General features: G+C 69.9%; 369 protein-coding genes, 3 tRNA genes and 14 pseudogenes (1 of these 386 running past the window's edge). 233 read left to right on the top strand and 153 right to left on the bottom strand.

Annotation, left to right across the window (positions count from 1 at the left end):
• The first annotated feature begins 23 nt into the window (after positions 1-23).
• From OG897_RS17560 to OG897_RS17395, 34 genes are all read left to right on the top strand, one after another.
• On the top strand, positions 24-353 hold the full coding sequence (locus tag OG897_RS17560; protein ID WP_266657881.1) for a TcmI family type II polyketide cyclase: 330 nt from the start codon (positions 24-26) through the stop codon (positions 351-353).
• Between the two features lie 37 nt (positions 354-390).
• On the top strand, positions 391-1659 hold the full coding sequence (locus tag OG897_RS17555) for a beta-ketoacyl synthase (protein WP_266657879.1): 1269 nt from the start codon (positions 391-393) through the stop codon (positions 1657-1659).
• A complete protein-coding gene (locus OG897_RS17550; RefSeq protein ID WP_266657877.1) occupies positions 1656-2873 on the top strand; it encodes a ketosynthase chain-length factor in 1218 nt (405 codons plus the stop codon). The genes OG897_RS17555 and OG897_RS17550 overlap by 4 nt, the downstream gene beginning before the upstream one ends.
• A 228-nt stretch (positions 2874-3101) precedes the next feature.
• Positions 3102-3374 carry an acyl carrier protein gene (locus tag OG897_RS17545; RefSeq protein ID WP_266657875.1) on the top strand — a complete coding sequence of 91 codons (273 nt, stop codon included), beginning with the start codon at positions 3102-3104 and terminating at the stop codon, positions 3372-3374.
• 106 nt (positions 3375-3480) lie between these two features.
• On the top strand, positions 3481-4266 hold the full coding sequence (fabG, locus tag OG897_RS17540) for a 3-oxoacyl-ACP reductase FabG (RefSeq protein ID WP_266657873.1): 786 nt from the start codon (positions 3481-3483) through the stop codon (positions 4264-4266).
• 43 nt (positions 4267-4309) lie between these two features.
• Positions 4310-5257 carry an aromatase/cyclase gene (locus OG897_RS17535; RefSeq protein ID WP_266657871.1) on the top strand — a complete coding sequence of 316 codons (948 nt, stop codon included), beginning with the start codon at positions 4310-4312 and terminating at the stop codon, positions 5255-5257.
• A complete protein-coding gene (locus OG897_RS17530; protein ID WP_266657869.1) occupies positions 5254-7587 on the top strand; it encodes an SDR family oxidoreductase in 2334 nt (777 codons plus the stop codon). The genes OG897_RS17535 and OG897_RS17530 overlap by 4 nt, the downstream gene beginning before the upstream one ends.
• A gap of 186 nt (positions 7588-7773) precedes the next feature.
• Complete coding sequence (locus OG897_RS17525) at positions 7774-9240, top strand: MFS transporter (protein ID WP_266657867.1); 1467 nt, start codon at positions 7774-7776, stop codon at positions 9238-9240.
• Positions 9237-9614, top strand: a complete 378-nt coding sequence (locus OG897_RS17520) for an acyl carrier protein (protein WP_266657865.1) — start codon at positions 9237-9239, stop codon at positions 9612-9614. Before OG897_RS17525 ends, OG897_RS17520 begins: the two co-directional genes overlap by 4 nt.
• On the top strand, positions 9611-10438 hold the full coding sequence (locus OG897_RS17515; RefSeq protein WP_266657863.1) for a 4'-phosphopantetheinyl transferase superfamily protein: 828 nt from the start codon (positions 9611-9613) through the stop codon (positions 10436-10438). The genes OG897_RS17520 and OG897_RS17515 overlap by 4 nt, the downstream gene beginning before the upstream one ends.
• A gap of 53 nt (positions 10439-10491) precedes the next feature.
• Complete coding sequence (locus OG897_RS17510; RefSeq protein WP_266657861.1) at positions 10492-11451, top strand: ACP S-malonyltransferase; 960 nt, start codon at positions 10492-10494, stop codon at positions 11449-11451.
• A gap of 31 nt (positions 11452-11482) precedes the next feature.
• Positions 11483-13048, top strand: a complete 1566-nt coding sequence (locus tag OG897_RS17505; protein ID WP_266657859.1) for an acyl-CoA carboxylase subunit beta — start codon at positions 11483-11485, stop codon at positions 13046-13048.
• A gap of 124 nt (positions 13049-13172) precedes the next feature.
• The gene (locus tag OG897_RS17500; RefSeq protein WP_266657857.1) at positions 13173-14075 is read left to right on the top strand and encodes a hypothetical protein; all 903 of its coding nucleotides are present in this window, start codon (positions 13173-13175) and stop codon (positions 14073-14075) included.
• A 93-nt stretch (positions 14076-14168) separates the two neighbouring features.
• A complete protein-coding gene (locus OG897_RS17495) occupies positions 14169-14843 on the top strand; it encodes an antibiotic biosynthesis monooxygenase (RefSeq protein WP_266657855.1) in 675 nt (224 codons plus the stop codon).
• Between the two features lie 501 nt (positions 14844-15344).
• Positions 15345-15839 carry a nuclear transport factor 2 family protein gene (locus tag OG897_RS17490; RefSeq protein ID WP_266657853.1) on the top strand — a complete coding sequence of 165 codons (495 nt, stop codon included), beginning with the start codon at positions 15345-15347 and terminating at the stop codon, positions 15837-15839.
• A 105-nt stretch (positions 15840-15944) separates the two neighbouring features.
• Positions 15945-17012 (top strand): glucose-1-phosphate thymidylyltransferase, encoded by a 1068-nt coding sequence (locus tag OG897_RS17485; protein WP_266657851.1) that lies wholly within the window; start codon positions 15945-15947, stop codon positions 17010-17012.
• Positions 17009-18013 carry a dTDP-glucose 4,6-dehydratase gene (gene rfbB, locus OG897_RS17480; protein ID WP_266657849.1) on the top strand — a complete coding sequence of 335 codons (1005 nt, stop codon included), beginning with the start codon at positions 17009-17011 and terminating at the stop codon, positions 18011-18013. The genes OG897_RS17485 and rfbB overlap by 4 nt, the downstream gene beginning before the upstream one ends.
• Positions 18010-19059 carry an NAD(P)-dependent oxidoreductase gene (locus OG897_RS17475; RefSeq protein ID WP_266657847.1) on the top strand — a complete coding sequence of 350 codons (1050 nt, stop codon included), beginning with the start codon at positions 18010-18012 and terminating at the stop codon, positions 19057-19059. Before rfbB ends, OG897_RS17475 begins: the two co-directional genes overlap by 4 nt.
• Complete coding sequence (gene rfbH, locus OG897_RS17470) at positions 19056-20360, top strand: lipopolysaccharide biosynthesis protein RfbH (protein WP_266657845.1); 1305 nt, start codon at positions 19056-19058, stop codon at positions 20358-20360. The genes OG897_RS17475 and rfbH overlap by 4 nt, the downstream gene beginning before the upstream one ends.
• A gap of 58 nt (positions 20361-20418) precedes the next feature.
• Positions 20419-21699, top strand: a complete 1281-nt coding sequence (locus OG897_RS17465; protein ID WP_266657843.1) for a nucleotide disphospho-sugar-binding domain-containing protein — start codon at positions 20419-20421, stop codon at positions 21697-21699.
• 80 nt (positions 21700-21779) lie between these two features.
• Positions 21780-22409 carry a DsbA family protein gene (locus tag OG897_RS17460; protein WP_266657841.1) on the top strand — a complete coding sequence of 210 codons (630 nt, stop codon included), beginning with the start codon at positions 21780-21782 and terminating at the stop codon, positions 22407-22409.
• 135 nt (positions 22410-22544) lie between these two features.
• Positions 22545-23135 carry a dTDP-4-dehydrorhamnose 3,5-epimerase family protein gene (locus OG897_RS17455; RefSeq protein WP_266657839.1) on the top strand — a complete coding sequence of 197 codons (591 nt, stop codon included), beginning with the start codon at positions 22545-22547 and terminating at the stop codon, positions 23133-23135.
• 114 nt (positions 23136-23249) lie between these two features.
• On the top strand, positions 23250-24656 hold the full coding sequence (locus tag OG897_RS17450) for an NDP-hexose 2,3-dehydratase family protein (RefSeq protein ID WP_266657837.1): 1407 nt from the start codon (positions 23250-23252) through the stop codon (positions 24654-24656).
• Positions 24656-25618: a Gfo/Idh/MocA family protein gene (locus tag OG897_RS17445; RefSeq protein WP_266657835.1), complete on the top strand. Its 963-nt coding sequence runs from the start codon at positions 24656-24658 to the stop codon at positions 25616-25618. Before OG897_RS17450 ends, OG897_RS17445 begins: the two co-directional genes overlap by 1 nt.
• Before the next feature lie 161 nt (positions 25619-25779).
• A complete protein-coding gene (locus OG897_RS17440) occupies positions 25780-26043 on the top strand; it encodes an acyl-CoA carboxylase subunit epsilon (RefSeq protein ID WP_266657833.1) in 264 nt (87 codons plus the stop codon).
• Positions 26044-26337: 294 nt separating this feature from the next.
• Positions 26338-27309: an alpha/beta hydrolase gene (locus OG897_RS17435; RefSeq protein ID WP_266657831.1), complete on the top strand. Its 972-nt coding sequence runs from the start codon at positions 26338-26340 to the stop codon at positions 27307-27309.
• Positions 27275-27448: a hypothetical protein gene (locus tag OG897_RS17430; RefSeq protein ID WP_266657829.1), complete on the top strand. Its 174-nt coding sequence runs from the start codon at positions 27275-27277 to the stop codon at positions 27446-27448. The genes OG897_RS17435 and OG897_RS17430 overlap by 35 nt, the downstream gene beginning before the upstream one ends.
• 80 nt (positions 27449-27528) lie before the next feature.
• Complete coding sequence (locus OG897_RS17425) at positions 27529-28638, top strand: questin oxidase family protein (protein ID WP_266657827.1); 1110 nt, start codon at positions 27529-27531, stop codon at positions 28636-28638.
• A 360-nt stretch (positions 28639-28998) separates the two neighbouring features.
• Entirely contained in the window at positions 28999-29595 is a 597-nt protein-coding gene (locus OG897_RS17420) for an NADPH-dependent FMN reductase (RefSeq protein WP_266657825.1), read from the top strand.
• A 104-nt stretch (positions 29596-29699) separates the two neighbouring features.
• Entirely contained in the window at positions 29700-30947 is a 1248-nt protein-coding gene (locus OG897_RS17415) for an MFS transporter (RefSeq protein WP_266657823.1), read from the top strand.
• Positions 30944-32095, top strand: coding sequence for a glycosyltransferase (locus tag OG897_RS17410; RefSeq protein WP_266657821.1), 1152 nt, complete (start codon positions 30944-30946; stop codon positions 32093-32095). Before OG897_RS17415 ends, OG897_RS17410 begins: the two co-directional genes overlap by 4 nt.
• A gap of 49 nt (positions 32096-32144) precedes the next feature.
• The gene (locus OG897_RS17405; protein WP_266657819.1) at positions 32145-33308 is read left to right on the top strand and encodes a DegT/DnrJ/EryC1/StrS aminotransferase family protein; all 1164 of its coding nucleotides are present in this window, start codon (positions 32145-32147) and stop codon (positions 33306-33308) included.
• A gap of 295 nt (positions 33309-33603) precedes the next feature.
• On the top strand, positions 33604-35457 hold the full coding sequence (locus OG897_RS17400) for a 2-oxoacid:acceptor oxidoreductase subunit alpha (RefSeq protein WP_266657817.1): 1854 nt from the start codon (positions 33604-33606) through the stop codon (positions 35455-35457).
• Positions 35450-36529 (top strand): 2-oxoacid:ferredoxin oxidoreductase subunit beta, encoded by a 1080-nt coding sequence (locus OG897_RS17395; protein ID WP_266657815.1) that lies wholly within the window; start codon positions 35450-35452, stop codon positions 36527-36529. The genes OG897_RS17400 and OG897_RS17395 overlap by 8 nt, the downstream gene beginning before the upstream one ends.
• A gap of 68 nt (positions 36530-36597) precedes the next feature.
• Here OG897_RS17395 and OG897_RS17390 read toward each other — a convergent pair.
• A pseudogene (locus OG897_RS17390) lies at positions 36598-36750 on the bottom strand (IS5/IS1182 family transposase); the annotation flags it as partial.
• A gap of 102 nt (positions 36751-36852) precedes the next feature.
• Positions 36853-38127, bottom strand: a complete 1275-nt coding sequence (locus OG897_RS17385) for an MFS transporter (RefSeq protein WP_266657813.1) — start codon at positions 38125-38127, stop codon at positions 36853-36855.
• A gap of 298 nt (positions 38128-38425) precedes the next feature.
• On the opposite strand from OG897_RS17385, the gene OG897_RS17380 reads away from it, so the two are divergent.
• Complete coding sequence (locus OG897_RS17380; protein ID WP_266657811.1) at positions 38426-39088, top strand: deoxynucleoside kinase; 663 nt, start codon at positions 38426-38428, stop codon at positions 39086-39088.
• 510 nt (positions 39089-39598) lie between these two features.
• Here the strand turns inward: OG897_RS17380 and OG897_RS17375 are convergent.
• Positions 39599-39829 carry a DUF5988 family protein gene (locus OG897_RS17375; RefSeq protein WP_266657809.1) on the bottom strand — a complete coding sequence of 77 codons (231 nt, stop codon included), beginning with the start codon at positions 39827-39829 and terminating at the stop codon, positions 39599-39601.
• Positions 39830-40700: 871 nt separating this feature from the next.
• On the opposite strand from OG897_RS17375, the gene OG897_RS17370 reads away from it, so the two are divergent.
• Positions 40701-42038, top strand: a complete 1338-nt coding sequence (locus tag OG897_RS17370; protein ID WP_266657807.1) for a hypothetical protein — start codon at positions 40701-40703, stop codon at positions 42036-42038.
• A gap of 213 nt (positions 42039-42251) precedes the next feature.
• Here the strand turns inward: OG897_RS17370 and OG897_RS17365 are convergent, their stop codons facing one another.
• The 5 genes and pseudogenes from OG897_RS17365 to OG897_RS17345 form a co-directional block, all read right to left on the bottom strand.
• Positions 42252-43736, bottom strand: coding sequence for a HEPN domain-containing protein (locus OG897_RS17365; RefSeq protein WP_266660251.1), 1485 nt, complete (start codon positions 43734-43736; stop codon positions 42252-42254).
• 879 nt (positions 43737-44615) lie between these two features.
• A complete protein-coding gene (locus tag OG897_RS17360) occupies positions 44616-46070 on the bottom strand; it encodes a hypothetical protein (protein ID WP_266657805.1) in 1455 nt (484 codons plus the stop codon).
• A 56-nt stretch (positions 46071-46126) separates the two neighbouring features.
• The gene (locus OG897_RS17355; RefSeq protein ID WP_266657803.1) at positions 46127-49978 is read right to left on the bottom strand and encodes an AAA domain-containing protein; all 3852 of its coding nucleotides are present in this window, start codon (positions 49976-49978) and stop codon (positions 46127-46129) included.
• 30 nt (positions 49979-50008) lie between these two features.
• Positions 50009-50446, bottom strand: a complete 438-nt coding sequence (locus tag OG897_RS17350; RefSeq protein ID WP_266657801.1) for a hypothetical protein — start codon at positions 50444-50446, stop codon at positions 50009-50011.
• 205 nt (positions 50447-50651) lie between these two features.
• Positions 50652-50936, bottom strand: a pseudogene (locus OG897_RS17345) (IS3 family transposase); the annotation flags it as partial.
• Positions 50937-51398: 462 nt separating this feature from the next.
• Between OG897_RS17345 and OG897_RS17340 the strand changes: the two are divergent.
• Positions 51399-54746, top strand: coding sequence for a hypothetical protein (locus OG897_RS17340; RefSeq protein ID WP_266657799.1), 3348 nt, complete (start codon positions 51399-51401; stop codon positions 54744-54746).
• Between the two features lie 164 nt (positions 54747-54910).
• Here OG897_RS17340 and OG897_RS17335 read toward each other — a convergent pair whose 3' ends face one another.
• From OG897_RS17335 to OG897_RS17320, 3 genes are all read right to left on the bottom strand, one after another.
• Entirely contained in the window at positions 54911-56836 is a 1926-nt protein-coding gene (locus tag OG897_RS17335; protein WP_266657797.1) for a tetratricopeptide repeat protein, read from the bottom strand.
• 879 nt (positions 56837-57715) lie between these two features.
• Entirely contained in the window at positions 57716-59194 is a 1479-nt protein-coding gene (locus OG897_RS17325; RefSeq protein ID WP_266657795.1) for a UvrD-helicase domain-containing protein, read from the bottom strand.
• Positions 59187-61346 (bottom strand): ATP-dependent endonuclease, encoded by a 2160-nt coding sequence (locus tag OG897_RS17320; RefSeq protein WP_266657794.1) that lies wholly within the window; start codon positions 61344-61346, stop codon positions 59187-59189. The genes OG897_RS17325 and OG897_RS17320 overlap by 8 nt, the downstream gene beginning before the upstream one ends.
• 1035 nt (positions 61347-62381) lie before the next feature.
• Between OG897_RS17320 and OG897_RS17315 the strand changes: the two genes are divergently transcribed.
• Entirely contained in the window at positions 62382-63593 is a 1212-nt protein-coding gene (locus OG897_RS17315) for a tyrosine-type recombinase/integrase (RefSeq protein WP_266657793.1), read from the top strand.
• Positions 63594-64065: 472 nt separating this feature from the next.
• Here OG897_RS17315 and OG897_RS17310 read toward each other — a convergent pair whose 3' ends face one another.
• On the bottom strand, positions 64066-65031 hold the full coding sequence (locus OG897_RS17310) for a restriction endonuclease (RefSeq protein WP_266657792.1): 966 nt from the start codon (positions 65029-65031) through the stop codon (positions 64066-64068).
• A 440-nt stretch (positions 65032-65471) separates the two neighbouring features.
• On the opposite strand from OG897_RS17310, the gene OG897_RS17305 reads away from it, so the two are divergent.
• A protein-coding gene (locus OG897_RS17305) for an IS3 family transposase (RefSeq protein ID WP_266657791.1) occupies positions 65472-66724 on the top strand; the annotation gives its coding sequence in 2 pieces (ribosomal slippage) (positions 65472-65754 and positions 65754-66724; 1254 coding nt in all).
• 52 nt (positions 66725-66776) lie between these two features.
• Positions 66777-67708 (top strand): annotated as a pseudogene (locus OG897_RS17300) (IS5 family transposase).
• A 131-nt stretch (positions 67709-67839) separates the two neighbouring features.
• Here OG897_RS17300 and OG897_RS17295 read toward each other — a convergent pair.
• Entirely contained in the window at positions 67840-68202 is a 363-nt protein-coding gene (locus OG897_RS17295; protein WP_266657790.1) for a hypothetical protein, read from the bottom strand.
• Positions 68203-68494: 292 nt separating this feature from the next.
• Positions 68495-69763: a hypothetical protein gene (locus OG897_RS17290; protein ID WP_266657789.1), complete on the bottom strand. Its 1269-nt coding sequence runs from the start codon at positions 69761-69763 to the stop codon at positions 68495-68497.
• A gap of 548 nt (positions 69764-70311) precedes the next feature.
• Between OG897_RS17290 and OG897_RS17285 the strand changes: the two genes are divergently transcribed.
• Positions 70312-71418: an IS110 family transposase gene (locus OG897_RS17285; protein WP_266657787.1), complete on the top strand. Its 1107-nt coding sequence runs from the start codon at positions 70312-70314 to the stop codon at positions 71416-71418.
• 814 nt (positions 71419-72232) lie between these two features.
• Here OG897_RS17285 and OG897_RS17280 read toward each other — a convergent pair.
• Positions 72233-73042, bottom strand: a complete 810-nt coding sequence (locus tag OG897_RS17280) for a trans-aconitate 2-methyltransferase (RefSeq protein WP_266657785.1) — start codon at positions 73040-73042, stop codon at positions 72233-72235.
• A gap of 57 nt (positions 73043-73099) precedes the next feature.
• On the opposite strand from OG897_RS17280, the gene OG897_RS17275 reads away from it, so the two are divergent.
• Positions 73100-74071, top strand: a complete 972-nt coding sequence (locus OG897_RS17275; protein ID WP_266657783.1) for an L-histidine N(alpha)-methyltransferase — start codon at positions 73100-73102, stop codon at positions 74069-74071.
• Between the two features lie 170 nt (positions 74072-74241).
• Positions 74242-74787 carry an EF-hand domain-containing protein gene (locus OG897_RS17270; RefSeq protein ID WP_266657781.1) on the top strand — a complete coding sequence of 182 codons (546 nt, stop codon included), beginning with the start codon at positions 74242-74244 and terminating at the stop codon, positions 74785-74787.
• On the opposite strand, the gene OG897_RS41035 is transcribed toward OG897_RS17270, so the two are convergent.
• Positions 74712-75017 (bottom strand): transposase, encoded by a 306-nt coding sequence (locus OG897_RS41035; RefSeq protein ID WP_353963757.1) that lies wholly within the window; start codon positions 75015-75017, stop codon positions 74712-74714. The genes OG897_RS17270 and OG897_RS41035 overlap by 76 nt on opposite strands.
• Before the next feature lie 164 nt (positions 75018-75181).
• Between OG897_RS41035 and OG897_RS17265 the strand changes: the two genes are divergently transcribed.
• Entirely contained in the window at positions 75182-75586 is a 405-nt protein-coding gene (locus OG897_RS17265; protein ID WP_266657779.1) for a hypothetical protein, read from the top strand.
• 329 nt (positions 75587-75915) lie between these two features.
• Positions 75916-76053, top strand: a pseudogene (locus tag OG897_RS17260) (IS5/IS1182 family transposase); the annotation flags it as partial.
• A gap of 130 nt (positions 76054-76183) precedes the next feature.
• Here the strand turns inward: OG897_RS17260 and ltrA are convergent.
• Together ltrA and OG897_RS17250 are read right to left on the bottom strand one after the other, a co-directional pair.
• On the bottom strand, positions 76184-77614 hold the full coding sequence (ltrA, locus tag OG897_RS17255; RefSeq protein WP_266657777.1) for a group II intron reverse transcriptase/maturase: 1431 nt from the start codon (positions 77612-77614) through the stop codon (positions 76184-76186).
• 834 nt (positions 77615-78448) lie between these two features.
• Positions 78449-79636 carry a hypothetical protein gene (locus tag OG897_RS17250; RefSeq protein WP_266657771.1) on the bottom strand — a complete coding sequence of 396 codons (1188 nt, stop codon included), beginning with the start codon at positions 79634-79636 and terminating at the stop codon, positions 78449-78451.
• An 869-nt stretch (positions 79637-80505) separates the two neighbouring features.
• On the opposite strand from OG897_RS17250, the gene OG897_RS17245 reads away from it, so the two are divergent.
• A complete protein-coding gene (locus tag OG897_RS17245; protein ID WP_266657768.1) occupies positions 80506-81396 on the top strand; it encodes a DUF5655 domain-containing protein in 891 nt (296 codons plus the stop codon).
• A gap of 29 nt (positions 81397-81425) precedes the next feature.
• Here the strand turns inward: OG897_RS17245 and OG897_RS17240 are convergent, their stop codons facing one another.
• Complete coding sequence (locus OG897_RS17240) at positions 81426-81791, bottom strand: hypothetical protein (RefSeq protein WP_266657766.1); 366 nt, start codon at positions 81789-81791, stop codon at positions 81426-81428.
• A 1221-nt stretch (positions 81792-83012) separates the two neighbouring features.
• Between OG897_RS17240 and OG897_RS17235 the strand changes: the two genes are divergently transcribed.
• Positions 83013-84125 (top strand): calcium-binding protein, encoded by a 1113-nt coding sequence (locus tag OG897_RS17235; protein WP_266657764.1) that lies wholly within the window; start codon positions 83013-83015, stop codon positions 84123-84125.
• A gap of 124 nt (positions 84126-84249) precedes the next feature.
• Here the strand turns inward: OG897_RS17235 and OG897_RS17230 are convergent.
• Positions 84250-84692 (bottom strand): annotated as a pseudogene (locus OG897_RS17230) (transposase); the annotation flags it as partial.
• 366 nt (positions 84693-85058) lie between these two features.
• On the opposite strand from OG897_RS17230, the gene OG897_RS17225 reads away from it, so the two are divergent.
• Both OG897_RS17225 and OG897_RS17220 read left to right on the top strand, forming a co-directional pair.
• Entirely contained in the window at positions 85059-85943 is an 885-nt protein-coding gene (locus OG897_RS17225) for a hypothetical protein (RefSeq protein ID WP_266657762.1), read from the top strand.
• A 769-nt stretch (positions 85944-86712) separates the two neighbouring features.
• Entirely contained in the window at positions 86713-87192 is a 480-nt protein-coding gene (locus OG897_RS17220) for a ricin-type beta-trefoil lectin domain protein (protein ID WP_266657760.1), read from the top strand.
• Positions 87193-87289: 97 nt separating this feature from the next.
• On the opposite strand, the pseudogene OG897_RS17215 reads toward OG897_RS17220, so the two are convergent.
• From OG897_RS17215 to OG897_RS17205, 3 genes and pseudogenes are all read right to left on the bottom strand, one after another.
• Positions 87290-88729 (bottom strand): annotated as a pseudogene (locus OG897_RS17215) (NF041680 family putative transposase).
• Positions 88730-88857: 128 nt separating this feature from the next.
• A complete protein-coding gene (locus OG897_RS17210; protein WP_266657758.1) occupies positions 88858-89499 on the bottom strand; it encodes a hypothetical protein in 642 nt (213 codons plus the stop codon).
• The gene (locus OG897_RS17205) at positions 89496-90077 is read right to left on the bottom strand and encodes an RNA polymerase sigma factor (RefSeq protein ID WP_266657756.1); all 582 of its coding nucleotides are present in this window, start codon (positions 90075-90077) and stop codon (positions 89496-89498) included. Before OG897_RS17205 ends, OG897_RS17210 begins: the two co-directional genes overlap by 4 nt.
• A 325-nt stretch (positions 90078-90402) precedes the next feature.
• Between OG897_RS17205 and OG897_RS17200 the strand changes: the two genes are divergently transcribed.
• A complete protein-coding gene (locus OG897_RS17200) occupies positions 90403-90762 on the top strand; it encodes a PadR family transcriptional regulator (RefSeq protein WP_266657754.1) in 360 nt (119 codons plus the stop codon).
• Entirely contained in the window at positions 90759-91631 is an 873-nt protein-coding gene (locus tag OG897_RS17195) for a hypothetical protein (RefSeq protein ID WP_266657751.1), read from the top strand. The genes OG897_RS17200 and OG897_RS17195 overlap by 4 nt, the downstream gene beginning before the upstream one ends.
• A gap of 529 nt (positions 91632-92160) precedes the next feature.
• Here the strand turns inward: OG897_RS17195 and OG897_RS41030 are convergent.
• Entirely contained in the window at positions 92161-92868 is a 708-nt protein-coding gene (locus tag OG897_RS41030) for a DUF317 domain-containing protein (protein WP_353963759.1), read from the bottom strand.
• Positions 92869-93359: 491 nt separating this feature from the next.
• Here OG897_RS41030 and OG897_RS17190 point away from each other — a divergent pair, with 491 nt between their 5' ends.
• A complete protein-coding gene (locus OG897_RS17190) occupies positions 93360-94223 on the top strand; it encodes a nitrilase-related carbon-nitrogen hydrolase (protein WP_266657749.1) in 864 nt (287 codons plus the stop codon).
• 363 nt (positions 94224-94586) lie between these two features.
• On the opposite strand, the gene OG897_RS17185 is transcribed toward OG897_RS17190, so the two are convergent.
• The 13 genes and pseudogenes from OG897_RS17185 to OG897_RS17125 form a co-directional block, all read right to left on the bottom strand.
• On the bottom strand, positions 94587-96686 hold the full coding sequence (locus tag OG897_RS17185; protein WP_266657747.1) for an NB-ARC domain-containing protein: 2100 nt from the start codon (positions 96684-96686) through the stop codon (positions 94587-94589).
• 55 nt (positions 96687-96741) lie between these two features.
• Positions 96742-97830 carry a PP2C family protein-serine/threonine phosphatase gene (locus tag OG897_RS17180; protein ID WP_266657744.1) on the bottom strand — a complete coding sequence of 363 codons (1089 nt, stop codon included), beginning with the start codon at positions 97828-97830 and terminating at the stop codon, positions 96742-96744.
• Positions 97831-98436: 606 nt separating this feature from the next.
• The gene (locus OG897_RS17175) at positions 98437-99240 is read right to left on the bottom strand and encodes a hypothetical protein (protein ID WP_266657742.1); all 804 of its coding nucleotides are present in this window, start codon (positions 99238-99240) and stop codon (positions 98437-98439) included.
• Positions 99241-99266: 26 nt separating this feature from the next.
• On the bottom strand, positions 99267-99821 hold the full coding sequence (locus OG897_RS17170; protein WP_266660249.1) for a transposase: 555 nt from the start codon (positions 99819-99821) through the stop codon (positions 99267-99269).
• Positions 99821-100357, bottom strand: a complete 537-nt coding sequence (locus OG897_RS17165) for a winged helix-turn-helix domain-containing protein (protein WP_266657740.1) — start codon at positions 100355-100357, stop codon at positions 99821-99823. The genes OG897_RS17170 and OG897_RS17165 overlap by 1 nt, the downstream gene beginning before the upstream one ends.
• 58 nt (positions 100358-100415) lie before the next feature.
• Positions 100416-100676 (bottom strand): hypothetical protein, encoded by a 261-nt coding sequence (locus tag OG897_RS17160; RefSeq protein WP_266657738.1) that lies wholly within the window; start codon positions 100674-100676, stop codon positions 100416-100418.
• Positions 100677-100700: 24 nt separating this feature from the next.
• Positions 100701-101831, bottom strand: coding sequence for a DnaB-like helicase N-terminal domain-containing protein (locus tag OG897_RS17155; protein WP_266657736.1), 1131 nt, complete (start codon positions 101829-101831; stop codon positions 100701-100703).
• Positions 101831-103099 carry a DNA cytosine methyltransferase gene (locus OG897_RS17150; RefSeq protein ID WP_266657734.1) on the bottom strand — a complete coding sequence of 423 codons (1269 nt, stop codon included), beginning with the start codon at positions 103097-103099 and terminating at the stop codon, positions 101831-101833. Before OG897_RS17150 ends, OG897_RS17155 begins: the two co-directional genes overlap by 1 nt.
• Complete coding sequence (locus tag OG897_RS17145; protein ID WP_266657732.1) at positions 103096-103971, bottom strand: hypothetical protein; 876 nt, start codon at positions 103969-103971, stop codon at positions 103096-103098. The genes OG897_RS17150 and OG897_RS17145 overlap by 4 nt, the downstream gene beginning before the upstream one ends.
• Positions 103972-104330: 359 nt before the next feature.
• Positions 104331-105158: a hypothetical protein gene (locus OG897_RS17140; RefSeq protein WP_266657730.1), complete on the bottom strand. Its 828-nt coding sequence runs from the start codon at positions 105156-105158 to the stop codon at positions 104331-104333.
• A gap of 23 nt (positions 105159-105181) precedes the next feature.
• A complete protein-coding gene (locus OG897_RS17135; protein ID WP_266657728.1) occupies positions 105182-106234 on the bottom strand; it encodes a hypothetical protein in 1053 nt (350 codons plus the stop codon).
• A 43-nt stretch (positions 106235-106277) separates the two neighbouring features.
• Entirely contained in the window at positions 106278-107339 is a 1062-nt protein-coding gene (locus tag OG897_RS17130; protein ID WP_266657726.1) for a hypothetical protein, read from the bottom strand.
• 91 nt (positions 107340-107430) lie between these two features.
• Positions 107431-107862: pseudogene (locus OG897_RS17125) on the bottom strand (TraM recognition domain-containing protein); the annotation flags it as partial.
• A gap of 24 nt (positions 107863-107886) precedes the next feature.
• Between OG897_RS17125 and OG897_RS17120 the strand changes: the two are divergent.
• The 8 genes from OG897_RS17120 (at position 107887) to OG897_RS17085 (ending at position 114644) form a co-directional block, all read left to right on the top strand.
• Complete coding sequence (locus OG897_RS17120; RefSeq protein WP_266657724.1) at positions 107887-109176, top strand: alpha/beta fold hydrolase; 1290 nt, start codon at positions 107887-107889, stop codon at positions 109174-109176.
• A 34-nt stretch (positions 109177-109210) separates the two neighbouring features.
• Positions 109211-109843, top strand: a complete 633-nt coding sequence (locus OG897_RS17115; RefSeq protein WP_266660247.1) for an MBL fold metallo-hydrolase — start codon at positions 109211-109213, stop codon at positions 109841-109843.
• Between the two features lie 58 nt (positions 109844-109901).
• Positions 109902-110681: an exodeoxyribonuclease III gene (locus tag OG897_RS17110; protein ID WP_266657722.1), complete on the top strand. Its 780-nt coding sequence runs from the start codon at positions 109902-109904 to the stop codon at positions 110679-110681.
• Positions 110682-110806: 125 nt separating this feature from the next.
• Complete coding sequence (locus OG897_RS17105; RefSeq protein ID WP_266657720.1) at positions 110807-111259, top strand: DUF6278 family protein; 453 nt, start codon at positions 110807-110809, stop codon at positions 111257-111259.
• 193 nt (positions 111260-111452) lie between these two features.
• The gene (locus OG897_RS17100) at positions 111453-112196 is read left to right on the top strand and encodes an amino acid ABC transporter ATP-binding protein (RefSeq protein ID WP_266657718.1); all 744 of its coding nucleotides are present in this window, start codon (positions 111453-111455) and stop codon (positions 112194-112196) included.
• 12 nt (positions 112197-112208) lie between these two features.
• Positions 112209-113114, top strand: coding sequence for a glutamate ABC transporter substrate-binding protein (locus tag OG897_RS17095; protein ID WP_266657716.1), 906 nt, complete (start codon positions 112209-112211; stop codon positions 113112-113114).
• Positions 113115-113130: 16 nt separating this feature from the next.
• On the top strand, positions 113131-113775 hold the full coding sequence (locus tag OG897_RS17090) for an amino acid ABC transporter permease (RefSeq protein WP_266657714.1): 645 nt from the start codon (positions 113131-113133) through the stop codon (positions 113773-113775).
• Positions 113772-114644 carry an amino acid ABC transporter permease gene (locus OG897_RS17085; protein ID WP_266657712.1) on the top strand — a complete coding sequence of 291 codons (873 nt, stop codon included), beginning with the start codon at positions 113772-113774 and terminating at the stop codon, positions 114642-114644. Before OG897_RS17090 ends, OG897_RS17085 begins: the two co-directional genes overlap by 4 nt.
• 41 nt (positions 114645-114685) lie before the next feature.
• Here the strand turns inward: OG897_RS17085 and OG897_RS17080 are convergent.
• Both OG897_RS17080 and OG897_RS17075 read right to left on the bottom strand, forming a co-directional pair.
• Positions 114686-114861, bottom strand: a pseudogene (locus OG897_RS17080) (acyl esterase); the annotation flags it as partial.
• 53 nt (positions 114862-114914) lie between these two features.
• The gene (locus OG897_RS17075; RefSeq protein WP_266657710.1) at positions 114915-116114 is read right to left on the bottom strand and encodes an Ig-like domain-containing protein; all 1200 of its coding nucleotides are present in this window, start codon (positions 116112-116114) and stop codon (positions 114915-114917) included.
• 256 nt (positions 116115-116370) lie between these two features.
• Between OG897_RS17075 and OG897_RS17070 the strand changes: the two genes are divergently transcribed.
• The 11 genes from OG897_RS17070 to OG897_RS17020 all read left to right on the top strand — a co-directional run bounded on the left by OG897_RS17070 (position 116371) and on the right by OG897_RS17020 (position 127030).
• Positions 116371-117531: a nucleoside hydrolase gene (locus OG897_RS17070; RefSeq protein ID WP_266657708.1), complete on the top strand. Its 1161-nt coding sequence runs from the start codon at positions 116371-116373 to the stop codon at positions 117529-117531.
• A 135-nt stretch (positions 117532-117666) separates the two neighbouring features.
• Complete coding sequence (locus OG897_RS17065; RefSeq protein WP_266657706.1) at positions 117667-118794, top strand: LacI family DNA-binding transcriptional regulator; 1128 nt, start codon at positions 117667-117669, stop codon at positions 118792-118794.
• Positions 118791-119765: a ribokinase gene (locus tag OG897_RS17060; RefSeq protein WP_266657704.1), complete on the top strand. Its 975-nt coding sequence runs from the start codon at positions 118791-118793 to the stop codon at positions 119763-119765. Before OG897_RS17065 ends, OG897_RS17060 begins: the two co-directional genes overlap by 4 nt.
• On the top strand, positions 119755-120144 hold the full coding sequence (rbsD, locus tag OG897_RS17055; protein WP_266657702.1) for a D-ribose pyranase: 390 nt from the start codon (positions 119755-119757) through the stop codon (positions 120142-120144). The genes OG897_RS17060 and rbsD overlap by 11 nt, the downstream gene beginning before the upstream one ends.
• A gap of 89 nt (positions 120145-120233) precedes the next feature.
• Positions 120234-121220 (top strand): sugar ABC transporter substrate-binding protein, encoded by a 987-nt coding sequence (locus tag OG897_RS17050; protein WP_266657700.1) that lies wholly within the window; start codon positions 120234-120236, stop codon positions 121218-121220.
• Positions 121221-121228: 8 nt separating this feature from the next.
• On the top strand, positions 121229-122836 hold the full coding sequence (locus OG897_RS17045) for a sugar ABC transporter ATP-binding protein (RefSeq protein ID WP_266657698.1): 1608 nt from the start codon (positions 121229-121231) through the stop codon (positions 122834-122836).
• Positions 122833-123885: an ABC transporter permease gene (locus tag OG897_RS17040; protein ID WP_266657696.1), complete on the top strand. Its 1053-nt coding sequence runs from the start codon at positions 122833-122835 to the stop codon at positions 123883-123885. The genes OG897_RS17045 and OG897_RS17040 overlap by 4 nt, the downstream gene beginning before the upstream one ends.
• A gap of 83 nt (positions 123886-123968) precedes the next feature.
• A complete protein-coding gene (locus tag OG897_RS17035) occupies positions 123969-124565 on the top strand; it encodes a hypothetical protein (protein ID WP_266657694.1) in 597 nt (198 codons plus the stop codon).
• Positions 124566-124643: 78 nt separating this feature from the next.
• The gene (locus tag OG897_RS17030; RefSeq protein WP_266660245.1) at positions 124644-124823 is read left to right on the top strand and encodes a DUF397 domain-containing protein; all 180 of its coding nucleotides are present in this window, start codon (positions 124644-124646) and stop codon (positions 124821-124823) included.
• Positions 124824-124988: 165 nt separating this feature from the next.
• Positions 124989-125774 carry an alpha/beta fold hydrolase gene (locus tag OG897_RS17025; RefSeq protein WP_266657692.1) on the top strand — a complete coding sequence of 262 codons (786 nt, stop codon included), beginning with the start codon at positions 124989-124991 and terminating at the stop codon, positions 125772-125774.
• A complete protein-coding gene (locus OG897_RS17020) occupies positions 125771-127030 on the top strand; it encodes a cytochrome P450 (protein ID WP_266657690.1) in 1260 nt (419 codons plus the stop codon). Before OG897_RS17025 ends, OG897_RS17020 begins: the two co-directional genes overlap by 4 nt.
• Positions 127031-127044: 14 nt before the next feature.
• Here OG897_RS17020 and OG897_RS17015 read toward each other — a convergent pair whose 3' ends face one another.
• Positions 127045-127797, bottom strand: a complete 753-nt coding sequence (locus tag OG897_RS17015) for a hypothetical protein (RefSeq protein ID WP_266657688.1) — start codon at positions 127795-127797, stop codon at positions 127045-127047.
• Between the two features lie 206 nt (positions 127798-128003).
• Between OG897_RS17015 and ggt the strand changes: the two genes are divergently transcribed.
• Entirely contained in the window at positions 128004-129836 is a 1833-nt protein-coding gene (gene ggt, locus OG897_RS17010) for a gamma-glutamyltransferase (RefSeq protein ID WP_266657686.1), read from the top strand.
• A gap of 125 nt (positions 129837-129961) precedes the next feature.
• Here the strand turns inward: ggt and map are convergent, their stop codons facing one another.
• Positions 129962-130732, bottom strand: coding sequence for a type I methionyl aminopeptidase (gene map / locus OG897_RS17005; RefSeq protein WP_266657684.1), 771 nt, complete (start codon positions 130730-130732; stop codon positions 129962-129964).
• A gap of 41 nt (positions 130733-130773) precedes the next feature.
• Between map and OG897_RS17000 the strand changes: the two genes are divergently transcribed.
• The 6 genes from OG897_RS17000 to OG897_RS16975 all read left to right on the top strand — a co-directional run bounded on the left by OG897_RS17000 (position 130774) and on the right by OG897_RS16975 (position 135976).
• The gene (locus OG897_RS17000; protein WP_266657682.1) at positions 130774-131043 is read left to right on the top strand and encodes a helix-turn-helix domain-containing protein; all 270 of its coding nucleotides are present in this window, start codon (positions 130774-130776) and stop codon (positions 131041-131043) included.
• A gap of 47 nt (positions 131044-131090) precedes the next feature.
• On the top strand, positions 131091-131480 hold the full coding sequence (locus OG897_RS16995) for a PPOX class F420-dependent oxidoreductase (RefSeq protein ID WP_266657680.1): 390 nt from the start codon (positions 131091-131093) through the stop codon (positions 131478-131480).
• A 238-nt stretch (positions 131481-131718) separates the two neighbouring features.
• Positions 131719-132561 carry a nitrilase-related carbon-nitrogen hydrolase gene (locus OG897_RS16990; RefSeq protein WP_266657678.1) on the top strand — a complete coding sequence of 281 codons (843 nt, stop codon included), beginning with the start codon at positions 131719-131721 and terminating at the stop codon, positions 132559-132561.
• Positions 132558-133841 carry an aspartate aminotransferase family protein gene (locus tag OG897_RS16985; RefSeq protein WP_266657676.1) on the top strand — a complete coding sequence of 428 codons (1284 nt, stop codon included), beginning with the start codon at positions 132558-132560 and terminating at the stop codon, positions 133839-133841. The genes OG897_RS16990 and OG897_RS16985 overlap by 4 nt, the downstream gene beginning before the upstream one ends.
• Before the next feature lie 98 nt (positions 133842-133939).
• On the top strand, positions 133940-135331 hold the full coding sequence (hydA, locus tag OG897_RS16980; RefSeq protein WP_266657674.1) for a dihydropyrimidinase: 1392 nt from the start codon (positions 133940-133942) through the stop codon (positions 135329-135331).
• A gap of 264 nt (positions 135332-135595) precedes the next feature.
• A complete protein-coding gene (locus OG897_RS16975) occupies positions 135596-135976 on the top strand; it encodes a hypothetical protein (protein ID WP_266657672.1) in 381 nt (126 codons plus the stop codon).
• Positions 135977-136113: 137 nt separating this feature from the next.
• Here OG897_RS16975 and OG897_RS16970 read toward each other — a convergent pair whose 3' ends face one another.
• The gene (locus tag OG897_RS16970; RefSeq protein WP_266657670.1) at positions 136114-139206 is read right to left on the bottom strand and encodes a VCBS repeat-containing protein; all 3093 of its coding nucleotides are present in this window, start codon (positions 139204-139206) and stop codon (positions 136114-136116) included.
• A 230-nt stretch (positions 139207-139436) separates the two neighbouring features.
• On the opposite strand from OG897_RS16970, the gene OG897_RS16965 reads away from it, so the two are divergent.
• Together OG897_RS16965 and OG897_RS16960 are read left to right on the top strand one after the other, a co-directional pair.
• The gene (locus OG897_RS16965) at positions 139437-146300 is read left to right on the top strand and encodes a polymorphic toxin-type HINT domain-containing protein (protein WP_266657668.1); all 6864 of its coding nucleotides are present in this window, start codon (positions 139437-139439) and stop codon (positions 146298-146300) included.
• 110 nt (positions 146301-146410) lie between these two features.
• Positions 146411-146908 (top strand): hypothetical protein, encoded by a 498-nt coding sequence (locus OG897_RS16960; RefSeq protein WP_266657666.1) that lies wholly within the window; start codon positions 146411-146413, stop codon positions 146906-146908.
• A gap of 54 nt (positions 146909-146962) precedes the next feature.
• Here OG897_RS16960 and OG897_RS16955 read toward each other — a convergent pair.
• Positions 146963-147160 (bottom strand): annotated as a pseudogene (locus OG897_RS16955) (IS5/IS1182 family transposase); the annotation flags it as partial.
• A 188-nt stretch (positions 147161-147348) separates the two neighbouring features.
• On the opposite strand from OG897_RS16955, the pseudogene OG897_RS16950 reads away from it, so the two are divergent.
• From OG897_RS16950 to OG897_RS16915, 8 genes and pseudogenes are all read left to right on the top strand, one after another.
• A pseudogene (locus OG897_RS16950) lies at positions 147349-148224 on the top strand (amidohydrolase family protein); the annotation flags it as partial.
• A 54-nt stretch (positions 148225-148278) separates the two neighbouring features.
• A protein-coding gene (locus OG897_RS16945) for an IS5 family transposase (RefSeq protein ID WP_266660243.1) occupies positions 148279-149075 on the top strand; the annotation gives its coding sequence in 2 pieces (ribosomal slippage) (positions 148279-148611 and positions 148614-149075; 795 coding nt in all).
• Between the two features lie 557 nt (positions 149076-149632).
• The gene (locus OG897_RS16940; RefSeq protein WP_323188081.1) at positions 149633-151315 is read left to right on the top strand and encodes a DUF6880 family protein; all 1683 of its coding nucleotides are present in this window, start codon (positions 149633-149635) and stop codon (positions 151313-151315) included.
• 81 nt (positions 151316-151396) lie between these two features.
• Positions 151397-153076 carry a TIGR02677 family protein gene (locus tag OG897_RS16935; protein WP_266657664.1) on the top strand — a complete coding sequence of 560 codons (1680 nt, stop codon included), beginning with the start codon at positions 151397-151399 and terminating at the stop codon, positions 153074-153076.
• A complete protein-coding gene (locus OG897_RS16930; protein ID WP_266657662.1) occupies positions 153076-154494 on the top strand; it encodes a TIGR02678 family protein in 1419 nt (472 codons plus the stop codon). Before OG897_RS16935 ends, OG897_RS16930 begins: the two co-directional genes overlap by 1 nt.
• Positions 154491-158702, top strand: a complete 4212-nt coding sequence (locus OG897_RS16925; RefSeq protein WP_266657660.1) for a TIGR02680 family protein — start codon at positions 154491-154493, stop codon at positions 158700-158702. The genes OG897_RS16930 and OG897_RS16925 overlap by 4 nt, the downstream gene beginning before the upstream one ends.
• Complete coding sequence (locus tag OG897_RS16920; protein ID WP_266657658.1) at positions 158699-160081, top strand: TIGR02679 family protein; 1383 nt, start codon at positions 158699-158701, stop codon at positions 160079-160081. The genes OG897_RS16925 and OG897_RS16920 overlap by 4 nt, the downstream gene beginning before the upstream one ends.
• A gap of 246 nt (positions 160082-160327) precedes the next feature.
• Positions 160328-162907: a DUF262 domain-containing protein gene (locus OG897_RS16915; protein WP_266657656.1), complete on the top strand. Its 2580-nt coding sequence runs from the start codon at positions 160328-160330 to the stop codon at positions 162905-162907.
• Positions 162908-163312: 405 nt separating this feature from the next.
• On the opposite strand, the gene OG897_RS16910 is transcribed toward OG897_RS16915, so the two are convergent.
• Both OG897_RS16910 and OG897_RS16905 read right to left on the bottom strand, forming a co-directional pair.
• Positions 163313-164335, bottom strand: coding sequence for a 2-phosphosulfolactate phosphatase (locus OG897_RS16910; RefSeq protein ID WP_266657654.1), 1023 nt, complete (start codon positions 164333-164335; stop codon positions 163313-163315).
• 62 nt (positions 164336-164397) lie between these two features.
• Positions 164398-164634, bottom strand: a pseudogene (locus OG897_RS16905) (VOC family protein); the annotation flags it as partial.
• Between the two features lie 383 nt (positions 164635-165017).
• Between OG897_RS16905 and OG897_RS16900 the strand changes: the two are divergent.
• From OG897_RS16900 to OG897_RS16885, 4 genes are all read left to right on the top strand, one after another.
• Entirely contained in the window at positions 165018-167339 is a 2322-nt protein-coding gene (locus OG897_RS16900; protein ID WP_266657652.1) for a choice-of-anchor A family protein, read from the top strand.
• A 151-nt stretch (positions 167340-167490) separates the two neighbouring features.
• Positions 167491-169476, top strand: coding sequence for a bifunctional UDP-sugar hydrolase/5'-nucleotidase (locus OG897_RS16895; RefSeq protein WP_266660239.1), 1986 nt, complete (start codon positions 167491-167493; stop codon positions 169474-169476).
• A 244-nt stretch (positions 169477-169720) separates the two neighbouring features.
• Positions 169721-170725 carry a TIGR03842 family LLM class F420-dependent oxidoreductase gene (locus OG897_RS16890; RefSeq protein ID WP_266660237.1) on the top strand — a complete coding sequence of 335 codons (1005 nt, stop codon included), beginning with the start codon at positions 169721-169723 and terminating at the stop codon, positions 170723-170725.
• 77 nt (positions 170726-170802) lie between these two features.
• Positions 170803-172326 carry an NCS1 family nucleobase:cation symporter-1 gene (locus tag OG897_RS16885; protein WP_266657650.1) on the top strand — a complete coding sequence of 508 codons (1524 nt, stop codon included), beginning with the start codon at positions 170803-170805 and terminating at the stop codon, positions 172324-172326.
• 29 nt (positions 172327-172355) lie between these two features.
• Here OG897_RS16885 and OG897_RS16880 read toward each other — a convergent pair whose 3' ends face one another.
• From OG897_RS16880 to OG897_RS16870, 3 genes are all read right to left on the bottom strand, one after another.
• Complete coding sequence (locus OG897_RS16880) at positions 172356-172859, bottom strand: SRPBCC domain-containing protein (RefSeq protein WP_266657648.1); 504 nt, start codon at positions 172857-172859, stop codon at positions 172356-172358.
• A gap of 62 nt (positions 172860-172921) precedes the next feature.
• Positions 172922-174346 (bottom strand): NAD(P)/FAD-dependent oxidoreductase, encoded by a 1425-nt coding sequence (locus OG897_RS16875; RefSeq protein WP_266657646.1) that lies wholly within the window; start codon positions 174344-174346, stop codon positions 172922-172924.
• A gap of 144 nt (positions 174347-174490) precedes the next feature.
• Positions 174491-175561, bottom strand: a complete 1071-nt coding sequence (locus tag OG897_RS16870; RefSeq protein WP_266657644.1) for a biotin/lipoate A/B protein ligase family protein — start codon at positions 175559-175561, stop codon at positions 174491-174493.
• Positions 175562-175762: 201 nt separating this feature from the next.
• On the opposite strand from OG897_RS16870, the gene OG897_RS16865 reads away from it, so the two are divergent.
• The 4 genes from OG897_RS16865 to OG897_RS16850 all read left to right on the top strand — a co-directional run bounded on the left by OG897_RS16865 (position 175763) and on the right by OG897_RS16850 (position 179457).
• Positions 175763-176236, top strand: a complete 474-nt coding sequence (locus OG897_RS16865; RefSeq protein WP_266657642.1) for an N-acetyltransferase — start codon at positions 175763-175765, stop codon at positions 176234-176236.
• A 48-nt stretch (positions 176237-176284) separates the two neighbouring features.
• The gene (locus OG897_RS16860) at positions 176285-177100 is read left to right on the top strand and encodes an inositol monophosphatase family protein (protein ID WP_266657640.1); all 816 of its coding nucleotides are present in this window, start codon (positions 176285-176287) and stop codon (positions 177098-177100) included.
• Between the two features lie 366 nt (positions 177101-177466).
• On the top strand, positions 177467-178942 hold the full coding sequence (locus OG897_RS16855) for a DNA-3-methyladenine glycosylase 2 family protein (RefSeq protein WP_266660236.1): 1476 nt from the start codon (positions 177467-177469) through the stop codon (positions 178940-178942).
• A 14-nt stretch (positions 178943-178956) separates the two neighbouring features.
• Positions 178957-179457, top strand: a complete 501-nt coding sequence (locus OG897_RS16850; RefSeq protein WP_266657638.1) for a methylated-DNA--[protein]-cysteine S-methyltransferase — start codon at positions 178957-178959, stop codon at positions 179455-179457.
• Positions 179458-179487: 30 nt separating this feature from the next.
• On the opposite strand, the gene OG897_RS16845 is transcribed toward OG897_RS16850, so the two are convergent.
• Together OG897_RS16845 and OG897_RS16840 are read right to left on the bottom strand one after the other, a co-directional pair.
• Positions 179488-180207, bottom strand: coding sequence for a Sir2 family NAD-dependent protein deacetylase (locus tag OG897_RS16845; RefSeq protein WP_266657636.1), 720 nt, complete (start codon positions 180205-180207; stop codon positions 179488-179490).
• A gap of 99 nt (positions 180208-180306) precedes the next feature.
• Complete coding sequence (locus tag OG897_RS16840; RefSeq protein ID WP_266657634.1) at positions 180307-181287, bottom strand: ArsR family transcriptional regulator; 981 nt, start codon at positions 181285-181287, stop codon at positions 180307-180309.
• Between the two features lie 96 nt (positions 181288-181383).
• Here OG897_RS16840 and OG897_RS16835 point away from each other — a divergent pair, with 96 nt between their 5' ends.
• Positions 181384-182604, top strand: coding sequence for an MFS transporter (locus OG897_RS16835; protein WP_266657632.1), 1221 nt, complete (start codon positions 181384-181386; stop codon positions 182602-182604).
• Here the strand turns inward: OG897_RS16835 and OG897_RS16830 are convergent.
• On the bottom strand, positions 182601-183092 hold the full coding sequence (locus tag OG897_RS16830; protein WP_266660235.1) for an NUDIX hydrolase: 492 nt from the start codon (positions 183090-183092) through the stop codon (positions 182601-182603). The two genes, OG897_RS16835 and OG897_RS16830, sit on opposite strands and share 4 nt — an antisense overlap.
• Before the next feature lie 124 nt (positions 183093-183216).
• On the opposite strand from OG897_RS16830, the gene OG897_RS16825 reads away from it, so the two are divergent.
• On the top strand, positions 183217-185568 hold the full coding sequence (locus OG897_RS16825) for an SUKH-4 family immunity protein (protein WP_266657630.1): 2352 nt from the start codon (positions 183217-183219) through the stop codon (positions 185566-185568).
• Between the two features lie 65 nt (positions 185569-185633).
• Here the strand turns inward: OG897_RS16825 and OG897_RS16820 are convergent, their stop codons facing one another.
• The gene (locus OG897_RS16820; protein WP_266657628.1) at positions 185634-187343 is read right to left on the bottom strand and encodes a BCCT family transporter; all 1710 of its coding nucleotides are present in this window, start codon (positions 187341-187343) and stop codon (positions 185634-185636) included.
• 102 nt (positions 187344-187445) lie between these two features.
• Between OG897_RS16820 and OG897_RS16815 the strand changes: the two genes are divergently transcribed.
• Entirely contained in the window at positions 187446-188705 is a 1260-nt protein-coding gene (locus OG897_RS16815; RefSeq protein WP_266657626.1) for a glycerate kinase, read from the top strand.
• 231 nt (positions 188706-188936) lie between these two features.
• Here OG897_RS16815 and OG897_RS16810 read toward each other — a convergent pair whose 3' ends face one another.
• A complete protein-coding gene (locus tag OG897_RS16810) occupies positions 188937-191264 on the bottom strand; it encodes an excinuclease ABC subunit UvrA (RefSeq protein ID WP_266657625.1) in 2328 nt (775 codons plus the stop codon).
• A 102-nt stretch (positions 191265-191366) separates the two neighbouring features.
• Between OG897_RS16810 and OG897_RS16805 the strand changes: the two genes are divergently transcribed.
• Positions 191367-192005, top strand: coding sequence for a cysteine hydrolase family protein (locus tag OG897_RS16805; RefSeq protein WP_266657623.1), 639 nt, complete (start codon positions 191367-191369; stop codon positions 192003-192005).
• A gap of 105 nt (positions 192006-192110) precedes the next feature.
• On the opposite strand, the gene OG897_RS16800 is transcribed toward OG897_RS16805, so the two are convergent.
• The 5 genes from OG897_RS16800 to OG897_RS16780 all read right to left on the bottom strand — a co-directional run bounded on the left by OG897_RS16800 (position 192111) and on the right by OG897_RS16780 (position 197184).
• Positions 192111-193376 (bottom strand): ABC transporter substrate-binding protein, encoded by a 1266-nt coding sequence (locus tag OG897_RS16800; RefSeq protein ID WP_266657622.1) that lies wholly within the window; start codon positions 193374-193376, stop codon positions 192111-192113.
• Positions 193373-194431 (bottom strand): branched-chain amino acid ABC transporter permease, encoded by a 1059-nt coding sequence (locus OG897_RS16795; protein ID WP_266660234.1) that lies wholly within the window; start codon positions 194429-194431, stop codon positions 193373-193375. The genes OG897_RS16800 and OG897_RS16795 overlap by 4 nt, the downstream gene beginning before the upstream one ends.
• Before the next feature lie 241 nt (positions 194432-194672).
• Positions 194673-195563, bottom strand: a complete 891-nt coding sequence (locus tag OG897_RS16790; RefSeq protein ID WP_266657621.1) for a branched-chain amino acid ABC transporter permease — start codon at positions 195561-195563, stop codon at positions 194673-194675.
• On the bottom strand, positions 195560-196357 hold the full coding sequence (locus OG897_RS16785) for an ABC transporter ATP-binding protein (RefSeq protein WP_266657619.1): 798 nt from the start codon (positions 196355-196357) through the stop codon (positions 195560-195562). Before OG897_RS16785 ends, OG897_RS16790 begins: the two co-directional genes overlap by 4 nt.
• Positions 196354-197184, bottom strand: a complete 831-nt coding sequence (locus tag OG897_RS16780) for an ABC transporter ATP-binding protein (RefSeq protein WP_266657617.1) — start codon at positions 197182-197184, stop codon at positions 196354-196356. Before OG897_RS16780 ends, OG897_RS16785 begins: the two co-directional genes overlap by 4 nt.
• 205 nt (positions 197185-197389) lie before the next feature.
• On the opposite strand from OG897_RS16780, the gene OG897_RS16775 reads away from it, so the two are divergent.
• The 4 genes from OG897_RS16775 to OG897_RS16760 all read left to right on the top strand — a co-directional run bounded on the left by OG897_RS16775 (position 197390) and on the right by OG897_RS16760 (position 202351).
• Positions 197390-198628: a CdaR family transcriptional regulator gene (locus tag OG897_RS16775; protein ID WP_266657615.1), complete on the top strand. Its 1239-nt coding sequence runs from the start codon at positions 197390-197392 to the stop codon at positions 198626-198628.
• A 60-nt stretch (positions 198629-198688) separates the two neighbouring features.
• The gene (locus tag OG897_RS16770) at positions 198689-199396 is read left to right on the top strand and encodes a nitroreductase family protein (RefSeq protein ID WP_266657613.1); all 708 of its coding nucleotides are present in this window, start codon (positions 198689-198691) and stop codon (positions 199394-199396) included.
• A 500-nt stretch (positions 199397-199896) separates the two neighbouring features.
• Positions 199897-200889 carry a GlxA family transcriptional regulator gene (locus OG897_RS16765; protein WP_266657611.1) on the top strand — a complete coding sequence of 331 codons (993 nt, stop codon included), beginning with the start codon at positions 199897-199899 and terminating at the stop codon, positions 200887-200889.
• Between the two features lie 22 nt (positions 200890-200911).
• Positions 200912-202351 carry a PLP-dependent aminotransferase family protein gene (locus OG897_RS16760; RefSeq protein WP_266657609.1) on the top strand — a complete coding sequence of 480 codons (1440 nt, stop codon included), beginning with the start codon at positions 200912-200914 and terminating at the stop codon, positions 202349-202351.
• Positions 202352-202527: 176 nt separating this feature from the next.
• Here the strand turns inward: OG897_RS16760 and pssA are convergent, their stop codons facing one another.
• The 9 genes from pssA to OG897_RS16715 form a co-directional block, all read right to left on the bottom strand.
• Complete coding sequence (gene pssA, locus OG897_RS16755; RefSeq protein WP_266657607.1) at positions 202528-203391, bottom strand: CDP-diacylglycerol--serine O-phosphatidyltransferase; 864 nt, start codon at positions 203389-203391, stop codon at positions 202528-202530.
• Positions 203378-204049: a phosphatidylserine decarboxylase gene (locus OG897_RS16750; RefSeq protein WP_266657605.1), complete on the bottom strand. Its 672-nt coding sequence runs from the start codon at positions 204047-204049 to the stop codon at positions 203378-203380. Before OG897_RS16750 ends, pssA begins: the two co-directional genes overlap by 14 nt.
• 179 nt (positions 204050-204228) lie before the next feature.
• A complete protein-coding gene (locus OG897_RS16745) occupies positions 204229-205434 on the bottom strand; it encodes an acyl-CoA dehydrogenase family protein (RefSeq protein WP_266657603.1) in 1206 nt (401 codons plus the stop codon).
• Between the two features lie 2 nt (positions 205435-205436).
• Positions 205437-205949 (bottom strand): MaoC family dehydratase, encoded by a 513-nt coding sequence (locus tag OG897_RS16740; protein ID WP_266657601.1) that lies wholly within the window; start codon positions 205947-205949, stop codon positions 205437-205439.
• Between the two features lie 5 nt (positions 205950-205954).
• The gene (locus OG897_RS16735; protein WP_266657600.1) at positions 205955-206920 is read right to left on the bottom strand and encodes a CoA ester lyase; all 966 of its coding nucleotides are present in this window, start codon (positions 206918-206920) and stop codon (positions 205955-205957) included.
• Positions 206917-208995, bottom strand: coding sequence for a protein meaA (locus tag OG897_RS16730; protein ID WP_266657598.1), 2079 nt, complete (start codon positions 208993-208995; stop codon positions 206917-206919). Before OG897_RS16730 ends, OG897_RS16735 begins: the two co-directional genes overlap by 4 nt.
• Positions 208995-210332 (bottom strand): crotonyl-CoA carboxylase/reductase, encoded by a 1338-nt coding sequence (gene ccrA / locus OG897_RS16725; protein WP_266657596.1) that lies wholly within the window; start codon positions 210330-210332, stop codon positions 208995-208997. Before ccrA ends, OG897_RS16730 begins: the two co-directional genes overlap by 1 nt.
• Before the next feature lie 479 nt (positions 210333-210811).
• Positions 210812-211654: a TetR family transcriptional regulator gene (locus OG897_RS16720; RefSeq protein WP_266657594.1), complete on the bottom strand. Its 843-nt coding sequence runs from the start codon at positions 211652-211654 to the stop codon at positions 210812-210814.
• Between the two features lie 79 nt (positions 211655-211733).
• Positions 211734-213539 (bottom strand): 3-hydroxyacyl-CoA dehydrogenase family protein, encoded by a 1806-nt coding sequence (locus OG897_RS16715; RefSeq protein ID WP_266657592.1) that lies wholly within the window; start codon positions 213537-213539, stop codon positions 211734-211736.
• Positions 213540-213940: 401 nt separating this feature from the next.
• Between OG897_RS16715 and OG897_RS16710 the strand changes: the two genes are divergently transcribed.
• On the top strand, positions 213941-214507 hold the full coding sequence (locus tag OG897_RS16710; protein ID WP_266657590.1) for an adenylosuccinate lyase: 567 nt from the start codon (positions 213941-213943) through the stop codon (positions 214505-214507).
• 15 nt (positions 214508-214522) lie between these two features.
• On the opposite strand, the gene OG897_RS16705 is transcribed toward OG897_RS16710, so the two are convergent.
• Complete coding sequence (locus OG897_RS16705) at positions 214523-215086, bottom strand: GNAT family N-acetyltransferase (protein ID WP_266657588.1); 564 nt, start codon at positions 215084-215086, stop codon at positions 214523-214525.
• 143 nt (positions 215087-215229) lie between these two features.
• On the opposite strand from OG897_RS16705, the gene OG897_RS16700 reads away from it, so the two are divergent.
• The 11 genes from OG897_RS16700 to OG897_RS16650 all read left to right on the top strand — a co-directional run bounded on the left by OG897_RS16700 (position 215230) and on the right by OG897_RS16650 (position 227073).
• Entirely contained in the window at positions 215230-215676 is a 447-nt protein-coding gene (locus OG897_RS16700) for an SRPBCC family protein (protein WP_266657586.1), read from the top strand.
• A gap of 229 nt (positions 215677-215905) precedes the next feature.
• Complete coding sequence (locus tag OG897_RS16695; RefSeq protein WP_266657584.1) at positions 215906-218386, top strand: MFS transporter; 2481 nt, start codon at positions 215906-215908, stop codon at positions 218384-218386.
• A 226-nt stretch (positions 218387-218612) separates the two neighbouring features.
• On the top strand, positions 218613-219341 hold the full coding sequence (locus OG897_RS16690; RefSeq protein WP_266657582.1) for a methyltransferase domain-containing protein: 729 nt from the start codon (positions 218613-218615) through the stop codon (positions 219339-219341).
• 52 nt (positions 219342-219393) lie between these two features.
• Positions 219394-220314: a DUF1963 domain-containing protein gene (locus OG897_RS16685; RefSeq protein ID WP_266657580.1), complete on the top strand. Its 921-nt coding sequence runs from the start codon at positions 219394-219396 to the stop codon at positions 220312-220314.
• 32 nt (positions 220315-220346) lie between these two features.
• Positions 220347-221180, top strand: coding sequence for a M55 family metallopeptidase (locus OG897_RS16680; protein ID WP_266657578.1), 834 nt, complete (start codon positions 220347-220349; stop codon positions 221178-221180).
• The gene (locus OG897_RS16675; RefSeq protein WP_266657576.1) at positions 221173-222522 is read left to right on the top strand and encodes a M20/M25/M40 family metallo-hydrolase; all 1350 of its coding nucleotides are present in this window, start codon (positions 221173-221175) and stop codon (positions 222520-222522) included. Before OG897_RS16680 ends, OG897_RS16675 begins: the two co-directional genes overlap by 8 nt.
• A gap of 77 nt (positions 222523-222599) precedes the next feature.
• The gene (locus tag OG897_RS16670; protein WP_266657574.1) at positions 222600-224594 is read left to right on the top strand and encodes a prolyl oligopeptidase family serine peptidase; all 1995 of its coding nucleotides are present in this window, start codon (positions 222600-222602) and stop codon (positions 224592-224594) included.
• On the top strand, positions 224591-225541 hold the full coding sequence (locus tag OG897_RS16665; protein ID WP_266657572.1) for an LD-carboxypeptidase: 951 nt from the start codon (positions 224591-224593) through the stop codon (positions 225539-225541). The genes OG897_RS16670 and OG897_RS16665 overlap by 4 nt, the downstream gene beginning before the upstream one ends.
• 123 nt (positions 225542-225664) lie before the next feature.
• Positions 225665-226015 (top strand): hypothetical protein, encoded by a 351-nt coding sequence (locus OG897_RS16660; RefSeq protein ID WP_266657570.1) that lies wholly within the window; start codon positions 225665-225667, stop codon positions 226013-226015.
• Positions 226016-226040: 25 nt separating this feature from the next.
• Positions 226041-226658, top strand: a complete 618-nt coding sequence (locus OG897_RS16655) for a GNAT family N-acetyltransferase (protein WP_266657568.1) — start codon at positions 226041-226043, stop codon at positions 226656-226658.
• Positions 226651-227073 (top strand): RidA family protein, encoded by a 423-nt coding sequence (locus tag OG897_RS16650; RefSeq protein WP_266657566.1) that lies wholly within the window; start codon positions 226651-226653, stop codon positions 227071-227073. Before OG897_RS16655 ends, OG897_RS16650 begins: the two co-directional genes overlap by 8 nt.
• On the opposite strand, the gene OG897_RS16645 is transcribed toward OG897_RS16650, so the two are convergent.
• On the bottom strand, positions 227039-227389 hold the full coding sequence (locus OG897_RS16645) for a DUF6204 family protein (protein ID WP_266657564.1): 351 nt from the start codon (positions 227387-227389) through the stop codon (positions 227039-227041). The genes OG897_RS16650 and OG897_RS16645 overlap by 35 nt on opposite strands.
• 211 nt (positions 227390-227600) lie before the next feature.
• On the opposite strand from OG897_RS16645, the gene OG897_RS16640 reads away from it, so the two are divergent.
• Complete coding sequence (locus OG897_RS16640) at positions 227601-229571, top strand: DUF5107 domain-containing protein (RefSeq protein WP_266657562.1); 1971 nt, start codon at positions 227601-227603, stop codon at positions 229569-229571.
• A 79-nt stretch (positions 229572-229650) separates the two neighbouring features.
• Positions 229651-230946 carry a M48 family metallopeptidase gene (locus OG897_RS16635; protein WP_266657560.1) on the top strand — a complete coding sequence of 432 codons (1296 nt, stop codon included), beginning with the start codon at positions 229651-229653 and terminating at the stop codon, positions 230944-230946.
• Positions 230947-230965: 19 nt separating this feature from the next.
• Here the strand turns inward: OG897_RS16635 and OG897_RS16630 are convergent, their stop codons facing one another.
• Together OG897_RS16630 and OG897_RS16625 are read right to left on the bottom strand one after the other, a co-directional pair.
• Positions 230966-231328, bottom strand: a complete 363-nt coding sequence (locus OG897_RS16630; RefSeq protein WP_266657558.1) for a VOC family protein — start codon at positions 231326-231328, stop codon at positions 230966-230968.
• 119 nt (positions 231329-231447) lie between these two features.
• Positions 231448-232263, bottom strand: coding sequence for a methyltransferase domain-containing protein (locus OG897_RS16625; protein WP_266657556.1), 816 nt, complete (start codon positions 232261-232263; stop codon positions 231448-231450).
• A 152-nt stretch (positions 232264-232415) separates the two neighbouring features.
• Here OG897_RS16625 and OG897_RS16620 point away from each other — a divergent pair, with 152 nt between their 5' ends.
• Entirely contained in the window at positions 232416-232832 is a 417-nt protein-coding gene (locus OG897_RS16620; RefSeq protein ID WP_266657554.1) for a phage holin family protein, read from the top strand.
• Positions 232833-232877: 45 nt separating this feature from the next.
• Here OG897_RS16620 and OG897_RS16615 read toward each other — a convergent pair whose 3' ends face one another.
• Both OG897_RS16615 and OG897_RS16610 read right to left on the bottom strand, forming a co-directional pair.
• Positions 232878-234002 carry an enolase C-terminal domain-like protein gene (locus OG897_RS16615; protein WP_266657552.1) on the bottom strand — a complete coding sequence of 375 codons (1125 nt, stop codon included), beginning with the start codon at positions 234000-234002 and terminating at the stop codon, positions 232878-232880.
• 137 nt (positions 234003-234139) lie between these two features.
• Complete coding sequence (locus OG897_RS16610; protein WP_266657550.1) at positions 234140-235099, bottom strand: TIGR03557 family F420-dependent LLM class oxidoreductase; 960 nt, start codon at positions 235097-235099, stop codon at positions 234140-234142.
• 311 nt (positions 235100-235410) lie between these two features.
• Here OG897_RS16610 and OG897_RS16605 point away from each other — a divergent pair, with 311 nt between their 5' ends.
• Positions 235411-237273, top strand: coding sequence for a transketolase (locus tag OG897_RS16605; protein WP_266657548.1), 1863 nt, complete (start codon positions 235411-235413; stop codon positions 237271-237273).
• The gene (ligD, locus tag OG897_RS16600) at positions 237270-238226 is read left to right on the top strand and encodes a non-homologous end-joining DNA ligase (protein WP_266657546.1); all 957 of its coding nucleotides are present in this window, start codon (positions 237270-237272) and stop codon (positions 238224-238226) included. Before OG897_RS16605 ends, ligD (OG897_RS16600) begins: the two co-directional genes overlap by 4 nt.
• Positions 238227-238415: 189 nt before the next feature.
• Here ligD (OG897_RS16600) and OG897_RS16595 read toward each other — a convergent pair whose 3' ends face one another.
• The gene (locus OG897_RS16595) at positions 238416-239870 is read right to left on the bottom strand and encodes an MFS transporter (protein WP_266657544.1); all 1455 of its coding nucleotides are present in this window, start codon (positions 239868-239870) and stop codon (positions 238416-238418) included.
• A gap of 93 nt (positions 239871-239963) precedes the next feature.
• On the opposite strand from OG897_RS16595, the gene OG897_RS16590 reads away from it, so the two are divergent.
• From OG897_RS16590 to OG897_RS16540, 11 genes are all read left to right on the top strand, one after another.
• Positions 239964-240359 carry a gas vesicle protein gene (locus OG897_RS16590; RefSeq protein ID WP_266660233.1) on the top strand — a complete coding sequence of 132 codons (396 nt, stop codon included), beginning with the start codon at positions 239964-239966 and terminating at the stop codon, positions 240357-240359.
• A 57-nt stretch (positions 240360-240416) separates the two neighbouring features.
• On the top strand, positions 240417-240833 hold the full coding sequence (locus OG897_RS16585) for a gas vesicle structural protein GvpA (protein WP_266657542.1): 417 nt from the start codon (positions 240417-240419) through the stop codon (positions 240831-240833).
• Complete coding sequence (locus OG897_RS16580; protein ID WP_266657540.1) at positions 240830-241546, top strand: GvpL/GvpF family gas vesicle protein; 717 nt, start codon at positions 240830-240832, stop codon at positions 241544-241546. The genes OG897_RS16585 and OG897_RS16580 overlap by 4 nt, the downstream gene beginning before the upstream one ends.
• A 3-nt stretch (positions 241547-241549) precedes the next feature.
• On the top strand, positions 241550-241795 hold the full coding sequence (locus OG897_RS16575; protein WP_266657538.1) for a gas vesicle protein GvpG: 246 nt from the start codon (positions 241550-241552) through the stop codon (positions 241793-241795).
• Positions 241792-242523: a DNA primase gene (locus OG897_RS16570; RefSeq protein WP_266657536.1), complete on the top strand. Its 732-nt coding sequence runs from the start codon at positions 241792-241794 to the stop codon at positions 242521-242523. Before OG897_RS16575 ends, OG897_RS16570 begins: the two co-directional genes overlap by 4 nt.
• Positions 242516-243778 carry an SRPBCC family protein gene (locus OG897_RS16565; protein WP_266657534.1) on the top strand — a complete coding sequence of 421 codons (1263 nt, stop codon included), beginning with the start codon at positions 242516-242518 and terminating at the stop codon, positions 243776-243778. The genes OG897_RS16570 and OG897_RS16565 overlap by 8 nt, the downstream gene beginning before the upstream one ends.
• Entirely contained in the window at positions 243775-244125 is a 351-nt protein-coding gene (locus tag OG897_RS16560) for a gas vesicle protein (protein WP_266657532.1), read from the top strand. Before OG897_RS16565 ends, OG897_RS16560 begins: the two co-directional genes overlap by 4 nt.
• Complete coding sequence (locus tag OG897_RS16555) at positions 244122-245168, top strand: GvpL/GvpF family gas vesicle protein (protein ID WP_323188080.1); 1047 nt, start codon at positions 244122-244124, stop codon at positions 245166-245168. Before OG897_RS16560 ends, OG897_RS16555 begins: the two co-directional genes overlap by 4 nt.
• Before the next feature lie 23 nt (positions 245169-245191).
• Complete coding sequence (locus tag OG897_RS16550; RefSeq protein ID WP_266660230.1) at positions 245192-245380, top strand: gas vesicle protein; 189 nt, start codon at positions 245192-245194, stop codon at positions 245378-245380.
• A gap of 259 nt (positions 245381-245639) precedes the next feature.
• A complete protein-coding gene (locus tag OG897_RS16545; protein ID WP_266660228.1) occupies positions 245640-245903 on the top strand; it encodes a gas vesicle protein K in 264 nt (87 codons plus the stop codon).
• Positions 245904-245999: 96 nt separating this feature from the next.
• On the top strand, positions 246000-246944 hold the full coding sequence (locus OG897_RS16540) for a cation diffusion facilitator family transporter (protein ID WP_266660226.1): 945 nt from the start codon (positions 246000-246002) through the stop codon (positions 246942-246944).
• A 6-nt stretch (positions 246945-246950) separates the two neighbouring features.
• Here OG897_RS16540 and OG897_RS16535 read toward each other — a convergent pair whose 3' ends face one another.
• Positions 246951-248474: a bifunctional phosphatase PAP2/diacylglycerol kinase family protein gene (locus OG897_RS16535; protein WP_266657530.1), complete on the bottom strand. Its 1524-nt coding sequence runs from the start codon at positions 248472-248474 to the stop codon at positions 246951-246953.
• 306 nt (positions 248475-248780) lie between these two features.
• Between OG897_RS16535 and OG897_RS16530 the strand changes: the two genes are divergently transcribed.
• The 3 genes from OG897_RS16530 (at position 248781) to OG897_RS16520 (ending at position 250286) form a co-directional block, all read left to right on the top strand.
• Entirely contained in the window at positions 248781-248963 is a 183-nt protein-coding gene (locus OG897_RS16530; protein ID WP_266657528.1) for a hypothetical protein, read from the top strand.
• A 1-nt stretch (position 248964) separates the two neighbouring features.
• Positions 248965-249225, top strand: coding sequence for a DUF4235 domain-containing protein (locus OG897_RS16525; RefSeq protein ID WP_266657526.1), 261 nt, complete (start codon positions 248965-248967; stop codon positions 249223-249225).
• A 221-nt stretch (positions 249226-249446) separates the two neighbouring features.
• Positions 249447-250286: a SigB/SigF/SigG family RNA polymerase sigma factor gene (locus tag OG897_RS16520; RefSeq protein ID WP_266657524.1), complete on the top strand. Its 840-nt coding sequence runs from the start codon at positions 249447-249449 to the stop codon at positions 250284-250286.
• Positions 250287-250400: 114 nt separating this feature from the next.
• Here OG897_RS16520 and OG897_RS16515 read toward each other — a convergent pair whose 3' ends face one another.
• The 6 genes from OG897_RS16515 to OG897_RS16490 form a co-directional block, all read right to left on the bottom strand.
• Positions 250401-250964: a hypothetical protein gene (locus OG897_RS16515; protein WP_266657522.1), complete on the bottom strand. Its 564-nt coding sequence runs from the start codon at positions 250962-250964 to the stop codon at positions 250401-250403.
• 10 nt (positions 250965-250974) lie between these two features.
• Complete coding sequence (locus tag OG897_RS16510) at positions 250975-251415, bottom strand: hypothetical protein (protein ID WP_266657520.1); 441 nt, start codon at positions 251413-251415, stop codon at positions 250975-250977.
• 47 nt (positions 251416-251462) lie between these two features.
• A complete protein-coding gene (locus OG897_RS16505) occupies positions 251463-252242 on the bottom strand; it encodes a hypothetical protein (protein WP_266657518.1) in 780 nt (259 codons plus the stop codon).
• Positions 252243-252315: 73 nt separating this feature from the next.
• The gene (locus OG897_RS16500; protein ID WP_266657516.1) at positions 252316-252942 is read right to left on the bottom strand and encodes a hypothetical protein; all 627 of its coding nucleotides are present in this window, start codon (positions 252940-252942) and stop codon (positions 252316-252318) included.
• Between the two features lie 54 nt (positions 252943-252996).
• Positions 252997-254550: a hypothetical protein gene (locus OG897_RS16495; RefSeq protein WP_266657514.1), complete on the bottom strand. Its 1554-nt coding sequence runs from the start codon at positions 254548-254550 to the stop codon at positions 252997-252999.
• Between the two features lie 128 nt (positions 254551-254678).
• Positions 254679-256178 (bottom strand): aminotransferase class V-fold PLP-dependent enzyme, encoded by a 1500-nt coding sequence (locus OG897_RS16490; RefSeq protein ID WP_266657512.1) that lies wholly within the window; start codon positions 256176-256178, stop codon positions 254679-254681.
• Positions 256179-257156: 978 nt separating this feature from the next.
• On the opposite strand from OG897_RS16490, the gene OG897_RS16485 reads away from it, so the two are divergent.
• Positions 257157-258413, top strand: a complete 1257-nt coding sequence (locus tag OG897_RS16485) for an aminotransferase class I/II-fold pyridoxal phosphate-dependent enzyme (RefSeq protein WP_266657511.1) — start codon at positions 257157-257159, stop codon at positions 258411-258413.
• Between the two features lie 67 nt (positions 258414-258480).
• Entirely contained in the window at positions 258481-259542 is a 1062-nt protein-coding gene (locus OG897_RS16480) for an MBL fold metallo-hydrolase (RefSeq protein WP_266657510.1), read from the top strand.
• A gap of 47 nt (positions 259543-259589) precedes the next feature.
• On the opposite strand, the gene OG897_RS16475 is transcribed toward OG897_RS16480, so the two are convergent.
• Together OG897_RS16475 and OG897_RS16470 are read right to left on the bottom strand one after the other, a co-directional pair.
• Positions 259590-260144, bottom strand: a complete 555-nt coding sequence (locus tag OG897_RS16475) for a DedA family protein (RefSeq protein WP_266660224.1) — start codon at positions 260142-260144, stop codon at positions 259590-259592.
• Positions 260145-260257: 113 nt separating this feature from the next.
• The gene (locus OG897_RS16470) at positions 260258-261031 is read right to left on the bottom strand and encodes an MBL fold metallo-hydrolase (protein WP_266657509.1); all 774 of its coding nucleotides are present in this window, start codon (positions 261029-261031) and stop codon (positions 260258-260260) included.
• A gap of 296 nt (positions 261032-261327) precedes the next feature.
• Here OG897_RS16470 and OG897_RS16465 point away from each other — a divergent pair, with 296 nt between their 5' ends.
• From OG897_RS16465 to OG897_RS16455, 3 genes are all read left to right on the top strand, one after another.
• Entirely contained in the window at positions 261328-261756 is a 429-nt protein-coding gene (locus OG897_RS16465; RefSeq protein WP_266660222.1) for a hypothetical protein, read from the top strand.
• Positions 261757-261881: 125 nt separating this feature from the next.
• Positions 261882-264032 carry an alkaline phosphatase family protein gene (locus OG897_RS16460; protein WP_266660220.1) on the top strand — a complete coding sequence of 717 codons (2151 nt, stop codon included), beginning with the start codon at positions 261882-261884 and terminating at the stop codon, positions 264030-264032.
• Positions 264033-264113: 81 nt separating this feature from the next.
• Positions 264114-265496, top strand: coding sequence for an amino acid permease (locus OG897_RS16455; protein ID WP_266657508.1), 1383 nt, complete (start codon positions 264114-264116; stop codon positions 265494-265496).
• 96 nt (positions 265497-265592) lie between these two features.
• Here the strand turns inward: OG897_RS16455 and OG897_RS16450 are convergent, their stop codons facing one another.
• The 3 genes from OG897_RS16450 to OG897_RS16440 form a co-directional block, all read right to left on the bottom strand.
• Complete coding sequence (locus tag OG897_RS16450) at positions 265593-266246, bottom strand: hypothetical protein (RefSeq protein ID WP_266657507.1); 654 nt, start codon at positions 266244-266246, stop codon at positions 265593-265595.
• Between the two features lie 165 nt (positions 266247-266411).
• The gene (locus tag OG897_RS16445) at positions 266412-267302 is read right to left on the bottom strand and encodes an LLM class flavin-dependent oxidoreductase (RefSeq protein ID WP_266657506.1); all 891 of its coding nucleotides are present in this window, start codon (positions 267300-267302) and stop codon (positions 266412-266414) included.
• A 114-nt stretch (positions 267303-267416) separates the two neighbouring features.
• Positions 267417-268361 (bottom strand): NADP-dependent oxidoreductase, encoded by a 945-nt coding sequence (locus OG897_RS16440; RefSeq protein WP_266657504.1) that lies wholly within the window; start codon positions 268359-268361, stop codon positions 267417-267419.
• A 256-nt stretch (positions 268362-268617) separates the two neighbouring features.
• Between OG897_RS16440 and OG897_RS16435 the strand changes: the two genes are divergently transcribed.
• Positions 268618-269211, top strand: coding sequence for a hypothetical protein (locus OG897_RS16435; RefSeq protein WP_266657503.1), 594 nt, complete (start codon positions 268618-268620; stop codon positions 269209-269211).
• On the opposite strand, the gene OG897_RS16430 is transcribed toward OG897_RS16435, so the two are convergent.
• Positions 269183-269989, bottom strand: a complete 807-nt coding sequence (locus OG897_RS16430; protein WP_266657501.1) for a helix-turn-helix domain-containing protein — start codon at positions 269987-269989, stop codon at positions 269183-269185. The two genes, OG897_RS16435 and OG897_RS16430, sit on opposite strands and share 29 nt — an antisense overlap.
• A gap of 170 nt (positions 269990-270159) precedes the next feature.
• Between OG897_RS16430 and OG897_RS16425 the strand changes: the two genes are divergently transcribed.
• Positions 270160-270465, top strand: coding sequence for a 4a-hydroxytetrahydrobiopterin dehydratase (locus OG897_RS16425; RefSeq protein ID WP_266657499.1), 306 nt, complete (start codon positions 270160-270162; stop codon positions 270463-270465).
• A gap of 10 nt (positions 270466-270475) precedes the next feature.
• On the opposite strand, the gene OG897_RS16420 is transcribed toward OG897_RS16425, so the two are convergent.
• Positions 270476-271456 carry a LysR family transcriptional regulator gene (locus tag OG897_RS16420; protein ID WP_266657498.1) on the bottom strand — a complete coding sequence of 327 codons (981 nt, stop codon included), beginning with the start codon at positions 271454-271456 and terminating at the stop codon, positions 270476-270478.
• Between the two features lie 129 nt (positions 271457-271585).
• On the opposite strand from OG897_RS16420, the gene OG897_RS16415 reads away from it, so the two are divergent.
• Positions 271586-272335 carry a class I SAM-dependent methyltransferase gene (locus tag OG897_RS16415; RefSeq protein ID WP_266660218.1) on the top strand — a complete coding sequence of 250 codons (750 nt, stop codon included), beginning with the start codon at positions 271586-271588 and terminating at the stop codon, positions 272333-272335.
• 633 nt (positions 272336-272968) lie between these two features.
• Here OG897_RS16415 and OG897_RS16410 read toward each other — a convergent pair.
• Positions 272969-273814 (bottom strand): NmrA family transcriptional regulator, encoded by an 846-nt coding sequence (locus OG897_RS16410; RefSeq protein ID WP_266657497.1) that lies wholly within the window; start codon positions 273812-273814, stop codon positions 272969-272971.
• A 100-nt stretch (positions 273815-273914) separates the two neighbouring features.
• Between OG897_RS16410 and OG897_RS16405 the strand changes: the two genes are divergently transcribed.
• Complete coding sequence (locus tag OG897_RS16405; RefSeq protein ID WP_266657496.1) at positions 273915-274853, top strand: AraC family transcriptional regulator; 939 nt, start codon at positions 273915-273917, stop codon at positions 274851-274853.
• 25 nt (positions 274854-274878) lie between these two features.
• Here OG897_RS16405 and OG897_RS16400 read toward each other — a convergent pair whose 3' ends face one another.
• From OG897_RS16400 to OG897_RS16385, 4 genes are all read right to left on the bottom strand, one after another.
• Entirely contained in the window at positions 274879-275766 is an 888-nt protein-coding gene (locus tag OG897_RS16400) for a serine protease (RefSeq protein ID WP_266657495.1), read from the bottom strand.
• Positions 275767-276028: 262 nt separating this feature from the next.
• Positions 276029-276955: a serine protease gene (locus tag OG897_RS16395; RefSeq protein ID WP_266657494.1), complete on the bottom strand. Its 927-nt coding sequence runs from the start codon at positions 276953-276955 to the stop codon at positions 276029-276031.
• A gap of 118 nt (positions 276956-277073) precedes the next feature.
• Positions 277074-277535, bottom strand: a complete 462-nt coding sequence (locus tag OG897_RS16390) for an RICIN domain-containing protein (RefSeq protein ID WP_266657493.1) — start codon at positions 277533-277535, stop codon at positions 277074-277076.
• On the bottom strand, positions 277532-277849 hold the full coding sequence (locus OG897_RS16385) for a helix-turn-helix transcriptional regulator (RefSeq protein ID WP_266657492.1): 318 nt from the start codon (positions 277847-277849) through the stop codon (positions 277532-277534). Before OG897_RS16385 ends, OG897_RS16390 begins: the two co-directional genes overlap by 4 nt.
• 116 nt (positions 277850-277965) lie before the next feature.
• Between OG897_RS16385 and OG897_RS16380 the strand changes: the two genes are divergently transcribed.
• Positions 277966-278661, top strand: coding sequence for an SDR family oxidoreductase (locus OG897_RS16380; protein ID WP_266657491.1), 696 nt, complete (start codon positions 277966-277968; stop codon positions 278659-278661).
• 150 nt (positions 278662-278811) lie between these two features.
• On the opposite strand, the gene OG897_RS16375 is transcribed toward OG897_RS16380, so the two are convergent.
• Positions 278812-279642 (bottom strand): aldo/keto reductase, encoded by an 831-nt coding sequence (locus OG897_RS16375; protein ID WP_266657490.1) that lies wholly within the window; start codon positions 279640-279642, stop codon positions 278812-278814.
• Positions 279643-279769: 127 nt separating this feature from the next.
• Here OG897_RS16375 and OG897_RS16370 point away from each other — a divergent pair, with 127 nt between their 5' ends.
• Complete coding sequence (locus tag OG897_RS16370; protein ID WP_266657489.1) at positions 279770-280552, top strand: class I SAM-dependent methyltransferase; 783 nt, start codon at positions 279770-279772, stop codon at positions 280550-280552.
• A gap of 88 nt (positions 280553-280640) precedes the next feature.
• Here OG897_RS16370 and OG897_RS16365 read toward each other — a convergent pair whose 3' ends face one another.
• From OG897_RS16365 to OG897_RS16355, 3 genes are all read right to left on the bottom strand, one after another.
• Positions 280641-282242, bottom strand: a complete 1602-nt coding sequence (locus OG897_RS16365) for an ABC-F family ATP-binding cassette domain-containing protein (protein WP_266657487.1) — start codon at positions 282240-282242, stop codon at positions 280641-280643.
• A 216-nt stretch (positions 282243-282458) separates the two neighbouring features.
• Positions 282459-284282 (bottom strand): long-chain fatty acid--CoA ligase, encoded by a 1824-nt coding sequence (locus OG897_RS16360; RefSeq protein WP_266657485.1) that lies wholly within the window; start codon positions 284280-284282, stop codon positions 282459-282461.
• Between the two features lie 477 nt (positions 284283-284759).
• Positions 284760-285593: a LysR substrate-binding domain-containing protein gene (locus OG897_RS16355; protein ID WP_266657483.1), complete on the bottom strand. Its 834-nt coding sequence runs from the start codon at positions 285591-285593 to the stop codon at positions 284760-284762.
• A 70-nt stretch (positions 285594-285663) separates the two neighbouring features.
• Here OG897_RS16355 and OG897_RS16350 point away from each other — a divergent pair, with 70 nt between their 5' ends.
• From OG897_RS16350 to OG897_RS16305, 12 genes are all read left to right on the top strand, one after another.
• A complete protein-coding gene (locus OG897_RS16350) occupies positions 285664-287274 on the top strand; it encodes a recombinase family protein (protein ID WP_266657481.1) in 1611 nt (536 codons plus the stop codon).
• A gap of 141 nt (positions 287275-287415) precedes the next feature.
• Entirely contained in the window at positions 287416-287799 is a 384-nt protein-coding gene (locus tag OG897_RS16345; RefSeq protein ID WP_266657479.1) for a hypothetical protein, read from the top strand.
• Between the two features lie 280 nt (positions 287800-288079).
• A complete protein-coding gene (locus OG897_RS16340) occupies positions 288080-288700 on the top strand; it encodes a hypothetical protein (protein ID WP_266657477.1) in 621 nt (206 codons plus the stop codon).
• A gap of 697 nt (positions 288701-289397) precedes the next feature.
• Positions 289398-289679: a helix-turn-helix transcriptional regulator gene (locus OG897_RS41025; RefSeq protein WP_353963756.1), complete on the top strand. Its 282-nt coding sequence runs from the start codon at positions 289398-289400 to the stop codon at positions 289677-289679.
• Complete coding sequence (locus tag OG897_RS16335) at positions 289660-289947, top strand: hypothetical protein (RefSeq protein ID WP_266657475.1); 288 nt, start codon at positions 289660-289662, stop codon at positions 289945-289947. Before OG897_RS41025 ends, OG897_RS16335 begins: the two co-directional genes overlap by 20 nt.
• 3 nt (positions 289948-289950) lie before the next feature.
• Entirely contained in the window at positions 289951-290328 is a 378-nt protein-coding gene (locus tag OG897_RS16330; protein ID WP_266657473.1) for a hypothetical protein, read from the top strand.
• 87 nt (positions 290329-290415) lie between these two features.
• Positions 290416-291291 carry a phage major capsid protein gene (locus OG897_RS16325; RefSeq protein WP_266657471.1) on the top strand — a complete coding sequence of 292 codons (876 nt, stop codon included), beginning with the start codon at positions 290416-290418 and terminating at the stop codon, positions 291289-291291.
• A gap of 60 nt (positions 291292-291351) precedes the next feature.
• Entirely contained in the window at positions 291352-291831 is a 480-nt protein-coding gene (locus OG897_RS16320; protein ID WP_266657469.1) for a hypothetical protein, read from the top strand.
• Positions 291831-292151 carry an HNH endonuclease gene (locus OG897_RS41020; RefSeq protein ID WP_353963755.1) on the top strand — a complete coding sequence of 107 codons (321 nt, stop codon included), beginning with the start codon at positions 291831-291833 and terminating at the stop codon, positions 292149-292151. The genes OG897_RS16320 and OG897_RS41020 overlap by 1 nt, the downstream gene beginning before the upstream one ends.
• A gap of 1354 nt (positions 292152-293505) precedes the next feature.
• Positions 293506-294690 (top strand): hypothetical protein, encoded by a 1185-nt coding sequence (locus OG897_RS16315; protein WP_323188079.1) that lies wholly within the window; start codon positions 293506-293508, stop codon positions 294688-294690.
• On the top strand, positions 294690-296054 hold the full coding sequence (locus OG897_RS16310; protein ID WP_266657465.1) for a phage portal protein: 1365 nt from the start codon (positions 294690-294692) through the stop codon (positions 296052-296054). Before OG897_RS16315 ends, OG897_RS16310 begins: the two co-directional genes overlap by 1 nt.
• Positions 296054-296722: a hypothetical protein gene (locus OG897_RS16305; protein WP_266657463.1), complete on the top strand. Its 669-nt coding sequence runs from the start codon at positions 296054-296056 to the stop codon at positions 296720-296722. The genes OG897_RS16310 and OG897_RS16305 overlap by 1 nt, the downstream gene beginning before the upstream one ends.
• 209 nt (positions 296723-296931) lie before the next feature.
• Here OG897_RS16305 and OG897_RS16300 read toward each other — a convergent pair whose 3' ends face one another.
• Positions 296932-297132, bottom strand: a complete 201-nt coding sequence (locus tag OG897_RS16300; RefSeq protein WP_266657462.1) for a hypothetical protein — start codon at positions 297130-297132, stop codon at positions 296932-296934.
• A gap of 125 nt (positions 297133-297257) precedes the next feature.
• On the opposite strand from OG897_RS16300, the gene OG897_RS16295 reads away from it, so the two are divergent.
• The 3 genes from OG897_RS16295 to OG897_RS16285 all read left to right on the top strand — a co-directional run bounded on the left by OG897_RS16295 (position 297258) and on the right by OG897_RS16285 (position 299689).
• Entirely contained in the window at positions 297258-297980 is a 723-nt protein-coding gene (locus OG897_RS16295) for a GntR family transcriptional regulator (protein WP_266657460.1), read from the top strand.
• 195 nt (positions 297981-298175) lie between these two features.
• Positions 298176-299288: a bile acid:sodium symporter family protein gene (locus OG897_RS16290; protein WP_266657458.1), complete on the top strand. Its 1113-nt coding sequence runs from the start codon at positions 298176-298178 to the stop codon at positions 299286-299288.
• On the top strand, positions 299285-299689 hold the full coding sequence (locus OG897_RS16285; protein ID WP_266657456.1) for a (2Fe-2S) ferredoxin domain-containing protein: 405 nt from the start codon (positions 299285-299287) through the stop codon (positions 299687-299689). The genes OG897_RS16290 and OG897_RS16285 overlap by 4 nt, the downstream gene beginning before the upstream one ends.
• Positions 299690-299758: 69 nt before the next feature.
• Here the strand turns inward: OG897_RS16285 and fdhD are convergent, their stop codons facing one another.
• Entirely contained in the window at positions 299759-300589 is an 831-nt protein-coding gene (gene fdhD / locus OG897_RS16280) for a formate dehydrogenase accessory sulfurtransferase FdhD (RefSeq protein ID WP_266657454.1), read from the bottom strand.
• A 215-nt stretch (positions 300590-300804) separates the two neighbouring features.
• Here fdhD and OG897_RS16275 point away from each other — a divergent pair, with 215 nt between their 5' ends.
• Both OG897_RS16275 and OG897_RS16270 read left to right on the top strand, forming a co-directional pair.
• On the top strand, positions 300805-301773 hold the full coding sequence (locus OG897_RS16275; RefSeq protein ID WP_266657452.1) for a beta-ketoacyl-ACP synthase III: 969 nt from the start codon (positions 300805-300807) through the stop codon (positions 301771-301773).
• A 236-nt stretch (positions 301774-302009) separates the two neighbouring features.
• Positions 302010-302490 (top strand): annotated as a pseudogene (locus tag OG897_RS16270) (sugar kinase); the annotation flags it as partial.
• 172 nt (positions 302491-302662) lie between these two features.
• Here the strand turns inward: OG897_RS16270 and OG897_RS16265 are convergent.
• A complete protein-coding gene (locus OG897_RS16265) occupies positions 302663-303997 on the bottom strand; it encodes a DUF2254 domain-containing protein (protein ID WP_266657450.1) in 1335 nt (444 codons plus the stop codon).
• Positions 303998-304156: 159 nt separating this feature from the next.
• On the opposite strand from OG897_RS16265, the gene OG897_RS16260 reads away from it, so the two are divergent.
• Positions 304157-304636, top strand: a complete 480-nt coding sequence (locus OG897_RS16260; RefSeq protein WP_266657448.1) for a hypothetical protein — start codon at positions 304157-304159, stop codon at positions 304634-304636.
• A gap of 97 nt (positions 304637-304733) precedes the next feature.
• Positions 304734-304818, top strand: a tRNA-Leu gene (locus tag OG897_RS16255).
• Positions 304819-305025: 207 nt separating this feature from the next.
• Here OG897_RS16255 and OG897_RS16250 read toward each other — a convergent pair.
• Together OG897_RS16250 and OG897_RS16245 are read right to left on the bottom strand one after the other, a co-directional pair.
• On the bottom strand, positions 305026-305385 hold the full coding sequence (locus OG897_RS16250) for a helix-turn-helix transcriptional regulator (protein ID WP_266660216.1): 360 nt from the start codon (positions 305383-305385) through the stop codon (positions 305026-305028).
• A gap of 192 nt (positions 305386-305577) precedes the next feature.
• Complete coding sequence (locus OG897_RS16245) at positions 305578-305952, bottom strand: hypothetical protein (protein WP_266657446.1); 375 nt, start codon at positions 305950-305952, stop codon at positions 305578-305580.
• Positions 305953-306472: 520 nt separating this feature from the next.
• Between OG897_RS16245 and OG897_RS16240 the strand changes: the two genes are divergently transcribed.
• The 4 genes from OG897_RS16240 (at position 306473) to fes (ending at position 310077) form a co-directional block, all read left to right on the top strand.
• Positions 306473-306682, top strand: a complete 210-nt coding sequence (locus OG897_RS16240) for a hypothetical protein (RefSeq protein WP_266657444.1) — start codon at positions 306473-306475, stop codon at positions 306680-306682.
• 158 nt (positions 306683-306840) lie between these two features.
• The gene (locus OG897_RS16235; protein WP_266657442.1) at positions 306841-307710 is read left to right on the top strand and encodes a cupin domain-containing protein; all 870 of its coding nucleotides are present in this window, start codon (positions 306841-306843) and stop codon (positions 307708-307710) included.
• Positions 307711-307734: 24 nt separating this feature from the next.
• A complete protein-coding gene (locus OG897_RS16230; protein WP_266657440.1) occupies positions 307735-308736 on the top strand; it encodes a cupin domain-containing protein in 1002 nt (333 codons plus the stop codon).
• Between the two features lie 84 nt (positions 308737-308820).
• Positions 308821-310077 (top strand): enterochelin esterase, encoded by a 1257-nt coding sequence (gene fes, locus OG897_RS16225; protein ID WP_266657438.1) that lies wholly within the window; start codon positions 308821-308823, stop codon positions 310075-310077.
• Between the two features lie 53 nt (positions 310078-310130).
• Here the strand turns inward: fes and OG897_RS16220 are convergent, their stop codons facing one another.
• The 6 genes from OG897_RS16220 to OG897_RS16195 form a co-directional block, all read right to left on the bottom strand.
• Positions 310131-310322, bottom strand: a complete 192-nt coding sequence (locus tag OG897_RS16220; RefSeq protein ID WP_266657436.1) for an MbtH family NRPS accessory protein — start codon at positions 310320-310322, stop codon at positions 310131-310133.
• Positions 310319-314275 carry an amino acid adenylation domain-containing protein gene (locus OG897_RS16215; protein ID WP_266657434.1) on the bottom strand — a complete coding sequence of 1319 codons (3957 nt, stop codon included), beginning with the start codon at positions 314273-314275 and terminating at the stop codon, positions 310319-310321. The genes OG897_RS16220 and OG897_RS16215 overlap by 4 nt, the downstream gene beginning before the upstream one ends.
• The gene (locus tag OG897_RS16210; RefSeq protein ID WP_266657432.1) at positions 314272-314523 is read right to left on the bottom strand and encodes a phosphopantetheine-binding protein; all 252 of its coding nucleotides are present in this window, start codon (positions 314521-314523) and stop codon (positions 314272-314274) included. Before OG897_RS16210 ends, OG897_RS16215 begins: the two co-directional genes overlap by 4 nt.
• Positions 314524-314527: 4 nt before the next feature.
• Entirely contained in the window at positions 314528-315160 is a 633-nt protein-coding gene (locus tag OG897_RS16205; protein WP_266657430.1) for an isochorismatase family protein, read from the bottom strand.
• 100 nt (positions 315161-315260) lie between these two features.
• A complete protein-coding gene (locus tag OG897_RS16200) occupies positions 315261-316904 on the bottom strand; it encodes a (2,3-dihydroxybenzoyl)adenylate synthase (RefSeq protein WP_266657428.1) in 1644 nt (547 codons plus the stop codon).
• A gap of 98 nt (positions 316905-317002) precedes the next feature.
• Complete coding sequence (locus OG897_RS16195) at positions 317003-318007, bottom strand: iron-siderophore ABC transporter substrate-binding protein (RefSeq protein WP_266657426.1); 1005 nt, start codon at positions 318005-318007, stop codon at positions 317003-317005.
• Between the two features lie 154 nt (positions 318008-318161).
• Here OG897_RS16195 and OG897_RS16190 point away from each other — a divergent pair, with 154 nt between their 5' ends.
• From OG897_RS16190 to OG897_RS16180, 3 genes are read left to right on the top strand one after another with little or no spacing between them, the layout of a single operon-like run.
• Positions 318162-319250, top strand: a complete 1089-nt coding sequence (locus tag OG897_RS16190) for an iron ABC transporter permease (RefSeq protein WP_266657424.1) — start codon at positions 318162-318164, stop codon at positions 319248-319250.
• A complete protein-coding gene (locus OG897_RS16185) occupies positions 319247-320350 on the top strand; it encodes an iron chelate uptake ABC transporter family permease subunit (protein WP_266657423.1) in 1104 nt (367 codons plus the stop codon). The genes OG897_RS16190 and OG897_RS16185 overlap by 4 nt, the downstream gene beginning before the upstream one ends.
• Before the next feature lie 6 nt (positions 320351-320356).
• Entirely contained in the window at positions 320357-321184 is an 828-nt protein-coding gene (locus tag OG897_RS16180) for an ABC transporter ATP-binding protein (protein WP_266657422.1), read from the top strand.
• Positions 321185-321244: 60 nt separating this feature from the next.
• Here OG897_RS16180 and OG897_RS16175 read toward each other — a convergent pair whose 3' ends face one another.
• Positions 321245-322411 (bottom strand): M20 family metallopeptidase, encoded by a 1167-nt coding sequence (locus tag OG897_RS16175; RefSeq protein WP_266657421.1) that lies wholly within the window; start codon positions 322409-322411, stop codon positions 321245-321247.
• 159 nt (positions 322412-322570) lie between these two features.
• Between OG897_RS16175 and OG897_RS16170 the strand changes: the two genes are divergently transcribed.
• The gene (locus OG897_RS16170; protein WP_266657419.1) at positions 322571-324808 is read left to right on the top strand and encodes a tetratricopeptide repeat protein; all 2238 of its coding nucleotides are present in this window, start codon (positions 322571-322573) and stop codon (positions 324806-324808) included.
• Here OG897_RS16170 and OG897_RS16165 read toward each other — a convergent pair.
• The gene (locus OG897_RS16165) at positions 324726-326579 is read right to left on the bottom strand and encodes a hypothetical protein (RefSeq protein WP_266657417.1); all 1854 of its coding nucleotides are present in this window, start codon (positions 326577-326579) and stop codon (positions 324726-324728) included. The two genes, OG897_RS16170 and OG897_RS16165, sit on opposite strands and share 83 nt — an antisense overlap.
• 220 nt (positions 326580-326799) lie before the next feature.
• Between OG897_RS16165 and OG897_RS16160 the strand changes: the two genes are divergently transcribed.
• The 5 genes from OG897_RS16160 to OG897_RS16140 all read left to right on the top strand — a co-directional run bounded on the left by OG897_RS16160 (position 326800) and on the right by OG897_RS16140 (position 334187).
• A complete protein-coding gene (locus OG897_RS16160) occupies positions 326800-328521 on the top strand; it encodes a cytochrome bc complex cytochrome b subunit (RefSeq protein WP_266657415.1) in 1722 nt (573 codons plus the stop codon).
• A 247-nt stretch (positions 328522-328768) separates the two neighbouring features.
• The gene (locus tag OG897_RS16155; RefSeq protein WP_266657413.1) at positions 328769-329674 is read left to right on the top strand and encodes a LysR family transcriptional regulator; all 906 of its coding nucleotides are present in this window, start codon (positions 328769-328771) and stop codon (positions 329672-329674) included.
• A gap of 92 nt (positions 329675-329766) precedes the next feature.
• Complete coding sequence (locus OG897_RS16150; RefSeq protein WP_266657411.1) at positions 329767-330336, top strand: cysteine dioxygenase family protein; 570 nt, start codon at positions 329767-329769, stop codon at positions 330334-330336.
• Positions 330336-331388, top strand: a complete 1053-nt coding sequence (locus tag OG897_RS16145; protein WP_266657409.1) for a YeiH family protein — start codon at positions 330336-330338, stop codon at positions 331386-331388. The genes OG897_RS16150 and OG897_RS16145 overlap by 1 nt, the downstream gene beginning before the upstream one ends.
• Positions 331389-331505: 117 nt before the next feature.
• Positions 331506-334187, top strand: coding sequence for an AAA family ATPase (locus tag OG897_RS16140; RefSeq protein WP_266657407.1), 2682 nt, complete (start codon positions 331506-331508; stop codon positions 334185-334187).
• A gap of 43 nt (positions 334188-334230) precedes the next feature.
• Here OG897_RS16140 and OG897_RS16135 read toward each other — a convergent pair whose 3' ends face one another.
• On the bottom strand, positions 334231-335520 hold the full coding sequence (locus OG897_RS16135) for an MFS transporter (RefSeq protein WP_266657405.1): 1290 nt from the start codon (positions 335518-335520) through the stop codon (positions 334231-334233).
• A gap of 91 nt (positions 335521-335611) precedes the next feature.
• On the bottom strand, positions 335612-336799 hold the full coding sequence (locus OG897_RS16130; protein ID WP_266657403.1) for a GDSL-type esterase/lipase family protein: 1188 nt from the start codon (positions 336797-336799) through the stop codon (positions 335612-335614).
• A 132-nt stretch (positions 336800-336931) separates the two neighbouring features.
• Between OG897_RS16130 and OG897_RS16125 the strand changes: the two genes are divergently transcribed.
• From OG897_RS16125 to OG897_RS16110, 4 genes and pseudogenes are all read left to right on the top strand, one after another.
• A complete protein-coding gene (locus OG897_RS16125; protein ID WP_266657401.1) occupies positions 336932-337834 on the top strand; it encodes a TetR/AcrR family transcriptional regulator in 903 nt (300 codons plus the stop codon).
• A 126-nt stretch (positions 337835-337960) separates the two neighbouring features.
• Positions 337961-338854: a 3-keto-5-aminohexanoate cleavage protein gene (locus OG897_RS16120; RefSeq protein WP_266657399.1), complete on the top strand. Its 894-nt coding sequence runs from the start codon at positions 337961-337963 to the stop codon at positions 338852-338854.
• Positions 338855-338927: 73 nt separating this feature from the next.
• On the top strand, positions 338928-339917 hold the full coding sequence (locus OG897_RS16115) for a 3-hydroxyacyl-CoA dehydrogenase NAD-binding domain-containing protein (protein ID WP_266657397.1): 990 nt from the start codon (positions 338928-338930) through the stop codon (positions 339915-339917).
• Positions 339918-339976: 59 nt separating this feature from the next.
• Positions 339977-340474: pseudogene (locus OG897_RS16110) on the top strand (thioesterase family protein); the annotation flags it as partial.
• 217 nt (positions 340475-340691) lie between these two features.
• Here OG897_RS16110 and OG897_RS16105 read toward each other — a convergent pair.
• Positions 340692-341117, bottom strand: a complete 426-nt coding sequence (locus tag OG897_RS16105) for a hypothetical protein (RefSeq protein ID WP_266657395.1) — start codon at positions 341115-341117, stop codon at positions 340692-340694.
• A gap of 167 nt (positions 341118-341284) precedes the next feature.
• Positions 341285-341668 (bottom strand): annotated as a pseudogene (locus OG897_RS16100) (ATP-binding protein); the annotation flags it as partial.
• A gap of 304 nt (positions 341669-341972) precedes the next feature.
• On the opposite strand from OG897_RS16100, the gene OG897_RS16095 reads away from it, so the two are divergent.
• The 4 genes from OG897_RS16095 (at position 341973) to OG897_RS16080 (ending at position 346870) form a co-directional block, all read left to right on the top strand.
• Positions 341973-342833: a helix-turn-helix transcriptional regulator gene (locus OG897_RS16095; protein WP_266657393.1), complete on the top strand. Its 861-nt coding sequence runs from the start codon at positions 341973-341975 to the stop codon at positions 342831-342833.
• Positions 342834-342926: 93 nt separating this feature from the next.
• Positions 342927-343142: a DUF397 domain-containing protein gene (locus OG897_RS16090; RefSeq protein WP_266660214.1), complete on the top strand. Its 216-nt coding sequence runs from the start codon at positions 342927-342929 to the stop codon at positions 343140-343142.
• A gap of 80 nt (positions 343143-343222) precedes the next feature.
• The gene (locus OG897_RS16085) at positions 343223-344047 is read left to right on the top strand and encodes an SAM-dependent methyltransferase (protein WP_266657391.1); all 825 of its coding nucleotides are present in this window, start codon (positions 343223-343225) and stop codon (positions 344045-344047) included.
• A gap of 465 nt (positions 344048-344512) precedes the next feature.
• On the top strand, positions 344513-346870 hold the full coding sequence (locus OG897_RS16080; protein WP_266657389.1) for a glycoside hydrolase family 3 N-terminal domain-containing protein: 2358 nt from the start codon (positions 344513-344515) through the stop codon (positions 346868-346870).
• A 67-nt stretch (positions 346871-346937) separates the two neighbouring features.
• Here OG897_RS16080 and OG897_RS16075 read toward each other — a convergent pair whose 3' ends face one another.
• From OG897_RS16075 to OG897_RS16055, 5 genes are all read right to left on the bottom strand, one after another.
• Positions 346938-347753, bottom strand: a complete 816-nt coding sequence (locus OG897_RS16075; protein WP_266657387.1) for a hypothetical protein — start codon at positions 347751-347753, stop codon at positions 346938-346940.
• A complete protein-coding gene (locus tag OG897_RS16070) occupies positions 347753-349042 on the bottom strand; it encodes a VWA domain-containing protein (RefSeq protein WP_266657385.1) in 1290 nt (429 codons plus the stop codon). Before OG897_RS16070 ends, OG897_RS16075 begins: the two co-directional genes overlap by 1 nt.
• A gap of 74 nt (positions 349043-349116) precedes the next feature.
• The gene (locus OG897_RS16065) at positions 349117-351042 is read right to left on the bottom strand and encodes a M64 family metallopeptidase (protein WP_266657383.1); all 1926 of its coding nucleotides are present in this window, start codon (positions 351040-351042) and stop codon (positions 349117-349119) included.
• A 72-nt stretch (positions 351043-351114) separates the two neighbouring features.
• Positions 351115-352089, bottom strand: coding sequence for a hypothetical protein (locus OG897_RS16060; RefSeq protein ID WP_266657380.1), 975 nt, complete (start codon positions 352087-352089; stop codon positions 351115-351117).
• Positions 352090-352095: 6 nt separating this feature from the next.
• A complete protein-coding gene (locus OG897_RS16055) occupies positions 352096-356340 on the bottom strand; it encodes a CHAT domain-containing protein (RefSeq protein ID WP_266657378.1) in 4245 nt (1414 codons plus the stop codon).
• A gap of 191 nt (positions 356341-356531) precedes the next feature.
• Here OG897_RS16055 and OG897_RS16050 point away from each other — a divergent pair, with 191 nt between their 5' ends.
• Genes OG897_RS16050 through OG897_RS16035 form a run of 4 tightly spaced genes read left to right on the top strand, consistent with a single transcriptional unit; the run spans position 356532 to position 362409 of the window.
• Positions 356532-357419, top strand: coding sequence for a transporter substrate-binding domain-containing protein (locus tag OG897_RS16050; RefSeq protein ID WP_266657376.1), 888 nt, complete (start codon positions 356532-356534; stop codon positions 357417-357419).
• A gap of 11 nt (positions 357420-357430) precedes the next feature.
• On the top strand, positions 357431-358303 hold the full coding sequence (locus OG897_RS16045) for an amino acid ABC transporter permease (RefSeq protein WP_266660212.1): 873 nt from the start codon (positions 357431-357433) through the stop codon (positions 358301-358303).
• Positions 358300-359067: an amino acid ABC transporter ATP-binding protein gene (locus tag OG897_RS16040; protein ID WP_266657374.1), complete on the top strand. Its 768-nt coding sequence runs from the start codon at positions 358300-358302 to the stop codon at positions 359065-359067. Before OG897_RS16045 ends, OG897_RS16040 begins: the two co-directional genes overlap by 4 nt.
• Positions 359068-359109: 42 nt before the next feature.
• A complete protein-coding gene (locus OG897_RS16035) occupies positions 359110-362409 on the top strand; it encodes an NACHT domain-containing NTPase (protein WP_266657372.1) in 3300 nt (1099 codons plus the stop codon).
• Between the two features lie 28 nt (positions 362410-362437).
• On the opposite strand, the gene OG897_RS16030 is transcribed toward OG897_RS16035, so the two are convergent.
• A complete protein-coding gene (locus OG897_RS16030; protein WP_266657370.1) occupies positions 362438-364264 on the bottom strand; it encodes an FAD-dependent oxidoreductase in 1827 nt (608 codons plus the stop codon).
• A gap of 130 nt (positions 364265-364394) precedes the next feature.
• A complete protein-coding gene (locus OG897_RS16025; RefSeq protein WP_266657368.1) occupies positions 364395-364889 on the bottom strand; it encodes an NUDIX hydrolase in 495 nt (164 codons plus the stop codon).
• Positions 364890-365110: 221 nt separating this feature from the next.
• Here OG897_RS16025 and OG897_RS16020 point away from each other — a divergent pair, with 221 nt between their 5' ends.
• The 5 genes from OG897_RS16020 to OG897_RS16000 all read left to right on the top strand — a co-directional run bounded on the left by OG897_RS16020 (position 365111) and on the right by OG897_RS16000 (position 373593).
• Entirely contained in the window at positions 365111-367609 is a 2499-nt protein-coding gene (locus OG897_RS16020) for a glycoside hydrolase family 95 protein (protein ID WP_266657366.1), read from the top strand.
• A gap of 109 nt (positions 367610-367718) precedes the next feature.
• Complete coding sequence (locus tag OG897_RS16015) at positions 367719-368780, top strand: CdaR family transcriptional regulator (protein WP_266657364.1); 1062 nt, start codon at positions 367719-367721, stop codon at positions 368778-368780.
• A 326-nt stretch (positions 368781-369106) separates the two neighbouring features.
• Positions 369107-371671 (top strand): M12 family metallo-peptidase, encoded by a 2565-nt coding sequence (locus OG897_RS16010; RefSeq protein WP_266657362.1) that lies wholly within the window; start codon positions 369107-369109, stop codon positions 371669-371671.
• Between the two features lie 171 nt (positions 371672-371842).
• Positions 371843-372400: a DUF5819 family protein gene (locus OG897_RS16005; RefSeq protein ID WP_266657357.1), complete on the top strand. Its 558-nt coding sequence runs from the start codon at positions 371843-371845 to the stop codon at positions 372398-372400.
• Complete coding sequence (locus tag OG897_RS16000) at positions 372397-373593, top strand: HTTM domain-containing protein (RefSeq protein WP_266657355.1); 1197 nt, start codon at positions 372397-372399, stop codon at positions 373591-373593. The genes OG897_RS16005 and OG897_RS16000 overlap by 4 nt, the downstream gene beginning before the upstream one ends.
• Positions 373594-373927: 334 nt before the next feature.
• Here OG897_RS16000 and OG897_RS15995 read toward each other — a convergent pair whose 3' ends face one another.
• Positions 373928-375013: a TetR/AcrR family transcriptional regulator gene (locus OG897_RS15995; protein WP_266657353.1), complete on the bottom strand. Its 1086-nt coding sequence runs from the start codon at positions 375011-375013 to the stop codon at positions 373928-373930.
• Positions 375014-375191: 178 nt separating this feature from the next.
• On the opposite strand from OG897_RS15995, the gene OG897_RS15990 reads away from it, so the two are divergent.
• Positions 375192-376427, top strand: coding sequence for a cytochrome P450 (locus OG897_RS15990; protein WP_266657351.1), 1236 nt, complete (start codon positions 375192-375194; stop codon positions 376425-376427).
• An 82-nt stretch (positions 376428-376509) separates the two neighbouring features.
• The gene (locus tag OG897_RS15985; protein WP_266657349.1) at positions 376510-377079 is read left to right on the top strand and encodes a hypothetical protein; all 570 of its coding nucleotides are present in this window, start codon (positions 376510-376512) and stop codon (positions 377077-377079) included.
• On the opposite strand, the gene OG897_RS15980 is transcribed toward OG897_RS15985, so the two are convergent.
• Positions 377076-377561, bottom strand: coding sequence for a hypothetical protein (locus OG897_RS15980; RefSeq protein WP_266657347.1), 486 nt, complete (start codon positions 377559-377561; stop codon positions 377076-377078). The genes OG897_RS15985 and OG897_RS15980 overlap by 4 nt on opposite strands.
• A 242-nt stretch (positions 377562-377803) precedes the next feature.
• On the opposite strand from OG897_RS15980, the gene OG897_RS15975 reads away from it, so the two are divergent.
• Together OG897_RS15975 and OG897_RS15970 are read left to right on the top strand one after the other, a co-directional pair.
• Complete coding sequence (locus tag OG897_RS15975; RefSeq protein ID WP_266657345.1) at positions 377804-386425, top strand: DNRLRE domain-containing protein; 8622 nt, start codon at positions 377804-377806, stop codon at positions 386423-386425.
• 73 nt (positions 386426-386498) lie between these two features.
• Positions 386499-387212 carry a DUF6193 family natural product biosynthesis protein gene (locus OG897_RS15970; RefSeq protein ID WP_266657342.1) on the top strand — a complete coding sequence of 238 codons (714 nt, stop codon included), beginning with the start codon at positions 386499-386501 and terminating at the stop codon, positions 387210-387212.
• 136 nt (positions 387213-387348) lie between these two features.
• Here the strand turns inward: OG897_RS15970 and OG897_RS15965 are convergent, their stop codons facing one another.
• Together OG897_RS15965 and OG897_RS15960 are read right to left on the bottom strand one after the other, a co-directional pair.
• Positions 387349-387906 carry a hypothetical protein gene (locus tag OG897_RS15965; RefSeq protein WP_266657339.1) on the bottom strand — a complete coding sequence of 186 codons (558 nt, stop codon included), beginning with the start codon at positions 387904-387906 and terminating at the stop codon, positions 387349-387351.
• A gap of 496 nt (positions 387907-388402) precedes the next feature.
• Complete coding sequence (locus OG897_RS15960) at positions 388403-388861, bottom strand: ATP-binding protein (protein WP_266657336.1); 459 nt, start codon at positions 388859-388861, stop codon at positions 388403-388405.
• Positions 388862-389041: 180 nt separating this feature from the next.
• Between OG897_RS15960 and OG897_RS15955 the strand changes: the two genes are divergently transcribed.
• The 4 genes from OG897_RS15955 (at position 389042) to OG897_RS15940 (ending at position 391751) form a co-directional block, all read left to right on the top strand.
• Positions 389042-389884, top strand: coding sequence for a helix-turn-helix transcriptional regulator (locus tag OG897_RS15955; protein WP_266657334.1), 843 nt, complete (start codon positions 389042-389044; stop codon positions 389882-389884).
• The gene (locus OG897_RS15950; RefSeq protein WP_323188078.1) at positions 389881-390084 is read left to right on the top strand and encodes a DUF397 domain-containing protein; all 204 of its coding nucleotides are present in this window, start codon (positions 389881-389883) and stop codon (positions 390082-390084) included. The genes OG897_RS15955 and OG897_RS15950 overlap by 4 nt, the downstream gene beginning before the upstream one ends.
• Before the next feature lie 250 nt (positions 390085-390334).
• Complete coding sequence (locus tag OG897_RS15945) at positions 390335-390982, top strand: RNA polymerase sigma factor (RefSeq protein ID WP_266657330.1); 648 nt, start codon at positions 390335-390337, stop codon at positions 390980-390982.
• Between the two features lie 331 nt (positions 390983-391313).
• A complete protein-coding gene (locus OG897_RS15940) occupies positions 391314-391751 on the top strand; it encodes a hypothetical protein (protein ID WP_323188077.1) in 438 nt (145 codons plus the stop codon).
• Positions 391752-392063: 312 nt separating this feature from the next.
• On the opposite strand, the gene OG897_RS15935 is transcribed toward OG897_RS15940, so the two are convergent.
• Entirely contained in the window at positions 392064-394142 is a 2079-nt protein-coding gene (locus tag OG897_RS15935; RefSeq protein WP_266660208.1) for an MDR family MFS transporter, read from the bottom strand.
• 473 nt (positions 394143-394615) lie between these two features.
• Here OG897_RS15935 and OG897_RS15930 point away from each other — a divergent pair, with 473 nt between their 5' ends.
• Together OG897_RS15930 and OG897_RS15925 are read left to right on the top strand one after the other, a co-directional pair.
• Positions 394616-395308, top strand: a complete 693-nt coding sequence (locus OG897_RS15930) for an ATP-dependent endonuclease (RefSeq protein ID WP_266657328.1) — start codon at positions 394616-394618, stop codon at positions 395306-395308.
• A gap of 88 nt (positions 395309-395396) precedes the next feature.
• Positions 395397-397640, top strand: coding sequence for a glycoside hydrolase family 3 N-terminal domain-containing protein (locus tag OG897_RS15925; protein WP_266657326.1), 2244 nt, complete (start codon positions 395397-395399; stop codon positions 397638-397640).
• A 606-nt stretch (positions 397641-398246) separates the two neighbouring features.
• Here the strand turns inward: OG897_RS15925 and OG897_RS15920 are convergent.
• Both OG897_RS15920 and ligD (OG897_RS15915) read right to left on the bottom strand, forming a co-directional pair.
• The gene (locus OG897_RS15920) at positions 398247-399383 is read right to left on the bottom strand and encodes an ABC transporter permease (protein ID WP_266657325.1); all 1137 of its coding nucleotides are present in this window, start codon (positions 399381-399383) and stop codon (positions 398247-398249) included.
• Positions 399380-400411 carry a non-homologous end-joining DNA ligase gene (gene ligD / locus OG897_RS15915; protein WP_266657324.1) on the bottom strand — a complete coding sequence of 344 codons (1032 nt, stop codon included), beginning with the start codon at positions 400409-400411 and terminating at the stop codon, positions 399380-399382. Before ligD (OG897_RS15915) ends, OG897_RS15920 begins: the two co-directional genes overlap by 4 nt.
• A gap of 87 nt (positions 400412-400498) precedes the next feature.
• Here ligD (OG897_RS15915) and OG897_RS15910 point away from each other — a divergent pair, with 87 nt between their 5' ends.
• A complete protein-coding gene (locus OG897_RS15910; RefSeq protein ID WP_266660206.1) occupies positions 400499-401587 on the top strand; it encodes an ATP-dependent DNA ligase in 1089 nt (362 codons plus the stop codon).
• A gap of 55 nt (positions 401588-401642) precedes the next feature.
• Here the strand turns inward: OG897_RS15910 and OG897_RS15905 are convergent, their stop codons facing one another.
• A complete protein-coding gene (locus OG897_RS15905) occupies positions 401643-403061 on the bottom strand; it encodes an NAD(P)/FAD-dependent oxidoreductase (protein WP_266657323.1) in 1419 nt (472 codons plus the stop codon).
• A 257-nt stretch (positions 403062-403318) separates the two neighbouring features.
• Here OG897_RS15905 and OG897_RS15900 point away from each other — a divergent pair, with 257 nt between their 5' ends.
• From OG897_RS15900 to OG897_RS15880, 5 genes are all read left to right on the top strand, one after another.
• Entirely contained in the window at positions 403319-403570 is a 252-nt protein-coding gene (locus OG897_RS15900) for a WhiB family transcriptional regulator (protein ID WP_266657322.1), read from the top strand.
• 146 nt (positions 403571-403716) lie between these two features.
• Positions 403717-405369, top strand: a complete 1653-nt coding sequence (locus tag OG897_RS15895; protein WP_266657321.1) for a GMC family oxidoreductase — start codon at positions 403717-403719, stop codon at positions 405367-405369.
• Between the two features lie 17 nt (positions 405370-405386).
• Positions 405387-405459: transfer RNA gene (locus tag OG897_RS15890), tRNA-Val, on the top strand.
• A 10-nt stretch (positions 405460-405469) separates the two neighbouring features.
• Positions 405470-405541, top strand: a tRNA-Glu gene (locus OG897_RS15885).
• Positions 405542-405679: 138 nt separating this feature from the next.
• Positions 405680-407134 carry an SDR family NAD(P)-dependent oxidoreductase gene (locus tag OG897_RS15880; RefSeq protein ID WP_266657319.1) on the top strand — a complete coding sequence of 485 codons (1455 nt, stop codon included), beginning with the start codon at positions 405680-405682 and terminating at the stop codon, positions 407132-407134.
• 24 nt (positions 407135-407158) lie between these two features.
• Here OG897_RS15880 and OG897_RS15875 read toward each other — a convergent pair whose 3' ends face one another.
• The 9 genes from OG897_RS15875 to OG897_RS15835 all read right to left on the bottom strand — a co-directional run bounded on the left by OG897_RS15875 (position 407159) and on the right by OG897_RS15835 (position 417297).
• Positions 407159-407992, bottom strand: coding sequence for a hypothetical protein (locus OG897_RS15875; protein ID WP_266657317.1), 834 nt, complete (start codon positions 407990-407992; stop codon positions 407159-407161).
• A 15-nt stretch (positions 407993-408007) separates the two neighbouring features.
• Positions 408008-408952, bottom strand: a complete 945-nt coding sequence (locus OG897_RS15870; RefSeq protein WP_266657315.1) for a chitosanase — start codon at positions 408950-408952, stop codon at positions 408008-408010.
• 513 nt (positions 408953-409465) lie between these two features.
• Positions 409466-410437 carry an acyl-ACP desaturase gene (locus OG897_RS15865; protein WP_266657313.1) on the bottom strand — a complete coding sequence of 324 codons (972 nt, stop codon included), beginning with the start codon at positions 410435-410437 and terminating at the stop codon, positions 409466-409468.
• Between the two features lie 123 nt (positions 410438-410560).
• Complete coding sequence (ddaH, locus tag OG897_RS15860; RefSeq protein ID WP_266657311.1) at positions 410561-411340, bottom strand: dimethylargininase; 780 nt, start codon at positions 411338-411340, stop codon at positions 410561-410563.
• 124 nt (positions 411341-411464) lie between these two features.
• Positions 411465-413744 carry an excinuclease ABC subunit UvrA gene (locus OG897_RS15855; RefSeq protein ID WP_266657309.1) on the bottom strand — a complete coding sequence of 760 codons (2280 nt, stop codon included), beginning with the start codon at positions 413742-413744 and terminating at the stop codon, positions 411465-411467.
• 227 nt (positions 413745-413971) lie between these two features.
• Positions 413972-415594, bottom strand: a complete 1623-nt coding sequence (locus OG897_RS15850; protein ID WP_266660204.1) for an ABC-F family ATP-binding cassette domain-containing protein — start codon at positions 415592-415594, stop codon at positions 413972-413974.
• A 415-nt stretch (positions 415595-416009) separates the two neighbouring features.
• Entirely contained in the window at positions 416010-416420 is a 411-nt protein-coding gene (locus tag OG897_RS15845; protein ID WP_266657307.1) for an SsgA family sporulation/cell division regulator, read from the bottom strand.
• A 118-nt stretch (positions 416421-416538) separates the two neighbouring features.
• Positions 416539-416961, bottom strand: coding sequence for a (4Fe-4S)-binding protein (locus OG897_RS15840; RefSeq protein ID WP_266657305.1), 423 nt, complete (start codon positions 416959-416961; stop codon positions 416539-416541).
• 27 nt (positions 416962-416988) lie between these two features.
• Positions 416989-417297: a GNAT family N-acetyltransferase gene (locus tag OG897_RS15835; protein WP_266657303.1), complete on the bottom strand. Its 309-nt coding sequence runs from the start codon at positions 417295-417297 to the stop codon at positions 416989-416991.
• Positions 417298-417391: 94 nt separating this feature from the next.
• Here OG897_RS15835 and OG897_RS15830 point away from each other — a divergent pair, with 94 nt between their 5' ends.
• Entirely contained in the window at positions 417392-418504 is a 1113-nt protein-coding gene (locus OG897_RS15830) for an oxidoreductase (RefSeq protein WP_266657301.1), read from the top strand.
• A gap of 63 nt (positions 418505-418567) precedes the next feature.
• On the opposite strand, the gene OG897_RS15825 is transcribed toward OG897_RS15830, so the two are convergent.
• Entirely contained in the window at positions 418568-418867 is a 300-nt protein-coding gene (locus tag OG897_RS15825; RefSeq protein ID WP_266657299.1) for a YciI family protein, read from the bottom strand.
• Positions 418868-418941: 74 nt separating this feature from the next.
• Between OG897_RS15825 and OG897_RS15820 the strand changes: the two genes are divergently transcribed.
• The gene (locus OG897_RS15820; protein WP_266657297.1) at positions 418942-419691 is read left to right on the top strand and encodes an endonuclease V; all 750 of its coding nucleotides are present in this window, start codon (positions 418942-418944) and stop codon (positions 419689-419691) included.
• A gap of 48 nt (positions 419692-419739) precedes the next feature.
• A complete protein-coding gene (gene mmpA / locus OG897_RS15815) occupies positions 419740-419937 on the top strand; it encodes a morphogenic membrane protein MmpA (protein WP_266657295.1) in 198 nt (65 codons plus the stop codon).
• A 45-nt stretch (positions 419938-419982) separates the two neighbouring features.
• Here mmpA and OG897_RS15810 read toward each other — a convergent pair whose 3' ends face one another.
• Positions 419983-421158, bottom strand: a complete 1176-nt coding sequence (locus OG897_RS15810; protein ID WP_266657293.1) for a trans-acting enoyl reductase family protein — start codon at positions 421156-421158, stop codon at positions 419983-419985.
• 169 nt (positions 421159-421327) lie between these two features.
• On the opposite strand from OG897_RS15810, the gene OG897_RS15805 reads away from it, so the two are divergent.
• Genes OG897_RS15805 through OG897_RS15785 form a run of 5 tightly spaced genes read left to right on the top strand, consistent with a single transcriptional unit; the run spans position 421328 to position 428156 of the window.
• The gene (locus tag OG897_RS15805) at positions 421328-422497 is read left to right on the top strand and encodes a CaiB/BaiF CoA-transferase family protein (protein WP_266657291.1); all 1170 of its coding nucleotides are present in this window, start codon (positions 421328-421330) and stop codon (positions 422495-422497) included.
• Positions 422497-423522: an LLM class F420-dependent oxidoreductase gene (locus tag OG897_RS15800; RefSeq protein ID WP_266657289.1), complete on the top strand. Its 1026-nt coding sequence runs from the start codon at positions 422497-422499 to the stop codon at positions 423520-423522. The genes OG897_RS15805 and OG897_RS15800 overlap by 1 nt, the downstream gene beginning before the upstream one ends.
• Positions 423523-423536: 14 nt before the next feature.
• The gene (locus OG897_RS15795; protein ID WP_266657287.1) at positions 423537-424679 is read left to right on the top strand and encodes an acyl-CoA dehydrogenase family protein; all 1143 of its coding nucleotides are present in this window, start codon (positions 423537-423539) and stop codon (positions 424677-424679) included.
• Between the two features lie 49 nt (positions 424680-424728).
• Entirely contained in the window at positions 424729-425943 is a 1215-nt protein-coding gene (locus tag OG897_RS15790) for an acetyl-CoA C-acetyltransferase (protein WP_266657285.1), read from the top strand.
• 38 nt (positions 425944-425981) lie between these two features.
• Positions 425982-428156: a 3-hydroxyacyl-CoA dehydrogenase NAD-binding domain-containing protein gene (locus tag OG897_RS15785; RefSeq protein ID WP_266657283.1), complete on the top strand. Its 2175-nt coding sequence runs from the start codon at positions 425982-425984 to the stop codon at positions 428154-428156.
• Positions 428157-428252: 96 nt separating this feature from the next.
• Here OG897_RS15785 and OG897_RS15780 read toward each other — a convergent pair whose 3' ends face one another.
• The gene (locus tag OG897_RS15780) at positions 428253-428984 is read right to left on the bottom strand and encodes a MerR family transcriptional regulator (RefSeq protein WP_266657281.1); all 732 of its coding nucleotides are present in this window, start codon (positions 428982-428984) and stop codon (positions 428253-428255) included.
• Positions 428985-429167: 183 nt separating this feature from the next.
• On the opposite strand from OG897_RS15780, the gene OG897_RS15775 reads away from it, so the two are divergent.
• The gene (locus OG897_RS15775) at positions 429168-430973 is read left to right on the top strand and encodes a long-chain fatty acid--CoA ligase (protein WP_266657279.1); all 1806 of its coding nucleotides are present in this window, start codon (positions 429168-429170) and stop codon (positions 430971-430973) included.
• A gap of 82 nt (positions 430974-431055) precedes the next feature.
• On the opposite strand, the gene OG897_RS15770 is transcribed toward OG897_RS15775, so the two are convergent.
• Positions 431056-431658 carry an MBL fold metallo-hydrolase gene (locus OG897_RS15770; protein WP_266657277.1) on the bottom strand — a complete coding sequence of 201 codons (603 nt, stop codon included), beginning with the start codon at positions 431656-431658 and terminating at the stop codon, positions 431056-431058.
• An 82-nt stretch (positions 431659-431740) separates the two neighbouring features.
• Between OG897_RS15770 and OG897_RS15765 the strand changes: the two genes are divergently transcribed.
• Positions 431741-432703 carry a GlxA family transcriptional regulator gene (locus OG897_RS15765; RefSeq protein WP_266657275.1) on the top strand — a complete coding sequence of 321 codons (963 nt, stop codon included), beginning with the start codon at positions 431741-431743 and terminating at the stop codon, positions 432701-432703.
• 97 nt (positions 432704-432800) lie between these two features.
• On the opposite strand, the gene OG897_RS15760 is transcribed toward OG897_RS15765, so the two are convergent.
• Positions 432801-433616 carry an AraC family transcriptional regulator gene (locus tag OG897_RS15760; protein WP_266657273.1) on the bottom strand — a complete coding sequence of 272 codons (816 nt, stop codon included), beginning with the start codon at positions 433614-433616 and terminating at the stop codon, positions 432801-432803.
• 84 nt (positions 433617-433700) lie between these two features.
• Here OG897_RS15760 and OG897_RS15755 point away from each other — a divergent pair, with 84 nt between their 5' ends.
• On the top strand, positions 433701-434732 hold the full coding sequence (locus OG897_RS15755) for an MBL fold metallo-hydrolase (protein WP_266657271.1): 1032 nt from the start codon (positions 433701-433703) through the stop codon (positions 434730-434732).
• Positions 434733-434757: 25 nt separating this feature from the next.
• Here the strand turns inward: OG897_RS15755 and sph are convergent, their stop codons facing one another.
• Both sph and OG897_RS15745 read right to left on the bottom strand, forming a co-directional pair.
• On the bottom strand, positions 434758-435696 hold the full coding sequence (gene sph, locus OG897_RS15750) for a sphingomyelin phosphodiesterase (protein WP_266660202.1): 939 nt from the start codon (positions 435694-435696) through the stop codon (positions 434758-434760).
• Positions 435697-435930: 234 nt separating this feature from the next.
• On the bottom strand, positions 435931-437427 hold the full coding sequence (locus OG897_RS15745; protein ID WP_266657269.1) for an aldehyde dehydrogenase family protein: 1497 nt from the start codon (positions 437425-437427) through the stop codon (positions 435931-435933).
• A 225-nt stretch (positions 437428-437652) separates the two neighbouring features.
• Between OG897_RS15745 and OG897_RS15740 the strand changes: the two genes are divergently transcribed.
• Complete coding sequence (locus OG897_RS15740) at positions 437653-438549, top strand: oxygenase MpaB family protein (RefSeq protein ID WP_266657267.1); 897 nt, start codon at positions 437653-437655, stop codon at positions 438547-438549.
• Positions 438550-438630: 81 nt separating this feature from the next.
• On the opposite strand, the gene OG897_RS15735 is transcribed toward OG897_RS15740, so the two are convergent.
• Entirely contained in the window at positions 438631-440139 is a 1509-nt protein-coding gene (locus OG897_RS15735) for a M1 family metallopeptidase (protein WP_266657265.1), read from the bottom strand.
• A 200-nt stretch (positions 440140-440339) separates the two neighbouring features.
• Here OG897_RS15735 and OG897_RS15730 point away from each other — a divergent pair, with 200 nt between their 5' ends.
• The 5 genes from OG897_RS15730 to OG897_RS15710 all read left to right on the top strand — a co-directional run bounded on the left by OG897_RS15730 (position 440340) and on the right by OG897_RS15710 (position 448693).
• Positions 440340-442349: a Xaa-Pro dipeptidyl-peptidase gene (locus OG897_RS15730; protein WP_266657263.1), complete on the top strand. Its 2010-nt coding sequence runs from the start codon at positions 440340-440342 to the stop codon at positions 442347-442349.
• Entirely contained in the window at positions 442346-443635 is a 1290-nt protein-coding gene (locus OG897_RS15725) for a M14 family metallocarboxypeptidase (protein WP_266657261.1), read from the top strand. Before OG897_RS15730 ends, OG897_RS15725 begins: the two co-directional genes overlap by 4 nt.
• Before the next feature lie 69 nt (positions 443636-443704).
• Complete coding sequence (locus OG897_RS15720) at positions 443705-445474, top strand: BCCT family transporter (RefSeq protein WP_266657259.1); 1770 nt, start codon at positions 443705-443707, stop codon at positions 445472-445474.
• Between the two features lie 229 nt (positions 445475-445703).
• Positions 445704-446759 (top strand): oxidoreductase, encoded by a 1056-nt coding sequence (locus OG897_RS15715; protein ID WP_266657257.1) that lies wholly within the window; start codon positions 445704-445706, stop codon positions 446757-446759.
• Between the two features lie 296 nt (positions 446760-447055).
• Positions 447056-448693, top strand: a complete 1638-nt coding sequence (locus OG897_RS15710; RefSeq protein WP_266657255.1) for an ABC-F family ATP-binding cassette domain-containing protein — start codon at positions 447056-447058, stop codon at positions 448691-448693.
• Positions 448694-448826: 133 nt separating this feature from the next.
• Here OG897_RS15710 and OG897_RS15705 read toward each other — a convergent pair whose 3' ends face one another.
• The 3 genes from OG897_RS15705 to OG897_RS15695 form a co-directional block, all read right to left on the bottom strand.
• Positions 448827-451259 (bottom strand): Tex family protein, encoded by a 2433-nt coding sequence (locus tag OG897_RS15705; RefSeq protein ID WP_266657253.1) that lies wholly within the window; start codon positions 451257-451259, stop codon positions 448827-448829.
• Positions 451260-451370: 111 nt separating this feature from the next.
• Positions 451371-451505 (bottom strand): LPFR motif small protein, encoded by a 135-nt coding sequence (locus OG897_RS15700; RefSeq protein ID WP_266657251.1) that lies wholly within the window; start codon positions 451503-451505, stop codon positions 451371-451373.
• Positions 451506-451610: 105 nt separating this feature from the next.
• On the bottom strand, positions 451611-452480 hold the full coding sequence (locus tag OG897_RS15695; RefSeq protein WP_266657249.1) for a hypothetical protein: 870 nt from the start codon (positions 452478-452480) through the stop codon (positions 451611-451613).
• Between the two features lie 160 nt (positions 452481-452640).
• On the opposite strand from OG897_RS15695, the gene OG897_RS15690 reads away from it, so the two are divergent.
• Together OG897_RS15690 and OG897_RS15685 are read left to right on the top strand one after the other, a co-directional pair.
• Positions 452641-453660: a GlxA family transcriptional regulator gene (locus tag OG897_RS15690; RefSeq protein ID WP_266657247.1), complete on the top strand. Its 1020-nt coding sequence runs from the start codon at positions 452641-452643 to the stop codon at positions 453658-453660.
• Positions 453661-453701: 41 nt separating this feature from the next.
• Positions 453702-454328 carry a DJ-1/PfpI family protein gene (locus tag OG897_RS15685; protein WP_266657245.1) on the top strand — a complete coding sequence of 209 codons (627 nt, stop codon included), beginning with the start codon at positions 453702-453704 and terminating at the stop codon, positions 454326-454328.
• Positions 454329-454346: 18 nt separating this feature from the next.
• Here the strand turns inward: OG897_RS15685 and OG897_RS15680 are convergent, their stop codons facing one another.
• A complete protein-coding gene (locus OG897_RS15680; protein WP_266657243.1) occupies positions 454347-455105 on the bottom strand; it encodes an enoyl-CoA hydratase/isomerase family protein in 759 nt (252 codons plus the stop codon).
• Between the two features lie 89 nt (positions 455106-455194).
• Here OG897_RS15680 and OG897_RS15675 point away from each other — a divergent pair, with 89 nt between their 5' ends.
• Together OG897_RS15675 and OG897_RS15670 are read left to right on the top strand one after the other, a co-directional pair.
• Entirely contained in the window at positions 455195-455908 is a 714-nt protein-coding gene (locus OG897_RS15675) for an HdeD family acid-resistance protein (RefSeq protein ID WP_266657241.1), read from the top strand.
• Positions 455909-456025: 117 nt separating this feature from the next.
• Positions 456026-456568 carry an ATP-binding protein gene (locus OG897_RS15670; protein WP_266657240.1) on the top strand — a complete coding sequence of 181 codons (543 nt, stop codon included), beginning with the start codon at positions 456026-456028 and terminating at the stop codon, positions 456566-456568.
• 17 nt (positions 456569-456585) lie between these two features.
• Here OG897_RS15670 and idi read toward each other — a convergent pair whose 3' ends face one another.
• The 3 genes from idi to OG897_RS15655 form a co-directional block, all read right to left on the bottom strand.
• Positions 456586-457191: an isopentenyl-diphosphate Delta-isomerase gene (idi, locus tag OG897_RS15665; protein ID WP_266657239.1), complete on the bottom strand. Its 606-nt coding sequence runs from the start codon at positions 457189-457191 to the stop codon at positions 456586-456588.
• A 190-nt stretch (positions 457192-457381) separates the two neighbouring features.
• Entirely contained in the window at positions 457382-458617 is a 1236-nt protein-coding gene (locus OG897_RS15660) for a bifunctional class I SAM-dependent methyltransferase/N-acetyltransferase (protein WP_266660200.1), read from the bottom strand.
• 245 nt (positions 458618-458862) lie between these two features.
• On the bottom strand, positions 458863-459804 hold the full coding sequence (locus tag OG897_RS15655) for a cation diffusion facilitator family transporter (RefSeq protein ID WP_266657238.1): 942 nt from the start codon (positions 459802-459804) through the stop codon (positions 458863-458865).
• A 623-nt stretch (positions 459805-460427) separates the two neighbouring features.
• On the opposite strand from OG897_RS15655, the gene OG897_RS15650 reads away from it, so the two are divergent.
• A protein-coding gene (locus OG897_RS15650; RefSeq protein WP_266657237.1) for a DUF5941 domain-containing protein crosses the window boundary here: on the top strand, positions 460428-461373 show its 5' portion. It continues 647 nt past the right edge of the window; the window shows 946 of its 1593 coding nt (coding positions 1-946); the start codon lies at positions 460428-460430; its stop codon lies off the right edge, out of view.

The raw sequence follows: 461373 nt of genomic DNA, 5'->3' as shown, positions 1-461373 counted from the left end.
CCCACCCACGGAAGAGAGAAGACATGCACAGCACCCTGATCGTGGCCCGGATGGACGTCCAGTCCGCCGCCGAGGTCGCAGGTCTCTTCGGCGAGTTCGACCGCAGCGAGATGCCGCACCGCATGGGCACCCGGCGCCGCCAGCTGTTCTCGTACCAGGGCCTGTACTTCCACCTGCAGGACTTCGACGGCGAGAACGGCGGAGAGCTGATCGAGGCGGCCAAGACCGACCCTCGGTTCGTCGGGATCAGTCAGGACCTCAAGCCGTTCATCGAGGCGTACGACCCGGCGACCTGGCGGTCGCCGGCCGATGCCATGGCCAACCGTTTCTACCACTGGACGGCTGCTCAGTGATGCCGTTCCACACCAACACGAAGGGAGGCCACCGCTAGTGGGCCGCCGGGTAGTCATCACAGGGCTGGGAGTGCTCGCGCCGGGCGGTATCGGCGCCAAGAGTTTCTGGAGTCTGCTGAGCGAAGGACGCACAGCGACTCGGGGAATCACCTTCTTCGACCCCTCCTCCTTCCGTTCCAGAATCGCCGCCGAAGCCGACTTCGACCCCGCGTCGCACGGGCTGACCCCGCAGGACATCCGCCGCATGGACCGCGCCGCCCAGTTCGGCGTGGTCACCGCACGCGAGGCGGTCGCCGACTCCGGGCTCGACCTCGCCGGGTTCGACCCGCACCGCACCGGTGTCACCATCGGCAGCGCGGTCGGCGCGACCACCGGTCTCGACGACGAGTACCGCGTGGTCAGCAATGACGGCCGGCTCGACCTGGTCGACCACACCTACGCGCCGCAGCACCTCTACAACCACTTCGTGCCGAGCTCGTTCGCCGCGGAAGTGGCCTGGGCCGTGGGCGCCGAGGGGCCGGCCACCGTCGTCTCCACAGGTTGCACCTCCGGCCTCGACTCGGTCGGCCACGCCGTCGAACTGATCCGTGAGGGCACCGCTGACGTCATGATCACCGGCGCGACGGACGCCCCGATCTCGCCGATCACGATGGCGTGCTTCGACGCGATCAAGGCCACCACGCCGCGCAACGACGACCCCGAGCACGCCTCGCGGCCCTTCGACAGCACCCGCAACGGCTTCGTCCTCGGAGAGGGCAGCGCCGTCTTCGTCCTCGAAGAACTGGAGAGCGCGAAGAAGCGCGGGGCACACATCTACGCCGAGATCGCCGGTTACGCCTCGCGCTGCAACGCCTTCCACATGACGGGTCTTCGCCCCGACGGCCGCGAGATGTCGGAGGCCATCGACGTGGCCCTCGCCGAGGCACGGATGAACCCCGACCAGATCGACTACATCAACGCCCACGGTTCCGGCACCAAGCAGAACGACCGGCACGAGACCGCCGCCTTCAAGCTGAGCCTCGGCGAGCACGCGTACCGCACGCCGGTGAGCTCCATCAAGTCGATGGTGGGTCACTCGCTCGGCGCGATCGGCTCGATCGAGATCGCCGCGTCCGTACTGGCGATGGAGAACCACGTGGTGCCGCCCACCGCGAACCTGCACAACCCCGACCCGGAGTGCGACCTCGACTACGTCCCGCTCATCGCACGCGACCACCGCACCGACGCGGTCCTCACGGTCGGCAGCGGTTTCGGCGGCTTCCAGAGCGCGATGGTGCTGGCCCGTCCCGACAGGAGCCAGGCGTGAACACCAAGACGATCATCACCGGAATCGGTGTCGCCACCCCCAACGGGCTCGGCGTGGACGACTTCTGGGCCGCGACCCGGGTCGGCAAGAACGCCATCGACCGCATCACCCGCTTCGACCCCTCCTCCTACCCGTCCCAACTGGCAGGAGAGATAAGGGGGTTCGAGGCGTCGGACCACCTGCCCAGCAGGCTGATCCCGCAGACCGACCGGATGACCCGGCTCGCCCTCGTCGCCGCCGACTGCGCCTTCGACGACGCAGGGGTCAAGCCCGGCGACATTCCCGAGTTCGACATGGGAGTCGTCACCGCATCGACATCGGGCGGCTTCGAGTTCGGCCAGAACGAGCTGCGCAAGCTGTGGAGCCAGGGCAGCCAGTACGTCAGCGCGTACCAGTCCTTCGCCTGGTTCTACGCCGTCAACAGCGGCCAGATCTCCATCCGCAACGGCATGCGCGGTCCCAGCGGAGTCGTCGTCAGCGACCACGCGGGCGGTCTCGACGCGATCGCCCAGGCACGCCGGCAGATCCGCAAGGGCAGCAAGCTGATCTTCTCCGGTGGCTTCGACGCGTCGATCTGCCCCTGGGGCTGGGTCGCCCAGATCGCCGGTGGCCGACTGTCCACCAGCGACCACCCGGAGCGCGCCTACCTGCCCTTCGACACGGCGGCCGACGGCTACGTGCCGGGCGAGGGCGGCGCGTTGCTCATCCTGGAGGACCGGCAGTCGGCCCTCGAACGCGACGCCGAGAACGTCTACGGCGAGGTCGCGGGGTACGGGGCGACCTTCGACCCGAAGCCCGGCAGCGGACGTCCGCCGGGGCTGCGCCGCGCCATCGAGGTGGCTCTCGCCGACGCCGGTGTCGAGGCGGGCCAGGTCGACGTGGTCTTCGCCGACGCGGCCGGGACCCCGCGGCTCGACCGCGAGGAGGCCGACGCCATCACCGAGGTGTTCGGCCCCGCCGGGGTCCCCGTCACCGCGCCCAAGACGATGATCGGCCGTCTCTACTCCGGCGCGGCTCCGGTCGACGTGGTCTCCGCGGTCCTGGCGATCCGCGAGGGGCTGATCCCGCCGACCACCAACGTGGTGCTGTCGCCCGAGTACGACATCGACCTGGTGACCGGCCAGCCGCGCACCGCCTCGGTGCGCACCGCGCTGGTGCTCGCCCGGGGTTACGGCGGCTTCAACTCCGCCATGGTCGTCCGCGCGGTCGACTAGCCCTCCCCAGCCGGCACCCGCCACCGCCCTCTCTCCCCCGGAGAGCGGCGGCGGGTGCTTCCCCTCCCCGTCCCTCTCCCCACGAGGGGCGGTTGCTTCACCTCCCCGTCCCTCTCCCCACGGAGGCGGCGGCTGCTTCACCTCCCCGCCCCTCTCCCCACGGAGGCGGCGGGTGTTCCGTCCGACCCCGACCCGTGCACCAGGTGCGCGACGTATGAAGGGAACCCCATGTCGAAGCAGGAATTCACCCTCGAGGACCTCAAGCGCATTCTGCTGGAGGGCGCAGGCGCGGAAGAGGGCGTCGACCTCGACGGCGACATCCTCGACACCGACTTCGAGGAGCTGGGCTACGAGTCCCTCGCGCTCCTGGAGACCGGTGGCCTCATCGAGCGGGAGTACGGCATCTCCCTCGACGACGAGATATTCGCCGACAACCGCACCCCGCGCACCCTCGTGGCCGCGATCAACGTGCACCTGCGGGAGCTCACGCCCGCCGCGTAACGCACCACCGGGCCCGTGTGCCCCGCCCTTGTATCCCCGTGCCACCCCCGCCGCGGCGCAGCCCGCCGCGGCGGGGTCCACACCACCTTCCTTGGAGAAGACAGCTATGTCGCAGCAGGACAAGCGGGTCGCCCTCGTCACCGGCGCCACCAGTGGAATCGGGCTCGCCGTCGCCCGCCTCCTGGCCACCCAGAACCACCGCGTGTTCATCGGCGCGCGCAACGCCGAGAACGTCGCCGAGACCGTCAAGCAGCTGCAGAGCGAGGGCCTCGACGTCGACGGCACCACACTGGACGTCCGCTCCAGCACCGATGCCCGTCTCTTCGTGCAGGCCGCCGTCGACCGCTTCGGGACCGTGGACGTACTGGTCAACAACGCCGGTCGCAGCGGTGGCGGCGTCACCGCGGACATCGACGACGACCTGTGGAACGACGTCATCGACACCAACCTCAACAGCGTCTTCCGGCTGACGCGGGAGGTGCTCACCACCGGTGGGCTGCGCGACAAGGACCGAGGCCGCATCATCAACATCGCTTCCACCGCCGGCAAGCAGGGCGTCGTGCTCGGCGCCCCCTACTCGGCCTCCAAGCACGGCGTCGTCGGCTTCACCAAGGCGCTCGGCAACGAGCTGGCCCCGACCGGCATCACCGTGAACGCGGTCTGCCCCGGTTACGTCGAGACCCCCATGGCGCAGCGCGTGCGTCAGGGCTACGCGGCCGCGTACGACGCCACCGAGGAGGCCATCCTGGCGAAGTTCCAGTCGAAGATCCCGCTGGGCCGCTACTCGACGCCCGAGGAAGTCGCGGGCCTGGTCGGCTACTTGGCGTCCGACACCGCCGCCTCCATCACCTCGCAGGCGCTCAACGTCTGCGGCGGCCTCGGCAACTTCTGAGCCGCCCGACCCACGTCCCCAACCCGACCAGAGGAGCATGAGTATGTCCCAGCCCGGCCTGCGCGAGGTGGAGCACGACATCACGGTCTCGGCCCCGGCCGCCGCCGTCTACCGGTTGATAGCCGAGGTGCAGAACTGGCCCCGGATCTTCCCGCCGACCATCTACGTCGACCATGTGGAACAGGGCGAGAGCGAGGAGCGCATCCGCATCTGGGCCACCGCCAACGGCGAGGCCAAGAACTGGACTTCGCGCCGGACCCTGGACCCGGAGCAGCTGCGGATCACCTTCCGCCAGGAGGTCTCCGCGGCTCCGATCGCCTCGATGGGCGGCACCTGGATCATCGAGGCACTCTCCGGCAGCGAGTCCCGCGTCCGGCTCCTGCACGACTACCGGGCCGTCGACGACGACGCCGACAGCCTGGCCTGGATCGACGAGGCCGTCGACCGCAACTCGCGCTCGGAGCTCGCCGCGCTGAAGACGAACGTCGAGGCGGCGCACGCGGCCGAGGACCTGACGTTCTCCTTCGAGGACACCGTCCAGATCAACGGCTCGGCCAAGGACGTCTTCGACTTCGTCAACGAGGCCGACCAGTGGCCCGAGCGGCTGCCGCACGTCGCCACCGTCCGCTTCGCGGAGCCCTCCCCGGGCCTGCAGGAGCTGGAGATGGACACCCGGGCCAAGGACGGTTCGGTGCACACCACCAAGTCGTACCGGGTGGCCTTCCCGCACGAGAAGATCGCCTACAAGCAGGTGACGCTCCCGGCGCTGATGACGCTGCACACCGGCTACTGGACGTTCGCCCCCAACGACGCGGGCGTGGCCGCCTCGTCCCAGCACACCGTCACCATCAACACCGAGAACATCACCCGCATCCTCGGCGCGGAAGCCACCGTCGCCGACGCCAAGACGTACGTCCACAGCGCACTGAGCACCAACAGCCGCGCCACCCTGGGCCACGCCAAGGACTACGCCGAGCGCAAAGCGGCATGACCAGGGCAGGGGACTGCACCGAAACCCAGGTGATCGTGGTCGGGGCGGGCCCGGTCGGGCTCTTCCTCGCGGGCGAGCTGCGGCTGGCCGGCGCGGACGTGGTGGTCCTCGAACAGCTCACCGCGCCGACCACCGAGTCGCGCGCCTCCACCCTGCACGCCCGCACCATGGAACTCCTCGACAGCCGGGGCCTGCTCGCACCGCTCGGTGAGGTGCCGAACGAACCGAAGGGCCACTTCGGGGGTATTCCGCTCGACCTCACCCTTCCCAGCCCCTACCCGGGCCAGTGGAAGGTCCCGCAGACCCGCATCGAGGAACTGCTGGGACAGTGGGCCGAGGACCTCGGCGCGGACATCCGGCGCGGTCACACCGTGACGGGACTGACCGTGACCGAGGACCACGCGGAAGCCGAAGTGCGTACCGACGGGGGAACAACGGCGTTCTTCCGGGCCCGGTACGTCGTCGGCTGCGACGGCGAGAACAGCGCCGTACGCGGGCTGGGAGGCTTCGGTCTCTCCGGCACCGGCGCACAACGCGAACTGCTGCGCGCCGACGTGGCGGGCATCGACATCCGCAACCGCCGCTTCGAGCGGCTCGACGCGGGACTCGCCATCGCCGCCCGGCGCCCCGACGGAGTGACCCGGGTGATGGTGCACGAGTTCGGTGCCGGTCCACGCGGCACGCAGCCCCGCTTCGAGGACGTCGCCGACACCTGGAAGCGCGTCACCGGGGAGGACATCAGCGGCGGCACACCGCTGTGGGTGAACTCCTTCGGTGACGCCTCCCGGCAGGCGACCGCCTACCAGAACGACCGGCTCCTCCTGGCGGGCGACGCGGCGCACCAGCAGATGCCGATCGGCGGCCAGGCCCTCAACCTCGGGCTGCAGGACGCCGCCAACCTCGGCTGGAAGCTCGCCGCGCAGGTCGCCGGGCGGGCCCCGGAAGGGCTGCTCACCAGCTATCACGGCGAACGGCACGTCGTCGGCCAGAGGGTCCTGAGCAACATCAGGGCACAGGCACTGCTGCTGCTCGGGTCGCAGGAGGTCGACGCGGCCCGCCAGGTCGTCGCCGAGCTGACCGAACAGAGCGACAACGTACGGGCCCACCTCGCCGGAACGATCTCCGGCCTGGACATCCGTTACGACGTGGGGGCGGGCGACCACCCCCTGCTCGGTGCACGCCTGCCGCACTGGCGGCTCACCACCGAGGAAGGCCCGCTCACCAGCGCCGAGATCCTGCGCTCCGGGCGCGGCGTCCTGCTCCTGCTGTCCGGCGACCCCACCGGGCAGCAGGAGGTGCGCACCGTCGCCGACCGCTGGGCCGGCCCGGTGCGCACGGTGGCCGCCACCGCGCCCCCCGGCGCCTCGGCGGACGCCGACGCCCTCCTGGTGCGCCCCGACGGCTACGTCGCCTGGGCCGGCACCGGGGGAGCGGACCTGGAGCAGGCGCTGCACCGCTGGTTCGGCGCACCGGGTTGCGAGCCGTCGGCCGCGTCCCGCAAGACACCGGTGGCTTCGGTACCGACGAAGTCGCCGGACACGGCAACAGCGAAGAAGAGGAGAACAGACATGGGCAGGCTCACGGGCAAGACCGCGCTCGTCACAGGTTCGAGCCGGGGCATGGGCCGCGCGGCCGCCATACGTCTCGCGGCGGACGGTGCGCTGGTCGCCGTCCACTACACCTCGCGCGAGGACGCCGCCGACGAGGTCGTCACGTCGATCGAGAAGGACGGCGGCCGGGCCTTCACCGTCCGCGCCGAACTGGGCGTCCCCGGTGACGTGCACGAACTGTTCCTCGGGCTGGAGAGCGGCCTGCGGGAGCGCACCGGCGGCACCGACCTGGACATCCTGGTCAACAACGCCGGTGTGATGGGCGGGGTCAAGCCCGAGGACACCACGCCGGAGAAGTTCGACGAGTTGTTCGCGGTCAACGCCAAGGCGCCGTTCTTCCTCATCCAGCGGGCCCTGAAGAACATGCCCGACGGCGGCCGCATCATCAACATCACCTCGGGTCTGACCCGCTTCGCCAACCCCGACGAGATCGCGTACGCGATGACCAAGGGCGCCGTCGACCAGCTCGCCCTGCACTTCGCGAAGTACCTCGGCCCGCGCTCGATCACCATCAACTCCGTGGCGCCGGGCATCACCCGCAACGACAACCCGGTCTTCGACATGCCCGAAGTGGTGGCGCAGATGGCGCAGATGTCGACCTTCAACCGGGTCGGCGAACCGGAGGACGTCGCCGACGTGGTGGCCTTCCTCGCCAGTGACGAGGCCCGCTGGATCACCGGCTCCTTCGTCGACGCCACGGGCGGCACCCTGCTCGGCTGAACCACCGACCGGCGGACCACCGGCGCGCACATCCCCCCGCCGCGCCGGCCGGGCCGGCCACGGACACCGTCCGAGGCCGGCCCGCCCCCCGCCCCGGGCCGGTCACCCGGCCCACCGCACCTGCGGACCGACCCACCCCACCCACCTGCGGACCCACCCACCCCACCACACCTGCGGAACGGGACCATGACACGTGCGAGGACACCCCGGGCCACCGCGCCGGCCGACATCCACGGGCGGTGGAGCCCCGCCCTGTGGGGCCTGCTGTTCGTGCTCGCCGGGAACATGCTCATCGACGCCCTTGAGGTGTCGGTGGCCCTGGTGGCACTGCCCGCCATCGGCGACGACCTGGGCCTGACCACGGCCCAAGCGCAGTGGGTCGTCTCCGGATTCGCCGTCGGCTTCGGCGCCCTGCTGCTCTTCGGCGGCCGGGTCGTGGCACTGCTCGGCCGCCGCCCGGTCTATCTGACCGCGCTGCTCGTGTTCGCCGCCGCTTCCCTGGTGAGCGCACTGGCGGACGGCGCGACACTGCTCGTGGCCACCCGCTTCGTCAAGGGGTTCTGCGCCGCGCTGACCGCGCCCACCGGGCTCGCCATCATCGCTTCCACCTTCCCCGAAGGCCCGGCACGCAGCCGGGCGCTGTCGGTCTACACGCTCTTCGGCGCCAGCGGCTTCTCGATGGGACTGCTCCTCTCCGGAGTGCTCACCGAGGTGAGCTGGCGCTGGACCTTCGCCTTCCCGGCACCGGTCGCACTGATCCTCTTCGTCGTCGGGCTGCGGCTGATTCCCCGGGACCGGCCCGACCCCAGGACGCCTCGGCGGTACGACGCCTCGGGCGCCCTCAGCCTCACCGGGGCGATGCTGCTCCTGGTGTACGCGATCGCCTCCGGGCCCGACGCCGGCTGGGGCCATCCGGTCACCGTCGGCTCCTTCACCCTCGCGGCGCTGCTGGCAGCGGTCTTCGTACGCGTGGAACGCACCGGGAAGCACTCCCTGCTGAACCTGTCCCTGCTCGCCCACGCGCCGCTGGTGCGCTCCGCCGTCGGTGCGGGCTGCCTCAACGGCTCGTACCTGGGACTGCTTCTGGTGAGCACCCTGGACCTGCAACGGCAGGCGGGGTTCGACCCTCTGCGGACCGGCCTCGCCTTCCTGCCTGCCGCCGTGCCGCTGGCGCTCACCGCGCTGCACTCCGGACGGATCGTCGCCCGGTTCGGGCCGGCCCGGCTGATCGCGGCGGGAGCCGGGGCCGCGGCCCTCGGCTACGTACTGCTGCCGCGCGACGGCGGCGCCGTCCACTACGCCACGGACGTGCTCCCCACCCTGCTGCTCGTCGGGGCCGCGTTCGTGCTCGCCTTCACCGCTTTCCACGTGCAGGCCACCGGATCGGTCCCGGCCGCGCAGCAGGCGATGGCAGGCGGCATCTACCAGACCGCCGTCCAACTGGCCGCGGCCCTCATGACCGTGCTGTGCGCCGCGCTGTACCCGGTGGGCCGGGGGCCGGTGCTCGGGCTGATCACAGCCGTCGGAATCGCCGGTCTGGCCGTGGCCCTCCTCGGCCTCCTGCCACGTCGTCCGGCGTACGTCGCCGCCCGACGCGGTCCCTCGGCCGGACACCCGCAGGACGTACGCCACCGACCCCAGGACGGAACATGACAGCGACCCCACAAGCCGCCAGGACGGGCCCGACCGCCGCCGAGGTGAGCGTGCCCGACCGCGCCGCCCTGGCAGCGGCGGACCACGGTCAGCGCACCACCATGCTCGACACCTACGTACGACAGGAACTCGGCCGGGTGCTGGGCATCCCGCCGCAGAGCGTGGACACCACGAACCGGCCGATGAGCAGCCTGGGCGTCGGTTCGATCGCGGGCCTGGAGCTCCAGCGCCAGATGGAGACCGCCCTCCAGGTCGAACTGAACCTGCAGATGCTGCTGCTGGCCAACAGCGCGGCCGAACTGGTCGACTGCCTGGCCGACCAGCTCGCTCCGGTCCGCATCCCGCACCGGAGCGCCTCCGGGGCCGTGGCATGACGGCGGAGCACAGTCCAGGGCCCGGCACCTCGCTGGTCCAACTCGGCCGACAGGATGCGACGTTCACCGTTTCCACGGGTCGGGTCGACCTGTGGCTCATGCGCTCTCCCGACGCGACGGACGGGGACGCACTCGACACGTCGGAACTCGACGCGGCGGAGCGGCACAGAGCCGCCTCGTTCATCCGCCCGGCGGACGGGCTGTTGTACGCCACCGCTCATGTCGCCCTGCGCAGACTGCTCAGCCGCTACACCGACACAACGCCGCAGGACCTCCGGTTCTTCCGCGAGCCCTGCCCGGGCTGCGGCGGCGCGCACGGCAGGCCGGCGGTGACGCCGACGCCGGGCCGGCCGCCCCTGCACTTCTCCCTGTCGCACAGCGGCGGCGTCGCCCTCGTGGGTGTGGCGGCGGTCCCGGTCGGCGTGGACGTGGAGCGGCTGCCGCGCAGGGAGAGCGTGGAGATCTGCGGCAAGGCCCTGCACCCGGACGAACAGAGCGAGTTGGCGGACGCCGAGGCGGCGGAACTGACGGCCCGCTTCGGCCGGATATGGACCCGCAAGGAAGCCTTCCTCAAAGGGATCGGCACCGGACTGAGCCGCTCTCCCGCGCAGGACTACCTCGGCGTCGACGCCCGCCGCCACCCACCCGGCTGGACCGTGCTCGACATCCCCTGCACCACCACTCACGCCGCCGCGGCGGCGGTCTGGGGGGAGACCGCCCGCTCGGTCGACGTCCGCTGGCTGACGGGGGACTGGCTCCGCGCCCAGGGCACCGGCGGCCGGGCGGACGTGACCGAGCCGGCCCTGCCGGCCCTCGCCTGCTGAGGCGCACCCGCCGCACCACGGCCCCCGCTGACCGACAACAAGGACGTGACAGGATGAACCGCACCGCATTCGTCTTCCCCGGCCAGGGCTCACAGCGCGTGGGCATGGGCAGGCACCTGCTCGCTCAGCGGCCCGACCTGGTGGAGACCTACTACCGCACCGCCGACGACGTGCTCGGCATCCCCCTGACGAGGCTGAGCTGGCACGGTCCCGGCCGGGACCTGGACGATCCGGCCGTCTCGCAGCCCGCCGTCCTGCTCGCCGGTCTGGTCACCCTGGACGTGCTGCGCGGCCAGGGCGTCGAGCCCGACGCCGTCGCGGGACACAGCCTCGGTGAGTACGCGGCGATGGTCGCCGCAGGCGTCCTGGAATGGACGGACGCGCTGCGCCTGGTGCGGCTGCGCGGCGAGCTCATCGCCACCGTCGACGACCAGGTACGGGGCGCCACGGCCGCCGTGCTCGGTCTGGACCGCCGCGTGGTGGCGCGCCTGTGCTCCGAGGCCGCCGCGGCCACCGGCCGCACGGTCGAGATCGCCGGTGACAACGGCCCCGGCCAGACTGTGGTGTCGGGGCAGGCCGAGGCCGTGGCCCGGCTGATGCGAGCGGCGCGCGCGGCCGGGGCCGTCCGGGTGACGGAGCTGAAGGCAGGCGGCCCCTTCCACTCCACGCTGCTGAGCGGCATCGAGGCGGAGTTCACCGAGGCGCTGATCACCACCGAATTCCGCGACCCGGAGATCGAGTTGGTCTCCAGCGTCACCGGAGCCCGGATCTCGACCGCCGCCGGGGCGATCGTCGCCCTGCGCAGCCAGCTCACCAGCCCGGTGCGCTGGACCGAGGCCGTGCACGTGCTCGGGGCGGCGGGCGTGGACCGGTTCGTCGAGGCCGGACCCGGGCTGGTGCTCGGCGGCCTGGTCCGGCGCATCGCTCCGCACGCACGCGTCCACGCGACGAACAGCGCCCGCCGACTCGCCCTGACCACCGCAGCGTTCGCCGTCGCGGACAGCACGGTCTGACCACAACGACACACGGAGAGTGGGGAACCCCATGCCTGCAACAGACGAAACGATTCACCACCGCCTCACCGAACTCACCGGGCTCAAGGAGACGGCACGCAACGGCCCCGACCCGGCCGCCACCGAACGCCAGCACGCCAAGGGCAAGCTGACCGCCCACGAGCGGATCGCGCTGCTCCTCGACAAGGGCTCCTTCAACGAGGTCGAGCCCCTGCGCCGACACCGTGCCACCGGCTTCGGCCTGGAGCACAAGAAGCCGTACAGCGACGGTGTGATCACCGGCTGGGGCAGCGTGCACGGCCGCACGGTCTTCGTGTACGCCCACGACTTCCGGGTCTTCGGCGGCGCCCTCGGCGAGGCGCACGCGCAGAAGATCCACAAGATCCAGGACCTGGCCGAGTCGGCCGGCGCACCGCTGGTCTCGCTCAACGACGGCGCGGGGGCCCGCATCCAGGAGGGCGTGACCGCGCTGGCCGGCTACGGCGGCATCTTCCAGCGCAACACCAAGGCGTCCGGCGTCATCCCGCAGATCAGCGTGATGCTCGGCCCGTGCGCCGGCGGCGCGGCCTACTCGCCGGCCCTGACCGACTTCGTCTTCATGGTCCGCGACACCTCGCAGATGTTCATCACCGGGCCCGACGTCGTCAAGGCGGTCACCGGTGAGGAGATCAGCCAGAACGGCCTCGGCGGCGCCGATGTGCACTCCGCCGTCTCCGGCGTCGCGCACTTCGCGTACGACGACGAGGAGCACTGCATCGACGACGTGCGCTACCTGCTGTCGCTGCTGCCCGCCAACAACCGCGAGCTGGCACCCGTCGAGCGCTCGGGCGACCTCAGCGACCGGCTCAACGAGTCGCTGCTCGACCTGGTCCCGGTCGACTCCGGCCAGGCGTACGACATCCGCAAGGTCATCGAGGAGGTCGTCGACGGCGGCGAGTACTTCGAGGTGCACCCGGCCTGGGCGACCAACATCGTCTGCGCGCTGACCCGGCTGGACGGCCATGTCGTCGGCATCGTGGCCAACCAGCCCGCCTCCATGGCCGGCGTGCTGGACATCGAGGCGTCCGAGAAGGGCGCGCGCTTCGTGCAGTTCTGCGACGCCTTCAACATCCCGCTGGTCACCCTGGTCGACGTGCCCGGCTTCCTGCCCGGGGTGAGCCAGGAGCACAACGGCATCATCCGGCGCGGCGCCAAGCTCCTGTACGCGTACTGCAACGCCACCGTGCCGAGGATCTCGCTGGTGCTGCGCAAGGCGTACGGCGGCGCCTACATCGTCATGGACTCCCGCTCCATCGGCGCCGACCTGGCCCTGGCCTGGCCCACCAACGAGATCGCGGTGATGGGTGCCGAGGGCGCGGCCAACGTCGTCTTCCGCCGCGAGATCAACGCGGCCGACGACCCCGAGGCCGTACGCGAGCAGCGCATCGCGGAGTACAAGGAAGAGCTCATGCACCCCTACTACGCGGCCGAGCGCGGACTGATCGACGACGTCATCGATCCGCGGGAGACCCGCACGGTGCTGATCCGCTCCCTCGACATGCTGCGCGCCAAGCACGCCGACCTGCCCTCGCGCAAACACGGCAACCCGCCGCAGTGAGGCCAAAGATGCCTGTCAGATTGCGTCAGACCTTGGCCAACTCCAGTGTAACGAAAGCCCGTTGGTGCTGACACTCGATGCCGTCGACCCAACTCCCGTCCCGCGTCAACCATGTGAGGGTGTCATGACCGCAGTGCACAACAGTGAGCGTTCCTACGAGCAGCGTTGCGCGCAAGCAGTCAACGCGCTGCACTCCATCTCGTACTTCACCCCGGACCTGGGGACGGAACTCCAGCGGTTCGGTGTCACCGATCCGCTGAGCGTCTACCTCGCGTGCCGTTCGGCACCGCTCGGTGCGGCGGACGCCCCGCTGGTGACCGCGGTCTTCCACGGCTTCGCCCCCGCCTTCGTCGCGGAGCGCGTGCCCGCCGTCTGGGACCGCGTGTCGCCGAAGCAGGCGATCCTCGCACGGCAGAAGGCCATCGGCACGGCGCTGGAGCGGCTGCTCGGCTCCGAGGTCGTCCGGTCGCCGCAGATGGCGGAAGCGGCGAAACTGGCCGGGGCCGCGGCCTCGGGGGGCCTCTTCCCCGGGCGTCCGCTGTACGCGGCCAACGCCGGCCTCGAACAGCCCGACGAGCCGCACATCGCGCTGTGGCACGCCGCGACCATGCTCCGGGAGCACCGGGGCGACGGGCACGCCACGGTGCTCGGCCACGTCGAACTGGTCGGCGTGGAGGCACTCGTCCTCGACTGCGCCAGCGAGCGCGGCATGCCCAAGGAGGTCGTGATGCCCCAGCGCGGGTGGTCCGAGCAGGACTGGTCCGCCGGGCAGCACAGGCTCGTGGAACGCGGACTGATCGACGGGGCGGGCACGCTGACCGCCCGCGGGGTCGCGCTGCGGGACGAGATGGAGCACGAGACCGGCCGACTGGACCGGGCACCGTACGCCGCTCTGGGCGACGCGGGCGTCGAGAAGCTGGCCAGGTACGTCCGCGAACTGGTCGCCGCAGCGGCCGCTTCGGGGGCGTTCATGCCGCAGCTGCGGGAGTTCTTCGCCCCGGACGCCGACGCCTGGGACCGGCTCTGACGTACTGAGGGGCGGACCTGCGCCGCCGCTTCGGGCGGCCCGGCCCGCCGAGCGACAACCGAAGACCCGACCACACCAGGGGAGACCGTCACCATGCCCAGCTCCACCCTCCAGCAGTCCACCAACCGGCAGACCATCGGCCCGGAGATCACCCGCCCCGACTCCCATGCGGTCTACATCAGCTACTGGTACGTGGAGGGCGCGAAGCAGGGACGCGCCCTGCTCGACGCGGCCATGGCCGCCTGGCAGAGCACGCCCTGGCCCGAGGGAATCCTCTCGGTCTCGTGCTACCTGAGCACCGATGAGGACGTGGTGCTGACCTACGCGCAGTGCACGGACGACTCCGTCCACCGGGCGTTCGCAGCCGGTCTCGCACTGCCCGAGGGACCGGCGAGCGCACCTCCGGTCGAGTACCGACTGCACCGCGACGTGCTGGTCGACCTGGCGGGCCAGATTCCGGGCGCCCTGGTCGCCGCCAGTTTCGACGTGGACGGATCGGAGCGCCAACACAGCATCGTGGACGCGATCGTACGCACCGTGGAGGGTGCGTCCGCCGAGGAGCAGGCGGGGCTGATCGCCGCGCACTTCCACCTCAGCGTCGACGGCAGCCGGGTGTTCAACTTCGCGGAGTGGACGACCGACGAGGCGCACATCGAGTTCCTCGGCGGCGAACTGAGCCGCCGGTCGCTCCAGATCGCCAACGACATGCCGGGCGTGCGGCCCCTCGGCTTCAGGCGCTACCACCTCCACCGGAGTCTGGCCGCCTGAGCGACCCAGGAACCGGCCGCCGGAGCAGGTCCTGACCACGCCGGACGGTGCCCGTACGTCAGGTGTCGGACAGGCGCCGTCAGGACTGCGGCAATTGGATTGCTTCCCCGGACGGGCCCGAAGAGGGTTGTCCCAGAGCCTTTGGATCCCGGCACGCCACACGGCCGGACGCGTCGCCCGACCCCCGGGAAACCCGACCCCTGGGAAACAGGCGGTCGCACCCCGCGCGACTCCCCACGCGGTCGACACCGGACCCGTGGTCGACACCTGACTCGCCTTCGCCACCGGAACCGCGGCCGGCACCGGCCACGCAGCCCACCACGGCTCGGCCCGGGACCGTGCCCCGCAGGCCCGGACACCGCCAGGAACGCGCATCCCCCCACCAGCACAGGCACCGGCCCGCAGGCCGCGTCGGCTGCCGCGACGACACCCCTCCGCGCGGCGGCCCCGCCCGGCACCCTCCGTACGCCCGTGACGTGCGGACACGACAAGGAGACCCGCATGACCCTGCCCCCTCCCACTCTCCCCGCCGTCCTCTACTCCGCCCCCGCCGATCTGGAGGAGCGAGTGCGCACGCTGGAGGACCGGGCCCACCTGACGGACCTGCTGGACCGGTTCACTTACGGACTGGACACGCCGGGCCCGCTGACCGAGGGCTGGTACCGCTCGCTGCTCACCGAGAACCTCCGGCTGAACCTCCCCAACGGCACCCACCAGGGCATCGACGGGCTGCCCGGGTTCATGAACGACGCCAAGACCAAGTGGGCCGTCACCCAGCACTACGCCACCAACTGCGTCATCGACATCGACCCGCAGGGCGACCAGGCATCGATGCGCGCCAACGTCCACGCCGTGCACGTTCCGCACGGCGGACCCGCCCCGCTCTTCACCGGCGGCGCCCACTACGACGTACGGGCCGAACGGACCCCGGAAGGCTGGCGCATGGCGGAGCTGAGCGTGACCGTGCGCTGGACCTCGGACGGAGGACACGGCTGACCCCGGGCGCCCGTCCCTCCGTGCCTGCGCCCAGCTCGCGCATGCGCCCAGCGAAGAAGAACTCAGAGCATGCCCCCGAAAACGGGGCGAGAGGAAGATTCCGCGATGAAAGCCCTGGTGTTGTCGGGCGGGTCCGGGACCCGTCTGCGGCCCTTCAGTTACTCCATGCCCAAGCAGCTCATCCCCATCGCCAACAAGCCGGTCCTCCAGCACGTCCTGGAGAACATCCGTGACCTCGGCGTCACGGAGATCGGCATCATCGTGGGCGAGAGGCTGCCGCAGATCAGTGCCGTCCTCGGGGACGGCGCGGAGCTGGGTGTCAAGATCACCTACATTCCGCAGGACCGGCCGCTGGGTCTCGCGCACTGCGTGAGCCTGGCCCGGCCCTTCCTCGGCAACGACGACTTCGTGATGTACCTCGGCGACAACATGCTCACCGGGGGAGTCCGGCGCATCGCCGAGGAGTTCGCCGAAAACCGCCCCGCCGCACAGCTAGTCGTCCAGAAGGTGGCCGACCCGCGCGCCTTCGGGGTCGCCGAACTCGGCCCCGACGGCCGGGTGGAGCGGCTGGTGGAGAAGCCCGAGGAGCCGCGCAGCGACCTCGCGCTGATCGGCGTCTACTTCTTCACCCCCGCCATCCACGCGGCGGTGGACGCCATCGAGCCCAGCCCGCGCGGCGAGCTGGAGATCACCGACGCCATCCAGTGGCTGGTGAGCGCCGGCGCCGACGTCCGGGCCAGCGAGTACGAGGGCTACTGGAAGGACACCGGCCGCGTCGAGGACGTACTGGACTGCAACCGCACCCTCCTGGACGACCTCAAGCCGTACACGGCGGGCGAGGTCGACGACGCCAGCACCCTGGTCGGTCCGGTCGTCGTCGAGCAGGGGGCCAAGGTGGTGCGCTCACGCCTCGTCGGCCCGGCCGTCATCGCCTCGGGCACGGTCGTCACCGACAGCTACATCGGCCCGTACACCTCCATCGGCAAGGACTGCGTGCTCAGCGACACGCACATCGAGCAGTCCATCGTCCTGGACGGCGCGACCGTCTCCGAGGTGCGCGGACTGCACAGCTCCCTCATCGGCCGGTCCGCCGCCGTGGTGCCCGCCGAGCACGACACCGCCCATCACCGGCTGGTCGTCGGCGACCACACACGAGTCGAGGTAGCGGCATGAAGAAGATCCTGATCACGGGCGGCGCCGGCTTCATCGGCTCGCACTACGTGCGGACCCTCCTGGCCGACGGGTACGCCGACTGGGAGGGCGCCCACGTCACCGTCCTCGACAAGCTGACGTACGCGGGCAACCGCGACAACCTCCCGCCGTCGCACCCCCGGATGACCTTCGTGCACGGCGACATCTGCGACAGCGAGCTGCTGCTCGGGTTGCTGCCGGGACACGACGCGGTGGTCCACTTCGCCGCCGAGTCGCACGTGGACCGCTCCCTGGAGTCCGCCGAGGAGTTCGTCCGGACGAACGTCACCGGCACCCAGCGGCTCCTCGACGCGGTCCTCGCCACCAAGGTCCCCCGGGTCGTGCACGTCTCCACCGACGAGGTCTACGGCACCATCGACGAGGGCTCCTGGACGGAGGAATGGCCACTCGAACCCAACTCGCCCTACTCCGCGTCGAAGGCATCCTCCGACCTGCTGGCCCGCTCCTACTGGCGCACCCACGGGCTGAACCTCTCCATCACCCGCTGCTCCAACAACTACGGGCCCTACCAGCACCCGGAGAAGCTCATCCCGCTGTTCGTCACCAACCTCATCGAGGGCGAGCAGGTCCCGCTGTACGGCGACGGCGCCAACATCCGCGAGTGGCTGCACGTCGACGACCACTGCCGGGCCATCGACCTGGTCCTCAACAAGGGCCGGGCGGGCGAGATATACAACGTCGGCGGCGGCAACGAGCAGACCAACCTGGCCATCACCGAACGGCTCCTGGAGCTGACCGGGAACGACTGGTCCAAGGTCCGCCGCGTCGCCGACCGCAAGGCGCACGACCTGCGCTACTCGCTCGACGAGACGAAGATCAGGGAAGAGCTCGGGTACGCCCCGCGCATCCCCTTCGAGGAGGGCCTCGCCGCCACCGTCGCCTGGTACCACGACAACCCGAACTGGTGGAAGGGCACCAAGCACGGCACGGACGACGCGGACGTGCTCCGGGCGGCCGGGTGAACACCGCCGCTCCCACCGTGCTCGTGCTGGGCGGCACGGGATTCCTGGGCCGCCACCTCACCGCGGGCTTCGCCGAGGCGGGCGCCCGGGTCGTCCCGGCCGCCCGCCGCGGCGCCACCCGCGTCGACCTCACCGAGGCCGATCCGGGCCCGCTGACCACGCTGCTGCGTGACGTCGGCCCCGACGTCGTCGTCAACGCGTCCGGCCGGGCCTGGGGGGCCGACGCGGCGGAGATGACCGCGGCCAACTGCGACGCCGTCGCCGCCCTCACCGGCGCTCTCGCCGCACTTCCCGCCCCACCGCGCCTGATCCAGCTCAGCAGCATCCACGAATACGGCGCCGGCACCGTCGGCACCGGAACGCGCGAGGACCACGAGCCCGCTCCGGTCACCGACTACGGGCGCTCCAAACTCGGCGGCACCCGGGCCGTGCTCGACGCCGTACGGACCCGGGAGCTGGACGCGATCGTGCTGCGCGTGGCCAACGTCTGCGGACCCGGTGCGCCGCACGGCAGCCTGCTCGGCTCGGTGGCCGCCCGCCTGGCGGCGGCCCTCGCCGCACCCGGCGCTCCGGCGGACCCGGTGGAGCTGCGGCTCGCGCCGCTGCGCGCGTACCGCGACGTCGTCGACGTGCGCGACGTGGTGGCCGCCGTCGTCACGGCGGCCGGGGTCGCGCGCCCGGCCCACCCGGTGTTCAACATCGGCAGCGGGGCGGCCCGGCCGATGCGCCGGATCGTCGACCGGCTGATCGCCCTGAGCGGGCTGCCCGTCCGGATCGTCGAGGACACCGCGGGTCCGCGCCGTACCGACACCGAGTGGCAGCAGCTCGACATCACCCGCGCCCGCCGGGAACTGTGCTGGTCGCCCGCCCGTGACCTGGACAGCTCGCTGAGCGCACTGCTCGACGCCGCACGAACCGAGCTCACCACGCCGTCAGCCACCACGCCGTCATTCACCGAGCCGTCATTCACCGAGCCGTCAGTCACCACGCCGTCAGTCACCACGCCGTCAGTCATCGAGCCGTCATTCACGGAGAGGAAGACATGAGCGTCCACAAGGACATCGCCCTGGACGAGGTCCGCAAGTTTCACCAGGACACCCTGCCCGACGGCCGGTTCGTCCCCGGCACCACCGAGATCTGGCCCGCCGGTGCGGTACTCGACGAGCGCGACCGCACGGCCCTGGTCGAGGCCGCCCTGGAGATGCGGATCGCCGCCGGACCGAGCTCGCGCAAGTTCGAGTCGCGCTTCGCGCGGAAGCTGGGACGCCGCAAGGCGCACCTGACCAACTCCGGCTCCTCCGCCAACCTGCTCGCCATGACGGCGTTCACCTCGCACCTGCTGGAGGACCGCCGGCTGAGGCCCGGGGACGAGGTGATCACCGTCGCGGCGGGCTTCCCCACCACCGTCAACCCGATCATCCAGAACGGACTCGTCCCCGTCTTCGTCGACGTGGAGCTCGGCACGTACAACACCACCGCCGCCCGGGTGGCCGCGGCGATCGGCCCGCGCACCCGGGCCATCATGATCGCGCACGCCCTGGGCAACCCCTTCGAGGTCGCGGAGATCGCCCAACTCGCCGAGGAGCACGAGCTGTTCCTGATCGAGGACAACTGCGACGCGGTCGGGTCGACCTACGACGGGAAGCTGACCGGCACCTTCGGCGACCTCACGACCGTCAGCTTCTACCCGGCGCACCACCTGACCATGGGGGAGGGGGGCTGCGTCCTGACCTCGAACCTGGCCCTCGCGCGCATCGTGGAGTCCCTGCGCGACTGGGGCCGGGACTGCTGGTGCGAGCCGGGTGAGACCAACAAGTGCCTCAAGCGGTTCAAGTACCAGATGGGCACGCTCCCCGAGGGGTACGACCACAAGTACATCTTCTCGCACGTCGGTTACAACCTGAAGGCGACCGACATCCAGGCGGCCCTCGGGCTGACCCAGCTCGACAAGCTGGACGACTTCGTCGACGTGCGCCGCCGCAACTGGCGGCGGCTGCGCGACGGGCTGGAGGGCGTACCGCACCTGATCCTGCCCAGGGCCACCGAGCGCAGCGACCCGAGCTGGTTCGGGTTCGCGCTCACCGTGGACCCCGAGGCGCCGTTCAAGCGGGCGGAGCTGGTGGAGTTCCTGGAGGACCGGAAGATCGGCACCCGTCGGCTCTTCGCCGGCAACCTGACCCGCCACCCGGCCTACATCGACCAGCCGCACCGCATCGTCGGCGACCTCACCAACAGCGACATCATCACCGAGCAGACCTTCTGGGTCGGCGTCTATCCGGCCCTGACGGACGAGATGATCGACTACGTCGCCTCCTCGGTACGGGAGTTCGTCGCGGCCCGCGGATGACCGTGGCCTCCCGGACGGCTGCCGAGAAATCCCCCCATCCCTTTCCCAGGAGTGCGCGATGCGCGTGATGTTCACCCTTCTCCCGGCGACGGCCCATCTGTACCCCGTCGTGCCGCTGGCCTGGGCGCTCAAGAGCGCCGGGCACGAGGTCTGCGTGGTCAGCCAGCCCGACCTGGTCGGACCCGTCACGGCAGCCGGACTCACCGCGGTGGGCCTGGGCGAACCGCTCGACCACACGCCGAAGGCGGCGGAGGACGAGGCACAGGAGGCGGAGAGCGAGCAGCCCCCGCAGTGGGACAACGTGGTTCCGCCGGAGTCCCGGGCCCACCTCTGGGACTTCTTCCACCGCCGGATACTCCCCGCCCTGCCCTTCTACTACCCGGCCGAACCCAGCCCCGGCGGCGATGTCACCTTCACCGACGAACTGGTCGCGTTCGCCCGCCGGTGGCAGCCCGACCTGGTGCTCTGGGACCCCGCGTGCATCCCCTCGCCGATCGCCGCGCGGGCCGTCGGCGCGGCACACGCCCGCCTGCTGTGGGGCCTGGACTACTTCGCCTGGTCGCGGACGCTGTTCGCCCCCGGAGAGGACCCGCTGACCAGCGTGGTTCGCCCCCTCGCCCGGCGGCACGGATACGAGGTGGACGAGGAACTGCTCCTCGGCCAGTGGACCGTCGACCCGGTGCCGCCCCGGCTGGCTCTGCCGCTGGGACTGCCGACCGTGCCGGTGCGGATGATCCCGTACAACGGCGGGTCGGAGATACCGCAGTGGCTGCTGGAGGAACCCCGGCGGCCCCGGGTGTGCGTCTCGCTCGGGGTCACCACCCGGGAGCGCTCCAAGGAGGGCCACATCCCGCTCGTCGAACTCCTCCAAGGACTGGCGGAGTTGGACGCGGAACTGGTCGTCACCGCCAACGCGCAGCAGCTCGCCTCGCTGGGCACCCTCCCGGAGAACGTCACGGCCATCGACTACGTACCGCTGACCCTGCTGCTGCCGAGCTGCGCGGCGATCCTGCACCACGGCGGGGGCGGCACCTTCACGGCCGCGGTGACGCACAGCGTTCCCCAGCTCATCGCGCCCGGCGTGCAGGGGGACTTCCTCGACACCGCCCGGTACGTCGAGGAGCGCGGGGCGGGACTCGTCGTCGACACGCCACGCTTCACCGTGGCCGCTGTCCGGGACCAGCTCGACCGGATCCTCACCGAGCCCGGCTTCCGGGAGGGTGCGACCCTCCTGCGCCAGGACCTCCTCGACCAGCCGGGACCGGCCGACATCGTGGCCGAGCTGGAGCGCCGCACGGCCCTCCGGCGCGACCGCGAAGGGACCGGCCTGGCGGCCTGAAACCGGCCACCACGCTTCCTCGACCGCCCCGCGGCCCGTACCGTCCGGGTCGACCGCCTTCCCATGAACCGGAGTTCCTCGTGACGACATCCCAGCAGCCCGTACGCATCGACATGACCCTCGACGTCATCTGCGCCGCTTCCTACATCGGCTACACCAGGCTCGCCAAGGCGGCCGTCCGGCACCGCGCCTCCGGCGGCAAGGTCGAATTCACCTTCTCGCCCTTCCAGTTGGCACCGGACGCGACCGGTGAGGGCGAGCCGCTGCTCGACGCGCTGCGCGAGCTCTTCGGCGACGCGGCCGCCGCGCACACCACCCAGATCGCCGCGGACGCGCTGCGCGACGGCCTGGAGCTGAACTACGAACGGGCCATCGCCACCGGCACCTTCGAGGCGCACCACCTCGTCGCCGTGGCCGAGGGGCAGGGCAAGGGGGAGGCGGCCGTCGAGCGGCTCTTCCGCGCGCACTTCACCGACGGGCTGAACATCGGCGACCCGGCCGTCCTCGCCACCCTGGCCGACGAACTCGGCGTCACCGTCGTCGAACCGGCCGGCGACGCACTCCGGGCGGAACTCGACCGGGTGCGCGCCCTCGGGGTGCGCGGCGTCCCGGTCTTCACGTTCAACGGGGGCCCCGCCGTCACCGGAGCGCTGAGCGAGGAGGCGTACCTTCAGATCCTCGTCACATCGAGCCAGGGGTCCGTCAACTGACGTCAGACCTCAGGCAATTCGCTTGTGTGTTCCCTTTGACGCGTGGAGCGTAGCGGCACGTGCGCGCCGCATCTCCTGGCAGACGTCCGTGCGGCGCCGTTCGGGACAAGGACGTCGACAGGGATGTGAACGGCAGTGCACATAGCAGAGTTGGACATACCAGGGGTGTTCGTGGTCACCCCCGAACTCCGCAAGGACGAACGCGGTTCCTTCTTCGAAGGAATGCGCGCGGACGAGTTCGAAAGCGCCACGGGACGGAGATTCGTCCCGCTCCAGATCAACTACTCGGTGTCGCAGAACAACACCCTGCGCGGCATCCACAGCGTGACCAGCCCCCCGGGCCAGGCCAAGTACGTCACCTGCGTCCGGGGGAGACTGCGCGACTTCGTGGTGGACCTGCGCCCGGGCTCGCCCACCTTCGGCAAGTCCGCGAGCAACGTCCTGGACCCGGAGTCCGGCCGGTCGGTCTTCGTGCCGGAGGGCGTCGGCCACGGCTTCCTCTCGCTGGCCGACGACTCGTGCATCTCCTACGTGCTGTCCAGCGTGTACGTGCCCGGCACCCAGATCGACATCGATCCGCTCGATCCCGATCTGGCCCTGCCCTGGGGCTGGACCACGCCGCCCCTGATGTCGCAGAAGGACGCGAACGCCATGTCGCTGCGGCAGGCTGAGGCGGCGGGCCTCCTTCTGCCGTACCACGCTCCGGCCGCCCGCATCTCGGCCTGATTGGCCGTCACATCCCTTTGTCCCAGCTCCATTTGTGTCCCAGCGTCATTTGTCTTACCTCCATGTGTACAGATGTGTACAGACCCCCATTTGCCCCGGCCCCAGGAGTACGCCATGTCGGCTACGTTCGTCACGACCGCAGTCGGCCCGACTGCCCTACAGCCCCGCGAGGACGCCACGATCGCCGACCGGATGGCCCGGTCGGCGGCGAGCACGACCGGCGCGCGGCTCAGCACCCGGGACTTCCCCGACTGGCTCGAAGGGCGCCGCAGCGCCCACCGGTTCCGCGTCGACCGCATCCCGTTCGACGCACTCGACGGCTGGTCCTTCGAGGAGGGCACCGGGAACCTGGTGCACCGCAGCGGCCGCTTCTTCTCCGTGGAGGGACTCCACGTCACCCACCAGGGCGGCGTGTTCCCCCAGTGGTACCAGCCCATCATCAAGCAGCCCGAGGTCGGCATCCTGGGCATCCTGGTCAAGGAGTTCGACGGGGTCCTGCACTTCCTCATGCAGGCCAAGATGGAGCCGGGCAACCGCAACCTGCTCCAGCTCTCGCCGACCGTGCAGGCCACCCGCAGCAACTACACCAAGGTCCACGAGGGCGCGGACGTGAAGTACATCGAGTACTTCGTCCGGCCGGACAAGGGCCGGGTCCTGGCCGACGTGCTCCAGTCCGAGCACGGCTCCTGGTTCCTGCACAAGAGCAACCGCAACATGATCGTCGAGGCCGTCGGCGACGTTCCCCTCCACGACGACTTCTGCTGGCTGACCCTCGGTCAGATCGGTGAACTCCTGTACCGCGACAACGTCGTCAACATGGACTCCCGTACGGTGCTGGCCTGCGCACCCTTCCCGGACGCGGCTCCCGGCGCACTGCACTCCGACACGGAACTGCTGTCCTGGATCACCGCCGAGCGCTCCCGCCACGACGTGAGCGCCCGACGGGTTCCGCTGGACGCGCTCCCCGGCTGGCACCGGGGCGAGAGCGCCATCGACCACGAGGACGGCCGGTACTTCCGGGTCGTCGCGGTGTCCGTCCAGGCGGGCAGCCGCGAGGTCTCCGGCTGGACCCAGCCGCTGTTCGAGCCGTACGGCCTCGGCGTCGCCGCCTTCCTCACCCGACGCGTGGGCGGCGCGCTGCACGTCCTGGTGCACGCCCGCGTCGAGGGCGGCTTCCTCGACACCGTCGAACTCGGCCCCACCGTCCAGTACACCCCCGACAACTACGCCCACCTGCACGGCGACGAGCGACCCCGCTACCTGGACGAGGTACTGGCAGCCGAACCCGACCGGATCCGCTACGAGGCGCTGCACTCGGAGGAGGGCGGCAGGTTCCTCAACGCGGAGAGCCGCTACCTGCTGGTCGAGGCGGACGAGGCGACCGCCCCGCTGGACCCGCCCGCCGGGTACTGCTGGGTCACCCCCGGTCAGCTGACCTCCCTGGTCAGGCACGGCCATTACGTCAACGTCCAGGCCCGCACCCTGCTCGCCTGCCTCCACGCGACCGGGGCCGGTGCCTGATGGAGGCCGCCCTGCGGATCGGCGTCCTGGGCTGCGCGGACATCGCGCGCCGCCGCCTGCTCCCGGCGATGGCGGCGGACCCCCGGGTGCACGTCACCGCCGTCGCGGGCCGTGACCTCGGCCGGGCGCGCGAGCTCGCCGGGCGCTTCGGCGCCCGCCCGGTGCACGGTTACGCCGCGCTGCTGGCCCGGGACGACATCGACGCGGTGTACGTACCCCTGCCTGCGGCCCTGCACGCCGAGTGGACCGAGGCGGCCCTGCGAGCCGGCAAGCACGTCCTCGCGGAGAAGCCGCTCACCACCGAACTCGCCTCCACTCAAAGGCTGTTCGACCTTGCGACGCGGTCAGGTCTGTGCCTGATGGAGAACGTGATGTTCGTCCATCATCCCCAGCACACGGCCGTCGAGAAGCTGCTCGCCGACGGAGCGATCGGTGAACTCCGCTCCTTTCAGGCGGCGTTCGCCGTGCCCCGGCTGCCCAGTGGCGACATCCGCTACCGCCCCGAACTCGGCGGCGGCGCCCTGTGGGACACCGGGGTGTATCCGCTGCGGGCCGCCCTGCACTTCTTGGGCGACCGGCTCGACGTCGTCGGCGCCCTGCTCGCACAGGGTGCCACCGACGCGGTGGACACCTCGGGCACGGTGCTGCTGCGCACCCCGGAAGGGGTCGGCGTCCAGCTCTCCTTCGGCCTCGACCACGGATACCGCTCACGCTACGAACTCTGGGGGAGCGAGGGGAGCATCACCGTCGAGCGGGCGTTCACCCCGCCCGCCGACCACCGCCCCCGCATCCGTGTCGAGCGGCGCGAGGGCCCCGACGACGTACTGCTGCCGGCCGACGACCAAGTCGCGCGCACGGTGCGCGCGTTCGTCGACGCCGTGCGCGGCGCAGCGGCCCCCGACCCGGTGATCCTCAGCCAGGCCCGACTGCTCCACGACATCCGGGTGAGGGCTGCGGCCTGATTCCCCACTGCCCGGTGACCACCCGGGCACGAGCCGAGGTCTCGCGCCGTCCGCCCCTCTCCGTACGGGGCGGGCGGCGCGTTGTCCTTCCCCGGCCCGCCGTCCCGACGGCCTTTCCCTTACGCAACCGAACCAGGAGTCATCCAGAAAGGACACAGAACGTGACCACGACCACCCCCGGTCCCGCTCTCGGCACCGAACAGCTCTTCCGCGTGGAACGCGGCCTGCCCACCGACGAGGAGACGGCCGCGCTCGCCGTGGTCCTCCTCCTGCGGATGTCCGGCACCCCGGACCCCGCGGACGACGGCACAGGCCCCGCCACCGCCCACTGGCGCAGCTCCCACCGCACCACGGGCCACCGTCCGCCCCGCAGCTGGCGTACCGGAGCGCGCCCCGGCGAGCCCGGCCCCCAAGACCCCGGATGACGGCCGTCGGCACAGCCCCGGCGCCGCGCGAGGCAGCCCGGCAGCACCTCGGGGCGGCACGGGTGATGGGCGAGGCGGCCCCGCAAGCCCGCGGAACAAGCCCGACACCCCTCTCGCGATCCCGCCCGGCCGCGGGACCGTACGCCGTGACACCCCTGCGCACTCTCCTGCGCCGCCGCATCGCGTGGAGCTTCAGGCACCGCCCCGGCCCGCTCGGCACCGGCGGCCGCCCGCTCCCCGGTTCCCCCTCCCTCGGACCCTCGGGTCCCTCCGCGCACGAGGAGCTCTGACCACATGGTGCAGCCACCGCATCCCGGTGTCCCGGAGATCCGCGGAATCACCCTCGACGCCGACGGTGTCCCGATCTCCGCGCTGCTCGCAGAACCGGCCACCCAGCCGCCGCGTGCGGTGGTCGTCGCCATCCACGGTGCGGGCATGCGGGCCGGCTACTTCGACAGCCGGACCCGCCCGGGGCTCTCGCTCCTGACGCTGGGCGCCGAACTCGGCTACACCGTGCTGGCCGTCGACCGCCCCGGCTACGGTCTGTCCTTCGGCCAACTGCCCGAAGGACAGAGCATCGCCGGCCAGGCGGCCACCCTGCATGCCGCGCTCGCCGACTTCGCCGCCACCCGGGACACCGGGGCCGGCTTCTTCCTCGTGGCCCATTCCAACGGCGGCAAGCTCGCCCTGGCGGCCGCCGCCGACAGCCACGACGGCAGCCTGATCGGCCTGGACATCTCCGGTCTCGGCAGCCTGCTCGCCGTGGACCCGCACCAGTTGCCTGGCCGTGGCCATCACGGAGACTGGCGCCGGCACTGGGGAGCCCTGCGGCTCTACCCGCCGGACGCCTTCCGGCTCGGCCGGGCGCTGATCAGCCCGGTTCCGGACGCCGAAGCGCAGCAGGGTCCGCTGTGGCCGGAGCTGTACCCCGGCATCGCGGCCCGGGTACGGGCGCCGGTCCGCTTCACCTTCGCCGAGCAGGAGCAGTGGTGGCGGTTCGACGAGGAGGCCGTCGCAGCCCTGCGGCACCCCCTGTCGGCTACGCGTACGACGGTGGACCTCCAGCCGGACGCCGGGCACAACATCAGCCTCGGCTGGGCGGCCCGCACCTACCACCTCAGGGCGCTCGGGTTCCTGGAGGAGTGCCTCCTGGCGATCGACGCGGCACCGCCGGGGCCCCGGCTCGTGAGCAGACCGACACCACCCGACAGCGAAGGAGCGGACAGCCACCATGCAGAAGCCCAGCGAGCACACACGTACGCGTGAGAACCGGACCGTCGGCCGCGATGGCCGACGCGAGACCTGGGGAGCACCGGGCGGCGGAGCTGCCTCCGGCAGACCCGTCCTCCTGGCGGGCGAGGAAGGGGACGCCCCCGACCGTCACGTCTTCCGAGGCATCGACTGAACCCGTCCAGGACGCCTGCCGACCATCACCGGGGCGCACACCCGCCGCGCCCCACGGACACCGGAGAGGACGGGATCCCCTTGGTCACCTACGTCGACGCCGTCAACGAAGCGCTGGAACGCCTGGACGACATGGGCTACGAGCGCGGAGAACGAGGCGAACTGGTCAACCACGGCCCGATGGCCGCCGAAACGCTGGCCGTCCTGGGCCACGGCGACCAGATCGGCACCTGGGTCGAGGTCTACCGGGCCAAACCGCATCACGACAGGCCCGCCCCCTCCTTCCCTCTCGACGCGTCGGACGAAGTTTCCTGGCGCGGCGCGCTGGGTGACTTCGGCCGGGCAGGAGACTGGGAGCAACTGTTCGTCCGGGAACTGGCCGACGCTCCCTGGCGCGACGTGCTCGCCCGGTGGTGGCCACGGCTCATCTCCGGCCTCCTGGCGGGCATCACACACGGCGCCATCCGGACGGCGCACGCGGTGCGCGGCCTGGCCGGCACCCGGCAGCCGAGCCGGGCCCAGCTGACCGAACTCGCCCGGGGGCTCGCCTACTGGGCGGCCCGGCACCGCGCGCTTCCGGGCAGCGCGGACTTCCGGGGGACCGCCTCCCTCGCCCGGGCCGTCGCGGAACTTCCCCGAGAACAGCTCGACGATTTCCTGCACCCGCCGAAGGCGCGGACCCTGTCGCGGGAGAGACTGCACCGGATCTCCGAAATCCCGGGATACACAGATGCGTTGAAAGCAGTCGCCCCGCAGGACCCGTACCTCATCCTCAGCGAGATGACGGCCGAATTCGCCGGACTCTATCTCGTGCACACTGAGATATACCCCATTCCGCTGCTCCACGGCGTGACGCTGCCGGCCGCCGTCCGGATCGTCCTGCCCCACCTCCCGCGCGACATGCACCTGCCGACCGTGGCCGCCGTCTGGCAGCTCCACGTGGCGCTGCTGCTCTCCTTCACCGGCGGCAGTCGAGGCGAGGACGCGGCGCACGACATCGCGTCGAAGACGGAGGTCCCGCCCTTCGGCGAACTGGTGGCCCGCGCGGTGGAGCACAAGGACGAGCACGTCATCAAGTTCACCGAGGCGTGTCTGCGCGAGAACGGCCTGCGCCCCGACCCCCGTTACGCGGCCGCCGCGCTCTCGGCGCACCAGCGCATTCCCCGCCCCGAACTCGGCCTCGTTCCCTGACCCGGCCGACCGGTCGACGCGCGGACAACACCCCCCGGCAGACACTCCGTTGACCTGGATCACACATTCCCCTGACATGACGACAGGGGTCTGTAGAAACACACAGGAATATGAACTCCACTCCCTTGAAGTCGGATTCCCCGTCGAAGAAGCTGTTCTTGGTCTCGGCTGAAGTGGGGAGTCCCGGATGCCGAGGACCGCCTGACCGACATTCATTGTGTGCCGGAGAAACACCCTCCGCACGCGCGCGGACAAAGAGCGCGAAATAAAAAGCAGTTGAATCCCCGTGGCTTTACCCGCCGGGCCGGAACGCATCGGCCTCGGTCACGCAGGACGCTACAAGGATTGGAAGAATTCACCATGCAGGAGAACCCCATCAAGCTCGCCGTGATCATCGGCAGCGTACGCGGCGGGCGATTCGGCCCGACGGTCGCCCACTGGTTTGTCGAGCAGGCAAAGAAGAGCGGCGACTTCACCGTCGACCTCATCGACCTGATCGACTTCCCGCTGCCCCTGGAGATGCCGGCCTTCGGCGTGGAGCCCGAAGGAGAGACGAAGGCGGTGTCCGACCGGCTCTCCGCGCGCCTCCACGAGGCCGACGCCTTCGTCGTGGTGACACCCGAGTACAACCACACCGTCTCCCCGGCCCTGAAGAACGCCATCGACTGGTTCCTTGAGGAGTGGAGCTTCAAGCCCGTCGGCCTGGTCTCCTACGGCGGCATGGGCGGCGGCCTGCGCGCCGCCGAGCACCTGCGCCAGGTGTTCGCCGAGGTCCACGCCACCACCGTGCGGGACATGCTCAGCTTCCACAACGCCTGGGGCGACTTCGAGAAGGACGGCCAACCGGCCAGCCCCGCGGGCAGCGAGGACGCCGCCGTCAACCTGCTGAAGCAGGTCGCCTGGTGGGCCGACGCACTGCGCGAGGCCCGCACCAAGGGCACGTACAAGCTGCGCTGACGCCGCCCCGTTCCGTACGAGTTTCCGGCGCCGGCCACCCCACCGGGGCCCGGCGCCGACACCCGTAGGTCCTGCCCACGCCGTTCCACCTGGGAGTACCCGCCATGAAAGCATCGACGAGCACCGGCCGCAGCGGCGTGCTCCCCATCCTCATGCTCGCGTCGACCCTCTCCGTCATGGCGGGAGCCGTCATCTCCCCGGTGCTGGAGGTCATCAGGGGCGACCTCGGGCTCAGCGCCACCGCCGCCGGCATGATCCTCACCACGCACGGACTCTCCATCGCGATCGCCAGCCCGGTCGTCGGCTGGATGATCGACCGCTGGGGCGTACGCACCCCACTGGCCTGGGGCCTGCTGCTGTACGGGGTGGCCGGCGGCGTCGGAGCGTTCACCAGCTCCTACGCGGCGCTCATCGCCACCCGCATCGCCTTCGGCGCCGGTGCCGCAGCGGTCTTCGCCGGTACCACGGTCGCCCTGCTGTCGCTGTACACGGGAGAGCAGCGCGACCGGGTCATGGGCTGGCGCTCCACGGCCATCAGCCTCGGCGGCGTCATCTGGCCCCTGCTGGCCGGAGCCATCGGCGGCTTCTCGTGGCACGCCACCTTCGCGATCTACTTCGTCGGCGTCCCGCTGGGCGTGGCCGCACTGCTGATGCTGCCGCCGACACCGCGCGCCACCGGCACGTCGGGCGCCCCCAAGGAGCGCATCCTCCCGCTGCTCGGACGACGCCCCGCACTGCTCGGCTTCTACGCCCTGTTCGCCGTCAGCTCGGTGCTGCTCTACGGCCTGGCCGTGTTCCTCCCCATCCGGCTCGCGGAGATCGGAGTGAAGGAGCCGTTCCTCGTCGCCCTCGTCGGCACCACCGTGTCGGTCGCCATGAGCCTGATCGGCTTCGCGTACGCCAAACTCCGTGCCGCCATGGCGTACGGCGTCCTGCTGCGGCTGACCGCCGCCTCCTGGGTACTGGCCTTCGCCCTGCTCGGCCTGTCCAGCAGCGTCGTACTGATCGTCCTGGGCGCCGGACTGTTCGGCCTGGGCATGGGCATCCTGATGCCGGCCGTGACGGTACTGATCGGCGACAGCGCACCGCCTTCCCTGCGCGGCCAGGCCACCGCCCTGTCCGGCACCGCCTCCTTCGCCGGGCAGTTCGCCTCCCCGCTCGTTCTCGGCCCGGTGATCGACAGCACCTCCGTACAGACGGGATACCTGGCCTCGGGCGGTGTCGCGGCGCTGATGCTCCTGGTCCTGCTGATCGCCCGGATCAAGGACCCCGCCCCGCCGCAGAGCGTCGACACCGAGCAGACCACCCCTGAACCCGTCACTTCCCCCGTCCCTTCCGAGGAGAAGTCATGAAGGTCCTGTTCCTCCCCGGCGGCAGCGCCGCCACGATCTTCGGGCTGGTACCGCTCGCCCACGCGCTGCGCGGCGCCGGCCACGAGGTGCTGATGGCCTCGACCGAGGACATGATGCCGGTGGTCACCGGCACCGGCATCCCCGGCATCGCCGTGACCTCACGCGACATCTGGCACTACGTCACCACCGACCGCGAGGGGAACCGCAAGGAAGAGACACCGCTCGACCTGGAAGGCCAGGCGCTCTCCACCGGCCGCTGGTTCGCGCAGATGGGAGCCGACTGGCTGCCCGTCCTCCTCGACCTCGCCAAGGGCTGGACCCCTGACCTGGTCGTCGGCGGGTCCATGTCCTACGTGGCCCCGCTGGTCGCCGCCCACCTGGACGTTCCCTACGTACGCCAGGCGTGGGACATCGACGACTCCCGCATCCAGGACCGCGGTGCGGAACTCGAACTGCGCCCGGAACTGGACGCCCTGGGTCTCGACCGGCTCCCCGAGCCCGACCTGCGGATCGAGCTCTGCCCGCCCGGCCTCACCTCGCCCCACGCCATCGAGGGCCAGCTCATGCGCTGGCTCCCCGGCAACGTGCAGAGCGCGCTGGAGCCGTGGATGTTCACCAAGGGCGAGCGGCGCCGGGTCTGCGTCACCTCGGGAAGCCGCGCCAGCAAGGAACGCGAGCACACCTTCGAGTTCCTCCAGGCCGTGGCACGGAACATCGCACCCCTGGACGTCGAGATCGTCATGCCGGCCCCGGAGCATCTCGCGGTCGAACTGCGCAAGGCGATCCCCGGCGTCCGGGCCGGCTGGATTCCCCTCGACATGCTCGCCCCGACCTGTGACCTGGTCATCCAGCACGCCGGCGGCGCCACCACGCTGACCGCCCTCAACGCGGGTGTGGCGCAGCTCATCATTCCCGAGGCCGTGGTCTTCGAGGCGCCCGCCCAGCGGATCGCCGACTACGGTGCCGCACTCACACTGAGCCCGGCCGAGGCCACGCCCGAGCGGGTCGCGTCGGCCGTCGCCGAACTGCTCGCCGACCCCACCTACACCGAGCGGGCGCGGGAACTGGCCCGGGAGATCGCCCGCCTGCCGCTGCCTGCCGACCTGGTCGGCCCACTGGAGAAGCTCGCCGCCCGGAACCGGGGCTGACCGTCCGCCACCGAGCGGACGCCCCCGACCCACCATCCAGGAGACAGACGTGATCAATCTCTTCCAGCCGCAAGTGGGCGAGGAAGAACTCGCCGCCGTGGCCGAGACCTTCGAGAGCAGATGGCTCGGACACGGCCCCCGCACCCGGGCGTTCGAAGCCGCGTTCGCCGAGCACCTGGGCGTCGAGGCGGATCGGGTGCTCTTCCTCAACTCCGGTACGGCCGGCCTGTTCCTCGCCCTGGAGATGCTGAACCTGGCCGAGGGCGACGAAGTCGTACTGCCGTCGACCAGCTTCCTCGCCGCGGCCAACGCCATCGTGGCCAACGGTGGACGCCCGGTCTTCTGCGACGTCGCCCCGGAAACCCTCAACCCGTCCTGGCAGGACATCGAGGCGACCCTCACACCGCGCACCAAGGCCGTCGTCGTACTGCACTACGGCGGCTACCCCGGTCACATCGTGGAGATCGCGGAACGCTGCCGGGCGCTCGGCATCCAGCTGATCGAGGACTCCGCCTGCTCCCCGGCGTCCCGGGTGGACGGCAAGGCCGTCGGCACCTTCGGCGACTTCGCCATGTGGAGCTTCGACGCTGCCAAGATCCTCACCACGGGCGACGGCGGCATGTTCTACGTCCGCGACGCGGAACAGGCCGGACGGGCCAGGCGGTTGGCCTACCACGGCCTGATGCAGGCCACCGGGCTCGCCTACGCCAAGGTCTCGCACCGCTGGTGGGAGCTGGAGGTTCCCGAGGTCGGGCGCCGCGTCATCGGGAACGACCTCAGCGCCGCCATCGGCCAGGTACAGCTGCGCCGTCTCGACGAGTTCATCGCCCGTCGCCGCCAGATCGTGGACCTGTACGACCGCGAACTGGCCGGTGTCGACGGGCTGTTGCTGCCACCGGCACTCCCGGCGGGGCACGAGTCCTCGTACTACTTCTACTGGGTGCGGATGAGTGCGGACATCCGCGACCAGGTCGCCTCCGACCTGCTCGCGGCCGACATCTACACCACCTTCCGGTACGCCCCGCTGCACAAGGTGGCCACCTACGGCTCCGACGCCGTCCTGCCCGGCAGCGACCGTGCGGCGGGGGAGACCCTCTGCCTGCCGATCCACCCCGGGCTCACCGACGCCGACGTCCTGACCGTCGCCACCACGCTGCGCAAGGCGATCGAGGCACGCCGCGAGGAAACGGCCGCCCCGGAAACCCGCGTCTGACACCTGCACGACACGGCGAGGGCACACCCGGCATGCCGGGTGTGCCCTCGCCGTTTTTCTTGCTCTGCCCGTGGCGGGCCGGCCATCGCACCGCTTGTGACGTACTGCTTGCGACCTACTGCTTGTGACCTGCTTCTGACGCGGATCGCACCCGTTTTGAGCGGCCCGCAAGAATCTCACCGAAGCCTGACCCGAAGCGTATTGAACCGAGGTCCGGTTCCGCCCAGGCTGGTTCCCGTCGCTGCGAAACCTCGGGCGGCCCAAGGGAATCGTCGCGGTGAGGAGAACAGTGAAAGTGAAGGAAGTCCGCCGTCTGGACCGGGTGATCATTCGTTTCGCGGGTGACTCGGGTGATGGTATGCAGCTCACGGGTGACCGTTTCACGTCGGAGACCGCGTCGTTCGGCAACGACCTGTCGACCCTGCCGAACTTCCCCGCGGAGATCCGTGCCCCCGCCGGTACCCTGCCCGGCGTCTCCAGCTTCCAGCTCCACTTCGCCGATCACGACATCCTCACGCCCGGGGACGCCCCGAACGTGCTGGTCGCGATGAACCCCGCCGCGCTCAAGGCGAACATCGCCGACGTGCCGCGCGGCGCGGAAATCATCGTCAACACCGACGAGTTCACCCAGCGTCCGATGGCCAAGGTCGGCTACACCACCTCCCCCCTGGAGGACGGCACCCTGGACGCCTACAGTGTGCACCGGGTGCCGCTGACGACGCTGACGGTGGAAGCGCTGAAGGGTTTCGGGCTGTCGCGCAAGGACGCGGGCCGCTCGAAGAACATGTTCGCGCTGGGCCTGCTGTCCTGGATGTACCACCGCCCCACCGAGGGCACCGAAGCGTTCCTGCGACAGAAGTTCGCGAAGAAGCCCGATATCGCCGAGGCCAACGTGGCCGCGTTCCGGGCGGGCTGGAACTTCGGCGAGACCACCGAGGACTTCGCGGTCAGCTACGAAGTCGCCCCGGCCACCGCCGCGTTCCCGCCGGGCACCTACCGCAACATCTCCGGGAACCTGGCCCTGGCCTACGGGCTGATCGCCGCCGGGCACCAGGCGGACCTGCCGCTCTACCTCGGCTCCTACCCCATCACCCCGGCCTCCGACATCCTGCACGAACTGTCGAAGCACAAGAACTTCGGTGTCCGCACCTTCCAGGCCGAGGACGAGATCGCCGCGATCGGCGCCGCCCTCGGGGCGGCCTTCGGCGGCCAGCTGGCGGTGACCACCACCTCCGGCCCGGGTGTGGCCCTGAAGTCCGAGACCATCGGCCTCGCCGTCTCCCTGGAGCTGCCGCTGCTGATCGTGGCGATCCAGCGCGGCGGCCCCTCCACCGGCCTGCCGACCAAGACCGAGCAGGCGGACCTGCTCCAGGCCATGTACGGGCGCAACGGCGAGGCCCCCGTCCCGGTCATCGCCCCGCGCACCCCGGCCGACTGTTTCGACGCGGCCCTCGACGCGGCGAGGATCGCGCTGACCTACCGCACCCCGGTGTTCCTGCTGAGCGACGGCTACCTGGCCAACGGCTCAGAACCCTGGCGGGTTCCCGAGGCCGGTGAACTCCCCGACCTCCGCGTGCAGTTCGCGACCGGACCCAACCACCACCTGGCCGACGGCACCGCCGTGTTCTGGCCCTACAAACGCGACCCGCAGACCCTGGCCCGCCCCTGGGCGATCCCCGGCACCCCCGGCCTCGAACACCGCATCGGCGGCATCGAGAAACAGGACGGCACCGGCAACATCAGCTACGACCCCGCCAACCACGACTTCATGGTCCGCACCCGCCAGGCCAAGATCGACAACATCACCGTCCCCGACGTCGAGGTCGACGACCCGCACAACGCCCGCACCCTGGTACTGGGCTGGGGCTCCACCTACGGGCCGATCACCGCCGCCGTACGCCGCCTGCGCGCCGAGGGGCAGCCCATCGCGCAGGCCCACCTGCGCCACCTCAACCCCTTCCCGGGAAACCTCCAGGAAGTCCTGGGACGTTACGCCAAGGTGGTCGTCCCGGAGATGAACCTGGGCCAGCTCGCCACCCTGCTCCGCGCCAAGTACCTCGTGGACGCCCTCTCCTACAACCAGGTCAACGGAATGCCGTTCAAGGCCGAGCAGCTCGCCACGGCCCTCAAGGAGGCCATCAATGACTGACACGGTCACGACGAGCGACCACCCCCACCCCCTGCTCTCCCTGGTCCCCCGCGCCGAAGCACAGCAGACCATGAAGGACTTCAAGTCCGACCAGGAAGTACGCTGGTGCCCCGGCTGCGGCGACTACGCCGTCCTCGCCGCCGTCCAGGGCTTCATGCCCGAACTCGGCCTGGCGAAAGAGAACATCGTCTTCGTCTCCGGCATCGGCTGCTCCTCCCGCTTCCCCTACTACATGAACACCTACGGGATGCACTCCATCCACGGCCGCGCCCCCGCCATCGCCACCGGACTCGCCTCCTCCCGACGCGACCTGAGCGTCTGGGTCGTCACCGGCGACGGCGACGCCCTGTCCATCGGCGGCAACCACCTCATCCACGCGCTGCGCCGCAACGTGAACCTGAAGATCCTGCTGTTCAACAACCGGATCTACGGACTCACCAAGGGCCAGTACAGTCCCACCTCCGAGGTCGGGAAGATCACCAAGTCGACCCCCATGGGCTCCCTCGACGCCCCCTTCAACCCGGTGTCCCTGGCCATCGGCGCGGAAGCCTCCTTCGTCGCCCGCACCGTCGACTCCGACCGCAAACACCTCACCGAGGTCCTGCGCCAGGCCGCCGACCACCCCGGCACCGCCCTCGTCGAGATCTACCAGAACTGCAACATCTTCAACGACGGCGCCTTCGAAGTCCTCAAGGACAAACAACAGGCAGAAGAAGCCGTCATCCGCCTTGTGCACGGCGAACCGATCCGCTTCGGCGCGGACGGCGCCAAGGGCGTCGTGCGGGACACCCAGACCGGCGACCTGAAAGTAATCGCGGTAACGGAAGAGAACCAGTCGCAGATCCTCGTCCACGACGCCCACACCACCTCCCCGACCACCGCCTTCGCCCTCTCCCGCCTGGCCGACCCCGACACCCTCCACCACACCCCCATCGGCGTCTTCCGCTCCGTGGAACGCCCGGTCTACGACACCCTCATGGCCGACCAGCTCGACACCGCCATCGAACGCGACGGCAAAGGCGACCTGGCAGCACTCCTCGCGGGCAAGGACACCTGGACCGTCATCGGCTGACCCGTCTCAGGTGGTGCAGGCGGGCGATGCCGAGGATGGCGTGGAGCTCGGCGGGACGACGCCGACGGGGCCCGCAGGTTCACCGCGTCGATCGCGCACCGCGACCGGTCCAGCTCGTCCCTCGCCCCGAGCTCGTCCAGCACCAGCCGGTAGAGCCTCGCCCACACCCGCAACCGGCTCCACTCCGCGAACTGGCGGTGAGCCGTCGCCCCGGACAGGCCCGAGCGCGTTCGTCGCCGCCCCTTCGGTCCTTTTCCATGGTCACTGTTTGGTACGGCCCCCAGATTCGTACGCAGGGACCGCATCCGGGAGCGGAGGGGGTGTCAGGCGGGTGCGCCGTCGTGTTCGGTACGGGGCTGCGTCGCCGACGCCGCGTCCGTGGGCCGGGTCCGCGCCCCCCACTGTTCGATCGCGGGACCGGCGGCACCCACGACGGCGAAGAACGCGCCGAGGAGCAGCCAGCCCGGCGTGCCGAGCCCGAGCACGACCGTGGTGAGCACGGCAGGGGCCAACGCCTGTCCCGCGCTGAAGCCGAGGCCGAGCAGCCCCTGGTACTGGCCCTGGGCGTGATCCGGGGCGAGTCCGAAGCCGAGCGCGAAGCCGCCCGAGGACTCCCAGATCTCGCCGAGGCTGTGGATGAAGATCGCCACGACGAGCAGGCACGCGGCCGCCCACATCGGGGTGTACGCGGCCAGTGCCATCAACGGGCAGCTGACCAGGAAGAGCAGCCCAGCCGTACGGAAGGCCCTGCCGCCCTGCCGGGGCGTCTCGATGCGGGACCCGATCCTGGTCTGGAGAAGGACGCAGAACCCCGAATTGAGGGCGAAGACCGTCGCCACGGTCCAGGGTGGCGCGTCCGTGTGCTGCGCGATCCAGATCGGCAACAGCAGCGACACCGTCGTGTATTGCAACCCCATCGCGCCGTAGAGGGCGGTGAAGACGACGAACGGCCGGTCCCTGAGCGCGATCCACCGACGCTGCTGCTGCGGCTTCGGCAACGGCTTGTAATTCGGGAGCAGGAAGAGCAGCAGGGCACAGAGCGCGAAGCTGGCGGCATTCCCGAGAATCAGCACGGTGTACGCGGTGCGGGAATTCACCGTCACCGCAATACCGGAACCAATGGTCCCCATGACAACGCCCAAATTGACGTAAGTGCGCAGCTTCGCCCGGAAAGCCGCAGGCCGGTCCGTGCCGACCCGGACGACGAGCGCCCCCCACGCCGCCCCTCCGACAGCCGCTGCCAGCTGGTCGACTGTGGCGATGGCGGTGAGGGCGCCCCAGCTCTCCACGAACACGAGCGCGGACATCGACACCGCCTGAACCAACAAGGCCAGCATCATGATCGTGCGCGGCCCACGGCGGTCGGCCAGGTGACCTCCCGGTATCCCCGCGAGCAGGCCGATCAACCCGGCGACGGTGAGGGCCGCCCCCACCTGCACGGCGGGCAGGCCCACCACCAGTGTGAAGTAGAGCGCGGACGCCGCATTGAAAAGCCCGTTGCCGATCCGGTTCACGAAACTCGCCGCGATCAGCACGCGTTCCGACGTGTTGTCCCCCGCGACGCGGGCCATTCGTTGTGCCAGTCGCCCCTTGATCATGAAAGAAGTTTACGGCGAGCTCTTTTCAGCAGAGCCCTGACCGAAATACGCTGATTTTCCATACGGTAAAAGCGGATCAGTGTCCCGAAATTGCCCGAATGGGCACCGGCCTGTGGCAGCCGGAGCTCTGGCCGGCGCAGGGTGAGGCGTCATCTATGCTTCATGGCGGTCGCGGAGCAGTGGCTCGTCGCCGTGCGCAGCAGCGGAGACCTGGGGAATCGAGTGGCCACCGGCACGCCTCAGCAGGTGCCGAAACCACCCGGCCAGCAACAGGATGATCCCCAGGGAGAAGCGAGGAATGTCAGTGATCTGCGTCGGAGGCATGATCGGAATCGGCAAGACGAGTGTTGCCGAACTGATCGCCAAGGAGCTGGGCAGCGACGTCTTCTACGAGAGCGTCGACGACAACCCGATCCTCCCGCTCTTCTACACGGCGACCCCCGAAGAGATTCAGGCCAACCGCTACCCCTTCCTCCTCCAGCTCTACTTCCTCCAGACCCGGTTCGCCTCGATCAAGCAGGCGTACAAGGAGAGCAACAACGTCCTCGACCGCTCCATCTACGAGGACTGGTACTTCGCCAAGGTCAACCACGACCTGGGCCGCATCAGCTCCCTCGAAATGCGGGTGTACGAGGGCCTGCTCGACGAGATGATGCGCGAGATCGAGGGACTGCCCTACCGCAAGGCCCCCGACCTCATGGTCTACCTCAAGGCGGACTTCGAGACGGTCCTGCACCGGATCGGCCTGCGCGGTCGCGATTTCGAACAGGACGAGGGCCTCGTCGAGTACTACCGGACGCTGTGGTCCGGCTACGACGACTGGGTGCACAAGCACTACTCGGCCAGCGACGTCCTCGTCATCGACATGAGCTGCACCGACGTCGTGAACGACCCCCAGGACGCGGCCCGCGTGGTCCAGGAGGTCAAGGACGCCCTGGCGGCGTCCGCCTCCCGCACGTGAGCGCCCGCACCGGTTCGTAAGGGGTCGCGGACACACCTCGGGGCGCTGACCGTGTCTTGAACGAGGACGCTGAGCCACCCCCGCCTTCGAGGTGTCGCTCCGTCTTGAGCGGCGCGACATCACCCCGCAGGGACCGCGAGGAGTCGGTGCACCTGTACGACGACGCCGCACTGGTCCAGTAGATCAAGTTCCTCAACGGTACGGAGTCCCAGACGCTGGACGACGAGGAGATGCTCCGCGCGGTGCTGCCCGCGATCCGCAGCGACTACCGGGCCGCGGAGACCTACCGCTATCAGCCGGGGCCGCCGCTGCACTGCTCCGTCTACGCCGTGTTCGGGGAGAGCTACCCCCAGCAACGGCACGGGGAACCGGTACATCACCCACCTCTCCGCACCCAGTCTGAACAACCAGAAAAAGTAGTGGCCCCGAGCTTTGGCTCGGGGCCACTACCGTTTGCCGGTTCGGTGCCGGCGGACAGGCGCAGTTCCGCGGGGGGTGGGCGGTTGCTGCCTACTCGGCGATCTTGGTGCGGCCGACCCACTGAAAGGTCATGAGCTCGGATACCGCTCCGCTGCCGACCTGGTGCAACGGAGCACGGACGGGCTCGAAGTGCTCGTATCCGTTGCCGTAACGGATCTTGATCTTCTCCGTGGAGAAGATCACTTCCTCCAGATCGGTCAACTCGACCGATCCGGACAACCCACCGGGGCCGCCTTGAAGTTGCACCGAGCTCGTCGCCATGGAAGAGGGATCTGGGGTGACTCTACGCATGGGCCTCCTCTCGTCTCACCGAGATTCTTCTTCGGCCCCGTGCTCTTGGGTACCCCTCACTTCTCCTCGTCACTGCCTCACGCACGAGGGGCCAGTAGGGGTACACCCGCGTGAACCACCTGTCTGTCGCCAGAGGAATCACGGCGTCCTACCCCGCACCCCCCTACTTCCTGACCCTGACCGTGTGACTTCAGGCGATGGATGAGAGGGTCATGCGGGTGAGTGAGACACCGATGAACACCCTGCAATACCGCTTCGACGGGCCGGAAGACGCCCCTGTCCTCGTGCTGGGTCCCTCACTGGGCACCACATGGCACAGGTAGGCGAAAGCGTCTTGTGCGGTCCGGGCAGTCCAGGTCAGGGGTGTACGTGCAGGTCAGGACCTTCTGGTTCAGGTGCGTCGACGGTGTTGGTGACATGCGTGTGACAGCTAGCGACCCTAACGGAGCGGCCGCGGCTTGATCCAAGGGATGCTCGGCGAACGCCAGATCGTCACATCCGAACACTCGCGAATTTGGAGAGAGCTCAGCCAGACGGCAGGCCACACCGCAGCCGGGCACCGGACATCGGGAACCATCGCTACCACGCTCAAGAGAAGCATCAGATAGTGGACCGACCTCGAGCGGAGGTGTCTCCCGCGCCCTTGGCAGTTGGGGACTGGTCGTGCGGCACGCAAGCGTGACAACCTCCGAGGAGGACTGTCCGACGCAGCCACCAGAGAGGTGGTCGTGGAAGTGGCCCGGACACGAAGGCCCATGCAAGTTCACGTCAAGCATGTCCGGAGGGTTCCTGGTGGGGGCAAGGCCCGTCGGTGTCGGTGAGAGCGTCTAAGGTGCGGCGCATGTCTGCCTCATCATCTTGGCGCAATGCCGAGACTCCCCTGTCACCGGTGTACCCCTTCAATGCTCCAGGGGAGTCGATCACCCTCTACAACGGACAGGTTGCCGGACCGGCCGGGACTGCGGTACCCGGGATAGTCCAGTACAACTGCTCTCCGAAGCTGGGGATCTCGTGGAGGCTGCATACCGAGGACTATGATCCCACCTCCACGGACAGGACCGAACTGAGCCTGCTCGACCTCGGCTTCGAACTGCCGGTATCCGGCATGGATGCTGTGAGCGGTTGGTCCAATGGCACTTCCTACGGAGATCCCGACGCTGCGCTCGACCGGGTCGTCGTCCACTGGTTCAACCTGCCTCGCTGGCACGGAACTGCCCACCTGGAAGCCCGTGCCGTCGATGGAACGGCGCTGCTGGTGGCCGCCGGACGTAGTGTGTACGAGGTGGACGGATGGAAGATCATGCTGGACGTCCGCCCCGATCACAAGGCCGTCTTCTCTGGCGTGCGTCAGGCCGATGTCTACGTCATGACGCATGTGATGGAGATCCGCCGGCTGAACGGAACCACGTTCACGGCTGCCGAGGTCACCCCGGTTCTCGGTGCCCTGCACGTCGGACTGTCCTTTGCGCTCGGCCGGTGGGTCGCCCCGGCCCTGCCCGTCGGCCAGAACAAGGAGGAGCAGACGGTGTGGGGCCAGTGGGGCCCGATGCTCTGCGACCCGGCACGCCGCATCAGCTCCGGCTGGTGGTATCCAGAGGACCAAGCGTCCTTGGCGAATCTGCTGGCCTGCCTCCTGCCCTCCTTCCATGATCCCCACAAAGGACAGGCGCTGCGCCTGCAGATGCAGTACGCGATCACAGCCATAGCCGACCGAGGGTTCGTCGAACAGCGGATCATGAGCGGAGCTGCCGGACTGGAACATGTGATGTGGCAGGAGCTCGTGCTCACCGGTCGGATCACGGAAGCCGAGTTCACGTCTCGTGCCTGGCCAGCGCATAGAAAGCTGCGTACGGTCCTGACGGATGCAGGGGCAGATCTGGGGGTTTATAAAGACCGTCTTCCTGCGGCCGCTGCCTTTGCGGCCCGACAGCAAGTGGCCGGAGACCGGTCAGCAGATGGCGCCGACATTGTCACGCGAGTCCGAAACCGTCTTGTGCATCCCAAGGAGACGCAGGAGCCTGTCTACTCGGTCAAAGGGCTGGTCACCGAGATCTGGCTTCTCACCCGTCATTACCTGGTGCTGCTGGTGCTCCGTTCGATCGGCTACCGAGGCTCCTACCAGGACCTGTCCAGGACGAACAGGTGGGTCGGCCAGACTGAGCTCGTCCCCTGGGCTTGAGAACGCACAGGGCTTCACGAGCTACGGTGCTTCTTCCCGAGGTACCCCCCGCGTCTGTGTCTTGCCGCCGTCGGCGCAAGCTGTCCCCGCCAGACGGGAAAGTTGAGACCCGTTTCAGCGTTGTCCTTCTAGGGTGAGGACGGCTTTGGCGACTTACATTTTACGGTGGGGGCTGATCCAGGATCTACGGAAGACCCACCTGGGTGGCACGGCTTAGGAGTTCGCTTCGGGCGTGCTTAGCCAGTCCTGCGCGCTCCTGGCCGTAGCGCGCAACTGCGGGTGGACGCGCACGATTTCTCGTTGACGTTCGGCTGGTAGCCCAAGTTCATTCAGCAGATTCAGCAGAACCACCGCAGTGGTCACGTCCACAATGGCCGCCAGTTCCTCGAGCTTGTGGTTGGGGGTACGTCCTTCATGGGCCAAGTCGTTTCGCGCTCGAGTCGTGCGCCTGGCCCAACGGTCCACGTCAGGTACGAGTGTGGACAGTGCCTCCTGGTCGGGCCGGGCCGCGAGTGCGTACAACCGGTCCCGAAGTGTCGGGTCATTGCGGAGGGAGCCCCGGATCCGCTTCCTGTACTCCTCGGGGACCTGAGCCAGCATTGCCTCGCGCATCGGTTTGAAATCCTCCGACGGGATCGGCGGTTCATCGATGTCGAAGCCACGGTGCAGTACCTCAGCTGCTCCCGCCGCCATCAGAAGATTGTTCTCGACGTACCGTGCCGGTGCGTACCGAAGCCCCAGAACCATGTTCGTCGCGGACTGCAGTCGCGCGTGCACATCGCACCAGCGAGGGATGATCTCCTCGAAGGGGAGAGCCTCGCACGTGAAGAACACACGATCATGAGTGGCCGCCTTCGCGTCGTGCTTCCCGATCACAAAGGGTGAATACAGCACGTCGACATTCCGCTCCACCCGCAGACCGTGAGAAGTCGACACGGAGTTCTCCGTGGCCAGTTTCAGACGTAGCCAGATCATGCCGGCAGCACGGTGGGTGGCCAGGGAGATCAGGTCTTGTATCAACCGGGCATAGCCAATCGCGTCACTCAATGAGGAAGTATCGCGCGGGGTGATCTGCACGTACGCGGTATCACGCACACGACCGACGGTTCCGCCTCGACGCTGGTCGAAGAACGGAAGCGTGTGGCGGTGCGCGAGCACGAAGTCAGTGCCATCGACTTCGACCGACTGCACTTTCACGGGCTTCACGGAGATGGCGCCGCCCCCATCAAGGCGCCCGCCGGGCGTGCCCAGGGACCCCTCGAGGACTGACGATGCCGCCCAATGCCCGAGGTTCTCCACGGACACCTCCACCTTGGAGAACCTCGCCTCCTCCTCGCTACTGACGTGCGCCCCGATGAGACCCGTCGTTGCTACGACGGTCTGCTTGTCAGGGGTCTTTACGCGCGCACCGAGGGTCCGCTTGCCACCGCTAGGAAGACAACCGAAGAGGCTGATCTCGCGCTGCTCTGCGGCACCATGAATCACCTCCCACGTCCGACAGCCCTCATGGATCATCACCACGCCGGGAGCATGCGTCGTCATGACTCGGTCCTCGAACGCGCCGATCAAAGAGAGCACCAAGCCGCCCTCGGGCTCATAGCGGAGTAGGCCCGGCACCTGATACTCAGGTGCTTCCGGCAGCCACCACAGCCCAGCCCACTCAGCGGGCGCGTCGAGATTCAGCGGGTCCCTGCCCATCGTGATCACCTTTCCTGTCGTACGGAGCGTTCGCGAGGTCACCCACGACGCTCTTCCGAATCATTCCAGCGTGTTGTCGAGGAGAGGAAGTCAACCGGGGCAGGCGACGGGGCGCTGCACAGGGCGCTGATCGACTTCGCCAAGCAGCTCACGGACCTGTTCGGCACTGCCCTTGAGAACCTCAGCCAAGGTGGGCAAGTCGGTCGGCCACTGGCGTGTGCGCTGCCAGTCAGAGATCCTCAAGGGGGGATGGCCTTGGTGACGGTCGATGGCTGGTGAGCTCTATGCCGGGGGTATGCGGTACTCCGATGGTGGGCTGACAGTTAAGGAGTGGACCATGAGGTAGCAAGTGCTTTTAGGCGCTGCCGAGTTGGTGGAGGCGGGAGCTAGTGACGTGGGGGCGGCCCGTCAGTTTCGTGTGATGCGGATGTTGGTCATCCGGTGGCGCCGGACCCTCTGGCCGCGGGTGCCAGGCGCTGGCCTCGAAGGGGGCCGGCGGTGCCCGGTGCAAGCTCGTCATGTTGAAGGTAGCGGCGAGACGAAAGCTGACATGCGCAAGTCTCTTTGGGGTCAGTCCGAGCTCGGAGCTGTGGGGCAGGTGGGTGTCTATGGGTTCGTGACTCCCAGGCGACACGGGTGACACGACGAAGCCCCGCCGGTCTGTTCCGGCGGGGCTTCGTCGTGCGGCTGGTCATGATGGATAAGAGCTTGCGCGGGGTGCTCCGTTGTACTCCGGCTCGCCGCTCTCAAGTACGTGCAGACGACGAGTGGTTGTAGGAGTCGATCAGCGAGCTCCTCCCGCGCCATTTTGCTTCGCTTGGAAGCGGCCTCTGCTTGACTGATCGTTGGGCCATTGGCCAACGCTCCGGACCCTCGAGATCACTCGTTGTGAAACGGCGGGATCTGACGCATTGCCAGCGCAGTCCCCTCGCGGCTGATCGACACCACTCCTCCCCACTCGTCGTCCCAGAACGTCCCGTGACGCCCGTCCCTCCGCTCATGTACCTGTTGTCGGTAGGCGGCGACGTCGGCGTGTCGGTCGGGCTTCCCGGGCTCTTTTCTGGTGACGAGGGCGTTGAGTATGTCCTTCGCGACGCCGGAGAACGCTTGGACCCTTTCGCCGTTGAGTCGGAAGACATGGTCCGTGCCCTCGAATTTCTCGCCCAGCAGTGTGTAGTGCACGTCTTGGACGCTGCCGACCGAGGCGTGGGCGAAGCCTTGGAAGAAGTCGCTTCCCTGCCGTGTGGTGAGCAGTGCGGCGGTGGATTCACCGTCGCCGGCGAAGGCCGTGAGCCCGGCTGCCCCGACCCGGGCCAAGGCGCGCTGGAACCACTCGTAGTGGTCGGGGCCGACTTGGCACCCAGGCTCGGAGGAATCGGGTTCTTTGCCCTTGCCTGGTTTCAAGATGCCGATGCTCGGGTTTTTGTTCTCCAGCGGAAGGCCGATGTTCTCGGCGGGAGTGCCTTCCGCGATGTGCAGCCAGCCGCCGGGGCTGTCGGTGTGCAGGGCGTGGACGGTGAGCGGGTCGGTCAGGGAGATCTCCGTGCTGAACAGCAAGGCTGGAGTTTCGTTCCAGGCACCGATGTGTACCCCGTCCGCGTGGGCCGCCGCGGAGGCGAGTTGCTCGTATGCCTTCTGCTGGTCGCTGTGATTGCCTTTGCAGACGATTGGGAAGACGCGTGAAGATTTGCCTGGTTTCCAGACTTCGGCGAAGAACTGCGGGCGGTACTGGTAGCCGACGGTCTTGGTTTTCGCTTTGTCTCGGCTGGTCAATGTCCAGCCGGCACGCAGCGCGGTGTCGGCGCGGACGATTGAGACGCTGTGGTCGGGATAGCGGTGGGCGAGGATCTGCTCACTGACGGCCAAGCCGAAGGCTTGGCCCAGCTCTTCGGATTGCAGCGCCTTGTAGTACATGGCGATCCGTTCGCCCTCTTCGGACAACCTGAGGTAGGTTTCGGCGCCTGCTACGAGCGCTTGGCAGTACTTGAGGCTGCCCCAGTGTTCGGCCAGCCCGCGCGATGCGCCGCGCTGGGACAGAGCGAGGCCGCGGCCGAGGTGGTGGAGTACGTCCCAGAACGACAGCCGTACCGCCAGTCCGAGTTCTTGGCTGGGAAGTGGGCTCAGTCCCGGCTTGCGGCGCAGTGGTTCGTACGTATCTCCCGTCTTGGTCTTGCCCTCCTCCTGCCGTTTCTGGAAGGACTCTTTACGCTCACGTTCTTTGTCGTCGGCGGCTTCGCTGACCTTGCCCACCAGCCCTCGTGTGGAATGGACCGGTATGGTCACCTGCTGCCGGAGGCTGTGCAGGACCTCTTCGGTTTTCATGGTGCTCGTCACGGCTGCCCCTCCCCAAGTCGGATGTACCAGTCAGCTGTGTACGGCCGGCCGGTCACTCAGTCGAACAGTGGCGCCAGTACGTTCGGACCCGCGAGAATGCGCCAGGCGGGGATACGGAGAACTCGCTCGATGCTCTCGGCCTTTGGGCCCGGGCCGCCGGGTGGCAGCCCGATGAGTAGGCGGCCTCGCTCGTGCATCAGGCGCAGGTGCCGTGCTGGGTCACGGCCGGGTAGCGGTCCGGCGTCCACCAGTACTGCGGTGTTGCCCTGGGGTGCGGTGAACATCAGGTCGACCCGCTGCCCGCCGACCACGACATCGCGTTCCAGCCCTAGGACGCCTCGCGCGGTGAGGAGCTGCTGCACGGTGTCGATGAGGTCCCTGAGGCTAGGGTCCTGCCACGGGCCGGGCTGGGGTACCGGAACCTCGTGTGTGTCGGCATCCTGTGCTCGACTCCACAGGACCGAGCGGGTCGACAGCAAGTGCGGGAGACCGGTCTGTTGCTGCCAGTAGTCATGGTCGCCTGCAGTGATCAACTGGGATTTGGCGCGGGTGATTGCAACGTTCCATAGGTTGACCTGGCTCGCCACCCAATGAGCCGTCCTGGGAGGTGTGTTGGCAGTCGCCACCGGGCTGAGAACCATGACGTCGCGTTGGCCGCCCTGGAAGGCGTGTACCGTGCCCACGCGCACCCGGTCGCTGGCGATCATGCGCTCCACCGCGTCCTTCTGTGCGCGGAAAGGAGTGACCACGCCTACTGTTGCGGTTCTCGGCAGGTGCTGCAGCAGTTCCTGCACGATGCCGGCAACGGCGGCAGCCTCGGACGGGTTGTGCCACGACTTTCCGCCAGGGCCCTGCGCCGACTCGCTGAAAGGGACGTTGGCCCATGCCAGTACGGGAGCGGTGTCTCCGGTAGCCATGAGGTCGACGGCGGGGACCTGCCCACGTATGTCCGTCATGATCTCCAGTGCACCGGAGTAGCAGTGGCCGTTGACCACGTCGGCGATTTCCGGATGGCAGCGGTAGTGCTCGTCGAGGAGGAGGGCGGCTTCGCCGTTTTGCACTGCGGCGTGGTAAGAGGAGTGGACGTGGTAGGCGAGTCGGCGATCCTCCAGCCAGGCCGAGCTCAGTCCCACCCTCACACGAGCCTGGCGCTCCTGCTCCGGTGAGATGCCAGGGATATGACTCAGTTGCATCGGATCACCGATGATCAAAGCTCGCCGGGCTCGAAAGAGTAGCGGCAGCACCGAGGCGATGGAGCACTGACTGGCCTCGTCGATGACGACCAGGTCGAAGAGCTGCGCGTCGGGTCTCAGTTGGCGCACCGCGTGTGTGGTGATGGCCCACCCTTTCAGGTGGCGCAGCAGATTCAGCTGGCTGCGCTGGGCCCCCTTGTGCTGCCGTAGCGTTTGAAGTCGCTGGTCGAGCAGGGAGCGCCCGCGGCTGAGGGCTTCCGCCGACAACGCCGCGCACAGCTCTGTCGACAGTGTGGCGCGGGTCGTGGAGCATTCGGTTCGCGCCTGACGTATGGCTTCTTCGTCGTAGGCGATTTGAGCAGGTGTGAGTGTACGTACCTGCCGCTCCCGGTCCGTCGCGTCTGCCAGGTTGTTGACGAGGTCTGAGACGACGGGCCGTTCACTGATCCATGTCGGCAGCTGCGCGGCGACTTCTGGACTTGCCCCCGAGACGAATGCCTTCAGTGCTCGATGACGCCGCCAACGACCCCACCAGCCCGTTGCTGCTGCCGCTGTACGAGCCCGAGCTTCCCAGCGGGCGAGCGCCGATTGGTCGTCGGATGCCCACATCTGCGACAGGAGAGCCAACGGAAGTCCGACCTTTTCAGCGAGTACCGCACGCTGCTCCAGCACACTGGCCAACCGCACTTCACTCTCGATTTGCCTGCCTGCCTGGTCACGTAGAACGGCGGCCCGAGCGCGCAGGTTGCGAAGTTCACCCGCCACAGTGGCGGAACCGCGACTGGTCGGGGGAGGCGGATCTGAGAGCAGCCGCTCCAGCTTCTCGGCTTCCTTCACCAAGGCATCGACGTTGCCGGTACGCATCAGCAGCCCGGGAGCGATGTCGTCACACCGCTGGGCAACGACATCGACCGCCTCGTTGTTGGTCGACGCCACGAGCACCGACTCGCCTGCCGCGACGCACGTGGCCACTACAGCTGTGACGACCTCGCTCTTTCCCGTGCCGGGCGGGCCAGTTGCCACGGTCAGAGGTTGCGTCATCGCCGAGACGACCACCTGTTCCTGGCTCTCGTTGGCTGGCCCGGCGGAGATCACAAGAACCGGGTCGGTTTCTGGGCGAGGGGCGGGCCCGTTCAGCAGAGCATCCAGAGCAGTACCGGGGATCTCGTCCGTACGCGTGGACATTGCCAGGAGATTCTCTACCAGGCCATCGGTGGCGAACCGCTCCACGCTCGACGGAGCCAAGATCACCGCGGCATTGTGGGCTCCGGGGCGAAGGGCCTCGTTCACGGAGTCAGCGCGGAGAGCCGAGGGGTCGAGTGGTTCGAGTTCCCTCAATCCAAGCGCGTCGAGCAACTCCCTTACGGCGTGGAGCATCTGCGCGTCATTGCCGTGCTGCCACGTTGGCTGCCAACGGGCGAGTAACTGGGCGGCCTCGTCCTCGGAGAGAAGCTCAGTCACCAATTTGGTGTGCAGGGACGGCACCCCGCTCGGGCGGAGTACAGGCCGTCCACTCTCATCTGGAGCGAGCTCCATCTGTTGGATGAGCAGTGGTGCGATGCCCACATCCGTGCGCCTGGCATCCTTGCCGCGGGTGGGGAGGGTGACAGCCGGATATCCGTACCAGTACTCGTGTTGCTCTGCGGCTCGCTCCGAGCTGCCCGTGGAGGCTCGGTCGACCCGCGGGTGCGCACCGGGCAGCTTCTCCGGGGCGGGCAGCGACGCGCCCAGACCTGACTGGATGGACTCGGGCCCCTTGTCCACCAGGAAGTACTTCGAGTTACGCCCGTTCCGGCGATCGGGCAGCATGCTCGCTGCGGCCTGCGCGCTCAGGCAAAGTGCGTAATAGCGCAGCAGCTTCTGCCAGTCGTTAGTGTTCTCGGTGTCGGCTGTGGCCCGTTCCTGAGCCTTCAGAAATGCGGCTGTCGGCGGCGCCGGCCCCTCGGGCGGAGCGGGGAGACTGACCGGGCGGGCGACGGACCTGGCGAAGTACAGCGTGTGGGTAGCGCGGATCGTGGATTTAGTGGGGCATTGTTCTTTCGGTAGACCTTTGCGTACCATCCGCCCTGTCAGATACTCGAAGAGATCATCCGGCGATATCCATCCGTTGTTCTTGATCCACCCGTTGCGCAGGCCCTCGACGATTTCGCCGGTGAATCGCGAAGTGCCGAGCGTCGATCCTTCGGGAGCCATGGCGGAGGCGGGCTGCAGAGCGTCGGAGGCAGTGATGAAGTAGACGCCGGTGGGTCGCAGTAGTGTGCTGCGTTCCTCTTCGCCTGAATCTGAATCGTCTCTGCCCTTGGCACGCCAGCCCTGGACGACCGAGCCGCTTGCACAGCAGTCGAGCAGCACTATCTTGGACGCAGCCCGGCAGGACTGGAGAGTTCGCTCGAGGAACTCCGCCGACACCGCGGTGCGCGGCAGGTCGGTACGGTCGCTGTCACGGGTGAGGAAGTACAGCTGGTTGTCCGCCTCGCAGAACTCCCCATGCCCGCTGAAGTACAGCAGCGCGGTCTCGCTCTGCTGGCGCTCCTCCAAGAATGACTCGATGGCATGCAGCATCTCGGCACGCGTCGGCTCGGCCACCACATCGCAGTCGTTGTACTGGCCGATCTCTGTGCTCTGCAGGACGGCCTGCATGTAGTGGAGATCGGCACGCACCGCCGGAAGGTCGTGATAGTCGTCGCTGTCGTAGTTCGAGACGCCGATCAGCATGGCGTATCGATCATTGTTGCGCACCCTCGGTCAGCCCGTCGTGGAGGCGTCGTCCGGACTATGTGTGCCGTCGCCCTGGTTCTCATCCGCCGGTAGCGTTCCGCCAGTCAGAAACCGTTCGAGGCGATCCTCGTCTGCGCGGGCCTCGCGGCCAGTGATCTGCAGGGTTGTTCCATCGGGTCGCGTCGCGATGATAGTGCGCTGGGGCACTTTGGCCAGCCAAACCTGTACACAGGCCGCCGCGAACGAGCCAGTGCTCAAAGCGAGACCCACGACTCCCACGATGTCGCCACCCTTGTCGGTGCCCACAGAAGGGGCGGCAGAGGGCAGACGGAGCGAGGCCGCCGGATCAGCCTCAGATACTTCAGCCAGCAGTTCACGGGCGTCTCTGCGTGCCCTCAGTGGATCGTCGTCGATCACAGAGATCAACAGCTCTGGCCCACCTTGGCTGTCGTCCTCGTTGCTCACATGACCCCCTGTACCGGCGTTGACTTAGTTGCCTGGGGAACGTACCCGAGCGACTACGTAGCGCAACGCGCACTTTCTGGAATCAGCCGGTAAATGACGCGAAAGCTACTGGGTGCGGCTCTTCGGAAGCCACCGGTGGCGGCGCCAGCGTAGCGACAGAACAATGGTGTATTGGGTCTGGTGCGGGGTTGGGTGACAGGTGTGGTCACGCGGCTTGGTAGGCCGGTGTGGTCATGGCGGTCTCAAATTCGACGAAGGTCAGTCTGCCGGGCGCGGCTTGTCTACGGCGCCGGTGGTAGGTCCGCTCGATCCAGGTCACGAGCGCAGCCCGCAATTCCTGGCGGGCGGCCCAGGAGCGACGATTGAGGACGTTCTTCTGCAACGACTGCATGGCCGCGTTGCCACCGGCCGCCCCGACTCTGCCTATTGAGCCAGTCATCCAGTGGCGATCAAGCGCGCGGACGAACTTCCGGGACCGGATCTGCGATCCCATCCTCTTCCACCGTGGCTCTCCCCACCAGGTTTCCCTGCGGGGACGTGGACCTGGCCGTATGGTGTGGTTCGGCACGCGGTGGAGTCCCTACCGGGCTAGGTATGGACTTGTCGTTCGACAGTGGCGTGAGGAGTGGAAGGGGGCATGCTGGGGGACTGGCGCGGCGTCCTAGATGCGCCTGTGACGACGTTGCGGCCTTCGTCGGCGTGCCGTTGCTATTGAGTCGGGATCGGGCCCACCGCGGCCACAAGCGGCGGGGACGACAACACGGGTGCCCTCGTCTGCTGGTGTGGTCTCGTCAGCGGAGACCGCAGCGCGGCCGGACGACAGCAGCGCGAACGCCAGCTACCGGAGGCAGGGGTGGCAGGGGAACCGATGTTCTTTCGCAGTCGCGTTGCAGTGCGCAAGTCGGGCGGATCCTCCGCCGCGGGAACTGCGGCGTTCGCCAACAGTGGCGTGATGATCGACAGCCCTGTGTTTGCGGGACGCCCCGCCGTTTCCGGCTACCTTCTGCAGGTGGAACAGGCTTTCGCGGCCGCCAATTTGCAGGGGCGTGAGAGTGAACTCGCCCAGCTATCCGCCTTTTGCGCACACGATGCCCCTGGGGACCGTCCCAGTGCCAGATATTGGCGCTGGGTGGCCCCGGCATGGGATGGGAAGTCTGCTCTCCTGGCGCACTTTGTCCTGCATCCTCCACCCGGCGTCGATGTCGTATCGTTCTTCGTCACCTCCCGGATGGTTGCGCAGAACGACGCCACGGCGTTCTGCGAGGTCGTCCAGCGGCAGGTCTACGCCTTGCTTGGCGAGGAGGAGCCGCTCAGTACCCCGGCCACGCGCTACGAGCAGATGCTGCATGCGCTACACCGCGCCGCACAGGAGTCCGCGACGCAAGGCCGGCGGCTCGTGCTCGTAGTCGACGGGCTGGACGAGGACCGAGGCGTGACCGCTGGCGCCGACGGCCACAGCATCGCGGCGCTACTGCCCCGCGTTCCCCCTCACGGCATGCGGATCGTCGTCGCGGGCCGTTCGCATCCGCCGGTACCTGGGGACGTGTCTGCAGACCACCCCCTGCGAACCACGGAGATCGACCATCCTCTGGAGCCGTCCCCGTATGCCCGCGTGGCGCGGTCGGAAGCGGAGCTGGACCTGCTGCGACTGCGCGACGGCGGCCGACTGGGCTGGGACCTTGCTGCTCTCACTGTCGCAGCCGGAGGCGGGCTGAGCGCACCCAACTTCGCGGAGCTGACCGGGAACCCGGTGCGCCTGGTCGAGCGCGAGCTGGCCGCTGTGAACGGCCGCAGTTTTCGCCGACTCCCCGGGCACTGGACGTCCGCCAGCCCACCCGTCTTCCTTTTCGCGCACGAGGAGATTCGGCGCGGTGCTGAGGGACTGATAGCGAACCAGGAACTGGCAGCCCACCGCAGCCGTCTGCACCGGTGGGCGGACTCCTACCGGCGCGCCGGGTGGCCGGAGGAGGCCCCTGAGTACCTTCTGCGCGGCTACACCCAGGTGCTGCGCGAGCAGGGGGACACTTCCAGGCTGGTGGCGCTGGCCTGCGACACACGGAGGCAGGAGCGGCTGTGGCGGGCCTCCGGGTCGGACCTTGAGGCGCTCAATGCAGTGTCGGCCGCGTTCGACCTGGTGCTGGTGGACGGGCGGCGCCGCGGTGATCAGGATGTGTCGGTGGCTCTGCGGCTTGCAGCCGCGCGGGACGGGCTGCACGAGCGGACAGCGTCCCTATCCCCTGAGCTCATCGCCCTGTGGGCCCGGTGCGGGCATCCAGCGCGCGCCATACAGCTGGCCGCGTCGCAGCGCGACGCGTGGAGTCGCGTCGATGCCCTGAGCGCCATCGCAGGCGCATTGGTTACCGTTGGTCGCTCGGATCAGGCAGACGCTCTGCTCGCCGGAGCGGATAGCACTAAGGACCGGGACCGCTTTTTGGCGGCGATCGCCCAGGGCCTGGCGGACTCCGGCCGACCTGTCGAGGCGCTACGGCGTGCCCGCCACACCAGCAACCCGGAGCACAGGGCGGAAGCTTTCGTCGCCGCCGTTGCTGCCCTGGCCAGGGCAGCAAGGAACACCACGGTGGTTCAGGAAGAGGCTGGGGCTCGGCGCGACGACGTGACCTCTTCGACGCTGGAAGCCATCGACGCGGTCATGGCGGTGCCCAACACCGTCTCCCAGAGCACCTTGGCTGCCGAGCTGGCCGCCGCGCTCTCTCGGCTTGGTGAACACCACCGGGCCCTGGCGCTGGTGGAGCGTGTTGTGTCCCGTTCGGCAACCTCCGGTGACGCGGTCCGGCGTGCGCAGTACCTCGCCCTGTTCGCCCGGGGGCTGTCCACGGCACCGAGGCTCGCCGCACAGGCGGCTGAATTCGCCGTCACGTCGGCCCGGCTGGCGGCGGACATCGACGACCCCGATGACGCGGACTGGGTCTACCCTGTCGTCGCTGCGGGTCTGGCGGCGACTGGACACCACCAGCAAGCGATCGACATGGTGAACCGCTTCATGCACGATCCCGAGGAGGGCCTGGCCGAGATCGGCGTAACCGCTGCGGAGGCTGGTGACCTCGGCCCAGCCCTGAAGGTGGCCGAGCGGATCACGGAACCCATCTACCGGGCGCGCATCTTCAACGCCGTCGGCAGGATGACAGCGGGGTCTCATGCTCCGGGGCGGACGCTGTGCCTGGCCCGGCAAGCCTGTGACGCCATCGAGGAGGTGCCCTACCTCCACTGGCGGGTGACGCTGTCCGCCCAGACTGCCGACTTCCTGCTGCGGGCGGGTCAGGAGGAACGTGCCCAGGCTGTGGTCAGGCGCGCAACAAGCGAGGCGCGGAAGTGGCGAACGCCCAAGGTGCACACTCTGATTAAGCTGGCCGTTGCGGCTGAGGGGGTCGGGCAGCGAAGCGACGCGGCTCGCCTCATCCACAGCGCCGGACAGGCCGCCGAAGCATCCACCGGCTTCGCTCGCGTCTGCAGCCTCGCGCGGCTAGCCGAGGGCCTGCACCACACGGGTCGCCATGCGGAGGGGGACGAACTCCTGCGCCGCATAAACTTCGAGAGCCGGAGCCTGGACGATCCTGGAGAGCGTGCCGAGGGCCTGCGACGAGTGGCCGAGGCATTCGGTCACATAAGGAAACCGGACCGAGCGGCCAAGCTCGCTCAGGAGATCCTGGACCTGGCAGCCACCGCCAACAGCCCTGCCCGCCGACGCTGGGACACGCTCGCAGCCGCTGGCGGGTTCCTCGCGGCCGGCGATACCGAGGCGGTGCTCAGGCTGGAGGACGACCTGCCATATGACACGGTCGACGACATGCTCACCGCAGTCGTCAAGAGGTTCGTGGACGTCGGTGACCTGGTCGCAGCGGAGCTGATCATCGACAGGCAGGAAGACGACCCTGCCTTCGGTCACCTTGCGCTGGGCGTAGCAGCCACGGGCGACGTTGCCCGCGCTACGGCGCTCTTGGGGGAGATCAGTCACCCCCGTCGGCGCGAGGCGGCCACGCCGGGCGTTGCCAAGGCTCTCTGCCGGGTGGGTGCCCGCGTGGCGGCTCGTGCCCTTGCCGAAACCCTCACCCTGGCCGAGTACCGCGTCAAGGCGCTGGCAGCGATCGCCCACTCGCACGGCCCGTGTCCACAGGGGCGGCTCGTGCTCGTCGAGGCGCTGTCCTGGGGCCCGTGGGAAGAGGTGCCTGAGGAGATCGCCGGTGTGGTGCCTGAACACCTTGCAGTCCTGGCGGGCCTCATAGCGGTTGAAGTCCGGACTGAAGCTCCCCCCGTTCAGGTCACGAAGGCCGACGAGCGTTAGGGGCGTCTGCCCTGGTCGGCCATGAACGGTGATTCGGTGCACCCGGGTGCAGACAATCGCGCACGGTGTGGATGTATGCAGCAACAGACATCACGGCTGCTCCCCGGAGACGAAGATCGGGACTGGGCAGCCGACTCCCGACAGGTTGAACACTGCAGTGAAGATCAGGACCGCCCTGAACGGCGGAAGGCGCGAGCGGTTCTCCACCAGCGCCTTTTACGTTGGTCTTGCCAGCTACGCATTCGGCTGTCGACCGAGATTGTGTATGGGTGATCGGGACCGAATGTCGCACCACAGCCGACGAGACACCGCTCCAGTAGACCGACGGCGGCTGTCTTATTGCCATGAGACCAGTAGAAGAGGGCCAGGTCGACCTGGCTTGTGAGAGTTGCCGGGTGCGCCCAGCCCAAGATCCGTTGACGAACAGTAACGCTGTCCTCTAGTAATGCGGCAGCACTGACGTCCTTCCGACCAGCCTCAGCGGACTGTGGCTGCTCAAGAGCCAGACGGTCCTCCTGGTAGGGGAAGTCCTCCTGCAGTACAGCGAAGGCTTCTTTGTCTCTTTGGCCGCGGAAGTACATGAAGGCGAGATCACGCCGTGCCACGAGCGTAAGGGCATGAGCTCGGCCCAGCTGCCGTTCACTGGTGCCGAGCAGCCGCTGCCAGTAGGAGACCGCCGTGTCCAGAGGCATATTGCGCCCGGCCCAGCGCAGGACGTAGTGGCCGTCTACTTGCCACATCAGATCCCCTGCGCATCTATCGAGGCTGTCGATGTTCGTGAGCAACGCGGTGGTCGTCTCGTGGTCGTGCCGAGAGACTCTGTCGCACAGATTCGCCAGCGTGGCGGAGGCGGCCTTAACGACTTCCGGCACCGTCGTATCCGGCGTGCACTCACGTACGGCGCGTGCAGTCAGCCCGTGCATCCGCACTGCCCGGGAACCGGCTCGCGCGTGATCGGTGAGTAGTCCGTAGCGGTGCAGCAGCCGCAGTGCTCCCTGCGCCTCGGTTGGGGAGACCGCGCTGAGGGTGCGGCCTGAGGGAGTGGCGCGCTCGGTATCGAGGTAGTGGAGGGCAGCGTCGTCGGCCCAGAGGCAACGGGGGTGTCCAGCTGGGTCCAAAACCGAGGCCAGACGCATGACAGGGATGGCCAGCCCGACGGGGTCACTGGCCTGCGCGACATCCAAAGAGAGCAGGAGTGCCGCAGCTACCCGCCGCCCGTACCCCTCTGTGTCCGCCTCGCGCGGCAATAGATCGTCCAGGCGAGCGGCGCTGTCTTTGAAGCGAAGCAGATACTTCCTGCACGGAACGTCCTCGTTGACCATGTAGGCGGCAGCATGCGACAGCGCCAGCGGCAGGAACCCCAGGGCCCTGGTCAGGACGGCAGCCTGGGGATCCACAAGGTGATCCGCGTGCGCCGACTTGAGTCGCTCTTGCAAATACATCCCGGCTTCCTCGGCGCTGTACGTGCCGAGCTCCACCACAGCCCGGCCCCCGCCTGACAGCGCTGCGTCTCGGCGGCGCGTCGTTGCCACAACGCGGCCGCGGCAGTAAGCGGAGGGCGGCGGCCACCACCGCTGCATCGACTCTGGCTCGGTGAGGTCGTCGAGAACGACTAACCATGAGCGCCGGGTGGTCGCCAGCCACTGGAGGAAGAGGGCGGCGTCTGATTCGACGCTCTTGCCGAGAAGATGATCGGAAGCCGCCTCCACGGCATGCGCGGCGTAGGCATAGCGAGCGACGACCTGCTCGATGTCACTGGCGTCGACCCACACAACCAGGTCGATACCGTCCCTCACCGCCTCATGAGCGTAGGCAGCGGCGAGTTGAGTCTTGCCCATTCCCCCGCCACCGGACAACACCTGTGCCGGCACCGCCTTCGTGCGACTGGCCCGGGCACAGTCGATCCGATCTCGCACAACAGGCCGGACCTGGAATGCGGATGCCAGCGCAGGCACCGAACCCAATCGGATGGGCCAGTCCAGAGGTCGGCTTGGCGGCGGAGTGGACAACAGCATCTGGCTGACATGACCGCTGATGGCAACCGCATAAGCGCCCGAGGCGGCTGCGTCGCCCGACCGTTCCACCTGCACGGCCCCGCCACCTGGTGGAGCCTGCTGTCTCGAACTCCAATAACTGCTCAGCGTATCGCCACCGCCCACGGCAGTGGCATCCTCGCTCTCGCCAGCAGACAGCACTGCTTCGTCCGTACGCCTCCGAACATTTGGCAAGCGCCCTACCCACCGCCTCATTGGCCTCCCCTGCCGCCATGCAAGCCCTAGCCGGTGTAGTCGATGCCAGTCCCGGCGCTGCTTCCCTGCCCACGCGCGAAGGCGTCCCCGCTTTGCTGGACACGAGCCGCTGCGCTGTCGCCGACATCACGGCGACGAATGCCTGTGTGGGCCCTCCCGCCTCCGATCGCCTCAGCCTGCCCCGTCCGTATGGCACTGTCTGGCGCCTCGGCGGCCCGTTGAATCCAAGCCCATAACAAAGTGCCTACACCCGTGGCGGCCTGCACCGAGGCCCCCACCAACTGCCCGGTATTCGGTCCGTCGAGGAGCCAAAGGATCGGCGTCGAAACGATTACCAAAACGGCCGCAACCGTCACTGCAGCTCTCCGCCCACCCCACATGCTCTGCCCTTCCTCTCACCGCATGGTCCCTGCCCAGCACCGGCACCCGGCAACCGGCACGCACGAAACAAGGACGGCCTAGGTGGTCGTGGCAGTTCCCGTGCTCGTCAAACAGGATGCTCCCCGGAAACGGTGAGCTCTGAGGCGGGAGTCCGGGCACCTACTACGACGCGCAGGATTGTGTGAACCAGTAACGCCCTGGGCTGTGTTGATACGGGGACGCGGAAGGGTTGTCGAGGTTGTCGTCGAGGGTGTGGAGCCCGGTGGCGTCGCCGGCGGCCAGGCCGTGGCCTGCTGCCATCTGCGAGGTTCAGACTGGGGCATACGTGACATGCCACGTTCAAGTTACGGCAAGGGTGTTGAGGCGGGCGCGCGTGAGCGCCACGTACAGGGCGCGATGGTCCTCCCGTGCAGGGTCGAGGCCGTGAGCCAGGGCGGAGGCGTCTGTCGGGCTCAAAATGACGGCTACCGTGTTCCACTCACGCCCTTTTGACTGGTGGCAGGTAAGGCCAGGTATCAGCTGGTCATTTGCGAGCCGAAGTGTTAGAAGATCCAGCGCGCGGAGTGGCTTGCGCGCGAGCTGTCTTGCAGCGACCACCGAAAAGCTCTCCGCGAGACTGCGTGTCAGTCTCTGCCACACTAAGGACGGTTGTACGCCTTCCTTGAGTTCAGCCACCGCGGACTGCAGGCAGGGGCGGAGCGTCGCTAGCTCTTCCCTTTCCAGCCCGAGAGTGACCAGAGCATCGTGTAGAAATACTGCTTGCATGCCCAGCGCATTCTGGGTGATCTCGTTGAGGAGCAGGGTGCAGATTGCCTCTTGAGCCTGACCGGCACCGGGCTTGATGGCGAGGGGCAGGACGAGTGGATCGCACGCCCACAGTGCCTTCCACTTGGAGGCGAGGACCACATCGGCATCGCGGGTAGAACCGGACTGCACCGTGACGGGCACGCGTCGTCGCAGGTGCCGTGTAAACCATGCCTGTCTGTCGGTTCCCCACCGAAAGGAGTCGTTCAAGTAGTGCGTGGAGAAGCCGTTCTCGCCTATATACGCCGCCATGGCAGCGGGACGAGCACCTCTGAACTGGTAGAGGGCCTGCCACGGGTCACCGACCAAGGTGAGAGAGCTGGACGCGGAAGCAGCGAGCGAGAAGATGTCCCGGTCCAGATCGTTGGCGTCGAACACCTCATCGACGGTCAACGAGCGCACTGAATTCGCGAAGTACGAAATCAGCGTTCGGCGTGCGGGACCAGCTGTGAGGGCTCCTTGAAGAACCTCCCGTACGTTGTCATGGGTGCATGCGCCAGCAGACACCGCTTTCTTAAATTGCATGGCTGAAGGGTGGCTCGCGGTTTGAGACTCGTTGACGGTTCTTATGATGACGTGGCTACCATCGACCTGTAGAACGGGCTTTATGCGTCCGGGTTTTGTCGGGAGGGCCGTACGCCATGAGTCCAACACGTCAAGTTCCGTGTGCCCTCCCGGCCAGTGCAGCACGCCTTCATTGAGCAAGTGAAGGAGTAGGTCGCACAGAAGGGTATCCAGGGTCACGATGCGGTGCGGCCAGCGCAGTGATGCCGAACCCCATTGCCGGGTGACCCGTGTTCGTAATTCCTCGGTGGCTGACCTGGTGAAGCTGACCGCTACGACAGCGCGTGTGTCGGTAGGGGCGGCAAAGCGGTGCAGGCCGAATCGCAGGGCCGACACAGTGGTCTTTCCGGAGCCGGGTGCCGCCTCGACGTAGACGCGTCTGTGTGGGCTACCAATTGCGTTGAGCTGTTGTTGTGTCAGTGCATGAAGTCCCCTGCTGAGTCTATGCATCGTCCTGCCTCTGTGGCCAGAGCCCGGGTATCTCCACGCGTGCGGGCCAGCCTCCTGGCTGGTGGGCTGCCGTGTAGTTCTGCCGGATCGGACGTGTGCGCAGAAGGTCGCCCCAGTTCGGGGTTTCCGCCGCCTCGTCTGCTGCGGCCTCGAACTCGAATTCGTGCTCTGTATCGGTGGGCTCGTCTTCTGGCCAGTACGCCGGGTCGTCGAGTTCGTTATCCCAGTAGATATCGACTGGCAATCGGTCCCAGATGCCGTCAGGGGCGAGCCACCCGGGTGGTTCCATGGCGGCTTCGTCGGATGTCAGATCGCTGGTGGTGTCTGGGGCGGCGGCCGGATAGAGGAAGTCGAAGAGGTCCTCGAGGTGATCGGGTATCGACACGAGAGAAATGCCGTCGGCAGCCTCGCGGTCAGTGTCGTTGGCTTCGCGGAGCACTGCGGCGAGAGCGAGGGCGAACTCGGCCTTACGCCGCGCACCCCGGCCCTCCTTGACTGCTTCCTCGCCATCCTTCCCGGCCCTCCGGCTGGCGAAGTAGGACCGGACGCTGTCGACGGTGACTTCGGCCAATGGATGGTTTGGGTCGACCGCTTTTTGGGCTTTCGCGACAAGGCCCTCGTTGCCCGGAGTGATAGCCGGCTCGAGGGTGGGATGGCTGATGAAAACCTGGACTACGGACGTGTCGTGCTCTGCGGCCCACTTAGGCATGTCGCGCGCGCTGTCGAAGGGAAGGTCACTGTCGCTATCACGGAGGATGGCCAGCTTCGTGCACAGTTCCGCGCCCGGTGTCGCCAGGAGATGGGCGGCCCACTGGCCGACTTTGGTGCCCATCGGGACGATGCTCAGCGCATCTATGAAGGCTTGCTTCGTTTCGTCGTCAGCTGCCCAGGCCCGGCCGAACTCACGCACCACCGCGCCCTCAGTAACCCCTTCGACCAGGAGCAGGCGTTCGGCGAAAAGAGCCGACGAACGACTCGCGTCCATGTGCAGTCTGGCCATGCGGAGCGTGGCATCGCGATGCTGGAGCGGGACGACGTCCTTGACGCAGCGGCTCACACTTCCATGGTCGGTGCGACGCACGAGGACGAGCTCCGTGGGGTCGCAGGCTGTGATGATGTCAGTCGCGTGACTGGTGAGGATCACCTGTAGCTCGGGGCGCGCTTTGACGGTTCTGCGCAGGTAACGGACCAATGAGTGCTGCAGCTGAGGGTGGAGATGGGCTTCAGGCTCCTCGATGACGACCGTTGCGTGAAAAGGAGTCGTGGAGAAGAAGGAATCTTCCTCGGAGGCCGCCTCGGCTTGTGCTTGAGCCAAGTTCTCGAATGCTTGCCGCGCCTGCTCTTCCTCGGACGGGAGTTCGTGCTCGCCGCTTGCCGGTGGGTTCGTCGAGGAGAGGGGAACCTCGGTGGAATCAGGTATCGCAGCCAACGTCACAGCAATATGGAGCAGGTTGACGTACCCAAGGCCGGAGACTTCCAGCGGACGGGCTGCGGAGCGGCCTTCGATCACTGCGAGCATGATTTCCAGGACGCGGGCGAGGTAGGTGTCGTCGATGACCTGGCCGCGCACGTAGGGCCATTGTGGGCTCACGCCGGCGGACAGTCTGCCCAGTTGGTCGCTGATGCGTGCCTCAACGGCGTCGATCAGGCTGTCCTTGGCTAGATCCTCCAATAGCCGAGAGGCACGGGCCCGTAGCGCTACCAGGTTGCGGCTGCCGTGGAGTTCCTGCTGCCTGGCGCGTAGCAGCTCCACCAAGATGCGCGCCTCGCGCCGCGCGAGTTCGTCCAGTGGATGACGCCAGGCGGGAAGATAGATCAGCTTGAACTGGTCGATCTTCCGGGCGAGGCCGTGGCTGCTTGTCAGGCGCGAGGTGACTGTTCCCAGCTGTCGGTGAAGGGAGACACTCCAGGATTCAGCTTCTCCACCGAGCCGACGGTGGCCTGTGGTGTGCATCTCGCGGCCGAGGCGCCCTTCAGCCTGGAGGTCGTCGGCCAGGCTGTACGCGATGTCGATGCTGCGCTCGACGCTGGCATCAGGTGATGCCAGCGCGGCTGAAGTCGGCCTTGGGAGCATCGGAAACCGGTTCCCTGGGTGCGCGAGGTAGATCGCGTCTGTGAGTGTGGTCTTACCCGCACCGTTCGGTCCGATCATCACACTGAATCTGCCAGGTAGGTCGCAGCTCATTGGCGTCTCTGCGCTCGCGCGTAGACCGCTCACCTTGACACGACTCAGATACATGGCAGGCCCCCCATCGACTCCGTCACTCTGTCAACATCATCGCTCAACGGTTCGACGCGTTGCTTAGGTTCCCCTTCGGAGCGTTGCACCGCCCAGGGCGAAGCTCCGAACCTGCCCGTGACGCGTTGGTTCCGAATCGCGGGCTGAGTGTTTCGGCTAGCCGCTGGTGATGCGCCAGCTTTCGCTTGATCCGATGCTGAGAGTTGCCGATCTGATTCGGTGTGCGGTCGAGGCAGATGGTGACTCCCGCTGGCTTGTTTCGGCGGGGGTTCTGCATGAGGGCCGATGATGCGGCGCCGGTCGGCCGCGGCCTGGGAGCAGATCCTTTCAGAAGGTCGGGTCACGCCCAATTATTCGAGCAACTGTATGAGGTGCCTCGAAGTTTCCGGACAGGGACGGGTCTGCAGCACGATCGGGTGGCGTCTGAACTGGCGTGCCTTGTAGGGACACACGTCGGAGGCTCAAGCTGATGGGGCAGGAGAACGAGGTCCTACGCCGGGCCGCGGCATGTCTCTTCTTTCGCAGACGAATCTGCCGGGGAAAGGATCTACCCGCGCGTGAGAGAGCTGGCTGGCGACGGGGTTCCCGTCACGGTGACGTCCGGGGTACTGACGCGCGCCAGGCAGCCCTGCTACCGCTGGCTCGACGGACCGCTGACTGGCCGATGCCGAGTTCGAGCAGGCTGATTGCGCGAATAACAGGGTTCGATGCCCACCGAGAGATACCTAGCAGACGATCGCCGGTTAGCCAAACCGGGGATCGTCCCGATTATTGACGGTGTTCGTACTCGGCTGCGCTTGGCAGTGGAGCCGTGGCGGACGAAGCAGACAGCGCCGCAAACCCCGGACGCGGAGGGCGCCGTCGTCTGCTGCCCTGACGACCGCGGTGCCCTTCGCTGAAAGACAGCGTCGGGACCGCCGATGTGGAGTCTCGGCGCCCTCAAGGAGAGTGAGCATCCTGTCTGAACCGATCAAGAAGCTGCCGCCGAACGCGAAGGGCCAGGTCCGGTACCGGTTTGTGGTCGATGTCGGTACCGACCCGGCCACCGGGAAGCGCAAGCAGCTGACCCGCACCTTCGGAACGCTCAAGGAGGCGAAGGCCGAGTACGCACGGATCACGGTCCGCCGCTATGAAGGCGCGCTCGTGTTGCGCAGCAAGATGACCGTGGGCGAGTGGCTCGATGAGTGGCTCGCCATGAAGGCGGAGGATCTGGAGGAGACCACGATCTCCACCTACAGGGTGACCTTGGACCGTGTCCGGGGCAGGCTGGGGTACATCCGGCTCCAGAAGCTCACCGAGGACGATGTCGAGGCGTGGATGCTGTGGGCGCTTCGGGAGGGACGGGTACGCGCCACGAAGGCCGGCCCCGGATTGGGGGTCACCTCGGTGGAGATGTCCCTCACGCGGCTGAAGGAGGCCCTCAACCGGGCAGTGTCTCGGCGTCTGGTCGCGGTGAATGTGGCCCAGGAGGTCAGGATCCCTCGGAAGGTGCGCAAGGCGGAGCGGCGGGCCAAGGCGGAAGCGGTGCCCTGGAGTGTCGCGGAGGTTCATGCCTTCGTACGCGCGGTGAGGGGCCACCGGCTGTACGCCCCGTTTCTTCTGTCGTTGATGGGTCTGCGTCCCGCGGAGGTGTGCGGCATGCGGTGGGTCGATTTAGACCTGGACTCAGCCGTTCTGACCGTGGCCAACACCCGCACGTTGATGGGGAACAAGACCGTGGTCGAGAAGGACACGAAGTCGCTCGCCGGCGAGCGGGCTCTTCCGCTGCCCGCCCTGGTCGGAGAAGCCCTCAGGCACTTCAAGGTCACCCAAGTAGCTGAGAAGCTGGTTGCGGGGCGAGCGTACGAGGGGAGCGGGTACGTGCTGGTGGACGAGCTCGGGGCTCCGCTCGACGTGGGGCAGTTGCGCGAGCAGGCGTACAAGGTCATGGTCGACAACGCGCTGCGACGGGTCCGTTTGTACGATGCCCGCGCGAGTTGCTTCACCTACCTGGCGAACAATGGGGTCCCTGACCATCTCCTCGCCCGATGGGCGGGGCACACCGACGTCAGGACCACGCAGCGTTGGTACGTGAAGCCGGACGTGGAGGATCTTCGTTCGGCGGCGGATACCTGGAATGGTCTGATCGGTCTGCCGACCCCTGTCGTGAGAGAAATGTGAGACGTGGGAGCGTGGTCGGGTGAGTGAGACGACTGCGAAGACCCTGCAATACCGCTTTGACGGGCCAGAAGACGCTCCAGTCCTGATTCTGGGCCCTTCCCTCTCGACAACATGGCACAGGTCGGCATAGCCGTCCAGAGGCGTCCATCGAGTCCGGTGCGGGCACGTATGTCCGGTTTTTGGGCTGTGAGGCGGACAGCGTCCGTGGGGTTCGTGATTTCCGGGTGACAGCTGGGGGACCGCACCGAAGCACCGTCGGGTTCTCCCGACGGTGCTTCGGTGCGCTGCTGGGCATAGAGGTGAGCTTCTCGCTGCGGCTGCGTCGCCCTTTGCTGGGCTGTTGTTCCTGGGCACCTCGTGCGGCGGTCTACTCGGTTCCGCACGGTCGATGCGCAAGACACATGGGCCTTGATCCTGGTGAGTTCGTTCTGCTGCACCACCAGTGGTGTACAGCCTTGATGCCGTTCGAGCGTCAGAAGTCGGCACCCAATATGGCGAGGGGGCGACGATCGATCTGGGCGATGCGGACCTTCTCACGCAGCCAGTTGGCGACATCGCCTTCCTGCTCAAGCAGGACGACGAGTTCCCGCAGTTCACCGAGAACGATCACTCGCTGGCTCAGAGCTCTCTCGCTTTCCTTAATCGCTGGTGCGGTGAACCCGGATGCGGAGATGAACAGTGCACGGACTTCCGAACGTCCATAGACTCGAACCAGGTGGCGACTCATCGCGTTGATTTCAACCGGCTCGCCCCACCACTTGATTTCCACGAGGTACTGGGCCCCGTCCATTTCCAGCGCCCCGTCGATCTGCTCGGTCACCTGGCCGTCCTCGTTGCGCAGTGCAAAGGACTCCCTGACCAGGATCCCTTCGGCTTTGAACACGTCGTTGAGTACGTCTTCGACGGCGATGCCCCGCTTCCTGGGGTCCGCTTCGTTGAAAAGGGCGGCGAGTCGGTCTCGAAGCGCCACGAATTTCGCGTGCCGCCGAGCCAGACGTGTCGCCTCGGCAGAGCGCGCCGCGAGTCGCGCTGCTCGTTCATCGTCATGCGCCTGATTCATCCTGGTGAACGCATCCTTGACGTTAACCAGGCTTCGCACGTTCGCTTGCAGCCCCTGTGCTGGTAGCCGATCGTCCGGCCACAGCGTGGAGAAGTCCTCGAACTCAATCGCCCGCTTGAGTAGCTCTCGTCGAACTCCCAGGCCGGTGTCGCCCTGCTCGTTGATTTGGCTGAGCACGGTACGAACGATCTTGTATTTGCTGATTGCGGTCTTGTCCGCAGCAAGCTGTTGCCGGTGCGCTGCGAGCAATGCCTCGCCGACGCCGGCTCCCCGGAGGAACCCCAGTACCCCCTCCTTGCTTCGGCTCAGCCGTGGCACCAGCTCGATCAGCAGCTCCAACAGCTCGGGTGGCCAGTGGTAGGCGTCATCGTGGACCATTCGGCATCCGCACCTTCCACGTCGAAGCCATCGCGCAGGCCCCTTCGCCTGCGCCGGTCCGACGAACAGCACATCCTGGCAACTTGATTGTGCAGTGCACTCCTCAACTCCGCTGTCGAATGGTGCGATAGGCGCGACTGGATCGTCCGTAGATGGACTTCCCGCCGGAAGGCCCCCACAGCCGCCTGCGGACTGGGACATGCGAAACCGCATTTCGACGGCCGTCATCGTCGAAACGGCTGTCTCCTCCTGCAAGCCCTGCAGGAGAAACAAGTTGGCGATAGTGGACGTGGGCCTCTTGCGCATGAAAAGCCCGGCGGGGCCTGGTGTATGCCCGGTCAGGGGTGCGTGGACGCCTAGGGCCTGTCCGGCCGATCTGTGACTGCTTGGTGAACCGTTCCGGGTTCGATAGAGACTTGATTCCGTGTAAGGATTGAGTCATGGCACGCCCTTCCTCCTATCCCCCTGAGCTGCGGAAACGAGCGGTCCGTATGGTCGCCGAGATCCGCGGTGACTATCCGAACGAGTCGGCCGCTTTGAGGGCCGTCGCCCAGAAACTCGGGATCGGTTCGGCCGAGACCCTGCGGAACTGGGTGAAGCGGGACGAGGTCGACTCCGGTCAGCGGCCGGGGACGACCACGGAGGAGTCCGCGCAGATCAAGGCGATGAAGAAGGAGATCGCCGAACTGAAGCGGGCGAACGACATCCTGAAGGCCGCGGCGAGTTTCTTCGCGGCCGAGCTCGACCGGCCACACACGCGCTCGTAGCGTTCATCGACGAGCACCGGGCCCGCTTCGGCGGTGTCGAGCCGATCTGCCGCGTGCTCACCGAGCACGACTGCAAGATCGCCCCGTCCACCTATTACGCCCACCACAAACGACTCCGGGCCCCGTCGGCCCGCACCGTCCGCGACGCCGAACTGAAGCCGCTCATCCGGCAGATCTTCGTGTCCAACTACCGTGTCTACGGCGCCAGGAAGGTCTGGCGTGAGCTGCACCGACAAGGTCACATCGTGGCCCGGTGCACCGTCGAACGCCTCATGCGCGAGCTGGGCGTCGCCGGTGCTGTCCGGGGAAAGAAGATCATCACCACCATCCCGGACAGTTCCGTGGAACGGGCACCGGACCTGCTGGACCGCAACTTCGTCGCGCCGGCCCCCAACCGCTGCTGGGTCGCTGACTTCACCCACGTCAAGACCTGGTCCGGCGTCGTCTACGTCGCGTTCGTCGTCGACACCTTCTCCCGCCGGATCGTCGGCTGGTCAGCCGCCACGTCGAAGGAGACCAGGCTCGTCCTGGACGCCCTGGACATGGCCCTGTGGCAACGTGACCGCGATAAACAGCCTTACCAGCGGGGCGAGTTGATACATCATTCCGATGCCGGGTCGCAATACACGAGTTTTCGGCTCGCCGAGCACCTGGACGCCGCCGGCATCGCGGCCTCCATCGGTTCGGTCGGCGACGCCTACGACAACGCCCTCATGGAGTCCACGATCGGCCTGTTCAAGACCGAGCTGATCAAGCCCGGCCGACCTTGGCGAACCCTTTCGCATGTCGAACTCGCCACCGCCGAATGGATCGACTGGTACTGCCACCGCCGACTCCACGGTGAAATAGGGCACATCCCACCCGTCGAATACGAGACCAACTACTACCGCAAAACCCCGAAATCCCAGGTCACAACCACAATCTAGAGTCTCTACCGAACCCGGAACGGTTCATGGTGTCCGGGTCGTTGCTGTGGTCATGGGCCGGGGTGATCTGAGTGATGCAGAGTGGGAACGGCTGAGGCCGTTTCTGCCGGTCAGTAATGGGCGTTGTGGCAGGTGGCGGGATCACCGGCAGGTGATCGATGGGATCCTGCACCGGGTGCGGACCGGAGTGCACTGGCGTGATCTGCCCGAGCGGTTCGGGCCGTGGAAGACGGTCTATGAACGGCACCGGCTGTGGTCAGCAGATGGAACCTGGGAGCGTCTGCTCCAGCAGGTCCAGGCTGCGGCCGATGCCGCGGGTGAGATCGACTGGGACATCTCGGTGGACTCCACCATTGTGCGGGCGCATCAGCATGCGGCGGGTGCCCGCGTTGACCCGCCGCCGGCGCCTGCTTCAAAGGGGGACCCTTCAGAAGAACACCAGCACGAGACACGGTGGGAGAGCCTCGTCGTCCGCCTGGTGGAGGTGGCGCTGGGGGTGAGGGCCTGGGCCGCTCGCGCGGTGGGTTCACCACAAAGCTCCACCTGAGTGCGGACGGCCGCTGCCGCCCACTCTCCCTTGTCGTCACGCCGGGGCAGCGGGCGGACTGCACCCAGTTCACGACTGTCCTGGAGAAGATCCGCGTCCCGAAACCCGGGCCGGGCAGGCCCCGCAAGAAGCCCGCCAGCCTCACGGCCGACAAGGCTTACAGCAACGGCCCCTGCCGCCAGTACCTGCGACGACGCGGCATCCGGCACACCATCCCGGAGAAAACCGACAGCCGAGCCGCCCGCCTGCGCAAAGGCTCACGCGGCGGGCGGCCACCCAGCTTCGACAAAGAGCGGTACAAGAAGCGCAACACCATCGAGCGGGCCATCAATCGGATGAAGCAGCACCGGGCAGTGGCCACCCGCTATGACAAACGCCGCTATGTCTACCTCGGCACCGCCACCGCCGCAGCCCTCATCATCTGGCTCCGCAACTAAGTGACCCGCCGCGCACACCCTGCGGGGGTGGACCGGCGTACAGTGCGTCGGCCGGATTGGTGGCAGCCGATCAATCCGAACGGCCTGCTGGACCTCACGTCCGACCCGGCGGGCCGTTACGACGGGTCGGATCAGCCGGAGGAGAGGAGGAACCTGACCGAGCGGAAGTGGAACTTGGCGTCCCGCGTGTCGCCCGGGTGGAGCAGGACCTCCTGACCGTCTTCCCCCGGGTCCTCGCACTTGTCATCAAGGAACATCGCCGCGTCCGCATTGCTGCGGTTCTCGGGCGCGTAGGCGTCGACAGGCTGTCCGTCTGTTCCCTTGACGGTGTAGCACTCATTGAGGTTCGGGAATTGGATCGCCCACTGGGTGGGGTTTTGCGCGTCGCCGTAGGTGTAGTCGAGGGATCCGGTAGCCGCCGATGCGGAGTTGGGGAGGGCGACGATGAGTACGGCCGCGCCGATGGCGGCGGTCAGGGCATTGCGAAGACGCATGGGTCAGATCCTTGTGGATATCGGGGCCCCGGGATCCTGCCCTTGCCCAGATGCGCAACGACATCGGGGGCCCGGACAAGGATTTCTGACCGCCCCGCCGGCGGTCACGCGCACAGAAGACTGACCACTCGATGGGCTGATGGAGAACCGTTCATGCTTAGCCCATCCGGGCAGAGGTCCATCGCCTCCACCCCATGATCCGCCCCAAGAAGCAAGGGCGTCGGCTCATCTCCACTGCACCGAATCCCTCGGCTGGTGGGGCTCACAGGATGCGTGATCGGCCGGACAGGTCCTAATGGGCGAGCCGGGAGCGGCAGCGTGGGCAGGCGTGTGCGCTATCGGGGCCGTATCGGTGGATGGGGGTGGCACAGCCCGCGCAGGGGCCGATGTGCCATTCGGCGCAGCCGTGGATCACTGCGGCTTCCCTGCGCTGCTGTGGCGTGATGTTCAGGCGTCGCTCTGTGCGTGGCGGCACGCGCAGGAGCCGTCGGGGGATGTGATCGAAGGTGTGGAGTCCGGCTGCGTCGCCGGTTGCGCGGCGCGGGTGCCGGTCATTGAAGGTGAGCGTTTCCTCGCCGTACCGGCAGGTGTGGTCGAGGGGTTCCAAGGTGAAGGTCAGCCCGCGGTCCGGTGCCTTCTCCGGGTCTTCGTCGGAGGTGCCGACGAGTGCGCGCCATTCCTCGCGGTCTTCGGCCGGTACCCACATGCGCGAGATGGTGTGCGGATTGTTCTGTGCCGGGATGCGCATGGGTACGTAGCCGCCGTCGGCGCTTGCGGCCACGAGTTCGTCGATCTCGGTGTGCCGCTTCTGCGGGATGCATAGGGCGGGCAGTTCCCAGAGTGCGTGGGCGCGCCCGCAGGCATGCCGGTCATTGCCCGTGGTGGGGCAGCGGCGTTCGCTGAAGCGGCTGCATTTCCAGCGTTGGAGGTGGCGGACGCCGGCGCGGACGAGGAGGGAGTTCCGGGAGGCGATCGCCTGCCAGGGCACGTCACCGACCATGGCCCAGGGGGCCCGGTCGATGAGGGCGGTCCGGTCGCTGTTGGTGACCCAGAGCGGGATGATGCCGTGGTCGGCGGCGGCTTGGGAGCGGCGGCGGACGGTGCTGGCGGTGATGGGGGTGTACTGGGCTTCCCAGCCGATCCTGCCTGCTGCCCCGGTGACCAGGACGTCGGTGCGTATCTTGCCGTCGGGGCTGCGTGCTTCCGTCTGGGCCGTGAGTCCGTGGCGGTGTGCGGCGCGGGCGATGCGTTCCTTCATCGCTTTGTGCTTGTCGCTCTCCTCGGCGGTGGCTTTGGTGCGCACCGGTAGGTGTGCGGCGACGAGGGTGGTCTGTCCGTTGACGGTTTTGCGGCGGATGGTCATCCAGGGGGAGCGGTCGTGGTCCTCGGCCTGGCACCGGCCGGTCTCGTGGTGTTGGAGGCACTGGAGGAGTTCGCGGTCGCGCTGGTCTATCGGCTGGGTGATCTCGTCGAGCAGGCCGGGGCGGTCGGGATGCCCCAGGTCCGGATGCGTGAGTTCGATCTTGATGCTGTACCCCGTGTGGAACACACCATTGGCCATGCCGAAAAACGGTAGACCGTGCCACTGACAATCCACACCCCCGCGTCTCGTGACCGGGCGTCTTGGCCGCCCCGGCAGCATGCTCTTCCGCGTTTGGAGGCAAGTTGCCGACCGACGGCGCAAATTAAGCGCGCGGGCGTGCTTGCGGATGACCGTGTGCTCCCAGGGGGAGTGCAGTTGCTGACGCGCTTCATGGAGCTGCTGCTGGCGGATGGCTCGGCGCGTAGTGGCGGACGGTCTCGGGGAAGGATGACGGAGGCCACCGCCATAGCGCCGGGAGTTGACTCCTGACATTTCTGACCGGAGCGTCTTGACCATTTTGTGTCTCTCGCGGGGCAGGGCGGTGGGCATAGTGGCTGGTTCGGGCGAGTGTGTCTAGACGACTGCCTTGCGTGGCTCACCTGCAATGTGTCACTTGTGACCGCTCGTCCGAACTGGCAGCAACGCCGGCATGACGACCGTCGACAGGGGGTGGACAAACGATTGATGCATCAGACCCTGTCCCGGTCGCAGACGCTGCCGTAGAGGGCGCCGAGGCGGTTCTTGGGGTGGACACGCACCGCGACTTTCACGTTGCGGCGGTGCTCTCGATGGCAGGGAAGACCCTCGGGATCGAGCACTTTCCCGCCACCGCGAGCGGATATCGCCAACTGCACTCTTGGGCCGTCCAGTGGGGTCCCATCCGGTGTGCCGGGGTGGAGTCGTCGGGGAATTACGGCGCGGCCCTGTCCCGGTATCTGCTGTCGCAGGGCATCTCTGTCCTGGAAGCTCCGGGGCCTGGGCGTGCGGCCCGCCGCCGGCAGAGCAAGTCGGACCGAGGCGATGCAGAGCTTGCTGCCCGTGCCGTGCTCAGTGGCCGAGCGCGCTCGCCGGTGAAGTCGGGAACAGGCACGGCGGAGATCGCGCGTCTATACCTCATGGCCAAGGACTCTGCGGTGAAAGCCCAGCGCCAGGCGGTGAACCAGCTCAAGGCAATCCTGGTCACCGCGGACCCGGCCCTGCGCGAGGAGCTCGCCGGCCTGCCCCGCCGGGCGCTCGTCTCTGCCTGCCTGGCACTGAGCGAGGGTGACGACCGGACGGATCCTGTGGTGCGGGCGACATGCTTCACGTTGCGGGTGCTGGCCGAGCGAAACGAGCAACTGAGGTCGCAGGCCCTCCTGTTGGAGCGGCGTCTGGCCGACCTGATCCGCAGCCACTACCCCCGCCTCGTGGACGCTGTGGGGATCGGGCCGCACAGCGCCGCTGTCCTGCTGACTGCCATGGGCGACAACGCCGACCGTCTGCGCGGCGAAGCCTCGTTTGCCGCGCTGTGCGGGGCGAGCCCGGTGGAGTACTCCTCGGGCAGTAGGCAGCATCGACGGCTCAACCGGGGCGGGAACCGGCAGGCGAACGCTGCCCTGTACCGCATCGTCATGACCCGGCTGCGCTGGGATGCACGGACCCAGGCGTACTACGAGAAGCGGCTGACGGAAGGTAAAACCCGCCGGGAGACTATCCGATGCCTCAAGCGCTATGTGGCCCGCGAGGTCTACCGCCTGGTCCACGAGGGGCATCGAGCTGACCGCTCCGGGACTCATCACGACGAGGTCACCACGGCCCGGCCGCCGAGCAGTCCGCGCTCGTACGGTGCTGTCCCGGCAGAGCAGGGGCAGTGAGCGGTGCACCTGTGTGGCCTATTCCGTGCGCGGTCCGGGGAGGTCGTTGTACTCGGGTTCGCCGCTTTCGAGGACGCGCAGCAATGAGGCGGTCACCACACGCGTCCCGCGGCCGATACGCAGCACTCGGCAGGGAAACTCTCCGCGACGGATCAAGTCGTAACCTTTGGCCCGGGAGAAGCCGAAGGCCCTGCAGGAGTCCGCCACACTTCCGGTCCCGGACCAGTGGGCACGGATGTGGGCGGGACTGTACTCGAGGGCGTGCGTCACGCTCTGGGGAGGCATCTCGGGTGCGTCAGTTCCTTTCAGGCGGCACCGGTCCGAGGTGATCGGTGCCGGCCAACGGGGCGGTGCCGGCTGCTTCGGTGTCGGCTCTTTCGTACCGGGCAGCGGGTGGCGGGGGAGTACCAACGGTCTACGGGATCGCCGGTTTGGCCAACCGGGGATCCCGCGCTATGTTCCCGCCCGGCTTCCCGGGTGGTGGTGAGAGCTGGCGGCGACAGACCCGACTGTGCTGTTGGTGGCCACCGGCCTGTTCCTGGAATTGCATGACGCAGGGTGACTGAATCTGGCGTCCGAACGGGGTGCCCGCGGGTTTAACGGACTACCGCTAAGCGGAGCTGGTGAAGTTGTCTGCGTTGGGTGGGCGGCCTTGAGGAGGGGCGCCGTGCCGGACATCCTCCGAGTCGAGCTGACCGACGAACGCTTCAGCGTGCTGGCTGGCTTGCCGCTGTCTCTTGTGCGGTTGGCAGCCGGATGGTGTGCCGCTGGCTGTACGTGCTGGCTGTGCCGGGCGGGCCTGTGTGCAGCCCCGTCACTTTGCCGGGGAGGCTGAGCGACCCCAGGCGGAGACGAGGGTGTAGCCGAGTTCGTGCGTCCCTGGGGTGCCGAGGTGGTTCATGGCTTCGGAGAAGCCGGCGGCGTCGATGAGGCCCGTCGCGAGGATTTCGGTCCGCATGGCGTCGAAGGTGAGTTCCCAGAAGCGCGCCGTGCGACTGCCCGCTCGTACCAGGGGGATGTCGGCCGCCAGGTCGACGTCGACCAGGCCGGCCTCTGTGAGCGGGGTCGGGTATGCGCGGGCGTAGTTCAGGTCGCTGTCGAGTGTGGTGACGAGCGCGTGGTCGAACGCGCTGGTCATCGTGCGCACGGCGGGGTGTGCGGAGCCCGAGGCCATGGTGTTGATGACGTCGCTCACCAGGAGGTGTCCGCCGGGGGCGAGCCATGAGACGAGGCGGCGCAGTACCTCTTCCCGGCGGGGCAGGTGGCAGAGCGTCAGCCGGGCGTGAATGAGGTCGAAGCCGGGCGGCGGGAGCTCGGCGTCCGCGGCCGTGTCCACGTCGGCCTCCCAGATCCGCAGCCCGGGGTGGTCGGCCTCGCGCAGCAGGCTGGTGTCCCGGTCCAGCGCGATGACTTCGCCGCGCGGGCCGGCCTGCTCCGCCAGCCAGGCGGCGACGGTGCCCGGGCCCGCGCCGACGTCCAGGCAGCGGCGGCCGGACAAGGGGCCGAGATCGGCGATCCGGCGATGGGTGAAGGCGTCGAAGACCTCACCGATCAGGGCGATCCGCTCCCGTTCGAGCGGCTGGTCGAAGCCGTACAGGCGCTGTCCGTATTCCTCAGTCTCCACGACCGGCCACTATAGTCACGGCGAGTAATTCAACAACTACCCAACGTGGAGACTGCGTTGCCGGCTTCCAGCTCCCGCCTGAAACAGGACGAGCAGGCGCAGGCGTGCGCCGAACTGGTGGAGGGTCTGCTGGACATGCCGCACCGGCTGCCCTACTGGCTGCTGTGGGACGACCACAACACCGCGCTCTACGACCGGATTCGCGAGCAGCCGGAGTACTACCTGAACCGGCTGGAGACGCAGCTGCTGCGGGACCACGCGTGCGAGGTCGTGGTGGCGAGCGGTGCCCGCACACTTCTCGAACTCGGCCCCGGTACCGGGGAAAAGGCGCTGCCGCTCCTGCGATGCATGGCCGATCCGGTCAGCTACGTGCCGGTGGACGTCAGCGGCAGCGCCCTGAGCAGGCTCGCGGACCGACTCGCCCACGCCTCGCCGCGCACCGCCGTCCGCCCCGAGAAGGCGGACTTCACCCGCCCCTGGCCGGCGGCACTCCGCCCCACGGGACCGCACCCGCTCCTCGCCGCGTTCCTGGGCGGCACCCTGGGCAACCTCCTCCCCGCAGAGCGTCGCAACCTGCTCGGCCGCCTCGAAGGCGCACTACGACCGGGAGACACATTGCTCCTGGGGGTGCCGCTGCTGCACGACCCCGACGCCATGATGGCCGCATACCACGACGCGGCCGGTCTCATGGCGACGTTCTACCGCCACTGCCTGCACATCCTCAACCGCGATTTCGGCACGGACTTCGACCTGGGCGCGTACGCCCACCACGTCACCTGGGCGGCCCGGGAAGGCCGCGTGGAGATCGGTCTGCGCGCCGCCAGCGAACAGCAGGTTCTCATCCCCGCCGGCCCGGCTTCCCACCGAGTGGACTTCGCACGTGGCGATGTCCTGCGAGCGGTCGTGGCATCGCGGTTCACCGCAGAGCAGCTCGACAGCGAACTGGCGGTGCACGGCTTCGAGACCGTGCGCCTCCTGCCGGAGGCGAGCGGCCGGTACGCGCTTCTGCTCGCCCGCCGCCGCGGGTAGCACTCGTGCGGCAGGTCGCCTTCTGACCTGCGTCAATGAATTTAACGATACTTCCGCTAATGAGATGACTCGTCATTTGGGGTGAGTTGGCTCCCGAATCGGCATCAAGTGGGTTGCGCGGTACGAGAATTCGGAGCACCCCGCTGTCTATCGAAAGTGCAGGATGGCTCATGACGAGCGAACTCAGAACCCGTAAGTTCGACCGCTTCTTCGACCTTCTCGACACCGACGGCAACGGTTTCATTGAGGCGCAGGACTGGGCGAGGACGGCCGAGGAGCTCTCGCGCGGTTTCAACCACCCCCAAGGCTCTGCGCAGGAGACCGCGCTCCGCCACACCTATGGACGGGTCCACCAGAACATCTGCTCGGCCATGGACACCGACGGCGACGGACGGGTCAGCAGGACAGAGTTCCACGACGGGCTGAACCGTCACGTCGCCGACCCCGACCTCCTGGACCGCACGTTCCGCCCCGCGATCGACGCCGAGTTCGACACCGCCGACACCGACGGGGACGGCGTACTCGACGGCACCGAGATCAAGCGGGTCTGGGATGTCTGGGGCATGTCCGAGGCAGACGCCAAGACCGCGATGGAGCACATGGACACCGACGGGGACGGCCGCATCAGCCGCGACGAGTACTACGCCACCTGGCGGGAGTACCTGGTCAGCGAGGACCCCGCCGCGCCGGGAAGCTGGATGCTCGGACAGCTGTAAGGCTTGCCGTTAAAACGTAGAAAATTGCCAGATAAAGCAGAGCTGGTGAAGGTATTTGCTGGTCCTCGGATTCGTTCTCGTCGCTGGGTCATTGCCTGATCGACGGCTTCACCGAGGGAGTCGGTGCTGGTCTGGCTGCGTCGTGGGTAGTCCTCGTCATTTGCCTGCCGCCAGACCAGCTCGATGTCGTTCAACTCCGGGCTGTATGGCGGCAGGCAGAACAGCTCCACTCCGATCTTCGCCAGTTGACGTCGGCGGCCCTTGAACGCGTTGGCCCTGTGCCCGCCGTATCATCGCCGTCGCGCTCACGGGATGCGGCATCCGCCCCACCGCACCGGCCGCCGCCGGGGCCCCTGCCTCGGGGATCCCGCAGCCGGGCACCGAAGCACGCTCCGTGCGCCTGTACTTCTCCGGGTCGAACGGCATCCGGGCCGTGACGCGCCCCACCGGCCGGCCCCTCAGCCCGCAGCACGCCCTGGACCTCCTGCTCGAAGGCCCCGCGCCCGCCGAACGCCAGCGCGGCCTCATCACCCGGATTCCCCCCATGGGGGGCCAGCTGACCGCCACCGCGCGGGCCGGGGCGGTGGAGGTCTTCGTGCCCGTCTCCGTCAGCACGGGCGACTTCGACATCAACGCCGTCAGCCAGATCGCCTGTACGGCAGCCCATGCCCAGGTCCCCGGTGCGAAGAGCCCCACGCGGATCGACATCCGCATCCACGAGAACCTGGTGCGCTCGCCCACTCCCTGGACCGTGCGGTGCGGGCCGAACAACAACGCCGTCCCGGTCAGCACCAACTGACAGGAATGCGCTCCCTCCGACAGCCGCATGACGGTGCACTTCGTGTTCTGTGACGGGCCCATGGCAGCGGATAGCATTCCCCGGGCGACGCAGTCTCGTGGACTGCATGGACGTCACAGAGCTCGCGAACTACACCAAGCTCATAACCTTCATGACCCTCACGGAACGGAGGGCGCAGCCCACCGGCGGCAGGTGAAGCCTGTCGCTCGAAGGGCGGCGGCATCAGGTGCGTCGCGATGCCCACGGTCGCCGGGCTGGCGCTGGCAGGGCTCGCAGCGTGCACCAGAGGGTCCACCCTGCGCGCAAGGCGGTCCTGCGCCGCCCCTGCGGAGCCGGTGAACCAGCGGGCCGACCGTCGGAACCGTGGGAGTGCGGGCGGCCGGCCTGTCACCTTCGATCCGGAGCGGTACGCGCGCAGGAACGAAGTCGAGCGCCTCATCAACAAGTTGAAGGCAAGCCGGGCTGTGGGTGAGGTCGACTCGGGGCGCCCTGCTGGTGTTTCCACCAGTGGGTTTCCCAGAGCCGCCTCCCGAACCCGGCGTGCCCGTCTCCGGGCACCGGGCTCTCCACAAATCCCGTTCCGGGGTGTTCAGTTCCTCATGCCGTAGTGGGCCACGGAGCCGGAATGAGTTTTCCCCTGTATCGGTATCTGGTCGTGCTTACCTTGGCCGGGTTGAACAGTTCCGCTTCCTCTGTGACGGGCCACCAGCCGCCGCCGTAATAACGTCGGCGGAGCTGCTTCCAGGTAATCCCGGGATGTTTGCACCGGATCCATCGAGTCACCCTCATCCACGTGTAGTGGCTGAGGTAACAGAAAGCGACGTTCGACACTCCGGGACGGAAGTACGCGCACCATCCTCGCAACACCGAGTTCAGTCGGTGGAGCAGGGACTTCAGCGACAGGCCGACGTTCTGTCGTCCGGTCAGTTCCTTCACCTTGCCCGTTACGGAACGTACTGACTTCCGTGCCGGGTAGGTGTAGATGTACTGCCGGTCAGCACCCCGTTTCCAGTGGCGCTGGATGCGCCATCCGAGAAAATCAAGGCCCTCGTCAATGTGCGTGATCTTTGTCTTCTCCACCGACAGGCGAAGGCCCATCGGCTTCAAAGCCTCTGCGACCTCGCCGCGTAGTTCCTCGGCATGTTCCCGGCGCCCGAAGACGAGCACGAGGAAGTCGTCCGCGTACCGGACCAGCCGGTAGTTGGGCAATCCTCGGCGCCGTCTCCTGCGCCGGTCCTCGGAGGTGCCATCTGGTCCTCCGGGGCCCTGGGCGATGTGCTCGTCCAGGACCGAGAGTGCGATGTTGGCCAGCAGCGGCGACAGGATCCCACCCTGCGGGGTCCCGGTGCGTGTGTCTGTGAAGGCTCCGTCACGGGACAAGATCCCGGACTTCAAGAACGCCTTCACCAAGGACAGCACCCGCTTGTCCCCGATTCGATTCCGCACCCGTTCCATGAGGGCTGGGTGCGCGATCTCGTCGAAGCACGCCGTGATGTCGCCCTCCACCACCCACTCGTATCCGTGGCTGGCGAGGTAGCGACTCTCGGCGATCGCATCGTGGGCTCGGCGGTTCGGGCGGAACCCATAGGAACACGGGAGGAATTCCGCTTCGAATACCGGCTCCAGCACCAGTTTCAAGGACGCCTGGACCACTCGGTCCGCCACGGTCGGAATCCCGAGACGACGAAGCTTGCCATTCGCCTTGGGAATCATCCGCTCACGGACAGGCACCGGATGGAAGCTGCGGTCTCTGATCTGGGTCCGCAGCTTGTCGAGAAACGTCTCGACTCCCTGCCCGGCCTCGATGGAGCGGGCGGTCTTCCCATCCACTCCGGCCGTGCGGGCACCCTTGTTTCCCCGGACACGGTCCCACGCCACCAACAGGAAGGCGGGATCGGCCACGAGGTTGAACAGGTCGTCGAACCTGCGATGAGAATCATCGACAGCCCAACGGTGCAGCTTGGTCTGGATCTCCAGTACCCGGCGTTCGGCCTTCATCAAGGCCCATTCCAGCTCGTCGGTATTCACCGGCGACAGCCTCCTGGCATTCCAGTCTCCTTACTGCTGACTTGCTGGCCCCCTTCCCCATGTGACCGGCTTTCCCGGCCTCGGAGTACTACGGAGCCTCCGTCCTGCCCGACGGCCATCAGCCGGCGATGGGCCTGCCCCTGATCGGACTGGATGTCCGATATAAGGGCGACCGTGGGCAGTTCCCACGTTCACCACGGAATCGATCGACAGGTGAGGTGCCCAGCTCTACCTCGGCAGCATCGCCGCGCTTACGCCGCAGACTTTCGGCGTGGCCTCCCCACCGATGCATAGAGTCGGCTTCGGAGTCGACCACCGACGAGCGCTGGTGGTCGTGCACTGCGTCCGGCCCAGATCCGCCAGGTTCGAGCCGGTGTCGAAATTACGGGGCGTCAGGCACTGATTTCTCGCGTGCACCTTCCTGTCTCGCTAGCCGGACCCGGGCCGTCTGGCAGTACCAACCCGTCCCGGCGTTGTCGGGGCTGCTTACCGCTCAGCTCGACATCCCCCGAACCGAACTGCCCCCAGCTTCAACCGGATTGCTACGACAACCCGGCGGTGAAGGTCTCTCACCTCACTCGATTCCATGGCGCCTCGTGGCGCACCGACGCGCTTCGACAAGCGGGCGTACGTCTTCCACGGGACGGTCACCGTGGCCGCCATCCGGCTGTGGCTCCGCCGATGAGGACCTGGCTGCGGTTGCATTCCCGGTGGGGCCGAGTCCTTGGAGTGCGGGCCTCCAGAGTGGCGGCGGTTGTTGCGGCAGCGGGCTGCTGCCCCGGACCATAAGGGGCCCGGGGCAGCAGCTGTGGAGCGGGGTGGCTCGGTGTTGTCCTACGCGGTGCAGCTGGTGGGGTTCTCCGCCCCGGGGCAGCTGTTGGTGCCGCTGCCGCCGTCGGCGGTGTCGGTGCCCGCGTCTCCGTTGAGGGTGTCGTCGCCGTTGTTGCCGTTCAAGGTATCGTCGCCCGGTCCGCCGTTGAGGGTGTCGGGGCCATTGCCGCCGTTGAGGGTGTCGTTTCCGGTGCCGCCGTAGACGGTGTCGGTGGCGTTGTCGGCGTTGACGGTGTCGTTGCCGCCGAGCGCGCAGATGACGTCGTTGCCGGTGGTGCCGTTGAGGATGTCGTTTCCGTTGGTGCCGGTGATGGTGCAGCCGTGGGCGTTGTTCACGGTGGTGGACTCGGTGGCGTTGGTGTTGCCGGGGACCGGGTCGTCCTCCGTGGCGGTGGTGGTCGCGGTCGCGGTGACCGTGCCGGTCGCTGAGGGTGCCACGCCGATCGTGACGGTGGCCGAGGCCGCGTTGGCCAGGGAGCCGAGTGTGCAGTTCACCGTGGAGCCGCTGACGGAGCAGGAGCCCTGGCTCGGGGTGACCGTGCCGATCGAGGACGCGGCCCCGGTGTAGGCCACGGAGGTCGCGACCGAAGTGGCGCCGCCGGGGCCGTTGTTGGTGACGGTCACCGTGTCGGTGAAGGAGTCGCCCAGCGCGACCGGGTCGGGGGTGTCGGCGATGGTCGTCGCCAGGTCGGCCCCCGAGGGGCCCTCGATCGTGGTGCTGATGCTGTCGGTACCCCATTCGTACCCCCCGAAGTCGGGGACGGTGGCGGTGGAGGTGATGTTGACGGTGCCCGCCGCGGTGGGCAGCACGGTCAGGGTGATCACACCGTCATCCACGGGGAGGTTGTCGGGGAAGATGGTGCACGCGACATGCGTCCCGGTCAGGGTGCAGCTGTCGGTGACGTCGCTGGCGATCGACCAGTCGGTGAAGGTCGCCGCCGCCCCGCTCAGGTCGGCAACGATGTCGAACCGGCTGGCGAACGAGTCGCCGATGAAGGGCAGGTTGATCGTGTACGTGTAGCTGGTGTTGACCGCGACGGGGTCGGCCGACTCGGACAGTTGCAGGTTGGCGTCGGCGTGGGCCGGTGCGGCCAGCGCGAACAGGCCCGACGTGGCGAGGACGACTCCGCCGAACAGGGCGGTCAGCCGGGTCCGCCAGGAGCGGTGGCGGGCTGGGGACGTGGTGGACACGGAGAAACTCCGATCTGCCGGCACCCGTCGCGCACGAGTCCTGAATCCGGGACATCGAGGCGGCGCGGACCGACGGTGGAACTGACCAGAAAGGGCCTGGCCGAAGCCCTGGGGAACCCGGGACACCGGCAGACCGTGCGCGCCCTTGTGGGGCCGCCCGGGGTACTGCATATGCCGGAAGTACCTTCCCGCAGCACACCCGAAGGCACCAGAGACAAAAGGCACAGATAGGCCACCAAAAGGTCGCTAAATAGGAATGGCCGGATAGAGCCGCACATACAAGACCATTGCTGATCACCTGGTGGCCCATCATGGAAGATTTCGACTTCACCACCCCGTGGACCAGCGCGATAGCACCAGCCACAGTTCCGTCTCAGCCGACATCGGCGCAAAGCGTTCGTGACTCAACACCCACGCCCCTGACCCATCGGACAGGACCTAACCCATGTAGGGCCCCTGAACAGGCGTTTTACCGTCGAGGTGGACATCTTTGGTTCCTGTGTGAACCGGCCTCTACCTGGGTGTTTCTGCCTGTTCCTGTCCGCTGTTGGTCATGCGTTGGTCACGTGACCATCTGGCTGGCTTTTAGCCGGGATGCAGCGTGGGGGACGAGGTGTCTACGCCGACGCTAGCCGTCGGCACCACATGACAAAGCGAGGCTCGGCCTTCCCCGCAGGGAAGGCCGAGCCTCGCTTTGTCATGTCCTCTCGTTGCCGCGTCCGCGCCTGCCGAGCGGCGTTGCAATGTGTTGTCAGGAACCTTCCCCGCCTCGGAGTTCAACCAGTTGGCTCTTCCCCAGCAGGAGGGCCGAGCGGAAATAGCGCGGGCCTCCTCGGTGTTGTGGAGTCGGTTGCCGAGGAAGGGAAGGTGTGTCGGAGCTGAGGCTGTTCCGTACGGACACTTTGAATGACGGTATGGCGGAGGTCATGCCGCGTCTTGCTGCAGTCGAGGCAGACGTGCAGGGCCTGGTCGAGGCGCACATGCAGACGATGCTGGGTGTCAGGTTCCTGGCGAGCGAGTACAGCACTGGCCCGGTGCATGGCGGACGCATCGATTCGCTCGGTCTCGACGAGAACGGGGCACCGGTCGTCGTGGAGTTCAAACGCGGCACAGACGCGGGCGTCATCCACCAGGGCCTGTTCTACCTCGCGTGGCTGATGGACCATCGTGCCGAGTTCGAGCGTCTGGTCCGCGACCGGCTCGGGGCCACAGCGGCGGCTCAGGTGCTCTGGAGCGCACCGCGGGTGATCTGCATCGCCGGTGACTTCACCCGGTACGACGTGTACGCGGTGCGCGAGCACCGGCGCAGTATCGACCTGGTCCGCTACCGCTACTTCGGAGCCGACCACATCGCGCTGGAAGAAGTCGCCTCAGTGACCGGCAGTACGGCCCCCCAGGCCCGCCTGCGGGCCGATAGGGCGGCGGAGCGCCATACGGCGCCCACAGCGATGGGGGAGCTGGCCCAGGCCGTCGACGAGGTACTGCTCGGCTTCGGCGGTGGGGTGACGCGGGTCCAGCGCAAGCAGTACGCCGCCTACCAGCGGGTGCAGAACTTCGCCTGCGTCTGCCCGCCCCAGCAGGCCAAGCTCCTCGTTTATCTGAAGGCCGACCCCTGCCAGGTCGACCTGGTCCCGGGCTACACACGCGATGTCACGGGAATCGGCCACCACGGCACGGGAGACCTGGAACTGCAGCTCCGGTCGGAGGCGGACCTGGAACGCGCCCAGGACCTGCTGCGGCTCAGTTACGCCGCTGCCTAGCCCACGGTAGGGGCTGGCGCCGCCTGTGGTTATCCGGCCTTGGCCTTCCGCACGCTGGCCCAGTAGTGGGCGAACTGTTCCTCGGTCAGGCGGCGGATGGCGTACCCGGCGCACTTGCTGCACCAGCCCGAGCCGGACCAGGGGCCGCTCCCCGGGTCCTGCTGGTAGAGCGGCATGAACTCCTCCAGGGTGAGGAGTTCATGGCCGGAGGCCAGGTACTTCTCATGGATGCACAGGCCGTGGGACTTGAACTGGCCCTGATAGCGGCCGTATGGGTCGGTGGCGTACACCTGCAGGTCTGCGAGCGGTCCGAGCGGCTGGTTGCCCACGCGGTAGCCGGTATGGCCGTGCGGGTCCATGACGACGGACTGACCGTCGTCGCTGTGGAGGAACACCCACAGGGCGAATTGATCTCCGGCGGCGAGGAGCGCGTGCGAGGCACGCTGGAGCAGCCCGTCGGTGTAGTGGGCCCCTCGGCCTCAGGTTCGATGAACGCGCGAAGGTCGGCGTCTGGTCCCGCGTCGAGCCAGTGTGCCGGGACGGCCTGCCGGCTTCCCCACAGCAGGTCCAGCTCGGCGAGCCGGGTGCGGCCGTGCTCGATGGTGACGTCGCGGTAGTCCGCCTCGTCGGGAACGTGGAACATGAACGCACTCTCGTGATCTTGTGTGGGGTGGGTCGAAGCCCGCCGGTCGGCAGTGCACATTCGGCGTGGGTCTTCATCAAGAGCCGGGGGATGGGGTGTGGCGGCACCTTCTCGGTAGGCGGGCAAGGGGGCGGCGGTGGAACATCCAGGATCGGGAGATCCGCCGGTTTGGCGGACCGGCGATGTGCGGGTATGTTCCGCTTCCCCCCCCCCCGCCAGGGATGGGACGGGGGCGGACACTGACTGTGGAGCTGTTTGTGGTGCCGTCAGGGTCCGTGGCCGCGTGCAGTACGACGCGCGCTCGTACGGCGGACAGGTCATTCGGGCGGCCGATGTCGCGGGTGTCTCTGTGGCAGGCTGCTGGGCTAGGGCCTGTCTGATGAGTCGATGGTGAGCGGCTTGTGACGGTGACCGGGCTCGCTGAACGCGCCCGCCCGGCGTTTGGCTCCGCCTGGGTGTTGTTTTGCTTGATTCCCCGGCCAGGCTCACTCCAGCTTGAGGCCGGGTGCCGCGCGAGAGGGTCTCGATAGCCAGCCGGTGCTTGGGGCGGAGCGTTCGATCCGGGGCGGGTGCAGGTCATGGCGTGTCCAACTACCGGGATTCTTTCGCTGTTTTCTGGTGGCACATGACTGTGTCAGGCTTAAATTGACACTTTCGTCCGATCTGTTCCGATGTTGAGTGCGCCGGTGTCATGCTGGCGTCAACGACCCGCACGGGCCCACCCGACGTGCTGCACGGGGAGTTGACTGCTAGCCGTGGCCCAGTCCTCGCCCGGCGGGCAGCAGATTCCCCCGGGGCGCCCGGAGCGGCCCCGCCATCGCCGGCCCGTCGTGTCGTCGCCTGCATCACTGCGGATGTCCAGGGGGCTCCCGTCCCCGCCGACAGGATGCGGACGCCGAAAGGGGACATCCTGATGTCTTCGACCACGCACCCTCGGTCCTTATCGCGCAGACTGCGCAACCGCCTGGCCGTCTTGGTCTCTGCCCTGGCGCTGGCCCTGTACGGCATGTTCGCCGTCGCCGGTCCGGCGTACGCGGATGAGTTCATCCAGATCACCGATTCGGCCGACCCGGTCCCGGTGAACACCCCCTACGACTACATCGTGACCGTCCCCGAGACGGAGGCCGGCGTCGCAGGCGTCGAGATCAATCTCAGCGGGGCTGCGGCCACGTTCACCAGCATCACCTCCAACGACCCCAATATGTTCTGCCTCAACTTCGGCACTCAGGCGCAGTGCTTCAACGACGGTGACCCGTTCACCAATCTCACCTTCACCGCTACCGTCCTGCCGACCGCCGAGGGCACCGTCACCGCACACGCGGTCCTGAGCTCCCAGGTCGGCGGCCCTGAGGGATCCGACACCACCACCACGACGATCGATGATGTTGCCGCAGGGGCCGACCTGGCCACCACCGTCGCCGACGCCCCTGACCCGGTCGCGCTCGGCGACACCTTCACCGACACCGTGACCGTCACCAACAACGGCCCCGGCGACGCCACCTCGGTCGCGACCTCCGTCTCCTACACCGGGGCCGCCGTCTCCGTGGGGAACATCTCCGCCAGCCAGGGCACCTGCGCCCCCAGCGGCTCGACGGTGAACTGCTCCTTCGGATCCCTGGCCAACGGCGCCTCGGCAACCGCGACGATCACCGTCGAACCCTCGGCGACTGGCACGGTCACCGCAACCGCTACCAGCAGCGCCACCGAAGACGACCCCGTACCCGGTAACAACGACGCCACCGAGCCGACCACCGTCAACAATGCCAACGGCTGCACCATCACCGGCACCAGCGGCAACGACACGATCAACGGCACCACCGGCAACGACGTGATCTGCGCCCTGGGCGGCAACGACACCGTCAACGCCGGTAACGGCAACGACACCGTCTACGGGGGCGCCGGAAACGACACCCTCAACGGCAACAACGGCGACGACACCCTCAACGGAGGCCCCGGGGACGACACCCTCAACGGCAACAACGGCCACGACACGCTCAACGCAGGGGACGGGGACGACACCGCCGACGGCGGCAACGGCAACGACACCTGCCCCGGCACCGAACACCCCACCAGCTGCACCGCATAGAACACCTCGCAACACCGCGTAACACTGCCCCAGCTCGGTCACACCGGCTGGGGCAGTGTCACGCCCCGATCCCTCGGCAGTCGACGCGACGCCACATGCCGCCGCCCAGGTTCCGTCTGACGGGTCATGCACGAAGCCACAGGCGTATGGCCGCAACGGTCACCGTGCCGTAGAAGACATAGGCCCGCTTGTGAAACCTCGTGGCAACCGCCCGGCTCATCTTCAACTTTCCGATCAGCCGCTCCACTTCGTTCCTGCGAACGTAGGGGGCCTTCTCGAAGCTGGTGGGCCGGCCGCCTCGGCTTCCCCGGCGTAAGCGATTGGCCTGCTGATTTCTCGGCTCAGGGATGGTGTGCTTGATCTGTCGGCGCCGCAGGTAGCGGCGGTTGCGCCGAGAGCTGTAGGCACGATCGCCGCTCAGGTGGTCAGGGCGGTCCGCGGGTGCCCGCCCATCGGCCGCGGGACGCGGATGCGCTCCAGCACCGGAATCATCTGAGGCGCGTCGCCCCATTGTCCGGGTGTGATCAGTAGTGCCAGGGGCCGCAAGCCGCCCTCACTAACTAAGTTGCAGGCTGCCGTTCTAGGGGCCGGGATGCGGGTCATCTTCCGGCAGGGATGGCATCGGAACAGTCCCGGAGGGGCTGGTCTCGTCCAAGAATGCATGTGTTTCAGTCATATGTGCGAGAGGTGTTGCCGGGGTGTGAGGGCGGCGGGAAGGTGACATGAGCACACCTCTTTCGTGTCCCGGAGAAGCGGCCGACAGGCCGCTGCGGTGCCGGAACGCGGGAGTGTGTCACGGCATGGACCTCGTCCTGACGGTGCGCTGCTGGACCCGTCCCATCCCCCTGACTACCGCCGGTCCGCACCATGCCAGGGTCACGTTCTCCCCCCGGGGCCCGCCGTGCGGCAGTGCCCGGCAGAACGGAGTTCTTCGTGTCTTCCACCTCGCCAGCCCGCCGCACCTCCTGGCGGACGCGTCTGACGGCCCTGTTCGGGGGCCTCGTGCTCGCTTTCGCGGGACTGTTCGCTGTCGCGCCCGCGGCGCACGCCGACGCCAACCTGCAACTGTCCGAGTCGGGCGACCCCGTCCCGGCCAACACCCCCTACACGTACACCATCAACCTGCCCTTCATCGGCGACTCGTTCGCCAGCCAGTTCGACATCACCGCCGACCTGAGCGGTGCCGCGGCCACCTTCACCGGCTGGTCGATCGCCAGCGACCCCACCGACAGCTGCACCCTGACCGGCACGCATGTCGCGTGCACCATCTTCCCGGACAACCTCCCGGTGGATGACGGTGTGATCACCCTGACCGTGCTGCCCACCGCGGCAGGCACCGTCAACGTCACCTCCACCGCCACCGTCCCCGACTTCGGGGGGTACCAGTGGGGCACCGACAGCATCACCACCACGATCAGCGCACCCCCCGCCGCCGACCTCGCGGTCGACGTCACCGGCCAGCCGCACCTGGGCATCCTGGTCCCGTACCTGACCTACTCCCTCAAGGCCAGCAACAACGGCCCCGCCGGAGCGACTTCGGCCACCGTCACCGCGAGCCTGCCGCCCGGCGCGAGCGCTACTAACCTGTCGTCCGGCTGCACCACCAGCAGCGGAACGGTGACCTGCACCTACGGGGCCATCGCCAACGGCGCCAACAGCACGAAGTCATTCCGTATCCCGCTGCACCTGCTGTCCCTGGGACACGTGACGGTCACCGGCACCCGCACCGCTTCCGCACCCACCGACAACAACGCGGCCAACGACTCCGACACCGTCACCTGCACCGTCGTCTCCGTCGTCCTCGCCACCTGCCCATAACCCCCCACCATGGCGCCCTGTGGCCCGGTACACCCGTGCCGGATCACAGAGCGCCCACTTCTGCTGTCCCGCAGCCGTTGACTGCGGGACAGCAGAAGTTCAGCGGCTCAGGTCAGGGCACTTCAGGAAAGGCGAATTACCTGTGATCGCATACGGATACGCACCGGTTTCGGTGGAAGGCCGGTCGCAACGATCTCCCGGGCGGTGCGGGGCGGTGTCCGGGACGGGCGCGGGGGCAGGGTGAGACGGCGCACCATGAGGGTGATCACCGTCCACCCGAGGTGGGCCTCGCTGTGAGAGATCAAACACTCATAGTCCCGGACACTTCCGCGGGCCCGCATGACCCAGGAGAGCGCACGCTCCCGACAGACACGACACTCACCAAGGGCCGAGCTAAGCCGTTTCCGCGCCCTCGCATTCCCGTGCCTCCCGGAGCGCAGCACAGGGATTGCTGCCCTCTCTCTGCGCGCCCTTTGCTCCGCGAAGGCGACGCGCCTCCGCCACCCTTTCCGCCGCCCGGTCCGCCGGACCGCTGGTGTACGTGTCCGTCGTCATCGCACCGCCGCCTGCCTGGCGTCTCGACCTCGCCCCACTGCCTGCCTGTCGGGTTATCGCACGTTTCGTCTCTTTGGGGTGAACGTGGTGCGCAGAAACTGTTCGCCTGTTCTTGGCTGCTGCTCCAATTGCCTTGCGTTCAGAACAGAGTCGGGGATCCCTCTACTTGTTTGGGCGTGAATCCCACTTCGCAACAAGAACGGATTTCGCCCTCATGGCAATCGCCTTCCGCAAGACGCTCGCCCTCACGTCGCTGGCCCTGACCGCTTCCTTCCTTCCCGCCGCCGGCGCGCAGGCCACGACAACCGCCGCCCCGGCCCTGCGAGCTCCCGGGCTCTACTGCCTCGCCAATGCCTGGAACACCCCGAACGTCTCCACCAAGCCCTGCGACACGAAGGACCAGGGCCAGCACTGGACCCTCTCGGGCCACCAGATCTCCCTGACCAACGCCCCGGCCTACTGCCTCGCCAACACCTGGAACGCCGCGGACGTCTCGGTGAAGCCGTGCAACCCGAAGGACCAGGGCCAGTACTGGAACGTCTCGGGCCAGCAGATCACCCTCGCCTACGCCCCGGCCTACTGCTTCGCCAATGCCTGGAACACCCCGAACGTGTCGACCAAGCCGTGCGACACCAAGGACCAGGGCCAGCGCTGGGTGATCTTCAAGGACCAGATCAGCCTCGCCGCCGCCTGACCCCCACCGCACCACACGGCCATGCGGGCCGGCTCGCAACCCGCCTGCGCCGACGGACCCGGCTGTCAGGGCTCTTCAGAAGTCCTGAGCTTGATCCTTAAGGTCTCGCCCGGTCGCGTTCGTAGAGGGTGCTGGGGCGTTTGACGGTTTTGCCCACGTCTTGGTGAGTGGTGGGGTGCCGGTTCTTGGAGCCGGGTGGGCGTCCGGGGCCGGGTCGGCTGGGTTTGGGCACTTGGGCCGGGCAGGGCAGGTGGGGTCGCAGGTGCCGGAACCCGCGACGGACGCGGGTGGGAGTGAGGGCGGTGCCGGGCCGGGTGGTCTTCTCCCAGGGCTTGCGCACGTCGACGGTGAGCGGTGCGGCGAGGCGGAGCTGGGCGTGCGCGACGATGACGATCCAGGTCCAGCGGTCCGCCGCCTGCGGATCGCGCATACGCGGCCGGGCCCAGCCGAGGGGCTGCTTGAACAGGCGAAAAGTGTGCTCAAGATCGAATCGGCGCAGGTAGCTCGACCAGATGAAGTCGACATCGTCCGGGGTGGCGCCGGTGGCCGAGGACCACAGCCATACCGGCGGTGCGTCGCGGTCACGCGGCAGGTGATCAACGTTGAGGCGGATCAGGGTGCCCTCGATGACGGGGAGTTCGTCGTCGTGGTCGATCCAGGCAGAACGCTGCTGGAGGCGGGGGTGGAGCCGGTCCCACGCTTGAGCTTCGGCTGTGCCGTAGCGGGGTGTGTCGTTGACTGTGACAGCGGCCGGCTTGGGCCAGGTCTGCGGGTCTGTGAGGCGGAACCCCTTGCCGTGCCGCGGTGGCCGGCCGCCCTGGGGGTCGTGGACGCGTGGGGGTTTCGGGAGCCGTAGGTTGCGGTCCGAGCGCAGCCGGCCGACCAGTTCCACGGGCAGGTCGCGCAGCAGCCAGGCCAGCCGCATGACCTCGTAGCCGGCGTCCATCACGATCAGCACGTCCCGGTCGCCCGGATGCCACTGACCGACCGTGATGAGGCGCTCGGCCACGCTGCGGAGCTGGCCGGCAATGACGGCCGCGGCGTCGTCGGCAGGCCCGAGCCGGACCACGTCCAGGACCTGGGTCCACGAGGTGCGGTCGGGTGTCAGCGCGGCCACGAAGGAGTACGGCCAGCCCGGGATGATCTGCGCGGCCTGCCGGGAACGGCCGTGAACGTGACAGAAGAGCCGCTCCGGCGCGCACGCGGCGTCCGAGCGCAGCCACGGGGAGACGTCCACGGTGAGGACAAGGCGCCCGTCGAAGCGCGGCAGTGGCAGGGATGTCAGCAGCTCCCGCAGAGCATCGGTGTCCAGGCGGCCGTGATTGAGCGCGCCGTACAGCGATCCGTAGCCTCGCCGATGCTCGGCTGTCAGAGAGAGTTCGACCGGTGTCCGCGCCGGTCAGTCCGCACACAGCAGCGCGTCGACGAGGTCGAAGAACGCATCGGCCCGCGCGGACAGACACCCGTAGAAGGCAGTCCGGAAGCCGGAAAGTTCTATGAACGCCTTCTGCTCACGGACTTGTACCAGCGCACCCATCCCATGGCCTTCCTCGTGAACTTCCGCAACTCGTAGCAGAGTTCAGCATCACGAGGAGGGCTGCCCTCATGCCCTGAGGTCATCCAGAAGAGTGACCGCACGACCAGGCCGAGGGGGAAGGCTCAGGCTTAGGGGTTGGTTCCGGGGGTGACGTAGCCGGCGCCGATTCCGTTGTCGGATGCGGGGACGCAGTCGGGGATGTGGCGCACCACGGACAGGGCGAGGCCGCCGATGCCTCCGTTGGGTGTTGGTGTCGGGGTGACCAGCAGGTGCTCGCCCTTGGGGACGGCGCTGAGCCTGATGAGTGTGTCGCGTCCGTCTGCGGACTCGGGGAACACCTTCTGGCTGTCGACGGTGTTGTCGCGGTCGACTGTGGTGGTGCACGAGGGCGAGTAGGCCATCACGGCTGCGGGGACACCTGCTTGGCGCAGGGCGTCCTGGAGGCCGGGGATGCCCTTGGCGTCCATCAGCCGCACGGCGATGGTGCCGTTGGGGACGGACTTGACTGTGTAGGTGGCGGTGACGATGTCAATGCTGCTGCTGGTTGCAGCACGGTGCGGGGCCGGCGCGTCGGAGGGGGAGGGGCCGGAGAGGGCCACCGGCACGGCGACGGCCACTGCGGCTGCAGCGGTGACGGCGCCGAGGGCGAAGGTGAGCCGGGGGCGCGGGAGCTGCACCCGGGTGCGGTGGCCCCTCGGGGTGGGCAGGGCGCTTGCGCGGGCGTGGAGCTCGTCGGCGAGCTGCTGCTTGAAGTGCACGGGGGTGTTCACTGGGTGGCCTCCAGGACAACGGTTTCACGGTGGTCGGCGCGCATTTGCCCGCTGGTTCTCAGGGCCTTTCGGGCGCGGAAGAGGCGGACCCGGGCGGTGGCCGCACTGATGTTCAGGGCCTGTGCGGCCTCGCGGGTGGTCAGGCCGTCCAGGACGACCAGGTCCAGCACCGCGCGCAGCGGCTCGGACAGCGCGTCGTGGGCCGCGGCGAGCTGCCGGGCGGCGCGGGCGGCGTCGATCCGTTCCACGAGGGCGCTGATGTCCTGGTCGTCGAGCACGCGTCGGCCGGTGATCCGGGCGACCGCGTGCTGTTCGCGGGTGCTGCCCCGCCAGTGCGCGGACAGGACGTTGCGGGCGATGCCGTGCAGCCAGGCGACGGGCGCGCCACGGCGGGCGTCGTAGGTGTGCGCGTTCTCCAGCGCGGCCACGAAGATGTCCGCGGTGAGGTCGGCGGCCAGGTGCGGGCGGTCGACACGGCGGGTGACGAAACCGAGCACGGTGTCGAACTGCTGCTCGTAGAACGCGGCGAACCCGGCGGGATCGCGTGTGGGTGGTGCTAGGGGATGCTCCGCTTGCACGGATGGCTCCTCGGGGACAGGTCGGGCGGGTGGTGCCGTACAGCTCTACTTGGCCGCAGCGCTCAGAAGCGTTACATCCCGCTGCTGCTCTCCGGCTCTGAGCGGGGCGTACCACGGGGCGCAAGCTTCCCTACAGCCCGCGACATGAGCCGTTCCTGTTCCTGTTGCTGAACCCGAGCCGGGCTGGCAGCCCTTGTCGTGAACTGAGTGACGGGTGAGCGGACCGTCCTTGTCGAGCTCGCTGCCCTGTTGGGGGGGCAGGAGTTCACACCCGCCGCATGAGTCGTCCAGTGACATATGACGTTGGCTGACCTATGGTGCTGTCATGACAGACCGTCCGATGCAGGAACCGACCCTGCTGCTGCTGACCGCGCTCGCGGACCAGCCGCGCCACGGGTACGCGATTGTCCAGGAAGTCCTCGCCATGTCCGGCGGCCGGGTACGGCTGCGCACTGGCACCCTTTACGGCGCCCTCGACCGCCTCCTCAAGGAGGAGCTGATCGAGATCCACAGCGAGGAGACCGTCGAGGGCCGGATGCGCCGCTCGTACGCCCTCACCGCGAGCGGCCGCACGACGCTCACCACCGAGGCGCAGCGACTGCGGGCGACCGCCGCCGAGGCGGAACGCCGCCTGGGCCTGACCCTCCGCCTGCCCCGCCTCAACCAGAAGGAAGCCACCGCGTGAACCGCGAGACCAGCCGCCTGCTGCGGCTCTACCCGGCCGCCTACCGACGCCTCCACGGCGAGGAACTGGCCGGCACCTACGCGGACGCCGTCGCCGGCGCCGGCCGCACAGCCCGGCTGCGGGAGGCGGCGGACCTCGCCGGACACGCACTGCGAGTCCGGCTCCGGGCCACCTCCGCAGACCCGGCCGGACGGGCACTGGGCGCGGCGGCCCCGTACGTGGTGGGGATTGCGGCGGGGCACGCCCTGATGGTGGCCCTGTGGATCGCCACCGGGATGCAGTACTTCGATCCGCACCAGCGCATAGGCAACGGAAAGACGGCGCTGGCAGCCGCCGCACTGATGGCACTGGCGGCATCCGCCGCAGTCCACGGCCGGTGGCAGTGGACCCGCCTGCTGGCAGTGGCGACTGCCGTGACGACCCTGGCGGGCGCGCTGCTGCACCCTGCAGGCACTGCCGTGCCGGGGCTGCTGCACGCCGGCCTGATCGCCGTCCTGATTCTGGGCTGCCCGCCGGACCTCCCGCCGCAATCGGGCCGGGCCCGCAGCCGGGTGGCCGCGATGACGCTGCTGCTGGCCGTTCCGCTGGTCGGCATCAGGGCGGCTACTCCAACGCAGAACGTCGGGCCGGCCATGTGGACGCTGGTGCTGCTGGCCGGAGCACTCCTCATCGCGGTCGCAGCCCAAGGCGGGCGCGACCACCGCGTGACGGGAATCCTCGTGGCCTCGCTGCCCTGGGCCGTGCTGCCGGTACTCGGTTACCGGCTCGTGGGGCAGTACCTGATCTGGATCGCGATCACCTACCCACTCGCCTACGGGATCGGCCTCCTCCTCCACCGTCTGCGCCCCCGCACCATGGGCAACGCCTGAACGCTGCCGCTTCGGCCTGTGCCGGAACGACCGGTCCTGCACCGGCCCCTGAGTACGCGGTGCAGAAGAGAACACGATGCGACACGAGGTGACTGTTCCTTATGGTCGCGATGATCCTCGTGGACCTTAAGGATCAAGCTAACGCTGCCGGGCGCAGCAGGAGCCCATGCCCTGACGTACGGAGGTCCCCCACCAGCTACTTCGTGGTGGGGGACCTCCGTACGTCAGCTTGCCTGGGGCGATGACGGTCGTGATCCCACGCGACGGTGAAGCCGGGCTGCCGCCTTCACCTCGAATGGAGGGACGGGCAGGCGGCGGTGTTGGCTGGGCCGAGGGGAGGAGCGGCACGGCGGCAGGCGTTCTCACACAGGCGGAGGGGTGGTTGAGCGCGGCAGCGTGGTACCGCAGAGCAGTAACAGCTCGGGCGGGTTCCCCCTCAGCTGGAGGACGTTGCAGCCCTGTACGTCTTCCCTCTCGATCGCTGCAAGGGCATCTCGCATCCGACGCGCCAGACCGCCCAGTCTGCTGATCAACACCATTGTCGTGCGGTGGAGTTGCTCGATGGCATCCTCAAGGTCAGGGCGACCAGGGGACTCGGGGGATGGGTCGGGCAGTCGGTCCCTTGAGTCCCTCGGCATCGGGCGGGGGCTCGCTGATGGCGTGCTGTCTGCGTGAGGTCAGCGGCGTGTGGCCGCGCGGGTGGTGGGGCGGGGGTCGGTGTGGGCTGGGCGCGGTGTTTCGTGGCAGGTTGCGGCCCGGTGAGGCGGGTGCCGGTTCCGGTGGCGAGTTCTTCGGCGAGGTTGGCCAGGAGGGCGGCAGGAGTGGCGGTGGACGCGCGTACTACCCAGGTGGGGTGGTCGGTGCTGTGGCCGCTCCAGAGGGTCCATCTGGTCATCCCGGCAGACGGGTTGGGGCCGCCGGTGGTGCCGACGTGGATGCCTGCGTCGTTCTGGGGTGTGGTCCAGGCGATGCTGTTGGGGGATGGGGTGGAGGTCCATCCCGCGTCGAGGAGGGGGCGTGCCGCTTCGATGACGGCCAGGCCCGTGGCGTGCTCGCCGACGGTGGGCTCCAGCGCGTCCGCGTCGGTGAGCGAGGTGAGCAGGGTGCGCAGGAGTGGTCCCGGGGTGTCCCGAGTGAGGGTGAGGTGCCAGGTGCGGTCGGAGACGGGGGTTTCGTACGCGGCGATCGTCCAGGCAGGTTCGCGGGCGTCCGGCTCGTGGACGAGTTCGACGCGCAGGGTCTGTTCTTCGTGGATGGCGTGGGTGTATCCGTCGGACCAGGTCCGCCACCTCTCCCAGAGAAGTCCTCATGTTCAGGGTTTCTGATGGAACTTCACTCGGGACATGAGTGTCCGGTACGGCTTGATCCTGCAGATGTCGGTTGACGGCGGCTACAGGGAATTCCCTGCGTACGGCCAGCTCTGGTGTGACCTTGCGTGGTCGGGGTTGCCATCGCCAGGGGTGGTGTCGCAGAAGCCGTGTCGGGTGCTGAATGCTCAGGGCGCAGGTCTTTGCGCGGGGCATGTGGGCGCCCGTCGCTGACAGGGCGGAGGATCGTGTCCCGTACGGCCCAGGAGCGGTGTCCGATGGGGTGGCGAATCGTTCTTGCTGTGGTGCGGTCGCTCGGACCGCCAGTCGCAGAAGGACCTCCTGACCGATGTCACAGCCCGTTCGTGTTGTATTCCGTTCTGCCTGCCGTACTGCGCCGATCTTCGGTGAGGGTCTGCGGGTGGCTCTGTATCAGGGGCAGGGTCCGGTCGGCAGCCGGGAAGCGGTGAAAGAGAACCTGGAACGTCTGGCCGAGGTGACCGCGCTGGCGGCGGACTACGGCTGCCAGGTGGTGGTGTTCCCGGAGAAGTACACCACCGGTTACGCGATCGGCCCCCGGGAGTGCCGGGAGCTGGCCGAGCACCGCGAGGGGCCCAGCATCGAGCGGGCGCGGCTGGTGGCCAAGGAGCACGGCCTGGCCGTGGTGCTGCCCTACCCCGAGCGGGACGGGAGTGCGTTCTACGACTCGATCAGTGTGATCGCCTCCGACGGGCTGGTGGCGGCGAACTACCGCAAGACCCACCTCTACGGGGCCGCCGAGCGGCGCAATTACTCCTTCGGGCAGGACTTGCCGCCCGTCGTGGCCCTCAACGGCATCAAGGTGGGTGTGCTGAACTGCTATGAGTGCGAGTTCCCGCCGCTGTACCAGTACCTCGCCGAACAAGGTGCGAAAATTGTCATCGGGCCCACGGCGGCGGACGGCCACTTCCGCCTCGCCGACGGCACCATGAGCCAGGTCCCCTACCAGGACGCCACCCGCCACATCATCCCCGCGATGGCCAGCATCTGGCGCCTGTTCATCGCCTACGCCAACCGCCGCGGCTGGGAACAAGTCCCCGCAGGCGCCTGGCAGTACCAGGGCAACTCCGGCATCTGGGCACCCGACGGCCAACCCCTCATCGCCGCCACCGCCGAAGACCGCCACCACGACTGCCTGCTGATCGCCGACTGCCTCCCTGCGGCGGTACCCCCCTTCAGCCCCGAAGGACACCACCCCACCGACAACCGCCTCACCCTCCACCCCGTCCTGCGCCCCGCCCGCTGATCACCCCTCACCACCGGCGCCGACGAACAGACGTCACGCGGCCATACCGGCACTGATCACACGCGCAGCGTGACCGCTGATGGCCAGTCAGTTCCCCACTCCCCGGCCGCCCTGCGAGCTGCTCTCTGCGATGGCCTGACTTGGGCGGTGAGCTCCGGGCCCAGCGTGCCGTGCATCCGATACCAGACATGCGGGCGGAGGTTGCGCAAAGTCTCTGCTTCCAGACGGCGCTGCAACTTCTCGCGCGGCCACGGACAGCGCGAGAGCGACGACGATCAGAGCCCAACGAACCCACCACACACCAGGCCATTGAGCATTCCGCATACCAACAGATCACCCCTCCAGCGTCAGCACGGTCGGCCGTTACAACGTTTTCCCCTGCGCGCTGGGCGGTGTGAGCGGGTCCGCGGCGTTCTGGTCGGTGCGGTGGCCGTTGCGGAAGGCGATGGCGTACGCGTCGTCGCCGAGGGAGTGCCGGGCCTGCTGCTCGCAGGAGGTTCGGGTGGCGGTCCACTCGGTGACTCCGACCTGCGGCTGGCCGAGGTTGTCCCACAGCTGTTGGGCGAGGCCGAGCAGGTGGGCGGTGTCCGTGGCGCGGCCGTCCGTCGCTGCGGCGACGGCGAGCACGTCGAGGGCCATGGCCATGCCCAGGGGATCCCGCAGCCGCCGTTTGACGGTCCAGGAATTCCGGGCATGTACCAGGGCTGCGGCAGGGTGGCCGCGTGCCAGCTCGGCCCGTGCGCACATGAAGTCGCCGTAGGCGCGCAGCCACTGTTCGCCCTGCCGGTCGCAGTCGGCACGCATGTGGTCGAGCACGGTGACGGCCTCGTCGATGTGGCCGTCCATGATGTGCGCCAGGGAACGGACGAGTGCGGCCGCCAGCGGGGGGTGGGTCAGCCGGTTGCACTGGTGCCGGTCGAGGACACCTCGTGCCAGGGGCACGGCGCGGGCGACGTCGCCGCACATGACGGCGGAGAGCGCCTCGATGGAACGGGCGCGTTCGGCTCCCTCCGTATCGGCGAACCGGGCGGCCGTGTCGGCCATCTCGGTCACTTGGGCACCGGCTTCGCGGGGATCGCCGAGAGTGATGAGGACCAGGGCCTCGGCCCACAGCGCCCTGAGGCGTTCCGGCGACGGCTCAGTGTCCTCGGCCAGGGCCCGCCGCAGGTAGTACTGGCCCTCCTTGTCGAATCCGCACGCGTGCCAGAAGAACCACAGGTTTCCTGACAGCATCAGCGCGCTGTGGCCCTGAGGGTGGGCCAGAGCGAAGTCCAGGGCGGTGCGCAGGTTGTCGTGCTCGTCCGTCGTCCGGCTCCGCAGTTCGACCTGGCGGGGGCCGAGCCAGGCGGCGTCCGCACGGCGGGTGAACTCCTGGTAGTACGCGAGGTGCCGACGCCGCAGCCGATCCTCCTCGCCGAGCTCGCGCAGCCAGTACGCGCCGTACTCGCGCAGGGTGTCCAGCATCCGGAACCGTTCCGTGCCGTCGGCGGTCGGCTGCCAGGTGACGAGGGAGTTGTCCACGAGAGCGCCGAGAAGCGCGGGGATGTGCTCTTCGGGCAGGTGCTCGTCGGAGCACACCGCCACGGCAGCCTCGCTGTCGAAACTCCCGGCGAAGACTGACAGCCGTGCCCACAGCAGCCGCTCGGCCGGCGTGCACAGTTCATGGCTCCAGCCGATCGCAGTGCGCAGGGCCCGGTGCCAGGGCGGGTCCGCGTCCACCGACCCGTCGGCCGCGTGCAGGACCTCGAACCGTTGTGCCAGGCGCCCGACGAGCTCGGCCACGGGAATCTCGGCCAGCCGAGCCGCGGCGAGTTCGATGGCCAGCGGCAGCCCGTCAAGGATCCGGCACAACTGCGCCACGTGGGCCACGTTGGCGGCGGACACGGTGAAACCGGGCGAGGCGTCGGCCGCCCGCCGGGCCAGCAGCGTCACCGCCGCTGAGTCGTCGATGTCCTGGCCAGGACCGGGCACCGGCAAGGGGTCGACGGTGACGACCTCTTCCACCATCAGCCCCAGCCGCCGACGGCTGGTGGCCAGGATCCGCAGTCCCGGCGCGGCCCTCAGCAGCACTTCGGCGATCATTGCGCAGGTGTCCGTAAGGTGTTCGCAGGTGTCGAGCACCAGCAGCAGGTTCCGGCCCTCCAGGTATTCCGCCACCACGTCGAGCATGGGGCGGGTGGTCTGGTCGGCCAGCGGCAACGCCTCCGCAACCGCGTGGGCCACCAGCGCTCCTTCCTGCAGCCCGGCGAGCTCCACCCACCACACTCCGTCGGTGAAGTCGGACTGTTGCTGAAGCGCTGATTCCAGGGCCAGCCGGGATTTTCCCACCCCCCCTACGCCGGTCAGCGTTACCAGTCGAGCACGGCGGCCCAGCCGCGCCAGCTGGTCCAGCTCCGCACGCCGCCCGACCATCGCGGCAATTGGCGTCGGCAGGTTCCCCAGCCGTTGCCCGGCCTGTGCCATGGCAGTCTCTCCTTGTCTCGTATCCAGTGCGTCATCGGGAAGCGAGTCTCGCGGCTCATGGTCCGATCGCGGGTGCGTCTCCTCTGGGTCCGCACGACCCTGCTGCCCTTTCGCTGCGCACGGCAGCGCGGGGTTCGCAGATCACCAGGGCCAGATCGTCCTGGAGTACGCCGCCGGTGTGCGCGGTGACCAGGGACACCAGGGCATCGAGCGAGTCCCCCAGCAGGGGCTGGCACAGCGCCTGGCGGACCGCTTCGTCCAGGGCGAGCATTGTTCCCTCGGCATCCCGTGCCTCGCTCAGTCCGTCGGTGTAGAGCAGCAGCCGCTGGCCTGCTCCGAGCCGGACCCGTTGCAGGCCAGGGACGGGATTCAGCCCCAGAGGGGGCGAGTGCTGGCGCGGCGGGAGCGGCTCGGCCCGGCGCCCGACCCGCAGAGGGGCAGGGTGCCCGCAGTTCACCAGCCGCACCTCGCCCTGTGCGAATTCGGCCAGCACCACCGTGACGAAGTCCTCCGCGCCGAGCGCGGGGTTGATCCGGGCGTCGAGGTAAGTGGCCAGATCCACCAACGCGGGCGTGGTGTAGGCGCCGTCGCGGAAGGCGCAGACGGTCGCCGCGCACAGCAGGGCCGCCTCCGGACCGTGGCCACGCACGTCCCCGATCACCACACGCAGTCCATAGGGCGAATGGGCCAGGTCGTACAGGTCACCGCTGAGACCGCTGCGATCGACGGCGTGGTGGCGCGAGGTGATGCCCACGCCACCGACCTCCAGAGCCAGTGGACGCAACACCGCGTTCTGTGACTGCCGTACGGCACGAAGCACTTCGGCCTCCAGCGTCGCTCGACGGTACGCACCGCAGACGGCGGCGCCACCGCAACCAAGCTGGACGAGGCAGAAGAGGACTGTGTCGGGCAGAGGGGCCCCGCCACGGCTCACGTAGATCGCTGCGGAGAGCGCGACGGACCAGAACGTGACGGCGGCGGTGGGGCGCGGCCCCAGACGTATGCCCGCGAGGACGGGTCCCAGGAGCAGCATGCTGGACAGTGGCTGCCAGGCCGTCACCACGGCTGCCACGGCGACCAGGGCCCCCACGACCAGGATCGCCGGTAACGGGCCCACGGTTCCGTACCACTGCCGAAATGCCAACTCTCCCCCACCTCTTCACACACGGTGAGCACGCCACTATTCCGGAAGGGCGTGAAGGTGGGTTCCGTTGGCTGAATATGCCCGCTACTGACCGATCATGTCTGGAGGCTGCCACGATGCATCACTGGTTATGCCACTCGCACGGGACGATGATCTGAGCCCTGGCTGATCCGGGAGTGTTCAATGATCGGATCTTCCAGGAATTTCGTAGGTGTTGATCCTTTTCGCGATCCGAGTACGTGAGTGACTGCCCGGCGGCAGGCTGGTGACGTGTGACGTCACGCTCGAGGGCGTGCTGCCACAGTTGGCCGGGGTGCACGTTGAGCGGGTGGAGGCTGGCGAAGGGATCCTGCTGGTTACAGCGGTGACCAGAGACGACGCCGATGCTGTCTGTTCCGGGTGCGGGCGGTCCTCGGACTGGGTGCACTCCCGGTACGTGCGGCATCTCGCGGACCTGCCGGAGATCCTTGACCACTGCCAGAGCCACCCTTGCCTCCCCCGCATCAACACGGCTGAGGAGAACCGCAATGAAATGAAACCGCTTCAGCAATCCTGAAGAACCCTCATCCGGCTCAAGACCACACGATCGAGTGAGGAATGCTGCGGCTAGGGCATGGAACGGCGCCTGGGGAACGGCCTCTGGGGGTGGGGAACATGAGGCTTATTGCATACCGTGTTCGCGTCGAGGAAGTCGTCGAGGATTGTGTCGCGGTCGCCCTGGTCGGCGGCGTAGGCGGGCACGGATTCCGGGATGGGTGCGGGAAGAGGAACCGGGGGGAGCGGGCTGGCTTCCGCGAGGGCTGCTGCTGCGGCCCTTTCGTTGTCGGTGAGCGGGGCGGCACCGGGCCGGACGGCGTCTTGGTTGAGGCGCACGAACTCGGTGAGCGCCATGTGGGGGGTTGCGTAGGTGGTGGCGATGACGCGCAGGTGGTTCTGGTCGTGGAGGTGGACGCTCTCGCCGTCGCGGTAGGTGCCGGCCGCGACGGTGGTCCACCCGTCGTGGGCGTGGATGATGAGGCGGCCGTCGCGGATGTCGTCGTGGATCTTCTGGGCCTCGTTCGAGACGTCGCGTATCTCCTGGCGGTCGAGCCAGGGCATGGGGTGGTCGTGCCAGTCCCATTCGGTGTCGATGTCCTCCTGCAGGTCGACGGTGATCGTCACGTCTACGCCCGCATTGCGGAGGGCTCGGGCAGCGTGCTCGGCGTAGTGGGCTTCCTCGCTGTCGATGCGGGCCAGGACCATCGTCTGCTCGGTCGCGGGAACGAAGCCGTGCTGGTGCAGGACGGCTACGCTCCCGCGACCGAGGCCGCTGGCGGCGCGGTCGGGCTCGATGAGGGTGGCGATCACCGCGCTGGAGTGGGTGGGGTGCTTGCAGAGGAGGATGCGGGCTGTCGGGTCGTCTGAGGCCATGCGCTGCTCGATTCGTGGCTGGTGGGCTACTGAGGTTCTCGGGGTGGTGTCGGTCGGGGGTTGATGGTCAGCCCTGTGCCTGCGAGGAGGCCGTCGATGATGTCGGGTCGATGCTGGATGCGGCGTAGGCCGTGGTGGAGGGTGCGGGTGAGATGGCCGATGTCGGTGAACGCGGTGTTGGCGAGCGGCCCGCGTCGTAGCAGCGACCAGACACCTTCGACCGGGTTGAGGTCGGGCGCGTAGGTGGGCAGGTGGACGAGGGTGAGCCAGTCGTGTTCCGCCGCGTACTGGCGCAGTGCGGGAGAGCGGTGGGTATTGAGGTTGTCCCAGATCAGCGTGATGGGGCCTCCGAGTTGGATGTGCGCGCGGACGATCAGGTCGCGGTAGTCCTTCCAGCCGAATCCCTTGCGCCCGGTGTTGCACGGCGGCTGGAACCGGGGCCGGTAGATCAGCCGGGACGGCTCTCCGGGCTTGTAGCAGGTCAGGGCTGCGACGGAGATCCGGCGCCGCGAGCGGCCCCAGACCCGGACCACAGGAGTGTGGCCGCGTCGGCCCCAGGTGCGTGCGCGTGGCGGCGACATCACGAACCCGGCTTCGTCCTCGAAGACGATCCAGGCTCCGAGCGCCGCCGCGGTGCTTCCACCTGCGGCCACACCTCCTTCTTCCACAACTCCACCGCGTCCTCGTCGCGTTCCAACGCGCGGCGGGCCGGGCACTGCCAGGACCAGCCGTGCCGGTGCATCAGCCGCCAGACGGCCGCCATCGAGCAGGTGACCTGGAACTTCCGGGCGATCACCTCCTTGATCCGGGCCACGGTCCACCGCTGGTCCTCCCAGCCATGGGCCGCCGGTCCGAGAGCCAACTCCTGTTCCAGCACAGCGAACTGGGAGTCCGAGAGCCTGGGCAGCTTGGCCGGTCCTTTCGAGGCCAGTGCTGCCAGGCCGCCATCTCGCCATGCTCGCCTCCACCGTTCCACCGACCGCTCACTGACCCGCAGATCTCGGGCGATCACCGCCGTCTTGTCTCCACGGGCAAACCGCTCGCCGGCTACACGACGGACCCGTTCCCGGAACCGCTGCCTCTCGGCGGTCAGCCCACCACCCTGCGGATATCGCATGACTCCGGCGTACCGCAGGGATCAAGACCCGTCACCACCCGACAACAACCCGAAGAGATCAGTAGTTGATGTGGTGGTCCCGCATGAATGCCGCCGGGTCAGTGGAGGGGTGGGGGGTCCCAGGCCCGGGCGGCTGGGTCCGGCGGCGTGGACGGGCAGCACGGCCGACCAGGGTGAGGCCGGTGGCGCCGAGGATGACCAGGGTGATCACTGTGACGGGAGCGGGCAGCTGGGTGTGGAGCAGGACCACGGCGAGGGGCACGAGTCCGCAGGCGAGCGCGATGCGCTGCCGTCGCGGGTCGTGGAAGGGAGTGCGCAACGGGAGTCTTCCGGGAGGGAGAGGTCATCGGGCGGTGCGGGCGGTAGGAGGTCGTGCCGGGCGGGTGACGGGAGCGCGTGCGGTGGCAGGGCCGGGCGGCGGGGGTGGGTGGTGCAGGTACTGCCAGCGACGGTGGGCGGCCGTGACGGGGGCGAGGGCGCGGCGGCTGCCTATCAGGAGCTGGTGCACGGTGTTGACCGGGTCATTCGCGTAGGCGCGGATGTGGTGGGCGGCGAGGCGCGCGGAACGCAGCAGGGACTGCTGGAGGATCTGTTCCGCGCAGTAGACGGGGTCGTCGGGGCTGGGCTGCACCAGGGCCAGAACTGTCTGCGGGGTGACGTGGCTGGTGAGGAGACCCTGGTGTTCGGCCTCGCCGAGGACGGTGATGGGGTCGAGGGGTTCGCCTCGGTGGGCCATGGCGGTCAGGCACCGGTACAGCCCGCCGTGCAGCGGGAGCGCGAAGTCCTCGGGCCGCAGCGCCCGCAGTGCGTGGAACGAGTCCGGCAGACGCACGACACCCGCCAGCAGCCCCTGCTCGCAGGCGAGTTCCCGGTCCGACGGCACGTCCTCGGGCGCCTCGGGGAGGGTGGTGCGCGGTGCGGTGCCGGTCGGCGAGCCGATCTGCTGTTGCAGGGCCTCCACGTGCACCAGCAGGCGTGCGCACTGCTCCGCGACCGTGGTGGCCGGGGCGGGCAGCCGGGTGTCTGCAGCCGTGTGGGCGAGCCGGTCCGCGTGGGTGTGCAGGCTGCGGCGGGCGTGTCCGGTCTGGATCATCCGTGCGTACGCGGCGGCGTGGGCGGGCTCGGGGCAGGAGCTGACCAGCTGGTGGAGGTAGGGCAGGGTCAATCCCCGGGCCTGTGCCACGGCGGTGGTGAACACCTCATTGATCCAGCGCAGGCTCGGCAGCGACGGCTTCGACTCCCCAGCGCGCTGGGTCACTTGGGGGGCGAGTTGCTGGATTGCGGCGAAGAGGCTGCCGTGCACGTGGGTGGTGAAGTGCTCGGGGGTGACGTGGCGGATGCCGGGGGTGAGCGCGGGGTGGATGAGGAGGGCGCCGAGCAGTGCCTGCTCGGCGAAGTCCACCGGCTGAGGGGGCGTTCCGGCGTACGGGACGTCGTCGTCCGGCACGGGGCGGTTCTGTGGGCGGGCGGGCATCAGGCGGCCAGGGTGAAGTCGTCGGTGGTCAAGGTCCTGTCCAGGAGCGGGGCCAGCAGGTGCAGAGCTAGGCGCGGGGGGACCGCGTTGCCGATCTGGCCGAACTGCTGGCCCTTGTTCCCGGCCCAGGGGTAGGCGGCGGGGAAGGTCTGCAGGGTGCCGGCCTCGGCGGCGGTGATCCGGATGGGATCCGGCGGCGTCACCGGGTCCTGGTCCGGCTGCGCGGGGGCGGGCTCGGCGATCCAGACGCACTCGTTCGCGCGGTGTCCGAAGAAGAGAGTGCCAGCGGGCTCGTCGCTGCTGCGGGTGGTGGCGTTGGCCTGGTTGTTGCTGCGCAGCGCCCAGGCCCACCGGTGCGCCTCCGCGGTGAAGGTGGGCGCCGGGCGGTCGGCGGGACGGTTGTCGCGGGTGCCGTGCCGGGCGGCCCAGCCCGCCCCCTCCCGCCGCGACCGCAGGACAACTCCGGCGGGGCGGGGCGCCCAGGTACCGCGGTCGCGGGCATCCGACAGCGTCTTGCGGGAGCCCGAGGGGAAAGGCTCGGGCCCGCCGCCGGGGCCGCCGCCCGCGCACACGGTGGGCGTGGGCCGGTCGGTGGCGCCCCAGCCCAACGCCTCAGCCATGGACACCCAGCGGGCGCGGCCCGGCCCGAACAGGCTCTCCGGCTCAGCCACCTTCGCATGGGTGGGCGGCGGCGGCGTGGCAGTCCGGGTGCGCGAGGCGAGCAGGATCGCCCGCCTGCGCGTCTGGGGCACCCCGTAGTCCGCCGCGTTGAGGATGCCCGCCCACACCGAGTACCCCCAGCTGCGCAGGATGGACGCGTACTGCTTCCACAGCGCAAGGACGTCCGGGACTTCCTCCATCGCCACCCACTCCGGATCGCCGACCGTGTGCAGGGCGTGCAGGTAGCGCATCGGCTCGGCGGCGAGCAGCGAGCGAGGGTCGCGGCAGGCGGCGAGGAGCTTCTCGCGGCTGTCGCGTCCCCGGGCGAGGTCGGCGACCGCCTGGTGAACGAGCGGTTGGTCGAGCAGCCCGAGCCGCCTGCCGGCCATGCTCCACGCCTGACACGGAGGGGAAGCGATCAGCGCCTTCACCCGCCCGACGAAAGGAGCTGTGGGGTACAGCGCCACGTCGGTGCGCACCGTCAACTGACCAGCCGCGGCCCGGGTTTTGCAGGCCCACTCATCCCACTCCAGGCCCACGTCCCGGATGCCCAGGGCGGCCAGAGCGTGCGACCAACCACCAGGACCCGCAAATAGATCCAGGATCAAGAGGCCAGCCCGAAAGCATCCTGCGTCGGCTCCGGGTCGGAGCCACGGCAGGACCACGGCGAGCACCCGTCCGCCACTCCCCGCTCCAGCTCCTGGGCGTCCGGGCCATCTGCCAACTCCGTTTGCAGAGAAGCCCATTCCGCGGCGGTGACGTGATCGACCGGCGCCTGGTCGAGCGGGACCCGGGAGCGGTGCAGGAACGCCTGGCCCAACAGGGGGTTGCCGGTGGCGGTGGCGCGCGCGTTGCCGGCGCGGATCGCGGCGTCGAAGGCGACGACGTCCTCCCACTCCCGCGGCGAGGTGTCCCGGATATGACGCCACTGAGCATTTCCATGAAAGGGACACCCCAGGCACGAAGATTTTGGTGTTTCCGCCAGTCCGATCGAGGAGAGATATCGTGTGCAGTCGGACCGCGACCAGTTCATATCCGTGATCAAAGGGTGCCGGTTGTGCATGTACTTGACGTCGGCGTCCTTCGCGCGGTGGAATTCATCCGTGGAAATGCCGATCCACTGCTCTACCCAGACGTCCCTCGGGATACGCGTGGGGTAGGGGTATCCCAGAAGGTCACGGATAGCCTTCTTGATCGGTTTTACCTTGTATTCCCCGGTGCACTGACGCCTGGTCATCCCTGGTCTGCCGTCCTGGTTCAGAACGTAGAGAGGCATGGAGGCGAACCGCTTTTCCGGGTTCAGGGCGTCATCGCGAATATTTCCTGCCGAGACGCGCAGGATGGGAATCCCGGCAGGTTTCGCTATTTCCCGTTCAAGGCGGTCGAGGTGGATATAGACGGCTTCAGGTTCCCACCCTGTGTCGGCAAAAATGGCATAGTCGACCTTGGGGAGAATTCCCTCTGCTGAGAGGGCGAGCATGGCACTGGACTGAATTCCGGCACCGAGAGAAATCGCGCGGAAGTGAGGAGAGGAGGGGATGGGGGTCCTTGTGGTGAGTGGCGCCGTCCAGGCGGCAGCCAGGAAGGAGAGAGGGGGATGAGTGCAGAGCGGGGAGATGAGGGCGGCGGGAAGGCGGTTGACGAGGTACGGGGACATCTGGTCGGAGCGTTACGCCGACCAGAGCCCTTCGTGTCCGTTGCCCGGTTGGGGATTTGGGCGCGGGCTCCCCATGCGCCGTCGGTAGTTCGTCGTGCCTGCACGATGCGCTCGGGTGGCACGGCCACGTCGTGGAGGTGACCGGCTGGGGGGAAGGTCAGCGTGGCCTGTGTGCGGCCGGGTCAGCGGCGTGGGGCGGCGGGACCGGGCGTGGGGGCGGTGGCGGGCACCGTGGCGAGGGGGCGTGCGGTCGGCGGTGTGGTGCCGGCCGGGCGGCTGGCCAGCCCGGCGAGGTGGGCGCGGCCGGTCCCGGTCAGGTGGACGCGCGCCTGGTCCTGCCAGTACTGGTACTCCCGGGGGATCGGCGCCGACTCGATCAGCCCTTGGGCGGTGAGCGCGCGGACGGTCGCGATGGCCACCGGGGTACGGGATTCGATGTGCGGGGAGCCGAGGGGGTCGGTCAGCGCGACGTGCCCGCACGCGACAGCCGACAGGGCGTCGTTCTCCGCCGCGGACAGGAGCAGGGCCTGGGGACTGAGGTCCTGGATGCCGCGGACACGTAGTTCGTGGGCGACGCTGGCGGCGCTCACGGCGAGGTCCTCGGCGCCGAGACGGGTCAGCGCGCGGGCCACGGTGATCGCGGTGCTGCGCGTGGCCGGTGCGCCGGTGGTCTCCAGCGTGCGGTGCAGGACGTCGAGTTGGGCGGCGGCGCTGTCGGTGAGGTGGGTGAGCTGGCGCAGGCGGGCCGCGATGTCACGGGCGGGTGTCTGGTGGCGGGGGAGGGTGGCGGTCACCTCGTGGAGCAGGTCGCGGGTGTGGCGTACGAGGCGCTGCGCAGAGGTGCGGGGGGCGGTCAGCTGGTCCGCGTGGGAGGGGGTGTCCAGGCGGTGGTCGGCGAGCAGGTCGTTGTGGCGGGCGACGTCACCGGCCAGGGCCAGGATGCGTTCGGGCAGGCTCGGGGGCGGTGCCACGTCGAAGAGCTGCTGGTGTGCGTCGGCGGCGGTGTCCAAAGGGCCCCGTTTCAGGGAGGAGGTCAGCGGGAGCGGCCGGCGGCGGGTGCCGGCAGGGGTGGGGCGGGGCGTCTGGTGGTCAGGGCGGCGGGGCGTGGTCGGGCGAAGGAGGCGGCGAGGTCGCGGCGTCCTGCTGCGGTGAGGTGGACGCGCTCGTCGCGGAACCAGTCGTCCGGGCAGTCCTCGCGCATCACCAGACCGCGGTTCTCCAGGGCGCGGATGGTGCTGATGCTGACGCGGATGTCCTCGCGGCGGAGGTAGGGCTTGTCGTGGGTGATCGCCACCTCTCCCCGGGCTACCGCGCGCAGGGTGGTGCTCTGGGCCGTGGTGAGGCCGGGCGGCTGGTACTCGGGTACGAAGCCTCGGTTGCGGCGCTCGACGATGAAGAGTTCGGCGGTTGCCAGCGCGTCCGAGGCGCCGAGGGCGGTCAGGCTGGCGGCCAGGGTGAAGCGTCTGCCGGCCTCCCGGCGGGCGTCGTGCTCGGTCAGGACCGCCAGGAAGCCGTCGCCGAGCTCGACGGGAAGACGTGCGACGGTGTGGTCGAGGATGTCGACCGCATCGATGAGATGGTCGGCGGCATCGTTTGCGAGGTGGGCCAGCTGACGCACGCGTGCGTACACCGCGCGGATCTCGGGGCTGTGGTACATCGACTGCGCGTTGAGAGTGCCCACGATGCTGAGGGCGGATTGGGCCACGAGCTGGGCAGAGGCCGCCTGCCTATTCAGCATGACGGTGGGGGGCGAACCGGCGAAGTTGGTGCCCTCGTACGGGTTGTCGCTCAGTGCGCAGGCGAGGTCGGCGCTGGCCAGAGCGGTTCCGGCGAGCACGGCCGAGAGGGACTCCAGACCGTAGCGGCTGCCGGGCAGTTGGGTGTACGGGCCGTGGGTGAGGGCGGTCAGCTGCTGGAGGGTACGGGCGGTGAGCTGCTGGCTCTCCAGCAGCAGGGGGGATATCTGCTCGTGTGCGTCGGCGCCGGGTTGGAAGCTGAGGGCCGCGAGGCGGAGGTGGAAGGCTTCGAAGTCGTCGCCGAGGGTGCGTAGTTCGGTGATCTGCTCATTGAGGTCGGTGGCGGGCACGAAAGCGGGATTCCTTGGAGTGGTGTGTTCAGGGGGCGGCAGGTCAGCGGCGGGGACCGGTACCCGGCGACACCTGCCGGGGCAGTCCCGGCGTGCGGGAGGGCGGGGCGGCGGGGGTGGCGAAGGGGTCGGCGAGCAGGTCGCGGACGGCGACGCTTCTGCCGTGCGCCAGCAACGAGCAATAGGCCACGACTACCGCCCCGAGAGGACGCTCGGTTTCCCGGGGAAGTCTGTACATCGCCTCCCGGAGTCCGTAGTTGAGGTCGAACTCCCGGAACCCGCTCAGCTCCAGCGACTCCTTGGCGAGCGGGTCGAACGAGGTGGTCGCGACGATGCCGTACTGGGCCAGATGGAAGGTCACGTCGTGCCGGGGTACGCCTTCCGGCAGCCCGGTGCTCATGAGGTACACGGCATCGGCATCGGCGAGGACCAGGTCCAGATAGGCGTCGGCGACAACATCCTTGGAGCCGAGGCCCGTGGGCACGGCGAAGTCCAGGGCGGACTCACCCGGTACCAGACCGTGGTCGCGCAGGACGCGGACGGCCTGCGGACAGCGCGGGTTCACGGTGACGCGCGCGTTGCCGTCGAGGCCCGTGCCGAACAGCACATCGAAATCGTCGGGAACCACATTCAGCAGCTGCGACAAAGCAGGAGGCGCCTGGCGCGTCGTGTCGGCTCCCAGGGCCAGCGCATCGCTGTGGCCCCACTGCCACGCGGAGCGTTCGCCGGCAGGGGCACCCTGGGCTGCGGCTCGACCCGTGGCCCCGTAGGCGTAGGCCCGCTGGGTGCTGCTCTGTTCCTTCGTCTCGTCCCAGTGCTCCCACGGCCACATGTTGGGGATCACGTAGTGGCCGTGGGCGTCCGGGGTCACGGCGCGGGAGAAGGCTTCCCCGTTGTGTCCCGCGTCCGCGTCGAAGCGCAGTGTGTCGCCGTCCCACCGGCCCGTGAGGCCCGATCCGTCGGCGTTGAGGTCTACGACGAGCCGCTGCGCAGTTTCGTGAGTGACGGTGAGGGGCTCGTATCCGGTCCAGGCCGGGGACGTTCCGCGGCCCAGGTAGGGGCCGCGGGTGCTGCCTTCGATGATGACAAGGTGGAGGTTGCTCAAGGGGCTCGATTCGTGCGGCGGGTGCGGGGAAGCGGCGGGAAGGGTGGCGAGGGGGCGGTGGGCCGAGGGGTGGGGATCTTGCGGGGGACGGTTATGCGGCGGTGCCGTAGTCGTTCCGCTGCGGGGTGTCCTTGGCGAGCGCGCGGGTGGTGATGGCCTGGGCGGCGCGGGCGGACGCGGCGGCCACCTCGGCGGCACCGGGCTCGGCGTACCAGGGGCGCAGATCGACCATCGCGGCCCTCAGACCGGTGGCGAAGCAGATCGCGGTGCCCTTCGGCAGGGCGCGGATCGCGTCGGCCGGCAGGATGCGCTCCTGGCGCATGGACACGGAGGTGCTCTTCCCCGATTCCGAGTGCGAGGTGGAGGTGGTGGCCACATCGTGATCACCGATCAGACGGGACAGTTTGTCGGCGAAATCGGGGTCGTCAATGCCGGAACCGATAATTTTGATGGTGGACGCGCTCCACATGCTGTCCATTCCCGCATCGCCCCACGTTTTCTGACCCTGCCGGTACGACTGCAAATGACAGATGAGAGGGTCACGCGGGTGAGTGAGATACCGATGAACACCCTGCAATACCGCTTTGACGGGCCAGAAGACGCTCCTGTCCTTGTCCTGGGCCCCTCGTTGGGTACCACATGGCACATGTGGGACCGACAGATACCCGAGCTGTCCCGCACCTGGCGCGTGTTCCGCTACGACCTTCCCGGGCACGGCGGCGCGCCCGCCGAACCCGTGGCGTCCGTGGGCGACCTGACCGCTCGGCTGCTCGCCGTGCTCGACGAGCTGGGCGTCCAGCGCTTCGGGTACGCGGGCTGTTCGATCGGCGGCGCGGTCGGCGCGGAGCTGGCGCTGCGGCACCCGCACCGGGTGGCCTCGCTGGCGCTGGTCTCGGCGTCGCCCCGGTTCGGGACGGCCGACGAGTTCCGGCAGCGCGGCGTCATCGTGCGGACCAACGGCATGGACCCGATGGCCGCGTCCGCGCCCGGACGCTGGTTCACACAGGGGTTCGCCGCCGCCCAGCCCGCCATTGTGGAGTGGGCCGTGCAGATGGTGCGGACCACCGAACCCGGCTGCTACATCGCCGCCTGTGAGGCGCTGGCCGCCTTCGACGTACGTCCCGAGCTGGGACGGATCGCCGTGCCCACCCTCGTCGTGGTCGGCGAGCAGGACCAGGTCACCGGTCCTGGCGACGCACGGACCCTGGTCGCGGGAATTCCCGACGCCCGCCTCGCGCTCGTCCCGGGGGCGTCCCATCTGACGCCCGTCGAGCAGCCCGCCGCCGTCACCGACCTGCTCGTACGGCACTTCTCGTCGGCCTGGGACGACGGCAGCACGACCCTGCTGGCACCCGTGCCGCCCGCGCCGGTTCCCGCTGCGGCGCCCGCGCCCGAAGAGGTCCCCGAAGCGCCGCCCGTCCCCGTGAGCGAGCCCGGGCCGCTCGCCGCCGGGCGGCCCGATCCGTACGACGCGGGTCTGAAGGTGCGCCGCGAGGTGCTCGGCGAGGGGTACGTCGACGGGGTGCTGGCCGGTGCGGACGAGATGACCGGCGACTTCCAGGACCTGCTGACCCGGTACGCGTGGGGCGAGGTCTGGGCACGGGACGGCCTGGACCGGCGCACCCGCAGCGTCGTGGCCCTCACCGCGCTCGTCGCGGGCGGGCACCAGGCGTCCCTGGCCACCCACGTCCGGGCCGCCCTGCGCAACGGCCTCACCCCCGTCGAGATCCGCGAGGTGCTGCTCCAGACCGCCGTGTACTGCGGGGTTCCGGCGGCACAGGCGGCCTTCGAGACCGCCAGGGAAGTGGTCCGGCAGGAGACCACGCCACAGCCGTAGCAGGATGGGAGCCATGACCAGCAGCACGCACAGCATCGAGCTGACCAAGAAGTCCCATGCCTGTGTCCGGCTGGAGAAGGACGGGCGCACGCTCGTCCTGGACCCGGGGGCCTTCAGCGAGGCGGACGCCGCGCTCGGCGCGGACGCGATCCTCGTCACGCACGAGCACCCCGACCACTTCAGCGAGCCGCACCTGCGGGCCGCCCTGGAGGCCGACCCGGCCGCCGAGATCTGGACGCTGCGCAGCGTCGCCGAGAAGATCTCCGCGGCCTTCCCCGGCCGGGTCCACACGGTCGGGCACGGGGACGCCTTCAGCGCCGCGGGCTTCGACGTACAGGTGTACGGAGAGCTGCACGCCGTCATCCACCCGGACCTGCCGCGCATCACCAACGTCGGGTTCCTCCTCGACGGGTCCGTCTTCCACCCGGGCGACGCGCTCACCGTCCCCGAGCACGCCGTGGAGACCCTCCTCGTGCCGGTGATGGCACCCTGGAGCAAGGTCTCCGAGGTCATCGACTACGTACGCGAGGTCAAGCCGCAGCGCGCGTACGACATCCACGACGCGCTCCTCACCGACCTCGCCCTGCCGCTGTACGGCCAGCACCTCGGCAACCTCGGCGGCACGGACCACCACCACCTCGCGCCGGGCGCCTCCACAAGACTCTGACCTGCTCGGAGACCGACACGCACCCCGACTGTCAGACCCGACGAGTAGGTTGAGAGACATGCGCATCGCCACCTGGAACGTCAACTCGATCACCGCCCGACTGCCGAGGCTGCTGGCCTGGCTGGAGAACACCGGCACGGACGTGCTGTGCATCCAGGAGACCAAGTCGACCGCCGAGCAGTTCCCCGCCGCCCCACTGCGCGAGCTCGGCTACGAGTCCGCCGTCGTCGCCGACGGCCGGTGGAACGGCGTGGCACTGATCTCCAAGGTCGGCCTGGAGAACGTGGTCTCCGGCCTGCCCGGCGGGCCCGAGTACGGGGGAGTGCAGGAGCCCCGCGCCGTCTCCGCGACCTGCGGCCCGCTGCGCCTGTGGTCGGTGTACGTGCCCAACGGCCGCGAGGTCGCGCACGACCACTACACGTACAAGCTGGCCTGGTTCGAGGCGCTGAAGGCCGCCGTCGCCGAAGACGCGGCGGGGTCACGGCCGTTCGCCGTTCTGGGTGATTTCAACGTCGCCCCGACCGACGCGGACGTCTGGGACCCGGCCCTCTTCGAGGGCGCCACGCACGTCACCCCCGCCGAGCGCGCCGCCCTCGCCGCCCTGCGCGAGACGGGCCTCTCCGACGTGCTGCCGCGCCCGCTCAAGTACGACCACCCCTTCACCTTCTGGGACTACCGCGAGCTCGGTTTCCCCAAGAACAAGGGCATGCGCATCGACCTCGTCTACGGCAACAAGCCGTTCACCGAGGCGGTCACCGACGCGTACGTCGACCGTGACGAGCGCAAGGGCAAGGGCGCGTCCGACCACGCCCCCGTGGTGGTCGACCTGAATCTCTGACGCCGTCGCAGGCCGCAGCAGGACGCCGCAGGACCCTCCCGGGGCCCCGTACCGGGGTTCCGGGAGCGCGTCAACCTCCGCGCGCCTGTGGTGTGCAGAGCCATGTGGGTGCGAACCTGAACGGTATGAATTTCCTGGACACCTGGCGCAAGCGCCACGGTACGGCGCGCGGATTCGCCGCGTACACGGCCGACGGCGCCGACCAAGAGGGCATCGCCGAGCTGCTCTCCGAGTGCGAACTGCTGCGTGCCCGCGTCAAGCAGTACGGCCTCGAACTGGACGACAGCCCCGCCTCGTTGGAGGCCCTCGACCAGCTCCCGCCGCGCTGGCGCGACAACCCGGACGACGTCGAGGGCATGGAGGAGCTGCCCTGGCTGGGCAACGACGCCGGTCTCTACCTCGGCACCGTCATCGTCCGCACCGTGGCGGGCGCGCACTGGCACCTGTGGCCCAACGGCACCCCCGTCGTGATGCTGGCCTCCGGCCGCGACCTCGACGTCGTCGAGGCGGGTCACGACTGGGCGGCCACCGGCGCCCCCGAGCTGTCGCAGGTGTACGCGGAGGCATCCGAGGCGTGATGCGTGTGGCGCCTGTGGCGTGTGTGACCACCTGGGCCGTATTTGTGCCCACGTGCACGTCAACGCCCGCGTCAACCGCGTAAATACGGCTATTCGCGGTTCGTCCCGCTTGTGCGTGTCGGGCGTGAAGTCCCTTTCCGGGATGGATAGTTTGCGCTGACCTCGACACAGCTGAGAGTGGGTAGGGCAGCGTATGGCCGTCGATCCGTTGATCGAGCTGGTGGGCGTCAACAAGTACTACGGAAAGTTGCACGTACTCCAGGACATCGACCTCACCGTCGGCCGCGGGGAGGTGGTGGTGGTCATCGGCCCGTCCGGCTCGGGCAAGTCAACGCTCTGCCGGACGATGAACCGGCTGGAGACGATCGAGTCGGGCAGCATCCGCATCGACGGCAGCTCTCTCCCCGAGGAGGGCAAGGCGCTCGCGAGACTGCGCGCCGAGGTCGGGATGGTGTTCCAGTCCTTCAACCTCTTCGCGCACAAGACCGTGCTGGCGAACGTCTCGCTCGCCCAGATCAAGGTCCGCGGCCGGAAGAAGGACGAAGCCGACAAGCGCTCCCGGGAACTCCTGGAGCGCGTCGGGCTCGCCGCGCACGCCGACAAGTTCCCCGCGCAGATGTCCGGCGGCCAGCAGCAGCGCGTGGCCATCGCCCGCGCCCTCGCCATGGACCCCAAGGCCCTCCTGTTCGACGAGCCGACCTCGGCCCTCGACCCGGAGATGATCAACGAGGTGCTGGAAGTCATGCAGCAGCTCGCCGCCGACGGCATGACCATGGTCGTGGTCACCCACGAGATGGGTTTCGCCAGGTCCGCCGCCAACCGCGTCGTGTTCATGGCGGACGGCTGCATCATCGAGGACCGCACCCCGGAGGACTTCTTCACCGCCCCGGAGAGCGACCGCGCCAAGGACTTCCTCTCCAAGATCCTCAAGCACTGAGGGGGCGGAGTCATGTTGCGTACCAAGAAAGCTCTGACCGCCGCAGCGCTCGCCCTCCTCGCCGTCGCCTGCGGCAAGGAGGGCAGCCCCCCGGTGAAGGGCCCGCGCCCCGACCAACTCCCGCACTACCAGGTCGCGTCGGGCTTCGCCCTGCCCGAATCGGCCACCTGGGAGAAGGCCAAGCGGCGTGGCCACGTCGTCGTCGGCGCCAAGGAGGACCAGCCGTACATGGGCGAGAAGGACCCGGCGAGCGGCCGCTACTCCGGCTTCGACATCGAGATCGCCAAGATGATCTCGGCGTCCCTCGGCTTCGACCCGGCGAGCGTCCAGTTCCGCACGATCGCCTCCGCGAACCGCGAAACCGCCCTCCAGAACGGCCAGATCGACTACTACGTCGGCACCTACACCATCAACGACAAGCGCAAGAAGCTCGTCGGATTCGCCGGTCCTTACTACATGGCGGGGCAGTCGCTGCTGGTGCGCACCGACGAGAACGACATCAAGGGGCCGAAGGACCTCGACGGCAAGCGCGTCTGCTCCGCCGCCGGTTCGACCCCGTACCAGCGCATCCAGTCCGACTACCCCGAGGCGGACCTCGTCGCGTACGACACGTACTCGGTCTGCGTCGACAACCTGCTCACCTACCAGGTCGACGCCGTCACCACCGACGACACGATCCTGATGGGGTACGCGGCCAAGGTCCCCGACGAGATGAAGGTCGTCGGCGCGCCCTTCTCCAAGGAGCCGTACGGCATCGGCGTCCCGCGCCCCGACAGCGCACTGCGGTTCGCCATCGACGACGCACTCGAAGCGCGTGAGAAGAACGGCGACTGGCAGAAGGCGTACGACGTCACGCTCGGGCTCTCCGGCCGCAAGGCCACTCCCGCGCCGCCCATCGACCGCTACCCGGCGAGCTGAGGGAGGCCGCACCCGTATGAACGTACTCACGGACAACTTCGCCCTGTACGGCAAGGGATTCATCGGCACGGTCCAACTGACCTTCTACGCCTCCGTGCTGGCCCTCGTCCTCGGCTTCGCCATGGCCTCCTGCCGGGTCTCCCCGGTCGGCTCCTTCCGGGCGCTCGGCACGGCCTGGGTGACGGTGCTGCGCAACACCCCGCTCACGCTGCTGTTCTTCGCGGTGCTGCTCGGGCTGCCGCGCTTCGGACTCGTCCTGCCCTTCCAGCTCTTCGCGGTGCTCGCGCTCGGCTGCTACACCTCCGCGTTCATCTGCGAGGCGCTGCGCTCGGGCATCAACACCGTGCCGCTCGGGCAGGGCGAGGCGGCCCGCAGCCTCGGCATGACCTTCGGGCAGACCCTGTCGACGGTGGTGCTGCCGCAGGCGTTCCGGTCGGTCATCCCGCCCGTCGGGTCCACGCTCATCGCGCTCGCCAAGAACTCGGCCATCGCGGGAGCGTTCTCCGTCACCGAACTGCTCGGCACGTACAAGACCCTCAACGAGCTGGGCTACAGCGTCATCTGGTCCTTCGTCTGGATCGCCCTGGGATACCTGATCATCACCCTCACCATCAGCGCGCTCTTCCACGCGCTCGAAAAGCGCTGGGGAGTCGCCCGATGAGCCGCGCCCTGTCCACGGAGTCCACCGCCCTCTACGACATCCCGGGACCCAAGACCCGGCAACGGCACCTGACGTACGGGATCGCCTCGACGGTCCTGCTGCTGGGGCTGCTCGCCTGGGGCGTGTATCTCCTGTTCCACACCGACCAGTTCACGGCGGCCAAATGGACCCCCTTCCAGTACAAGGGCATCCAGGAGCTCCTGCTCCACGGACTCGGGAACACGCTCAAGGCGTTCGCGTACGCCGCGGTGCTCTCGCTCGCACTGGGCGCGCTGCTCGCGGTGGGGCGTCTGTCCGAGCACCGCCCGCTGCGCTGGATCGCCGGTCTGTGCGTGGAGTTCTTCCGCGCCATGCCCGTACTGGTGATGATCTTCTTCATCTTCGTGGCGCTGAAGGTCCAGCCGCTGCCCGCACTGGTGGCCGGACTCACGCTCTACAACGGCTCGGTGCTCGCGGAGATCTTCCGTACCGGAGTGAACTCCGTGGACCGAGGCCAGCGGGAGGCGGCCTACGCGCTCGGCATGCGCAAGACGCAGGTCATGACGCATGTGCTGGTGCCGCAGGCGGTCCGGGCGATGCTGCCGACCATCATCAGCCAGCTGGTGGTCGCGCTGAAGGACACCTCCCTCGGATACCTGATCACTTATGAGGAGTTTCTCCATGCCGGAAAGCTCATCGCGTCCAATCTCGACTACGATTTGCCTTTCATCCCCGTAGTTCTGGTGATCTCGCCTGTCTACATCGGGATGTGCATGCTGCTCTCCTGGTTCGCCAACTGGGTGGCCAGGCGTCAGCGACGCAATCCCAAGACGGAGGCCGTGGACATCGGTCCGGCCGAGGCGGGGACGCTGCTGCCGGGCAGGCAGTAGCTCAATAGAGAGAGCGAACCTGGTCCGGCAGCAGCCGGGGATCACTTGGCGCGCAGCGGTACCGACACGCAACTCGGGTCGGCCGCGGGCGACGAGAAGGTCAGCTGCGCGCCGGACGGGTTGTGCTCGACGGAGAGCGGGTCGACGTGTCGACCCCCAGGGCGAGGCCGAGCGGCCCCACGTCGTAGCGGTACGCGACGAGGGTGCCGCTCTCCTTGTGCCGTCGGACGGCGCTTCGTGCCGTCGGAACGGGCCGGCACTGTACCGGAATCAGCCCTTCAGGGCGCTCTTGGCCTGCCAGTCGGCCCAGGAGACGTTCCAGTTGCCGTAGCCGTTGTTGAGGGCCTGGGTGCCCTTGGCGTCGGAACCGGTGACCTCGAAGGGGTCGCCGACCTGCACGGCGTCGTAGATGAACTTGGCGTTCGCGTCGCTCATGCCGACGCAGCCGGAGCTCTTGTTGGCGGAGCCGAAGTAGCCCGCGTTCCACGGGGCGGCGTGCGCGTACATGCCCGACCAGGTCAGTCGCATCGAGTAGTCGACCATCTTGTCGTAGGCGTCGCCGAGGCCGACCGTCTCGGAGCGCATGTTGATCGTGCCCTCCTTCGACATCAGGACGGTCTTGCCGCGCCAGGACGCCTTGTCGCCACCGGGGGTGCCCGCCGACATGGGGACGTCCTTGACGGTCTCGCCGTCGCGGACCAGCTTCAGCCGGTGGTTGTCGAGGTCGACCTTGACGACCTGGTTCTTCCCGATGGTGAAGTTCGTCTTGTAGTCGCGGACGAACCAGCCGCCGCCTTTGCCGGAGTCCACGCCGTTGAGGTCGGCGGCCAGCGTGACCTTCGTGCCGGACTTCCAGTACTCCTTGGGGCGCCAGTCGACGCGGTCCTTGCCGGAGTAGTCGGTCATCCAGCCCCAGGAGCCCTCGGTGTCGTTCGAGGTGGTGACCTTGAGGTGCTTCTCGACGTCGGCCTTGTTCTTCACCGGGTTGTCGAACACGATCGACAGCGGGTGCGCGATGCCGATCGTGGTGTTCTTGCCGGGGGCCATGGTCACCTTGTTGACCTTGTCGGCCACCGCAGTGGTGAACTCCGCCTTCGCGGCGGTCGCGCCCGCCGCCTTCGCCTCGACGGTGTAGCTGGTGCCGGGGGAGGTGGTGCGGGCCGAGGTCCAGGACTTGCCGTCGGCGGATATCTGGCCGGTCAGCGTGCCGCCCTTGGCGTCCTTCACGGTGACCTCGTCCAGCTTGTCGCCCTCGGTCAGGGACACCTTGACCGGCTCACCCGCCTTGGCCTGCTTGCCGGTGGCGCTCACCGACACCTTGGTCTGCGGAGTCTCCTTGGCGGCGTCCGAACCGGAGCCCGCACCAGCGCCACCGCCGTTGCAGGCGGTCAGCGCCGCTGCGGCGAGCACGGCCGTACCGGTGAGTGTGACGGTACGGAGCCGGATGTGCGGGCGGCGTGTGCGGGTCAACTCGAAAACCTCCGTGGCGGTGTCTGTCCGTTTCTGTCCTCTCTCAAGGAGGTAATCCGGTAGATGGCGGTTGCACCAAACGGGGAACGGTCTTTGTGACAAGCAACGCAGCAGATCGGGACCAAGGTCCCTGGACGAGGGGGCCGATGGTCCTTGGTGCGGGGAGGGGTCCCGTGTCTTGCCGTTGCCCGGGTTGCTTCTGATAATCGCGCGGTCCGCTTCTGGCCCGTTCCATCGTCCCCGTCGGAGGATTCACGTGCGCAAGAGAACGTTCGGCCCGCTGCTCGCCGCGGCCCTGCTCGTCCCGCTGGTCGCGGCCTCGGCTCCTGCCGCGCCCGTGGCGGCGGGCGAGGCGGCGGGCGAGGCAGCGGCAGCCCCCACTGCCGCCCCCGCGGACGGAAAGGGCCGCAAGGTCATCCTCGACGTCGACATGGGGGAGCTCAACGACGACGCCGTCACCATGTTCATGCTCGCCAAGGCGCCGCAGGTCGACTTCCTCGGTGTCACCGTCGTCAGCGGCAACACCTGGGTCGAGGAGGGCACCGCCTACTCCCTGCGCCAGCTGGAGCTGATCGACCGCACCGACGTCCCCGTCGTCATGGGCGCGGGCGAACCCCTCATGCCCGGCAGGCAGGAGCGGCTCACCGCCGAGAACGCGCTGTACGGGAAGGCGCCGTGGGCCGGTGCCTTCGACTCGAAGCGCCCGCCCGCGTACGACAGGCTCGCCAAGCCTCCGTACGGCGGCTACCCGAAGACGAAGCCGAAGAAGGACACGGCGGCGGCCGACTTCATCGTCGAGCAGGTCAAGCGGTACCCGAACCAGGTCACCGTCTTCGCCGACGGTCCCGCCACGAACCTCGCGCTCGCCGTGCGCACCCACCCCGAGATCGTGCCGCTGATCAAGGAAGTGATCTATATGGGCGGTGCCTTCGACAAGCCGGGGAACATCACCCCCGCCGCCGAGTTCAACTGGTGGTTCGACCCCGAGTCGGCGCGCATCTCGCTCCGTACGCCCTTCCGCAAGCAGACGATCGTGCCCGACGACGCCGCGCAGCACGTCGTGTACGGCAAGAAGCAGTACGACCGGATCGTCGCGGGGAGGCAGACCCCGATCAAGAAGATCTTCAAGGACCTCCAGGGCCCGGAGTTCGCGAAGGACCCGAACGCCACCCACCTGCTGTGGGACGCCATCACCGCAGCCGTCTTCCTCGACCCGGCCGTCGCGAAGAGGACCGACGTCCGGTACGTCGACGTGGACGCCAACTTCGGTGCGGACTACGGGCGTTCGCTCGGCTACCACCTCGATGAGTTCGACGCGCCGAACAACCCGAAGGGCACCCGCAAGGCGGGCATCGTGCTCGACGTCGACGCCGAGCGGTTCTGGGACCTGTACATCAGGCTGCTGCGCACCGAATAACAGATGGCCGCGCACCCCTTGCGGTTGCGCGGGTTGCTTCTCATAATCCGCCGCAACACGAGTTGCCAATTCGTGTTGCGGCGGCCGGACTCCTCCGGTCCGTACGGCAGTGGAACGGGAAGACCGGGGGTCGGCATGGCAACACGGCAGGACGTGGCGCAGCTCGCGGGCACGTCGCCATCGGTCGTCAGCTACGTGCTCAACAACGGCCCGCGCTCCGTCGCCCCCGCCACCCGCGAACGCGTCCTCGCTGCGGTCAAGGAGCTCGGCTACCGGCCCAACGCGGTGGCCCGCTCGCTGCGCATGAGCCACACGATGACGCTGGGGCTCGTGGTGCCCGACGCCGCGAACCCCTTCTTCGCCGAACTGGCCCGTTCGCTCGAAGACCACGCCTGGGCCGCCGGGTACACCCTCCTCGTCGGCAACAGCGTCGACGACCCCGCCCGCGAGGCCGGGTACATCCGCACCTTCGTGGACCGCCAGGTCGACGGCCTCGTCCTGATCCCCTCCCAGGGCGAGAAGGCGTGGCGCGCCGAACTGGCCCGGTCGGGAGTGCCCAGCCTGGTCTTCGACCGCGAGCTGGACGGGGTCGCCACCTCGTACGTACTCGTCGACAACGCGCGGGGCGCCCAGACGGCCACCGAGCACCTCCTCGCCCACGGCCGCCGCCGCGTCGGCTGCATCGCCGGGCCCCTCGGCATCCATCCGACCGTCGATCGCGTCGTCGGCTGGCGCACGGCGCTGGAGCGGGCCGGACTGCGCGCCGGTACGGGGTCGGGCGGGCGCACCGGGTGGGAGGCGTGCCCGGATGCCGCACCCCTGCTGCACGGCTCCTTCGGGCGGCTCGACGGCTACCGGTCGGGGCTCGCGCTGCTGAAGCGGGACCGGTCGGTGGACGCCCTGTTCGTCACCTCCGACGAGCAGGCCGCCGGAGTCCTGCGCGCGGCGACCGAGCTGGGCATCCGGGTCCCCGACGATCTCGCGCTCGTCTCCTTCGACGGCATCGCGGCGGGCGCGTACACCTGCCCGGCCCTGTCCACCATGCGCCAGCCGTACGACGACCTCGGCCGTACGGCGGTGCGCCGCCTGCTCGACCGGATGCGGGAACCCGACCTGCCGCCCACCCGGGACGTCCTCCCGGTGACCCTGCTGGCCCGGGGCTCCTGCGGATGCCCCGACCCGGCGGGCGGCGAACACACAGAACTGCGTGGCGACGCGCAGAGCTTCGCGGAACTTCTTGGAGAGAACGGTGAACACCAGTGAGCAGTGAACGACTGGTCGTGGTCGGCAGTCTGAACATGGACCTTCTCGTCACCGTGCCCCGACTTCCCCGCCCCGGCGAGACCGTCTCCGGCGCCGACGTCGTGCGCGGCGCGGGCGGCAAGGGGGCCAACCAGGCCGTGGCCGCCGCCCGGCTCGGCGCGGACGTACGCATGGTCGGCCTGCTCGGCGACGACGCCCTCGGCAGTGAGCTGAGGGAACGGCTCACGGTGGAAGGCGTCGACGACCGGGGAGTGCAGCAACTTACCGGTGTGGCAAGCGGGTTGGCGCTCATCGTCGTGCAGCAGGACGGCGAGAACACCATCACCCTCTCGCCCGGGGCCAACCGTCACCTCGACGTCCCCGCCCTCGGCACCCTCACCGGCGGCAGTCTCGTCCGGAGCGCCGACACCCTCCTCCTCCAGCTCGAAGTGCCCCTCCCCACCGTGCTCGCCGCCGCCCGCGAAGCCCGTAAGGCAGGTGCTCTCACGGTGCTCAACGCCGCACCGCTTCCCGTGTCCGGCACGGCGGAGCTGGAGCAACTCCTGCGCTCCGTCGACGTGTTGGTCGTCAACGAGACCGAGGCCACCGGATTGCTGCCGCGCGAGGACGGCGACTGGGCCGGGCACGCCGAAGCCCTGCGGGCGCTCGGGCCCACCACCGTCGTCATCACGCTGGGCGCGGACGGCGCGATCGCCCTAGACCCCCAAGGGGCCTTTACCGAAAGGGGGTTCAGCGTCGACGCCGTCGACACGGTCGGGGCGGGCGACGCCTTCTGCGCGCAGCTCGCCCTCTCCCTCGGGTCCGGTACGCCGCTGGAGGAGGCCCTGCGCCGGGCGTGCGCGGCGGGGGCGCTGGCCACCACCCGTCCCGGCGCCCAGAGTTCGCTGCCGTCCACCGACGAGGTCGAGGCCCTGCTGGGCGGCGTACCTCTTCCCGATGTCACCGGGAGCGAGGTGCACCATGCGCGCTGAAGGTCTCTGGCACCCCCGCCTCCTGGAGATCATCACCTCCCTCGGCCACGGTGACCTGCTCGTCGTCGCCGATCCCGGGCTGCCGGTGCCGTCGGGCGTGGAGGTCGTCGACCTGGTGTGGCGGCGCGGCGAACCCGCGTTCCTGCCGGTACTCGAAACGGTCCTCGACGAACTCGTCCTGGAACACGCCACCGTGGCCCACGAGGCGTCCGACCCCGACCTCCTCGTCGTCTTCGACCAGCAGTTCGCCGACGTCACCCTCGACCGGGTGCCGCACGCCCGGCTGAAGAAGCTCACCCGCCGCGCCCGGGCCGTCGTCCGCACCGGGGAGACCACCCCGTACGCCAATGCCGTGCTCCGCGCAGGCGTCCCGTTCTGACGCCTCATCAGACCTCCCGGGGCCCGTCCGCCCTCGCGCCACCGCTCGGAAAATTCCTCAACCCGGCACTCTCGGAAGGCAGTTCAACGATGAACCGCAGGATCTCCCTTGCCGTCTCCGCATCCGCCTCCTTCTTCCTGGCCGCCGCCCTCACCGGGTGCGGGCAGGAGGGCGGCTCGCCGTCGGCGAGCGGCAAGGAGAAGAAGAAGGACGGCAAGCCGACCGTCTGCCTGATCATGAAGTCGCTCGGCAACGAATTCTTCCAGACCATGCAGAAGGGTGCGGAGGAGCACGCCAAGAAGCTCGGCACCCTGGAGCTGAAGGCCAGCGGCATCCAGAACGAGACGGACATCGACGGCCAGGTCGCCGCCATCAACCGCTGCATCACCGACCAGGCCGACGCCATCGTCGTCGCCCCCGCCGACTCCCGTGCGCTCGTCTCGCCGCTGGGCCGGGCCGCCAAGGCGGGCATCAAGCTGGTCAACATCGACGTCAAACTGGACGACGGCGCGCTGAAGGCCGCCCAGCTCGACGTCCCCTTCGTCGGCCCCGACAACGCCGAGGGCTCCCGGCTCTCCGGGGAGGTCCTCGCCAAGAAGCTCGGCAAGGGCGGCAAGGTCGTCATCCTGGAGGGCAACCCGGGCGCGGCCAACGCCACGCAGCGCAAGGCCGGTTTCGAGAAGGCCGCCAAGGACGGCGGGCTGACCGTCCTGGCGTCCAAGACCGCGCACTGGGAGACCGACGAGGCGTACACCGTCCTGGCCAACCTGCTCACCGCGCACCCCGACCTCCAGGGCGTCATGTCCTCCAACGACTCCATGGCGCTGGGCGCGGTCAAGGCGATCGGCGCGGCGGGCAAGAAGGGCAAGGTCGTGGTGGCCTCCTTCGACAACATCGACGCCATCAAGCCGTACCTGAAGGACGGCCAAGTCATCGCCACCGTCGACCAGTTCGCGGCGAAGCAGGCCGCCGACGGCATCGACGTGGCGCTGAAGTCGATCGGCGGCGGCAAGGCCGAGCCCTGGGTGAAGACCGAGGTCAAGGTCGTCACGGGTGCGGACGCGGACGCGGGATGAGCGCGCACATGAGCGAGACGAACGGAGCGGCGCCGGTGGTCCTGGAGGCCACCGGCATCGGCAAGGCGTTCCCCGGCGTCCAGGCCCTGGACGGCGTACGGCTGGACCTGCGGGCGGGGGAGGTGCACGCCCTGCTCGGCGAGAACGGGGCGGGCAAGTCCACCCTCGTCCGTATCCTGGCCGGAATCCAGCCGCCCGACACCGGCACCCTGCGGCTCGGCGGACAGCCGTACGCCCCCCAGGACACGGCAGCCGCCATGAAGGCCGGAGTCCAGGTCGTCCACCAGGAGCTGAACCTCCTGCCCAACCTCACCGTCGCCGAGAACCTCTTCTTCCAGCACCTGCCACGGAAGTACGGATGCGTCGACCGGCGCACCCTCAACCGGCGCGCGCAGGAACTCCTCGACCAGGTCGGGCTCGACGTCCGGCCGCACAGCAAGGTCGAGCGGCTCGGCATCGCCCAGATGCAACTCATCGAGATAGCGCGGACGTTGTGGCAGGACTGCCGGGTCCTCGTCATGGACGAACCGACCGCCACCCTCACCTCCCGCGAGACCGACCGCCTCTTCGAGGTGATCCGCCGGGTCACCGCACGCGGCACCGCCGTCCTCTACATCTCCCACCACCTTCAGGAGGTCTTCGAGATCGGCGACCGCACGACGGTCTTCCGCAACGGCCGTCACGTCGTCACCAAGGACCTCGCCGACACCGACACCGCCGAGATCATCCGCCTGATGGTCGGCCGCGACCTCGCCCAGGAGTATCCGCCGTACGTGTCCCGCCCGCCGGGCGACGAACTGCTGCGGGCGCAGGACCTGCGCCCGCGCGGCGGCAGCCCCGTCAGCTTCGCCCTGTACGCGGGGGAGGTCGTCGGCGTCGCGGGACTCGTGGGCTCCGGCCGCACCGAGACCGTACGCGCGCTCTTCGGGGCCGACCACCACGACGGCGGACACGTGTACGTGAAGGGGCGCAGGGTCCGCATCCGCACTCCCCGCGACGCCGTACGGCACGGCATCTCCCTGCTCACCGAGGACCGCAAGGGCCAGGGCCTGGTCCTCGACATGCCCGTCGCCGCGAACGTGACCCTCGCCGCGACCCGCAAGATCTCCCGGGGCGGGCTGCTCAGACGGGCCGAGGAGGACGCCTACGCCCGCACCGCCGTCGACCGCCTCGGCATCCGGACCCCCGGAATCCGTACGGCGGTGCGCACCCTCTCCGGCGGCAACCAGCAGAAGGTCGTCCTGGGCCGCTGGCTCCTCGCGGGCACCGACGTCCTGGTCGTCGACGAACCCACCCGGGGCATCGATGTCGGCGCCCGCTACGAGATCCACCAGCAGCTGACCGACCTCGCCTCGGACGGCAAGGCCCTCCTCGTCGTCTCCTCCGACCTGCCCGAACTCATGGGCATCTGCGACCGCATCCTCGTCTTCTCGCGCGGCCGGATCGCGGGGGAGGTGGCCCGGGAGGACTTCGACAGCTCGCACATCCTGGCGCTGGCGTACTCCGGGTACGTCACGGAGGCCGCGACCCCGGAAGACGCCTCGGCCCCGCCCACCGACGTATCCGTCGACGCACCCACCGACGCACCCACCAAGAACGGTGAGACCTCCTCATGACCACACCGGCCCCCACCAGGGGAACCAAGGACCCCGTTCCGGCGCCCGTCGCGGAGCGGCGCACCGCACGCCAGCTCACCCGGCAGGTGATGGGCGAGGCGGGCATCGGCGTCGCGCTGCTCGTACTCGTACTGATCTTCACCCTCGCCGCGCCCAAGTTCGCGACGTCCGACAACCTCACGCACATCGCCACCGAGATCACCCTCAACACCATGCTCGCCGTCGGCATGACCTTCGTCATCCTGGTCGGCGGCATCGACCTGTCGGTCGGCTCGGTGATGGCCCTCTCGGCGGTCGTCGCGGGCGAGGTCCTGACCTCGACCAGCCTCTCCACGCCCGTCGCGGTGCTCCTCGCGATCGTCGTCGCCGCCCTCGTCGGCATGGCCTGCGGCTTCGTCAACGGCTTCGTCTCGGAACGCTGGCGCGTCCCCTCCTTCATCGTCACCCTCGGCATGCTGAACGTGGCGCGCGGAGCGGCCCTCGACTACACCGACGCGCAGACCCTGTACGACTTCCCGCCCGGCTTCAGCCACTTCGGCACCTCCACTCTCCTGGGCATCCCCTCCCTCTTCTGGATCGCCCTGGTGATGGTGGTCATCGGCCACCTGGTCCTCACCCGTACCGTCTTCGGCCGACTCGTCTTCGCGATCGGCTCCAACGAGGAGGCCGTCCGCCTCTCCGGTCACCGTACGAGCGTCGTGAAGGTCGCGGTCTTCGTCATCGCGGGCTTCGCGGTCGGCATCGCGGCCGTCACGTACATGGCGCGCCTCAACATCGCCAGCCCGATCCTCGGCAGCGGTTACGAACTCTCCGCCATCGCCGCGGTCGTCATTGGCGGGGCCTCCCTCTCCGGCGGCAAGGGCTCGATGATCGGGACGCTGCTCGGCGCGTGTCTGCTGGGTGTGCTGACCAACGGACTGCTCCTGATGGGCGTTTCCGACTTCCAGCGCCAGATGATCACCGGCGCGGTGATCATGGTGGCCGTCGTCGTCGACCACTACCGGGGCAAGCTCGCCGCGCGCATGCCTCAACAGGCGGTGGCGGGCTGAATCCTTGCTCCGTCGGGTGGCGGGACACGGTTGACTACTGCCGGGTACTGGTGCTTGGGCCCCGCAGCGCCGAAGCTCTGACCATGACGCATGCAGAAGACCCTCAGGGACCGCAGGACGCGGTGCGGACGGAGGACGCCAGAATCGAGCTGCCGCTGCGAGGGGTGGTCAAGGCGCTGCCCGTCGCGGCGGTGGTCGTCACCGTGATGTGGGGCTACACCGTCTTCGCGGTCGTCGACGGAGGCAACAACGCGGCGCTCTCCGGGACGCTGATGTCCGCACTCGGCCTGCTCCTCCTCTTCGTCGCCGTGACGTACGTGGGCTATCTCGTCCGCCCCCTGACGCTGGGGGCGGGCCCGGACGGGGTGTCGGTCCGGCTCCCTCTCCTCGCGGAGCGGACGATCGCCTGGGACGACCTGCTGACGGTCCGGGCGGTGGGAGTGCGGGGCGCGCAGTTCGTGATCGTGGAGGCCCGGGAGTCCGCGCGGGGCACGCTGCCCTACGTCTCGCGCCCTCGGGCGGCGTACCGCAGGCTCTCCCTGATGACGGGCAGCGCTCCGCAGGTGAAACAGGGGCTGTGCTTCGAGACGTACGTCTTCGCGTTCGCGCCGGAGGACGTCCTGCGCCTGGTGCGCACGTATGCGCCGCCGCGCTTCCACGTGGAGGACCAGCGGCGCTGAGGCTGCCGCCGGGGGTGGCGCCAGCGGGGCGGGCAGGAGTGACGATTCCTCGAACTCGGCTGTGTATATCGGGCTCACATCCCTTGTAGTGCCAGCGCGGCCGGGAACTGCATCGAGGTGGCGGCGATCCCTGGTGGCGCGGTGGCGGTGCGCAATTCCCGCGATCCGGAGGGACCGGCGCTGATCTACACGGAGTCGGAACTCGCGGCGTTCGTGGCGGGGGCGAAGGCGGGGGAGTTCGACGGGTTCGGGTGCTGATCCCGTCCCGTTGAGAGGGGCTGTGCGAGAGCCGTGGCGGCGGCCCTCGCACAGCTTTGGGCAGAGGTGGTCTTGCCCGGCCCAGGTCCACCGGGGCACCGTGGGCCTGCCGACCGGACCACTCCGCCCCCCCCGCTCGGCCCCGCCCACACGATCGGAGCCCTCATGACCCCGCACATCCTCCCCCACACCCTCCACGGCGAGGGCCCCCACCCCGTCATCGCCGTACACGGCTGGTTCGCCGACCGCAGTGCCTATGCGGCGATCCTGCCCGACCTCGATCTCGACGCCTTCCGGTACGCCTTCGTCGACCTGCGCGGATACGGCGAAGCCCTTCACGTGGCGGGCGACTTCACCACCAGCGAAGCTGCGGCCGACGTGCTCGCCGTCGCCGATCACCTCGGCTGGGAGCGGTTCTCCGTCATCGGGCACTCCATGGGCGGCAGCGTCGCCCAGCGCGTCGTGGCCGCCGCACCCGAGCGGGTGCGCCGTATGGTCGGGGTGTCGCCCGTGCCCGCCAACGGGCTGCCGATGCCGCCCGAGCACTGGGAACTGTTCGCCGGAGCCGCCGAACGGCCCGAGAACCGGCGGGCCATCATCGACCTCACCACCGGCGGCGTCCGCCCCGCCGCCTGGCTGGAGCGGATGGTCCGGCAGTCCGTCGGCCGCAGCGACGCCAAGGCGTTCCGGACCTGGCTCGACTCCTGGGCGGGCGAGGACTTCCACGACGAGGTCACGGGTTCGGCCGTGCCCGCACTCGCGGTCGTCGGAGCACTCGACCCCGCACTCGGCGCGGACCTGATGCGCGACACCTGGCTGCGCTGGTACGCACGCGCAGAACTCACCGAGATCGCCTGCGCCGGGCACTACGCCATGGACGAGACGCCCCTCCAACTCATCAGGATCGTCGAGGACTTCCTGCGCGCGGACGCCCAGGACCCCGACGCATGACCACCTTGGGCGTCCCGGACGTCTTCGATCCCCGCCGCTACGCCCACGGCGTCCCGTACGACGACTACCGGCGCCTGCGCGACGCCCACCCGGTCGCCTGGCAGGAGGAGTACGAGGTCCTGGGCTGGCCCGCCGGTCCCGGCTTCTGGGCGGTGACCCGGCACGCCGACGTCGTCCGCGTGCTCAAGGACGCCCGCGCCTTCTCGTCCCGCCTCGGAGCCACCCAGATCCGTGACCCCGACCCCGCCGACCTGCCCTTCGTGCGCCGCATGATGCTCAATCAGGACCCGCCCCAGCACGGTGAGTTGAGGCGACTCGTCAGCCGGGCCTTCACGCCGGGCCGTATCGACCTCTTCGAGGCCAGGGTGCGGGAGCGGGCCCGGGCGCTGCTGGAAACAGCCGTGCGCGAGGCCCGCAGCGGTGACGGCGTCGTCGACCTCGTCGCCGCCGTCACCGACGAGTACGCCCTGCTCAACCTCGCCGACCTGCTCGGCGTCCCGGCGGGCGACCGCCGCCTGCTCCTGGAGTGGACCGAGCGCGTCATCGCCTACCAGGACCCGGAGGAGGCGGACCGGGTGGTGCGGGGGCCGGACGGCCGGCCGGTGAATCCCCGTTCGCCCGCGATGCTGGGGGAGATGTTCGCGTACGCGCGCGAGTTGGCGGCGTACAAACGCGAGCACCCCGGCGACGACCTCATGACCGCGCTGGCCCACGCGGCGGGCGACGGCGCCCGGCTCTCGGACGCCGAGCTGGAGATGTTCTTCTTCCTGCTGACCGTCGCGGGCAACGACACGGTGCGCAGCGCCGCCCCGGGCGGGTTCCTCGCCCTCGCGAAGGATCCGAAGGCGCAACAGGAGCTGAGACAGGTGGAGTTGGGGAGGGCCGTGGAGGAGCTGCTGCGGCGTCACCCGCCCGTCCTCAGCTTCCGGCGCACCGTCGCCGAGGACACCGAACTCGGCGGACAGAAGCTGCGTACGGGGGACAAGGTCGTGGTCTTCCACGCCTCCGCCAACCACGACGAGCGCGTCTTCGCCGACCCGCACCGCCTCGACCTCACCCGTTCGCCCAACCCGCACGTGTCCTTCGGTGACGGCCCGCACGTCTGCCTCGGCGCGCACTTCGCCCGCCTCCAGCTCCGCGTCCTGCACGAGGAGGCATGCGGTGCGCTGCCCTCCTACCGGCTCGCCGCGCCACCCCGACGGCTCGTCTCGCACTTCATCAACGGGATCAAGTCCCTTGAGGTGTACGTGGGTTAGTGGGGGACCTCGCGTCAGCCGAGCGCGCGGTGCGAATTGCGTGGCGCGACCGGCAGGGGTGTCTGTGCCGCCCGGGTCACGTCCGCCACCAGTTCCACCACATCGGGGCCGTACGCCTGGGAGTTGACGACCTTCAGGAGCAGACAGAAGGAGCGGTTCCCGTGCTTGCGGGCCAGCTTCTCGTGGTTGCGGGCGAGGTAGCGGGTGGCGGCCTGGTTGGTGATGGCGCGCTGGCCGCAGAAGAGGAAGACCGGGCGGGCGTTCTCGCCGACGGTGAGGCGGGCCAGGAGGACGTACTCCGCGGTCCCGTGCTCCAGCCGGTAGCGTTCCGTGCCGATCTGGAAGGCGCCCCGGTCGGGGGAGGGCTCCACGTCCACGTTGATGCGGATGCCGGGCAGGAGCCCGGCGAGGTGGGCGGTCATGCGGCGATTCGACCCCGGGCCGCCCACGCAGAACTCGGTGCGCTCGCCGAAGCCCTGCTGGGCGAGGTCGTGGGTGAGGATCTGGGCGTGCGCCCCGCAGTCCTTGATCAGGGCGGAGAGTTCCAGGAGCGCGAAGACGTCGAAGCGGTGCACGGCCCCTTCGTTGCCCGAGCCGGCCTCGCGGTTGACGATCAGCAGGGACTCGGAGTTCCTGGGGAGGCCGAAGAAGCGCTGTTTGCGGTGGAGTCTGCGCCGCCAGAGGTAGGTGCGGGCGAACCAGCCGATGGCGGCACTGAGCCCGGCGGCTATCACGCCCAGGACGATGTTGCGGAGGTCGTCGCTCATGGGCGCGCATGCTAGCGGCCCGAACTGCCGTCCGGGCGACCGGGCGTGAAGCCACTCGCGTCGTCGTGCGTCACCTGCGTCCCGGGGTGTGCTGTGTTGCGTCCGTGTGACGCCCACGCCCATTGGGCGAGACGAGCCCCGTGGCACCTGGCGGGGGCATGTCGCTGGGGCTACGCTGCGCGGACGCCGTTCGCCAGGAGGTACGCATGCGTCGTCGACCCACCCGGCCCGCCGTACGGGCACTGTCCCTGCTGGCCGCGACAGCGGCAGTCGTCACGGTGGGAGCAGCCGCTCCGCCGGGCGTCGCCCCTTCCCCGCGGGCGGCCGCGCCGCCCGCGAAAGTACCCGTGGCCGTGGGATACGGGGGTGCGGTCGCCAGCGTGGACGCGGATGCCTCCGCGGCCGGTATCGAGGTGCTGCGCAACGGCGGCAACGCCGTGGACGCGGCCGTCGCCACGGCTGCCGCGCTCGGCGTCACGGAGCCGTACTCGGCGGGCATCGGAGGCGGTGGGTACTTCGTCTACTACGACGCCAAGTCCCGCAAGGTGCGCACCATCGACGGGCGCGAGACCGCCCCGCGCAGCGCCGACAAGAACCTGTTCGTCGAGGACGGCAAGCCGATCCCGATCGCGGAGGCCATGACCAGCGGGCGGAGCGTCGGCGCGCCCGGCACCCCGGCCACCTGGGACGCCGCGCTGGACGCCTGGGGGAGCAAGTCGCTGCGGACCCTGCTGAAGCCCGCGGAGCGGCTGGCGCGGGACGGATTCACGGTCGACGCGACGTTCCGGGCACAGACGCAGGGAAACGAGGCGCGCTTCCGGGACTTCCCCGATTCGGCGAAGTTGTTCCTGCCGGGCGGTCAACTGCCCGTGGTCGGGGCGACGTTCAAGAACCCCGACCTGGCGCGGACGTACGAGAAGATCGGGCGGGACGGAGTCGGCGAGCTGTACCGGGGGCAGATCGCCCGTGACATCGTCCGTACGGTCCAGAAGCCGCCGGTCGACCCGAAGTCCACCCGCACGGTGCGCTCGGGTGACCTGAGGGAGCGGGACCTGCGGGCGTACGAGACGGAGCGGCGGGCCCCCACGAAGGTCTCGTACCGGGGGCTCGACGTGTACGGGATGGGGCCGTCGTCGTCCGGTGGGACGAGTGTGGGGGAAGCTCTCAACATTCTGGAGCGGACGGACCTGAAGAAGGCTTCGCAGGCGAAGTACCTCCACCGCTACATCGAGGCGAGCCGGATCGCGTTCGCGGACCGGGGGCGGTGGGTCGGGGACCCGGCGTTCGAGAACGTCCCGACGAAGGGGCTGCTGTCGCAGAAGTACGCGGATTCACGGGAGTGCCTGATCAAGGACGACAGGGTTCTGGTGAGCCCGCTGCCGCCCGGGGATCCGCGCAACCCGTCGCGTACGTGCGGGAGTTCGGGGGCCGTGGCTCCGACGACGTACGAGGGCGAGAACACGACGCACCTCACGGCGGCGGACAAGTGGGGGAATGTCGTCGCGTACACGCTGACGATCGAGTCGACGGGCGGGAGCGGGATCACCGTGCCGGGGCGGGGGTTCCTGCTCAACAACGAGCTGACCGACTTCTCGTTCGTGGCGGCGAATCCCGCTGTTCACGATCCGAACCTGCCGGGCCCGGGGAAGCGGCCGAGGTCGTCGATCTCGCCGACCATCGTGCTCGACAGGCACGACCGGCCGCTCCTCGCGCTCGGGTCGCCGGGTGGGGCGACGATCATCACGACCGTGCTGCAGAGTCTGATCGGACACGTCGACCGGGGGCTGCCGCTGGTCGATGCCATCGCGGCGCCCCGGGCCAGTCAGCGGAACGCCGCGGCGACGGAGCTGGAGCCGGGGCTCTGGGAGAACGCGGCGGTGCGGGGGGAGCTGGAGGCGCTCGGGCACGTCTTCAAGCTGAATCCCGAGATCGGGGCGGCGACGGGCGTCCAGAGGCTGAGTGACGGGCGGTGGCTGGCGGCGGCGGAGAAGGTGCGCAGGGGTGGGGGAGCGGCGATGGTCGTTCGGCCGACTCCTTAGGTCCTGGAGGTCCTGGCGCGTTGTGCGGGCCGGTGGGTGGTTGCTGTTACTGCCGGGGGCTCCGCCCCCGGGCCCCCGGCCCGCCTTCGGCGGGTGCGCAGTTTCCCGCGCCCCTCACGCCCCCGCTACAGCGCCGTGAGGACCCGGGCCGGTCCTCCGTCCCGTACCGCAACCGTGTGTTCCGCATGGGCCGCACGGCTGCCGTCCATCGTGCGCAGCGTCCAGCCGTCGGGGGCGGCCCCGTACTCGTCGCCGCCGCCCCCGATCAGCATCGGCTCGATCGCGATCACCATTCCGTGGCGGAGTTTCATGCCCCGCCCCCTGCGCCCCTCGTTCGGGACCTCCGGGCCCTCGTGCATCGTGCGCCCCACGCCGTGGCCGCCGAAGCCCTGCGGGATGCCGTAGCCCGCCGCCCGGCACACCGTGCCGATCGCGTGGGCGATGTCGCCGGTGCGGTTGCCGACGACCGCGGCGGCGATGCCCGCGTCCAGGGCGGCCCGCGCCGTTTCGATGAGGCGTATGTCCGCCTCGCGGGCCCGCCCGACGGTGAAGCTGATGGCCGAGTCGCCCGCCCAGCCGCCCAGGGTCGCCCCGCAGTCGATGCTGACCAGGTCGCCGTCGCGCAGCCGGTAGTCCGTCGGGATGCCGTGCACGATCGCGTCGTTGACCGACGCGCAGATCACTGCGGGGAAGGGGGTGGGGGCCCAGTCCGGGTGGTAGTCGAGGAAGGGTGAGCCCGCACCCGCGTCCCGCAGGACGGCGCGTGCCACCTCGTCCAGTTCCCGGAGCGTCACACCGACCGCCGCCGCCTTCTCCACTGCTGTCAGGGCCTGGGCCACTACCCGGCCCGTTGCGCGCATCTCGTCCACGGACGCGTCCGTCTTGATCTCAACCATGCCAATTACTATACCGGTCGTGGAGGTATTAGAATAACGGCATGGTTCGCACCCCTCTCACCCCCGAAGAGCACGAACGCGGCGAGCGCCTCGGCCGGCTGCTCCGCGAAGCCCGTGCCGAGAACGGCCGTACGATCGCCGAGGTCGCGCTCGCCGCCGGACTCTCCCCGGAGACCCTGCGGAAGATCGAGACGGGCCGCGCCCCGACGCCCGCCTTCTTCACCGTCGCCGCCCTCGCGGGCACCCTCGGCCTCTCCCTGGACGGTCTCCTGCTCCAGTGCGAGCTGCTGCCGGTGGTGGGGGTCGTCTAGCGTCCTGAGGGGCGGCGGGGACGGGTGCGCGCGCGTAGGGTCGGGGCATGGACCTTCAGGCCGCCTTCTCCCGCACCCGCTACGTCAGTCTCACCACCTTCCGCAAGGACGGCACCCCCGTCGCCACCCCTGTATGGGTCGCTGGTGACGGGGGTGCGCTCTACGTGTGGACCAACGCCGACTCCTGGAAGGTCAAGCGCATCCGGCGGGACGGCCGGGTGACGCTCACCGCCTGTGACGTGCGGGGGCGGCTCAAGGAAGGCGCGCCGACCGTCGAGGGGCGCGCGACCGTGCTCGACGAGGAAGGGCTGCGGAAGGTGCGCGGGCTGATCGCCCGCAAGTACACCTGGCAGTACTGGATGACGGACGTGCCCGCCCGGCTGGTGCGCCGGGGCAAGCGCCCGCACGTCGGCATCAAGATCGACATTTCGGCGTGAGGGGCGGCGGGGCGGGAGCGGGGATTCGGGTCCCGGGTCAAGGTGTGGAGCGCGGACCTTCACCCCTGAGGGTGTGAAACAAGATCGACTCAGCGGGTTCACGGCGATGGTCTTGCCCCGCTCCGCGCCGCGGCTTACGTTCAAGCATCCACGCCCCAACTCTACGGGCGTAGAGGGTCTCTGACGTCCCGTCGGACGTCTGGGGCGTCCGGTCGCACGGGTTGAACGGAGTCGAGTCATGGCCCACGTCGTACGCGCCGCTCTGGTCCAGGCCACCTGGACGGGCGACACCGAATCCATGATCGCCAAGCACGAGGAGCACGCCCGGGAGGCCGCCCGGCAGGGAGCGAAGGTCATCGGCTTCCAGGAGGTGTTCAACGCCCCCTACTTCTGCCAGGTCCAGGAGCCCGAGCACTACCGCTGGGCCGAAGCGGTTCCCGAGGGGCCGACCACCCGCCGCATGCAGGACCTCGCCCGCGAGACCGGAATGGTCGTCGTGGTCCCGGTCTTCGAGCGCGAATCCTCGGGTTTCTACTACAACACCGCCGCCGTCATCGACGCCGACGGCAGCTACCTCGGCAAGTACCGCAAGCACCACATCCCCCAGGTCAAGGGCTTCTGGGAGAAGTACTACTTCAAACCCGGCAACCTGGGCTGGCCGGTCTTCGAGACCGCCGTCGGCCGCATCGGCGTGTACATCTGCTACGACCGCCACTTCCCGGAAGGCTGGCGGCAGTTGGGCCTCGAAGGCGCGCAGCTCGTCTACAACCCCTCCGCCACCTCCCGCGGCCTCTCCTCCCACCTGTGGCAGCTGGAGCAGCCCGCCGCTGCCGTCGCCAACGAGTACTTCGTCGCCGCGATCAACCGCGTCGGCCAGGAGGAGTACGGCGACAACGACTTCTACGGCACCAGCTACTTCGTGGACCCCCGGGGCCAGTTCGTCGGCGAACCCGCCAGCGACAAGGCCGAGGAACTCGTTGTCCGCGACCTCGACTTCGACCTCATCGAGGAAGTGCGCCACCAGTGGGCGTTCTACCGCGACCGCCGCCCCGACGCGTACGAAGGACTGGTCAAGCCGTGACAGATCTGCACTCCCGCCACCAGGCCGTCCTGCCGGACTGGCTCGCCCTCTACTACCGGAACCCGATCGAGATCACCCACGGCGAGGGCCGCCACGTCTGGGACGCCGAGGGCAACAAGTACCTCGACTTCTTCGGCGGCATCCTCACCACGATGACCGCGCACGCCCTTCCCGAGGTCACCAAGGCGGTCTCCGAGCAGGCCGCCCGCCTGATCCACTCCTCCACCCTGTACCTCAACCGCCCCATGATCGACCTGGCGGAACGGGTCGCCCACCTCTCCGGCATCCCCGACGCCCGCGTCTTCTTCACCACCTCGGGCACCGAGGCCAACGACACCGCCCTGATGCTGGCGACGACGTACCGCCGCTCCAACCAGGTCCTGGCGATGCGCAACAGCTACCACGGCCGCTCCTTCTCCACCGTGGGCCTCACCGGCAACCGCAACTGGTCCCCGACCAGCCTCTCCCCGCTCCAGACGCTGTACGTGCACGGTGGCGTCCGGTACCGGGGCCCCTTCGCGCACCTCTCCGACGCCCAGTTCATCGAGGCGTGCGTCGCCGACCTCGAAGACGTACTCGGCCAGACCCGGGGCCAGGTCGCCGCCCTCATCGCCGAACCCGTCCAGGGTGTCGGCGGCTTCACCTCTCCGCCCGACGGCCTCTACGCCGCCTTCCGTGAGGTCCTCTCCCGCGAGGGCATCCTCTGGATCGCCGACGAGGTGCAGACCGGCTGGGGCCGTACCGGCGACCACTTCTGGGGCTGGCAGGCGCACGCCGAGAACGGCCCGCCGGACATCCTCACCTTCGCCAAGGGCATCGGCAACGGAATGTCCATCGGCGGCGTCGTCGCCCGCTCGGAAGTCATGAACTGTCTCGACTCCGGCTCCATCTCCACCTTCGGCGGCTCCCCGATCACCATGGCCGCGGCCCTCGCCAACCTCTCCTACCTCCTGGAACACGACCTCCAGGGCAACTCCCGCCGCGTCGGCGGCCTCCTCCTGGAACGCCTGCGCGCGATCGCCGCCACCACGCCCTGCGTACGGGAGGTCCGCGGCCGGGGCCTGATGGCGGGCATCGAGATCGTCCGCCCCGGCACCGACCGGGCCTGGCCGGAAGCAGCGGGCCGCGTCCAGGAAGCGGCCCGCGAGGGCGGCCTCCTCCTCGGCAAGGGCGGCGGCCACAACACGAGCGTGCTGCGCATCGCACCCCCGCTCACCCTCACGGTCGCGGAGGCGGAAGAGGGCGCCGCCATCCTCGAACGGGCCCTGCACAGCGTCTAGCCGAGCCCGTCCAAGGGGCCCGCCCGTTCCCCTCGGGTACGGGCGGGCCCCTTCCCCGTACCACCCCTCGCGCATCCGCACCGAATGGAGCCGAAGCAGTGACTCGCACCCTGATCACGGGCGGTCTCGTCATCACCGCCTCCGACGAACTCCACGCCGACGTACTGATCGAGGGCGGGCGCGTGGTGGGCGTCGCGGCCCCGGGCGGCCACGGCTGGACGGCCGACCGCATCCTCGACGCGACCGACAAGTACGTGATCCCGGGCGGGGTCGACGCGCACACGCACATGGAGATGCCCTTCGGCGGCACCTTCGCCGCCGACTCCTTCGAGTCCGGCACCCGGGCGGCCGCCTGGGGCGGCACGACCACGATCATCGACTTCGCGATCCAGTCCCCGGGCCAGAGCCTGCGCGCGGGCCTGGACGCGTGGCACGCGAAGGCGGACGGCAAGTGCGCCGTCGACTACGGCTTCCACATGATCATGTCGGACGTGAACGAGTCGTCTCTCAAGGAGATGGACGGCTTGGTCTCCGAAGGAATCTCCTCGTTCAAGCTCTTCACCGCCTATCCCGGGGTCTTCTTCAGCGACGACGGCCAGATCCTGCGCGCGATGCAGAAGGCCGCCTCCAACGGCGGTCTGATCATGATGCACGCCGAGAACGGCCTCGCCATCGACGTCCTCGTCGAGCAGGCCCTGGCGCGCGGCGAGACCGACCCCCGCTACCACGGCGAGGTCCGCAAGGCCCTCCTCGAAGCGGAGGCCACCCACCGTGTGATCAAGCTGGCGCAGGTGGCGGGGGCGCCGGTGTACGTCGTCCACGTGTCGGCCGAGGAGGCTCTCGACGAAATCGCCTCGGCCCGCCACAGGGGCCTCCCCGTCTTCGGCGAGACCTGTCCCCAGTACCTCTTCCTCTCCACCGACAACCTCGCCGAGCCGGACTTCGAGGGGGCGAAGTACGTGTGCTCGACTCCTTTGCGCCCCAAGGAGCATCAGGCGGCGTTGTGGCGGGGGTTGCGGACGAACGAGCTTCAGGTGGTGTCCACCGACCACTGCCCGTTCTGTTTCACCGGGCAGAAGGAACTCGGCCGAGGCGACTTCTCCAAGATTCCGAACGGGATGCCGGGGGTGGAGAACCGCATGGACCTCCTCCACCAGGCGGTCGTCGACGGCCACATCACCCGCCGCCGCTGGATCGAGATCGCGTGCGCGACCCCGGCGCGGATGTTCGGCCTGTACGGCCAGAAGGGCACGATCGCCCCGGGCGCCGACGCCGACATCGTCATCTACGACCCGGCGGCCGAACAGACCATCTCGGCCGCCACGCATCACATGGCGGTCGACTACTCGGCGTATGAGGGCAAGCGCGTGACGGGGCAGGTCGAGACGGTGCTGTCGCGGGGCGAAGTGATTGTCGAACGCGGCGAGTTCAGAGGGCGAACAGGACATGGGGCGTACCTCGCCCGCGCCACCAGTCAGTGCCTCGGATAGCCAGCCTCTACCGGGCAGCGGTCAGGGTCTGCGAAGCAGGTAAGCCAGACGACATGGTTTTCCCGCAGATTCGAGACTCGGGCAAGAGTCCCAGAACAGTGGTTAATTCGGTTCTTGCTGCTCGCGCGGTCATGGGCAGGCCGATGCATGATCGAACGTGCGACAATCAGACAGTGTGGATGATCCACTCCGCGGGCGGACGCGGGCGGGCACAGCCCTCAGCGGTAGGCCCAACACCCCCTGCAGCGCTGAGAGGAGATCGTAGTGAACGAGCGTTGGAGAGATCCCGACGTCCTGCGAGGCGTATTCGGCGGTGCCGAGCCCTTCACTGTGCCGTCTGCCACCAACACTCAGCTCTTTCTGGTGGACTACGAGGTCAGCGGAACCGGGGCGAGTGAGATTTCGTACGCCTTCGGGGATGCCGACTTGGGTGAGACCGTCGTGGAGCAGCCTCGGCTGCCATGGCGGGCAACCGTGCGCATGAAGGGCTTCGAGGCAGTTCCTGCTCTCACCGTGGTACTCGGTGAGAGCGGAGGCCGCGTCGAAAGCGTTATTCGTGTCGACGGAAGAGAGGCCATGCGCTGCACGGCATCGGGTGCCTCGGCAACCTCGGTGTGCATCGTCGAACCAGGCAGCGTGGGCTGAGGGAGGACTGCCTCCTTCAGCGCGTTGATCGGCTGCCCCCACTCTCACGCGAGTGTGCTGCACGAGGGCGGCTCGCGTCACTGAGGGTTCTCAATGACGCGAGCCGCTGTCACAGTGACTTTCCCCGCGCTTCCTTCCTAGAAGATGCCCTTGACTGCTTGCCAGCCGCCGGTTCCCACGACGGTGGGGCTGCCGAGCAGGCCGCTCTTGCGGCCGGGGACGAATTCGAGGCCGGCGTTGGTGTTCGCGGTGGTGGTCCAGAAGTCACCGATGCCGTCGCCGTTGGAGTCGCCGGTGGCGGTGATCAGCGGGCGGGCGGTGGTGGTCCAGCCGGTGGCGTAGGCAGTCCTGCTGGAGCCTGCGCCGAGGGAGCTGGGATCGGTGCCTCCGTCGGGGATGTTGTCGCCGTCGGCGTCTCCGTTGCTCTTGCCGTGGTAGAGCCCGACTTCTCCGGTGGTGGTGTTGCGGGCGATGAGGTCGGTGAATCCGTCTCCGTCGACGTCGCCGGGGGAGCTGAGCTGCAGGTTGCTCCAGCCGCTGCCGCCGATGGGGTATCCGGCCTGGATATTGCTGCTGGAGTATCCGGGCAGGAACCAGAGTTGGTCACCGATGACGGCGACGAAGTCCGGGTTGGATCCGCCTTCGCCGGGGGTGATGTCTCCGATGGAGACGATCTGTTTGAAGGTGGCCGGGTCGAGAGCGAGGCCCGTCTGGGAGTCCGGGAAGAAGTAGATCTCCTCCTTGGTGTCTTCGGTGAATCCTCCGATGCCGTCGTTGGGGTAGAACCAGAGCTTTCCGTCTGACTTGCGGGCCACGAGGTCTTCGTAGAGGTCCTCGTTCCAGTCGCTGCGGTGAGTGAGCAGGGCCGCACCCCAGCTGGCATTCGTGGAGATGGGGAGGCCGGTGTCCACGGCGCCGGCTCCGGCTCCGGAGTACAGGCGGAGGTTGTTGGTGCTGTCGATCGCGAACATGTCGGGCTGGCTGTCCCCGTTGACGTCGCCGGGTTTGTCCACGATGCCGGGGCTCTTGACGTAGAACTTGTACGGGTACCTGGGGCCGGGGTTCTTCCCGGCGTCGAAGCTCTGGACGTACAAGGTGTGCGGTCCGGGAGTGAGCGGGGTCAGCTTGATGGTGACGCTGGCGCCGGCTGTCGCGGGCTTTTCGATGTTGTTCGGCGGGGTGCGGTCAAGGGCCCAGCGGTATTCGGCGATGTCCTTCTCGCCCCCCGAGCCGAGGACGAACTGTCCCTCGGTGCGGGCGAGTGCGCCTTCGCTGTCCTCCGGGTAGAGGCCGTTGACGGAGGTGACGGTCGGCATGACGGACGGGGCGGTGGGGTCGAAGCCGAAGCGGCAGCCGGAGGCTCCGGCGGTCGGGGTCCAGTCGGAGGCGAAGGTGGAGTCGCCGACGTCCTCGGCCTGTGCCTTCCAGGAGAACTGGCCTCCGCTGGCGGCCATGTGCTGGCTGAGGAGGGCCTTGGGAACGACGATGCTGGCGCGCACGCCCTTGGAGTCGGAGGCGATGACTGTCTTGCGGACGCGTTTGTCGAAGATGATGCCCGGGTCTCCCGCGTACTTGCCCGTGGGCCAGACGAGGAACTCCACGTTGACGTCGCCGCCGTCCTGGTCCCACACCTGTGCGTTGAGGGTGACGTCGGTGTTGCCGACGGTCATGTACGTGGCTCCGTTGCCACAGTCCGTGCTGCTGATCCTGGTGCTGGGAATGGTGTCCAGCGCCCAGGGATTCTTGGGGGCGCGGTTGAACTCGACGATGAGCTTGGCGTCGGGCTTGAACTTCTTCCAGCTGTACGCGTCTTTGCCGTCCTCGGCGCTCTGCGGCGCTCGCAGGCCGAACGTGATGTCGGACCACGAACCGGCCGCGGCCTTGACGGCCGCGTCCTTCGCGGTGAAGTCGACGGCCTTGTCGGGGCAGCCGAAGCTCTCGTTGCCGTGGGCGTAGTTCCGGCTGTCCTGGCGGGTCGACCATGACGGCTGCTTGTTCCACGTGGTCGCGGAGCTGATGGACCCGGTGAGGTAGAGCTCGACGGGCTTGGCGGTGCAGGACCAGGAGTGGGTCTCGGTGATCTGGAACTGTGCGTCGATCACCTTCACACGGGCAAGGAACTTGGAGTCGACGCGGAAGAAGGAGCGGGCGGTGCCGCCGCTGGACGACTCGTAGCCGACACGTGCCTCGCTGGTGGTGCCGCCCGACCAGCCTGTGCCGTTGAAGTAACTGTCGTTCGGGTGCGGCTTGTAGGCGATGGTCCACGCCTGGCGAGTACCTGTCATGCGGGGATCGATGTAGACCGGGTAGGTCGTGTCCGGTGACTTCAGCAGTTCCTGATCCGGCGTCAGGGTCAACCGGTTGCTGGTGAAGTCGACATCGACGGTGCTGCTGTTGGTGCCCGGCGTCAGGTCGGAGGGGGCTCGGACTCCCGGCGACGCACTCTTGCTGCGCGTCAGCCCTGCGGGGGCGGACTCGTCCTTGCCGGAGGAGTCCCACATCCGGGCGGTCGAGGTGGTGAAGAGCGTCTGGCCCGCCTCGTTCGCGGCGCTGAGGGTACCCGCAGCAGGGTCCTGCTTGAGGTTCAGGCCTTCGGTCTTGAGGCCGAAGTCGATAGTGGCGAGTTCCGGGTTGGCGGCGGCTTCGGCGGTTTTGACAATCAATGCTTGGCTGAATCCGTCGACTCCTGCGGCCAGGGCCAGGTCGACGCCGGGCAGGACTTCGGAATAGGTCGCGGTTGAGCCCTCAAGGACGGGCGCCGGCAGCGGCTTCGGCCAGGTAAGCGAGACGGATCGGCCCTGGTCGGTGATCATCACCAGCGGAGCGCTGCCACCAGCGGAGAAGGTGACCTTCCCGGCGGCGGCCTTCGGGGAAACCCGGCCAGCGACGGCGGCAAGGGTGGTGTCAATGGGAGACCAGACACCTTCGCGCTTTACTCGGACCGGCGCGGTGTGCTGAGTCCGGCGCAGGTTCCCGTTGGGCAGGGCGTGCGTCTCGCTGGCCTCTGACCGCTCGCTCATGATCTCGACAGGCTCGCCAGTGAGCCGCGCCTTGGCGAGGGCGCCTTCCTCTCCCGCCTCTCCTGCGGGACCTGTCTGTCTCACGTCGGACGCTGCCGGGCTCAGGCCGAGCGGAACGAGTCCGAGCGAGCTGCCCGCGACGGTGGCGGCAAGGAGTGCCGGGATCGAGCGCCGGGCCGAAGCCCATCTTCGTGTGAATATCTGTGGCATCTTTGCCCATTCTTGTCTCTTTTTAGGGCTTCTAGTGAAGATCCCTTGACTTGGCTGTGAACTTTAACGCGTGTTTACTCACCCCGTTCATGCAGTCCCGTTACGACCGAGTGGGTTAGGTCATGCAACAACTACTGCGACATCTACGTTATTTGGGGCACTGGCACAGATCTGTGTCCTATGTCGTCTTCATGGCACTCCTTATAGCTTTCGTGCCAGACGATCCTGCTGTGGCCGGTACCGGCAAGATGCGGCTGGAGGAGCTGGAGCGCGATCGTTCCGTTCCTGGCCGCAACTTGGCCGCCCAGCGCAAACCCGTCACGGACGCGGCGGCGAAGCCCTGGGCGCCGTCGGTGGCCAAGCTTCTGGCCGGCGACTACACCGTCGAAGTGACGAAGGGTCAGAAGCCCCCGAAGGCGTCTAAGTTGGCGCTGGACGGGGCTGCGGTCGGCACGCCAGTCGCATCAGCACCTCGTCTGCTGGACCCGCTGGTCCGCTTGACCCGTCCCTCTACGCAGGAGGCGAAGTCGACGCGCACGGCTGGTTCGAAGACTCCCGCGCCGGTCGGCGGAGCGGCCAGGGTCCAGGTCAAGGACCAGGCCACCGCTCGTAAGGCGGGGGTGGACGGTGTGCTGTTCACCGCCGCACCGGCCGCCACGGATTCCGCCGAAGCGGTGTCGGGTGCGGTCGAAGTCGAGCTGGACTACGAGGCGATCAAGGACACCTACGGAGGTGACTGGGGATCGCGCCTGCGTCTGGTGCAGTTGCCCGCGTGTGCGTTGACCACTCCGGATCTGCCGGAATGCCGTACGCGGACCGAGCTGGGCGGCTCCAACGACCCGGCCGCGCACACCGTGAGCGCCACCGTCGACCTGGGTGCTCCCGCCGCACGCGGTGCGAGTGCGCCGATGGTCCTGGCCGCGGCAGCCGCCGCCTCGGGCCCCGGCGGCAGCCATGAGGCGACATCGCTGTCACCCACCGGGTCCTGGATGGCCGGGAGTTCCTCCGGCGGATTCTCCTGGTCGTACCCGGTGGAGTCGCCGGAAGTTCCCGGTGGCCCGCAGCCCGAGGTCGAACTCTCCTACTCCTCGCAGGCAGTGGACGGCCGTACCGCGTCCACCAACGGCCAGTCCTCCTGGCTGGCCGAGGGCTGGGACTACGAACCGGGATTCATCGAGCGCCGCTTCAAGTCCTGTTCCGACGACAAGGCGGCCGAGGACGGCAAGACCCCGAACAACTCGGGGGAGACCGCCGACCTGTGCTGGGGTTCCGACCACGTCGTGATGTCGCTGGGAGGCAACTCCAGTGAACTCGTCAAGGACGACGCCACCGGCAAGTGGCGTCCGGCGGACGACGACGGCACGCGTCTGGAGCGCAAGATCGGCGCGGACAACGGCACCAACGGCGGCGAGTACTGGGTGCTGACCGGCACCGACGGAGTGCAGTACCACTTCGGCCTGAACAAGCTCCCCGGCGCCGGCACCCAGCGCACCGACTCCGCGCTGACCGTCCCAGTCTTCGGCAACCACCCCGGCGAGCCCTGCCACGCGACTGCCTTCGCGGACTCCGACTGTGCGCAGGCGTACCGCTGGAACCTGGACTACGTCGTCGACCCGCTCGGCGACGCCATGACCCTGTGGTGGGACAAGTACACCAACTACTACGGCCAGCACATGAAGGCCGACAAGCAGATCCTCTATACCCGCTCCGCCACCCTCGCGCGGATCGACTACGGCCAGCGGGCGAGCGCCCTGTTCACCGGTCTCCCGGCAGGCCGCGTCACTTTCAGCACCGCCGAACGCTGCATACCCAGCAGCACGTTCGACTGTGCCGAGTCCAAGCGAACCGTGGCGAATGCCAAGTACTGGCCGGACACCCCCCTCGACCAGGAATGCGTTGCCGGCGCGAAGTGCACCGACAAGTACGCACCGACGTTCTGGTCCACCAAGCGCCTCACGAAGATCAGCACCCAGGTGCTGGCCGGATCCGCGCTGAAGAACGTCGACTCCTGGACGCTGGAACAGTCCTACCCCGACACAGGTGACGGCACCTCTCCGGCCCTGTGGCTGGCATCCATCACCCGTACGGGACTGGGCGCGGGCGGTACGGCGAGCATGCCGAAGGTCAGCTTCGCGGGCACCCAGATGGACAACCGCGTCGACGGCGTCGAGGGCCTGCCCCCCTACTCCCGGATGCGCGTGCACGCCATCGACACCGAGTCGGGCGGCCGCATCGGCGTCACCTATTCGCCCCGTGAGTGCCAGGCGCTGGAGCCACGGAAGATGCCCGCGTCGCCCGAGACCAACACGATGCGCTGCTACCCCCAGTACTGGACGCCCAAGGGAGCGACCAAACCCGTCCAGGACTGGTTCCACAAGTACCTCGCCACCGAGGTCCGCGAGGACGACCTCGTGACCGACGCCCCGGACAAGGTCACCAGCTACGAGTTCATCGGCAGCCCGGCATGGGCCTACGACGACGGCGAGTTCACCGAGCGCAAGGAGCGCACCTGGTCGCAGTACCGCGGCTACGAGCGCGTCCGCACCCGCGTCGGTGGCGGCAGCGACGTCAAGCAGCTCACCGAGCACCGCTTCTTCCGCGGCATGCACGGCGACAAGCTCCCCACCGGCACGCGCACCGCGTCCGTCGTGGACAGCCAGGGCGGCAGCAGCCCGGACCTGCAGCAGTACCAGGGGCAGCTGCGCGAGCAGATCAGCTACGAGTACGACGGAGGACCCGTCGACTCCACCACGCTCACCAGTACCAAGTCGGTGAAGACGGCGGAGCGCAAGCGCACGGGCACCACCCCGCTCCAGGCGTGGATGGCCCGCCCCGAAACCGTCACCACGCGCGAGCGCGTCAAGGGCGAGACCTGGCGCACCTCGACCGAGACCACCACGTACGACAGCGTCGGTCTTCCGAGCGAGGTCGACGAGACCACGGCAGGCGGCAAGCGCCTGTGCACGGTCACCTCCTACGCCCGCAACACCGCACTGCACCTGCTGGAGTCGGAGTCGCGCGAGCTCACCACCGTGGGTGCCTGTGGCACCTCGGGCGGCGAAGTCGTCGAGGACACCCGCACCTTGTACGACGGTCAGGGCTTCGGCGTGGCACCCACCAAGGGTCTGGCCACCGAGGTCCAGGAGCTGAACGCGAAGGGCGACGGCTACCTGACCATCGACAAGACCGAGTACGACATCCACGGCCGCGAGACGGTGACGTACGACGGGGAAGGCCGCAAGACCACCGTCACCAACACCCCGACAACCGGGGTCCGGCCGACCAAGACGGTCACCACCGACCCTCTCGGTCACACCGAGACCACCGAGTTCGACGACGTCCGCGGCATGCCGGTCAAGGAGACCGACGCCAACAACAAGAGCGCCACCATGCAGTACGACCCGCTGGGCCGGCTGCTGAAGGTCTGGGAGATCGACCGCGATCCCGCCACCCAGACCCCCACGGCGACCTACGACTACACCATCCGCCGCGACGGGCCCACCGTCGTCACCAACCGCAGTCTCAAGGACAACGGCGAGTACGCCGTTTCCTACGAACTCCTCGACGGTCTGCTGCGTGAGCGGCAGACCCAGGACGAAGCGGTGGCCGGACCGGGCCGCATCATCAACGACACCTTCTACGACTCTGCCGGCCGGCCGTGGAAGACGAACGACGGCTACTACCACGAGGCGGAACCCACACCGGCGGTCCTCCAGGTAGGTGACAACGAGGTCCCCTCGCAGAGCCGGACCACCTTCAACGGGCTCGGCCAGCCGACCGCGGACATCACCTATCACCGAGGCGTGGAGAAGTTCCGCACCACCACCGAGCGCGACGGCGACGTCTCCACAGCCGTCCCGCCGCAGGGTGACACGGTCACGGCGACCTTCGAGGACGCCGAGGGGCGCACCGCGAAGATTCGTGAGTACTCCAACAAGGAACGCACCACCTGGCGCGAAACCTCCTACGAGTACGACGTTCACGACAACGTCGTGAAGATCACCGCACCTGGCGGCGCCGTCACCACGTTCGAGTACGACGGAAGAGGGCGGCAGACCTCCTCGACCGACCCCGACGGTGGCAAGACCACGCTGACGTACGACAACGCGGACAACGTCGTCTCCTCGACCGATCCGCGGGGCAACACCCTCGCGACGACCTTCGACGCTGCGGGCCGGCCAACGACGGTGCGCGAGGGGAGTGTCACCGGCCCCAAGCGCATGGAGTGGACGTACGACACCCTCGGCAAGGGGCTGCCGACAGCGGCCATCCGCTACGCGAACGGCCGCGAGTACCGCGACGAGGTCACCGCATACGACAACGCCTACCGGATCAAGACCACCAAGACCGTCGTCGCGGCCGAAGAAGCGGGGCTCGGCGGCACCTACACCTACTCCTACGGGTACACCCCCACAGGCAACATGGCGACGGCCGACGTTCCCGGCGTCGGTGGTCTCGTCAACGAGCGGGTGACGTTCCGATACAACTCGGACGACCTGCCCGTCTCCGTCCGCGGTGAGGCGTCGTACCTGAACGACGTCGAGTACTCCGCCTTCGGCGAGATCCTGCGCACCGACGCGGGCACCGCCACCAAGAAGGTGTACGGGACCTACCTCTACGACGAGTTCACCCGACGGCTCACCCAGTCGACCTTCGACCGGTCGATCAACCCGGGCCGGATCAGCGACACCCAGTACACCTATGACGAGGCCGGGAACGTAACCAAGATCAAGGACACTCCCGGCGAGGCAGCGCCGGACAGCGGCAAGACGGACACCCAGTGCTTCGTCCACAACCAGCTGCGCCAGATGACCTCGGCCTGGACCGCGACAGACGACTGCAAGGCCGCCCCGTCGAAGGCCAACGTCGGCGGCACGGACGCGTACTGGCACCAGTACGAGTTCGACGCGGCAGGCAACCGCACCAAGCTCGTGGACAAGGACACCGCAGGCGACGTCGCCAAGGACGTCACCCGCACCTACACCTACGGCAAGCCCGGCGTAGGAGGTCCCAACGCCCTTGCCGAGATCAAGTCGGCGGGTCCGGGCGGCGAGCGGCTCAACACCTTCGCGTACGACAAGGCAGGCAACACCACCACCCGGCAGCAGAACGGCACTACCCAGACCCTCGAATGGGACATCGAGGGCGAACTTGCCTCGGTGACTGAACCGGTGGAGGGCGGCGGGAGCAAGAAGACCTCCTACCTGTACGGGGCAGGCGGCGAACGGCTGATCCGCACCGACTCCGACGGCAGCAAGACCCTCTATCTGGGCGAAGCCGAGCTGACGGTCAACGCCGACCAGAGCAAGAAGACGGCGGAACGCTTCTACCCGCACCCGGACGGAGCGGCGACAGTCCGGGCGACCGGCGGCGTTCGCCAGCTGGTACTGGCCGACCACCACGGGTCGTCCCACACCACCGTCGACATGGTCGGCACGGGTATGGCAGTCACCCGGCGCAAACTCATGCCGTTCGGCGAACAGCGCGGTCCTCAGCCCTCCACCTGGCCCGGTGCACGCGGCTTCGTGGGCGGCTCCGTGGACGAGGACACCGGCCTCACCCGGCTCGGCGCGCGCGACTACGACCCCACCACAGGGCGATTCATGTCCGTCGACCCGCTGGTCGACTACAGCCAGCCCGCCACCATCAACCCGTACGCCTACAGCAACAACGCACCGGCGACGTTCTCCGATCCGACGGGCACCTTCTTCCCGATCCTGATCGGCTTCGCCGCCCGCATGATCATCCAGGCGGCGATCCGCGCGGCGATCCGCCGTGCAGCCGCGATCGCGGCCCGCAAAGCGGCGCAGGCCCTGGCCCGCCGCCTCGCAGCGGAAGCCCGCAAGCGCGCCATCGAGGCGGCCAAGAAGCTCGCGGCCAAGCTCAAGCGAGAGGCTGCCAAGAAGGCAGCCGCAGCCAAGCGCGCGGCGGCGAAACGGGCAGCCGCCCAGCGGGCTGCCGCGAAGCGGGCAGCTCAGCGCCGCGCGGCAGCACAAGCACGGGCGCGAGCGCAGCGCGCGGCGGCCAAGCGTGCGGCGACGAAACGCGCTGCGGCCCGCAAGGCAGCCGCCCGTCCCAAGCCCAGGCCCAAGCCCCGGTCCCAACCGAAGCCGAAGCCGAAGCCTTCACGCGTCAAGAAGCCGGCAACGGCAGCTGCTGTTGCCGCCGGAGCCAAGAAGGTGGCCAAGGAGCTGGCAAAGGACGGGGCCGACAGCAGCTGTGAGAGCAACAGTTTCACTGGCCGGACCCTCGTTCTCATGGCCGACGGCTCCAAGAAGCCGATCAACCAGGTCAAGGTGGGCGAGAAGGTTCTGGCCACGGATCCCAGGACCGGCCAGACCTCAGTGCAGGCAGCCACGGGAACGATAGTCGGCCAGGGTCAGAAGAACCTCGTCAAGGTCACGTTTTCCGAACCTGGGTCCCTCGGCAGCACAACAGCCACCGTGACCGCCACGGATGGTCATCCGTTCTGGGTTCCGGCCTTGAGCCGCTGGGTCGAAGCCAAGGACATTCAGCAGGGGACATCGCTACAGACCCCCACTGGCACCTCGGTGCAAGTGAAGGATGTGCAACGATGGACCGAATCATCGACAGTTCACAATCTGACTGTCAATGACAGCCACACGTACTATGTTTCGGCGGGTCAGACCTCTGTCCTCGTGCACAACTGTGACGGACGGCTGGTATCAGACGGAACGGCATCGAGTGCAACGGTTAGTCCGCAGTCGTTGCTTGATGACGCTAAGGCCCTTCATGACACATTTGGCGTCGGGACGAGAGCAGACAAGGGCACGACGGTGGCAACAGGCCAACTCGGTGGCGAGCTTGTCTATTCCGTAGCAAATAATGGAACGAACCGAAAGCTCCGGGCGTTGGCGCAGAAGCTGGGTTACCGGCGAGTGTACGAAACTGATCTGACGCCACAAGTGCACAGCGATGCCGAACAAATTCTCTTCAATGCCATAGACGAAGAAGAATACGCAGCTGACGGCATTATTGCTTCATCTCGCCCAGCGTGCGGACCTTCTCGTCAAAACTGTGCTGGGCGGGCGAGCGGATATCCTGGAGTGCAGCTATGGGAGAGAAGTCGATAGCTCGGTAGGGTAAATTCTCGGGACTCACACGCAAAGGGTTCTAGCGAACTTTTTAATGGTGCGGCCTGATTAGTCAGGCCGCACCATCTAATATCGAAGGGGAGACTAAATTGGAACTCTGGGACCAGCAGGTTGAGCCTTACGCCCAAAATCTTGAAGGTCTGGAAGCGGTGTCGCTGTCCAACCTTTCCCTGGACGCCATCGAGACGACAATTCCGTTGATTGGTCCACCGTTCGGGGAATTCTTTCCCCCGAGTCACGCCGCCCTCATCGAACTCGCACTTGAGCTTCGCCGCAATAACCCGACCGGCTGGCATTCCGATTCTGCGTCCGCTGCCAGATTTCTGGCACGGTATGACGAGCTACCGGATGTGCCGGTCAGGCCAGCGGTCGGCCCGTTCTTCATGGCTCTGGTGCGACTGTTCGAGGGTTCAGGTGACGCACTGTCCCCCGATGATGCGATGGAGATCCTCTCGTCCTGCTACGAGTCCGTTCTGATGTCGCACCTCGCGGGGAATGTCACGCTAGATGACGAGCGAAATAGTCACCAGTGCGTTTCTGCCATCAATGAACAAATTCAGCTCATTAAAGGTTGTCTCGTAAGGTGATCTTGGGGTTGGTGGAGATGGCTCTGCGACTCGCGGTCCGGTACTTGTTTGCCGGGCGAGGTTATGCAGGCGGGTGATGCCGCGCATGGCGTGCTGAACGCCCTCGCCTCGCGGGGGGCAGTCGCAGAGGATCTTCCCGCCCTTCATACGGGCGAAGGTGTGCTCGGCGGGGGCGTGAACGCGCTTGCGGGGGCGGTCGTGCTCCTCCTTCCAGGACGGGAGGCCCTCACCCTTGGTCCTCCAGTACGGGATGGGGCCATGAGGAATCCCGCACGGTTGTGAGGTTGCGGAAAGCATCTGGGTGTCTACCAGAAAGCGATGGCGAATACGACGGCACCCCGGCGCCCTGCGCTATGTCGTGCCCGAATTAAAGATCATGGGCCGTTCGACACCCGTCTCTGTGGCGAAGGTTGCAACGCGGCCGAAGGTACCCGGGAGTAAATTTCAAGCTCTTCACCGCCTATCCCGGGGTCTTCTTCAGCGACGACGGCCAGATCCTGCGCGCGATGCAGAAGGCCGCCTCCAACGGCGGTCTGATCATGATGCACGCCGAGAACGGCCTCGCCATCGACGTCCTCGTCGAGCAGGCCCTGGCGCGCGGCGAGACCGATCCGCGCTACCACGGCGAGGTCCGCAAGGCCCTCTTGGAGGCGGAGGCCACCCACCGCGTGATCAAGCTCGCGCAGGTGGCGGGCGCTCCGGTGTACGTCGTCCACGTATCGGCGCAGGAAGCGCTGGCCGAGATCGCCCGCGCCCGCACAGAAGGTCTCCCGGTCTTCGGGGAGACCTGCCCCCAGTACCTCTTCCTCTCCACCGACAACCTCGCCGAGCCGGACTTCGAGGGGGCGAAGTACGTGTGCTCGACTCCTTTGCGCCCCAAGGAGCATCAGGCGGCGTTGTGGCGGGGGTTGCGGACGAACGAGCTTCAGGTGGTGTCCACCGACCACTGCCCGTTCTGTTTCACCGGGCAGAAGGAACTCGGCCGAGGCGACTTCTCCAAGATTCCGAACGGGATGCCGGGGGTGGAGAACCGCATGGACCTCCTCCACCAGGCGGTCGTCGACGGCCACATCACCCGCCGCCGCTGGATCGAGATCGCGTGCGCGACCCCGGCGCGGATGTTCGGCCTGTACGGCCAGAAGGGCACGATCGCCCCGGGCGCCGACGCCGACATCGTCATCTACGACCCGGCGGCCGAACAGACCATCTCCGCGGCCACGCACCACATGAACGTCGACTACTCGGCGTACGAAGGACGGCGGATCACGGGCCAGGTCGTGACCGTGCTGTCCCGGGGCGAGGTAGCTATTGAACAGGGCATGTTTAGAGATCATCTCATTTGGTTAATTGGGTAGTCTGGTCGCGTGATGATGGTCGAGCGTCTGGTCCCGGACGGGTTGTGGGAGTTGTTCCAGCGGGTGGTGCCGGAGGCGCCGACGCGTCCGCAGGGTGGTGGTCGGCGTCGCTATGGTGATCGTGAGGTGCTGGCCGCGATCATCTTTGTGGCGACGACAGGTTGTACGTGGTCGCAGGTCCCGCCGGTGTTCGGGCCGTCCGGGGCGACGGCTCACCGCCGGTTCACGGAGTGGAGTCGGCTGCGGGTGTGGGCGAAGCTCTACCGGCTGGTGCTGGACGAACTCGGTGCGAGGGGCGAGCTGGACTGGTCGCGGTGCGCGATCGACTCGGTGAATATGCGGGCCCTGAAAAAGGGGACCTGACAGGTCCGAATCCTGTGGATCGGGGCAAGTTCGGGTCGAAGATCCACTTGATCACCGAACGTTCCGGACTGCCGCTCTCGATCGGGATATCCGGCGCGAATCTCCACGACAGCCAGGCCCTTGAGCCGCTCGTGCGTGGTATTCCTCCGATCCGCTCCCGCCGCGGGCCCCGTCGGCGGCGGCCCGCCAAGCTCCATGCCGACAAGGCATACGACAGCCGTCACCTGCGGCAATGGCTCCGTACACGGCACATCACACCGCGCATTGCCCGCAAGGGCGTGGAAGACGGGAAGCGGCTCGGCCGACACCGCTGGACCATCGAACGCACCATGGCCTGGCTCGCCGGCTGCCGCCGCCTCCACCGCCGCTACGAACGCAAGGCCATCCACTTCCTCGCCTTCGCCAGCATTGCCTGCACCCTCATCTGCTACCGCAGACTCACCAAATGAGATGACCTCTTAAGGGGAGGGCGGGGCATGGGACCTACCTTGCGCGTGCCACTTCCCAATACCTGGGGTAGGCGGTTCCTCCCAACACGCTGCCGCAGGTTCGAGCCCTGGGCAGGGCACATGGGGCAGCCGAACCCGTGGTCGGGGGTGGGCGGTTGGGGGCGGCTGCAGTCATCGGTTGAAAACGGCTGGCCGCCGGGACACGCCCTCAGTCGCGGCCCCGTCGCGGATGACCGACGTGCCCCGGACAGTGCCGGGCATGCCCGCCCACCTGTGCGACCGCGCCCTTCGGTTCGACCGGTACCCGGCATGCGCAGGGCAGCGCTCTCACGCTGCGGGCAACCGGAGCTCTTACGCGCCTCGGACGACTTGCGACCGGGCACCTGCGCGCGCAGTCGGCGGGTGTGTGCCTGTGAGTCCGAAGGCAGAGCCTGCTCCACACAGAGGATTGACGGTTTGTGCCATCCACGCGGCAGCAAGGGGCCCATTCCACCTGGCTTACCTCGTAGGAGGGGAGGCCGGGCGATCACAGCCGCCCGTGGGCTTCAATGGTCAGCGTGAAAATCTCCGTGGGCTTCAGCGAGGACGACCTTCGGCGCCTGTCCGGGCACCGCTCCTTCGTGCGCGGCCAGGGTTACCGGGATGCCGTGAGTTGTCTGGAGGTGGAGGACGGCTGGTTCTCCGCCCGCGTGCAAGGCACCGAGGACTACGCGGTCGAGATCGCTGTGGACGGTGCGGGGGCGCTGTCCGGCGCATGCGACTGCCCGTACGGGCAGGAGGGGAACTTCTGCAAGCACTGTGTCGCGGTGGGTCTGGCGGTCCTCACCCGGGCCTCGGACGTGCCGCTCCAGCGGTCGGCCGCCGCTTCCCGCGCCAAGGGCCTCGCGCAGTGGCTGGATTCCCTGCCCCGCGAAGAACTGCTGGCACTTGTGCGCGAACAGGTCGAGCGGGACCGCGAGTTGCGCCGTCGGCTGGAACTGCGCGCGGCGACTGCGCGCGGTGACGATCCGGTCGTACGGGAGCGGGTCCGCGCGCTCCTCGACCCGGCACCCTTCGCGAGTTACGGCTACGTCGAGTTCGCCGACGCTCACGCCTACGGCCAGCAGGCGTCCGAAGCGGTGACCGCACTGCGCACCCTGATCGCCGACGGACGAGCCGCGTTGGCCGTCACCCTGTCCCGCGAGGCGATGGCGGCGCTGCACCGGGCTTACGAGGACATCGACGATGAATCCGGAAGCGTGGGTTCCGTCGCCCAGGAGCTCGCCGAGGCCCACCTGGAGGCATGTCGGGCGGCACGTCCTGACCCGCTGGAGACGGCCGAGTGGCTGGTGCGGCACCTGCTGGGCAGCGAGTACGACGTCTTCGACGCCGACCCGGTCGACTACCGTGAGGTTCTCGGTACGGACGGTCTGGCGCGGCTGCGCCAACTGGCGACTGAGGCATGGCGGCGCAAGCCGTCCGGCTGGGCCGAGAAGCATCTGATGGAGCGGCTGGTGAAGGCGGCCGGCACGGTGGACGAGCTGATCGCCGTCTACGCTGCGGACCTTTCCCCCACAGGCGACACCCACCTCGCGATCGCCCGTGAGCTGGACGCGGCGGGTCGCCCCGACGAAGCGCTGGAGTGGGCGGAACGCGGACTGCGCGAGCTGGCCGAGACGCATCGCGGTGGCAGCGGCCTGGAGGACTACCTCTGCGAGCGCCATGCCGAGGAAGGCCGTCCCGCCCGCGCCACCGCCGTGCGCCGGGACGGTTTCCGGGTCCGCCGCTCGCTCGCCGCGTACCGGCTGCTGCGCGAGTGCGCACGAGCCGAGGGCACTTGGGAACGTGAGCGCCCGGCGGCCCTGGAACTGCTCCGCGAGGACGCCGCCCGTTCCGGCCCCTCCTGGTACGGCGGTCCCGTGCTGATCGACGCCCTGATCGACGACGGCGACCTGGGGGCCGCCTGGCGGACAGCAGCTGAAGGCCACGCCGCCTCGCACCAGTGGCTGACCCTCGCCGACCTGGTACGGGAAGACCGCCCCGCCGACGCGCTGCCGGTGTACCTGAGTCTGATCGACCCCCTCAAGAAGATCACCGGCGACGCCAATTACCAGCGGATCGCCCGTCTGCTGCTCGGCGCCCGGGAGTGCCACAGGAACCTGGGGACGTCACAGGAGTTCGCCGACTACGTGGCTGCCCTGCGTGCCGAGCAGAAACGCAAGCGCAACCTGATGAAGGTCCTCGACCAGCACGGCCTGTGACGGCGGTGCCGCGAGCAAGCGAGCGGACGAGTTGCCCCAACCGGGCCCGGACCGTCAGACCCGGTCCGTACGCTCGATGGCATGGAACAGAAAGACGGGGCCTGTGCGGCCGAGGTGGCCGACAGTGGCGAGCAGTGGCAGCGACTCAGCGCGTACAGCTACCTCAGCGCGCCGGAGCGCATGGAGTACGTGGCCGTGATGCGGGTGCTCTGTTCCACCCTGCTCGCGGACCTGTCCGTCCCGGACGTGCTCGCCAAACTCACGACGGGCGGAGGACCGGGCGCCCGGCTGGACGCCGACACGCTCACAGCCCGGCTGGACCAACTGGTGAAATGGGGCAACCTGCTGCGCAGCGCGCACACCGTCAAGGCGGGCAGCATCGTCGAGTACCAGCGCTCCCGCTCCCGCTACCAGCTCTCGAAGCTGGGGGAGCAGGTGCAGCGCGACGCGGACGAGGTGCTGGCCGGCGCTGACGCCGCCCGTGAGGTGAGCAGTGAGCTGCTGGCCCTGGTCGACCGGGGGCTGCGGGAGCTGGCCGGTCTGGTCGCGGCACCGGGCGGTGCGGATCCGCAGCGGGCTCTGGAGCGGATCTCCACCCTGTTCGTGCAATTCGCCGAGTTCGCCGATTCGGTACGGGATTTCTACGCCTACCTGGGACAGGTACTGGCCCGCTACGACCTCGACGGAGCGGAGTACCAGGGGTTCAAGGAGCTACTGCTCGACTATGTCGAGGCCATCACCGAGGACGTGTCCTTCCGGTCTCCTCGGATCGCGGCGTCGCTGAACGCTCTCTGGCCCGGGCTGCCGGGGCTGCTGGCTCGCATCGACGCGCACGCGACGGGGCTCTCGGTCCTCGCCGACGGCCTTCCCGGGACCAGGGTGCAGCGCAGCCGCGGCAGGGAGATGGCCGACTGGGAAGGACTGCGCGGCTGGTTCACCGACGTGGACGGCTCCGGCAGCCAGGTGGACCAGTTGCGCGATGCCACGCTCAGGGCCCTCCAGTCGCTGCTGGCCAACGCCAAGCGGCTGATGCGTTCGGCCACGGGAGAGATATCCCGTCGCAAGGACCTGCTGAGGCTCGCCGCCTGGTTCGACGCGGCTGATCCCGAAGGGGCGCACGACATCGCGGTGGCCGCCTTCGGTCTGTACGGGGCCCGCCACCTGGGCGTCGCACCCGATCCCGACCAGGCAGTCCCCGCCTACGTCAGCTGGTGGACCGGGCCCGTCGTCGACGTACCGGTTGCCCTGCGGGAGCGCGGCAGCCGGGCCCAGCGGGGCCGGCCCGCCTCGGTCGAGAACCACACCGAACAGAAACGCCGCCTGGTGGAGCGCGAGCGCGAGCGGTCCGCCGCCCGCGAGACGGCGGCGGACGAGCTGCGCAGTGCTGCGGAGCGATTTGACCAGGTGCGCCTTACCTCGGCCGCGCTGAGCCTGCTGCTGGAGCTGCTGACCGCCGCACTCGGTAACGCGCAGCTCCAACGCCACGAAGGACAGGGCGACTTCGTGCTGGACGGGGCGCAGGCGCAAGACGTGGACCTCGGCATCAGGCTGCTCGTGCGGCGTACCCCGGGCACGGAGACGGTCCTGCGTTCGGCGGACGGGGACCTGGCCCTGGCGGATCTGCGGCTGAGTGTGCTGAGCGTGCCGGACGCGGAGGCATCGTCCGGGGGAGGGGCGGCGCCCGGAGAGGGCGCGAATGCCGCGCAGGATCTCACAGGCCCCATGCCCCGGACGGCTCCTTCGGTGCGGGAGAGTGCCTGATGCCCCTGCCCTCCTCGCACGACGTGGCGCTGGCAGCCGAGCGGCGCACGGCCGCCCGCCTGTTGCTGGCCCACCCCCTGGTGACCCGTACCGGGCCGCACAGCGACGTCTTTCCGCTGATCCGCCGCCACGCTGACTGGCTCGCCCAGCGGTTCCAGCAGGTTCTGGGATATCGGCTGCTGGTGGAGGCTTCGTATGCTCGGCTGTTCAAGGCCGGTCTGGGGCCCGGTGCCGGACACCGCATCGAGCGCTCCACCGGCACTCCGTTCACCCCCAGGACTTACGCCTACCTGGCACTCGCGCTCTCGGTCCTGGTCACCGCCCCCGAACAGATGCTGCTCTCCCAGCTCGTCGCGGACCTGCGGGCCGCGGCGGTGGACGCCGAAATCGACATCGAGGACAGCGGACGCCAGGCCGAGCGCCGCACCCTGGCCGCCGCTCTGCGCCAACTGGTCGACTGGGGAGTCCTGACAGAGACCGAGGGGCACGTCGGCGCCGTCGCCGACGACCGGGACGGCGAGGCGTTGCTGAGCGTGGACCGGGAGATCGCTCGCGCCATCGTCGCGGGCCCGCTGGCCCAGAGCAGGGACGGTGCGGACCTGGTGCGCAAGGCCGCCGATCCCGGCTTCGGTGGCCCCAGGACGTACGTACGCAGAAAGCTCGTCGAAACCCCGGCCGTCCATCTCGACGACCTCACCGACTCCGAACGCGAATGGCTGCGCACCCGCCAGCGACGTGAGTCCCAGGCATTCTCCGAACTGCTCGGCCTCGAAGCGGAGATCCGTGCCGAGGGCATCGCCATGATCGACCCGGACGACGAACTCACCGACCTTCAGTTGCCCGGCACCGGCACGGTCGCCCAGGCGGCCCTGCTCCTGGTGGAGCGGTTGGCCGCCCGGCTGCGCCCCGAGGGCCCGGGCCACCCCGCGACCGGCGGCCACCTGGTGATCGGTGTGCCGGTACCGCACGAGATGCCCGCCGAGATCGTCGGCGAGCTGATCGAGAGCTACGGGCTGCGCAGCAACTGGCAACGCCAGTACGTCGACGACCCACCCGCCCTGTGCGCGGCAGCCCTGGACCTCCTGGCCAGAATGCGCCTGGTGGCACCCCGGGGGCCGGTCCGGGCGGACGGGCACGGAGTACCCGACGGGTACGAGGAGCCGCTCGCGGACGGCCGCTCGGTCACCGATGTGGCAGGAGCCCGAGGGCAGAGGGCTCGCGAGACGTGGACGGGAGAGGACGGGGAGACCGGCTGGGTACTGCTCGCGGCCGCAGCCCGGTACGCCACGCACGTCGCGGTCAAGAGCGCCGCATCGGTCTCCGGCTCTCCCCGCCCCGAACCATCCGCGCAGCTCTCCGCCCGCCCCGCACAGCCCCCGCAACCCTCCCCGCCCGTACAACAGGAGCTCCCCCTGTGAACCACCGCTACCGCCTCCACCGCGCGGGCATCCGAAATATCTGGCAGTACGACGAGCAGGAGTTCGCCTTCGGCGACGGCAGGCTGCTGCTGCGCGGCAAGAACGGTGCCGGAAAGTCCAAGGCCCTGGAGATGCTGCTGCCGTACCTGCTCGACGGTGACGCCCGCGCACTGGACGCCACCGGCACGGGGCGCACCACCCTCGCCTGGTTGATGCTCGACGGCATCGCGCAGACCAACCGGCTCGGCTACCTATGGGTGGAGTTCCACCGGCAGGATGAGGCCGGGACCGACCATTACCTGACGCTGGGGGCTGCGGTCCGTGCGTCCAGGTCGACCGGAGTGGCCAAACCGTTCTTCTTCGCCACCCCGCTGCGCGTCGGAAACGACCTGCACCTCGTCGAGGCGGGGCAGCCGCTGCCCATCGACCGCCTCCGCGAACAGGTGGGTGCCGAGCACGTACTGGAGCGGGCCGTGGACCACCGGGCCAGGGTGGCCCGCGAACTGTTCGGCCTGAGCGACCCGGCACGCTTCCGCAACCTCACCCATCTGCTGCACCGGCTGCGCCGCCCCACCATCGGCGACCGCATCGAGGCCGGCGGCCTGATCACCGTACTGAGCGAGACCCTTCCCGCCCTCGACGACGAGGTCGTCGAGAAGGTCGCCCGCAACCTCGACGACCTGGACGCGGTACGGGAGGACCTCGGCCGCCTGGAGCGCACCGACGCCGCCCTCGGCCACTTCCTCACGAGCTACCGGGGCTATCTGCACGGGGCGCTGCGCCGCCGGGCCGCCGACGTCGGGGGCGCCCTCGGCATCCTCGGCGGGCTGCGTCGCGCGGCCGGAGCGGCGGCCCAGCGCACCGTAACCCTGCGTACCGTCGAGGACGAGCTCGCGGCCCGCCTGGAAACCCTCCGGGCCGAGCACGCGACGGCCGTCACCGACCTCGACGCGCTGCACGCCAGCGCGGGCTACCAGAGCCTGAAGGAACTGGGCGAGAAGCGCAGTACGGTCGCGGCCCTGCACAGCGCGGCGACCGTCGCGTTCAAGGCGCTGCGCCAGGCACACACGGGGGAGAGGGAAGCGGCCGGGCGGCTCACCGCCGGGGCGGAGCAACTGGGTGCGGATCTGCGTGAACTGGGAACGTCTTACGGGGAGTTGAGGGGCGATGCCGAGAGGTCGGGTCTTGATCCGGTCCATCTCGGAGACCCCGTGGCAGCCGCCGCAGTCCCGGCCGCGGCGGCACAGAGCACCACCCTCACCGACCCGGACGGCATGCTGCACGTCATACGGCACGCCCGTGCCGTCGCCGTCGACACGGGCGCCTGCGCCGATTCCCTGGGCAAATGGGCCGGCCAGCTGGCAGCCGCCGCCCCCGTGATCAGGACCCGTGGCCGGACAGTGACCGAACTCTCCGCACTCCTCGCGAAGTCCCAACGGGCCGAGCGGGAAGCCCTTGAGGCGGACACCGCCCGCGAGCAGTTGGAGGAGCAGGCGGAGCACGCCGCAGGGCGGGTCCACAGCCGTCGGCAGGAAACCGCGCACGCGAGCGCACAGTACGCACACGCGGTCCGGAGCTGGGCCGCTCGCCTGGAGAGCCTCGCCGACCCCGGCGTCTGTCTGGTTTCCGTACGGGACCTGGTCGGCCGGGACGAAGCCGCCGACGCACCGCTCGACGAGCAGACGCTGCCCGCCGAAGTGGCCGACGCGGTGGCCGAAGCCGCCGAGCAGGCCATGGAACCGGTCCTCGCCCGGCTCTCCGGCGAACGCGACGCCCTGGCCCTGCGCACCCGTGAACTCGCCACCGAGCAAGACCGCATCCAGCGCGAGAAAGAAGCCCGGGAGCAGCAGCAGGACCCGCAACCGCCCCGCACGCCGTACCGCGACGCGCCCCGTGCCTCGGCCACCGGAGCCCCCCTCTACCGACTGGTCGACTTCGCCGAGGACCTCGCCCCGGCCGAGCGGGCCGGAGTGGAGGCAGCCCTGGAGGCGTCGGGCCTCCTCGACGCATGGATCACCGCACAAGGCGTGGTCGTGGACCCGGCCACCCGCGACACCCTCCTCGTTCCGGGCAACCCGGTCGACGGCCCGGCCCTCGACCGGGCACTGCGCCCCGTGGCCGCGCCCGGCAGCGGAGTAAGCGCGGCCCAGGTCACCCGCGTACTGGCATCCGTAGCACTTCATACGGCAGCGGGGGCGCCACCAGAAGCGTCACCGACGGCAAACCACCCTGCCGCCGTCAGCGCGATCGGCACTGACGGCACTTGGGTGCTGGGTGTCGCACGGGGCCGTCACACCAAGACGGAAGTGGAGTACGTCGGCGCGGAAGTGCGGGCCGAGACACGCCGACGCATCATCGCCGACCTCGCCCGTCGGCTGGCACTGGTGCAGGAGGACCTCCAGGCCGCCCGGATGCGGCTGCGGGAGCTGACCGCACGCCGCGACGAGATCGAGGCGGCTCTGCGCCGCTCGCCGAAGGCCCGCGACCTTACGGACGCCTGGGCGCGCACTTCGGAGGCGGAGCGTACCGCGGGCGAACTGGCCGGCCGAGCCGCGAAGGCGGCCCGTGAGGCGGAGAAGGCGCGGGGCGACGCCGTCGCCGTACGGCGGCAGGCCGAGGCCATGGCCACCGCCCACGACCTGCCGGCCGACCCCGCCGCTCTGGAGGAGGTCCGGGCCGCCGGGGACCGGTTGCGCCGCGGTGCCGAACAGCTGCATCGCCGTATTCGGGCGGTGGCCGCGAGCACGGAAGGTCATAGGGCGGACCGCGACGGATACGACAGGAGCCGGGACGTCCGCGCGACGGCGGAGTCCGACTACGCACAGCGCAGTGGAGCTCTGAACGCTGCCCGCCGCACGATCCAGCAGCTCGAAGAGGCGATGGACGCGACGGAAGCCGCAATCCTCGCCCGCGAAAACGAGACGAACCTTCGTCTGGAGGCCGTCTCCCGTCAACTCCCCGCACTCGAGCGGGAAGTGGCCGGAGTTCACGACGACCGCATCACCGCGGAGGTGGACGAACGTACCCAGCGCGACAAGCTCACCGCCCAGGAGACCGAAGTGATCACCTGCGGCGCCGCTCTGCGCACCGCGCTTTCCATGCCCGAAGTGACGCGCGGAGCAGGACTGGACCGCGAACCGAGGGCGGGCCTGACCGACCCGGACCCCGCCCACGAGGACGTACGCACCCGGATCAAGGCCCTGAGCCACTTGGTCGACACCGTCAAAGCCGTCCTGGGCGTGGAGCGCGACGACATCTCCGACACCTCCCTCCTCAACCGTTCCAACGAACTGCGCGACAAACTCTCCGGCGGCTACGACGCCCTCCTCGAAGAACGCGACGGCATCAAGGTCTGCCGGCTCGTCGACGACCACGGCTCGCACGACATCGCCCAGGTCGGGGCCCGCATCGCGGCCCAGGCAGCCGAAGCACGCCAGCGCCTGACCGACCGCGAACGCGACGTCTTCCAGCGTTTCCTCACCGGAGAACTCGGCGACAACCTCTCCTCGCAAGTCCTCGCCGCGAGCACCCTGGTGGACGCCCTCAACGGCACCCTGCGCACCGTCCGCACCTCCCACGGACTCGGCGTCGAACTCGACTGGCGGCTTGCCGACACCGCCGAAGCCGATGTCCGGGCCGCCGTCGAACTCCTGCGCAGCCCGTCCGGCCTGCGCACCCGCGAACAGACCGAGCAACTGCGGGACGTACTCCAACGCCGCATCGAAGACGCCCGCCGAACCGACCCCGCAGCCGGCTACGCGGCGCACCTGCGCACCGCGCTCGACTACCGCACCTGGTTCACCTTCACCCCCTGGGTCGTCGACGACGCGGCCCCGGGCCGAAAGCGCCGAATGACCGGCCGCACCGGCCTCAGCCAAGGCGAACAGCGTGTCCTGTCCTACCTGGTGCTCTTCGCCGCGGCAGCCGCACACTTCACGACCCTCGCCGAAACCGCCCCGCACGCACCACGTCTGATCCTCCTGGACGACGCCTTCGCCAAGGTCGACGAGCCCACCCACGGCAGGCTGGGCCGCATTCTGGTCGACCTCGACCTCGACTTCGTCCTCACCAGCGAGCGCCTCATCGGCAACTGGCCCGACGTACCGTCCCTGCACATCTACGAATGTCTACGTGATCCGCATACCCGGGGCGTCGCCACGCTCCACTACACCTGGAACGGCAGGCAGCGCCGCCTGATGAGCGTATGACCGGCGAGCTCCCGGCCACCGGTGAAGCGGGAACCGTCCCTGTCATACGCGCGGCGGGAACCGCCCCGACCGTGCACGACACGGAGGTGGCCCCGACCGCTACCGGGACCGGGAAGCTCCCCGCAGCCACCTACACCTGGCTGTCCCAGCCACCCCTCCACCGCCTGTGGGCGGCGGTGCGCACCCGCCTGGAGGCCAACGGCCTGCAAGCCACCGGCGCCGTGCGACTGACGAACCTCACGCCTCAGGAACGCGAAGCGCTCTCGCTCCTGCTCTCCCGGCAGGTGAGCCGCCCCACCACAACCATCCACCTTGCCGCTCTCGACACCCGGCTGCGTATCAGCGCGGCAGCCATGGGCCTGGCCGAGACGCTCACCCAGTTGGGCCAGCCACTCACCGACCGCCGAGCCACCCGCGACACAGCCCGCGCGCGTCGTACCCACCTCTGGTCCAACGCCACGGAAGCGCTGGCAGCCTCCCCTCTCGGGGCCCACCCCTGGGCAGAGCGATGGTGGGGGGAGATCCGTCGCACCGGAGCCGTCACCCGCCAGGCCGAGCCCACTGCATCGGCCACCCTCCACCAGGCCATCCACACCCTCACCCTGCTCTTCCCACCCGTCCCACCCACCTCGCCCTCCGTCCGAGGTCGCGGCGACCTCGCCACCCAGGTCACCGGTTCCGCCCACGGCCTGGACGATGGCACCCTGCTCTCCCGCCTCGTCCTGCGCGGCATCGCCCACGCCCACGGCGCTGACTTCCCGTCCGACGCCGGCGGCCGCCGCGCCCTCTGGCGACTGGCCTCCGTCATCCCGGACGAGGTCTCCAGTACGGTCCTCACCTATGGCCTGCGCCCCACCGCCACCACCTGGCGCGAAGCAGCCCTGCGCGACCGGGCTGACCACCACGCCGAAACCCACCTGACCCTCCGCGAACTGCGCACCCTGCGCCTCACCATGCCCCCGCGCACCCGCATCCACATCTGCGAGAACCCCCGCGTTGTCGAAGCGGCAGCCGACGCGGGCTGCGCCCAGCCCTTGGTCTGTACCTCGGGAAGCGCGGCCACCGTGGTCCTCACCCTCTTGGACGCGCTCGCCGAGAGTGGCTGCACCCTGGCCTATCACGGCGACTTCGACTGGCCCGGCATCGCCCTCGCCAACCGCGTGATCGGCCGCTACGACGCCCGCCCTTGGCGTATGAGCACTCTCGAATACGAACGCCTCGCCGCTCGCACCCAGACCGCGGGCACCCCACCCCTTCTCCTCACGGGCCCGCCCGTCGCCGCCGACTGGGATGCCGAACTCGGCCCCGCGATGGAGGCCCTGTCGCTCGCCCTGCACGAAGAGGCCGCGCTCGACACCCTCCTGGAGGATCTCGCATAGCCCGTTGGAGCGGCCGACAGCGGTCGGCGGCAGCCCAGATCGGGTCCTCTGCGGTTCCCCACGGCCGGGCAACGCCTCGACAGCCACGCTCACCGTCCCGAAGTGACCCCACCCGCGTCAACTCTGCGGATACCTGGCCTTCCGTTGTTTCCCGGACGACTGTCTACGGCACGTCCTATCGTCGGTCGTCCAGGCACTGCGGTGCGGATGGTAAGGGCGCGGGAATTCAGGAGAACGGACACCACCATGCAGGCCAAAGAGACGCTGCTCGCCGACCTCGTGCAGGGGCGGGCCCAGCAGTTCCAGGTGCCGCTCTACCAGCGGACGTACTCCTGGACCGAGAAGCAGTTGGTGCAGCTGCGGAGCGACATCCTCGAACAGGTGGAGCTGCTGGAGACCGGCGAGAAGGCCAGCGCGCACTTCCTTGGCTCCGTCGTGCTGGCCCCGTCCCCGCAGAACGAGGCGACGTTCCCGCGCTGGCTGGTGGTCGACGGGCAGCAGAGGCTGACCACGCTTTCCCTCGCACTCGCCGCGGTCCGGGACCATCTCGCGCTCACCCTGCCGGACGAGGCGGAGCGGATCGACGAGGAGTACCTGATCAACAAGCGGAAGAGCGAGAACGACCGCTTCCGTCTCCTCCCGACCCAGGCTGACCGGCCGCACTACGCCGCGCAGATCCGCGGCACCCACGAGGGGCAGGCGGCCGGGGACAACGTCTCTGCCGCCTACCGCTTCTTCCGACGCAAGCTCGTCGAGGCGGACGACCCCGCCGACCCGAGGGACGTGCTCCGTATCGAGCAGGCCATCACCTCCCGGCTCACCATGGTCTCGGTGACCGCCGAGCCCGGTGACAACGTCCACCGGATCTTCGAGTCCCTCAACAACACCGGTCTCAAGCTCAGCCAGGCCGACCTGCTGCGCAACTACCTCTTCATGCGGCTGCCCAACCGTGGCGAGCGCGTCTACGAGACGTACTGGCTGCCCCTCCAGGCGAGCCTGAGCAACAAAGAGCTCGAACAGCTCATGTGGCTGCAGCTGGTACTGGACGGCGACGACCGGGTCCGCCGCCAGGATCTGTACGCCGCCCAGCAGCACCACTTCGAGAGGGCCGAGGCCAGCGAGGCGGACATTGAGGCGTACGTGAAGGAGCTGCACCGCCGTTCCCTGCACTTCCGCAAGGTGATCCGGCCCGAGGAGGAGAACGACCCGGCTGTCCGTGCCCACCTGCGCAGGCTCGACGCCTGGGAGGCCGCCGCCACGTACCCCGCGCTGATGCTGCTGCTCGACCGACGGGAGCGCGGCGAGACCGACTCGGCGCAGACGGCCCGCGCACTGTCGTACGTCGAAAGCTTCCTGGTGCGCCGCACCATCTGCCGCATCCCGCCGAACAACCTCAACCGGATCTTCCAGTCGGTGCCCGCACAGCTCCCGCTGGACGTCCCCGTGGCCGACGGCCTGCACCAGCTCCTCTCGGCCAACAACCGCTACTGGCCCGACGACGACGAACTGCGCGGGAAGTTCCGGGACGCACCCTTCTACCTGTACGGCCGGCCGGAGCAGCGCAAGCTCGTCCTCCAACGGCTGGAGGAGAGTTACGACCACCCCGAGCCGGTGGACTTCGCTGCCGCGAAACTCACCATCGAACACGTCCTGCCCCAGTCGGCGGGCGACGAGTGGATGCGCATCCTCGCCGAGGACGCAGCCGACGGCGAAACCCCGCAGGACGTGCACGCCCGGCTCCAGCACACCCTGGGCAATCTGACCCTCACCGCCCAGAACTCCGAACTCTCCAACCACCCCTTCGACCGCAAGCAGGACCTGCTGAACAGCAGCCACCTGGAGATGAACCGCCGCATTGCCGCCACCGACCGCTGGGGCGCCCGCGAAATCCGCGCCCGAGCAGACGAGTTGGCCGAGCGGGCGCTCGCTCTGTGGCCCGCCCCGCTGCACGGTGTCGGCAGGGCCGAGCGCAGCCGCGACTGGCAGCTCGTCCACCAGGTCCTCGCCGCACTGCCGCACGGCACCTGGACCTCGTACGGTGACCTCGCCGCCTACATCGGCTCCGGCGCCCAAGCGGTGGGCAACCACCTCGCCCAGACCGAAGGCATCGTGCATGCCTACCGGGTCCTCAACGCAGACGGCAGGATCTCCGACGGATTCCGCTGGGCTGGCCCACAACCGGAAGGTGACGACGTACGGGCACGACTGAGCGCCGACGGCATCCACTTCACCCAGACCGGAGCGGCCGACCCCGCCCAGCGCCTCAACAGCGACGACCTGGCCTTGCTGCTGGCCGACCCCGACCAGGAGCCGAACACCAACGGCGCGGTCACGGCAGCACGCGACGGAGGAGACCCGGAGGGGGAGACCCGCGCCGAGCGGTTCTTCCGACAGCTCACCACGGACGACACCCCAGAAACAGTGGCCGCCGTGCGTACCCTCTTCGCCCAGTGGGAAGACCTGGGCGGCTGGATCGGTCACGGGGCGGGCCAGGTCACCACCAGCGCCTTCCTGATGCTGGGCAACGAGGGTGGCCCCGGCGCCGGGATCTGGCCCCTCACGGTCTACCCCGGCGGAGGACGCGGCGGGACGGCGGAGGTGGTCTTCCAACACCTCGCCAGCCGCGAGCCCTTCACCGACCGCCGCCTGCGCGCGGAACTCCTCGGCCGTCTCAACGAGCTGGAGGGCGTGGACATCCCCGAGGGCAAGCTGGAGCTGCGCCCCAACTTCCGGTTGTCCTTGCTGGAAAAGGATCGGAACCGTGAGCTGCTGGCCACGACGCTGGCCTGGTTCCGGGACTGCTGGGCCGACCGGGACATGGCGTAGGACCCGGAAGCCTGGGGGTTGGAGCGCTCGCGGGGCTGATGGGAGCGACGAGGGAAAATCGGAGCGGAGCCGTCACGAAGCGGGTTTTCGTCTCTGAGTAGTACCGGTGGCGCATCTGAGTGCGAGGGTATTTCGCGGCGTCGCCGCCGGTGCGACCCCTCACTGCGTGGTGCCGTTGGCTACGACGGCACCACGCAGTGGTCAGCCCTATGGGTATTCACCCGCTCGGATTGGTTCAGACAGTGGGCCGGGCAGAGGGCAGGTCCAGGACCTCGTGGTGATGCCAGAGCAACTGCCGATCGCCGCGACGCAATTCGGCGTCTCCCCACTCAAGACGTAGAACCCCGGTGTCCATCGCGCATGCGTACGCCAGCAGAACCAGTCCGGCGTCCGGATCCAGTTGGTTCAAATCATTGTGGAGCTCGGCCTCTTGGAGCTCTTCGAGTCCCAAGTCCAGCTCGCCCTGCCGTGGCTCCGGGCCATGACGCCTGATGAGGTCCGCACGGAGGCCGACAGCGCGACGCAGCCGGGCGACGGTGACAGGTACGTCCCGCTTCGCGTAGCGGATGGGGTAGAGCACCCGCCCAGCCACGACCATGACCGTGCGTGCTTGATTGCGGGGGCCCGGACGAAGGCGCCGTCGGTCAGGACTGCCGTGTGCGGGGTGGAGTCGAGCTGCACGGCGATGCGTACGTCCTCGGCGAAGGAGCGGCCGTACAGCTCTTGGCCGGACGCGGACAGGGTGACGGCGCGGTCGATGTCGTCGGCCGAGGTGGCCGCGGTGTACGAGGTGTACGAAGCCGCGGCGGCCGTCGCTTCCGGGGAGAGGGCGGAGCGGCCCCGTTCGTACAGGCGTGCGATGACGGCGCCTGCTCCCAGCAGGTCCTCCAGGGCCGGGCGGAGGGAGCCGTCGGGGAACCGTTCACCGGCGGCGATCACCGCCACCGGGGAGTCGGCGGTGCCGTGTCCCTCGTGGATCAGCCACGCGGCGGTGGCGTCGGCGTTGCGCAGGCAGCCCGCCAGCACGCGTGCGCCGGTGGCGGCGGCCGCAGACGAGATCTGCGAGCCGTTGGGAGAGGGCAGCACCAGACGTTCCACCGGTGGCCCGTCGCGCAGGGAGGCGGGGGACAGTGTCCACGGGGTGGCCTCGGTCGCCATCGAGCGGCCCACTGCCAGGGCGGCGTCCAGCTTTTCGGCGTGGGCGAGGGCGCGTTCGTCACGCCAGGGGTAGGGGTGGACGGCCGTGCCCCGGTCCGTGGCCACCGACACCGAGGTGCTGAACGACAGCACGTCCACCACGACCAGGCAGGCGACCTCGCCGGAGAGGGCGGCCGCCGCGGCGGGGCCCCAGTCCATCCGTACCCCATAGGGCGACTGGGTCAGCCAGGTGGGGTGCGGAGGTGCGGGGGGCGTGCTGTGCGTGGTCATCGGACGCGCTCCTGGGTGGGGTCGTATGAGCGTGCAGGCTGCCCCTCGGGGGTGACCGACGGTCAGGCGAGGCAGAATTCGTTGTCTTTGATGTCGCGCATCGTCAGGCACGACTCGTTGACGCTGACGGAGCGCAGCAGGCAACCGTTTTCCGCGCCGAGCGCGATCGGCCGGGGGTACTCGGCCTCCAGTGCGGCCAGGCGTTTCTCTCCTACGAGACCGGTGCCGACCCGCACGTCGAAGTGCGGCCGGTTCGGGATGTTCTTGCCCTCGGGGGCGCGCGGGAAGTGCAGGCGCGGGGTCTCGCCGACCGGGATCGACGTTGTTGGGTCATCGTAGGGGCGGTCTTCCCCGGCGCCTCCGGGGACCCGTCACCGGTCGGGCGGCGGAGGCGATCACCTTGGTAGTTGACGGCGCGTCAGGAAATTCTTGACAGCAAACACTGGGACTATCTCCGGGCGTCCGTCACTCGCCGCGGGCGCTCCGGACGCTCCCTGCTCAGGGCAGGGGCTCGACTGAGGAGCAGTGAGAAGTGCGCATGCTAACTGCTGGGATGAGGTCTTCAGGGATGAGAGCGGCGGGTGTGTCGTGGCTCGCCGTCAGTACTGCCCTCCTGCCCCTCACCGTCGGAGTGAACGCCGCAACTGCGAATTCCGGGCCCGGTGCCGCCACCCCGTCCGCAGTGCGCGCGGCCCCCCTGCCCGGTGGACTCGGCCCCTGCGTCCCCGGTCAGTGCCCCGACCCCTTCCCGCCCATCAACAACGGTGCGATCGCCGGGTACGACAACGGCATCAGCGTCTTCGCGGGAGGCGACTTCCGGGTGCGCGGCAAGGCGGCCGAGGCGGAGGGCCGGGTCGTCGTCCTCGGGGCGTTCGACATGGACAAGTCGCCGGAAGGCAGCCAGATCTACAACGTCGGCGTCGCGGGCGTCGGCTCCCGCGTCGCGCCGCCCGTCGGGTCCGACTACCTCGCCACCGGCGGACCCGTCACCATCGGTGCAGGTCAGCGGCTGCTGGCCGAGGACGGAGTGGTACGTCACGCGGGCCCCGCCACCGGCACCATCGTCGGCACCAGCACCCTTGACCCGGCCGCCGTCACCCCGTACGTCGGGCTGCGCAAGGAACTTTCCGACGCCAGCCAGTGCTACGCCGACGGAGACACCGGTACGCGCCCGCCCACCGGTACGGCCGTCAACGAGGGCGGCCAGACCGTCTTCACCGGCGACAACACTTCCGCCCTCCAGGTCTTCAACGTCGACTTCGACCTGGCCTCGGCGAACGGCGGCCAGCAAGGCATCGAGTTCCGGAACATTCCGGACGGAGCGACGATCCTGGTCAACGTCCTCGGCACGAACCGCACCATCAACACCTACAGCGGCTCCTTCGACGACAACGACCCGCTGAACAAGCTGCGCGGCCGGCTGCTCTGGAACTTCCCCGACGCCACCAACGTCGAGATCAAGGGCACGGGCCAGTTCCAGGGCAGCGTGCTCATCGGCAACCAGGCATCCGAATCCGCCGTGTCCGTGCCCGGCGTGAACGGCCGCTTCTTCACCACCGGCAACCTGACCCACCAGAGTTCCGCGACCGGGGGCGGCGGCCAGGAGTTCCACGCGTACCCCTTCAACGGCGACCTGCCGGACTGCGGGACCGCCCCCGTGGAGGGCGACCTGAAGGTCCTCAAGGTGGATTTCACCACCGGGGCTCCGCTGCCCGGCGCGGTGTTCCAGCTGTGGCGTGAGTCGAACGGGGTTGCGGGTCTCCAGACGTCGGGTGCGAACCCCGACGAGCGCAAGGGCCCCGAGTGCACGACGGACACGCGGGGCGAGTGCGCGGCGAAGGGGAATGAGGAGGACTCCTTCTACTGGGAGGAGACTCGTGCGCCCTCCGGCTACGGCCTGCCCGACCCGCACGTCTTCGGGCCGGTGAAGCCCAGTACGCCGGCCACCACGACCACGGTGCGGAACCTGCGGAAACCCAGTTCGGTGGACGGAGACCTCCAGGTCCTCAAGGTGGATTCCGCCACCGGGGCTCCGCTGCCGGGCGCGGTGTTCCAGCTGTGGCGTGAGTCGAACGGGGTCGCCGGTCTCCAGACGTCGGGTGCGAACCCCGACGAGCGCAAGGGGGCGCCGTGCACCTCGGACGAGCAGGGCGTGTGTGCGGGGAGGGGGAACGTGAAGGATTCCTTCTACTGGGAGGAGACCCGTGCGCCCTCCGGCTACGACCTGCCCGACCCGCACGTCTTCGGGCCGGTGAAGCCCGGTACGCCCGCCACCACGACCACGGTGCGGAACAAGAAGAACGTCGGCCCCGAGGTCTGGGGAAAGCTCACCGTCCGCAAGGTCGACTCCGCCACCGGGGCTCCGCTGCCCGGCGCGGTGTTCCAGCTGTGGCGTGAGTCGAACGGGGTCGCCGGTCTCCAGACCTCGGGTGCGAACCCCGACGAGCGCAAGGGCGCGCCGTGCACCACCGGTGCGGACGGGCGGTGCACGGCCCTGGGCAAGGGCGGTGACTCCTTCTACTGGGAGGAGACCGGAGTCCCGGCCGGCTACCAGCCGCCCACTCCCTCCGTCTTCGGGCCGGTGAGAATGCCGGACACGCCCCCCGCGGAGGGCGTGACGATCGTTGCCCGCAACACGAAGAAGGTCGTCCCGGAGGTCAAGGGCAGCCTCCACGTCCTCAAGGTCGACTCCCGCACCGGTCGCGGGCTGCCCCGCGCCGTCGTCGAACTCTGGCGCGAGACCAACGGCGTCCCCGGCCTCCAGACCACCGGGCGCGCCGACACGCGGACCGACAGCGGCTGCGCCACGGACGAGCGGGGCCGCTGCGACTTCGACGGCCTGAAGCTCGGGTCGTACTACGTGCGCGAGACCGAGGCCCCCTCGGGCTACCTCCTGCCGCGCAACCCGGTCTCCGGACCGCACACCGTGAATCGGTCCAACGCCTCCACGGGCGTCACCGTACGGATGACGAACGAGGAGAAGAAGGTCAAGCCCAAGAAGTAGCAGGGGGCGGTCGTGCTGTGGCAGCACCGTGCGGGTTCACGGTGCTGCCACAGCGTCCTCACGCGATCGACGCCTCAGCTTCCCGGGAGCTTCACTTCCGTATCCGCACCATCGCTGGGTGACTCAGACTCGTAGCAGACACTCAGTCAACATCCCTACGCAGCAGACGAGTTCGCGGCCGCACGAGACGGGGCGACGGACCTTCCTCACCGCTCTCGGCGCCCTCGCCACCACCACCGCCCTGGGCGTCCCCGCCTACGCCTCCGAAGCGGCCCGCGACGCCGCCACCGCCGACGAGTACGTCGACGTACAGCTCCTCAACATCTGCGACCTGCACGGGTACTTGCAGGGCCCCACCGGCAGCGACGCCGTCGTGCGGGGCAACGGCGGGAAGACGTACACCGTCGGCGGCGTCGCCGCGATGGGCACGCATCTGGAGCGGCTGCGGGACGGGCGGGCGAACTCGCTATTCTTCGCGCCAGGAGACCTCTTCTCCGGCTGGGAGTTCGACGCCGCCGCCTTCTCCGACGAACCGACGATCGAAGCCCTCAACAAGCTCGGCCTCGACTTCGCGACCGCCGGGAACCACGAGTTCGACAAGTCGCCCGCCAACCTGGTGCAGCACATGGTGGGCGGGCGGGCCTATCCCGTCGTCGGGCGCGACACCGGATTCCGCGACTCCACCGGACGCCGCTTCCGGGGCGCGGACTTCCGCTACTACAGCGCCAACGTGGTGCGGACGCGGACCGGGCGGACCGTCCTCCCGCCGTACCACGTGGAGTACGTACGAGGGCCGCGCGGGCGGCGCATTCCGATCGGGTTCATCCATCTCACCGTGTTCGGGACCGAGTTGCTCTTCTCGAACTCGTACCATCCGGGGCTGAGGACCCTCGACCAGATAGCCACCGCCGACCGGTGCGCCCGCGAACTCAAGCGGCGCGGTGTGCACGCGATCGTCCTCAGCATGCACGACGGGGCCGTCGCGGGCGGCGACTTCAACAGCGGCAGCAACCCGTCCGGTCCCGCCTACGAGCTGGCGCTGAAGGTCTCGCCCGACATCGACGCCATCGTCTGCGGGCACTGGCACACCCGCTTCAACATGATGCTCCCCGACCCCAACGGCGTCCCGCGCCCCTTCGTCGAGGCCGGATTCCACGGGCAGGTCATCAACGAGATCAACCTGCGCCTCGACCCCCGCACCGGCCGGGTCGTCCGCGAGCTGACCGTGTCCACGAGCCACCCCAACACCCGCGACGTCACCCCGCACCCCGAGCTGAAGGCCGTCGCCGACTACTGGGCCGGGCAGGCCGCCACCCGCGAACGCAGCCGCATCGGGACCCAGCGCGGCCCCTTCACCCGTACGCGCAACGCCCTCGGGCAGTCCACGATGGGTGACCTCGCCGCGGACTGGACGCTGTGGGCGGCGCGCAGGCCCGCACCGTCGTACGACGACTCCAACATCCACCGGTACGTGCCCGCGCAGCTCGCCCTGGTGCCGCTGGCACCCGCCGTCGGGCAGTCCCTCGTACGCGGCGACCTGACGCCGGGACCCGACGGCGCGGTCGCCTTCGGGCAGGCATGGCGGGCCATCGGGTACGGCAGCCCCACGGTGTGCGTGCGGGTGACCGGGCAGCAGATCCACGACGCCCTCGAACAGCAGTGGTCCACGGGCCCGGGCGGGGCGCTGCGCTTCGCGCCGCTCGCCGTCTCCGCCAACGTCCGGTACGCCTTCGACGCCGCCGGAGCCGTGGGGGACCGGGTCGACCCCGCCGACGTGACGATCGACGGCGCGCCGCTGCGGCCCGACCGGGACTACCGGCTCGCCACCTCCTCGTACACGATCCTCGGGATGGACGGCTACCCGGCGCTCACCGACCGCCGCGAGCCCTACCGGCACCAGCGCGACTTCGAGAGCTTCATCGCCTTCGTGCGCGAGCGGCGGGTCCTGACGCCTTCGCCGCTGGACCGGGTGCGCGTCAAGAACGCCGCCCTGCGCGGGCCCGGCGTCGGCGAGGTCGTCGACCCGCCCGTGCCGGTGCGCGAGGACGGCACGCCGCAGCCGCCATCGGTCGCCGCCACCCTCACGGCCGGCGGACCGCACGCCCTGCGGCACGACGGACACCGGCCACCCTGCTGATCGGTCCGCGACCTGCGGGGGAGGAGCCGTCACGGTTCTTCCCCCGTACGGGCGAACTCGGTGACGCCGCACGTGGACGCGCGTGGTGTCCCTCTTGCCAAGGCCCCCGGCGGGGTCCACGATTGACCCTTCGCAGCCCCGGCGGCGTGGCTCCCGGGCGGCTGAAAACGCCCTGCGCGCCCGGCAGTTCGCCGCATCCGACACAGCGTCAGTACCTGAGCCAGGAGGTACGCCCCACATGCCGATGGACTTCGGACTCGTCCTGCAGACCGATCCGCCCGCATCCGAGGTCGTCGGCCTGATGCGCCGCGCCGAACGCAACGGATTCCGCTACGGCTGGACCTTCGACTCCGCCGTGCTCTGGCAGGAGCCGTTCGTCATCTACAGCCGCATCCTGGAGCACACCGACCGGCTGATCGTCGGGCCCATGGTCACCAACCCGGGCACCCGCACTTGGGAGGTCACCGCCTCCACCTTCGCCACCCTCAACGACATGTACGGCAACCGGACCGTCTGCGGCATCGGCCGGGGCGACTCCGCGATGCGCGTCGCCGGGCGCAAGCCCAACACCCTGGCCCGGCTCGGCGAGGCCATGGACGTCATCCGCGACCTCGCCGAGGGCCGCGAGGCGAAGGTGGACGGCCAGACGGTACGGATCCCGTGGGTGCGGGACGGGCGGCTGCCGGTCTGGATGGCCGCGTACGGGCCCAAGGCGCTCGCCCTCGCCGGGGCGAAGGCCGACGGGTTCATCCTCCAGCTCGCCGACCCCTTCCTCACCGAGTGGATGATCCGCGCGGTGCGCGACGCGGCGTCCGCCGCCGGACGCGACCCCTCCGACGTGAAGATCTGCGTCGCCGCCCCCGCCTACGTCGGCGACGACCTCGGCCACGCCCGCGACCAGTGCCGCTGGTTCGGCGGCATGGTCGGCAACCACGTCGCCGACCTGGTCGCGAAGTACGGGGCCGAATCCGGCCTCGTACCGCAGGAGCTCACCTCGTACATCGAGGCCAGGCAGGGCTACGACTACGCGCACCACGGGCGGGCCCAGAACCCCGACACCGACTTCGTGCCCGACGAGATCGTCGACCGGTTCTGCCTGCTGGGCCCGGTGGAGGCGCACATCGAGAAGCTGCGGGCGCTGCGAGGGCTGGGCGTCGACCAGTTCGCCCTCTACGACATGCACGACGCGCGGGAGCGGACCATCGACGCCTACGGCGCAACGGTCATCCCTGCGTTGAGCACCTCCTGAACCCCCTCTTATCCACGCGTAGTTCGGCACTCCCGACGAAAGGCCCGGCGCTCCGACCTCGACGAAGGGTTCGGCCCATGACCGCCACCGCTCCTGGAAGCCCGACATCCGACCCGGCGCGAGGGGCCCGCGTGGAACTCGCCCCCGGCGCGGTCCCGCCCGAATCCCGTTACGTCAACGACGACTTGCTGCCCGTGCCCGTCGCCCGTCGGCGCTGGACGACGTACAACTTCGCCGCCCTGTGGATCGGCATGGCGCACAACATTCCCTCCTGGCTGCTCGCTTCGGGGCTCGTCGCGCTCGGCATGGACTGGCTCCAGGCGGTCGTCACCATCGCCCTCGCCAACCTCATCGTGCTCGCCCCGATGCTGCTCACCGGGCATGCGGGGCCCAAGTACGGGATCCCCTTCCCGGTGCTGGCGCGGGCCTCCTTCGGGCTGCGCGGGGCGAATCTGCCCGCGCTGATCCGGGCGGGGGTGGCGTGCGCGTGGTTCGGCATCCAGACCTGGATCGGAGGGCAGGGCATCTTCGTCCTGCTCGGCAAGATCTTCGGGGGCTGGGCGGAGGTCTCGGAGATCGGCGGGCAGCCGTGGACGCTGTGGCTGTGCTTCCTGCTCTTCTGGGCGCTCGAACTCGCCATCATCCACCGGGGGATGGAGACCCTGCGCCGCTTCGAGAACTGGGCGGCGCCGTTCGTCATCGTCGGCGCGCTGGTGCTGCTGGGGTGGATCACGGTCAAGGCAGGAGGGGTCTGGCCGCTCCTCGACCAGCCGTCGAAGCTGGGATGGGGGGCGGACTTCTGGCCGGTCTTCTTCCCGTCGCTGATGGGGATGATCGCCTTCTGGTCCACGCTGAGCCTGAACATCCCCGACTTCACGCGCTTCGCCGCCGGTCAACGCGCCCAGATCCGGGGGCAGTCGCTGGGGCTGCCGACCACGATGACGCTCTTCGCGCTGCTGTCGGTCTTCGTGACGTCCGGCTCGCAGGCGGTGTACGGGGCTCCGGTCTGGGACCCGGTCGCGCTCGCCGCGAAGACCGACAACGTCTTCGGGCTGCTCTTCGCGCTGGTGACCGTACTGATCGCCACCCTCTCGGTGAACCTGGCGGCGAACGTCGTCTCCCCGGCGTACGACCTCGCCAACCTCGCGCCGAAGCGCATCAACTTCCGAACGGGCGCGCTGATCACGGGAGTCGTGGGCGTCCTCATCATGCCGTGGAAGCTGACGGCCACCCCCGAGCTGTACATCTTCACCTGGCTCGGTGTGGTCGGCGGGCTGCTCGGCACGGTCGCGGGCATCCTGATCGCCGACTACTGGATCGTCCGCAGGACCGTACTGGAGCTGGCCGAGCTGTACCTGCCCGAGGGGCGCTACTGGTACACGGGCGGCTGGAACCTGCGGGCCGTCGCGGCCTTCGTCGTCGGCGGGGTGCTCGCGGTCGGCGGGTCGCACTCCGCCCCGGGCAAGGGGCCCTTCCCCGCGGACGGACTGATCCCGTTCCTGCGCCCGCTCGCCGACTACGGGTGGGCGGTGGGGCTCGCGGCGGCGCTGCTGCTGTACGCGGTGCTCATGGCTCCGGCACGGGGCGGGCGCGGGCGGTAGGGGGCGTACGGGTGCGGGCCGAGCGGGCGCTAGGCGAGTTCGGGCAGTGGTTCGCCCGTCTCCAGGAGGGACTTCAGGCTGGAGAGCACGCTCGGCCAGCCCTCGCGGATCATGGCGAGCACCGTGCTGCCCGGGTCGAAGCCGTCGTGGACGAGGTGCAGGCGGGTCACCGTGGGCCCGGTGGGCTCGATGTCGTACGCGATCTTCGAACGTGACTCGGCGGCGAGCCTGGCGCGCAGTTCCTCGTCCATGCCGACGGCCTCGGCGAACGCGGGGGTGAAGGTGTGCCAGGTGAAGGAGAGGCTGCGGCCGGGCTCGGCGGCGAGGACCACCTGCTCCGGGTCGGGGTCGCCGAGCCCCATCCCCTGCCAGACCACGGTCGACCCGGGCTTCCAGTCGGAGTGGAGGGTGAGCCCCCAGTAGCGGCTGGTGTGCGCCGGTTCGGTCAGAGCCTCCCAGACCTGGTCCGGGGTGGCCCTGAGGTACACGAGGTAGTCGAAGGCGGTGGTGCGGTCCAAGTCCGTGGAGTCCATGACGGTCATCGTGGGCGGGGGAGAGGGAAGCCGCACGGCGAGGCAGGCGGCCCGCAGGTGGTTCAGCCGTTGTCCACGGCGCGGAGGTGGCGCCACACCGCCTTCGCCGCGTTGTGGCCCGACATGCCGTGCACGCCCGGGCCTGGCGGGGTCGCGGACGAGCAGAGGAAGACCGCCGGGTGCTTCGTGGCGTAGGGGAAGAGGGACGGCTTGGGGCGGAGCAGGACTTGCAGGCCCGAGAAGGCGCCGCAGGCGATGTCGCCGCCCACGTAGTTCGCGTTGTGCGCGGCCAGCTCGGGCGGGCCCGCCGTGGCACGGGCCAGGACGAGGTCGCGGAAGCCGGGGGCAAAGCGTTCGATCTGGCGTTCGATTGAGTCGGTCAGGTCGCCGTCCCAGGCGTGCGGCACGTGTCCGTACGCCCAGAACACGTGCTTGCCCTCGGGGGCCCGGGAGGGGTCGATCACGCTCGGCTGGGCGGTGATCAGGAACGGAACGTCCGGGGGCGTGCCGCCCGACGCCTGGCGCAGCGCCTTGCCGATCTCGCCCTGCGTGGGGCCGACCTGCACCGTTCCGGCCCGGCGGGCCTCTTCGGCGGTCCAGGGGACCGGGCCGTCCAGCGCGTAATCGATCTTGAAGACGCTGGCGCCGTAGCGGTAGTTCTCGTACGCGTTCCCCAGCCGGGCGATCCGGGCGAGCGCGGTCGGGGAGGTGTCGAAGACGTACGCGCGGGCCGGTGGCAGGTCGTCGAGGCGCTTGACCTCGTAACCGGTGTGGACGACACCGCCGAGATCGCGGAGGTACGCGGTCAGCGCGTCCGGGATGGCCTGGGAGCCGCCGCGCGGGGACGGCCAGCCGTTCTCGTGCGCGGCCAGGGCGAAGAGCAGGCCGACCGCACTCGTCGCGAACCCGCTCAGCGGCGAGATGACGTGCGCCACCAGCCCCGCGATCAGCGCCTTCGCCTTCTCGTCGCGGAAGCGCCGCATCAGCCAGGTGGACGGGGGCAGCCCTTCGACGCCGAAGCGGGCCAGCTGGAACGGGTGGCGCGGGAGGGTGGTCAGCGGCAGCGACATGAAGTCCTGGGAGAGGGCGTCCCACTTCCCGAGGTACGGGGCGACCAGGCGGCGGTACGTGCCCGCGTCCCTGGGCCCGAAGGACGCGGCGGTCTCCGCGACCGAGCGGGACAGCACGGCGGCCGTGCCGTCGTCCCAGGGGTGCGCCATCGGGAGCTCGGGATGCAGCCACTCCAGGCCGTACCGCTCCAGCGGCATCGCCTTGAAGGCGGGCGAGCCGACGCCCAGGGGATGTACCGCCGAGCACGGGTCGTGGCGGAAGCCGGGCAGCGTCAGCTCCTCGGTGCGAGCGCCGCCGCCGACGGTGTCCTTCGCCTCGAACACCGCCACGGAGAAGCCGCGACGGGCCAGCTCAACGGCGGCGGTCAGCCCGTTGGGGCCCGCCCCCACGACGACTGCGTCAAGCATCGGCGACACCTCGGACTCCTCACACCACAGCTCACGGCTTCCCACGCCACTTCGCGTCGGGCACCCAGGGTATTCCCGTGCACCGACAGCCCCGACGGGGGTGGGGACATGGTCCGCTTCGCGATCCGTCAAGGGCCGCGGGGCCGACCCCCGTCAGGGCACCCGGGCCGTCCACTCCTCGGTCCCGAACTTCGTCTCCGCGAGCTCCTTCGCCCGCGCCATCTCCTCCGCCGACACGACCCCCTCCTCCAGCCCGTACCGACCCCGGAACGACGCGATCATGCGCTCGATGACCGCCTCCCGGGCCAGCCCCGTCTGCCGCCGCAGGGGATCGACCCGCTTCTTCGCGCTCTTCGTGCCCTTGTCGGACAGCTTCTCCTTGCCGATCCGGAGCACCTCCATCATCTTGTCCGCGTCGATGTCGTACGCCATCGTCACGTGGTGCAGCACAGCGCCCTGCTCGGCGACCATCCGCTTCTGCGCCGCGCCCGCGATCTTCCCGGCGTCCGTGGCGATGTCGTTCAGCGGCTGGTACCACGCCTTGACGCCCATGTCGGCGAGCGCGCCGAGCACCCAGTCGTCGAGGTAGGCGTAGCTGTCCGCGAAGGAGAGGCCCTGGACCAGGGCGTTCGGGACGGACAGCGAGTACGTGATCGTGTTGCCCGGCTCGATGAACATCGCGCCGCCGCCGCTGATCCGGCGTACGACCTGGATGCCGTGCCGCTCCGCGCCCTCGGGGTCGACCTCGTTGCGCAGCGACTGGAAACTGCCGATCACGACGGCCGGTGCGCCCCACTCCCAGACCCGCAGCGTCGGCGGGCGGCGACCGGCCGCGACCTCGGCGGTGATGACCTCGTCGAGCGCCATGTGCAGGGCGGGGGGCTGCGGGGCCTCGTGGATGAGCTGCCAGTCGTAGTCGGTCCAGTCCGTGGCGTGCGCGAGGGCGCGGCGCACGGCGACGGCGATGCCCTCGGAGGTGAGTCCGAACATCACGGTGCCCTCGGGCAGCGACGCCTCGACGCGCGCCGCCAGACCGGTGGCGTCGGTGTCGGCCGGAGCGCCCTCCAGTGCGTCGTTGATCGCGACGATCGCCTCGTCGGGCTCCAGGAAGAAGTCCCCGGCGACCCGCACGTTCCGCAGGACCTCGCCGCCGCTGGCGTCGGGCTCCGTGTCGAGGTCGACGACGACGAGCTTGCCGCCGGGGACCTTGTACTCACCGTGCACTGTGTTCCGCCTCCGTTGTTCCGCCCGGTACCTCTGTGGGGCCGCCCGGCGTATGCGTGTCGCCGCTCGGCACCTCGCGGGGCCGCCTGGCCTGCGACAACGCTATCCCGGGCGCGGACATTCCTCCTCTTCCAGGCTTTCCGCCGAGGGGGGCGGTGAATTCGGTGGAGACGGGCCGGAGGCCGTGCCTAGCCTGCGTGGATGACTGACGAGACGCTGCCCCCGCGCCCCTTCGTTCCGGCGGGGTTCGTGGCCCCGAGACTGTTCGAGACCGAGTCGTTCCGGCTCGTACCGCTGGCCCCGGAGCACAACGCGGGTGACCTCGCCGCATGGACGTCCAGCATCGGGCACATCCGCAGGACGCCCGGATTCAGCCGGAGTTGGCCGCCGGAGGACGGGATGTCGGCGGCGGAGAACCTCGGGGACGTCGAGGGGCACCTCGCCGACTTCGCGGCGGGGAGGGGATTCACCTTCACGGTGCTCGATCCGGCGGTGGGGGATGCCGTCGACGTCATCGGCTGCGTGTACGTCTATCCCGACTGGGACGACCCCTCGGTGACGTCCGTACGGTCCTGGGTGCGCGCCGACCGGGCGGCGTTGGACGGACCCCTGGTGGAGGCGGTGCGGGAGTGGCTGGAGGCGGAGTGGCCGTTCACCCGGATCTCCTACCGATGACACCACCGGCCGGGTCGGCTGTCAGTGGGGCGTGCTTTGCTGGACGGCATGATCGATGAGCAGCTTGTCGCCGCAGTGGAGGAGGCCGTTCGTGAGGCGGCCGCAGTCGAGATCATGCCTCGTTTCCGGCGGCTCGCCGCGCACGAGGTGGTGGAGAAGGGCGGGCCCTACGACCTGGTGACGGTCGCTGACCGGGGTGCGGAGGAACACCTCACGGCGGCGCTGACGCGACTGCTGCCAGGTTCGGTGGTGGTGGGCGAGGAAGCGGTCCACGCGGACCCGGCGGTCTACGAGGCGATACGGGGGGACGCGCCGGTCTGGATCGTCGACCCGGTCGACGGGACGCGCGAGTTCGTGCACGGGGATGCGGGCTTCTGCACGCTGGTCGCGCTCGCGCAAGGCGGTGAGCTGCGGGCTTCCTGGACGTACGCGCCCGCGCGGGACGAGATGGCGATAGCGGTACGAGGGCGGGGCGCGACTCTGAACGGCCGTCGCCTGCACGCGGGTTCGCCGGACCGGGGCGCTCCGCTGAGGGTGGCGACGTCGAACCCCGACTACACGACACCGGAGGAGAAGGGGGCGCTGCTGCGGCTCGCGGTGCCCGGAGTGGAGGCGCGGCCGTGCGGGTCGGCGGGCCTGGAGTACCTGGCGATCGCCCGGGGGGAGTTGGACGCCGTGGCGTTCTCGTGGGAGCTGGCCTGGGATCACGCGGCGGGCTTGCTGCTGGTGGAGGAGGCGGGGGGTACGGACCGGACGCGGGTGGGGGAGCGGTACCGGATCGTGGGTGGGAACGCGTTGCCGTTCGCGGTGGGGAGGGATGCGGGGGTGGTGGAGCGGGTGCGGGGGCTCTTGGCGGGGGAGTAAGGGTGGCGCGGGGCGGTGGGCGGTAGCGGTTCGGGTCGCTGCGCGGGGGCGCGGGGCGATCCTGTCCGCTCCGCCCGCGCGGCGGAGCCGCACATCGGCACAGCCCGGCGGAGCCGCACATCGGCACAGCCCGGCGGAGCCGCACATCGGCACAGCCCGGCGCGCCTCCATGCCCTCTGCGGGCACCGCACGGTGAGCAGGCCCTGGTCACCGCACGTTGATGTCGGAATTCCGCCAGCTGAGACGTGATCGGTGGTTGATGCTGGACGTATGACATCCACCGAGGCCGCAGTCGTGGCCGAAGCCGAAGCCGAAGACACAGCCGCATGCGCGGTCGAGCCGGGAGCACAGCAGGGCATCCGTGCCATGCACACGGACACCGACCGCTGCGTCCGTGCCGTGCAGTCCAAGGACGCGCGCTTCGACGGCTGGGTGTTCACCGCCGTCACCACCACGCGCATCTACTGCCGCCCCAGCTGCCCCGTCGTCCCGCCCAAGCCGCAGAACATGACGTTCTACCCGAGCGCGGCGGCCTGCCAGCAGGCCGGGTTCCGGGCCTGCAAGCGGTGCCGCCCCGACACCAGCCCCGGTTCCCCCGAGTGGAACGCCCGCGCCGACGCCGTCGCCCGTGCCATGCGGCTCATCCGGGACGGCGTCGTCGACCGGGAGGGCGTGCCGGGACTGGCCGCCCGGCTCGGATACTCCACCCGGCAGGTCGAGCGGCAGCTCCGGGCAGAGCTGGGGGCCGGGCCGCTCGCGCTGGCGCGGGCACAGCGCGCCCAGACGGCCAGGCTGCTCATCGAGACCACCCCGCTGCCCATGGCCGACATCGCGTTCGCCGCCGGGTTCTCCTCCGTCCGCACCTTCAACGACACCGTCCGCGAGGTCTTCGGCCTCGCCCCCAGTGAGCTGCGGGAGCGCGGCAAGAAGCGGGCGGGGCAGGCGCCCCAGACGCCCGGTGTGATCTCCCTCCGGCTTCCCTTCCGAGCCCCCCTCAACCCCGACAACCTCTTCGGCCACCTCGCCGCCACCGCCGTCCCCGGCATCGAGGAGTGGCGCGACGGCGCGTACCGCCGCACGCTCCGACTCCCGTACGGGCACGGCATCGTGGCGCTCTCCCCGCGCCCCGACCACATCGCCTGCCGACTCTCCCTCACCGACCTGCGCGACCTCACCCACGCCATCAGCCGCTGCCGCTGGCTGCTCGACCTCGACGCCGACCCGGTCGCCGTCGACGAGCGGCTGAGCGCCGATCCGCTGCTCGCACCGCTGGTGGCGGCGGCCCCGGGGCGGCGGGTGCCGCGCACCACCGACGCCGACGAGTTCGCCGTACGGGCGGTCCTCGGCCAGCAGGTGTCGACGGCCGCCGCCCGCACCCACGCCGCCCGCCTGGTCACGGCGTACGGCACTCCGATCGAGGACACCGAGGGCGGCCTCACTCACCTCTTCCCGACCTCCGAGGCCCTCGCCGGACTCGACCCCGAGAGCCTCGCTCTGCCGCGCAGCCGCCGCACCACCCTCACCACCCTCGTCGCCGCCCTCGCGGAGGGCACACTCATGCTGGGCGTCGACAGCGACTGGGACCGGGCCCGCGCCCAACTCCTCGAACTTCCCGGCTTCGGCCCCTGGACCACCGAGGTCATCGCGATGCGCGCCCTCGGCGACCCGGACGCCTTCCTCCCCTCCGACCTCGGCATCAAGAAGGCCGCCCAGGGCCTCGGCCTGCCGCACACCCCGGCCGCCCTCACCGCACGCGCCGCAGCCTGGCGACCCTGGCGCGCGTACGCCGTCCAGTACCTGTGGGCGACCGACTCCCACCCCATCAACCACCTCCCGAAGTAAGCGAGTTGATCGACGTGACCGCCACGCAGCACACCGTCCTCGACAGTCCGTACGGCCCGCTCACCCTCGTCGCCACCGACGGCGTCCTGTCCGGCCTCTACATGGTCGGCCAGCGGCACCGCCCCGCCGAGGAGACCTTCGGCGACCCGGATCCCGAGCCGTTCCCCGAAGTCATCGAGCAGCTCCACGCCTACTTCGAGGGGGAGTTGAAGGACTTCACCGTCCCGCTCCACCTGCACGGCACCCCGTTCCAGCGTGCCGTGTGGGCGCAGCTCCAGCAGATCCCGTACGGCGAGACGCGCACGTACGGCCAACTCGCGGAGCAGTTGGGCAACACGGGGGCGTCCCGGGCCGTCGGCCTCGCCAACGGCAAGAATCCCGTCGGCATCATCGTCCCGTGCCATCGCGTCGTCGGATCCACCGGCAGCCTCACCGGCTACGGCGGCGGCCTCGACCGCAAGCAGCGCCTCCTCGACTTCGAGAGCGGCGCCCCTGCCGAGGCCGCCCTCTTCTAGGGGCGGCCCGAGCTGGTCAGCCCAGTCCGGTCAGCCCAGTCCTGCCAGCAGTCTCGGCAGCGCCGTCCCGATCGGCTCCCGCACCACCTCGTCGGCGAGGGGGTCGTACGGGGTGGGCTCCGCGTTCACGATGATCAGCCGCGCCCCGTGCTCGGCCGCGATCCCCACCAGCGAAGCCGCCGGATGCACCTGGAGCGTGGAGCCGACCGCGAAGATCACCTCGCACGCCTTCGCCACCGCCTCCGCGGTGCCCAGCACCACCGGGTCCAGCTCCTGGCCGAACATCACCGTCGCGGCCTTCAGGATCCCCCCGCAGGCCAGGCACGCCGGGTCCGGCTCGCCCGCGTCCACCCGCTCCAGCGCCTCGTCCATCGGCGACCGCACCCGGCAGGCGGTGCACACCACCGCCCGGTCGGTGCCGTGCAGTTCGAGCACCTTGCGGTCGGGCATGCCGCCCGCCTGGTGCAGCCCGTCCACGTTCTGCGTGATCACCCGCACCGCGAACCCGTCCCGCCGGTCCAACTCGGCGACCGCCCGGTGCGCCGCGTTGGGCCGGGCGTTCAGGGCGTGCTGCTCGCGCCGCAGCAGCCAGGACTTGCGGCGGACCTCCGGGTCGTCCATGTAGGAGCTGTACGTGGTCAGCTTCTCGGCGTCGGGATCGCGCCGCCACAGCCCGCTGGGACCCCGGTAGTCGGGGATGCCGGAATCCGTGGAGATCCCGGCCCCGCTGAAGATCGCGACAAGAGTCATGGCCGGAGGTTATGCGCAGGCCCGCGCGGCGCGCCATCGGAAATCGCCCGCCGGGAATCCCGCGCCGGCCACGACGCGGTCACCGCCACGAACGCCCCGTCATTCGGCTTCTTCCGTCTGCGAGTTCACCAGTACGTCGCCCGCTCCGGTCCGGTAGTACAGCACGGACCGCCCCGCACGTCTGCGCCGCACCAGACGTGCGTCCAGCAGCACCTTCAGGTGACGGCCCACCGAGCCCAGCGGCAGGCCGGTCAGTGCGACCAGGTGCGTGGTGCTCAGCGGTGCGTCCAGGAGGACGAGGACGGCGGCGCGGCCCCTGCCGAGCAGTTGGCCCAGTGCCTCCGGGGCCGGAGGCCGTCCCGGTTCGGCGAGCGCGCCCGCGCACGGGTACACGACCGCGTACCGGTGTCCGCCTTCCCACGACACCCAGCTCGTGTCGAAGCTGACCGGGACGAACAGCAGCCGGGCCCCGGAAGCCTCCCTCGGCGCGTACTCCTGCGTGTTGATCTGCAACCGGTCGCCGCCCAGCCAGCGCATCCCCGGCCGCATGTCCTCCAGCGCCGCCGCCCAGCCTCCCCTGCTCAACTGCGCCGTCCGCGCCACGATGTCCGCTTCCAACACCCGCCTCCGCAGCGGCCATTGGGGCAGTACGGTCCGCTGCCACACCCAGTCCAGGACATCGGCGGCACGGTCCGCCAGGTCGGGGCGGCACAGGGCGGGCGGCGGCGGGCCGCCGAGGGCGAAGGCGAGGTCGTCGTGGACGCGCTCCGGTGGCGTCGCCCGCATGACGGCCAGCTCCTGGACGAAGGTCCGCTCGCCGTCGGCGGACGGGGTCGGGGTGATGAAGTCCGCGTTCCAGCGGGGGCGGAAGGCGGCCTCCAGCAGGAGCGGGACGAGGGGGTCGGCGCGGAGGAGGTCCTGGAAGGCGGGCAGGTGCGCGGCCAGCCAGGCGTGCTCGCCGGGGTGGGAGGCGGGGGCGCGCCGCAGGAGCAGTTTGAGGCTCGAAGTGGCTTCCGCGAGAGGGGATATGACGAACCGTCCGCGGGCGAGGGTGTCGGCGTCCACCTGCCACCAGCCCATGCGGTGCCCTCCCTCCCCATGCGGCCCTGAGCGCCCGGACTTTCGCGTACGTGCGAAACATTACGCCGTTCCCGGCGGGGCTCCCAGGCTCCCTCCATGCACACCTACCGCGAACTGTTCCGGCAGCCGGAGTTCACGCCGTTGTTCCTGAACGCCTCCATGAAGTCGGCGGCCCAGACCGTGACCGGTCTGGCCCTCGGCGTCCTCATCTACTCCTCCACCGGCTCGCCGCTCCTCTCGTCCCTCGCGATGTTCGGTCCTTCACTGCTCCAACTCCTCGGCGCGACTACGTTGTTGTCGGCCGCCGACCGGCTGCCGCCGCGTGCCGCGATCACCGGGCTCTGGTTGCTGTTCGCGGTGGCGACGGCGGTGCAGGCGATACCGGGGCTGCCGGTGGGGGCCTCCTTCGCGGTGCTGCTGGGGCTCGGCGTGTTCGCCTCGCTGGGCGGGGGAGTGGTGTACGGGCTCCTCAACGAGATCCTTCCCCGGGACGGCTTCCTGATCGGCCGCTCGGTGATCAACATGTCCAACGGGGCCATGCAGATCATGGGCTTCGCCGTCGGCGGGCTGCTGGTGACCGTGCTGTCGCCGCGCGGCACGCTGCTCGTTGGGGCGGGGCTCTACCTCGCGGCGGCGGCCGTCGCGCGCTTCGGCCTGAGCAGCAGGCCGCCTCGGGCGAAGGGGAGGGCCTCGGTCGCGGAGACGTGGCGTACGAACGGGGTGCTGTGGGCTTCGAAGCCGCGGCGGTACGTGTACCTGATGCTGTGCGTGCCGAACGGGCTGATCGTGGGCTGCGAGTCGCTCTTCGTACCGTACGAACCGGCTTCCGCTGGCGTGCTGTTCGCGTGCGCGGCGTGCGGGATGTTCGTCGGGGACACCGTGGTGGGACGGTTCGTGTCGGCGGGGTGGCGGGCGCGGGGCGGGCCGGTGCTGAGGCTGCTGCTGGCCGTGCCGTATCTGGTGTTCTTCCTGGAACCGCCGTTGGTGGTGGGGGCGGCGGTGGTGTTCGTCGCGTCGGTGGGGTTCGCGGCGACGCTGCTGCTTCAGGAGCGGTTGATGGCGCTGACGCCGGACGCGTTGAGCGGACACGCGCTGGGGTTGCACACGTCGGGGATGCTGGCGATGCAGGGAGTGGGGGCGGGGCTGGCGGGGGCGGTCGCGCAGTTCGTTTCGGCGGGGGTGGCGATGACGGTGGTGGCGGGGCTGTCGGTGGTCGTGACGCTCGGGCTGGAGAGGGGGGTGCGCAAGGGGGCCCCGGGGGAGGTGGGCGGTGGCGGCGTGGCGGAGCCGAGCCCCAGGACCCAGACCGCCGCCTAGCTCACGCGGCGGCCGTTCTCCAGCTCGGCGGCGCCCGTGCCGTCCGCCAGGACCGCCAGGGCCGCGAGGATGCGGGAGCCCAAGGAGCCCAAGGCGTACGAGGTGACCTCGTCCACCGGGACCAGGCGCCACGACACCAGCTCCTCCTCCTGAAGCCTGATCGCGGCGAGCTGCGCGGCGTCCAGCACCCCGCCGTCGTACAGGTACGCGACGATCGGCGGTCGCCCCGGGGCCGTCGCCCAGTCCACGACCAGGAGTCGGCCCAGCTCGACGTCCAGGCCGATCTCTTCGAGCGTCTCGCGGTGCGCGCCCCCTCGCGGCGTCTCGCCCGACTCCGACTCGACCGTGCCGCCCGGCAGTACCCATCCCTCCCGGTAGTTCGGCTCGACCAGCAGGACGCGGCCCTCCTCGTCCCGGAAGAGGGCCGCGGCCCCTGCGAGTACGCGCGGCAGTGAGGCGATGTACGCGGCGTACTCCTCGGGGGTCACCGTGGTCCGTGCCGACGGGGTGTTGCGGGATTCCTGGGTCACCCGACCCACCCTACAAACCCCCCTTGTACGCTCGCTCGCGATCGTGACGGGGGCGCCCGTAAGGGCGGGGAAGGGGACACACGTGCTGGTGGACTTCGGGACGGAGCAACTGGGCGGGGCGCTCGCGGAGGGCGGGGTCTCCCTGGCGACGGACGAGTCCCTGCCCCCGGACTGGCCCCGGCATCCGCAGAGCCGCGCATTCCTCACCACGGTCGGACTGCCCCGCGAGGCCCCGCTGATGCGGTTCGACATCACGGGCGGACTGGCTCGCGGCCGACTGGGCCGCCAGATCGGCGCCTTCGCCTTCCTGCCCTCCTCGCACCGCATCGTGCTCGACGGCACGACCGGCCGCGTGTACGTCGAGGACGACGGCGCGCACCGGCTCCTCGCCACCGACCTCTCCTCCCTCGTGCACCTCTGCGAACTGGTCGCGATGCTCCGCCCCGACGCCGGACGCTACGACCGGCGCACCGTCGCCTGCGGCCCCGGCACCGTCGCCGGAATGCGGCGCACCATGCTGGAGCTGATCGCCGAGACGGATCCCGTCCTGCTGGACGTCGCCGACGACATATCGACTTTCTGGCGGGCCCAGATGGTGATCCGCACCCTCGCCTGGATCGCCCCGCCGGGTGACGACGGCCTCGCCTTCGACCTGTCCGGGGGGTTCCTGGAGGACGCGTTCCCGGCATGGCAGATCCTGCGGTACGAGGACGACGCGCTGCCCGCATCCCTCACCCACGCCCCCACCCGCCGCTTCCTGCGCACCCACGGACTCGTCCGGCAGGCCGCACCCGGGTGGCTGACGGAGCCCGTCGAACCGTGGACGGACAGCGGCCAGGGGTACGGCACCCCGCCCCGAGCCGCGCGCATGATCAGCCTCGGCGGCCCCGTCGAGGACGCCGAACTGCTCCTCGAAGGAGACACCGGACGCCTCTACGGCCGGCATGCCGACGACGTCCTCGTGCCGCTCAACACGGACGTCTCCGCGCTCGCCTTCACCACCTGGGCGCTCCCGCAGATCCGCGCGCTCGACGCCGTCCACCGCCTCACCGAGGACGACCACCCGACGGCCGCCGCGACCTTCACCGAACTCCTCGCCTCCGTCGACCCGTTCGGAGCGCGCGCCCCCGCCGAGGGAGCGGGCGCGGCGGAACGCCCGTACGACGGGAACATCTGGCCGAGCCACGTCGGCGACGTCGTCACGGGGGCGATCTCCGCACCCGGGACGCTCGACGACCGGCCGTTGCGCGTTCCGTACGACCGGCCGCGCGCCGAATCGGTCCACGGCGCCGAGGGTCTGGTCACGGCCACCGAACTCCCGCCCGGGCTCCGGCACGGGCCGACCCGCGCCTTCCTCGCCGAGGTCGGGCTGCCGCGCGAGGCGCCGCTGCTCCGCTTCGACCTGGGCCTGGCGGAGGCGGGGCCCGGCGGGCTCTACCGGCTCGGCTCCTTCTCGTACGGCAGGGGCGGTCGACCCGTCCTGCTGGAGGGGGACACCGGGCGGGTCCTGACCACCGGCTACTACCACCGCGAACCGATCCGGCCCCAGGAGCTGGAACTGCTCGCATCCGACGTGTCCACCCTCTCCTACCTCACCGAGGCCGTGGCCCGGATGCGGCCCGACACGGGTCCGTACGCCCGCAACCGGGTGCCGTGCGGGCCGCACGTCGTCGCGGCGCTCCAGGAGGAGATGCTCAAGGTGGTCCGGGACTGCGACCCCCGCATGCTCCAGGAGTGGCCGGGCGTATCGGGCTTCTGGCGGCAGCAGATGCTGGTGCGACCGCTGGTGTGGATCGGGGGCCCGGGGATCGACGGACTCGTGTACGACCTGGACGACGAGGTGCTGGACGTGGACCTGTCCGGGGACTACGGGCGGTGCTTCGGGCTGCTGAAGCCGGAACTGCCCGCCGCACTCAGCCACCCCGCCACCCGCCGCCACCTGCTGGAGACGGGCCTCGCGGACGTCGACACGGCCGTCATCGAGATGGAGGGGGGTACGCTGCCGACGGTCGCCGAGCTCTACGAACGCGAGGAGGACCCCTCCGCGCAACTCGCCACGGAGTTCGACTACGACGAGGAGTACTACCCCCGCCCCGAGGGCGCCGAGGGCATCGTGCGGCTCGGGGTGATCGGCGACGACGGGGCGCTGCTGCTGGACGGGGCGACGGGGCGGGTGTACAGCCGGTACATGGACAGCGGCGACGAGTACCCGATGAACGTCGACGTCTCCGCGTACAACGTCACCGTCTGGATGATCGGCCGGGTCCGCAGGCTCTCCGCCGAAGGCCACTTCGAGGGTGAACACCCCGAGCTGGTCGAGACGTTCCTCGACGCGCTCGCCATGGTCGACCCCGTGGCGTACCCGCACCCGGACGCCGAGACGCAGTGGTACTTCTACCTGGGCGACGACCAGATGGAGCACCTGTCGGGGTGAACTCGCCGAAGGGGCGCGGCAGTTGCTGCCGCGCCCCTCCTGCTACGTACCGAACATGCTCAACCTCAGTCGTCCGTACGGGACTTGGCCGCGCGGCGCAGCCTCGGGTGCCTCCGGTCGGGGCCCTGCTCGGTGATCGCGTCACCGACCATCGCCCGTACGGCGTCCCGCAGGCCGTGCAGCGCGTGGTGGCGGGCCGGGCCCGCGCCCGGGTCCTCGCGGAGCTCCTTCACCAGTGCCCAGCACAGGCCGAGCATGACCAGGACGAAGGGCAGCGCGACCAGGATCGTCGCCGTCTGGAGGGAGTTCAGACCACCCGCGAGCAGCAGTCCTGCCGCGACCGAGGCCATCAGTACGCCCCACAGCACCACCAGCCAGGTCGGCGGGTGCAAGGAGCCCCGGCTGGTCAGCGAGCCCATCACCAGGGACGCCGAGTCGGCGCTGGTCACGAAGTACGTCATGACCAGCAGCATCGCGATGACCGAGGTGAGGGTGGACAGCGGCAGCGCGTCCAGGAGCGCGAACAGCGAAGCCTCCGCGCCGTCCTTCACCGAGCCCGCCATGTCGGCGGCCCCGGTGTCGTCCAGGCGGAGCGCGGAACCTCCCATCACGCAGAACCACACCACCGTCGCGCCGCTGGGCACCAGCAGCACCCCGATCAGGAACTCGCGGATGCTGCGGCCCTTGGAGATCCGGGCGATGAACGTGCCGACGAACGGGGCCCAGGACAGCCACCACGCCCAGTAGAAGATCGTCCAGGTGCCCAGCCACTCGCTGTCGCCGAAGGCGCCGGTGCGGGTCGCCATCGGCACCAGGTTGGTCAGGTAGCCGCCGATCGAGGCGGGGATCGCGTCCAGGATGAACACGGTCGGGCCGAGGACGAACACGAACAGCATCAGCAGCGTGGCCAGCACGATGTTGACCGTACTGAGCCACTTCACGCCCTTGTGCAGGCCGGAGAAGGCGGACAGTACGAACGCCGCGGACAGCGAGCCGATGATGATCAGCTCGACGGTCTTGGTGTCCTCGACGCCGGTGACGATGTTCAGGCCCTTGGAGACCTGGAGCGCGCCGAGACCCAGGCTGGTCGCGGTGCCGAAGACGGTCGCGAACACGGCGAGCAGGTCGATGACCTTGCCCTGCCAGCCGACCGCGCGCTTCTCCCCGAGCAGCGGCACGAAGGCGGAACTCATCCTGTTTCCGCGCCCCTTGCGGAAGGTGGCGTAGGCGAGGGCGAGACCGGCGACGCCGTAGATCGCCCACGGGCCGAGCGTCCAGTGGAAGAAGGAGTACTCCAGGGCCGCGCGGGCGGCGTCCCCGGAACCGGGTGCGGCCCCGCTGCCGGGCGGCGGGGTGAGGTAGTGCTGAAGGGGCTCCCCGACCCCGTAGAACATCAGGCCGATGCCCATGCCCGCGCTGAACATCATGGCGATCCAGGCCAGGTTCGTGAACTCGGGCTCGGAGTCGTCCTTGCCGAGCCTGATCCGGCCGAACCGGCTCAGCGCGATGCACAGGCACATCAGCAGGAACACGTCGGCGGCGATGACGAACAGCCAGGCGAAGTTGTTGAGGACCCAGGCGAGCGCCGTCGACGAAGTGCTCTCGAAGGACTCCTTGCCGATGAATGCCCAGGCGACGACGGCGGCCACGGCGAGTACGCCGATGACGATCACCGCCTGGTCGGGCCTGCCGTCGACGGCGGGGCGGGCGGCGGTGTCCGGCCCCTCGGAGGGTTCCGGGGGCGGCTGCGGTGGATCGAGGGATTCCGTACTCATGCCGCACACCTTATGGTGCTCAATGTCGTGATATGGGGGGTTGGCGCGCCGTCAGAAGGGGTGGGCACGGGGCGCGGTGGGTTCCGGCTTCCGATACTGGCCATGGGCAGGGGGTGGCCAGGACGGTTATGGTCGGGGCGGCGCGACTGCCTGTTCGAAAGCAAGGGATGCAAGGTGACGGACGGAGCAGCAAAGAGTGCGGCGAGCGAGGGAACCGGTGCGAAGGCACGGGTGCTGATCGCCGCCGACAAGTTCAAGGGCTCGCTGACGGCCGTGCAGGTCGCTGAGCGGGTGACGGCCGGGCTGCGCAGGGCGGTCCCCGGGGTCGAGGTCGAGTCCCTGCCGGTCGCCGACGGCGGCGACGGCACGGTGGCGGCTGCGGTCGCCGCGGGCTTCGAGCGCCGCGAGGTACGGGTCACGGGCCCGCGCGGCGAGGGCCTGACCGCGGCGTACGCCTTCCGCGAGGCGGACGGCACGGCCGTGGTGGAGATGGCGGAGGCATCGGGCCTCCAGCACCTCCCCTCCGGCGTCTTCGCCCCCCTCACGGCCACCACGTACGGCTCGGGCGAGCTTCTGAGGGCGGCGCTGGACGCGGGCGCGAAGACCATCGTCTTCGGGGTCGGCGGCAGCGCGACCACGGACGGCGGGGCCGGGATGCTGGCCGCGCTGGGCGCGCGCTTCCTGGACGCGGACGGGGTGCCGGTCGGGCCGGGCGGCGGTCCGCTGGCCGAGGTCGCCTCGGCGGACCTCTCCGGGCTCGACCCGCGCTTCGCCTCCGCCGGGGGAGTCGACCTGATCCTCGCGAGCGACGTCGACAATCCGCTGACGGGGCCGAAGGGCGCTCCGGCGGTGTACGGGCCGCAGAAGGGCGCGTCGCCCGAGGACGTCGCGACGCTCGACGCGGCGCTGGCGCACTTCGCGTCGGTACTGGGCCCGGCGGCGGGCGGTCCTGATGAGGCGGGCTCGCCGGGGGCGGGGGCCGCGGGCGGCATCGGCTACGGGGCCTTGACGGCCCTAGGGGCACGCTTTCGCCCCGGCATCGAGGTGATGCTCGACGTGCTGGGCTTCGCTCCGGCGCTGGAGCGGGCCACCATGGTCATCACGGGCGAAGGCTCGCTCGACGAGCAGACCCTGCACGGAAAGGCCCCGGCGGGGGTCGCGGCTGCCGCGCGCGCGGCGGGCGTGGAGGTCGTGGCGGTCTGCGGCCGCCTGGCGCTTCCGGCGGAGGCGCTCGGGCGGGCGGGGATCCGGCGGGCGTACGCGCTGAGTGCGCTGGAGCCGGACGTGGAGAAGAGCATGGCGCAGGCCGGAGAGCTCCTGGAACGGGTGGCGGAGGCCATCGGCCGGGACTTCCTGGCCTGACCGGGATGCTGGGTCGGTAGCGGGGTGGGGCGGGGGTGCTCCGGGGTGGGCCCGGAGCGAGGGGGCCGCCCCCTTGCCCGCCCGTTCCGCCCCCGGGGGGCGGCCCCGCCGCCCAAGGGGGCGAGGGAGAGGGCATTGGGGGCGCGGGGAACTGCGCAACCCGCCGGAGGCGGGCCGGGGTCCGGGGCGGAGCCCCGGCAGTGACCCCGGCCCGCACCGTGCAACGGCCCCCTACCCCTCCACGTACTCCCGAAGGTGCCGCGCCGTCAGCGTCGTCCCCGACGCCACCAGCTCCCCGGGAGTCCCCTCGAAGACGATCCGGCCACCGTCGTGGCCACCGCCCGGGCCGAGGTCCACGATCCAGTCCGCGTGGGCCATCACCGCCTGGTGGTGCTCGATCACGATCACCGTGTTCCCGGCGTCGACCAGCCGGTCGAGAAGGGCGAGGAGCTGGTCCACGTCCGCCATGTGGAGCCCGGTCGTCGGCTCGTCCAGGACGTAGGTCGCCGCCTTCTCCGCCATGTGAATCGCCAGCTTCAACCTCTGCCGCTCCCCACCCGACAGGGTGTTCAGCGGCTGCCCGAGCCGCAGATACCCGAGCCCCACCTCGGCGAGCCGCGTCAGCAGGGCCCGCGCCTGCTTCCCCGGAGCGCCCCCCACCGCACTGCCGTCCGCGAAGAAGTCGTACGCCTCGGCGACCGACATCCCCAGCACCTCGTGGATGTTCCTGCCGTTCAGCGTGTACGCGAGGACCTCCGCCGTGAACCGCTTCCCGCCGCACACCTCGCACACCGACGACACCTGGGCCATCACCCCGAGATCGGTGTAGACCAGCCCGATCCCCCCGCAGTTCCCGCACGCGCCCTCGGAGTTGGCGCTGAACAACGCCGCCTTCACCCCGTTGGCCTTGGCGAAGGCGTTCCGTATCGGAGTCAACAGCCCCGTGTACGTGGCCGGGTTGGACCGCCTGGACCCCCGGATCGGCGACTGGTCCGCGACCACGACCCCCTCACGCCCCGGCAGGTTCCCGTGGATGAGCGAGCTCTTGCCCGACCCGGCGACTCCGGTCACCACCGTCAGCACACCGGTCGGCAGCTCGACGCTGACGTCCTTCAGGTTGTGCTGCGACGCCCCGGCGATCGACAGGAACCCCGTCGGCGTCCGCACCTCCGTCCGCAACCGCGCCCGGTGCGAGAGGTGCCGTCCCGTCAGCGTCCCGGACGCCTCAAGACCCGCCACGTCCCCGCTGAAGCACAGCTCGCCACCGGCCGAACCCGCACCCGGCCCCAGATCCACCACGTGATCGGCGATCCGGATCACCTCCGGCTTGTGCTCGACGACCAGCACCGTATTGCCCTTGTCCCGCAGCCGCAGCAGCAGGTCGTTCATGCGGCGGATGTCGTGCGGGTGCAGCCCGGTGGTCGGCTCGTCGAAGATGTACGTGACATCGGTCAGCGGCGACCCGAGGTGCCGCACCATCTTCACGCGCTGGGCCTCACCGCCCGACAGCGTCCCGGCCGGACGGTCCAGGCTCAGGTACCCGAGCCCGATCTCGACCAGCGAGTCCAGCAGCTCCCGCAGGTTCACCAGGAGCGGGGCGACCTCCGGCGCGGCCAGCCCGCCCAGGAACTTCGCCAGGTCGCTGATCTGCATCGCCGAGCACTCCGCGATGTTCACCCCGTCGATCTTCGAGGCGAGGGCCGCCCGCGTCAGCCGCGTACCGCCGCACTCGGGGCAGTCGGCGAACACGACCGCCCGGTCGACGAAGGTCCGGATGTGGGACTGCATCGACTCGCGGTCCTTGACCAGGATGGTCCGCTGCACCCGTGCCGCGAGGCCCTCGTAGGTGAAGTTGTTCTTGCCGACCCTCACCTTCGTCGGAGGCTTGTGCAGGAGGTCCGCCCACTCCTCCTCGGTGTAGTCCTTCAGCTTCTTGTCCGCGTCGAAGAACCCGGAGTTGACCGTGATCTGCCACGGCCAGGAGTCCACCGGGGAACCGGGCACGATGATCGCGCCCTCGTTGAGGGACTTCTCGCGGTCGACGAGCTGGTCGACCGCGATGTCGGAGACCTGTCCCATGCCCTCGCAGCGCGGGCACATGCCGTCCGGCAGGTTGAAGCTGAACGCGCCCGCGCTCGGCAGGTTCGGCGTGCCCAGACGGCTGAAGACGATGCGCAGCATGGCGTACGCATCCGTCGCGGTGCCCACGGTGGACCGCGAGTTGGCCCCCATCCGCTCCTGGTCGACGACTATCGCGGCGCTGAGGTTGTGCAGGGCGTCGACGTCGGGGCGGCCCAGGCTCGGCATGAAGCCCTGGAGGAAGGCGCTGTACGTCTCGTTGATCAGCCGCTGCGACTCGGCGGCGACCGTACCGAAGACCAGCGAGGACTTTCCGGAGCCGGAGACTCCGGTGAACACGGTGAGACGGCGCTTGGGCAGGTCCACGGAGACGTTCCGCAGGTTGTTCTCCCGGGCGCCCCGGACCTGGATCAGGCCGTGGCTGTCGGCGGGGTGGGTCTGCGGTCGCGGGGTCGCCGTACTGGCGGATTCCGAAGGCATGCCACGACCCTACGTGCGACCACTGACAAGTGGCTGCTTCCCATCGATCGCTGACTTTCCACCCTCTGTTGGTCGTGCCCCGGCCCCGGCAGGATCATCGTCATGGACATCACGCAACGCACCGCCCTGGTCGTCGTCGACGTACAGAAGGGCTTCGAGGACCCCTTTTGGGGCCGGCGCAACAACCCCGACGCCGACGGCAACATCGCCGCCCTCATCGAGGAATGGCAGGCCGCGGGCCGTCCGGTCGTCTTCGTACGGCACGACTCCACCGAAGAGTGGTCCCCGCTGCGCCCCGGGACGGAAGGCAACGAGTTCAAGCCGTACGTCGAGGACCGGCGGGGCAAGGGCTCCGGCCCCGAGGTGCTCATTTCCAAGCTGGTCAACTCCGCCTTCTACGGCACCCCCGACCTGGACGGATGGTTCAAGGAGGCAGGCGTCGAGCAGTTCGTGCTGGCCGGGATCCAGACCAACATGTGCGTGGAGACCACGGCCCGGATGGGCGGCAACCTCGGCTACGGCGTCATCGTCCCGCTGGACGCCACCCACACCTTCGACCTCAAGGGCCCCTTCGACTGGACGCAGAGCGCCGACGAGCTGACCCGCGCCACCGCCGTCTCCCTGCACGGCGGCGGCTTCGCGCAGGTCACCTCCACGGAGGAGCTGCTGCGGGCGGCGTCCGACGGCGGATCACCCGATTCCGGCACGGAGCCGGGCGAAGCCGGCCCCGCGGGGGGATGAGCCCGGACCCGTTCCGGGAGACCGGCGCCGGTCTCCGTACGGCAAGACCGGCGCCCAATCCCGTAGCGGAACCAGCAGCTGATCCCGTAGCGGAACCAGCGGCGCCTACCCCCCGAACGTGAAGCCCTCCGCCACCTTCGACGTCGCCGCCCCCTGCACGACCTTCAGCCCGCCCGGCGTCCTCGCGTCCGGCTGCATGATCACCGACTGGCGGGTCGACGGGGCCTTCGGATCGGTGAAGTCGTGCGTCATGCCGAAGCCGTTGTCGAAGGCGTTCATCGAGCGGACGGCCTTGGCCATGCCCTCCCTGGTGAGGTTCTTGTCGGCACAGGCCCGCGTCAGCACCTCCTCGAAGATCTTCCCCGCCGAGTAACCGGCCGCGACGCCGTTGTCGAGGGAGTCCTTCGGGTACTCCGCCCGGTACGCCTTCGCGAGAGCGGAGGGCCCCGGCTCCGGAGAGCCGATGGGCAGGGTCGAGGAGGCCACGTAGTAGTTCTTCTGGAGCGCGGGACCCGCCGGAGTGGCCAGGAGCTGCGGCGAGAACGCGGAGTTGTTGCCGATGATCGGCACGGCGAAGCGGCCCGCCGCCGCGACCCCGACCAGGGAGGCCGCCTGACGCGGTCCCGCACTGACCATGACGGCCTTCACGCCCGCCTTCCTGAGGGCGGTGACCTGTGCGGTCATGTCGTTGTCGGTCGGCTTGATCTTCTGCTCGAAGATCGTCAACCCGGCCCGCTCGGCAGCGTACTTGGAGCCCTGGAGCGCGTTTTCGCCGTAGTCGCCCTCGAAGTAGACGTGACCGATCCTGTCGCCCTTGGCGATCTTCTTCTGAGCGAGCAGGAAGTCGAGCGCGTTGATGGTCTCGATGTCGTACGTGGCCCCGACGACGCGGACGTACGGACTGCCCAGCAGCGACGCGGACCACGCCTGCGGCAGGATCAGGCCCTTGTCTTGGGTCTCGACGCGCTGCTTGACCGCCGCGACGAACGGCGAGCCGATGAACTGCACGTACCCGGCGACCGTCGGCTCCAGCTCGGTGTACGCGGAGACCGCCTTCTGCGGGTCGTAGCCGTGGTCGCGCACGGTGAGCCGGATCGTGCGGCCGCAGACGCCGCCCTTGGCGTTGACCTCCTTCGCCCAGAGCTGCTGGGCCTGGGTGACGCTCTTGCCGAGGGAGGCGTACACGCCGGTCAGGTCGGTGAGGACGCCGAGCGGGATCACCTTGTCGGTGATGCCGTCGCCGGTCCTCACGCCCTTCGCGTCCTCCTGGCCCGTCTTCCCGGTGCCCGCCTTGCTGCTGCATCCGGTGACGGCGAGCGCGAGCGCGAGGAGGGTGGCCGCCGTGGCGGTGGTGAGCCTTCGTTCCTTCATCTGCTTCCCCTTCGGACACTGCTTCGGATACGGAGCCGGGAGAGGCCGCCCGGCAGGAACAGGACCACCACGACGACCGCCGCGCCGTACAGATAGCGGGACGCTTCCCCGGGCGCGATGCCGCCGCCGGTGCCCGGAGCGGTGACGAGCGGCAGCGATTCGCTGTAGCGGGTGAGGAGTTGGGGCAGCAGCGAGACGAAGGCCGCCCCGATCACCGCCCCGCGCACGGACCCGAGACCGCCGATCACGATCATCGCGAGGAACTCCAGGGACAGGGTCATCCCGAAGTACTCGGGCACCGTCCGCTGGAAGACGAGCGCCAGCAGCACCCCGGCGAGACCCGCGTACATGGACGACAGCACGAAGACCGACGCCCGGTAGCGGGCCACCGGCACGCCCATCACACCCGCCGCGATCCGGTGGTCCCGGATCGCGTTCATGGCACGTCCCGGCCGCCCGCGCAGGACGCCGCGCGCGAAGAGCGCACAGAGCAGCAGGGCGGTCAGGGCCGCGTACCAGAGCTTCTCGGCGGACTCGAAGGGCACGCCCGCGATCACGGTCTGCGCGTCGTCGAAGTCGACGCCGAACAGGGAAAGCGCGGGTACGGTACGGCCGTTGAAGCCCCCGGTCAGGTCGCGGGCGTTGAAGAGCACGTGCTGCCCGATGAAGATCAGGGCGAGCGTGGCGATGCCCAGGTACGCCCCGCGCAGCCGCCCCGCGATCGGGCTGAACAGCCCGCCCGCGAGCCCCGCGACGCCCACCGCGAGGACGACGGCGAGCCAGCCGGGCAGGCCGAGCCCGGAGAGCCGGTGACCGTTCTCGACGCTCGGCCCGGCGGCGAGCACGCAGTAGCTGTACGCGCCGACGGCGAGGAAGAAGGCGTGCCCCATGGAGAGTTGGCCGGTCGCGCCGGTGAGGAGGTTCAGTCCGATGGCGGCGATGGCGGCGGCCATGGCGAAGAGCCCGGCCTGGAGCCAGAAGCGGTCCAGGTAGAAGGGCAGGGCGAGGAGGAGGACGCCCAGTGCGGTCCAGAGGTACGTACGGGGCCGCCGCAGGGCTCCCGCGAACCCGGCCGGGGCGGCGCCCGCACCGGTTCCGCCGCCCCCGGAGCCCGCCGCTTCCGGGTGCGGGCCGTCCGCCCCTGCGGCGCGGGCGGCGGGCGGGGCCGAGGCCGCGACCGTACGGGATCCGGAGCCCGTACCCGTACGGGATCCGGGAGTCAGGTCCGCACGGGAGCCCGCGCCCGTACGGGAATCGGCGGCGGCCCCTTCGGTGCGGTGGCTCTTCGGGTCGGTGTCAGACACGGGCCAGCTCCTTCGTGCCGAACAGACCCGCCGGGCGGATCAGCAGGACCGCCACCATCACCAGGTACGGGGCGAGGTCCCCGATGCCCCGCCCCAGGAAGGACAGGTCGCCCTGGTAGCCGGTGGCGAGGGATTCGACCACGCCGACGGTCAGGCCGCCCACGAGCGCGCCCGTCGTGGAGTCGAGGCCGCCGAGGATCGCGGCCGGGAACGCCTTCATCGCGGCGAGGGAGGTGGCGCGTTCCAGGCCGGGGGTCGGGAAGACCGTCAGGAACAGTGCCGCGACGGCGGCGAGCGCACCCGCGACGGCCCACGCGGAGAGCGAGACCCGGCCGAGGCGGACCCCCATCAGGGCCGCCGTCTGCGGGTTCTCGGCGGCGGCGCGCATCGCGACGCCCCACGAGGTGAAGCGGAAGGCCAGCAGGAAGGCGGTGATCAGGACGGCCGCCGCGACGAGGGCCGCGATCCGGGTGTGGGCCAGCGAGACCGAACCGAAGGTGGCGACCCGGTCGCCCCACGGGTCGCCCTGCGCGAGCACGTCGGTGCCGATCCGTCGGGTGAGCTCGGTGACGAGGAGGATGTCGACGCCGATCGTGACGATGGCGAGGACGCTGTGGTCGCTGCTCCGGTAGCGGCGCATGACCAGGAACTCGACCGCCGCGCCGACGACCGCCCCGCCCGCGATGCCGACGGCGAGCGCGGGCCAGAAACCGAGGTCCTCGTGCAGGACGGCGGTGAGGTAGCCGCCCGCCAGGAGGAGGGAGGCGTGGGCGAAGTTCACGACCTCGGTGGCCTTGAAGATGACGACGAAGCCGAGCGCGATGAGGGCGTACACGGCTCCCGCCGAGAGACCGCCGAGGAGGAGTTCGACGAAGGTCGTCATGGTGTGGGAGCCCCCAAGTACGCCTGGACGACGGCCGGATCGTTCTGCACCTGGGCGGGGGTGCCGCCCGCGATGCGCCTGCCGAAGTCGAGTACGGTCACGGCGTCCGCGAGCCGCATCACCACCCCCATGTCGTGTTCGACCAGCACGATCGAGATGCCGAGTCCGTCCCGCACGCCCGCGATCACGGCGGCGGTGGCACGCCGTTCGTCGGCGGTCATGCCCGCCACGGGCTCGTCCAGGAGAAGCACGCGGGGCTCCATGCACAGGGCGCGGGCCAGCTCCACGAGCTTCTGCTTCCCGTACGGGAGGACTCCGGCGGGCTTCGCCAGGTCGTCGGCTAGTCCGACGAACTCGGCTATCTCGTGGACGCGTTGGAGATGGTGACGGGCCTCGCGGGCGGCGGAAGGCAGCCGCAGACCGGCGGCGAGGAATCCGGTCCTGGTCAGCCGGTGGCGGCCGAGGAGGAGGCTGTCGGCGACGGTGGCGCGGGGCGGCAGCGCCAGGTTCTGGAAGGTGCGGGCGACGCCGAGGGCGGCGATGCGGTGCGGTGCGAGACCGGTGAGTTCGGTGTCGCCGAGACGAACGCTGCCGGAGGTGGTGCGGTAGACGCCGGACAGGACGTTGAAGCAGGTCGACTTTCCTGCCCCGTTGGGGCCGATGACGGCGTGCACGCTGCCGGGTTCGACGGTGAGGGAGACGGAGTCGAGGGCCGTGAGTCCGGCGAACGTGACGGTCACGTCGGTGAGTTGGAGGGACCCGGTCGTGGTCGTGCCGTCGCCTCTCGCGCTCATGCCGTCCACCTGCTAAGTGCCGGGGCCGCAGCCTCGGCGCGGCCCGCGTCCTCGGCGGCCGTCTCGTCGACCACGCCCAGGTAGCGGCGGCGCACCTCGTCGGACGCGGCCAGTTCGGCGGCCGGGCCGTGCAGGGCGACCTCGCCGACGTCGAGCACGTACGCGACGGAGGCGAGCCGCAGCGCGAGGGCGGCGTTCTGCTCGACCAGGAGCACCGAGGTGCCCTCGGCGTTGATCTGCCGGACGGTCTCCGCGATGCGGGCGGCCATCAGCGGGGCCAGGCCGAGGGAGGGCTCGTCCAGGAGGAGAAGCCGGGGCGAGGCCATCAACGCCCGTCCCAGGGCCAGCATTTGCTGCTCGCCGCCGGAGAGGAGCCCGGCGCGCTGGTGGGCGCGGTCGGCGAGGACGGGGAAGAGCGCGTGGACCCGGGCCCGGGCCCGTTTCGTGGCGGCCCGCCCGCCGCGTGCCCCGAGCGCACCCGCCCGGAGGTTGTCCGCCACCGTCATGCGGGCGAACACCTGCCGCCCTTCGGGGACGTGGACCAGGCCCGACGCCACCGCGCGGGCCGCGTCCGTACCGCGCAGATCGCGTCCGTCGTACGAGACCGAGCCGGCGGCGACCGAGCCGCCGTGGTAGCCGAGGGTGCGCGAAATCGCCCGCAGGAGCGTCGACTTGCCCGCGCCGTTGCCGCCGAGGACGGTGACCACCGCCCCGGCCGGGACGTCGAGCGCGACGTCGCGCAGGGCGCGCACCGGGCCGTACCCGACGGACAGTCCGCGCACCTCCAGCGAGCCGGGGGAAGAACCTGAGGAACGGGGAGACCCCACGGGAACAGCTCCTTCCGTATCGGCCCTGCCTGTCGGCCTTCCGTGGCCGTGGACCGCCGTGGGGGCACACACCAACACCTGACACGTGTAACCGTCCAGCGGGTACGGCCGAATCGCTGCCGATGACCAGTACCGGACCGAGCGGGTTGTGCACGGGCACAAGAGGTCTGTCCACCTCGCCCCAGCAGTGGCATCCTCACCGGTCATGGACGGCCGCAGAGCACGCACGGACCACGAACGGACGGTGCTGGCGAGCGCTTCCGAGGTGCTGATCGACCGCGTCGGGCGCCTCGCGGACCTGCTCATCCGCGAACTCCGTTCCCACTCCCCGCAATACGACGTCGCCGTACCGGCAGACGAACACTGGCAGCAGATCAGCGAGGCGCTCCGGTACGGGATCGAAGCCATCACGGCACCCCGGTCGGCACCCCGCCGGGACCTGGAGTTCGCCGAGCAGCTCGGCCGTCGGCGGGCCGAGCAGGGGCTGTCGCTGGACCTGCTGCTGCACGCGTACCGCAAGGCCGGATACCTGGTGTGGGACGAGCTCCTGGACATCGTCTCGGCGAAGGACCCGGAGGCGCTGCCGGTCCTCGTGCACACGGCCGCCCAGGTGTGGGCGGCGGTGGACCGGCAGGCCGCCACGGTGGCCGACGCGTACCGCAGCACCCAGGAGGACATGCAGCGGCGCAGCGACGAGCGCGTACAGGCGCTGCTGGACGCCCTGTTGGAGGGCCGGACGTCGGCGGCGCTGGTCGCGAGCGCCGCGGCCGGGCTGGACCTTCCGGAGCAGGGCCGGTACGCGGTGGCGGTGCTGCGGGCGGAACGGCGGGAGGGGCGTGAGCCGTTCTGTCCGTCCCAGCAGCAACATCAGTTCCACCGGGTGAGGGCTGCGGCCGGGCTGCGGTTCTTCTGGCGGATGCGGACCGACTGCGAGGTCGCGGTGGTGGCGCTGGGGCCCGACGCGGGACTCGGGGAGCTGGCGGCGGAGCTGGAACGACGGTGCGCGGGTCCCGGTGGGCTGAGCCCGGTCGTGGACGGGCTCGCCGAACTGGGTCTCGCGCGGCGGCTGGCGGAGACGGCCCTGCTCACCTGCGCGGCGACGGAGCCGCCCGGCGGGTCGCGGATCGTACGACTGGACCAGCGGCTGCCGACCGCGCTGGTGGTGGGCCAGCCGGAGCTGGCGGCGCGGCTGGTGGCGGAGGTGTTCGGGCCGCTGCTCGAACTCGATCCAGGCGACCGGGCGGTGCTCCTGGAGACGCTGGACGCGTGGCTGGGGGCGGAGGGGTCGGCGGGGCGGGCGGCGACGCGGCTGTACTGCCACCGGAACACCGTGTTCAACAGGCTGCGGCGGCTGGAGCAGTTGACGTCGAGGTCGTTGTCGAGGCCGAGGGACCTGACGGAGATGACGTTGGCGCTCGATGCCTTTCGGCTGTCGGCGGGGTGAGCCCGGGGTGGTGGGGGGTGGCCGGGGGAGTGGGGGCGGGGCTCCGTACACTCCGCGATCATGACTAGTGATGCGGGAGCACCCGCCCTCTTCGACACCATGTCCACCATGCGCGCGATGCGCAGGCTGAAGACCGACCCCGTCCCGGACGAGCTGCTGGAGCAGTTGGTGCAGGCGGCCGTGTGGGGGCCGAGCGGTGGGAACATGCAGGCTTTCCAGTACGTGGTAGTGACGGACCGTCAGGTGATGGCCGAGCTGGCGCCGTTGTGGGAGCGGTGTGTCGACGCGTATCTGGCGACGACGGGGAAGTTCGCGCCGGAGGGGATGGACGAGGCCGCGTACGGGCGGATGGTCGCGGCGATCCGCTACCAGCGCGACCACTTCGCGGACACGCCCGCGCTGGTGATCCCGTGCTACCAGTTCCCGGAGCCCCGGCTGGACGAGGAAGGTCTCGCGGCCTCGGCGGCGGCGCTGGGGGCGGAGGGGCTCGCGCACATGGCGAGCACGCAGGAGCGGTTCCAGACGCTGGCGGAGGGGTCGTGCGTGTACCCCGGGGTGCAGAACATGCTGCTGGCGGCGCGGGGGTTGGGGCTGGCGGCGAACGTCACCATCTGGCACCTGATGCTGGAGGGGGAGTGGAAGAAGGTGCTCGGGATTCCTGACGGGATGAACACGTTCGCGGTGATTCCGGTGGGGTGGCCGATGGGGAAGTTCGGCCCTGTCAGCCGAAAGCCGGTCTCGGAGGTCCTCCACCGCGACCGCTGGTAGACCCGCTGACCCCCAAGCCCACTCCTGCCACGCTTGCCCGCTCCCCCCAGCCCCCTCGGGCAGCGAATCCTGCCCCCCGGGCCTTGCCCCCTCGGGCGGCGGGGCCGCCCCCCGGGGGCGGAACGGGCGGGCAAGGGGGCGGCACCCCTCGCTCCGGGCCCGCCCCGGTGCCGCCCGTTGTTACCTCCGCCATCAGGTGCGCCGCACCCGGGTGCGCCTGCGGCGGGCTGCCCCTCCCCGCCCCTTCACCTAAAGCGCTCGCCGCGCGGCTGTCCCGGAGACGTGCGGCTGCGTGGGGGCTGGTCGCGCAGTTCCCCGCGCCCCTAACGGGTCGCGCCCCTACGGCGGAGCCGCACAGTGACACAGCCCCGGCGCCCCTAACGGGGCGCACCCCCCAGCCCCAGCGGAGCCGGGAGCGGCCGCGCGGCGGAGCCGCACAAGCCGTTCCAGTCGTCGAGAGCCTCGGCAGGAAGTCATCGTTCGGTGGTTTACTGCCGAGCGTGGACACCCCGACCTCCCCCCACCGCATCGCCCTCCTCACCTTCCCCCACGTCCGCCCCTTCGACCTCTCCGTCATCACCGAGGTCTGGGGCATCGACCGCACCCCCCACGGCGTCCCCGCCTTCGACCTCCGACGTGTCGGGACCGACCCCGGGCGAGCCGTTCCGCTCCTCGGTGGCATGTCCATCACCCCCGACCGCACCCCCGCCTGGCTCTCCCGTGCCGACCTCGTCCTCGTGCCCGGTCTCGACGACCACCGCCGCCGCGCCCCCGAGCCCCTCCTCGAAGCACTCCGTCGCGCCCACTCCCGAGGTACTCCCGTCGCCGCCCTCTGCGCGGGCGCCTTCACCCTCGCCCAGGCGGGACTCCTGGACGGACGCCGCGCCACCACCCACTGGAAGCTCGTCGACGAGCTGCGTGCCCAGCACCCCCTCGCCGTCGTCGAACCCGACGCCCTCTTCGTCGAGGACCGCGGGATCTGGACCTCCGCCGGTACGGCCGCGGGCATCGACCTCTGCCTGCACCTGGTCCGCATCACCCACGGCGCCGAAGTCGCGGCCACCATCGCGCGGGCCATGGTCACCGCCCCGTTCCGCACCGGCACCCAGGCCCAGTTCATCGAGCACCCCACCCCCTGCACCGACCAGAAGGCCGACGCCCTCGCCGCCGTCCGCACCTACGCCCTGGAACACCTCGACGAGCCCCTCACCGTCTCCCACCTCGCCGCCCGAGCCGATGTCTCCCCCCGCACCTTCGCCCGCCACTTCACCGCCGTCACCGGCACCACCCCGCTGCGCTGGCTCCTCGACCAACGCGTCGCCGCCGCCCAGAAGCTCCTCGAACACACCGACCTGCCCATGCCGGAGATCGCCCGCCGCACCGGCTTCGGCAGCGAGATCACCATGCGCCAGCACTTCGCCAAGCGGCTCTCCACCAGCCCCCGCGCCTACCGGGCCTCCTTCGCCGCCGGTCCGGTTCAGAGCCCGGCATAGACCCGCAGTAGGGTGCCGTTCCATGCCGGAACCCTGGGTCAATTCCGCCGAACGCGTCGGCGCGGACCTCCATGTGCACCTTCCCGAGGGGAAGGGCGGGCGTCAGGCCGCCCTCACCCACGCCCTGCGGGAGGCGATCCGCGAGGGCAGGCTCGCTCCCGGCACCCGGCTGCCCCCGTACCGCTCCCTCGCCGCCGACCTCTCCGTCGCCCGCAACACCGTCGCCTCCGCCTACGCCGAACTCGTCGCCGAAGGCTGGCTCACCGCCCGCCAGGGCTCCGGAACCCGGGTCGCCGCCCGCGCCGCACCACCCCGCCCCGTCCCCGTACCGCACGGCACGACGACCCCGCCGCGCCCCGCGCACGACCTGCGGCAGGGCATGCCCGACGCCGCGTCCTTCCCCCGTACCGCCTGGCTCGCAGCCGCCCGTCGCGCGCTGACCGCCGCACCCAACGAAGCCTTCGGCCCCGGCGATCCGCAGGGCCGCATCGAACTGCGCACCGCCCTCGCCGAGTACCTCTCGCGCGCCCGGGGCGTGCGCACCACCCCCGACCGCATCGTCGTCTGCTCCGGCTTCGCCCACGCGCTGAGGCTGCTGTACGGGGGAGCGGGCGGACCCTCACGCGGCGTGCTGCGCGGTCCGCTCGCGGTGGAGTCGTACGGTCTGCCCTTCCACCGCGACCTGCTGCACGGGGCGGGCGTGCGGACCGTACCCCTGGGGATCGACGAAGACGGCGCGGACACGGCGGAGCTGGCGGGCGTGCGGGGCCTCAAGGGGGTGCTGCTCACTCCGGCCCACCAGTTCCCCACCGGGGGCCCGCTGCACTCCGCGCGGCGGGCTCAGGCGGTGGACTGGGCGCGGGCCCACGACGGGCTCGTCCTGGAGGACGACTACGACGGGGAGTTCCGGTACGACCGGGAGCCGGTGGGCGCGGTGCAGGGTCTCGACCCCGAGCGGGTGGTCTACCTGGGCTCCCTCAGCAAGAGCCTGTCGCCCGCGATCCGGCTCGGGTGGATGGTGCTGCCCGCTCATCTGGTCGGGTCGGTCCTGGCGGTGAAGGGGCAGCGGGAGGCGTGGGCGAGTGCGTTGGACCAGCTGACCCTGGCCGACTTCCTCGCCTCCGGGCACTACGACCGCCACGTCCGCCGCACCCGCCAGCGCTACCGGGACCGCCGGGACCAGCTCCTCGCGGCCCTCGCCGCGCACGCCCCGCACATCCGCGCGACGGGCATCGCGGCCGGGCTGCACGCGGTCCTCCGCCTCCCCTCGGGCACGGAGCCGGACGCCCTGCGTGCCGCCGCGCACCAGGGGCTGGCCCTGGACGGGCTGACGGCCTTCCGCCACCCGGAGGCGACGGGCCCGGCCCCGGACGGGCTGGTGGTGGGGTACGCGGCTTCGGCGGACCACGCGTACGGGGCTGCGGTGCGGGCCCTGTGCAGGGCGCTCCCCGCTGAGGGGTAGGGGGCTTCTGGAGGTGCGGCTCCGTCGCGTGGCCGGTGTCACTGACTGGGGCTACGCCCCTTGCCCCCTGCACGGGCTGCGCCCGCGCGTCCTCAAACGCCGGACGGGCTGGATGTGAAAGAGGGCCCCCGGCCGGTTCAACCCCGGCCGGGGGCCCTCTCGCGTACGTATCCGTACTACGGCAGCTGCGCTGCCCGCGCCTCGCGGCGGTTGTCCCGGAACGCGTTCACCCGTCGCGCCGTGGCGAACAGGGGGATCACGGCACCCAGGACGACCTGGAGCACACAGCCGGTCTGGAGCAGCAGCTCACCGCCGGGAGCGTTGAACGCCCAGGCGACCAGCATGCCCATCGCGCCGATGATCCAGCTGAGCATCGCGACCGCGAGGATGCCCCGCGGCTTCGGGTACTCGACCCGGCTCACCATCAGCCAGGCCACGCCGATCACGGCGAGGAGGGTGGCGATGAAGGGGAGCTCCAGGAGGACGATCGAGACGACCGTGAGCGCTCCGAAGGGGCTCGGCATGCCCTGGAACATGCCGTCCTTCATGGTCACGCAACTGAACCGCGCAAGCCTCAGCACCACCGCCAGCAGCACCACGATCGCGGCGAGCGCCGCCACCTTCTGCTGGGCGTCGTCCGCCACCATTCCGTACACGAGCACGAAGTAGGCGGGGGCGAGCCCGAAGCTGATCAGGTCGGAGAGGTTGTCCAGCTCCGCGCCCATCGGCGAGCTGCGCAGCTTGCGGGCCACCAGGCCGTCGCACAGGTCGAAGATCGCGGCGAGCAGCATCAGGATCACGGCGGTGGCGGCGCTGTTGCGTGCCATGCCGGTCTCGGCGCTGCCCTGGAGGTGCGGAATGAGGATTCCGGTGGTGGTGAAGTACACCGCCATGAATCCGCACGTGGCGTTACCGAGCGTGAGGGTGTCCGCTATCGACAGCCTCAGACTGAGCGGCATGTCCTCCGCGTCGTCGTCGGCACCGGCCGCCCCGGCCTCAGGAACCCATCCGGCCTGCGTCTCTGGATCAGTCACGGTCAATTCGAGTCACCCCCGCGGTAGTGGTCTGTCCCACCTCGACCGCGATATCGACACCTTCCGGAAGGTAGATGTCCACACGCGATCCGAAGCGGATCAGGCCGATCCGCTCGCCCTGCTCCACCTTGGTGCCCTGCGGGAGGTAGGGGACGATGCGGCGGGCCACAGCGCCCGCGATCTGCACCATCTCGATGTCGCCGAGCTCCGTGTCGAAGTGCCAGACGACGCGCTCGTTGTTCTCGCTCTCCTTGTTGAACGCCGGAACGAAACCGCCGGGCACGTGCTCGACGGACGTCACCGTGCCCGCCAGGGGCGCGCGGTTGACGTGGACGTTCAGCGGGCTCATGAAGATCGCGACGCGCGTGCGCCCGTCCTTCCACGGCATGATGCTCTGCACCACGCCGTCGGCCGGCGAGATCACCCGGCCCTGGGCGATCTCGCGCTCGGGGTCGCGGAAGAACCACAGCATCCCCGCCGCGAGAGCGGTGGTGGGGACGGCTGCGGCGGCCCAGCGGCCCGACTTGCGCGCCTTGGCCAGGGAGAGGGCCGCGGTCGCGACGGTCGGCAGGAGCCACGGCGATGCTCCGCGAGCAAGGCGAACCCTGGGGATGAGACCCGAGGAGTCGCCGTCGCGTGGTGCAGAGGTTTGGCTGTGGGGCATGGAAGACCTTCGTAGCGGATGATGCCGCGCGGAGACGGGGGACGGCGGCTTTCCGGCGATGCTATCGGTTGCGGGCCGCAACTGGGCAAGCCGGAAAGCGAGTCAGCGGCCGGAAAGCCGCCTGGAAGACGTAACAGGGTGTGATCTTCTTCGCGTTGAAATCTACCCAAAGAGAACAATCAGCCCTGGAACCGATATTCCTCCAGCAGTCGCCGTCCAATGATCATTTTCTGGATCTCGGCGGTACCTTCACCGATCAGCAGCATGGGTGCCTCGCGGTAGAGGCGCTCGATTTCGTACTCCTTCGAGAACCCGTATCCACCGTGAATGCGGAAGGCGTCCTCGACGACTTCCTTGCAGTATTCGGAGGCCAGGTACTTAGCCATCCCTGCTTCGAGGTCGTTTCGTTCCCCGCTGTCCTTTTTGCGTGCTGCGTTCACCATCATCGCATGGGCGGCTTCGACCTTGGTGGCCATCTCGGCCAGCTTGAACTGGATCGCCTGGTGCTGGGCGATCGGTTTGCCGAAGGTGTGGCGCTGCTGGGCGTACGAAACACCCAACTCGAAGGCACGCTGTGCGACGCCGCAGCCACGGGCGGCGACGTTGACGCGGCCGACCTCTACACCGTCCATCATTTGGTAAAACCCTCGACCGGTGGTCCCGCCGAGTACGCGATTGGCCGGAATGCGCAGTCCGTCCATGATCAGTTCGGTGGTGTCGACGCCCTTGTATCCCATTTTGTCGATCTTGCCGGGAATGGTCAGTCCTGGGCGGACCTCACCGAATCCGGGCTCCTTCTCGACCAGGAACGTCGTCATCGACTTGTGCGGGGCCGTGCCCTCCGGGTGACCCTCGTCACTGCGGCACAGGACCGCCACGAGCGAGGAGGTGCCGCCGTTCGTCAGCCACATCTTCTGGCCGTTGAGCACGTACTCCTCGCCGTCGCGCACGCCCTTGGACGTGATCGCCGACACGTCCGAGCCGAGGGCAGGCTCCGACATCGAGAACGCGCCGCGCACCTCGCCGAGCGCCATCCGGGGCAGGAAGGTGTCCTTCTGCTCCTGCGTTCCGTGCTGCTTGAGCATGTACGCCACGATGAAGTGCGTGTTGATGATTCCGGACACGCTCATCCACCCACGGGCGATCTCTTCCACACAGAGCGCATATGTGAGAAGGGACTCACCCAGGCCGCCGTACTCCTCGGGAATCATCAGGCCGAAGAGGCCGAGTTCCTTGAGGCCCTCGACGATCTGCGTCGGGTACTCGTCGCGGTGCTCCAGCTCGGTGGCTACCGGGATGATCTCTTTGTCGACGAAGTTCCGGACGGTGGAGAGGATTTCCTGCTGGATGTCGGTCAGACCGGCGGTCTGGGCGAGACGGGCCATGGTTACTTGTCCTTCACCTTCGGCTCGGGGCGGCCGGGCTGTTCGCCGCCGCGTTCCTTGATGTACGTCTCGGTCGGGACCATCACCTTGCGGCGGAACACGCAGACGACCGTGCCGTCCTGCTTGTAGCCCTTGGTCTCGACGTAGACGATTCCCCGGTCGTTCTTCGACCTGGAGGGGGTCTTGTCGAGGACGACGGTCTCGCCGTAGATCGTGTCGCCGTGGAAGGTCGGCGCGATGTGCTTCAGCGACTCGACCTCCAGGTTGGCTATCGCCTTGCCCGAGACGTCCGGGACGGACATGCCGAGGAGCAGGGAGTAGACGTAGTTGCCGACGACGACGTTCTTGCCGAAGTCGGTGGTCTTCTCCGCGTAGTTGGTGTCCATGTGGAGCGGGTGGTGGTTCATCGTGAGCAGACAGAAGAGGTGGTCGTCGTACTCGGTGACCGTCTTGCCGGGCCAGTGCTTGTACACCGCGCCGACCTCGAACTCCTCAAAGGTGCGTCCGAATTGCATGGTGATCAGACCTCCGGGGCTTCGAACTTCGAGGTGCGCCGCAGGCCGGCGGCCCGGCCCTTGCCCGAGATGACGAGCGCCATCTTGCGGCTGGCCTCGTCGATCATCTCGTCGCCGAGCATCGCGGAGCCCTTCTTGCCGCCCGCCTCGGACGTGTAGAAGTCGTACGCGTCGAGGATCAGCTCGGCGTGGTCGAAGTCCTCCTGGGACGGGGAGAAGATCTCGTTCGACGCCTCCACCTGGCCCGGGTGCAGCACCCACTTGCCGTCGAAGCCGAGTGCCGCCGCGCGCCGGGCGACCTCGCGGTAGCCGTCGACGTTGCGGATCTGGAGGTAGGGGCCGTCGATCGCCTGGAGGTCGTTGGCGCGGGCCGCCATCAGGATCTTCATCAGGATGTAGTGGTAGGCGTCGGCGCCGTAGCCCGGCGGCTGCTCGCCCACGACCAGGGTCTTCATGTTGATCGACGCCATGAAGTCGGCCGGGCCGAAGATGATCGCCTCGGTGCGGGGGGACGCCTCGGCGATGGCGTTGACGTTGTTGAGGCCGCGCGCGTTCTCGATCTGCGCCTCGATGCCGATCCTGCCGACCTCGAAGCCCATCGTCTTCTCGATCTGGGTCAGGAGGAGGTCGAGAGCGACGATCTGCTGGGCGTCCTGGACCTTCGGCAGCATGATGCAGTCGAGGTTCTGGCCCGCGCCCTCGACGACGGTGACGACGTCGCGGTACGTCCACTCGGTGGTCCAGTCGTTGACGCGCACGACGCGCGTCTTGCCGGTCCAGTCGCCCTCGTTGAGGAACTTCACGATGGTGTGCCGCGCCTCGGGCTTGGCGAGCGGTGCGCAGGCGTCCTCCAGGTCCAGGAAGACCTGGTCGGCGGGCAGACCCTGGGCCTTCTCCAGGAAGCGGGGGTTCGACCCGGGGACCGCGAGACACGAGCGGCGGGGGCGGAGACGGTTCACAGGGGCAGTCATGCGGGGACCTCCGAGATTTCCAAGGGGCTGAGCTTGTTCGCTTTCCGGATCTCGTCGACGATACGGCCGATGATCTCCGTGATGCCGAAGTCCTTCGGGGTGAAGACGGCGGCGACGCCCGCCCGCTTCAGTTCTTCGCCGTCGGCGTTCGGGATGATCCCGCCGACGATGACGGGGAGCTCGGGGGCTCCCCCTTCTCGCAGCCGTACGAGGACGTCCGGCACCAGCTCGGCGTGCGAGCCGGACAGGATGGACAGGCCCACGCAGTGCACGTCCTCCGCGAGGGCCGCGCTGACGATCTGCTCGGGCGTGAGCCTGATCCCCTGGTAGACCACCTCGAAGCCCGCGTCGCGCGCGCGTACGGCGATCTGCTCGGCCCCGTTGGAATGCCCGTCCAGACCGGGCTTGCCGACCAGCAGACGCAGCCGCCCGGAGCCCAGCTCGTCCGCCGTCCGCTTCACCTTCTCCCGTACGAGGGCCAGTGGCGTGCCCGGCTCGGCGGTGACGGCCACCGGGGCCGAGGACACCCCGGTCGGGGCGCGGAACTCGCCGAACACCTCGCGCAGCGCCCACGCCCACTCGCCGGTCGTGACACCGGCGCGCACGCACTCCAGGGTCGCTTCCATGAGGTTCTCGTCGGTGGCGGCGGCCTCCTTGAGGAGCTCGATGGCCTGCGCCGTGGACGGGTAGAGCAGCGGATCGCCGAGACCCTGCCGCTCATTGGGCGCGTCACGGGTGGTGCGCCACTCCCCGAGAGCGGCCACCACGCGCGCCTCGACGGCCGGGTCGACCGTCATGATCGCGGTGTCGAGGTCCGAGGTGAGGGGGCTCGGCTCCGTCGACTCGTACGAGTTGACGCCGACGATCTTCTCTTCGCCGGACTCGATGCGGCTCCGGCGCAGCGCGTGCGAGGAGACCAGTTCGGACTTGAGGTAGCCGGACTCGACGGCGGCGAGCGCGCCGCCCATCTCCTCGATGCGGTCGATCTCGGCCAGGCACTCGTCCACGAGGGAGGAGACCTTGGCCTCGATGACGTGCGAGCCCTCGAAGATGTCCTCGTACTCGAGGAGGTCGCTTTCGAGTGCCAGGACCTGCTGGATGCGCAGGGACCACTGCTGGTCCCACGGGCGGGGCAGGCCCAACGCCTCGTTCCAGGCGGGGAGTTGGACCGCGCGGGCGCGGGCGTCCTTGGAGAGGGTGACGCCCAGCATCTCCAGGACGATGCGCTGGACGTTGTTCTCCGGCTGGGCCTCGGTCAGGCCGAGGGAGTTGACCTGGACGCCGTAGCGGAAGCGGCGCTGCTTGGGGTTCTCGATGCCGTACCGCTCGCGGGTGATCTTGTCCCAGATGCGGCCGAAGGCGCGCATCTTGCACATCTCCTCGATGAACCGGACGCCCGCGTTCACGAAGAACGAGATGCGGGCGACGACGTCGCCGCGCCGGTCGTCCGGGATCTGCCCCGAGGCGAAGACGGAGTCGAGGACGGCGATGGCCGTGGACATCGCGTACGCGATCTCCTGGACCGGGGTCGCTCCCGCCTCCTGGAGGTGGTAGGAGCAGATGTTGATGGGGTTCCACTTGGGGATGTTGTTGACCGTGTAGCAGATCATGTCGGTGGTCAGCCGCAGGGAGGGTCCTGGCGGGAAGACGTGCGTCCCGCGCGACAGGTACTCCTTGACGATGTCGTTCTGGGTGGTGCCCTGGAGCTGGGAGATGTCCGCGCCCTGCTCCTCGGCGACCACCTGGTAGAGGGCCAGCATCCACATCGCGGTGGCGTTGATGGTCATCGAGGTGTTCATCTGCTCCAGGGGGATGTCCTGGAACAGACGGCGCATGTCACCGAGGTGGGACACCGGGACCCCGACCCGTCCCACTTCGCCGCGGGCGAGGATGTGGTCGGGGTCGTAGCCGGTCTGGGTGGGCAGGTCGAACGCGACCGACAGCCCGGTCTGGCCCTTGGAGAGGTTGTTGCGGTAGAGCGCGTTGGACGCTTCGGCGGTCGAGTGACCGGCGTACGTCCGCATGAGCCAGGGCCGGTCCTTCTGGCGCGCGTTACCGGGCTGACGGTCACTCATCAGACGTTCCGGAAGCGGTTGATGGCGTCGATGTGCGTCGCGCGCAGCTCGTGGTCGCGGACGCCCAGTCCCTCGCGCGGGGCGAGGGCGAGGACGCCGACCTTGCCCTGGTGCGCGTTGCGGTGGACGTCGTACGCGGCCTGCCCGGTGTCTTCGAGCGCGTACACCTTGGAGAGCGTCGGGTGGATCTTGCCCTTGGCGACCAGGCGGTTGGCCTCCCACGCCTCGCGGTAGTTGGCGAAGTGCGAGCCGACGATCTTCTTCAGGGACATCCACAGGTAGCGGTTGTCGTACTCGTGCGTGTAGCCGGAGGTCGAGGCGCAGGTGACGATCGTGCCGCCCTTGCGGGTGACGTACACGGAAGCGCCGAAGGTCTCGCGGCCCGGGTGCTCGAAGACGATGTCGACGTCCTCGCCGCCGGTCAGCTCGCGGATGCGCTTGCCGAAGCGCTTCCACTCGCGCGGGTCCTGGGTGTTCTCGTCCTGCCAGAACTTGTAGCCCTCGGCGTTGCGGTCGATGATCGCGTTCGCGCCCATCGCCCGGCAGATGTCCGCCTTCTGCTCGCTGGAGACGACGCAGATCGGGTTCGCGCCGCCCGCGAGGGCGAACTGCGTGGCGTAGGAGCCGAGTCCGCCGCTCGCGCCCCAGATCAGGACGTTGTCGCCCTGCTTCATGCCCGCGCCGTTGCGCGAGACCAGCTGGCGGTACGCGGTCGAGTTGACCAGGCCGGGGGAGGCGGCCTCCTCCCAGCTGAGGTGGTCGGGCTTGGGCATCAGCTGGTTGGACTTGACGAGGGCGATCTCGGCGAGCCCGCCGAAGTTCGTCTCGAAGCCCCAGATGCGCTGCTCGGGGTCGAGCATCGTGTCGTTGTGCCCGTCGGAGGACTCCAGCTCGACGGAGAGGCAGTGCGCGACGACCTCGTCGCCGGGGTTCCAGGCGTTCACGCCGGGTCCGGTGCGCAGGACGACGCCCGCCAGGTCGGAGCCGATGATGTGGTACGGCAGGTCGTGACGCTTCGTCAACTCACTGAGGCGGCCGTACCTTTCGAGGAAGCTGAAGGTCGAGACCGGCTCGAAGATCGAGGTCCAGACGGAGTTGTAGTTCACGGACGACGCCATGACCGCCACCAGGGCCTCGCCGGGCCCGAGTTCGGGAACCGGCACGTCGTCCAGGTGGAGCGACTTGCGGGGGTCCTTCTCGCGGGTGGTGAGACCGGCGAACATCTCGGCCTCGTCCTTGTGCACGGTGATCGCGCGGTACGACTCGGGGAGCGAGAGAGCGGCGTAGTCCGCGGCAGTCGCTTCCTGCGACTGGATCGCGTCCAGGATTTCCTTCACGGTGTGCCTCCGGCGGAGCGCCCTTGAGGGAGGGGCGCCTTGAGGGGTCGTCGGGGTGCTGAGGGTGGGGCGAGGGTGAGGGTGTGTGGAGGTGTGCCGTCGGTTCGGCGAGGGGTTCAGCTGTGTTCCGGCAGCGCGAGGGTGTGCGCGGGAGGTGCCTGTGACGCAGGCGTCCGGGCGCGCCCACCAGGGGTGGGCGGGGACAGCCGGGGTGCGTGAGGTCTGCATCCCGGCCGCTCGGACAACATCAACGTATGGCACCCCGTGACAGGCCGCAAGGCACTGAGTGCCAACAAATTCGCTCACTTGGCGAATGGGGTGCCCATGTGCGCGATGATCGATCGAGAGGGGTTCGGCGGATGTCCGATTCGGCCGCGTTGGGGCATGAAAAAAGCCGCTCCCACCAGGGGGAACGGCTTCTTTCGTGGTGTACGTCTCAGCGGGGCCCAGCGGCCCTCCAGGAGCCCGCCGAAGGGGGTTCAGCGCTGCTTGAGCGCCTCCTCGATCGTGCGCATGACCTCGTCCAGTGGTGCGTCCGTGCGTGCCACCGCCACCAGCACCTCGCCGTCCCTGCGGACGGCGGCGGACGCGGCACCCGACGCCGGAGCGGCGTCGGAACGGGCGCTGCGGCCCGCGCCGATCCCCGAGCCGAAGGTGTCCCTGACGATCGCGAACGCGTGGTCGAGCTGGGTCTCCACGTCGCCCTGGCCGCCGGCCCGCAGCCAGCGCCGCAGGACGTGGTTGTGGGCCGTGACGACCGCCGACGCCGCGACCTCCGCGAGGAGCGGGTCGTCGTTGCCGGGGTGGTGGTCGTGCTCGTCGAAGTGGCCCAGCAGATAGCGCGTGAACAGACGCTCGTAACGGGCCACCGAGGCGATCTCCGCCTCGCGGAGGGTGGGCACCTCGCGGGTCAGCTTGTAGCGGGCGACCGAGACGGCGGGGGCCGCCGCGTACATCCGCATGACCTCCTTGATGCCCCGGCACACCGTGTCGAGCGGGTGCTCGTGCGGCGGGGCCGCGTTCAATACCGCCTCGGCCCGTACGAGGGTGTCGTCGTGGTCCGGGAAGATCGCCTCTTCCTTGGAGCGGAAGTGGCGGAAGAAGGTGCGCCGGGCGACGCCCCCCGCCGCCGCGATCTCGTCGACCGTGGTCGCCTCGTACCCCTTCGTCGCGAAGAGCTCCATGGCGGCGGCGGAGAGCTCGCGGCGCATCTTGAGGCGCTGCGCCGCCGCGCGCGAACCCGCCGCGCTCTCGGGCACGTCGGGTGCGGAGTTCGTACGGGAAGTCCTGGGGGCCTGGGGCATGCCCTGAACGTAACCCATCCGCGCAGGAGAGCGCGCCTGAGGGGGCGGGCCGCCGGAATCCTCCAGCAGCCCGCCCCACCCGGGCGAACCCGCCCGCTCACCGGCGCGCATACTCCCGGAACCCGCGCCCGGACTTGCGGCCGAGGCAGCCCGCCGCCACCAGGTGCTCCAGGAGCGGCGCCGGGGCCAGGCCCGGGTCGCGGAACTCTCGGTGCAGCACCTGCTCGATGGCGAGCGAGACGTCGAGGCCGACCACGTCGAGGAGCTCGAAGGGGCCCATCGGATAGCCGCCGCCCAGCTTCATCGCGGCGTCGATGTCGTCCAGCGAGGCGTAGTGCTCCTGAACCATCTTGATCGCGTTGTTCAGGTACGGGAAGAGGAGGGCGTTCACGATGAAGCCCGCCCGGTCGCCGCAGTCCACGGGGTGCTTGCGGATCTTCGTGGTGAGGTCGCGGACGGTGGCGTGGACGTCGTCGGCGGTGAGGACGGTGCGGACGATCTCCACGAGCTTCATCGCCGGGGCCGGGTTGAAGAAGTGCATCCCGATCACGTCCTCGGGCCGCGAGGTCGCACGGGCGCAGGCCACGACGGGGAGCGAGGAGGTGGTGGTGGCGAGGATCGCGCCCGGCTTGCAGACCTTGTCGAAGGTCGCGAAGAGCTGCTGCTTGACCTCCAGGTCCTCCGCCACCGCCTCCAGGGCGAGGTCCACGTCGGCGAAGGCGTCGAGGGAGCCCGCCGGGGTGATCCGGGCCAGGGTCTCGTCCTTGGCCTCCGCCGTCATCCGGCCCTTGGCGACGGAGCGCGAAAGGGACGTGTCGATACGGGACTTGGCCTTCTCCGCCTTCTCGAAGCTGCGGGCCGCCAGGACCACGGCGTACCCGGCCTTCGCGAACACCTCCGCGATGCCGGAGGCCATCGTCCCGGAACCGGCGACGCCGACCGAGCGGATCTCGCGGCCGTCGGCGAGCGGGGCCGCCTCCGGCGGGGTCAGGGCGTCGCGCACGACGGCGGCACTGTCGGGGGCGTCGTACGTGTAGAAGCCCCGGCCCGCCTTCCGGCCGGTCAGACCCGCCGCCGCGAGCTGCTTGAGGATGGGCGCGGGGGCGTGCAGGCGGTCGTGCGACTCCGCGTACATGGCGTCCAGGACGGTGCGCGCGGTGTCGATGCCGATCAGGTCGAGCAGGGCGAGCGGGCCCATCGGCAGGCCGCAGCCGAGCCTCATCGACGCGTCGATGTCCTCGCGGGACGCGTACTTCGCCTCGTACATCGCGGCGGCCTGGTTGAGGTATCCGAAGAGCAGCCCGTCCGCGACGAAACCGGGGCGGTCGCCGACCGCGACCGGCTCCTTGCCGAGGTCGTGCGCGAGGTCGGTGACGGCGGCGACGGCGGTCGGCGCGGTGAGGACCGAGGAGACGATCTCGACGAGCTTCATCGCCGGGGCCGGGTTGAAGAAGTGCAGGCCCAGGACGCGCTCGGGGCGCGCCGAGTCGGCGGCCAGGCGGGTCACCGAGAGGGCGTTGGTGCCGGTGGCGAGGATGGTGTCCGGGCGGACGACGGAGTCGAGGGCGCGGAAGACCTGGTGCTTGGCCTCGTACGACTCGTCCACCACCTCGATCACGAGGTCGGCCTCGGCCGCCGCCGACAGGTCCACGTCGGTACGGAACCGGGCCAGCGCCTCCGCCCGCCCGATCGCGGTCAGCCGCTCCTTGCGCACGGCGCGGGCGGTGGATGCCTCGACGGCGGCGACCGCGCGGGTCACGGCGTCGGCACTGATGTCGATGCCGATCACGGTACGACCGGCCCGCAGCAGGACCTCGGCGATGCCGGTGCCCATGGTGCCGAGGCCGACGACGGCGACGGTGGTGAGGGAGGAGAGAGGGGTGGTGGAGGCAGGGGTGTCCATCACGGGACTCCAAGGAAGAGTGACGACTGAGACGAGGGGCGTCTGCGCAGAGGAAGACGGACCGTCGGCGCGCGCGAGTGAGGGGCGCGGGCGGACGGCAAGCGTCGAGAGGGTGGTGCTGCGGCGGGCCCTGTCCCGGGGCCGATGCCGTACGCGTGGAGCGAGAACGCCGAACCGACTGATTCCCCCACGCCGTGAGGGCGCGGGAGGGATCCCCTCAGGGCGGCTGCGTCACCAGGCCGCCAAGAGCTGATCTTCTCGCGGGTGTTGAGCCCTGTGGTGGGGGCAGCCCGCTCACATGAGAGTAACTGGCGAGTAACGAGCGCGCCAGCCCCCGGCGGTGGTGGCCGAATGTGATCTACGCCGCCCGGAGCCGTGCCGCGCTGGCTACGCTGGCCCGCATGGACGAGGAACTGCGGTCCCTGATCGACCGGCTGGGCGAAGAGGCCGGGGAGTCCGCCTCCTACGAGGAACTGATCGCCACCGACGACCACGAGTTGCTGGCCCGCGTCCTGACCGAGCCCGAGCAGCCGCTCTGGGCAAGGGAGTTGGCGGCCTTCCGGCTGGGCTGCGCCGGTGACCGGCGGGCCTTCGAAGCGCTCGTGCTGCTGCTCAACCACCGCGACCCGGAGCGCTGCGTCTCCGCCGCGTACGCGCTGGCCAGGCTCGGCGATCCGCGTACGGCGAGGGCCGCCGCCGCGCTCGCCACCAACTCCATGCGCACCGCGTACGCCATGCAGCCGGTGCGGCTGCTGACCGAACTGCGCGCGCCCGAGTCCGTACCGGCCCTGGTCACCACCCTGCGCGGTCTGCTCGCGCCGAACGATCCGCACTGGCGGGTGGCGCTGGCCTGCGTGGAGGGGCTCGGCCGGCTGAGGGACGTACGGGCGACAGAGGTGCTGGACGCGGCGCTGGACCACCCCCGGCTGGGGGCAGCGGCAGCGGCGGCGCTCAGCCGGCTCGGGTAGCCGGCGGTTTCGGGGTCACCCGGCCAAGGCGCGTGCGTAACGCACCTCCAGGACGGTCGCTCCGCCGATCTCGAAGGGCTCTTCGGCGCCGTCGAAGCGGAGTCCGGCCTTTTCGTAGAAGCGCCGGGCGACCGCGTTCTCCTTGAGCACCCACAGGCTCAGGGCGGCGAACCCGGCGGCGCCCGCCCGATCGAGGCAGGCCGTCATCAGGGCGCGGCCCGCCCCCGTCGAGTGGTGCTCGGGGAGCGCGTAGAGCGCGTACAGCTCCGCGACCGGACGGCCGGGAGCGCTGTGCGGCGGCGCGCCCTCCGTCTCGCGGTACAGGCCGAAGCAGCCCCACGCGAGGACCTCGCCGCCGCGTTCCGCGACGAGGTTGACGACTCCGGGGGCCGCCGTGGCCAGATGAGTGCGCCGCCTCTCGGCCTCCTTCGCGAGGTCCATCGCGTCCAGATGGGGCTGCGGGACCATGCCCGCGTACGCCTGCTGCCAGCCGCGCACGCGGCAGGCGGCGACGGCGGGCACGTCGTCGGGGGTCATGGGGCGCACGTGGACCGGGGTGTCGACCGGCTGGGTGGTCATGGCGGCACGCTAGCCGGGGCGCGAAGGCGCGTCGCCCGATTTTGGCGGGTGCCCGCGAGGTGGTTGGGTGAGCGCACCCACTGAGAGGGGCCCGCTATCCCCGGCGGGGACCCCCCGAAGATTCAAGTGCTGGAGGAAGAGGCATGGCGCAGGTAGAGGCCACGACGGAGCGGATCATCGCGGCGGATGCGGAGACGGTGTTCGACACGCTGGCCGACTACAGCGGCGCGCGCGGCAAGCTCCTCCCCGAGCACTTCAGCGAGTACGAGGTGCGCGAGGGCGGCGACGGCGAGGGCACCCTCGTGCACTGGAAGCTCCAGGCCACCAGCAAGCGGGTGCGCGACTGCCTGCTGGAGGTCAGCGAGCCGACCGACGGCCAGCTCGTGGAGAAGGACCGCAACTCGTCCATGGTGACCACCTGGACCGTCACCCCCGCCGGTGAGGGTTCGTCCAAGGCCGTCGTCACGTCCGTGTGGAACGGCGCGACCGGCATCGGCGGCTTCTTCGAGCGCACCTTCGCGCCCAAGGGGCTCGCCCGCATCTACGACGCGGTGCTCGCCAACCTCGCCGCCGAGGTCGAGAAGAAGTAGTCCAGCAATAACTCCCCGCACGGGGAAGGCCGTTACGGGCAGATCGCGCACTCACCGTTTCGAGTGGTCTTCCGTGCCGGTCCGTTGTACGCCGTAGGGGCTCCCACCGGCCCGAATTCACCCAGAGTACGCCCTGCGCGTCAATCGTCGCGCTTGCTCCGCCTTGTCGCCCAATGCGACAAATGGGCGGCGCAGGCGTGACGACAGGCGCGACGAGGGGAGCGAATTCGTGGGTGGCATCACTCTGGTGAAGGACGAGCGGAACCCGGTGGGTCCCGGCCAAGTCCCCGCAGAGGCGGCTGAGTTCGGGGCGGACGCGGCCGAGGGGCCGGAGGCGGACCGGTATGCGGCGGGCCGGGGGCCCCAAGACGGCTTCCCGGGGGAGTACGGCAGTCCCCGACGGATCCGGCTCGTCTTCTTCGGGCTCATGCTCGCGCTGCTCCTCGCCGCGCTGGAGCAGATGATCGTCGCCACCGCCCTGCCGAAGATCGTCGGCGATCTCCAGGGCCTCGACCGGATGTCCTGGGCGATCACCGCCTACCTGCTGACCTCGACCATCGGGCTGCCGGTCTACGGGAAGCTCGGCGACCTCTTCGGCCGCAAGGGCGTCTTCCTCTTCGCCATCGTCGTCTTCGTCATCGGCTCCGCGCTGGCGGGCTGGTCGCGGACCATGGACCAGCTGATCGCCTTCCGGGCCGTCCAGGGCGCGGGCGCCGGCGGGCTCATGATCGGCGTGCAGGCGATCATCGCCGACATCGTCCCGCCCCGCCGGCGCGGCCGGTTCATGGGGCTCATCGGGGCTGCCTTCGGCCTCGCCTCCGTCGCCGGGCCGCTGCTCGGCGGGTTCTTCACCGACCACGCCTCCTGGCGCTGGTGCTTCTACATCAACGTGCCGTTCGGGCTGATCACGCTCGCCGTCGTCGCCGTCGTGCTGAAACTGCCGAAGCCCACCGTGCGGCCCCGGCTCGACATCTCGGGCGCGGTCCTGCTCGCCGCCGCCTCCACCTGCCTCGTACTGATCACGAGTTGGGGCGGTACGGAGTACGACTGGGACTCGCGGGTGATCCTCGGGCTCGCGGCCGGAGCCGCCGGAACGTCTCTGCTGTTCCTCGTCGTCGAGCACTACGCGGCCGAACCCCTCATCCCGCTGCGGCTGTTCCGCGACTCGATCTTCAACGTCACCGGACTCGTCGGAGCCGTCGTCGGCGTCGCCCTCTTCGGGGCCGCCAGCTACCTGCCGACCTTCCTCCAGATGGTCGACGGGGCCAGTGCCACCGAGTCGGGGCTGCTCATGCTGCCGATGATGGGCGGCGTCGTCATCGCGTCGATCGTCTCGGGGCAGCTCATCAGCAGGACGGGGCGCTACCGGATCTACCCGGTCCTCGGCAGCGCGCTCTCCGCGCTCGGCATGTGGCTGCTGTCCCGGCTGGAGATCAGTACCTCGCAGCTGGAGTACAGCCTCTGGATGGCCGTACTCGGCATCGGCATCGGGCTCGTCATGCCGGTGCTCGTCCTGGCCGTGCAGAACTCCGTGCGGCCCGGCGACCTCGGGACCGCCACCAGCGCCAACACCTACTTCCGGCAGATGGGCGGCAGCATCGGCGCCGCCATCTTCGGGACCCTCTTCGCCGGACGGCTCGTCGACGCGCTCGCCGACACCCTGCCGTCCGGGGTCGACCTGCCGGACCCGTCGTCCATCACCCCGCAACTGGTGCACGCCATGCCGCCGTTGCTGCGCGACGCCTACATCGAGGCGTACGCCCTGGCGATGCCGCGCATCTTCCTCTACCTCGTGCCGGTGCTCGTGCTCGGCCTGCTCATCGCCTGCTTCCTCAAGGAGAAACCACTGGTGTCCGCGCACAATGCCTCCGCAGAAGCCCCCGAAGCCCCCGAGTCCTTCGTGGCCCAGCCGCTCCCGGCACCCCACCTGCCCTTTCCCGCCCAGCAGTCGGGAGGAGTGCCCGTCTGCGGCACCGTCCAGCACCACGACGGCTCTATCGTGCCGCGCGCCGCGCTCACCCTCATCGACGTCGGCGGCAGGCAGGTCGGGCGGGGCGCGAGCGGCCCCGACGGGCGGTACGCGCTGAGCGTACGCGGTCCCGGTTCGTACGTCCTGATCGCGGCGGCCGGAGGGCACCAGCCGCAGGCCGTGACGGTCACCGTGGGGGAGCGCCCGGTGGAACTGGACGTCGTCCTGGGCGGAGCCGGCCGGCTCGCGGGCTCCGTCCTCACCGCCGACGGGAACCCGGTGCGGGACGCCGCCGTGACGCTCACGGACGTACGGGGAGAGGTCGTCGCCTCCACCCGCAGCGGGCGCGAAGGGGCGTACGTCATCTCGGAGCTGGTGGCCGGTGAGTACACCCTCGCGGCCAGTGCGCCCGCCTACCGGCCTGCCGCGCTGCCGGTGAGCGTGCAGGCGTCCCGCGAGACCCGGCAGGACATCGAGCTGGCCGGAGGCGCGGTGCTGCGCGGCACGGTCCGGGCCACCGGCGGGCGGACCGTCGAGGACGCCCGGGTCACGCTCCTGGACGCGGCGGGCAACGTGGTGGACACCTTCATCACCGGCTCCGACGGCACGTTCCGCTTCGTCGACCTGTCCTCCGGCGAGTACACGGTGATCGCGGCGGGCTATCCGCCGGTGGCCACCGTGCTCCAAGTGGCGGGCGGTGGGCGCACCGAGCGCGACCTCCAGCTCGGGCACGAGGACTGAGACACCCGGCCCAGCGGCCCAGGTCACAGCGGACGGCCCCGCCGGGGGACCGTCCGCTTCCGCTTTGTCAACCCCAGCGCGCACGGCGCATGCGCGGCGTGCACGGCCGTCGGCGCAGCTCGAACGGCCGACAAAGGTGTATGTCGACACCTTGTCGTGCGCCTTGGGGCGGGGGACGGTGGAAGCGATCTTCACCATTGGCCCACCGCACCCCCGGGAGCTGATCATGAGCGTGACGAGCCGGTACAAGGACGCCTGGGAAGGGTTCTGGCAGGACGCACCCGAAAGGACCGGAGCCGTCCTCTGGGACGCCGAACCCGCCCTGACCTCCGGCATCCACCTCGCCCTCTTCGAACCGCACATGACCGATCCCGCACTGCCCGTCGTCGACCTCGGCTGCGGCAACGGCACCCAGACCCTCTACCTCGCCGACCGCTTCCCGCGCGTCGCCGGGGTCGACCTCGCCCCCGCCGCCATCGCCCGTGCCCGCCGCAACGACCCGGAGGGGCAGGTGGCGTTCACCGTCGGCGACGCCACCGAGCCCGGACACGTACGGCGTCTGCACGGAGAGCTCGGCGATGCCCAGGTGTACCTGCGCAGCGTCCTGCACCAGTGCGAACCCCTGGACCGGGCGCCGCTGGCCGAGTCGGTGGCCGCCCTCCTGGGCGACCGGGGCCGGGCCTTCGTCGTGGAGCCCGACGAGGACGCCGGGCGCATCCTGCGCGAGCTGGCCGCGAGCCCCGACGGGCCGCCGCCCAAGCTCCGCCCGGTCTTCGCGCACGGCATCGCTCCCGGTGCGATGGCGGACGAGGAGGTGCCGGGGCTGTTCCGGTCGGCGGGTCTCCAGGTGCTGGCGAGCGGCGAGATGCCGCTCACGACGACCGAGTACCTGCCCGACGGCACCCGTATCGAACTGCCGTCGAAGTGGCTCGTGGTGGGGCGGGCCGCCGGGTGAGCGGGGAGGGGGCAGGGCCCGACGTCCTCCCTCGTACGTACACTCACCAGGCATGACGCCGCGACCGAACCCGCTGACCCCCGCCGACGAAGCCGCCCTGCGCGCGGCGATCGAGCAGGAGGGGCTCACGCAGTGGACCGGTGACATCGTTGCCGTCGCCGAGCACTGCGTGAAGCTGAAGGCCGTCGACCCCGCCTCGTCGACGGCCTTCAGCCGGTCCGGAGTGCTCCCGTCCGTGCCGCCGGGTTTCGCCTGGCCGACGGAGGAGCCGTACGAGGACGAGCCGCCGACGCCCCTCGCCTTCGTCGCCCAGGTGGACCTGGCGGAGGTCGCCGACGCCGACGCGAACGGACTGCTGCCGCCCGCCGGACTGCTCTACTTCTTCCACCCCAACGGCGAGGCCGCCTACGGCGACGTCCTGCGCGTGCCGGTCCTGTACTTCCCCGACGCCACGCCGGCCGACACCGTCGCGTACGACATGGCGAACCTGGCGGGCGCGGTGGAGTACGAGGAGGCGTGGGGGGTGCCTCCGTACGAGTTCGAGAGCCCCGCGGCCTTCGAGCCGCGGGGCCGTGGCATGGTCCCGCGCCACCTGCACGTCGAACTGGGGATCCGGGGCGTGGAGCTGGAGTACGAGGAGTCCGACCTGATCGTCGACCGGGTGAACGCCCTGGACGACGCGTTCGGCCCGGACGCGGGCCTCACCCTGCTCGGCCCCGACGACGACTTCGACTGCGACCTGCGCGCCTCGGCGGCCGAACTGGTCATGGGCGAGCGGGAGTCGGTGCAGGGCGGGCGGATCGAGTACGACGGCGTCCGCCCCGAGGTGCAGCGCGAACGCCACCAGTGGCGGGTCCTCCTGGACGTCGGCTCGACGGACTCCACCGGCTGCCCGATGTACTTCCTGATCCGCGACGACGCGCTCGCCGCCGGTGACTTCAGTAACGTGATCGGCGCATCCGTCCAGTGGTGACGGCGGTACGGGACAGAAGGGTGTGAGCGGAAGTGAAGATCCTCATCAGCGCCGACATGGAGGGCGCCACCGGCGTCACCTGGCCCGCCGACGTGCTCCCGGGCACCCCGCAGTGGGAGCGCTGCCGGTCGATGTTCACCTCCGACGTGAACGCGGCCGTCCTCGGCTTCTTCGACGGCGGCGCGGACGAGGTCCTCATCAACGAGGCCCACTGGACCATGCGCAACCTGCTGCTCGAACGGCTCGACGAACGCGCCGAGATGCTCACCGGCCGCCACAAGTCGCTCAGCATGGTCGAGGGCGTCCAGCACGGCGACGTCGACGGCATCGCCTTCGTCGGCTACCACACGGGCGCGGGCACCGAAGGCGTCCTCGCGCACACCTACCTCGCCAACTCCGTCACCGGCGTCTGGCTCAACGGCACGCGCGCCAGCGAGGGCCTGCTCAACGCACACGTCGTGGCGGAGTACGGGGTTCCGGTCGTGCTCGTCACCGGTGACGACCTGACCTGCGTGGACGCCGACGGGTACGCGCCCGACGCCCGCAAGGTCGCCGTCAAGGACCACGTCTCCCGGTACGCGGCCGTCTGCCGCACACCCGCCCGCACGGCCGCCGACATCCGGGCGGCGGCGAAGGAGGCGGCGCCGCTGGCCGTACGTCAGGAACCGGCCCGTGGGGGGCCGTTCACGGTGGAGCTGGAGTTCGACGCGGCGCATCTGTCGGACGTGGCGACCGTCGTCCCCGGAGTGGCCCGATCCGGTGAACGGCGTGTCGCTTACACCAGTCCCACGATGTATGAGGGCATTCGTACCTTCAAGGCGGTCACGACGATCGTCTCGTCCGCTGTGGAGGAGCAGTATGGGTGACCCCGTGGCCCCCGAAGGTCCCGTGATCGATGAGGCGTCCCTGGACGAGGTGGTGTCCTTCACCTCCGACCTCATCCGCATCGACACCACCAACCGGGGCGGCGGCGACTGCCGCGAGCGCCCCGCCGCCGAGTACGTCGCCGAGCGCCTCGCCGCCACCGGCCTCGACGTGTCGCTCCTGGAACGCACCGAGGGCCGCACCAACGTCGTCGCCCGGATCGCCGGAACCGACCCGTCCGCCGACGCCCTCCTGGTCCACGGGCACCTCGACGTCGTCCCCGCCGAACCCGCCGACTGGTCCGTGCACCCCTTCTCCGGCGAGGTGCGCGACGGCGTCGTGTGGGGGCGCGGCGCGGTCGACATGAAGAACATGGACGCGATGGTGCTGTCCGTCGTACGGGCCTGGGCGCGCGCCGGGGTCCGCCCGCGCCGCGACATCGTCATCGCGTACACCGCCGACGAGGAGGCCAGCGCCGTCGACGGCGCGGACTTTTTGGTCGAGCGGCACGCCGGTCTCTTCGAGGGCTGCACGGAGGGCATCAGCGAGTCCGGCGCGTACACCTTCCACGCCGGACCCGGCAAGCAGATCTACCCCATCGCCGCAGGTGAGCGAGGTACGGCCTGGCTCAAGCTGACCGGGTACGGCACGGCGGGCCACGGCTCCAAGGTCAACGGGCAGAACGCGGTCAGCCGGGTGGCCGCCGCCGTCGCCCGGATCGGCGCGTACGACTGGCCGGTCCGCCTCACCCCGACCGTACGGGCCTGTCTGCGCGAGCTGGCCGCCCTGCACGACCTGGACGTCCCCGACCCCGACGACCCCGACTACGACGTCGACGCCGTCCTCAACAAACTGGGCCCGGCCGCCGCCCTCGCCGAGGCGACCGTACGCAACAGTGCGAATCCGACCATGCTGGACGCCGGGTACAAGGTCAACGTCATCCCGGGCAGCGCGACCGCGTACATCGACGGAAGGTTTCTGCCCGGCGGCGAGGAAGAATTCCGGTCGACCATGGACCGGCTCACCGGGGAGCACGTCGACTGGGACTACCTCCACCGCTCGGTCGCGGTCCAGGCCCCGGCCGACTCCCCGACCTACCGCCAACTGGCTGATGCCGTACGGAAGTTCGCCCCCGAGGGTCATGTCGTGCCGTACTGCATGTCGGGCGGCACGGACGCCAAGCAGTTCTCCCGGCTCGGCATCACCGGCTACGGGTTCTCGCCCCTGCGTCTTCCCGAGGGCTTCGACTACGGGGCACTCTTCCACGGGGTCGACGAACGCGTCCCGGTCGAAGCACTGCACTTCGGCGTGCGCGTGCTGGACCATTACCTCCGGCACGCGTGAACCGTGCGGGCCGGGAATCCGTAAAGATGCAGAGGAAACAGAGCGCTGTGGACGCAGCAGCAGGGGGAGTTGGCAGCATGGTGCCCACCGGGCCTTACGGAACCTGGCCGTCGCCGATCGACGCCTCGATCGCGGCGTCGCACGGCGGGGCCCCGCAGTTCGTCGGCATGGTCGGTGACGAGGTGTGGTGGACCGCGCCCCGCCCCGAGGAGGGCGGACGGCAGACCCTGGTGCGACTGCGGACGGACGGCACGGAGGAGAGCGTGCTGCCCGCCCCGTGGAACGTCCGCAGCAGGGTCGTCGAGTACGGCGGACAGCCCTGGGCCGGGACCACGAGAGAGGGGGGCGGCGGCCCGCTCGTCGTCTTCGTGAACTTCGCCGACCAGCGCCTCTACGCGTACGAGCCGGACGCACCAGGCGGCCCGCAGCCCCGCCCACTGACCCCGCTGTCGTCCGTCGGCGGCGGCCTGCGCTGGGTCGACCCGGTGCTGCACCGGGACGAAGTGTGGTGCGTCCTGGAGGAGTTCACCGGCGAGGCGCCCACCGACGTACGCCGGGTGATCGCCGCCGTGCCGCTCGACGGCTCGGCCGCCGAAGACCGCTCCGCCGTACGGGAGCTGAGCGAGGGGCGGCACCGCTTCGTCACGGGGCCCCGGATCTCCCCGGACGGCACCCAGGTCGCCTACATCGGCTGGGACCACCCCAGGATGCCGTGGGACGGCACCGAGGTGCTGGTCGCGGAGATCGCGTACGGGACGGGGAAGTTCGACGGTGTGCGCTGTCTGGCGGGCGGCCCCGAGGAGTCCGTCTGTCAGGTGGAGTGGGACCGCGACGGCACCCTGCTGTTCGTCTCGGACCGGGGCGGCTGGTGGGAGCTGTACCGGCTGCGCAGGGACGGGCGGCGCATCAGTGGGGCGCTGTGCCTGGGCAGGGAGGAAGAGTTCGGCGGGCCGCTGTGGCAGATCGGGCAGCGCTGGTTCCACCCCCTGGAAACCGGGCTCATCGCCGTCGTGCACGGCAAAGGCACCTCCGCGCTCGGCATACTCGACCCCGAGACCGGCGAACTCGTCGACGCGGCGGGACCGTGGACGAAGTGGTCCGCCTCGCTCGCCGTGCACGGCGACCGCGTCGTCGGCATCGCCGCCAGCCCGCGCAGCGCCAACGAGGTCGTGGAACTCTCCACCGTCACCGGCCGGGCCCGCGTCATCGGCTCCCCGCACGACGACCCGGTCGACCCCGCCTACTACCCCGAACCGCAGCTGCGCACCTTCATCGGCCCCGAGGGCCGCGACATCCACGCGTACGTCTACCCGCCGCACCACCCCGGCCGGATCGCCCCCGCCGACGAGCTCCCGCCGTACGTGATCTGGGCGCACGGCGGACCCACGGGCCACGTCCCCCTCGTGCTCGACCTGGAGATCGCCTACTTCACCTCGCGCGGCATCGGCGTCGTCGAGGTCAACTACGGCGGCTCCACCGGCTACGGCCGCGAGTACCGCAACCGGCTGCGCGGCCAGTGGGGCGTCGTCGACGTCGAGGACTGCGCGGCCGTCGCCGTCGCGCTCGCCGACGAAGGCACCGCCGACCGGGACCGGCTCGCCGTCCGGGGCGGCAGCGCGGGCGGCTTCACCGCCGCCGCCTCGCTCGCCGACACCGACGTCTACGCCTGCGGCACCATCAAGTACCCCATTCTCGACCTCCTCGGTTGGGCCGACGACGAGACCCACGACTTCGAGTCCCAGTACCTGGAGTCCCTGATCGGCCCGCTCGCCACCTGCCCCGAGACGTACGCGGAACGTTCCCCGGCCCGGCACGCGGACCGGATCACCGCCCCCTTCCTGCTCCTCCAGGGTCTCGACGACCCGATCTGCCCGCCCGTACAGGCCGAACGTTTCCTCGGACTGATGGCAGGGCGGGGGGTGCCGCACGCGTACATCGCCTTCGAGGGGGAGGGGCACGGCTTCCGCAGGGCGGAGACGATACGGCGCGCACTGGAGGCCGAACTCGCCCTGTACGCCCAGGCGTTCGGCATCGACCGCACCGACGTACCCCGACTGGAGCTCAAGAAGTGAACGCTGTGGAACTCTCCCGCCCGGCGAGGCTGCGCCCCGGCGCGCGCATCGCGATCGTCGCACCGAGCGGACCGGTGCCCGAGGAGCGGCTGGAGGCGGGGCTCGACATCCTGCGGGGCTGGGACCTGGACCCGGTCGTCATGCCCCATGTCCTCGACAGGCGCCGGGAGTTCAGGTACCTCGCGGGCGACGACGCCGACCGCGCCCGCGACCTCACCGAAGCCTGGTGCGACCCGTCGGTGGCCGCCGTGATGTGCGCACGCGGCGGGTACGGGGTCCAGCGCATGGTCGACCTCGTCGACTGGGCGGCCATGCGGGCGGCCACCGCCGCGTACGGGCGGCCCAAGCCCTTCATCGGGTACAGCGACGTCACCGCGCTGCACGAGGCGTTCGCCGCCCGCATGGGCGTGGCCACCCTGCACGGGCCGATGACCGCGACCGTCGCCTTCCTCAAGGACGGGCCCACCCAGGAGTCCCTGCGCGCCACCCTCCTCGCGCCGGAGACCGTCCGGACCCTCGGCCTGCCCACCGCGCGCACCCTGGTGCCCGGCCGGGCGCGGGGCGTCACCCTCGGCGGCTGCCTCGCCCTGCTCGGCACCGACCTCGGCACTCCGCACGCCCGGCCCTCCGCGCGCGGCGGCCTCCTGGTCCTGGAGGACGTCGGCGAGGAGGCGTACCGCATCGACCGCTTCCTCACCCAACTCCTGCGCTCCGGCTGGCTGGACGGGGTCGCCGGGATCGCCCTGGGCTCGTGGGTGGAGTGCGGACCGTACGAGAGCGAGATCAGGCCGGTGCTGCTCGACCGGCTGGGCCCGCTCGGCGTGCCCGTCGTCGAGGAACTGGGCTTCGGGCACGCGGCGACGGCGCTGACGGTGCCGCTCGGGGTGCCGGGGGTGCTGGACGCGGACGCGGGAACGCTCACGCTGGACGTTCCCGCGCTGGTGTGAGGCGGCAGCGGTCGCGACGTCACCCGTACGGCTCCCTGGACTGCCCGTCGCGGGCCGGAATCTGCCCATCCTGGTCACCGAGGGGCGGGAGTCCCCCTGTCCCCAGTGACGCAGGAGGCACAAGTGGTACGGAAGCGTGCGGCGATGGCGGCAGCCGGTGCGGTACTGACCCTGACGTTGGTCTCGACGGGCGCGGCGACGGCGGCCCCCGCTCCGGCGACCGCCCCCGTGACGGCGGTCGCGGCCGACGAGCCCGACCCGCTGCCGAACTTCGTGGGACGCAACTTGTTCCGCGTGTACAGCACGGTCAGTGCCGAGACCGCGCTCGACATCCAGGACCTGAGCGGCGACCACCGCAAGGTGCTGTGGCCGCCGAACTGGAAGGTGTGCACCCAGTCGCCCAAGGGCGGCACCAAGCTGCGCGGCGGCACGCTCAAGCTGGGCGTGGTGAAGACCGGCGAGAAGTGCCCCTAGCGCCGGCCCGACGTAGCCTGGCCGGATGGCCGAACCCGCGATCCGTCCCGCCCAGCACCTCGCCGAGAGCCCTCGGGTGGGCATCCGGCCGTTCCGCCGCAGCGACGCGGCGGAGTTCACCGCGCGGGCCCGCGAGAGCCGGGAACTGCACCGGCCGTGGCTCGCCCCGCCCCAGACGCCCGAGGCGTTCCGCGCGTACGCGGGCACGCTCCTGGAGGACCCCTCCCGGGCGGGGTTCCTCGTCTGCACCCGCGACGACGACAGGATCGCCGGGTTCATCAACATCAACAACATCGTCGAGGGCGCCTTCCAGAACGGAGCCCTCGGCTACGGCGCGTTCGCCCACGCCAGTGGCCGGGGACTGATGGCGGAGGGCCTGGACCTGGTGCTCCGGCACGCCTTCGGCCGCCTCGGACTGCACCGCCTGGAGGCCAACATCCAGCCGGGCAACGCCGCCTCCCTCGCGCTGGTCCGGCGGGCCGGATTCCGTTACGAGGGCTGCTCCCCGGACTTCCTCTTCATCGCGGGGGAGTGGCGCGACCACGAGCGGTGGGCGATCACGGCCCCCGAACACAGGCCGGGGCGCACCCAAAACCCTTTGCCCGTACGGGAGTCCAGCGACCAGCATGGCCCGCATGACTGATCACCTCACCCGCATCAACCCCGACACCCTGCACCAGACCCCCGGCTACCACCACATCACCGTCGTCGAGGCGGGCCGCACCGCCCACCTCGCCGGGCAGTGCCCGCTCGACCCGGCGGGCGACCTGGTCGGCCCGGGCGACGTGCTCGCCCAGACCGACCAGGTGGTGGCCAACACGCTGGCCGCGCTCGCCGCCGTCGACGCCTCGCCCGAGGACGTCGTACGGACCGTGATCTACGTGGTCTCGGACGTCTCCGAAGTCCTCGGCTCGGTCTGGCGCCGGCTGAACGACTCCCCGCTGGCCCCGGCCTTCAGTACGGCGAGCACCCTCGTGGGCGTCGCACAGCTCGGGTTTGCGGGGCAGTTGGTCGAGCTGGACGTCACCGCCGCGCTTTCCGGCCCGACTTCACGTTGATCTTCATGGTGTCCATGTCGGTGACGGTGGACCGGAGTCCGGCGTGCGCGTGGCCGAGGGCCTTCAGGGCGGACTCCGCCCGGTCCTCGGCGATCGCCCCCGCCATCTCCGGGCCGTCCTCGGCGTCGGACTCCACCACGTACCGCATCGAGAAGTGCTTGAGCGGGACCTCGTAGGTGAGCGAGCCCTCGGCGGAGAACTGCATGGACGTCAGGCCGTGCGCGTCCTTCTCGGCGAGCAGCCGGGTGCGGCTGGCCTCGGTCAGCCCGTCCCAGGTGCCCCGCACGATGACCCGGTACGTGTGCTGCGTGCCCATGGTGCGTCAGTCCTTCTGCTCTGCGTGCCCGCCCCGGTCGGCGGCCCTCGGGAAAGGGCCAGGCTACGGGCACCGGCCACATTCCGCCTTTGCTTAATCCTGACCGCCGGAACCCCTGGTCAGGGCGGTGTCCATCATGTTCCGATGGTGGCAGAACGACGGTGTGCGGACCCGTGCGCCCAGGTGTTGCCAGTGATCGAGTGAGGTTCTTGTGGCCACGAGCGTGCGACGCGCCGTACTGACCCTGCCCGCCGCCCCGCTGGGCCCGGAGAACCCGCTGCCGGGGCTGTGCGCCCGCGACCAGGTGCACGAGCTGGACGCGCGAGCCAAGGAGGGTCTGCCGCGCGACATGAAGCGGCAGATCGGGAACGCGCCGCTGCGCACCACCCTGCCCGTGCGCACCCTCGACGGTTACGGACGCGAGCGCCCCGAGACAGACGTCGAGTCGATCGTCATCGAGAACGACCGCCTCCGGGTGACCGTCCTGCCCTCCCTCGGCGGCCGGATCCACTCCCTCCACCACAAGCCCACCGGCCGCGAACTGGTCTACCGCAACCCCGTCCTCCAGCCCGCCGGCTTCGCCCTCAACGGGGCCTGGTTCTCCGGCGGCATCGAGTGGAACATCGGCGCGACCGGCCACACCACCCTCACCTGCGCGCCCCTGCACGCGGCGATCGTCCCCGCCCCCGACGGCGGCGAGATGCTCCGCCTCTGGGAGTGGGAGCGGCTGCGCGACCTCCCCTTCCAGGTCGACCTGTGGCTGCCCGCCGACTCCGACTTCCTCTACGTCGGCGTCCGCGTGCGCAACCCCCACGAACGCCCGGTCCCCGTCTACTGGTGGTCGAACACCGCCGTCCCGGAGAACGACGGCACCCGCGTCCTCGCCCCCGCCGACGAAGCCTGGTACTTCGGCTACGAACAGACGCTCAGCCGTGTCCCCGTCCCGCACTTCTCCGGCGAGGACCGCACCTACCCCACCCGAGGCGAGTTCCCCGCCGACTACTTCTACGAGGTCCCCGAGGCGTCCCGCAAGTGGATCGCCTCCCTCGACGCGACCGGGCAGGGCCTCGCCCAGACCTCCACCGACCGCCTGCGCGGCCGCAAGCTCTTCCTCTGGGGCCATGGAGCGGGCGGGCGCCGCTGGCAGGAGTGGCTCACCGAGCCCGGCACCGGCGGCTACGCCGAGATCCAGGCGGGCCTCGCCCGTACGCAACTCGAACACGTCCCCCTCGAACCCGGCGCGGACTTCAGCTGGCTGGAGGCGTACGGACCCCTCTCCGCCGACCCCTCCCTGGTGCACGGCGAGGACTGGACCGCCGCCCGCGCCGAGGCCGAACGCGCCCTCGCCGAGGCCCTGCCCCGCGCCACCGTCGACGCCGCGTACACGGCCTGGCTCGCGCACGCCGACCACGAACCCACCGAACTCCTGCACACGGGCTCGGGCTGGGGCGCACTGGAAGTACTGCGCGGCGGGCACAAGCTCCCCGGCACGCCCTTTCCCGAGTCCTCGATAGGTGAACAGCAGCTTCCCTGGCTGGAGTTGCTGCGCTCGGGCGTCTTCCCCGCACCCCGCAAGGTGGTTCCGCCCGGCCCGTCCCTCGTCGCTCCGCACTGGCGCGACATGCTGGAGACCGCGCCTGCCGAACCCCTCACCGAGTACCACCTCGGTGTCGCCCAGTGGCACGCGGGCGACTTGGCCCAAGCCGTGCGCAGCTGGGAACGCGGCCTCCAACTCGCGCCCTCCCGCTGGCCGTTGCTCCGCAACCTGGCCCTCGCCGACCGCGAGGCGGGCCACCCCGAACGGGCCGCGGACCTCTACGCCGAAGCCTTCGCCGACCTCTGCGAGGAACGCCGCGAGGGCGACCACTGGACGGCCGCCACCGCCGCCCTCGGCCGCGAGGCCATCGACGCCCTCCTCGCCGCGGACCGCCCCGCCGCCGCCCGCGCGGTCTGGAACGGCCTGCGCCCCGGAACCCGCACCACCGGCCGCTTCCGCTTGATCGAAGCCCGGCTCCTGGTCGCGGAGGGCGACCGGGAGGCGGCCCGAGCGGTGTTCGCCACCGGCTTCGAGGTCGCCGACCTGCACGAAGGCTCGACCGAGGTGAGCGACGTATGGTCCACGGCGACGGAGGAACCGGTGCCTCCGGCATATGACTTTCGGCAGCTGTCGGGTTCCGCTTAAGGTGTGCCGTCCGGGGCACTTGGCCGCCGGGCAACGGAATTCGGGGCGGCTCTGGGGAGGGCCGCCCGGGGGAGCACACATGGAAACGCAGGACATCGCCGCGCCCGGAACCAGATCCTGCCCCGAGTGCGGTGCCGTGGTTCCGGTCCACGCCGCCTACGTCGACTGGTGCGACGGCTGCGGGTGGAACGTCGACCCGGGTGAACCGCAGCCCGCGCCCGGACGGCTCGAAGCGCTGCGCCGGGAACTGGCCCGCCGCCATGGCGAGCAGCTCTTCGAGGAGCCCTCGGGAGCCGCGAGGCCCGGCCTCGACGCGTCGACCGCCGTGGCGCTGCTGATCGCGCTCGTGGTGCACGCGGTCACGCTCACCCTCGCCGTGGGCGGGCTGCTGCTCGTCGTCCTGGGCTGGAGCACCGTCGTCCAGCCGCTGATCGGGGCGGGCTGCCTGATGGTCGCGGTGGTACTGCGCCCGCGCCTGGGCAGTCTGCCCAAGGACGTGCCGGTACTGCACCGGGCGGACGCGCCCCGGCTGTTCGCCCTGGTCGACGAGGTCGCCTCGGTCGTCGGGACGCGGGGCGTGGACGCGGTGGTCGTGGAGCCGTGCTTCAACGCGTCCGTCACGGCGTACGGCATCCGGCAGCGCCGGGTGCTGACCCTGGGGATCGCGCTGTGGGAGTCGGCCACTCCCCGCCAGCGCGTCGCACTCCTGGGCCACGAACTCGGGCACTACGCGGGAGGCGACGTACGTGCGGGCCTGATCACCGGGACCGCGCTGCGCACCCTCGCGAACTGGCTGTACTTCCTGGAACCCGTCGCCAACCCGAGGGACATGGGGGAGCGTCTGGTCAACGTGGCGTACTTCCTGCCCAGGCACGCGGCGTTCGGCCTGATCGTGGTGCTCGACCAGCTCACCCTGCGCGGCTCGCAGCGCGCCGAGTACCGGGCCGACGAACTGGCCGCCCGGGCCGGTTCCAGCGAGGCCGCCGTCGCAGTGATGGACCTGCTGTTGGTCGGCGATTCCGCGCACACCGCGCTCGAAACGGCCGTCACCCGGGCGCACATGTCCAAGATGACCAGCCGCCGCGACCGCGCGACAGCACCGCAGCCGTCGGGCCAGGACCTGTGGGACCGGGTCACGGCGCGCACCACCCGGGTGCCCGAGCGCGAGCGCGCCCGCCTGCTGCGGATCGCCGAGCTGCGCGGCCACAGCGCCGACGCCACCCACCCGCCGACTCACCTGCGCCGACTGCGGCTGGAGCGGGCGGAACCGGAAGCGGGCGAGGTCGTGCTCGACGCCGCCGGGACCGAGGCCCTCGGGGCGGAACTCGCCTCGGCCAAGGACGAAGTGGCCCGCCGGGTGCTGAACGGGGGGTGACGGGCTGGGGCCGGAGCCGTTACGGGGCCGGGTTGCGGTCGACGTACTCGAAGACCGAGCCGTCCGGGTGCAGGGCGATCAGGTTGCGGCCCACCGGGGTCGGGACCGGGCCCGCGATGATCTGGGCGCCGGCGGCGGTCAGGGTGGTGTGGGCGTGGGTGACGTCCCGCACCGCGACCGTCGCCGTCACCTTGCGGAGCAGGTCGATCTCCTCGCGGGGGCCGGTCATCACCAGGAAGCAGCCCACCGCGGCGACGGAGACCCCGCCGCGCTCGAAGCGCAGTGCCGGGGTGCCCGTGATGCGCTCGTAGAAGGCGGCCGTGGTGTCCAGGGCTTCGGTGTCGTCCACGTAGATACGGAGTGTGGTTCCCAGGATTTCCATGCTGGAGAGGGTAGTTGGGTGGGGTGGGGGTGTGATCCCTTCGGCGGGAAAGCGGTCGCGGTGGGTGGGGAGAGCGGGCTTCCTGCTGGCGGGGTCGCCGCCGGTGCGCCCGCCGCTGGTCAGGCGCGGCAGAGGATCTCGCCGTGCGGGACCATGAACCAGGCGTCCTCGTGGGCGCCCCAGGCGCGCCAGGCGGCGGCGATCTCCCGGAGCTGGTCCTCGGTCGCGTGGCCGCCGTCCGTCGCGCGTGCGGCGTAGGCGGAGGTGGTGGTGCGGTCGGCCCACAGGCCGCTCCACCACGAGCGTTCGTCGGGGGTGGCGTAGCACCAGGCGGCGGCGGACGACGTGACGTCCGTGAAGCCCGCTCGCAGGGCCCAGGAACGCACGCGGCGTCCGGCGTCGGGCTCGCCGCCGTTGGCGCGGGCCACCCGCCGGTAGAGGGTCAACCAGGCGTCCATGGTGGGGTGTTCGGGGTACCAGGTCATGGCCTGGTAGTCGCTGTCGCGGGCCGCGACGATCCCGCCTGGCTTGCACACGCGGCGCATCTCGCGCAGTGCGGTGACCGGGTCGCCCACGTGCTGGAGCACCTGGTGGGCGTGGACCACGTCGAAGGAGTCGTCAGGGAAGGCGAGGGCGTGCACGTCGGCGGTCGTGAAGTCGGTGTGCGGCGTCAGGCCGCGCTCTGCGGCCGTCGCGCGGGCCTGGTCCAGGACGGTGGCCGCCGCGTCGACTCCGGTCACGTGGCCGGTGGGCCCCACCAGTTCGGCCAGGTCGGCGGTGATCGTGCCCGGGCCGCAGCCCACGTCCAGGACGCGCAGGCCCGGGCGGAGGTGGGGGATCAGGTAGGCGGCGGAGTTGGCGGCCGTGCGCCAGGTGTGGGAGCGCAGGACGGACTCGTGGTGGCCGTGGGTGTAGACGGCGGTTTCGCTCGGCATGGTGGGGCCCGCTCCCTTGGGTGTGTGGTGGGTGGTGAGCTCGGGATCACGGTACGCCTGGGTGTTGGAATGTGAGATGGGCGTCTTGGGATGTGGACAAGGGGCTTGGGGGCGTTGGGTGTTGGGGGTGTCGTGTCGGGTACTCGGGCGGTATGGATATCAAGCCGAACGTTGTGGAAGAGGTCGCGCGGGTGGCGCGGGAGGCCGTGCGGGAAGCGGTCGTCGAGGAGATGCGGGAGGAGATGCGCAGGGAGTTGGCGGCGCGGAAGCGGCCCGCGCGGTTGTACGCGGGAGCGGGGGCGGCGGGGCTGTACGGGGGCGCGGCGGTGGTGGCGGCGGTGGTGCTCGGGTTGGGGGCGGTGGTGCCGATGTGGGCTTCGGCGCTCATCGTGGGGGCGGGGTTGTTGATCGGGGCGATGGTGTTGAGGGGGATGGCCCGGCCTCGGGTCCGGGGGGCGGGGACGGGGCAGGGGGCTTCGGTTGCGCGGGGGGTGCGGCCCGGGGAGCGGGACGGGTTGGCGGGGATGGCTGGGGTGCCGCCCGTGCCGGAGGCGAAGCCGAAGGTGTGAGGTGAGGGAGAGGGGCGCGGTTCAGGCCGCCTGGCGCGGGGGTGGTCAGGCGAGGCGGTAGGGCTCGGCGTCGTCGTGGCGGAGGGAGAGGCCGTGGCCCGGGGGGAGGGGGTGGGTCAGGTCGAGCGTGCCGCCGGTGGGGTCCAGGGCTCCGGCGAAGAGCATGGATTCGACGCGGACGTGGTCGTGGAACCATTCGACGTGGCGCAGGTTCGGCAGGCTCGCCGCCGCGTGGGCGTGGGCGTGCGGGGCACCCCGGGTGGAGATTTCCAGGCCGTGCGCCTGGGCCAGCGCGGCCGTGCGGAGGAAGGTCGTCAGGCCGCCGCAGCGGGTCGCGTCGGACACCACGCAGTCCACGGCCTCGGCCTGGATCGTGCGCGCCGCGTGGGCGAGGTCGCTCGCCGCGCCCGTGCCGCCCGCCGTCACGTCGCACACCACCGCGTCGCGGACCAGGCGCAGGCCGGTCAGATCGTCGGCGGGGACCGGTTCCTCGAACCAGCCGACGCCGTGCTCGGCGAGCGGGACTCCGATCCGTACCGCCTGCTTGCGGGTGTAGGCCCCGCTGGCGTCCACGTACAACTCGGCCTGGGTGCCGATGACTTCGCGGGCCAGTCGGACCCGGTCCAGGTCGCGGACCACCGCCCTGCCCCACGCCTCCCCGATCCGTATCTTCACGCGTTCGATGCCCTGGCCGTGCACCCAGCCGCCGAGCTGGGAGGCGAGGTGGGTGTCGTGGTAGGTCGTGAAGCCGCCGCTGCCGTAGACCGGGACGGTGTCGCGGGCCGCACCCAGGAGGCGGGTCAGGGGGAGGGCGAGGAGGTGGGACTTCAGGTCCCAGAGGGCGATGTCGACCGCTGAGATCGCCGAGGCGGCGAGTCCGGGGCGTCCGTGGTCGCGGGCCGCCCCGCACATCGCCGCGTGCGCCGCCGGGATGTCGAAGACGTCGAGACCGAGGAGGAGGGGGGCCAGTTCCTGGACGACGTACGCGCCCACGGCGGCGGGTGCGTACGTCCAGCCCGTGCCGTAGGCCGTCCCGTCGGCGCGGGCCTCGACCACCACCACGGGAGTGCGGTCCCAGCTGAGCGTGCCGTCCGCCTCCGGGCCGTCGGTGGGGACGAGGTAGCAGGCCGCGTCCAGCTGTTCCAGGGGGAGTTGGGGGGAGGGGTTCACCGGGGTCGCACCTGCCTCAGGCATCGCGGCGGCGCAGGGCGAGCGACCTGATCCGGGCCAGCAGGTACGCCAGCCTCGTGCGCGGGCTCGGCCGCCGGGCGGGGGACGGTCGGTGGGCGACCTGGGTCAGTCTCATCTCAGGGCTCCTGAACCTGGGGGAGGACCTTGGTGCGGTAGAAGTCGAAGAAGCCGCGCTGGTCCTGGCCGATCTGGTTGACGTAGACACGGTCGAATCCCGCGGCGGTGTAGGCGCTGAGGCGGCCCACGTGAGCGTCGACGTCGTCGCCGCAGACTACGTTCGCGGCGACCATGTCGGGGGTGACGAGGGTGGAGATCTGCTCGAAGTGGCGCGGAGTGGGCAGGACTTGGCCCATTTCGCCGGGGAGCTGTTCCGGGGCCCAGAGGCGGTGTGCGGTGCGGACGGCTTCGGCGCGGTCCTGGCCGTAACAGACCTTGAAGCCGCCGCTCACCGGCTTCGCCCCGCCGCCGCCCTTGCGGAAGCGCGTCACCGCGCCCTCGTCGGGCTTCATGGTGATCAGTCCGTCGCCGGAGCGGGCGGCCAGCGACATCGCCTGGGGTCCGAAGGCGGAGACGTCGATCGGGACGGGCTCGTCGGGGACCGTGTACAGGCGGGCGTTCTCCAGGCGGTAGTGCTTGCCCTCGTGGCTGACCTCGTTGCCGTCGAAGAGGTTGCGCATGAGGAGGATCGCCTCTTCGAGCATCTCCAGGCGGATGCGCGCGCCCGGCCACGGACCGCCCATGATGTGCTCGTTGAGGGCTTCGCCCGACCCCACCCCGAGCCGGAAGCGGCCTTCCAGCTGGACCGCCGCCGTCGCCGCCGCGTGGGCGACCACCGCCGGGTGCATCCGTACGGTCGGGCAGGTCACGGCCGTCTGCACGGGGAGCGACACCGCCTGCGACAGCGCGCCGATCACCGACCAGACGAACGGGCTCTGGCCCTGCTCGTCGTTCCACGGGTGGAAGTGGTCGGAGATCCAGAGGGCCTCGAAGCCTGCCTGCTCGGCCATCCGGGCCTGCTCCACCAGCTCGGCCGGGCCGAACTCCTCGCACGAGAGGAAGTAGCCGAATGCGGTCATGAGGGTGAGCCTTCCGAACGGGGGGTGAGGGTGTCGTTCGTGCGTGCCACGGAGGTGCGGCGCGCACGGTGCGGACGCCCGAGGTGGGGGCGCTCGCTTGCCGGGTAACCCGGCAGGACGCCCGGAAACACACCGATCACGGAGTTTGGGCAGGCCGCCTGCGGGCACGCGGGACGGGTCCCGGGACCACGGCCTTCCGCGGCCCCTCCGGCCCCGCACGCCCCGCGCCGCCTGCGGGGCGCGGGTGGGATCCGTACAGGGATCCGTACAGGGATCCGCACTGGGATCCGTAGAGGAGAAAGAGGAGAAGCATGCCCACCGAAGGTCTTTCCGTTGCCGAACTCACCGAACTCGCCCAGCAGTTGAGGGTGGACTCCGTGCGTGCCACGGATGCCGCGGGGTCCGGGCACGCGACCTCGTCGATGTCCGCCGCCGACCTGGCCGCCGTACTCCTCGCGAACCACCTGCGCTACGACTTCGAACGCCCCGACCACCCCGGCAACGACCATCTGATCCTTTCCAAGGGGCACGCCTCGCCCCTCCTGTACGCCGTCTACCGGGCGGCGGGCGCCCTCACCGACGAGGAACTCCTCACCTTCCGCAGGCGGGGCAGCCGCCTCGAAGGGCACCCCACGCCCCGACTGCCGTGGGTGGACGTGGCGACCGGATCGCTCGGGCAGGGGCTGCCGGTCGGCGTCGGCATGGCGCTCGCCGGGAAGCGGCTCGACCGCGTCCCGTACCGGGTGTGGGTGATCAGCGGCGACAGCGAGATGGCGGAGGGCTCGGTGTGGGAGGCCGTCGAGCACGCCGGGGCGGAAGGGCTCGACAACCTCACCCTGATCGTGGACGTCAACCGGCTCGGGCAGCGCGGGCCCACCCGGCACGGCCGCGACCTCGACGCGTACGCCCGTCGCCTGAAGGCGTTCGGCTGGCACACCGTGGAGGTCGACGGGCACGACCCCGAGGCCATCGACCGCGCGTACGACGAAGCCACCTCGACCCTCAACCAGCCGACCGCGATCCTCGCACGCACCGTCAAGGGGAAGGGAGTCGAGGCGGTCGCCGACAAGGAGGGCATGCACGGCAAGCCGCTCCCCGACGCGACCGAGGCCATCGCCGAGCTCGGCGGCGTACGGGCCCGGCACGTCGACGTGCACAAGCCGATCGCCGCCCGCACCCTGCACGCCGTGCCCAGCGGGCATCTGACGCTTCCCCGGTTCGAGAAGGGCGGCGAGCAGGTCGCCACCCGGGACGCGTACGGCCGGGCACTCGCCGCGCTGGGCTCCGCGCGCGGCGACGTCGTCGCGCTCGACGGGGAGGTCGGCGACTCGACCCGTACCGAGTACTTCGCGAAGGACCACGCCGACCGGTACTTCGAGTGCTACATCGCGGAGCAGCTCCTCGTCGCGGCGGGCGTCGGGATGCAGGCGCGCGGCCACGTCCCGTACGTGTCGACCTTCGCGGCGTTCCTCACCCGCGCCCACGACTTCCTGCGCATGGCGGCGATCAGCCGGGCCTCGCTGAACGTCGTCGGCTCGCACGCGGGCGTGGCCATCGGCGAGGACGGCCCCTCGCAGATGGGCCTCGAAGACCTGGCGATGATGCGTGCCGTCCACGGCAGCACCGTCCTGTGCCCGTGCGACGCCAACCAGACCGCCAGGCTCGTCGCGACGATGGCCGACCTCGACGGCATCCGCTACCTGCGCACCGGACGCGGCAAGGACGACGTGATCTACGGGCCCGACGAGGAGTTCCCCGTCGGCGGCAGCAAGGTGCTGCGGCGGAGCGAGGCGGACCGGCTGACGCTGGTGGCGGCGGGGACGACCGTGCACGAGGCGCTGGCCGCCGCCGAGGTGCTGGCCGGGGAGGGGATCGCGGTGCGGGTCATCGACCTGTACTCGGTCAAGCCCGTCGACGCACAGACGCTGTGGGAGGCAGGGCAGGAGACCGGCTGCCTGGTCACCGTCGAGGACCACCACCCCGAGGGCGGCCTCGGCGACGCGGTGGCGGAGGCGTACGCGGACGGGCGGCCGGTGCCGCGTCTGGTGCGGCTCGCGGTGTCGAGCATGCCGGGATCGGCGAGCCCCGACGAGCAGCTGAACGGGGCCGGGATCGACGCCGAATCGGTCGCGGCGGCCGTACGGCTGCTGGTGGAGAAGGCGGTGGTGAGGTGAACGGGCGTACCGCGGACCCGGACGGGGTCCTGGAGGTGCGGGTGGGACGGCACACCGTGGCCGTGCACCGGCCGGAGAAGGTGCTGTTCCCCGATGCGGGGGCGACGGGGGTCATGGGGGTGACCAAGGCCGATCTGGCGGCGTACTACCGGCGGATGGCGCTCTTCATGCTGCCGCAGTTGAAGGACCGGCCGCTGATGCTCGAACGCCTTCCGGACGGGGTGAAGGGGCCGCGCTTCGTCCAGAAGGACACCCCGGAGAACTGGCCGGAGTGGGTGCGGCGGGTCACGGTCGAGAAGGAGGGCGGGACGGTGCGGCACATGGTGTGCGACGACGGCGCCACGCTGGTCCTGCTCGCCGACCAGGCGTGTCTGACCCTGCACAGGTGGCTGTCGCGCACGGACCGGCTGCCGTGGCCGGACCGCCTGGTCTTCGACCTGGACCCGCCGACGGAGGACTTCGGCGCGGTACGGGACGCGGCACGGTGGCTGCGGGAGCTGCTGGAGGAGCTCCATGTGCCGTCGGCGCCGATGACGACGGGGTCGAAGGGGCTGCACGTGGTGGTTCCGCTGAACGGGCACACGACGTTCGAGGAGTCGCGGTCCTTCGCGAAGGAGGTGGCGGAGTTGCTGGCCGGGCGGCATCCGGAGCGGCTGACGACGGCGGTACGGAAACGGGCGCGGGGGGACCGGCTCTACCTGGACGTGCAGCGGAACGGGTACGCCCAGACCGCGGTCGCGCCGTGGTCGCCCCGGGCCAGGGCGGGGGCGCCGGTGGCGGTACCGGTGAGCTGGGAGCAGGTGGAGGATCCGGGGGTGACGGCGAGGACGTGGTCGCTGGGGGACGTGGAGGGGGTACTGGAGCAGGCTCGGCGGAACCCCTGGGCGGGGGTGATGGGGAAGGGACGGGGCCTGGGCCCGGCCCGGAAGAGGCTGGCGGGGGTGAGCAGGTGAGACCCGGCGAGCGGGGCGCGGGGGACCCGGGGCAGAGCCCTCGGTGGTGAGTCGGGTCACCCGCCGCCCGCGAGGCCGCCCGCTGTCCGCGAGAGCCCCGCCGCCCGCGAGGCCACCCACTGTCGCGAGGCCACCCGCCGCCCGCGAGGCCGCCCGCTGTCCGCGAGAGCCCCGCCGCCCGCGCGAGCCCTACCGCACCGCGCTCAGGGGTTGGGCGATGGATTCGAGGGACCTGCGTTCGGACTTCACGCCGAGGAGGGCTTCCACGATCCCCGCGCCCACCATCAGCGCCGCCCCGATGCAGAAGGCGAGCGTCGTGTCGCCCGGCTTTCCGCTGCTCACCAGGCCGTTGAAGAGGATCGGGCCGGTGACCCCGCCGAGCGCCGTGCCCACCGCGTAGAAGAAGGAGATCGACATCGCCCGGGTCTCCAGCGGGAAGACCTCACTCACCGTCAGATACGCCGAACTCGCCCCCGCCGAGGCGAAGAAGAGCACCACGCACCAGCACGCGGTCATCGTCGTCGCGGTCAGCGCCCCGTTCTGGAAGAGCATCGCCGTACCGAAGAGCAGCACCCCCGAGAGCACGTACGTGCCCGCGATCATCGGGACCCGCCCCACCGAGTCGAAGAAGTGCCCCAGGACCAGCGGCCCGAGCAGGTTCCCCACGCAGATCACCGCGAAGTAGTACGCCGCCGAGCCCGTTCCCACCCCGAAGAACTTCTCCAGGATGATCGCGTACCCGAAGGTGATCGAGTTGTAGAGGAACGCCTGTCCGACGAAGAGCGAGAGCCCGAGGATCGCCCGGTTGCGGTACTGCGAGAAGACGGTCCGGATTATCTCCGAGAAGCCGATCGATCCGCGCTGGCGGACCGTGATCTCCTCGTCCGGCACCGGCAGCGGCGTACCCGTCTCGTCCTGGACCTTCCGTTCCACCGCGCTGACGATCCGGTCGGCCTCCTCCTCCCGCCCGTGCACCATCAACCACCGCGGGCTCTCCGGCACATGACGCCGTACGAGCAGGATCACCAGCCCCAGCACCACACCGATCGCGAACGACAGCCGCCAGCCCACGTCCTTCGGGAACAGGTCCGTGTCCAGCAGGAGCACCGACGCCAGCGCGCCCAGTGCCGCGCCCGCCCAGAAGGTGCCGTTGATGATGAGGTCGATGCGGCCGCGCAGCCTGCTCGGAATGAGTTCGTCGATGGCCGAATTGATCGCCGCGTATTCGCCGCCGATTCCGAGCCCGGTGATGAACCGGCACACGAAGAAGTACCAGGCGGAGCCCGAAAGCGCGGTCGCCGCCGTGGCGGCGAGATAGACCGCCAGCGTGATCAGGAAGAGTTTCTTGCGGCCGAAGAGATCGGTGAGTCGGCCGAAGACCAGTGCGCCCACACAGGCGCCCGCCACGTACAGGGCGGCCGCGGTCGTCGTTACCTGTGTGGTGGTGATGGCGATGCCGCTGCCTTCTTCGGCGAGCCGCACGACGATATTGCCGACGATGGTCACTTCCAGGCCATCGAGGATCCACACCGTGCCGAGGCCGATGATGATCCTCCAGTGCCAGGGAGACCACGGGAGGCGGTCCAGCCGCGCCGGAATGCGCGTGCGGACCTCAGGGAACGCTCCGCTGTCTGTTGTTGTCATGGCGCGACGGGTACCCCGCCCCGAATCGAACAACGCTCCCCTTCCGAGGGTTTGCGCCAGACGTGGGCGGTTACCCGCTCCTCCGAGGCAGCCATGGCAAATACATCAGAGAACACTCCGAAGAAAACACCAGCCAAGGCCGACGAAGAACGGCGCGAAGAAAAACACGAAGAGCGCACGGGGCAGAGCGAGAAGCCGACCGAGAAGCCGGCCGAGCGGCCCCGGCAGAAAAAGCCGGGTCCTATGCGAGTCCTGCGCGCGGCACGCGAGCAGATTTCGGAACTCACCGGAATGCCCGCCGAATCCGTGTCCTCCTTCGAACAGATCGAGGACGGCTGGGTGTTGCGCGTGGAGGTGCTCGAACTGGAGCGCGTCCCCGACACCATGAGCCTGCTCGCTTCGTACGAGGTCCAGCTGGACCCCGACGGCGAGCTCACCGGATATCGCCGCGTCGGCCGTTACGAGCGTGGCCGGGCCGACAAGAAGTAGCCCGGCCCGCGCATCCCCACGGATGCGCTTCCCAACAGATGAAGGAGACCGGTCGACATGACCGTTGTTCCGGCACAGCAAGGTGGAGGCGGCGGAACCAGCGGCCTCTACGACGTCCTTGAACTCGTCCTCGACAGGGGGCTCGTCATCGACGCATTCGTCCGCGTGTCCCTGGTGGGCATCGAGATCCTGAAGATCGACATTCGTGTCGTGGTGGCCAGTGTCGACACCTATCTGCGCTTCGCCGAGGCGTGCAACCGCCTCGACCTGGAGACCGGCGCCAAGAAGCCGTCCGGTCTCACCGACATCACCGGCGACATGATGGAGAAGGGCGCTTCCGGCAAGACCAAGGGGGCCCTGTCCGGTGCCGCGGAGACCATCTCCGGTGCCTTCCAGCAGGCGCGCGAGGAGAGCACCCAGTCGAAGCCGCGGGCCCGGCGCACCACGACGCGCCGGAAGGAGGAGCAGGAATGAGCACGTACGTCTACGGAATCACCCGTGCCGCGCATCCCGCGCTCCCCGAGCAGATGGGCGGCGTCGGCGACCCGCCGCAGCCCGTCTACGCGATCAAGACCGGTGAACTGACCGCCCTGGTCAGCGAAGCGCCGGAGAACCTGCGGCCCAAGCGCCGCGACCTCCTCGCGCACCAGAGCGTGCTGTCCGAGGCGGGCGCGCAGGGCGCCGTACTGCCGATGCGGTTCGGCAGCGTCTCGGCCGACGACGAGACGGTCAGGACCGTCCTCGCCGAGCGCGAGAAGCACTACCTGGAACGGCTCGACGCCCTGGAGGGCAAGGTCGAGTACAACGTCAAGGCCACCCACGACGAGGAGGCCGTGCTCCACCAGGTGCTCGCCACCGACTCCGAGCTGCGCACCCTCAACGAGGCCAACAGGGCTGCGGGTGGCGGCACTTACGAGCAGAAGCTGGCGCTGGGCGAGCGTGTCGTGGCCGCCGTGCAGCAGCGCGAGAAGGCCGACGGTCTGCTCGTACGCCAGTCGCTCGAAGGCGCGGCGGTCGACACCAGCCCCGGACCGGAGTCCACCGGCTGGCTGGCCAACGTGTCCTTCCTCGTCGAACGCGACGCCTCCGCCGAGTTCACCGAGGCCGTCGACGCCCTCCAGCGGGAGGCCCCGCACCTGGTGCTCCAGGTCAACGGCCCGCTGCCCCCGTACAGCTTCGTGGAGTAGCCCATGGGGCTCCTGGGAGAGCTGCTCCTGCTTCCGCTGGCCCCCGTGCGCGGCACCGGATGGGTGCTGCGGCAGGTGGTCGCGGAGGCGGAGAAGCAGTACTACGACCCGGCGGCCATCCAGGCCGAACTCCGCGCCCTTGAGGAGCGCCTTGAGGCGGGGGAGATCGAGGAGGCCGAATTCGACCGGCTGGAGGACGCGCTCCTCGACCGGCTGGAGCAGAAGCAGAAGGGGATGCAAGGACGATGAACAACAGGCTCGGACTGGGGCTCGCCGTAGGTGCGGGCTATCTGCTGGGGCGGACGAAGAAGCTCAAGTTCGCCTTCGCCGTCGGCACGTTCGTCGCGGGCAAGAAGCTGCAGCTGAGCCCGAAGGCGCTGATGGAATTCGCGTCGTCGCAGTTGCAGAACAACCCGCAGTTCAAGGAGATCGGCGACCAGCTCCGTGAGGACATGCGCGGCGTCGGCAAGGCCGCCACCGGAGCGATCATCAACCGCCAACTCAGCGGACTCGCCGACAAGTTGCACGACCGCACGCTCGACGTGCAGGACCGGGCCGCAGGGCTCGTTCCCGACATCACCAGCCTGAAGGGCGACAAGAGGAAGGGCCAGGACGAGGAGGAGTACGACGACGAGGACGCGAGCGAGTCCGAGGAGCGCGAGCGCGACGAACCGCGCCGCCGGGCCCGCCCCCGCAAGCAGTCCTCCTCCTCTTCCTCCTCCTCTTCCTCTTCGTCCTCTTCTTCGTCCCGTACGGGCAAGAAGACGAACGGCGGCGCGCGTTCGGCCGGGCAGGGCGGCGGGCAGGGCGCGGCCAAGAAGACCGCCTCTTCCTCCAGCGCCAAGAAGGCGACCGACGGTACGGCGAAGAAGTCCACCGGCGCCGCCCGCAAGACGGCGTCCGGAGCGACCGGTGCCGCGAAGAAGACGGCAGCCCGTAGGACGAGCGCCGCGAAGGGGGGCCAGAACCGTGGCTGACCTGAAGGGCGCGGCCGACGCGCTGAAGCCGGACACCGAGATCACGGACCGCCTCAAGCAGGAGGCGCAGGCATACATGGCCGCCCAGGTCACCCGCATCCTCACCGGAGTGGGCCGCAAGCTGGGCGAGTCCACCGTCAAGCTCAACGACATCGCCGAAGGCAACAGTCCCGGCTTCGCCAAGCTGGCCCTGGACGGCGGCCGGAAGCTCGCCGAGGGCAAGGGCCCGATGCGGTCGGCGGTCGAACTGGGGGCGGGGCACTTGAAGGACAAGGCGAAGGACACGTTCTCCGGCCTGTTCGGCGGCAAGGGCAAGAGGAAGAAGGGCGGTGGCGGCGGCAAGCCCGTCATCATCCTGGAGACGATCGACGTCGGCGTGCCCGTACGGGTCGCGTACGACCAGTGGACCCGCTACGAGGACTTCTCCACCTTCGCCAAGGGCGTCAAGAGCGCGACCACGGCGGACGACACCACTTCCGACTGGAAGCTCAAGGTCTTCTGGTCCAACCGGAGCTGGAAGGCGCACACCACCCAGCAGGTCCCCGACGCGCGGATCTCCTGGACGTCCGAGGGCGCCAAGGGCACCACCAAGGGCGTCGTCACCTTCCACCCGCTGGGCGACAACATCACCCGCGTGCTGCTGGTCATCGAGTACTACCCGAAGGGCCTGTTCGAGAAGACCGGCAACATCTGGCGCGCCCAGGGCCGCCGGGCCAGGCTCGACCTCAAGAACTACGCGCGGCACATCTCGATGAAGGGCGACATCGACGACGGATGGCGCGGCTCCATCGAGGACGGCGAGGTCGTCAAGACCCACGAGGACGCGCTCGCGGAGGAGGAAGAGGCCCGCGCCGAGGAGGAAGGCCGCGAAGAGGGTCACGAAGAGGACCACGAAGACGGCCACGAGGCTGCGGCAAGCGACTCCGAGGCAGATTCCGACTCCGATTCCGACGGCGACCGGCCCGAGGGCGAGTACGAGGAGGAAGAGGCCGAGGAGGGCGACGAGGAACGCGACCACGAGGCCGAGTACGACGAGGCGGACGAGGGCGACGACCACGACCCGGAGGCCGAGTACGACGAGGACGGCGCCGAGGAGGAGGGCGAGCCCGAGGCCGAGTACGAGGACGCGGAGGAAGAGGATCCGGAGGCGGAGTACGAGGACGCCGAACTGGTCGAGGACGAGGGAGACGACGAGGACGCCGACACGCGTAAGCAGCGCGAGTACGCCGACTCCGGGGACAGGGGCCGCCGATGAACACCGCCGCAAGACTGCCCGACCCGTACGGGTCGGGCGGCGGGGCCAACCTCGCCGACATCCTGGAACGGGTCCTGGACAAGGGCGTCGTCATCGCGGGAGACATCAAGATCAACCTCCTGGACATCGAGCTCCTCACCATCAAGCTCCGCCTGATCGTGGCCTCGGTCGACAAGGCCAAGGAGATGGGCATCGACTGGTGGGAGGACGACCCCTCGCTGTCCTCGGGAGCCAGGCGACGTGAGATGACCGAGGAGAACGAACGCCTCAAGCGCCGCATCGCCGATCTGGAAGCCGCCGCTCCGGAGCTTGAAAGGGCGAAGGACGGGCAAGCAGAACAGGCATGACAGACATGACAGACATGGCAGGCAACCCGAGCAGCCCCGGCTCGACCGATCCGTCCGGCCCGACCGGCCCGACGGATCCGTCCGGCTCGACCGGTCCCACCGGCCCGACCGATCCCACCGGCTCGACCGATCCCACCGGCCCGACCGGACGCGAAGGCCCCGACGAAGTGTTCCAGGACGCCTCCGGCCCCGCCGAGCTCCGATACGTCTACGCCGTGACCCGCCCCTTCGACGGGGCCCTCCCCGAGGAGGGCGGGCGCGGCCTCGACGGCGAACCGCCCCGGCTGCTGCACCACGAGGGACTGGTCGCCGTGGTCAGCCCGGTGCCCGCTGCGGACTTCGACGAGGCGCCGCTCAGGGCCCACCTCGAAGACCTCGACTGGCTGGCCGGTACCGCCCGCACCCACCAGGCCGTCGTCACCGCGCTGACCACCGTGGTCAGTCCGCTGCCGCTGCGCCTGGCGACGGTGTGCCGCGACGACGACGGGGTGCGGCGGCTCCTGGAGTCCGGCCGCGACCGTTTCGTACGGGCCCTGGACCTCCTCGACGGGCGCGTCGAATGGGGCGTGAAGGTGTACGCGGAAACCTCGCCCAAGCCCGCTCCTGCCGAGTCCGCACCGCCCCTCCGCGCCGACAGTCCGGGTGCCGGGCGCAGCTACCTCCAGCAGCGGCTCGCCCAGCGGCGCTCCCGCGAGACGGACTCCAGGAAGGCCGACGCGTTCTGCCGCACGGTGCACACGGAGCTCTCGCGGAGCGCCGAGCACGCGCTGCTGCACCGCCTCCAGGACGCCCGGCTCTCCGGCCGGAGCGGCCAGAACGTGCTCAACGCGGCCTATCTGGTGCCGCGCGGCAGCAGCGAGGCGTTCGTCGAGCAGGTGCGGGCCCTCACCCCCGAGGAGGGCGGGGGCGTACGGGTGGAACTGACCGGGCCCTGGGCCCCGTACTCCTTCGCGAACATCGGCGACGAGGACACCGCTCGGAGCCGGGACGAGAGCCGGGGCGAGAGCCAGGACCAGAGCCGAAAGGGGGAGGGCCGCCCATGAGCCACTACACCGACGACCACGACATCGACGCCCTCGCCCAGCGCGAGATCGCCCTCGTCGACCTGCTCGACCGGCTGCTCGCGGGCGGGGTGGTGCTCTCCGGGGACCTGACCCTGCGGATCGCGGACGTCGACCTCGTACGCATCGACCTCAACGCACTCATCAGCTCGGTCAGCGCGAACGTTCCGTCGCCCTTCGAGGACCTGAACTGACCCTTCGAGGACCTGAACTGACCCTTCGAGGACCTGAACCGACATGAAGAGGAAGGGAGTTGGCGTGAACGACGACCGCCTCGACCGCATCACCGAAACAGTCGACCGGATCACCGGTACACCCGGCACCACCACGAGCGCCGAGTTCGCCACCGCCGACCTGGACGAAGCGGTGGCCACCGGCAAGGCGGGCAACATCAGCCTCGGCTCCACCGGCACCGCCCCGGCGGCCACCGGCGACGAGGCCCGCCGCAAGCAGATCGAGCTGGACGCCGACACCGTCGAACGCGACCTGGCCAAGCTCGTCCTGACCGTCGTCGAGCTGCTCCGCCAGCTCATGGAGCGTCAGGCGCTGCGCCGGGTCGACACCGGCGAACTCACCGAGGAGCAGGAGGAGCGGATCGGCATGACGCTGATGCTGCTGGAGGACCGCATGGACATCCTGCGGGACAAGTTCGGCCTCGAACCCGAGGACCTGAACATCGACCTGGGGCCCCTCGGCCCTCTCCTCCCCCGGAACTGACCGCAGGTGAGCGACCACACGCCCGCGAACCACACGCCCGCGAAGAGGGAGTCCGGCGGCCCGCCCGCCGAAAGCCGTTCCGACCGCAAGACCCGCATCACGATCCTGGTGGCCCTCGCCGCCAACCTGCTCATCGCCGTGGCCAAGGCCGTCGGCGGCCTCATCGCCTCCTCGCCCGCCCTGCTGTCCGAGGCGGCGCACTCCGTCGCCGACAGCATCAACGAGGTCTTCCTGCTGGCCGCCCTGCGCCGCAGCCGCCGCCCCGCCGACCGTCAGCACCCCTTCGGCTACGGCAAGGAGCGCTACTTCTGGTCGCTGCTGGCCGCCGTCGGCATCTTCGTCCTCGGTGCGGGCTTCTCCTTCTTCCAGGGCGTCGAAGCCCTGATCGAACCGTCCGGGGCGGAGGCCACCAGCGGATACGTCGCCGGGCTCGTCGTCCTCGGTGTGGCCCTGGCCGCCGAGGGCGCCTCCCTGGTCCGTGCCCTGTGGCAGGTCCGCAAGCAGCCGGGCAAGGGCCTCGGCAAGGACCCGGCGCTGCGCACGGTCGTCGCCGAGGACTCCACCGCCGTCGTCGGCGTCCTCGTCGCGATGGCCGGGATGGTCGCGCACATGCTCACCGGGCAGATCGCGTACGAGGCCGCCGCCTCACTCACCATCGGACTGCTCCTGGTGTACGTGGCTCACCGGCTCGGCTCCGACGCCCGCGCCCAGCTCATCGGCGAGGCCGTCGACCCCGAACTTCGCGACGGCATCCGCGACCTCCTCGAAGAGCAGCCCGAGATCGACCGGGTGGCGGCGCTGCTCACCATGCGGCTCGGCCTGGAGTCGACCCTCGTGGCCGCCCGGGTCGATCTGATGCCCGGCCTCGACAGCGAGCGCGTCGAGCTGGTCTCCGAGCGCATCAAGTCACACATCCGGAAGACCTGGCCGGAGGCCGACCAGGTCTTCCTCGACGTGACGGAGGCCCCCACGGACGCGGACGCCGACGGCGAACTCGTCCCAGGAGAAGGGACCGGGCCCACAGAGCCGTCCGGCCGGTAGGCGGAACTACAGGGCCGTCTGCACCCGAGGCAGCGGCCGGTACACCGTGAGCGCCTCGTCCGCCTTGTCGACGACGAAGGAGGACGGGGCCTCAGCCACTTCCCCGTCGAACGCCAGCGGCGTCCCCGGCTCAAGACCCGCGATCCGTACCCGGCGCATCCGCCCCGCCGCGTGGAAGGGCGAGCGGCTCAGCGGTCCGGACAGCGCGGCCAGCATCAGCCGTAGCCCCGGTAGCCTCCCGCCGTGCACCACCCGCACGTCGAGCAGCCCGTCGGCGAGGTCGAAGCGGCGGCCCGGTGTCGGCCCCATCCGCTGGTACAGCCCGTTCCCGGCGAACAGCATCCACATCCCGCGCTTCTTCCCGCGCACCTCGGCCTGCAACGGCCGTTCCCTGCGCAGGACTTCGTACGCGGCGAGCACTCCGGCGGGCCAGCCGCCGATGCGCGGCGTCCAGTGCTCGCGGATGCGGACCATTTCCGGGTAGACGCCGAGGCTGAAGGTGTTGAGGAAGTACCCGGGGGAGCCGTCGGGGTCCGGCCCCGGCGTGAAGCGCCCCAGGTCCGCCTTCACCGCGTCGCCCGCCTCCACCGCCCGGCAGGTGTCCTGCACGGTCTCGATGTTCAGGTCGTACGCGAAGTGGTTGAGGGTGCCGCCGGGGAACACCGCGAGCGGGATCCCGGCCCGCGCGGCAGCCACCGCCGCGCGGTTCACGGTGCCGTCCCCGCCGCACACCCCGAGCGCCCGGCCGCTCTCCACGGCCTTGTCGAGCTCCGCGCACAGCTCGGGCGGATCGACCTCGCGGACCTCCGCCTCGGGCAGCGCGTCCCGTACGAGAGCGGCCTTGGCGGCGGCGCTGCCGGACGCCTTGTTGACCACGACCACCAGGCCCCGGCCCCCGGGCAGTTTGGGCGCGTCGGTGTGCGGACGGCCGGGCGAGGGCAGCTGGTCCCGGGTCGGCACGAGGCCCCGGACGGCGAAGGCGGCACCTACCCCCACCGCCGCGCCGACCAGTACGTCACTGGGGAAGTGCACCCCGGTGTACACCCGGGACAGCGCGACGGCGGCGGCCACGGGAGCCACCGCCGCCCCCCACCCCTTCGACTCCAGGGCGACCCCGGCCGCGAACGCGGCGGCCGACGCGGAGTGCCCGGACGGGAAGGAGGTGGTGACCGGCTGCCGCTTCAACTGCCGTATCACCGGTACGGAATCGAGCACCGGCCTGATCCGGCGCACGGAGCGCTTGCCGACCGTGTTGACGGTCGCGGAGGCCAGCGCCAGCGACGCCACTCCCCGGACCGCGGCGCGGCGGGCCCGCGTACTGCCGCCGAACGCGGCGATACCGGCGGCCGCGCCGAACCACAGCAGCCCGTGATTGGCGCTGCGGCTCAGCCGGGGCAGCACCCGGTCGGCACCGGGCCAGTGCCGGGAGGCGACGGCACGGAAGACGGCGTGGTCCCGGGCGGTCAGCCAATCGGCGACACGGCCGGGAGCACGGAAGGAAAGGGAATCGTTCGCCATGGGGTCGGACATGGCACCCGGTTACCCTGATCAGCTCCTGCGAACCCGGGCCGAAGGTCTCAACCGGTGCCTGCGTACGCGCCGGATGCGGGCCGAGGGGTTTGGGTCGCCCCGCGCGGGGGACTCGAACGGCGGCCGCAAGGCCACTGGGATAGGGATGGGCTCCGGGCGCGGAACCCGCAACCGTCAGGGACGGCGTTTGCGGGGGCCGCGCCCGGAGTGGGTTCCGGCGGCCACGACCGTGCCGCGTTTAGCCCCCGTGGGCAGGGTCACTCGCAGTCCACAGGCCCGTACCCATTCCCACGGAAGGACGGGGCCATGGCACTACTGGCAGTGCTGCTGCCCGTATTCATGCTCGGAGTGATACTCGCGCTCGGGGCCTACGAAGACGTACTGCTCCCCCCGCCCGTCGCGGGCCCGGAGCGCCAACCCACACCCCTGGAGCCCCTGGACGCGATGTCGGGACTGGACGCGATTCCGGGACAGGGGAGGAAGGTCTGACATGGGCAAGGTGTTCTACAAGCCGCTGGGAATGATCTTCGGTATGGCGGGCGGCATGCTCGCCGGACTCGCCTTCCGCAAGACCTGGAAGGTGGTCACCGGCGAGGACGACGCCCCCGACGGCCTCGACCGGGACCGCCGCTGGCGCGAGATCCTGCCCGCCGTCGCCCTCGAAGGAGCGATCTTCGCCGTCGTACGTACGTCGGTGGAGCGCGGCGGCGCCACGGCCGTGCGCAAGCTCACCGGGTACTGGCCGGGCTGAGCGCCGGGCAGGGTTGTGCCGCGCGTCACACATCCCACCGGCAGCCGTTTGCCACGAAGGGGCCGGGGCAGGCGAACACCGTGCTTCGGACCGGAGGCACGTCCGTGGGAGCGGTGGACCGCGCTCCGGGCGGTCGGCCCGGATTCCCGGGCCCGGCTCTCCCCTCCCCACGGTGACACCCATCCGTCTGCACCGTGACAGAGGTTCCAGGGAGCGATCCGATGCGCACTCAGACTCCGCGCACCCCACCGCACACACAGCCGCGCACTCCACCGCGCACCCAGTCGCGCCGGCATCCGCACGACGACGCACCCGACACCGACGCGGCGTTCCGCCGCCTCGCCGGACTGCCGGAAGGCCGTGAGCGGGACCTGATCCGCCAGGAGATCGTCAACGCGTGGCTGCCGATGGCAGACCGGTTGGCGGGCCGGTTCCGCAACCGGGGCGAGTCGATCGAGGACCTGCGACAAGTGGCCGCCCTCGGGCTGGTCAAGGCCGTCGACCGGTACGACCCGGACCACGGCGCGGTGTTCGAGTCCTTCGCCGTTCCGACCATCAACGGCGAGATCAAGCGGCACTTCCGCGACCACATGTGGACCCTGCACGTGCCGCGTCGCGTCCAGGACCTGCGCAACCGGGTCCGCAGCGCACACCAGGAACTCGCCCAGACGATGGTGGGCCGCTCTCCGACGGTCGCCGAGATCGCCGCCCAGGCAGGGATGACCGAGGCCGAGGCGCACTCCGGTCTCGAAGCGCTCGACTCCTTCACCGCGCTGTCCCTGGACGCCGAACTCCCCGGCAGCGAGGACGGATACTCCCTGGTGGACGCCATCGGCGACGTCGACCCCGCACTCGACGTGATCGTCGACCGCGAGGCCGTCAAGCCCGGACTGCGGCGGCTTCCGGAGCGCGAGAAGAAGATCCTCTACATGCGCTTCTTCCGCGACATGACGCAGAGCAGCATCGCCGAGGACCTCGGCCTCTCCCAGATGCACGTGTCCCGGCTGATCACCCGGTGCTGCACCCAACTGCGGGCACAGGCGCTGAAGGAAGCCGCCTGACCCCGCCCCGTCTACCCGGTGGGTGCGCGCGGCCCGTGCCGCGCGCACCCACCGTTTCACGTGGAACCGTCCACGTGGAACCGTCCACGTGGAACGGTCCACGCGGAACCAGAATCAGACCGCGAGCACCCGCAGTGAGGGGTGGTCGTAGGTGTTCAGGTACAGCTTCTCCTTGGTGCCGTCCATCTCCAGCTCCACCACCAGCCGGTAGTTGTAGATCCCCGGCTTCGCGGTGCTCAGGATGGTGCCCGCCCAGTAGTAGTAGACCGGGGTGAACTTGTCGCGCATCTTGTCCGGGCCGCCGTAGATCTTCAGCTCGGTCAGGATCTTCTTCTCCGCCACGTCCTCCTCGTCACCGATCTCGGTGTCCAGGACGACGATGTTGTTGATCTTCGGCATCGGCGGCCAGGTGCCGTTCGGCCGCTTCTCCATGTCGATCGGCCGGATGATCCAGTTGATGACCTGGCCCTGCTTACAGACGGTCTCCAGGTGCCGGGTGCCCTGACCGGTGCCGCCCACGCTGTTGTCCATCATGTAGATGGCGTTCTCCAGGGACTTCTCCCGGATGGCCCGCTCCATGTTGACGATCGTGACGATGTTCAGCTGGACGGAGTTCAGCTGGCCGGGGTTCTGCTTCTCCTGCTCCTGCACGCTGGTGCTGCGCGTCGTGGTGCTCAACGTTCCTCCTCTAGCCGAACAGGAAAGACGACTGGTGGCTGGTGACGGGCTCGGTCCGGGTGCCGACCCGGTACCTGATCTTGTAAGGGACCGGCTCGCCCGGCACCGTCTTCACGGTCGCCGTCCAGTACGAGACGTCCGTTCCGGGGTAGACCTTGCGCACCGGTTCGGCCACCGACGGGTCGATCTCGATGCCGTCGATGGCGACGTACGCCTCGCACTCCAGGGCCAGCGGCGACCAGACCAGCGTGTCGCCCGTCCGTACCTTGGTGCGCAGGGACTCGGTGCCGAACCCGGTCGATCCGCCGGTCCGGTTGGTGTCGTACATGTACACGTGGCCGTCGGTGCTCAGGGACGCCAGCACGCCCACGATGTCCACGACCGCGCTGATGGCGATCGGTCGTTGGTTGATGGCGCGCGGTGCGGACCGCGGCTTCGCCTTGGTGGTCATCTGCTCCTCCTCGTCCGTCTGTTGTCGATGGGGGTGGTGCGCACGCGCTAGGAGACGGGCAGGAAGCCCAGGCCCGCGCCGGTGAAGGCGTTCCGCTTGGGTTCCGAGGTGATCCTCAGGTAGGACTCGCAGGTCAGGTTGACCGGCTCCCAGAGCATCTCGACGCCCTGCTCGACGAGCTTGTGGAGCTGGATCTTCATCGTGTAGGCGTACGTGCCGGGGCGGGAGGTGTCGACGGTCGCCGACCAGTACCAGCCGTCGGTGACCATGTCGGGGGAGCCGTACTCCGCCGGGTACATGATCTTCTCGTCCACGGCCTCGCCGTAGATGTCGGTGATCACCGGGGCCGGATAGCTGACCGCGGCGGTCGAGTCCGCGGCCACCACCTTTCCGGTGATGTCCAGGACCTTCGTGTCGGCGGGGCCTCGGGTGCGCCGGGTGTTCTTGACCTTGGTGCCGACGTTCCGCTGGATCTGGGCCAGTTGCGCCGAGGCGTCCGCGCCCTGGGTGCCCTGCTGGACGATCGTCTGGAGGTCGGCCAGCGCCTGCTGGTCGGTCTGCCGGGCCCGGTCGGCCTGGTAGCCCTTGGGGACCGACGGCGGGATGGAACCCAGGCTGTACGGCAGCCAGTTGAGCACCTGCTCGCTGGCCTGCGAGCCGTCGCTCCAGTACGAGCCGTTGATCGCGGTGACCAGCCCGCCGGTGCCCTCGCCCTGGGAACCCTGGAGCTTCATGTTGTCGAACAGATAGGTGTTGTCCTGAAGGGACTTGGCCTCCAGTGCGTTGGCCACGTCCACGAGCACGATGATCGCTAACTGCTGGGGCATGAGCCCGCCTTCCTCGACTGATCCGTTCCTGTGGTGTGCGCGGATTCCCTGGTGCTCGCGCGGTGTGCGGCCGTCACGGACGCGGGGTTGCGGCCACCAGCGCGGCCGACTCGACCGTCAGGGTGCTCCGCGGGCCCTCGTACATCTGGAGCTCCAGCCGGTACCTGAGGGGGGTGCCCGGTGTCACGTGGAACGGGACCACGCCCGACCAGACGGCGAGTTCCAGGTTCTCGTACGTCTCCTTGTGGCCGTTGGACTGGTGGTGCGCGGCCCCGCCGGTCTGGTGGTGCACGGCCCCGCCGTGGTCCGGCCGGTCCTGGGCCAGCCCCCGCGGCGGCGGGCCGCCGCCGGGCGTGCGCGGTTCCTGGAGACCCAGGACCTGCCCCGGCGCCTGGTGCTGCTGGCCGTGCGGACGGTGTGCGGCGGCGCCGCTCCGGTGGGCCCCGTTGTCCTGGCCGATGAAGGTGACGCTCTTGATCTCCACCGGGGTCTGGAGGTCCACGGCCAGCGCGGTCCACTGGACCGCCTGGCCGGGGCTGACGACGGTCTCCAGCTGCGTCGTGCCCTGGCCCCTGCTGTCGTGCTCGCTGTCGTCGATCAGGCAGAGGTTTCCGTTGCCCAGCGTGCCGTCAGAGAGCGCGCCGATCACATCCACCACGGCGACGATGTTGACCTTTTTTTGCCCTGCCGCTGTTGTCACTGGTGCCACTCCTGTCGCGTGCTTTCGGGAGTTTTCCTTCTCCGTCGGGTCTGCCTAGCCGCGGTCGCGGACCAGGGGGACCTTTCCGACGTCTGTGCGCTCGATCTCGGCCGACATCCGGTGCACGAACTTGATCTGGAACTGGTAGCCGGTCTTCTCGATCGAGGCGGGATTCGCCTCCCCGTGGTTGAACAGCGAAAGGGACCGGGGGAGGGAGTTCAGGAAGGTCCGCTGGACGCCGTAGGGGCCCAGCGCCGTGTCCAGGCTGTAGGTCAGCCCGGGGACGTCGTCCACCGAGGCGACGAGCACGAGGGTCTTGCCCTCGCGGTAGTTCACGAACTGCACCTCGTGCGCCGCCACGTCCAGGTCCACCGAGGTGTTCGCCCGCAGCTCGTCGCGCAGCGACTCGTACGCCTTGGCCGCCGAGTACTGGCTGTCGTTGAGATGCAGTACGTCGCCGGTCCGGCCCGCGAACTCGAACTGCTGGGTCTTCAGACCCGGACCGTCGATCCGGGGCCGCCGGATCATCCGGTCGCCCAGCTTGAGGCGCAGCAGCGGCGTCTCGTGGGCGTGCAGCCGGGTGACGACGAGCTCGCCCTCCTCGCCCTCGGCCACCCACCGGCCGTCCTGGTCGACGATCTCGATGAAGTGCAGGCCGGGCACGGAAGCCAAGTACGGAGATTCTTCCGTGAGTTGGAGACCGATGGTCTCCGCCTGGGTGGCCGCGAAGTAGCTGAGGATGGACAGGTTCGGGTACATCGCCCGCAGCTCCACCCGCTTGCGCTGGGCCAGTACCCCGCTGCCGTACAGCGCGACCCGGAAGCTCTCCTTCGCCTCCTGGCTCATGCCCGCGCCGAGGTCGCTGAGGATCGCGATGCCCGCGGTGATGCCCATCAGGGCCTTGGGACCTGGATAGGAGAACATGTGCTCAAGCACCGGGGCGGTGACCGGGCCCGCGCCGATGTAGTTGATGCCCGGCACGTGGCTGAGCACGCCGCCGACCATGGTGCCGCTGCTCCACATCTGGTAGTCGGCGAGGGTCGTCATCAGCCACTTGGGGCCGACCCCGGGCAGGTACTTGCCCAGTTGGTGGGTCCCCATGAAGTCACCGGCGATGCGGTAGGTGTCCTCCAGCTCCCGCAGTGAGTAGACCACTTCGAGCGGGCGCCCGCCGCTGGTGCCGCCGCTGGCCACCACCTCGAACCCGCCGTGGTGCAGTGGCACCACCATGCCGGGGCGCTCCTCCATGAAGAAGTCGCGCTGCACGTCCTTGTCGGAGAGCGGGACGGACTGCCAGTTCTTGTACGAGTCGGGCGCCTCGGTGATGCCCGCCCCGGCGAGCCGCTCGCGCCACAGCGGGTTCAGGCGGGAGACGTTCACCAGTTGCTGGAGTCGGCGCAGTACCAGTGCGTCCTGCACGGTGTGCGGCAGTTCGCCGTACGGGGCCTGGCAGGCGTGGGCGCATTCCACGAGCTTGCCCGCGAAGGTGGGCAGTGCCCGTACGGCTCCGACCGACTGGGGATTCCACTCCCAGTCCGGAATCAGTCGCATCGCCAGTGCGGTGGCCTCGTCGGTCGATATCCGAGGCAGCGGAGAGACAGTAGTCATGCAGAGATCCCTTGCTCGAACGGTGTGCGGTGTACGGGCGACGGTGCGGCTGGGTGGACGGCCGACGGTGCGGCCGGGTGTGTGACCGGGTGTACGGCCGACGGTGCGGCCGGTGGTGCGTGCCCCGGTCAGCCGTGGAGCAGCTCTTCGCCGGTCTTCCGGATCTCTCCCAGGAGCATCCGGAAGTGCTCGACGGTGATCTGGTGGTTCATCATCACGACGCGCAGCGCGGCCACTCCGTCGATGTTGACCTTGGAGATGAAGAAGTTCCCCTGGCGCTTGATCCGGTTGCGGATCGCGACCTGGAGCCGGTGGGTCTCGTCGGCCCTGATCAGGTCGGAGGGCCGGTAGCGGAAGCACAGGATGTTCGACTCGGGTTGGTGCAGGGCGTCGAAGTCGGGCTCCTGCTCGACGACGCGGTGGGCGTCCGAGGTCAGCTGGCAGAGGTAGTCGATCTTCTCCGCGAACAGCGCCCGGCCGAACACCGACCACAGCGTCCACAACGGCATGATCATGGGCCGTTTGGTGCACTCGAAGTTCTTGGCGCCGCTGTCCAGGTCGGTGTAGATGTCCGGCTCCTCGTCGAACACGTAGCTCGCCTGTTGCCGGAAGGCGCCGAGGCCCTTCTCCTGGTTCCGGTAGAAGAGCAACGTGCAGGGCGCGGGGACGAACATCATCTTGTGTGCGTCCCAGGCCAGCGAGTCCGCCTTCTCGATGCCCTTGAGCTTGGCGCGGTGCTTGTCGGACACCAGCAGGCTCGCCCCGTGGGCGCCGTCCACATGCAGCCAGATGTCCTTGCGCCGGGCCAGGTCGGCGAGCTCGTCCAGGGGGTCGAACGCGCCGAGCGAGGTGCTGCCCGCAGAGGCGACCAGGCAGAACACCTTCAGCTTGCGGCGTTCGGCGGCCTCTAGTACGTGCGGCGCCTGGTCCATGCAGATCTGTTTGGCGTCGTTCAGCGGCAGCCGGATCAGCTGGTCCTCGCCGATGCCGAGCACCCCGGCCGCCCGGGAGACGCTGTAGTGCACGTCCGCGCCGACCGCGATGGCCGGGCGCGGCCGGCCCGCCAGCGCGGCCGAGCCCTCGGCCCAGTACTCCGGGTACTTGTCGTTGCGTGCGGCCAGTAGTGCGGTCAGGTTCGCCAGCGAGCCGCCGGAGGTGGTGATCATGGAGAATCGCTCGGGCTCGAAGCCGATGAACCTGTTGAGCTCTTCCGCCATCAACTGCTCTGCCACATTGGGGAGTTGAGCGGCCTCGTAGAAGGACGACGGTTGATTCACGACGGAGCTGACGAAGTCGACCACGCCGGACAGCGGGACCACGCCGGAGAACTGCCGGCCCATGTAGCCGGGCGAGTGCACGGGGATTCCGGTCCGTATGTAGAGGTCGAGGATCGATCCGAGACGCTCTTCGTCGAAGGGGGCGATGCGGTCGCTCTCCGGGACCATCAGCTGCTTCGCAGCCTCGGTGAGCACGGCTGGCCTGATCATTTCGAGACCCCTGATCGAGAGGTCCGACAGGTGCTTTTCCAGCCTGCTGAGGGCGGATTCAGAGTTTTCCCGGAATGCCTGAGGGTCGAACGCTTCGAGCAGTAAACCGGCGTCGGGATCTTGCGGCCGGGACTGCGTCATGGCGGCCTCCTTCATGAAAGGGCTGAATGCCTGTGGGATCTGGTTCCGGGCAGGGGAGACCGCATCCCGGAAGACATGGAGAAGCGAATGGGCGGACGGTTCAGCTATTTCGCACAGGGGAGTCCGAATAGCCGTTCCGGGGCCGCGAGGAATTACCGCGAGGCGTGTTGGATGCTGCCCGCGAGCAGTCTGTTTCGGACCGTGCGCGGGATACTGAAAAGCTCTCCTGGGCGCTGGGCCGCGTACCGAGGCGCACGGGAATGCTCACCTCGCGCCTGGCGCGCACCGGTCGCTCGAAGGCCCGCCCAGGGGCTGGGGGCGATGCCTGAACGCGGATGTCCTGCCTGGTGACCGGGGGCCTTGTGGGCTTGTCCCGGCCGACCGCCGACGGCGTCACATCGTCGGCGCGAGCGTCCGTGTCCCCTTGCGAAGTGCTGCCGTCTACCAGTGACTGCCCCCCTCGGACACACCTGGTCCACTGCGACGAAAAGAAACTGCGCGCTCACTCGGCTTCTCCCCAGTAACCGGACGAGGCGCGGATCGCACTCGATTTCGTGCGACCTGCTACGCAATGTTGTCGCTCTCTTACAGAACTGACAATAGGTCCTGGGGTTCCATATCGCCGAGATGCATGTGCAGATGTCCGAAAAGGGTGCGTGGCGTTGGTCTGCACCTACCTTCGGTACGTGCCGGAGTCACAGGTCAGGCACCCCTTCGAGGACTGTCGAATTGTGCCTTTCCAGCCGTACGGGTGTCTGTTTCCGGTGGCTGTCGGGGAGGGGTTCTCGGCCGAACGGCGCAAAGTCGTATGCGGTCCGGGCAGGGGACCCGACAGTCATCAGGACTGGCGAATGGACCACGGGTGAAGCGGGTGTGACGTACGGGAGGCGGACTGCCGCATAGCTACGTATAAAGGGCGAAGGGGTCAGGGCGGATGTCCTGGCGATGTGATCCCGGCACCCGGCGGAGGTTTCAGGCATGCAGCGGACGGCTCCCGAGGACCCCGCGCGCGCCGACCGGGGGCGGGTGCGCCACGGTCCCCCCGCCCCTGACCCCGGCCTTCCCGTCCTGCCGGAACTCGCCGCCGTCCTGGCCGCCGCCGCGGATCGCACGGTGTGCGAGCCGCCGGGCGGCGGCGCGGCCCTGCGCACCGCCGCGGCCGGGCACCTGCGGCGGCGAGGCATCGGCGTCGACGCGGACGGCGTGGTCGCCGCCCCCGGCGGGCCGACCCTGCTGTTCGCCCTGCTGGCCGCCGCCGACGGTGACGTGCTGCTGCCCCGGCCCTGCCCCGCCTGGTGGGCCCCGCAGGTACGGCTGCTGGCCGGGGACAGGTCGGCGTTCCACGTGCCCACACCGGCCGAGTGCGGCGGCGCCCCCGACCCGTACGCACTCCTGGAGACGGTGGGGCGGGTGCGGGCGGAGGGCGGGAATCCCCGGCTCCTGCTCCTCTGCGTGCCCGACGACCCGACCGGGACCCTCGCCCCGCCCGAGACGGTCCGGGCCGTCTGCGAGGTCGCGCTCGCCGAGGGGCTCACGGTGATCAGCGACGAGACCTGGCGCGACACCGTGCACCGGCCCCGCGAGACGGTCTTCTTCAGCCCCGCCGAGATGTTCCCCGACCACGTCGTCGTCCTCGGCGACCTCGCGGGCGCGCTCACCCCCACCACGTGGCCGGTCGCCGTCGCCCGGCTGCCCGCCACCGAGGCGGGCGCGGCCCTGCGCGCCCGCGTCCTCGACGTCCTCGCCGCACTGGGCGCGACCGTCCCGGCACCGTTCGCCGAGGCCGCCGCGTACGCACTGCACGACCCACAACCCGTCGTCGCCCGCGCCGCGTCGGCCGCCGCACTGAACGCACGGGTGCAGGGCGCGGTGCACGCGGCGGTGCTCGCCGCCGGGGCCTTCGCCAGGCCCCCGGTGGCCGGGCGGCACCTCTACGCGGACCTCGGCCCGCTGCGCGAAGGTCTCGCCGAGCGCGGCGTCACCGACTCCATGGAGCTGGAGGAGTACCTCACCACCCGTCTGAACACCCCCGTCCCCGGCGGCCACCGCTTCGGCGACCCGCTGGGCGCCCTGCGCGTACGCCTGTCCACCGCGCCCCTGCTGGGAGCAACCCCCGGCCGGCGGACGGAGTCCCTGACGGCACGGGACCCGCTTGAACTGCCGCATCTGGAGCAAGCGTTGAACCACCTGGGGGAGGCCCTCGCCGAACTGGGCCGCACCCGCCGCACGCCATGAGCCAGGTGTCCCGCGTGATGCCGATGTGCGGGCTGCACAGCTGTACGCCACCGAACGGAGCCTCTCGATGACGGAACAGACCGAACTCACCGACCCTCCGGAACGTTCCACGGGCCGCGCCTTCGGCGGCCTGGTGGAACGCCCCCGCCCGACCGCACCGGCCCCCCTCACCCGCGCCGTCGGCGAGGTCCGCACCGCCCCCTGGCCGCGCACCTTCGCCGACCGTCTCACCGCCCCGCTCCCGGGGGTCAGGGCGCTCGCCAGGCTGGCCCGCGAGGGGGCCATCCGGCCGGGGCGGGAGGGGCTGCGCGACATCGCACGGCTGCCGTTCGAACCCGGCCCGCTGCCGGTCGTCGACGCCTCGACCGTGGCCGTCACCTGGGCGGGGCACGCCAGCTGGGTGGTGCGCATCGGAGGGCTCACCGTGCTCACCGACCCGGTGTGGTCGCGGAAGATCCTCGGCACGCCCGCCCGGGTCACGCCCGTGGGAGTGCGGTGGGAGGACCTGCCGCAGATCGACGCCGTCGTCATCAGCCACAACCACTACGACCATCTGGACGCCCCCACCCTCAAGAGGCTGCCGCGCGAGACCCCGCTCTTCGTCCCGGCGGGTGTGGCGCGGTGGTGCCGTCGGCGGGGGTTCGCCCGGGTGACGGAGCTCGACTGGTGGGAGGGGGCCGAACTCGGCGGCGTACGCATGGACTTCGTGCCGGCCCACCACTGGAGCAAGCGCTCCCTGACGGACACGTGCAGGACGCTGTGGGGCGGGTGGGTGCTGAGTGACGCGTACGGCCAGAGCGTGTACTTCGCGGGGGACACCGGGTACGGGCACTGGTTCCGGGAGATCGGGGAGCGGCACCCCGGGCTGGACCTGGCCCTGCTGCCCATCGGGGCCTACCACCCGAGGTGGTGGCTCCAGGACGTGCACATGGATCCGGAGGAGGCGGTGCGGGCCTGTGGGGAGGTGGGGGCGAGGCGGATGGCCCCCATGCACTGGGGGACCTTCATCCTCTCGGCGGAACCGGTTCTGGAGCCGCTGATCCGGGTGCGTGAGGCGTGGGCCGCTTCGGGGCGCCCCCGCGAAGATCTCTGGGACCTGGGGGTGGGGGCCTCCCGGGTCCTCTCGTGACCTCGGCCCGGGGAGGGGTTGCTGCCGGGGCCTCCGCCCCCGCGCCCCTAGGGGGCCCTTCGTACGCGGCGCCACAGTGGTGGCACTGCGCTGACCAGCAGCGTTACGGCGATCGCTGCTGCCACGCCCTCCCAGGGCCGCGCGAAGAGCGTTCCGCCGAGCACCCCGATCAGCTGGTACGCCGCCGCCCACGCCAGACACGCCGGGACGTCCCCCCGCGCGAATCGCCCGATCGGCATCTTCGCCAGCAGACACGCGAGCATCACCGGAATCCGCCCCGCAGGCACCAGGCGCGACAGCGTCAGTACCTTCGACCTGTGCTCCTCCAGCTTCCGCTGGGCCTGCTCCAGGCGCTGGTCCGGTGCCCGCTTGCGCAGCGCGTCCAGCCACTTCGACCCGTGCTCGGAGCGGACCCCGCGCACCCCCAGCCAGTACAGCGCCAGGTCCCCGGTGAAAGCCGCTGCCGCCGCCACCAGAAAGACCACCACCAGCGACAGCGCCGGAACGCTCTGGTGCAGCGCGACCACCGCCGCCGTACTCACCAGCGCCCCCGTCGGCACCACCGGCACCAGTGCCCCCAGTACCACCAGGGCGAACAGCATCGGATAGCCGACCGCCTGCTGCGTCGCCTCCGCCGGAACCCTCACGTCCACTGCCTGCACCGTCACTGCCTGCACCGTGTCGAACACCCACTGCGCGGCCACCCGTCTGCCGCTCACGCGGGGCCCTCCGTCCGCACGCTCTCGCCGTGCTCCAGCCTGTGCACCGCCACCTTCGGCGCGAGCGCGGCGGCCTTCCGTACGAACTCCTGGCCCGGAGCGTGGAACTCGTGCGGCCGCACCCCGTCCAACCCGATCGGCCAGTAGGTGCCGTAATGCACCGGCACCGCGTGCCGGGGGCCCAACTCGGCCAGCGCCTGCGCCGCCCGGCCCGCGTCCAGGTGGCCGAGGCCCAGGTTCGGGCCCCAGCCGCCGACCGGAAGCAGGGCCGTGTCGATCGGGCCGACCTCCTGTGCCATCGCCTCGTACAGGCCCGTGTCCCCGGCGAAGTAGGTCGCGGACGCCCCCTCGACGACGTACCCCAGCGCGGGGCAGCGGTGCGGTCCGATCGGCATCCTGCGCCCGTCGTGCTCGGCGTGCACCGCCCGTACGGTCAGCGGGCCGACCCGGACGGTCTCGCCCGGCGACACCTCCGCCGTGCGGAACCTGCGCAGGCCCTGCACCTGGCGCACCGCGCCGCGCGGCACGACGACGAGCGTGCCGGGAGCCAGCCGGGCCAGGGAGGGGAGGTGCAGGTGGTCGGAGTGGAGGTGGGAGACGAGTACGGCGTCGGCGCGGGCCGCGTCGGCGGTCGGGAGCGCGCCCCTGCGCCGCCGCAGGTGCGCGAAGCGCCGTACGAACAGCGGGTCCGTGAGCACCCTCACCCCGGAGTCCTCGACCGTGCAGGTGGCATGGCCCCACCAGGTGATGACGGTTCCCGCACTGTTCACCGTGGCACCCACTCCTTCCGCGACGTCCGAGACATCCGAGACGTCCGATCCACCCTACGGCGCTCCCGAAGGCGCACCGCGCCACCCGTGCGCGCCTCCTCGTGCCGGTGCGATCGGAGTAGGGTCGGCGGCGACAGCGGCGAAGGGGACGGGTCATGGGCGAGTCGCGCACGCACCACGGACAGGCGGACACGGCCGCGCCACCCGTCGCGACAGATGCCCGCATCGACGTGCCGTCCGCCGTGGCAGATGCCGGATCCGACGTGCCGTCCGTCGCGGAAGATGCCGGATTCGACCTGCCGTCCGTCGCGGAAGATGCCCACGTCGACGTCCGCGTCGCGGTCATCGCCAGCCTCACCCCCCTCGAAGAGCTCGACCGCGACCCCTTCCTCGTCGACACCCGCAGCCAGCACGCCATGTGCGCCCGCTGGGCCGCCGACAAGGGGTACGTCGTCACCCGCCAGTTCGTCCTGCACGGCCTGCGCCCCGACCACCGGGCCCTGTGGGACGACGTCGACGCCGGACACGTCGACTTCTTCGTCACCGCCAACGAACGCGTCCTCGACCGTGCCGTCAGCTCCGTCGTCGGCTTCTTCGCCGAGTGCGAGCGGCGCGGCGTCCGGCTGGAGACCGCCGCTCTCGACGAGCCCGTCTACAGCGCGGCCATGAAGGCCGAAGTGCACCGCAGGCTCTCCATGCCGACCGCCGGATATGACGGCTGCTGAACTCCTTGCGGGTGTTGTGTCCCGATCTGTAGGGGTTACGTCCGAACCGCCCCGCCCGCTGTGACAGGCTGGCCGGACACGGGGGTCCGGGACCCGAGGACACGAACAGAGGTGGGCACGGCGTGGTGGCCGAAGGGCGTTGGCGAACGATCGGCTGGCGGCGGGCGGGCGGCGCGCTCCTGCGCGTGACCACCGTCTGGGCGGTGTCCACCCTCACCATGCTGGCGCTCGCCGGGATCCTCCCCGAGTTCCAGCTCCAGGGCGACGACTCGGAGTCCCTCACCGACGTCGCCCTCACCGCGGCCTGGGCGGCCGGAGCCTTCGGCCTGCTGTCCGCGCTGGTGTGGCCTCTCGTGGTGCGTGCGCTCCTCCTCGTACCGGCACTGGTGCTGGGTCTCCTCGCCTTCTTCCTCAACGGCTCCCTGCTGCTCGTCGCGCTCAGCGTGCTGCCCGACGGGAGCGGCGAGGCCGATCCCGAGACCGCCGTGGTCGTCGCCGCCGTGATGTCCGCCGTCGCCTCCGCCACCTCCACCGCGCTCGCCGTCCGCGACGACGAGGCGTACCGGCGCAGGCTCTCCCGGCTCGCCCAGCGCCGTCGCGGCGGGAAGCGCGACGCCGGGCGGCACGGCATGCCAGGCACCGTCTTCCTCCAGCTCGACGGCCTCGGCCACGACACCCTGCGGCGCGCCCTCGACAAGGGGCTGATGCCCACGGTCGGCGGACTCCTGGAGGGGGACCCGCCCACCCACCGGCTCACCCCCTGGCGCACCGACTGGTCCAGCCAGACCGGGGCCAGCCAGCTCGGCATCCTGCACGGCACCAACCACGACGTGCCCGCCTTCCGCTGGTACGAGAAGGAGACCGGGCGCACCATGGTGTGCTCCAGCCCCGCCAGCACCGCCGAGCTCCAGAACCGGGCGATCGAACGCTCCGGCGACGGAGGGCTGCTGACCTACGACGGCGCCAGCCGGGGCAACCTCTTCTCCGGCGGCGCCGACCAGCTCGCCCTGGTCCTGTCCATCGCCGCCCGCCGGGGCCCCAGCAACCGCTCCCGAGCCGGGTACTTCGCGTACTTCTCCGACCCCGCCAACGCCGTCCGCACCGCCATGTCCTTCGTCACCGAAGTCGGCCGCGAGATGCACCAGTCGGTCGCCTCCCGGCTGCGCAAGGAGACCCCGCGCGTCGGACGCGGCGGCCTCTACCCCTTCATCCGGGCCTTCGCCACGGTCGTCCAGCGGGACGTCGTGGTCGCCGCCGTCATAGGGGACGTCCTCTCCGGCCGCACCGCCATCTACGCCGACCTCGTCTCGTACGACGAGGTCGCCCACCACTCCGGGCCGCGCAGCCGTGACGCCGACAAGATCCTCCGGCGTCTCGACCGCTCGGTCGCGCTGATCGCCAAGGTCGCCGAACACGCCCCGCGCGCGTACCGGATCGTCCTGCTCTCCGACCACGGCCAGAGCCCCGGCGAGACCTTCGAGGGGCGCTTCGGCCTCACCCTGCGCGACTACGTACGGGCCAGCTGCGGCCTGTCCGTCCCCCGCCGCGCCCAGCGCACCAGGAGCGGCGCCGAGGCCCGCGACGCCGTGCGCACGGTGCTGCACCGGCCCGTCGACCTCGCCGAAGCGGCACATTCCCACCCCGCCGGGTCCGACGCCTCCGACCCGATCGTGCTCGCCTCCGGCAACCTCGGCCTGATCAGCTTCCCCGACCTCCCCGGACGCGCGTCCCGCGAGGAGATCGACCGCCGTCACCCCGCCCTGCTGCGCATGCTCGCCGGACACCCCGGCGTCGGCTTCCTGCTCGTACGGAGCGAGGAGTACGGGGCCGTGGTGCTCGGCTCCGACGGCGCGGAGATCCCGCTGCCCGAACTGCGCGACGGCGAGGGCCCGCTGAAGCCCTTCGGCAGGGGCGCGGCCGACGCGATCCGCCGCACCGACACCTTCCCGCACACCGCCGACATCATGGTCAACTCCTCGTACGACCCGAAGACGGGCCGCGTGCACGCCTTCGAGGCGCAGATCGGCTCGCACGGCGGGCTCGGCGGCGAACAGACCCGCCCCTTCCTGCTGTGGCCGCTCGCTCTGTCCGAACCGGTCCCCGAAGACGTCGACCTCGTCGGCGCGGAAGCCGTTCACCAGGTACTTCGTCGCTGGCTGCGCGAATGCCAGGGCCCTCAGGTGCCGATCGGGGCCGCGCAGGAATCCCGGCCGGAAGAGGAAGCGGAAGGATGTTTTCCGGTCTCAAGCCGCGCCGTACAGGATGAAAAGGCGTGATTTTGCGCATGCTTCCCCGTACCCGACCATGGGCGTCGCCCGGCGACCCTGGGCACTTCGTACGGCGAGAGGCACCACCCCATGCACGACACCGGAACCGCTCCGCAGTCGGATCCGGCTGAGAACACCGAGGTCCACGAGGACCAGGGCAAGCACGCCCGGCGCTTCGGTCTCCCGATCGCCACCACCCTCGTCATGGGCAACATCATCGGCGGCGGGATCTTCCTGCTCCCCGCCTCCGTCGCCCCCTTCGGCACCATCAGCCTCCTCGCCTTCGGCGTCCTGACCCTCGGCGCGATCTGCCTCGCCCTGGTCTTCGGCAAGCTGGCCAACCAGCACCCCAAGACGGGCGGTCCGTACGTCTACGCCCGCGAGGCGTTCGGCGACTTCGCCGGATTCCTCGCCGCCTGGAGCTACTGGATCACCGCCTGGGTGTCGAACGCGGCGCTCGCCGTCGCGGCCGTCGGCTACCTCGACGTGCTCTTCCCGCTCGGCGACTCCAAGCCCGCGATGATGCTCGCCGCGCTGCTGGTGCAGTGGCTGCCCGCCGCCGCCAACCTCGCGGGCACCCGCTACGTGGGCGCGGTGCAGGTCGTCGCGACGGTGCTCAAGTTCGCGCCGCTGCTGCTGGTGGCCGTGGGCGGGCTCTTCACCTTCTCCGCCGACAACCTCGGCCCGTTCCAGGCCAGCGGCTCCGGCGCGGTCGGCGCGGTGTCCGCGTCCGCCGCGATCCTGCTCTTCTCCTACCTGGGCGTCGAGTCGGCGGCCGTCAGTGCGGGCGAGGTCCGCAACCCGCGCCGCAACGTCGGCCGCGCCACCATCCTCGGCACGCTGGGCGCCGCCTTCGTCTACCTGCTGGGCACCCTGTCGGTCTTCGGCAACGTCCCGCACGACAAGCTCGTCGACTCCGGCGCGCCCTTCTCGGACGCCGTGAACCACATGTTCGGAGGCACCTGGGGCGGCACCGTCGTCGCCTGCGCCGCCGTGATCTCGATCCTCGGCGCGCTCAACGGCTGGACGCTGCTCAGCGCCCAGACGCCGTACGCGGCCGCCAAGGACGGGCTCTTCCCCGCCGTGTTCGCCACGAAGAAGCGCGGTGTGCCGACGGTCGGCGTGATCGTCACCGTCGTCCTCGCCTCGCTGCTGACCGTCTACAACTACACGGCGGGCTCCGACGGCGTCTTCGAGGTCCTGGTGCTGGTGACCACCTTCACCGCGACCGTGCCGTATCTGCTGGCGACGGCCGCCCAGCTGTACTTCCTGCTGTCCGGGCAGTCCGAGCGGGTCAACCGGGGACGGCTCGTGCGCGACGGCGTCCTCGCGGCTCTGGCGGCGGGCTTCTCGATGTGGCTGGTCGCGGGGTCGGGCTACGCGGCGGTCTACCAGGGAGTGCTCTTCCTGTTCGCGGGCGTGATCGTGTACGCGTGCATGTCGGCGCGCAAGAAGCGGGCTGCTGCCGCCTGACGGGCTCTTCATCCGGATGCGCGGTGATGTCCGGTACGCGCCTGACGGGGCGTACCGGACATTCTGTACGTCGGCCCAGGCCGTGTCCGCCGTACGTCAGCCCAGGCCGAGCCCGCCGCCACCGGCCGCCGCCTTCTTGCGGCGGCGCACCACCAGCACGCCACCGCCCGCGAGCAGCCCCGCGCCCGCCAGTACGCCGATCGCCACACCCGGCCGCATGCCCAGCACCGTGCCGCCGTCCGCGCCGTCCGCCAGGTCCACGCCCTCCGCCTTCGCCCCTGCGGGGAGGAGGTCCATGTCGCTCGAACACACCACGGGCACCTGCGACGTGGGCAGATACGCGCACACCGTGCTCGCCGCCCGCAGTGCGCCCGCCTGTTCCGTGCCGAGCGTCGCCGACGACGTCAGCACCGTCTTGCCGTGCGCCCGCACGTCGGCGGTCCACACGGCCTTGCCGCCCGCCACCTTCGCCTGCTGGTCCGCCGACGCGCCCGACGCCCCGGTGGGCAGCTCCTGCTCGATGCGCAGCCCGGCGAGGTTCGCCGCGCCCTGGTTGTGGACGGTCACCGTGTACGCCAGCCGGGAGCCCGAACTGACCGTGTCCACACCGTTGGACAGGGCGATCGACATGGCCGGGGGAGCGGCTGCGGGAGGGTTCTTGTCGTCCGCGCCCGCGCCGGGTGCCGCCAGGAGCAGCAGGGGTACGGCGACGAGGGCGGCGGCGCTGGCGTGACGGGTGAAGACGGGCATGGGGTCCCCTCCGGGAAGGCGGTGGGAGGCGACGGCCGTGCAGGGCGGGACCGTGCGGGGGCCGGGCCAAGGATCGGGGCCCATCCGAGCACCGCCCACCGGCTCCGCCCCCGAGACCGGGCCGCCGACCCGCCGGGATTCACCCGCCCGCGCGGTCCTGCGGGCTCACGAAGCGCCGTTCAGCGCCTCCCGCACCAGTGGCGCGACCTCCTTGGCGAAGACGTCCGTCTGCCGGTCGCGGTCGTCCTCCGGCCAGAACACGAACGAGTTCATCCCCGAGTCCCGGTAGAGGGAGACCAGGGTGTCGGCCCACTGCCGGGCCGTGCCGTTGAACGGATCGGCCGACTCGGTCTCCGCGACCAGGCCCGCCACGTTGTAGAGCTTGCGCAGACCGTCCAGCTCCGCCGGATCGCGGCCCGCTCGCTCCGCGCCCTCGGCGATCAGGGCGTTGCCCCGGGCGAGTTCGGCGGGCGGGAAGTAGGTGTTCGACACCACCCAGCCGTCGGCCTTCGCCCCCAGCAGCTTCAGCGCGCGCGGGCCGGTCACGCCGAGCCAGATGCCGAGGCCGTCGTCGGCGGCGGGCGGCCCGGGGTGCGCGCCCCGCACCGCGTAGTGCGTGCCGTCGGTGCGGACCGAGCGCTCCCGGCTCCACACCGCGCGGATCACGTCGACGGCGTCGCTCAGCGCGCCGAGCGCCTCGCCGGGGGTGCGGCGCTCGCCGCCGTACGCCTCGATGGCGTCCCAGAACGCTCCGGCGCCCAGGCCGAGTTGAAGCCTGCCGCCGGACAGCAGGTAGGCGCTGGCCGCCGACTTGCCGAGCACGGCGGGCGGCCGCAGCGGCAGGTTCGCCACGGCGGGCAGCACGATCAGCTCGTCCGTGTACGCGAGGATCCAGTTGACCAGCGTCCAGGTGTCGTAGAACGCGGGCTGGTACGGGTGGTCCTGGACGGTGATGAGGTCGAGCCCCGCCTCCTCGATGCGCTTGGCGTTGAGGAGGGGGCGCAGCGGGTCGTCCCAGGTCGGGTCGACGTTGGCGCCGAGCTGTACGGGAAGCATGAGGGTCACCTCGGTGAACTGGTAGGGGCGCGGCGGGAGTCCGGTGCCGCGGAGTCCGGCGCTGCGGAGTCCGGCGCTGCCGAGTCCGGTGCTGCGGAGTGACGGAGTCCGGAGTTACGGCACGATCAGCGTCTTGCCGCGCGCCCCGCCCGAGCGGCTCTTCGCGACGGCCTCCGGCGCCCGCTCCAGCGGCACCTCGGCCTCGACGTCGATCTTCAACTGCCCGGCATCCACGGCCCGGGCGAGCGTGGCCAGCAGGTCCCCGCTCGGCGACATCTCGAACCCGATCACCTCGACGCCCCTCGGGGCGCGCGCAGGGTCCTCCTGGTGCAGGCTCGTGAGCGCCACACCGCCGTCGTGCACCAGGGCCGCGTTCGCCGCGAAGTCCTCCTTGGTCCGGGAGGCCAGGTCCACGAGCGCGTCCACCCCGTCCGGGTACTCGTCCCGTACCGCGCTTGCCAGGTCCTGGGCCGTGGTGTCGACGGTGACGGCCGCGCCCAGCGCTCCCATCCGCTGCCGCGCGTCTCCGCGCACCGCCGCCAGCACCCGCACGTCACGTCCGGCGGCCAACTGGGTGAGGTACGTGCCCACCCCGCCGCCCGCACCGATGACCAGCAGGCTCTCGCCCTCCCGCACCGCGGCGGCCTCCAGGATCTGGGCCGCGGTCATGCCAGCGACCGGCAGCGCCGCCGCATGGGCGAGCGGCACGCTCTTCGGGGCGCGGGCCAGGGGCGCGTCCTCGGAAGCGCTCACGTACTCCGCGTACGAACCCGCCCCGATCGCCGCACCGCCCACCTGCCCGAAGATCTCGTCCCCGACCGCGAACCGGGTCACGCCGTCGCCCACCGCCGTCACGGTTCCGGCGAAGTCCGCGCCCATGACCAGCGGAAACACATGGGGTGCGACACCGTCGAGCATGCCGTCGGCGATCAGCCAGTCGACGGGATTGAGCCCGGCGGCGGCGACCTTCACCAGGACCCGGCCCGGTTCCGCGACCGGGGCGGGCACCTCGACGGGCTCGGGGAGGGCCTTGAACGCACGGACAGCTACTGCACGCATGGGCGGATTCACCTTCTGTGCTGTGACCACCCGGAAAGCTTCCAGGAGTCGTCATATGTGTCTTTTTCGTCACATATGAACCAAGGATCTCCGCTGCTTCTTCCCGCCGCACATCGGTGCTCGCTCCCGAGCCCTCCAGCCCTACGCCCCGCCCGCGCCGCCCGGCCCGTCGGGCAGCGGTGCCCGCGTCCCGGCGAGCGGACCGTAACGGGCGGCGGGCGCGGCGCGTTGGCCGACCATGAGCACCCTTCGAAGCGTGAGCATCCTGGGGACCACGAAGCTCGGGGCGGCGAAGCTCCGCGCCATGAAGCCCTTCCACCGCGCCGCGATCGGCCTCGCGGCCACCGCCGTGCTCGGGACCTCGGGCTGGGCCGCGTACGACAGCGTGCTCGCCCACGGCCAGCAGACGGAGTGCTTCCTGCGGTACGAGCCCGACGACGCCCGACAGGTCGCCTTCAGCGCGGCCGACGTCTTCCGGGGCCGGATCGTGGACCACGACGGGCCGGAGCTCCTCGACCAGATGCCCGTCGACACGTACGAGGTCGAGGTCCAGGACCGCTACAAGGGCGACCTGCGTGACACCGTCACCGTCATCCACCCCCGGAACTTTCAGGACCGCCTGAAACCCGGCGCCTCGTACGTCTTCGCCACCGAGCCCTGGGCGGGGGCCGACGGCGAGTACGGCGGGGCGGGCCACGCGATCCTTCCCGGCACCGTCCCGCCCGCCGCCCCGGACGCGGACGACGGCAGCGCCGCGACCGCCGCGCACTGGCGACGGGCCGTGGCGCACGCCGTCGACCCGGAATCCCTGTCCGACGCGGTCAGGCGGCCCGCTCGCGCAGGTAGGTGACGGTGTCCGGGTCGGCCGGGAGCATCGTCTCGATGGCCAGCTCCGCGACCGTCACGTCCATCGGGGTGTTGAACGTGGAGATCGTCGACACGAAGGACAGCACGCGCCCCTCGTGCTCGATCTTGAGCGGCAACGCGAAGTACGCCTCCGGCGGACCCACGGGACCGGCCGCCGGGTCCTGCGCGCGTGGCAGCGGATAGGCCGCCACCTCGTCGTACAGCGCCCGCAGGGAAGCCGATCTGACCAGGGCTATCTGCCGCTCCATCTGGTGCAGCAGGTGCCCCCGCCACTCGGGCAGGTTCCGGATGCGCGGGGCCAGACCCTCGGGGTGCAGGGCCAGGCGCATGGCGTTCGGCACGGGGGAGAGGAGGTGATCGGCGACGCCGCCCATGAGCATCTGTATCCCCCCGTTCGAGGCGATGACGTTGTACGTGCCGTCCACCACGAGCGCGGGATACGGCTCGTACCCCCGCAACAGCTGGTCGATACCGGCCCGCAGCGCCCCCATCGACGGATCGCTCAGCGGGGTCTCCGCGAACTGCGGCGCGTAACCGGCCGCCAGGAGAAGGTCGTTGCGGTCCCGGACGGGTACGTGCAGGTGCTCGGCCAGCCGCAGCACCATCTCGGCGCTGGGGCGGGACCTGCCGGTCTCGATGAAGCTGATGTGCCGGGCGGACGAATCGGCCCGGAGGGCCAACTCCAGCTGACTCAGGCGTCGGTTCTCACGCCAGTGGCGCAGCAGGGCGCCGACTCCGGTTTCGGTGGAAAGGGTTGTCATGCGAGCAAGGTATCGGGGGGGCCCCGGCCCGTCCGGCGCTTGAGGACGCGCAGGCACAGCCGGGTGCCGCGTACGGGCCGGAGCGGGCCCGGCGCCGCCCTGGGCAAAAGGTGGCACGCTGATCCTTAGGGAACGACAGAGCACCGCCCACAAGCGAAGGGAGCACGGCCATGGCCCTGGAGCCGTTGTCACAGAAGGATGTTGAGGACCGGCTGCGCGAACTCCCCGGCTGGTCCCTGGAGGAGGACCGCATCGCCCGCACCTACCGACTCGGTTCGCACCTCGCGGCGGCCGCGATGGTCGTCCACGTGGCCCAGATCCAGGACGAGCTGGACCACCACTCCGACCTCGTCCTCGGCTACCGCACGCTCGCCCTGTCCGTGAACACCCACAGCGTGGGCGGCGCGGTCACCGAGAAGGACTTCGAGCTGGCCCAGCGGGTCGAGGACATCGCGCCGGGGCACCGCGCGAGCTGACGTCCCGGCGTCAGGGCTGGGCCGTGACGCCGCGGGCCCCGAAGCCGGGCCGGGGCGCGGACGCCAGCCAGCGCGTGTAGCTCGCACTGCGGGACACCGCCTCCTGGTACGCCACACCCGTGTACCCGGACACCGCCTTCGCCGCCTCCGCGGCGGGGGCGCCCGGGTGCCAGCCCAGCAGATGCCGCCACGCCAGGGGAGCACCGGCCAGCGGCCTGGTCACGATGCCCGGGTTCGGCGGGAACGTGGCCCGGCACAGGCCCACCGCCCGCCCCACCTGCACCAGGTGCACGCAGGACGCCGTATCGGTCTCGTACACCTGCATCGGGGCGAACCCGGCGCGCGCGCACGCCGCGGTGAAACAGTCCGCGAAGCAGCCCTCCCCGGGGACGTCCGTCCAGCACTCCCCGGCGAGCTGCGACAGGTCGAGTTCGGGCAGGCCCACCAGCGGGTGGCTCTCGGGCAGCATCACGAAGACCGGGTCGACCCCCACGACCTCCCAGCTCAGCCGGTCCTGCGCGGGCGGTCTGCTCTCGCCGCACGTGCCGATCAGCGCGAAGTCGAGCCGCCCCTCGACGAGCATGCTGCTGATTTCGGCGACCGACCACGTCGTGTACGTGGTCACGGGCACGCCGGGGCGGGCGCCGGCCAGCCGGTCCACCAGCCCGCCGAGCAGCGGGCCGTGCGTTCCGCCGAGGCGGAAGCGGTCCAGGTTGGCCCAGGTATTGGCGAAACGGACGGCGTCCTCCTGGAGTTCCCGGACCGCCGGGAGGAGTATCCGGGCCCGCTCCAGCACCAGTTCACCGAGCGGGGTCGGCCGTGACCCCGTGTGGTCGCGGTCGAACAGCGGTCCGCCCAGGGCCCGTTCGATGCGCCGAAGCTGAGTGCTCAGCGCGGGCTGCGCGAGCCCGAGTGCGGCTGCGGCCTTGGTCAGGGATCCGGCATCGGCAATCGCCCGTACGGTCCGCAGGTGTCGCAACTCCAGCTCCATACCGGCAAGTTATGGGCACGGGTTACCCCCGGCAAGAGACGTGCGGGACTTCTGTGGACGAGTGTGGGTTCTGTGGGGGTGGCGGGGGAGGGGTCGGTGTCAGGGGTGGTGCGTAGAGTCGGGCGCATGTTGCTGGACTACGACACCGAGGCCGCCCGCTACGACGAGACGCGGGGCGGCGTGCCCCGGGCGGAGGCCGCCTCGGCCTCGGTCCTCGGGCTGGTGCCCGAAGGGGCGTCGACGCTGCTGGACGTGGGATGCGGCACCGGCATCGTCACCGCCCGGCTGGCGGCGGGTCGCCCCGGGCTGAGGGTGCGGGGGGTGGATGCCGCGCACGGGATGCTGCGGAAGGCGGCGGAGCGGTTGGGGGAGGGGGGCGTGGTGCGTGCGGACGCACGGCGACTGCCCGTCGGGGAGGGACGGTTGGACGCCGTCACCGCCGTGTGGCTGCTGCACCTGGTGGATGCGGAGACCGCGCGCGGGATCGTGCGCGAGGCGGCGCGGGTGCTGCGGCCGGGCGGGGTGTTCGTCGCGACGGTCGACAAGGACGCGGCGCACGACGTGGGGAGCGACATCGATGCGGTGCTCGGTCCGTGGCGGGACGATTCCGCGGCTTCGGACCGCACGGAGCGGGTCGTGGCGTACGGGGCCGCTGTCGGCTTGGCCCCGTACGCCACTGCCCGCTTCGTCGGGCATGGGCAGGGGCGGACGCCGTCGGGTGCGGCGGAGAGCGTGGTGGGCGGGGGGTACGCGTCGTGGTTCCGGGCGGGGCGGGGGGCTGGGGAGCGGGTGGCGGAGCGTTTGCGGGGTCTGCCGAATCCGGCTGTGCGTCGGGCGGAGCCGGTGTACGAGGTGCTGGGGCTGCGCAAGCGGGGGTAGCTCCGGGTGCGGCCCACGGCCGGGTGTGGCCTGCACCCGGGTGTGGCCTGCTCTCGGGTGCTCGCGTTCAGGCGTGGCCTGCTCCCGGGTGCGCCTCGCGCCCGGGAGCTCGCGTCCGGGTGTGGCCTGCTCCCGGGTGTGGCCTGCTCTCGGGTGCTCGCGTCTGGGTGCTCGCGTCCGGGTGTGGCCTGCTCCCGGGTGTGGCCTGCACTCGGGTGCTCGCGTCTGGGTGCTCGCGTCCGGGTGTGGCCTGCTCCCGGGTGTGGCCCGCACTCGGGTGTGGCCCGCAACCGGGTGCTCGCGTCCGGGCTCGCCTGCGGCGGGGTCTCCTTCAGGCCGCGCGCGGCAGCGGGGTGCGCCTGCGGCGGGCTGCCCCTCCCTGCCCCTTCACCCAGAGCGCTCGCCGCGCGGCTGTCCCGGGGCCGTGCGGGTGCCTCGTGGCTGGTCGCGCCCACGCGGCGGAGCCGCACATCGACACAGCCCCGCGCCCCTGGAGGCGTGCTTCGCAGCCTCCCCCTTCCGCGCCTTCGGCGGCGGTGCCGTCCCTCGCCTCTCTGGGCGGCCCCCTTCGCTCCGGGCCCACCCCGGAGCGCCCCCGACCAGCCCCACTACCGGCCACACCCGTCAAGGTGCTCAGCCCCGCCACACCCCCTCCGCGAATCCCCGGAAGTCCCGCGCCTCGCGCCCCAGTACCCTCCGCACCGTGTCCGTCGTCATCGCGTTGTGGCCGTCCAGCAGCATCCCGAACAGGCCCGCCATCCACTCCGCCTCCTCCATGGGCAGCCCGTACCCCTGCAAGGCCGCCGCGTACTGCGCCACCGTCACCGGCACGTACCGCACCTCCCGCCCCGTGGCCCGCCCGATCTCCTCGGCCACCTCCGCGAAGGTGAGCAGCCGCGGACCCGTCACCTCGTAGGTCTCGCCCCCGTGACCGGGCGAGACCAGCGCCTCCACCACCACGTCCGCCAGATCGTCCGCGTCCACCCACGGTTCCGCCGTGTCACCGCCGGGGAAGGCGATCTCACCGGCCGCGACACCCTCCGCCATCGCCCCCTCGCTGAAGTTCTGCGCGAAGAAGGCGGCCCGCACGACGGTGAGTGCGGAAGGCGAGCCGCACGCCTCGCGCAGTGCCGACTCCGCCAGCGCCGCGTCCGGCTCGCCGCGCCCAGACAGCAGCACCAGCCGCGACACACCCCGCTCCCGGGCCGCCAGGCCGAAGGCGCGCATCGCCTCCACCGCGCCGGGGGCCGCCAGGTCCGGGTAATACGCCACGTACGCCGCGTCCGCGCCCGCCAGCGCCGGGCCCCAACTCCCCTCGTCCTCCCAGTCGAACCGCACCTCTCCCTTGCGCGACCCGGCCCGTACGTCGACGCCGCGCGCCGTCAGCCGATCCGCCACCCGGCGGCCCGTCTTGCCCGAGGCCGCCGTGACCAGCACCGTGTTCCCGCCAACCTGCTTCGCGTTCTCGTTCGTTGTCATGGCTCAAGCTTCGTCCCGCACTGCTGGACGGAACATGCTCCACAGGCTCACGCACATACGCGTGCGTCCAACTCCGAACCGCGGTACTAGAGTTGCGGACATGGACGCACTCGCCGGGCTCCTCGACGGCCCCCGCGCCCGAGGCGCCTTCCTCCTGCGGGCCGTGCTCGACCCGCCCTGGTCGATCCGCATCGAGGACCGGGCCCCGCTCACCCTCATGTGCATGACGCGCGCCACCGCCTGGATCATGCCCGACAGCGGTGACGCCGTCCTGCTGCGCCCCGGCGACCTCGCCATCGCGCGCGGCCCCGACCCGTACACCTGCGCCGACACCCCCTCCAGCCCCGTGCGGGCGCGGATCGGGCCGGGCGGGGTGTGCAGTACGCAGTACGGTGCGCCGCTCGCGGAGTCCATGCAGCTGGGGGTGCGGACCTGGGGGGACCGCGTCGACGGTGAGGCCGTCATGCTGATCGGGACGTACCAGCTGGGCGGGGAGGTCGGGCAGCGGCTGCTCGACGCGCTGCCGCCTCTCGCGTACCTGCCCGCCGAGATCTGGAGCTGTCCGCTGCTGCCCGTCCTGGAGGACGAGATCAGCCGGGACGAGCCGGGGCAGAGCGTGTATCTGGACCGGTTGCTGGACCTGCTGCTGATCGCCTCGCTGCGGGCCTGGTTCTCACGGCCGGAGGCCGCGACGCCCGCCTGGTACCGGGCGATGGGCGACCCCGTCGTCGGGCAGGCGCTCCGGCTCCTGCAGAACGCGCCCGCCCGGCCCTGGACGGTGGCCTCGCTCGCCGCCGAGACGGGGGTGTCCCGCGCCGGACTCGCCCGCCGTTTCAGCGAGTTGGTGGGCGAGCCCCCGATGGCGTACCTCACGGGGTGGCGGCTGACGCTCGCCGCCGATCTGCTGCGCAGCACGGACGCGACCGTGGAGTCGGTGGCCCGCAAGGTCGGGTACAGCGGGTCGTTCGCGCTGAGCGCCGCCTTCAAGCGGGTGCGCGGCGTCAGCCCGCAGGAGCACCGGAGGGCCGCTGCGGGCTGACGTACCGTCAAAAGACCCTAGGGCGTTACGGCTTCGGGAGTGCGCAGCCGGGACGCGTCAGGTCGATCTTGCTGCCCGCGGTGATGCACGGGACCATGTTGTACGTCTGCTGGCCGTAGTTGATGCCCTTGCGGACCGTCACCTTTCCGGCCTCGTCGACCTCGCACGGGTTGTTGTCGGTGCACTGCGCACCGTCCTCGTTGCCGGTGTTGTTGACCGCGACGACCTTGCCCGTGCTGGTGTCGAGCACCGGGGAGCCCGAGGTGCCGCCGATGGTCTGGCAGGCGGAGGTGTAGCGGACCGAGTCCTTCCAGGTCCAGGCCCCCTCCTTGAGGCGGTAGGCGAACCCGTCGACGTTGCAGCTGTACGTCTTCTTCCAGTAGCCGGAGACGACGGTGATCGCCGTGCCCTGCGCCGGGCGCGCGGCGCTGAGCTCCAGCGCCTTGATTCCGTACTGGCTCTGTATCTGCGCGTACGTGCTGGTCAGCTGGTACAGCGAGACGTCCGTGTCGGTCATCGTGCCGTACGCGATCTTGTTGGCCCGCAGGGTGCCGACCTTCTGGGCCGCCCCGTTGAGGAGCGAGAAGGTGCGGGACGACGCCTTGTTGACGATGACCTGGCCCGGGGCCGGGAAGCCCGTCTCCAGGCAGTGGCCGTTGGACATCACCAGGGCGGGGTCGTTCGGCTGCGAGGCGGCTGTGCGCACGACCGAACCGGAACAGTTGCTGAGCGCGACCGTTCCGGCGAAGTCAACCGCCTTGATCGTGCTGCCCGTTGACGACTTCGTCGCGCTGGTCGTCGACGACTTCGTCGTGGTCGGCGCCGTGTCCTGGCTCGTGGCCGCGAACGCGGGTGCCACGCCTGCTCCGACGAGCAGGGTGGCGAGGAATGCGCCGACGAGAGGCTTCTTCATGTGGGGGTCCCCTCAATGCCATATGTGACCGGGGCTGGGTGGCCCTGGTTTGTCATGGGCATTGTTCGGGGATTCGGCGGGGTGGACAAGGGGGCGTCTGTGAGGCTGCTGTGCATGTTGCGGCACGAGAGGTGCAAACCCGGGCGCATGCGGGGGCAGGTCCCCGGCGCGAGGGATGAGCGGGGTCGGTCTGCCCGTGCCGCAACACGTTCCGTACCTTTTACGCCTTACGCCTTACGCCTTACGCCTTACGCCTTACGCCCTACGGCTTGTGCGCGGGCTCCGGCAGGCGGCAGCCCCAGCGGTCGAGGTCGACCTGACTGTTGCGCGCGATGCAGCGCGCGATGCCGTACGTCTGCTGGGCGTAGTTGATGTTGTGACGGACCGTCACCCTGCCGTGCTTGTCCACCTCGCACGGGTTGTTCATCGTGCAGCTCTCGCCGTCATTGTTCCCGGTGTTGTTCACCGCGACGACCTTGCCGGTGCGGTTGTCGATCACCGGGGAGCCGGAGGTACCGCCGATGGTCTCGCACTCGGGGGTGTAGCGGACCGAGTCCTTCCAGGTCCACACGTCCTCCTTGAGCCGGTACACGAAGCCGTCGATCTTGCAGCCGTACGTCTTCTTCCAGTACCCGGAGACGACCGTGATGTCCCGGCCCTTGCGCGGGTGCTCGGTGTTCAGCTCCAGCGCCTTGATCCCGTACTTCTGCTGGATCTGCGCGTAGGTCTCGGTCAGCTGGTACAGCGAGATGTCCGTGTCCGTCATCGTCGCGTACGCCAGCTTGCTCGCGGTCAGCGTGCCGGCCTTCTCCGCCTTGGCGTTGAGCAGCGAGAACGTCCGCTTGGACGGCAGGTCCACGACGACCTCGCCCGCGCCCGGCATGTCCTGCTCGGTGATGCAGTGCCCGTTGGACAGGATCAGCGCGGGGTCGCTCGACCGGGACTGCGGCATGCGGACCACGGAGCCCGAACAGTTGCTGAGCGCCACCGTTCCGGCGAAGTCGACGGGCTTCGGCTGGTGCTTCGAGGCCGAGGCGCCCGCGCTGCTCTGCGTCGCCTGTGCGGACGAAGCGGTGGTGGCCGCGGCGTCCTGGCTCGTAGCGGCCGGGCTCGTGGCCGCGATCGCGGGTGCCGCACCGGCTCCGAGGAGCGTCAGCGCGAGCAGTGCGCCGAGGTAAGGCTTTCTCATGCGGGGTCCCCCTCCAATGGCGAATGTCAGAGGCATTCTTGGAGGGGGTGTGTGCGCCGGGCAAGTGTTTTGGCCGAATGAAAACGATCGACAAGGGCCAACGGCCGCAGATCGTGCGTCACGTGGCCGGTGCGGGCTCCAACTGCCACCACTGGAAAGGGGAGTCGGTGTCCTCCCACTGCTGCACTCGGCCGCCGTCGTCCGTGCTGCGCTCGGCGACTTCGAGCAGCAGCCCGCTGATCCAGCTCACCAGGCTCACCCGCCCCGGTGCGTCCGGGTGCCGCTCGACGATCCACTCCTGTGCGCCGAAGTTGTTCGCCGACCACTGCTGGACGCGCACTCCGTTCTCCAGCTTCGCGCCCGCCACGTCCAGGCGCTTGCCGCTGGCGGAGTTCACGACGTGGTGCAGTCCGCTGCCCTCGTGCACCGGGGTCAGCGCCCACTGCTGGGCGACGGCCCCGCTGTCCTTGCCCTGCTGCACGGGCGCACCGCTGCCCTTGGCCCCGTCGCGCACCTCCAGGAGGAGTCCGCTGCCGACGTTGCGGAGCAGGTACGTGCCGGAGGGTGTGGTGCCGGTCATGAGAGCGCCTCGGGAGGAAGGGGGTTCAGGACCGCGTCCAGCAGCCCGGGGAAACGTGCGTCCAGGTCCGCGCGCCGCAGCTCGATGGCCTTGTAGCGGCCCGCCTTGTGTTCGCGGGTCACCCCGGACTCGCGCAGCACGCGCCAGTGGTGGGTGGCGGTCGCCTTGGTCACCTCCAGCGGAAGGCTGCCGCAGGTGCGCTCGCCCTCGGACGCGGCGAGTTCGCGCACGATGCCGAGCCGAACCGGGTTGCCCAGTGCGGCGAGGACGTCCTCCATCAGGAGCTGATCGCGATCGGGGTGGTGCGTGGCCATGCCTGCGAGTGTACGACGACCTTCGTACGGTGCCCGATTTGCGCCGCTCGATAGTACGACCGTACGTTAAATCTCGTACAGTCGTACTCACCCGTGCCGCCCCCGGAGGCTTCCTCATGCCCGTCACCCTCGTCACCGCCGCCGCCTCGGGCATCGGCAGGGGCATCGCCACCCAGCTGACGGAGGCGGGCCACACCGTGTCCCTCTTCGACCTGGACCCCGCCGTGACCGCGCTCGCCGAGGAGCTGGGCGGCCTCGCCACCGTGGGCTCGCTCACGGAGCCCGCCGACCTCCGGCGCTTCGTCGACGCCACCCTGGACCGGTACGGACGTATCGACTCGGTCGTCAACGGCGCGGGTCACGCCACGAACGACGAGCTCCTCAAGGTCACCGACGAGCAGTGGCGCGACGGCCTCGACATGCTCCTGCTGAGCGTCGTCCGCATGGCCCGCCTGGTCACCCCGCACCTGGAGGCGGCGGGCGGCGGCGCCCTCGTCAACCTCTCCTCCTACACGGCCTTCGAGCCGATGGGCGTCATCCCCGTCAACTCCAGCCTGCGCGCCGCGCTCACCAGCTTCACCAAGCTGTACGCCGACCAGTACGCGGCGAGGGGCATCCGCATGAACAGCCTGATGCCCGGTTACGTCAACAGCTGGCCCGAGGACCCCGACTTCCTCGCGAAGATCCCGGCCGGGCGCTACGCCACCGTCGAGGAGGTCGGCAGACTCGCCGCCTTCCTCGTCTCCGACGACGCCGCGTACATCAACGGCGAGAGCATCCGCATCGACGGCGGCGCGGGACGCTCGCTCTGAGCGCACCGTCCCTTCGGGCGCCACCAGCGCGAACAGACGAAGAGCGCCCCCGATCCATTCGTACGGATCGGGGGCGCTCTTCGTGAACGGGACGGCGTCCCGCGAAACTCCGGGTCTCCGGGTCTCCGGCTCTTCGGTTCTCCGGGTCGCTCAGGCGCCGAAGACCGCCGGGTCCGGGCCCAGTCGCTTGCCCTCGTCCAGGGCGGCGAAGGCAGCCATGTCGTCGGCGTCCAGCTCGAAGTCGAAGACGTCGATGTTCTCCGCGATGCGCGACGGCGTCACGGACTTCGGGATCACCACGTTGCCCAGCTGGAGGTGCCAGCGCAGCACCGCCTGGGCCGGGGTCTTGCCGTGCTTGCGGGCGACCGCCACGACGGTCGGGACCTCCAGGAGGCCCTTGCCCTGGCCGAGCGGCGACCAAGCCTCGGTGGCGATGGAGTGCTCCGCGTGGAACGCGCGCGACGCGCCCTGCTGGAGCTGCGGGTGCAGCTCGATCTGGTTGACCGCCGGGACGACCGAGGTCTCGGCCAGCAGCGTCTTCAGGTGCTCCGGAAGGAAGTTGGAGACGCCGATGGCCTTGGCGCGGCCCTCGGCGAGGATCTTCTCGAACGCCTTGAAGGAGTCCACGAAGGTGCCCTGCTGGGCGACCGGCCAGTGAATCAGGTACAGGTCGACGTAGTCGAGGCCCAGCTTGCCGAGCGACTCGTCGAAGGCACGCAGGGTCGAGTCGAAGCCCTGCTTGTCGTTCCACAGCTTGGTGGTGACGAACAGCTCGTCGCGGGCGATCCCGGAGGAGGCGAGCGCGCGGCCCGTGCCCTCCTCGTTGCCGTAGATCGCGGCGGTGTCGATGCTCCGGTAACCGGCTTCCAGGGCCGTGCTGACCGCTGCCGTGGCCTCGTCGTCCGGCACCTGCCAGACGCCGAATCCGAGCTGCGGCATTTCGACGCCGTTGTTGAGGGTCAGGGAGGGGGCCTTGCTCACGAGGAAACGATCCTTACGTCTCGGGGGTTTCTCCATTCACAACGATCATCGGCGGACACGCATTCCCGATCCGGACGATTACCGCCGCACGATGGCTTTTCCCCAGAAATGCAGAGATCATCCGCATATGAGTGCAGACAATCCTACGATCGAGAACCGGTCCTTCGGCGAGCTGATCGCCGAGGCCGACGCCGCGTCCGTCGACGGCTGGGACTTCTCCTGGCTGGACGGCCGGGCCACCGAACAGCGCCCCTCCTGGGGGTACCAGCGACAGATGGGCGAACGCCTCGCCGCCGCGTCTGCCGCGCTCGACATCCAGACCGGCGGCGGCGAGGTCCTCGCCGGGGCGCCGAAGCTGCCCCCGGCGATGGTCGCCACCGAGTCCTGGCCGCCGAACGTGGCCAAGGCGACGCGCCTCCTGCACCCGCGCGGCGCGGTCGTCGTCGCCGACTCGGACGAACCCCCGCTCCCCTTCGCCGGCGGCGCGTTCGACCTGGTCACCAGTCGCCACCCGGTGAAGGCGTGGTGGGAGGAGATCGCCCGGGTGCTGGCTCCCGGCGGCACGTACTTCTCCCAGCACGTAGGCCCCGCCAGCGTCTTCGAGGTCGTCGAGTACTTCCTCGGCCCGCAGCCCGAGGCCCGCCTCGGACGCCGCCCGGAGACGGCGCGCGAGGAGGCCGAGGCGGCCGGACTGGAGGTCGTCGACCTGCGCTCGGAGTCCCTCCGTACGGAGTTCTTCGACATCGGGGCGGTGGTCTACTTCCTGCGCAAGGTGATCTGGATGGTGCCCGGCTTCACGGTCGACGCGTACCGCGACAAACTGCGCGCGATGGACGAGCAGATCCGCCGGGACGGCTCGTTCGTGGCTCATACGGCCCGCTTCCTGATCGAGGCCCGCAAGCCCTTGTGAGGGGCGGCGGTGTAAGGGGCGGCATCCAGGAAGGCCGCCCCTTACATCCCCGTCAGTACAGAGAATCAGTACGGAGAAACGGAAACGCCTACGACAGGGACACGAGCCCCAGGTGCTCCTGCCCCCACAGGTCCTCGGTCCCGTCGGGCAGCACCAGCACCCGGTCCGGTCGCAGGGCCTCGACCGCACCCTCGTCGTGCGTCACCATCACGATCGCTCCCGGGTACGAGTCCACCGCCCCCAGCACTTCTCCGCGCGACGCCGGGTCGAGGTTGTTGGTCGGTTCGTCGAGCAACAGCACATTGGCCCCCGAGTGCACCAGCCCCGCCAGTGCCAGCCGGGTCTTCTCGCCGCCCGAGAGCACCCCGGCCGGTTTGTCGGCGTCGTCCCCGCCGAACAGGAACGCCCCGAGCACCCGGCGGGCCTCGCCGTCGTCCAGGTGCGGGGCCGCCGACGCCAGGTTCTCCCGTACGGTACGAGCCGCTTGCAGTGTGTCGTGCTCCTGCGCGAAGTACCCGAGCCGCAGCCCGTGCCCGTGCACGACCCGCCCCGCGTCCGGGACCTCGTGCCCGGCCAGCATCCTCAACAGGGTCGTCTTCCCGGCCCCGTTGAGCCCGAGCACCACCAGCCGACTGCCCCGGTCCACGGCGAGGTCGACGCCCCGGATCACCTGACGTCCCCCGTACGCCTTCGTCAGGCTGATCGCGCCGAGCGGCATCCGTCCGCACGGCTCCGGCTCCGGCAGCCGGATCCTCGCCACCTTCTCCGTACGCCGTACCGGTGCCAGCCCGTCCAGCAGTCGGTCGGCACGCCTGGCCATGTTCTTCGCGGCGACGGCCGTCGACACGCGGGCCCGCATCCGGTCCGCCTGCGTGTGCAGGGCAGCCGCCTTCCGCTCGGCGGCGGCCCGCTCCCGGGTACGCCGCCGCTCCTCGGCGTCGCGCTGGGCGAGGTACCCGTGCCACGGGGTGTTGTGGACGTCGAGGGCCCTGCGTCCGGGGTCCAGGTGGAAGACGCGGTTGACGGTGTCGGCGAGGAGGCCGGTGTCGTGGCTGATGACGACGACCCCGCCCCGGTACGAGAGGAGAAAGGCCCGCAGCCAGCCCACGGAGTCGGCATCCAGATGGTTCGTCGGCTCGTCGAGGAGCAGGGTGTCGTGGTCGGCGAAGAGGATGCGGGCGAGCTCCACGCGCCGCTTCTGCCCACCGGACAGCTCGCCGACGCGACGTTCCACGGAGTGCGCCGCCAGCCCGACCCCGGCCGCGACCCGGGCGGCCTCGGCCTCGGCGGCGTACCCGCCACGGGCCTGGAAGTCGGCCTCGGTGCGGGTGTAGGCGGCCATGGCGCGGCGCTCCTGGGCGCCGCCCGCGGCCTGCGCCATCGCGCTTTCGGCGGCGCGCAGCGCCCTGGTGGCCCGATCGAGGCCGCGCGCGGAGAGGATGCGGTCGATGACGGAGACGGCCGGGTCGGCGGCCCGCGAATCCTGGGCCAGGTAGCCCAGGGACCCGGTGCGCTCGACGGTCCCGGCGGCGGGTGCCGCCTGTTCCGCGAGGGTGTTGAGCAGCGAGGTCTTGCCCGCGCCGTTGCGGCCGACGAGGCCGATGCGGTCGCCGGGGGAGACGTGGAAGGAGATGCCGGACAGGAGGAGTCGGGCACCGACGCGGACGTCGGCACCGCGGACGGTGATCATGGAATTACGCTCCGGATTAGCGAGAGGACACACGGGTGGTGTGGGAGTGGGTCCTCAGCTAAGAAACGCGGGGCGTAGACATGGGGACAGCTTATGGGGAGGGGTGGCGCGGGAGCGAGGGGATTTCGTCCTGCTGGGGGTGCGGGGCGGGCGGGAGCGAGGGGATTTCGTCCTGCTGGGGGTGCGGGGCGGTGGGTTGCCCAGTGGCCCCGCCGCTCAGCGGTAGAGGGCGTTGACCTCCACCCCGTACGCCTTCTCGATCGCCCTCCGCTTCAACTTCAGCGACGGCGTCAACAACCCCTGCTCCTCCGTGAACTGATGCGCCAGTATCCGAAAGGTCCGGATCGACTCCGCCTGCGAGACCAGCGTGTTCGCCGCCACCACCGCCCTCCGCACCTCCGTCTCCAGATCCGGGTCCCGCACCACGTCCTTCGGCTCCATCGGCGCCCGCCCGTGCATCGCCAGCCAGTGCTCGACGGCCTCCAGGTCCAGCGTCACCAGCGCCGCCACATACGGCCGGTCGTTCCCGACGACGATGCACTGGGCGACCAGCGGATGCGCCCGCACCCGCTCCTCAAGCCCCGTCGGCGACACGCTCTTGCCGCCCGACGTCACCAGGATCTCCTTCTTCCGCCCGGTGATCGTCAGATAGCCGTCCTCGTCCAGCGACCCGATGTCCCCCGTCGACAGCCACCCGTCGTGCAGCACGGCCCGAGTCGCCGCCGGGTCGTTCAGATACCCGCCGAACACGTGCCCCCCGTGCAGCCACACCTCCCCGTCGTCCGCGATGTGCACGGTCGTCCCGGGCAACGGCAGCCCCACCGTCCCGAACCGCGTCCGCTCCGGCGGATTCGCCGTCGCCGCCGCCGTCGACTCCGTCAGCCCGTACCCCTCGAAGATCGTGATGCCCGCGCCCGCGAAGAACAGCCCGAGCCGCCGTTCCATCGCCGAGCCGCCCGACATCGCGTGCCGCACCCGCCCGCCCATCGCCTCGCGCACCTTCCCGTACACGAGCTTGTCGTACAGCTGGTGCTGCATCCTCATCGAGGCGCTGGGCCCCGGGCCCGTCCCGAACGCCTTGTGCTCCAGCGCCTCCGCGTACCGCACCGCCAGTTCGACGGCCTTGTCGAAGGGGCCGGTCTTCCCCGACGCCTCCGCCTTGCGCCGGGCCGCGTGGTAGACCTTCTCGAAGATGTACGGGACGGCCAGCACGAAGGTGGGCCGGAAAGCCGCCAGATCGGGCAGCAACTCGGCGGCCGCCATGACAGGTTGGTGCCCGATCTTCACCCGGCCCCGGATCGCGGCCACCTCCACCATCCGCCCGAAGACGTGTGCGAGCGGCAGGAAGAGCAGAGTGGAAGCCTCGTCACCCGGCGCGGACCGGAACACCGGCTCCCAACGCGCGATCACCGTGTCCGTCTCGGTCATGAAGTTCGCGTGCGTGAGGACGCAGCCCTTGGGGCGTCCGGTCGTGCCCGACGTGTAGATGACGGTCGCGACCGACTCCGGGGTGACGGCCCGCCGATGCCGGTGCACCACGTCGTCGTCGACCTGCACGCCTGACGCGACCAGCTCCTCCACCCCACCCGCGTCCAGCTGCCACAGCCGTGACAGGCGCGGCAGCCGGTCGATCACCGAGGCGATCGTCATCGCGTGGTCCTCGTGCTCGACCACGCACGCCACCACCTCGGAGTCGTGCAGTGTCCAGAAGACCTGCTCGGTGGAGGCGGTCGGATACACCGGCACCGGTTGCGCGCCGACCGTCCACAGGGCGAAGTCGAAGAGCGTCCACTCGTAGCGCGTACGGGAGACGATGGCGACCCGGTCACCGAACCGGACACCCTGCGCGAGCAGCCCCTTCGCGAGTGCCAGCACCTCGTCGCGGAACCGCGCCGCGGTGACGTCCTGCCAGCGTCCTTCCGCGTCCTTGCGGCCGAGCGCGACCCGGTGCGGGTCCTCCTCGGCGTTACGGAACACGGTGTCCGCCAGTCCGCCGACCTGAGGGGGCGCAGCCGTGGGTGGGACAGTGAACTCGCGCAATGAACTGCTCCTTGTGGCGCTCCGCACAGCGCCGGTGACGGTACCCCAATGCCGCCCCGCGCGGGAGGGGGCGAGAGCCGCTCCGGAAGCTGCGACAGGGCATATCGGTACAGGTCACAGGCCCCCCGGACGACCCCATCGGAGTGCTCGGACGGCGACCTTACTTCTGGGTAAGTCAGGCACGGGAAATCCCCACGGAATCTGTACGGGGAGCCCACCGCGCGCCTACGGACGAGCATTTCCGGCCACCGGGGTCGTACGGAGGTTCGCAAGGGCCCGGTCGGGCAAAGGGCCCGGCACCACGCTCCGCCGCAGCGTCCTCAACGCCGGTCTTGACCGTTTCGACGCCAGTCTTGACCGTAACGCTTCGGACACCACAGAGCGTTACGATCTTGACCACGCGATCTCTGCGCGACGGCGAGGCGGTGACCGGACGGGACAACACCCCGCACGACACGTCGGTGCTGCTGTGCACCCCTACACCCCCCGGTGCAGCCGATCCGCCCCCGCCAGCACCGCCGAGGCCAACGCCTCCGCCGCCTCCTGCACGGCGGCCCCCCGCCTCCTCCCGTGCAACAGCACGAACTCCACCTCACCCAACTCCGGCAACCCGCTGCGTGCGGCCAGCGGCACCAGCCCCGGCGGCACCAGCCCCCGCGTGTGCGCCATCACCCCCAGCCCCGCCCGCGCCGCCGCCACCAGCCCGCTCAGGCTCCCGCTCGTACACGCGATCCGCCACGCCCGCCCCTGCGCCTCCAATACGTCCAGCGCCCGCGCCCGGGTGATCGCCGGCGGCGGAAACAGAATCAACGGAACAGGACGATCCGCCTCCACCCGCAACCCCGGCGCCCCGACCCAGGAGAGAGCGTCCCGCCACACCAGCTCCCCGTGCGTGTCGTCCGCCCGCCGTTTCGCCAGCACCAGATCGTGCCGCCCACTCTCCAACTGCCGGTGCAGAATCCCCGACAGTTCCACGGTCAGCTCCAGATCCACCTCCGGATGATCCCGCCGGAACGCCTCCAGGATCTCCGGCAGGCGCGTCAGCACGAAGTCCTCCGACGCCCCGAACCGCAACCGCCCCCGCAGCCGCTTCCCGGTGAAGAACGCCGCCGCCCGCTCGTGCGCGGCCAGGATCGTCCGGGCGAAACCGAGCATCGCCTCACCGTCCTCGGTGAGCGCCACCCGATGCGTGTCCCGTACGAACAGCCGCCGCCCGGCCGCCTCCTCCAGCCGCTTCACGTGCTGGCTGACGGTCGACTGCCGCAGCCCCAGGCGGCGCGCCGCCTGAGTGAACGACAGGGTCTGGGCCACGGCGTACCACCCCCTTCCCGAACGATCCTCCCGAGAGGCGGGGGGACGGTAGCGGAGGGAAGATCGGCTGATGAGCCAGGTTCGTCTACTGGGAGCACTGCGCGAATCGAAGAAGCGGGAGTGGTCCGACTCGTTTGAGGGGCAGGAAGCTGACGTAGTCAGTGCTGCCCGGAGGGTTGACGGGACCCTCGTTCACTTCACTCGTGACCGTGATGTGTCCGGCCGTGAGGTGCCGCTGTTCAAGCGGCCACAGCTTAAGAAGTGGTTGGACAAGCCGCGCTCTTATGACGGCATCACTGTGCAGTCAATGTCTCGCCTTACTCGGCGTCCGGCAGACATCTACCTCTTTCTTGAGTGGTGCGATGAACACGGCAAGTTCCTCGTAACCCACAAAGAGAGCATTGATACCCGCACCGAGGGTGGGCGACGTATGGCGGAGCTGTTCGCCATGGTCGCGTCTTGGGAGTGGGACGAGATCCAGGCGCGGACTAAGAGCAGTTCCGACCGGGCGCGTGAGGCGGGCCGCTGGCATGGCGGCATGGTCCCTTACGGGTATCGAGTCGTTGGGTCTAAAGGCAACTGGTCATTGGTGCCTAACGACATTCCTACGTTCTGCACTGTCACGCCTAAGCGTGAGTGGACTGAAGTACAAGTCATCTTGGATCTGATGATTCCGTGGTTCCTGTTCGGCGACAGTAAGGCCCTGTCCGGGGACAAGTACCGGGGTCGGGTGGGTGAGGGTTGGTCTTACAACCGAATCTCTGAAGAGCTGCACGCAATGGGCGTGCCTACCTCTCGCGGGTTTGGTCTGTGGACTAACACGACCGTGCGGAAGATTCTTACCTCGCGGATCAATCTGTTGGGTGAGGACAAGGACGGGCGTGTTCGTGCTGCTGCACTGATTAAGCCTGCACTGTTTCAGCAGATCCAGCGGGAAGCGGAGACCCGTACGAAGGGGCCCCGCGAGAAGCCTGTGAGGCGGAACGCTAACCCTCTGGCTAAGTGCATTGAGTGTCAGGTGTGCCGTAGGGGCATCTATTACATGGCGCGGCCTGATTACAAGGACGGGACTCCGCACCTTGGGATTTTCCACTGTTCCACTACCGGTTGCCCGGTAAAGACCATTGCGGGCAAGGAAGTGTTTGGCGCGGTGAATAAGAACATCCTGCTGTGGTTCATGGATGAGCCCCGTTATGTGAAGAAGGTTGAACCTGGTATCGACCACACTGCGGAGATTGAAGACGCAAAGAAGCGCATGGCGCGTCTGCGTCGGCAGGATGAAAACGGGGACTGGGAAGATGACCCGGACGGTTACCGTCGCCGTATGAATGAGCTGCGAGCGTCGGTTAAGAAGTTCGAGAAGAACCCTGTGGTTCCGGACAAGGTCACCTATGAACCGACGGGGGAAGTGTTCGGAGAGGTGTGGTCCAAGTGGTCTTGGCATGAGCGTGGGGCGGAGCTGCGCGCCAACGGTGTGACAGTCCTGGTGGGCCGGAACCGTCATGTGTCGTTCGAGTTCAACGGGCATGAGGCAGACACCCTTGAAGCCCTGTTCGCTGGCATTGATGAGCCGGGAGCAGTACAGGAGGACGTGCCGGTTTGGTTGGTCCGGGCGCTCGCAAAGCGGCGTGACGTCGATGACACGCAAGATAAGGACGAAGGTCCCGACACTGCGGTCTGACCTGCATTGATGTGCTGTAACGAGGGGTCAGCTCGTAAGGCTGACCCTTCTTACGTTTGGTTAAGCCCTGGTTCTTATGTCTTAATGCTGGGGCAGGGCGACGACGGGTCGCCCCGGAGCGAGGGACACACGATGACGGACATGCTGAACATCAAGCGCGTGGCGACGATGACGATCGCTGGCAAGACGTACAGCGGTGAGCTGCCCGACGACGACAAGGTGACTAAGGAACTGGTGGACGCTGGCAAGGCGTACAGCGCAGCCCTGGAGCGCCTTAACAAGGCCATTGAGGCCGCTGGACTGACCGAGGAGACTCCTGCCCCTTCGGTTACTGCTCAGGTCGTCAGGCAGCCGCGTACGGCCTCCAAGGGTGGAGCCAAGAAGACTCCTTCCGGTGAGTGGGGTAAGGCACTGGAGTGGGCACGGGAGACCGGTTTCGACAACGGCGGTAAGGACATTCCCACGAAGGGAAACCCTGGCAAGCTCATCCTTGACGCTTACCGGGAGACCCAGGGAAAAGCGTAACGCTCACTCCCTCGCAAGCTAAGACGCTGCGAACCCTCGCGGATGCTGGGGGTGAGATGAACGGTTACCGCGCACAACCGGGATTCAACCTGAACTCTCTAGAGCGTCTGGAGAAAGAAGGGTTTGTCGAATCCCTGGGTACTACGCGAACCCCAGACGGTAAGGACTTTCTAACGTACCTCCGTCGACGCATCACAGATGCGGGCCTTAAGTGGCTGGAAGATAATTGAGATAGGCCCCGGCGTTATGCCGGGGCTTTCTTACTGACAAGGAGAGAGTAATGGCTAACAACGAAGAGATTCTTCTTAAGGTCCTGGTGGGCCATGCTGCCGGTGACGGCACTGTTCAGGTTGGGTCTATGACTGACCTTGACCGGCTGGCCGGACTGGAGCCAGACGATACGACTCGTGCTCTTAAGGCACTCATCAAGGCAGGCAAGGTTAAGAAGAGTAAGAACCGTCTCGTGCTCACATCCGTGCCGGTAGCTGAGGAGCCCGTAACGGCCTGCTGTGAGGTCCCGCTAGTCGAGAAGACGCATGCGCCGGGGTGTGAGGCTGATAGGCCCGTACAGGCGAAGCAGGAGACTTCCACGCCTCCGGCTGGCGGGAACATCATCAAGGGTTGGACCCTCGCGCTGGCAGGCTCCAAGCTCACTGCATCCGAGAAGGTTCTCGGCATGGTCATAGCGCAGCACGCCGACTACCGGGTCGGCAGGGTGTTCATTGGATCTGAACGGCTGGCGGAGATCCTGGGAGCAGATGAAGACAAGATCAAGAACAGTGAGCGGAAGGTCAAGGAGCGCCGTAAGAAGCTGAAGGCACATGGTTGGTTGGTCGATACCGGCGAACGTCGGGGTCAGTCTGTGGTCTATCAGCTCACGATTCCTAGGGTGCCCAATTGAGGCACGGTGCCTAATCCAGGTCATCTAGGGTGCCCATTTTGAACATCTAGGGTGCCTGTTTTAGACACCTAGGGTGCCCAGATTAGGCACCCGTACATACAAAGGAACCTACAAAGGTTCCTATTAGTACATAGACAGAAGCTAAGGCCCCGGTGAGAAGCCGGGGCTTTCTTCATGTTCAAGACCTGTAGCGACCTGAAGGTCGTGTTCGTATGTATGACCTGACCTAGGTCGACACGTCGTGTCTCCCGTAACCAATCTTTATGACCTGCATCACAGTACGTACCTGAGGGGGCCTTTACGGCCCTACATATATGGGGCGCGGAAAGTTCTTCCGCTGACGCGTCCCGCAACCCCTCGTTGAGACCCTACTTAATAGTGGGGAGACCTTATAGCTCTGGTTGGTACGTATCAAGGTTCGATTCCTTGTTAGAGCGCGGGTCCCGTAAAGATGCGGGACCTTACATGAAGAGATGTCCTTGCTGATAAGGACTGCTTCTTCTTCGTTGTGAAACGCTAAAGGCAAGCGTTGTAGGGGGCGGCGCGAGACTGCCGCGTTCTGAATCGAGTGTTAGCCACACTCTCCTTGTAGAAGATAAACAGAAAGACCCCGCTCGCTGGGAAGCGCCGGGGTCATCTTCTTTTTCAACACTGACTCTACTTGAGTAGGGTCCTGACCTTCCCGGAAGGGAGAACCATGAACACCAAAGGAAACCTAATCCGCTCTCACCGGGAGCGTAAGGACTGGACTCAAGCAAGGCTCGCTTACTTCATGGGCGTAAGCCCGCAGGCTGTAGGTCTTTGGGAGAACGGCCGTCGGCAGATGACCGATGGGCATTGGGGCTCTGCCTGCTATCTGCTGAAGATTCCTATGAATGACGCTTTGAGCGTCTGCACAACCAATTCTGAGAAGCGACATGTTCTTGTCGCGTACACCGTTGCCTTTAAGGAGCTGGACAATGACGACTGCCGAGACTAACGAGACTGAAGAGACCGTTGAGATTGAGGCCGGGGACGAAACCCCGGAGGAGACTCCTGCCCCCGTTGCCGACAAGGGCCCGTCGGCTGAGGAGTACCGGGCGACGCTGGCGGAACTGGCCGACCTGCGTGCTGCGGTCGAGAAGCTGTCTGTACGGCCTGCTGTGCCCCTGAACGCTGGTGAGAGTGTCTCGGGTCTCGGAGCTGTCCCAAAGGACGTGAGGGAGCCGTCTGTGGCTGATCTGCTCCGTTCCTCGCTGGGGCGGTAAGCCATGGCGAACATGACCCGGAACCTTGTGGACCACCTGACGGAGGTATTCGACGGACGCATTGATGTGGTCCGGAAGATGCCGTCTGAAGTCTCCGGCCTTGACCTTTCCACTCCTCTCCTTTTCGTGAAGATGGTTGGGGGTGACACAACAAATAACCGTGTCCTCCTGGAGCGCCGTACGTTCGCGCTCAATCTCTTTGCGGAGGACTACGACGCTGCTGATGATGCTTACCATCTGATGGAATCCACGATGTATGGCATCGGGGGTAATGCAAAGCTGATCCTTGGCCCGTACGAGATTGCTGCCAAGGGTGAAGAGAGCGACTTTGACGACGTTGTGCGGTACGGGTCGTCTTGGACTCTCACCGACTACAGGTAACGATGTGGTGGACAGTATCCACCACATCTACTAACTACTTCCCCCGGCCAAACGGTCCGGGGGTTTTTCTATGAAAGGAGCCATCCCATGGCTACTGTTCCCGCTAACACGCAGAACCGACAGGGCGAGCTTTCGGAGCTGACTTTCGAGCAGCGTCTCGCGAAGATCCTGCATGACCAGATCACTACCGGTTCTTCTTTCCTCTCGGCTTTCGACACCGAGACCATTTCGGCTCAGTCCATGAAGGTTCTCGTTGGTACCGGTGAGGGCCGCGCGGCCGTCGTCGGTGAGCTGGACGAAATCCCGGTTGGTAAGGACGACGTTTCCGAGGTGGATGTCGAGCCGGTTAAGTACGGCAAGATGCGTGTCCTTTCCTCGGAGCTTATTGACGACTCTAACCCGAACGCGATCTCTCGTGCGACTGCCAAGCTTGCCGGTGAGATTTACCGGGGTATTGATGATGACTTCCTTAACGCCCCGACTCAGACTGACAAGAACAAGAAGGCTTGCACTGGCATTCTCCAGGGCCTCACCGCCAAGGGTGAGGTTAAGGACAACCTTGATGCAGTCATGGACGCTAAGGCGGAGATTGCGGACGCTGAGGGTTCGGCGTCGCTGTTTATCGTTCACCCCCTGTCTGCTGCGGAGATGCGTAAGACCAAGGTGAAGCTTGCCGACAAGACGGAGGGAAACACCTACCTGCTTTCGGGTAACGACTTTGCCGACGGCCTTACCGTCATCGAGTCCAAGTTCATGCCCCAGGGCAAGGCTCTTATTGCCGACCGTACTGCGGTCACTGCTGTTATCCGCAAGACCATGGACATTAAGACTGATGCTTCCCGGTACTTCGAGAATGACGCCGTTGCCGTGCGTGGCCTGTTCCGTGCCGCTTGGATCATTACCGCTAAGGACAAGATGCGCCTTATCACCGTGCCTAAGAAGAAGGCCGACGAGGCCAAGTAAGACCCGCTGTTGTTTGGGGCACCCCTTCCGGGGGGTGCCCCTTTCTTGTTTGGAGTACCTATGAACTCAATCGACTTTGACCGGCTGCAAAGCCTGGAGGATGCGCAGAAGGACCCCACTCCTGCGGGGCCTGGAGTCCCCGTTGAACTCTGGGGAGACATCGCATTCCGTGCCCTGCACCCCGACATGGCCGACAGGCACGAATTCAGGGATGCCCTGCGTGTGGCGAATTCCCTGGTCCGCAGTGAGGCCGGGGGCATCGAGTGGCAGGAGCTTGCCGACAAGACCGTGCCCACCCTCGTAACGAGCGGGCAGGCTCTTACCCCGGATCAGGTTAGGACCCTCGGAATCGTCGTTGACCGCCTCGCTTTCCGTGCCCTGGATAACCCCTCTGGTGTAACCCAGGAGACTGCCGGAGATGCCTCGTACACCCAATCCCCCTCCCAGGGGATGGGCCTGCGTCTAACCGCGAATGAGCGCCGTGAAATACGCCGGGCTGCTGGTCTTTCTCGTACCCGCACCCTGTATGTGAGCGCGTAATGAGTTGGTCCCCTAACCGGAGAATCCCCGGCCCTGGATATGACCGCATACGTCGCGCTGTACTCGCCCGGGACAATTACACCTGCGTCATCTGTTATGCCGCTGGCACTGATGTTGACCACATCATTCCCGTAACCCAGGGGGGCATTGATGACCCCGTGAATCTGCGAACCCTCTGTTCCCCATGTCACCGGGTCAAGAGTGAACGGGAGCGTATCGCTGCATTGCCCCGCATCCATAAGCACCGACCCCGTGAGGAGAATCCCTACCTCTCGTCTCCTGGAAAGGAGTCTCGTTATGCCAATCACTCTCGCCCGTAGTCGGCTGCTGAAAACCCCTGTCACTGTCATATGGCCCACGAACGTAAAGGCCGGGGGCACATCTACTCATCCAAAGTTCGCACGCAAGTGGGAGCAGGATAAGGAGTCAGGTAACTGGAATGTTGATGCAGCACTGTCTAAGGCCACACGTGGACGTCTAAGCGCTTTGCGAAGCACTGATGAAGGTTGGTGGCTTAAGGATGACGCGAAGCTGTACGTGGCTCCTGGAGTGCTTGTGACACCAACAGATGAGACATCTGGAAAGAGCACATTGGTGCTTCCAAGGTTTGTTGTTCGTGTTGGTAATGACGTTCAGACATGGCAGATGAATGGTTCTGCTATGACCAATGTGGGACTGAGTGGATACGTGCATCACTTGACTATCAAGGTCAAGAGAATGGCTTAAGACATCAGTGTGCATAAGTGTGAGAGTTCATGTTGTTGAGCTTTATTAATTCATTCATTGATTACGTGCTGAAACACATTTCATATTCGTTCTAATCGTTTGTCTGCGTGTTGTGCGCTTACAGATGTGCAGAGCCGTTTCAACGGCTTCAAAGACTGGCATGCCCCTAGTAGTCCCCTAGATATGCCATTCCCGCCCCGAGGCGTCAAAGGCCGCCGGGCGCTGAGGACTTTTTTTCCGCGTAAGAACTCCCATTAACCCGTTTCTGTAAAGGAATTGGAGCCTGTTTGGAGGTAAAACAGTGTCGAATAAGAGCCCTTTTCGGGCTGATATCAACCGTGTGAAGAGGCGTATGAAGCGCCTCGATGATGACGTTAAGAGCCAGTCGACTTCTATGAATGAGGGTCCTGGTTCGTCTCGTATATCGAATCCTTTGCTTAAGGAGCTTATCGATTGTGAGACTGCGCTGCGCGGTTATTACAAGCTGGAGCAGACTTGGCTTAAGGAGAATGCTGCTAATGCTGTACCTGATTACAGTCCTGATGAAGAGGACTGGTCTTAATGATATGGGGGACGCTTCCTAAGGAGCGGCCTCGGTATTCTTTGGCTCCTTATGTTATTGGTTGGTGTCGTAAGGCTCTTATCCATCCTGAGACGGGTAAGCCGTGGGAGTTCACGCCGGGGCAGAAGGATTGGTTGTGGCATTGGTACAGCGTGGACGACCGAGGGGAGTGGTTGTGGCGCGAGGGTGTCTCAGGTGGGCCCAAGGGAGCCGGTAAGACGCCGTTCGCGGCTGCACTGTGCCTCGCTGAGTTCCTGGCCCCCGTGCGCTTCGCTGGGTGGCGTGCAGGGCGTCCGCTGGCTAAGCCGGTAGGCCCTAACGCATGGGTGCAGGTTGCTGCTGTCTCGCAGGAGCAGGGGCAGAACACGACTAAGACCATTCGCGGCATGTTGCCGCAGCGCACTGTTAAGGCTTACGGGCTGGACGTGTACGCCACCCGCATTAGCTACAAGGACAAGTCGAAGACTGGCGTAATCGTTCCTGTTACCGCCTCGGGTAAGAGCCAGGAAGGAAACTTCCCGAGCTTTGTTCTGTTTGATGAGATCCATCATTGGCATCAGGCAGAAGCTTTGGATCTGTACGAGACGATGTCTCGTAATGCTCTTAAGGTGCGCGCGCGCACTGTGGCTACTTCTAATGCTCACTGCCCGGGGCAGGGCTCTGTCATGGAGAACCTTTACGACAGGGTCGACGACGCTCTAAGGGAGAAGCGTCATACGTCGACGTTGTTTGCTATTAGGCAGGCTGCGCCGGACACGGACCTAGCTAACCCTGACAGTCTCCTCGCTGGCCTTAGGGAGGCGTACGAGGACGCCCCTTGGGCTCCCGTTGAAGACACTGCGCAGCGCTTTATGGAGGCTGCGATATCAGTATCGGACTTCCGCAGGTTCTTCCTGTCTCAGGTCGTTGATAACGGCGACAGGTGGGTTTCCCCGCTGTGGGTGGATGCAGTTATCTCGGAGATGAAGATAACTGACGGCGCAATGGTGACCCTCGGATTCGACGGGTCTAAGAAGTGGGATAGCTGTGCGCTCGTTGCCTGTGAGGTCATGACGGGCAAGGTTATGGAGGTGAAGGTTTGGGAGCGCCCTGCGGACCTCCCCAAGGATTCCGATTGGATGATGCCTTTTACCGAGATTGACCGTGTCATCGAAGAGACCTTTAGCCGGTTCCAGGTAGTCGGGTTCCTGGCGGACCCGATGCAGTGGGAGGGCTATTGCGATAAGTGGGCTGAGAAGTACCGCAAGCACCTGCGGGTTAAAGCCTCGGGTGGGCATTCGGTCCGGTTCTCGATGGGCACCAATCAGCGCCTGTTTATTCAGGCCGCTGAAGCTACGGCCGACGCTTTCGAGCGTGGGCATATTGAAGTGCATGGCAGCAAGCTCGCAGCGCATTGTAAGAACGCGATGCGGGAGGTTCGTAAGGAAGGCATCTTCCCTGCGAAGGAACACAAGTATTCGGCTAAGAAGGTCGATGCGGTTCACGCAATGGTTCTGGCCCGTGAAGGCAGGCGAAAGGCTATTGAAGCGAAGATTGCCCCGAGGGGGCGTGTGACAGTTAGGAGTCTGTAATGGCGTTTCTGGAAGATTTGATTAAGGCTAAGAGTAGTGATGAGCAGTACCTGAACAGGGTTCACGATTACATGCAGGGTAACCATCCGATGCCGTGGATTCCGTCGAAGCTGCAAGACCAGTTCCGTGCGGTCGCTAAGCGGGCTAAGACCAATTACATGCCTAAGGTTGTTGGCAGCATTGCCGAGAATCTGTCGGTGGTTGGTTACCGTGAGCCTCGTTCGGGGTCGGAGTCTCCGGCCTGGAAGCATTGGCGTAACAACGACATGTCTGATCAACAGGACATGGTGCACCGTGCAGCGCTCGCGTTTGGTGCTTCTTATGTGCTGGTCCTGCCGGGCGAGAATGGCCCGGTTGTGCAGGCATTCAGTCCGCTGGAGATGACCGCCGTTTACAACCGGCGCACGGACCGGTATCCGAAGGTTGCGGGTTTCCGGCGTGACCTTAACCAGGGCGGTATGGGTGGTGCTGCTGGCTACGGCGAACAGATCGTTGAATGGACTGTGCTTGACGCTGACAACGTTACCGTTTACCAGGGCCCTGCCGATGCGGGCGCGGAGGACTATAAGCAGGTGTCGTCTGTGGCACACGGTATGGGCATTGTTCCGGTAGTGCGCTTCGTTAACCAGATGCCTTACACCGACAAGGAACGTCCGGTGTCGGAGGTTGAACCCCTCTTCGATATTCAGGAGCGCATCACCGATATTACGATGGACGCTCTTACGGCTGGCCGGTACTCGGCTTACCGTCAGAAGTGGATTATGGGCGTCAAGCTCGATGACGCCGAACTCGATATGTCTCCTGCCTCGGTGCTGGCTTTTGAAGCTCAGGATGGTGAGGCTGAAGCGAAGATTGGCGAGTTCGCACAGACCACGATGGACGGCTATTTGAAGATGAAGGAGGACGCCGTTACCGACCTCGCGGTGTTGGCGTCTCTTCCGCTTCGCGAGCTTGCCCCTGATGTTCAGAACGTTTCCTCTGAAGCCATTAAGGCAGTGGACAAGGGGCAGCGCCTTAAGGTGCAGGACCGTAAGCGTTCGTTTGGTGAGGCTTGGATTCGTGTCCTGCGTCTGGCCGACCTGGCGTCGGGTAATTATGCGGCGTTTGATGAGAGCGATAAGTCTGATGTTGTTTGGCTTGACCCTGATCAGGATGCACTTACGGTAAATGTGGCGCAGGCTCTTTTGAATCTGGCGCAGGTTGGTTGTCCTCCGGAGCTTATGCCGGAACTCATTCCTGGTCTTACTCAGGAGCAGGTCGACACGTGGAAGGTGCATGCGCGCTCGGACCGTGTGCGCGAGAAGGCTGTTACGGATCGCATGTTCCAGAACCCTGACCAGTCCCTCATGGAAGAAGCGGCGTAATGGCCACCCTGGAGGGTGCGGCCCTTATCCGTGAGTTCAAAAGGTCTCAGACTCGCATTGGGCAGGAGGTTGCTAAGTCCTGGCAGGGTATTCCTCGTAAGGACAAGCACATGGTTGCGGCGGCGCGTAGGACGGCCGCTAAGTCCTCACTGAAGTTCGTTGATGACTTCAGTCGTCTGGAGACTGGTAACACTCTGACCCTTGACACTGTGGATGAGCTGGAGCAGATGTTGAACGCCATCGTTCAGGACAACATCGAAGATGACGTCAGGTCTTTGGGTCAGTCGGTTAAGACGGCCCTTGACGGGGGCCGGGAGATGACCGCAGCAGCTATCGACAGGGACCGGAGGGTTAAGGCTTGGCAGCGTGTGGCGTCGCCTAACGCCTGCGGTTTCTGTGCCCTGCTGGCTTCACGCGGTGCCGTTTACAAGTCGCGTAAGTCGGGGTCGCAGCTAACGTCTAGGTCTCGCTCGGTACGGTTTGGAGACGCTGGCGTTGGTGCCTCGTTCCACCCTTCATGCCGTTGTGTCATCGTGCCGTCGTACTCGAACGACGCCTACGTCGACGATATGGCCCGAGACTGGCTCATCATGTGGAAGCAGTCCGGGGGTTCTTTGGCGAAGTTCCGCAAGATGATTGCGGAGGAGCGAGGCACGAAGGTGCATTAGGGCATTAAGGAGCCCCACCAGCATCGGCGTCTGGTGGGGCGGTCCTTATCGGTCCTGGCGTTTGCATCGGGGGCATTGGCAGAGTGGCCACTGTGCCGACAGGAGGGGAGTCGGGGCGTCCTTACCCCTGATCTTCCTTGTCCGCCCCCATGTCTGGCCTGAGTCTCTGCTTACGCGGAGGGTCATCAGCGGGGGGTCTTTGGGTGTGGTCACTTCACCACCTCCGCGTGTGGGTGGTTTCTGATCTCCGTTGCTGCGTCGAAACGCTCCTCGTGGGTCTTGCCCTTGTCGAGTTGCTTGGCCAGTGCCGTGCACACTCCGCACCCCGGCGCAGGGGTGCAGCCGTACAAGTACGGATCGATGTCGAGCACTACCGGGGCTTCCTGCACTCCGTTGTGTCTGCTGATCATGGGGCCTCCCTCGCTCCCTGTGTACTAGTTCAGTCTCGGGAGTGTTAGAAGCACTCCGCAAGGGAAGTCAGTGCACTAGGGTGCTCAGCATCGCTACAGCTCAACTCTGGTGAGGGGAACGGCAGATGCCTGGAGAGAAGACGTTCACGAAGATCTCTGACCACTTCAGGCAGCGCATCATGTCGGGGGAGCTGGAGCCTGGTTCCAAACTGCCGACCAACCGGGACATCTGCGGTAGCTGGCAGACCTCTGCCGCAACTGTTAGCCGTGCGCTCCAGGCGCTCCAGGTGGAGGGATACATCAGGGCCACGCCCCGTGGCACGTTCGTTGAGGACAACCCCGTATGGACGTTGTCAGCAGCAGACAGGCTTGCCCGCGTCCAGCGGGTTAAGAGCTTCCTTGCCGACGGCGAGACAAGCCGTGTCACGGCAGCATCGCTTATGAAGCCGCCCCTGTACGTGGCGGACATCCTTGACCTAGAGCACGGCGACCAGGCCGTAAGGCGTGAGTACATCGCGGGCAGGGGGCAGACCCGAACCGTGTTCGCGGTCATGTGGTACCCCGCCCCGTTCGCGGCCCTGGTGCCCGACCTGCTGAACACCGCCCCCGGGCGGAACCACGGGCTGACGGCGAAGGTGCTGGAGGCTACGGGACGCAAGATCACCCATGCTCGGGACGACATGCACGCCAGGCACGCGGACGCGCGTGAGGCAAGCGCGCTGGGGCTTGAGATCGGTGCTCCGATCCTTGCGGGGGCGCACCGCTGGTCGGATGCGGAGGGAATCATCGAGTACGGGGAATGGTGCCTGCCCCCGCGCATGACGATCGGCTACGAGTACCAGCCGTGAGCTGGGGAAACGCCTGACCTAGACTGTTAGGGAAGGGGTACATGCGCGACGGCGAGGAAGGTCCGCAGATGCGTCGGCTCGTACATGCGCAGAAGGTACCGCTCCTCACCTCCCTCCCGTCATCGTGATCGGCGATGACAGTAAGCGCCGTATGCGGGTTTCCCGATCGATGGCGGCGGGGGGACGATGGCGTTCATGAGTCGCCCCAAGCTGCCCTCCTGGTTCCCGATCGACGGGTACGTCCTCACGCTGCTCACCACCGTCGTCGTGGCCACCTTCCTCCCCGCCACCGGCACGGCGTCCGAGGTGCTGGGACACGTGTCGACGGCGGCGATCGGGATCCTGTTCTTCCTGTACGGGGCGCGGCTGTCGACCGCCGACATGCTTCAGGGTCTCGCTCACTGGCGGCTGCACCTCACCGTGCTCGCCACCACCTTCGTGCTCTTCCCCCTGCTCGGACTCGCGGGTCGCGCCCTCGTCCCGCACGTCCTGGCACCCGAGCTCTACAACGGCTTCCTCTTCCTCTGCCTCGTGCCCTCGACCATCCAGTCGTCGATCACCTTCACCTCGATCGCGCGCGGAAACGTTCCTGCGGCCATCTGCGCGGGCTCCTTCTCCAGCATCGTCGGCATCTTCGCGACACCCCTGCTGGCGGCGCTCCTCATCAGTGGCGGCTCGGCGGGCTTCTCCGCCGACTCGCTGCTGAAGATCGCACTCCAGTTGTTGGCGCCGTTCCTCGCGGGGCAGCTCCTGCGCCGCTGGGTCGGCGGCTTCCTCGTACGCCACAAGAAGGTGCTCGGACACTTCGACCGCTCGTCGATCCTGCTCGTCGTGTACGCCGCGTTCAGCCTCGGTATGTCCGAGGGCATCTGGCGGCAGATATCCCCCGTCCGCCTCGGGATCCTGCTCGGCGTCGAGGCCGTACTGCTCGCGGTGATGCTGGCGCTCACCTGGTACGGGGCGAAGAAGCTCGGTTTCGAGCGGGCGGACCGGGTGGCGATCCAGTTCGCCGGGTCGAAGAAGAGCCTGGCGGCGGGACTGCCGATGGCGAGCGTCCTGTTCGGGGCGCACGCGAGCCTGGCGGTACTGCCTCTGATGCTCTACCACCAGATGCAGCTGATGGTGTGCGCGGTGATCGCACGAAGGCGCGGAAGGGACGTGCTGCCCGGGGACGCGGCGGACGCGCTGCCCGCAGGCACGGCGGACTCGGTGCCCATAGGCGCGGCGGGTGTGGCGCCCGAGGGAACGGCCGGGGAGCCGATGCCACCTGTCGCAGCCCCCGTCCCTGCTGGCAAGATCGACAAGTGACTTCAGCGATACGCACCTTCGGCAACCGCCCCTGCGCCCTCACCGTGTGCAGGGGCTGCTGCTGCGGCGACGCCCGCAAGAACCCCGGCACCGACCACGCGGGCCAGCTCCGCAGGATGCACGAGGCCGCCGCCGCGTCCTCCGGCCGCCTGGTCGTCCGTACGAGCGACTGCCTCGGACCCTGCGGACAGGCGAACGTCGTCGTCGTCCAGCCGTCCACCGAAGGGCGGCGCAGGGGAGGCCGCGCGGCCTGGGTCGGCTGGGCGCTCGACGACGACAGTACGGACGAGATCCTGGCCTGGGTCGCGGCGGGCGGACCCGGCATCGCGAAACCCCCGGCGACGCTGGAGCTCCAGTTCATCCCGGCCCCGGTGGAGACGCGTACCGTCAAGCGGCGTTGATACGGGGACGCGTACCGTCAAGCGGCGTTGATATGGAGGCCCGTACCGTCAAGCGGCCGTGACGCCCCGTTACGCAAGGACGACTCGCTCCTCACCCGCGTACACGTTCATGTCCGCCCCCCGCAGGAACCCGACCAGCGTCAGCCCCGTCTCCGCCGCCAGGTCCACGGCCAGCGACGACGGCGCGGAGACGGCGGCCAGGAAGGGTATCCCCGCCATCACGGCCTTCTGCGCCAGCTCGAACGACGCCCGCCCCGACACCAGCAGGACCGACCGCGACAACGGCAGTCGCCCCTCCGTCAGCGCCCGCCCCACCAGCTTGTCGACCGCGTTGTGCCGCCCCACGTCCTCCCGTACGTCGATCAGCTCGCCGGTGTCGGAGAAGAGGGCGGCGGCGTGCAGCCCGCCCGTCTTGTCGAACACCTGCTGCGCCTCGCGCAACCGGTCGGGCAGCGACGCGAGGAGTCCGGGCGTCACCCGCACCGGCGGCTCGTCGAGAATCGGGAACCGCGCCTGCGTACGCACCGCGTCCAGGCTCGCCTTGCCGCACAGCCCGCACGACGACGTCGTGTAGACGTTGCGCTCCAGCGTGATGTCCGGGACCGGCGTCCCGGGAACCAACCGCACGTCCACCACGTTGTACGTGTTGGATCCGTCCTCCTGGGCGCCCGCGCAGTAGACGATGTTCGCGACCTCCGCCCCGTCGCCGAGCACGCCCTCGCTGACCAGGAAGCCCGCGGCGAGCGCGAAGTCGTCGCCTGGCGTGCGCATCGTGATGGCCAGTGGCTTCCCGTTGAGCCTGATCTCCAACGGCTCCTCAGCGACGAGTGTGTCCGGACGTGCGGAGACGGCTGCGCCCCTGATGCGGATGACGCGACGGCGTGCGGTGACGCGGCCCATGGTGATCAGTCCTGCCCCGAGAGTGACGACGAGCGACCCACAGCGAGTGACGGTGCGCGCTCACGTGCCTATTGCGACGCCCATTGTCGGTGGGGTGGGCGGGAAGCTCCAAAGTCTGGGTGGCGAATGCTGTTGATTCACGCGCCCTCGTACCGGTGAGTCACAAAGAAGACTGGGTCGCTCCGACTGTCCGCAATGAGGGGTGGAGGCGCCACATGACCGGTTCACGGATCGTCGCGCTCGGGCATTACCAGCCGGCCAAGGTGCTCACGAACGCAGACGTGGCCCGACTGGTCGACACCAGCGACGAATGGATCACCAGCCGCGTCGGCATCAAGACCCGGCACGTCGCGGGCCCGGACGAGCCGGTCGACGAGCTGGCCGCGCACGCGGCGGCCAAGGCCCTCGCCTCCGCGGGCCTCGATCCGGCGGACATCGACCTCGTCCTGGTCGCGACCTCCACCGCCATCGACCGCTCGCCGAACATGGCCGCCCGGGTCGCCGCCCGGCTCGGCATGGGCTCGCCCGCCGTCATGGACCTCAACGTCGTCTGCTCGGGCTTCACGCACGCCCTGGCCACCGCCGACCACGCGGTACGGGCCGGATCGGCGACCCGGGTCCTGGTCATCGGCGCGGACAAGATGACCGAGATCACCGACTGGACGGACCGCTCCACCTGCGTCCTGGTCGGCGACGGGGCGGGCGCGGCGGTCGTCGAGGCGACCGAGTCCGGGGCGGGCGACTTCGCCGCCACGCACGCGGGCGCGATCGGCCCGGTCCTGTGGGGCTCCGTACCGGAGATGGGGCATGCGGTACGGATCGAGGGCACCCCGCCGCGCTTCGAACAGGTCGGGCAGACCGTGTACCGCTGGGCCACCACCCAGCTCCCGCCGATCGCCCGCAAGGTGTGCGAGCGGGCCGGGATCGCCCCCGAGGACCTGGCCGGAGTCGTCCTGCACCAGGCCAACCTCCGCCTGATCGAGCCGCTGGCGCAGCGGATCGGCGCGGTCAACGCGGTCGTCGCCCGCGACGTCGTGGACTCCGGCAACACGTCGGCGGCGAGCATCCCGATGGCCTTCTCGAAGCTGGTCGAGCGCGGGGAGCTGCGCTCGGGCGACCCGGTGCTGCTGTTCGGCTTCGGCGGCAACCTGTCGTACGCGGGCCAGATCGTGCGCTGCCCCTAGGTTCGTTGGTCCCGCCGCCGCCCTTGTTGCGAACCGGGCTCCCGCAATGGTTTCGGGCATGCGCATGCCCCCGGCCGCTACTTTGTCCTGACGCTGGAGAAAGTTGAAACCGATTCCGGCTCGACTTCTTCCCCCCTTCGGCAGCCACTGCTACGTCCCCCTCCCAAGCCCGCCCGGCCCGTCCGCCCGACGGAGCCCGAGGCAGGCCGATGAGGCAGGAGGGGCATGTGAGGCGCATGACGGCTCGACCCGCGAACGTGCACCAGGCGCGACTGCTCCGCCTGCTGCGCGACGGCGGCCCCGACTCCCGCGCCCAGCTCGGTGATGCAGGTCGACATGTCCCGTTCCAGAGTCGCCGTCGAGGTGGACCGGCTCCTCGAAACCGGGCTCGTCGTCGCCGACGGACTCGCCGCCTCGCGCGGCGGCCGTCGTTCACACAACATCCGCCTCGCCCCCTGACTCCGGTTCCTCGGCATCGACATCGGCGCCACGTCGATCGACGTGGCCGTCACCAACGCCGAGCTGGAGGTCCTGGGGCACCTCAACCACCCCATGGACGTACGCGAAGGCCCGGTCGCGGTCTTCGAGCAGGCCCTCGCCATGGCCGCCAAGCTCAAGGCGTCCGGCATCGCGGAAGGCTTCGACGGCGCGGGCATCGGCGTCCCGGGCCCGGTCCGCTTCCCCGAGGGCGTCCCCCTCGCCCCGCCGATCATGCCCGTGGAGTGGGAGGACGCGGGCATGGACCGGCTGTCCGGGGCCCCCGAGGCCCTTTCCCACCTGAAGCGCTTCGACTTCGACCCGCCGAGCGCGGCGTTCGACGCGGCGTTCGGCGGGGGCGAGGAGCAGGGCGGGGTTGCTCCCCACCGCTCCTGACGGAAGGGACGGCCCCTCACCCGATCCCCTGCCGGTCGGCAGTGAGCGCGAACTCCCGGTCCGCCGCGTCGGGCACCGTGCGCTCCACCACCTCCACCAGGAGCGCACGGTGCCGTTCCAGCACGCCCCGCCGCTCCTCGGGCGCGAGCAGCAGCAGATCGTCGAGCCCGGCCACCATCCGCCGCGACACCTGCGGATTCCCGGCCACGACCCCGCGGATCTCGGTCAGCCCCAGATCCACCAGATCCGCCCACCCCGGTACGGCCTGCACGAACCGCACCCGCCCCTCCCCGTCCCGGTGCCGCAGCGCACCCAGGGGCAGCTCCACGGCCACCGCCAGGAACTGCACGATCCGGTCCAGGGCCTGCACGGCGGTGGTCGGATCGTTCACGGCCGGGGACAGTGCCCGCAGCGCGATGTCCGCGAGCTGCCGCAGCCCGAACCCGAGATCCTGGTGGAACGTCCGCTCCACCCCCACCGACACGGAATGCCGCACCGCCTTCTTCGTCACCCCTTCCCCTCCGTGAACAGCGATCACGGGTGTCCCCGGCACGACGAAGTCCCCGATCCGCGGGATCAGTCGCAGCACCGCCCCGCGCCGCCTCGCCACCCGCACCAGGCGTGCGATGTGCACGTCCCGCAGTACCCCGGCCCGCCCCTGATGCGTGAACCGCGCGGTCTCCGCCCCCAGCACGACGTCCTCGTCCCACTCCCGCTCCTGCTTCTTCAGCAGCGCCAGCGACGCCCGGCTGATCCGGTCGATCACATGGCTGACGCGCATCAGCCGCAGCGTCGAGTTCACGTACGCGATGAACAACGCCAGACTCAACGCGACCATCAGCATCGTCACCACGCTCTGGACCAGCGGTACGGTGCCCACTCGCTCGGGGTCGGTCTCGCCGTCGTACGCCGCCAGCACCAGCAGCGACAGGACGAACGTCGCCAGGAAAACGGAGAAGGTCAGCTTCGTGATCCGGCTCCGCACGAAGATCCGCACCACCCGCGGACTGAACTGCCCGCTGGCCATCTGCACGGCCACCAGCGAGATGCTGAAGACCACACCGATGAAGGTCATCATCGCCGAGCTGACGGTCGTGATGATCGTCTTGGCGTCGTCGGCGTACCCGATGAGCTCGGCGATCCCCGCGTAGTCGCCGTCCGCCCGCATGAGGCCGACGACCGCCTGATCGACCCCGGACGCCGCCCACCACAGCAGCAGCACCAGCACGAGTCCTGCGGTGGGGGCGAACCAGAAGGTGTCCCGCAGATGCTCCCGCAACGGCGAAAGCGCCCTCGGCCTGCGATAACGCGGCTGGTTCCGGCTGCCGGTGCTCGGCTCCTGAGTGCTCACCCGGCGAGGCTAGGCCGCCTCCGACCCCCTAGGTGGGCACCTCCCCGCATGCCACTTCAGTCGTACGTACAACGGTCCTCCGGGCTGACCCGAACGGCCGAATCCGCCCCAAGGATGGAACTGACACCCCCACCGCCGCACCCCCTTCAGGAGCACCCCGTGAAGCGCGCCGCCCTCATCGCAGCCACCGCCAGCGCCACCGTCGCCGGAGCCGCCTTCCTCGGCCTCGTCGCGGTCCCGGCCGCCTACGACTGGTACGAGGGCCGTCACGAGGAGTCCGCCACCTACGCCACCGGCACGGCCGCCAAGGAGGCCCGCACCTCGGTCCCGCGCTGGCTCCCCGACGCCGCACAGGAGATCTCGTACGCGATGAAGACCACCGGCGGCGAACGCCTCATGAAGGCCACCCTCCCCAAGACCCCCGCCAACCCCCTCCCCGCCACCTGCAAGCCCCTCCCCAAGGACCAGAGGGCGAAGGACCCGGAGCTCCAGGCCCCGTGGTTCCCGAAGCAAACCACGGGCAAGCAGGCCACCCACCGCTGCGAGATCTACTACGCGTACACGGACGGCGACACCCTGTACGCGTGGCAGCACAACGACGACTGGATCGCCTCCAACAAGGCGGCCGCAGGTCACTGACCACGCAATACGCAGGTGAAACCCACCCCGAACCCCTGGTATTGTTTTCCATGTCGGAACGGGACAGCACAAAAAGCCCCGGAACGACAGACACCTTGTCCGGGTGGCGGAATGGCAGACGCGCTAGCTTGAGGTGCTAGTGCCCTTTATCGGGCGTGGGGGTTCAAGTCCCCCCTCGGACACCGACTGGTAGCCCATGGGTTGCCGCGAAGTGCGGGTTGAGATTCGTCTCAGCCCGCACTTTCTGTTGTCCGGAATCGTCGGTGAGGGCGGGGCGATCTCGTCCCGGGGTGAGTGGTTGCCGGGTGAGAGGCATGGGCCATGAGGTCGATGGTGGCGTTGAGGCGGGAGTACCTCGCTGATCCAGTGGGCTTGCCGGGGTAGGGGCGTCACCTCGTGGACGAGCCGGTCCCCGCGTCGGCGTCCGCATGCTGGAGTTCCGCGAGCAACTCGCTCTGGCCGGAGAGCAGTTCCGTGAGGATGCGGCGCGCGGCCCGCAGGAGTTCCGCCACGTCGCCCCCGGCGAGGGCGTAGCTGACGGTGGCGCCGTCACGGATGGAGACGACGATTCCGGACCGGCGCAGCACCGCAAGTTGCTGGGACAGGTTGGACGGTTCGACCTCGATCTCGTTCAGCAGGTCGCGCACGGGCACGGGCCCGTTCTGGAGCAGTTCCAGTACGCGGATCCGGACGGGATGCCCGAGCATGCGGAAGAATTCGGCCTTCGCCTGGTACAGCGGCACCTGCATGCAACAACACTCCCACCCGAGTTCGATCATTCCCTCAGCCGCCAGCTCGACCTGGCGCTTCCCCCGGCGCACAGCTGCCGCCATCCTCCCCCCTTCCGGCTCCGGCACACCCATGACCCATCACATTCGGATGTTCCGAGTTGAAGAATTCTTCAACTCGTGGGCATGGGGAGCCGGGAGGCAGGAGAGCGGCTACAGCTCCAGTTCGGCCTCGATGCGCTTGAGTTGGTGCCTGGCCATGGCCAGGTTCGCCCTGCCCTTGTCCAGGACGAGGTACAGGAACAGGCCGTTGCTCCCCCTGCCCCTGAGCAGCCGGATGAGGTGGTACTGACCGCTGAGAGTGATCAGCACGTCCTCGATCTCGTCCTTGAGGCCGAGCATTTCCATGGCGCGGAGTTTCGCGCGGATCACGTCGGTGTTGCCTGCGGCGGCCACCGTCAGATCGAGGTCCTTGCTACCGCCCAGCGTGCCCAGCGCCATGCCACTCGTGTAGTCGACCAGCGCAGCTCCCACACTGCCCTCGATCGAGGTCATCGCCTCTTTCAAAGACGTCTCCACATTCATCATGAGTACACGCTCCTTCAGCTCTCGACGGCCCCGGCCCGACTGTGTTCCTGTGGGCGGGTGGCGAACGGAGACGCTACCGGTCGACCGCCAAGTAGCAGTCGGAAACGCTGATTTCGGTACCGGCCGCTGTCTTTCGCGGGTAAGGCGTCGACGCCCTCGCGATGCTGAAGATGCTGAACACGCAGTACGTCACCCTGCCCACCCGCGACCACGGCAACCAGCCGTCATGACGGCGGCCGAGAGCTTCGCGGGGCCTCCTCCCGAGGCCCTGGCGGCCCTGGCGGTCGCACCGCGCGTGCACCTCGTGCTCCGTGGTGCGACACCCACCGCTCCGGCCGGGCCCCGCTCTCCCTCCTGGATGGAGGTGCGGGCCGGGGGTGTAGCGGAGGCGTCAAGAACGGGGGGACGCCGTATGGAACCCATCAGGGGGTCTCCTCGGTGCCGAAGAGGGTGGTGATCATGAGTGCGGGCCCCCGGATCAGGGTGGCCCGACCCACCTTCCGAACACAGGAGTTCCGCCATGCACGTTTCCCAGCAGGCCGTACCCGCGCAGGCCGTTTCCGCCTCGCGACGCAGCCTCGTCTCGCAGCGCGCCGCGCTCTCCGTGGCCGCTGCGGCCGTCGTCGGCGGCGCCATCTTCGCGCCCTCCGCCCTCGCCCAGCCGTCGGGCGCTTCCACCCAGCAGAGTGTCGTCGCCGGGTGCGGCGCCTGCTACCCGGACGTCATCTAGTCAGCCCGTACACCCCCGTACATCCTCCGTACATCCAGGGAGTGAGGGACCCGAAGCGAGATCTGACGGTCCCTCACTTGCTGTGCTGGGCATTGAACTTGCTGACGCACAGAACAGACGCGCAGAACAGAAGCGCAGAACAGATCGGAAGGCGGGCCATGGACTGGTTCGGACGCTGTGTGCCCGACCCGGAGGCACTTCTCTCCACGTACTGGCGGAAAGGGCCCGCCCTGTTCCGGCCGGTCGATCCGCCGCTCGACGTGTTCACGGCGGCAGACCGGGACGCCGCCCTCGACGCGGGGCTGCTGCGCGTCCCGTACGCGGGGCTGTACACCGCGCAGGGGCAGATCCCCGACGAGCGTTTCTGTCCGCAGCGCACCGTCACGGGCAAGCCCGTGGACGGGTATGTCGACGGACAGGCCGTCCGCGACCTCATCGACACCGAGCGCGCCACGCTGCAACTGCGCTACATCGACCAGTGGCACCCCCAAGTGCGTTCCCTGACAGGTGACTTCGCGGCCCGCTTCGGGCGGTTGGTCGAAGCCTTCTACTTCCACTCCCAGCCAGGACGCCGCGGCCCCGTGCACCGCGACGACGGCGACCTGATCGCCCTCCAGCTCGGCGGAGCCAAGCACTGGCAGGTGTACGGCGGACCCGCCGACGGGCACTGGCAGCCGGTTCGCGAGGACGACCCGGGCCCGGTGCTCCTGGACACCATCGTACGGACCGGTGAAGTCCTCTACGTGCCACGGGGGTTCGCGCACACCGCCGAAGCCGTCGAGGGCGAGCCCTCCTCGCACCTCACGGTGGTGATCCGGGAGGCGGGCACCGACCACCTGCGCACCGCACTCCTCGAACGGCTCGCGGAGGGCCTCACCCTGCCCGGACGCCCGCTCGACGACACGGCGTTGCTCGCCACCGCCGCCGGTCTCCTCGACCACCTCAGGAAGCGGCTCGCCGACGTCGACCCCCTGGACCTGGTGGCGAGCGCCCGCCCGCACGCCTTCAGCAGCCGACCGACGGCCTGAGCGAAACGGATCACAACCCTCCCCATGAACCCGATGGCAACGGACTGGCTCGCACGACTCGTGCACGATGAAAGCGCCTTCTTCGCCGACCACTGGCGGCAAGCACCCGTCGTGCTCCGCCCCCATGACCCGCCCGTCGGCGTCCTGACCGTCGCCGACCTCGACGGGGTGCTCGACGCCGGACTGCTCACCGCCCCCTACGCCCAGCTCGTCCACGAGCACGGCACCGTACCGGCGGAGCGCTTCTGCGCGCCGCGCGTCGTCCTCGGTGAGATCGCCGACGGTTACGTCGACGCGGAAGCGGTGCGCCGCATCGTCCAGGAGGAGCGCGTGACGCTGCTCTTCCGGTACGTCGACCAGTGGCACGCGGGCGTCCGCGCGCTCACCGACACCCTCGCCGAACGCTTCGCCCGCCAGGTCGAGGCGTTCTGCTTCCTCACCCCGCCCGGCACCACCGGGCGCCCCGTGCACCGCGACGACGCCGACGTACTGGCCGTACAGCTGCACGGCGCGAAACGCTGGCAGGTGTACGGCGGGCCCGTCGACGGGAACTGGCAGCCCGAGCGGGAGCAGGGCAACCCCGGGCCGCTGCTCCTGGACGCCGTACTGCGGCCGGGTGAGGTCCTGTACGTGCCCCGGGGGTACGCGCACCGTGCGAGCGCCGTGAGGGCCGACTCCGTGCGGGCCGTCGGCGAGGACTTCCCCGATGGGGAGTCCTCCGGTGGCGAGTCCTCGGGCGAGGAGTCCTCCGTGCACCTCTCGCTCACCGTGCGCGAGGCGGGCACCGCCCAGCTCTATGCCCTGAGCAGCGCTCTCCTGCTGGCCGAGAGCGGCGACCTGCCCGCGCGACCGACCGGCGACGCCGCCCTGACCGACACGGCGGCCGACCTCATCGCCGCCTTCCGGCGGACTCTCGACGACCTCACGCCCGCGGAACTGGTCGACCTGGCACGGGGGGCCATGCGCGCCCAGCGCACCGAACCGGCCCCCGTGCGGACGCTGGGCGCCCTGGTCAGAGGGGTGTGAGGCCACGCGAACACCTCCGGGCAAGCCAAGTAAGGTGAACCTTATTCGGAGATATCGCCGTCGAAGTGTTCGCTGGAGGCCCCCATGCCGCTGACCGCCCCGCCGCCCGCCGGGACCACCCGTCGGCCGCCCCGGATCGCCCGGCCGGAGCCCGTGGAGCGTGCGGACAGCGCATGGGTGGCGTGGGCCGTCGCGGAGGGCGACTTCTGGGGAGCGGTCCGTGGGGCCGGTGGCGCGCCGGTCGTCGAGCCCGATCCGGCGGGCGATCCCGCGTACCGGGTCGTCACTTTCCTGTGGCGTGGGACGGCGGAGACCCGCGCGGTCCTCTGCATGCCGAACAAGGTCGTCGACCCCCGGGACATGGCCCGCAACCTGATGGAGCGGGTGCCCGGCACCGACGTCTGGCACTGGTCGGTGCGCATGCGGGCCGACTGGCGGGCCACGTACGGCTTCCACGTGGACGAGGGCGGCGCGCCGGAGGGCGAGGGGGCGGCGTACTGGCCGTGGCTGCGCAGCCGACCGCAACGGGCCGACCCGCTCAACTCGCTCACACTGAGCCGCCGTTGGGGCGGAGAACCCGTCTCCTGCGTCGAGTTGCCCGAGGCCCCTCGCGGCGGTGACTGGCAGCGGCGGGACGGCGTCGCGCGAGGGAACGTCAGCGAGCACGTCGTGCGCAGCGAGATCCTCGGCAACGAGCGCCGGGTCCACGTGTACGAGCCGCCGGGCGGCGGGCGCGACCTGCCCGTGCTGGTGCTGATGGACGGCGAGATGTGGCAGCCGGGGCTCGACGTGGCCGCCCTGCTCGACAACCTCGTCGCCGACGGGCGGATTCCGCCGCTCGTCGCGCTGCTGCCCGAGTCGATCGACTCCGGCGTGCGCTGGGACGAACTCGCCTGCAACGAAAGGTTCGTGGGGTTCCTGGAGCGGGAGCTGCTGCCGTGGGCGGGGGCGCGCTGGTCCCTGACCGAGGACCCCGCGCGGACGGTGGTCGCCGGGCAGAGCCTCGGCGGGCTCACCGCCGCGTACGCCGCCGTGTGCGCGCCGGAGCGGTTCGGACGGGTGCTGGCGCAGTCGGGCTCGTTCTGGTGGCCGGACGGGCCGGACCCGGAGAGCTCCGAGTGGCTGACCGGGCGGATCGAGGCGGCGGAGCGGCTGCCCGTACGGTTCTGGCTGTCGGTCGGCGAGCAGGAGTGGGTGGCGCTGCCCGCCGCCCGCAGGCTCCGCGACACGCTGGAGAAGAAGGGGTACGACGACGCCGCGTACCGGGAGTACAACGGCGGGCACGACTACCTGTGCTGGCGCACCGAACTCGCGGACGGGCTCAGGGAGTTGCTGGCCTAGCAGAGCAGCGCGGGGCCGCCACGGAGTGTGGCGGCCCCGCACAGCTCGTGGGCTCAGGCAGGTGATTCCTGGAGATACGCGGTGCACTGCCCGTACGGAGCCGGGCCGAACACCGTCGCCCAGCCCTGCGGCACCTCACGGAACACCGGCCACAGCGAGTACGCGCCGCCGTCGTTGCGCAGCAGCAGGTGTGTCGCCTCGTCGGCGGGCTGCTGCTCGGGCGGGTCGAAGGGGGAGTGCGTCATGCGTGGTCCAGCTCCTTCAGGCGGTCGGCGAGAACGGCACAGACCTCATCGAGCGGGCCGGGCTGCGTCAACTCCGGGTGCAGGCAGTCGATTTCGTCGTTGACGAGCCGTCCCGTGAGGTACGGGGCCCATGCGTCCGGCGTCAGCCAGCTCTCCTCGCGCGGCGCGGCGGCCGTGAAGAAGAGTACGTCGCCCGTGAAGGGGCGGTGCCGGTGGGCCCGCATCAGGCGGGCGTTGTTGACCACGATGTCGACCACGGCGGACAGCGTGCGGTCCGGCAGCCCGGCCAGTGCGCTGCCCTCCCGGTGCAGGGTCGCCAGGACGTCCTCACGGGTCAGCTCGTCCGTACGGTCGTAACCGGCCATCCGCAGCAGTGCGGTCAGCGCGTCCGCCTCGGCCGGGATCGCCGAGTCCTGCCACTGGTCGGACGGGTAGGCGTCCATCAGCGCCAGCAACTCGACCTGCTCGCCCGCCTCCTGGAGCCGTACGGCGACCGTGTGCGCCAGTACGCCGCCCACCGACCAGCCGATCAGCCGGTACGGGCCGTGCGGGCGCACGGTGCGCATCGCCTCGATGTAGTCGGCGGCCATCTCCTCCATGGTGGCGGGGAGTCGCTCGCCGTCGCCGTGCAGACCGCGCGCCTGGAGGCCGTACACCGGCTGCCGGGTGTCGAGGCGGGACAGCAGCCCGGAGTAGCACCAGCTGATGCCGCCCGCCGGGTGGAACGCGAAGAGCGGAGTGCGCTCGCCCGTGGCGCGCAGCGGCAGCAGGGTGTCCAGTGCGTGGTCCGAATCCGTGTTGCCCGCGTCCAGTTGGGCGGCGAGCGAGGCCGGGGTCTGGGCCTGGAACAGGGTGCCGATGGTGAGTTCCGCGCCGAGGGTGTCCCGGACCCGGGCGACCAGCCGGGCCGCGAGCAGCGAGGTGCCGCCGAGGTCGAAGAACGCGTCGTCGACGCCGACCCGGGGTACGCCCAGGATCTCCGCGAACAACCGGGTGAGGGTCTCCTCGCGGTGGTTGGCCGGGACCCGGCCGCCGTCGGCGGTGGTGCTGAACTCCGGCGCGGGGAGGGCCTTGCGGTCCAGCTTTCCGTTCGGGCTGAGCGGGAAGTCGTCCAGGACGAGGATCGCGCCCGGCACCATGTGCTCGGGCAGGGTGCGCGCCAGACGGGCACGCAGGGCCTCGGGGGCGGGCCGTTCGGCTCCGGCGGCCGGGGTGACGTAGCCGACGAGGCGCTGGTCGCCCGGACGGTCCTCGCGGACCAGGACACCGGACGCGCCGACGGTCGGATCGTTGGCCAACTCGGCTTCGATCTCGCCCAGTTCGATGCGCTGGCCGCGCAGCTTCACCTGGTGGTCGGTGCGGCCCAGGTACTCGATCTCGCCGGACACGGTCCACCGGGCGAGGTCGCCCGTGCGGTACATGCGGCTGCCCGGGAGGCCGTACGGGTCGGCGACGAAGCGGGACGCGGTGAGGGCGGGCCGGCCGAGATAGCCGTCCGCCAACTGCACCCCCGCGAGGAAGAGTTCACCGCTGACGCCGGGCGGGCACGGCTGGAGCGCCGCGTCCAGGACGTACAGCCGGGTGTTCCAGACGGGACGGCCGATCGGGACGGTACCGGTGCCCGTGGTGTCGCAGGGGTGGTACGTCACGTCGACGGCCGCCTCGGTGGGGCCGTACAGGTTGTGCAGCGGCACGCCGCCGCCCAGGACACGGCCGAACTCGCGGACCGTCTCGCGGGGCAGCGCCTCGCCGCTGGCGAACACGTGCCGCAGGCCCGTGCACTCCGAGGCGGCGGGTTCCGTCAGGAACACCTGGAGCATCGACGGCACGAAGTGGCAGGCGGTGACGGCCTGTTCACGGATGACGCGGGCCAGGTAGGCCGGGTCCTTGTGGCCGCCGGGCTCGGCGACGACCAGCGTCGCGCCCACGCGCAGTGCCCAGAAGAACTCCCAGACGGACACGTCGAAGCCGGACGGAGTCTTCTGCAACACCCGGTCGCCCGGGGTGAGTTCGTACGTTGCCTGCATCCAGCGCAGCCGGTTGTCGATCGCCGCGTGTCCGACGACGACACCCTTGGGGCGGCCCGTGGAACCCGAGGTGTAGATGACGTAGGCCGGGTCCTGCGGGGTGACGCCGGGGGTGGGGTTCCCGGTGGAGTACGGGGTCGTGTCGAGCCCGTCGAGGGTGACGACCGGAGTGCCGGAGGCCGGGACGCGGTCCGCGCGGTCGGCGATCACGCAGGCGGGTTCAGCGTCGGCGAGCATGGAGGAGAGCCGGTCCGCCGGGTAGTCCGGGTCGAGCGGGAGGTAGGCTCCGCCCGCCTTCAGGACGGCGAGGAGCGCGACCACCAGGTCGAGGGAGCGGGGCACGGCGACCGCCGCGAGCGCGCCCGGACGTACGCCGGACTCGATCAGGTGATGGGCGAGCCGGTTCGCGCGGGCGTTCAGCTCGGCGTACGTCAGCTGCTCGTCGCCGAAGACGAGGGCGGGGGCGTCCGGGGTGCGGGCGGCCTGTTCCTCGATCGGGCCGATGAGCGTGGTGGCGGGCACCGGGTGGTCGGTGGTGTTGAACTCGTCCCGTACGAGGGTGAGTTCGGTGTCTCGGGCGATGGTGTGCGCGGCCAGCGGAGTGTGCGGTCCCGACCCGGCGACGCGTTCCAGGAGTTCCAGGAAGCGGGACTGGTGCAGGGCCAGCTCGTGGGGCTCGTACAGGGCCGGGTTGCCGTCGTAGTCGATGCGCAGACCGGAGCCGTCGGTGCGGTCGTAGACGTTGACCGTGAGGTCCTCGACCGGGCCCGCGGACAGGTTGTGGGCCTCGGTGCGGGCCCCGGCGAAGGTCAGCCCGTAGTCGAACGGCATCACGTTGACCAGCGGTCCGACCAGCGAGCGGCCCTCGCCGAGCAGCCCCAGGTCGCGGCGGATGTCCTCGTACCGGTAGCGCTGGTGGCGGCGCGCGGAGCGGATGCCGAGCACCACCTGCCGCGTCAGCTCCGCGAACGTCGCCTGCGGGGTGACGGTGAGGCGCAGCGGCAGCACGTTCATGACCATGCCGGGCACGCGCAGTGCCACCGAGCCCATCCGGCCCATCATCGGCAGGCCGAGCACGACCTCCTCGGTGTGGGTGGCCCGGGAGACGTACAACGCCTGTGCGGCGATGAGGACTTCCGGCCAGGTCGCCTTGATGGAGGAGGCCACCTCGCGCAGCTGGTCGGTGGCGAGCGGCGAGAGGCGGGCACTGCGGCGGTGGAAGGTGCGGGAGGGGAGGGCCGTACGCCCGGCGAGGGTGGGGGCCTCGGGACGGTCGGCGAACGCGCCGTCCCAGTGGCGGCGGTCCTTGTCGTACGTCTCCGAGACGCGGTATCCGGCGTCCTCGTCGACCAGGTCCGCGAGCCGCGCGAACGGGCTGTCGGGAGGGGTGTCGCCGGACGCGAGCGCCGTGTAGACCTCGGCGGTGCGGCGGGCGAGGAGGGAGTAGCCGAAGCCGTCCATCACGATGTGGTGGACCCGCTGGTACCAGAGCCACCGGTCGTCGCCGACGCGGAACAGGGCGTGCGCGAAGAGCGGTCCTTCGGCCAGGTCGAAGGGGACGGCGAGGTCCGCGTGCATCCAGGCGTACGCCTCCGAGAAGGGGTTCGCGGAGGTGCGGAGATCGGCGACGTGCAGCGGGAGTTGGAGGTCGGAGATCTCCAACTGGCGCGGGCCGTCGCTGTCTTCGACGATCCGGACACGCAAGGCGTCCGTCTCGGACACCACCTGACGGAGTGTCCGGGCGAAGGTCTCCGGGTCGATCGGCCCGTGGATCTCCAGGCACTCGGCGGTGTTCTGCGCCGGGCTCGCGGGGTCCAGGGCCTGGGCGAACCACATGCCCGACTGGGCGGCGGTCAGCTTCAGGCCGGTGGCGGGCAGCGGCCCGGTGGCGGGCTTCGGGCCGGTGGCGGCGGGGGCGGTCGTCATGAGGCCGCCCCCAGGAGCGGTGCCCACGCCTCGATGGCGGGCTGTTCGGCCAGGTCCACGAAGGTCGCGGTGATGCCGTGGTCACGCCGCCAGCGCTCGACCAGCGTCATGATCCGCATCGAGTCGAGTCCGTAGTCGACGAGGTTCTCGTCGACGGGTATGTCCTCGACGTCCTCGCCGAGGACGTCGGCGACGTCCGCCCGTATCTGGTCGACGGTCAGGGTGGTGGGTTCGGTGGTGTCCGGCATCGGCTCAGATTCCCTTCAGTACGGCGTCGGTGGTCGTGACGACCGCACACCGTCCGGCCGCGTAGCGCAATGCCATGTCGTGGTCCTCGCGCGAGAAGTCCGCGACGGCGTCCGCGACGACGAACGCCTGCACGTCGCGCATCCACGCGTCGCACGCCGTCATCAGCACGCCGATGTGCGCGTACACGCCGACGACCACGAGCTGGTCGCGGCCCGCCATGCGCATCCGCTCCTCCAGGTCGGTGCGTACGTACGCGCTGTACTTCCACTTGGTGATGACGGTGTCGCGGGGCTCCGGGGCGACCTCGCCCGCGATGGCCTTGGCGTGCTCGTCGTCGGGCAGGCCGGGACCCCAGAAGTCCTGCTGGAGCCCGCGCTCGGCGGGGGACTGGCCGCCGGGCTGCGCGGAGTACATGACCGGGATCCCCGCTGCGCGGGCCGCCTTCGTCAACTGGGCGACGTTGGCGAGGAGTTCGTTGGTCGGCGAGGTGTCGGGGGTGTAAGCGGTGAGGAAGTGGTTCTGGAGGTCGTGCACGAGCAGCACGGCCCGCTGCGGGTCGACGGTCCATGCGACGCGGTTGGCGGGCAGTTCGTCGGCGGTGGGCATCGCGTACGGGGCGACGGCGGGCAGAGCCATGACGGGGGGCCTTTCGGTGGGGCGGGTGCTCGGGGCCGGGAGCGGTCGCGGTGCTGCGAGGTTCCCGAGCCGTGCGGCAGGAGGGGTGGGAGCTGTTGGGTCAGGACTGGGCGATCGAGCGCTGGTCCTTCTTGCTGATCTTGCCGATGCCGGTCTGCGGGAACGCGGCGACGAACTCGACGAGGTCGGGGACCTTGTACGCGGCGAGGCCCTTCTCCCGTACGAACTTCTTGATCGCCATGGACTTGAGGGGCTCGGCGTCGGCCCGCAGGATGACGTACGCGAGGGTGCGTTCGCCCAGGTACTCGTCCGGGACGGCGACCAGGGACACGTCGTGCACGGCGGGGTGGCCGAGGATGATGTTCTCGATCTCCTCGGGGGCGATCTTCTCGCCGCCCCGGTTGATCTGGTCCTTCGCCCGGCCCTCGACGACGAGGTGGCCGGTCGGGGTGCGGCGCACGATGTCGCCCGTACGGTAGAAGCCGTCGGCGGTGAAGGAGCGGGCGTTGTGCTCAGGGGCCCGCCAGTAGCCTCGGATGGTGTACGGGCCGCGGGTCAGCAGGTGGCCGCTGGAGCCTTCGGGAACGTCCTCGTCGTTGTCGTCGACGATGCGGATCTCGTCGGCGTCGGAGATCGGGCGGCCCTGGGTGGTGACGATCGTCTCCGGATCGTCGTCCAGGCGCGTGTAGTTGACGAGGCCCTCAGCCATGCCGAAGACCTGCTGGAGCGTGCAGCCGAGTGCGGGGCCGACCCGTCGGGCGGCCGACTCGCTGAACTTCGCGCCGCCGACGAGGAGTACGTCGAGGCTGGAGAGGTCGTACGGGGTGGTGGGCCCCGCCTCGGTCCAGACGAGGGCGAGGGGCGGCACGATGCCGGTGATGGTGACCTTCTCGCGTTCGATGATCGGGAACGCGGTGTCCGGGTCGGGCTGCGGGCACATGACGACGCGGCCGCCCGCGTAGAGGATGCCGAGTGAACCGGGGGAGGAGAGCGGGAAGTTGTGGGCGGCGGGGAGGGTGACGAGGTAGACGGAGTCCTCGGTGACGCCGCAGAGGTCGTTGGAGCCCCAGAGCGAGTAGATGTAGTCGTCGTGGGTGCGGGGGATCAGCTTGGGGACGCCCGTGCTGCCGCCGGAGAGCTGGAGGAAGGCGAGGTCGGAGGGGGCGGGCTCGTCGGCCCGCAACTCCGTTGCGGGAAGCGGGACTTCGGTGAGGGCGGTCTGGCCGTCGGCGGGGTCGCCGACGACGAAGACCTCGCGGAGAGTGGGGACTTCCGCCTTGACCTTGGTGGCGAGGGTGCGGTGGTCGAAGCCCGCGTGGGTGGACGGGATGACGTACGCGACGGCCTCGGTGAATGCGCAGAAGTAGCGGATTTCCGTTTCGCGGTGTGCCGGGAGGGCGAACACCGGGAGCGCGCCGAGGCGGAAGAGGGCGAAGATCACCTCGAAGAACTCGGCGGTGTTGGGGAGTTGGACCACGACGCGGTCACCCTTGGTGATGCCACGGGCGGCGAGCCCGGCGGCGAGTTCCGTGGCGCGGGTGTGGAGGTCGGCGTAGGTCCAGTGGCGGTCGCCGTCGGTGATCGCCGTGCGGGTGGCGTGGGTCTCGGCCCGTTCGGCGAGCATCCGGGGGAAGGTCTCGCCCTGCCAGTAACCGGCGGCGCGGTAGCGGGCGGCGGTCGCTTCGGGCCAGGTGGGGGCGTCGCCCTCGGGCCGGACGGGGGGGAGGGGGGTGGTGTCGGGCACGACGGGGTCCTTGGCAGGTGAGGGTGGTGGAGGCGGGTCTTCGGGCCCGCCCCCGGGCGGTGGTGCTCCCGGGGGCGGGGCCCCTGCGTCAGGTGGGGTTACTTGGCGGACATGGCGGTCTTGATGTCGTCGAGGACGGACATCGCGGCCTGGGCGCCGCCGAGGCTCGTCCACTTGGAGCCGTCGATCTCGGTGACGTGCTTCTCCTTGACCGCGCCGAGCTCCTTGTAGGCGGCCTTCTCCTTCAGCTCGCCGAAGAGCTTGGCGTCCTTGCCCGCCGACGTCAGCGTGCCGATGAACAGCCAGTCGGCGTCGATCTGCTTCAGGTCCTCGTCGCTGAGCGGCGTCGAGTGGCCCTGGCCCTTCTCGTTCTGGATGCCCGGGCGCTTGAAGGCCAGGTCCTTCATGATGTCCGAGATGAACACGCCCTGCTGCATGACGGCCGTTCCCTTGGCCGAGTAGCGGGCCACCGACACGGACTTGCCCGCGTTCGCGCCCAGCGCGGTCTTCACCTCGGCGACCTTCGCTTCGTACCCCTTGACGAAGGCGGCGGCCTCGTTGGACTTGCCGAGCACCTTGCCGGTCAGTTCGAGGGACTTCTTCCAGTCCTTCTTCTTGTCGATGGTGACGACGGTCGGGGCTATCGCCTGGAGCTGCTTGAGCACCTGCTTGTCGGCGAGCTGGCCCGCGAGGATGACGTCGGGGTCGGCCGCGAGGACCTTCTCGATGTCCGGACCGGTGACCGCACCGACGACCGGAATGCCCTTCGCCTGCTCGGCCAGGTAGCCGGGCGCGCCCTTCTGGCCGCGGCCCGCGGTCAGGCCGACCGGCTTCACGCCGAGCGCGATGGAGGAGTCGAGGTCCATCTCGCTGAGGGCGATGACCTTCTTCGGGGCCTCCGGAACCTTCACCTCGGCACCGGTGGCGTCCGTCACGGCGACGGTCTTCCCGGCGTTCTTGGCCTGGCCGGAGCCCTTGTCGCCGGAGCCGGTGTCGTCCGACCCGCAGGCGGAGAGGGTGAGGGCGGAGGCCAGAGTGAGGGCCGCCACCGCGGTCAGCCGGGCGCGCGGGGTGAGGGTCGAGGACATGTCCGTGATCTCCATGCTGGTGAGGCGAAGTGTTGCCCGGATCGGAAACCGGACATACAGGGCGACTTGGTACGTGTAGCGAGGGCATGCCGAACCGACCCTGTCGCAACAGGGAGTTCGGGCCGCCCCGACCAGGGGTTCCGTGTCGAGGTTAGGTTAGGCTAACTTCATGTTGGTTGCGCAAGAGGGGCGGGTCCGGGAGGCCGGAACCGAACCCCCCATACCGGGTTCGGCGAGACTCCATCGGCCCACGCTGTGGGCGGCCGCCGCCCTCGTTCTGCTCCTCGCGGGACTGTGCGTGCTGTCGCTCCTGATCGGCTCGGGCTCCCACCCGATCGCCAAGGCGTGGGGCTTCCTCACCGGTGACCCCGCCGCCCGCGCGGACGCGCAGATCAGGCTGGCCGTCATGGACGTACGACTGCCCCGCACGGTCGCCGGACTGCTCGTCGGCATCGCGCTCGGCGCGGCGGGCTGCCTCCTTCAGGCCGTCACCCGCAACCCGCTCGCCGAGACCGGACTGCTCGGCGTCAACTCCGGCGCGGCGCTGGGCGTTGTGATCGGACTCACGTACTTCCACGTCACTTCGGCGTACGCGGTGCTGGTCTGGGCCCTCGTCGGCGGCATGGCGGCGAGCGCCGTCGTGCTGATGCTGGCGGCTTCGGGGCGGGCGGCCGGATCGCCGCTGCGGCTCGTGCTCGCCGGGTCCGCGCTCGGGGCGACCTTCCACGGGGCCACGTCGTACGTCCTGCTCGGCACGCAGTCGACTTTCGACACGTACCGCTACTGGACGATCGGCTCCCTCGCGGGCATCAAGGCCGAGGACACACTGCCGCTGCTGCCGTTGATCGCGATCGGACTGGCCGTCGCGTTCGTGTGCGTACGCCCGTTGTCGGCGCTGGCACTCGGTGACGACAGCGCGCGGTCGCTCGGGCACCATCCCGGACGCATCCGGCTGACCGTCGCCGTCGCGGTGACGCTGCTCGCCGGATCCGCGGTGGCGCTGGCCGGCCCGATCGCGTTCCTCGGCCTGCTCGCCCCGTACGCGGCACGGTCCGTCACCGGGCCCAGGATGGCCGGGCAGTTGGTGCTGTCGGGGCTGGTCGGGGCGTGCGTGATGATCGTCGCCGATCTGCTCGCGCGGGTCGTGATCCGGCCCTGGGAGACACCGGTGAGCGTGCTGCTCGCCTTCATCGGAGGACCGCTGCTGATCTGGATCGCACGGTCGCGGCGGATGTCGACGGCGGGGGCGAGCGCATGAGTACGCGGATCGAACCGGGCAAGAGCGCGGGCGCGGACGGGACCTCGGTGACGCCGCCCGACTCGACGCCCGTGCGCGTCGGCGCCCTGTCGTGGCTCTTCCCGTACCGCAGCGCTCTCGCGGCGGTCGGACTCGCTGTTCTCATCGGCGCGATCGTCACCTTCGCCGCCTTCGCCAGCTCCACCGGCATGAGCCTCGGCGGCAGCCTTTCGGGGCTGCTCGGCACCGGCGACCGCGCCACCGTCATGCTCGTCCAGGAGTTCAGGCTGCCCCGCATCGCGGTCGGCCTGATGGTCGGCGCGGCCCTCGGCATCGCGGGCTGCCTCACCCAGACACTGGCCGGAAACCGCCTCGCCACCCCCGACGTCATCGGCGTCAACGACGGTGCGACGGCTGCCGTCGTCGCCTCCGTCGTCGGATCGTCCACCGGGATGATCGGCGACTGGTGGCTGGGTCCGATCGGCGCGGCCGCCGCCGCGATGGTCGTGGTGGCGTGTGCGGGCGGGGCCGGGCACGCCGGGTACCGGATCCTGGTGGTCGGTATCGGTGTGTCGACCGTCATCGGAGCCGTCACCGATCTGGTGATGTCGCGGGAGAACGACAACACGGCCGGTGGGGTGTTCCTGTGGACGGTCGGTTCGCTCAACGGGCGTGACTGGACGGTCGGCACGCCGCTCGCGTTCTTGTTGCTGATCCTGGTGCCGCTGGCGCTGGTGGCGGGCAGTCGGCTCCAACTGCTGCGGTTCGACGACGACATGGCGGCCACGCTCGGTGTGAACGTCGCGCGGGTGCGGGCCGTCACGCTGGCGCTCGCGGTCGTACTGTCCGGGATCGCCGTCGGTATCGGCGGACCGATCGCCTTCGTCGCGCTGGCCGCTCCGGTGCTGGCCGGGCGGCTCAGCGGTCCCACGCGGGTGCCGATCCTCGGGTCGGCCCTGGTGGGGGCCGCGCTCGTCGCGGGTGCGGACGCGCTCGGGCGGGTCATCGCTCCCGTGGAGATCCCGGTGGGAGTCGTGACGAGCGTCCTCGGCGGACCCTTCTTGCTCTGGGTCCTGTTCGGAAAGAAGTCAGCACGTCCCTCTCAGCCAGGAAAGGTCTGAAACCCTGTGGAACTGACCGTAGAGGCGCTCACCGCCGGATACCCCGGCCACCCCGTCGTGGACGGCGTCGACCTCACCGTTCCCAGCGGACAGGTCGTCGCGATCGTCGGACCCAACGGGTGCGGCAAGTCGACGTTGCTGCGGGCCGTCGCCCGGCTGCACAAGCCGGAGTCCGGCACGGTGCGGGCCGGGGACGAAGACGTCTGGCAGCTCACCCAGCGCAAGGCCGCCCACCGCATCGCGCTGCTCGCACAGGCGCCGCAGGCCCCGGAGGCCGTGACCGTCGCCGGTCTCGTACGGTACGGACGCCACCCCCACCAGGGGCTGTTCCGGCAGTGGTCGCGGGAGGACGAGGCGGCGGTGCGGGCGGCGCTGGAGGCGACCGGGACCCTGTCGCTCGCCGAGCGGCGGCTCGACCAGTTGTCGGGCGGTCAGCGGCAGCGCTGCTGGCTGGCGATGGTGCTGGCGCAGGAGACGCCGATCGTGCTCCTCGACGAGCCGACCAGTGCGCTGGACCTCGGGCACGCGGTGGAGGTGCTGTCGCTGGTGCGGGAGGTGGCGGCGGCGGGGCGGACCGTGGTGATGGTGCTGCACGATCTGGCGAGTGCGGCGCGGTACGCGGACACGGTGGTGGCGATGAACGAGGGGCGGATCGTGGCGTACGGGCCTGCGCGGGAAGTGGTGACCGCCGAACTCGTGAAGGAGCTTTACGGGGTGGACGCGGACATCCTGGCGGCGCCGGGGGACGGGGCGCCGGTGGTCGTTCCCGTGGCTCGGGGGCTCGCGGAGGGGGACGCGGTGCCCCGGGCGGGGGGCTTGAGCAAGGTGGGGTGAGGGTCGCTCCGGGTGGGGGGGAGGCCACTGCCGGGGGCTCCGCCCCCGGACCCCCGCGCCTCAAACGTCGGCGGGGCCGGATGTGGCGGAGCCAGCAAGGGCGAAGTCCGCCGCCGTCCACGCCAGCCCCAATGCCCCCTCCAGCATCGCCCGTTCCGCCTCCTCCGTCGCCGCGGCGGCCGTGAACTCCGGCTGGTGCGGGCCGCAGCCCGTCGCGCCGATGTTCAGGACCGGATGGATCGACGGCACCACGTGCGACACGTTCCCCATGTCCGTCGACGCGAACGGGCCGCGCACCTCCGGCTCAGGACGCCCCAGCGCCCGTGCGTTCGCCGTCCACAGGGTCACCAGCCCCGGGTCCGAACGGAACTCCAGGTAGTCCGGGGAAGGCTGCGCCAGGTCGACCTCGCAGCCCGTGGCCAGGGCACCCGCCCGGAAGCAGTCCTCGACCCGGGCGCGCAGTTCGCGCAGCTCCGGTGCGGACGGCGTGCGCAGCGCGTAGCCCGCGTGCGCCCGCTCCGGGATCGCGTTGAGGGCCGTGCCCGCCTCCGTGGTGATGCCGTGCACCTTCCAGTCGCCCGGCAGGTGCTGGCGCAGGAGACCGAGCGCGACCTGGGCCACCGTCAGGGCGTCCGCCGCGTTCCGGCCGTCCTGCGGGTTCATCGCGGCGTGCGCGGACTTGCCCGTGTACGTCACGTCCAGTGAGCCCATCGCGTACGAATGGAAGTCCGCCACGTCGAACGGGCACGGATGGATCATCATCGCCGCATCGACCCCGTCGAACGCCCCCGCGTCCAGAAGTAGCGCCTTCCCGCCTCCGCTCTCCTCGGCGGGGGTGCCCAACACCCTGACGGTCAGACCGAGTTCGTCGGCGTACGGAGCCAGGGCCAGGGCCGCGCCCACCCCGGCCGCCGCGATCAGGTTGTGGCCGCAGGCGTGGCCCATGCCGGGCAGCGCGTCGTACTCACAGGCCAGAGCCACCGTCACCGGGCCGGATCCGGCCCGCGCCTCGAAGGCGGTCGGCAGGCCGTACGCCGGTGCGGTCACCGCGAAGCCGTGGGTGCGTAGTGCCTCCGCGCACCACGCGGCCGCCCGGTGCTCCTCGAAGGCGGTTTCCGGGTGGGCGTGGATGCGGCGGCTCAGCGCTACCAGTTCCGTGGCGACCTCGTCGATCCGGGCCCGTATCCCGGCCTTGACCGCGTTGTCGACTTCCGTGACGTCCGTCACCTGGCGACCTCCTGACCATTGCGTTTCAGCTTTACCTGCCACCCTACGACCGCCCGAGAAGGGGAGCTGACGCTGCCGCCCCTGTGGGGTGTTGTGCGGCTTGCCCCTGTCGATACGGTTGATCCATCGTGGACGTGGACGACGGGGGAGTGGCTGCTGATGCTTGATCTCATCTCGGTGGGGGCGATTTCGACCGTGCTGGGAGCTGTCGCCTCCGGAACGGCCTCCGAAGCGGGCAAGTGGGTCTGGCAGTCGGCCGGTTCGCTGGTGCAGCGCATTCTCGGGAGGGACGTCGCGGCACCCGTCGACCAGCGTCAGGTCGAGCGACTGGCCCGGCAGGTGCACGAGGCGATACAGCGTGATCCCGGCCTCGCCCGCGACTGGGACACCTTCGCGCGCACCGTGCAGCGGGCGGCGGGAGCCCGTTCCGTGCCCCGACTCCCCGCCGCGTCACGGAACTTCACGAACCGTCAGCGTGTACTCAAAGCGCTCGACGAGGAAGCGGGGCGAAAGGCGGACGGGCGGCCCAGAGTGGCCCTGCTCCACGGACCCGAAGGCATCGGCACCTCCGAGATCGCCCGGTGCTGGGGCGGGCGGGAAGCCGAGCGGCGGTTCAAGGACGGGCAGGTCTGGCTGGATCTGCGGAGCGGGCCCGGCGGGCGGCTGGAGCCGGGTGCCGCACTGAGCGAAGCGCTCCGTCAACTGGGCGTGCCCGATGGGGAGATACCGCCTTCGGTGGAGCGCAGGGCCGAGTTCTTCCGGCGCTGCGTCGCCGATCTCGCGCTGCTCGTCGTGCTCGATCACGCCACCTCGGCCGCCCAGGTGCTGCCCCTCGTCGCCACCGCACCCGGCGTGGTCACCGTGGTGACCGCCCGCGACCCGCTCCTCCAGCTTCCCGCCCTGCGGATTCCCGTCGGCCCGCTCGCGGAGAAGTACGTCCGCAGACTCCTGGAGGCGACAGCGGGGCGTCCGGCCGTCGACGCGGCCCGGGCCGTGCTGCCCTCGGTGATCGCCGACTGCGGCGGATCGCCCTACGCGGTGCTGGCCGCCGCACCCCGGCTGGCCGCAGCGCCACGGGTGGCCACGGTGCCGCAACCCCGCACGGAGAGGCAGCAGTTACCCGCCATGAACGAACGCGATGCCGTCCGCACCGCCATCGAGCACGCCTACCGCTCCCTCGACCCCGTCACCGCCCGCGCGCACCGGCTGACCGCGCTGCGCCCCTGGCCCGTCGTCACCGCCGCGCTGACCGCGCGCGCCGCCAACCTCGCGCTTCCCGACGCGGCCCGCGCCCTCGACGTACTCGCGGCGAACCAACTGCTCGACACCACTCCCGAGGGCCGTCACCGTCAGCGGCCCTCCGTGCGCGCCCACGCCGAGCAGGAGGCTGCCCGGGAGGACGGCATGGCCGTCTGCTCGGCTGCCGTGGGACGCGTACTCGACGGATACCTGCACTTCGCCGAGCCGACCGCCCGTGCGGCCCTGCCGCAGAGCTGGCGTTCGCCCGAACCGGCCGACACAGACCAGGAGTTGGCGTACGGGAGTCAGGGTGAGGCGGTGGCCGCGCTCGCCGCCGAGTCCGCCAACCTCGCCGAAGCCGTCGCCGCCGCCGACGAGTTCGGACGGCCCGACACCGTGTGCAGGCTGGTCCGTGCCCTGTGGCCGGTCCAGCTCAAGGCGGGGCACCTGGACGTCCTGCTGCCCGCGCTGCACACCGGCGTCCGTACCGCCGACACCCACTTCCCCGGCACCCGCACCGCCGGGACGATGCACGCCCACCTCGGCTTCGCCCTCACCGCCCTCGAACGGTACGAGGAGGCCGAGCGGGAACTGCTCGCCGCCGCCCGGGACGAGAGCGCCGCAGGGCACGTGCGGGGGCACGCCTCGGCGGTCGAGGGGTTGGGGCTGCTGCGGCTGGCGCAGTGGCGGTGGGAGGAGGCGTACGCGCTCTTCGACCAGGCGGACGGGCTGTACGCGGGCATCGGGCCGGGGGACGAAGGCGCCGCCGACCTGCCGCGTGCCCGCGCCCTCCTCGAACGCCACCGGGGGCGTGCGCTCACCGGGATGCGGCAGCCGGAGGCGGCGCGCGAACGGCTCGACGCGGCGGTGCGTTTCTTCCGCGCGGGCGGCGACGCGTACAACACGGCACGGGCCCTCACCGACCTCGCCCGTACCCACGTCGACGGGACCCGGCGCGCGAGCCCGGCCGAGCAGGCCGCCGCGCTGCCGCTGGTCGACGAGGCGATCGCCGTACTGGAGGCCGAGCGGGCGGATCATCACCTCGCCTACCTCCGGCGACTGCGCGCGCTGTGCGTCAGCCCCGAAGCGGGTCCTTCGGGTCCTTCGGGCCCTTCGGGGTCGTCGACTCCGACCCCGGGTCCTGGCCCGCGTCCGTGACCGTCACGGAGTGCACGGCGGAGCCGGTCCGTACGGTCAGCGCGTGCGTCGGCTCCGTCCCGTCCGCCAGGAGGGCGAGCAGCGCTGACGCGTAGAGGGCCGGGTCCGCGCGCGTCGTGCCGGTGAGGTGGAGGAGCCTGCCCCCGCGGGTGCGGACCGTGCAGGAGTCCGGCCCGGTGACGTACGCCGCGAGCGCGCACTGCGGGAAGCGGTCCAGCACCCCGGCGGTCCAGCGGGCGGGGCCCCCGAAGCGCGGGTCGTCCGGTGAGCCCTCGCGGTGGATGACGTCGGCGAGCGTGAGCCGCCCGGGGTCCCGGGTGTCCTCGTGCACCGCCGTGTGCACGTCCCCGCGCACGTCGGGCACCGTGCGCGGGTCGGCGTACCGGGTCACCGAAACCTCCCGGCCCGGCCCCCGGACCGTCACCACGTGCAGGGGCGCGGTGATGCGCGGGGGTTCGTACGGCGGACACGGCAGCGGTACGGGGCGGGCCGGGTCGAGAGGCTCGGGGCGGGCCATCAGGCCGTAGAAGAGCGTGCGCAGGAGCGTCGCGGACTCGCCGGGGGTGGACGTGGTGAGTTCGGCGGCGTCCGTCAACGGGCGATGTGCGGAAATGAGTTGGTCGAGTTGTGGGGTGAGTGAGGCGTACGGGTCCAGGCGCGGGGCGTTCGTGACGAAGTCCGCGACGGGGGAGTCGGGGGCGAGCCCGGCGAGCGGGGCCGCGCCGAGCAGTACGGGCGTACCGAGGGCGGCGGCGTAGTACGAGACCGCGCCGTGGTCGCCGATCACGGCGTCGGCGGCGAGGAGCGCCTGCCGCCAGTGGTGCAGCGGATCGACGAGGACGAGGCCCGAGCGGCGGGCCCGGTCGAGCCAGGCGCGGATCTGGCCGGGGCCGTGCCCGGCCCAGATGTTGGGATGCAGGACGGCGGCGACGCGGTATTCGTCGGCGGGGAGGTCCGAGGCGAGGCGGGGGAGCAGGGTGGGGAGAACGTCCTCGTCGCCGCCGTCACCGAAGAGCGATTCCGGGTTCCAGGTGGAGTTGACGACGATCAGGCGCTGGCCGGGGTGCACGCCCAGTGCGTTGCGGAAGTAGGCGCGGTGCGGGCGGGCCGCCAGGATGCGGTCGAAGCACGGATCCCCGGCGAGGACGCCGGTGTGGGCGGCGTCGGGACAGGCGTCCTTGAGGCGGGCCTGCTGCTCGGGGTGGGACAGGACGAGCGCGTCGGCGATCGGGACGCCGTCGTGCAGCAGCCACGCGGGGGAGAGGCCGAAGACGGGCACGGCGGCGTCGGCGATGCGGGCGGCAGGGCGCGGCCGGGCTCCGGGCGAAGGGTGTCCGGTGTCCGGTGTCCGGTGTCCGGTGTCCGGTGTGGCCAGCCTTTTAGTGTAGCCAACACCGTGCGAGAGGATGGCCAACTTCCCCTGAATGAGGTGGAGTTCGCCGCCGAAGCTGGCGGATATCGCGAGGTCCACGGGCGTCGCGAGCGCCTGCGCCCACGGCAGTACCGGCACCCCGAGCGCCGTCAGCAGCTCCGCGACCCCGGCGCGGAACGCCGACGAGCCGGGACACGTCGCCAGCAGCTGTACCCCGGTGTCGTCGTCGAAGAGCGGAGCCACGTCCAGCAACCGGGTCGCGGACGTCACGTTGTGCACGACGAGCAGCACGAGGCGGCTCTTGCCCCGGGTGGCCCAGCGCCCCGAACCGTCCCCGACCGGCACCCGTATCCAGTCCTCGCGCCCCGCGCCCGCCGCGTGCTCCCCCGGACTCGCCACCTGCTCCCCCGCTCTCGGTCCCGTGCTCGGCTCGTTGATCCCGTACTCCGTGACCGGCCACGATATCCAGCCGCCGGGCGGAGCCCGCGCGCGAGCCCCGGAACCCCGTCCCACCTGCCGTCTCCGGTACTCGCCTCACCTATCAACTCCCTGTGTCGTCAACCCTGTTGGATCTGTATGGCGACGCGCCTACTCTGAGAGGTCCGTATGAGGGGGTCGTATGAGCAAGGTCGGCGACAGCGGACTCACGCAAGGCGACGGCGCTCGGCCAGCACCGCCCGGCAAGGGCGAGAAGCTGGCCGACTGGGCGGACGGACGGCTCGGGCTCTACCCGATGGCCAAGGCCAACCTGCGGAAGATCTTCCCGGACCACTGGTCCTTCATGCTGGGCGAGATCTGCCTCTACAGCTTCCTGATCATCATCCTCACCGGCATCTACCTCACGCTCTTCTTCGAGCCCAGCAGCGCCGAGGTCGTCTATCACGGCGCGTACACCCCGCTCAGCGGCATCCGCATGACCCGGGCCTTCGAGTCCACCCTCGACATCAGCTTCGAGGTGCGCGGCGGGCTGCTCATCCGGCAGATCCACCACTGGGCCGCACTGGTCTTCGTCGCCGCGATGCTCGTGCACATGATGCGGGTCTTCTTCACCGGGGCGTTCCGCAAACCGCGTGAGCTCAACTGGCTGTTCGGCTGGACGCTGCTCTTCCTCGGCCTGATCACCGGACTCACCGGCTACTCGCTCCCCGACGACCTGCTCTCCGGCACCGGCCTCCGCTTCGCACACGGGGCGATCCTGTCGATCCCCGTCGTCGGCACGTACATCGCGTTCTTCCTGTTCGGCGGAGAGTTCCCCGGCGAGGACATCATCGCCCGCCTCTATCCGATCCACATCCTGCTGCTGCCCGGCATCATGCTGGGGCTGGTCGTCGCCCACCTGATCCTGGTCTTCTACCACAAGCACACCCAGTTCGCGGGGCCGGGGCGGACCGAGAAGAACGTGGTCGGTGCGCCCTTCATGCCGGTCTACATCGCCAAGGCGGGCGGCTTCTTCTTCCTCGTCTTCGGGGTGCTCGCGGTCGTCGCCGCGACCTTCTCCATCAACCCGGTCTGGGCGATGGGACCGTACCGGCCCGACCACGTGTCCACCGGAGCGCAGCCCGACTGGTACCTCGGCTTCTCCGAGGGGCTGATCCGGGTGATGCCCAGCTGGGAGATCAGCGCCTGGGGGCACACGGTCAACCTGGGCGTCTTCATCCCGTTCACGCTCTTCCCGCTGGTCATGGTGGCCATCGCGGTCTACCCCTTCGTCGAGGCGTGGGTCACCAAGGACAAGCGCGAGCACCACATCGCCCAGCGGCCCCGCAACGCTCCGACGAGGACGGGTCTCGGCGTCGCCTGGCTGACGGTGTACGTGGTGGCGCTGATCGGCGGCGGCAACGACATCGTCGCGTACCGCTTCCACCTGTCCCTCAACGCCATCACCTGGTTCGTGCGGATCGGCTTCTTCGTCGCACCCGTGCTGGCCTTCCTGATCACCCGCAGGATCTGTCAGGGGCTCCAACTCCGCGACAGCGAGAAGGCGTTGCACGGCAGGGAGAGCGGCACGATCAAGCGGCTGCCGCACGGCGAGTTCGTCGAGGTGCACGCCCCGCTCTCGCAGGCCGAGCTGCACACGCTGACCGCGCACGAGCAGCCAGTGCCCTTCGAGGTGGGTCCGGAGGTCGACGCCAACGGGGTGCGCAGGCGCATCAGGCGTTCCGACCGGTTGCGGGCGAGGCTCGCGAAGGCGATGTACGGGCCGGGGACGTACGTACCGAAGCCGACGGCGGAGGAGTACCGGCGGGCTCTGCACAGCGGGCACGGCGGGAACGGGAAGCACGGCGGGCCGGACGAGCACGGCGGCCCCGGTGAGCAGGCCGAGCAGTCGCAGCGTCACTGACGAGCAGTCGCAGCGTCACTGACGAACTGACGGGCGGGTGACACGACGGGGCGGCGCCCAGGTGATCCAGGTGCCGCCCCGCACACGCCCCGTCGCGTACGCGTCGGACCCCGGCTACCGGGAGTGGGAGGCCCACGCGGTGCGGCCGGAACGTGAAGGCTCTTTTCGGCACCCCCGCCGGGAGCTCTCCGAGGGACCCCAAATCCTGCTTATGATCCGCCGGGGCCCGTCCCGCTATGCTGACCCGGTGTTCGATTCCAGGCACATCAGAACCTTCCATGAAGTAGTGCTCACCGGCTCCTATTCCGCCGCCGCCCGAGCCCTGGGGTACACCCAGCCCGCCATCACCCAGCAGATGAAGGCGCTCGAACGCGACGTCGGCACCCCTCTCTTCACCCGCGCCGGACGCGGCCTGCGGCTCACCGAAGCGGGGGAGACCCTGTCCCGGCACGCCGCCGCCATCCTCGACACCATGAGCGCGGCCCAGCAGCAGATGACCGCGCTGACCCGGCTGCACAGCGGGCGCGTGAGGCTCTGCGCGTTCCCCAGCGCCAACGCCACCCTCGTCCCCGAAACCCTGGCCCGGCTCGCGTCGGGACACCCCGGGGTGCGGGTCGAGCTGAGCGAGGAGGAGCCGCCGGAGTCCCTCCAGCGGCTGGCGCGCGGGGAGTGCGACATCGCGCTGGCCTTCACGTATCCCGGTCTGGCGGAGGAGATCCCGGACGAGGTGATGGCGGTCCCGCTCCTGGAGGACCAGCTCCTCGTCCTCCTGCCGACCCGGCACCCGCTCACCCGCCGCCGCACCGTCGAACTCGCCGACCTGGCCGAGGAACGGTGGATCGCGGGCTGTCTGCGCTGCCGCGTCAACTTCCTCCACGAGTGCGCCGCCCAGGGCTTCGCCCCCGACATCGCCTTCACCACCGACGACAACCTGGTCGTCCAGAGCCTCGTCGCGGAGGGACTCGGCATCGCCATGATGCCCGGCCTCGTCCTCAACTTCCTGCGCCACGAACAGGTCACCGGCCGGGCCCTGGCCCCCGCCTCCAAGCGCCAGGTGTCCGCGTACGTCCTGCGCGAGCACCTGCGCATACCCGCGACCGCGCTCGTCCTCGACGAACTGAAGACCGTCGCCGCCCACAAGATCGGCTGCTGATCTCTCCCTCCTCCCCGGTATAAGCAGAATTTGGGTACCTGCGTACGAATCGATGTTGGACGTGATGGATCGGGCGGCTGCACGCTGCCCGTATGACCACGACTTCGACCGCCTACACGGCCGCGCGCACGACCGCCCGCCTGGACGCCCTCGTCGCTTCGGTACGCGAAGCCGTGGGCCAGGGCCTGCCGCCGGACCTCACCGCCTACCTCGTCGGCGAACGCCTCGCGCCGCACCTGGGCTCCGCCGACCTCCTCACGCCGGAACAGCAGGAGCCGGACCCCTCCTGCTACCGCCAGCACCTGCTGCACGCCGAGCGCGACGGCAGCTTCTCGGTCGTCGCCCTGGTCTGGCTGCCGGGACAGCAGACCTCCGTCCACGACCACGTCTCCTGGTGTACGACCGGGGTCCACGTCGGTGAGGAGCGCGAGCGCCGCTACCGACTGGTCCCCGCGACGGAGGGCGCCCGCGCCCACCTCGTCGCCACCGAGGACGTCATCAACCCGCAGGGCGCGGTCTGCGGTTTCGCCCCGCCCGGCGACATCCACCGGGTCTGGAACGCCTGCGACGACGTGGCGATATCCCTCCACGTCTACGGTGCGGACATCTCCCGCATCGGCTCCAGCGTCCGCCGTGTGTACGAACTCCCGGCCGACCGCTGATGGCGCTCCTGCGGGAACGCCCCACCCGGCACCGCCCGCTCACCGGCGTCCCGGCCACACCCGGCAAGCTCCCGGGGCTGGTACTGGCCGCCCTCGGCGTGGCCGCCGCATGGGGAATCCACCGGCTGGTCCCGGCCGTACCGATGCTGACGGCGGCGGTGGTGCTCGGCATCGTCGTGGCCCACCTCCCCCTGGCGCGGGCGACGGTACGGGGCGCGGCACGCCCCGGCCTGACCTTCGCCGGGAAGCGGCTGATGCGGGTCGGCATCGTCCTGCTCGGGCTGAAACTCAGCCTGGACGACGTGCTGGGCATCGGCTGGGCGACCGTGGCGATGGTCCTGGTCGTCGTCGCCGCCACCTTCTTCGGCACGTGGTGGCTGGGCCGGAGGATGGGCCTTCCCGGAGACCAGCCCCTCCTGATCGCCACCGGCTACTCGATCTGCGGGGCGTCGGCGATCGGAGCGGTCAGCGAGGCCACCGACAGCGACGAGCGCGACACGGCCACGTCCGTCGCCCTGGTGACCCTGTGCGGGACCCTCGCCATCGCCGTACTCCCTCTGCTGCACGCGCCGTTGGGGCTGACGGACGCGGAGTTCGGGCGGTGGGTCGGGGCGAGCGTGCACGACGTCGGGCAGGTCGTCGCGACGGCACAGACCGCCGGCCCCGGGGCGCTCGGCGAAGCGGTCCTGGTGAAGCTGATGCGGGTGGCGCTGCTGGCCCCGCTGGTGGCGGCGGTGGCTCTCTCGGTACGTCGGCGCCGGAAGGGGGCGGCGGTGGCGGCGGGCCAGAAGAGGCCGCCGATCGTCCCGCTCTTCGTGGTCGGCTTCCTGGCGATGGTGGTGGTGCGGAGCACGGGGTGGGTGCCGGGGGCCGGGCTCGACGCCGCCCAGCACGCACAGGAGCTGCTGCTGGCCGCCGCGTTGTTCGGGCTGGGGAGCGCCGTCCACCTGCCGTCGCTGACGCGGACCGGGGGACGGGTGGCGGGACTCGGGCTGTGCGCGTGGGTGGTGGTGGCGGGGGTGTCGTACGGCGGTGTACTGCTCACGGCGTGAGGACCGGGGGCCCGGCCCCGGCGGGAGACCTCCCCCGGAGGGGGAAAATCCGGAGAACCTGGCCAGGGGCCAGCCCGTGCGGCTAGGCTCGGAACTCCGACGCAGCGAGGGGGAGGCATGCCCGTGCCCCGGCCGGAAAACCCAGCCCACGTACCGCAGTTGATCGAGCGTGATGCGGAACTGGCGGCAGCCGCAAAGGCCCTTGACGCACTCTGCGGAGACCCCTCGCCCCGAGGCGGGGTCCTCCTCTTCCGAGGCGAAGCGGGCATCGGCAAGACCGCCCTCCTCGGGGAGATCCAGCTCCTCGCCCGGGACCGCGGCTGTGTCGTCTGGTCCGCCCGGGGCGGCGAGACGGTCGCCTCCGTGGCGTTCCACGTCGTGCGCCACCTCCTTCAGCCCGCACTGGCGGGCGCGAGCGACGCCACCACCCGAGGTCTCCTCGGCGACTGGCACACGAGCATCGCCCCCGCCCTCGGCATCACCCCGCCCAACAGCGAGGTCAACGCCGACCCGCAGGGTGTCCGCGACGGACTGGACACCCTCGTCGGCCAGCTCGCCGCACTCCACCGCCCGCTGGTCCTCGTCGTCGACGACCTCCAGTGGAGCGACCTGGAGACCCTGCGCTGGCTGGTCCCGTTCGCCGGGCGCACCGGCGGGCCCCCGCTGCTGCTGGTCACCGCCTACCGCGTGAACGAGGCGAAGGGCGAGACCGCCGCCCTGCTCCGTCAGCTCGACACCACGGTGCGCCGCGTGGGCATCGACGTCGTCCTTGGCCCGCTCTCCCCGCCCGGCACGGCCCGCTTCGCCCGGGAAGTGCTGGGCGAGCACGCTGACGACCCGTTCTGCCGGGAGGTGTGGGCCGTGACCGGCGGCAACCTCTACGAGACCGTCGAACTGGTCGCCCGCGCCAAGGAGCAGGCCATCGACCCGGTCGAGGGCACGGCGGGCTCACTGCGGCCCCTCATGGACTCCGCCCGCCCGCAAGGACTGGTGGAGCGGCTCCAGAAGATGGGCGACAACACCGTCAACTTCGCCTTCGCCGTCGCGATCCTGGAAACCGACGTGTCCCTGAAGCTCGCCGCCGACCTGGCGGTGCTGGGCGTCGCCGAAGCCGCCGAGTGCGCCGAACGGCTGCGTGCCGCCCGCATCCTGACCGGCGAGGACGAGCATCTGGAGTTCGTCCACCCGACCGTCGCCACCGCTGTGTACGACGCCGTGCCGCACTGGGCCCGCCGGGCCATGCACGGCATCGCCGCCGAGATACTGCTCGACGACGGGCACAGCGCGGCAGCCGCCTCCCGCCACCTCATGGAGGTGCCGCCCGAGGAGAATCCGGAGCTGGTCGAGCAGCTGCGGGCCGCTCACCGGGAGTACGTCGCGGTGGGCGCGCCCGACGCCGCCCGGCTCTGCCTGGAGCGTGCGCTGAAGGAGCCGCCACTGCCCACGGTCTTCGCTCAGGTGCGTTACGAGCTGGGCAAGGTCATCACGCTCAGCGCGCCCGCCACCGCGGCCGAGCACCTCACGAAGGCCCTGGAGCAGCCGGGCCTGGACGACGAGCAGCAGGCGGACGCCGTGTTCCTGCTGTCCCAGGCGCTCACGCACAACAACCAAGCCGCCGAGGCCGGGCAGATGGTGGCAGCGGCTGCCGAGGCCGCCCCCGAGGGGCCGCTGCGGATGCGCCTGCAGACCGTGCAGTTCCTGTGGGAGGGCGTGTACGCGTCCGAGATCGACGGTCCCGCGAGATCCCGTCGGCTCAAGGAGGCCGCCGCCCACGTCCAGGGCTGCGACACCACCGAGCAGGCCCTCCTGATGCTCCGCGCGTTCGACGCGACCGCCATCGGCGAGGACGCGCAGGCGGTCGTGGAGATCGGCGACCGGGCCCTCGTCAACGGCAGCCTCCCCGCCGGTCTGACCTGGACCGACCTGACGTGGGGCTTCGAGCCGCCCGCCCTGCTCGGCCTCAGCTACGCCTTCGCCGACCAACTCGACCGCGCGGACGCCCTGTTCGGGGAGGCCCGCCGGGCGTTCACCGAGGCGGGCTGGAGCGGCGGCCACCTGGCTTTCGCGTACGCACTCACCGGCTATCTCCAGCGCAGGCGCGGCAACCTGGTGCGTGCCGAGGTCGACCTCCGGGAGAGTGTGCGGCTCGCCGAGCGCGTCGGCAAGGGCCTGCCGATGCACTGGGACGCCGTGTGCATGCTCATCGACACCCTGCTGGCCCGCGGCCTGGTCGCCGACGCGCAGCAGGTCGCGGACGGCTTCGGCTTCCACGCTCCGTACCCCACCACGATCCTCATCCCCGACGCCGCTTCGGTGCGGGGCAGGCTCCTGCTCGCCCAGGGGCGTACCGCCGATGCCATCGACGAACTCGAAGCGGCGGGCGCGGCGTTGAAGGCGCGCGGCAGGCACAACACGGTGCTCGCCCCGTGGGCCCTGGACCTGGCCCGCGCGGTCGCGCCCGACGACCCGGAGCGGGCCGGGCGGCTCGCCGCGTACGCCCGGGAGAAGGCGGAACGGTTCGGCACGAACACCGCGATCGGTGAAGCCATGCGCTGCCAGGCGGAGTTGGCCGAAGGTCAGCGCAAGGCGGAGCTGCTGCGCCGTGCGGTGGACTTCCTCAGCTCCTCGCCCTGCAAGTACGAACACGCGGCGGCCCGCATCGAGTTGGGCCGTGCGATCCGTTCCCGCGCCGAACTGGAGAAGGGCCGCGCCCATGCGGTCGACGCCGGTGCCGCCGCCCTGGTCAAGGCGGCCGACGAAACGCTGCGCGAGCTGGGCTTCCCGTACGGCGACGAGTAGCGCCCCGCCGGAGGGCTCGCGCCCTCCGGCGTCGTACGACGGCCTACTTCGCCAGCTCCTTGTGCGCGTTCTCCGGCAGCCTGAAGAACACCACCGACGACACGAGGCACAGCGCGGCCACGTACCAGGGGAACAGCCCCGGATTGCCCATCTCCTTGAACAGCGTCCCCATGTACGGCGCGGTCCCGCCGAACATCGCCACCGTCAGCGAGTACGGGAAGCCGATGCCCGAGGCCCGTACCTTCGCCGGGAAGATCTCCGCGTTGACGGCCGCCGAGATCGAGGTGAATCCCGTCAGCAGCACCATCCCCGCACAGCTCACCAGCACCAGCGTGCCGAATGACACACCCCCGTCCACCACCCGCAGCAGCGGCACGATCAGCAGTGCGAAGCCGATCCCCGAGAACAGCAGCAGCGGCCGGCGCCCGATCCGGTCCGAGAGCAGCCCGCCGAGCGGCTGGAGCACCGCGAAGAACGCCAGCGAGATGGTGCCCGCGAGCAGCGCGTCCGACTTGTCGAAGCCGCCGTTCAGCTCCGCGTACGTCGGCAGGTAGGACGTCCACGTGTAGTACGAGATGGTGCCGCCCACGGTGATTCCGCAGATCAGCAACGACTGGCGCGGGTACGTGCGCAGCGCGTCGAACAGCCCGGGCCGGTCCGCACGCTCCACCGGCACGTGCGTCTCGTGCGCCCCACGACGAATCCAGAACCCCACCAGGCTCAGCACCGCACCGAGCAGGAACGGCACCCGCCACCCCCACCCGTCCATCTGCCCGTCGCTCAGATTCGACACGAGCAGCGCGGCGATCCCGGACGCGGCGAGCTGGCCCGCGGTCGTGGAGACGTACTGGAAGCTGGAGAACAGACCTCGCCTGCCGGTCCCCGCCGACTCCACCAGGAACGTCGTCGACGCGGCGAACTCCCCGCCCACGGACAGCCCTTGGAGCAGCCGTGCCACCACCAGGATCACCGGCGCGAGGACACCCACCGACGCGTACGTGGGCGTGAGCCCGACCAGCAGGCTGCTGCCGCCCATCAGCAGGATCGTCACGGTCAGCGCGGTCCGCCGCCCGCGCCGGTCCGCGACCGCACCCAGCAGGAGACCGCCGACCGGCCGCATGAAGAACCCCACCGCGAAGACCGCGAAGGTCGACAGCAGCGGCACGAGCGGACTGCCCGCGCTCTTGGGGAAGATCTGCGAGGCGATGAACGTGGCGAGGAAGGTGTAGGCGTACCAGTCGTACCACTCGACGGCGTTGCCCACGGAGGCCGCGAGCAGTTGCCTGAGCGGCTTGCGGACGGTGTTCGGTGCGGGCGTGGTCGTCTCAGTCATGAGCGGTCGTCCCCTGCGCGTTCGTCTCAGTCATGATCAGGACGATGACCGAACCGGGGGAGCGGCACAAGGGCCTTGTGTGAAGGCCGCGTTAAGGAGTGCCCGCGTGCTGGGGAGCCGCTGGGGAGTGCGGGGATCGTCTCGCCCACCGGCCGGGGCCTTCGCCCGGGAGACCGTCGCCCAGTACCTTGCGCAGCGCGCCGAGGAAGCGTTCGGCGAACACCGGGTGCCCGGTCGGCCCCGGATGCAGCCGGTCCAGGCCCGGCGGCTCCAGCATCAGCGGTACGTCGCGCGGCCCGAAGACGTCGAGCCCGTTGATGTAGCGCAGCTTCACATCACCGTGCGAGCGCAGGAGGTGGACGACGTCGCGGGTGCGCTCCCGGATCTCCTCGACGGTCATTCCGGTCGGCCCGCGCAGCGTCTCGCGGTCCGGCGCGACGATCGTCGACATCAGGACGAACGGCGTGTCGGGGTGCCGTTCGCGGACCGTACGGACGAAGCCGACGAGCGCGGAGTCGAAGGCGCCAGGACTGTGACTGCCGAGCGACTGGACGTTGATTCCCACGCATGCCGTGAGCAGTTCGGCGGGCAGGTCGCGCATCAGGCGTGCGGTCATCGGCTGGAGGCAGCAGGCCGCGCCCATTGCCAGCGACGTCAGGTCGAGTCCGGCGTCGCGGGCGACCAGCGCGGGCCAGGCGCGGACCGGGGACGCGGCGCCGCGCCCCTGGGAGATGGAGCTTCCGTAGTGCACCCAGCGCGGCAGCACGCCAGTGTCGGGGCCGAGCGCCGACCCCGGGTCGAGGGCCAGGGAACGCAGCCGGAACTGGTGGTACGTCGGCAGCCACAGCTCCACCGTGACCATCCGCCCCGGCAGGCGTGCCGTGCGGAACTCCGCGTCACGGCCGTCGGCCGTCAGCTCGACCGTCTCCACCGGCCGCCCGTCCGCGACCACGTCGAGCCGGGGCTGTTCCTGCACGCCGGTCAGCCGGGGCGCCGGGTCGGCCTGGTAGCGGCAGGCCAGGGACCCGCTGTCGGTACGGAACGTCAGTCGCACTCCGGCGGGCATCGCCGCCCGGCCTATGCCGCCCTCGGGCAGATACAGTCTCGCCTCCTCGTACGGCACCCGCCAGGGCGACAACCAGGCGCCGCCGGGGCCGCGCTGCACGGAGACGGCGCCTCGGAAGCGAAGCGCGGGATGGTCGCCGGGCACGGTGCCGTTCTCCGGGGAGATCTGCGTGTGCGTGTGCGTGCTCGTGTGATCGGCTGTCGCGTCTGTCACTTCGGTCCTTCCGACGGAGTCGCACCGTCTTCGGTGAGTAATGCCTGACTGAGGCATCAGTCAGCATCTCAACGTCATGCTCACAGGGATGTGTGTTGAGATTTGCTCAATGCGTGAGTACGGTGGCCGACCATGCAGCACGAAGCAGTCGCCCCGGTGCCGGAAGGCGTACCGGAGCCCGCGTCCGACGTCGCAGCCAGGGTCCGGGAGGTCATCGCGGTCGCCGGAGTCAGCCAGCGGGAGTTCGCCCGGCGGATCGTGATGGACCCCTCGAAACTGTCCCGCTCGCTCGGCGGCACCCGTCGCTTCACCGCCGCCGAACTGGCCAGGGTCGCCGACACGGCCGGGGCGGACGTGGCGTGGCTGCTGGGCTCGCGCGCACCTGCGGCCCCGTCCGTACGACGCACCCGCAACGCCATCGCCACCACCAGCGCCGCACCTGACGGCGGCCGGCCCCTCCAGATCGTGCGGGAGGCCGTCCGGCTCATCGCCGAACGCGGATTCCACGCCGTACGGGTCGCCGACATCGCCGAGGCATGCGCCACCAGCACCGCCACCATCCACTACCACTTCCCCGGCCGGGACGACCTCCTCGAAGCGGCCGTCCGCTGGTGCATGGACGAGGACGCGGCACGCCGGGCGACCCGCACCGCCGACGCGGAGAACGCCGCCGACGAACTGCACCAGCTCATCGAGCTCCAGGTCCCGTACAGCGAGCAGCAGCGCCGCCAGTGGCTCGTCTGGGTCGACCTGTGGGCCCAGGCGGCACGCTCGACCGCCGTGGGCCGTCTGCACGTCGACTACTACCGGCAGTGGCGGGACACCGTCGCCGACGTCGTACGTCGCGGAGTCGCCCAGGGCGCCTTCCGGCCCGGCACCGACCCCGAGGGCGCGGCGCTCCGTCTCACCGCCCTCATCGACGGGCTCGCCAGCCAGGTGCTCGCCTCGACGCCCGGCGCCGTCGGCGGGACCAGCGCCGAGGACATGCACGGCGCACTCCTCGACCACGTGGCCGCGACCCTCATCCCTGCCTGATCGGTCCGCTCGCACGCCTGATCGGCCCCCCTTCCCTGCCTGATCGATCCCCTCCGCCGCACTCCCCGAATCACCGCTCCCCAGCGCAGCGCTTCCCCAACCACCGCTCCCCGTAAGGAGATCCGCATGACCGTGAACCAGGACGTCATCATCACCTGCGCCCTCACCGGCGCGGGCGACACCGTCCGCAAGAGCCCGCACGTCCCCGTCACCCCCGAGCAGATAGCCGCCTCCGCCGTTGAGGCGGCCGGGGCAGGGGCCGCCGTCGTCCACATCCACGTACGGGACCCCGAGACGGGCGAGCCGTCCCGCGACCCGCGCCTCTACCGCGAGGTCGTCGAGCGGATCAAGGAGACCGGCACCGACGTCGTCATCAACCTCACCGCAGGCATGGGCGGCGACCTGGTGATCGACCCGGACCGGCCGCTGAAGGACTTCCCGCTGCCCGGTACCGACCTCGTCGGCGGACTCGACCGGCTCCCGCACGTCGAGGAGCTGCTCCCCGACATCTGCACCCTCGACTGCGGCTCGCTGAACTTCGGCGACAACCTGTACGTCTCCACCCCCGACATGCTGCGCGCCGGTGCCCGGCGCATCCAGGAGCTTGGCGTACGGCCCGAGTTGGAGATCTTCGACACCGGCCAGCTGTGGTTCGCCAAGCAGCTCAGGGCCGAGGGCCTGCTCGACGACCCCACCGTCTTCCAGCTCTGCATGGGCATCCCGTGGGGCGCGCCCGCCGACCCCGGCGTCCTCCAGTCCATGGTCAACATGCTGCCAGAGGGCGCCCAGTTCGCGAGCTTCGCGCTCGGCAGGACGCAGATGCCGTGGGTGGCCCAGTCCATCCTGCTCGGCGGGCACGTCCGGGTCGGCCTGGAGGACAACCTCTACCTCGGCAAGGGCAACAAGGCCACCAACGCCCAGCTCGTCGAGCGCGCCGTCACCATCACCGAGTCGCTCGGCTCCCGGGTCGCCACCCCGGACGAGGCCCGCGCCAAACTCGGCCTCAAGCCGCGCGCCTGACGTCCCCCGCCGATCGAGCGGCGTGTCTGACGCCCCCTCACCCCACCTCATTCCGCGAGGAGTTCCCCCCACCATGACCTCCCCCACACCCCCCGCTCCCTGCACCCCCGAGGACGTGCGCCGTGTCGCCTGCGTCGGCGCCGGAGTCATCGGCGGCGGCTGGGTCGCCCACTTCCTGGCCCGTGGCTACGACGTCACCGCCTGGGACCCCGCCCCCGACGCCGAGGAGAAGCTGCGTCGTCTGGTCGACGCCGCCTGGCCCGCGCTCGTCCAGCTCGGACTCGCCGAAGGTGCTTCCCCGGACCGGCTGACCGTCACCGCGACGCTCCAAGAGGCCGTCGCCGACGCCCAGTTCGTCCAGGAGAGCGCGCCCGAGAAGCTCGAACTGAAGCGTGACCTGCTCCGGCAGCTCGACGCCGCCGCCCCCGCCGGTGTCGTCATCGCGTCCTCCACCTCCGGCTACCCGATGACCGACATGCAGACCGAGGCCACCGACCCCGGCCGCCTCGTCGTCGGCCACCCGTTCAACCCGCCGTACCTGATACCCCTGGTCGAGGTCGTCGGCGGCGAGCGCACCAGCGCCGGCGCCGTCGCCTGGTCCGCACGCTTCTACGAGGTCGCCGGAAAGTCCGTCATCACCATGGACCGCGAGGTCCCCGGCTTCATCGCCAACCGCCTCCAGGAAGCCCTGTGGCGGGAGGCCCTGCACATGGTCGCCAACGGCGAGGCCACCGTCCGCGAGATCGACGACTCCATCACCGAAGGGCCCGGTCTGCGCTGGGCGTTCATGGGCCCCATGCTCACCTTCGCGCTCGCGGGCGGCGAGGGCGGCATGGCCCACATGCTCGACCACTTCGGCCCGTCCCTGAAGTCCCCGTGGACCCGCCTCGAAGCACCCGAACTCGACAAGGAGCTGTACGACGCGGTGGTCGCCGGATGCGACGACGCGGCGGACGGCCGCACCGTCGCGGACCTCGTCGCCGAACGCGACCAGGGCGTCATCGACGTCCTGCGCGCCACCGGCCGCCTGCCGCAGCAGCGCACCCAGGGGGAGACCAAGTGAGCGGCGAAGCACGGGTGGGCGACCGCCAGGACGTCACCGAGACCACCGAACTGGACGGCGTGGTCGACTGCCTGCCCCTCGTCCACCACACGGTCCGGCCCGAGTGGATCGACTACAACGGCCATCTGAGCGAGGCTTTCTACGTCCTCGTCTTCGGGTACGCCACCGACGCCATGATGATCGAGACCGGTCTGCACGCGGGCTACCGCGAGGCCACCGGATGCTCCCTCTACACGGTCGAGGCGCACATCCGGTACCTCGACGACGTGCCCGAGGGCGCTCGCCTGGCCGTCCGCACCCGGGTGCTGGGCGTCGACGCGAAGAAGCTGCGCTTCACCCACGAACTGTTCGTCGTGGACACCGAGGTGTCGGGGGAGTCGCCCGCGACCCTGCCGACCGAGGCCCGGCCGGTGGCGACCACCGAACTCCTCGCCCTTCACGTCGACCAGGCGGCGGGTCGCGCCACCGGGTTCCCGGAGATCATCCGTGAGCGCCTGACCGGCCTGTGCGAGGACGCCCCGTCCTGGGCGGGCCGTTCCATCACGGAGATCCCGTCGGCGGGCCGGCCGGGCGCGCACCCGGACAGCCGGGCCGCCGCGTCGCCCGGTGCGGACACCTCGTCCCAGGTACGGCCCTCGGCGCCACCTGCGTAACCCGGCGGCGGGAGCGGTACGGGAGCCGGGGGCGACGAGTCGGCGCAGCGCGGTCTCCCCGGCCTCGCGTACGCCCAGGACGTCCGCGTGCGCGCCGGGGAGGTGGGCGGGAGAGGGTTGGTCAGGGCAGCGCGGGCAGCCCGTTCACCCAGACAGGGGCCGTCCCCGCGAGATGGCACACCATCAGGTAGAGGGGGATCGGCGGGGTGTAGGGGGCCGGGCCGTCCGGGGTGTGGATCAGCCGGGTGCGCGGGGCGGCGACATAGGCCCCCGAGGCGTACCGGGCGGGCTCGGGCCACGGCAGCCCGAGGTCGGAACCGGACGGAACGATCCACCACCAGAGCTCCGCGTCGCCCGACCCGTCGGCGAACACGCACCCGGGGCGCGGCAACTGCCGCAGCAGCCGCTGCCCGTGCCGGGCGGGCAGCCCCACCGCGTCGCAGCCGAGCGGTGTGTGGTCGAGCGAGGGCGGCAGGGGCAGCCGGGCGGGCCCGCCCGCACCGGTCCTGCGGACCCGGGTGAGCCGGGCGGCGAGGCGGTGGCTCATCGCAGCGCGCCGCCCTGCACGGCCGGGGGAGCGGACACCGGTCCTTCGGGGCCCAGGGGGTCACCCGCAGCCAGCAGGCCGTCGGGGCCCAGAAGGTCATCAGCAACCACGTCACCAGTCACGTCAGCTGTCACGTCTGAGGTCACGTCCGTGGTCACGTCACCGCACCCGTGCGGAAGTTCGGCCCACACCGTGCGACCCGACTCCGGGTCGTTCTCCTGGGAGCCCCACGCGTCGCACATCCCGTCGACGAGCACGAGCCCGCGCCCGTGCTCTCCCGCCTCCTGTGCCGTACGTCGCAGCCGGGGGCCCTCGGGGCCGATGCCCTCGTCCCGTACGGCGATCCGCAACCGGCCCTCGGTGTCCACGAGCTCCAAGCGCACTCGCGCGCTGCCCGTGTGGATCACCGCGTTGGTCACGAGTTCCGAGACGACCAGTGAGGCGGCGAAGCCGACGTCCTCTCCCAGTCCCCAGTCCGTCAGCCGGTCGGCGGTCAAGTGCCGTGCGCGCGCGACCGACTCCGGACATGCGGGCAGGGCGAAACCGAACCGACGGACGCAGGCACCCTGGATGGGGCCCGTGACCGGGGAAAAGAGCGTGGAGCCACGTACCACGACCGCATCCTCACCAATGGGGGGAGCGACTGCCGTGCACCGCCTCCCCCGATGCGGTGCACGGCAGTCGCGTGAACCAGTTCACACATCAACTCTCCCTCTGCTCACGTCACTTGGCAAGAGGCACTCTGAAATTTCCAGAGTGTCGTTTCGTAGATCAAGAGTGCATGGCACACTGCATCGCAACAGCACGTAGAGCACAATCGCCATTTAGTGACGGTGAGTTACGGGGAGGTTTCCCATGAGTGAACCGCGGTCCGCCCCGACCGTCGGGCAGGTCGTGCTCGGCAAACGCCTTGCGGACCTGCGCGAGCGCGCGGGCCTCACGCGCGACCAGGCGGCCAAGGTGCTGCACGTCGCCCCGGCCACCGTCCGCCGGATGGAGACCGCCGAGGTCGCCCTCAAGATCCCGTACGTACAGATCCTGCTCAAGGAGTACGGCTGCAACGAAGCCGACTGCGAGGCGTTCGTCCGCCTCACCCAGGAGGCCAACCAGCCCGGCTGGTGGCAGCGGTTCCACGCCGTCCTGCCCGACTGGTTCAGCATGTACGTGAGTCTGGAGGGCGCCGCCTCCGTCATCCGCACCTACGACCCGCACTTCGTGCCAGGACTCCTCCAGACCGAGGACTACGCCCGCGCCGTGATGCGCAGCGGAGTCGTCGGCCAGACCCGCCCCGAGGACATCGAGCGGTACGTCGCCCTGCGCATGCAGCGGCAGGCCCTGCTCACCGGGCCGGACGCCCCGATCCTGTGGGCGATCATGGACGAAACGGTCCTGCGCCGCATGGCGGGCGGCCCCGACGTGATGCGCGCCCAGGCCGACCGGCTCCTCGAAGCCGCGGAACTACCCAACGTCACCCTCCAGCTGGCCGAATTCAGCAGTGGCCCGCACCCGGGCACGTTCGGCCCCTTCATCCTCTTCCGCTTCGCCGTGCCGGAACTCCCCGACATGGCCTACAGCGAGTACCTGACGGGCGCCGTCTACCTCGACGCGCGCCCCGAGGTGGCCACCCACCTCGAAGTCATGGACCGCATGGCGGCACAGGCCGCCACCGCGGCACGCACGAAGGAGATCCTCGCGGATTTCCGCAAGGAGCTCTGAACCGTCATGTCGCACATTCCCCGCACTCCCCGCCCCGACCGGCGAGCCGGCCGCCGCCCGGAGCTGCGCCCCGGTCGCCGCATCTACAACGGCATGCCCGCCGCCGACCTGCCCGCCGACGGCTGGACCAAGCCCTGGAGCGGCGGCAACGGCGGCGCCTGCGTCGAGACCATGAAGCTCGCCGACGGCCGCGTGGCCGTCCGCCAGTCCACCGACCCGGACGGTCCCGCCCTCATCTACACCCCCGGCGAGATCGCCGCTTTCATTCAAGGGGCGAAGGCGGGTAAGGCAGACTTCCTTCTCACCTGAGAACCCGAGGCACCACACAGCTCATGAGCACCCCTCAGTACCTCTTACCCCCAGGCCACTTGACCTCCCAGGAGACCTCCATGACCGGGCAGGACCGCACCACCGGCAGCTCCCCCTCCATCGAGATCGACACCAGCAAGCCGCATCCCGCCCGGATGTACGACTGGTTCCTGGGCGGCAAGGACAACTACCCCGTCGACGAGGAGATGGCCAAGCAGCTCCTCCAGATCGACCCGCGCGGCCGTGAGATGGCTCGTGTCAACCGGGCGGTGATGCACCGGGCCACCCGCTGGCTCGCCGAGAACGGCATCCGCCAGTTCCTCGACATCGGGACCGGCATCCCCACCGAGCCCAACCTGCACCAGATAGCGCAGACCGCCGCCCCCGAGTCCCGCATCGTCTACTGCGACTACGACCCCATCGTCCTCGCCCACGCCGAGGCCCTCCTGCGCAGTACCCCGGAGGGCATCACCGAGTACATCCAGGCCGACGCGCGCGAGCCCGAGTCGATCCTGGAGCACGCGGGCAAGATCCTCGACTTCGACCAGCCGATCGCGCTCTCCCTGGTCGCCCTGCTGCACTTCGTGGGCGACGAGGACGGGGCGTACGAGATCGTACGGAGCCTCATGGACCGGCTGGCGAGCGGCAGTTACCTGGTCCTCTCGCACGTGGCCCGCGACTTCGACCCGGAGGGTGCGGACAAGGCGGCGGCCATGTACAAGTCGCGCGGCCTGACCCTCCAGCCGCGTACGCGCGAGGAGGTCGCGCGCTTCTTCGAGGGGTACGAGCTGATCGAGCCCGGCGTGTCGCTGGCCGCGGAGTGGCGACCGGAACTGGGCGAGGTCGTCCCGGTCCAGGGCGACGAACCGATCCCGGGCTGGGTGGGCGTGGCCCGCAAGGCGTGAGGCCCCTGATGTGCCGGTGACCGCCCCACCCCGGCGGGGCGGTCACCGCACCAGTGCCGTAACCAGCCAGACCGCTCGCGCCCCGGCTGCCCGCTGTTCGGGGGCGAAGGAGATCACCCTCACCTCCCAAGTGGGGGTCCGCCCGGCGCCGTCGCACGCCTCGTGCCTCACTGTGCCCCGGGCGCCGCACTCCTCGCAGTCGACGTACCCCGTGCCCCCCCCGCAGTCGCCGCTTGCGCAGTCCTCGCACTCCTCTCGGCCCGTCAGCCTGACGGCACCGGGCTCGGTCCGGTAGTCCGTGCGGCGGCTCTCGATCACTCCACCGATCCCTGTATGCGCGTACATCGCTGGCTCGTCGCACCCCTTGACCCACCCGTAACAACCCCCTAGCTTCCACTCAACACTTGGAGATCCGCACACAATTCACGGCTACTTCTCGGCAGTACGTCTTCAGAGGGTGAACCCATGAGTGATGTGAGACGACGCAGTGTCCTGACTGCGTTCGGCGGAACGGTCGCAGCGGGCGCGGTCGTCGGAAGCGCGGGAGCCGCCCAGGCCGCCGGGCCGGACGCGGCGGCGGCCGGAGCGTCGGGGGAGGCGGTGGCCGAGGCATCGGGGGAGGCGGTGGCCGGGGCGCCCAAGCCCGGCCGAGGCCGTCACGAGCGCGAGATAGCGGCGCTCCTGCGCAAGATGACCGTCGAGGAGAAGTTCGGCCAGCTCCAGCAGCTGCCCTGGGCCTGGGACACGGGCCCGGGCGGCGGCGGCACCGAGGAGGCCACCAGGGCGGCCCGCGCCGGGCGGCTCGGCTCGGTCCTGTCGATCTACGGAGGCAAGAGCAACAACGCCCTCCAGAAGATCGCCGTCGAGGAGACCCGCCTCGGCATCCCGCTCCTCTACGGCTTCGACGTCATCCACGGCCTCTGGACGACCTTCCCCATTCCCCTCGCCCAGGCCGCCTCCTTCGACCCGCAGGTCGCCGCCGTCGACGCCGAAGTCTCCGCCAGGGAGGCCCGCTCCAACGGCATCCACTGGACGTTCGCCCCCATGATGGACGTCACCCACGAGCCCCGCTGGGGCCGCATCGCCGAGGGCAACGGCGAAGACCCCTACCTCACCGCCGAGTTGGCGAAGGCCAAGGTCATCGCCTACCAGGGCACCGCCAAGGGCCGCGACCTCAGGGCCAAGGACAAGCTCGCCGCCTGCGCCAAGCACTACGTCGCCTACGGCGGAGCCGAAGGAGGCCGCGACTACAACACCGTCGTCGTCTCCGAGTCGCAGCTCCGCAACCACTACCTGCCGCCCTTCAAGGCCGCGATCGACGCCGACTGCGCGACCGTCATGGCGTCCTTCAACACCATCAACGGCGTCCCGGCGCACGGCAACGCGCACACCCTCAACGAGATCCTCAAGGACGAGTGGGGCTTCGACGGCTTCGTCGTCTCCGACTGGACCGGCGTCCAGGAACTCATCCCGCACGGCTTCGCCGCCGACGGCGCGGAGGCCGCCCGCCTCGGCCTCAACTCCGGCGTCGACATGGAGATGACCAGCACCCACCTGGTCACCCACGGCAAGAAGCTCCTGCGCTCCGGCCGGATCTCCGAGCGCCGCCTCGACGACGCGGTCCGCCGCATCCTGCGCCTCAAGTACGAACTCGGCCTCTTCGAGAACCCGTACGTCGACGAGACCGCCGTCATCGGCGAGCCGACCCCCGAAGCCCGCAAGGCCGCCCGCGACACCGCGGCCCGCTCGATGGTCCTGCTGAAGAACGACAAGCAGGCCCTCCCGCTCGCCCCCACCACCAAGTCCGTCGCCGTCGTCGGCCCGTTCGGCGACTCCCAGGACCTCCTCGGCGCCTGGGCGTTCCCGTTCGCCGCGAAGAAGGCCCCGGCGATCACCGTCCTGGAGGGCGTCAAGGCCGCCGTGCCGGACGCCACGGTGACGTACGCACTCGGTGTGGACGCCGACGGGAAGGACACCAGCAAGATCCCCGCCGCCGTCGACGCGGCGAAGGCCGCCGACGTCACCGTGGTAGTCGTCGGTGAAGCCTCCGCACTCAGCGGTGAGGCCGCCGCCCGCGCCGACATCAGCCTTCCCGGCGGTCAGGAGCAGCTCATCGCGGCCGTCGCCGCCACGGGCAAGCCCTTCGTGGTCGTCCTCGTCAACGGCCGCCCCCTCACCACGGGCGACTGGCTCGGCTCGGCCCCCGCCGTCCTGGAGGCGTGGCACGGCGGCACCGAGGCGGGCAACGCCGTCGCCGACGTCCTGTTCGGCAAGGTCAACCCGGGCGGCAAGCTCCCGGTGACCTTCCCCCGCTCGGTCGGCCAGATCCCGATCTACTACAACCACGAGTCGACGGGCCGCCCCCACGACCCCAAGAACAAGTACACGTCCAAGTACCTCGACCTGCCGCACGGCCCCGAGTTCGCCTTCGGCCACGGCCTCAGCTACACCACCTTCGAGACGAGCGCCCCGAAGCTCGGCCGCGACAGCATCTCCACCCGAGCCCTGCGCTCCGGCGACACCGTCGAGGTCTCCGTCACCGTCACCAACACCGGCACCCGCGAAGGCGACGAGGTCGTGCAGCTGTACGTCCACGACAGGTTCGCCAGCATCGTCCAGCCGGTCCGCAAGCTGCGCGGCTTCCGCCGGGTCACCCTCGCGGCGGGCACGTCCACGACCGTACGCTTCCCGCTCGGCGCGGAGGACCTCGGCTTCTGGACGAACTCCGAGGACGGGAAGTTCGTCGTCGAGGCGGGCGACGTCGACGTCTACGTCGGCACCAGCTCCGAAGCGACCGCCAAGGCGGCCCTGAAGATCACCTGAACATCCAGAACGCGAGGAGAGGCGGGGAGCATCGACTCCCCGCCCCCTATTGCCTCGTGACGTTACGTCAGTAGCTCTGCGGCACCCGCGCGGGCCGCCCCGAACCCCGCGTCATCGCATAGCCCGCGACACCGGCGAGAGCGGCCAGCACCGCGCCGCCCGCCGTCCACAGCCACCGGCTCGACCAGTTCCCGGACGCCCAGCCCCCCTCGGGAGCGGCGGAGAGCGACGCCTGCTTCGGCTGCCCCTTCGCGTCCGACTTCTCCGTCGTCGCCCCCGGCACCAGCGGAGCCGTCAGCGCCCCGTCGACCGCCTTGGCCCCGCCCGCGTCGACCACCACGGGCCGCATCTCCGCCTTCACCGGCAGACCCAGGTCGTCGTCCGCGAGCTTCGTCACCGTGAGCCGTACGAAGTACGAACCGGGCAGCGGATCGTTCGACGACTGCTCGGCCCAGGACCGGATCGTCCGGAGGTGGCAGGTCAGGCGCACCGAAGCGGCGTCCTTCGGCGCGGTCGCCGTCGACGACCCGTAGGTGCACGCCTGCTTCCTGCGCAGCCCGTCGTACACGTCGAGCTGCCAGGTCTGCGCCCCGTGCCGCTGCGCGGACTCCGGCAGCGCCACCTTCGCGCGTACGGTCGCGTCCTGGCCCGCGTCGGCCGGGAACACCCAGTACAGGTAGTCGCCGGTCGAGGCGCCCGCCGTGGCGACCTGCCCCGACGCGACGGCCGTGGCCGTACGGAACGACGTCCCGGCCTCGGTCGGCGCGGCCGCACCTGCGGAAGGAGAGGGGGAGGGGGACTCGTCCGCGTACGCGCCCGGAGCCCCGCCCAGCACGGCCGCGGCAGCCAGCAGCACACCGCTCAACACACGTGTCGTACGCATCAGTTGGTCCTCCAGACCGCGAAGCGCCAGCGGGAGAGCCAGCCGTACAGCAGGCCCGCTACGAGCCCGACCAGGACCATCACGCCCAGCAGCCACCAGCCGTGTCCGAGCCCGAAGGACGCCACGTCGGAAGCCTGCTCCGGCGAGTCCACCAGGTCGAGCGACAGCTCCACCGGCATGCCCGGCTCCGTCTTCACCGAAGGCGGCGCGGAGAACGAACTGCTCACCTGGAGGCAGACCGTCTCCGCCGGGGGCTCCTGCCCCTTCTCGGCGTCCACGTCCGCCTTCGGGTAGCGCAGCCCGGACGAGATCACGTCCGTACGCCCGTCCCCGGCCTCCTGGCCGCGCACGATCTCGCGCCCGCTGAGCGTGGAGGCCCGTACGAGAAGCCCGTAGTCGTTGTTCACGGCCCGGTCCGCGCCGATGCTCACCGAGGCCCGCAGCTCCTGGCCCGGCTTGACCTGTACCTGGTACCAGCGGTGCTCGCCGAACTTCGCGCGGTCGGTGTAGAGACCGGCGGTCAGCTTCGGGGCGTCGGTGCAGGACGCGCCGCCCTTCGTGGCGACGGGGTTGACCACCGGGTCGGCCGCCCGGTCCACCAACTGTTTGACGCGCTTGGAGAGTTGCTCCTTGTGCTGCACGGCGGTGTACGTGCCGCCGGTCGCCTCTGCGATGCAGGTGAGCTGCTGGCGGATCTTCGCGTTCGGCACCAGGCCGAGCGTGTCGATCACCAGGTGGGTGCCCTTCGCGGCGATCTCGCGCGCCACGACGCACGGGTCGAGGGGCCCGCAGGTGTCCTCGCCGTCCGTGATGAGCACGATCCGCCGGGTGGCGTTCCCGCCCTCCAGGTCCTTCGCCGCGCCGAGCAGCGCGGGCCCGACCGGGGTGAAACCGGTGGGGGCGAGCGTCGCCACGGCGGCCTTGGCCTCGGTGCGGTCGAGCTTGCCGACCGGGTACAGCTGGCGGGTGTCCTCGCAGCCGCGCTTCTTGTCCTCGCCCGCGTAGTTCGCCCCGAGCGTCCTTATCCCGAGCCGCACCTCCTCGGGCGTCGCGTCCAGCACCTCGTTGAACGCCTGCTTCGCGGCGGCCATCCGGGACTGTCCGTCGATGTCTCTGGCCCGCATCGAGCCGCTGACGTCGAGGACCAGCTCGACCTTGGGGGATTCCTTCGGGGCGCCCTCGGCGCTGTCCCCGTCGTCGGCGAGCGCCGGCGACGGGAGCAGCCCGGCGGCCAGAGCGGCGAGCAGTGCGCCGCACGCTCCGGCCGCCAGTCGTTTCCTTGTGATCATCGCCGGATCTTATGGAAGATAGTCAGCCCGGCACAAAACGAGTCCCCGCCACGACGGGTGAGGCACAGTCAGGGCTACGGCCGAGGCGGTGTCAGCGTCACCAGGAACTTCTTCGCGGGTCCGACGTTCCCGGCCGCGTCGATCGTCCGGTGCTCGATCGTGTGCGTCGTGTACTCGGGCGTCGCGTCGTCCCACGGCACCACGCGCGGCGTGCCCAGCTTCCCGTACACCAGGTCGTCGACGTTCGTCCCCGACGGCGTGAACCGCCACGGCGAGTCGGCGTCCGTCGGCCACCCGTAGTACGTGTACCAGCCGTCCCCGTTCACCCGGAACTGCGAGACGACCGTCCCCGACTGGTCGTCCTTCGCGTCCAGCTTCATCGTGAACGGCCCGTCGTAGACGTACTCCACGGGCTTCCCCGGCCGCTGCACGGTGCGCACCGGCTTCGACAGCTCGTACGAACCCTTCGCGGCGGTCGTGTCGACGATCCAGCTCAAGGTTGCGGACGTACCGGCGATCCGTGCCTTCAGGGTGTGCGTACGTCCGCCGGGCAGCGGCAGCTTGCCCAGGTCGAGGTCACGGTCGTTGCCGAGGCTCGTGGCGACGGGCCACCCGTTGAGGGTCCACCGCACCTGGGGGCTGAGCCCGGCCGCCGGATGCGAGGTCTCGGCGTACACCACGGACTTCGCCCCGACCGGCTTGTCGGTGCCCGTGTGTCCGGTGAACCCGGCTGCTCCGGCGGCCTGTTGAGGTGTCCGTACGGTCTTGTCCACCGTCCACGTCACCGTGCGGGTGAGAGCCTGCGAGCCCCGCACCTTCGGGTCCCGTACGAACGGCGTCGGATCGGTCACGGTCGCCGTCAGCGTGTGTGCCCCCGTGCCCACGTGCAGCCGCTTCAGATCGAGGCTGCGCGAGCCGAACGTCCCCGGCACGGTCTTCCCGTCCAGCTTCCACGTCACGTCGAGCGCGCCGCCCACCGGGTGCAGGGTGTCGACCCACGCGGTGCGGTCGGTGCCGAGCGGGGCGGTGTTCGGGGTGTGGTCCTGGACCAGGTTCACCTTGCCGGAGATGGCCTGGGTCATCACCTCGCGCTCCACCTGGTCGAAGTCGTACCCGAGGGTCTTCATCATGGAGTGCCTGCTCGGCCGCCAGACGCCCTTGGTGGAGTACATCCCGCCCTCGTGACGCCCGATCCTCCCGCCGGACAGGCTCTCCTCGCCCAGCCAGCGCCACCACTTCTGCTGCTTGGTCCGCATCTCCTCCTCGCTGAGGAGGGTGTGGTGCGTGGAGTTCGGCTCGCCGCCCGTGTACGTACCGCCGGGGACGCCGCGCCCGTAGTAGTCGTACTCGTCGTCGAGCTTGCCCAGCGAGTGGCCGATCTCATGCGGGGTGATCAGGGAGGAGAGGGCGTTGCCGCCGGACGCGGTGGCCCAGGCGCCGCCCGCGCCGCCGTACGTCTGGCTGTTGGCGAGCGCGACGATCTGCCGGTTGGCGCTCTTGGTACCGACGACGAGGTCGGCGGCGGCGCTCGCCTTCGTGGTGTCGACGGTCAGCAGCCGCTGCACGCTGCTCGCGTTGCAGCCGCCCCAGAACCCCATGTCGAGAGGGGTGTCGCGGCGGGCGTCCGCCAGCCCCGGATCGCAGTCGACGCCGGACTCGGGGGAGGGCAGCTCGACGGCCCACACGTTGATGTACGAGCGGTAGGAGGCGAAGGGCTCGATGCTCCACAGGACGTTCATGTGCTTCTCGACGTCCGCGCGGAACCTGGGTATCTCGGCGGCCGTGTAGCCGTCGCCGAGGACGACGAGGTTGAAGCGTTTGTCGACGGGGCCTGTGGTCTGGATCGGGACGACGGTGGCGTTCGCGGTGACGTCGGCGTTCGCCGTGACCGGGTCGCGGTCGTCAGCGGCGGCCTGCTGCGGGACGGTCAGCGCGGCGGCGAGCAGCGCGCCCGCCGCGGCCAGCAGCGCGGGTCTCGTGGTGCGTCGGATGAGTCGCATGGCGCGGAGCGTATGACTGTGCCGAACGCACAGTAAAGGGGCGGGAGTTGGCCATGTGACGCGGTGCTGCCTTCACACCGTCGGCCAGTCGTGCGGGACCGCCCCCTCCAGCCGCATCGCCAGCGCCCGGCTGAGGCTCTCGCCCGACGCCCGCTCCTCGGCCGTCGTCGCGGGCAGCGGAAGGCCCACCGCCCGGTACAGCCGCGCCCGGTGCACCGTCACCGCGTCCATGACCTGCACGCAGTACGCGTCGACGCCCGCCCGCAGTGCCCGGTGCGCACCCCAGCAGCACCCCACGCACACCACCAGCCACACCGCCTTGGCGACGACCCCCGGCAGCAGGAACACCCACACCCCACCGGCCGCCGCACACAGCAGGGCCTGCGCCCGGCCCAGTACCCGCGTGGCGGCCGTGGCCAGCCGGTCCCGCGCGGACTGTTCCAGGGCCTCTGTGAACGGGCCCCAGCACACCGCGAGTCGGAGCCCGTACGCCCGCTGCACCTCGGCGGTCAACCCGACCAGCGCGTTGCCGACGGCGGTCGGCCGCAGGTCCTCGGTCCGGCGCGGATAGCGCGCCCACGCCGCCGCTGCCCGCGCCGCCCGCCAGCCCTCCTGCACGTCCCACGCGGCGGGGTCCGTTCCAGCCCTGGCCGGCGCGGGCAGCCGCCCCCTGCGGAGTGCGGTGCGCCGGTCGCGGTGCCTCCGGGTACGGACGCGGGTGACGGCCACCGCGATCCGGGAGGTGCCCCAGCGCCCCGACAGCACCTCAAGGAGCGGCCCCGCCAGCGCCGACGAGGCCAGCGCCGACAGCACCACCACCGCGATCAGCGCGGCGGCCAGCACCGCCTGCCCGGCCGCCCCGCGCTCCTGCAACCGGCACGGCACCGACAGCAGAACCCCCGGCTCCCTGCACGCCGTCGCCGGACCGCCCCGCTGATGCAGTACGAGGACGAGACCGGCCAGCCACCACAGCAGCAGCGGGCCGCCCATGACGGCGCTCCACCGCTTGGCGACGGGCTCGACCATGCCCTTGACCAGGTCACCCATGGCGGCTCAGGCCCGCTGTTCGAAGGCGTGGTCGGGGTGGCGGGAGCAGCAGTCGTCCTCGTAGGGGGCGTTCATGTCGCCCAGGGTCTCCACCGTGCAGCCGGGGACGGGGCAGACCCAGCGGTGGTCGCCGTAGGAGGGGCCGGGCATGCGGGGGAGGATGGGGGCCCGGTCGCTTCCTGTCGGTGCTTCCTGGTGCGCGCCGTCCCCGGGAGAGGTCGAGAACGGGACGACGGAGGAGGGGTGTTCCGGGTTCTTTGAGGGCATGGGATGGCCGATTCCGTAGTGGACGAAGGCGGCCCAGGACCAGGGGTCCTCGGCCCGGACACGAGCACCCCCGCCGCCCCCGGCGGTGCGCTGCCGCGCCTGGGCGAGGGCGGACAGCTGGGCGGCGCGCAGTGCCTCGGCGGGCGGCAGCCCGTCGGTGTTGAGCCGGTGGTGGAAGTCCGTCATCAGGGTGCACGTCGGTGCGTCGCCCACCGCCCACAGCGAACCCACCACGGCCGCCGCGCCCAGCGCGGAGAACGCGGTCGCCAGGCTCAGCGCCTCGTCGTACCCGTCGCCTGGCACGGCCGTCGCGCACGCGGACAGCACGATCAGGGGCCCGGGACCGGCGTGCGTGCCCGTGCGGACGCGCTCCAGGAGCATGGCCACACTGAGCCGCTGCCCGTTGGCCAGCAGCAGGTGCGAGGTGGTGGACGGTGCGCAGGTCAGGGCGTGGCACGCGAAGTGCGCGACCGGGACGGCCGGTTCCCGGGCGGCCGGGAGCAGCGCGCCGAGGACCGCGCGCGGAGTCGCGGGGTGCTCGGCCGGGGAGCTCGGGTGCGGGGCGGCCCCACTCGCGGCCGTACCGCCCGAAGCGCCCGTACCGCCCGTACCGCCCGTACCGCCTGAAGCTCCCGTACCGCCCGAAGCGCCGAACCGGCTTCCCTTCGCGTAGTACAGCCGATGGGCGTCTTCGGCCTCCTGCCGTGCGTACGGCAGGTCCCGTGTCGGGTCGACGACGACCACGCCGCCCCCGTCCAGCGGGTGCAGGCTGCGCCTGGCGAACCATTCCAGGGACCGCGCGGACGGTGCGTAACTGATCGCCAGCTCCTCGATCGCGTACCGGTGTCCCCGCCCGCCCTCCGACCACCGTCGGGCCGCGTGCCACGGGACGAGCCCCAGGGCTCCCGTCGGCACGAGCACCACTCGGGGCACCGCCCCCGCGTGCCGGTAGCGGGTCACGTTCGCGGTGACGGTCTCCATCGCCGCGTACCAGGCCCAGTCGCACACCTCGTGCAGCCGCTCCCGCCAGGCGCGCCGCACCCCGTCGTCCTGCGGGCTCCGTACGACATGGTCGTGGGCCTCGGCGAACCGGGCGAAGGCGTCGTCGTCCCGCCGCACCAGCCGAGGCAGCTCCAGGGTGTCCAGGCGCCCGTCCCGGTGCAGGACCAAGGCCCAGCCGCAGCCGTCCGCAGCGCCCTGGAGGAGGTGCACGACCGCGTCGGCCCCGAGGCGCCCGCAGTGACCGGCGACCCGCTCGGGAGCGGGGGCGTCCAGCAGCTCGGCGAGCCCTCCGGTGTCCCCACCGGCCAGGGCCTCCAGCACACGCCGCCGCAGGTCGTCCGGCACGACCCCTTCCGTCGACGCGGCGGCAACGGCGACACCGGTCGAGGAGTCGGTACGGCGGGCCGGGCGGCGGGGTGCCGCGGCCCGCTCCCACTCGTCGCGCAACGCGGTCAGGCCACGCTCTTCCAGCAGCGCGCCGAGGGTGGCGTGTGCCGTCGCCGCGTGCACGGCCAGCGCCCGCCCGGACTCCACGGCCGCGAACGCCTCGTCCGGCACGCCGTCCTCCAGGCACCAGGCCGCGAGCCGCCCCGCCTCGTCCACGGCGCGGCGCGCCGAGTACGTCGCCTCCAGCGGATCGGACTGCACCAGTACCTCCCACATCCGGCCTCGCAGCGCTTCACGAGCCAACCCCCGCGCCGCAACCAGCTGTTGAAGGGTCCGTACGAGGAGGGCCCGCTCGCTGAGCAGTGCGGTCCGTGCGGCGCTTCCGTGCCGAACGGCCTGTCGCGCGGTGTGCGCGGCGAGCCGCTGGTCCACTGCGGCCAGCCGCGTCCAGTGGGACCGCCCGACGGAGACCACCGAGGTCTCGCCCCCGGGCGGAACCTCCGGCGTTCCGGACCCCGGCGGGAGCACGCCCCCGTGTTCCGCCGCCCAGTCCTGCGCCGACAACCGCACCGTCCGCGCCAGCAGCTCCAGCGCCTGGGACTCCAGCTCGACCGAGATGCCGGGGGTCGCGAGCGCCGCCTCGAAGGCGGTCACCGCGCGCTCCAGGAGGGCGTCCGCCCGCTCGGCCGTACCTGCCCGGCGCGAGCGCGCGAGCTCCACACGCCCCAGGTTGAGCTGCACGGTGGCGCGGGGGAGTGGCGACCCGTCGAGCAACTCCAATGCAAAGCGCAGCCGTTCGGCGGCGGCATCGGTGTCGTGCGGTTCCCGGAACACCTCGTACCGGGACAGGAGGTACGTGGCGAGGTTGTTCAGCGCGCCGGGGAGATGCGCGTGCCCGGCGGGCAGGCGGCGCACCTGCTCCTGGGCCTCCCGGATCGCCTCGTCCAGCGTTCCGTGGTGCCGCGTGCGCAGGTACTCGGCGTGCAGCACCGCCGCGAGCCCCGGCACCCGGTCGCCCCGGGCCAGCAGGTCCCGCGCCGCCCTCACGTCATCGGCCGCGCCCCGCAGTTCGTACCGAGCGAGCAGCGCCTCGCCGAACCGTCCTCGGTGCAGCGGGAGCTCCTGGTGCGCGGGCGGCAGCTGCCGTACGGTCCGGTCGAGGAGGGACACCGCCTCGTCCAGGTCTTCGGGCGCACCCAGGGTCTCGTACCGCAGCTGATGCGCCACGGCCAGCGCACCGGCCCACCGGGGCTGTTCGGGGTCGTCTGCCGGAAACGTCCGGACCGCCTCGCGGAGAAGCTCCAACCCCTGTTCCAGGAGGGCGAGTTCACCGGTCCGTTCGAACAGCTGCAAACAGACGACGCCCAGGCTTCCCGCCCCGGCGCCCCGGTCGCGCGCGTCGGTTCCCGATCGGATCGCCGTCAGGGCTTCCCGCTGCAACCGAAAGGCTTGCCCGAGCAGTTCGGGGCGGCCTTCGGCCAGGTACCGCTCGCGTTCGACGATCCCCAGTTCCCGCAGCCGTACGCCCCGTTCGGGATCATCTTCGGGCAGGCCCCGGACGGAATCCCGCAAGACCCACGCCGCCCGTACCAGATCGCGCGGATCGGGCTCCCGCTCTCCGGTCCTGCTCCGGTTGACGTACCGCAGACGCAGCGCGCCGCCCAGGATCCACCGCCAATGGGCGGCCCGCTCGGGGGAGTCAAGGGCTTCGGCGATCTCCACGGCGCGCCCGGCGTTGCGTACCGCCTCGTCCAGGTCCTCGGCCGCGCCCGCCAGGTCGGACCGCAGGCACAGCGCGTGCGCGAGCCCTCCCGGCGCGAGGTCCGCCCGGGGCTCGTCGTCGGGGGCGAGGTCCACGGCCGTGCGCAGCATGTCCACGGCCCGGTCCAGTACTTCGGGGTCCCCGGTGGTGGAGTGCCGGACGTGCAGGAGGTGCCCGAAGTTGAGGAGATGCGTCCACCGGCGCTCGGGCGGCGAGGCCAGGACCGCCTCCCGCTGGGCCTCGTGGGCCGTCAGGAAGTCCGCCTCGGCGCCCTCCCGTTCGTACCGCAGCAGCGCGATGCCGCCCAGGGCGTCGTGGTGCGCGGCGGCCTCCGCGTACCCGGCGGTGTGCGCGACGGAGAGCCGCGCGGCGTCGAACGCGGCATCGAGAACGCCCGCCGTGCCGGTCAGCTCGAACCGGTCCCGCAGGCGTTCGGCCAGCCAGTACGCACGATCGGCGAGGGTGTGCCGCCACTCGGTGTGGGCGTCGGGCCCGTCCGGACCGGTACCCACCAGCTCGGTGCCTACCGGTTCGGCCTCTTCAGGTCCTGGCTCCGCCGCGCGGGTCAGATCGACCGAGATCTGGAGCAGCCCCACCGCCGCGTCGAGGTCGTCGAGTTCGCCCGTCGCCCTGTGCCGCGCACTGTGGCAGCCCGCCAGCAGGTCCAACAGGTCCCGGTCCTGCGTGCGACCGGCCTCCTGGTCCGCGACGAGCACTGCCGACAGCAGCCGGATCGCCTCGTCGAGGGCGTCCGTGCCGCCCGTGCCGCTCTCGTAGTCCTCCAACGCGGTCTCGCCGTCGGCCAGTCGACGGCCCCGCTCGTGCTCGTGCACCCGATCCCCGCTCTCCCGGCGGCCCCCGGCCGTACCTTCAGCACCGATCCCCGGCGCCCCGACGGCGGAAACCCCGGCCCGACCGCGCCCGCCCCCGGGGAGAATTCATCATCTCGCAACACGTTCCAGAATGCGGACGAACACCGATTCGACGTGGACAAAAGTCCCTGCTCACTGCCACTCTCGGCGCCATGCGCCCTGTCATCCTCGCCCGCAGTCTCACTGCCGCCTTCGCCGTCCTCGCCACCGCGTTCGCCGCCGGGTGCGCCCCGCAGCCGGAGCCCGGATCGAAGGCCGCGCCGTCGTCGTCCGCCGGAGGAGCCGCCGCCTGCCCGCAGGGCAAGCTGGCCACCGAGACGGCGGGCAAGCTGACGGTGGGCACCGACAAGCCCGCGTACGCACCCTGGTTCAAGGACGACAGCCCGTCGAACGGCCAGGGCTACGAGTCCGCCGTCGCCTACGCCGTCGCCGAGAAGCTCGGGTACCAGAAGGACGACGTCGTCTGGCAGACCGTCGCCTTCAACAACGCCTTCGCGCCGGGCGAGAAGAAGTTCGACTTCGACCTCAACCAGATCTCCATCAGCGACCAGCGCAAGAAGGCCGTCGACTTCTCCTCCGGCTACTACGACGTGCGCCAGACCGTCGTCGCCCTCAAGTCCTCGAAGGCCGCGAAGGCGACGTCGGTCGCCGACCTCAAGGACGCCAAGCTCGGCGCCCAGGTCGGCACGACGAGCCTCGACGTCATCAACGAGGTCATCAAGCCGACCCAGCAGCCGTCCGTCTACCAGAAGAACGACTTCGCCAAGGCCGCCCTGAAGAACGGCCAGGTCGACGCCATCATCGTCGACCTCCCCACCGCCTTCTACATCACCGGGGCCGAGGTCCAGGAAGCAGCCGTCGTCGGCCAGTTCGCCGAAGTCCCGGGCAAGGCCGAGCAGTTCGGTCTCGTACTCGACAAGGGGAGCGCCCTGACGGCGTGCGTGACGGGCGCGGTCGACTCCCTCCGCAAGGACGGCACGCTCGCCAAGCTGGAGAAGCAGTGGCTGGCGGACGCGGTCGACGCCCCGGTGCTGAAGTGACGCTCGAAAAGATGCCGTCGGCGGCGGCGCGGAGCGACGGCTACGTCCCCTCCGCCCGCCGCCTGGAACGCGAACGCTTCCGGCGCGGCCGTACGCGCCGCGCCACGGCCGTCGCCGCGCTCAGCACCCTGGTCACGGCCGCCGTCCTCTACCTGGTCGTCGTCAACTCGCCCGGCTGGGAGCGGACCCGCGAGACCTTCTTCGACCCCGCCTTCGCGAAGAAGGCGTTCCCTGAGGTCATGGAGGGCCTCTGGCTGAACCTCCGGCTGCTGGTGGTGTGCGGGGCTTCCGTGCTGGTCCTGGGCATGCTGCTCGCGGTGGCCCGCACCCTGCGGGGACCCGCCTTCTTCCCGCTCCGCGCGCTGGCGACCGCGTACACGGACTTCTTCCGGGGGCTGCCGCTGATCATCAACCTCCTGATCGTCGTCTTCGGCGTCCCCGCGCTGCGGCTGACGGGGGTCACCACCGACCCGGTGATCCTGGGCGGGGTCGCGCTGACCCTCACGTACGCGGCGTACGTCGCGGAGGTCTTCCGGGCGGGCATCGAGTCCGTCCACCCCTCGCAGCGGGCGGCGGCACGGTCCCTGGGCCTCTCCCACCGCAAGACCCTGCGGTACGTGGTGCTGCCACAGGCGGTGCGGCGGGTCGTCCCCCCGCTGCTGAACGACCTCGTCTCGCTCCAGAAGGACACCGGCCTGGTCTCCATCGCGGGCGCGGTCGACGCGGTCTACGCGGCGCAGATCATCGCGAGCCGCGACTTCAACTACACCCCGTACATCGTGGCGGGGCTCGTCTTCGTCGCCCTGACCATCCCGATGACGCGGTTCACGGACTGGGTGACGGCACGGATGGACAGGCAGCGCGCCCAGGGAGGAACGGTATGAGCGACGTCTCCGCTGTGCTGCGGCTGGAGTCCGTGCGCAAGACGTACGGGACGCGGCACCAGCAGACGGTGGTGCTGCGGGACGTGGACCTGGAGGTGCCCGCGCACACGGTGACCGCCCTGATCGGGGCTTCGGGGTCCGGAAAGTCGACCCTGCTGCGCTGCGTGAACCTCCTGGAGGAGATCGACGACGGGGCGGTCTTCCTCGACGGCGAGGACATCACGGACCCCCGGACGGACGCGGACGCGGTACGCCGTCGGATCGGCGTGGTCTTCCAGTCGTACAACCTCTTCCCGCACATGTCGGTGCTCGACAACATCACCCTGGCCCCGCGCCGGGTGCACGGGGTCGCGCGCGAGGAGGCGGAGGAGCGGGCGCGGGAGTTGCTGGAGAGGCTGGGGCTCGGCGGGAAGGCGGGGGAGTACCCGGACCGGCTGAGCGGGGGGCAGCAGCAGCGGGCGGCGATCGTACGGGCCTTGGCCGTACGCCCTCGGCTGCTGCTGCTCGACGAGATCACGGCGGCGCTGGACCCGGAACTGGTGGGGGAGGTGCTGAGCGTGGTGCGGGACCTGAAGGAGGAGGGCATGACCATGGTCATCGCCACGCACGAGATGGGCTTCGCGCGGGAGGTCGCGGATCAGGTGTGCTTCCTGGACGCGGGAGTGGTGCTGGAGCGCGGGACGTCGGCGGAGGTGTTCGGCGCGCCGCGCGAGGACCGAACTCGGCAGTTCCTGAAGCGGATTGTGGAGGCGGGCAGGTTGTAGACCGCCGGGTCCGCTGTCAGTGGTGCGTGGTACATCTGAGGTATGCGCGGGCGACGACTTCTGAGTTACCGGGACGCGGTGGCGATCCTGGGCGGCGACAGCGAGGCCCTGGCGGCGGCGGACCGAGTGGTGGGCGGTGCGCTGAACGCCGCCACGGGCGGGGCGAGCGATGCGGTGCTCGGGCTGTTCGGGGCGCAGGGGCGGGTGCTGCGGATCGGGCGGGACGTGACGACGGGGCTGCGGGACCGGCTCGGGTCTGCGGAGCGGGCGGACCGCACGGAGCAGATCGCAGCGGCGCACGCGGTGCTGGTGATCACGGCGTTCTTCGAGGTGCTGGAGGAGGCGGAGCTGCCCTTCCGGCTGGCCGACGCGGAGTTGACCCGGTCCGAGCAGTTGGCTCTGGCGGGAGGCAGCCCCGACGCCCCGCGCTTCGTCGCCACCCTCCTGTCCGCCGAGGTGCCCCAGCCGGGCCCGTTCCGGCCCTTCGAGCAGACGCTCAACCAGCTGCACGTCTGGTACCTGGACCTTGCGGAGCAGCTCAAGTACTTCCTGCGGGGCCTCGCGCTGTGGGACCGCCTCGACGAAGCGGCGCGCGATCGCACCGCTCTGCAGCTGAGTCGTCTCTACCAGCGGGCGGTGCAGAGGTACCGCGAGCTCTTCGCTCGACTCGCCCTGGAAATACCCGAGTTCGGCTTCTGGTCCGGCCAGCTCGAACACCAGGCCACCCGGAACGAGATCCGCCGCTCACTGGCCGGTGTGGAGAGCGCCCTCGCCGGACTGGCCTCCGTGCGCCCGCTCGGCCATGCCGCCGACGGCCTGGTGCGCGGCTCGCGGGCCGCACTGGGGCGGGCCATCCTCTCCGAGGGCCAGGCCCCGAGCGGCGTACGCCTGCCCTCTCTCGAAGAGGGCTACGTGGACCCGGACTTCCGGGTCAGGGCATTGCCCGAAGGAGGTATGGGCCCGGCGACGGAGGACTGGTGGGCGGACGTACCCGTCAGGTCGGACCTCACGGAGTTCCTGGCCGGAGCGCTCACCTCGGAGATGACGGCCACCGTGCCGCTGCTCGTCCTCGGCCAGCCGGGGGCGGGCAAGTCCGTCCTGACGAAGATGCTCGCCGCCCGGCTGCCCGCCGCCGGATACCTGCCGGTACGGATCGTGCTGCGCGAGGTGCCCGCCGAGGTCGACGTACAGGAGCAGATCGAGTACGCGGTACGGGCCGCGACGGGCGAGCGGGTGTCCTGGCCGGAACTGGTGCGGTCCGCCGAGGGGTCGGTGCCCGTCCTCCTCTTCGACGGCTTCGACGAACTGCTCCAGGCCACCGGCGTCAACCAGACCGACTACCTGGCCCGGATCGCCAAGTTCCAGCAGCGCGAGGCCGACCAGGGGCGCCCGGCGTACGCCATGGTCACCAGCCGCACGGCGGTTGCGGACCGCGCCCGCTGCCCGGAAGGGACCGTGGCGGTACGCCTCGAACCCTTCCGCGAACCACACATCCGACGCTGGCTCTCCGTGTGGAACGAGCTGAACGCACCGCACTTCGCCGCGCAGGGACTCCGCCCCCTTTCGGTGGAAGTGGCCAGTGGGTACGCCGAGTTGGCGTCGCAGCCGCTGCTCCTGCTGATGCTCGCCCTGTACGACGCCAACGCCAACACGCTCCAGCGGGAGGCGGAGAGCGGCGAGCCGTTCGGGGCGGCGGAGCTCTACGAAGAGCTGCTGGCCTCCTTCGCGGTCCGCGAGATAGGCAAGTCGGCAGACGCCCTGACTGCACGCCAGCTCGCCGAACACTCCGAGCGCGAGCTCACTCGGCTCTCGCTCATCGCCTTCGGCATCCTCAACCGCCGCCGCCAGTGGATCACCGTGGCGGAACTCGAAGAGGACCTGAACGCGCTGCTCGGCAGGCAGTCCACCACCGCCGCCGACTTCCGTGCCCCGCTCAACCAGGCGGAGATCGCCCTCGGCCGGTTCTTCTTCATGCAGAAGGCGCAGGCTGTCCAGGACGACCGCGAGCTGACCACGTACGAATTCCTGCACGCCACCTTCGGCGAGTACCTGGTCGCCCGGCTCGCCGTTATCCTCCTCGACCAACTCCTCGATCAGCAGCCTCCGTTGACCATCGGCAGGGCGCCGGTCGACGACGATCTGCTGTACGCCCTGCTGTCGTACGCCTCGTTGGCCTCCCGGCAGATGCTGCGCTTCGTGGACGCCCGCATCGGACGCCTCGCCCCCGAACGCCGGGAGAGGCTGGGTGAGTTGCTCATCGACGTCATGGAGGACGCCCGCACCAGGGTCGAGCACAAGTACGCCGATTACCGTCCCATTCCCCGGGCGACGGCTGCCCGGCACGGGAAGTACGAGGCGAACCTGATGATGCTGACGGTGCTGGTCACCGGCGGTGTCACGGCCGGCCGACTGTTCCCGGCGGCCGTCGACCCGGCGGGGATCTGGCCGCTGAGGGTCCAGCTGTACCGGTCGGCGCTGACCGCGCAGGAGTGGACCGAGTACGCGCTCGCGCTGGATGTGCGGCGCACCTGGGTGGGGGATCGCCGGGAGCTGACCGTCACACCGCTGTCGACGGAACCGCCGGAGCCGAGCCCCGTCGATCCGTACTGGGTGTACGGCCACGCGCCGACCGACCAGCGCCAGACGGACCGTATGGCCTGGTGGCGCAACGGCTCGCGGGAGGCCCGGCACAAGATGGTCGTCGCGGACGTGAGCCATGACGAGGTGCTGCGCCACGCCCTCGACCCGTTCTTCCGCCACCTTGGCGGCGCACTGGACACCTTCTACGGAGAAGCGGAGGGCGGCTACGCCAGCTCCGTCGCGCACGACCTGCTGGAGGTCTGGCTGACGAGCCATCTGGACCAATCCGATGCGGAGTTGGCCGTCCGGTACGAACGCTTCGGTGGAGTCGTCAGCGCCCTGTCGGGAGTGCCGGTCAGTGTTGCCGACGGGCTGGCGGCGCTGCTCTACGGGCAACTGCTGCACGACGCGCATCGACTGCCGGCCGGCCTCGTGTACGACCTCCTCACCTCCTGGGTGGAACCACTGGTCCTGCCTGCGGTCGTGCTCCAGGCGCGTACCGCGCTCAGGCGGCTCGGTGTCCCCGAGCCCCGGGTGAGGGACGTGGCCGATGCCGATGCGCGGGCGAACCTGCGGACACTACTCAGCGACCTTCTCCAGCCGAGTGCCGCTGACAACGTCGACATCTTCCATTCGGTGTGGGAGGCCGAGTCCGATTCGATGAGCGCGCGGCAGTTCCTCGTCTCGTACGAGAACTCGCTGCCGCCAGAAGCAGCCCAGCGGCTGCGCGACCTGCGCAGCCGCCGCGACGGGCGCACCTGACGGAACCGACGCGCCCGATCGGCCCCGCCTAGCCCAGGTCGAGCGCGTTGCGCAGCCCCAGCCGCCACCTCGTCCGGTCGTGTCGCTTCAGCGTCTCGATCGCCGGGATCTTGTGCATCCCCTTCACCGTGCACCGTGCCGCATCCGAACCCACCCGGTCCAGGAGAGCGTTGACCGCCGCCCGCGCCGACGCGTTCGCGCCCTCCATCGTGGCGAGGTCGATGTCGACGGCGACGTAATCCCCGGCGAGGTAGAAGTTCGGGATCTTCGTCGCGGCGGAGGGGCGGTTGTGGAGCGTCCCGCACGGGTGGATCAGGAGCTCGTCCTCGTTCGTCGGGTTCGGTGTGCCGAGGCCGTCCACGCCCGGGTCCAGGAACCACGAGTGCAGCGCACTGTCGCGCAGGACCGTCCTGCCGGTGTCGTTGAGGGCGGCCTTGAGCTGGGCCCAGACCTCCTTCGCCACCTCCTCCCGCGTGCACTGCTTGGCCGTCTTCCCGTACAGGATCCCCGGCTTGTCCCACTCCGAGATGTCGACCGACAGGCAGTCCACCGCCACCCCGTCCCCGTACACGGCGGGAAAGTCACGGCCCTTCCAGTGCCCGGCCTGGGCGATGCCGGTGAGGGACCACGGGGAGTCGATGAGGTTGACGTGACCGTCGACCATCTTCGGACGCTCCGTCAGATAGAACTGGATACCCGTCATCCAGTCCGTTTCGAGCTTGTCGGCACGCACCAACTGCGGGTCCAGGGAGCGCATCTCCGCGTTCCAGGTGCGACGCGCGTGCTCGACCGGCATGGCGGAGACGTAGTGGTCGGCGACCACGGACTGACGCACGCCCGCCGGGTCCTCGATGACGGTCGCGCTGATCCTGCCGCCCGCCGTCTTCAGCTCCCGTACCGTCCAGCCCATCTTGAACTCCACGCCCAGCGTGCGCAGATGGGCCACCCACGGGTCGATCCACGCCTCGTTCGTCGGCGCGTTCAGGATGCGGTCGGGCGGGCCGTCCGCGCCCTGGCCCAGCGCGTTGAAGACGAACGCCTCGCCCAGGGTCCCGACCGTGCGGGTGCTCGCCTCCTCCGCCTTCGTCGCCACGATGTTGCGGGTGATGCCGACCGCCAGGATGCGCTGGTACTCCTTCGACATGCGGGCCGCGCGCACGAACTCCCACCACGGGGTCTTCTCCCACGTGCTGTCGCGGCGCTCGTCGCAGCTGGTGAGGAAGACCAGGGTGCGATTCACGAAGTAGGCGATCTCGTGGAGGGGGAGGTTCAGGGCCGTTTCCAGGAGGCCCGTCAGCATGCGGCGGATGTCGTCGAGGTCGAGGTTCGGCGGCTTGTGGCCGGGCCACGGGATCGGCATCCGCATCTCCTCGCGGCCGTCCGAGCGCGCGAACATCATCTCGGGCGGTGCGATGAGGTTGTCCCACACCCCGTTCGCGTTGCCGGGGAAGGGGATGCGGCGCATCGTGTCCGGGAGGTTGTGGTAGATGCCGGGGATGAAGCGGAAGCCGTGTTCGCCGGGGAGCGGCTTGCGGCTGCCCTTCGCGCTGCCCGGCACGTCCATGCTGCGCGCCTTGCCGCCGAGGGCGCGTCTCTCGTAGACCGTGACGTGGAAGCCGCGTTCCGCCAGCTCGTGCGCGGCGGTGAGACCGGCGACGCCGCCGCCGAGCACGGCGACGGACCGGCCGCCCGCCCGGGGCTCTGCGGCCGGTGCGGCGTGCGCGGCTCCGGCCGGGAGTGCGCCGAGGGCGGTGGCCCCGCCCACGGCTGCCGCTCCGGCCACGAAGGTACGCCGAGAGGTTCGTGAGGTTCGAGAGGTTCGGGAGGTTCGTGAGGTGAAGCCCGTGCGATCCATCCGCTCAGCCCCTTACCGGTGGTAACTGCCACATGAGTCGCAGGAGCATAGAGCGGCCCCGCCCGTGACGGGAAGAGGCGTGGCAACTCGCCTTCTGGCAGAGGCAGTTGGGCTGGCCGAGAAGGGCCGGTCAGTCCTGTGTCGGGTAGCGGAAGGCGTCGGTCTCGGGGAGCGTGAGTTCCGGTCGCCACGTGCGGAGCACCGCTGCGGACGGCACGAACAGCTCGTCGGGGATCTCCGCCGGAGCGAACCATTCCCATCGCGCGATCTTGTCCGGTTCCCTCACCTCGGGCGTGCCCCCGTCCGGCCGGGTCACCACCGCGGCCGAGACCCGGTTGAGCCCGTAACCGCTGTCCAGTACGACTCCGGCGACCCGGACCCGATCGCCTTCGACCAACAGGCCGGTCTCCTCGGCGAGTTCACGCATCGCGGCTTCCTCGAAGCTCTCGCCCGTGTCCACCTTGCCGCCGGGAAGCTCCCAGCGGCCGTTGTGGCCCAGACCGAGCAGGACCCGGTGCTGCGAGTCCAGAACGATCACGCCGACGCCGGTGAGGCAGTTCGGGGTGGGGGAGGTGCGGGCGGGCGTGTCGGTGGTGGGGTTGCTGAGGCGTCGCACGTTGTTCATGGTCATCGACAGTAAGGGGTGTGAGGCGCGCCGGTGACCGACGCCGGGGCGCGCACCTCGCAGCCGTCCCGCACCACCGCCCCCGCTCCTCGGGGGATGCCTCCCTCGCAAGGTCCGACCTCTGGAAAGGTCCAAGCGTCGTCGCGTTCTCTCCATGGCGGCCACCCGGGCAATTCCCCTAACATTCGCCCGGAATTGATCCGACCTCTGGAGGGATCTCCATGACGCTGTCCAGGCGCCAAGCACTCGCTCTGTCCACGGTCCTCGCCACCGGCGCGGTGCTGCCTGCCGCCTCCCCGGCCGGTGCGGCGACGGCCCCGACCGCACTCGCCCCGACCGGCCGCGCACCAGGAGCCGCCGCGGCCCCGTCCGGCCCCGTGCCGCCCGCCGAAGGGCACACCCTCTGGTACGACAAGCCCGCCACGCACTGGGAGCGCGAGGCACTCCCGCTCGGCAGCGGCGACCTCGGCGTCAAGGTCTTCGGCGGCGTCGCGACCGAGCAACTCCAGCTCAACGAGAAGTCGTTGTGGACCGGCGGTCCCGGCAGCAAGGAGGGTTACGACCACGGCGACTGGCCCGCGCCCCGGCCCGGCGCCCTCGACGAGGTCCGCAGAATCATCGACGAGAAGGGGTCGATGGACCCCGACGAAGTGTCCCGCCGCCTCGGCAACCCCACCTACGGCACCCCCGCCGGAATCGTCCCCGGCTTCGGCAACTACCAGAACTTCGGCTCCCTCGTCCTCGACCTCCCCGGCGCACCCGCGTCCCCCGTCGCGTACCGCCGCCACCTCGACCTCAACAACGCGCTGGCGGGGGTGAGTTACCGCGACGCCACGACCGGCACCACGTACACCCGCGAGTACTTCGCCAGCCACCCCGGCCGCGTCGTCGCGGGCCGCCTCACCGCCGACCGGCCCGGACAGGTCACCTTCACCCTGCGCATCGACTCCGCCCAGTCCGGCGCCTCCACCGCCGCCGAGAACGGCCGGATCACCGTCGCGGGCGCGCTCGCCGACAACGGCCTGCGGTACGAGGGCCAGGTCCAGGTCGTCGCCCAGGGCGGCACCCGTACCGAGAGCGGCGGTCGCATCACCGTCACCGGCGCCGACAGCGCCGTCTTCGTCTTCTCCGCCGGGACCGACTACGCCGACCGCCACCCGACCTACCGGGGCACCGACCCGCACGACCGTGTCACCTCCGCCGTCACCCGGGCCGCCGCCCAGCCGTACGAGGGACTCCGTGCCGCCCACATCGCCGACCACCGCCGCCTCTACGACCGCGTCCGCCTCGACATCGGCCAGCGCATGCCCGCCGACGTCCCCACCGACCAGCTCCTGGCCGGATACCGGGCCGACCCCCAGTCACCCGCCGACCGCGCCCTCGAAGCGCTCTTCTTCCGCTACGGCCGCTACCTCCTCATCGCCTCCTCCCGCCCCGGCTCCCTCCTCCCCGCCAACCTCCAAGGCGTCTGGAACAACTCCAACACCCCACCCTGGAACGCCGATTACCACACCAACATCAACATCCAGATGAACTACTGGCCCGCCGAGATCACGAACCTCGCCGAGACCGCCGGGCCCTACCACGACCTCGTGGACGCGCTCCGCCCGCCAGGACGAAAGACCGCCCGCGAGATGTTCGGTGCGCCCGAAGGCTGGGTCGTGCACCAGAACACCAACCCCTTCGGCTACACCGGCGTCCACGACTGGTCCACCTCCTTCTGGATGCCCGAGGCCAACGGCTGGCTGGTCCAGCAGATGTACGAGCACTACCTCTTCGGCCGGGACCGCGCCTACCTGCGCACCCGCGCCTACCCGGCCATGAAGGAGGCCGCCCGCTTCTGGCTAGCCAACCTCCACACCGACCCGCGTGACGCCACCCTCGTCGTCTCGCCCAGCTACTCGCCGGAACAGGGCGAGTTCACCGCCGGTGCCTCCATCTCCCAGCAGATCGTCTTCGACCTCCTCACCAACACCGTCGAGGCGAGCGAAGTGCTGGGCGTGGACCGGGAGTTGAGGGAGAAGATCAAGGCGACCCTCACGAAGCTGGACCCCGGGCTGCGGATCGGCAGGTGGGGCCAGCTCCAGGAGTGGAAGGCCGACGTCGACGACCCGGCCAACACCCACCGCCACGTCTCCCACCTCTTCGCGCTCCACCCGGGCCGTCAGATCGAGCCGGGAACGGAGTTCGCCGCTGCGGCCGAGGTTTCGCTCGCCGCGCGCGGCGACGGAGGCACCGGCTGGAGCAAGGCATGGAAGATCAACTTCTGGGCGCTGCTCGGCGACGGCGACCACGCCGCCAGGATGCTCGGCGAGCAGCTCAAGTCCTCCACCCTCCCCAACCTCTGGGACACCCACCCGCCCTTCCAGATCGACGGCAACTTCGGGGCGACCGCCGGCATCGCCGAAATGCTCCTCCAGGGCCGCCACGGCACGGTCCACGTGCTGCCCGCCCTCCCCTCGGCGTGGGCGGCGAAGGGCTCCTACGACGGACTGCGCGCCCGGGGCGGCTTCACCGTCGGTGTCGACTGGCAGGAGGGGAGGCCCGTGGAGATCCGGATCACCTCCACGGCCGGTGGCACGGCGAAGGTGCGGCATCCCGCGCTGGCCGGGCGGGTCCGGGTGGTCCGGGCGGGCGGCGGCTCGACGACGTACACCGCGAAGGACGGAGTGCTGGGCGTGCCGACGAGGGCGGGGGAGACGTACCGCATCCGGCCGTAGCGCCGGCCGCACGGGTCTCTTGGCCCGGACCGATTCCGTCCACAGGCTCGGACGTTCGTCCGTCTGCGATCCTTGTACGTGACAAACAGCAGGTGGAGGGGCGTGTGACGTGACGGAACGGGAGATACCCGAGGAGTACGTGGAGGGGTACGCCCAGACCCTGCGCGAGGTGGCGGAGACCGGGCGTCGGCTGGACCGGGACGAGCTCGACTCCCGGCGCGCGCTGGGCGAACGGGCCGCCGAATCGGGGCTCGGGTTGCGCGCCGTGGTCCGCGCGTACCTGACGGAGACCAGGGAGCAGTGGCCGCGTACGGCGTCTGGCTCGCCCGACCAGGTGCTCGCCGCCGTCGGGCAGGCCGTCGACGCCGTCGCCGAAGGGTACGAGCGGGCACAGCGCATGGCGGTCCGTCAGGAAGAGGCCGTGCGGCGGGAGTTCATCGACGACCTGCTGCACGGCCGCAGCGACCTGGGCCGCCTGGCCGCCCTCGCCGAACGCTTCGGCCTCCGCTTCTCCCGCGCCCACGCCGTCGCGGTCGCCGAGGGCCCCGACGCCATCGAGGACGGCGACGCGATCAGCCGGGCCGTGGAGAACTCCCTCACCGTCCGCTTCGCCGACCGCCGCATCCTCGTCGCCAGCAAGGACGGGCGGCTGGTGTGCATCGCCCCCGGCGAGCAGACCGACGTCCTGCACCACTTCGCCAAGCAGGCGCACGCCGCGGCCGACGACATCCTGGTGGCCGTCGGCCGCCCGCACCCGGGCGCGGGCGGCGTCGTGCACAGCTACGAGGAGGCGCTCGGCGCGCTCTCCCTCGCCGAGCGGATGGGCTTGGAGGGGCCCGTACTCCACGCGGCCGACCTGCTGGTCTTTCCCGTACTGGGCCGGGACCACCAGGCCCTCGTCGACCTGGTGCGCAGCGCGCTCGGTCCGCTGGAGGAGGCGCGCGGCGGGGCGGAACCCCTCGTCGCGACCTTGCGCGAGTACTTCGACGCGGGCTGCGTCGCCGCCGAGGCGGCCCGGCGGCTGAACCTGAGCGTGCGCGCACTGACGTACCGGCTGGAACGCATCCACCGGCTGACCGGGGCCGACCCGTCCGACCCGCTGCGCAGGTACACGCTCCAGACGGCGGTCATCGGCGCGCGGATGCTGGACTGGCCCGCGAGGGAGATCTAGGGCCGGGGCGTTGCTGCGTCCGGCCGGGTGGGGTGCTGCCCCATTCGGATTCGCCCGGGGGGCGGTGCGCCCGTACGCGCGGTTGGCTGGCGGGCACCGCCGGACCGGCGGTGCCCGGCGGGAGTTGTCCGTCGCGGCCTGCCCGTACGAGCCTGTGGCGCGAAGGACGACGAGTGCGACGAGTACGACGAGTGCGAAGACAGTGGTGGCGGACCGGGAGCGCGCTGACGTTGGCGTGCGCACTCTCCGCGGGAGTCGCGGAGTCGGCGGTTGCGTTCCCGGCGGTCCGCGGAATTCCGCAGGGTGTCCCGGCGGCAGGTGACCCCGTGCCGGGGGAGCCGTGGGTGGTGCGGCTGGGCCGGGTGGGCGTGCCCGCTGGCGCGTTCCGCGCGCTGTGCGACGACGACCCGCGCGGGGCGTACGAGATCGTGCTGCCGCTCTTCGCCGACGTACGGATCCGGGTGACCGCCGACACGGTGACCCACCGGAAGTCCGAGGACCGGGTGCTGGTCGCCGGGCACGTCGTGGACGCCCCGGACCAGCTCGCCTACCTGGTGGTGGACGGCGCGTGCTCCGGGGGAACGGTGCGGGTCTCGGGCTCCGTCAAGCAGGGCTCGCTGATCTACGAACTGCTGCCGACGGACGCCGGACACAGCGACGTACGAGTCGTCGACCTGCGGCGCAAGCGACTCCAGTCGAGCGACACCTACAAGCCGCCGCCCGCTCCCGAGGTGGTGCCCGCTTCCGAGGCGCCCGGCGGGCGGGCGAAGCCCCGGCGGACGGCACCACGCGCCGCCGATCCCGTGGTGGTGGACATCGCCGTCGGCTACACCGCGAAGGCGCTGAAGAAGGCGGGCGGCGAGGCCGCGCTCAAGGCCAGGGTCGCCCTCGCGGAGAGCCAGATCAACGACGCGTTCGGCAACGCCGGAGTGCAGGGGAAGGTGCGGTTCAACCACTTCTTCCAGGCCGACTACACGGGCGACGAGGACGCGAGCGCGGTGATCGAGGCGCTCGGTGACGCCTCCAGCGTCCTGGGCAAACAGGCCCGCGAGGTGCGCGAGGCGCAGTACGCCGACCTGGTGTCGGTGCTCTCGGAGGTGCCCAAGGCGGGCGGCGAGTACACCTCCGGCATCGCCAACACCCCACAGGAGCCGCTGGCTGAGGACCGCATCACGACGAAGGGCAACACCAGGTACCGGGAGCGCAAGACCGACGACTCGGCGTGGTCCGCGGTCGACGTGGACGATGCCACCACCGGGACCATGGCCCACGAACTGGGGCACAACTTCGCGCTCTGGCACGACGACGCCACCCTGACGACGCAGCGCGGCGAGAACTGGGCCAAGAACCCCGTCTTCCCCTACAACCGGGGCTGGGTGACCACCAGCAAGAAGCACTACTCGATCATGGGGTACGGCTCCGCGTGCTCGTACGCGTGCGACATGGCCATGAACTACTCCAGCCCGACGGCGACGGAGGGCGGCGAGGCACTCGGCGACGCGGACCACGACAACGCGCGGGTTCTGCGGGACACCGTGCCCGTGGTGTCCCGCTACCGGACCCCGCCCGTACCGCCGCAGGAGCTGTTCGCGCTCGACGTGTCGGCCTCGCCGGTGGGCGGGGGAGAGGCGCGGGCGGCGAAGAGCGGACCGTACGAGAAGGGGACGAAGGTCACGGTGACGGCGACTCCGGCCGGGGGGCAGGAGTTCGTGGGCTGGACCCTGGACGGTGCGGACGCCGGCAGTACGAATCCGCTGGTGGTGACGGTGGACGCACGGCACGGTTTGGTCGCGAATTTCCGGCCGGTGCCGAATCCGGAACCCAAGCCGGATCCTGAGCCGAAGCCGGACCCTCAGCCCCAGCCGGATCCTGAGCCGAAGCCCGACCCCCAGCCGGATCCTGAGCCGAAGCCGGACCCTCAGCCCCAGCCGGATCCTGAGCCGAAGCCCGACCCTGAGCCGAAGCCCGACCCTCAGCCCCAGCCAGACCCTGAGCCGAAGCCGAAGCCGAAGCCGAAGCCGGAGCCTGAGCCGAAGCCCGACCCCCAGCCCCAGCCGGACCCTGAGCCGAAGCCGGACCCTCAGCCCCAGCCCCAGCCCGATCCTCAGCCGAAGCCGGACCCCCAGCCTCAGCAGCACACCCTCAAGGTGACCGGCACTCCGCTCGGCGCGGGCAAGGTTCAGCTGTCCGCACCGGCTCCCTACAGCCACGGCGCGCAGTTGACCCTCACCGCCGTACCGGCACCCGCGCGCGCCCTGACCGGCTGGACCGTCGACGGCCGGTCCGTACCGAACAGCAACCCCCTGCCCCTCACCATGGACAGGGACCACACGGTCACCGCCGCCTTCGATTGCGCCGTACGGCCGACCGGCCCCGTCGCGGCGGCCCGCGCCAGGGCCGCTCAGCTCGGCTGCGCCACCTCCCCGCAGCACGCCGCCGCGGCGAACGGCCGGTACCAGCTCTTCGAGCACGGTGCCGTGTACTGGTCGCAACGCTCCGGGGCGCGCCCCCTGTGGGGTCCGGTGCACGCCAAGTGGCGCGCGCTGCGCGCCGAGCGAGGCACCCTCGGCTATCCGGTGTCCGACCCGCGCCAGGAGGTCAACTCATTCGGCGTCAGGGGGACGTGCCAGACCTTCGAGCGCGGAGTGATCTGCTGGTCCGCGAAGACCGGCGCGCACGCCGTGCAGCCTCCCCTCCTCGGCCACTGGCAGGCGCGCGGCGGAGTCAAGGGCGCACTGGGCTTCCCGACCGGTGACGTACACACGATCAGCAGGCGGGGTGCTCTGCCGCCCGGCGGCGGAGACTCCTTCTCCGGCCTGGTCCAGGACTTCGAGGGCGGCCTCCTGATCCACAACTCCACGACCCGCAAGGCCCGCGTGCAGCCGCACTGAGCGGAGGGCCGTCGGCTGTGACGGCACCACGGCGGGCCCGGGAGTATCCACGGATACCCTGGGCCCGTCGTGATTCACACGTGCCGGTCGGCACGGGAGGAGAACACCGTGGCCGAGTCCGCCATACCCCCACCGGACCCCCTCGCCCCACGTGGCACTCCTCTCACAGGGGTGCGCCGCACACTGTCCCGGGTCGCGCTGGGTCTGGTCGGGCTCCTCGCGGTCGTGCACGCGTCGATGCTGGTGCTGTACGTGGCCAGCGACTTCCCGGTCTCGAAGACGTACACGAAGCAGATCGACTGGTGGATGCGGCCGATGTTCCCCCAGGACTGGAACATCTTCGCCCCCGACCCGTCGCGCTTCAACCAGCACCTGGAGGTCCGCGCCCGGGTGGACGGGCGGCTCGGCCCGTGGATCGACGTCACTGCGTACGACAACGCCCGCTACCGGGGCGACCTCCTCCCCAGCATCGAGGACCAGCTCGTACTGCGCCGCGCGGTCTCCCAGTACCGCACCAGCGCCTCGGCGGATCCGACGAGCGAGGCCACCGGCCGCGACGGGCGCTACCTGCTGGCCGTCGTCCGCGCCCGCCTCGACGACATGGGCAAGCCCTCGGGCGACGCGATCGAACTCCGGGTGCGCTCCACCCGCATCCCGCCCCGCGAGACCCCGGACGCGACCTACCCGGCGCACTACCGGACGATCGGCTTCTGGAAGGTCCCCCGATGACGACACGCCAGGCCCTGGCGCTCGGCCGGGAGACAGCCGTCGACGCGGGCACCCGTACGAGGAACTTCCTGCGCGACCTGACGCTGCGCCCCCTCGCCCCGTACAGCGCGGCCGCGATCCGCATCGGACTCGCGGGCCTGTACGTCGTCCACCTGCTGCGCGAACTCCCGCACGCGAGCCGTCTGTGGGGTCCGGACTCGCCCTTCACGCCGGAGCTCTTCGAGCAGACGATGCGGGCGCGGGGCTGGGACGGCGCTTTCAGCTGGTGGTACGGGCTGCTCTCGACCGACAGCCCGGTCGTCTTCTACGGGTGGTACGCCGTCGCGCTGACGGTCAGCGTCCTGTACGCCCTGGGGTGGCGCACGCGGGCGATGGCCCCGGCGTTCGTGTTCGTGGTCGTGGCCTTCTACATCCGGGGCTCGATGGCCAACAGCGGCTGGGCCCTGCTCAGCCTGCTCTTCGCCAACTACCTGGTCTTCTGCGCCTCGGGCCGCTACTGGTCGCTGGATGCCCGGCGGCGGGCGAAACGGGGTGGAGTCGGTTCCGTTCCGTGGGGCGCGGAGTGGGAGGAACTGCGGCGGCGCGCGGTGACGGTGCTGCACAACGCGGGGATGGGGGTGATCGCCCTCCAGGTGATGGTGATCTACACCTCGGCCGCGATGTACAAGATCCGGGGCGCTTCGTGGCGGGACGGCTCGGCTCTCTATTACTCGATGATGAGCGACGACTTCTCGACGTTTCCGGAGCTGTCGGCGTGGATCGCGAGTCATGGGACCTTCACGGCGGTGGTGGCCTATGTGACGGTCTTCTCGCAGGTGCTGTTCGCGGCGCTGGTGTTCAACAGGCGGCTGAAGTACGTGATTCTGGTGGTGATGCTGAGTACGCATGTGGGGATCGGCATCTTGATGGCGCTGCCCATGTTCTCGGCGATCACGATCGTGGGGGACCTGGTCTTCCTGCCGACGTCCTTCTGGCTGGCGGCCCGCCGAATCGTCCGGGTGTGGAGGTCCCCGGCTCCGGCCCCGCCGAAGCCCCGCCCCCCGTTCCCGGAACTGGCACCCCCCGGGCCCCTGGCCCCGGAACCGTCGGCCCCGGAGCCGTCGGAGCCCCGGCCTTCGGCCCCGGGGCCGTCGGGCCCCCGGCCTGCGGATCCGGGACCGTCGGCGGAGCCGACCCCGAGGGCCGAGGTGTAGGCGCCCGCTCGGGGCCGCGCCCGGGTGCGCCTGCGGCGGGCTGCCCCTCCCCGCCCCTTCACCTAGAGCGCTGGCCGCGCGGCTGTCTCGGATACGTGCGGGTGCGTCGTTGCTGGTCGCGCAGTTCCCCGCGCCCCTGGCTGCCCTCGCCTAGCCTCCTTGGGCGGCGGGACCGCCCCCCGGGGGCGGAACGGGCGGGCAAGGGGGCGGCCCTTCTCGCTCCGGGCCCACCCCGGAGCACCCCCGCCCCGCCCCACTACCGGCCGCACCGTGCACGGGCCCCGCCACGACCTGACCACCGGCCCGCCAGCCAGAAGGACGTCGGCAGGGACCCTCACCCCCCACCCACCCCCACCGCATACCCAGCCCCCCGCCCCTCCCCCCGAGCCACAACCCTTCCCCCCTCCACCCTCACCGCGCACTCCGTCGCATCACTCACCCCCGACACCCCCACCACCCCCGCCAGCACTCCCGCCTCGTCATGCACCACCCGCACCCCCGGCCACACCCCCCTCGGAAACGCCTGCCGCATCGACACCCCCAACTCCGCCACCGTCAACCGCGCCAACGGCCCCAACTCCCCGGGCTCCCCGGTCACCAGCACCACCGTGACCACCTGCCCGGCCGGAGCCGCCCGCACCGTCTCCTCCACCGCCTCCAGCCGGTGCAGCCCGAGCACGGCCACCACTCCGTCCTCCCCGAGCCCCACCGCTTCCCCCCGCAGCGCATCCGTCACGCCCTCCGGCGGCGCCCACGCCTCATCGACAGGCCGCGCCCGCGCCACGTACGGCAAATGCGGCGGCGCCCACTCCCCAGCCGCACCCTCCGAGGCAAGCCCCCCCAACTGCTCACAAGCAGCCACCACCTGAAACGGATCCCCGAACCCCGGCGCAGCCGCCGCCAACTGATCCGCCCCGTGCAACAACGTCAGCACCGTCTCCGCCACCGGCACCAACCTCCCCCCACCCCCTCGCCTCCCGGCGGCCAGCCCCTCCAACGCCAGCCCCAACACGATCGCGTCCAACTTCAGCAACTGCGCATACGGCTCCCGCGTCTGCGCATCAGCCAGCACCACCGACGGCAGATCCCGCGCCGGATTCTCCGCACTCTCCTCACCCGACAGCGGAAAACGGGCGACCCGGTTCCTGGCCAACACCCCAAGAGCCTCCCGAACCGTGCCCACTGAGTCCGCCGGAGGACCCACCGCCCCCCGCACCGCGAGGTCCGCCAGCACAGCGAAATACAGAGCCCGCTTCCCCGGGAAGTTCGAGTAGACGGCCCCCCGCGTGAGCCCCGCCCGCTCCGCGATCCGGTCGATCTTGGCATCCCGGAACCCGCGCTCGCCGAATTCCTCCCGGGCCGCCTCAAGAACCTTCCGCCGGTTCATCTCCTGGACTTCGGCCCTGGTCAACCGGCCCATGACTCTCCTGCCGCGCTCGTCGTACGGGGCTGACACACCCGCCCCACCACACCTGTAAACGAATTCAAGATACCCAGACCATCCAGATGATGGCATCATGTGGTCACGCCATCCGACCGACCAGGACCGACCAGAACCGACGACCGGACCGACCGGACCGACCAGGAAGGCCCCACCCATGCCCAACCCGACTCCCCCCACCCCCGAACTCCTGCTCTCCGACCCCGAAGTCCTCCGCGACCCCTTCACCACCTACGGCCGCGCCCGCGAACAGTCCCGCGTGGTCCACCTCGCAGCCCCCGGCTTCGGCGGAATGTGGGCCGTCACCCGCCACGCGGACGCCCGGGCCTTCCTCAGCGACCCCCGCTTCGAAATCCGCGCCGACAGCTTCCTGCGCCCCGACGTCCCGGACGACTGCGTCCCCTACATGCGCACCATGGCGGAAATGAACGGCCCCGAACACGTCCGCCTCCGCAGGCTGGTCACCCCCGCCTTCAGCGCACGTCGCGCCGCCGCCTTCCGCCCGCGCATCGAGGCAACGGTCGACCGCCTCCTCGACGAACTCACCGCCCACACCTCACCCGCCGACGGCTCCGTCGACCTCCTCGCCCACTTCGCCCTGCACCTCCCCATGGAGGTGATCTGCGAATGGGTCGGCATCCCGCACGAGGACCGCGCGCCATGGCGGACGTACGGAGCGACGGTCGCGGCCGGAGCAGGCGGCAACTTCGCGGCGGCGATCCCCGGGATCGTACGAGGAGCAAAGGAAGCGGTAGCCCGAAGGCGCGCCGAACTCGCCCACGCCACCCAACCCCCGCCCACCGACGTGCCCGCCGACCTCCTCACCGACCTGATCCGCGCCCAGGACGAGGACGGCGACCGCCTCACCGACGTCGAAATGGTGACCCTGATCTGGCACGTCGTCCTCGCGGGCCAGTCACCCACCCCCCTCGTGACCAACGCGATCGACGCCCTCCTCTCCCACCCCGACCAGCTCGCCGCACTCCGCGCGGACCCCTCCCTCACACCGGGAGCCGTGGACGAACTGACTCGCTGGGCAGGCCCGACCCTCCTGTCCATCCCGCGCTACGCGACGGAGGACACCGACCTGCACGGCGTACGCATAACAAAGGGCGAGGCCGTCACCGCACTCGTCGCCTCCGCCAACCGCGACCCCCGAGCCTTCCCGACCCCCGGCCACCTCGACGTACGCCGCACCACCCCCACCACCCCCCACTTGGGCTTCGGCCACGGCCCGCACTTCTGCCTGGGGGCATCGGTGGCCCGCATCCAGACGGAGGCAGCCCTGACCGGACTGCTGCGCCGCTTCCCGGAGTTGGCACGGGCGGGGGAGGCCCGACGGGCCATGGACCCGGGCACGTGGCGCTTGCAGTCCCTCCCCGTACGTCTCTGAGCCCCGCCCTCCCCCGTGCGACGGAGGGCGATCATCACTCGGCACGACGTGCCGGAGCCGGGCGGTGCGCGACATTCAGGTCATGACGACGACAGCTCCCGCCCCGCCCGCCCCCTGCGCCCCACCGCCCTCGCGGTGGGCGGTACGCGCCGCCCATGTCGCGGCCTGGTCGACGATCCCCTCCGGGGTGTGGCGCATCGCGCTCGTGCTGGGGGTGCCGGTCGGGGTGATGGAGCGCGAGGAGTTCCTGGCCGCGTTCCCCGGCGACTCCGCGCTGCTCGCCCTGGCGTACGTCCTATTCATCGGCGCGGTCGCCGAGACCGCGTCGTACCTCACGCTCGGCCTGGTGCGCCCTTGGGGAGAGGTCTTTCCGCGCTGGATTCCGCGCCTCGGAGGGCGCCCGGTCAACCACAGACGCGCGGTCCTCGCCGCTTCGCTGGGGGCCCTCGTGGTCACCTTCCTGTGGTGGGTCCTGTTCTTCGGCGGGCTGCTCACCGCCCCCAGACCGGACCCCCGCATCTCACTCGGCGAAGCCGTCTTCCTCGCCGCCTACGCCCCACTCCTGCTGTGGGGCCCACTCCTGGCGGCGGTGACCTGGTCGTACCACCGACGGCATCGACTGACGGAGCCCGCGACCCCACTCGGCGCCTAGCGCCCCTCGGCCGGGAGCACTGCCGCGCACGTCGTCCGCCCGTACGGCCCTGAAGCTGTGGCCCGCTGCTGGTGCTGGTCGCGTACGGCGAGGGCGCAGGTGGCGGTGCCCCCCTGCTGCGGCAGCTGGATCTTCACCACCGGTTCCTGCCCCAGCGGCACCTGAACCGTCTTCTTCCAGGGCAGGGCCGCCGCCTTCTCGGTGGTGGCGGTGCCCGTCTCGCTGGTGGCGAGGTAGGTGATGTCGGCGGTGCCGGTGCCGGTGACGGAGTACGTGACCGCTGCTGTCGGGACGGGCGGCTCGGCCGGGTTGTCCGAGCTGGTCAGCACGTAGATGGCGTACGCGGCGGCAGCGGCCAGCAGAAGCAGGGCGCCGGTCGCGAGGAGCCGGGCATGGCGGCCTGGACGGCTGGACCGGTTTTCGGCGGTGTCCGTCGGGTCGGCGGGATCGGTCGAGGGCCGGGGTTCGGTCGCTGTGGACATGGAGGACCTTCGGTTGTCGTCGGGGGCTGAGCCGAACGGTTCTACAACAGCCCAGCCCGAGAATCCAGCTCTCGGAAATAGTGCCAACTGTCGGACATCGTCGACCGGTTGACGGCATGGCATGCCCATGCGTAGAACTCGCTCTTCCACTTCACTGCCCGGGAGATTCCCACGGCAGTGCTGAGCCCTGCCCGCATGCACCCATGGGGTCAACTGCGGCTGGGGGAAAGGCAGTTGACTACGTGAGGACTCGGCACCGAAGATTCATCGCCGCCCTCGTCGTCTCGGCCGTGCTGGGGACTGCGCTTCCGCAGATCGCCTATGCGGCACCGGCTCCCGGGGGCGGTGACGACGGAGACGGCAAGAGCTTCGCGGACACCGTCTCGGGGTGGTTCGGCGGAGACGACGAGGACCCGGAAGACCAGAAGCCGCCGCCCGGCGGCAAGCTGGAGATCCCCAGCAGGGAACGGCTCCCGAAGGGCGAGAACGCTCCGAAGGCCAAGCGCGTCAAGGAGCTGACCGGCGAGCGCACGTCCAGCGCCCGTTTCTGGCAGCTCTCGGACGGCCGGGTGGAGGCGGAACTGTCGGCCTTCCCGACGTCTTACCGGCAGGGTTCGGCCTGGAAGCCGATCGACACGTCGGTCCGTGCGTCCGGGAAGGAGCTGTCCAACACCACGAACACGGCGGCGAGTTACTTCGGCCGGACGGCGAAGGAGCTGTTGCGGTACGAGGTCGGGGGCGGCCGGTCGGTCACCCTGGGCCTGGACGGCCCGTCGGGTGATCTGGCGCCTTCGGTCAAGGGTGACACGGTCACCTACAAGGACCCGAAGTCGGGTGCGGACCTGGTTTACCAGGTGGGCGCGGGCCAGGTGAAGGAGAACATCGTCCTGGCGCAGAAGCCGGGCACGCCGCTTTCCTTCAGCTTCCGTTTGAGTACGGATGGGCTGACGCCGAAGGCCCGTAAGGACGGGTCGATCGCGTTCTTCGGGGAGACCTCGAAGCACCCGGTGCTGGTGATCCCGGCTCCGTTCATGACGGATTCCAAGAAGTCGGAGACCTCCGCGTACGGGCAGGTCAGCACCGACAAGGTCACCCAGAAGCTGGCCCGGGACGGCCAGGGCTGGAAGCTGACCGTCACCCCGGACGCAAAGTGGCTGGCCGACCCGGCCCGCCAGTATCCGGTGACGGTCGACCCGACGCTCACGGTGGCTCCGCTTCCGGGCCAGTCGCAGGACACGATGGTCCTGTCCGACACCCCGGAGGAAAACTTCGGGACGTCCTGGAAGATGTCGGTCGGTAAGACCGGCGCGGGCGTGGCCCGCTCGCTGCTGAAGTTCCCGCTGGACCAGATCCCGGCCGGAACCAAGATCGACGCGGCGCGCCTGGGCCTGTACTTCGACCAGGTCCACGCCAGCAACGCCAACGATGTGCCGTTGGCCGCGCACCGGGCGACGGGTGCGTGGGACGAGTCGACGGCGACCTGGACGAACACGAACGCCCTGGTGGGCGAGGTGTCGGGCACCTCGGTGCAGGCGGGTCCTGACGTGCCTGCCAGCACGGCTGCGGTCGGCGAGTGGCCCAAGGCACAGGGCACCGGCGGAGACTTCGCGTACAACCAGAACGCGGCCAAGGGGGAGACGTACTCCTGGCAGCCGACCGTTCCCGAGTCCGGTAAGTACCGGGTCGAGGCCCGCTTCCCCGGGACCGACCTGGAGAACGCGGCGACCGAGGCTCCGTACACGGTCACCGGCAGCAAGGGGTCGACAAAGACCGTCGTCGACCAGAGCGAGGCGAAGGCCGGAAACTGGTCGCCGCTGGGTGATCCGGTGGACTTCGCGCGCGGCACCGCCGGGAAGATCGTGCTCGGCGACAGCGGTGACGAGGACGAGCGCACCCTCGCGGGCTCAGTCCGCCTGGTCGCCGACGCGCAGGTCGTGAAGACCAAGGGCCAGCACAGTACCTGGCACCGGTTCCCGGTGAAGGACACCGTGCAGAAGTGGGTGGACGGCACCGCCGCCAACCACGGCTTCGTCGTCAAGGCGGTCGACGAGTCGGCCACCGGCCCGCTCGGCGGCCCGCGCTATGAGTCGGCGGACGGCAACTACGACGGCGAAACGGCCAACTTCCCCCGCCTGACCGTCACCTTCGGTGCCATCGGCACGGAGCTGAGTGAGCCGACCGTGGTGCACGGCAGCGGCCCCGAGCTGTCCTGGGCCGCGTACACCAACACCACCGGCGACGTGGCGAACGACCTGGTCGAGTACCAGGTCCACCGCTCCGCGACCCCCGGTTTCACGGTCGGCCCGGACACCCTGGTCGCCCCGGTGGCCAAGGACGCCACGTTGTACACGGACGTCTCGGCCACCCCGACCCCTCCCGCTAGTGCGAACGAGATCGGGCGCACGCACTACTACCAGATCGCGGTGAAGACCAAGGGCGGCAAGCTCCTGGGCTCCCCGGTCCGCGACGTCGGCGTGCCGAAGGCGGGGCGGACCCTGCGCATCCTGCCCGCCGCAGCCGACACCACGCTGTCCTCGTCGAAGCCGGACGTAAACCTGGACAAGCTGCCCGCGGACGGTGCGCTGCCGAGTGCGGTGCAGCAGGCGTGGCTGAGCGTCGGCAACAACTCCACCACCCATGGAACGACCCGCAGCGCCTTCCAGTTCCCCACCACGTCGATCCCGGACACCGCGACCGTGTTGCAGTCGCAGGTGCAGCTGTGGGGCGCGGAAACCACCACCGGCACAAAGGGCGCCACCTACGACCTCGCGCCCCTGTCGAAGGACTTCGCGGAGACGGCCGCGACCTGGAACAAGGCGAACGCCACCACCCGCTGGACGAAGCCCGGCGGTGACTTCGGCCCCGTGGTCTCCGACTCGGTCGGTGGGATCACCAGCGAGGTCGGCCGCCACACCTGGGACGCCACCTCGCTGACCCAGAAGTGGGTCGAGAAGGCGACACCCAACACCGGCGTGGTCATCAAGCTGGCCAACGAGGCGGCGACGGCCCCGCAGGAACGCACCATGTTCCTGTCCGGCGAAGCAGCAGAGGAGCGCCTGCGTCCCCAACTGCGCGTCATCTACATCGATTCCACCCCGTGGAACACCTACTACGCCCCGCACACTCCGCAGCGGATGACCGAGGACAACACCTACCCGGTCGACGTCACCCTCACCAACACCAGCGACACCGCCTGGGCGGCCGGTGAACGCAAGCTCTCCTACCGCTGGGCCCTGCCCGACGGCTCCGAGCTGGCCGACAGCCCCGCCCTGAACCTGCGCACCGACATCCCCGCCCTGCTCCCCGGCGAGAAGGCGGTCGTCAAGGCGACGGTCAAGTCCCCCCTGGTGGAGGGCAACCGGCGCGAGGGCCACACCCTGATCTGGGACGTCTTCAACCCCACGACCAGCACCTGGCTCTCCAAGACCGACAGCATCGGCGGCCTGGAACAGCCCGTCGCCGTCGAGGACCCGACCGCCGACCGCCTGGGCATGGAGAAGTACCACTCCTACACCGGCAAGAACACCGGCGCCGGCTCCACCTTCATGTCCAACCTCGGTTCCGGCAACGGCGTGTGGTCCTACAACGCCTTCAACAACCCCGGCCGCGGCCTCAACACCTTCCTGCGCCTGTCCTACAACGCCCAGGACACTGCCGACACCCAGCTCGGCAACGGCTGGTCCGCCCAAGCCTCCGGCCCCATGCGGCTGGGCACGATGCTCGACTTCCACCCGGACAGCGCACCGGGCGAGGTCTACATCACCGACGGCGACGGCACCCAGCACATCTTCCGCAAACAGGGCGACGGCACCTGGCGCTCCTCGGCCGGCTACCACTACCTCCTCAAGCCGAAGGCCGGTGTGACCTGCACCGACGGCATGGACGAGGTGACAGACGCCTGGACGATGACCCGCCCGGACGGCACCCGCTTTCAGATCGACTGCGACGGCTACCTCCGCCAGGTCATCGACAAGAACAACAACGTCCAGACGTACGTCTACGAGGTGCGCGACTCCGGCAACCGCTGGATCAAGTTCCTCAAGGAGATCAAGGACCCGGCCGGGCGCAGCTCCCTGAAGCTGGACTACTACCTGCCCGGGGATGCGACCTACGAGTACATCGAGGCGAACGGCGAGATCGCCAAGGCATCGGTGCTGTGGGACCCGAAGATCTACGACCACGTGAAGTCGATGACCGACATCTCCGGCCGGAAGATCACCTTCCACTACACCCGGCAGGGCACACTGGGCCGTCTCACCGACGGTGACGGCACCACACACCCGAAGATCTTCAAGTTCGGCTACGACACAGCCCAGGGTGCCAAGAACGTCAAGCTGACCACGGTCACCGACCCCCGGAACAATGCCACCACGGTGGCCTACGACCGCGACCCCGGGTACCGCTGGTCCACCACGAAGCTCACCGACCGCCTCGGCGGCGCGACTACCTTCGCCTACACCCCCACCGGCAGCGGCCGCACCACCAAGGTCACCGACGCCCAGAACCACACCTCCACCTACGTCACCGACGGCCAGGACCGCGCCACCACGGTGACGAACGCTAAGTCCCAGACCACCAAAATGACCTGGGACGACGACCACAACGTCACCCTCATCGAGGAGAACAACGGCGCCAAAACCGCCTACTGCTACGACCCCAAGACCGGCTTCCCCATCTGGCAACGCAGCGCCGAGGACAACAAAGCAGGCATCCCCACCGCAGCGGAATGCGCGGGCCCGGACGTCTTCCCGGCCCACTCGGTCCGCTACCAGTACAAGACCCAGGTCGACGGCTACGCGGCCGACCTGGTGAAGAAGACGTCAGCCGAGGGCCGTGCCTGGCAGTTCGGCTACGACGGGTTCGGCAACCTCAACAAGGTCACCGACCCGAAGGGCGTGGAGACGGCCGGGGTCGAAGACGACTTCACCACGAAGTACGAGTACGACGGTTTTGGCCAGCTCACCAGGGCGACGGACGCCAACGGCAACGCGACCCTGACGTCGGACTTCACCCCCACCGGCTACCCGCGCAAGACCACGAACGCTGAGAACCACGTCACCACCACCGAGTACGACGTGCGTGGCCAGGTCACGTCGGTCATCGACGCGCTGGGCAAGAAGACCACGCAGACGTACGACACCTACGGGCGTCCCCTGGTCTCGACGATCCCGAAGGAAGCGAATGTCGTCCTGACGACGTTCCCGCCGGACTACGACGCCAACGACAACGTCTTCAAGTCCAAGGCGATCAACGGTGCGATCTCGACGGCGGTGTACGACAAGGCCGACCAGATCGTCTCGGCCACGGCCCCGCAGGACACGGCCACTTCCGCCAAGCGCGAGTCGACGTACACCTACGACAAGGTCGGCAACCTCACGTCAACGACCGAGCCCAAGGGCACGGCGACGACAGCGAACGCCAAGGACTACGTCACCACCAACACCTACGACGAGATCTACCAGCTCACCGACGTCACCAACGCGGCCGGTGACAAGGTCAGTTACCTCTACGACGGCGTCGGCAACCCGGTCAGGGTCATCGACCCGAAGAAGAACAAGACCCCTGCCGACGACTACACGACCAAGACCGACTACGACTTCAACCACCGGGTCATCGCGACTACGGACGCCGCGGGCAAGACCAGCCGCCAGGAGTACGACAAGGACTCGCTGCCGGTCGCCGCGATCGACGCCGAGGGCAACAAGGTCATCCGCGACTTCGACAAGCGCGGCAAGCTCGAAGTCATCCGCACCCCGCACGCCACGGACGTCACGCGGGAGACCAAGTTCGGCTACGACCAGGTCGGCAACCGCATCAAAACCTTCTCGCCGCGCGGCGTCGCCACCACGGACAACGCGGACGACTTCACCTCGGAAACCGTCTACGACAAGCTCAACCGACCGTGGCGGCAAATCCAGCCCTACGACCCCAAGGACGCCCGCTACAACAAGAAGGTCTTCACCGAGACCACCTACGACTCGGTCGGCCGCGTCGCGAAGGTCTCCATGCCGCCCAGCTCCGGCGAGACCACCCGCAACGACACCACCTACACCTACTACGACACCGGCTGGGTGAAGTCGGCCAAGGACCCGTGGGACATCCTCACGGAGTACGACTACGACAACCTCGGCCAGCAGACGAAGCGCACCCTCACCTCGGCGGGCGGCTCCTCGCAGCGCACGATGACCTGGGAGCACTTCCCGGACGGCAAGCTCAAGTCCCTCCAGGACGGCGGCATCCCGGTCGGCACGTCGGTCGTCCTCGTCAACAACACCGACAAGCAGAACGTCTCCGCCACCGGCGCACCGGAGTGGAAGAGCACCCTGGGCCGCGACCACGTCCACGCCCCGGGCATGGGCACGGACGCCTTCCAGTGGACGCTGAACATTCCCAAGGACGGCCGGTACGCGGCGTACGTCAAGTACCCGAAGGTGGCCGGGGCCTCCCCGTCCGCGACGTACTCCCTCTCCCACGCCAAGGGCTCCACGAACGTCAAGGTCGACCAGCGGACGAACACCGACGGCTGGGTCAAGATCGGCGACTACGACTTCAAGGAAGGCACCGAAGCCCACCTCAAGCTCGCCGAATCCGGTGCGGGCACGGTCGCCGCGGACAGCGTCAAGCTGGTCCGCGACAACTCCGCCGAGGCGGACGTCGAGAAGAAGCGGTTCGACTACGCCTACGACGTCAACGGCAACCTGACCTCGGTCGACGACACCTCCTCCGGCCGCCGCATCGACGCCTACACGGTCACCTACACCGGCCTCAACCAGGTCGAAACGGTCACCGAGGCCCTCGCGGGCCAGGAGAAGAAGAAGACCGCCTACGCCTACGACGAGAACGGCCAGCCCAAGACCCAGACCCACCCCGACCAGTTCTCCTCCTACACCTACGACCTGCGCGAGCTGGTCAAGACGGTGACGGTCGGCAAGTCGTCCTCGGACCCGGCGGCGAAGGTCTCCACCTATGACTACACCGACCGGGGCCAGAAGAAGCAGGAGATCAAGGGCAACAAGAACGTCGTCGGCTACACCTACTACCTCGACGGCGCCCTCAAGACCCAGACGGAGAAGAAGCCCGACGGGACCCTGATCTCCGACCACGCCTACGCCTACGACGCCAACGGCAACAAGGCGGAGGACGTCGCCCAGAAGCGCAACGCCGACGACGCGACGAAGCTCCTGTCCTCCACCACCAAGTACACCTACGAACCCGCCGACCGCCTCGCCACGGCGACCAAGACCGGCAACGGCGCGGGCGTCGAGACGTACATCCACGACGACAACGCCAACGTCATCTCCCAGACCGTCAAGGGCAAGACGACCACCTTCGGCTACGACCGCAACCGTCTCCTGAAGACCACGGTCGGGGGTGCGGTCGCCGACCACATCTACGACCCCTTCGGCCGCCAGGACTCCGTCAAGTCCGGCACCCAGGTCATCGAGAAGAACACCTACGACGGCTTCGACCACGTCATCAAGCACGACAAGGCCGACGCCACCGGTGCCCTGAAGTCCACCACGTACGCCTTCGACCCCCTCGACCGCACCACCTCCAAAACCGAGGACGGGAAGAAGACCGAGTACAACTACCTGGGCATGTCCGGCGAAGTCCTCACCGAGGAAGTCGCCACCAAGCTCACCGCGTCCTACCAGTACAGCCCGTGGGGCGAACGCCTCTCCCAGGTCAAGCACGCGGCCGACGGCACGACGACGGACGAGTCGTACTACGGCTACAACAGCCACACCGACGTCGAAACCCTGACCGGCGCAGACGGAAACGCGAAGGCGACGTACGGCTACACCGCCTACGGCTCCGACGACACGTCCGACTTCACCGGCATCGACAAGCCCTCGGCCACCAACCCGACCAAGGACGCGTACAACCCCTACCGCTTCAACTCCAAGCGATGGGACGCAGCCTCGGGAACGTACGACATGGGCTTCCGCAACTACAGCCCCGGACTCAACCGCTTCACCAGCCGGGACATGTACAACGGGGCCCTCGCCGACATGGGGCTGAGCACCGACCCCATGACCGGCAACCGGTATGCCTTCACCGGTGGCAACCCCACCAGTCGCGTCGAACTCGACGGACATGATTGGTGCGACGTGTGCTCCGATGCCCTGGACGCTGCCGGAGAGTGGATCGACCACAACGCCGACGCCCTTGGGGAGGCGCTGGTGGGCACCGTCGAGACTGTCGGCGGAGTCGCTGGCATGTTCGGCGGAGCCGCGTTGGTAGTCAGCTCGGCTGGACTATGCGTCGCAGGCGCGGTCCCGTCCATCGGCACGTCATGCGTAGCTGGCGCAGCTGGTGTCGCAGCCGGGGCCGGAGCTGTTGTCGCTGGAGCCGGGTTGGCGGTTGACGGCGCCATGCGCCTAGGCAATGGCATCGCCAAAATGGAGAATCCCAGCGGCGGAGGTTCTTCATCCAGTCAGGGCGGGACTCCGCCCAAGGTGACTGCCGGTGGCGCACCCGCTGATGTCGCACTCGGCTACCAAAAGGCGGGGACAGCGAACTGGGCCAACAAGAAGAAATTTACGCACTACATGGACCCCAAGTATATTGACGATTGGAGTATTCATGTAAGGAAGGCCATCGATGACCCTGACACGGTTATCCATGTGCAGACGGAACAATTCACTGGTGGCTTCCAGGGGATGGCTACACGAGGTCTTGCAGGCGGTAAGGTTGACGCCACCGAGCAGGAGATGGCCTGGCTGTCCAGAGCTGTAATAGCTGGGCGGAAATCCTGGAATAAGATCCAGTTCTATGACCGGAATGGGCCCGTAAAGGTCGTAGAGCCGAAGTGGCAAGAGGGTAAGTGGTCAACCGCTTGGACCCTCGAATTTGCCGACTAGTTCCCACTCGCCAGCGGGCTGTGGAATTCGCAGACCCCAGCCCGCTGGCGGGCCGACTCGCAAGGAAACTGATATGAACTCACCCGATGATTCCGGAACCGATGAATCCCGCGATTTTGACCACGCTTATTACGCAGATCTGATCGAACAGGGCGGACTGCAAGAGTCCGTCATCGCAGTAGCGCGCGGTCTCCGGATCGATGTGGGCCCCGCTTCTGAGCTCCCTGAGCTAGACGTCCGGGACTGGAGCGTTGCTGCTTTCCAATCACCTCGTGGAGAAATGCGAATCATCCTAGGGCAGGATAAGCGTAGGTTTTCTATTAGCCTAGACAGTGATCATCGGTTCGTGTGGGCGAGTGGGAGTACAACCGACCTTGTCGAGGCGGCTGAGGTGCTTCACGCCTGGAAGCAGGGAGTAACTCTTCAAGCACTCCACTCGCGTTTCCCTTTCATGGAGTTCGATAGACTGAGCCTGGCTTATGAAGAGGGAAATGAAGTCGAAACGCAATGGGAGATCACGCTAGGTGATGATTCATTCCAGGCTTACAGGGAACTCTTGCTGAAGCTTCATGCTCATGAGAGATTTCGCGAAATGTTTCCCTTCTTTTCTCATTGGACTCTGGGGTTGGCGAAATCTAGCCGGACTAATGAGGCGGGAGAGATCTTCATTAGGCCCTCCGGCGAGGGATATTCTCTCTGGTCACATTCGACACCCAGCCAGAAGGAGAAGTTCAGCGATATAGACGATCTAATCAACGCGGCCGCACATTTGGCGGCTAATCTTTGAACCTCGATCCATCGCCTGGCGAGAGGCATGTGTGATGCGGTATTCGGGGATTCTTACGCCCCGCTCTTGGGGGCCGATGGCGGAGATTCCTATCGGTAGCGATCAGGGCAACCTCGAAGCGGATGATGTGTGCTGGTTAGAGGCTGGATCCGGGCTCTGATCCCAAGCGTAGGAGCATGAACGAGGGCCCGCCGGTCCCATCCCGGTGGGCTCTTGCTTGCTCTTCAGGTTGAATTCGCGGGTGGAGCGTCAAACCGGACTGGCGCCAGATGGTCAGACCTGAACCGTGTTCGGCGCGGGCCAGGACGACTGAGCGGAGGGAGTCGCCCAGGTTTCCGGTGAGGAGGCGGGGGTGGCGACGCCACCACCACAGATCTGGGTGGGGTGGTTTGTGGAATTTCCCGAGGGCCTGGCCGTCGTCCGCGACAGTTGTCGCCCTGAACTGGTCGTCCACTGCCTTGATCCTCGGAGTCCAGAGCTGGACTATGTGGTCGTCCAGCAGAATCCACGCTTCGTGGAGCCAGTTCCGGCAGTAGAGGTTGTTGGTGTACTCGTCGATGGTGTCGCCGTATCCGTGCTCGACCAGGCTCGTCAGTTCGGCCCGGGTGCTTACCCTTTCGGCAACCGTGAACTCTGTCCGCCAGCCGCGTTGGTGCAACAGTTCGCCGACTTCGGCTTCGTTGTGAGTGCGCATCATCGTGAGGGTCCCATCCCTGCCGTAGGCCGGGGTGCTGAGGTGCAGGCATGAAGACGCGAGGGTGCTGCCCGACGGCGAATGGACAGACCTTCGGCTGTAACGGAGTAGTCAGACACCGAAGTTCGTCGTGGATCAACCAGTGCGACAGACCAGTTGGGGTGCTCTTGCGTGTGGCCATTGTCATTGGGCTGTTTCTCAGCGCGGTATGCATGCTGTCCTCGGAACCTTCGTTGTGGGCATTGAAGTAGGGCCTACGAACGATCCACATACTGTGGCGGGAGCGCGTTTCTGTCTGGTTTCGTCCGTGATCCTTTTGGTGACGTCGGCAGCTTTGGGTAGGCGGTGGAAGGCGGTTTGGGTGTTGTGTGGGGCGTTCTTTGCCTTGGTGTTGGTCGTCTGGATGCAGGTGCCGTCATGGGAATTCGACGTACTCGTGAGGACCGGGTGATGGTGCCTTTCCGTGACCGGGGCCGTTGCGGAGGCGCTGCTGCGGTCAACTGGCGGGGGTCGATGGGGGCAATGGGTGGATGCATTCAGCCCAGAGGAGTTTGCCGGGGCCGTTGCGGGGGGTGATTCCCCAGTGGGTGGCGAGGAGGTTGACGAGGAAGAGGCCGCGGCCCTCGCAGTCGTCCGGGGATGGCGTGCGTACGTGTGGGTCGTGCGGGGATGCGTCGTGGACTTCCAGGCGGATTCCGGTGGGGCCGGGGGCGGGCAAGAGGGAGAACCGGGTTTCGATTTCGCGGCCGGGGACGCGGCCGTGGCGCTGCGCGTTCGTGAGGAGTTCGGAGAGGATCAGGGTGGCCGGGTCCTCCAGGGGTGTCAGGCCCCAGTCGGCCAGGGTCTTGCGGAGTTCGGCGCGGGCCAGGGCGACTGAGCGGGGGTCGTAGTTCCAGCGCAGGACCACCGTGGGGTCGTCGGGATTTGGTGCCGAGGGGTGGTGGTTCGCTGCCATGTTCTGCTCCGCTCCGTACGGCCAACGCCTGTGGTGGACAAGGGAGTTGGACTACTCTGCGTATCTGCTGGGCACTACGAGAGTGACCCCCGGTCGACGCTGGAATGCCCGTTTTGGCGTGAACTTCCCTTCCCCTGGAACTAGCTCCACACCTTCCACAGAGCCATGGAGGTCGACACGATGCCGACGAGACGGGTGATCACCGGTCGGAGTCAGGAGCCGCGGGTGCGGTTCGCGGAGGAGTTGCGGCGGTTGAGAGCTGAGCGGGGCGACAGTCTGCGCAAGGTGGGTGAAGTGCTGGGCTGGGACTGGTCGTTGTTCGGGAAGATGGAGAGTGGGGAGACGCTGGGCGGGCCCGAGGTCGTACAGGCGCTGGACCAGCATTACGGGACGCCGGGGATGTTGCTCGCGCTGTGGGAGCTGGCGGTGGGGGACACGACCCAGTTCCGGGAGCAGTACCGGCAGTACATGACGTTGGAGGCGGAGGCGGTCAGCCTGTGGCACTACGCGGTGAGTGCGCCGCCGGGGTTGTTGCAGACGGAGGCGTACGCGCGGGAGGCCCTCGCGGCGGGCGGTCTGCGGGGCGACGAGCTCAACCAGCAGGTGGCGGCTCGGGTCGGGCGGGCTCAGCTGCTGGAGGGTGACCAGGCCCCTCACTTCCGTACCATCCTGTCGGAGACCGTCCTGCGGACTCCGCTGCGTGATGCGCGGGCGTGGCGGGAGCAGTTGGAGCACCTGGTTGAGGCGGCCGACCGGCCCAACGTCACGTTGCATGTACTGCCGTTGGAGGCTGGGCTGCATCATTTGATGAGTACGTCCGTGATGTTTCTGCGGATGGCGGACGGGCAGCCGTTCGCGTACACCGAGAACAACTTCCGGGGTGAACTGGTCCAGGAATCAGGGCAAGTTGAGCGCATGCAGCGTGCCTATGATGTGGTGCGCGACCTGGCCCTGAGTCCGGCGGAGTCGCGGAAGTTCATCACGGACATGTTGGAGGACCTACCGTGCGATCCCTCGACTTGAGCACCGCTGTCTGGCGCAAGAGTTCGTACAGCAACACCGATGGTGGCGAGTGCGTCGAGGTCGCCGATCGGTTTCCCGGTGTCGTCCCCGTGCGTGACAGCAAGGACCCCGAGCGGCCCGCGCTCGTCTTCGGGGCTGCGTCCTGGTCGCTCTTCGTGGCCGGGGTGAGGGACGGCGCTGGACTGGGCGCCACCGACTGACCGTTTCGTACGGCGACGAGATGCTCCGGCCCGGGTTCGGGTCGGAGCATTCTTGCGTGCGCGGGGGATCTCCTGCGGTAGACGTCGGGGGCGGGTCTGGGTGGGTCTGGGTGGGTGTGGGTGGTTCTCTTGGTTTGCCGGGAATCGGTCGGCGGAGGCGGTGGGGGAGGTGGCTGTGGTAATGGTTTGGCCGCCGTGGGGGCTGTGAGTTTGCTGTGAGGGCTGGTCTCCGCTGCGTACAGGGGCACGGATGCGCCGTGTCAGCCGAGGTGAAGAGGAACGTGTGTCCGGCAGTGGGAGAGTCCTGGGTGTGGGTGCGGAAGTGGAGGGTGGGGAGCTGACGCGGGCCGTTGAAGGGGCTCGGCGGGGGGACGAGGTGTGTTTCGCCGTCGCGTATCGGATCGTGCAGCCGGGAGTGTTGCGGTACGTGCGGACGTTGGTGGGGGAGGAGGCGGAGGACGTCGCTGCCGAGGCTTGGCTGCAAGTGAGCCGGGATGTGAGGGAGTTCAGGGGGGATGGGGATGCGTTTCGGGGGTGGGTGCGGGCTGTGGCCCGGAATCGGGCCGTGGATTATCTGCGGTGGGTGCGGAGTCGGCCGAGGCAGGTGGCCGTTCCGGTGGAGTGGGAGTCGTACGGGTGTGGGGGCGGGCCTGTCGTGAGGGATGCGGCCGAGGTGGTGATGGACGCGTTGGCGACCGCGTGTGTCATGCGAATGGTGGGAGCGCTTCCACCGGATCAGGGGGAGGCTGTGTTGTTGCGGGTGCTGGTGGGGTTGGGGAGTCCTGAGGCGGGGCGAGTGCTGGGGAAGCAGCCGGGGGCCGTGCGGATGGCGGCGGCGCGGGGGCTGCGGGGGTTGGCCGAGCAGGTGGGGTGTGGGAGTGGGCGTGGGGCTGGGTGAGGTGGGTGGGGGAGTGAGGTTGGCCTTCGGCTTGTGCCGGGGGTCATTTTGTATGTAGGAGGGAGATAAAGGGCATGCGGGGAATTCGGCGCGTTCAATGGGATTGGTTGATCAAGAGCGTTTTCGCCGTCAACTCGTTGAAAGCGGTGGGTATTTGTCGGCGTAGACGAATGAGTGTGGTGAAGGGTTGTACGGGGTGCGGTGATTGGGGGCGTGAGAAGGGCCACGGGGAGATCATGTGACGGTTGTGGGGGGTGATTCCGCTTGGGTGAGTAGGTGGGGAGGGTCCAGTGCGCTCCCCTTGGCGATTTGAGAGGGAGGGGTGGGAGCCGTGGCCGGTGACGGACAGCAGAAGCGGGTTCCGAGAGCCGAGGACATGCGGCACATTGCCCAGGGATTTGTGGAACGGGTGACCGTGGGGCAGCGGTTGCCGTTGGATTTCTCTGTGAAGAGTTTGCGGGTCGTGGACTTTCTGGTTGATGACTTGAGGAGTGGTGAGGCCGAGGAGGGGGCTATCGCCCGGAATCTGTTTGGGCTCGGGGCGTACGTGGGGGAGGTGCTCGTGCGGAATGCCGGGGCGGAGTGGGTTGATCTGGATGCCGGGCAGCGGGGGTACTTCCGGCAGTGGGTCGGGGTGCGGATGGCGGACGGGATGGTGCGGAGTCCCCTGGGGAAGGTGAGCAATCGGTACGAGGACGAGGGTGGGGGTGAGGAGTCGTTGGAGCGGTACTACTTGACGTTGCCGAGGGGGGTGAGGGTGGCGGCGTGAAGGGAGCTTCCGGCGGGGGTGGGGTAGGCCGCTGCACGGGGCTGGGCTTCCCTCGCCGGGCCTTCCCGAGGTGCGGCCGTCGTCGCTTGAGGCTGGCTCGGCGTTGGTGGTGGCTGGGGTTCAGGCCGCCTTCGGCGGGGGATCTCCCCTCTCCGCCCTTTCCCTAAAGCGCTCGCCGCGCGGCTGGTTTGACGTGCGGGTGCGTCGTGGCTGGGTGCGCAGTTCCCCGCGCCCCTGGCGGGGCGGTCCTGTCGTGGTCGCGCCCGCGCGGCGGAGCCGCACGTCGGAACAGCCCCGCGCCCCTGATGGGATCTACCTGGGCGACGCGGTCTCCCGTTCCGGGGCCGGGAGGGTCTGGGCGAGGTCTTCGGCGAGGAGGCGTTTGGCGATGCGGTCGGAGGCGGCCTTGAGTTCCGCGCTGCGGGGGCGGCCCGCGTCCTTTTCCAGTTGGTCGGCGAGCCAGTCCGACCATGCCCCGGCGATGACCTGCGCCTCGCGTTCGCCTGCCGGGGTGTGGGAGAGGAAGTTGCCGTCGCGCGTCAGGTAGCCCTCGTCGACCATGCGGTCGAAGACCGGGAGCAGGACCTCCGGGGGGACGTTGCGGCGGCCGGAGATGAGGCCGAGTGTGGCGTGGCCGACCATGCGGGTGAAGAGGTCGACCTGCATCACCGCCCACGCGCCCGCGATGTCCAGTCGTGTGTTGGAGTCGGCGACGACCTGGCGGGCCGTCAGCGCGCCCTTCGTGTGGACGATGCGCGCGACCGCCAGTTCCAGGGCCTGGGAGGAGCCGCCCGCGCCGCTCGGGGACGGCTGGGCGAAGCCCTCGCCCAGGTCGGTGGAGGCTGCCCGGGAGGTGTCCCGAAGCTCTACTTGTTTGAGGAAGAGAGAGATGAGGAAGCCGAGGATCGCTACCGGGACGGTCCACAGGAACACCGTGCTCAGGGACTCCGCGTACGCCTCCGCGATCGGCGCGACCTGCGCCGCCGGGAGTGTGTGCAGGGTCTGTGGGTTCTGGGCGGCCTGCGCGATGGAGTTCGGGTCGGTTCCGGCGGGGGCGAGGCGGACCGCCGCCGTGACGCCCTCCGTGAGGTTCGGCTTGAGCGAGTTCGCGTAGATCGTGCCGAAGACCGCCGCGCCGAACGAGCTGCCGAGCGTACGGAAGAAGGTGACGCCGGAGGTGGCGGTGCCCAGGTCCGCGTAGTCGACGGTGTTCTGGACCGCGATGGTGAGGACCTGCATGCAGAGGCCGATGCCGACGCCCAGTACGAACATGTAGAGGGATTCGAGCCAGGTGCTGGTGGCCGGGCCCATGAGGGAGAGCAGGTAGAGGCCCAGGCCCATCACCGCCGAGCCGATGATCGGGAAGATCCGGTACGTGCCTGTCTTGCTGACCACGTTGCCGCTGAAGATCGACGCGATGAGCAGGCCGATCACCATGGGGAGCGTACGGACGCCCGAGACGGTGGCCGAGTCTCCGTCCACGTACTGGAGGTAGGTGGGGAGGAACGTCATCGCGCCGAGCATCGCGAAGCCGACGATGAAGCTGAGGATCGAGCAGACGGTGAAGACGGGGTTCGAGAAGAGGCGCATCGGGAGCATGGGTTCTGCGGCTCGCGTTTCCACGACGCAGAAGAGGGCGAGTGCGACGATGCCGCCGACGAACAGGCCGATGATGGCGGCCGAGCCCCACGCGTACTCGTTGCCGCCCCAGCTCGTCGCCAGGACGAGTGCGCTGGAGCCGATCGCGACGAGAGCGATGCCCAGGTAGTCGATGCGGGGCTTGCTCGCCGATCTGACGGAGGGGATCGTACGGGCTGCCGCGATCACCACCAGGATGGCGATCGGAACGTTCACGTAGAAGGCCCAGCGCCAGGACATGTGGTCCGTGAAGAGGCCGCCGAGGAGTGGGCCGACGACCGTCGAGACGCCGAAGACCGCGCCGATCGCACCCTGGTACTTGCCGCGCTCCCGCAGCGGGATCACGTCCGCGATCAGCGCCATCGCCGTCACCATCAGGCCGCCCGCACCGATGCCCTGCACCGCGCGCCACGCGATGAGCAGGGTCATGTCGGTCGCCAGGCCGCACAGGAACGAGCCCGTGATGAAGACGATCGCCGAGATCTGGAAGACGACCTTCCGGCCGAAGAGATCGCCGAACTTGCCGACCAGGACGGTCGCGACCGTCTCCGCGAGCAGGTACGCCGTGACCACCCACGACATGTGGGCCGCGCCGCCGAGGTCCGAGACGATCGTCGGCAGGGCCGTGCCGACGATCGTCTGGTCGAGGGCCGCGAGCAGCACGCCGAGCATGATCGTGCCGAAGACGATGTTCCGTCTGCGCCCGTCGAGGACGGGCGGCACGGGCTCGGACGGCTGCACGGCGGACTGCACGGCGGACTGCGCCGCGGGTGCGGATGCGCTGGCGTTCTCGCTGGCAGGTGTCACCCTCGCACGTTCACACCGGTGGGCCGTCCGTGCACGCGGGGGCGGACCGGTCAGGTGAGGCCGGGGGAGGGGCTGGTATGTGCGGTGGTACGGCCCCGACGCGTGCAGCGGTACGTACCCGAGTCCTGCGGCGGTACGCGGCCCGGTTCCGGCGGCCGGAGGGGACGGGCCCCTCCGGGGGCGGGGCGTGCGGTGCTCCGCGGGGGCGAGTCCCAGGTGCTGCCAGGCGTTCAGGGGCAGGGCGTACCGGAGGGCGGCGGTCCAGCGGTCGTCCTCGTCGGCGTACGACGGCAGCAGTACGACGGCAGCAGGAGCAGCACCAGCGCGCACACCGCGACGGGCCGCAGGGATGAGGAGGCGCCCTTCCGCAGGATCGTGCGGCTCCGTAACGCCGTTGACGTGCCTGCGACACTGAGCCGGTGGACGAGAACCAGGTGGACGACAGGCATTACGCGCACGAGTCGGGCCGGTTCCGGGCGGCGACCGTCGCCTGGGCGGCCGGTGGGCCCGGCGCGGACGCCGCCGCCGACATCGCCAGGGAACTCGCCCGTACGCACGGTCCGCGCACCGTCGTCCTCGTCGAAGGCATCAGCGACCGCGCAGCCCTGGAGGCGCTCGCCGTCCGACGGGGCCGGGACCTCGACGCGGAGGGTGTGTGCGTCGTGCCGCTCGGCGGGGCCACCAGCATCGGCCGCTTCCTCGTCCTGCTCGGTCCGCAGGGGCTGGGCCTCAGGCTCTGCGGGCTGTGCGACGCGGCCGAGACCGGCTTCTTCCGGCGCGCCCTGGAGCGTGCGGGCCTCGGCAGCCCGGGTTCGTACGAGGAACTGGAGCGCCTCGGCTTCTACGTCTGCGACGCCGACCTGGAAGACGAACTCATCCGCGCCCTCGGCTGCCAGGGTGTCGAGGAAGTCGCCGCCGCACAAGGGGACTTGAGGTCGCTGCGCACCTTCCGCAACCAGCCCGCTCAGCGGCCGCGCACCACCCTGCAACAACTGCGCAGGTTCATGGGCACCACCGCCGGGCGCAAGGAGAGCTACGCGCGGGCCATGGTCGACGCCCTCGACCTGGACCGCGTACCGCGCCCGCTGGATGCGTTGCTCGCCGCCGTGTGAGCCGGGTGCGCTGGCCCGGGGCTTCCGTTGTGATTACCTGGAGCTTCCGTGGCAGGCAGCGGGCTCGACTCATTCAAAAGGTGAAGACATGGGTGACGGTGGCGTGGGGCGTCGGACCTTCCTCGCGGCGATGACCGGCAGCGGGGCGGCGGCCACGGCGGCTGCGGACCCGGCGGCGGACCCGGCTGCGGCCGAGACCGCTGACGGAGCGGCGGGCGGGCCCGAGGCGGAGATCCGGGCGCTGGTCGGGAGGATGACCGTCGCGGAGAAGCTGGGGCAGCTTCAGCAGCTCGCCTGGACCGGAGCCACGGGGCCGGGCGGAAGCCAGACGGCTTCTGCCGAACAGGCCGCCAGGAAAGGCGAGTTGGGGTCCGTACTCAACATCTTCGGTGCGCGGCACAGCAACGCACTACAGAGGATCGCTGTCGAGGAGTCCCGGCTCGGCATCCCGCTGGTCTTCGGTCTCGACGTCATCCACGGCTTCTGGACCACCTTCCCGATCCCGCTCGCCCAGGCCGCCAGCTTCGACCCTGAGGTCGCGCGCGTCGACGGCGAGGTGTCGGCGAAGGAGGCCCGCTCCAACGGCATCCACTGGACGTTCTCCCCGATGATGGACGTCACCCACGAGCCCCGCTGGGGCCGCATCGCCGAGAGCTGCGGCGAGGACCCCTGCCTGACGTCGGCGTTCGCGGCGGCCAAGACGCGGGGGTATCAGGGTGGCGATCTGGCTGCGAAGGACCGCGTGGCCGCCTGCGCCAAGCACTTCGTGGCGTACGGGGGTGCCGAGGGCGGGCGTGACTACAACACCGTCGACGTGTCGGAGTCCCGGCTGCGCAACCTCTACCTCCCGCCCTTCAAGGCCGCCCTCGACGCGGGCTGCGCCACCGTCATGGCGTCCTTCAACACTCTCAGCGGCATCCCCGCGCACGCCAACTCGCACACCCTCACCGAAATCCTCAAGGAGGACTGGGAGTTCGACGGGGTGGTGGTGAGCGACTGGAACGGCGTGGGGGAGCTTCTGCCGCACGGGTTCGCCGCCGACGGCGCGGACGCGGGCCGGATCGCGCTCACCGCGGGCGTCGACATGGAGATGGTCTCGACGCATCTCGCGGACCACGGTGCGGAGTTGCTCGCCTCCGGGCGGATCAAGGAGGACCGGCTCGACGACGCCGTGGCGCGTGTTCTGCGGCTCAAGTACGCGCTCGGGCTGTTCGCGCAGCCGTACGTGGAGGAGGCGGAGGCCGTTCCCGGGCCGACGCCCCAGACGCGCAAGGCCGCCCGGGAGGTCGCGGCGCGGTCCATGGTGCTACTGAAGAACGAGGGCGAGGTGCTCCCCATCGGTCCCGGGAAGGCGGTCGCGGTGGTCGGGCCGTTCGCCGACTCCCGCGATATGCAGGGGACTTGGGCCGGGCCGGGCGGGGAGAAGTTCCCGCCGGTGACGGTGCTGCACGGGATGCGTGATGGTGCTGGGCGGGGTGCGCGCGTCACGTACGGGGTGGGGGCGACCAAGGCGGCCGATGTGGTTGTCGTGGTGGTGGGGGAGGGGGCGAAGCTGAGTGGGGAGGCGGCGTCGCGCAGCGATCTGGGGCTGCCGGGGGATCAGGAGGAGCTGATCGAGGCGGTGGCGGCGACGGGGATCCCGTTCGTGGTCGTGCTGCTGAACGGGCGGCCACTGACGGTCGGGAACTGGGTGGAGTCCGCTTCGGCGGTACTGGAGGCGTGGCATCCGGGGATCGAGGGCGGCCATGCGATCGCCGATGTCCTGTACGGGAAGGTGAATCCGGGTGGGAAGCTTCCGGCGTCGTTCCCGAGGAACGTCGGGCAGGTTCCCGTGCACTACAACCACGAGAACACGGGGCGGCCGTACGATCCGAAGTCTCCCGGGAACACGTATGTCACGGGGTACTCGGACGTCGAGCGGACCCCGCAGTTCCCCTTCGGGTACGGGCTGAGCTACACGACCTTCGAGATCGGCACGCCGAAGGCGAGCGTGGCGCGGATCGGGGCGGGGGAGCTGAGGCGGGGCGAGACGTTCGAGGTGGAGGTCTCCGTGCGGAACGTGGGAGAGGTGGCGGGGGACGAAGTCGTGCAGCTGTACGTGCACGACCCGGTGGCGTCGCTGGTGCAACCGGTGCGGAGGCTGCGGGGGTTCGAGCGGGTGGCTCTGGGGGTGGGCGAGGCGAAGGTCGTGCGTTTCGTGCTGGGGGCGGAGGATCTGGGGTTCTGGACGAACGCGGTGGACGGGCGGTTCGTGGTGGAGGCGGGGAGGGTTGATCTGTACGTGGGGTCGAGCTCGGACGCGCGGAGCGCATGCACGATCCAGGTGGACTAGGGCCCCCTCCCTCGGCCCCCTTCCCTCAAGCCTCCCTGCGCGCTGCCCTCGCCCCTCCGCTTCCGCCTAGCCCCCTCGGGCTCCGCCCGCCTCGCCCCCTCGGGCTCCGCCCTCCGCCTCCCTAGTCCCCTTGGGCTCCGCCTCCCTAGTCCCCTTGGGCTCCGCCCCCTTGGGCTCCGCCCCCGCCTCGCCCCCTTGGGCTCCGCCTTGCCTCGTCCCCTTGGGCGGCGGGGCCGCCCCCCGGGGGCGGGACGGGCGGGCAAGGGGGCGGCCCCCTCCGCTCCGGGCCCACCCCGGTGCCGTCCGCTGTTACCTCGCCTTATGGGTGCGCCGCGCCCGGGTGCGCCTGCGGCGGGCTGCCCCTCCCCGCCCCTTCACCTAGAGCGCTTGCCGCGCGGCTGTCCCGCACACGTGCGGGCGTGTCGTGGCTGGTCGCGCAGTTCCCCGCGCCCCTAACGGGGCACGTCCAGGCAAGCCCCAGCGGAGCCGGGAGCGCCCGCGCGGCAGAGCCGCACAGTGACACAGCCCCGCGCCCCTGAAGGGGCACGTGCACGCAAGCCCCAGCGAGCAGGGAGCAGCCGCACAAGCGATGCAGCCCCCGCCGAGCTAGCCCGCGTGGGCCGCCGACCGCTCCCGTCCGCCCGGATGCCGGTGCCGCCACACCCAGAAGACCGTGCACGACACCACCGCCCACCCCACCAGCACCGCGTACGGCAACACATGCTGATGCCCCTGGAAGTACACCGCCGTGTGCTGCGCGTTCACCGAAGCCCCCGGCGGCAGCCACCGCCCGATGTGGCCGAGCGCGGACGGCAGGAGTGGCCATGACACCGCCCCGCCCGACGACGGGTTGCCCAGCAGCACCATCAGCCCCCACGTCGGGAGCATCGCCCACCGCCCCATCAACGTGTTGAACATCGTGAAGACCATCCCCGACGTGAACATCGTCAGCGCCAGAATCAACCACGATTCGACGAAGGGGAGATCGAGGGCCCCCAGCCACCAGTCCACCACCGCCGCGATCGCGAACGCCCCGAGCAGGGAGTAGGCGACATGGAAGCCGATCCGCTCGGCCGGGTTCAACCCCCGCGCGTGCACGCTCAGTTGGATCGCTCCGACGAAGCCGATGATCACCGCGGCGAGTGAGATGTAGAAGAGCGCGAGACCTCGCGGGTCACCCTTCTGCAAGGGCTTGACGTCCTTCACCTCGACGTCGATCCCGGCGGCCCGGCCCACCTTCGCCCCGGCCTCCCCGAGCAACTGCGCCACCGAGGCACCCGAAGCGCCCGACACGTCGAGCTCCACCTTCCGGCCGTCCGCCCGCAGCACCGCGAACTCGCGCTGTTCTTCCACCGCCTCCCGGGCCGCCGCGTCCGTCGCGTACGGCGTCACCTTCAGCGAACCCGGCAGCGCCTTGTCCATCCCCGCCACGAACAACCTCAACTGCGGCGTCGCCGGATCGCCGACGACCGCCGCCGGAATGTGGTGCGGAGTGGGATTCGCCATCGTGTACGTGTACGAGCCCGCGAACAGCCCCGCCGCCGCGGCCAGGATGAACACCAGGACGGTCGCGGGCAGGAACGGCCCCTTCTTGAACGCCTCCCACCGCTCCGCCCCGGTCCGCACCCGGCCGTGCGCCCCGTGCCGCTCGGGCGCGGGTCCGGTGTTGGCGTCGGCCTCGGTGTCGGCCTTGGTGTCGGCCGTGGTTCCGGACTCGTCCGCCTCGGGTACTTCGCTGCTCATCCCTCTCCCCGCTCCTCGTGCCGCGCACGACTCGGCGCGACCCGCTTCGGCTCGCCCGGCATCTTCGGGTAGTCGGGCGGGTACGGCAGATCGCCGAGGCCCCGGTCCCGCTCGTCCCGCTCCGCCATCTCCAGGAGTGAATCCAGTACGAACGCGTGGTCGTCCAAGTCCGCGTGTACGTCGCCGAGTTCGGCGAAGCGCGGCGGCATCGTGGTGATGTCGAAGTCCTCGGGGCGCACCTCGTCCAGCTCCGCCCAGCGCAGCGGCGCCGACACCGGAGCGTGCGGCTGCGGGCGGATCGAGTACGCGGAGGCCATCGTGCGGTCGCGGGCGGTCTGGTTGAAGTCGACGAAGACGCGTTCTCCGCGTTCCTCCTTCCACCACGCCGTCGTGACGCGGTCCGGCATGCGGCGTTCCAGTTCGCGGCCCACCGCGATCGCCGCGCGTCGTACCGTCGTGAAGTCCCAGCGCGGTTCGATCGGCACGAACACGTGCAGCCCCCGCCCGCCCGACGTCTTCGGCCAGCCGCGCAACCCGTGCTCGCCCAGCACCGCACGCAGCTCGTGCGCCGCCCGTACCGTGTCGGAGAAGTCCGTGCCGGGCTGCGGGTCCAGGTCGATGCGCAGTTCGTCGGGGTGGTCGAGGTGGGTGCGGCGCACCGCCCAGGGGTGGAAGGTCAGCGTGCCGAGGTTCGCCGCCCACAGGACGGCCGCCGCCTCGGTGGGGCAGATCTCGTCGGCGGTGCGCCCGCTGGGGAAGGTGACGGTGGCGGTGGGCAGCCAGTCGGGGACGTTCTTCGGGGCGTGCTTCTGGTAGAAGGACTCGCCCTCGACGCCGTCCGGGAAGCGCTCCAAGGTCGTGGGCCGTTCGCGCAGCGCGCGCAGGATCCCGGGGGCGACGGCCAGGTAGTAGCGGGCCACATCCGCCTTCGTGTGGCCGCGCGCCGGAAAGTAGACCTTGTCGGGGCTGGACAGCCGCACCGTCCGCCCACCCGCATCCAGCTCGATCGCCTCGCCCGCTTTGCCCATGTGCGCCACGGTAGGCCGAGCCTCCAAATGCCGCATATCGGGGTATCGGGCAGGGTTGGGTCCATGGTCTCCGATGCTCCGAACGGGATGAATCTGCCGGTCATGCCCCCGGTCAAGCCCATGCTGGCCAAGGCGGTCAAGAAGATCCCGCCGGGCATGCAGTACGAGGCCAAGTGGGACGGCTTCCGGGCGATCGTGCACCGCGACGGCGACGCCCTGGTCATCGGCAGCCGTACGGGAAAGCCCCTGACCCGCTACTTCCCGGAGCTGGCCGCCGCCCTCCTCGCCAACCTCCCGGCGCGCTGTGTCGTCGACGGGGAGATCGTGATCGCCCAGGACGGGCGACTGGACTTCGAGCGGCTCTCCGACCGCATCCACCCGGCGGACTCCCGCATCACACTGCTGGCCGAGCGCACCCCCGCGAGCTTCGTCGCCTTCGACCTGCTCGCCCTGGAGGACCTCGCGCTCTTCGACGTACCCCTGGAGCAGCGGCGCGCCGCGCTGGTGGAGGTGATGGAGGGGGCCGCCCCGCCCGTGCACCTGGCACCCGCGACCACGGACGTCGAGACGGCCCGGGTGTGGTTCGAGCGCTTCGAGGGGGCGGGTCTCGACGGGGTTATGGCGAAGCCGCTGACGATGCCGTACCGGCCGGACGCGCGCCTCATGTACAAGATCAAGCACGAGCGTACGGCGGACTGCGTGGTGGCCGGGTACCGGCTGCACAAGACGGCGGGCCCCGTGGTGGGGTCGCTGCTGCTCGGGCTGTACGACGAGGAGGGCGTGCTCCAGCACGTGGGGGCGGCGTCGGCGTTCACGATGCAGCGGCGCCAGGAACTGGTGGCGGAGCTGGAGCCCCTGCGGCTGGCGGAGGGGGCCGCACATCCGTGGGCGGACTGGGAGGACCAGTCGGCCCACGAGACGCGGCGGCTGCCCGGGAGCCAGAACCGGTGGAACGGGGGCAAGGACCAGGGGTGGGTGGCGCTCGAACCGTCGCGCGTGGTGGAAGTCGCCTACGACCACATGCAGGGGACGCGGTTTAGGCATACGGTGCAGTTCCGGCGGTGGCGGCCGGACCGCGACCCCTCCGGCTGTACGTACGCACAACTGGAGGAGCCGGTGTCCTACGACCTCGCGGAGGTCCTGAGCGGCTCTCCCACCCCCGGCTCCGGGGGCTGAGCACCCGTACTCCACGCCCCTGAGCATCCGAGCCCACCTGCGGCGCGGCCGTCCCCTACCGCCCCTCAATCACCTTCTCCCACTCCTCCCTCTCCGGCCCCTCCACCCCCGGCTCCCACCCGGGATTCTCCGCCAGCCACTCCGACAACCGCCGCCGCACCTCCTCACCCCCGTACGCCTTCCCCGGCAACTCCAGCAGGTGCCGCACCCGTGCCCGCGCCCGCCCCACCACCGGATCGGTCCGCCCGCACGCCACCATCGCCGCCCGCTGCCGCGCGAAGCCCGTCGGAGGGCCCGCGATCCGCTCCGCGTACCGACGGCCGAGCGCCGTGTCCGTCTCCACCTGTACGTCGAACCACGGCCGAAGCGCCCCCAGCGCCCACGCGTGGTACGCGGCGGTGAACGCGGCGCTCCCCGCCTCGGCGCCCGGCGACGACGCGTGCCGCGCCACCCACTGCCCCGCCCACAGCGCCAGCGAAATCCCCTGCGCCATCGTCGGGTTGGTGTGCGTGAAGCTGTCGCCGACCCCCAGCAGGCCCGTCACGACCGGGCCCTCCTCGTCGACCAGCGCGCACCACCGGTTCTCCAGCCCCGCCATGGGCAGGACCCCCGACAGCGGTTCGGAGTCGAGTGCCTGCCACGCAGCCGCCGCAGGAAAGACCCCCGCCGCCGCCTCGAACACCTCCGGGTCGGTCAGCGCCGCCCGCGTCGGGTCGTCCGTGTGCAGGAAGAGCAGGACGCCGAACACGCGGTTGTCGGCGGGGAACACCGCGCACCCGCCGAAGGAGCTCCCGTTGACGGCCGACGGGCCCTGCGGTCCTGGTGCCACGCCCTCCGCCAGCCGGTACCAGCGGCAGTAGTAGGCCACCCCCGTGCGGTGGTTCTCCACCACCGGCGGCCGGCCGCCCGCCTCCGTGAGCCAGGCGGCCGTGCCGCCGCGCCGCCCGGCCGTGTCGACGACCACGTCCGCCCGGTACTCCCCGGCGGCCGTCCGTACGCCCGTCACCCGGGGGGTCCCGTCGGCCTCGGGCGGGCCGAACAGCAGGCCCGACACCTGCTCCCCGTAACGCAGCACCGCTCCCGGCTCCGCGCGCAGCGCGTCGTACAGGACGGTCTCCAGCAGGATCCGCCGGGGCTGGAGCATCACCAGGTTCGCGTCGCCGGGGACGGGCTCCGGGGGCTTCTCGTACCCGCCCATCTCGTGGTACTCGCTCGCGCCGAGGCGCAGCAACTCCTCGTACACGTCGGGCAGTTCCTCGATCAGTACGGCCCGCGACGCGCCGAGCAGCGTGTGCGGCTGGACCGCCTGCGGGACGGTCCTGGCGCGCGGCCAGTCGAAGAAGTCGGCGTCGAGGTCGCCGCCCGGCGCGCGGGCGTCCTTCTCGAAGAGGGTGACGGTGTGGCCCCGGCGGGTCAGCATCAGTGCGGTGCCCAGCCCGGCGATGCCGCCGCCCATCACGACGAAATCGGTCATATGCGGTGCTCCTTGTTCCTTGCGCCTCGCGGCAGTCGGCCCCGATTCCTGCCACCTCCCCAGACGGAGCGAACCCGAACCTGTCCGTGTGTCCCTGTGCCCCCTCGTGTGTCTGCGTGTCTCCGTGTGTCTCCGCGTGTCGGGCAAAGGTGAGGCTGGGGGAGGAACTTGTACGACACTGGGTGCCGGAGCCCCGCATGCCGCACGTTGATGGCGCGTTCATCGAATGTTGATCGAAACCGGGCAGCGTGTGCCGCATGCCGATCAACGTCATTCTCCCCACCGACTCCGAGCCCTCCTGGCGGGAGAGCGCGCTGTGCGCCCAGACCGGACCGGAGTTCTTCTTCCCGGAGCCCGGAAGCTCCACCCGCGAGGCCAAGCAGCTCTGCGGCGCCTGCGACATGCGCGCCGCCTGCCTGGAGTACGCCCTCACCCACGACGAGCGCTTCGGCGTCTGGGGCGGACTCTCCGAGAAGGAGCGGTACACGCTGCGCCGCGCCCGCAGCTGAACCTCCCGCCGAGTAGCTGCGAGTACCCACTGGTAACACGGCGCGCGGACGGTCATGCTGGGGCACCGGCACGACCGCACCACCCGCACGACCGGCACGGCGGAAGTCCGTCGAGCAGTCCGCAACCGCCTTACCAGGGAGCCGCGTTGAGCCGCCGCAAGCTCGCCCCCGCGCAGGGGCCAGGTACCCCGCACGCGTACGACTACCTCGTCGTCGGCGCCGGATCGGCTGGCTGCGTGCTCGCCGCCCGGCTCTCCGAGGACCCCACCGTGCGCGTCGCGCTGATCGAGTCCGGCGGCCCCGACCGCCGAGGCAAGCCGGAGATCCGGATACCCGCGGCCTTCCCCCAGCTGTTCAAGACGTCGTACGACTGGGACTTCAGCACCACCAGGCAGGAGGCCCTCGACGGGCGCGAACTGTACTGGCCGCGTGGGCACATGCTGGGCGGCAGCTCCTCCATGAACGCCATGATGTGGGTGCGCGGCCACCGCGACGACTACGACGCGTGGGGCGAGGCGGCGGGCCACGAGTGGGGTTACGACGACTTCGTACGGTACTTCCGGCGCGCCGAGCGGTGGACGGGAGAGGCCCCAGCGCACAGCGGGTACGGCACCGAAGGGCCGCTGTTCATCTCGCCGCCCCGCGATCCGAGCCCCCTCACCGCCGCCTTCCTGGACGCCTGCCGCGAGGAAGGGCTCCGGGAACTGCCCGAGCTGAACGGCCCCGACCACAGCGGTTTCGCCGTCACCCCCCTCAACCAGCGGCGCGGCAGCCGGTGGAGCGCCGCCGACGGATATCTGAGGCCCGCCCGCCGCCGCCCCAACCTCGACGTTCTCACCGGGGCCCGGGTGCGGCGGCTCCGGTTCGCCCCGGGCTCCCGCCGCGTCGTCGGCGTCGAGGTCGACGGGGTGCCCGGCACCCGGATTCTCGCCGCGCGCCGCGAGGTGGTGCTCAGTGCCGGTGCGATCGGGTCCCCGTACCTTCTTCTGCACTCCGGCATCGGTGACCCCGACGAGCTGGGGGCTCTTGGCATCGAGGTGCGCGTCGTGTCGCCCGAGGTGGGCCGCCACCTCCAGGACCACCTCTCCACCGCCGTCACCCTGCGCTGCCCCGACCCGATCACCCTCACCGGCGCCGACACCCCCGCCAACCTGGCCCGCTATCTCCTCGCGGGACGCGGACCGCTCACCTCCAACGTCGCCGAAGCCGTCGCCTTCGTCCGCAGCGGGCCCGGACTCGACGCCCCCGACCTGGAACTGATCTTCGCCCCCGTGCCGTTCATCGGACACGGGCTCACCGCGCCGACCGAACACGGCCTCACCATCGGCGTCGTCCTCCTCCAGCCCGCCAGCGCCGGCCGCCTCACCCTCGGCGGGCCCGACCCCGACGTTCCGCCGCGCATCGACCCCGGCTATCTGACCGACCCCGGCGGCACCGACCTGCGCCGCATCGTCGCCGGTGTCCGGCACGCCGAGAGCCTCTTCGCGGGGCGGGCCCTCGCCCCGTACACCAGCGGGCCCATGGGTCACTACCCCGGCGTCGTCGACGACGCGGAACTCACCGCAGCCCTGCGCGGCTCCCTGGAAACCCTCTACCACCCCACCGGCACGTGCCGGATGGGCCGCGACGCGCAGTCGGTCACCGATCCGAGGCTGCGGGTCAGAGGGGTGGACGGGCTGCGGGTCGTCGACGCTTCAGTGATGCCGAACATCACCCGGGGGCACACCCACGCGCCGACCGTCGCCCTTGCCGAGAAGGCGGCCGAACTGCTGCGCGAGGACGCCCGCCAGGCCCGTTAGGATCACCCACGGCCGTTCCGGAACGTAGCGCAGGGGCAGGCGCGCTCATCTGACAGGTGAGAGACGCCGGTTCGAATCCGGCCTTCGGGGGCGGCCTGGCGGTCTCGTAGCGCAGAGGCAGGCGCGCTCGGCCCTCGGCCGGGACACGCCGGTTCGAATCCGGCCGGGGCCGCCGCCCACTTCTGTGCGAGTTCTGTGCGAGGGGCGGGGCAGCCGGATAACTCGGGTGACGGCCCCCACGTCGTACGGGGAACATGCACCAAGGGCGCGTCTGCACGGGGGCGTACCTGCACGGGGGGAGTACGCGCGCATGCACAGTGACGAGCTGACGGGGCCACCGGACGGGCCGACGGCAACGAGCGGTTCGGTGGCGCTGTCACCGGGCGGGCCGAGAGCGAGCGGTTCGGTGGCGCTGTCCGATGCCGAGCTGGCCGCTTTCGACCGTACGATCGCCAAGCTGCGGGCCCTGTCCGCCGACGACCCCGTCCGGCTGCGCACCGAGCGGGTCGCCGGTACGTTCGTCCGCGAGGGGCGGCACCATCGGCGCAAGGTCCGCAGGGAGGCCGCCCGGCAGGCCGATGCCGCCACCGTCGCGCGGGCCGCGACCGGGGCCCTCGACCGGCGGGAGGACGCACCGCTCGTCCCGCGCGGGACCGCGGCCGCGTCGCCCGGCAGCTTCGTACGGCCCCGGCGCTGCTACGTCTGCAAGCAGCCCTACCGGCAGGTCGACGCCTTCTACCACGCGCTCTGCCCGGACTGCGCGGCCGACAACACCGCCCGCCGCGCCCTGACCACCGACCTCTCCGGGCGTCGCGTCCTGCTCACCGGCGGCCGGGTCAAGATCGGTTTCCAGCTCGCCCTGATGATGCTCCGCGACGGCGCCGAACTGATCGTCACCTCCCGCTTCCCGCACGACACGTGGCGCCGTTTCCGGGCCGCCGAGGGGAGCGCGAAGTGGCTCGACCGGCTGACCGTGGCCGCCGTCGACCTGCGTGACCCCCGCCAAGTGCTGGGACTGTGCGATGAGTTGAGGGAGAGCGGCGAGCCGCTGGACATCCTCGTCAACAACGCCGCCCAGACGATCCGCCGCCCCGCTTCCTCGTACGCCCCGCTGATGGCGGGAGAGCGCGGCGCGCTGCCGGGCGGGGCGACGTTGAAGGCCCCCGGCTTCGCTCCGATGGGTGCCGAACTCGACCCGGCACGCGGTGCGTTGGCCCTCGTACTCCCGGAAGAGGCCGAAGCGGCAGGACTCGACGAGGCCGGGCTGCTGCCCGACGTCTCGCCCGCCAACTCGTGGTCCGCCCGGCTCGGCGGCCTCGACCCCGCCGAACTCCTGGAGACCCAGCTCGTCAACGCCCTCGCGCCCGCCCTGCTCTGCGACCGCCTGCTGCCGCTGCTGCTGGCCTCGCCCCGACCGCGCCGGTACGTGATCAACGTGACTGCCGTGGAAGGGCGGTTCGCCGTACGGAAGAAGACCGGCGGCCACCCGCACACCAACATGGCCAAGGCCGCCCTCAACATGCTCACCCGCACCAGCGCCGAGGAACTCGCCGCCCAGGGCGTCCACATGTGCAGCGTCGACACCGGGTGGATCACCGACGAGAACCCGGCGCCCCTCAAGGCGCGCTCCGCCGCCCGCGGTTTCCGCACCCCGCTGGACATCGTCGACGGGGCGGCCCGCGTGTACGACCCGATCGTGCGCGGCGAGGCGGGCGACCCGGTGGCGGGGGTCTTCCTCAAGGACTACCGGGCGGCGGACTGGTGAACCGGCCGGTCGTGTCCCGGGCGTTCACCGTCCGGTCGACTCGCGCCGTACGGCGTCGAAGAGGTCCGGCACGGTTCCGGTCCACCGAGGCAGCAGATAGGCCATCCACGCCCAGGAGTTCAGGTTCGCACCCAGCTCCTCGCGCACCAGTTGCCGCAGCGGAGCCCTGGCCTCCGGGCGGGAGGGGAAGTGCACGACACCGTTGTGCAGGACGTGCAGCGCGTTGCGCGCCCACCGTCCGTGGCGGAGCAGGTCGAGGGGGCTGTCGAAGATCCCGGCCCGGCGCATCCGCCGGGTGAAGCCGGGGACGGTGTCGAAGCCCGCGCGCGCCCAGTCCGGGCAGTCGGGGCGGATGGCCAGTGCCCACCGGGCATAGCCGGGGAACGGGGCGTTCCGGTCGGCCCGCACGACGGTGCCCCAGTCCTCCCGGCCGACCCGGCAGGCGACCTTCTTCGCCGCCTTCATGGTGGTCACGGCCCGGAGCGCGGCCTCCAGCCCGGCCGGATCGGCGAACCGCAGCTCCTCCGGCCGCAGGTCCCGGTCGCTCCGCACCTCGTCCAGGACGTGCAGCGGGCCCCGCGCCTTGCCGAAGGGCAGCCCGCGCCTGATCTCGTCGCGCAGGACGGCACTCGCGCCGCCGGACCGGTAGACGATCGCGTTGAGCTCGGGATCGTCCTCCTGGAGCGTCCATATCCAGGCGGAGGCGTGCACGTCCGTCCGGGTGCCCCAGGGCAGACGCGTGACGGGGTTGTCGGCCAGTTGCTCCCGGACGCGCCTCGCGACTGGCTCCCGGTGTCCGGGTTCGGCCAGGGACACCAGGAACTCCATCTCGAAGCCGCCGTCACGGTGCGGGAACACGACCGGCCTCCCCCGTCAGTGTTCGATGCTGAAGTCTTCCTCGTACATCTTCCACTTCAGCGGCAGCTTCAGGTCCATGTTCCCGTCCTTCAGGAACACCCGCTGAGCCGTGTCGATCCGGGACGTGTCGTTGAGCGTCTTCTTCGTCCGGAGCACTTCGCGCGTCTCGTCCAGGAACGCGTTCAGGTACGCCTTCTCCGCCTTCAGCTTCGACGCCTTGTCGTCCTTGCTGTCCTTGCCGCCCAGCTCGGACGGTGCCTTGACCTTCGCGCGCGCCGACTCGCGGATGCCGTAGAAGCCGCGCTTGTCGATGCCGGGGCCGTGCAGGACCATCGCGTCGTAGTAGATGAACTGGCCGAGCGTGCCCAGACCGTCCATCTTCGCCAGGTCGACCGCGGGCTTGAAGTAGTACTTGTCGCGGGCGTCGTCCTGGGCCTTGATGAAGTCGGTCTCCTTCGCCGCCTGCTGCCAGGCCCTGGTGAAGCCGGGGTCCAGGCCCTCGTGCGAGGCGGTCCCGTCGACTTCCTGGAGCGCGGGGATGTAGGAGGCGAGCGGGTTCTTCGGGTGGGTCTTGGTGTAGTCCAGGATCAGCTGCAGCATGTCGTGCGTGCCGGATGTGAAGCCCACCACACCGGCCGTGTAGCCGTTGCCGTCCTTGACGTCGCGGATGTTCGCGTACTGGCCGCGCCAGTTCAGCGTCGAGTTCTCCGCGCTGGAGACGATCTGCGCGGCCCGCTCCTTGAGGGCGGGGGCGGCGAGACCCGGAGGCAGCTTGGCTATCAGCTCCTGGTCGGTCTTGGGCTTCTTGGCCTCGTCGGGCTTCGGGTCGTCGGCGGTGGTTTCGGTCGTCCACGGGTCGACGTAGATCGGGTCGTCCCCCTTGGGGCTGCCGCCGAACACGGCCGTGGCGACGATGGCGGCCGGGGCACCGATGAGGACTAGACGGGTGAGAGGTTTCACGCCCGACAGATTACGTGGCGCGGGCGGCGCTCTCGCGAGGAGATCCCCCTCGCCCGCCCCCGTCACCCGCCGGGAATTCGCTGGGCCGCACCGCTCACGGCAGGCACGACCGCCCCATGCCCTTCACCGTACGGCACAGGACCGACAGGCTCTGCGCCGCCTTGGACACACTTCCGCACCCCGAACGCCTGCGTCAACTCGCGCTCCGGGCAGGGAAGTTGTCCGCCAGGGGGAAGCTTGGGCCGGTGCTCGACGAGCTGTCCGGGCGCGGCCCGTACGAGAGGGGGACTGGCGGTCGTCGCCGCCCCGGCGGGGCGGGAAGCGGACGGGATGGCCGCCCGCCTCAGTGACCCGGATCGTTACGTGCGCGGCACGCCCTCCGTACCGCGCACGGACTCGCAGCCCCGGACTCCGCCCACGCGGCCGCCCTTGCTCCGGGCCCACCCCGGAGCGGCCCCGCCCGGCCCCGGCACCGCCGCGCCGGGCAAAAGGTCCGCCTCGGAAGAGGGAGCCCTACAGCCCCCGCGCGGCCCTCCGCGCCAGCCTGGCGGCCAGCTTCTCGTCGAACTTCGTCGCCTCCGAGTCCAGCCCGTCCATGTACAGCCCGAGCTCCTCCTGCGCCTTGAGCCCCTCCGCCCCGAGCCCGTCGATGTCCAGCACCTTCAGGAACCGCAGCACCGGCTGGATCACGTCGTCGTGGTGGATCCGGATGTTGTAGACCCCGCCGATCGCCATCTGCGCGGCCGCCCGCTCGAAGCCGGGCATCCCGTGTCCGGGCATCCGGAAGTTCACCACGACGTCCCGCACGGCCTGCATCGTCAGGTCAGGGGCCAGCTGGAAGGCCGCCCCGAGGAGGTTGCGGTAGAAGACCATGTGCAGGTTCTCGTCGGTCGCGATCCGCGACAGCATCCGGTCGCACACAGGGTCACCGGACTGGTGCCCGGTGTTCCGGTGCGAGATCCGGGTCGCCAGCTCCTGGAAGGCGACGTACGCCACCGAGTGGAGCATCGAGTGCCGGTTGTCCGACTCGAAGCCCTCGCTCATGTGCGCCATCCGGAACTGCTCCAGCTTGTCCGGGTCGACGGCCCGCGAAGCGAGCAGGTAGTCGCGCATCACGATGCCGTGCCTGCCCTCCTCGGCGGTCCAGCGGTGCACCCAGGTGCCCCAGGCGCCGTCCCGGCCGAAGAGGGAAGCGATCTCGTGGTGGTAGCTGGGGAGGTTGTCCTCGGTCAGCAGGTTCACGACCAGCGCGATCTTGCCGATCTCGGTGACCTTGGACTGCTCGGGCTCCCACTTCTCCCCGTCCTCGAAGAACCCGGGGAAGTTCCGGCCGTCGCTCCACGGCACGTACTCGTGGGGCATCCAGTCCTTGGTGACCTTCAGGTGGCGGTTGAGTTCCTTTTCCACCACCTCTTCCAGCGCGAACAGCAGCTTGGCGTCGGTCCACGCCTCCGAGCTGCCGAGGTGGGGAGAGGTGATCGTCACGGGTACTCCAGGGGGGTGGGGACGGGAGCGGTTACCTACGGCTTCGTAGGTTACGAGACCGTAGGTTAAGCGCGGCGTGAGCGCTGAGCCAAGTCCCCGTCCGACGCGTACCCCTACGCACCGTTATGTGTGCAGGTCACGGAGGAGTACCGAGAGACAAGTCACGCATCCCTCCAGCTTTTCGAACTCGCTGATGTCCACGGGTACGGGTGTGAAGCCGAGGTCCGCGAACAGTTCGGCCGACTTGGGGGCGCTTGCCGCCATCAACACCGAGTTCCCGTCCAGCACGACCACATGCGCCCCGGCTTCCTCCGGAACGGCCAGGAAGCGCGGGAACGCCGCCGTGCTGTCCACCAGGGGCTCGTAGCCCACCACCGTCCCGTCCGGCAGGGCCGTCACTGCGGACTTCAGGTGCAGCACCCGGCTCACCGGTACGGCGACCACCTGTGCACCGAGGGGCTCGAACGCGGCGCGCAGCTGGCGGACCCCCTCCGCGTTGGTCCGTCCGCCACGGCCCACGTACACGGTGTCGCCGACTTTCAGGATGTCGCCGCCGTCGAGGGTTCCGGGTGTGCGGACGCGGTTTGTCGAGCAGCCCAGGCGTTCGGCGAGGATCTTCTCCACGGCGGGGGTCTCGGGGCGACGGGACTCGGCTCCGGACCGTCCGATCAGGGCGACGTTGCGGAACATCACCACGGAGTCCTCGACGAAGACGCCGTCCGGGCAGTCGTCGGCCTCCGGTACCTCGATGGTCTCCCAGCCGTGCGCACGCAGTGCGGCTGCGTAGGCTTCCCATTGCTGGAGCGCCAACTCGACGTCGACCGGCTGGCGTTCGACGTGGGTCACGAGTCCGTCGGCGAGGTGGGGGCTGGGGCGGCGGACGAGGGCCTTCTTACTGGGCACGGGGCGGCTCCGATGCTGGGGTGAGATCTTCTTGCGAGCCGCTCGAACGTATCGCCCTGGGTGGGCGGCCGGGGCTCCGCCCCCGCACCTCGACCCGCCTTCGGCAGGTACTGCGCGCCGGAATCTACCTCGACTCGCATTCCGTATTGAGCGCCAAGTGCACTGCTGTGAAAGACCCTTGATGTGCCATCAGATCGGCGGGAGTCCCCTCGAAGACGATCTCGCCGCCGTGCTTCCCGCCGTCCGGGCCCAGGTCGATCACCCAGTCCGCCCGTTTCACCACGTCCAGGTTGTGTTCGACGCAGATGACCGAGTTCCCCGCATCGACCAGCCGGTCCAGCAGGTTGACCAGAGTGTCGACGTCCGCCATGTGCAACCCGGTCGTCGGTTCGTCCAGCACGTACACGCTGCCCGTGCGGTGCAACTGCGTCGCCAGCTTGATGCGCTGCCGCTCACCGCCCGACAGCGAGCTGAGCGGCTGGCCCAGCGCGAGATATCCGAGCCCGACCTCGTGCAGCGTGTCCAACCTCCGTACCACCGAAGGCTCTTCGAAGAAGACCCGCGCCCGGTCCACCGGCATCTCCAGCACATCGACGATCGACATGCCACCCAGCCGATGTCCCAGCACCTCGCCCTCGAACCGCCGCCCCTCGCACTCCGGACACACCGTCGTCACCGGGTCCATGAAGGCGAGGTCGGTGTGCAGGACGCCCCGGCCCGAGCAATTCCCGCACGCACCGCTGGAGTTGAAGGAGAAGAGCGCGGCGCTCACCCCGTTCTCCTTCGCGAAGAGCTTGCGGATCGTGTCCATGATGCCGACGTACGTCGCCGGAGTGGAGCGGGACGACACCCCGATCGCACCCTGGTCGATGACGATCGCCTCCGGATGCGCGGCCGTGAACACCTGCGACACCAGCGTCGACTTGCCCGACCCGGCCACACCCGTCACCACGGTCAGCACCCCGGTCGGGAACGCGGTGTCGACGCCCTTGAGGTTGTGGAGATCGGCCCCGGTGACCCGGAGCCACCCGGTGGGCGAGCGGAACGACTCCTTGAGCGGGGTGCGCCTCCGCAGGCATCGCCCGGTCAGGGTGTCCGCCTTCCGCAGTTCCGCCACCGGCCCCTCGAAGACCACCAGTCCGCCGTCGACGCCCGCTCCCGGTCCGATGTCCACGACGTGATCGGCGACGGCCATCACGTCCGGGTCGTGTTCGACGACCAGCACCGTGTTGCCCTTGTCGCGCAGCCGCCGCAGCAGGTCGTTCAGCCGCCCCACGTCGCGCGGGTGCAGGCCCACGCTCGGCTCGTCGAAGATGTAGGTGAGCCCGGTCAGTGAACTGCCCAAGTGCCGCACCATCTTGAGGCGTTGGCCTTCACCTCCGGAGAGGGTCGTGGTCTCCCGGTCCAGGCTCAGATAGCCGAGCCCGATCCCCACCAGCCGCTCCAGCCTTTCCCGCGCCGCCGAGGCGATCGGGGCCGCCACCGGGTCGTCGATCCGGGCCAGCACCTCCACCAGGTCCGCGACCTCCATCGAGGCGTAGTCCCGTATCGACGACCCGTCGATACGGGACTTCAGCGCCGCCTCGTTCAGCCGTGCTCCGCCGCACGCCCCGCACACGCCTTCGGTCGTCAACTCGTCCGCCGCCGCACGGGACGTGGCGGACAGCGACCCCGTGTCCCGCTTCAGGAAGAGCCGCTCGAATCGGTTCACCAGCCCCTCGGAGTCCAACTCGACCGTGCCGGACTTCATCCGCACGGACACCTTGGTGCCGTCCGCGCCCCGCGCCCCGTACAGCAGCCGCTTCCGCTCCTCGGGCCCGTACGCGCACAGCGGCTTGTCGGGATCGAAGAAGTCGTTGTGCGCGTAGAGCTTCCACTGCCAGCTGCCCACCGAGGATCCGGGCACCCGCAGTGCGCCCTCGTTGAGCGACTTCGACCAGTCGATCGCCCTGTCCAGGTCGAGGCGCACGGTCTTGCCGATGCCGTCGCAGGTCGTGCACATGCCACTGGGGTCGTTGAAGGAGTACGCCGTCGCCGGGCCCGCGCTCGGGACGCCGTAACGGGAGAACAGGACGCGGATGATGGAGTAGATGTCGGTCATCGTGCCGACGGTCGAGCGGACGTTGCCGCCGATCGGCTTCTGGTCGACGACGATCGCCACCGACAGGTCGTCGATCGCGTCCACGAGCGGCCGCTCGTACTTCGGCAGCCGGTTGCGGACGAACCAGGTGAAGGTCTCGTTCAGCTGGCGCTGCGACTCGACCGCGATCGTGTCGAAGACGACGGAGGACTTGCCGGAGCCGGAGACGCCGGTGAAGACGACGATCTTTCCTTTGGGGAGCGTGAGGGAGACGTCCCGGAGGTTGTTCTCCCGCGCGCCCGTCACCGTGATGTTCGATGCCATGCCATCGACGCTAGGAGGTATACCGGACACCTTCTGTCGGGTATACGCCCGTATCCGTTTCCCCGTCCGCGACAGGATTTCGTTGGCGAGGGCCACGATCGTCTGCGGGTCCGTGTCCCGGCACGGAAAGGTTCTGATCAACCATGTCCCGACCGTACGCGCCGCCACTGACAACGCGGTGGGAGCCCGTGCGCGGGGGCCCGCCACCGCATCACTCCTTCACCGCATCACTCCTCCACAGCGGCCTCCCCTTCCCCCTCGGCCTCGGCCTCGCCCTCCGGCTCCGCCCCCAGACGCAGCCGCCGGGTGATCCCGATCGACACCAGGAACGGCTCGTCGTGGCTCGCCACGATCAGCGCGCCCTCGTACGCCCGCAGTGCCTCGGTCAACTGCCGCACGCTCGCCATGTCCAGGTTGTTCGTCGGCTCGTCCAGCATCAGCAACTGCGGCGCTGGATCGGCCAGCAGCAGCGCGGCGAGGGTGGCCCGGAACCGCTCTCCGCCCGACAGCGTCCCGACCGCCTGGTCCGCCTTCGCGCCCTTGAAGAGGAAGCGCGCGAGGCGTGCCCTGATCAGGTTGTTGGTCGCACCGGGCGCGAGCAGCGCCACGTTCTGCGCGACGCTCAGCGAGTCGTCCAGCACGTCGAGCCGCTGCGGCAGGAAACGGGTCGGGACCAACGCCCCGACCTCGCCCGCCACCGGCTCCAACTGCCCGGCAATCGTCCGCAACAGGGTCGTCTTGCCCGCCCCGTTGCGCCCGGTCAGCGCGACCCGCTCGGGTCCCCGCAGCTCGAACTCGCCGTCCAGGCGCGCCCCGTACGGCATCTCCAGATCCCGCACGAGCAGCACGCCACGCCCCGGATGAACCGTCGTGTACGGCAGCTCGATCCGGATCTCGGCGTCCTCGCGCACCAACTCCTCCGCCTCGCCCAGCCGTTCCCGCGCCTCCTTCAGCCTCTCGGTGTGCATGATCTTGTGCTTGCCCGCAGACTCCTGGGCGGCCCTCTTGCGCAGCCCCATCACGATCTTCGGCTCACGCTTCTGCTCGTACATCTTCTGGCCGTACTTCTTGCGCTTGGCCAACTTCACCTGCGCCTCGGCCAGTTCCCGCTTCTGCTTCTGCACATCGGCCTCGGCGACCCGCACCATGCGCTCCGCCGCCTCCTGCTCCACGGCGAGCGCCTCCTCGTACTCCGAGAAGGTCCCCCCGTACCAGCGGACCTCGCCGTCGCGCAGATCGGCGATCTGGTCGACGCGCTCCAGCAGTTCCCGGTCGTGGCTGACCACGACGAGGACGCCCGACCACGCGGACACGGCGTCGTACAGCCGCTGCCTGGCGTACAGGTCGAGGTTGTTCGTCGGCTCGTCGAGGAGCAGGACGTCGGGGCGGCGCAACAGCAGGGCCGCCAGCCGCAGCAGTACGGACTCGCCGCCCGACACCTCCCCGATGGTGCGGTCGAGCCCGATGTGACCGAGGCCGAGTCCGTCGAGCGTGGCGAGGGCGCGCTCCTCGACGTCCCAGTCGTCGCCGATCGCCTCGAAGTTCGCCTCGCCGGCGTCACCCGCTTCGATGGCGTGCAGCGCGGCCCGCTTCGCCGCGATCTCCAGGGCCTCGTCGACCCGGAGACCGGTGTCGAGGACGAGGTTCTGCGGCAGGTAGCCGATGCTGCCCGCGACCCTGACCTTGCCGCCGGTCGGCGCGAGCTCCCCGGCGAGCAGCTTGAGCAGGGTGGACTTGCCCGAACCGTTGACGCCGATGAGGCCGGTGCGGCCGGGGCCGATCGCGATCTGGAAGTCGTCGAGGACAGGGGTGCCGTCGGGCCAGGCGAAAGAGAGGGCGGTGCAGGTCAGCGACGCGCTCTGCGGCTGTGCGTGAGAGTAGGCAGACAAAAGGGCCTCCAGGTTGCGGTGAGTGGTGCGGAGCAACTGGTGGAGACACCGGCAGTGCGTGGAGACCTCGCGTCAGGGCCGTGACGTACGTAACGGAAAGTACGTAACAGAGGAAGAGCCCCGAGGGGAAGAAGACGGCTCGAACGCCGAGGTCGCACGCGGCACGCGGAAAATTGCAGACCACACAGAAGTGGCTGCCTCGCGGCACGGTGTCCCAGACCTCAGACGAGCAACGTCCTTCTCCATTCGACGACGACAGGGCGAAACGAACCGTACGCCCGCCCTGTGGTCGGGGCAAATGATTTACGGGGCGGCGGCACTTCACGAGGCGGCGGCACCTTACGGGGCGGCGGCAGAGGCCCGGCTCACGCCCGCCTCAGCTGCTCAGCAGCTGCGCCAGATCCTGGTCGACGTCCAGATACTGGTGCTCGGCCCCCGTCGGCACGAGTTCCTGCGTCTGCTTCAGGAAGCGCCGCAGCTCGGACGTGCGGATGTGGACCATGGCCACGCCCTCCGTGGCGTGCAGTTCCAGCACGGTCCGCCCGTACCCGTACGGCCGCAGCTGCACGTCACCGATCCCGGCCGGTTCGTCGAGCCCGGCGGCCAGCAGCTCCCGGGCGAACGTCCACACCACCTCGATGCCCTCCAGGGTCGCCGGAGGAGGGAAGGTCATGTGCACGGCGAACGGGTCCGTGCGGTCGTAGCTGAGCGTCGCGGGAACGTTCTCCAGCTGCGGCGCGGAGGAAATCAGACGGGCCTGCACGGCCTGCTCGATGACGGTGGACAAGGCCAGCACCTCTCATGCTCGGTGGATGCGTCCTGCCGTCCGAAAAGACGTCGGAACGCGCGATTCCGTGCACCCGAACCCGGCGTGACCTGCATCACCCGCATCCGGTGCCGCAAGATCACGTCGTGCCGCAGACACCTGCGTGGTCGCAGTACGGCTGGTTCCCGCTGGCGCCGCAGCCACACAGCATGACCCGTGTCTCATGGTGGGGACCCTGTGAACCGTCGACCCTCAGATCTCCCCGTATGAAGAGCTGCCCCGCCGCGTTCCGGGTGATCACCGTCGGGTGCTCGGCGTCCTCCGCGGGCCCGTCGTGCGACCGGTACTGGAGTGCTCCGCTCGGGCAGCGGCGGACGACCTCGGAGACCAGTTCGGGGGCCGCCGCGTCCGGGGTGATCCAGGGGCGCTTCTGCAGATCGAAGACCTCGGGCAGTCCGCGTACGCATTCGGCGGCGTGCAGACAGAGACCGGGCCGGAAGGTGACGTCCACCTTCTCGCCCCGGTACTCCTTCACGTTCGCAGGGGGTTGCTGCTCGCTCATGGCGTCTCCTCGACCCATTCCTCGTCCTCAGTCCGTGACGGAGGAACGGCTCTGGTACAGAAGGTCCGCGTACTCCGGATGCCGCTGGATCCAGCCCGAGTAGAAGGGGCAGACGGCCAGCACCCGCAGCCCCTCGGCCCGTGCCGTGTCCAGTGATTCCCGTACGAGTGCCGCTCCGACGCCCTGACCCTCGTTGGCGGGCTCGACCTCGGTGTGCACGAAAGCGATCAGTTCGGGCGTACGGATGTACTGCGCGATGCCCGCGACCTTGTCCGATCCGTCCACGCGTGCCTCGTAGCGCCCGGATTCCCGCGCGTCGACGATCTCGACTGCCATCTCATCGCCTCCTCGGCTCTGAGCCCACCATAGGAACGGCTGACCCGGGCCGCACTCTGGACGACAGCAGTCCGGTCCGCTAGCTTCCAGCGCCATGAGGGGTATGGGGAAGACGAGACGAATGGTGTCCGTGGGGCTGAGTGCCGCGGCGATGGCCGCGGCGCTGGGCTCCGCACCGGCGCAGGCTTCGGCCGCGCCGCCACCGGTTTCAGCGGAAGAGCGGGCGAAGGCCCCGTCCGGGTGGCGGCTCAAGGACACGGGCGTGACGGACGTACGGTTCCGGGGCCTGGCGGCGGTGGACCGGCGCACGGCCTGGGTGGCGGGCTCCAAGGGAACCGTGCTGCGTACCGCCGACGGGGGCCGCAGTTGGCTCAACGTGTCCCCGCCGGGGGCGGGCGGCCTCGAATTCCGCGACGTCGAGGCGTTCGACGGGCGGCGGGCCGTGGTGCTCGCGATCGGCGAGGGCGAGGCGTCGCGGACGTACCGCACGGAGGACGGCGGCCGAACCTGGCAGGAGACCTTCCGCAACCCCGACCCGAAGGCGTTCTACGACTGCCTCACCTTCTTCGACAGCCGCAACGGCCTGGCGATGAGCGACCCCGTCGACGGGAAGTACCGCATCCTGTCGACCGGAGACGGCGGCAGGACCTGGAAGGTGCTGCCGACCCAGGGCATGCCGGATGCCCTGCCGGGCGAGGCGGGTTTCGCGGCGAGCGGCCAGTGCCTGGTGAGCAACGGCTCGCGGGACGTCTGGCTGGCCACGGGCGGTGCCGCGCGCGGACGCGTCCTGCACTCCTCGGACCGGGGCCTGACCTGGAAGGCCACGGACCTCTCCATTCCGGCGGGCGATCCGGCGCGAGGCGTGTTCGGCGTGGCCTTCCGGGACCGTACGCACGGGATCGCGGTCGGCGGCGACTACCGGGCGGGACAGCCCTCGCCGAACGCGGCGGCCCGCACGGCGGACGGCGGCCGCACCTGGCATGCCTCGGCGCTCCCTCCGGCGGAATACCGGTCGGGTGTCACGTGGCTGCCGCACTCGCGGTCGGTCGCGCTGGCGGTGGGACCGACGGGGACGGACGTGACGCTGAACGCGGGGCGGTCGTGGCGGAAGATCGACGCAGGGTCGTACGACACGGTGTCGTGCACGGCTGACTTCGGGTGCTGGGCTTCGGGGGAGAAGGGAAGGGTCGCCCGGCTCGAATTCTGAGCGGGCCCGGGGGGCAGCCCCTCGGGCGCAGTCCACGGCCGATGGGCCGGGCCCCGGTGGAACCTAGGCGACCGGGGCCTGGCGGTAGGCGGAGAGGGCCTCGGACGTCTTCGTGGCGACGAACTCCACGATGCGGTACTCGCACACCCGGCCCGTCGCGAAGGGGTCCTCCGCGGCGATCCTCTCGATCGCGTCCCGCGAGGGTGCGACCGCCAGGATGATCCCGCCGTCCCTCGGCTGCTTCCGACCCGAGGCGATGAAGACCCCCGCCTCGTACTGCGTGTCCAGCCACGCCACATGATCGGTCATCAGCGCGTCGACCTGCTCGACGGGCGCGGTGTAGGTCAATTCGAGTACGAACATGACCGCCACTCTACCGAGGCCCCAACCCCCGCCCCGGCCCGCTGTCAGACCCACGTCCTACAGTGGCGAACAAGATGAACCACACACGACAAAGCGCCCACCGCACCCCGCCCGACGAAGCCACCGCCCGCGCCGTCCAGGACGCGCTCCGCACCCGCGTCGTGCTCGACGAGGCCGGGCCGAGGCCCGGCACCGGCCACGTCACGGGCGTCGACGTGGCGTACGACGACGACCGTGACGTCGTCGTGGCCGCCGCCGTGGTCCTCGACGCCGCGACGCTCGCGGTGGTCGAGGAGGTCACGGCCGTCGGCCGGGTGGAGTTCCCCTACGTACCGGGACTGCTGGCGTTCCGTGAGATCCCGACCGTGCTGGCCGCCCTCGACCGCCTCACCGTCGCCCCGGGCCTCGTCGTCTGCGACGGGTACGGGCAGGCGCACCCGCGCCGTTTCGGCCTGGCCAGCCACCTGGGTGTGCTGACCGGCCTCCCCACCCTCGGCGTCGCGAAGAACCCGTTCACCTTCACGTACGAGCAACCGGGCCCCGCGCGCGGCGACTTCTCCCCCCTCGTCGACGTGGGGGACGGCGACGTGAGGGACGGCAACGTGAGGGACGGCGCGGAGGTCGGTCGCGCCCTGCGCACGCAGCCCGGTGTGAAGCCGGTGTTCGTCTCCGTCGGCCACCGGATCTCGCTCGACAACGCCTGCGCGCACACCCTGCACCTGGCGGCCTCCTACCGCCAGCCGGAGACCACCCGCCACGCGGACTCCCTGTGCCGACGAGCCCTGTCCGAGGCCACGGACCCACGGCAACAGGCACGTAACTGAGTACGTGTACGGATGTTGAAAACGAATTCCCGGGACAGGGTGATCCACATGAGTACGAGCATCAGCATGCGCACCAGCGCCGCACACACCACCCCGGCCCCCGCCCCCGCCGAGTACTTCGAGTCCGTCACCGTCCACCGCGCGGGACGCAAGCTCGCGGTGACCATGTTCGTCAGCGTGCTGGCGATGCTGGGCTGGACGGCCGGGATGATCTACACCCTCTCGGGCTGGATATCAGGGCACTGACCCCCCACCGAGCGTGCCCCGACGTCCTGACCGGGGGTGTCCGCGTCACCGCACCGCCGCGACCCTGAACCGGATGCCCGCCTCCTGCAACCGCCCCACCAGCGCGTCGCCCATCGCCACAGCGGGCGTGACCTGCCCCGCCGTCTGAGGCAGTTCGTCGTACGCCAGGCTCAGCGCGGCCTCCGCGAGGATCTTCGCGGTCTCCCCGTACCCGGGGTCACCACCGGACACCTCGGTGTACACCCGCTTTCCGCCGCCCTCGCCGACGAACCGCACGGTGAACCAGCTCTTCGCCCGCAGTGCCTCGTCAGGACCCGTTCCCGGTGCGATCAGCGAACTCAGCCACCGTCGCGCCGCAGGCACCTGGGCCAGCACCATCACCGAGCCGATCGCCGCCGTCCCGCCGAGCGCGACCGGCAGCCACTTCACCGCCGCGAAGTGCCGGTAGCGGAAGTCGGGACCGTAGCGCTCCAGCGCCGCCGCCGAACGCCCCACCACCTCCGGGTCGATCGTCGGCAACGGCAGCGCCCACATCCCGAGTTCACCGTTGCGGTGCGGCGGCCCGAGCCTGGCGTGCACCTGCCGCCCGCCCTCAGGCCGGGGCTCCGCCTGCCGCCGCTCCCGCGCCGCCCGCACCATCTGCCGCCCGCGCCCCAGCGCCCCCAGCACCGACGCGAACGTACCCCCGGAGAACCGGGCCCCGGTCCGTACGAAACCGTCCACCCGCAGCGGCACGCCCTCCGGCAACTGCTGCACGGTGAAGTACGTCCCGAGGTCGTGCGGTACGGAGTCGAAGCCGCACGAGTGGATCAGCCGCGCCCCGCTCCGCCGGGCCACCGCGTCGTACCCCAGGTACATGCGGTCCACGAACTCCGGCTCGCCCGCCAGGTCCAGGTAGTCGGTGCCCGCCTCCGCGCAGGCGGCCACCAGCCCCTCCCCGTGCTGGAGGTACGGGCCGACGGTGGTCGCCAACACCCGCGTGCTGCGGGCGAGTTCACGCAGGGCGTCCGTGTCGCCCGAGTCGGCCTGGACCAACGGCAGTTCCGCGCAGGCCGGGTGGGACTTGGCGAGACGGGCCCGCAGCCGCTCCAGTTTGGCGAGACTGCGGCCGGAGAGGGCCCAGCGGCAGTCGGTCGGCGCGTGCTCGGCCAGGTAGGCGGCGGTGAGTTCGCCCACGAAGCCGCTGGCTCCGAAGAGCACGATGTCGTACGGACGAGGCATGCGGTTCCTCCAGTCGTCGGGCGAGCCCGTGCGGTGTCCCGCACCGGACCCGTCACGTACCCCTGCGGAAAAGGCTAAGCGCTCGCTTGGCCAAAGGGCTTGTGCAGAGAGGAACACGTTCTTAGCATCACTGCTGTTACATCAGTTGTGTCACAGTGCTGGGGGCTTGATGGCAAGGACAGCAGGCACGAACCCGAGGAACGCGTCCGGACCGCTCGCCGGAGTGCGCGTGGTGGAACTGGCGGGCATCGGACCAGGGCCTTTCGCCGCGATGTGCCTCGCCGATCTCGGTGCCGATGTCGTACGGGTCGACCGGCCCGGCGGCGTTGGACTCGGCGTCGCCCCGGCCCAGGACCTCACCAACCGGGGCAAGCGCTCCGTACTCGTCAACCTCAAGGACCCGGACGGACCCGAACGGGTGCTCGGCCTCGTCGAGCGCGCCGACATCCTCATCGAGGGCTACCGCCCCGGTGTCGCCGAACGCCTCGGCGTCGGCCCCGACGCCTGCCTTGCCCGCAACCCGAAACTGGTCTACGGCCGGATGACCGGCTGGGGCCAGGAAGGACCCCTCGCCCAGCAGGCCGGCCACGACATCTCCTACCTCGCCGTCACCGGCACTCTCGGCATGATCGGCCGCGCCGACGAGCCGCCGACCGTCCCCGCCAACCTCGTCGGCGACTACGCGGGCGGCTCCCTCTACCTCGTCATCGGCGTCCTCGCCGCCCTCCAGCACGCCCGCACCGCCGAGGGCGCGGGCCAGGTCGTCGACGCGGCGATCGTCGACGGCGCGAGCCACCTCGCCACCATGCTGCACGGCATGCTCGCCGCCGGAGGCTGGCAGGACAGGCGCGGGGCGAACCTGCTCGACGGGGGCTGCCCGTTCTACGGAACGTACGAGACCTCCGACGGCCGGTATCTGGCGGTCGGGGCCCTGGAACCGCAGTTCTACGCCGAGTTCACGACACTGCTCGGCATCGCCGACACCGCCCCCGACCGGAGCGACCTCGCCCGCTGGGGCGACCTGCGCGACACCATCGCCGCCCGCTTCAAGGAACGTACCCGCGACGAGTGGACGGCCGTGTTCGAGGCGTCCGACGCCTGCGTCGCCCCGGTCCTGTCCATGCGCGAGGCCCCGCACCACCCGCACCTCGCCGCCCGTGCCACCTACGTCGAACACGGCGGCGTCACCCAGCCCGCCCCCGCCCCGCGCTTCTCCGCGACCCCGGGCGCGATCCGCGGCGGCCCCGCGCTGCCCGGGGCCGACACCGCCGAGGTGGCCGCCGACTGGGACGTACCGAACCTCATGAACGACGATGCCACGAAGGGTGAGACCGCCTGATGGAGATCTCCGTCCCGCTGAGCTACGCGGGCGACCCCCGCGAAGGCTGCGACCAGATCGCCGCCCTGGAGTCCGCCGGACTCGACGCCGTCTGGGTCGCCGAGGCGTACGGCTTCGACTCACCCACGATCATGGGCTACCTCGCCGCCCGCACCACCCGGATGAGGATCGGCGCGGGCATCCTCAACGTCTACTCCCGCACCCCCGCCCTGATCGCCCAGACCGGCGCGGGCCTCGACGCGGTCTCCGGCGGCCGGGCGCTCCTCGGGCTCGGCGCTTCGGGCCCGCAGGTCGTCGAGGGCTGGCACGGCAAGCCGTACGACAAGCCCCTCGGCCGCACCCGCGAGACCGTGGAACTGTGCCGCCGCATCTGGAAGCGCGAGGTCATCGAGCACCACGGCATCACCGACATGCCGCTCCCGAAGGAGAAGGGCGGCAGGCTCGGCAAGCCGCTCAAGATCCTCAACCGTCCGGTCCGCGACACCATCCCCGTGTACGTCGCCTCGCTCGGCCCCGCCAACGTGGAGCTGACCGCCGAGATCGCCGACGGCTGGCTGCCCACGCTCTTCCTCCCGGAGAAGGCGGACGCGGTGTGGGGCAGCGCCCTCGCCGCCGGACGGGCGAAGCGCGACCCGGAACTCGGCCCGCTCCAGACCGTCGCCGGGGGCCTCCTCGCCATCGGTGAAGACGCCTCGGCCGCACGGGACTTGGCCCGCCCGCAGATCGCCCTCTACGTCGGCGGCATGGGCGCCAAGGGCAAGAACTTCTACAACGACCTCGCCGTCGCCTACGGCTACGAGGAGGAGGCGGCGAAGATCCAGGACCTCTACCTCCAGGGCAGGAAGAAGGAGGCCGAGGCCGCCGTCCCCGACGAGTTCTGCGAGCTCATGTCGCTCTGTGGGCCCGAGAGTTACGTCCGTGAGCGCGTCGAGGCGTTCCGCGCGGCGGGCGTCACCATGCTCAACGTCGTCCCGGTCGGGCCCGAACCCGCGAAGCTCATCGAGACCGTCAAGAACTGGCTGTAGGGGACTGGAGACTGATGAAGCGTCAGCTGTTCAACGCCGAGCACGAAGCCTTCCGCGAGACCGTCCGCACCTTCCTCGCCAAAGAGGTCCTCCCGCACCACGAGCAGTGGGAGAAGGACGGCATCGTCAGCCGCGAGGCATGGCTCGCCGCCGGACGGCAGGGTCTCCTCGGGCTCGCCGTCCCCGAGGAGTACGGCGGCGGAGGCAACGCCGACTTCGTCTACAGCGCCGTACTCGCCGAGGAGTTCACCCGTGCCGGAGCCTCCGGGCTCGCGATCGGCCTGCACAACGACATCATCGGCCCCTACCTCACCGGCCTCGCCACCGACGAGCAGAAGCGCCGCTGGCTGCCCGGTTTCTGCACCGGCGAGACCATCACCGCCATCGCCATGACCGAACCGGGCGCCGGCTCCGACCTCCAGGGCATCCGCACCACGGCCGAGGACAAGGGCGACCACTGGCTGCTCAACGGCTCCAAGACGTTCATCTCCAACGGCATCCTCGCCGACCTGGTGATCGTCGTCGCGAAGACCTCCCCGGAGGGCGGCGCGAAGGGCCTCTCCCTCCTGGTCGTCGAGCGCGGCGCCGAGGGCTTCGAGCGCGGCCGCAACCTCGACAAGATCGGCCAGAAGGCCCAGGACACGGCCGAGCTGTTCTTCCACGACGTCAAGGTCCCCAAGGAGAACCTCCTCGGCGAGCTCAACGGCGCGTTCCTCCACCTGATGACCAACCTCGCCCAGGAGCGCATGGGCATCGCGGTCGCCGCAATCGCCGCCGCCGAACACCTCCTGGAGATCACCACCCAGTACGTCAAGGAGCGCGAGGCGTTCGGCCGCCCGCTCGCCAAGCTCCAGCACATCCGCTTCGAGATCGCCGAGATGGCCACCGAGTGCGCCGTCACCCGTACGTTCCTCGACCGCTGCATCGTCGATCACTCCAACGGGGAACTCGACGCGGTCCACGCGTCCATGGCCAAGTGGTGGGCCACCGAACTCCAGAAACGCGTCGCCGACCGCTGCCTCCAACTGCACGGCGGCTACGGCTACATGACCGAGTACCGGGTCGCCAAGGCATTCACGGACGGCCGTATCCAGACCATCTACGGCGGCACGACCGAGATCATGAAGGAGATCATCGGCCGGTCCCTGCTCGGCTGACCCAGCCCCGCCCGCCCCCCCCCCGAGAACCTCCCGAAAGGCATTCGTCTTGAGCACCGAAGCGTACGTGTACGACGCGATCCGCACCCCGCGCGGACGCGGCAAGGCCAACGGCGCCCTGCACGGCACCAAGCCGATCGACCTCGTCGTCGGCCTCATCCACGAGATCACGGCCCGCTTCCCGGACCTCGACCCGGCCGCCATCGACGACATCGTCCTCGGTGTCGTCGGCCCCGTCGGCGACCAGGGCTCCGACATCGCCCGCACCGCCGCGATCTCCGCAGGACTTCCCGACACCGTGGCGGGCGTCCAGGAGAACCGCTTCTGTGCCTCCGGCCTCGAAGCCGTCAACCTGGCGGCCATGAAGGTCCGTTCGGGCTGGGAGGACCTGGTCCTCGCGGGCGGCGTCGAGTCCATGTCGCGCGTCCCGATGGGCTCCGACGGCGGCGCCTGGTTCAACGACCCGATGACCAACTACGAGAACGGCTTCGTCCCGCAGGGCATCGGCGCCGACCTCATCGCCACCATCGAGGGCTACTCCCGCCGCGACGTCGACGAGTACGCCGCCCTCTCCCAGGAGCGGGCCGCGGCCGCCTGGAAGGACGGCCGGTTCAACCGCTCCGTCGTCCCGGTCCGCGACCGCAACGGCCTCCTCGTACTCGACCACGACGAGCACATGCGCCCCGGCACCACCGCCGACTCGCTCGCCGCCCTCAAGCCGTCCTTCGCCGCGGTCGGCGACCTGGGGGGCTTCGACGCGGTCGCGCTCCAGAAGTACCACTGGGTGGAAGCGATCGACCACGTCCACCACGCGGGCAACTCCTCCGGCATCGTCGACGGCGCCGCCCTCGTCGCGATCGGCACCAAGGAGGTCGGCGAGCGCTACGGCCTGACCCCCCGGGCCCGTATCGTCTCGGTCGCCGTGTCAGGATCCGAGCCCACCATCATGCTCACCGGCCCCGCCCCCGCCACCCGCAAGGCGCTCGCCAAGGCGGGCCTGACCATCGACGACATCGACCTCGTCGAGATCAACGAGGCGTTCGCGGGCGTCGTCCTGCGCTTCGCCAAGGACATGGGCCTCTCCCTCGACAAGATCAACGTCAACGGCGGCGCCATCGCCATGGGCCACCCGCTGGGCGCGACCGGCGCGATGATCCTGGGCACCCTCGTCGACGAACTGGAGCGCCAGGACAAGCGTTACGGCCTCGCCACCCTGTGCGTCGGCGGCGGCATGGGCGTCGCCACCGTCGTCGAGCGCGTCTGAATCTCGTCCCGCCACCCCCTTTACGGAGAAGCCAGAACATGAGCGAGTCCACCACCATCCGCTGGGAGCAGGACGAGACCGGCGTCGTCACCCTCGTCCTCGACGACCCCAACCAGTCCGCCAACACCATGAACGCCGCCTTCAAGTCCTCCATCGCGGCGATCGCCGACCGCGCCGAGGCCGAGAAGGACTCCATCCGGGGCATCATCTACACCTCCGCGAAGAAGACCTTCTTCGCGGGCGGCGACCTCAAGGACATGATCCAGGTCGGCCCCGAGCACGCCCAGCAGGCATTCGACACCGGCACCGCCATCAAGGCCGCCCTGCGCCGCATCGAAACCCTCGGCAAGCCGGTCGTCGCCGCCATCAACGGCGCGGCCCTCGGCGGCGGTTACGAGATCGCGCTCGCCTCCCACCACCGTGTCGCCCTCGACGCGCCCGGCTCGAAGATCGGCCTGCCCGAGGTCACGCTCGGCCTGCTCCCGGCGGGCGGCGGCGTCACCCGTACCGTACGCCTCATGGGCATCGCCGACGCGCTGCTCAAGGTCCTCCTCCAGGGCACCCAGTACAGCCCGCGGCGCGCCCTCGACAACGGCCTCGTCCACGAGGTCGCTGCGACCCCCGAGGAGATGCTCGCCAAGGCCCGCGCCTTCATCGACGCGAACCCCGAGTCGCAGCAACCGTGGGACGTCAAGGGCTACAAGATCCCCGGCGGCACGCCTTCCAACCCGCGCTTCGCAGCCAACCTCCCGGCGTTTCCCGCGAACCTCAAGAAGCAGACGGGCGGCGCGAACTACCCCGCGCCGCGCAACATCCTGGCCGCCGCCGTCGAGGGTTCGCAGGTCGACTTCGAGACCGCGCTGACCATCGAGGCCCGCTACTTCACCGAGCTGGTGACGGGCCAGGTCGCGAAGAACATGATCCAGGCGTTCTTCTTCGACCTCCAGGCCGTCAACTCCGGTGCGAGCCGCCCCAAGGACGTCGAGCGCCGCACGGTCCGCAAGGTGGCCGTGCTCGGCGCGGGCATGATGGGCGCGGGCATCGCCTACACCTGTGCGCGCGCGGGCATCGAGGTCGTCCTCAAGGACGTCACCCCGGAGGCCGCCGCCAAGGGCAAGGCGTACAGCGAGAAGCTCCTCGCCAAGGCGCTCAGCCGGGGCCGCACCACCGAGGCCGGGCGCGACGAACTCCTCGCCCGCATCACCCCCACCGCCAACCCGGCGGACCTCGCGGGCTGCGACGCGGTCATCGAGGCGGTCTTCGAGGACACCGCCCTCAAGCACAAGGTGTTCCAGGAGATCCAGGACATCGTCGAGCCCGACGCGCTCCTGTGCTCCAACACCTCCACCCTCCCCATCACCGGTCTCGCCGAGGGCGTCTCGCGCCCCGCCGACTTCATCGGCCTGCACTTCTTCTCGCCGGTCGACAAGATGCCGCTGGTCGAGATCATCAAGGGTGAGCGGAGCGGCGACGAGGCCCTCGCCCGCGCCTTCGACCTGGTCCGCCAGATCAAGAAGACGCCGATCGTCGTCAACGACAGCCGAGGCTTCTTCACCTCGCGCGTCATCGGCCAGTTCATCAACGAGGGCGTCGCCATGGTCGGCGAGGGCATCGAGCCCGCGTCGATCGAGCAGGCCGCCGCCCAGGCCGGATACCCGGCGAAGGTCCTCTCCCTCATGGACGAGCTGACCCTCACCCTGCCGCGCAAGATCCGCAACGAGACGAAGAAGGCGGTCGAGGAGGCGGGCGGCACCTGGCCGGGACACCCCTCGGACGCGGTCATCGACCAGATGGTGGACGAGTTCGGGCGCCCGGGGCGCAGCGGTGGCGGCGGCTTCTACGAGTACGGGGAGGACGGGAAGCGGACGCGTCTGTGGCCGGGGCTGCGGGAGCACTTCGGCAAGCCGGGTGCGGAGATCCCCTTCGTCGACATGCAGGAGCGGATGCTCTTCTCCGAGGCCATCGACACGGTCCGCTGTTTCGAGGAGGGCGTGCTGACGACGGTCGCCGACGCCAACATCGGCTCCATCATGGGTATCGGTTTCCCGGCGTGGACCGGCGGCGTCATCCAGTACATCAACGGATACGAGGGCGGTCTGCCCGGATTCGTCGCCCGCGCCCGCGAGCTGGCGGCGACGTACGGCGAACGCTTCGAGCCGACGGCCCTGCTGGTCGAGAAGGCGGAGAAGGGCGAGAAGTTCAGCGACGGCTGAGCCCGCCCGGTGGTGCCGGGCCCCTTCTCGCACCGGGGGCCCGGCACCACCTCCGCCCTGCCGGCAGGGCGTCTGCCCAACACTCTTTCCTGGCTGTCAGGACCCGTCGACGAAGGCGGCCCGCAGCTCTTCCTTCAGCGACCGCTGGAACGCCGTGACCAGGGCCTGGAGCACCATCGGCTGCATGTGCGCGGACAGCGACTTCATCGCCTCCACATGCTCGGGGTCCGACTCGCGCTCCCGGTACGGGCTCCACACCTCGTCCCGGAACAGGTGCGTCAGCTCCCGCGCCGCCGAGCGCGCGTGCTCCAGCAGGATCGTGCGCGCCGCGAGGATCGTCTCGTGGGCGATCGGGACGCCGAGGAGCTGCACGCCGAGTGCCAGCAGGCCCGGATCCACCCGGAAGGTGTCCGGGTCGTCGGCGCGCTCCAGTACGTTCATCGCGGCGAGCCGGTCGATGTCGACGTCCGACAGCGGCCCGCCCGCCCGCCGCTCCAGCTCCGCCCGGGTGGCCACCTCCGCCGAGTCGGGGGCCCAGGACGCCACCACCGCGCGGTGGATGGCCAGGTCGTGTGCGCTCAGGTCCGGCGGGAGCTGCTCCAGGTACCGTTCGATGGCGGACAGCGTCATCCCGTGGTGCTGCAACTCCTCGATGAGGGCGAGCCGGGAGAGGTGCTCGGGGCCGTAGTGGCCGACCCGGCGCGGGCCGATCGCCGGAGGCGGTAGGAGACCCTTGGTGCTGTAGAAGCGGATGGTGCGGACGGTGACACCTGCCCGCGCGGCCAGTTCGTCGACCGTCAGGGTCGGGACCTCGGTTCCCGTGGCCATGCCCGTTTCTCGCTTCCCGCCGTCGTTGTGTCGTACCGTCGTGGCGTCGTTGCAGCCATTCGATTCAACAGTATTGCTGTTACACCAGCGCTGTGAAAGCGTTCCGCCCGTTGATCCGGCCCGTCCCGTTGATCCGGCACGTTTGATCCGGCACGTTCAGTCGATGGCGCCCAGGAGGCGGTCATGACCACGATCCTGCGAATCCCCGGAGAGCCCTCACGCCTCACCCTTCCCGCCCTGCTCCTGCGCAATGCCGAGGACCACGGGGAACTGCCCGCCCTCTCCTGGCGACAGGACGACGGCTGGGCCACGCTCACCTGGCGGGAGGTACGGCGCAAGACCGCGGTCCTGGCCGCCGGGTACGCGGCCTTGGGCGTGCGGCGCGGCGAGCAGGTGCTCATGATGATGGGCAACCGCCCCGAGCACTGGCTCAGCGACCTCGCGCTCACCCACCTCGGCGCGATCCCGGTCTCGGTGTACGGGACGGCCGCCGCCGAGCAGGTCGCGCACATCGTGCGGCACAGCCGCGCCCGCTTCGCGATCGTCGAGGGCACGGCCGAACTGCCGCGCTGGGAACCACTGTTGGCGGAGACGTCGAACGGTCTGGAGAAGCTCGTCGTGGTCGATGCGGCCACTGCGGGACCGCACCGTACGTACGGCTCACTGCACGCGTCCGGAGGTCGCCTCCACCAGCCGGACGCCTTCGAGAAGACCTGGCGGGAGAGCCGCGCCGACGACGTCCTCACCGTCGTCTACACCTCCGGCACCACGGGCGACCCCAAGGCCGTGCCGATCACCCACCGCATGGTGGTGAGCAACGCGCTCTCCCTCGACAAGGCCGTCGACCTCCCCGACCACGTCGAGCACATCTGCTACCTCCCCTTCGCGCACATCGCGGAGCGCATGCTCGGCATCTACCTCTCGGTCTTCCGCGCCTCGCACGTCCACCTGTGCGCGGACATCGCCCAAGTCGCCCCCACCGTGGGGGAGTTGCACCCCGCGCAGTTCTTCGGCGTACCGAGGGTCTGGGAGAAGATGGCGGCGGGCGTACGGGCCGCGCTGGCCGGGCTGCCCGAGGAACAGCGGGCGGCGATCGAGCGGATGGGGGAGGCGACCCGTGCCTACATCGCGACCCGCGAGCGCGGCGAGCTGCCGTCGCCGGAAGTGGACAGCGCGCACCGGGCGGCGAAGAAGGGCCTGGAGCCGCTGCTCGCCCTCGCGGGCTTCGACCGGCTGGTCTGGACGGCGAGTGCTTCCGCGCCGATGCCGCCCGAAGTGACCCGGTTCTGGGCCGGGTTGGGCATCGCGATCATGGATGCGTGGGGCCTGACGGAGACGGTCGGCGTGTGCACGGCCAACAGCCCGACGCGGGGGTTCCGGCTGGGGTCGGTGGGCCGCCCGCTCGACGGCCTGGAGGTCAAGGTCGCCGAGGACGGCGAGATCCTGGTGCGGGGGGAGACGGTCTTCCGGGGCTACCTCCGGGCGGACGGGACGATCGAGGAGGCGCTGGACGCGGACGGCTGGTTCGCGACCGGCGACATCGGGCGCGTCGACGAGGACGGCTTCCTCTGGCTGACCGACCGCAAGAAGGAAATGATCGTCACCTCGACGGGCAAGAACGTCTCCCCGGCCCTCGTCGAGAACACCCTCAAGGAACACCCCCTGATCGGCCAGGCCCTGGTGCACGGCGACGGGAAGTCGTACGTGGTGGCGCTGCTGGTACTGGACGCGGAGGTCCTCCCGGCCTGGGCGGCCCGGCAGGGCGTCGAGGGCCCCGTCACCGCGGACCATCCGGTCGTACGGGAGGAGGTCGCACGGGCGGTCGAGGCGGCGAACGTGCGCCTGAACCGCACCGAGCAGGTCAAGCGGTACCGGGTGCTGGCCGGTGAATGGGGCCCGGAGACGGGGGAGTTGACCCCGTCGCTGAAGCTGAGGCGCAGGGCGATCCGGGAGAAGTACGGGGACGAGATCGAAGCTCTGTACGGGTGAGGGGTGGGGTGGCGGCCCGCCGGGGTGTGCCGCCCCCCTCACGTCGGCGGGGTGTCCGGAGCGGGGTGTCCGGAGGGAGTGTCTAGAGCGGGGCGTTCTCGTCCGCCGGGAACGGCGCTCCGTGGCCCGGCACGATCACGTCCGCCAGGTCCAGCACGCGCAGCCGTGACTGCCGCAGGAGTTCCTGGTCGGGGGCGACCGGGTCGACGACCGGGCCGTTGGGCCGCCACCACAGGTCGCCCGCGAACGCCACCACACCGGATTCCGTTCCGGCCAGGAGGGTCACGTCCTCCGCGCTGTGGCCCGGAGTGTGGAGCAGACGGAGCGAGGGGGTGAGCGCGTGCCCCTCGGCGTCGCGGTCCGTCCACTGGTCGCCGTCGTAGACCGCCTTGTGGTCGTGGATGCGGGCGCTGCCGAACAGGCCCACGTTGAGGGTGTTGTCCGGGTGGTGGTGGCTGAGGACCACGTCCGTGATGTCGTCGGCGGTGAGGCCGAGCGCGGCGAGGGGGCCCAGGATGCTGTCCCGGTCGGGGACCATGCCCGGGTCGAAGATCACGTGCCGGTCGCCGTCGGTGACGTACGAGACGGTGGCGGCGACGCCGGGGCCGGTGGAGAGGGTGTAACCGGTGTGCAGAACGGTGTAGGAGGCGGTGCGGGCGAGGGGCGCTTCGGTCGTTGTCGTCATGGCCCTAAGCATTCCGCGTGAGGTCAGGGGCTACGAGTGGCCTTCCTGCCACTGATCGCGGGAATCGTGCCAGACTGCGGTCATGGCATCTCAAGAGCCCTTCCTCCGCGTCGCCGCGTACGCCCCGCCCGGCGTCGGCATGCTCGCCGTGGGGGTGGTCGCGGAGGTCTTCGACCCTCGGCCGGGGCTGCCCGCGTTCGACTTCGCCCTGTGCACGGAACGGCCGGGGGAGGTGCGCACCGATCTCGGGGTTCCGCTGACCGTGGGCGAGGGGCTGGAGCGGATGGACTCCGCCGATCTGGTGCTCGCGCTGCCGTGGGCGGACTTCAGGACGCCGCCGCCGGAGGCCGTACTCGACGCGTTCGCGGCGGCCCATCGGCGGGGCGCGCTGGTGGCGGCGCACTGCGTGGGGGCGTTCACGCTGGCTGCGGCGGGGCTGCTGGACGGGCGCAGGGCCACCACGCACTGGCGGTTCGCCGCACTGCTGGCGGGACGCCATCCCGAGGTCCGGGTGCAGGCCGAGGACCTGTACGTCGACGAGGGGGCGGTCGTCACCGGGGCGGGTGCGGCGGCGGGGTTCGACCTGTGCCTGCATCTCGTACGGCGTGAACACGGCGCGGCGGTGGCCAACGCGCTGGCCCGGGACCTGGTGCTGCCGTCGCACCGGGAGGGCGGGCAGGCCCAGTACCTGGCGGCTCCCGTCGCGGAGGAGTGCCGGGACGACCGGCTCGCCGAGGTGCTGGAGTGGGCGCGGCAGAACCTCCACGAGCCGCTGTCCGTCGGGGACTTGGCGGGGCGGGCGCTGATGAGCCGACGGTCCTTCGCACGACGGTTCGTCGTTGCGACGGGTACCACGCCGCACGCGTGGCTGGTCAACGTGCGGCTGACGGCGGCGGAGGAACTCCTGGAGACGACGGACCTGGCGGTGGAGGAGGTGGCCCGACGGGTCGGGTACGGGAGCGCGGCGGTGCTGAGGGAGCAGTTCGTCCGGCGGAGGGGCGTTCCACCGAGGTCCTACCGCCGCTCCTTCGCGCGAGCGCGATAGGGGCACCTCCCCCCGCCCACGCAGCGATCGGACACGCGGCCACCGGCAGCAGCAGGTCCGGCGAAACCCCTGCGGGCCCGGTGCGCGCGAAGCTCCTTCACGCGCCCTTCAGCAACCCCCGGATCCTTCCCGGCGGGACCCCCGCCGCCTCCCGCACCACCCGCGTCATGTGCGACTGGTCGCTGAACCCCGACTCCACCGCCAGCCCACCCAGATCCGTCTCCCCCTGGGCGAGCCTCTCCAGCACCCGCTCCACCCGCAGCCGGTTGCGGTACCGGGCCAGCGGCACGCCGGTGCCCGCCCGGAAGATCCGGCTCAGATGGTGTGGGGAGCAGCCCACCTCCCGGCCGAGTGCCGTCAGCCCGATCCCGAGGTCCTGGGCGAGGGCCCCGCGCGCCGCGTCCACCAGGGCCGTGCGCGCGGCGGCCGTGCGGCGGGGGCGGCCGGACGCCAACCGCTCGGGAGCGAGCTGCGCCAGGATCCGTACCGTCAGATCCGTGCAGAGGTCGGCCAGTTCGAAGTGATCCGCTCCCGCTGCCGCCCGGCCGAGCAGCACGCGGTGGGCGAACGACACGTCCGGCGTGCAGTAGGCCAGGCCCTCCGGGACCCGGGGGTCGCCGCCGAGGAGCGCCGCGAGGGACGGCTCGTCGACCACGATCTCGGTGTACGCGTCGGACCCGTACGGATGCGCGAACTGCTGTTCCCTGCCCGCCCGTTCCACGAACACGCTCGCCGGGTCGATCAGCCGCTCCGCCCCGTCGACCCGGCTGCGGAACACCCCGCGCCGCACCAGCACCAGCCCGAACACCTCCGAGGCCCTGGGCGCGGTCCAGCCGCAGCCGGGATCCTCGCACCGCACTCCCGCGAGGTGCAGCCCTTCCCCGTCCAGATGAGTCCGGCGCTCCACCGGCATGGTCCGCTCCTCCCGCAGGGGCCCGCCGCCAACCGCGCAAGAATGTGCAAGCCGCGCCCGAGGGCCAGGCGACAGCATGACGCCATGACCCGACACAGTCCACCCAGCGCACGCGCCCCGCACGGCGGCCCGTCCGCCGAAGACCACGGCGGCCCGTCCGGCGAAGGCCCCGCCCGTCGTACCGTCCTGCGCACAGCCGCCGCGACCGCGTTCTCGGCAGCGGCCCTCTGGGCGGACGCGGCCCCGGCCGGCGCCGCCGCAGCGGCCGGAACCGCCGCGACCGGCCGCATCGTCCGTCACCGCGCGGGCCCCTTCGAGGTCCTGGCCCTGCTCGACGTGCACGGCCCGTTCCCCGGCAGGCGGACCGACCACTTCACGGGTGCCACCGCCGACGACTGGGCCCGCGCGAAACGCATCGATCCGCGCGCCTTCGGGCCCGCCGACACCTGGGAACTGGACTTCCGCTGCTACGCGGTCCGCAGGCCCGGCGGCCGGGTCACGCTCGTCGACACGGGAGTGGGCCCGGCCGACTCTCCCGCCGCCCCCTGGGCGCCCGTCCCCGGCCACCTGCCGCAGGTGCTGGCCGAGGCCGGAATCCGGCGGCGCGACGTGGACACCGTGGTCCTCACCCACCTGCACGAGGACCACTACGGCTGGTCGGTCTCACCTGCGGGCGAACCGATGTTCCCGGAGGCCCGCTACGTCCTCCAGCGTGCCGAGACCGAGGCCGTCCCGGAGACGGACACCGCGCACCGCTACGTCCTCGCGCCACTGCGCCGCACCGGGCAGCTTCACGAAGTGGACGGCAGGACAAGGCTGTTCAGGCCGGGAAAGGGCCGCTCGGGTGCGATCACCCTGCTGCCCACGCCCGGACACACCCCCGGCCACCAGTCCGTCCTGGTCGACGGCGGAGCGGGCGGCGACCGCCGGATCATGGTCACGGGCGACGTACTCGTGCACGCGGTACAGCTCGTCGACCCCGCCGTCGCGTACCGGTTCGAGAAGGACGCCGATGCGGCCCGGCACAGTCGTGAGCAACTGCTCCGAGAAGCACGGGCGGGCCGTGCGCTGCTCGCCACGGCCCACCTCAACACCACGTTCCTGCGCGCCCCTTGAAGGACTCGTACCCGGTGACGGGCCGTCAGCGCGCGGAGCCCACCACCGGATAGTGATCACTCAGGTTCGTGTAGGTGTACGACTTCCCCCAGCTCGACACCGTCCACGGTGCGCTCTGCTCCTTGATCACGTCGTTGTTCCACCCGTCGGGACGCACGTGCCCCGTCCGTGCCAGGACGTAGTCCAGGTCCTCGCGCGGGTCGTTGGGGTACCGCTCCGCCGCGATCGAGTTGTCGTCCGTGTCGAAGGAGTACGTGTGCCCGGTACGGGAGGCGGCCCCGTCGAGCCCTCCGTCCGCCAGCATCGACGCGTACTCCGCGCTGTGCGAGTCGACATTCAGGTCGCCCGCCACCAGCACCTGCTCCGAAGCCGGAATCTTCTTCGCGTCCAGGAAGGCGTCGAGCTCCTTCAGCTGGGCACTCCGCTTCGCCGCCGCCTCGCCCGCCTTGCAGCCCGGGTCCGTCGACTGGAGGTGCGTGCCGACCACGTGCACCTTCACGCCGTTCACGTCGAGGACGACGTACGCGAAGCCCTTGTTCGAGAACCAGTCGCTCCCGCACGCCTGCTTGTAGACGAACTGCTCCTTCCGCACGATCGGCCACTTGCTGTAGACGGTCACCCCGCCGTCCTCCCCGGACGTCGCCGAGTACGCACCCCCGGTGGCGTCCCAGCCGCTCTTGCTCCGCCCGACGACCGGGCTCTGGTACGGGTACTGGGCCGCCGCGTTGCGCCCCAGCGCGTCGGAAGCGGAGTTGTCGAACGCCTCCTGGAGGACGACCACGTCGTGCCCCTGGAAGAAGGGCGCCGCCGGAATCGCCTTCGCGCGGAAGTCCTGGCCCCAGTTGGGGTACAGGCTCTTGCTGAAGATGAAGGCGTTGTACGAGAGCACGCTGAGCTTCGGCGTATCGGCCGAGGCGCCGGGGGCGACCGGAGCCGCCATGGCACCCGGAACGGCGGTCGCCAGCGTGGCCGCCGCAGCCACCGCAGTCGCGGCAGCGGTCAGCACGCGCCGCCGGGCGGAACGCGACGGATGCGACGAACGCGAGGAAATCGGCACAGAGTTCTCCCGTGAAAGGTGTGGGGCGAGAGGTGCGTTACGCACTGGTGCCGCACATAAAACCAGCCGGAGTTACTTCCCGGTAGACAACGTGCAACCCCCACACCTCGTCACCCCCACCATCAGGGTTCTCACACACCCTTACCGCCACGCATGCAGCTTTCGTCCCAGTTCCACCACCCGCTCCGCCGCCTCCCGCGACGTCGCGAACGACGTCAGGTCCGCCCCGCCCCCGATCCGCCGCCGCACGGTGATCGACCGCGCCGAGGCGAAGGCCCGCAGCCCCTCCGCGCCGTGGACGCGCCCGTACCCCGATTCCCCCGCCCCGCCGAACGGCAGCGACGGCACCGAAGCGAACCCGAGCACGGAGCCCACCGACACCGCGCCCGCGCGCAGCCGCTCCGCCACCGCCAGCCCCTCCTTCCGCGAGCCGGTGAACACGCTCGCCCCGAGTGAGTACGCCGACGCGTTCGTCCGCTCCACCGCCTCGTCCAGGTCCCGCACCGCGTTCACCGCCACCATCGGCCCGAACGTCTCCTCCCGCATCGCCGCCGCGTCCTCGGCCACCCCCACCAGCACCACCGGGTGCACGAACGGCGCACGCAGCGACTCGGGGCCGCCCAGCGGGGCGTGCGCGCCACCGGCCAGCGCCTCCTTCATGTGCCGCTCCACCACCGCCAGTTGGGCCGGACGCGTCATCGGTCCGTACTCCTGACCCGGTGTCAGCTCCCGCGCCTTGCGGACGATCCGCTCCACCAGTTCCCCGTGCACCGACGCGACCGCGTACACCCGCTCGACGCCCGCACAGGTCTGGCCCGCGTTCGCCATCGCGCCCCAGACGATCGCGTTCGCCGCCGCCTCCAGATCCGCGTCCGCGCCCACCAGTACCGCGTCCTTGCCCCCGCACTCCGCGAGCAGCGGCGTCAGCGTCCGCGCACACGCCTCGGCGACCTTCCGCGCGGTGCCGGGCGACCCGGTGAAGGCCACCTTGTCGATCCCCGCCGCCTCCGCGAGCGCCGCCCCCGTGTCGCCGAACCCGGTCACCACCGAGAACAGGCCGCCGAATTCGGCGGGCACGGCCTCCGCGAACGACGAGGCGAGCAACTCGCCGACCCCCGGCGTCAGTTCGGACGGCTTGAAGACGATCCCGTTGCCCGCCGCGAGGGCGTACCCGATCGACCCCATCGGCGTGAACACCGGGTAGTTCCACGGGCCGATCACCCCCACCACGCCCACCGGCTTGTACGCCAGCAGTGCCCGCTGATGGAACGCCCCGGCCCCCGACGGCACCCGCCGCCGCCCGAGCACCCGGCGCGCGTTGCGTGCCGCCCAGTCCACGTGGACCAGCGCGAGCAGGACCTCGGCCCGCGCGTCGTGCACCGGCTTCCCGGTCTCCGCCGACACCACCTCGGCCACCTCGTCCATCCGCCGGGCCAGCGAACGCTTCCAGGCCAGCAGTGCCGCCCGTCGCCCGTCCCACCCGGCGAAGGCCCAGCGCCGCGCCGCCGCCCGGGAGCCCAGCACCGCGTCCCGTACCTCGCCGGGGCCGTGCACCGGATGCGTACCGAGGACCGAACCGTCCACGGGGGAGAGGGACTCGAAGGTCTTGCCGGTGTTCGCCGGGGTCTGGGAGGGCATCAGAACTCCTCGGGAGTGGTGGCGGTGGACGGACGGACCGTGCCCGTCTCGTGACAGCCTGCACCCGTACGGCCCTCGGGTGGAAGCGGGGCACCGGTCACCGGTCCCCGCTTCGCCGCCCCCCTCGGTCCGTGCCGCCCCGCCCGTCGCATACTGGATCACGGACAAACCCGACACGAACAGCCCCGGGGCCCCACCCGCCCCCGACCGCGAGGGAGCCGCCCCATGCGGACCGAACCCGGCCCACCCGCCACCGGCCGCACGGCCGGACCGCACACGGCCCCCTCCCCGCCCCCGCCCGGCGGCATCCTGTGGTCCGTCGCGGGCGACGTCCGCGCCCTCCTGATGCTGCCCGCCGCCCTGACCATGCAGGTCGCCCACCCGGCGATCGGTGCCGGCGTTGACGAGCACTCCGTCTTCCGCACCGACCCGTGGGGACGCGGCGAACGCTCGCTGCGGTCGGTGATGCTCTGGGTGTACGGGGGAGAGGCCGCCGCCGAAGAGGGCCGCAGGCTGCGCACCCTGCACAAGGCGATCACGGGCACGGACGCGCACGGCCGGAAGTACCACGCGCTGACCCCCGCCTACTACGCCTGGGTGCACGCCACGGGCTTCCCCTGCTACCAGCACGCCCTGCGCCTCCTCCACCGCCCGCTCACCGAAACCCAGGAGCGGCAGCTGTACGCGGAGTGGCTCCAGGTCGGCCGCGTCCTCGGCATCCACGACCGGGACATGCCGCAGACCGTCGAGGAATTCTGGCCCTACTACCGCAAGATGCTCGCCGAGGAGATCGAACGTACGTCTGTCGTACGGGAGTTGACCGACCCGGGTCAGAAGGTGCCGCCGCCGGACCGGGGCCCGCTGCCGGTGCGCCTGCTGCTGCGCACCCTGTGGCCCGTACTGCTGCCGCCGCTCGCCGCCTTCCGCTCCTTCGTGACGGTCGGCTACCTGCCGCCCGACGCGCGCGAGGCGCTGGGGCTCGCGTGGTCACCCGCACAGGAGCGCAGGCTGCGCCGCTTCAGCAGGGCCGTGCGCGTCCTCGTACCCCTGCTGCCGGAACGGCTGCGGTATCTGCCGATGGCGCGCAGGGCCAGGGCGCAGCACCGCGCCGCCGCCCACTGACGCACGACGTACGTACGACAGCGGGCGACGGCGCGGACGACCGGTCAAGCGGACACGGCTGCCGGTCCGAAGGCCGGACGATCAGTGGTCGTGGATCGTGTTCGTCTCGGCGATCTTCTTCCACGACTTCGGCGGCACCGGCTTGGCCGCCGGGGAGGCGGCGAGGCCGCGCGCGACCTTCGACTCGGCCGCGGCCGGAGCGGCGGGCTTCTCCGGCTGGTACAGCCAGGTGTCGAAGAGCTCCGCGAGGGGCTTCTTGGAGATCTTCTCCGCGTACTTCACGAAGTCGGAGACCTTGGCGTTGCCGTACTTGAACTGGGTCGGCCAGCCCTTGAGGATCTGGAAGAACGCGTCGTCACCGACCTCGTTGCGCAGCGCCTGGAGGGCCAGCGCCCCCCGGTCGTAGACAGCGATGTCGAACTGCTTGTCCGCGCCCGGGTCACCCGGCTTGACCTGCCAGAACGGGTCCTCGGCCGGACGCGTGGAGTAGAGGTAGTCGGCCAGCTCCTGCGCCGTGCCCTCGCCCTCCTTCTCCGACCACAGCCACTGGCTGTAGCGGGCGAAGCCCTCGTTGACCCAGATGTCCTTCCAGTGGTGCACCGAGACGCTGTCGCCGTACCACTGGTGGGCCAGCTCGTGCACGACCACCGAGACGTTCGCGCCGTTGGCGAACTGGCGCGGGCTGTAGAACGGACGGGTCTGTGTCTCCAGCGCGAAACCGCTGGTCACGTTGGGTACGTAACCGCCGATCGCGTTGAAGGGGTAGGGGCCGTAGATCCCCTCCAGCCACTCCGTGACCTCGGTCGAACGCTCGATGCTCGCGCGCGCCGCACCGTCGTTGTCGCCGAGGTCCTTGCTGTACGCGTTGAGGACCGGCAGCCCGGACGACGTCTTGTCGGTGGTGATGTCGAACTTGCCGACGGCGAGCGTGGTCAGGTAGCTGGCCTGCGGCTTGTTGGAGCGCCAGGCGAAGCGGGTCCAGCCGAGCTTCGAGCTCTTCGACTGGAGGACGCCGTTGGAGATGGCCTGGTGGCCGTCCGGGACGGAGACCGACACGTCGTACGTGGCCTTGTCGAGCGGGTGGTCGTTGCTCGGGAACCACCAGGCGGCCGAGTCCGGCTCCTGCGCGGCGACGCCGCCGTCCGGGGTGCGGGCCCAGGCGGTGTACCCGCCGATCTTCACCTCGGAGGGCTTGCCCGCGTACTTGACGACGATCGAGAGGAAGGTGCCCTTCTGGAGCGGCGCGGCCGGGGTGATGACCAGCTCCTGCTCGCCCTCCTTGGCGAACTTCGCGAGCTTCCCGTTCACCCGCACCTCGCTGACCGCGAGCCCCAGGTCCAGGTTGAACCGCGACAGGTCTTGCTTGGCGGTCGCGTTCAGCGTCGCCGTGCCCTCAAGGAGGTCCGTCGTGGGCTGGTACTTCAGCCGCAGGTCGTAGTGCGACACGTCGTACCCGCCGTTGCCGCTGGCCGGGTAGTACGGGTCGCCGATGCCCGGGGCGCCGGGGGAGAAGGAAGCGGCCGATGCCGGGATCGCCAGCAGCATGGTGGCCGCGGCGAGAACGCCCGGGGCGAGGTATCTGCGGTGCACGAGTGCTCCAAGTGGTCAGGGGGTGCGACGTGTTGGCACTCTATTCAGCCCCTTGGCCACCAGTCATGTCCATGGTTGCTGCTGTCACACGATTGCCATACGGCCGACATGACCACCCGCACCCCATTTGCCGCCACAGCCTTTTACCGTCTCTGTACTGCCCTCTTTTGCGCGGGAGTTGACCGCGTTACCGTCCGGCCATGCCGATACCAGCGCGGGCCGGGCGCCCGAGACGCCGCTCCCTCGTTCCTCTGACCGTGGCCGCGATGACGGCCGTCCTGCTGGCCCCGGCGGGCTCCGCGCAGGGCGCGGACGCACCGTCGCCCCCCACGGAGGCCGCGGCGAGACCCACCGAGAGCAGACCCGTCTATGCGTACGACAACGCCGTCCGCGAGTCCGTCTGGGTCGACACCCGCATCGACGGCGACAAGGACGGCAGGACCGACCGGGTGGCCGTCGACATCGTCCGGCCCCGCGAACTCGACCGCTCCGGCCGCCGCATCCCCGTCATCATGGACGCCAGCCCGTACTACCGGTGCTGCGGACGCGGCAACGAGAGCCAGAAGAAGACGTACGACGCCAACGGCAAGCCGCTCCAGCTCCCCCTCTTCTACGACAACTACTTCGTGCCGCGCGGCTACGGCTACGTCGCCGTCGACTTCACCGGTACGAGCCGCTCCGACGGCTGCGTCGACATCGGCGGCCGCTCCGAGATCGCCTCCGCCAAGGCCGTGATCGACTGGCTGAACGGGCGCGGCACCGGCTACACCACCCGTACCGGAAACGACCGCACCCGCGCCTCCTGGTCCAACGGCGACACCGGCATGATCGGCAAGAGCTGGGACGGCACCATCGCCAACGGCACCGCCGCCACCGGCGTCGAGGGCCTCAAGACCATCGTGCCGATCGGCGCGATCTCCTCCTGGTACGACTACTACTTCCAGCAGGGCGCCGACCTCTACGACGGCGGACCCGAGGACCTCGCGGCGGGCATCGAGAACGCCGAGTACGCCCAGCGCTGCGCCCCGACGAAGAAGTACCTGTCCGACAACGCGCCCCTCAACGGCGACGTCACCGCGATGTGGGCCGACCGCGACTTCGTGCCCGACGCCCGCAAGGTGAAGGCCAGCGTCTTCGCCGTGCACGGCCAGCAGGACCTCAACGTCCGCATGCGCAACTTCGGCACCTGGTGGAACGCCCTCGCGAAGCAGGGCGTCGACCGCAAGGTGTGGCTGTCGCAGACCGGTCACGTCGACCCGTTCGACTTCCGGCGTGCCGAGTGGGTGCGGACGCTCCACCGCTGGTTCGACCACGAGCTCATGGGCTACGACAACGGCGTCGACCGCGAACCCATGGCCGACATCGAGCGCGCCCCCGACCAGTGGTCCACCGACAAGGTCTGGCCGCCGCGCTCCACCGAGTCCACCAAGGTCCGCCCGGACAACGGCAGTTCACCCGGCGTCGGCACCCTCTCCCTCAAGCCCGCCGAGCCCGGCGCCAAGGAGACCTTCACCGACAATCCGGCCCTCGACGAGGACACCTGGGCCGCGAAGATCGACACCGGCACCCCGGAGAAGGCGGGCTTCGCCACCAAGCCGCTCTCCCGCGACCTGCGCCTGTCCGGCACCGGAAAGGTCACCCTCAAGGTGACCCCCTCCACCGCCAGCGCCAACCTCAGCGCGGTCCTCGTCGACCTCGGCCCCGACACCATCCGCGACTACGCGGCACGGGGCGAGGGCATCACCACCCTCACCACCCGCAGCTGCTGGGGCGCGAGCACCGCCGCCGACAGCGCCTGCTTCAAGGACACCCGGGCCAACACCAAGGCCGTCGACCACACCGTCTTCAGCCGGGGCTGGGCGAGCCTCGCCCACTACCGGGGCGACGGAAAGGCCCGTCCGCTCACCCCCGGCACGACGTACGAGATCACCATCGACCTCGCCGCGTCCGACCACGTGGTCCCGGCCGGCCACCGGCTCGCCCTGATCGTCGGCGGCACGGACGCGGGCCTCGTCGAAGCCCCGGACAGCCGCCCCACGGTCGACATCTCGCTCTCCGGCACGTCGGCGAGGCTGCCCGTCGTCGGCGGTGAACGGGCCTTCGCCCGCGCCACCTCCGGCAACAGTCAGGCCGCCCCGCTCTCGCCGGGCGCGCGCGACTCCGTCCCCGTACCGCAGAACCTGTCCCGACTCCCGGGGGAGACCCGATGAAGGTACGCGTCCTCGGCACCCTGCTGGGCACGGCGGCCCTCGCCGTCCCCCTGCTGTCCGCCCCCGCGCACGGCGCGGACACCGGCCGCACCGCTCCTCCCCGTACCGGATTCGAATCCTCCAACGGTGCCCGCTGGACCACCCAGCCCGAGGAGCAGGACTTCCTGCGGGCCGTCGACGGGGCCAGCGCCCGCACCACCCTCACCACCATCGGCACCACCAAAGAAGGCCGCCCCGTCCAGCTCGTCCGCATCGCGGAACGCCCCCGCACCACCTCCACCGTGCTTCTCATCTGTAGCCAGCACGGCAACGAGCCCGCCGGACGGGAGGCGTGTCTCAGCCGGGTCCGCGACCTGGCGTACGCCACCGACCGCAAGACCCGGGACTTCCTGCGCGGCACCACCGTCCTGGTCGTGCCGACCGCCAACCCGGACGGCCGCGCCGCGAACACCCGGGGCAACTCCGACGGCGTCGACATCAACCGCGACCACATCGCACTCGCCACCGCCGAGGGCCGCGCCATGGCCGCCGTACTGCGCGACCGCAAGCCCGACCTGGTCTACGACCTGCACGAATACGGCTCCACCCCGAAGGTCTACGACAAGGACCTCTTCGACCTCTGGCCGCGCAACCTCAACACCGACCCGCACCTCCACGCCGAGTCGCAGAAGCTCTCCGACCGCTACGTCCGCCCCACCGCCCACGCCTCCGGCTTCACCACCGGTACGTACGGCATCTGGACCGACCCGGTCACCGGCGAGCCCACCCAGCAGGTGGCGGGCGACGGCCAGGAGCGCATCCTGCGCAACGCCTCCGGCATCAAGCACTCCGCGGGCCTGCTCATCGAGAGCCGCGTCGACGCCCTGACCGAAGCCGAACAGAAGGACGAGGCCCTCAACCAACGCCGCCGCGTCGCCTCCCACCTCACCTCCCTCGACGGCGCTCTCCGGTACGCCGCCGAGCGCCGCGTGCCCCTCGCGCTGGCCACCACGCACGCCCGTCTGGCCGGTTTCGCCGACCGGGGCCCGGTCTACCTCGGCGGAGCGGACAACGACCCCGCCGAGCCGTCCGAAATCCTGGCCGACCCGCCCTGCCGCTACGTGCTGACGAAGGATCAGATCGCGGACGTACGGGACGAACTGGCCCTGCACGGCGTCGCGTTCAAGTCCACGGCGAGCGGCGCCCACGTTCCCCTGCGGCAGTCCCAGCGTGCCCTGATCCCCCTCCTCCTCGACTCCAGGGCGACATACCCCCTCACGAAGGGAAAATCCGACACGCACTGCTAGCTGGCTGTGACGCGCGTCACCTCTGGTACGGGTAGCGGCAGGGAATCTCCCCACCCGAAAGGTGACCACGTGTCCCACGACGACCAGCCGTCGGGCGACGGCCGGGCAGCTTCGCCACTCATGGCGGATCTGCCCGGCAGCCCGCACGCCACCCACAGGCCACGGACCGACCGGATCGTGTTCGGCGTCACCGCCGCGCTCACGCTCGGGTTCGTGCTCTGGGGGGCCATCGCCACCAAGTCCCTGGAAGACGCCTCCAGCACGCTCCTCAACGGCCTCATCCACAACGGCGGCTGGGCGTTCATACTGGCCGCGTCCGCCTTCGTCGTCTTCGCCCTGTGGCTCGCGGTGAGCCGCTACGGCAAGATCACGCTCGGCGACGAGGGCGAGAAGCCCGAGTTCAAGACCATCTCGTGGGTCGCGATGATGTTCAGCGCGGGCATGGGCATCGGCCTGATGTTCTACGGCGTCAGCGAACCACTGGGCCACTTCTCCTCCCCGCCCCCCGGCACGCATCCCGCCAACGCGGCGGAAGCCATGCAGACCGCCATGGCCACCACCCTCTTCCACTGGACCCTGCACCCGTGGGCGATCTACGCGGTGGTCGGCCTGGCCATCGCGTACAGCACCTTCCGCCGTCGCCGCCGCCAGACCATCAGCGCGGTCTTCACCCCGCTCATCGGGGAGAAGCACGCCAACGGAGGCGTCGGCCGCTTCATCGACATCCTCGCCATCTTCGCGACCCTCTTCGGCTCGGCGGCATCGCTCGGCCTGGGCGCGCTCCAGATCGCCAGCGGAATGAAGGAGCTCGGCTGGATGGAGAAGGCGGGCACCGGCCTCCTCATCTCCATCATCGCCGTCCTCACCGTCGCCTTCGTCGCCTCGGCCGTCTCGGGCGTCGAGAAGGGCATCCAGTGGCTGTCCAACACCAACATGGTGCTGGCCCTGCTCCTGGTGGTCTTCGTCTTCGTCGCGGGCCCCACGGTCATCGTCCTCGACCTCCTGCCGACCTCCATCGGCGCCTACCTCGGCGACCTCCCGCAGCTGATCGGCCGTACAGAAGCCACCGGCGGCAAGGACGTCGCGACGTGGCTGGGCAGCTGGACTGTCTTCTACTGGGCGTGGTGGATCTCCTGGACGCCCTTCGTCGGCATGTTCATCGCCCGCATCAGCCGGGGCCGCACCATCCGCCAGTTCGTCGGCGGCGTCATCCTGGTCCCCAGCACCGTCAGCCTGATCTGGTTCGCGGTCTTCGGCGGTACGGCGATGAAGATGAAGGCCGCGGGCAACCTGCCCGACGAAGCGACCCCCGAGGGCCAGCTCTTCGGCCTCCTCCACGAATTTCCCATCGCCACCGCCACCAGCATCCTCGTCATGATCCTCGTCGGCATCTTCTTCGTCTCGGGCGCCGACGCGGCCTCCATCGTGATGGGCACGCTTTCCCAGCAGGGCTCCTTCGAACCGACCAAACCGGTCGTCGTCTTCTGGGGCGTGGTGACGGGCGCGGTCGCGGCGATCATGCTCCTGATCGGCGACGGCGGCGGAGACGCCCTGAAGGGCCTCCAGAACCTGACCATCCTGGTCGCGGCTCCCTTCGCCGTGGTCATGGTCGGAATGTGCTGGGCCCTGATGCGCGACCTGCGGCGCGACCCGCTGATCGTGCGCGGCGAACTGGGGGTTGAGGCGGTCGGGGCGGCCGTCGTCGAAGGCCACGAGAAGTACGACGGCGACTTCGAAATCCAGATCGGCCCGGGCACGGGCGACTCCAGCCTCTCCGACACGCTTAGCCCTTCCGGCACATCCAGCCCTTCTGGAAACTCCAGCCCCTCCGGCGTTTGAGGAGCGGGGGTCCGGGGGCAGCGCCCCCGGCAGTAACCGCAACCAGAACCCCAGCCCCGCGGCCAGCGGTTTAGGTGAAGGGGCGGGGCTGGGGTCATCCCGCCTGTCCCCTCGGGCCCCACCCACCTCAAGACCCTCCCGGCCGGGAGCAAGGACCCTCCCGGCCGGGAAGGGCCGAATTTCCCGAGGTCCCGCACACAACCACCCCGCCACGGGGAATACTCACCTCATGCCTGCCGCGCACGCGACCTTCGGACTGGCCCCGGCCATCCGAGCCGGGGGAGTCCTGACCAACGGGGTCTACCAACTCCACCGCGACTTCATGGACTTCGTCGTCGACGGCCACCCCCTCCTCCACCAGCTCTCGGACCTCGACGCCGTCTCCCCCCTCGCCTCCGACGTCCCGCCCGCGATCTTCGTCACGCACGTCCGCAGACTCCTCCTGGAGGCCGCACCCCCACTCCCGGACAACCGGTACGTGATCTACGGCTGCCCCGAGTGCGAGGGCCTCGAATGCGGAGCGGTCACCGCCGTCATAGAGCAGCAGGGCTCCGACGTCGTCTGGCGCGACTTCGCCTGGCAGACCACGGAGACGGTCGACCTCGACCGTGACGGCTACCACGGCATCGGCCCGTACCGCTTCGACGCCGTCCAGTACCGCACCGAACTCTCCCGCCTCCTCCCACCCGACGCACCCGACGCACCGGCCGGAGCCGACCCCACCGAACCCCTCCTCCGCCGCCGCGTCCTCCTCATCGGCAACCGGGTCGCCGTCCTCGCCAAGCTGGCCGCAGCACTCCGTACGATCAACATCGGCGCGGAGATCGCCGAGGACGCCGACCGCGTTCCCCCGGACGAGATCCGCACCTACGGCACGGTCGTCTTCGGCCGCACCATCGCCGAACACCAGAAGGAAGCCGTCCGGGCCGCCTTCGCCCGAGCAGGCGTCGAACCCACCTACCTCGACGGCCTGGCCCCGATAATCCCCGTCCTCGTCGCCCAGATCGAACACGCCCTGGACCCGAGTCCGCCCGAACAGCGCCGCCTGACCCGCCTGGTCGCCGCGGACGACGAAGCAGGCGTCGAGGTCACCTCGACCTGCCGCGTCCAGCTCTACGCCTACCGCCAGGACCGCCTGCACCGTACGCACGCCCAGGTGGTCTTCGAGGGACTCCTGGAAGCGGGCAGGCACCGCATCCCCCTGGACGGAAAGGCCACCCGCGGCCAGTCGTACATCGTGGCCCGCACCATGGGCGCAGTCCTGGTCACCCCCATGGCCCGCTGACCCCTCCAGCGGCTTCCCCCTCGGGCGGCACCCCCTTCCGCTACCGCTAGCCCCTGGGGCTCCGCTTCCGCCTAGCCCCCTTGGGCTCCGCCTTGCCCCGCCCCCTTGGGCGGCGGGGCCGCCCCCCGGGGGCGGAACGGGCGGGCAAGGGGGCGGCCCCCTCGCTCCGGGCCCACCCCGGAGCACCCCCGCCCCACCCCGGCACCGGCCGCACCCCTCGCAAAGGCCCCGCCCCGCCCCACCTGCGCCGACCCCCCAGAAAGCCACCCCCCGCCTCGATTAGGATCAGCCACCTCATGACTGCAACCCTCGTCGCCAAAGACCTCGCCGCCGGCCACGGCGACCGCACCCTCTTCTCCGGCCTCGACCTGGTCATCGCCCCCGGCGACGTGATCGGTCTCGTCGGAGTCAACGGTGCGGGCAAGTCCACCCTCCTCCGCCTCCTCGCTGGCCTGGACACCCCGGAGGGCGGTGAGCTCCGCCTCTCCCCGCCCACCGCCACGGTCGGCCACCTCCCGCAGGAGCCCGAGCGCCGCGAGGGCGAGACGGTACGGGACTTCCTCGCCCGCCGCACCGGAGTGGCCGCGGCCCAGCTCGCCCTGGACACCGCGACGCAGGCCCTCGTCGACGGTGCCCCCGGCGCGGACGACGCGTACGCGACCGGCCTCGACCGCTGGCTCGACCTCGGCGGCGCCGACCTCGACGAGCGCGCCGAGGAGGTCGCGGCGACCCTCGGCCTGACCATCGGCCTCGACCAGCCCATGACCGGCCTCTCCGGCGGCCAGGCCGCCCGCGCTGGCCTCGCCTCGCTACTCCTCTCCCGGTACGACGTCTTCCTCCTCGACGAGCCCACGAACGACCTCGACCTGGACGGCCTCGACCGTCTGGAGTCCTTCGTGAAGGGCCTGCGCGCGGGCACCGTCGTGATCTCCCACGACCGCGAGTTCCTCACCCGCACGGTCACCAAGGTCCTCGAACTCGACCTCGCCCAGCAGCAGATCAAGCTGTACGGCGGCGGCTACGACGCGTACCTGGAGGAGCGGGACACCGCCCGCCGTCACGCCCGCGAGGAGTACGACGAGTTCGCCGACAAGAAGGCGGCGCTGGAGGGCCGGGCGCAGATGCAGCGCGGCTGGATGGACAAGGGTGTGCGCAACGCGCGCCGCAAGTCCACCGACGGCGACAAGCTCGGCCGCAACATGCGCAGCGAGTCGAGCGAGAAGCAGGCCGCGAAGGCCCGCCAGACGCAGCGCATGATCGAGCGCCTCGACGTGGTCGAAGAGCCCCGCAAGGAGTGGGAGCTGCGCATGGAGATCGCCTCGGCCCCCCGCTCCGGAGCCGTCGTCTCGACGATGCGTCACGCCACCGTCCAACGGGGCGACTTCACCTTCGGCCCGGTCTCCCTCCAGATCGACTGGGCCGACCGCGTCGCCATCACGGGCGCCAACGGCTCCGGAAAGTCAACCCTGTTGGCCGCCATGCTCGGCCGTCTCCCCCTCGACTCGGGGGACTCCACTCTCGGCCCGGGCGTCGTCGTCGGCGAGGTCGACCAGGCCCGCGGCCTCTTCTACGGGGCGGAGACCCTCCTGGACGCCTTCTCCGCCGCAGTCCCCGACACGGAACCGGCCGAAGTCCGTACGCTCCTCGCCAAGTTCGGCCTCAAGGCCGACCACGTGAGGCGCCCCGCCACCACCCTCTCCCCGGGCGAACGCACCCGCGCGGCCCTCGCCCTCCTCCAGGGCCGAGGCGTGAACCTCCTGGTCCTGGACGAGCCGACCAACCACCTGGACCTCCCCGCCATCGAACAACTGGAGTCCGCCCTCGACTCCTACGAGGGAACCCTCCTCCTGGTCACCCACGACCGCCGCATGCTGGACGCGGTCCACGTCACCCGCCGGGTACAGGTGACAGAGGGCAAGGTCACCGAGGCATAACCCGAGGGTGCCCCTGGATGTCCCCGCAGGGGGCCATCCAGGGGCACGGGGCGGGAAGGGAACCCGCCGCAGGCGGCCTGAAGACCAACCCAGCCCGCCCCGCGCAGCGAAACCGCCTCCCGCTCCGGAGCCCTCAGCCCCGCTTGCCCCGATCCACCAGCCCCGCCTTCCTCAAGGCATCGGCCATCGCGCTGTTCGCAGGTGCCGGAGCCGACGAAGGCCGCCCGCCGCTCTGGCCACCCTGCCGCGCGGCGCCGCCCTGGCCCCGCCCCTGCCCACGCCCACCGCCACCGGCACGGGAACCGCCACCGCCGGCCTCACCCCGCCGCTGCTGCGGGGCCCTCCCCTCCGTACCCCCGGAGGAGCGGGACGACGAGGCCGAACCCCCCACCTCGTCCTCCAACCTCAGCGTCAGCGAAATCCGCTTTCGCGGAATATCGACCTCCATCACCTTCACCCGCACCACGTCCCCCGACTTCACCACATCCCGAGGGTCCTTCACGAAGTTCTTCGACAACGCCGAAACGTGCACCAACCCATCCTGGTGCACCCCGACATCCACGAACGCTCCGAACGCCGCCACATTCGTGACGACTCCCTCCAGCACCATTCCCGGCACCAGATCGCCGAGCTTCTCGACGCCCTCCTTGAAGGTGGCCGTCTTGAAAGCAGGCCGAGGGTCGCGCCCCGGCTTCTCCAGCTCCCGCAGAATGTCGGACACCGTCGGCAGCCCGAACTTCTCGTTCACGAACGCGTCCGGCCGAAGCCCCCGCACCACGGCCACATTCCCCACCAGGGACTCCACCCCCGAGGCCTTCGTCATGGCGCGCACCACCGGATACGCCTCCGGGTGCACGCTCGACGCGTCCAGCGGGTCCTCGCCGCCCCGGATGCGCAGGAACCCCGCACACTGCTCGTACGCCTTGGGCCCGAGCCGTGCCACGTCCTTCAGCGCCTTCCGCGAGCGGAAAGGACCGTTCGCGTCCCGGTGCGCGACGATGTTCTCCGCGAGCCCCGACCCGATGCCCGAAACCCGCGAAAGCAGCGGCGCGGACGCCGTATTGACATCCACCCCCACCCCATTCACACAGTCCTCGACCACCGCGTCCAGCGACCGCGACAACTTCACTTCCGACAGGTCGTGCTGGTACTGCCCGACCCCGATGGACTTCGGGTCGATCTTCACCAGTTCCGCCAGCGGATCCTGAAGCCGCCGCGCGATGGAAACAGCCCCGCGCAGCGAAACGTCCATGTCCGGCAATTCCTGCGAAGCAAAAGCAGAAGCCGAATAGACGGAAGCTCCCGCCTCCGACACCATCACCTTCGTCAGCTTCAACTCAGGATGCTTCGCGATCAGTTCACCGGCCAGCTTGTCGGTCTCCCGCGAAGCCGTCCCGTTCCCGATCGCGATCAGGTCGACCGCGTGCTCCTTCGCCAGCCGCGCCAGCTTCCCGAGCGCCTCGTCCCACCGGTTGGCGGGCACGTGCGGATGAATGACGTCCGTGGCGACGACCTTGCCCGTCGCGTCCACCACCGCGACCTTCACGCCCGTACGGAACCCGGGGTCGAGCCCCAGCGTCGCCCGCGTCCCGGCCGGTGCCGCGAGCAGCAGGTCGCGCAGGTTCGCCGCGAAGACCCGTACCGCCTCGTCCTCGGCCGCCGTACGCAGCCGCAGCCGCAGGTCGATCCCCAGGTGCACCAGCACCCTGGTCCGCCACGCCCAACGCACCGTGTCCAGAAGCCACTTGTCGCCGGGCCGCCCCCGGTCGGAGATCCCGAACCGCCGGGCGATCATGCCCTCGTACGCACTCGGACCCGGAGCCTCGCCCGGCTCCTCCGGCTCCAGCACCAGATCGAGTACGTCCTCCTTCTCGCCGCGCAGCATCGCCAGCACCCGGTGCGAGGGCAGCGCGGTGAACGGTTCCGCGAAGTCGAAGTAGTCGGCGAACTTCGCGCCCGCCTCCTCCTTGCCCTCCCGTACCTTCGCGGCGAGGCGCCCACGCGTCCACATCCGCTCGCGGACCTCGCCGATCAGGTCAGCGTCCTCCGAGAACTTCTCGGTCAGGATCGACCGGGCGCCTTCCAGTGCGGCGGCGGCGTCGGCGACCCCCTTGTCCGCGTCCACGAACGCGGCAGCCGCCACGGCCGGGTCGACCGACGGGTCACCGAGCAGCCCCTCCGCCAGCGGAGCCAGCCCCGCCTCCCGGGCGATCTGCGCCTTCGTACGGCGCTTGGGCTTGAAGGGGAGGTAGATGTCCTCCAGCCGGGCCTTGGTCTCGGCGGCCAGGATCCGCGCCTCCAGGGCGGCGTCCAGCTTGCCCTGCTCCCGTACGGAATCGAGGATCGCCGACCGGCGGTCCTCCAGCTCGCGCAGATACCGCAGCCGCTCCTCCAACGTGCGCAGCTGCGCATCGTCGAGCATCTCGGTCGCTTCCTTGCGGTAGCGCGCGATGAACGGCACGGTCGAGCCGCCGTCGAGCAGCTCGACGGCGGCCTTGACCTGGCGCTCCTTGACGCCGAGTTCCCCGGCGATCCTGCTTTCGATGCTTTCGATGGACGTCGTCACGGTGTTACCGACTCGCCTTCTCCTGCGGGCAGTGCATGGTGCACCTCACGGCTGCGTCACCGAGGGTGCACCTGCATTCTGCCGTGCGGCACCGACAAGCCGTTCACGGGCTCACACCCGGCGGGTCCTGCGCCCACCCCCGGAGGCCCCGCCGAACAGCTTGGCGAGCAGCCGGAAGGGCAGCGTCACGACGGTGGCTATCGCCCCGCCCACGGTGCGCAGGGCATCGGCAATGGCTCGGAACACGGGGCCTCCTCTGTCGTACGGACGTTCCCCGTCCGGGTAGCCGCGAGCCCGCCCCGTAAACGCGTCGGAAGCGCGCCGGGAACGCACCGGGAGCGGAGACGGCCCTCAGCCCTTCCCGAGCAGCGTCTCCGGGAAGGCCCCCGCGGCGGCGGCCGTCAACAGGAAGCCGCGCCCCAGTTCCGTGAGCCGCTCCACGCCCTCCGCACCCAGGTGTTCGTACGGGGCGAGGTCGAGCCGGTCGGTCGCGTCCTCGACGTCGGCCCGCAGCTTCGTGCCCGCCTCCGTCAACTCGCCCTCGGCGTCCAGCAGCCCGCGCCCCCGCAGCCGGTCGGCGGCGGCGTCCCAGTCGGCCCGCGACCAGCCGCGCGTCCGCACCACCCAGCGCGGGTTCATGCCCCGCCCCGTCGCGGTGTGGCTGACCAGCGCCTCCACCGGGTCGAGACCGGCGTTCAGCAGAGCGGTCAGGTGGCCGTCGCCCCGGTGCTCGCGCAACAGGGTCGCCGCGTGCCAGAGCACGAGGTGCGGCTCCTCGGGGTACGGCAGGTCGGCGTGGGCCGCGTACAGCGGCCGGGCGTGCCGGGTGCACGCCTCCGCCGCCCGCCGCGCCAGCGCCGCCGCCTCCACGATCTCGGGCGACCCGATGACGTCGTCCCCGAGCAGCCGCCGCAGCGCCGCGTCCGCGGCCCGCATCCGCGCCCCGAGCACGGCCTCGGGCGACGCGATCTCCCACACGGCCGGGACGACCTTGGCGATCAGGTCGTAGTTGTAGTTGTAGAAGGCCGCGGTGATCACACCGGGACCGACCTTCCCCAGGGCGGCGGCCCGGCCGACCATGAACGGAGCCTCGTCGTCCACGATGCCGATCGCGGTGAGCTCCTTGGCGTACTCCGGCGAGAAGTACACCGTGGAATGGAGCGAGTTGAGGGGATTGTGGCAGCGGCGCCCGGCACGCGCGGGCAGCGAGGAAGTCGTCATGCCTGCACGTTACCGACTGCTTAGTACGGAGGGTAGGGCGGGCCCCGATGGCAGAAAAGGTGGGGAGCTCGTCATTGCGGCCATGCCCTCGGGTGTCGAACCATGAAGTCAGCGACACCGAAACCGACACCGACACCCACCACGGAGGGGGAACCGGCCCATGCCGCACCTGCACCGACGCGTACTGGTCGTCCTCTTCGACGGAGTGCAGAGCCTGGACGTGACGGGTCCTGTGGAGGTCTTCGCAGGCGCGGCGGAGGCGACGGGCACCCCCTACGAAATCCTCACCGCCTCCGTCGACGGCCACCCCGTCCGAACCAGCAGCCACCTCACCCTCCTTCCCGACGCCCCCCTGAGCCCCCTCGCCCCCGCCCTCGAAGAGGCCATTCCCGAAACCCCCGAAACCCCCGAAACCCCCACCCACCTCACCCTCCTCGTCCCCGGCGGACCCGCCACCAAGACCCTCGACCCGCGCCTCACCACCTGGCTCCGGACCAACGCCCCCCACGCCGACCGCCTCGTCTCCGTGTGCAGCGGCGCCCTCTACCTCGCCGAGGCGGGGCTCCTCGACGGCCACCGCGTCGCCACCCACTGGCACGTCGCCGACCACCTCGCCCGCACCTATCCCGCCGTCCACGTCGACCCCGACGCCGTCTACGTCCGCGAGGGCCGCCTCGCCACCTCCGCCGGGGTCACCGCCGGAATCGACCTCGCCCTCGCCCTCGTCGAGGAGGACCACGGCCGCGACGTCGCCCTCACCGTCGCCCGCCACCTGGTCGTCTTCCTGCGACGCCCGGGAAACCAGGCCCAGTTCAGCGCCCAGCTCTGTGCCCAGACCGCCCAACGCGCACCGCTGCGCGACGTCCAGCAGTACATCTCCGAACACCCCGCCGCCGACCTCTCCGTCGAAGCCCTCGCCGCCCGCGCCCAGCTCTCCCCCCGCCACTTCGCCCGCGCCTTCCACGCCGAAACGGGGACCACCCCGGGCCGCTACGTCGACCGCGTACGCCTCGAACACGCCCGCCGCCTCCTGGAGGACGGCCCCGAGGGCGTCGAGTGCGTGTCCCGGGCCAGCGGCTACGGCACGCCCGAGGCCATGCGCCGCGCCTTCGTCAAAGCACTCGGCACGGCCCCCGCCGAATACCGTCGCCGCTTCCGTACGGCAACGCCCGCCGACTGAACTCACACACCGTCAAAAACCCCGCCCGGAAAGGCATTCCCATGCAGATCGCCATCGCCCTGTACGAGAACTTCACCGCCCTCGACGCCATCGGCCCCTACGAGACACTCGGCAACCTGCCCGGTGCGGAGACCGTCCTCGTCGCCGAGCAGGCCGGCCCCGTCCGCAACGACCGGGGCGACCTGTGCATCGTCGCCACCCGTTCCTTCGCCGAGGTCACCCGCCCCGACATCGTCATCGTCCCTGGCGGCCCCGACGCGACGAACCAGACCGAGAACACGGCGCTCCTGGACTGGCTCCGGGCCGTCGACCCCACCACCACCTGGACCACCTCCGTCTGCACGGGCTCGTTGGCCCTCGCCGCGGCGGGCCTCCTCCACGGCCGCCGGGCCACCACCCACTGGTTGGCGATGGACACCCTGGAGGGGCTGGGAGCCCGCCCGACGGGGGAACGGGTCGTCTTCGACGGCAAGTACGTCACCGCCGCAGGCGTCTCCTCCGGCATCGACATGGGCCTGACCCTGGTCGGGAAGATCCAGGGGGACATGGTCGCGCAGGTCATCCAGCTCATGACCGAGTACGACCCGCAGCCGCCCTACGACGCCGGATCACCGGACAAGGCCCCGGCCGAGGTGGTCGCGTACTGCCTCGGTGAGCTGAAGGTCTGATGGAACGTCAGACAGGCGTCACGCGTTCCAGGTGAAGTCCGGCGCCCGGCGCTCCAGGAAGGCGGCGACCCCCTCGGCGGTGTCGCCGCTTCCGCGCGCCTGCTCCGCCCAGTGGTCGTCCCGGTCGGTGCGCCCGTCCGCGAACTCCTTCGCCGCCGCCTGCGTGAGCTGCGACCGCGACACCAGTACGCGCGTGAACTCGGCAACCCGCTTGGCGAGTTGCCCCTCCGGCAGCACCTCGTCCACCAGCCCCGTGCGCAGCGCCCGCTCCGTGTCGATCAACTCCCCGGAGAACAACAGGTACTTCGTGGCCGCCGGGCCCACCAGAGCCGCCAGCCGCCGCGTCGACGACGAGGGGTAGACGATCCCCAGCTTCGCCGGAGTCACTCCGAAGAGCGCCCCCTCCTGCGCGAACCGCAGATCGCAGGCCGCCGCGAGCTGGCTCCCGCCGCCCACGCAGTACCCCCGTACCGCCGCCAGCGTCGGTTTCGCAAACGCGGCGAGCGCCTCCTCGGCCCGCACCGCCAGCTCCTGCGGAGTCCCTCCCGTATCCCCGGGGTCGCGCAGGGAAGAAATGTCCGCCCCGGCGCAGAAGGTCTCCCCCTCACCCACAAGGACCAACGCCCGCACCTCGGGGTCGACGGCCAGCCTCCCCAGCAGTTCCGGCAGCTCGCGCCACATCCCGGCGGTCATCGCATTGCGTTTGGCGGGATTGCTAAGCACCACCGTGGCGACGGAGTCGGTGACGGAGCAGGTCACCCGGGAAAGCGGATCCATGGGCCGGATGCTATCCGCCCCTTCCGAACCTATGATCGGGGGCATCGGGGGGCCGAGGCAGGCACGGGGGCCGACCGAGGAGTGCTCACATGGTGCAACCGACCCGCGAGAGCAAGAAACTGAGCCGGAACTTCGGCTGGCTGGCGTTCCTGGGCATCCTGCTGGTCATCGGCGGCCTGGTCGGGCTGTTCTACACCGGCTTCGCCACCCTCACCTCGATGGTCCTCTTCGGCTGGCTGCTGCTGGTCGGCGGACTCGTCGGCCTGCTCCAGTCCGTCCAGTCACGCGGCACCAGCTTCTTCTGGCTCGGCGTCGTCGTCGCCGCCCTCAACATCGCCGCGGGCGTCGTCGTCATCCGCCACCCCGTCGTGACCGCGGAAGCCCTCACCATGTTCGCCGCCCTGCTCTTCCTCACCGGTGGCCTCTTCCGGGTGGTCGGCAGCGTGGTGGTGCGCGGTCCGCAGTTCGGGTGGACCCTCGTCCAGGGTGCGTTCGGCCTGCTGCTCGGCATCCTGGTGCTCTTCGACTGGCCGCACTCCAGCCTGTACGTCCTCGGTACGTTCTTCTCGCTGGCCCTGTTCTTCGACGGGCTGGGCCTGGTCTCCATCGGCATGGGCGGTCGCCGGGTCATGGAGATGGCCTCGGAGGCGATGCGACCCGAGACGCCCGAGACGACCGAGACGCCCGAAACCCCCGAGGGCCGGCGCGCGACCCCCGCTCCCGAGCCGGCGGAGCAGACCCCGGACCAGCCGGAAAGGGCCGACCTCAACAAACCGGAAGATCAGGGCCGGTCAACGAACTGACGGTCAACCGGACGGCAACCGTCGCGAACGGTTGCAATCCCGGTCGTCATCGGTCGATTTCCGTCAACTTGTGATCAGTGCGTTGGTCCGGACCGTTGTGCCCCGAACACTCGAACCGTGGTCACGACCGAGCGCGAGGGCGGGTGCCCGATGATGGAGAGCCGTGGGAGCGCCCCACCCCCGGACGGGGCCGTGGGCGCCCCGCCGGGGAACGGGTCCGTGGACTCCGCGGAACCCCCACGGGCCTACGAGGGCGTCTGGCGGTTCACCGCCCCGGCCGTCGACATCTCCGTACCCCAGGCCCGGCACGCGGTGCGCGACCTGATCCGACGCCAGCGCGTGCCCGCGTCGGAGGACCTGGTGCAGGGACTCCTGCTGATCGTCTCCGAACTGGTCACCAACTCCGTCAAGCACGCGGCCCTGCTCTCCCCGGAGCTGGCCGTGGAGGTGGCCGTCGGCGCCGAGTGGATACGGGTGTCCGTCGAGGACAGCCACCCCTACCGCCCCAAACCGCTGGAGACGGACTACGCGCAGACCGGCGGGCGCGGACTGCTGCTCGTACGGGAGATCGCCGCCGAATCCGGCGGCGTCTGCGACGTCGAGCACACCGCGAGCGGCGGCAAGGTCATCTGGGCCGCCCTGCCGCTCACCGCGCACTAGCGGTCGGGACCGGGGGCCTACCAGCCCGCCGCGTCCCCCGTCAGTTCCCTGATCGCGGGCCGCGCCGCGTCCAGCACCGTCATGAACCACGCCGAGAACGGGTCCTTCGCGTGCTGCTCCGCCAACTCCTGGGGCGTCACGAACGCGGTGTCCCCGACCTCCTCCGGGTCCGGCCGCAGCGACGACTGCACCAGCCCGACGAAGAGGTGGTTGAACTCCTGCTCGACCAGACCGGATGCCGGGTCCGGGTGGTTGTAGCGGACCGTTCCCGCCTCCGCGAGCAGCGTCGGGGAGACCCCCAGCTCCTCGTGCGTACGCCGGGCGGCCGCCGCGAAGGGGCCCTCGTCCGGATAAGGGTGGCCGCAGCAGGTGTTGGACCACACGCCGGGGGAGTGGTACTTGCCCAGCGCGCGCTGCTGGAGCAGCAGCCGCCCCGTCTCGTCGAAGAGGAAGACGGAGAACGCGCGGTGCAACTGCCCGGGGGGCTGGTGGGCGGAGAGCTTCTCCGCGGTGCCGATGGTGTTGCCGCTCTCGTCGACCAGTTCGAGGAGGATCTCTGGGGCGTCGGCGCCCGCCGATCCGTTCTGTGCGCTGTTCGCCGCAGTGGCTGGTGTGGTCGGCATAACCATCCTTCGCTTCGGTTCCCGGCTGCCAAGTCTGCCGTACAAAAGCCGCTTGTCCGTACTTCGGACGGACTTCGGCCGTATCGGTGGCGCAAAGCCTCCGTGAAAAGGGCCCTGCCCCTGTCGCGGGTGCGACAGGGGCAGGACTTCCCACTCTTCGGCCGGATCAGACCCCGGTTCTTCGCCCGGATCAGACCCCGAACGCCGCCGGGTACCTGATCTCACCGCGCGGCGGTTCCACCGCCTCGTCGAGCACGAGCGCCATCATGGCCTCGTCCGGTACCTCGAAACCGGGCCGGATGCCCAGCCCGGACGCCGGAGCGAACCCGAACTTCGGGTAGTACTCCGGGTGCCCGAGCACCAGCAGCACCCGCTCCCCACGGACCCGGGCGGCATCGATCACAGCGCGCGTGACCGCTGCCCCCGCCCCCTGCCGCTGGAACTCCGGAGAGACCGCGACGGGTGCCAGCGCGGCCGCCGGAGCGCCGTCGACGTGGCAGCGGGTGATCAGCGCGTACGCCGCGACGGAGCCGTCCGGCGCCTCGGCGACGTACGACAGACCGTCCAGCCATGCCCCGGGGTCCTGGCGCAGTGCCTCCACGAGGTCCGCCTCGCCCTCGGTCTCGAAGGCGGCGGCGTTCACGGCGTGCACGGCCGGAACGTCGGCGGCGGTCTCGGGACGGGTCCGCCAGCGCGGGTCGACGGGCCGCAGGACGTACCCGCTGTACCCGTATTCCGATCCGTGCTTCCGGCGGATCTCGATCTCCTCGCGGCTCATCGCGAGGGCCTCGGCCATGCCGGGCACGGCCGGATCGGTGGTGGCGACCCGCTCGCCGAGCGGGCCGTAGTACTCGTCCCAGTCGTTCTCCGGCTGGAGGTACGTACCGAGGACGTCGTACCCGGCTGCGACGGCCGCCGCCGCGTTCTCGGCGCGCGAGCGCAGCGGGTACTGCGGGTCCCAGAAGGCGCGGACCCCCGCCGAGGGCTGCTCGGCGGTCCACTCGATCTCGGAGACGACGAGCACGCCGCCCGGCGCGAGCAGCCGCTTCCACCGCGCGAGGGCGGTGGCGAAGCCGATGTTGTACGCCGACCCCTCGGCCCAGACCAGGTCGAAGGAGCCGTCCTCGAAGCCGGGGCCTTCGAGGGCGCCCATGTCGGCGTTGACGGTACGGATCGAGTCACTGAGCCCACGGGCCGAGGCGGACGCGCGCAGCTCGTCGAGGAACGGCTCGTAGAGGTCGACGGCGGTCACCCGCGCACCGGCCTCGGCTGCCAGCAGCAGCGCGGCACGGCCCGGGCCGCAGCCCAGGTCGAGGACGCGCGGACGCTCGGGAAGCCGCCCCGCCAGCGAGGCGAGGGAGAGGAAGTGCCGGGTGGTGCCGTCCGAACCGGGGCTCTGCCGGGGCAGGTCGCGGTGCAGGGTCATGAAGGCGTCGACGATGACGTTGTCGGACAACGTGGATCCCTTGTCAGGAAAGGGCCCCCACGGGTGAACCGGAAAGGTGAGGTGTCAGCCGAGGGACCGGGAGATGAGGATGGTCCGTATGCCGCAGGCAGCAGCGTGCGTCACGACAGTCATCAACTCATCACCCTTCTCACTCACCGTTCGTCCGAGACCGAACGTCTCTTCGATCACCCTAACAGCCCGCACCGAAGGGCCGCACGGGACTTTCAGTGGCAGACCTTCACCTCGTGCGCCGCGTGCCCGCCCGGCTCCAGCTGGAAGGTGCAGTGCTCGACGTCGAAGTGGTCCCCGAGGCACCCCTGCAACTCGTGCAGCATCTTCTCGTGCCCCACGGAATCCAGTACGTCCTGGCTGACCACCACATGGGCCGACAGCACCGGCATGCCCGACGTGATCGTCCACGCGTGCAGGTCGTGCACGTCCTCCACACCGGGTGTCCCCAGAATGTGCTCACGCACCTCACCCATGTCCACGCCCTTGGGCGCCGCCTCCAGCAGGACGGACAGGGTCTCGCGCAGCAGCTTCACCGTGCGCGGAACGATCATGAGGCCGATCACGAGCGAGGCGATCGGGTCGGCGTACTGCCAACCCGTCAGCAGGATCAGCGTCGCCGACACCAGTACGGTCACCGAGCCGAGCGCGTCCGCCAGCACCTCCAGATAGGCGCCCCGCACGTTGAGGCTGTCCTTCTGCCCCTTGACCAGCAGCGACAGCGAAATCATGTTCGCGACCAGGCCGACCAGGGCGAAGACGATCGTCAGACCGCCCTTGGTCTCGGCGGGAGTGATGAACCGCTCCACCGCCTCGATGAGTACGTAGCCGCCGACGCCGAGCAGCAGCAGACAGTTCGCCAGCGCCGCCAGGATCTCCGCGCGGGCGTACCCGAAGGTGGCGTTCCGGGTGGCCGGACGGTTGGCGAAGTGGATCGCCAGCAGCGCCATCGCGAGTCCGAGTGCGTCCGTCGCCATGTGCGCGGCGTCCGCGATGAGCGCGAGCGAGTCGGAGAGCACCCCACCGACGATCTCGACGACCATCACACTCAGTGTGATGGCCAGGGCTATTCGAAGCCGTCCCTTGTACGCGGCAGCAGCCGTTCCGGTGGGCGGCGGCCCACCGTGAGAATGCCCGTGATCGTGCCCAGCCCCCATGAAGAGCCGCCTCCTGAGACGTGACGAGTGGTGCGGGACCGTGCGGCCCGACACCTCAGTGAACTACGGGTGGGGGGTATGGGCAAGCCGGGACTGAACACCGTTGTCATGTGCTCTGACCTGCGGAAATGACCGCAGGTCAGAGAGCCGGAGCGATCTCGCGCAGGTTCCGTGCAGGTATCCCGGAGGCTCCGCCGCCCGGCCCGCGCGCCGGGCTCGGGGACGCGGTTTGTGGGGCGGGGCGGGAATCGACCATGATGATCGCGGCGGCCCCGGCGTCGCCCGGTGCGGTCCTGCCGGAAGCCTGAACGGGCAGTGAAATCAAGGTTCCGTTCATCCGATAGCCTCTGCCGAATGCCGCCCCGCCCGCCCGTGTGCGGGCCCACGGGTGCGGCATCTTCGAAGCCATGCTCAGGCGTGTAGCCATGCTCAAGGAGTGAGTTCGTCTGTCGACCGCAATCCTCACGGGCCCGCCGGTACCCGGGTCGTCGCTCGAAGGCGAGCTGCGGTCACTGGGATTCGACGTACGGTCCGCCGCCGACCCCGCTGAGGCCGCGAAGCTCCTCGACGAGACGCCCGCCGCCGAGCGCGTCGCCCTCGTCGACCCCCGCTTCGTCGGCCACGTGCACGCGCTGCGCCTCGGCCTGACCGACCCCCGCTTCCCCGCGGCCGCCGTCACGGGCGCGCTCACCGCGCAGCCCGAGGCCCGCGCCGCGCTCAGCCGCGCCGCCCGCACCGCGCCGGGCTCGCCCGACGAGGTCGCGGCCAGGCTGGACGCCGAAGGCGTCGCCGTACAGCGTCCGGAACTCGGTGCGCTCGTCGCGGCGGTCCCGGCCGACCAGGCGTCCCGCACCGAGGCCGAGCAGGCCGTCGCCGCCGTCGACGACGAGGCGATCCGGCTGCGCACGGCCGTCAAGTCCCGCGACGGCTTCTTCACCACGTACTGCATCAGCCCGTACTCCCGCTACATCGCCCGCTGGTGCGCACGGCACGGCTTCACCCCGAACCAGGTCACCACCGCCTCCCTCGTCACCGCGCTCATAGCGGCGGGCTGCGCGGCGACCGGCACCCGGGGCGGCTACGTCGCGGCCGGGCTGCTGCTGCTCTTCTCCTTCGTCCTGGACTGCACCGACGGGCAGCTCGCCCGCTACTCGCTCCAGTACTCGACGATGGGCGCCTGGCTCGACGCGACCTTCGACCGGGCCAAGGAGTACGCCTACTACGCGGGCCTCGCCCTCGGCGCGATCCGCGGCGGCGACGACGTATGGGCGCTCGCGCTCGGCGCGATGGTCCTCCAGACCTGCCGCCACGTCGTGGACTTCTCCTTCAACGAGGCCAACCACGACGCCACCGGCAACACGAGCCCCACCGCCGCCCTCTCCGACAAGCTCGACAGCGTCGGCTGGACGGTCTGGGTGCGGCGCATGATCGTGCTGCCGATCGGCGAGCGCTGGGCCATGATCGCCGTCCTGACGGCACTCACCACGCCCCGGATCGTCTTCTACGCCCTGCTCATCGGCTGCGCCTTCGCCGCCTGCTACACCACGGCCGGACGCGTACTGCGCTCGC

It is taken from the genome of Streptomyces sp. NBC_00237 (assembly GCF_026342435.1).
Taxonomy (GTDB): Bacteria; Actinomycetota; Actinomycetes; order Streptomycetales; family Streptomycetaceae; genus Streptomyces.
The sequence above is the reverse complement of the archived record's forward strand: the minus strand, read 5'-3'. Positions and strand labels throughout refer to the sequence as shown.

Excerpts from the sequence above, each read along its gene's own strand:
- OG897_RS17560 (WP_266657881.1), top strand. The coding sequence starts at position 24 with ATGCACAGCACCCTGATCGTGGCCCGGATGGACGTCCAGTCCGCCGCC.
- OG897_RS17545 (WP_266657875.1), top strand. The coding sequence starts at position 3,102 with ATGTCGAAGCAGGAATTCACCCTCGAGGACCTCAAGCGCATTCTGCTG.
- fabG (WP_266657873.1), top strand. The coding sequence starts at position 3,481 with ATGTCGCAGCAGGACAAGCGGGTCGCCCTCGTCACCGGCGCCACCAGT.
- OG897_RS17535 (WP_266657871.1), top strand. The coding sequence starts at position 4,310 with ATGTCCCAGCCCGGCCTGCGCGAGGTGGAGCACGACATCACGGTCTCG.
- OG897_RS17530 (WP_266657869.1), top strand. The coding sequence starts at position 5,254 with ATGACCAGGGCAGGGGACTGCACCGAAACCCAGGTGATCGTGGTCGGG.
- OG897_RS17525 (WP_266657867.1), top strand. The coding sequence starts at position 7,774 with ATGACACGTGCGAGGACACCCCGGGCCACCGCGCCGGCCGACATCCAC.
- OG897_RS17520 (WP_266657865.1), top strand. The coding sequence starts at position 9,237 with ATGACAGCGACCCCACAAGCCGCCAGGACGGGCCCGACCGCCGCCGAG.
- OG897_RS17515 (WP_266657863.1), top strand. The coding sequence starts at position 9,611 with ATGACGGCGGAGCACAGTCCAGGGCCCGGCACCTCGCTGGTCCAACTC.
- OG897_RS17510 (WP_266657861.1), top strand. The coding sequence starts at position 10,492 with ATGAACCGCACCGCATTCGTCTTCCCCGGCCAGGGCTCACAGCGCGTG.
- OG897_RS17505 (WP_266657859.1), top strand. The coding sequence starts at position 11,483 with ATGCCTGCAACAGACGAAACGATTCACCACCGCCTCACCGAACTCACC.
- OG897_RS17500 (WP_266657857.1), top strand. The coding sequence starts at position 13,173 with ATGACCGCAGTGCACAACAGTGAGCGTTCCTACGAGCAGCGTTGCGCG.
- OG897_RS17495 (WP_266657855.1), top strand. The coding sequence starts at position 14,169 with ATGCCCAGCTCCACCCTCCAGCAGTCCACCAACCGGCAGACCATCGGC.
- OG897_RS17490 (WP_266657853.1), top strand. The coding sequence starts at position 15,345 with ATGACCCTGCCCCCTCCCACTCTCCCCGCCGTCCTCTACTCCGCCCCC.
- OG897_RS17485 (WP_266657851.1), top strand. The coding sequence starts at position 15,945 with ATGAAAGCCCTGGTGTTGTCGGGCGGGTCCGGGACCCGTCTGCGGCCC.
- rfbB (WP_266657849.1), top strand. The coding sequence starts at position 17,009 with ATGAAGAAGATCCTGATCACGGGCGGCGCCGGCTTCATCGGCTCGCAC.
- rfbH (WP_266657845.1), top strand. The coding sequence starts at position 19,056 with ATGAGCGTCCACAAGGACATCGCCCTGGACGAGGTCCGCAAGTTTCAC.
- OG897_RS17465 (WP_266657843.1), top strand. The coding sequence starts at position 20,419 with ATGCGCGTGATGTTCACCCTTCTCCCGGCGACGGCCCATCTGTACCCC.
- OG897_RS17450 (WP_266657837.1), top strand. The coding sequence starts at position 23,250 with ATGTCGGCTACGTTCGTCACGACCGCAGTCGGCCCGACTGCCCTACAG.
- OG897_RS17445 (WP_266657835.1), top strand. The coding sequence starts at position 24,656 with ATGGAGGCCGCCCTGCGGATCGGCGTCCTGGGCTGCGCGGACATCGCG.
- OG897_RS17435 (WP_266657831.1), top strand. The coding sequence starts at position 26,338 with ATGGTGCAGCCACCGCATCCCGGTGTCCCGGAGATCCGCGGAATCACC.
- OG897_RS17430 (WP_266657829.1), top strand. The coding sequence starts at position 27,275 with ATGCAGAAGCCCAGCGAGCACACACGTACGCGTGAGAACCGGACCGTC.
- OG897_RS17420 (WP_266657825.1), top strand. The coding sequence starts at position 28,999 with ATGCAGGAGAACCCCATCAAGCTCGCCGTGATCATCGGCAGCGTACGC.
- OG897_RS17415 (WP_266657823.1), top strand. The coding sequence starts at position 29,700 with ATGAAAGCATCGACGAGCACCGGCCGCAGCGGCGTGCTCCCCATCCTC.
- OG897_RS17410 (WP_266657821.1), top strand. The coding sequence starts at position 30,944 with ATGAAGGTCCTGTTCCTCCCCGGCGGCAGCGCCGCCACGATCTTCGGG.
- OG897_RS17395 (WP_266657815.1), top strand. The coding sequence starts at position 35,450 with ATGACTGACACGGTCACGACGAGCGACCACCCCCACCCCCTGCTCTCC.
- OG897_RS17385 (WP_266657813.1), bottom strand. The coding sequence starts at position 38,127 with ATGATCAAGGGGCGACTGGCACAACGAATGGCCCGCGTCGCGGGGGAC.
- OG897_RS17380 (WP_266657811.1), top strand. The coding sequence starts at position 38,426 with ATGTCAGTGATCTGCGTCGGAGGCATGATCGGAATCGGCAAGACGAGT.
- OG897_RS17375 (WP_266657809.1), bottom strand. The coding sequence starts at position 39,829 with ATGGCGACGAGCTCGGTGCAACTTCAAGGCGGCCCCGGTGGGTTGTCC.
- OG897_RS17370 (WP_266657807.1), top strand. The coding sequence starts at position 40,701 with ATGTCTGCCTCATCATCTTGGCGCAATGCCGAGACTCCCCTGTCACCG.
- OG897_RS17365 (WP_266660251.1), bottom strand. The coding sequence starts at position 43,736 with ATGGGCAGGGACCCGCTGAATCTCGACGCGCCCGCTGAGTGGGCTGGG.
- OG897_RS17355 (WP_266657803.1), bottom strand. The coding sequence starts at position 49,978 with ATGCTGATCGGCGTCTCGAACTACGACAGCGACGACTATCACGACCTT.
- OG897_RS17340 (WP_266657799.1), top strand. The coding sequence starts at position 51,399 with ATGATCGACAGCCCTGTGTTTGCGGGACGCCCCGCCGTTTCCGGCTAC.
- OG897_RS17325 (WP_266657795.1), bottom strand. The coding sequence starts at position 59,194 with ATGCATAGACTCAGCAGGGGACTTCATGCACTGACACAACAACAGCTC.
- OG897_RS17320 (WP_266657794.1), bottom strand. The coding sequence starts at position 61,346 with ATGATCGGACCGAACGGTGCGGGTAAGACCACACTCACAGACGCGATC.
- OG897_RS17310 (WP_266657792.1), bottom strand. The coding sequence starts at position 65,031 with ATGGTCCACGATGACGCCTACCACTGGCCACCCGAGCTGTTGGAGCTG.
- OG897_RS17295 (WP_266657790.1), bottom strand. The coding sequence starts at position 68,202 with ATGCGTCTTCGCAATGCCCTGACCGCCGCCATCGGCGCGGCCGTACTC.
- OG897_RS17290 (WP_266657789.1), bottom strand. The coding sequence starts at position 69,763 with ATGGCCAATGGTGTGTTCCACACGGGGTACAGCATCAAGATCGAACTC.
- OG897_RS17270 (WP_266657781.1), top strand. The coding sequence starts at position 74,242 with ATGACGAGCGAACTCAGAACCCGTAAGTTCGACCGCTTCTTCGACCTT.
- OG897_RS17220 (WP_266657760.1), top strand. The coding sequence starts at position 86,713 with ATGGCAATCGCCTTCCGCAAGACGCTCGCCCTCACGTCGCTGGCCCTG.
- OG897_RS17200 (WP_266657754.1), top strand. The coding sequence starts at position 90,403 with ATGACAGACCGTCCGATGCAGGAACCGACCCTGCTGCTGCTGACCGCG.
- OG897_RS17185 (WP_266657747.1), bottom strand. The coding sequence starts at position 96,686 with ATGGCACAGGCCGGGCAACGGCTGGGGAACCTGCCGACGCCAATTGCC.
- OG897_RS17175 (WP_266657742.1), bottom strand. The coding sequence starts at position 99,240 with ATGGCCTCAGACGACCCGACAGCCCGCATCCTCCTCTGCAAGCACCCC.
- OG897_RS17170 (WP_266660249.1), bottom strand. The coding sequence starts at position 99,821 with ATGTCGCCGCCACGCGCACGCACCTGGGGCCGACGCGGCCACACTCCT.
- OG897_RS17165 (WP_266657740.1), bottom strand. The coding sequence starts at position 100,357 with ATGCGATATCCGCAGGGTGGTGGGCTGACCGCCGAGAGGCAGCGGTTC.
- OG897_RS17155 (WP_266657736.1), bottom strand. The coding sequence starts at position 101,831 with ATGCCCGCCCGCCCACAGAACCGCCCCGTGCCGGACGACGACGTCCCG.
- OG897_RS17145 (WP_266657732.1), bottom strand. The coding sequence starts at position 103,971 with ATGCTCGCCCTCTCAGCAGAGGGAATTCTCCCCAAGGTCGACTATGCC.
- OG897_RS17110 (WP_266657722.1), top strand. The coding sequence starts at position 109,902 with ATGCGCATCGCCACCTGGAACGTCAACTCGATCACCGCCCGACTGCCG.
- OG897_RS17105 (WP_266657720.1), top strand. The coding sequence starts at position 110,807 with ATGAATTTCCTGGACACCTGGCGCAAGCGCCACGGTACGGCGCGCGGA.
- OG897_RS17100 (WP_266657718.1), top strand. The coding sequence starts at position 111,453 with ATGGCCGTCGATCCGTTGATCGAGCTGGTGGGCGTCAACAAGTACTAC.
- OG897_RS17095 (WP_266657716.1), top strand. The coding sequence starts at position 112,209 with ATGTTGCGTACCAAGAAAGCTCTGACCGCCGCAGCGCTCGCCCTCCTC.
- OG897_RS17090 (WP_266657714.1), top strand. The coding sequence starts at position 113,131 with ATGAACGTACTCACGGACAACTTCGCCCTGTACGGCAAGGGATTCATC.
- OG897_RS17085 (WP_266657712.1), top strand. The coding sequence starts at position 113,772 with ATGAGCCGCGCCCTGTCCACGGAGTCCACCGCCCTCTACGACATCCCG.
- OG897_RS17065 (WP_266657706.1), top strand. The coding sequence starts at position 117,667 with ATGGCAACACGGCAGGACGTGGCGCAGCTCGCGGGCACGTCGCCATCG.
- rbsD (WP_266657702.1), top strand. The coding sequence starts at position 119,755 with ATGCGCGCTGAAGGTCTCTGGCACCCCCGCCTCCTGGAGATCATCACC.
- OG897_RS17050 (WP_266657700.1), top strand. The coding sequence starts at position 120,234 with ATGAACCGCAGGATCTCCCTTGCCGTCTCCGCATCCGCCTCCTTCTTC.
- OG897_RS17045 (WP_266657698.1), top strand. The coding sequence starts at position 121,229 with ATGAGCGAGACGAACGGAGCGGCGCCGGTGGTCCTGGAGGCCACCGGC.
- OG897_RS17040 (WP_266657696.1), top strand. The coding sequence starts at position 122,833 with ATGACCACACCGGCCCCCACCAGGGGAACCAAGGACCCCGTTCCGGCG.
- OG897_RS17035 (WP_266657694.1), top strand. The coding sequence starts at position 123,969 with ATGACGCATGCAGAAGACCCTCAGGGACCGCAGGACGCGGTGCGGACG.
- OG897_RS17025 (WP_266657692.1), top strand. The coding sequence starts at position 124,989 with ATGACCCCGCACATCCTCCCCCACACCCTCCACGGCGAGGGCCCCCAC.
- OG897_RS17020 (WP_266657690.1), top strand. The coding sequence starts at position 125,771 with ATGACCACCTTGGGCGTCCCGGACGTCTTCGATCCCCGCCGCTACGCC.
- OG897_RS17015 (WP_266657688.1), bottom strand. The coding sequence starts at position 127,797 with ATGAGCGACGACCTCCGCAACATCGTCCTGGGCGTGATAGCCGCCGGG.
- ggt (WP_266657686.1), top strand. The coding sequence starts at position 128,004 with ATGCGTCGTCGACCCACCCGGCCCGCCGTACGGGCACTGTCCCTGCTG.
- map (WP_266657684.1), bottom strand. The coding sequence starts at position 130,732 with ATGGTTGAGATCAAGACGGACGCGTCCGTGGACGAGATGCGCGCAACG.
- OG897_RS17000 (WP_266657682.1), top strand. The coding sequence starts at position 130,774 with ATGGTTCGCACCCCTCTCACCCCCGAAGAGCACGAACGCGGCGAGCGC.
- OG897_RS16995 (WP_266657680.1), top strand. The coding sequence starts at position 131,091 with ATGGACCTTCAGGCCGCCTTCTCCCGCACCCGCTACGTCAGTCTCACC.
- OG897_RS16990 (WP_266657678.1), top strand. The coding sequence starts at position 131,719 with ATGGCCCACGTCGTACGCGCCGCTCTGGTCCAGGCCACCTGGACGGGC.
- OG897_RS16970 (WP_266657670.1), bottom strand. The coding sequence starts at position 139,206 with ATGCCACAGATATTCACACGAAGATGGGCTTCGGCCCGGCGCTCGATC.
- OG897_RS16935 (WP_266657664.1), top strand. The coding sequence starts at position 151,397 with ATGGAACAGAAAGACGGGGCCTGTGCGGCCGAGGTGGCCGACAGTGGC.
- OG897_RS16930 (WP_266657662.1), top strand. The coding sequence starts at position 153,076 with ATGCCCCTGCCCTCCTCGCACGACGTGGCGCTGGCAGCCGAGCGGCGC.
- OG897_RS16920 (WP_266657658.1), top strand. The coding sequence starts at position 158,699 with ATGACCGGCGAGCTCCCGGCCACCGGTGAAGCGGGAACCGTCCCTGTC.
- OG897_RS16915 (WP_266657656.1), top strand. The coding sequence starts at position 160,328 with ATGCAGGCCAAAGAGACGCTGCTCGCCGACCTCGTGCAGGGGCGGGCC.
- OG897_RS16910 (WP_266657654.1), bottom strand. The coding sequence starts at position 164,335 with ATGACCACGCACAGCACGCCCCCCGCACCTCCGCACCCCACCTGGCTG.
- OG897_RS16890 (WP_266660237.1), top strand. The coding sequence starts at position 169,721 with ATGGACTTCGGACTCGTCCTGCAGACCGATCCGCCCGCATCCGAGGTC.
- OG897_RS16885 (WP_266657650.1), top strand. The coding sequence starts at position 170,803 with ATGACCGCCACCGCTCCTGGAAGCCCGACATCCGACCCGGCGCGAGGG.
- OG897_RS16880 (WP_266657648.1), bottom strand. The coding sequence starts at position 172,859 with ATGGACTCCACGGACTTGGACCGCACCACCGCCTTCGACTACCTCGTG.
- OG897_RS16865 (WP_266657642.1), top strand. The coding sequence starts at position 175,763 with ATGACTGACGAGACGCTGCCCCCGCGCCCCTTCGTTCCGGCGGGGTTC.
- OG897_RS16860 (WP_266657640.1), top strand. The coding sequence starts at position 176,285 with ATGATCGATGAGCAGCTTGTCGCCGCAGTGGAGGAGGCCGTTCGTGAG.
- OG897_RS16855 (WP_266660236.1), top strand. The coding sequence starts at position 177,467 with ATGCACACGGACACCGACCGCTGCGTCCGTGCCGTGCAGTCCAAGGAC.
- OG897_RS16845 (WP_266657636.1), bottom strand. The coding sequence starts at position 180,207 with ATGACTCTTGTCGCGATCTTCAGCGGGGCCGGGATCTCCACGGATTCC.
- OG897_RS16840 (WP_266657634.1), bottom strand. The coding sequence starts at position 181,287 with ATGGGCTGGTGGCAGGTGGACGCCGACACCCTCGCCCGCGGACGGTTC.
- OG897_RS16835 (WP_266657632.1), top strand. The coding sequence starts at position 181,384 with ATGCACACCTACCGCGAACTGTTCCGGCAGCCGGAGTTCACGCCGTTG.
- OG897_RS16820 (WP_266657628.1), bottom strand. The coding sequence starts at position 187,343 with ATGAGTACGGAATCCCTCGATCCACCGCAGCCGCCCCCGGAACCCTCC.
- OG897_RS16815 (WP_266657626.1), top strand. The coding sequence starts at position 187,446 with ATGGGCAGGGGGTGGCCAGGACGGTTATGGTCGGGGCGGCGCGACTGC.
- OG897_RS16810 (WP_266657625.1), bottom strand. The coding sequence starts at position 191,264 with ATGCCTTCGGAATCCGCCAGTACGGCGACCCCGCGACCGCAGACCCAC.
- OG897_RS16805 (WP_266657623.1), top strand. The coding sequence starts at position 191,367 with ATGGACATCACGCAACGCACCGCCCTGGTCGTCGTCGACGTACAGAAG.
- OG897_RS16800 (WP_266657622.1), bottom strand. The coding sequence starts at position 193,376 with ATGAAGGAACGAAGGCTCACCACCGCCACGGCGGCCACCCTCCTCGCG.
- OG897_RS16790 (WP_266657621.1), bottom strand. The coding sequence starts at position 195,563 with ATGACGACCTTCGTCGAACTCCTCCTCGGCGGTCTCTCGGCGGGAGCC.
- OG897_RS16785 (WP_266657619.1), bottom strand. The coding sequence starts at position 196,357 with ATGAGCGCGAGAGGCGACGGCACGACCACGACCGGGTCCCTCCAACTC.
- OG897_RS16775 (WP_266657615.1), top strand. The coding sequence starts at position 197,390 with ATGGACGGCCGCAGAGCACGCACGGACCACGAACGGACGGTGCTGGCG.
- OG897_RS16770 (WP_266657613.1), top strand. The coding sequence starts at position 198,689 with ATGACTAGTGATGCGGGAGCACCCGCCCTCTTCGACACCATGTCCACC.
- OG897_RS16760 (WP_266657609.1), top strand. The coding sequence starts at position 200,912 with ATGCCGGAACCCTGGGTCAATTCCGCCGAACGCGTCGGCGCGGACCTC.
- OG897_RS16750 (WP_266657605.1), bottom strand. The coding sequence starts at position 204,049 with ATGCCCCACAGCCAAACCTCTGCACCACGCGACGGCGACTCCTCGGGT.
- OG897_RS16745 (WP_266657603.1), bottom strand. The coding sequence starts at position 205,434 with ATGGCCCGTCTCGCCCAGACCGCCGGTCTGACCGACATCCAGCAGGAA.
- OG897_RS16740 (WP_266657601.1), bottom strand. The coding sequence starts at position 205,949 with ATGCAATTCGGACGCACCTTTGAGGAGTTCGAGGTCGGCGCGGTGTAC.
- OG897_RS16735 (WP_266657600.1), bottom strand. The coding sequence starts at position 206,920 with ATGACTGCCCCTGTGAACCGTCTCCGCCCCCGCCGCTCGTGTCTCGCG.
- OG897_RS16730 (WP_266657598.1), bottom strand. The coding sequence starts at position 208,995 with ATGAGTGACCGTCAGCCCGGTAACGCGCGCCAGAAGGACCGGCCCTGG.
- OG897_RS16720 (WP_266657594.1), bottom strand. The coding sequence starts at position 211,654 with ATGGGTTACGTTCAGGGCATGCCCCAGGCCCCCAGGACTTCCCGTACG.
- OG897_RS16715 (WP_266657592.1), bottom strand. The coding sequence starts at position 213,539 with ATGGACACCCCTGCCTCCACCACCCCTCTCTCCTCCCTCACCACCGTC.
- OG897_RS16710 (WP_266657590.1), top strand. The coding sequence starts at position 213,941 with ATGGACGAGGAACTGCGGTCCCTGATCGACCGGCTGGGCGAAGAGGCC.
- OG897_RS16705 (WP_266657588.1), bottom strand. The coding sequence starts at position 215,086 with ATGACCACCCAGCCGGTCGACACCCCGGTCCACGTGCGCCCCATGACC.
- OG897_RS16700 (WP_266657586.1), top strand. The coding sequence starts at position 215,230 with ATGGCGCAGGTAGAGGCCACGACGGAGCGGATCATCGCGGCGGATGCG.
- OG897_RS16690 (WP_266657582.1), top strand. The coding sequence starts at position 218,613 with ATGAGCGTGACGAGCCGGTACAAGGACGCCTGGGAAGGGTTCTGGCAG.
- OG897_RS16685 (WP_266657580.1), top strand. The coding sequence starts at position 219,394 with ATGACGCCGCGACCGAACCCGCTGACCCCCGCCGACGAAGCCGCCCTG.
- OG897_RS16675 (WP_266657576.1), top strand. The coding sequence starts at position 221,173 with ATGGGTGACCCCGTGGCCCCCGAAGGTCCCGTGATCGATGAGGCGTCC.
- OG897_RS16670 (WP_266657574.1), top strand. The coding sequence starts at position 222,600 with ATGGTGCCCACCGGGCCTTACGGAACCTGGCCGTCGCCGATCGACGCC.
- OG897_RS16655 (WP_266657568.1), top strand. The coding sequence starts at position 226,041 with ATGGCCGAACCCGCGATCCGTCCCGCCCAGCACCTCGCCGAGAGCCCT.
- OG897_RS16650 (WP_266657566.1), top strand. The coding sequence starts at position 226,651 with ATGACTGATCACCTCACCCGCATCAACCCCGACACCCTGCACCAGACC.
- OG897_RS16645 (WP_266657564.1), bottom strand. The coding sequence starts at position 227,389 with ATGGGCACGCAGCACACGTACCGGGTCATCGTGCGGGGCACCTGGGAC.
- OG897_RS16635 (WP_266657560.1), top strand. The coding sequence starts at position 229,651 with ATGGAAACGCAGGACATCGCCGCGCCCGGAACCAGATCCTGCCCCGAG.
- OG897_RS16630 (WP_266657558.1), bottom strand. The coding sequence starts at position 231,328 with ATGGAAATCCTGGGAACCACACTCCGTATCTACGTGGACGACACCGAA.
- OG897_RS16625 (WP_266657556.1), bottom strand. The coding sequence starts at position 232,263 with ATGCCGAGCGAAACCGCCGTCTACACCCACGGCCACCACGAGTCCGTC.
- OG897_RS16620 (WP_266657554.1), top strand. The coding sequence starts at position 232,416 with ATGGATATCAAGCCGAACGTTGTGGAAGAGGTCGCGCGGGTGGCGCGG.
- OG897_RS16610 (WP_266657550.1), bottom strand. The coding sequence starts at position 235,099 with ATGACCGCATTCGGCTACTTCCTCTCGTGCGAGGAGTTCGGCCCGGCC.
- OG897_RS16605 (WP_266657548.1), top strand. The coding sequence starts at position 235,411 with ATGCCCACCGAAGGTCTTTCCGTTGCCGAACTCACCGAACTCGCCCAG.
- OG897_RS16595 (WP_266657544.1), bottom strand. The coding sequence starts at position 239,870 with ATGACAACAACAGACAGCGGAGCGTTCCCTGAGGTCCGCACGCGCATT.
- OG897_RS16590 (WP_266660233.1), top strand. The coding sequence starts at position 239,964 with ATGGCAAATACATCAGAGAACACTCCGAAGAAAACACCAGCCAAGGCC.
- OG897_RS16585 (WP_266657542.1), top strand. The coding sequence starts at position 240,417 with ATGACCGTTGTTCCGGCACAGCAAGGTGGAGGCGGCGGAACCAGCGGC.
- OG897_RS16580 (WP_266657540.1), top strand. The coding sequence starts at position 240,830 with ATGAGCACGTACGTCTACGGAATCACCCGTGCCGCGCATCCCGCGCTC.
- OG897_RS16575 (WP_266657538.1), top strand. The coding sequence starts at position 241,550 with ATGGGGCTCCTGGGAGAGCTGCTCCTGCTTCCGCTGGCCCCCGTGCGC.
- OG897_RS16570 (WP_266657536.1), top strand. The coding sequence starts at position 241,792 with ATGAACAACAGGCTCGGACTGGGGCTCGCCGTAGGTGCGGGCTATCTG.
- OG897_RS16560 (WP_266657532.1), top strand. The coding sequence starts at position 243,775 with ATGAACACCGCCGCAAGACTGCCCGACCCGTACGGGTCGGGCGGCGGG.
- OG897_RS16555 (WP_323188080.1), top strand. The coding sequence starts at position 244,122 with ATGACAGACATGACAGACATGGCAGGCAACCCGAGCAGCCCCGGCTCG.
- OG897_RS16535 (WP_266657530.1), bottom strand. The coding sequence starts at position 248,474 with ATGTCCGACCCCATGGCGAACGATTCCCTTTCCTTCCGTGCTCCCGGC.
- OG897_RS16530 (WP_266657528.1), top strand. The coding sequence starts at position 248,781 with ATGGCACTACTGGCAGTGCTGCTGCCCGTATTCATGCTCGGAGTGATA.
- OG897_RS16525 (WP_266657526.1), top strand. The coding sequence starts at position 248,965 with ATGGGCAAGGTGTTCTACAAGCCGCTGGGAATGATCTTCGGTATGGCG.
- OG897_RS16520 (WP_266657524.1), top strand. The coding sequence starts at position 249,447 with ATGCGCACTCAGACTCCGCGCACCCCACCGCACACACAGCCGCGCACT.
- OG897_RS16510 (WP_266657520.1), bottom strand. The coding sequence starts at position 251,415 with ATGACCACCAAGGCGAAGCCGCGGTCCGCACCGCGCGCCATCAACCAA.
- OG897_RS16505 (WP_266657518.1), bottom strand. The coding sequence starts at position 252,242 with ATGCCCCAGCAGTTAGCGATCATCGTGCTCGTGGACGTGGCCAACGCA.
- OG897_RS16495 (WP_266657514.1), bottom strand. The coding sequence starts at position 254,550 with ATGACTACTGTCTCTCCGCTGCCTCGGATATCGACCGACGAGGCCACC.
- OG897_RS16490 (WP_266657512.1), bottom strand. The coding sequence starts at position 256,178 with ATGACGCAGTCCCGGCCGCAAGATCCCGACGCCGGTTTACTGCTCGAA.
- OG897_RS16485 (WP_266657511.1), top strand. The coding sequence starts at position 257,157 with ATGCAGCGGACGGCTCCCGAGGACCCCGCGCGCGCCGACCGGGGGCGG.
- OG897_RS16480 (WP_266657510.1), top strand. The coding sequence starts at position 258,481 with ATGACGGAACAGACCGAACTCACCGACCCTCCGGAACGTTCCACGGGC.
- OG897_RS16475 (WP_266660224.1), bottom strand. The coding sequence starts at position 260,144 with ATGCTGTTCGCCCTGGTGGTACTGGGGGCACTGGTGCCGGTGGTGCCG.
- OG897_RS16455 (WP_266657508.1), top strand. The coding sequence starts at position 264,114 with ATGCACGACACCGGAACCGCTCCGCAGTCGGATCCGGCTGAGAACACC.
- OG897_RS16450 (WP_266657507.1), bottom strand. The coding sequence starts at position 266,246 with ATGCCCGTCTTCACCCGTCACGCCAGCGCCGCCGCCCTCGTCGCCGTA.
- OG897_RS16445 (WP_266657506.1), bottom strand. The coding sequence starts at position 267,302 with ATGCTTCCCGTACAGCTCGGCGCCAACGTCGACCCGACCTGGGACGAC.
- OG897_RS16440 (WP_266657504.1), bottom strand. The coding sequence starts at position 268,361 with ATGCGTGCAGTAGCTGTCCGTGCGTTCAAGGCCCTCCCCGAGCCCGTC.
- OG897_RS16430 (WP_266657501.1), bottom strand. The coding sequence starts at position 269,989 with ATGACAACCCTTTCCACCGAAACCGGAGTCGGCGCCCTGCTGCGCCAC.
- OG897_RS16425 (WP_266657499.1), top strand. The coding sequence starts at position 270,160 with ATGGCCCTGGAGCCGTTGTCACAGAAGGATGTTGAGGACCGGCTGCGC.
- OG897_RS16420 (WP_266657498.1), bottom strand. The coding sequence starts at position 271,456 with ATGGAGCTGGAGTTGCGACACCTGCGGACCGTACGGGCGATTGCCGAT.
- OG897_RS16410 (WP_266657497.1), bottom strand. The coding sequence starts at position 273,814 with ATGACAACGAACGAGAACGCGAAGCAGGTTGGCGGGAACACGGTGCTG.
- OG897_RS16405 (WP_266657496.1), top strand. The coding sequence starts at position 273,915 with ATGGACGCACTCGCCGGGCTCCTCGACGGCCCCCGCGCCCGAGGCGCC.
- OG897_RS16400 (WP_266657495.1), bottom strand. The coding sequence starts at position 275,766 with ATGAAGAAGCCTCTCGTCGGCGCATTCCTCGCCACCCTGCTCGTCGGA.
- OG897_RS16395 (WP_266657494.1), bottom strand. The coding sequence starts at position 276,955 with ATGAGAAAGCCTTACCTCGGCGCACTGCTCGCGCTGACGCTCCTCGGA.
- OG897_RS16390 (WP_266657493.1), bottom strand. The coding sequence starts at position 277,535 with ATGACCGGCACCACACCCTCCGGCACGTACCTGCTCCGCAACGTCGGC.
- OG897_RS16385 (WP_266657492.1), bottom strand. The coding sequence starts at position 277,849 with ATGGCCACGCACCACCCCGATCGCGATCAGCTCCTGATGGAGGACGTC.
- OG897_RS16380 (WP_266657491.1), top strand. The coding sequence starts at position 277,966 with ATGCCCGTCACCCTCGTCACCGCCGCCGCCTCGGGCATCGGCAGGGGC.
- OG897_RS16370 (WP_266657489.1), top strand. The coding sequence starts at position 279,770 with ATGAGTGCAGACAATCCTACGATCGAGAACCGGTCCTTCGGCGAGCTG.
- OG897_RS16365 (WP_266657487.1), bottom strand. The coding sequence starts at position 282,242 with ATGATCACCGTCCGCGGTGCCGACGTCCGCGTCGGTGCCCGACTCCTC.
- OG897_RS16350 (WP_266657481.1), top strand. The coding sequence starts at position 285,664 with ATGAGCCAGGTTCGTCTACTGGGAGCACTGCGCGAATCGAAGAAGCGG.
- OG897_RS16345 (WP_266657479.1), top strand. The coding sequence starts at position 287,416 with ATGCTGAACATCAAGCGCGTGGCGACGATGACGATCGCTGGCAAGACG.
- OG897_RS16340 (WP_266657477.1), top strand. The coding sequence starts at position 288,080 with ATGGCTAACAACGAAGAGATTCTTCTTAAGGTCCTGGTGGGCCATGCT.
- OG897_RS41025 (WP_353963756.1), top strand. The coding sequence starts at position 289,398 with ATGAACACCAAAGGAAACCTAATCCGCTCTCACCGGGAGCGTAAGGAC.
- OG897_RS16335 (WP_266657475.1), top strand. The coding sequence starts at position 289,660 with ATGACGACTGCCGAGACTAACGAGACTGAAGAGACCGTTGAGATTGAG.
- OG897_RS16330 (WP_266657473.1), top strand. The coding sequence starts at position 289,951 with ATGGCGAACATGACCCGGAACCTTGTGGACCACCTGACGGAGGTATTC.
- OG897_RS16325 (WP_266657471.1), top strand. The coding sequence starts at position 290,416 with ATGGCTACTGTTCCCGCTAACACGCAGAACCGACAGGGCGAGCTTTCG.
- OG897_RS16320 (WP_266657469.1), top strand. The coding sequence starts at position 291,352 with ATGAACTCAATCGACTTTGACCGGCTGCAAAGCCTGGAGGATGCGCAG.
- OG897_RS41020 (WP_353963755.1), top strand. The coding sequence starts at position 291,831 with ATGAGTTGGTCCCCTAACCGGAGAATCCCCGGCCCTGGATATGACCGC.
- OG897_RS16315 (WP_323188079.1), top strand. The coding sequence starts at position 293,506 with ATGTTGCCGCAGCGCACTGTTAAGGCTTACGGGCTGGACGTGTACGCC.
- OG897_RS16310 (WP_266657465.1), top strand. The coding sequence starts at position 294,690 with ATGGCGTTTCTGGAAGATTTGATTAAGGCTAAGAGTAGTGATGAGCAG.
- OG897_RS16305 (WP_266657463.1), top strand. The coding sequence starts at position 296,054 with ATGGCCACCCTGGAGGGTGCGGCCCTTATCCGTGAGTTCAAAAGGTCT.
- OG897_RS16300 (WP_266657462.1), bottom strand. The coding sequence starts at position 297,132 with ATGATCAGCAGACACAACGGAGTGCAGGAAGCCCCGGTAGTGCTCGAC.
- OG897_RS16295 (WP_266657460.1), top strand. The coding sequence starts at position 297,258 with ATGCCTGGAGAGAAGACGTTCACGAAGATCTCTGACCACTTCAGGCAG.
- OG897_RS16290 (WP_266657458.1), top strand. The coding sequence starts at position 298,176 with ATGAGTCGCCCCAAGCTGCCCTCCTGGTTCCCGATCGACGGGTACGTC.
- fdhD (WP_266657454.1), bottom strand. The coding sequence starts at position 300,589 with ATGGGCCGCGTCACCGCACGCCGTCGCGTCATCCGCATCAGGGGCGCA.
- OG897_RS16275 (WP_266657452.1), top strand. The coding sequence starts at position 300,805 with ATGACCGGTTCACGGATCGTCGCGCTCGGGCATTACCAGCCGGCCAAG.
- OG897_RS16250 (WP_266660216.1), bottom strand. The coding sequence starts at position 305,385 with ATGCAGGTGCCGCTGTACCAGGCGAAGGCCGAATTCTTCCGCATGCTC.
- OG897_RS16245 (WP_266657446.1), bottom strand. The coding sequence starts at position 305,952 with ATGATGAATGTGGAGACGTCTTTGAAAGAGGCGATGACCTCGATCGAG.
- OG897_RS16240 (WP_266657444.1), top strand. The coding sequence starts at position 306,473 with ATGCACGTTTCCCAGCAGGCCGTACCCGCGCAGGCCGTTTCCGCCTCG.
- OG897_RS16235 (WP_266657442.1), top strand. The coding sequence starts at position 306,841 with ATGGACTGGTTCGGACGCTGTGTGCCCGACCCGGAGGCACTTCTCTCC.
- OG897_RS16230 (WP_266657440.1), top strand. The coding sequence starts at position 307,735 with ATGAACCCGATGGCAACGGACTGGCTCGCACGACTCGTGCACGATGAA.
- fes (WP_266657438.1), top strand. The coding sequence starts at position 308,821 with ATGCCGCTGACCGCCCCGCCGCCCGCCGGGACCACCCGTCGGCCGCCC.
- OG897_RS16220 (WP_266657436.1), bottom strand. The coding sequence starts at position 310,322 with ATGACGCACTCCCCCTTCGACCCGCCCGAGCAGCAGCCCGCCGACGAG.
- OG897_RS16215 (WP_266657434.1), bottom strand. The coding sequence starts at position 314,275 with ATGACGACCGCCCCCGCCGCCACCGGCCCGAAGCCCGCCACCGGGCCG.
- OG897_RS16210 (WP_266657432.1), bottom strand. The coding sequence starts at position 314,523 with ATGCCGGACACCACCGAACCCACCACCCTGACCGTCGACCAGATACGG.
- OG897_RS16205 (WP_266657430.1), bottom strand. The coding sequence starts at position 315,160 with ATGGCTCTGCCCGCCGTCGCCCCGTACGCGATGCCCACCGCCGACGAA.
- OG897_RS16195 (WP_266657426.1), bottom strand. The coding sequence starts at position 318,007 with ATGGAGATCACGGACATGTCCTCGACCCTCACCCCGCGCGCCCGGCTG.
- OG897_RS16190 (WP_266657424.1), top strand. The coding sequence starts at position 318,162 with ATGTTGGTTGCGCAAGAGGGGCGGGTCCGGGAGGCCGGAACCGAACCC.
- OG897_RS16185 (WP_266657423.1), top strand. The coding sequence starts at position 319,247 with ATGAGTACGCGGATCGAACCGGGCAAGAGCGCGGGCGCGGACGGGACC.
- OG897_RS16170 (WP_266657419.1), top strand. The coding sequence starts at position 322,571 with ATGCTTGATCTCATCTCGGTGGGGGCGATTTCGACCGTGCTGGGAGCT.
- OG897_RS16160 (WP_266657415.1), top strand. The coding sequence starts at position 326,800 with ATGAGCAAGGTCGGCGACAGCGGACTCACGCAAGGCGACGGCGCTCGG.
- OG897_RS16150 (WP_266657411.1), top strand. The coding sequence starts at position 329,767 with ATGACCACGACTTCGACCGCCTACACGGCCGCGCGCACGACCGCCCGC.
- OG897_RS16145 (WP_266657409.1), top strand. The coding sequence starts at position 330,336 with ATGGCGCTCCTGCGGGAACGCCCCACCCGGCACCGCCCGCTCACCGGC.
- OG897_RS16140 (WP_266657407.1), top strand. The coding sequence starts at position 331,506 with ATGCCCGTGCCCCGGCCGGAAAACCCAGCCCACGTACCGCAGTTGATC.
- OG897_RS16135 (WP_266657405.1), bottom strand. The coding sequence starts at position 335,520 with ATGACTGAGACGACCACGCCCGCACCGAACACCGTCCGCAAGCCGCTC.
- OG897_RS16125 (WP_266657401.1), top strand. The coding sequence starts at position 336,932 with ATGCAGCACGAAGCAGTCGCCCCGGTGCCGGAAGGCGTACCGGAGCCC.
- OG897_RS16120 (WP_266657399.1), top strand. The coding sequence starts at position 337,961 with ATGACCGTGAACCAGGACGTCATCATCACCTGCGCCCTCACCGGCGCG.
- OG897_RS16115 (WP_266657397.1), top strand. The coding sequence starts at position 338,928 with ATGACCTCCCCCACACCCCCCGCTCCCTGCACCCCCGAGGACGTGCGC.
- OG897_RS16105 (WP_266657395.1), bottom strand. The coding sequence starts at position 341,117 with ATGAGCCACCGCCTCGCCGCCCGGCTCACCCGGGTCCGCAGGACCGGT.
- OG897_RS16095 (WP_266657393.1), top strand. The coding sequence starts at position 341,973 with ATGAGTGAACCGCGGTCCGCCCCGACCGTCGGGCAGGTCGTGCTCGGC.
- OG897_RS16090 (WP_266660214.1), top strand. The coding sequence starts at position 342,927 with ATGCCCGCCGCCGACCTGCCCGCCGACGGCTGGACCAAGCCCTGGAGC.
- OG897_RS16085 (WP_266657391.1), top strand. The coding sequence starts at position 343,223 with ATGACCGGGCAGGACCGCACCACCGGCAGCTCCCCCTCCATCGAGATC.
- OG897_RS16080 (WP_266657389.1), top strand. The coding sequence starts at position 344,513 with ATGAGTGATGTGAGACGACGCAGTGTCCTGACTGCGTTCGGCGGAACG.
- OG897_RS16075 (WP_266657387.1), bottom strand. The coding sequence starts at position 347,753 with ATGCGTACGACACGTGTGTTGAGCGGTGTGCTGCTGGCTGCCGCGGCC.
- OG897_RS16070 (WP_266657385.1), bottom strand. The coding sequence starts at position 349,042 with ATGATCACAAGGAAACGACTGGCGGCCGGAGCGTGCGGCGCACTGCTC.
- OG897_RS16065 (WP_266657383.1), bottom strand. The coding sequence starts at position 351,042 with ATGCGACTCATCCGACGCACCACGAGACCCGCGCTGCTGGCCGCGGCG.
- OG897_RS16060 (WP_266657380.1), bottom strand. The coding sequence starts at position 352,089 with ATGGGTGACCTGGTCAAGGGCATGGTCGAGCCCGTCGCCAAGCGGTGG.
- OG897_RS16050 (WP_266657376.1), top strand. The coding sequence starts at position 356,532 with ATGCGCCCTGTCATCCTCGCCCGCAGTCTCACTGCCGCCTTCGCCGTC.
- OG897_RS16045 (WP_266660212.1), top strand. The coding sequence starts at position 357,431 with ATGCCGTCGGCGGCGGCGCGGAGCGACGGCTACGTCCCCTCCGCCCGC.
- OG897_RS16040 (WP_266657374.1), top strand. The coding sequence starts at position 358,300 with ATGAGCGACGTCTCCGCTGTGCTGCGGCTGGAGTCCGTGCGCAAGACG.
- OG897_RS16035 (WP_266657372.1), top strand. The coding sequence starts at position 359,110 with ATGCGCGGGCGACGACTTCTGAGTTACCGGGACGCGGTGGCGATCCTG.
- OG897_RS16030 (WP_266657370.1), bottom strand. The coding sequence starts at position 364,264 with ATGGATCGCACGGGCTTCACCTCACGAACCTCCCGAACCTCTCGAACC.
- OG897_RS16025 (WP_266657368.1), bottom strand. The coding sequence starts at position 364,889 with ATGAACAACGTGCGACGCCTCAGCAACCCCACCACCGACACGCCCGCC.
- OG897_RS16020 (WP_266657366.1), top strand. The coding sequence starts at position 365,111 with ATGACGCTGTCCAGGCGCCAAGCACTCGCTCTGTCCACGGTCCTCGCC.
- OG897_RS16000 (WP_266657355.1), top strand. The coding sequence starts at position 372,397 with ATGACGACACGCCAGGCCCTGGCGCTCGGCCGGGAGACAGCCGTCGAC.
- OG897_RS15995 (WP_266657353.1), bottom strand. The coding sequence starts at position 375,013 with ATGGGCCGGTTGACCAGGGCCGAAGTCCAGGAGATGAACCGGCGGAAG.
- OG897_RS15990 (WP_266657351.1), top strand. The coding sequence starts at position 375,192 with ATGCCCAACCCGACTCCCCCCACCCCCGAACTCCTGCTCTCCGACCCC.
- OG897_RS15985 (WP_266657349.1), top strand. The coding sequence starts at position 376,510 with ATGACGACGACAGCTCCCGCCCCGCCCGCCCCCTGCGCCCCACCGCCC.
- OG897_RS15980 (WP_266657347.1), bottom strand. The coding sequence starts at position 377,561 with ATGTCCACAGCGACCGAACCCCGGCCCTCGACCGATCCCGCCGACCCG.
- OG897_RS15970 (WP_266657342.1), top strand. The coding sequence starts at position 386,499 with ATGAACTCACCCGATGATTCCGGAACCGATGAATCCCGCGATTTTGAC.
- OG897_RS15965 (WP_266657339.1), bottom strand. The coding sequence starts at position 387,906 with ATGCGCACTCACAACGAAGCCGAAGTCGGCGAACTGTTGCACCAACGC.
- OG897_RS15960 (WP_266657336.1), bottom strand. The coding sequence starts at position 388,861 with ATGGCAGCGAACCACCACCCCTCGGCACCAAATCCCGACGACCCCACG.
- OG897_RS15955 (WP_266657334.1), top strand. The coding sequence starts at position 389,042 with ATGCCGACGAGACGGGTGATCACCGGTCGGAGTCAGGAGCCGCGGGTG.
- OG897_RS15945 (WP_266657330.1), top strand. The coding sequence starts at position 390,335 with ATGCGCCGTGTCAGCCGAGGTGAAGAGGAACGTGTGTCCGGCAGTGGG.
- OG897_RS15925 (WP_266657326.1), top strand. The coding sequence starts at position 395,397 with ATGGGTGACGGTGGCGTGGGGCGTCGGACCTTCCTCGCGGCGATGACC.
- OG897_RS15920 (WP_266657325.1), bottom strand. The coding sequence starts at position 399,383 with ATGAGCAGCGAAGTACCCGAGGCGGACGAGTCCGGAACCACGGCCGAC.
- ligD (WP_266657324.1), bottom strand. The coding sequence starts at position 400,411 with ATGGGCAAAGCGGGCGAGGCGATCGAGCTGGATGCGGGTGGGCGGACG.
- OG897_RS15910 (WP_266660206.1), top strand. The coding sequence starts at position 400,499 with ATGAATCTGCCGGTCATGCCCCCGGTCAAGCCCATGCTGGCCAAGGCG.
- OG897_RS15905 (WP_266657323.1), bottom strand. The coding sequence starts at position 403,061 with ATGACCGATTTCGTCGTGATGGGCGGCGGCATCGCCGGGCTGGGCACC.
- OG897_RS15900 (WP_266657322.1), top strand. The coding sequence starts at position 403,319 with ATGCCGATCAACGTCATTCTCCCCACCGACTCCGAGCCCTCCTGGCGG.
- OG897_RS15880 (WP_266657319.1), top strand. The coding sequence starts at position 405,680 with ATGCACAGTGACGAGCTGACGGGGCCACCGGACGGGCCGACGGCAACG.
- OG897_RS15855 (WP_266657309.1), bottom strand. The coding sequence starts at position 413,744 with ATGGCATCGAACATCACGGTGACGGGCGCGCGGGAGAACAACCTCCGG.
- OG897_RS15840 (WP_266657305.1), bottom strand. The coding sequence starts at position 416,961 with ATGAGCGAGCAGCAACCCCCTGCGAACGTGAAGGAGTACCGGGGCGAG.
- OG897_RS15835 (WP_266657303.1), bottom strand. The coding sequence starts at position 417,297 with ATGGCAGTCGAGATCGTCGACGCGCGGGAATCCGGGCGCTACGAGGCA.
- OG897_RS15830 (WP_266657301.1), top strand. The coding sequence starts at position 417,392 with ATGAGGGGTATGGGGAAGACGAGACGAATGGTGTCCGTGGGGCTGAGT.
- OG897_RS15825 (WP_266657299.1), bottom strand. The coding sequence starts at position 418,867 with ATGTTCGTACTCGAATTGACCTACACCGCGCCCGTCGAGCAGGTCGAC.
- OG897_RS15820 (WP_266657297.1), top strand. The coding sequence starts at position 418,942 with ATGAACCACACACGACAAAGCGCCCACCGCACCCCGCCCGACGAAGCC.
- mmpA (WP_266657295.1), top strand. The coding sequence starts at position 419,740 with ATGAGTACGAGCATCAGCATGCGCACCAGCGCCGCACACACCACCCCG.
- OG897_RS15810 (WP_266657293.1), bottom strand. The coding sequence starts at position 421,158 with ATGCCTCGTCCGTACGACATCGTGCTCTTCGGAGCCAGCGGCTTCGTG.
- OG897_RS15805 (WP_266657291.1), top strand. The coding sequence starts at position 421,328 with ATGGCAAGGACAGCAGGCACGAACCCGAGGAACGCGTCCGGACCGCTC.
- OG897_RS15800 (WP_266657289.1), top strand. The coding sequence starts at position 422,497 with ATGGAGATCTCCGTCCCGCTGAGCTACGCGGGCGACCCCCGCGAAGGC.
- OG897_RS15795 (WP_266657287.1), top strand. The coding sequence starts at position 423,537 with ATGAAGCGTCAGCTGTTCAACGCCGAGCACGAAGCCTTCCGCGAGACC.
- OG897_RS15785 (WP_266657283.1), top strand. The coding sequence starts at position 425,982 with ATGAGCGAGTCCACCACCATCCGCTGGGAGCAGGACGAGACCGGCGTC.
- OG897_RS15780 (WP_266657281.1), bottom strand. The coding sequence starts at position 428,984 with ATGGCCACGGGAACCGAGGTCCCGACCCTGACGGTCGACGAACTGGCC.
- OG897_RS15775 (WP_266657279.1), top strand. The coding sequence starts at position 429,168 with ATGACCACGATCCTGCGAATCCCCGGAGAGCCCTCACGCCTCACCCTT.
- OG897_RS15770 (WP_266657277.1), bottom strand. The coding sequence starts at position 431,658 with ATGACGACAACGACCGAAGCGCCCCTCGCCCGCACCGCCTCCTACACC.
- OG897_RS15765 (WP_266657275.1), top strand. The coding sequence starts at position 431,741 with ATGGCATCTCAAGAGCCCTTCCTCCGCGTCGCCGCGTACGCCCCGCCC.
- OG897_RS15760 (WP_266657273.1), bottom strand. The coding sequence starts at position 433,616 with ATGCCGGTGGAGCGCCGGACTCATCTGGACGGGGAAGGGCTGCACCTC.
- OG897_RS15755 (WP_266657271.1), top strand. The coding sequence starts at position 433,701 with ATGACCCGACACAGTCCACCCAGCGCACGCGCCCCGCACGGCGGCCCG.
- OG897_RS15745 (WP_266657269.1), bottom strand. The coding sequence starts at position 437,427 with ATGCCCTCCCAGACCCCGGCGAACACCGGCAAGACCTTCGAGTCCCTC.
- OG897_RS15740 (WP_266657267.1), top strand. The coding sequence starts at position 437,653 with ATGCGGACCGAACCCGGCCCACCCGCCACCGGCCGCACGGCCGGACCG.
- OG897_RS15730 (WP_266657263.1), top strand. The coding sequence starts at position 440,340 with ATGCCGATACCAGCGCGGGCCGGGCGCCCGAGACGCCGCTCCCTCGTT.
- OG897_RS15725 (WP_266657261.1), top strand. The coding sequence starts at position 442,346 with ATGAAGGTACGCGTCCTCGGCACCCTGCTGGGCACGGCGGCCCTCGCC.
- OG897_RS15715 (WP_266657257.1), top strand. The coding sequence starts at position 445,704 with ATGCCTGCCGCGCACGCGACCTTCGGACTGGCCCCGGCCATCCGAGCC.
- OG897_RS15710 (WP_266657255.1), top strand. The coding sequence starts at position 447,056 with ATGACTGCAACCCTCGTCGCCAAAGACCTCGCCGCCGGCCACGGCGAC.
- OG897_RS15695 (WP_266657249.1), bottom strand. The coding sequence starts at position 452,480 with ATGACGACTTCCTCGCTGCCCGCGCGTGCCGGGCGCCGCTGCCACAAT.
- OG897_RS15690 (WP_266657247.1), top strand. The coding sequence starts at position 452,641 with ATGCCGCACCTGCACCGACGCGTACTGGTCGTCCTCTTCGACGGAGTG.
- OG897_RS15685 (WP_266657245.1), top strand. The coding sequence starts at position 453,702 with ATGCAGATCGCCATCGCCCTGTACGAGAACTTCACCGCCCTCGACGCC.
- OG897_RS15680 (WP_266657243.1), bottom strand. The coding sequence starts at position 455,105 with ATGGATCCGCTTTCCCGGGTGACCTGCTCCGTCACCGACTCCGTCGCC.
- OG897_RS15675 (WP_266657241.1), top strand. The coding sequence starts at position 455,195 with ATGGTGCAACCGACCCGCGAGAGCAAGAAACTGAGCCGGAACTTCGGC.
- idi (WP_266657239.1), bottom strand. The coding sequence starts at position 457,191 with ATGCCGACCACACCAGCCACTGCGGCGAACAGCGCACAGAACGGATCG.
- OG897_RS15660 (WP_266660200.1), bottom strand. The coding sequence starts at position 458,617 with ATGACCCTGCACCGCGACCTGCCCCGGCAGAGCCCCGGTTCGGACGGC.
- OG897_RS15655 (WP_266657238.1), bottom strand. The coding sequence starts at position 459,804 with ATGGGGGCTGGGCACGATCACGGGCATTCTCACGGTGGGCCGCCGCCC.